At 40.5% G+C, this 461,373-nt stretch carries 353 protein-coding genes, 1 other RNA gene, 2 pseudogenes, 3 riboswitches and 2 other annotated features (2 of these 361 cut by a window edge); of the genes and pseudogenes, 290 read left to right on the forward strand and 66 right to left on the reverse strand.

The window, feature by feature from the left end; all coding sequences use genetic code 11:
- The 4 genes in view from BR73_RS0105795 to BR73_RS0105810 are tightly spaced (at most 59 nt apart) and all read left to right on the forward strand, a layout consistent with a single transcriptional unit that may run on beyond the window.
- Window positions 1-1,085, forward strand: the 3' portion of a protein-coding gene (locus tag BR73_RS0105795; RefSeq protein WP_033164756.1) for a pyridoxal phosphate-dependent aminotransferase. 103 nt of this gene lie to the left of the window's left edge; 1,085 of the gene's 1,188 nt are visible here — the last part of the coding sequence; its start codon lies beyond the left edge, outside the window; it ends in the stop codon at window positions 1,083-1,085.
- Between the two features lie 54 nt (window positions 1,086-1,139).
- Window positions 1,140-2,213, forward strand: a complete 1,074-nt coding sequence (gene hisC / locus BR73_RS0105800) for a histidinol-phosphate transaminase (RefSeq protein ID WP_033164757.1) — start codon at window positions 1,140-1,142, stop codon at window positions 2,211-2,213.
- A 59-nt stretch (window positions 2,214-2,272) separates the two neighbouring features.
- Complete coding sequence (locus tag BR73_RS0105805; RefSeq protein ID WP_347463197.1) at window positions 2,273-3,988, forward strand: glutamine--tRNA ligase/YqeY domain fusion protein; 1,716 nt, start codon at window positions 2,273-2,275, stop codon at window positions 3,986-3,988.
- 14 nt (window positions 3,989-4,002) lie between these two features.
- Window positions 4,003-4,860, forward strand: coding sequence for a DUF2225 domain-containing protein (locus BR73_RS0105810; protein WP_033164758.1), 858 nt, complete (start codon window positions 4,003-4,005; stop codon window positions 4,858-4,860).
- Window positions 4,861-5,080: 220 nt separating this feature from the next.
- On the opposite strand, the gene BR73_RS0105815 is transcribed toward BR73_RS0105810, so the two are convergent.
- The 10 genes from BR73_RS0105815 to BR73_RS0105860 form a co-directional block, all read right to left on the reverse strand.
- The gene (locus BR73_RS0105815) at window positions 5,081-5,791 is read right to left on the reverse strand and encodes a DUF6062 family protein (protein ID WP_033164759.1); all 711 of its coding nucleotides are present in this window, start codon (window positions 5,789-5,791) and stop codon (window positions 5,081-5,083) included.
- Window positions 5,792-5,935: 144 nt separating this feature from the next.
- Window positions 5,936-8,476 (reverse strand): ABC transporter permease, encoded by a 2,541-nt coding sequence (locus tag BR73_RS0105820; protein ID WP_033164760.1) that lies wholly within the window; start codon window positions 8,474-8,476, stop codon window positions 5,936-5,938.
- Complete coding sequence (locus BR73_RS0105825) at window positions 8,476-9,162, reverse strand: ABC transporter ATP-binding protein (protein ID WP_033164761.1); 687 nt, start codon at window positions 9,160-9,162, stop codon at window positions 8,476-8,478. The genes BR73_RS0105820 and BR73_RS0105825 overlap by 1 nt, the downstream gene beginning before the upstream one ends.
- 82 nt (window positions 9,163-9,244) lie before the next feature.
- Window positions 9,245-10,234 carry a HAMP domain-containing sensor histidine kinase gene (locus BR73_RS0105830; RefSeq protein ID WP_033164762.1) on the reverse strand — a complete coding sequence of 330 codons (990 nt, stop codon included), beginning with the start codon at window positions 10,232-10,234 and terminating at the stop codon, window positions 9,245-9,247.
- Entirely contained in the window at window positions 10,221-10,907 is a 687-nt protein-coding gene (locus tag BR73_RS0105835; RefSeq protein ID WP_033164763.1) for a response regulator transcription factor, read from the reverse strand. Before BR73_RS0105835 ends, BR73_RS0105830 begins: the two co-directional genes overlap by 14 nt.
- Window positions 10,908-11,073: 166 nt before the next feature.
- Window positions 11,074-11,832: an ABC transporter ATP-binding protein gene (locus BR73_RS0105840; RefSeq protein WP_033164764.1), complete on the reverse strand. Its 759-nt coding sequence runs from the start codon at window positions 11,830-11,832 to the stop codon at window positions 11,074-11,076.
- Between the two features lie 4 nt (window positions 11,833-11,836).
- Window positions 11,837-14,245, reverse strand: coding sequence for an ABC transporter permease (locus BR73_RS0105845; protein WP_242860631.1), 2,409 nt, complete (start codon window positions 14,243-14,245; stop codon window positions 11,837-11,839).
- A gap of 12 nt (window positions 14,246-14,257) precedes the next feature.
- Entirely contained in the window at window positions 14,258-15,388 is a 1,131-nt protein-coding gene (locus BR73_RS0105850; RefSeq protein ID WP_033164766.1) for a HAMP domain-containing sensor histidine kinase, read from the reverse strand.
- Window positions 15,385-16,071: a response regulator transcription factor gene (locus tag BR73_RS0105855; protein WP_033167130.1), complete on the reverse strand. Its 687-nt coding sequence runs from the start codon at window positions 16,069-16,071 to the stop codon at window positions 15,385-15,387. Before BR73_RS0105855 ends, BR73_RS0105850 begins: the two co-directional genes overlap by 4 nt.
- A 434-nt stretch (window positions 16,072-16,505) precedes the next feature.
- Window positions 16,506-17,711 carry an IS110 family transposase gene (locus tag BR73_RS0105860; RefSeq protein ID WP_197032690.1) on the reverse strand — a complete coding sequence of 402 codons (1,206 nt, stop codon included), beginning with the start codon at window positions 17,709-17,711 and terminating at the stop codon, window positions 16,506-16,508.
- A gap of 609 nt (window positions 17,712-18,320) precedes the next feature.
- Here BR73_RS0105860 and BR73_RS0105865 point away from each other — a divergent pair.
- The 4 genes from BR73_RS0105865 (at window position 18,321) to guaB (ending at window position 23,257) form a co-directional block, all read left to right on the forward strand.
- Window positions 18,321-18,608, forward strand: coding sequence for a co-chaperone GroES (locus BR73_RS0105865; RefSeq protein WP_033164768.1), 288 nt, complete (start codon window positions 18,321-18,323; stop codon window positions 18,606-18,608).
- 120 nt (window positions 18,609-18,728) lie between these two features.
- A complete protein-coding gene (gene groL / locus BR73_RS0105870; RefSeq protein ID WP_033164769.1) occupies window positions 18,729-20,351 on the forward strand; it encodes a chaperonin GroEL in 1,623 nt (540 codons plus the stop codon).
- Window positions 20,352-20,657: 306 nt separating this feature from the next.
- Window positions 20,658-21,155 carry a DUF6106 family protein gene (locus tag BR73_RS0105875; protein WP_033164770.1) on the forward strand — a complete coding sequence of 166 codons (498 nt, stop codon included), beginning with the start codon at window positions 20,658-20,660 and terminating at the stop codon, window positions 21,153-21,155.
- Between the two features lie 650 nt (window positions 21,156-21,805).
- Window positions 21,806-23,257, forward strand: a complete 1,452-nt coding sequence (guaB, locus tag BR73_RS0105880; RefSeq protein ID WP_033164771.1) for an IMP dehydrogenase — start codon at window positions 21,806-21,808, stop codon at window positions 23,255-23,257.
- A 21-nt stretch (window positions 23,258-23,278) separates the two neighbouring features.
- Here guaB and BR73_RS0105885 read toward each other — a convergent pair whose 3' ends face one another.
- Complete coding sequence (locus BR73_RS0105885; RefSeq protein ID WP_033164772.1) at window positions 23,279-23,968, reverse strand: peptidoglycan recognition family protein; 690 nt, start codon at window positions 23,966-23,968, stop codon at window positions 23,279-23,281.
- 151 nt (window positions 23,969-24,119) lie between these two features.
- On the reverse strand, window positions 24,120-24,599 hold the full coding sequence (locus BR73_RS0105890) for a dCMP deaminase family protein (protein ID WP_033164773.1): 480 nt from the start codon (window positions 24,597-24,599) through the stop codon (window positions 24,120-24,122).
- A gap of 389 nt (window positions 24,600-24,988) precedes the next feature.
- On the opposite strand from BR73_RS0105890, the gene BR73_RS0105895 reads away from it, so the two are divergent.
- The 10 genes from BR73_RS0105895 to BR73_RS0105940 all read left to right on the forward strand — a co-directional run bounded on the left by BR73_RS0105895 (window position 24,989) and on the right by BR73_RS0105940 (window position 36,232).
- A complete protein-coding gene (locus BR73_RS0105895) occupies window positions 24,989-25,540 on the forward strand; it encodes an ECF-type riboflavin transporter substrate-binding protein (RefSeq protein WP_033164774.1) in 552 nt (183 codons plus the stop codon).
- Between the two features lie 158 nt (window positions 25,541-25,698).
- Window positions 25,699-27,405 carry an ABC transporter ATP-binding protein gene (locus BR73_RS0105900; RefSeq protein WP_033164775.1) on the forward strand — a complete coding sequence of 569 codons (1,707 nt, stop codon included), beginning with the start codon at window positions 25,699-25,701 and terminating at the stop codon, window positions 27,403-27,405.
- Between the two features lie 2 nt (window positions 27,406-27,407).
- Window positions 27,408-28,235: an energy-coupling factor transporter transmembrane component T gene (locus BR73_RS0105905; protein ID WP_033164776.1), complete on the forward strand. Its 828-nt coding sequence runs from the start codon at window positions 27,408-27,410 to the stop codon at window positions 28,233-28,235.
- A gap of 825 nt (window positions 28,236-29,060) precedes the next feature.
- Window positions 29,061-29,987: a phosphate ABC transporter substrate-binding protein gene (locus BR73_RS0105910; protein WP_033164777.1), complete on the forward strand. Its 927-nt coding sequence runs from the start codon at window positions 29,061-29,063 to the stop codon at window positions 29,985-29,987.
- Window positions 29,987-30,907 (forward strand): phosphate ABC transporter permease subunit PstC, encoded by a 921-nt coding sequence (gene pstC, locus BR73_RS0105915; RefSeq protein WP_156034622.1) that lies wholly within the window; start codon window positions 29,987-29,989, stop codon window positions 30,905-30,907. The genes BR73_RS0105910 and pstC overlap by 1 nt, the downstream gene beginning before the upstream one ends.
- An 18-nt stretch (window positions 30,908-30,925) precedes the next feature.
- The gene (gene pstA, locus BR73_RS0105920; RefSeq protein WP_033164778.1) at window positions 30,926-32,083 is read left to right on the forward strand and encodes a phosphate ABC transporter permease PstA; all 1,158 of its coding nucleotides are present in this window, start codon (window positions 30,926-30,928) and stop codon (window positions 32,081-32,083) included.
- Window positions 32,084-32,095: 12 nt separating this feature from the next.
- Complete coding sequence (gene pstB / locus BR73_RS0105925) at window positions 32,096-32,875, forward strand: phosphate ABC transporter ATP-binding protein PstB (protein ID WP_197032620.1); 780 nt, start codon at window positions 32,096-32,098, stop codon at window positions 32,873-32,875.
- Window positions 32,876-33,013: 138 nt separating this feature from the next.
- The gene (gene phoU / locus BR73_RS0105930) at window positions 33,014-33,661 is read left to right on the forward strand and encodes a phosphate signaling complex protein PhoU (RefSeq protein WP_033164780.1); all 648 of its coding nucleotides are present in this window, start codon (window positions 33,014-33,016) and stop codon (window positions 33,659-33,661) included.
- A gap of 87 nt (window positions 33,662-33,748) precedes the next feature.
- Window positions 33,749-34,453 (forward strand): response regulator transcription factor, encoded by a 705-nt coding sequence (locus BR73_RS0105935; RefSeq protein ID WP_347463207.1) that lies wholly within the window; start codon window positions 33,749-33,751, stop codon window positions 34,451-34,453.
- An 18-nt stretch (window positions 34,454-34,471) separates the two neighbouring features.
- Entirely contained in the window at window positions 34,472-36,232 is a 1,761-nt protein-coding gene (locus tag BR73_RS0105940; RefSeq protein WP_051685001.1) for an ATP-binding protein, read from the forward strand.
- Here the strand turns inward: BR73_RS0105940 and BR73_RS0105945 are convergent.
- A complete protein-coding gene (locus BR73_RS0105945; RefSeq protein WP_033164782.1) occupies window positions 36,167-36,823 on the reverse strand; it encodes a TIGR01906 family membrane protein in 657 nt (218 codons plus the stop codon). The two genes, BR73_RS0105940 and BR73_RS0105945, sit on opposite strands and share 66 nt — an antisense overlap.
- 283 nt (window positions 36,824-37,106) lie before the next feature.
- Between BR73_RS0105945 and BR73_RS0105950 the strand changes: the two genes are divergently transcribed.
- The 6 genes from BR73_RS0105950 (at window position 37,107) to BR73_RS0105980 (ending at window position 47,670) form a co-directional block, all read left to right on the forward strand.
- On the forward strand, window positions 37,107-37,955 hold the full coding sequence (locus BR73_RS0105950) for a competence protein CoiA family protein (RefSeq protein WP_033164783.1): 849 nt from the start codon (window positions 37,107-37,109) through the stop codon (window positions 37,953-37,955).
- An 11-nt stretch (window positions 37,956-37,966) separates the two neighbouring features.
- On the forward strand, window positions 37,967-38,653 hold the full coding sequence (locus BR73_RS0105955) for a DinB family protein (RefSeq protein WP_033164784.1): 687 nt from the start codon (window positions 37,967-37,969) through the stop codon (window positions 38,651-38,653).
- Between the two features lie 720 nt (window positions 38,654-39,373).
- Window positions 39,374-42,676, forward strand: a complete 3,303-nt coding sequence (locus BR73_RS29305; RefSeq protein WP_081848547.1) for an Ig-like domain-containing protein — start codon at window positions 39,374-39,376, stop codon at window positions 42,674-42,676.
- 440 nt (window positions 42,677-43,116) lie between these two features.
- Window positions 43,117-43,199: riboswitch (ZMP/ZTP riboswitch) on the forward strand.
- A 217-nt stretch (window positions 43,200-43,416) separates the two neighbouring features.
- Window positions 43,417-44,976, forward strand: a complete 1,560-nt coding sequence (gene purH, locus BR73_RS0105970; RefSeq protein WP_033164785.1) for a bifunctional phosphoribosylaminoimidazolecarboxamide formyltransferase/IMP cyclohydrolase — start codon at window positions 43,417-43,419, stop codon at window positions 44,974-44,976.
- Between the two features lie 570 nt (window positions 44,977-45,546).
- Window positions 45,547-46,086: a hypothetical protein gene (locus tag BR73_RS0105975; protein ID WP_033164786.1), complete on the forward strand. Its 540-nt coding sequence runs from the start codon at window positions 45,547-45,549 to the stop codon at window positions 46,084-46,086.
- Between the two features lie 123 nt (window positions 46,087-46,209).
- The gene (locus BR73_RS0105980; RefSeq protein ID WP_033164787.1) at window positions 46,210-47,670 is read left to right on the forward strand and encodes a flotillin family protein; all 1,461 of its coding nucleotides are present in this window, start codon (window positions 46,210-46,212) and stop codon (window positions 47,668-47,670) included.
- A 94-nt stretch (window positions 47,671-47,764) separates the two neighbouring features.
- On the opposite strand, the gene BR73_RS0105985 is transcribed toward BR73_RS0105980, so the two are convergent.
- A complete protein-coding gene (locus BR73_RS0105985; RefSeq protein ID WP_033164788.1) occupies window positions 47,765-48,418 on the reverse strand; it encodes an Ig-like domain-containing protein in 654 nt (217 codons plus the stop codon).
- A 430-nt stretch (window positions 48,419-48,848) separates the two neighbouring features.
- Between BR73_RS0105985 and BR73_RS0105990 the strand changes: the two genes are divergently transcribed.
- The 29 genes from BR73_RS0105990 to BR73_RS0106125 all read left to right on the forward strand — a co-directional run bounded on the left by BR73_RS0105990 (window position 48,849) and on the right by BR73_RS0106125 (window position 89,315).
- Complete coding sequence (locus tag BR73_RS0105990; RefSeq protein WP_033164789.1) at window positions 48,849-49,481, forward strand: hypothetical protein; 633 nt, start codon at window positions 48,849-48,851, stop codon at window positions 49,479-49,481.
- Entirely contained in the window at window positions 49,478-50,884 is a 1,407-nt protein-coding gene (locus tag BR73_RS0105995; protein WP_033164790.1) for a phage baseplate assembly protein V, read from the forward strand. Before BR73_RS0105990 ends, BR73_RS0105995 begins: the two co-directional genes overlap by 4 nt.
- An 11-nt stretch (window positions 50,885-50,895) precedes the next feature.
- Complete coding sequence (locus tag BR73_RS0106000) at window positions 50,896-51,981, forward strand: pentapeptide repeat-containing protein (RefSeq protein WP_033164791.1); 1,086 nt, start codon at window positions 50,896-50,898, stop codon at window positions 51,979-51,981.
- Between the two features lie 3 nt (window positions 51,982-51,984).
- Window positions 51,985-52,512, forward strand: coding sequence for a hypothetical protein (locus BR73_RS0106005; RefSeq protein ID WP_033164792.1), 528 nt, complete (start codon window positions 51,985-51,987; stop codon window positions 52,510-52,512).
- Window positions 52,513-53,937 carry a DUF4280 domain-containing protein gene (locus tag BR73_RS0106010; protein ID WP_033164793.1) on the forward strand — a complete coding sequence of 475 codons (1,425 nt, stop codon included), beginning with the start codon at window positions 52,513-52,515 and terminating at the stop codon, window positions 53,935-53,937.
- Window positions 53,909-55,063, forward strand: coding sequence for a hypothetical protein (locus BR73_RS0106015; protein WP_033164794.1), 1,155 nt, complete (start codon window positions 53,909-53,911; stop codon window positions 55,061-55,063). Before BR73_RS0106010 ends, BR73_RS0106015 begins: the two co-directional genes overlap by 29 nt.
- Window positions 55,064-55,149: 86 nt before the next feature.
- Window positions 55,150-55,878, forward strand: coding sequence for a hypothetical protein (locus tag BR73_RS0106020; RefSeq protein WP_156034624.1), 729 nt, complete (start codon window positions 55,150-55,152; stop codon window positions 55,876-55,878).
- Window positions 55,879-55,894: 16 nt separating this feature from the next.
- Window positions 55,895-63,337 (forward strand): RHS repeat-associated core domain-containing protein, encoded by a 7,443-nt coding sequence (locus BR73_RS0106025; protein ID WP_051685002.1) that lies wholly within the window; start codon window positions 55,895-55,897, stop codon window positions 63,335-63,337.
- A gap of 11 nt (window positions 63,338-63,348) precedes the next feature.
- The gene (locus tag BR73_RS0106030; RefSeq protein WP_033164796.1) at window positions 63,349-64,149 is read left to right on the forward strand and encodes a hypothetical protein; all 801 of its coding nucleotides are present in this window, start codon (window positions 63,349-63,351) and stop codon (window positions 64,147-64,149) included.
- A gap of 805 nt (window positions 64,150-64,954) precedes the next feature.
- Window positions 64,955-66,745 carry a vWA domain-containing protein gene (locus BR73_RS0106035; protein ID WP_033164797.1) on the forward strand — a complete coding sequence of 597 codons (1,791 nt, stop codon included), beginning with the start codon at window positions 64,955-64,957 and terminating at the stop codon, window positions 66,743-66,745.
- A 69-nt stretch (window positions 66,746-66,814) separates the two neighbouring features.
- Complete coding sequence (locus tag BR73_RS0106040) at window positions 66,815-69,001, forward strand: transcriptional regulator (RefSeq protein WP_033167136.1); 2,187 nt, start codon at window positions 66,815-66,817, stop codon at window positions 68,999-69,001.
- A gap of 32 nt (window positions 69,002-69,033) precedes the next feature.
- Window positions 69,034-69,459, forward strand: a complete 426-nt coding sequence (locus tag BR73_RS0106045; protein WP_033164798.1) for a hypothetical protein — start codon at window positions 69,034-69,036, stop codon at window positions 69,457-69,459.
- A gap of 14 nt (window positions 69,460-69,473) precedes the next feature.
- Complete coding sequence (locus BR73_RS0106050; protein WP_033164799.1) at window positions 69,474-69,902, forward strand: hypothetical protein; 429 nt, start codon at window positions 69,474-69,476, stop codon at window positions 69,900-69,902.
- A 125-nt stretch (window positions 69,903-70,027) separates the two neighbouring features.
- Window positions 70,028-70,465 carry a DnaJ domain-containing protein gene (locus BR73_RS0106055; protein ID WP_033167137.1) on the forward strand — a complete coding sequence of 146 codons (438 nt, stop codon included), beginning with the start codon at window positions 70,028-70,030 and terminating at the stop codon, window positions 70,463-70,465.
- 3 nt (window positions 70,466-70,468) lie between these two features.
- On the forward strand, window positions 70,469-71,014 hold the full coding sequence (locus BR73_RS0106060; protein ID WP_033164800.1) for an FHA domain-containing protein: 546 nt from the start codon (window positions 70,469-70,471) through the stop codon (window positions 71,012-71,014).
- 31 nt (window positions 71,015-71,045) lie between these two features.
- Window positions 71,046-71,546, forward strand: a complete 501-nt coding sequence (locus BR73_RS0106065) for an FHA domain-containing protein (RefSeq protein ID WP_033164801.1) — start codon at window positions 71,046-71,048, stop codon at window positions 71,544-71,546.
- Window positions 71,547-71,567: 21 nt separating this feature from the next.
- Entirely contained in the window at window positions 71,568-72,410 is an 843-nt protein-coding gene (locus BR73_RS0106070; protein WP_051685004.1) for a protein phosphatase 2C domain-containing protein, read from the forward strand.
- On the forward strand, window positions 72,407-74,317 hold the full coding sequence (locus tag BR73_RS0106075) for a hypothetical protein (RefSeq protein WP_051685005.1): 1,911 nt from the start codon (window positions 72,407-72,409) through the stop codon (window positions 74,315-74,317). The genes BR73_RS0106070 and BR73_RS0106075 overlap by 4 nt, the downstream gene beginning before the upstream one ends.
- A gap of 33 nt (window positions 74,318-74,350) precedes the next feature.
- Window positions 74,351-75,649, forward strand: a complete 1,299-nt coding sequence (locus tag BR73_RS0106080; protein WP_033164802.1) for a hypothetical protein — start codon at window positions 74,351-74,353, stop codon at window positions 75,647-75,649.
- Window positions 75,650-75,661: 12 nt separating this feature from the next.
- Complete coding sequence (locus BR73_RS0106085; RefSeq protein ID WP_033164803.1) at window positions 75,662-76,354, forward strand: hypothetical protein; 693 nt, start codon at window positions 75,662-75,664, stop codon at window positions 76,352-76,354.
- A gap of 24 nt (window positions 76,355-76,378) precedes the next feature.
- Window positions 76,379-78,988, forward strand: coding sequence for a hypothetical protein (locus BR73_RS0106090; RefSeq protein WP_033164804.1), 2,610 nt, complete (start codon window positions 76,379-76,381; stop codon window positions 78,986-78,988).
- A gap of 14 nt (window positions 78,989-79,002) precedes the next feature.
- On the forward strand, window positions 79,003-79,788 hold the full coding sequence (locus tag BR73_RS0106095) for a hypothetical protein (RefSeq protein ID WP_033164805.1): 786 nt from the start codon (window positions 79,003-79,005) through the stop codon (window positions 79,786-79,788).
- Between the two features lie 96 nt (window positions 79,789-79,884).
- Window positions 79,885-80,694: a MerR family transcriptional regulator gene (locus BR73_RS0106100; RefSeq protein ID WP_033164806.1), complete on the forward strand. Its 810-nt coding sequence runs from the start codon at window positions 79,885-79,887 to the stop codon at window positions 80,692-80,694.
- 147 nt (window positions 80,695-80,841) lie between these two features.
- Window positions 80,842-82,806, forward strand: coding sequence for an FAD-dependent oxidoreductase (locus BR73_RS0106105; RefSeq protein WP_033164807.1), 1,965 nt, complete (start codon window positions 80,842-80,844; stop codon window positions 82,804-82,806).
- Window positions 82,807-83,339: 533 nt separating this feature from the next.
- On the forward strand, window positions 83,340-84,035 hold the full coding sequence (locus BR73_RS0106110; RefSeq protein WP_033164808.1) for a response regulator transcription factor: 696 nt from the start codon (window positions 83,340-83,342) through the stop codon (window positions 84,033-84,035).
- A gap of 181 nt (window positions 84,036-84,216) precedes the next feature.
- Window positions 84,217-85,704, forward strand: a complete 1,488-nt coding sequence (locus BR73_RS0106115) for an ATP-binding protein (protein WP_051685006.1) — start codon at window positions 84,217-84,219, stop codon at window positions 85,702-85,704.
- A 62-nt stretch (window positions 85,705-85,766) separates the two neighbouring features.
- Window positions 85,767-85,945: non-coding RNA, 6S RNA (gene ssrS, locus BR73_RS28175), on the forward strand.
- Window positions 85,946-86,239: 294 nt separating this feature from the next.
- On the forward strand, window positions 86,240-88,168 hold the full coding sequence (locus BR73_RS0106120) for an NAD(+) synthase (RefSeq protein WP_033164809.1): 1,929 nt from the start codon (window positions 86,240-86,242) through the stop codon (window positions 88,166-88,168).
- A 256-nt stretch (window positions 88,169-88,424) separates the two neighbouring features.
- Window positions 88,425-89,315: a DegV family protein gene (locus BR73_RS0106125; RefSeq protein WP_033164810.1), complete on the forward strand. Its 891-nt coding sequence runs from the start codon at window positions 88,425-88,427 to the stop codon at window positions 89,313-89,315.
- A gap of 94 nt (window positions 89,316-89,409) precedes the next feature.
- Here the strand turns inward: BR73_RS0106125 and BR73_RS0106130 are convergent, their stop codons facing one another.
- Window positions 89,410-89,871, reverse strand: coding sequence for a hypothetical protein (locus tag BR73_RS0106130; protein ID WP_033164811.1), 462 nt, complete (start codon window positions 89,869-89,871; stop codon window positions 89,410-89,412).
- A 175-nt stretch (window positions 89,872-90,046) separates the two neighbouring features.
- Here BR73_RS0106130 and addB point away from each other — a divergent pair, with 175 nt between their 5' ends.
- The 5 genes from addB to BR73_RS0106160 all read left to right on the forward strand — a co-directional run bounded on the left by addB (window position 90,047) and on the right by BR73_RS0106160 (window position 101,777).
- Window positions 90,047-93,520, forward strand: coding sequence for a helicase-exonuclease AddAB subunit AddB (addB, locus tag BR73_RS0106135; RefSeq protein WP_033164812.1), 3,474 nt, complete (start codon window positions 90,047-90,049; stop codon window positions 93,518-93,520).
- Window positions 93,486-97,661 (forward strand): UvrD-helicase domain-containing protein, encoded by a 4,176-nt coding sequence (locus BR73_RS27165; RefSeq protein WP_051685007.1) that lies wholly within the window; start codon window positions 93,486-93,488, stop codon window positions 97,659-97,661. The genes addB and BR73_RS27165 overlap by 35 nt, the downstream gene beginning before the upstream one ends.
- A 565-nt stretch (window positions 97,662-98,226) precedes the next feature.
- Window positions 98,227-100,506: a HAMP domain-containing methyl-accepting chemotaxis protein gene (locus BR73_RS0106150; RefSeq protein WP_033164813.1), complete on the forward strand. Its 2,280-nt coding sequence runs from the start codon at window positions 98,227-98,229 to the stop codon at window positions 100,504-100,506.
- A 156-nt stretch (window positions 100,507-100,662) separates the two neighbouring features.
- Entirely contained in the window at window positions 100,663-100,881 is a 219-nt protein-coding gene (locus tag BR73_RS0106155) for a small, acid-soluble spore protein, alpha/beta type (protein ID WP_051685008.1), read from the forward strand.
- Window positions 100,878-101,777 (forward strand): diacylglycerol kinase family protein, encoded by a 900-nt coding sequence (locus BR73_RS0106160; RefSeq protein ID WP_033164814.1) that lies wholly within the window; start codon window positions 100,878-100,880, stop codon window positions 101,775-101,777. The genes BR73_RS0106155 and BR73_RS0106160 overlap by 4 nt, the downstream gene beginning before the upstream one ends.
- A 90-nt stretch (window positions 101,778-101,867) precedes the next feature.
- Here BR73_RS0106160 and BR73_RS0106165 read toward each other — a convergent pair whose 3' ends face one another.
- Window positions 101,868-103,031, reverse strand: a complete 1,164-nt coding sequence (locus tag BR73_RS0106165; protein WP_033164815.1) for an ROK family transcriptional regulator — start codon at window positions 103,029-103,031, stop codon at window positions 101,868-101,870.
- Between the two features lie 375 nt (window positions 103,032-103,406).
- On the opposite strand from BR73_RS0106165, the gene xylA reads away from it, so the two are divergent.
- The 19 genes from xylA (at window position 103,407) to BR73_RS0106250 (ending at window position 124,761) form a co-directional block, all read left to right on the forward strand.
- Window positions 103,407-104,726: a xylose isomerase gene (gene xylA, locus BR73_RS0106170; RefSeq protein WP_033164816.1), complete on the forward strand. Its 1,320-nt coding sequence runs from the start codon at window positions 103,407-103,409 to the stop codon at window positions 104,724-104,726.
- 346 nt (window positions 104,727-105,072) lie between these two features.
- Complete coding sequence (xylB, locus tag BR73_RS0106175; protein ID WP_033164817.1) at window positions 105,073-106,560, forward strand: xylulokinase; 1,488 nt, start codon at window positions 105,073-105,075, stop codon at window positions 106,558-106,560.
- A 57-nt stretch (window positions 106,561-106,617) separates the two neighbouring features.
- Window positions 106,618-106,962, forward strand: a binding site (T-box leader).
- A gap of 82 nt (window positions 106,963-107,044) precedes the next feature.
- On the forward strand, window positions 107,045-108,088 hold the full coding sequence (gene pheS / locus BR73_RS0106180; RefSeq protein ID WP_033164818.1) for a phenylalanine--tRNA ligase subunit alpha: 1,044 nt from the start codon (window positions 107,045-107,047) through the stop codon (window positions 108,086-108,088).
- 12 nt (window positions 108,089-108,100) lie between these two features.
- A complete protein-coding gene (gene pheT / locus BR73_RS0106185) occupies window positions 108,101-110,491 on the forward strand; it encodes a phenylalanine--tRNA ligase subunit beta (RefSeq protein ID WP_033164819.1) in 2,391 nt (796 codons plus the stop codon).
- A 583-nt stretch (window positions 110,492-111,074) separates the two neighbouring features.
- Window positions 111,075-112,193, forward strand: a complete 1,119-nt coding sequence (locus BR73_RS0106190; protein WP_033164820.1) for a helix-turn-helix transcriptional regulator — start codon at window positions 111,075-111,077, stop codon at window positions 112,191-112,193.
- Window positions 112,194-112,481: 288 nt separating this feature from the next.
- Window positions 112,482-112,691, forward strand: a complete 210-nt coding sequence (locus tag BR73_RS0106195) for a PLDc N-terminal domain-containing protein (protein WP_033164821.1) — start codon at window positions 112,482-112,484, stop codon at window positions 112,689-112,691.
- A complete protein-coding gene (locus BR73_RS0106200) occupies window positions 112,691-113,608 on the forward strand; it encodes an ABC transporter ATP-binding protein (RefSeq protein WP_033164822.1) in 918 nt (305 codons plus the stop codon). The genes BR73_RS0106195 and BR73_RS0106200 overlap by 1 nt, the downstream gene beginning before the upstream one ends.
- A 159-nt stretch (window positions 113,609-113,767) precedes the next feature.
- Complete coding sequence (locus BR73_RS0106205) at window positions 113,768-114,607, forward strand: ABC transporter permease (protein ID WP_051685009.1); 840 nt, start codon at window positions 113,768-113,770, stop codon at window positions 114,605-114,607.
- A 420-nt stretch (window positions 114,608-115,027) separates the two neighbouring features.
- Window positions 115,028-115,819 (forward strand): phosphoribosylformimino-5-aminoimidazole carboxamide ribotide isomerase, encoded by a 792-nt coding sequence (hisA, locus tag BR73_RS0106210; protein WP_033164823.1) that lies wholly within the window; start codon window positions 115,028-115,030, stop codon window positions 115,817-115,819.
- 77 nt (window positions 115,820-115,896) lie between these two features.
- Window positions 115,897-116,751 carry a class I SAM-dependent methyltransferase gene (locus tag BR73_RS0106215; RefSeq protein WP_347463218.1) on the forward strand — a complete coding sequence of 285 codons (855 nt, stop codon included), beginning with the start codon at window positions 115,897-115,899 and terminating at the stop codon, window positions 116,749-116,751.
- 141 nt (window positions 116,752-116,892) lie between these two features.
- Window positions 116,893-117,771, forward strand: coding sequence for an Hsp33 family molecular chaperone HslO (gene hslO, locus BR73_RS0106220; protein ID WP_033164825.1), 879 nt, complete (start codon window positions 116,893-116,895; stop codon window positions 117,769-117,771).
- Window positions 117,772-118,453: 682 nt separating this feature from the next.
- Entirely contained in the window at window positions 118,454-118,879 is a 426-nt protein-coding gene (locus BR73_RS0106225) for a pyridoxamine 5'-phosphate oxidase family protein (RefSeq protein ID WP_033164826.1), read from the forward strand.
- An 11-nt stretch (window positions 118,880-118,890) separates the two neighbouring features.
- Window positions 118,891-119,250 (forward strand): VOC family protein, encoded by a 360-nt coding sequence (locus tag BR73_RS0106230; RefSeq protein WP_242860632.1) that lies wholly within the window; start codon window positions 118,891-118,893, stop codon window positions 119,248-119,250.
- A gap of 387 nt (window positions 119,251-119,637) precedes the next feature.
- The gene (locus BR73_RS28670; protein ID WP_156034626.1) at window positions 119,638-119,802 is read left to right on the forward strand and encodes a hypothetical protein; all 165 of its coding nucleotides are present in this window, start codon (window positions 119,638-119,640) and stop codon (window positions 119,800-119,802) included.
- 12 nt (window positions 119,803-119,814) lie between these two features.
- Complete coding sequence (locus tag BR73_RS27170; protein ID WP_051685010.1) at window positions 119,815-121,068, forward strand: serine hydrolase; 1,254 nt, start codon at window positions 119,815-119,817, stop codon at window positions 121,066-121,068.
- A gap of 152 nt (window positions 121,069-121,220) precedes the next feature.
- Window positions 121,221-121,562, forward strand: coding sequence for a DUF6054 family protein (locus BR73_RS0106240; RefSeq protein ID WP_033164828.1), 342 nt, complete (start codon window positions 121,221-121,223; stop codon window positions 121,560-121,562).
- 10 nt (window positions 121,563-121,572) lie between these two features.
- The gene (locus BR73_RS0106245; protein ID WP_033164829.1) at window positions 121,573-121,803 is read left to right on the forward strand and encodes a hypothetical protein; all 231 of its coding nucleotides are present in this window, start codon (window positions 121,573-121,575) and stop codon (window positions 121,801-121,803) included.
- A gap of 42 nt (window positions 121,804-121,845) precedes the next feature.
- Window positions 121,846-121,974, forward strand: a complete 129-nt coding sequence (locus tag BR73_RS29595; RefSeq protein WP_278248525.1) for a hypothetical protein — start codon at window positions 121,846-121,848, stop codon at window positions 121,972-121,974.
- 393 nt (window positions 121,975-122,367) lie between these two features.
- Window positions 122,368-124,761, forward strand: coding sequence for an amylo-alpha-1,6-glucosidase (locus BR73_RS0106250; RefSeq protein ID WP_033164830.1), 2,394 nt, complete (start codon window positions 122,368-122,370; stop codon window positions 124,759-124,761).
- Between the two features lie 75 nt (window positions 124,762-124,836).
- Here the strand turns inward: BR73_RS0106250 and BR73_RS27175 are convergent, their stop codons facing one another.
- Window positions 124,837-125,283: a helix-turn-helix transcriptional regulator gene (locus BR73_RS27175; protein ID WP_051685011.1), complete on the reverse strand. Its 447-nt coding sequence runs from the start codon at window positions 125,281-125,283 to the stop codon at window positions 124,837-124,839.
- A 545-nt stretch (window positions 125,284-125,828) separates the two neighbouring features.
- Between BR73_RS27175 and purC the strand changes: the two genes are divergently transcribed.
- From purC to purB, 3 genes are all read left to right on the forward strand, one after another.
- Window positions 125,829-126,536, forward strand: a complete 708-nt coding sequence (gene purC / locus BR73_RS0106260; protein WP_033164831.1) for a phosphoribosylaminoimidazolesuccinocarboxamide synthase — start codon at window positions 125,829-125,831, stop codon at window positions 126,534-126,536.
- A gap of 173 nt (window positions 126,537-126,709) precedes the next feature.
- Window positions 126,710-128,152, forward strand: coding sequence for an amidophosphoribosyltransferase (gene purF, locus BR73_RS0106265; RefSeq protein WP_033164832.1), 1,443 nt, complete (start codon window positions 126,710-126,712; stop codon window positions 128,150-128,152).
- Window positions 128,153-128,449: 297 nt separating this feature from the next.
- Window positions 128,450-129,883: an adenylosuccinate lyase gene (purB, locus tag BR73_RS0106270; RefSeq protein ID WP_033164833.1), complete on the forward strand. Its 1,434-nt coding sequence runs from the start codon at window positions 128,450-128,452 to the stop codon at window positions 129,881-129,883.
- A 345-nt stretch (window positions 129,884-130,228) separates the two neighbouring features.
- Here the strand turns inward: purB and BR73_RS0106275 are convergent, their stop codons facing one another.
- Entirely contained in the window at window positions 130,229-130,681 is a 453-nt protein-coding gene (locus BR73_RS0106275; RefSeq protein ID WP_033164834.1) for a methyltransferase domain-containing protein, read from the reverse strand.
- Between the two features lie 65 nt (window positions 130,682-130,746).
- Between BR73_RS0106275 and BR73_RS0106280 the strand changes: the two genes are divergently transcribed.
- The 12 genes from BR73_RS0106280 (at window position 130,747) to BR73_RS0106335 (ending at window position 142,488) form a co-directional block, all read left to right on the forward strand.
- Entirely contained in the window at window positions 130,747-131,451 is a 705-nt protein-coding gene (locus BR73_RS0106280) for an amino acid racemase (protein WP_033164835.1), read from the forward strand.
- Window positions 131,452-131,706: 255 nt separating this feature from the next.
- The gene (locus BR73_RS0106285) at window positions 131,707-131,985 is read left to right on the forward strand and encodes a GNAT family N-acetyltransferase (RefSeq protein WP_033164836.1); all 279 of its coding nucleotides are present in this window, start codon (window positions 131,707-131,709) and stop codon (window positions 131,983-131,985) included.
- Between the two features lie 214 nt (window positions 131,986-132,199).
- Window positions 132,200-132,541 (forward strand): ArsC/Spx/MgsR family protein, encoded by a 342-nt coding sequence (locus BR73_RS0106290; protein ID WP_197032621.1) that lies wholly within the window; start codon window positions 132,200-132,202, stop codon window positions 132,539-132,541.
- Between the two features lie 40 nt (window positions 132,542-132,581).
- Window positions 132,582-133,466, forward strand: coding sequence for a LysR family transcriptional regulator (locus tag BR73_RS0106295; RefSeq protein WP_033164838.1), 885 nt, complete (start codon window positions 132,582-132,584; stop codon window positions 133,464-133,466).
- A gap of 211 nt (window positions 133,467-133,677) precedes the next feature.
- Window positions 133,678-134,190, forward strand: a complete 513-nt coding sequence (locus tag BR73_RS0106300; protein ID WP_033164839.1) for a deoxyuridine 5'-triphosphate nucleotidohydrolase — start codon at window positions 133,678-133,680, stop codon at window positions 134,188-134,190.
- Between the two features lie 83 nt (window positions 134,191-134,273).
- Window positions 134,274-134,723 (forward strand): DUF523 domain-containing protein, encoded by a 450-nt coding sequence (locus BR73_RS0106305; protein ID WP_033164840.1) that lies wholly within the window; start codon window positions 134,274-134,276, stop codon window positions 134,721-134,723.
- Between the two features lie 62 nt (window positions 134,724-134,785).
- The gene (locus tag BR73_RS0106310) at window positions 134,786-135,574 is read left to right on the forward strand and encodes a DUF4362 domain-containing protein (RefSeq protein WP_033164841.1); all 789 of its coding nucleotides are present in this window, start codon (window positions 134,786-134,788) and stop codon (window positions 135,572-135,574) included.
- Between the two features lie 406 nt (window positions 135,575-135,980).
- Entirely contained in the window at window positions 135,981-137,255 is a 1,275-nt protein-coding gene (locus tag BR73_RS0106315) for an adenylosuccinate synthase (protein WP_033164842.1), read from the forward strand.
- A gap of 434 nt (window positions 137,256-137,689) precedes the next feature.
- Window positions 137,690-138,136, forward strand: coding sequence for a hypothetical protein (locus BR73_RS0106320; protein ID WP_156034628.1), 447 nt, complete (start codon window positions 137,690-137,692; stop codon window positions 138,134-138,136).
- Window positions 138,117-138,998, forward strand: a complete 882-nt coding sequence (locus BR73_RS0106325; RefSeq protein WP_033164844.1) for an ROK family protein — start codon at window positions 138,117-138,119, stop codon at window positions 138,996-138,998. The genes BR73_RS0106320 and BR73_RS0106325 overlap by 20 nt, the downstream gene beginning before the upstream one ends.
- A 96-nt stretch (window positions 138,999-139,094) precedes the next feature.
- A complete protein-coding gene (locus BR73_RS0106330) occupies window positions 139,095-140,867 on the forward strand; it encodes a sensor histidine kinase (RefSeq protein WP_033164845.1) in 1,773 nt (590 codons plus the stop codon).
- A 13-nt stretch (window positions 140,868-140,880) separates the two neighbouring features.
- Window positions 140,881-142,488 (forward strand): response regulator, encoded by a 1,608-nt coding sequence (locus tag BR73_RS0106335; RefSeq protein ID WP_033164846.1) that lies wholly within the window; start codon window positions 140,881-140,883, stop codon window positions 142,486-142,488.
- A 384-nt stretch (window positions 142,489-142,872) separates the two neighbouring features.
- Here the strand turns inward: BR73_RS0106335 and BR73_RS0106340 are convergent, their stop codons facing one another.
- Window positions 142,873-143,799 (reverse strand): CehA/McbA family metallohydrolase, encoded by a 927-nt coding sequence (locus BR73_RS0106340; RefSeq protein ID WP_033164847.1) that lies wholly within the window; start codon window positions 143,797-143,799, stop codon window positions 142,873-142,875.
- 213 nt (window positions 143,800-144,012) lie between these two features.
- Window positions 144,013-144,468 carry a DUF6669 family protein gene (locus tag BR73_RS0106345; RefSeq protein ID WP_033164848.1) on the reverse strand — a complete coding sequence of 152 codons (456 nt, stop codon included), beginning with the start codon at window positions 144,466-144,468 and terminating at the stop codon, window positions 144,013-144,015.
- A gap of 736 nt (window positions 144,469-145,204) precedes the next feature.
- Between BR73_RS0106345 and BR73_RS0106350 the strand changes: the two genes are divergently transcribed.
- The 11 genes from BR73_RS0106350 to nagB all read left to right on the forward strand — a co-directional run bounded on the left by BR73_RS0106350 (window position 145,205) and on the right by nagB (window position 160,900).
- Complete coding sequence (locus BR73_RS0106350; RefSeq protein ID WP_033164849.1) at window positions 145,205-146,113, forward strand: metallophosphoesterase family protein; 909 nt, start codon at window positions 145,205-145,207, stop codon at window positions 146,111-146,113.
- 74 nt (window positions 146,114-146,187) lie between these two features.
- Window positions 146,188-147,120 carry an ABC transporter permease subunit gene (locus tag BR73_RS0106355; protein ID WP_033164850.1) on the forward strand — a complete coding sequence of 311 codons (933 nt, stop codon included), beginning with the start codon at window positions 146,188-146,190 and terminating at the stop codon, window positions 147,118-147,120.
- Between the two features lie 64 nt (window positions 147,121-147,184).
- Window positions 147,185-148,930 carry an extracellular solute-binding protein gene (locus tag BR73_RS0106360; RefSeq protein WP_033164851.1) on the forward strand — a complete coding sequence of 582 codons (1,746 nt, stop codon included), beginning with the start codon at window positions 147,185-147,187 and terminating at the stop codon, window positions 148,928-148,930.
- Window positions 148,931-149,012: 82 nt separating this feature from the next.
- A complete protein-coding gene (locus BR73_RS0106365) occupies window positions 149,013-149,915 on the forward strand; it encodes a carbohydrate ABC transporter permease (RefSeq protein WP_033164852.1) in 903 nt (300 codons plus the stop codon).
- Between the two features lie 309 nt (window positions 149,916-150,224).
- Window positions 150,225-151,160, forward strand: coding sequence for a carbohydrate kinase family protein (locus BR73_RS0106370; RefSeq protein WP_033164853.1), 936 nt, complete (start codon window positions 150,225-150,227; stop codon window positions 151,158-151,160).
- A 47-nt stretch (window positions 151,161-151,207) separates the two neighbouring features.
- On the forward strand, window positions 151,208-152,581 hold the full coding sequence (locus BR73_RS0106375; protein ID WP_033164854.1) for a glycoside hydrolase: 1,374 nt from the start codon (window positions 151,208-151,210) through the stop codon (window positions 152,579-152,581).
- The gene (locus tag BR73_RS0106380; protein ID WP_033164855.1) at window positions 152,571-155,696 is read left to right on the forward strand and encodes an alpha-mannosidase; all 3,126 of its coding nucleotides are present in this window, start codon (window positions 152,571-152,573) and stop codon (window positions 155,694-155,696) included. The genes BR73_RS0106375 and BR73_RS0106380 overlap by 11 nt, the downstream gene beginning before the upstream one ends.
- 124 nt (window positions 155,697-155,820) lie before the next feature.
- Window positions 155,821-157,119, forward strand: a complete 1,299-nt coding sequence (locus tag BR73_RS0106385) for a glycoside hydrolase family 125 protein (RefSeq protein WP_033164856.1) — start codon at window positions 155,821-155,823, stop codon at window positions 157,117-157,119.
- A gap of 235 nt (window positions 157,120-157,354) precedes the next feature.
- Window positions 157,355-158,923, forward strand: a complete 1,569-nt coding sequence (locus BR73_RS0106390) for a hypothetical protein (RefSeq protein ID WP_033164857.1) — start codon at window positions 157,355-157,357, stop codon at window positions 158,921-158,923.
- 34 nt (window positions 158,924-158,957) lie between these two features.
- Window positions 158,958-160,136 carry an MFS transporter gene (locus tag BR73_RS0106395; RefSeq protein ID WP_033164858.1) on the forward strand — a complete coding sequence of 393 codons (1,179 nt, stop codon included), beginning with the start codon at window positions 158,958-158,960 and terminating at the stop codon, window positions 160,134-160,136.
- A gap of 38 nt (window positions 160,137-160,174) precedes the next feature.
- Window positions 160,175-160,900: a glucosamine-6-phosphate deaminase gene (gene nagB, locus BR73_RS0106400; protein ID WP_033164859.1), complete on the forward strand. Its 726-nt coding sequence runs from the start codon at window positions 160,175-160,177 to the stop codon at window positions 160,898-160,900.
- Window positions 160,901-160,996: 96 nt separating this feature from the next.
- On the opposite strand, the gene BR73_RS0106405 is transcribed toward nagB, so the two are convergent.
- Window positions 160,997-162,118, reverse strand: a complete 1,122-nt coding sequence (locus tag BR73_RS0106405) for a threonine-phosphate decarboxylase (RefSeq protein WP_033164860.1) — start codon at window positions 162,116-162,118, stop codon at window positions 160,997-160,999.
- 110 nt (window positions 162,119-162,228) lie between these two features.
- Here BR73_RS0106405 and BR73_RS0106410 point away from each other — a divergent pair, with 110 nt between their 5' ends.
- From BR73_RS0106410 to spoVAE, 15 genes are all read left to right on the forward strand, one after another.
- Complete coding sequence (locus tag BR73_RS0106410) at window positions 162,229-165,846, forward strand: DUF5717 family protein (RefSeq protein ID WP_033164861.1); 3,618 nt, start codon at window positions 162,229-162,231, stop codon at window positions 165,844-165,846.
- 269 nt (window positions 165,847-166,115) lie between these two features.
- Entirely contained in the window at window positions 166,116-168,269 is a 2,154-nt protein-coding gene (locus tag BR73_RS0106415; protein ID WP_033164862.1) for a DUF5716 family protein, read from the forward strand.
- 27 nt (window positions 168,270-168,296) lie between these two features.
- The gene (locus BR73_RS0106420; protein ID WP_033164863.1) at window positions 168,297-169,442 is read left to right on the forward strand and encodes a hypothetical protein; all 1,146 of its coding nucleotides are present in this window, start codon (window positions 168,297-168,299) and stop codon (window positions 169,440-169,442) included.
- Between the two features lie 380 nt (window positions 169,443-169,822).
- Window positions 169,823-170,034: a binding site (T-box leader), on the forward strand.
- A gap of 117 nt (window positions 170,035-170,151) precedes the next feature.
- A complete protein-coding gene (locus tag BR73_RS0106425; RefSeq protein WP_033164864.1) occupies window positions 170,152-172,812 on the forward strand; it encodes a valine--tRNA ligase in 2,661 nt (886 codons plus the stop codon).
- Window positions 172,813-173,052: 240 nt separating this feature from the next.
- Window positions 173,053-173,196, forward strand: a complete 144-nt coding sequence (locus BR73_RS29065) for a hypothetical protein (RefSeq protein ID WP_197032622.1) — start codon at window positions 173,053-173,055, stop codon at window positions 173,194-173,196.
- A 176-nt stretch (window positions 173,197-173,372) separates the two neighbouring features.
- Window positions 173,373-174,776 (forward strand): tetratricopeptide repeat protein, encoded by a 1,404-nt coding sequence (locus BR73_RS0106430; RefSeq protein WP_033164865.1) that lies wholly within the window; start codon window positions 173,373-173,375, stop codon window positions 174,774-174,776.
- Between the two features lie 463 nt (window positions 174,777-175,239).
- Window positions 175,240-175,626: an anti-sigma factor antagonist gene (locus tag BR73_RS0106435; RefSeq protein WP_051685368.1), complete on the forward strand. Its 387-nt coding sequence runs from the start codon at window positions 175,240-175,242 to the stop codon at window positions 175,624-175,626.
- A 22-nt stretch (window positions 175,627-175,648) separates the two neighbouring features.
- Window positions 175,649-176,068: an anti-sigma F factor gene (spoIIAB, locus tag BR73_RS0106440; RefSeq protein WP_033164866.1), complete on the forward strand. Its 420-nt coding sequence runs from the start codon at window positions 175,649-175,651 to the stop codon at window positions 176,066-176,068.
- A gap of 10 nt (window positions 176,069-176,078) precedes the next feature.
- On the forward strand, window positions 176,079-176,828 hold the full coding sequence (sigF, locus tag BR73_RS0106445; protein ID WP_081848552.1) for an RNA polymerase sporulation sigma factor SigF: 750 nt from the start codon (window positions 176,079-176,081) through the stop codon (window positions 176,826-176,828).
- A 421-nt stretch (window positions 176,829-177,249) separates the two neighbouring features.
- Entirely contained in the window at window positions 177,250-177,450 is a 201-nt protein-coding gene (locus tag BR73_RS0106450; protein WP_033164868.1) for a hypothetical protein, read from the forward strand.
- Window positions 177,425-178,054 (forward strand): stage V sporulation protein AA, encoded by a 630-nt coding sequence (locus BR73_RS0106455; protein WP_033164869.1) that lies wholly within the window; start codon window positions 177,425-177,427, stop codon window positions 178,052-178,054. The genes BR73_RS0106450 and BR73_RS0106455 overlap by 26 nt, the downstream gene beginning before the upstream one ends.
- Window positions 178,044-178,466 carry a stage V sporulation protein AB gene (locus BR73_RS0106460; RefSeq protein WP_033164870.1) on the forward strand — a complete coding sequence of 141 codons (423 nt, stop codon included), beginning with the start codon at window positions 178,044-178,046 and terminating at the stop codon, window positions 178,464-178,466. Before BR73_RS0106455 ends, BR73_RS0106460 begins: the two co-directional genes overlap by 11 nt.
- 68 nt (window positions 178,467-178,534) lie before the next feature.
- Entirely contained in the window at window positions 178,535-179,041 is a 507-nt protein-coding gene (spoVAC, locus tag BR73_RS0106465; protein WP_242860633.1) for a stage V sporulation protein AC, read from the forward strand.
- A gap of 119 nt (window positions 179,042-179,160) precedes the next feature.
- Window positions 179,161-180,210, forward strand: coding sequence for a stage V sporulation protein AD (locus BR73_RS0106470; protein WP_033164871.1), 1,050 nt, complete (start codon window positions 179,161-179,163; stop codon window positions 180,208-180,210).
- A gap of 60 nt (window positions 180,211-180,270) precedes the next feature.
- On the forward strand, window positions 180,271-180,627 hold the full coding sequence (spoVAE, locus tag BR73_RS0106475) for a stage V sporulation protein AE (protein WP_033164872.1): 357 nt from the start codon (window positions 180,271-180,273) through the stop codon (window positions 180,625-180,627).
- Between the two features lie 96 nt (window positions 180,628-180,723).
- Here the strand turns inward: spoVAE and BR73_RS0106480 are convergent, their stop codons facing one another.
- On the reverse strand, window positions 180,724-183,522 hold the full coding sequence (locus tag BR73_RS0106480; protein ID WP_033164873.1) for a PBP1A family penicillin-binding protein: 2,799 nt from the start codon (window positions 183,520-183,522) through the stop codon (window positions 180,724-180,726).
- Window positions 183,523-184,133: 611 nt separating this feature from the next.
- Here BR73_RS0106480 and BR73_RS0106485 point away from each other — a divergent pair.
- Window positions 184,134-184,427 carry a DUF6514 family protein gene (locus BR73_RS0106485; RefSeq protein WP_033164874.1) on the forward strand — a complete coding sequence of 98 codons (294 nt, stop codon included), beginning with the start codon at window positions 184,134-184,136 and terminating at the stop codon, window positions 184,425-184,427.
- Window positions 184,428-184,560: 133 nt separating this feature from the next.
- Here the strand turns inward: BR73_RS0106485 and BR73_RS0106490 are convergent, their stop codons facing one another.
- Complete coding sequence (locus BR73_RS0106490) at window positions 184,561-185,247, reverse strand: YigZ family protein (protein WP_033164875.1); 687 nt, start codon at window positions 185,245-185,247, stop codon at window positions 184,561-184,563.
- Window positions 185,248-185,257: 10 nt separating this feature from the next.
- Window positions 185,258-185,437: a DUF4250 domain-containing protein gene (locus BR73_RS0106495; RefSeq protein WP_347463461.1), complete on the reverse strand. Its 180-nt coding sequence runs from the start codon at window positions 185,435-185,437 to the stop codon at window positions 185,258-185,260.
- 237 nt (window positions 185,438-185,674) lie between these two features.
- On the opposite strand from BR73_RS0106495, the gene BR73_RS0106500 reads away from it, so the two are divergent.
- Window positions 185,675-187,000, forward strand: a complete 1,326-nt coding sequence (locus BR73_RS0106500) for a replication-associated recombination protein A (protein ID WP_033164877.1) — start codon at window positions 185,675-185,677, stop codon at window positions 186,998-187,000.
- On the opposite strand, the gene BR73_RS0106505 is transcribed toward BR73_RS0106500, so the two are convergent.
- Window positions 187,001-187,234 carry a hypothetical protein gene (locus BR73_RS0106505; protein ID WP_156034630.1) on the reverse strand — a complete coding sequence of 78 codons (234 nt, stop codon included), beginning with the start codon at window positions 187,232-187,234 and terminating at the stop codon, window positions 187,001-187,003.
- Between the two features lie 165 nt (window positions 187,235-187,399).
- Here BR73_RS0106505 and BR73_RS27180 point away from each other — a divergent pair, with 165 nt between their 5' ends.
- The 12 genes from BR73_RS27180 (at window position 187,400) to BR73_RS0106570 (ending at window position 199,476) form a co-directional block, all read left to right on the forward strand.
- On the forward strand, window positions 187,400-188,056 hold the full coding sequence (locus tag BR73_RS27180) for a TlpA disulfide reductase family protein (protein ID WP_156034632.1): 657 nt from the start codon (window positions 187,400-187,402) through the stop codon (window positions 188,054-188,056).
- Window positions 188,056-188,760: a cytochrome c biogenesis CcdA family protein gene (locus BR73_RS0106515; RefSeq protein WP_051685013.1), complete on the forward strand. Its 705-nt coding sequence runs from the start codon at window positions 188,056-188,058 to the stop codon at window positions 188,758-188,760. Before BR73_RS27180 ends, BR73_RS0106515 begins: the two co-directional genes overlap by 1 nt.
- A gap of 381 nt (window positions 188,761-189,141) precedes the next feature.
- Window positions 189,142-190,389, forward strand: a complete 1,248-nt coding sequence (locus BR73_RS0106520) for an ammonium transporter (protein ID WP_033164879.1) — start codon at window positions 189,142-189,144, stop codon at window positions 190,387-190,389.
- Between the two features lie 35 nt (window positions 190,390-190,424).
- Entirely contained in the window at window positions 190,425-190,763 is a 339-nt protein-coding gene (locus BR73_RS0106525) for a P-II family nitrogen regulator (RefSeq protein ID WP_033164880.1), read from the forward strand.
- Window positions 190,764-191,427: 664 nt separating this feature from the next.
- Window positions 191,428-191,880, forward strand: a complete 453-nt coding sequence (locus BR73_RS0106530; protein WP_033164881.1) for a LytTR family DNA-binding domain-containing protein — start codon at window positions 191,428-191,430, stop codon at window positions 191,878-191,880.
- Window positions 191,877-192,275 (forward strand): hypothetical protein, encoded by a 399-nt coding sequence (locus BR73_RS0106535; RefSeq protein ID WP_033164882.1) that lies wholly within the window; start codon window positions 191,877-191,879, stop codon window positions 192,273-192,275. Before BR73_RS0106530 ends, BR73_RS0106535 begins: the two co-directional genes overlap by 4 nt.
- A 203-nt stretch (window positions 192,276-192,478) precedes the next feature.
- On the forward strand, window positions 192,479-193,213 hold the full coding sequence (locus BR73_RS0106540; RefSeq protein ID WP_051685014.1) for a DUF975 family protein: 735 nt from the start codon (window positions 192,479-192,481) through the stop codon (window positions 193,211-193,213).
- Window positions 193,214-193,398: 185 nt separating this feature from the next.
- A complete protein-coding gene (locus BR73_RS0106545) occupies window positions 193,399-194,730 on the forward strand; it encodes an FAD-dependent oxidoreductase (RefSeq protein WP_051685015.1) in 1,332 nt (443 codons plus the stop codon).
- 245 nt (window positions 194,731-194,975) lie between these two features.
- A complete protein-coding gene (locus BR73_RS0106550) occupies window positions 194,976-195,785 on the forward strand; it encodes an alpha/beta hydrolase (protein ID WP_033164883.1) in 810 nt (269 codons plus the stop codon).
- 153 nt (window positions 195,786-195,938) lie between these two features.
- Window positions 195,939-197,603, forward strand: coding sequence for a S8 family peptidase (locus BR73_RS0106555; RefSeq protein ID WP_033164884.1), 1,665 nt, complete (start codon window positions 195,939-195,941; stop codon window positions 197,601-197,603).
- 351 nt (window positions 197,604-197,954) lie between these two features.
- On the forward strand, window positions 197,955-198,857 hold the full coding sequence (locus BR73_RS0106565; RefSeq protein WP_033164886.1) for an AraC family transcriptional regulator: 903 nt from the start codon (window positions 197,955-197,957) through the stop codon (window positions 198,855-198,857).
- Between the two features lie 34 nt (window positions 198,858-198,891).
- Window positions 198,892-199,476 carry a hypothetical protein gene (locus tag BR73_RS0106570; RefSeq protein WP_033164887.1) on the forward strand — a complete coding sequence of 195 codons (585 nt, stop codon included), beginning with the start codon at window positions 198,892-198,894 and terminating at the stop codon, window positions 199,474-199,476.
- Between the two features lie 51 nt (window positions 199,477-199,527).
- Here the strand turns inward: BR73_RS0106570 and BR73_RS0106575 are convergent, their stop codons facing one another.
- Together BR73_RS0106575 and BR73_RS0106580 are read right to left on the reverse strand one after the other, a co-directional pair.
- Complete coding sequence (locus BR73_RS0106575; protein WP_033164888.1) at window positions 199,528-200,238, reverse strand: ABC transporter ATP-binding protein; 711 nt, start codon at window positions 200,236-200,238, stop codon at window positions 199,528-199,530.
- A 173-nt stretch (window positions 200,239-200,411) separates the two neighbouring features.
- Entirely contained in the window at window positions 200,412-202,943 is a 2,532-nt protein-coding gene (locus tag BR73_RS0106580; RefSeq protein ID WP_033164889.1) for an FtsX-like permease family protein, read from the reverse strand.
- Window positions 202,944-203,138: 195 nt separating this feature from the next.
- Here BR73_RS0106580 and BR73_RS0106585 point away from each other — a divergent pair, with 195 nt between their 5' ends.
- The 13 genes and pseudogenes from BR73_RS0106585 to BR73_RS0106650 all read left to right on the forward strand — a co-directional run bounded on the left by BR73_RS0106585 (window position 203,139) and on the right by BR73_RS0106650 (window position 218,113).
- Complete coding sequence (locus BR73_RS0106585) at window positions 203,139-203,975, forward strand: TraX family protein (protein ID WP_197032623.1); 837 nt, start codon at window positions 203,139-203,141, stop codon at window positions 203,973-203,975.
- A gap of 473 nt (window positions 203,976-204,448) precedes the next feature.
- Complete coding sequence (locus BR73_RS0106590; RefSeq protein ID WP_033164890.1) at window positions 204,449-205,108, forward strand: response regulator transcription factor; 660 nt, start codon at window positions 204,449-204,451, stop codon at window positions 205,106-205,108.
- Complete coding sequence (locus BR73_RS0106595) at window positions 205,099-206,460, forward strand: HAMP domain-containing sensor histidine kinase (RefSeq protein WP_033164891.1); 1,362 nt, start codon at window positions 205,099-205,101, stop codon at window positions 206,458-206,460. The genes BR73_RS0106590 and BR73_RS0106595 overlap by 10 nt, the downstream gene beginning before the upstream one ends.
- On the forward strand, window positions 206,453-206,653 hold the full coding sequence (locus tag BR73_RS0106600; protein WP_033164892.1) for a hypothetical protein: 201 nt from the start codon (window positions 206,453-206,455) through the stop codon (window positions 206,651-206,653). The genes BR73_RS0106595 and BR73_RS0106600 overlap by 8 nt, the downstream gene beginning before the upstream one ends.
- Before the next feature lie 230 nt (window positions 206,654-206,883).
- Window positions 206,884-208,065 carry a GNAT family N-acetyltransferase gene (locus BR73_RS29310; protein WP_242860634.1) on the forward strand — a complete coding sequence of 394 codons (1,182 nt, stop codon included), beginning with the start codon at window positions 206,884-206,886 and terminating at the stop codon, window positions 208,063-208,065.
- 28 nt (window positions 208,066-208,093) lie between these two features.
- A complete protein-coding gene (locus tag BR73_RS0106615; RefSeq protein WP_033164893.1) occupies window positions 208,094-208,612 on the forward strand; it encodes an isoprenylcysteine carboxylmethyltransferase family protein in 519 nt (172 codons plus the stop codon).
- A gap of 38 nt (window positions 208,613-208,650) precedes the next feature.
- Window positions 208,651-208,926, forward strand: a pseudogene (locus tag BR73_RS26680) (enhanced serine sensitivity protein SseB C-terminal domain-containing protein); the annotation flags it as partial.
- A 370-nt stretch (window positions 208,927-209,296) separates the two neighbouring features.
- Entirely contained in the window at window positions 209,297-209,827 is a 531-nt protein-coding gene (locus BR73_RS0106625) for a hypothetical protein (protein WP_033164894.1), read from the forward strand.
- Between the two features lie 514 nt (window positions 209,828-210,341).
- The gene (locus BR73_RS0106630; RefSeq protein WP_033164895.1) at window positions 210,342-212,351 is read left to right on the forward strand and encodes a leucine-rich repeat domain-containing protein; all 2,010 of its coding nucleotides are present in this window, start codon (window positions 210,342-210,344) and stop codon (window positions 212,349-212,351) included.
- 1,147 nt (window positions 212,352-213,498) lie between these two features.
- A complete protein-coding gene (locus BR73_RS0106635) occupies window positions 213,499-215,490 on the forward strand; it encodes an AAA family ATPase (protein WP_033164896.1) in 1,992 nt (663 codons plus the stop codon).
- Window positions 215,487-216,380 (forward strand): hypothetical protein, encoded by an 894-nt coding sequence (locus tag BR73_RS28675; protein ID WP_156034634.1) that lies wholly within the window; start codon window positions 215,487-215,489, stop codon window positions 216,378-216,380. The genes BR73_RS0106635 and BR73_RS28675 overlap by 4 nt, the downstream gene beginning before the upstream one ends.
- Window positions 216,381-216,490: 110 nt before the next feature.
- A complete protein-coding gene (locus tag BR73_RS27185; RefSeq protein ID WP_051685017.1) occupies window positions 216,491-217,003 on the forward strand; it encodes a hypothetical protein in 513 nt (170 codons plus the stop codon).
- A 606-nt stretch (window positions 217,004-217,609) separates the two neighbouring features.
- The gene (locus BR73_RS0106650) at window positions 217,610-218,113 is read left to right on the forward strand and encodes an SEC-C metal-binding domain-containing protein (protein WP_033164898.1); all 504 of its coding nucleotides are present in this window, start codon (window positions 217,610-217,612) and stop codon (window positions 218,111-218,113) included.
- A 232-nt stretch (window positions 218,114-218,345) separates the two neighbouring features.
- On the opposite strand, the gene BR73_RS27190 is transcribed toward BR73_RS0106650, so the two are convergent.
- On the reverse strand, window positions 218,346-219,167 hold the full coding sequence (locus BR73_RS27190; RefSeq protein WP_197032624.1) for an Ig-like domain-containing protein: 822 nt from the start codon (window positions 219,165-219,167) through the stop codon (window positions 218,346-218,348).
- A 300-nt stretch (window positions 219,168-219,467) separates the two neighbouring features.
- Here BR73_RS27190 and BR73_RS0106660 point away from each other — a divergent pair, with 300 nt between their 5' ends.
- Entirely contained in the window at window positions 219,468-221,132 is a 1,665-nt protein-coding gene (locus BR73_RS0106660) for a methyl-accepting chemotaxis protein (protein WP_033164899.1), read from the forward strand.
- Window positions 221,133-221,172: 40 nt separating this feature from the next.
- Here the strand turns inward: BR73_RS0106660 and BR73_RS28180 are convergent, their stop codons facing one another.
- Window positions 221,173-221,529 carry a helix-turn-helix transcriptional regulator gene (locus tag BR73_RS28180; protein WP_081848556.1) on the reverse strand — a complete coding sequence of 119 codons (357 nt, stop codon included), beginning with the start codon at window positions 221,527-221,529 and terminating at the stop codon, window positions 221,173-221,175.
- Window positions 221,530-222,084: 555 nt separating this feature from the next.
- On the opposite strand from BR73_RS28180, the gene BR73_RS0106670 reads away from it, so the two are divergent.
- The 13 genes and pseudogenes from BR73_RS0106670 to BR73_RS0106730 form a co-directional block, all read left to right on the forward strand.
- Complete coding sequence (locus tag BR73_RS0106670) at window positions 222,085-223,611, forward strand: putative glycoside hydrolase (protein WP_051685019.1); 1,527 nt, start codon at window positions 222,085-222,087, stop codon at window positions 223,609-223,611.
- Between the two features lie 289 nt (window positions 223,612-223,900).
- Window positions 223,901-224,470: a sigma-70 family RNA polymerase sigma factor gene (locus BR73_RS0106675; RefSeq protein WP_033164900.1), complete on the forward strand. Its 570-nt coding sequence runs from the start codon at window positions 223,901-223,903 to the stop codon at window positions 224,468-224,470.
- Between the two features lie 28 nt (window positions 224,471-224,498).
- On the forward strand, window positions 224,499-224,936 hold the full coding sequence (locus tag BR73_RS0106680; RefSeq protein ID WP_033164901.1) for a hypothetical protein: 438 nt from the start codon (window positions 224,499-224,501) through the stop codon (window positions 224,934-224,936).
- 119 nt (window positions 224,937-225,055) lie between these two features.
- Entirely contained in the window at window positions 225,056-225,286 is a 231-nt protein-coding gene (gene acpP / locus BR73_RS0106685) for an acyl carrier protein (protein WP_033164902.1), read from the forward strand.
- Complete coding sequence (fabK, locus tag BR73_RS0106690) at window positions 225,286-226,236, forward strand: enoyl-[acyl-carrier-protein] reductase FabK (RefSeq protein WP_033164903.1); 951 nt, start codon at window positions 225,286-225,288, stop codon at window positions 226,234-226,236. The genes acpP and fabK overlap by 1 nt, the downstream gene beginning before the upstream one ends.
- Before the next feature lie 3 nt (window positions 226,237-226,239).
- Window positions 226,240-227,172, forward strand: coding sequence for an ACP S-malonyltransferase (gene fabD, locus BR73_RS0106695; RefSeq protein WP_033164904.1), 933 nt, complete (start codon window positions 226,240-226,242; stop codon window positions 227,170-227,172).
- Window positions 227,159-227,899 carry a 3-oxoacyl-[acyl-carrier-protein] reductase gene (fabG, locus tag BR73_RS0106700; protein ID WP_033164905.1) on the forward strand — a complete coding sequence of 247 codons (741 nt, stop codon included), beginning with the start codon at window positions 227,159-227,161 and terminating at the stop codon, window positions 227,897-227,899. The genes fabD and fabG overlap by 14 nt, the downstream gene beginning before the upstream one ends.
- A gap of 141 nt (window positions 227,900-228,040) precedes the next feature.
- Window positions 228,041-229,279 (forward strand): beta-ketoacyl-ACP synthase II, encoded by a 1,239-nt coding sequence (fabF, locus tag BR73_RS0106705; protein ID WP_033167159.1) that lies wholly within the window; start codon window positions 228,041-228,043, stop codon window positions 229,277-229,279.
- A 266-nt stretch (window positions 229,280-229,545) separates the two neighbouring features.
- On the forward strand, window positions 229,546-229,968 hold the full coding sequence (gene accB, locus BR73_RS0106710; RefSeq protein WP_033164906.1) for an acetyl-CoA carboxylase biotin carboxyl carrier protein: 423 nt from the start codon (window positions 229,546-229,548) through the stop codon (window positions 229,966-229,968).
- A 50-nt stretch (window positions 229,969-230,018) separates the two neighbouring features.
- Complete coding sequence (fabZ, locus tag BR73_RS0106715) at window positions 230,019-230,441, forward strand: 3-hydroxyacyl-ACP dehydratase FabZ (protein WP_033164907.1); 423 nt, start codon at window positions 230,019-230,021, stop codon at window positions 230,439-230,441.
- Window positions 230,442-230,454: 13 nt separating this feature from the next.
- Window positions 230,455-231,984, forward strand: a complete 1,530-nt coding sequence (locus BR73_RS0106720; RefSeq protein WP_081848558.1) for an acetyl-CoA carboxylase biotin carboxylase subunit — start codon at window positions 230,455-230,457, stop codon at window positions 231,982-231,984.
- Window positions 231,985-232,333: 349 nt separating this feature from the next.
- The gene (gene accD / locus BR73_RS0106725) at window positions 232,334-233,233 is read left to right on the forward strand and encodes an acetyl-CoA carboxylase, carboxyltransferase subunit beta (RefSeq protein WP_033164908.1); all 900 of its coding nucleotides are present in this window, start codon (window positions 232,334-232,336) and stop codon (window positions 233,231-233,233) included.
- A gap of 113 nt (window positions 233,234-233,346) precedes the next feature.
- A pseudogene (locus tag BR73_RS0106730) lies at window positions 233,347-234,129 on the forward strand (acetyl-CoA carboxylase carboxyltransferase subunit alpha); the annotation flags it as partial.
- 67 nt (window positions 234,130-234,196) lie between these two features.
- On the opposite strand, the gene BR73_RS0106735 reads toward BR73_RS0106730, so the two are convergent.
- A complete protein-coding gene (locus tag BR73_RS0106735) occupies window positions 234,197-235,057 on the reverse strand; it encodes an AraC family transcriptional regulator (protein ID WP_033164910.1) in 861 nt (286 codons plus the stop codon).
- 360 nt (window positions 235,058-235,417) lie between these two features.
- Between BR73_RS0106735 and BR73_RS0106740 the strand changes: the two genes are divergently transcribed.
- From BR73_RS0106740 to BR73_RS0106765, 6 genes are all read left to right on the forward strand, one after another.
- A complete protein-coding gene (locus BR73_RS0106740) occupies window positions 235,418-235,861 on the forward strand; it encodes an RbsD/FucU domain-containing protein (RefSeq protein WP_033164911.1) in 444 nt (147 codons plus the stop codon).
- Window positions 235,862-235,923: 62 nt separating this feature from the next.
- Window positions 235,924-237,129 carry a hypothetical protein gene (locus BR73_RS0106745; RefSeq protein ID WP_033164912.1) on the forward strand — a complete coding sequence of 402 codons (1,206 nt, stop codon included), beginning with the start codon at window positions 235,924-235,926 and terminating at the stop codon, window positions 237,127-237,129.
- A 177-nt stretch (window positions 237,130-237,306) separates the two neighbouring features.
- Window positions 237,307-238,320, forward strand: a complete 1,014-nt coding sequence (locus BR73_RS0106750; protein WP_033164913.1) for a zinc-binding alcohol dehydrogenase family protein — start codon at window positions 237,307-237,309, stop codon at window positions 238,318-238,320.
- Window positions 238,317-239,189: an amidohydrolase family protein gene (locus BR73_RS0106755; RefSeq protein WP_033164914.1), complete on the forward strand. Its 873-nt coding sequence runs from the start codon at window positions 238,317-238,319 to the stop codon at window positions 239,187-239,189. The genes BR73_RS0106750 and BR73_RS0106755 overlap by 4 nt, the downstream gene beginning before the upstream one ends.
- 241 nt (window positions 239,190-239,430) lie before the next feature.
- The gene (locus tag BR73_RS0106760; RefSeq protein WP_033164915.1) at window positions 239,431-239,643 is read left to right on the forward strand and encodes a CsbD family protein; all 213 of its coding nucleotides are present in this window, start codon (window positions 239,431-239,433) and stop codon (window positions 239,641-239,643) included.
- A 4-nt stretch (window positions 239,644-239,647) separates the two neighbouring features.
- The gene (locus tag BR73_RS0106765; RefSeq protein WP_033164916.1) at window positions 239,648-239,914 is read left to right on the forward strand and encodes a GlsB/YeaQ/YmgE family stress response membrane protein; all 267 of its coding nucleotides are present in this window, start codon (window positions 239,648-239,650) and stop codon (window positions 239,912-239,914) included.
- Window positions 239,915-240,071: 157 nt separating this feature from the next.
- Here BR73_RS0106765 and BR73_RS0106770 read toward each other — a convergent pair whose 3' ends face one another.
- The gene (locus tag BR73_RS0106770) at window positions 240,072-241,439 is read right to left on the reverse strand and encodes a citrate/2-methylcitrate synthase (protein WP_033164917.1); all 1,368 of its coding nucleotides are present in this window, start codon (window positions 241,437-241,439) and stop codon (window positions 240,072-240,074) included.
- 336 nt (window positions 241,440-241,775) lie between these two features.
- Here BR73_RS0106770 and BR73_RS0106775 point away from each other — a divergent pair, with 336 nt between their 5' ends.
- The 6 genes from BR73_RS0106775 (at window position 241,776) to BR73_RS0106795 (ending at window position 245,621) form a co-directional block, all read left to right on the forward strand.
- Window positions 241,776-242,261 (forward strand): methylglyoxal synthase, encoded by a 486-nt coding sequence (locus BR73_RS0106775; protein WP_033164918.1) that lies wholly within the window; start codon window positions 241,776-241,778, stop codon window positions 242,259-242,261.
- 107 nt (window positions 242,262-242,368) lie between these two features.
- Window positions 242,369-243,403: a 2-hydroxyacid dehydrogenase gene (locus tag BR73_RS0106780; RefSeq protein ID WP_033164919.1), complete on the forward strand. Its 1,035-nt coding sequence runs from the start codon at window positions 242,369-242,371 to the stop codon at window positions 243,401-243,403.
- A gap of 133 nt (window positions 243,404-243,536) precedes the next feature.
- On the forward strand, window positions 243,537-243,689 hold the full coding sequence (locus tag BR73_RS28185) for a rubredoxin (protein WP_081848559.1): 153 nt from the start codon (window positions 243,537-243,539) through the stop codon (window positions 243,687-243,689).
- A 146-nt stretch (window positions 243,690-243,835) separates the two neighbouring features.
- On the forward strand, window positions 243,836-244,375 hold the full coding sequence (gene rbr, locus BR73_RS0106785) for a rubrerythrin (protein ID WP_033164920.1): 540 nt from the start codon (window positions 243,836-243,838) through the stop codon (window positions 244,373-244,375).
- Between the two features lie 42 nt (window positions 244,376-244,417).
- A complete protein-coding gene (locus BR73_RS0106790) occupies window positions 244,418-244,801 on the forward strand; it encodes a desulfoferrodoxin family protein (protein WP_033164921.1) in 384 nt (127 codons plus the stop codon).
- A gap of 142 nt (window positions 244,802-244,943) precedes the next feature.
- A complete protein-coding gene (locus BR73_RS0106795) occupies window positions 244,944-245,621 on the forward strand; it encodes a Crp/Fnr family transcriptional regulator (protein WP_033164922.1) in 678 nt (225 codons plus the stop codon).
- 205 nt (window positions 245,622-245,826) lie between these two features.
- Here BR73_RS0106795 and BR73_RS0106800 read toward each other — a convergent pair whose 3' ends face one another.
- Window positions 245,827-246,087 carry a thioredoxin family protein gene (locus BR73_RS0106800; RefSeq protein ID WP_033164923.1) on the reverse strand — a complete coding sequence of 87 codons (261 nt, stop codon included), beginning with the start codon at window positions 246,085-246,087 and terminating at the stop codon, window positions 245,827-245,829.
- A gap of 222 nt (window positions 246,088-246,309) precedes the next feature.
- On the opposite strand from BR73_RS0106800, the gene BR73_RS0106805 reads away from it, so the two are divergent.
- The 8 genes from BR73_RS0106805 to BR73_RS0106850 all read left to right on the forward strand — a co-directional run bounded on the left by BR73_RS0106805 (window position 246,310) and on the right by BR73_RS0106850 (window position 258,322).
- On the forward strand, window positions 246,310-247,533 hold the full coding sequence (locus tag BR73_RS0106805) for an FprA family A-type flavoprotein (protein WP_033164924.1): 1,224 nt from the start codon (window positions 246,310-246,312) through the stop codon (window positions 247,531-247,533).
- A gap of 164 nt (window positions 247,534-247,697) precedes the next feature.
- Window positions 247,698-249,731 carry a CotH kinase family protein gene (locus BR73_RS27195; RefSeq protein ID WP_051685020.1) on the forward strand — a complete coding sequence of 678 codons (2,034 nt, stop codon included), beginning with the start codon at window positions 247,698-247,700 and terminating at the stop codon, window positions 249,729-249,731.
- Window positions 249,732-250,553: 822 nt separating this feature from the next.
- Window positions 250,554-253,778 carry a cellobiose phosphorylase gene (locus tag BR73_RS0106825; RefSeq protein WP_197032625.1) on the forward strand — a complete coding sequence of 1,075 codons (3,225 nt, stop codon included), beginning with the start codon at window positions 250,554-250,556 and terminating at the stop codon, window positions 253,776-253,778.
- A gap of 47 nt (window positions 253,779-253,825) precedes the next feature.
- The gene (locus tag BR73_RS0106830) at window positions 253,826-255,151 is read left to right on the forward strand and encodes a glycoside hydrolase family 30 beta sandwich domain-containing protein (protein WP_033164926.1); all 1,326 of its coding nucleotides are present in this window, start codon (window positions 253,826-253,828) and stop codon (window positions 255,149-255,151) included.
- 152 nt (window positions 255,152-255,303) lie between these two features.
- Window positions 255,304-256,068, forward strand: a complete 765-nt coding sequence (locus BR73_RS27200) for a lytic transglycosylase domain-containing protein (protein ID WP_051685021.1) — start codon at window positions 255,304-255,306, stop codon at window positions 256,066-256,068.
- 86 nt (window positions 256,069-256,154) lie between these two features.
- Window positions 256,155-256,658: an HD domain-containing protein gene (locus tag BR73_RS0106840; RefSeq protein ID WP_033164927.1), complete on the forward strand. Its 504-nt coding sequence runs from the start codon at window positions 256,155-256,157 to the stop codon at window positions 256,656-256,658.
- A gap of 151 nt (window positions 256,659-256,809) precedes the next feature.
- Complete coding sequence (locus BR73_RS0106845) at window positions 256,810-257,919, forward strand: iron-containing alcohol dehydrogenase family protein (RefSeq protein ID WP_033164928.1); 1,110 nt, start codon at window positions 256,810-256,812, stop codon at window positions 257,917-257,919.
- 10 nt (window positions 257,920-257,929) lie between these two features.
- Window positions 257,930-258,322, forward strand: a complete 393-nt coding sequence (locus BR73_RS0106850) for a DUF1284 domain-containing protein (RefSeq protein WP_033164929.1) — start codon at window positions 257,930-257,932, stop codon at window positions 258,320-258,322.
- Between the two features lie 188 nt (window positions 258,323-258,510).
- On the opposite strand, the gene BR73_RS0106855 is transcribed toward BR73_RS0106850, so the two are convergent.
- A complete protein-coding gene (locus tag BR73_RS0106855; protein WP_033164930.1) occupies window positions 258,511-259,527 on the reverse strand; it encodes an IS3 family transposase in 1,017 nt (338 codons plus the stop codon).
- 11 nt (window positions 259,528-259,538) lie between these two features.
- Window positions 259,539-259,955 (reverse strand): HTH domain-containing protein, encoded by a 417-nt coding sequence (locus BR73_RS0106860; protein ID WP_033164931.1) that lies wholly within the window; start codon window positions 259,953-259,955, stop codon window positions 259,539-259,541.
- 899 nt (window positions 259,956-260,854) lie between these two features.
- Between BR73_RS0106860 and BR73_RS0106865 the strand changes: the two genes are divergently transcribed.
- From BR73_RS0106865 to BR73_RS0106910, 10 genes are all read left to right on the forward strand, one after another.
- Window positions 260,855-262,222 carry a PTS mannitol transporter subunit IICBA gene (locus BR73_RS0106865; protein WP_033164932.1) on the forward strand — a complete coding sequence of 456 codons (1,368 nt, stop codon included), beginning with the start codon at window positions 260,855-260,857 and terminating at the stop codon, window positions 262,220-262,222.
- A gap of 100 nt (window positions 262,223-262,322) precedes the next feature.
- On the forward strand, window positions 262,323-264,416 hold the full coding sequence (locus BR73_RS0106870; RefSeq protein WP_033164933.1) for a BglG family transcription antiterminator: 2,094 nt from the start codon (window positions 262,323-262,325) through the stop codon (window positions 264,414-264,416).
- A gap of 194 nt (window positions 264,417-264,610) precedes the next feature.
- On the forward strand, window positions 264,611-265,039 hold the full coding sequence (locus BR73_RS0106875; RefSeq protein ID WP_033164934.1) for a PTS sugar transporter subunit IIA: 429 nt from the start codon (window positions 264,611-264,613) through the stop codon (window positions 265,037-265,039).
- A gap of 84 nt (window positions 265,040-265,123) precedes the next feature.
- Window positions 265,124-266,053, forward strand: a complete 930-nt coding sequence (pfkB, locus tag BR73_RS0106880; protein ID WP_033164935.1) for a 1-phosphofructokinase — start codon at window positions 265,124-265,126, stop codon at window positions 266,051-266,053.
- A 68-nt stretch (window positions 266,054-266,121) separates the two neighbouring features.
- Window positions 266,122-267,381, forward strand: coding sequence for a zinc-binding dehydrogenase (locus tag BR73_RS0106885; RefSeq protein WP_033164936.1), 1,260 nt, complete (start codon window positions 266,122-266,124; stop codon window positions 267,379-267,381).
- 17 nt (window positions 267,382-267,398) lie between these two features.
- A complete protein-coding gene (locus BR73_RS0106890; RefSeq protein ID WP_347463249.1) occupies window positions 267,399-267,665 on the forward strand; it encodes an HPr family phosphocarrier protein in 267 nt (88 codons plus the stop codon).
- A gap of 21 nt (window positions 267,666-267,686) precedes the next feature.
- Entirely contained in the window at window positions 267,687-269,363 is a 1,677-nt protein-coding gene (gene ptsP, locus BR73_RS0106895) for a phosphoenolpyruvate--protein phosphotransferase (protein WP_033164938.1), read from the forward strand.
- Window positions 269,364-269,614: 251 nt separating this feature from the next.
- Window positions 269,615-270,646 carry a beta-propeller fold lactonase family protein gene (locus BR73_RS0106900; protein ID WP_033164939.1) on the forward strand — a complete coding sequence of 344 codons (1,032 nt, stop codon included), beginning with the start codon at window positions 269,615-269,617 and terminating at the stop codon, window positions 270,644-270,646.
- A 244-nt stretch (window positions 270,647-270,890) separates the two neighbouring features.
- Window positions 270,891-271,493: a nitroreductase family protein gene (locus BR73_RS0106905; RefSeq protein WP_242860635.1), complete on the forward strand. Its 603-nt coding sequence runs from the start codon at window positions 270,891-270,893 to the stop codon at window positions 271,491-271,493.
- A gap of 260 nt (window positions 271,494-271,753) precedes the next feature.
- Window positions 271,754-273,250, forward strand: coding sequence for a methyl-accepting chemotaxis protein (locus BR73_RS0106910; protein WP_033164940.1), 1,497 nt, complete (start codon window positions 271,754-271,756; stop codon window positions 273,248-273,250).
- Window positions 273,251-273,651: 401 nt separating this feature from the next.
- Here BR73_RS0106910 and BR73_RS0106915 read toward each other — a convergent pair whose 3' ends face one another.
- Window positions 273,652-274,263: a histidine phosphatase family protein gene (locus BR73_RS0106915; RefSeq protein ID WP_033164941.1), complete on the reverse strand. Its 612-nt coding sequence runs from the start codon at window positions 274,261-274,263 to the stop codon at window positions 273,652-273,654.
- 311 nt (window positions 274,264-274,574) lie between these two features.
- On the opposite strand from BR73_RS0106915, the gene BR73_RS0106920 reads away from it, so the two are divergent.
- From BR73_RS0106920 to BR73_RS0106940, 5 genes are all read left to right on the forward strand, one after another.
- The gene (locus tag BR73_RS0106920) at window positions 274,575-276,392 is read left to right on the forward strand and encodes a histidine kinase (protein WP_033164942.1); all 1,818 of its coding nucleotides are present in this window, start codon (window positions 274,575-274,577) and stop codon (window positions 276,390-276,392) included.
- A gap of 382 nt (window positions 276,393-276,774) precedes the next feature.
- Entirely contained in the window at window positions 276,775-278,088 is a 1,314-nt protein-coding gene (locus tag BR73_RS0106925) for an extracellular solute-binding protein (protein ID WP_033164943.1), read from the forward strand.
- 178 nt (window positions 278,089-278,266) lie between these two features.
- Complete coding sequence (locus BR73_RS0106930; RefSeq protein WP_033164944.1) at window positions 278,267-279,160, forward strand: sugar ABC transporter permease; 894 nt, start codon at window positions 278,267-278,269, stop codon at window positions 279,158-279,160.
- Between the two features lie 17 nt (window positions 279,161-279,177).
- Entirely contained in the window at window positions 279,178-280,023 is an 846-nt protein-coding gene (locus BR73_RS0106935) for a carbohydrate ABC transporter permease (protein WP_033164945.1), read from the forward strand.
- A 36-nt stretch (window positions 280,024-280,059) separates the two neighbouring features.
- Entirely contained in the window at window positions 280,060-280,857 is a 798-nt protein-coding gene (locus BR73_RS0106940; RefSeq protein WP_033164946.1) for a response regulator, read from the forward strand.
- A gap of 257 nt (window positions 280,858-281,114) precedes the next feature.
- On the opposite strand, the gene BR73_RS0106945 is transcribed toward BR73_RS0106940, so the two are convergent.
- Window positions 281,115-281,513 carry a hypothetical protein gene (locus BR73_RS0106945; protein WP_081848561.1) on the reverse strand — a complete coding sequence of 133 codons (399 nt, stop codon included), beginning with the start codon at window positions 281,511-281,513 and terminating at the stop codon, window positions 281,115-281,117.
- A gap of 26 nt (window positions 281,514-281,539) precedes the next feature.
- Window positions 281,540-281,863 carry a hypothetical protein gene (locus BR73_RS0106950; RefSeq protein ID WP_033164947.1) on the reverse strand — a complete coding sequence of 108 codons (324 nt, stop codon included), beginning with the start codon at window positions 281,861-281,863 and terminating at the stop codon, window positions 281,540-281,542.
- 269 nt (window positions 281,864-282,132) lie between these two features.
- Between BR73_RS0106950 and trxA the strand changes: the two genes are divergently transcribed.
- From trxA to BR73_RS0106965, 3 genes are all read left to right on the forward strand, one after another.
- Window positions 282,133-282,447: a thioredoxin gene (gene trxA / locus BR73_RS0106955; protein WP_033164948.1), complete on the forward strand. Its 315-nt coding sequence runs from the start codon at window positions 282,133-282,135 to the stop codon at window positions 282,445-282,447.
- A 393-nt stretch (window positions 282,448-282,840) separates the two neighbouring features.
- Window positions 282,841-283,365, forward strand: coding sequence for a cytochrome b5 domain-containing protein (locus BR73_RS0106960; protein ID WP_051685022.1), 525 nt, complete (start codon window positions 282,841-282,843; stop codon window positions 283,363-283,365).
- A gap of 35 nt (window positions 283,366-283,400) precedes the next feature.
- A complete protein-coding gene (locus BR73_RS0106965; protein WP_033164949.1) occupies window positions 283,401-285,101 on the forward strand; it encodes a S8 family peptidase in 1,701 nt (566 codons plus the stop codon).
- A gap of 61 nt (window positions 285,102-285,162) precedes the next feature.
- Here BR73_RS0106965 and BR73_RS0106970 read toward each other — a convergent pair whose 3' ends face one another.
- Window positions 285,163-285,528 carry a VOC family protein gene (locus BR73_RS0106970; RefSeq protein WP_033164950.1) on the reverse strand — a complete coding sequence of 122 codons (366 nt, stop codon included), beginning with the start codon at window positions 285,526-285,528 and terminating at the stop codon, window positions 285,163-285,165.
- 534 nt (window positions 285,529-286,062) lie between these two features.
- On the opposite strand from BR73_RS0106970, the gene BR73_RS0106975 reads away from it, so the two are divergent.
- From BR73_RS0106975 to BR73_RS0106995, 5 genes are all read left to right on the forward strand, one after another.
- Entirely contained in the window at window positions 286,063-286,416 is a 354-nt protein-coding gene (locus BR73_RS0106975) for a BlaI/MecI/CopY family transcriptional regulator (RefSeq protein WP_033164951.1), read from the forward strand.
- Window positions 286,417-286,426: 10 nt separating this feature from the next.
- Window positions 286,427-287,740, forward strand: a complete 1,314-nt coding sequence (locus tag BR73_RS0106980; RefSeq protein WP_033164952.1) for a M56 family metallopeptidase — start codon at window positions 286,427-286,429, stop codon at window positions 287,738-287,740.
- 45 nt (window positions 287,741-287,785) lie between these two features.
- Window positions 287,786-288,535, forward strand: coding sequence for a hypothetical protein (locus tag BR73_RS27205; protein ID WP_051685023.1), 750 nt, complete (start codon window positions 287,786-287,788; stop codon window positions 288,533-288,535).
- Window positions 288,536-288,775: 240 nt separating this feature from the next.
- Window positions 288,776-289,408 carry a Fe-only nitrogenase accessory AnfO family protein gene (locus BR73_RS0106990; RefSeq protein WP_033164953.1) on the forward strand — a complete coding sequence of 211 codons (633 nt, stop codon included), beginning with the start codon at window positions 288,776-288,778 and terminating at the stop codon, window positions 289,406-289,408.
- 103 nt (window positions 289,409-289,511) lie between these two features.
- Window positions 289,512-291,257 (forward strand): collagen-binding domain-containing protein, encoded by a 1,746-nt coding sequence (locus BR73_RS0106995; RefSeq protein ID WP_033164954.1) that lies wholly within the window; start codon window positions 289,512-289,514, stop codon window positions 291,255-291,257.
- A gap of 45 nt (window positions 291,258-291,302) precedes the next feature.
- Here BR73_RS0106995 and BR73_RS0107000 read toward each other — a convergent pair whose 3' ends face one another.
- Complete coding sequence (locus tag BR73_RS0107000; protein ID WP_033164955.1) at window positions 291,303-291,782, reverse strand: pyridoxamine 5'-phosphate oxidase family protein; 480 nt, start codon at window positions 291,780-291,782, stop codon at window positions 291,303-291,305.
- 277 nt (window positions 291,783-292,059) lie between these two features.
- On the opposite strand from BR73_RS0107000, the gene BR73_RS0107005 reads away from it, so the two are divergent.
- Window positions 292,060-293,856 (forward strand): sugar-binding domain-containing protein, encoded by a 1,797-nt coding sequence (locus BR73_RS0107005; RefSeq protein WP_033164956.1) that lies wholly within the window; start codon window positions 292,060-292,062, stop codon window positions 293,854-293,856.
- Window positions 293,857-294,080: 224 nt separating this feature from the next.
- On the opposite strand, the gene BR73_RS0107010 is transcribed toward BR73_RS0107005, so the two are convergent.
- The 5 genes from BR73_RS0107010 to BR73_RS0107030 all read right to left on the reverse strand — a co-directional run bounded on the left by BR73_RS0107010 (window position 294,081) and on the right by BR73_RS0107030 (window position 303,490).
- Window positions 294,081-295,355, reverse strand: a complete 1,275-nt coding sequence (locus tag BR73_RS0107010; RefSeq protein ID WP_033164957.1) for a metallopeptidase TldD-related protein — start codon at window positions 295,353-295,355, stop codon at window positions 294,081-294,083.
- A 43-nt stretch (window positions 295,356-295,398) separates the two neighbouring features.
- The gene (locus tag BR73_RS0107015) at window positions 295,399-296,829 is read right to left on the reverse strand and encodes a TldD/PmbA family protein (RefSeq protein WP_033164958.1); all 1,431 of its coding nucleotides are present in this window, start codon (window positions 296,827-296,829) and stop codon (window positions 295,399-295,401) included.
- Between the two features lie 223 nt (window positions 296,830-297,052).
- Entirely contained in the window at window positions 297,053-297,904 is an 852-nt protein-coding gene (locus BR73_RS0107020) for an aldo/keto reductase (RefSeq protein WP_033164959.1), read from the reverse strand.
- 314 nt (window positions 297,905-298,218) lie between these two features.
- Window positions 298,219-302,424, reverse strand: a complete 4,206-nt coding sequence (locus BR73_RS29600) for a S8 family serine peptidase (RefSeq protein ID WP_033164960.1) — start codon at window positions 302,422-302,424, stop codon at window positions 298,219-298,221.
- Between the two features lie 520 nt (window positions 302,425-302,944).
- Window positions 302,945-303,490, reverse strand: a complete 546-nt coding sequence (locus tag BR73_RS0107030) for an ECF transporter S component (protein WP_033164961.1) — start codon at window positions 303,488-303,490, stop codon at window positions 302,945-302,947.
- A 361-nt stretch (window positions 303,491-303,851) separates the two neighbouring features.
- Between BR73_RS0107030 and larB the strand changes: the two genes are divergently transcribed.
- Complete coding sequence (gene larB, locus BR73_RS0107035) at window positions 303,852-304,595, forward strand: nickel pincer cofactor biosynthesis protein LarB (protein ID WP_033164962.1); 744 nt, start codon at window positions 303,852-303,854, stop codon at window positions 304,593-304,595.
- Between the two features lie 146 nt (window positions 304,596-304,741).
- Here the strand turns inward: larB and larC are convergent, their stop codons facing one another.
- From larC to BR73_RS0107050, 5 genes are all read right to left on the reverse strand, one after another.
- Window positions 304,742-306,229 carry a nickel pincer cofactor biosynthesis protein LarC gene (gene larC, locus BR73_RS0107040; RefSeq protein WP_033164963.1) on the reverse strand — a complete coding sequence of 496 codons (1,488 nt, stop codon included), beginning with the start codon at window positions 306,227-306,229 and terminating at the stop codon, window positions 304,742-304,744.
- Between the two features lie 167 nt (window positions 306,230-306,396).
- The gene (locus tag BR73_RS29325; RefSeq protein ID WP_051685024.1) at window positions 306,397-306,819 is read right to left on the reverse strand and encodes a 2-oxo acid dehydrogenase subunit E2; all 423 of its coding nucleotides are present in this window, start codon (window positions 306,817-306,819) and stop codon (window positions 306,397-306,399) included.
- 53 nt (window positions 306,820-306,872) lie between these two features.
- Window positions 306,873-307,292 carry a 2-oxo acid dehydrogenase subunit E2 gene (locus BR73_RS29330; RefSeq protein WP_051685025.1) on the reverse strand — a complete coding sequence of 140 codons (420 nt, stop codon included), beginning with the start codon at window positions 307,290-307,292 and terminating at the stop codon, window positions 306,873-306,875.
- 272 nt (window positions 307,293-307,564) lie between these two features.
- A complete protein-coding gene (locus tag BR73_RS29070; RefSeq protein WP_197032627.1) occupies window positions 307,565-307,738 on the reverse strand; it encodes a hypothetical protein in 174 nt (57 codons plus the stop codon).
- A gap of 133 nt (window positions 307,739-307,871) precedes the next feature.
- Window positions 307,872-309,014 (reverse strand): RNA-splicing ligase RtcB, encoded by a 1,143-nt coding sequence (locus BR73_RS0107050; RefSeq protein WP_033164964.1) that lies wholly within the window; start codon window positions 309,012-309,014, stop codon window positions 307,872-307,874.
- A gap of 514 nt (window positions 309,015-309,528) precedes the next feature.
- Between BR73_RS0107050 and BR73_RS0107055 the strand changes: the two genes are divergently transcribed.
- The 11 genes from BR73_RS0107055 (at window position 309,529) to BR73_RS0107105 (ending at window position 321,789) form a co-directional block, all read left to right on the forward strand.
- Window positions 309,529-310,074 (forward strand): PadR family transcriptional regulator, encoded by a 546-nt coding sequence (locus BR73_RS0107055; RefSeq protein ID WP_033164965.1) that lies wholly within the window; start codon window positions 309,529-309,531, stop codon window positions 310,072-310,074.
- 598 nt (window positions 310,075-310,672) lie between these two features.
- Entirely contained in the window at window positions 310,673-311,905 is a 1,233-nt protein-coding gene (locus BR73_RS0107060) for an OFA family MFS transporter (protein ID WP_033164966.1), read from the forward strand.
- A gap of 176 nt (window positions 311,906-312,081) precedes the next feature.
- The gene (locus tag BR73_RS0107065; RefSeq protein ID WP_033164967.1) at window positions 312,082-314,031 is read left to right on the forward strand and encodes an FAD-dependent oxidoreductase; all 1,950 of its coding nucleotides are present in this window, start codon (window positions 312,082-312,084) and stop codon (window positions 314,029-314,031) included.
- A gap of 494 nt (window positions 314,032-314,525) precedes the next feature.
- Entirely contained in the window at window positions 314,526-315,038 is a 513-nt protein-coding gene (locus BR73_RS0107070; RefSeq protein WP_033164968.1) for a helix-turn-helix domain-containing protein, read from the forward strand.
- The gene (locus BR73_RS0107075) at window positions 315,035-315,874 is read left to right on the forward strand and encodes an alpha/beta hydrolase (RefSeq protein WP_033164969.1); all 840 of its coding nucleotides are present in this window, start codon (window positions 315,035-315,037) and stop codon (window positions 315,872-315,874) included. The genes BR73_RS0107070 and BR73_RS0107075 overlap by 4 nt, the downstream gene beginning before the upstream one ends.
- Before the next feature lie 72 nt (window positions 315,875-315,946).
- Window positions 315,947-316,077, forward strand: a riboswitch (TPP riboswitch).
- 80 nt (window positions 316,078-316,157) lie between these two features.
- Window positions 316,158-316,454 (forward strand): thiamine-binding protein, encoded by a 297-nt coding sequence (locus BR73_RS0107080; RefSeq protein ID WP_033164970.1) that lies wholly within the window; start codon window positions 316,158-316,160, stop codon window positions 316,452-316,454.
- Window positions 316,423-317,250 carry an ABC transporter permease gene (locus BR73_RS0107085; protein WP_051685026.1) on the forward strand — a complete coding sequence of 276 codons (828 nt, stop codon included), beginning with the start codon at window positions 316,423-316,425 and terminating at the stop codon, window positions 317,248-317,250. The genes BR73_RS0107080 and BR73_RS0107085 overlap by 32 nt, the downstream gene beginning before the upstream one ends.
- 99 nt (window positions 317,251-317,349) lie before the next feature.
- Window positions 317,350-318,369: an ABC transporter substrate-binding protein gene (locus tag BR73_RS0107090; protein ID WP_033164971.1), complete on the forward strand. Its 1,020-nt coding sequence runs from the start codon at window positions 317,350-317,352 to the stop codon at window positions 318,367-318,369.
- Between the two features lie 77 nt (window positions 318,370-318,446).
- Window positions 318,447-319,196, forward strand: a complete 750-nt coding sequence (locus tag BR73_RS0107095) for an ABC transporter ATP-binding protein (RefSeq protein ID WP_033164972.1) — start codon at window positions 318,447-318,449, stop codon at window positions 319,194-319,196.
- Between the two features lie 313 nt (window positions 319,197-319,509).
- Window positions 319,510-320,631: a sporulation integral membrane protein YtvI gene (gene ytvI / locus BR73_RS0107100; RefSeq protein ID WP_033164973.1), complete on the forward strand. Its 1,122-nt coding sequence runs from the start codon at window positions 319,510-319,512 to the stop codon at window positions 320,629-320,631.
- Window positions 320,632-320,997: 366 nt separating this feature from the next.
- The gene (locus tag BR73_RS0107105; protein WP_033164974.1) at window positions 320,998-321,789 is read left to right on the forward strand and encodes a hypothetical protein; all 792 of its coding nucleotides are present in this window, start codon (window positions 320,998-321,000) and stop codon (window positions 321,787-321,789) included.
- Between the two features lie 598 nt (window positions 321,790-322,387).
- Here BR73_RS0107105 and BR73_RS0107115 read toward each other — a convergent pair.
- A complete protein-coding gene (locus BR73_RS0107115; protein WP_033164976.1) occupies window positions 322,388-323,320 on the reverse strand; it encodes a phosphatidylglycerol lysyltransferase domain-containing protein in 933 nt (310 codons plus the stop codon).
- Between the two features lie 42 nt (window positions 323,321-323,362).
- On the reverse strand, window positions 323,363-325,195 hold the full coding sequence (gene typA, locus BR73_RS0107120; RefSeq protein WP_033164977.1) for a translational GTPase TypA: 1,833 nt from the start codon (window positions 325,193-325,195) through the stop codon (window positions 323,363-323,365).
- A 552-nt stretch (window positions 325,196-325,747) separates the two neighbouring features.
- Here typA and BR73_RS0107125 point away from each other — a divergent pair.
- From BR73_RS0107125 to BR73_RS0107175, 11 genes are all read left to right on the forward strand, one after another.
- Complete coding sequence (locus BR73_RS0107125) at window positions 325,748-326,380, forward strand: single-stranded DNA-binding protein (RefSeq protein ID WP_033164978.1); 633 nt, start codon at window positions 325,748-325,750, stop codon at window positions 326,378-326,380.
- A gap of 339 nt (window positions 326,381-326,719) precedes the next feature.
- Window positions 326,720-329,665, forward strand: coding sequence for a glycosyl transferase (locus tag BR73_RS0107130; RefSeq protein ID WP_033164979.1), 2,946 nt, complete (start codon window positions 326,720-326,722; stop codon window positions 329,663-329,665).
- Window positions 329,666-329,777: 112 nt separating this feature from the next.
- Window positions 329,778-330,830 carry a response regulator gene (locus tag BR73_RS0107135; protein WP_033164980.1) on the forward strand — a complete coding sequence of 351 codons (1,053 nt, stop codon included), beginning with the start codon at window positions 329,778-329,780 and terminating at the stop codon, window positions 330,828-330,830.
- Window positions 330,820-332,598: a histidine kinase gene (locus tag BR73_RS0107140; RefSeq protein WP_033164981.1), complete on the forward strand. Its 1,779-nt coding sequence runs from the start codon at window positions 330,820-330,822 to the stop codon at window positions 332,596-332,598. Before BR73_RS0107135 ends, BR73_RS0107140 begins: the two co-directional genes overlap by 11 nt.
- A gap of 96 nt (window positions 332,599-332,694) precedes the next feature.
- Window positions 332,695-334,086 carry a sugar ABC transporter substrate-binding protein gene (locus BR73_RS0107145; protein ID WP_033164982.1) on the forward strand — a complete coding sequence of 464 codons (1,392 nt, stop codon included), beginning with the start codon at window positions 332,695-332,697 and terminating at the stop codon, window positions 334,084-334,086.
- A gap of 75 nt (window positions 334,087-334,161) precedes the next feature.
- A complete protein-coding gene (locus BR73_RS0107150; protein ID WP_033164983.1) occupies window positions 334,162-335,142 on the forward strand; it encodes a sugar ABC transporter permease in 981 nt (326 codons plus the stop codon).
- Window positions 335,142-336,008: a carbohydrate ABC transporter permease gene (locus BR73_RS0107155; protein ID WP_051685027.1), complete on the forward strand. Its 867-nt coding sequence runs from the start codon at window positions 335,142-335,144 to the stop codon at window positions 336,006-336,008. The genes BR73_RS0107150 and BR73_RS0107155 overlap by 1 nt, the downstream gene beginning before the upstream one ends.
- Window positions 336,009-336,119: 111 nt before the next feature.
- On the forward strand, window positions 336,120-337,388 hold the full coding sequence (locus BR73_RS0107160; RefSeq protein WP_033164984.1) for an extracellular solute-binding protein: 1,269 nt from the start codon (window positions 336,120-336,122) through the stop codon (window positions 337,386-337,388).
- 169 nt (window positions 337,389-337,557) lie between these two features.
- Entirely contained in the window at window positions 337,558-338,280 is a 723-nt protein-coding gene (locus BR73_RS0107165; protein ID WP_081848754.1) for a glycoside hydrolase family 16 protein, read from the forward strand.
- Between the two features lie 510 nt (window positions 338,281-338,790).
- Window positions 338,791-341,490: a cellobiose phosphorylase gene (locus BR73_RS0107170; RefSeq protein ID WP_033164985.1), complete on the forward strand. Its 2,700-nt coding sequence runs from the start codon at window positions 338,791-338,793 to the stop codon at window positions 341,488-341,490.
- Window positions 341,491-341,627: 137 nt separating this feature from the next.
- On the forward strand, window positions 341,628-342,482 hold the full coding sequence (locus BR73_RS0107175) for a polysaccharide deacetylase family protein (protein ID WP_033164986.1): 855 nt from the start codon (window positions 341,628-341,630) through the stop codon (window positions 342,480-342,482).
- Between the two features lie 986 nt (window positions 342,483-343,468).
- On the opposite strand, the gene BR73_RS0107180 is transcribed toward BR73_RS0107175, so the two are convergent.
- Complete coding sequence (locus BR73_RS0107180; protein ID WP_033164987.1) at window positions 343,469-344,374, reverse strand: helix-turn-helix domain-containing protein; 906 nt, start codon at window positions 344,372-344,374, stop codon at window positions 343,469-343,471.
- A gap of 192 nt (window positions 344,375-344,566) precedes the next feature.
- Here BR73_RS0107180 and BR73_RS0107185 point away from each other — a divergent pair, with 192 nt between their 5' ends.
- The 15 genes from BR73_RS0107185 (at window position 344,567) to dapB (ending at window position 369,539) form a co-directional block, all read left to right on the forward strand.
- Window positions 344,567-346,552, forward strand: a complete 1,986-nt coding sequence (locus BR73_RS0107185; RefSeq protein WP_033164988.1) for a TIM-barrel domain-containing protein — start codon at window positions 344,567-344,569, stop codon at window positions 346,550-346,552.
- A 78-nt stretch (window positions 346,553-346,630) separates the two neighbouring features.
- Entirely contained in the window at window positions 346,631-348,451 is a 1,821-nt protein-coding gene (locus tag BR73_RS0107190) for a family 43 glycosylhydrolase (protein ID WP_033164989.1), read from the forward strand.
- A gap of 340 nt (window positions 348,452-348,791) precedes the next feature.
- Window positions 348,792-349,598 carry an AraC family transcriptional regulator gene (locus BR73_RS0107195; RefSeq protein ID WP_033164990.1) on the forward strand — a complete coding sequence of 269 codons (807 nt, stop codon included), beginning with the start codon at window positions 348,792-348,794 and terminating at the stop codon, window positions 349,596-349,598.
- A gap of 589 nt (window positions 349,599-350,187) precedes the next feature.
- Window positions 350,188-352,599: a TIM-barrel domain-containing protein gene (locus BR73_RS0107200; protein WP_081848563.1), complete on the forward strand. Its 2,412-nt coding sequence runs from the start codon at window positions 350,188-350,190 to the stop codon at window positions 352,597-352,599.
- Window positions 352,583-353,755, forward strand: coding sequence for a serine hydrolase domain-containing protein (locus tag BR73_RS0107205; RefSeq protein WP_033164991.1), 1,173 nt, complete (start codon window positions 352,583-352,585; stop codon window positions 353,753-353,755). Before BR73_RS0107200 ends, BR73_RS0107205 begins: the two co-directional genes overlap by 17 nt.
- 10 nt (window positions 353,756-353,765) lie before the next feature.
- Window positions 353,766-354,956 carry an MFS transporter gene (locus tag BR73_RS0107210; protein WP_051685028.1) on the forward strand — a complete coding sequence of 397 codons (1,191 nt, stop codon included), beginning with the start codon at window positions 353,766-353,768 and terminating at the stop codon, window positions 354,954-354,956.
- A 108-nt stretch (window positions 354,957-355,064) separates the two neighbouring features.
- A complete protein-coding gene (locus tag BR73_RS0107215) occupies window positions 355,065-357,416 on the forward strand; it encodes an alpha/beta hydrolase-fold protein (RefSeq protein ID WP_033164992.1) in 2,352 nt (783 codons plus the stop codon).
- An 826-nt stretch (window positions 357,417-358,242) separates the two neighbouring features.
- Entirely contained in the window at window positions 358,243-360,204 is a 1,962-nt protein-coding gene (locus BR73_RS0107220) for a right-handed parallel beta-helix repeat-containing protein (RefSeq protein WP_033164993.1), read from the forward strand.
- A gap of 41 nt (window positions 360,205-360,245) precedes the next feature.
- Window positions 360,246-361,166: an ABC transporter permease subunit gene (locus BR73_RS0107225; RefSeq protein WP_033164994.1), complete on the forward strand. Its 921-nt coding sequence runs from the start codon at window positions 360,246-360,248 to the stop codon at window positions 361,164-361,166.
- 17 nt (window positions 361,167-361,183) lie between these two features.
- Entirely contained in the window at window positions 361,184-362,101 is a 918-nt protein-coding gene (locus tag BR73_RS0107230; RefSeq protein ID WP_197032628.1) for a carbohydrate ABC transporter permease, read from the forward strand.
- 119 nt (window positions 362,102-362,220) lie between these two features.
- Entirely contained in the window at window positions 362,221-364,005 is a 1,785-nt protein-coding gene (locus BR73_RS0107235; RefSeq protein WP_033164996.1) for a hypothetical protein, read from the forward strand.
- Window positions 364,006-364,266: 261 nt separating this feature from the next.
- A complete protein-coding gene (locus BR73_RS0107240) occupies window positions 364,267-365,682 on the forward strand; it encodes a family 43 glycosylhydrolase (RefSeq protein WP_033167174.1) in 1,416 nt (471 codons plus the stop codon).
- A 120-nt stretch (window positions 365,683-365,802) separates the two neighbouring features.
- The gene (locus tag BR73_RS0107245) at window positions 365,803-367,134 is read left to right on the forward strand and encodes a glycoside hydrolase family 43 protein (protein ID WP_081848755.1); all 1,332 of its coding nucleotides are present in this window, start codon (window positions 365,803-365,805) and stop codon (window positions 367,132-367,134) included.
- Window positions 367,135-367,405: 271 nt separating this feature from the next.
- A riboswitch (Lysine riboswitch) is annotated at window positions 367,406-367,582 on the forward strand.
- Window positions 367,583-367,738: 156 nt separating this feature from the next.
- A complete protein-coding gene (gene dapA / locus BR73_RS0107250) occupies window positions 367,739-368,629 on the forward strand; it encodes a 4-hydroxy-tetrahydrodipicolinate synthase (protein WP_033164997.1) in 891 nt (296 codons plus the stop codon).
- Window positions 368,630-368,783: 154 nt separating this feature from the next.
- Window positions 368,784-369,539, forward strand: a complete 756-nt coding sequence (gene dapB / locus BR73_RS0107255; RefSeq protein ID WP_033167176.1) for a 4-hydroxy-tetrahydrodipicolinate reductase — start codon at window positions 368,784-368,786, stop codon at window positions 369,537-369,539.
- Between the two features lie 563 nt (window positions 369,540-370,102).
- Here dapB and BR73_RS0107260 read toward each other — a convergent pair.
- The 4 genes from BR73_RS0107260 to BR73_RS0107275 form a co-directional block, all read right to left on the reverse strand.
- Window positions 370,103-371,302, reverse strand: coding sequence for a DUF438 domain-containing protein (locus BR73_RS0107260; protein WP_033164998.1), 1,200 nt, complete (start codon window positions 371,300-371,302; stop codon window positions 370,103-370,105).
- A 22-nt stretch (window positions 371,303-371,324) separates the two neighbouring features.
- Window positions 371,325-371,555 (reverse strand): DUF1858 domain-containing protein, encoded by a 231-nt coding sequence (locus BR73_RS0107265; RefSeq protein WP_033164999.1) that lies wholly within the window; start codon window positions 371,553-371,555, stop codon window positions 371,325-371,327.
- A gap of 193 nt (window positions 371,556-371,748) precedes the next feature.
- Window positions 371,749-372,465 carry an iron-sulfur cluster repair di-iron protein gene (gene ric / locus BR73_RS0107270; RefSeq protein WP_033165000.1) on the reverse strand — a complete coding sequence of 239 codons (717 nt, stop codon included), beginning with the start codon at window positions 372,463-372,465 and terminating at the stop codon, window positions 371,749-371,751.
- A 158-nt stretch (window positions 372,466-372,623) separates the two neighbouring features.
- On the reverse strand, window positions 372,624-373,334 hold the full coding sequence (locus BR73_RS0107275) for a Crp/Fnr family transcriptional regulator (RefSeq protein WP_033165001.1): 711 nt from the start codon (window positions 373,332-373,334) through the stop codon (window positions 372,624-372,626).
- Window positions 373,335-374,183: 849 nt separating this feature from the next.
- Between BR73_RS0107275 and BR73_RS0107280 the strand changes: the two genes are divergently transcribed.
- The 8 genes from BR73_RS0107280 to BR73_RS0107320 all read left to right on the forward strand — a co-directional run bounded on the left by BR73_RS0107280 (window position 374,184) and on the right by BR73_RS0107320 (window position 385,027).
- Entirely contained in the window at window positions 374,184-375,305 is a 1,122-nt protein-coding gene (locus BR73_RS0107280; RefSeq protein ID WP_051685030.1) for an ABC transporter ATP-binding protein, read from the forward strand.
- Window position 375,306: 1 nt separating this feature from the next.
- Window positions 375,307-376,170, forward strand: a complete 864-nt coding sequence (locus tag BR73_RS0107285) for an ABC transporter permease (RefSeq protein WP_033165002.1) — start codon at window positions 375,307-375,309, stop codon at window positions 376,168-376,170.
- A gap of 17 nt (window positions 376,171-376,187) precedes the next feature.
- Window positions 376,188-377,714 (forward strand): GldG family protein, encoded by a 1,527-nt coding sequence (locus BR73_RS0107290; RefSeq protein ID WP_051685031.1) that lies wholly within the window; start codon window positions 376,188-376,190, stop codon window positions 377,712-377,714.
- Window positions 377,714-379,243 carry a DUF4340 domain-containing protein gene (locus BR73_RS0107295; RefSeq protein WP_033165003.1) on the forward strand — a complete coding sequence of 510 codons (1,530 nt, stop codon included), beginning with the start codon at window positions 377,714-377,716 and terminating at the stop codon, window positions 379,241-379,243. Before BR73_RS0107290 ends, BR73_RS0107295 begins: the two co-directional genes overlap by 1 nt.
- Before the next feature lie 1,041 nt (window positions 379,244-380,284).
- Window positions 380,285-381,853, forward strand: a complete 1,569-nt coding sequence (locus tag BR73_RS0107305) for an endo-1,4-beta-xylanase (protein WP_033165005.1) — start codon at window positions 380,285-380,287, stop codon at window positions 381,851-381,853.
- A 141-nt stretch (window positions 381,854-381,994) separates the two neighbouring features.
- Window positions 381,995-383,332 (forward strand): non-reducing end alpha-L-arabinofuranosidase family hydrolase, encoded by a 1,338-nt coding sequence (locus BR73_RS0107310; RefSeq protein ID WP_081848565.1) that lies wholly within the window; start codon window positions 381,995-381,997, stop codon window positions 383,330-383,332.
- Window positions 383,333-383,663: 331 nt separating this feature from the next.
- Window positions 383,664-384,083 (forward strand): DUF3237 domain-containing protein, encoded by a 420-nt coding sequence (locus BR73_RS0107315; RefSeq protein WP_051685032.1) that lies wholly within the window; start codon window positions 383,664-383,666, stop codon window positions 384,081-384,083.
- 125 nt (window positions 384,084-384,208) lie between these two features.
- Window positions 384,209-385,027: an alpha/beta hydrolase-fold protein gene (locus tag BR73_RS0107320; RefSeq protein ID WP_033165006.1), complete on the forward strand. Its 819-nt coding sequence runs from the start codon at window positions 384,209-384,211 to the stop codon at window positions 385,025-385,027.
- A gap of 315 nt (window positions 385,028-385,342) precedes the next feature.
- Here the strand turns inward: BR73_RS0107320 and BR73_RS0107325 are convergent, their stop codons facing one another.
- Together BR73_RS0107325 and BR73_RS0107330 are read right to left on the reverse strand one after the other, a co-directional pair.
- On the reverse strand, window positions 385,343-388,828 hold the full coding sequence (locus BR73_RS0107325) for a glycoside hydrolase family 2 TIM barrel-domain containing protein (RefSeq protein ID WP_033165007.1): 3,486 nt from the start codon (window positions 388,826-388,828) through the stop codon (window positions 385,343-385,345).
- A 24-nt stretch (window positions 388,829-388,852) separates the two neighbouring features.
- A complete protein-coding gene (locus tag BR73_RS0107330) occupies window positions 388,853-389,764 on the reverse strand; it encodes an AraC family transcriptional regulator (RefSeq protein ID WP_051685033.1) in 912 nt (303 codons plus the stop codon).
- A 583-nt stretch (window positions 389,765-390,347) separates the two neighbouring features.
- Here BR73_RS0107330 and BR73_RS0107335 point away from each other — a divergent pair.
- The 21 genes from BR73_RS0107335 to BR73_RS0107435 all read left to right on the forward strand — a co-directional run bounded on the left by BR73_RS0107335 (window position 390,348) and on the right by BR73_RS0107435 (window position 420,855).
- Window positions 390,348-393,257 (forward strand): extracellular solute-binding protein, encoded by a 2,910-nt coding sequence (locus tag BR73_RS0107335; RefSeq protein WP_033165008.1) that lies wholly within the window; start codon window positions 390,348-390,350, stop codon window positions 393,255-393,257.
- 11 nt (window positions 393,258-393,268) lie between these two features.
- Window positions 393,269-394,207: a sugar ABC transporter permease gene (locus BR73_RS0107340; RefSeq protein WP_033165009.1), complete on the forward strand. Its 939-nt coding sequence runs from the start codon at window positions 393,269-393,271 to the stop codon at window positions 394,205-394,207.
- Between the two features lie 26 nt (window positions 394,208-394,233).
- A complete protein-coding gene (locus tag BR73_RS0107345) occupies window positions 394,234-395,097 on the forward strand; it encodes a carbohydrate ABC transporter permease (protein ID WP_033165010.1) in 864 nt (287 codons plus the stop codon).
- Window positions 395,098-395,107: 10 nt separating this feature from the next.
- Window positions 395,108-396,586, forward strand: a complete 1,479-nt coding sequence (locus tag BR73_RS0107350) for a hypothetical protein (RefSeq protein WP_051685034.1) — start codon at window positions 395,108-395,110, stop codon at window positions 396,584-396,586.
- On the forward strand, window positions 396,583-397,245 hold the full coding sequence (locus BR73_RS0107355; RefSeq protein ID WP_033165011.1) for a YIP1 family protein: 663 nt from the start codon (window positions 396,583-396,585) through the stop codon (window positions 397,243-397,245). The genes BR73_RS0107350 and BR73_RS0107355 overlap by 4 nt, the downstream gene beginning before the upstream one ends.
- Before the next feature lie 15 nt (window positions 397,246-397,260).
- On the forward strand, window positions 397,261-399,789 hold the full coding sequence (locus BR73_RS0107360) for a DUF5696 domain-containing protein (RefSeq protein ID WP_033165012.1): 2,529 nt from the start codon (window positions 397,261-397,263) through the stop codon (window positions 399,787-399,789).
- A gap of 4 nt (window positions 399,790-399,793) precedes the next feature.
- Window positions 399,794-400,702 (forward strand): sugar ABC transporter permease, encoded by a 909-nt coding sequence (locus BR73_RS0107365; protein ID WP_033165013.1) that lies wholly within the window; start codon window positions 399,794-399,796, stop codon window positions 400,700-400,702.
- Window positions 400,695-401,696: a carbohydrate ABC transporter permease gene (locus tag BR73_RS0107370; RefSeq protein WP_033165014.1), complete on the forward strand. Its 1,002-nt coding sequence runs from the start codon at window positions 400,695-400,697 to the stop codon at window positions 401,694-401,696. Before BR73_RS0107365 ends, BR73_RS0107370 begins: the two co-directional genes overlap by 8 nt.
- 204 nt (window positions 401,697-401,900) lie before the next feature.
- On the forward strand, window positions 401,901-403,319 hold the full coding sequence (locus BR73_RS0107375; protein ID WP_197032629.1) for an extracellular solute-binding protein: 1,419 nt from the start codon (window positions 401,901-401,903) through the stop codon (window positions 403,317-403,319).
- A gap of 195 nt (window positions 403,320-403,514) precedes the next feature.
- Window positions 403,515-404,846 (forward strand): endo-1,4-beta-xylanase, encoded by a 1,332-nt coding sequence (locus tag BR73_RS0107380; protein ID WP_051685035.1) that lies wholly within the window; start codon window positions 403,515-403,517, stop codon window positions 404,844-404,846.
- 85 nt (window positions 404,847-404,931) lie between these two features.
- Window positions 404,932-406,491 (forward strand): glycoside hydrolase family 43 protein, encoded by a 1,560-nt coding sequence (locus tag BR73_RS0107385; protein WP_033165016.1) that lies wholly within the window; start codon window positions 404,932-404,934, stop codon window positions 406,489-406,491.
- Window positions 406,492-406,560: 69 nt separating this feature from the next.
- Window positions 406,561-407,955: an SGNH/GDSL hydrolase family protein gene (locus tag BR73_RS0107390; protein ID WP_051685036.1), complete on the forward strand. Its 1,395-nt coding sequence runs from the start codon at window positions 406,561-406,563 to the stop codon at window positions 407,953-407,955.
- 51 nt (window positions 407,956-408,006) lie between these two features.
- Window positions 408,007-409,134, forward strand: a complete 1,128-nt coding sequence (locus BR73_RS0107395; RefSeq protein WP_033167185.1) for a glycosyl hydrolase family 8 — start codon at window positions 408,007-408,009, stop codon at window positions 409,132-409,134.
- A 204-nt stretch (window positions 409,135-409,338) separates the two neighbouring features.
- Entirely contained in the window at window positions 409,339-410,412 is a 1,074-nt protein-coding gene (locus BR73_RS0107400) for a biotin/lipoyl-binding protein (RefSeq protein ID WP_033165017.1), read from the forward strand.
- Window positions 410,396-411,493 carry an efflux RND transporter periplasmic adaptor subunit gene (locus tag BR73_RS0107405; RefSeq protein ID WP_156034638.1) on the forward strand — a complete coding sequence of 366 codons (1,098 nt, stop codon included), beginning with the start codon at window positions 410,396-410,398 and terminating at the stop codon, window positions 411,491-411,493. Before BR73_RS0107400 ends, BR73_RS0107405 begins: the two co-directional genes overlap by 17 nt.
- Window positions 411,480-412,862, forward strand: coding sequence for an efflux RND transporter periplasmic adaptor subunit (locus BR73_RS0107410; protein WP_033165019.1), 1,383 nt, complete (start codon window positions 411,480-411,482; stop codon window positions 412,860-412,862). The genes BR73_RS0107405 and BR73_RS0107410 overlap by 14 nt, the downstream gene beginning before the upstream one ends.
- Before the next feature lie 13 nt (window positions 412,863-412,875).
- Window positions 412,876-415,710: an ABC transporter permease gene (locus BR73_RS0107415; protein WP_033165020.1), complete on the forward strand. Its 2,835-nt coding sequence runs from the start codon at window positions 412,876-412,878 to the stop codon at window positions 415,708-415,710.
- Window positions 415,711-415,717: 7 nt separating this feature from the next.
- A complete protein-coding gene (locus tag BR73_RS0107420; protein ID WP_033165021.1) occupies window positions 415,718-416,398 on the forward strand; it encodes an ABC transporter ATP-binding protein in 681 nt (226 codons plus the stop codon).
- A complete protein-coding gene (locus BR73_RS0107425) occupies window positions 416,361-417,269 on the forward strand; it encodes an ABC transporter ATP-binding protein (RefSeq protein WP_197032630.1) in 909 nt (302 codons plus the stop codon). Before BR73_RS0107420 ends, BR73_RS0107425 begins: the two co-directional genes overlap by 38 nt.
- A 160-nt stretch (window positions 417,270-417,429) precedes the next feature.
- Window positions 417,430-419,646 carry a glycoside hydrolase family 95 protein gene (locus BR73_RS0107430; protein WP_033165022.1) on the forward strand — a complete coding sequence of 739 codons (2,217 nt, stop codon included), beginning with the start codon at window positions 417,430-417,432 and terminating at the stop codon, window positions 419,644-419,646.
- A gap of 84 nt (window positions 419,647-419,730) precedes the next feature.
- Window positions 419,731-420,855, forward strand: a complete 1,125-nt coding sequence (locus BR73_RS0107435; RefSeq protein ID WP_033165023.1) for an alpha/beta hydrolase-fold protein — start codon at window positions 419,731-419,733, stop codon at window positions 420,853-420,855.
- A 163-nt stretch (window positions 420,856-421,018) separates the two neighbouring features.
- Here the strand turns inward: BR73_RS0107435 and BR73_RS27220 are convergent, their stop codons facing one another.
- Window positions 421,019-421,798: an AraC family transcriptional regulator gene (locus BR73_RS27220; protein ID WP_051685037.1), complete on the reverse strand. Its 780-nt coding sequence runs from the start codon at window positions 421,796-421,798 to the stop codon at window positions 421,019-421,021.
- Between the two features lie 322 nt (window positions 421,799-422,120).
- On the opposite strand from BR73_RS27220, the gene BR73_RS0107445 reads away from it, so the two are divergent.
- The 4 genes from BR73_RS0107445 to BR73_RS0107460 all read left to right on the forward strand — a co-directional run bounded on the left by BR73_RS0107445 (window position 422,121) and on the right by BR73_RS0107460 (window position 428,991).
- On the forward strand, window positions 422,121-423,785 hold the full coding sequence (locus tag BR73_RS0107445; RefSeq protein ID WP_242860636.1) for a glycoside hydrolase family 43 protein: 1,665 nt from the start codon (window positions 422,121-422,123) through the stop codon (window positions 423,783-423,785).
- A 35-nt stretch (window positions 423,786-423,820) separates the two neighbouring features.
- Entirely contained in the window at window positions 423,821-425,368 is a 1,548-nt protein-coding gene (locus BR73_RS0107450; protein ID WP_033165024.1) for a glycoside hydrolase 43 family protein, read from the forward strand.
- A gap of 33 nt (window positions 425,369-425,401) precedes the next feature.
- Window positions 425,402-427,255, forward strand: coding sequence for a histidine kinase (locus BR73_RS0107455; RefSeq protein ID WP_033165025.1), 1,854 nt, complete (start codon window positions 425,402-425,404; stop codon window positions 427,253-427,255).
- 80 nt (window positions 427,256-427,335) lie between these two features.
- Window positions 427,336-428,991: a response regulator gene (locus BR73_RS0107460; protein ID WP_033165026.1), complete on the forward strand. Its 1,656-nt coding sequence runs from the start codon at window positions 427,336-427,338 to the stop codon at window positions 428,989-428,991.
- A gap of 1,059 nt (window positions 428,992-430,050) precedes the next feature.
- Here BR73_RS0107460 and BR73_RS0107470 read toward each other — a convergent pair.
- The 3 genes from BR73_RS0107470 to BR73_RS0107480 form a co-directional block, all read right to left on the reverse strand.
- A complete protein-coding gene (locus tag BR73_RS0107470) occupies window positions 430,051-431,151 on the reverse strand; it encodes a Gfo/Idh/MocA family oxidoreductase (RefSeq protein WP_033165028.1) in 1,101 nt (366 codons plus the stop codon).
- Window positions 431,152-431,161: 10 nt separating this feature from the next.
- Window positions 431,162-431,884, reverse strand: a complete 723-nt coding sequence (locus BR73_RS0107475; RefSeq protein WP_033165029.1) for a ThuA domain-containing protein — start codon at window positions 431,882-431,884, stop codon at window positions 431,162-431,164.
- 287 nt (window positions 431,885-432,171) lie between these two features.
- Entirely contained in the window at window positions 432,172-433,227 is a 1,056-nt protein-coding gene (locus BR73_RS0107480; protein ID WP_033165030.1) for a Gfo/Idh/MocA family oxidoreductase, read from the reverse strand.
- A 205-nt stretch (window positions 433,228-433,432) separates the two neighbouring features.
- On the opposite strand from BR73_RS0107480, the gene BR73_RS0107485 reads away from it, so the two are divergent.
- The 6 genes from BR73_RS0107485 (at window position 433,433) to BR73_RS0107510 (ending at window position 441,421) form a co-directional block, all read left to right on the forward strand.
- The gene (locus BR73_RS0107485; RefSeq protein WP_033165031.1) at window positions 433,433-434,260 is read left to right on the forward strand and encodes an AraC family transcriptional regulator; all 828 of its coding nucleotides are present in this window, start codon (window positions 433,433-433,435) and stop codon (window positions 434,258-434,260) included.
- Between the two features lie 522 nt (window positions 434,261-434,782).
- Window positions 434,783-435,748: an endo-1,4-beta-xylanase gene (locus BR73_RS0107490; protein ID WP_033165032.1), complete on the forward strand. Its 966-nt coding sequence runs from the start codon at window positions 434,783-434,785 to the stop codon at window positions 435,746-435,748.
- A 431-nt stretch (window positions 435,749-436,179) separates the two neighbouring features.
- Window positions 436,180-437,874, forward strand: a complete 1,695-nt coding sequence (locus tag BR73_RS0107495) for an extracellular solute-binding protein (protein ID WP_033165033.1) — start codon at window positions 436,180-436,182, stop codon at window positions 437,872-437,874.
- Between the two features lie 79 nt (window positions 437,875-437,953).
- On the forward strand, window positions 437,954-438,916 hold the full coding sequence (locus BR73_RS0107500) for an ABC transporter permease subunit (RefSeq protein ID WP_033167189.1): 963 nt from the start codon (window positions 437,954-437,956) through the stop codon (window positions 438,914-438,916).
- 30 nt (window positions 438,917-438,946) lie between these two features.
- Window positions 438,947-439,846 (forward strand): carbohydrate ABC transporter permease, encoded by a 900-nt coding sequence (locus BR73_RS0107505; protein ID WP_156034811.1) that lies wholly within the window; start codon window positions 438,947-438,949, stop codon window positions 439,844-439,846.
- Between the two features lie 60 nt (window positions 439,847-439,906).
- Window positions 439,907-441,421: a glycosyl hydrolase gene (locus tag BR73_RS0107510; protein WP_051685038.1), complete on the forward strand. Its 1,515-nt coding sequence runs from the start codon at window positions 439,907-439,909 to the stop codon at window positions 441,419-441,421.
- 267 nt (window positions 441,422-441,688) lie between these two features.
- On the opposite strand, the gene BR73_RS0107515 is transcribed toward BR73_RS0107510, so the two are convergent.
- Window positions 441,689-442,753: a LacI family DNA-binding transcriptional regulator gene (locus BR73_RS0107515; RefSeq protein ID WP_033165035.1), complete on the reverse strand. Its 1,065-nt coding sequence runs from the start codon at window positions 442,751-442,753 to the stop codon at window positions 441,689-441,691.
- A 357-nt stretch (window positions 442,754-443,110) separates the two neighbouring features.
- Between BR73_RS0107515 and BR73_RS0107520 the strand changes: the two genes are divergently transcribed.
- The 5 genes from BR73_RS0107520 (at window position 443,111) to BR73_RS0107540 (ending at window position 449,323) form a co-directional block, all read left to right on the forward strand.
- Window positions 443,111-444,028 (forward strand): ABC transporter permease subunit, encoded by a 918-nt coding sequence (locus BR73_RS0107520; RefSeq protein WP_033165036.1) that lies wholly within the window; start codon window positions 443,111-443,113, stop codon window positions 444,026-444,028.
- Window positions 444,029-444,041: 13 nt separating this feature from the next.
- Window positions 444,042-444,935 carry a carbohydrate ABC transporter permease gene (locus BR73_RS0107525; protein ID WP_033165037.1) on the forward strand — a complete coding sequence of 298 codons (894 nt, stop codon included), beginning with the start codon at window positions 444,042-444,044 and terminating at the stop codon, window positions 444,933-444,935.
- Window positions 444,936-444,996: 61 nt separating this feature from the next.
- The gene (locus BR73_RS0107530; protein ID WP_033165038.1) at window positions 444,997-446,613 is read left to right on the forward strand and encodes an extracellular solute-binding protein; all 1,617 of its coding nucleotides are present in this window, start codon (window positions 444,997-444,999) and stop codon (window positions 446,611-446,613) included.
- A 183-nt stretch (window positions 446,614-446,796) separates the two neighbouring features.
- Window positions 446,797-448,254, forward strand: coding sequence for a glycoside hydrolase family 32 protein (locus BR73_RS0107535; protein WP_033165039.1), 1,458 nt, complete (start codon window positions 446,797-446,799; stop codon window positions 448,252-448,254).
- 109 nt (window positions 448,255-448,363) lie between these two features.
- On the forward strand, window positions 448,364-449,323 hold the full coding sequence (locus BR73_RS0107540) for a carbohydrate kinase (RefSeq protein WP_033165040.1): 960 nt from the start codon (window positions 448,364-448,366) through the stop codon (window positions 449,321-449,323).
- Window positions 449,324-449,573: 250 nt separating this feature from the next.
- On the opposite strand, the gene BR73_RS0107545 is transcribed toward BR73_RS0107540, so the two are convergent.
- Together BR73_RS0107545 and BR73_RS28195 are read right to left on the reverse strand one after the other, a co-directional pair.
- Window positions 449,574-450,611, reverse strand: coding sequence for a LacI family DNA-binding transcriptional regulator (locus BR73_RS0107545; protein ID WP_033165041.1), 1,038 nt, complete (start codon window positions 450,609-450,611; stop codon window positions 449,574-449,576).
- Between the two features lie 410 nt (window positions 450,612-451,021).
- Entirely contained in the window at window positions 451,022-452,617 is a 1,596-nt protein-coding gene (locus tag BR73_RS28195; RefSeq protein ID WP_197032631.1) for a cellulose binding domain-containing protein, read from the reverse strand.
- Window positions 452,618-453,015: 398 nt separating this feature from the next.
- Between BR73_RS28195 and BR73_RS0107555 the strand changes: the two genes are divergently transcribed.
- The 4 genes from BR73_RS0107555 (at window position 453,016) to BR73_RS0107570 (ending at window position 458,467) form a co-directional block, all read left to right on the forward strand.
- Entirely contained in the window at window positions 453,016-454,341 is a 1,326-nt protein-coding gene (locus BR73_RS0107555; protein WP_033165042.1) for a sugar ABC transporter substrate-binding protein, read from the forward strand.
- 112 nt (window positions 454,342-454,453) lie between these two features.
- Window positions 454,454-455,368 (forward strand): sugar ABC transporter permease, encoded by a 915-nt coding sequence (locus BR73_RS0107560; protein WP_156034813.1) that lies wholly within the window; start codon window positions 454,454-454,456, stop codon window positions 455,366-455,368.
- A 35-nt stretch (window positions 455,369-455,403) separates the two neighbouring features.
- A complete protein-coding gene (locus BR73_RS0107565; protein ID WP_033165044.1) occupies window positions 455,404-456,234 on the forward strand; it encodes a carbohydrate ABC transporter permease in 831 nt (276 codons plus the stop codon).
- Window positions 456,235-456,271: 37 nt separating this feature from the next.
- On the forward strand, window positions 456,272-458,467 hold the full coding sequence (locus BR73_RS0107570; protein ID WP_033165045.1) for an alpha-galactosidase: 2,196 nt from the start codon (window positions 456,272-456,274) through the stop codon (window positions 458,465-458,467).
- Between the two features lie 147 nt (window positions 458,468-458,614).
- On the opposite strand, the gene BR73_RS0107575 is transcribed toward BR73_RS0107570, so the two are convergent.
- Window positions 458,615-459,514, reverse strand: a complete 900-nt coding sequence (locus tag BR73_RS0107575; RefSeq protein ID WP_033165046.1) for an AraC family transcriptional regulator — start codon at window positions 459,512-459,514, stop codon at window positions 458,615-458,617.
- A 426-nt stretch (window positions 459,515-459,940) separates the two neighbouring features.
- Between BR73_RS0107575 and BR73_RS0107580 the strand changes: the two genes are divergently transcribed.
- Window positions 459,941-461,373: the 5' portion of an RICIN domain-containing protein gene (locus BR73_RS0107580; RefSeq protein WP_081848568.1), read on the forward strand. The gene runs 295 nt beyond the window's last position; 1,433 of the gene's 1,728 nt are visible here — the first part of the coding sequence; its start codon is at window positions 459,941-459,943; its stop codon lies beyond the right edge, outside the window.

Raw genomic sequence — 461,373 nt, forward strand, 5'->3', positions numbered from 1 at the left:
TATTTGATTTCAGCCTTGGAAACCCCAGTGTGGTACCCCCTGCTTCCGTACGGGAGGCAGTAATAGACATTATAACCCATGAAGATACCAACATGGTACACGGATATATGAATAATTCCGGGTATGAAGACGTAAGGGAGCAAATTGCAGACTTCTTAAATAAACACCATGGTACCTCATTTCATGCAGGGAACATCTTAATGACAGTTGGTGCTGCAGGCGGATTGAATGTAATATTAAAGACGTTAATAAATCCCGGGGAAGAAATAATAACCTTTGCTCCTTTCTTCGGAGAGTATAGAAATTACGCCGATAATTATGATGCCAGGCTGGTAGTAATCAGCCCAGATACACAGACCTTCATGCCCAATTTGAAAGAATTGGAAGAAAAGATTACAGCAAAGACAAAAGCAGTTATTGTTAATACTCCCAATAATCCTACAGGTGTAGTATATTCCGAGGAAACCATTAAGGAACTTGCAAAAGTATTGGAAAAGAAGCAGGAAGAATTAAAAACTTCTATTTATCTGATCTCCGATGAGCCTTACAGGGAGCTTGTTTATGGAGAGGTAGAAGTACCATATATTACGAAATACTACAGGAATACGATTGTAGGCTATTCTTACAGTAAATCACTGTCTCTTCCGGGAGAGCGTATCGGATATCTTGTAATACCAAAGGAAGCAGATGATTATGAAGATATATTCGCTGCAGCTAATGTTGCCAACAGAATACTTGGGTTTGTTAATGCGCCTTCTCTTATTCAGAGAGTGGTTGCAAAATGCCTGGATTCAGAAGTAGATGTTTCTGTATACAATGAGAACAGGGAGCTTCTCTACAATAGTCTCATAGAATATGGTTATTCCTGTGTCAAACCTCAGGGAGCCTTTTATCTGTTCGTTAAGACTCTGGAAGAGGATGATAAAGCTTTCTGTGAGAGGGCAAAGAAATATAACATTCTTGTAGTACCCGGCTCCGCCTTTGGCTGCCCGGGATATTGCCGCATTGCTTACTGTGTGGGAAAGAGCAGCATTGAAGGAGCCCTGCCGGGCTTTCAGAAGCTTTACGATGAATATAACCTGTAAAATACCTTGTATAATGCTCCGACAGCATACCCAGTGAAAGAAAAGAGGTCACCTATGAACCAGTGGGAACAGTATTTCAGAAAGGTTGTGCCCTATGTTCCGGGAGAACAGCCCAGTGTACCAGGAATGATTAAATTAAACACCAATGAAAATCCCTATCCGCCTTCACCTAAGGTTAAGAAAGCCATGGAGGAATTAGATATGGATAAGTTAAGGCTTTATCCTGATCCTACCTCCAGTGAACTGACGGAAGCCTTAAGTGCAGCCTATGGCGTAAATAAGGAGCAGATTTTTGTAGGAGTTGGCTCCGATGATGTATTGGGAACGGCTTTCCTTACTTTTTTTAACGCGGAGGAACCCATTCTTTTTCCGGATATTACCTATTCTTTTTATGAGGTATGGGCAGGTTTATACCGGATTCCCTATGTCACGCTGCCTTTGCAGGAAGACTTCTCAGTTCGTAAAGAAGACTATTACAGGAAGAATGGTGGGATTGTTATAGCCAATCCTAATGCACCTACTTCTCTGTGTATGGAATTAGAGGCTATAAGGGATATACTATTAAATAACAGTGAAATCGTTGTTATTGTAGATGAAGCGTATATCGATTTTGGCGGAGTCAGTGCTCTGTCGCTGCTGGAGGAATTTGAAAACCTGCTGGTGGTGCAGACCTTTTCCAAGTCCTATTCCATGGCAGGTATACGAATCGGTTATGCCTTTGGAGCACCTGCCCTGATAAAGGCCATGAATGATGTGAAATATTCCTACAATTCCTATACAATGAATCTGCCCTCTCTTTTGTATGGAGCAGAAGCCGTAAAGGATCAGGCTTATCACAAGGAGATGCTGGATAAAATAATCAATACCAGAGCCTGGGTGAAGGAGGCATTAATAAAGCTCGGATTTTCCATGCCAGATTCCAGGACGAATTTTATATTTGCTTCTCATAAAGAAATACCTGCTGAGAAAATATTTCTGGCACTGAGGGAAAAGAATATATATGTACGTTATTTTAACAAACCCAGGATTAATAACTATTTAAGAATTACCATAGGAACTGACCGGGAGATGGAGACACTTATGACTGCTCTGGAAGAAATACTTAAGGTCACTTCTTTGACTAATTAAGCTGGTTATGTTATTATAAACTAGCTATTACTTTACCAGATAAAAGGAGGAACACAGCCATGGATAAGGAGTTCGACATCAAAACCACAGAAATAAACGGTGAGATGAATCCGGCTGAAAGTGAGACTGTCTCAAAGAATTTTATTGAGCAGATTATCGAAAAAGACATCAAAGAGGGACGCTGTACCAATATAGTAACACGTTTTCCTCCTGAACCTAATGGGTACCTGCATATTGGACATGCCAAGTCCATTTTGCTGAACTACGGTTTGGCAATGAAATATGGCGGAAAATTCAATCTGCGCTTTGATGATACCAATCCCACCAAGGAAAAAACTGAGTTTGTAGAGTCTATTATAGCAGACGTTAAGTGGATTGGCGGAGATTATGAAGACAGATTATTCTTTGCATCAGATTACTTTGGACAGATGTATGAAGGTGCAGTTAAGCTGATTAAAAAGGGAAAAGCTTTTGTCTGTGATCTGACAGCAGAAGAAATGAGAGAATACAGAGGAACCTTAACCGAACCAGGCAGGGTAAGTCCTTACAGGGACAGAACCATTGAAGAGAATATGAAGCTGTTTGAAGAGATGAAAGACGGCAAATATGAAGATGGTTCCAAAGTCCTCAGGGCGAAAATAGATATGGCTTCTCCTAATATTAATATGAGAGATCCGATTATATACCGTATTGCCAGAATGACTCATCATAACACAGGGGATAAATGGTGTATCTATCCTATGTATGATTTCGCACACCCCATTGAAGATGCTATAGAAGGCGTTACCCATTCAATCTGTACTCTGGAATTTGAAGATCACAGACCATTATATGACTGGGTGGTTACAGAACTGGAATATAAGAATCCTCCAAAACAGATAGAATTTGCAAAAATGTATCTTACCAATGTTATCACCGGAAAGAGATACATAAAGAAGCTGGTAGAAGACGGAATCGTTGATGGCTGGGATGATCCAAGACTGGTATCCATCAGTGCCTTAAGAAGAAGAGGCTTTACGCCGGAATCCTTTAAGATGTTCATGGAGCTTTGCGGTGTATCTAAGAGCCAGAGCTCAGTGGACTATTCCATGTTAGAATATTGTATCAGAGAAGATTTAAAGCTTAAAAAACCTCGAGTTATGGCGGCTCTGGACCCTGTGAAGTTAATTATCACAAACTATCCCGAAGGCCAGGTGGAACAGATGGAAGTATCCAATAATCAGGAAAATGAAGAAATGGGTACGAGAATGGTTCCTTTTAGCAGAGAGCTTTATATAGACAGAGAAGATTTTAAGATAGAACCTCCGAAGAAATATTTTCGTCTGTTCCCAGGCAATGAAGTAAGACTTATGAATGCTTATTTTGTTACCTGTACAGATTATGTAACTGATGAAAATGGAGTCGTAACGGAAGTTCATGCAACCTACGACCCGGAGACCAGAAGCGGGTCCGGTTTCAGCGGCAGAAAAGTTAAGGGGACCATCCAATGGGTGGAGGCAACAACTTCTGTAAAAGCTGAGGTAAGGTTATATGAAAATATTGTCGATGAAGAGAAAGGGGTATATAATGAAGACGGAAGTCTTAATTTAAACCCCAACTCTATTACAGTATTAAGAGACTGCCGTATTGAGCAAAGTGTAAAAGGGGCACAAGCTTATGACAGTTTCCAGTTTTTAAGAAACGGATATTTTTGTGTGGACTCAAAAGATTCGACAGAAGAAAATCTGGTATTTAACAGAATTGTGTCATTAAAGAGTTCATACAAGCCTGAGTAAAGGAGGAGAGTAGTATGGCTAACATATTTTCAGGATTAGAGGAATTTGGTCTGGGTAAAATGTCCGGACTGGATGTATACGCAACAGATGAAAAAGCAAAAAAGGCAGAGCAGGGTGGCGGCGAAGAGAAGGTTCAGGTAGTGGAATCTGATTTTATCTTTGAGAAATCCTTTAATTGCCCTGTTTGTGATAAAAGCTTCAAAACCAAAACAGTAAAAACCGGTAAGGTTAAGTTAATCTCCGCTGATACGGACTTACGTCCCAAATACCAGCATATGGATTCTCTTAAATATGACGTTATTGCATGCCCTCATTGCGGTTATGCTGCACTGAACAGGTTCTATAACTATATGACCTCACCCCAGGCGAAGCTGATTAAAGAAAATATATCAGCATCCTTTAAAGGCCTGGCAGCAGAAGGCGAAGTGCTTTCTTATGATGAAGCAATTTCAAGGCATAAGCTTGCTTTGGTAAATACCATTGTAAAAAAAGGAAAAATCAGTGAAAGAGCTTATACCTGTTTAAAGACAGCCTGGCTGCTCAGAGGGAAGGCAGAATCTTTAGCTGAACAGGAACAGACAGAGGCAATCAGGAAAGAAATCAAGAATCTTCATGATGAAGAGTTTGAATTTATCAAAAATGCCTGTGATGGATTTATGGAAGCGTTCTCAAAGGAATCCTTCCCCTTATGCGGTATGGATGAGAATACCATGATGTATCTGATTGCTGACCTTGCAAGAAGAAGCGGCAGACTGGAGGAATCCAGCAGATGGATTTCAAGAGTTCTTATTTCCAGAGATGCCAATGAGCGTATTAAGTCCAAGGCAAGAGAATTAAAAGATATGCTCAAACTGGATGAAGAGAATGCATAAATGAATTTTAATTCATTTATCAAATCAAGTTTCTTCATTAAATAACCGATTCAGATGTAAACAGGTTAAAAAATAAGGTAATTTGCCCCCCGAATAAGGAAAAAATTACGAAGTTTACAGTAGTTTATTCAAATATATAGACTGACAGAACAGACCGGCGACAGGATATCTTAAGCTATTACTTATAGCTGGATATCCCGCCGCCGGTCTGTTTTGTACCTTATAGCGTACTATTGGTTTTGGTCATGGACCTTGGCAGTGCATCTTTTGAATTCTTCCAGGGCTCATTGACATAACGGTAATCAAATTTATCAATAAACCATTCCAGGTCATCTCGTACTCGTTTCATATTCTCTAAATAGACCTGATTTAATTCTTTCAAAAAGTTTTCTAACTTATCTCCGCTTAAATGATTAGGAGCTACCTCATGGAGCAGGCCGAAATGAGTGTTACAAAAACCCTTTGAAGTTTTGAATTTCTGGCGGAAAGCTTCTTCGCTGTTATATAAAGAAAATAAGGTGGTTATATATAGTTTAAAGGTATTCTCGACTTTATTGCAGATATAGCAGGAGTTTTTCAGGTTATCTGTGTATTCTTTTACGGGAGAGGCTTCCGTATTCTTTTTGAATAACCCGGGTCCCTTTACTTTTTTAAGAGATATCTGCTCCAGATCCTTTATTGTTTTATCCATATGAGTCTTTAGCATAAGCGCAAGACCCAGACGATTCTGATTCTCATACATCTTGCTAAGGTGATAATTACAGAAGCCGATTTTATCCGTTTCAGCTCTTACATCGTCCTCCATATAACTTGGGCCCATAGTAAATTCAACTGCATTATCTTCCAGGGTTTTTCGCATAAAGCAGACGGGACATTCACATTCACTGTCAAAGGCATCGTTAACCGGTATGGTGTATAATTTTTCTTTCATTTATATGCTTTTGTACTCCTTTCAATGTTAAGTTGCGGATTTATTGCATGAAACCGAGATGGTTAAAATACTTACTAAGAGTATAGCATGTGGAAAGAGATTGTACAAGCTGGTTTACTCGAGGCATATGATATTGGTTTAGAGTCAAGTCATATCATCCCGCAGCGCGTCAATAATATTTTCTTTCTTTATTTTGTTTATGGCATACAGCATTGTAATAAAAACAAGAAAGAGTACACCGCACAAGCTGATTGCCATACTGGCCCAAGGGAACACAAAACCAACATTTCCGCCGCCGGTAACCATACCCTTATAAATCAGACAGGAAAGGATACCTGAGAGAGGCAGCCCCCAAAGCATCGTCCGCGCTCCGTAGAGAGTACATTCAAAGCGCATCATCTTATTAAAATCCCGGTCAGACATCCCCACAGAACGGAGCATGGCAAATTCCTGCCTGCGCAGCTTAATATTCGTGGAAATCGTGTTAAAGACATTGGCAACTGCAATTAACGAAATCATCGCAATAAAAACAACCGAAAAAAGATTTACAATGAAAGTTATATTACGGTTTTGTTCAAGTATCTCATAGACATTGTAGAGATTATAGCCGGCAGCAAGGCTGACTCCATCAATCATGGTTTTCATGGCCGCTGTAGACTGACCAGGATTATTTGATTTAAAGGTCATACCAAGCTTTGTAGGCCTTATAGTCGCACCTAGTGCATCAAACTGGGGTTTTACCTCGTAAGGAGCAATCACCATAAGCGAGTATCCGGGCCACTCACCAGGCTGTGCAGGCAACAGATCCGGGTAGTCCTTTATAAAGGTTGCAGATATCGTTTTCGTCTGGTCTCCATTCTTTGAAGGGATCGAAAATTCCATAGGCTGTTCCTGGGTATACCAACTCCCGGGCAGTATTCCTGCCATGACCATTTTTTTATCCTGCCCGCTGTATTCCTCTGAGGACAGACCGAGGCCTTTTAACAAGTTCTGATAGACACTGTCCTCAACAAACTGAACATCTAATTGTACTTCTACCGTTTCACTTGCCCCATCATAACCGATAATTTCACCGTACTCTTCGATAAAATGGCTTGATAAATCATTTGCATTGAGCACACAGGAATAGGACGAGAGGGCCTGATAAGTGCTTTCGGTAACCCCGTCGGCAGTTTTCAGCTTGTCATAAAGCTGGAACAGATCGCTTTCCTCCATGTCCTGTGTATAGAAACAGATATCATATTCCTCAACTACCACGGATGAATTCTCCGCAATCTGATTCAGATAGGTTCCAAAGGAATTTGCCGACACAAACAACACGACACTTAAGGTAAGTGAAAGGACAATACTGCGATAACGCCGCTTGTTCCTCTTAAAGTTCTTAAGCGCAAGTATTTCTTCCAAACCATAAAGACGTTCCGTTAACTTTGATGTTCTTATGGATTGAGCATCCACCTTAACCTCATTTGTCTTGCGGATACACACCATCACAGGGGTACCGGCGGCTTTTTTTGCAGGAATATAGGCTGAAATCAGAATGGTAATCATACTGATAACTGCAGCAGCAACAAGAGCAGGAACAGACACCACCAGGGTCAACGGTACATTGCTATACATAACATTTGCGAAATTCTTTGCCACAAGAGTAAGTACCAGCCTGATACCTGGTATCCCAACTAAAATACCGATGGGAATGCCAATTAAACCAATGCAAAGCCCCTCAAACAGCACGGAATTGCGCAGCTGTTTTTCTGTGGCACCTACCGACATAAGAATTCCAAACTGATGTGTGCGTTCATTCAGTGAGATGTTGAATGAATTATAAATCAGGAATACCGAGCCGAGCATAACCAGGAAAATCAGAATACCTCCAATGGCGTACAGAAGGGTTGTAATTATCTTTTCCCCGGAAAGTCCCATGAAACGCAGTACATTATCGTTTAGAACGTAACTGTAATTGTCGGATATGCTTTTTGCATAAGAATGAACCTGATAGGGGTTCTTCAGTGTGACAAAAACTGCAAGGCTGTCCGAGGCACCTGTATCCTCTGTTGTTATTAAGGTGTATCCGGGAGCATTATACTCCTCGATTGCCGGTCGTTGGCAGATGCCGACAACCGTATATGTTCTCTCTGATGCAGTAACAAGTCTTTCATCTCCATGGGAATAGGAATCATGCTGACTGAGCTTCTGATCACCTTTCATTCGGCTGCCAACGGGGAGGGTAAGAGTGTCTCCCAACGAAATTTTTACACCACCGTTTGAGGCAATATGTGCTGGTATCACGACTTCGCTGCTGTCTTTTGGAAGTCTGCCGGAAAGCAGCTTGATGGGCAACGTATCCAGGGCCTGCTTGCTCCACCCGCTGATAAAAAGATATGGCTTGTCGGGATTATTTCCACCTTCCAAGGTAGCATAACCGATGTTCTGCAGCGCTATAGCATTTGCTACCCGGTTGTCCTCTTCCTGTTTCAGCATAAAGGAGGAATCGGTATCCGGGATTTCGATATGCCAATTGCCATATTTGGCAACAGCACCCCTTAACATATAGTTTTGCAGGGACACCGCGAAGGTAGCGTCTGCGGTAATCATAAGGGTTGAAAGAACAACTCCGACGATTGTTACGAGTGTTCTGGTACGGCTCTTTTTAAGTCCTTGCAGGGCAACTTTATGAAAGATGTTCATTAGCGTGCCACCTGCTTCTCATCCCGCACCACTTTTCCATCAGCAATTGTAATAATGCGGTTTGCCTGCAGGGCAATGTTTTCGTCGTGGGTAACCAGAAGCAGGGTCTGCCCATATTTTTTATTGCTTTCCTTCAGAAGCTTGATGATTTCCTGTCCGTTACGGCTGTCCAGGCTGCCTGTTGGCTCATCAGCAAGCATGACCGCCGGAGCGTTCATCAAAGCCCGCCCGATAGCAACACGCTGTTGCTGACCGCCTGAAAGCTGATTGGGTAAATGGGTTTTGCGGTCTTGCAGACCAAGCATTTCAAGCAGGTCATTTAGCCGCTCTGTGTTGACCTTGCGTTTGTCCATCAGAATAGGCAAGGTGATATTTTCCACTACATTTAAAGTGGGTATGAGGTTGTGGAACTGGTAAATCAGTCCGACCTGCCTTCTGCGGAAAATGGCTAGCTTTTCATTGCTTTGACTATATACATCCTGCCCCTCCAAATACACCTTTCCGCTTGTGGGCACGTCAACGCCGCCGATACTATGAAGCAGTGTGGACTTGCCTGACCCAGAGGAACCGATGATTGCGGTAAAATCCCCCTTTTCGATGGTAAGGGAAACATTGTCAAGGGCAGTAACCTGGTTTTCAACCTTGCCGTAGACCTTGTTTAGATTCTCAATTTTTAAAAACTCCATTATGTGAGTCTCCTTTCCTATATTTAACTCATATAATAGACCCTTAAGCTTACAATTCGGTGACAATCCGGTGAGAGAATCGTCACTTTGGATAACGAATGACAAATACCGCGCCACCCTGGGGATGATTTTTTGCGGTAATCGTTCCACCCTGCCTCGTTATGATCATCTTGCTGAGAGCGAGTCCAATCCCATATCCTGTAGCGTTTGTTTTACTGCCCCGGTAAAACCGGTCAAACAGGCAGGGCAGATCTTTTTTTTCAAAACCCGCACCGCTATCATGAATGGAAATCTCGGTAAATAATGGGTTATCTACACAAACAATTTCAAGCTTTCCGTTATCGCCTACACTTTCCACACAATTTTTAAGAATATTTTGAATAGCCTCTGAAAGCCAACCGGAATCTCCCTGTATCATTATCCCTTTCGGTATGTCAGTTTTCCAATCAATATTGTGAAGCTCCATTGGGATTAGTAACGGGCGAAGAGCAGCGTTTACAAGATGGTTTACATCTACCTGTTCGCATTGGAACACTACGATACCTGCGTCCAGGCGGGATAACTTTAGCAGGGAAGTGAGTAGCCAGTCCATCCGGACAAGCAATTCCTCTGTTTCACGTATAAATGCTTTCCGCTCCTTTTCATCAGGGTTATTCTCTAGCAAGGACAGAATAAGGTTTGCAGATGTGAGCGGGGTCCGAAGCTGATGGGCTATGTCGGCTAGTGATTCGGCAAGATGTTCTTTTTCTTTTTTCAATGCATCGTTCTGCTCTCGAAGGCGCAGCAGCAATTTTGTAATCTCACTATGGAGGATGGAAAGCTCACCCTCGTCCGAATCACCAATATACAGATGGTCAGCGTTATGAAGTACAAGATCGATTTGATGAGAAATCTGGGAAATGCTTTTGTACCTGGCTTTGGTAAAGGTAAAAAATGCTGTACCAAAGACGGTGGCAGAGGCAGTAGCAAGGATTCCTGATGCCATATTGATTGTAAAGCCAATTATGATAAAAACAGCAGACAACACGGAGAACAAAATGACAAACTGCCGAACCTCTCTATTCCTGAGCATATGCTTCACCCAATCGATACCCAGTACCACGAACAGTCAATATGATTTGAGGATTTACCGGGTCATCCTCTATCTTTTCCCGCAAACGTTTGATGTATACAGTCAGTGTATTATCATTGACAAACTCACCTGCCGCGTCCCACAACTCATCAAGCAGCCTGCTCCTAGTGAGGATGGTTTTGGCGTTATTTATGAACACCAGCAGCAAACGATATTCTAAGGCGGAAAGAAAAACTTCGCTGCCATTTTTTTTAACAATGCCGTTTGCTATATCAACATGTAGCTTATTAATTTGAAAATCATACTCTGAACGCCGGCCTTTTCGTAAGGCGGTTTCAATTCGTGCAATCAATTCACGTGGACGAAAAGGTTTTGTAATATAGTCTTCTGCACCAATGTTCAGACCGGTAACAACACTCGCCTCATCACCGGATGCCGTCAGAAAGATAACGGGAATATTCCATGTTTTCTTTATTTCTGTGCAAACTGTAAATCCATTTCCGTCAGGCAAGGAAATATCAACAAGCGCCAAATCAAACTTATTCCCAGTAAGCATGGCAAGAGCTTCACTCCGAGTAGAGGCATGGGCGACGGTAAAACTCTCTGAACGGAGCAGCAGGGTAAGGTTTTTAGCAATCGTTTTATCGTCTTCAACCAAGAATATCTGTTTCATTTTTGTTTATCTTCCTTTCCTGTATGTAAATCCTAAATTGATGGTTTTTTTTCGTTTTATCGTTCATACATATTACCTCCATAACTCTATCATATTTCTTTTGACGGAAATATACAAGCCGAGGCGAGCTTTTGTGTCTAGGAGTTTTTGTGATATTTAATTGCGTCTATATACCTGCAGCAGCCATCCTGGTGAGGACCTTTTCCCTTCGTTCCTCCATATCTCTGCCGTTGAACTTCTGAAGCATTAGTTCAGCAGCGATATTTCCGTCTTTCATAAACAGAACCCTGTCAGCTTTAGCCGCGACTTTCGGGTCGTGAGTCACAAGCAATATGGCTGTGCCTTCTTTGTTGATATCCACCAACAATCCCATGATTTCCTCTGCTGATTTGGAGTTGAGCGCACCGGTCGGTTCGTCGGCAAAAAGAATCTTAGGACTATTCATCAGGGCTCGGCAGATTCCGGCCCGTTGGAGCTGACCGCCCGAAACCTCCGAAGTATCCCTGCTCTCAAGCCCGTCAAGTCCCGTTTTCTTCATTAGGGTCTTCGCCTTTCGCGTAAGCTTTGCTTTATCTTTTTTGCCCTCAGTTGCAGAGGGGAGAAGGATATTATCCAAAAGATTCAGGTTTTTAAGCATTGTGGGCTGTTGAAATATAAAGCCCATTTGAGTCCGACGAATATCTGCAAGCTTGTTTTCCCGAAGCTTAGATAGTTCGGTATCTCCAAATTTAACTGATCCGCTTGTTAGCTCATCCATACCGCTGAGCACGAATAGCAGAGTGGATTTCCCGGAACCGGACGGCCCCATTACTGCGACAAATTCACCCTTTGCTATGTCCACGTTAACTTCGTTTAGTATCTTTGCCTGTTCGTTCCCCTTGCCAAAGATTTTTATAAGATTTTTACCAGTAATGATATTATTCATTATATTAAGCCTCCTTAATATGCTGTGAAATTTTTAATGCCTGGATGCTAGAAATTCCAAGCATGGTAGCAGCGACAACGCAACCTGTAAGCAGCAGAGGTGAACCGAGGTAGATAAACCAGGGATTTACTACAAAATGAAAGGTAGTTGCACCAAAGGAAGAAATGATTGCCACGCCGACAAGCTCTCCCAGTGTGTTTGCCAGAAGCGTACCGATGATTAAGCCCAGTATCAGCACAGTGATGGAGCGTGTAAGATACTGACGGCGTATATCTGCACTGGTGAAGCCCATTGCTTTCAGAATGGCGATGGGATATCGGTCTTTCGCCACCAGCATTTTAAGGAATAGTACTGTGACCAGTAGTGTTAGCAGGACGGTTACTATGGTAGCAACAACAGAAGCAATCCGGATGGCGTTTCGCATAGAGCCGAGCATCTGCCCAATGCTTTCATCGATACCGGTAACTTTTGCAAAGGGTAACTGCGCCCTGTACTGTGATACTGCTGCTTTTACACCTTGGCGGTCGCGGAAGGTAACAGCAATTCCAACGCTTAAAATATCTTCGTTCTTTGCAGCAAAAATGGCTTGTGCTGTTCGTCCGCCATTGGTGACATCAGAGTAAATCCCACAGACTGTAAGGTGCTTTTCTGCACCGTTAACAATTAAAATAATTTCATCTCCGAGGGTTTTGTTCAGGTCCTTGGCATTAAGGGCAGAGAGGGCGAGCTCTGTTTCTAGTTGTGGTGCACGGCCTTTGGAGTAGGTAATAGGAAAGACGGAATAGTCACCAATTGTCACACGCAGCTTCTCTAGCGTTCCATTGTCTGCTTTTCGGTCCAGCATCATGCCGGTGAACTTAGCATAATTTTCAACATTCTTATCCTTAGACAGCATGTCAGCAACTTCCTCTGCCTTTCCCGGTACGTCCTCTACCTGTGTTCGCATCACCCCGATATTTACGTCACAAATGCCCATACCCATGTAGGTGATAAAGTTTTCCGCAGAAATTGTGCTGCTGATATTTTGAGGCACAGCCATAAGAAAAGAGGAAATGACCAGAACCATCAACATGGTGACATACAGTTTTTTCCGGGTAAGAATATCCTTGATTCCAAGAAAGATATTCCTGGAAAAGAGCCTGTTATTACTCAGCCAGAGGTTTCTGGATGATTTCGATTTTTCCTGTGGGGCACCGAATCGAATCGCCTGTATCGCGGATATTTTACTAAAGCGCCGCAACACGCTGTTTACATACAACATGACACTCCCGCAGATTAGCATTGCCCCTAAAAGCCCCCAAAACAGGCCGGGTAGCGGGCTGCCGCTTTCACCCATGTACAATCGGATGTTTTTCATGAAAGGAGTTTGGAGCGGCAGGGAAGCCAGAAAACCCAGCCCGCAGGCTGCACCCGCAATAGCGCCGTATTTCATAAGGTAGAGCTTCTTAATCTGTGTTACCCGCATCCCAACCGCCTTCAGTACACCTATTTCCTTATAATCCTCTTCTATTTTGGTCAATAACGTAAAGCGAATACACAAAAATGCCATGAGGATCACAAGGGCTCCAATCAACATCAGCACGGAAATCATGATGCCGTCCGTAATACCATTTATCATCTTCACCTGAGTATAGGTGATAGGTGGAGGACCATTTGCCGGAAGCCCCGCACCTTGATAGGCTGCTTCGAAAGCCGGGAAGGAAATGTCTGTGCTCAGCCGGAATTCAATTAGATTCTCTAACTGCCCGAATGCACGGACTCTTTCAAAATCCGTCTGGTTCACAAGGAACCGCTTGGAGCTTACCAGTGCCGCGTTCATAACCGAATCCCGCAAAAAACCAGCGATGGTAAAGGAAATTCCGTGGATTGTCACCGTATCCCCAAGCACTGCGTTTCCTTCCTGTCTGTAATAGATGGGGACATAGATTTCACCATTTGCGGGATGGATGACATCACCATTTAAGTTAAGCAGAAAATCAAACTTCTCGCTTTGCACGCAAAGACCGTTGTCTTGTATGCTTCCGGCAAGGGTATCATCCCCGATGACAATATCTGAACCATCGATGTTGAGAAACTCCAATACCTGATAATCCTCTACGCTGTCATTCGCATCCGCGAAGCTATGTAACTGTTCCATATCTACATCGCCTGTGTGCATCTGCATGTAATGGAGCGATTTTGATGAAAGAAGCATATTGTCGATAGCGCCGAACAGGTTTAATGTCAGTGATGCAGCCAGAGCCGTAAGCATGGCAGCAATGAGGATAAACACTGTAATTGTGATGGTAATCAGCTTACTTTTACGTACATCATTCTTAATCATTTTATTATACATATATATACCCCCTTTTCTGTATATGTCTTGTGTATTCAGATTTTGTCTTAGGATTACATAGGACAAAACTATTAGCACTTATCCCTTCGTTTAACTGTGTCCGGAAGCTTTTGGAAAGCTCAGAACAAACATCTTTGTAAAAGGAGCGGGGGCATCCACTACGTAGACCTCGCCGGAGTGTTGTTCCATCACCTTTTTCACAATGGCTAGCCCAAGTCCCGTACCACTGCTGGTACTTCTTGAATCACTGCCGGAAACAAAAGGCTCGAACAGATTCCCGGCAATTGCCTCCGGGATAGCTGCTCCGGTATCGGCAATTTGAATCTGAATACTGTCTGATTCATCCGTCAGACCTATGGACAATAAGCTGCCTGTTGGGTTATGGCGGATTGCGTTTGTCAGCAGATTACTGATAGCCCGGTTGGTTTCCAAAGAATCCACCAGGTAATATACAGGTTTGTCCGGCAGCCGCAGCTCCAGGCTCATCTGCCTGCTTTCAATTTCACCAAACAAAGTGGCACAGGATGCACGAAGCAGCTCGACCAGGTCTGCCTTTTCAAAATTCATGCGGTATTGCGGTGTGCCCAACTTGGAGTAGGAAAGCAGTTGGTCAATCAATTGGTTCATCTGCCCGGCTTTCGCTTTGATTGCCAGATGGTATTCCTGTTGTTTGCCCGGGTCCTCCACCATACCATTTGCCAAGGCTCCCGCATAACCGGAAATCGTTGTCATGGGGGTTTTCAAGTCATGTGCAATATGGGAGAAAAGCTGCATCCTCTCATGTTCCATTGTCATTCGTTTTTCTTCGGAGTCTTTTAGCTTTGCTACCATATAATTGAAGGAATCCCGCATATCGCCAAATTCCGTCTCTGTTTCAAATTCCAGTCTGGTGTCCAACTGGCCCGCCGTAACCTCTTTGAAACCTTCTTCCATTTTTTGAACAGGCTCCAGGATTTTCCTGCTGATTCCGCGCCCAAAAAGGATAATTCCTATAAAATAAACGGCGACAGTGACAAGAATCCAGATAACGGAGAGCATGATTTGAAGAGGTTGTGTCCCCTCGGCCAGAGGGGAGGATGCTAGTTCCGAGAAGTTCATCCCGTTATTCCAGGTAAACAGACTGAATAAAAGCTCCAATAGCAGAAGTGTCAGTGCAATTCCGATGATGTAGCCTACAAATCTGCGCATAATGATTTTTTTGAAACTAAGCTTTTTCTTCAAGTACGCACCTCCAGACGATAACCTAAGCCTCTTACGGTTCCAATGGATACTGAGCCAAGGTCAGGAAGTTTACTGCGCAGCTTGCTGATAGCGACCATCACGGTATTGTCGTCCACAATGGCTGCCTCTTGCCATGCAGCTTCATAAATCTGCTGTTTGGTGTATACTCGGCCGGGACTTTGCATAAACAGTTTCATCATATTAAATTCCGTGGCGGTAAGAGGGATTGTCTCACTGCCATAGTGAAGGATGCAAGAGCATATATCCAAGCTAAGTTCGCCTGTTGTCAGTAAATCTGCTTCGCAGTCTACCATACTACCATTATAACGGCGTAATTGAGCTTTGATACGGGCAGTGACCTCTAAAGGGTCGAATGGCTTTGTCACATAATCGTCCGCACCAAGGTCAAGCCCCAGTATTTTTTCATGATTTTCCGTTTTGGCACTCACAACGATAATTGGAAGATTGCTGCGTTCTCTCAAACCTTTGATTAGCTGATAGCCGTTAAGCTCGGGCATCATAATGTCAATGACAGCCAAATCGATTCGCACGGATGCGGACTGTTTAAGCGCCTCCAATCCATTTTCAGCTTGTATCACAATATAGCCTTCCTTTTCTATATATAATCGCAAAAGCTCCCGAATTTCTCTCTCATCATCTACAATCAGAATAGTTTTGCTCATGGTCTCACCTCTCTTCTTTCTCATCATACCTTCGAGCCGTAAATTCATTATAGTAACCCTACCTTTCGATTAAACATGGTTAACCTTAACATTATCTTAAGATTTATCATTTCATTTATTACCTAACTCCTAAAATAATCACCCAGTAATTACCTGTTGAAACAATGACATTATATTGTTATTTACCTAAGAGGTCAACGGTGGTCTTTCTCAGATAAGCGTTTTTCCGCCCTTAACCGATTGCTTTTCTGTTAGTCATAAGATGATACTAAAAGCTGGTATTACTTTTTTGGTCTAAGACTGTCCTTTCATATAAGCCTGCAAATAAAAAGTCAATAGGAAATTGATGATTTTCTGGATTAAATTTATATTTATTTTTGGGTATGAAAAATAGACCACCGTTATCCGCTGGTCTGAAAGGATGTGGGGATTTATTATTCTGGAAGAGACATAAGATATTCTTTTACTCTTCCGTAATAGATACGCAAAAACTTATTAGCACCTGCGGTCATATAGACGTAGTAAGGTTTTCCCTGAGCACGTTTCTTGTCTATAAACGCATATACAGTATCATCCAGAGGTTTTGTTTTGACGAGACAGTCCATGACCTGAAATAAGGTTTTTCTAAGTACAGAAGAGCCTCTCTTAGAAGTAGGAATACTTTTTTGTTCATAGGTTCCCGATTCATTTACACCTGGGTCTACACCAGCAAATGCTGTAATAGCACCTTTATGAGTGAACCGTGTGACATCTCCGATTTCAGCCATAAGCTGAGGACCAAGAGATGGACCAACACCTTTCATTTCCATAACAACAGGATATTCGGGGAGTTTGGCTGCAGTTTTATTCATCAGGGTACGGAGTTCTTCCACGGTCTTAGAAGCAGTGCTTAATTGCTCTACGGCCTGTTTAACGATAAGTTTGGTTAAATCATCTTTTGGAAGTACAGGAACAAGTTCCTTTGCTGTTCCGTAGATTTCTTCAGCTTTATCTTTGCAGAAGTTGTACTTCTTGCGTTTGCACCAATGCTTATAATGGTCAACGAATGAGTTTGATGACATTTTACGAACACAGTCCACATGCCAGTATGTAGTAGCAAAATCAACCCATTTCTGACTGCCATCATTACGAGCAGGGCTGTCAAAGTAAGTATTAACACCTGGGTAAGTTTGATCTAGGATACCGATGAGGTTATTCTTCATAGCTGTTTTGTGTTTCATATAGAAACCAAACTGACGGTTCATAGTCTTTAATTGATTACGTATTTCGTCCATAAGACTATACTGTTTCAATTCAGTCCAACTGTCAAGTGTGTAACGGGCTATTTTTACAGCATCCGCTTTATCAGATTTTACTTTACGCAGGGAGTTATCTCCAAAATCTTTAGTAAGCTTAGGATTTACGGCAGTCACAAAAAGATCTGCCAGAGAAAGCTCACGAGCCAGTGGTTCGTAATAACGACCAGTGTGCTCCATAACTATGCGGGATTCACCTTCGATAGATTTGATTTGTTCAATCAAAGATTGGATGTAACCGGAAGTGTGTTTGATTTCAAATGGTGCTGAAACAATCTCACCATAAGGGCGTAGGATAGCAACCATGCTCTTGCCCTTGGATACATCAATACCTACTGCATTCATGTTCATAAATATGCACTCCTTTAGATTATTGCAATGGATAAGTACCAGTTTTACTCATTGCCTATTCAATCTACTGTGGTGTGACACGAACGTACCTGAGGCAGTTCAACCTGCATAAAACGAACGCTGCGAATGAGGAGCTGGTTATCAGTCTAATTTACGGACGCTAAGTCCAAGAAAGAGAGACGATATACCGATTGCTACCTACATTCTAACAGTTAAGCAACAAGATGGATAATTCCTTACTGGCTGTAAGGGATATTAACCATAAATACATTGTAGTAGAAAGAAGGAATAAAATTGAATATGTGGTAAATAATAGTTAAAGCGTGTTAATGAGGATTGCTATATGAGGATTATTCCTATATAATAGTAATCGTCTGGTAAAACTATAAAAAAGTGAGAAAAAATGAGATAAGAGGATTATTCAGAAGTTAAGTTTATATATTTGCCTATTTTACCTGTTTTTGAGCGGAAAGTATAGTTGCATTATAAATGCAAATTTACTAATATATGTTTATCGGTTAGCACTCATTAGAAGTGAGTGCTAATAAAACTCAAAATATGCCTTTTTAAATGAAATATTGATATCATAAGGAGGAAATGAAAATGAAATTAGTGCCTTTAGGAGACAAAGTGGTTTTAAAGCAGCTTGTTGCTGAAGAAACAACAAAATCAGGTATCGTTTTACCTGGTCAGGCAAAAGAAAAACCTCAGCAGGCGGAAGTTATTGCAGTAGGTCCCGGCGGTGTTGTGGACGGTAAAGAAGTAACAATGCAGGTTAAGGTTGGAGACAAGGTTATTTTCTCTAAATATTCCGGAACAGAGGTTAAATTAGAGGATCAGGATTACATCGTTGTAAAACAGAACGATATCGTTGCTATTGTAGAAGACTAATTATAAAAGATTTCGTATTATACAGTGCCAAAATATACTTTTGGTATGTTTTGTGTGCGGTTGTATCTAAACAGATAGGAAGTTTACGATTATTTAAGAATAATTTAGGAGGTTATTGAAATGGCAAAAGAAATTAAACATGGTGCAGAAGCCAGAGCAGCTCTGGAAAGTGGCGTTAATTTATTAGCTAATACAGTTAAAGTTACATTAGGACCTAAAGGAAGAAACGTTGTACTTGATAAATCCTACGGTGCTCCTTTAATTACAAACGATGGTGTTACCATTGCAAAGGAAATTGAATTAGAAGATGCTTTTGAGAACATGGGAGCTCAGTTAGTAAAAGAAGTTGCAACAAAGACCAATGATGTTGCAGGTGATGGTACTACTACAGCTACTGTTCTTGCACAGGCTATGATCAACGAAGGCATCAAGAACCTGGCAGCAGGCGCTAATCCTATTATCTTAAGAAAAGGTATGCAGAAAGCTACTGATACAGCAGTTGACGCTATCTTAAAAATGAGCTCCAAACTTAACGGCAAAGAGCAGATTGCAAGAGTTGCAGCTATTTCCGCTGGTGATGATTCCGTTGGTGAAATGGTAGCAGACGCTATGGAGAAAGTATCCAATGACGGTGTTATCACAATTGAAGAGTCCAAGACTATGAAGACAGAGCTTGACCTGGTAGAAGGTATGCAGTTTGACAGAGGATATATCTCTGCTTACATGGCAACTGACATGGACAAAATGGAAGCCAACTTAGACAATCCATATATCCTGATCACAGACAAGAAAATCTCCAATATTCAGGATATACTTCCTGTATTAGAGCAGATCGTTCAGTCTGGTGCAAGACTTTTAATAATCGCTGAAGATATCGAAGGCGAAGCATTAACAACCTTAATCGTTAATAAATTAAGAGGTACTTTCAGCGTTGTTGCAGTAAAAGCTCCTGGCTATGGCGACAGAAGAAAAGAAATGCTTCAGGATATCGCTGTTCTTACAGGCGGTACAGTAATTTCTGATGATTTAGGTCTTGATTTAAAAGAGACTTCACTTGATCAGTTAGGCCGTGCTAAATCTGTTAAAGTTCAGAAAGAAAACACTATCATTGTTGATGGTGAAGGACAGAAGAACAATATCGATGCAAGAATTGCTCAGATCAAAGCTCAGATTGAAGAAACAACTTCTGAATTCGATAAAGAGAAATTACAGGAAAGACTTGCTAAATTAGCAGGTGGTGTAGCTGTTATCCGTGTTGGTGCTGCTACTGAAACAGAAATGAAAGAGAAGAAACTTCGTATGGAAGATGCTCTTGCAGCTACAAGAGCAGCTGTTGAAGAAGGTATTGTAGCAGGTGGTGGTTCCGCTTATATTCATGCTTCCAAAGATGTTGCTGCATTAGCAGCTACTTTAGAAGGAGATGAGAAAACAGGTGCCAACATTATCCTGAAAGCACTGGAAGCTCCTCTTCACTGTATCGTATCCAACGCAGGTCTTGAAGGTTCCGTTGTTACCAGCAAGGTAAAAGAGAAAGAGCCCGGAGTTGGCTTTGATGCTCTGAAAGAAGCTTATGTAGATATGGTTTCTGCTGGTATCTTAGATCCTGCCAAGGTTACAAGAAGCGCTCTTCAGAACGCTACCAGCGTTGCATCAACTCTGTTAACTACAGAATCTGTAGTTGCTAATATAAAATCCAATGAGCCTGCAATGCCCGCAGGTGCCGGCGGAATGGGAATGATGTAATTTCTGTCTTATCCTGTAAATAAATATTTAATAAATACTTGAATACCAAAGGCTGTTTGAATTTCTTTTTATAAGGAGTTCAAACAGCTTTTTTAGCTGCTGATTTTCTTGAATTTTTTATAACTTTTTATAAAGATATTAGAATTATTTTGCTATTAAGGCTTTTCCTTTGTGAGTTTTTTTAGTATAATGAAATTAAAGACGTGCCGTTCGGAAAAAAAGCTGATTGGTCAGCAGCCTGTTATTATAATTATGACAAAATGTATAATAGGGTTAAGGCATAAAATAAGGTTAGGAGGCATAAAAATGAACGAGTTATATGCAGAGGCAGGAGTCAAGAGAAAGGAAACTGCTGGGACATATGCTATAAGAATATTATTAATATTTGCAGCTGTTCTGTTGTTCATTATATCATTAAGCAACCAGATCATGTTATTTGTAGCAGCTATAGTAATTGTAGGTATTTTTTATTTCTTTCCAAGACTTAGTTTGGAATATGAGTATGTATTCTGTGACGGACAGTTGGATTTTGATAAGATAATGGGTAAATCCAAGAGAAAGAATGCACTGAAAATTGATTTTGAGCAGGTAGAAGTAATGGCTCCTCAGGGTTCCCATGCGTTGGATAGCTATAATCACATTAAATGCGATGTGAAGGATTTCTCTTCCGGTAATAAGGAAGCTACCCCTTATGTAATCATTTATCGTCAGGGCGAGAAGAACTTAAAGATCTTATTTGAGCCTAATGAGAAAATGTTAAATTGCATCAAGATGAAGAATCCCAGAAAACTTGTACAGTATTAGTTTACACTTATAATTTAAGCTTTTACTTTAAGCTTTTTCTTTATCAAAAGCAAAGAAAATTAGTTACCCAGTACACAAAAGAAGTAGTACACAAAAGAATTAGGTCACAAAAGAATTAGTACACAAATATATAGGTAATATAATAAGCTTAAGAAATGTACCCGGGACTGTGTCAGTTATGACAAGGTCTTTCGGGTACTTTTTTTATGATGACATCAATTATCTTATATATAGTGTTTTTGGCGTTAAAGCCGGAAGGATTAAACTGGGATACCTGGAAACAATTATCCGGCAACTCGTTCAGAGTATATTCAAATAGAATAAAAAGGCAGGACAAAGATAGCGGAAAGCATGGAAAGGTATCTGGCGTTAAAGCCTGACTGGCAGTTTATTGAGTTTTATTTATGGAAAGAAAGGGAACTGGAAATAGAGAATATTGAAAGCCTGAATTATAAATAATATAAGTAGAAATTATCTGTTCAGTATAGAAAGACGAATGTATTTATGGAGGAGACATTGTTACCCTGGTGTATTTGTACCAAAGACAAAAACTATTTTTTCTAGTTGACAAGCATAATTTAATTCGTTATACTTTTAAAAATTAACTAAAAATAATTATTGCTAACAGAAAAGAAAGTGAGGAAAATAAGATGGGAACTATAATCGGTGAAGGCATTACCTTTGATGACGTCCTACTGGTACCAGCCTTTTCAGAAGTAATACCCAATGAAGTGGATGTTTCAACTTATCTGACTAAGACTATCAAATTAAACATACCTATGATGAGTGCTGGTATGGATACCGTAACAGAACACAGAATGGCCATTGCTATGGCAAGACAGGGTGGTATCGGTGTAATCCATAAGAATATGTCAGTTGCCAGACAAGCAGAAGAGGTTGATAAGGTTAAGCGATCCGAGAATGGTGTTATTACAGATCCTTTCTATTTGTCTCCAGAACATACATTAGAAGATGCCAATGAATTAATGGCAAGATACAGAATTTCAGGTGTTCCTATAACAGAAGGAAAGCGTCTGGTTGGTATCATTACGAACCGTGATCTTAAATTTGAGACAGACTTTTCCAAGAAAATAAAGGAAAGTATGACCTCAGAGGGCCTTATTACAGCACCTGTTGGTATTACACTTGAAGAAGCAAAGAAAATTCTTGGTACTGCAAGAAAAGAAAAACTTCCTATTGTAGATAAAGACGGTAACTTATCCGGTCTGATTACCATAAAAGATATCGAGAAGCAGATTAAATATCCTTTATCCGCTAAGGATGCCCAGGGAAGACTCTTATGTGCAGCAGCAGTTGGTGTTACTGAAAATATTCTAGAGAGAGTAGATGCATTGGTGAATGCCAAGGTAGATGCGATTGTTATAGATACAGCTCACGGACATTCCGCTAATGTACTAAGAGTTGTACGTATGGTAAGGGAGGCTTACCCCGAGCTTCAGATCATAGCAGGAAATGTTGCAACCAAAGAAGCGACGGAAGATCTGATCAAAGCCGGAGTCAATGCCGTTAAGGTTGGTATCGGACCTGGATCCATATGTACTACCAGAGTTGTTGCAGGTATTGGTGTTCCGCAGATTACAGCTATTATGGACTCCTATGCGGCAGCTAAGAAATATGATATACCTATAATCGCCGATGGAGGCATCAAATACTCCGGAGATATTACGAAAGCTATTGCAGCCGGTGCTAATCTTTGTATGATGGGAAGCATTTTTGCAGGCTGTGAAGAAAGTCCCGGAGAATTTGAATTATTCCAGGGAAGAAAATATAAGGTATACCGTGGAATGGGTTCAATTGCAGCCATGGAAAACGGCAGCAAGGACAGATATTTCCAGAGTAATGCCAAGAAACTTGTTCCGGAAGGCGTGGAAGGCCGAGTAGCATATAAAGGAAATGTAGAAGATACAGTATTCCAGTTAATGGGAGGTCTTCGTTCCGGTATGGGTTACTGCGGAACCAAGACCATTGAGAACCTAAAGCAGAACGGACGCTTTGTAAAAATTTCCGCTGCTTCCTTAAAGGAAAGCCATCCTCATGATATCCATATTACCAAAGAGGCCCCTAACTACAGTGTTGAATAAATAACCAGAAAAAAGGAAGCTTTAGTCCAGTTCGGCTGAAGCTTCCTTTTCTTTTATATATTCGAAAACATCCTCTTTCAGGGTTTCCCATTTGTCTTCATGTTCAACGTAATATAAGGGGCAGAGTTTCCCGGTAATGTCATAATGTCTTAAGATATCCTCTTCCTCCAGATTGTATTTGCTGCATAACCAGGCAGTAAGGGCAATCAGGGATTCATAAGTCTTCTTATTAAATTCTCCCGAAGCATCCGGATGGCAGCATTCTATTGAGATAGTATCAATATTTCTGTCATTGGAAGCAAAGGACATTTCATCTAAAGGAATACACTGTACGATTTCACCGTCTAATCCAATTACAAAGTGACTGCTGGCAGAGATTCTGGTCTGGGACTTAAGATTCTCAAAGTAATTTCTATTGGCTTCAGCTGAGGTGCCGGGATTAGCAGTATAATGGATTACGATACCCTTAACCTTCTTAATTGGTTCTTCCGGTCTGGAATAATCATTGGGAGTAAGGTACATCTCCGTAATGGGAGGGGGTGCAATGGTATAATAAGCGAAACCATTGGGAGCATCCCTGTGATATTTCAGTACCGATAAAATCATTATAACAACAATTGCAGCCATAAGCATGAAGAGGCTGGTAACAGCTGTAATATTTATAATTTTTCGTCTGTGTCTTTTTCTGCGGCGCTTGTCCTTGGCGTTCATAGTATAGGAGACCCTCTTTTGAAAGTTAGTATCTGTATAAGCTGAATTATCATCAAAAGTTTAATCCGGCTTCTATATTATCATCCCATAAATATAAACCGGAATGCAAGAAAAAATAACTTAAGAATAATGATTAATTTCTTAAGAGAAATTATAAAGAGATAGTAATATCTCTGTTAATTGGCTGATACTGTCGATAGGTAGTCCCGGTAGCATCTAACATTCGTTTTGCAGCTTTCGTAGCGTCGGTATCTGCATACTTGTCCGAGAGGTAGATAAGCTCGCTGATTCCCTTCTGAATAATGGCTTTTGTACATTCGTTACAGGGGAACAGGGTTACATAGAGTTTGGCACCTTTCATATCAGGACCGGTGTAATTAAGTATGGCATTCATTTCGGCGTGACATACATAGAAATATTTGGTGTCAAGGGGGTTGCCGTCCCTCTCCCAGGGAAAGTCATCATCGGAACAGCCAATGGGCATTCCATTATAACCTACAGAAAGAATCTTGTTATCCTGACTTACGATACATGCTCCAACACTGGTACTGGGATCCTTGCTGCGTTCTGCAGAGAAAATCGCAATACCCATAAAATATTCATCCCAGGTGATATAATCCTGTTTCTTCATACCCTTATCCTCCTAAAGTACTCATCATTAGAAGTATTTTAACATAGGAAGCAGGGTAAGTAAATTGTAACTGTAAAGAAACAGGTAAAGGAAATATATAATAGAAAAAATACTTGCATAACAGAAAAAACTATAATATATTAATCTAATAGGAATTGTATGAAATACTATTAAGCATTAATACAAAATTGGATACTACATAAAATATTAATATTAAATAGGGATTACATAAAATATTAATATCAAATAGGGATTACATGAACTATTAATATCAAATAGGGATTACATGAACTTTTAATATTAAATAGGGATTGGATTATATAAACTATTAATACCTATTAGGTATTGATATAATAAAAATTTCATATTTAAGGTAGGAGGAATATCTTATGAAGAAATTAAGTATCCGTGCAGTTGTTGCAATCGGAATCGGAACGGCACTCTACATTGTACTGTCTCTTGTTTCAATCCCCCTGGGTTTTATCCCGAACACTGCTATCCAGCCAAGGGCAGCCTTGCTTGCACTTATTGCGGCAATTTATGGACCAGTGGTAGGCGGAGCGGTAGGGTTCCTTGGCCACGCATTGGCTGACGCCTTCCAATATGGCGGTATATGGTGGAGTTGGGTATTCCCCGATGCCGTATTTGGTATTTTGGCCGGTATCCTGGCCGGTAAATACCAGATTGAAAAAGGTGGTTTTGCCGGAAAACAGATTGTTTTATTTAATGCAGCACAAATAGTTGCAAATGCAATTACCTGGATCGGACTGGCACCTGTCTTTGATATTGCTATTTATGCAGAACCTGTTAACAAAGTATTTGCCCAAGGATTTTTTGCCTTCCTGGGCAATAGCATCACCATTGGTATTCTCGGTACCTTACTGGCACTTGCTTATACAAGGGTTAAAGCAAGATCGTCAAGCCTTGACAGAGAAGACTAGATTACATAACAGGAATCCTGTAAAAAGGATTCCTGTTTTCTGCAGGGAGGAAGAGTGAAAGAAAATTATGAAAGGAAGGATGCCACGTTGAAATTCTTTCACTCCTTATTATTTGTGGCAGTATCACAGGCAACCTGGGATATGCAATGGGGGTATATATGAATAAAGAAATTATTGTATTTAAAGACTTTACATTTAGATATAGGACACAGAAGCGCCCCACTCTGACGGATATTAACCTGACTTTGTATGAAGGGGAAAAAGTTCTGATTATAGGACCCTCCGGTTCGGGAAAATCAACTCTTGCCCATTGCATTAATGGCCTGATACCCAATTCCTTCGAAGGTGAAATACAGGGAAGTGTTCTTATAGGTGGAAATAATCCGGCAAAAGCCGGTATTTTTGGAATTTCCCAGAGTGTCGGAACGGTGATGCAGGATATGGACAGCCAGTTTATCGGTTTAACTGTGGGGGAAGACATTGCTTTTGCTATGGAAAATGATTGCATCCCTCAGGCAGCTATGAAAGAAACTGTTAAAAAATATGCAGATATGGTAGGAGTGGGCAACCTTTTATCCCATGCTCCTTCCGCTCTGTCCGGCGGTCAAAAGCAAAGGGTAGCCATTGCCGGTATCATGACCAACGATGCGGATATCCTCTTGTTTGATGAACCCCTTGCCAATCTGGATCCGGCTACAGGTAAATATGCCATAGAATTAATTGATGAAATCCATCAAAGCACAAAAAAAACTATAGTCCTGATCGAACATCGACTGGAAGACGTCCTTCACCGGCCGGTAGATCGTATCATTGTAGTCGGAGACGGTAAAATACTTTCGGATACCACGCCAGATGAACTTTTATGTCAGTCAGTTTTAAAGGAAAACGGAATAAGAGAGCCTCTCTATCTTACTGCTGTAAAATATTCTGGAGGCAGTATCCAGCCAGCAGACCATCCTTCTGATATACATAACATGTCTCTCGTAAAACAACGGGAAAAAATCAATGGCTGGTATCAAAGCATTCCAGAGCCGGCTCCTGTGGTGGATACACAAGAACTTCTTACTATTCAAAATCTTACCTATGCATATGAGAAGAAAAAAAACGTACTTACCAATGTGTCATTTTCTATCCATAAGGGGGAGATGGTAAGTATCGTTGGAAGGAATGGAGCCGGAAAAAGCACCCTATCAAAGCTTATCTGCGGATTTCTTCGTCCTGATTCAGGAACCATCTCGTATAAAGGAAGTAATATGGCAGAACAGTCAATTGCCAAACGTGCTGAAACCATCGGGCTGGTGATGCAGAATCCAAATCAGATGATTTCCAAACCGATGATATATGATGAGGTGGCGCTGGGGCTGCGCACCCGGGGATACCCAGAAGAGGCAATAAAAGAAAAGGTAGAGAACGTACTAAATATCTGCGGTCTTTACCCATTTAGAAATTGGCCGGTATCTGCTCTTAGTTTCGGTCAGAAAAAGCGGGTAACAATTGCTTCTATTTTGGTATTAGAACCGGAAATCCTGATACTAGATGAGCCTACCGCAGGTCAGGACTATAGACATTATACAGAAATTATGAAATTTTTAGAAAAGCTTCATCAGGATATTGGAATTACCATTCTGATGATTACCCATGACATGCACCTGATGCTGGAATATGCTGACCGAACCATAGTAATATCCGATGGAATTCTTGTTGCAGATGACCGTCCTGCTAAGATTCTGACCATGCCAGGAATAGCGGAGAAGGCTAATCTAAAGGTGACTTCACTTTATTATCTGGCAGAAGCCTGTGAAATTGCAGATGCAACGGGATTTGTTGAAAGCTTTATCCGGTATGACAGGGAGGTGAATCACTAAATATGGGAAAATTACTTACCTTTTCCGAGAAAGACACGTGGATACACCGCTTGTGTGGTGTATCCAAGATGGTTTTCTTTATCCTTTGGTCGGTAGTAGGAATGGTTACCTATGATACAAGAATCCTGCTGTTTATGTTTGTCAGCAGTTTAGTCTTGTTCGCTCTGTCAAAAACGGAATACCATCAGGTTTCAACAGTTCTGAAAGTCATCTTTTTCTTCCTGCTAATCAACGTTATAGCAATATTCATCTTTGCTCCCTACCAGGGCAGTAAAATCTATGGAACCAGAACAGAGCTGATACATTTAGCAGGTTACTATGCCTTAACCAAAGAACAGCTCTTCTACGAAATAAATATCATACTAAAGTACTTTACGGTAATTCCGGTAGCGCTTATGTTTATTGTAACCACCAATCCAAGTGAATTTGCTGCATCTCTGAATAAACTTGGGATAAAGTATACCATTGGTTATTCCATTGCCATAGCCCTCCGGTATATCCCGGATGTCCAAAAAAACTTTCAGGAAATCAAAACCGCCCAGGAGGCAAGGGGGATAGACATGTCAAAGAATGTAAAGCTTATGGTTCGTATCAAAAATATGGCAGCCATTATTTTCCCCCTTATCTTTTCCAGCCTGGAACGAATTGATACGATCAGCAATGCCATGGAGCTGCGTGGCTTTGGAAAACATAAAAAGAGAACCTGGTACTCTGAAAGACCTTTTAAAACAGCCGATTATATCACCATAGGAGCAGTTATCCTCTTTAGTATCCTTGCCTTGGTAATCACTTTCCAGGATGGTTCCAGGTTTTACAATCCCTTTATTTAAATATTTAACTTATTTGTCCTGTACTAATTGCCCAGTAAAAACTTAAGTATAAGCCGATAGTTATAAAATAATATCAAAGGTAAAAGGGGCTGTTGCAATAGGAATACAAAGAGGTGAGAAACCTCATGGCTTTCCTGTAATATGTTTTCACCCAGTGTACGTAGGAGGCCAAGAGACTTCATAACGAGGCAAGTTCAAAGATGTAAAAGTTCTTCGCATTTCTTTCCCTATTTAAATAGTAATCTAATATTAAGCTAATTATCAAAGCCCCAGTTTAAAAACGATTTCAGGAAATTTACACAAAATAGAAAGCTTCATGCACCTATAGAAATGTATTAGAAGTCCTTTTCTCTGTAGATTTTATGCTATCTCATCAAACAGATTGTTTGAGCGCAGCGAGTTATCTGTTTGATGAGATGTCCAGCAGAAAATCTACAGAGAATTAGGACTTCTTATACATTTCTATGAAAGCATGAAGCTTTCTATTTTGCGTAAATTTCCGTCCTACCTATATAACCTAACTTTAAACCACTTTACCAACTTTTTTCATTCATAAATCCAACCCTTGCAGCAGGCATCTTAATACTTTACAAAAGCTGTTACAACAGCCTGTAAAAATGAAAATTCAAGGATTTATTTTAAGTTTTTCGGTAAAAATAGTATTACATAACGCCTAAAACACGATGTTTTCAAGGATTATACGACTTTACAAAAACTTTACATTACAAAAATACACCGATTACAAAGGAATAGTAGAATACAACCTGTAAGTGAAACAAATATGAAATAACTCAGGGGGATCCCAAATCAAGGAGGAAGAAAAAAATGAAAATCAGAAATAAAGTTCTGGCAGTTCTTTTAACCGTTGCCATGGTAGGTGTTCTTGGAGGATGCGGAAGTTCTAATAACAATACATCCGGTAACGCAGCAGAACCTACTCAGGCAGCAACAGATACACCGGCAGCAACAGAAGCGCCTACAGATGTAGCAACAGAAACTCCGGCAGAAGGCATATCAGGAACAGTAACCATAACAGGTTCTACATCAGTTGAAAAAATCTTAAACGATATGATCGATGAGTTCACAGCTTTAAATCCTGATGTAACCATTAACTATACAGGAACAGGTTCTTCCGCTGGTATCGCTGATACTGCATCCGGAGCAAATGATATCGGTGCATCTTCCAGAAACTTAAAAGATGAAGAAAAATCAGCTGACATTAAAGAAGTAACTTTTGCTTATGACGGTATTGCAGTAGCAGTTAACCCTGCAAATCCTTTAACAGATATCAGTACAGAGGATCTTGCTAAGATTTTCTCCGGACAGGTAACTAACTGGAGCCAGATCGGCGGAAACGATGCGGACATCGTAGTTGTATCCAGAGAAGGTGCTTCCGGTACAAGAAGTGCATTTGAAGAGTTAGTGAAATTAGAAGATGCTGGCGGACTTACTGAAAGTGCTACAGTAGTAGAAGGAAATGGTAACGTTCAGACTGCAGTTGCTGGAAATGAAAATGCAATTGGTTATGTATCCTTCTCTTATATTGATACTACCGTTAAAGCTCTTACAGTAAACGGTGTTGAGGGTACACCTGAACATTCTAAATCCGGTGAGTATGTATTATCCAGACCTTTCCTTTTCGTATACAAAGAGGCTTCAGCTTCCGCTGCTACAAAGGCATTCATTGAATTCTCTCTTAGCGAAGACGGACAGACATTTGTTGAAAAACACGGAGGAATAAAGGTAGACTAATGATGAAAAATGTAAGTAATGATAAAAAGACAGGTAAGGCAATAGAATACAGAGAAGCACTGTTTAAAACAATTTTCCTGCTAAGTGCGCTGGTCAGTGTCTTAAGTGTAATTGCAATTATCGTCTTTGTATTCGCAAAAGGTCTTAAACCCTTTTTCGGAAATGATGCTTACAGCTTTCTCGATTTTATAACCGGTATGAAGTGGGATCCAAACAATAATGTTTTCGGAGTTTTCTACATGATAGTAGGATCCCTCCTTGCAACCCTGGGCGCTATAGTGCTCGGGGTTCCAATCGGTTTATTGACAGCTGTATTTATTGCCGAAATAGCCCCTAAAAGAATAGTAGCAATATTAAAGCCGGGAATAGAATTATTAGCCGGCATTCCGTCCGTTATTTACGGTGCTTTCGGTCTTGGTGTTATCGTCCCCCTGATTAATAAGATATCGCCCACCGGCCAGGGCCAGTCCTTACTGGCAGTTATATGCGTACTTACCATTATGGTACTTCCAACTATTATTTCCTTAAGCGAGAGCAGCTTAAGAGCAGTACCAAGATCTTATAAAGAAGCTTCCTATGGACTGGGTGCCTCTAAAATACAGACCATCTTCAAAGCTATTGTACCGGCAGCACGGTCCGGTATCCTTACTGCTACCGTACTTGGTATCGGCAGAGCAATCGGTGAAACCATGGCGGTTATGATGATTGCAGGTAATAATATCGGTGGGCTTCCTACCAGTATTTTTTCGAAGATCAGACCTTTAACCACCAACATTGCCATGGAAATGGGCTATGCCTCCGGAAGGCATCAGGATATGCTTTTTGCTACCGGTGTAATACTGTTTACCTTCATTATGGCGATTAACTTTACATTAATCCGTATAACGAAAAAGCTTGGGAATGAAGGCCCTTTAAGATAAATCCATAGGAGCAGCAGCATGAATAATAAGAATTATAAAAATAGAAAAATGCAGGACGGTATTTTAAGAGGATTAATTTATCTTGCAGCAGCCGTAACCGTAAGTATCTTATTAATAATTGTCGGATTCATAGTTTACAAAGGCGCACCCGGAATTAACTTCGATTTCCTGACCAGAAGCTGGGATGATAAGACTACCTTTGTAAATGTTGCCTTACAGGCAGATAAAGCAGACACAGGAAAGGAGGGTTATATCCCTTCTCTCGGCATAACGGTTAAGGAAGGCGAGAAAAATCTGGTGATAGTAAATATTGATAAAAACTCACCGGTTAAAGATGCCTTAAACCTGAAGAATTCACCTTACAGTCTGAAAAAGACGGATGAGATAACCAAGATAGGGTCTGATAATACAGAGGACTTATCCTTTACCGATGCGGTACAGCTGCTAAAAGACAGTGAAGGAACACTGCGGCTTAAAGTGGTAAGACCAGGTGGCGGTATTATACCCATGCTGGTATCTACTATATACATTATCCTTCTTTCCCTGGTAATCTCCGGACCAATTGGTATCGGTGCTGCTATTTATCTGAATGAATATGCAAAACCCGGAAGGATTCTAAACAGCATACGTTTTGCCATTCAGAATCTGGCAGGTATCCCCTCTATTATATACGGTCTTTTTGGTATGCTTTTATTCGTACAGGTATTAAAAATGCAATATTCCATTCTTGCAGGTTCCCTGACCTTAAGTATATTATTGCTTCCTACTATAATCTCAACTACGGAAGAAGCCTTAAAAGAAATTCCCAGATCCTACCGGGAAGGCTCTTACGGACTTGGAGCTACCAAGCTTCAGACCATTGCCAGAATCATTTTACCTGGTGCTTTGCCTGGTATTCTGGTTGCCGTAATATTAAGTATCGGTAGAATTGTAGGAGAATCCGCAGCTCTTATCTTTACGGCAGGAACGATCGCACAGATACCGGAAGGGCTGGTAGGCGGAAAAGCCTCTGCAGCTACCCTGACAACCAAAATGTACTGGTTGATCAAAGAATCCGGTGATTTGTCTGCAGCAAGTTCCATCGCAGTAATATTATTGATCCTGATAGTTCTTTTAAATGTCGCATCAAAGATGATTACGAAGGTATTCCTTAAAAAGACGGGGAGCAGCAGATAACTGATTAATGTAATGAAAACAGGAGGATATGCATTGAACGATAAAGTGAAATTTACAGTAAGGGATCTGGATTTATTTTATGGTAATTTTCAGGCTCTAAAGAAAATAAATATGGATATAGAAAAAGGAAAGATTACTGCTTTTATAGGACCTTCAGGCTGCGGTAAATCTACCTTTTTAAAAACCCTTAACCGCATGAATGATCTGGTGGAGGGGGTAAAGATTACAGGGGAAATCACACTTGACGGTGTGGATATCTATAAAGATTTCGATGCCATTATGTTAAGATCAAGGGTTGGTATGGTATTTCAGCAGCCAAATCCCTTTCCAATGAGTATTTATGATAATGTAGCATATGGTCCCAGAATACACGGAGTTAAGAAGAAGAGTGTATTAGATGAAATCGTAGAAAAATCCCTGCGCCAGGCGGCAATCTGGGATGAGGTAAAGGATAAGCTCAAGAAAAGTGCCCTTGCAATCTCCGGCGGGCAGCAGCAGAGAATCTGTATCGCCAGAACACTTGCCATTGAGCCTGAGGTTATCTTGATGGATGAACCTACCTCTGCCCTTGATCCCATCTCAACCCTTAAGATTGAAGACCTGGCTTCTGAACTAAAGAACAATTACTCTATTATTATCGTAACCCACAATATGCAGCAGGCAGGACGTATATCCGATAAGACAGCTTTCTTCCTTACCGGAGAAGTAATAGAATATGGAGATACAGAACAGATTTTCAACAAACCTTCAAACAAAAAAACAGAAGATTATATAACCGGAAGATTTGGCTGATGTCAGGAAAGCACAAGGGGATTTTCCCTTTTCGTATTTATAGAAATCACAGCGAAAAAGGTTTGCAATTATTTTAGAAAATGCTATGATAAGGATAATCAAAATGCCTGAAAAAGGCGGATAAGGAGCTGGTACTTAATGAGACAGACATTTCTTGCACAATTGGAGGAACTAAACAATGATGTAATAAAAATGGGCAGTATACTGGAACAGTCTATGAATGAAATGATCGATGTGCTCCATGATAAGGACATTGAGAAAGCAAAGAAGATCATAGACAGAGACGATGAAATCGATATGCTGGAACAACAGATCGAAAAAGAATGCATTAACATTATTGCCAAGCAGCAGCCACTGGCGTCAGATTTGAGAAAAATCACTTCTATTATGAAGATCATCACGGACATTGAGCGTATTGCAGATCAATGTGCGGATATTTCAGAGTATATTATCAAGCTTAACAAATATCCTCAGATGGAAGCTCCCAAGTCCTTAGGGTTTATGATTGAGGCTATGAAAAAAATGGTTATCAATACCATCGACAGCTTTGTTGAGGCAGATCTTGTGAAAGCAAAGGCTGTTATTGATGGTGATGATGAAGTAGATAATAATTTTGAGAAAATTACAGAGGAGCTGTCTGCCACCATGCAGAGCAAGCCTGAATTGGTGCCTCAGTGTATCTGTTACCTTTTTATTATTAAATATCTGGAACGTATGGCAGACCATGCTACGAATATTGCAGAATGGATTACTTATATTGTTACAGGTGATTTAGCAATCGGATAAGCACACAGACAGAAGCGTGGTTGAAGCAAAGAACGCCTTCAACCTCCTGATAGAAAGGTGTGCCAAGGCACACAGACGGGAGTTATGATGAAAACCATATTAGCAGTAGATGATGAAGAACACATTCTGGAATTGCTGGCCTATAACCTGGAGAGAGATGGCTATAAGGTATTAAAGTCAGAATCCGGAGAGCATGCCCTGGAAATTCTGGCAGCAGAAAAGGTTGACATAGTGCTCTTAGACTGGATGCTGCCGGGAATGGATGGGATAGAAGTACTTAGAAGAATACGTGCTGACAAAACAAATCACAGAATACCTGTTATATTTCTTACAGCTAAAAGTGACGAAATCAGTAAGGTGGTAGGACTTGAAGTAGGCTCAGATGACTATCTTGTGAAACCTTTTGGTATTCATGAGCTCCTTGCCAGAATCAAGGCAGTGCTGCGCAGAACAGAAGGGATAGCAAAGGTAGCAGAGACCGAGGATGAGAGAGAAGAGAAGCTGGTTATCGACAGCATGGAAATCAACCGTTCCAGAAGGACTGTAACCTTTGAAGGCAGACCTATTGAGCTTTCCTTTAAAGAATTCGAATTATTGTATCTCTTAGCTAAAAACAGAGGTATTGTATTTACAAGAGACAATCTTTTAGAAAAAGTATGGGGTTATGATTACATCGGAGAGACCAGAACGGTGGATGTTCATGTAAGTAACCTGCGTAAAAAAATAGAAAAGGATGAAAGCCATCCTGTTTATATCAAAACAGTAAGAGGTATGGGATATAAATTTGCGTAATGGAGGGTGAAGTTTAGAATGCAGAAGAAACTTTATATAAGCTATCTGATTACCATTGTACTTGCCCTTGGAATAACAGGTATTTTATTCTGGTTTGAGACCTCTGACTATCTTTATGGCCTGAGTAAGGAACGTTATCTTACTCAGGCTGAAATGGTTGGAGATATGTTTATGTTAAGCACCTTTAACACCGCTCAGGATTATGAAGACTTTGTAGATAAATATGAGGAAAAATACAACTGCAGAATCACTATTATTGATCAGGACGGCAATGTTGTGGCAGATTCTGAAACTGATGGTAAGCAGGAAAACCATAAATCCAGGGAAGAAGTCATCGGTGCCCTAAAGGGTGAGAGTATTTCTGTTACCAGATATTCACAGACAATGAAGAGAGAATATTCTTATAGTGCTGTATCTATTCATACTGACAATTTTGACGGTGTAATCCGTATTTCTCTGCCCTTTTCTACATTACAGGGGCTTTATGACAAACTGGCAGATTCGCTGTTTATAACAGTTATTCTCTGTATTGGTCTGGCTATGGCAGCAGCCGTAATCTTTACAAAATTGCTGACGAAACCTATTAATGAGGTTGCCAAAGCAGCAGAACGAATATCCGACGGAGATTATAATATAAAGATTTATACCAGGGATAAATCGGTAGTCGGGAAATTGGCCCGTGCCTTTAATATTATGGCGGTGAATCTGAAAAGCAATATTTCAAGCCTTACCCAGAGGAATGCTGAATTGGAAGCAATGCTCAGCAGTATGGAAGCAGGTGTTGTAGCTATTGATGACAGCAGTGACATCCTTTTTTATAACAGGTCTTTTGAAAAGATTTGTAACAATAGCAAATCCATAACCTCAGGGCAGTCCCTTTTTACCTTATTCAGAAATGCTGCAGTCTTTGATGCCATTGATGAAGTAAAGGAAATGAAATGCAGTGTTATGAAAGAAGGTTCCATTTCAGGTCAGGGGCTGCGTTATATCAGAGTAACAGGAACACCGCTGGGGCTGGATGGTGAAAAATCTTTTGGAATACTTCTGATTATTGAAGATATCACCCAGTTAAAGAAGCTTGAGAATATGCGGCGGGATTTCGTATCCAATGTAACACATGAATTGAAGACTCCACTGACCTCTATCAGAGGTTTTATAGATACACTGAAAAGCGGTGCAATGAAAGAAGAAGCGGTAGCAAATCGTTTTCTTGATATTATTGATATCGAAGCAGAGCGTTTGTTCTCTCTGATACAGGATATCCTTATACTGCAGGAAATTGAATCCAAAAGAGAATTTGAAAGAGTTCCCAGTGACCTGAACGAATGCGTCAATGCAGTGATAGAACTGCTTCATCCTGAGATACAGGATTCTCCTATTCAAATTAGCTTTGAGCCTCAGCCGTATCTGAAACCTTTTTACTGTAACCCTGACAGAATGAAACAGCTCCTTATTAACCTTCTTGACAATGCCATAAAATATACGGAGGAAGGGACTATAACAGTAAGCCTGAAGGAAGAGGAAAATGATTTGATTCTTTCTGTAAAAGATACCGGTATCGGTATTGAAAAGGAATATCTGTCACGTATATTTGAACGTTTTTACAGGGTCGACAAAGGCCGGTCCCGTAAACAGGGCGGAACCGGCCTTGGACTTTCCATTGTAAAGCATATTGTTGAGCTCTATAACGGTAATATTCAGGTAAACAGTACTTTAGGTGTTGGAACGGAATTTATTATCACCCTTCCTTATAATACGGGAAATCAGAAACAGAAGTAGGCTTCCGAGCAACAGGATACCCAGTATGATGAACAGGCAGTGCATAAAGAAAGTATCCGGCAGCAGGTTGATAATTGGATCTGTAGCCGGATCGAACAGCCAGTAATCATTACGGAAAAATATCTTATGAAAGATAATAAAGAGCTTGTCAAAATTTATGGCACAGGCCAGTCCCACAATAACCGGCAGGGCCAGTATGGTTACGCTTGATACCGGCAGGTAAGTGTAATCCCTCTTTTTCTTCTTGTATATTAGTATAAGCAGCAGTGCTATTGCAGTAACAGCAAATATTGCGTAGAAACTGACAAAGATATTTTTAACCTCGACGAAATGCTCCAATCCGGAAGCTGATGAAGGCAGGGTTGGAAATTTAAGCTCTCCCTGAAAGAAAGGAGAGTTGTAATCAATCAGCGCATCGTAATTTTCCTTTATAACTGAGGCCTCCAATCCGGAGGTCTTTTCTATTTCTAATAATTTTATATCAAGGTAATAAAGAGGGCGGAAATTAACCGCCAGAATAACACCGGCAGAGATAAAGAACAGTGTAAACAATATCCCGATACCGATATCGGAAAATTTGAATTTTTTCATAAATTCTTCCTTTCAGTTTGTTTATATGTCAGGTTTTATATGGTACACTACTTATAAATATTATATCCGCTGTGGATAATTTAAGCAAATCCTATATGAAAAATATAAAAATATGTTGGTATGTTGGTATGGAAGTTGTTTATTTAATGGAATGGATTGATATGCTGTAATTTTATAAAGACAGAAGCTGTAAAATTATTATTGATTGATTCACTGGTTTTAATCTGGAAGAATCTGGTCTGTACAGAATTATCCGGTAAGGGATTCGGAGGAACAAGAGAGTATGGAAAACTGTTTCTATAAAGAAGAAGAGATCTGTGCATACGAGCTAAAGGATGCTGCCGGCTTTTACAGGGTGGATTTGGTGGAAAAGTGGAAAATGGCTGCTTCGAAAGGAGAGCTGGTTTGTGGTGAGTGCGGAGCGAGGGTATATCTGGCAGCAGGTCTGATCAAGGAACCTTACTTTGCCCATTATGATACGACAGCCTGCGAATATTCCGGGAACAGGGAATCGGAGGAAGCGCTTAAAGGGAAACGCTTATTGTATAACCTTCTTAAAAGGAGCTTTCCCCAGGCGGAAATACATACCAGATACAAGCTAAAAAACGGATTGTACACCAGCTTTTATATAACCTTTACAGATGGCGGTTCTATGGCAGTAGAATACAGACTTTACAGCACCGGCATTGAGGAATTTTATCTAAGAGATGATTATTACCGGGCAGAGGGAATACTTCCTGTATATATCTTAAATCCAAGAGTGAACAAGAACGACCAGCAGCTATCCTGGTATCAGAGTCTTATTCAGAAATCCATGGGTTATTGTGCTTTTCTGGAATCCTCCTCTGAAAGAATATATCTTAAAAAGAATTTTGACAATCATTTCGGTAAGGTAAGAAAAGTAGTTACTATACGAAAAGAAGTACCGGTATCCGAACTGGTGTTAAGCAGACAGGGGATTCTTTCTGAGGAGTTTTATAAGGAATGCCAGGAGATGGAGGAGTACCTTTCTCTGCCTGAAGGTATCAGAGGAGATGTGCTGGAAAATGCAATACGGCTGATGCTTAAGGGGCAGGAACAATTGGTATCCGAAAAATACAGAGCTTTTATCAGGGAGAGAAAAATAATCTAAGGAGGGATATTATGTTTCAGGTAGGCAGTGAATGGAATCCAAGACAAGCGCAGTTAAAAGAATTAATTTTAAATGCAGAAAAATTCAAAGAGGCAATGGAACTGTGCCTGTACCTGCATGGGATTGTGCATACATCAGAAATATCACACAATCCAGAAGCTGGTTATTACGATGAAGTTATGAATGGGCTGACCAAAGAAGCCTTTACTATCATGCCAACAATAAAAGACGTAACCATAGCCTGGAATTTGTGGCATATAACAAGGATTGAAGATATAACCTCCAATATCCTGATACAGGAGAAAGAGCAGGTCTTAAATGAAGACTGGCTTAAACGTCTTGGAGTGACTGTCACGGATACCGGAAACGCTATGACGGATGAAGAGATTCTGGATTTGAGCAATTTAATAGACATGGAAGAATTGAAAAATTACCGTAAGGCAGTTGGAGTCAGAACGAGAGGTATTATAGAGAGTTTGACACCGGAGGATTTAAAGCGAAAGGTTAAGCCTGAAGGAATTGCCAGAATCCTTAAAGAAGGTGGTGTAACCGAACATCCCGATTCACTGTGGCTCCTTGATTTTTGGGGCAGGAAGAATGTTGCAGGAATCTTGCTTATGCCTATAACCAGACATCAAATAGGGCATTTGAATGACAGCATGAAATTAAAAAAGAAGCTGATGAAAAACATCCGATGAAAAACATCCAATGAAAAACATCTGATGAAAAACTTCTGCTGATAAATTAGAAAAGGTCTGCTGAAAAATAAACAGGCCTTTTTTTATTAAAAAGATATTTCTGTTCATTCACCTCTGTTTCATGTATAAAATCTTTTTGTTTATTCTTTTATCTCATCTTTCTTAGTGAAATCTGAAAACTCATGACACCAATCTGAACCGTCCTGCTTTGAAGGAGTATAGCTTACAATTTAGAAACATAGCATTACTACGTACGGAATAGGAGCAGGGGAAGTGTATGCACATTGCGACAATTTAGAAACAAAGTATCACTGCGTATCCCTTAGTACATCTTCTGTCCTTTTTAAGCTGACTCTGCAAAAAGTGAAATATTCTGTCTGATATAATATTTCCAAAAGAAGATATCTTAGTTAAAATTATAACATATCAACAATTAAGTAATTAAATTTCTTCTTATAGCATACAAAATATCTAAAAAAACTCCTTAAAATAAAAAATACACACTAAAATAAAAAAAGCCCCCTTTTAATTACATGAATTTGCCAATTACAATGTAAGTAACAATATGAGAGGGGAAATAAGCCGTATAGAAACCGGTATGCTTATTTCTATAGACTTAAGGTAACTGTTAACCAGATTGAAGAGGAGGAAAGAGTGAGAGAAGAATCTTTCACTCCCCTGATTAACGCGCGTGCTATAGCACGCAGATGGGAGCTATGAATGAAGCAAACGAAGCAAAAGGGAAAAGTCTTAAACAGACGAGTGCTTGGCCTTATGATGGTAATGATACTGGTTCTTTGCAGTATGGTTACCCCCTTTGGCGGAAGAACTCAGGTTCAGGCGGCTACAGCTATTACATCCATGTCTTATTTTTCAGCAGCAGACGGTCCGGTTATCACCAAATCGGGTGTAGGACAGGCAAGCTATGGATTCGTAATGCCTATATTTAACGGTGGCGCAGCTACTTGGGCAGATGTTGCCAGTGATTTAACGGTTAACGTAAAGGTTAATGGCAGCTGGGTTAATATTGATAACACAGGTTTCACTTACAATGTTAACTGGGGAAATTGGAGTGACAGCGGTTTTAACGGATATTGGTTCATCGTATCAGAGACTACATATCTAAGGTTAGCCTCTAAAACCACAGGCGTTACCTTGGATTATACGCTGGTATTTACGAACTTACCTAAAACTACAATTACCTCCATGGCTGCAACCCAGGGACCTAATATTACAGCAGGAGTCACAGGAGGAGCAGGCTTTACATATCCAGTCTTTAATGGAGATGCATCTATCACTTATGCTGCTGTAGCGGAGGATCTGAAGGTATTTGTGAAGCCTGTGGCAAGCAGTACCTGGATAGACATTGATAATAATGCGGCCAGCGGATGGATCTATGACAAGAATTTCGGACAGTTTACGGACGGAGGTGGCGGTTATTGGTTTACTGTTACAGAATCCATCAATGTTAAACTGGAATCAAAAACTTCTAAAGCAGCTTTAATATACACGATTACCTACAATCAGCCCGTAAGAAATAATTATAATATTACCGCTTATGACGGGACCACTTATACGGCCGGTGAAACCGGAGCAATCGGCATTCCCTTACCTAAAATTGATGGAGGTGCACCGGTCAGTTCAGAACTTGATAAGTTTGTTTATGAGATAAAAGCGAATGGTGTCTGGGTTGAATTGAGTGATTTTAGTAAGAGTAGCTTCAGCTATTCCGGAAATGGCTATAATACTTTATCCGATAAGAACCAATGGGGATATTGGGTAGACCACATCTATGGTCTGTGGTTCCAGCCAATTCAGGTAAATATGGAGATAAGAATCGGATATCCTCTCAATGGACAAAAAGGCGGAAGCATTGGAACTAATTATGTATACTACACCTTTATCGGTAACCCTGACGCACCAAGACCGGATGTATCAGACCTTGGTGATATAGAACTTGGAACACCTGAAAATACAGAGATTACCGGAATGAATCTGGTATGGAATGATGAATTCAGTGGAACCTCTCTGGATACCAGTGTCTGGAATTATAACACAGGCTATTATATCAATGATGACCCCGGTACCTGGGGCTGGGGAAATAACGAACTGGAGCATTACACCACCAGTGAAAGAAACATTTCAGTAAGCAATGGTAAATTAACGATAACAGCGTTAGAAGATCCTAAGACCTTTCCGCAGGATCCAAATCGTGTAGCACCTTATTCCTCCGGAAAGATTACAACAAAAGATAACTTTACCTTTAAATACGGAAGAATTGATTTCCGTGCGAAGCTTCCCAGAGGAAATGGATTATGGCCTGCACTCTGGATGCTGCCCAATGACGATACCTATGGTACCTGGGCTGCTTCCGGTGAAATAGACGTAATGGAAGCAAGAGGACGTCTGCCGGGCGCTTCAAGCGGTGCCATTCACTTTGGCGGACAATGGCCCGCGAATACTTATATTGGCGGTGATTATTCCTTCCCTAACGGACAGACAATAGATTCTGATTATCATGTATACAGTGCCGTATGGGAAGAAGATAATATTAAATGGTATGTAGACGGTAAATGCTTCTTTAAAGCCACCAATGACCAGTGGTACTCCAATGGGGCACCTTCCAATAACAATGCTCCCTTTGACCAGGAGTTCTATATTATTATGAATCTTGCGGTAGGCGGATGGTTCGATGGTGGTGTATCACCGAATCCGGGAGATATTCCGGCAAGCATGCAGGTGGATTATGTAAGAGTCTATAAAGATACAAACGGTGAAAATCCAAGTAATGTACCAGTAACAGGAATTACACTGGATAAACAGACTGCAGCTTTATCAGCCATCGGTGAAACAGTCCAGATCAACAGAACCATTACACCTGGCAATGCAACCAATAAAAATGTAACCTGGACTTCCTCCAATCCATCAGTAGCTACAGTCAGTGCCGGTCAGGTAACTGCTGTTTCAAACGGTACAACAACTATTACAGCAACAACAAATGATGGAGGCTATACAGCTGCCTGCCTTATAACGGTAAATGCAGGAGGAAATCAGACGGTACCAGTAACAGGAGTGGTTTTAAGTGCTTCACAAACCGAACTGACAGTTGGCGGAACTGCTACTCTCAATGCAACGATAAGTCCCTCAAATGCAACCAATAAACAGGTAACCTGGTCCAGTGCCAACACCAGTATTGCTGCAGTCGATCAGAACGGTAAAATAACAGCTGTTGCTGCAGGTACGACCACGATTACCGTTAAAACGGCAGATGGCAGTAAAACTGCAAGCTGTCAGGTTACCGTAAAGGCAGCCTCTACTGTATATGTGATTGGTGACAGTGTAAAAGGGTTGAAGAAAATGGGAGATAAGTTAGAATTCTATGTTAACGGAGCAACCTTTGCAGACTTACATTATAAAATCAATAATGGCGGTCAGATAAATGTGGCTATGAGCGGAAGTGGAAACGGCAACTTCACCTACACCGTGAATCCGGTCAAACAGGGAGATGTGATAGAATATTTCTTTACCTATAACCCGGGAAATGGTGCGCTGGATACACAGACCCTTACTTATATACACGGAGTAACACAAGGAACACCGGAGGATGGTGGCTCCGGTAATCCGGGCACCAATACGGACGCAGCCGCCGGAAAGACTGTAACTTCTTCCGGATCAGAAGGAGCCGGCTTTGGTGAAGGCAATCTGACAGATAATAATACTACTACAAGATGGTCCTCTAATTTCGCAGATAATGCATGGTTCGTCATTGACCTTGGAGGAACCTATAACATCAGCCAGTTGGTGCTTAACTGGGAGGCTGCTAACGGAAAGCAGTATGAGATACTGGTATCAACCAATGGCAGCAGTTATTCCAGTATCTATAAGCAGTCTAACGGCAGCGGTGGTATTGAGACCCTGAATTTCTCTGCAGTTAATGCAAAATACGTCAAATTCCAGGGAATTGAAAGAGCACTTCCTTATGGATATTCTCTGTGGGATGTTAAGGTAATGGGACATAATTAAGAAAATAATGAAATTGAACCAGCAGAATTAACTTTATTGATAATAATAAAATTGATTATTTAAATAATCAAGCCAATATATAGTCAAGCCAATAAATAGTCAAATAATAGATTAACATGTTTTTTTACAGCAATATTTGAATAGGCATGCTCTCTATTCTGTTATTCTTCCAATTATAACACAGGGAAAGGGTAGGAAGATATAAGAATAAGAGGGTATGCCGGAAGTATCATAACGGGTAATTTACAAATGTAAGTCCCATAGTCTAAACCGGAAGGAAAGCTGAATAAATTGAAAAACAAAATTAATTGAAAAGCAAAATAAAATCGAAAAGCAAAATAAATCGAAAAGCAAAATAAATCGAAAAGCAGAAATAAATTAAAAAACAGAATATATCAAATGACACTTGTCACAGCTCTCAAAATGTTGTAGACTTATATTAGATTTTGTATGACTGGCGGAAATGGGAGTTCACCCATAGGGAGTACAAAAATATAATATGCCGACCGCCTGGGCAGCCCTGGTAGCTCTGTACCTATACAGAAGCTCGGGTTACCCGGGCGGTTTTTTGTTGTCTTAGGGATTAAATATGTTGACGTTAGCTTTTGAAGCTTCAGATTAAACAACTAGAATAAATCTATATCTCTTTACTGGAATAATAATTGTGGAGCAGAAAATTATAAGGTTATCATACACGTAGTAAAAAATACCCTAAGTGTCAATAATACAGGAAAAGGAGAATGAAAATGAGAGCATTGATCAGCGTATCTGACAAAACTGGAATAGTGGAATTGGCAAAGGAGCTGGAAGGTTTAGGCGTTGAGATTCTGTCTACCGGAGGAACCTATAAGAAACTGAAAGAGGAAGGAATTGATGCTGTTGAAGTATCGGAGGTTACCGGATTTCCTGAGTGCCTGGATGGAAGAGTAAAGACCCTTCATCCGGCTATCCATGCCGGACTGCTTGCTATGAGAAGCAAGGAAGAACATATGAGACAGTTAGAGGAACTTCAAATTAAGCCAATAGACTTTGTAATTGTTAATCTCTATCCCTTTAAGGCGACTATATTAAAAGACGGTGTAACCAGAGAAGAAGCTGTAGAAAATATTGATATCGGCGGTCCCACCATGCTGCGCAGTGCTGCCAAGAATTATCAGGATGTGGCAGTGGTTACGGACCCTTCCGATTACAACAAAGTGCTCTCAGAACTCAAAGAAGCGGGACAGGTAAGCCTGGAGACCAAGTTCTACCTGATGCAGAAGGTATTTATGCATACCTCTAATTATGACACAATGATTGCAGATTATCTGAAGAAGGAAAGAAAAGATACGGAACTTCCGGAAACCCTTACCCTTACCTATGAGAAGGTTCAGGATATGAGATATGGTGAAAATCCTCACCAGAAGGCAGCTTTTTATCGTGAAATCGGTAAAAGAAAAGGCTCTCTGGCAGATGCCCTGCAGTTAAATGGCAAGGAACTCTCCTTTAACAACATTAATGACACCAATGGTGCCCTGGAGCTGTTAAAGGAATTTACAGAACCGACAGTAGTTGCCTGCAAGCATGGTAATCCCTGTGGGGTAGGAAGTGCTGAGAATATTGATAAAGCCTGGGATAAAGCATATCAGGCAGATAAGGTATCCATTTTCGGCGGAATCTTGGTATGTAACCGTACAGTTACCTCCTATATGGCTGGTGAGATGAGTAAGATATTCCTGGAAGTAATAGTTGCACCTGATTATGAAGAAGAAGCACTTGAAATCTTAAAGGCCAAGAAAAATGTAAGAGTTCTGAAATTGGAGGATATAGAAATACCCCAGGATGAAAATGCTTATGATTTAAAAAAGGTAAACGGCGGACTTATTGTACAGACTATAGACAGCAAACTTCTGTTAGAAGAAGAGTTAAAAGTTGTTACTGACAGAAAACCGACGGAGAAGGAGCTTGAGGATATGCTCTTTGCCATGAAGGTGGTGAAGTTTGTAAAATCCAATGGTATTGCACTGGCAAAAGATAAGCAGTCCATCGGAATCGGACCCGGACAGGTAAATCGTATATGGGCAGCCAGACAGAGTATTGAACATAGCAAAGAGCTTATAAGTGAAGAGGCAGCTGCGGGCTCTGTACTTGCCTCTGACGCTTTCTTTCCTTTTGATGACTGTGTAGAGGCAGCACATGCAGGTGGAATTACAGCAATTATCCAGCCAGGCGGTTCCATCCGTGATGAAGATTCCATAAAGAAATGCAATGAATATGGAATAACTATGGTATTTACTGGTATGAGGCATTTCAAGCACTAAAATAAATCTGATTTAATCCCACCATAAAGACTTCCCCGGCACAGTTTCTCAGAAACTGTTGCCGGAGAGGTTTTTTTATGGAATAAATAAACTCCTGTTATAAAAGAACAGGTAGAAAGCTGCAGCTGCCTTGTAAAATAAAGATTCACACTATTGTCACAGTAAAAATCCTATGACCAGAAAGAGCTCCAATCGGTATCATAGTTTAAGCCTCAACAACCTTCTATTCAGATAAATGAGTGATTTCTATCTAATATTTCAGCTGTTATTGTAACAATTAGAGAATAACCAGTAAACATTTACTAATTCCGTGGTTAAAATTGACAATGAGTTCTATCCTTAGTACAATAGATATTAGGGTGTGTCTTAAAACTCACTGCACCGTTCTGAGCATTCAGCCCCGCACAGGCAGTTTTCAGACGCACAGGAGGGATTAAATTCTAATCCAATTTTAATATTTGTGTAATATGGAATTAATCGGGATGGAATATGATTATATTACACAGGTTAAAGACACAGAAATCAACTTAAGCGTGAAGAAATAAAAAACTCCACACAGGAGGTGTTAAGATGCTATTGCTATTTCAGGTTTGTTTTTTTGCAGGTATTGCATTGATAATTATATCAGTTCTTTTGGGAAGCCTCTTTGATATTGTTGGGATTGACGGCTTTGACCTGGATTTTGGAGGAAGTTCCATTGTACTTCCCTTTAGTCCGATTGTTTTCGTTTTGTTTTCAGCAGTATTTGGCGGTATGGGATGGATTCTGTGGGAGAAGGTTCCAGACTTGTTCTGGATATTAATGTTGTTCATTTCTGCAGTTACCGGTTTTGCAGTATGTTTCACCATACAGCATTTCATCATAACACCCCTTAAGAAAGCCCAGAATACCAGTACACCGGATGTACAGGATCTTGTTGGGCTGCCGGCCACTGTTTCGGAGACTATAATGGAGAATGGCTTTGGAGAGATAAGATATATAATAAACGGAAACAGTTATACCTCACCCGCTAGGACCATTAACGGCGGAGAGATTAAAGCAGGAGGAAGTGTTGCCATCTGCTGGATTGAAGAATATGTATTTTATGTTACATCCACAGAGAATATCTGATACATAAGGTTAAACCTATTCGTATCTGATATAAATTTGGAAACCATGGTAATAGGAATGCCCTTTATACAAGGCTATCAACTTATATGCTATGGGAGTACGTGTTAATAGGAGGAAGAAAGTATGCCATTACAAGCTATTATTATTGCAGGAAGTATTGTAGGAGCTGTTATTCTGGTTATCCTGCTGGTTACAACCATGTGGAAGAGAGTGCCACAGGATAAGGCAGTAGTTGTAACAGGTCTTAAGAAAAGGGTAATCTCCGGTGGTGGTGGTTTTGTTATCCCTTTACTGGAACGTGCCGATAAGATTTCATTGGAAAATATGAAAATCGAAATTCGTACAGAAGGAGCAAGAACGGAGCAGGGTGTTGATATCCGTGCTGATGGTGTTGCTGTTGTTAAGGTAAAAAGCGATAAAGAAAGCATTCTAAATGCCATTGAGCAGTTTAATACAGGCAGAGAACAGCAGACCATAGAAGTAATAAAAGACACAGGCAAGGATGTATTAGAAGGTAAGCTAAGAGAAATTATCTCCAAGATGACCGTTGAAGAGATCTATAAAGACAGAGAAAAGTTTGCTTCACAGGTTCAGGAAGTTGCAGCCATGGGTCTTGCCAGTATGGGACTTGAACTGAAAGCCTTTACCATTCGTGATATCTCCGATAAGAATGGCTATCTGGAGGCACTTGGTAAACCTCGTATTGCGGAAGTAAAGAAAAATGCTGCAATCGCAGAAGCAGAAGCCTTAAAAGAAACCAAGGTCAAGGTAGCAGAAGCAGAGAGACTGGGAGAAGAAGCAAAGATTCTCGCAGAAACCCAGGTGGCGGAAGCGAATAAAGAAAAGGAATTAAAGATACAGGGCTATCGTCAGGAGCAGGAGACAGTAAAAGCGAAAGCGGATGCTGCTTATGCCATCCAGAAAAATAAAGTGGATAAGGAAGTTACTGAAACTGCCATGCTGGTAGAGCTTACCAAGAAGGAAAAAGAAGCTGAAATTCAGGAAAAAGAAGCTATCAGACGTGAAAAGGAATTACTTGCCACAGTTAACAAAGAAGCGGATGCCGATATTTACCGTATCAGTAAAGAAGCGGATGCTAAGAAATATTCTGAATTAAAAGAAGCAGAAGCAGCCAGTATGGCAATAAAGGTTAAGGCAGAAGCAGAAGCGGAAGCAATCAGAATTACCGGTGAAGCAGAAGCTGCCTCTATCCTTGCAAAAGGTACTGCCGAAGCTCAGACCATGGTTAAGAAAGCCGAAGCTTACAAGCAGTATAACGATGCTGCGGTAACACAGATGATCATTGAGAAATTACCTGAAATTGCTGCCTCTATTTCAGAACCTCTTACTAAGACTGAGAAAATTGTTATTATAGACAGCGGTAAGAACGGAGAAGGCTCAGGAGCTTCTAAGGTATCCGGTTATGTAACAGATATCATAACTCAGATTCCTGAGACCATTGAAGCAATCACTGGAATTAACCTGACAGACTCTATTAAGAAGAATCTCTCAAAGGAAAAGAAAGAGGAGTTGTACAGCCAGGATAAAGAAGAACAGGATTCCTCAGATTATAAGGAAGTATAAATTGTAAGGTCATAAATTCAGGCACCGTAGACATTTAATATTAAATGTTTACGGTGCCTTTTTATGGCTTTTTAATAAGCTGCATATTCTTGTTTTACTGTGCTGTTCCCGATGGAGTGGGAGTAGTATCTGATTTCTCGACTACTGTAACTTTGCAATAATCATATTTACCATTTCCGATTGAAGCGAAGATATAAGTAACACCAGCTGATTTTGCTGAAATTCTTCCGCCAATGCTTACACTGGCAATATTGGAATCGTTACTCCAGAACTTTGCTTCTTCTACAGTATTGTTAGGCTTTAAGATCGCTGTTAAGGAAGTCTTATCGCCTACTGTCAGGGTCAGCTCCGATTTGGTAAGTTTAATACTTAAGGCCGCAGGACCAACGGTAATACTGCAATCCAAAGTGGCAACTGTCTTAGTGCCATCTTTAACGGTAACAGTTATGGAAGCAGTTCCAAAGTCAACAGCGGTTATAAGACCGGAATCATCAACCGTTGCAATGGAGGTATCACCGGATTTGTAGGACACTTTCTGGCTTTCTGTAATATTGTACAGCTTTAAGTTGAAAGTAGAATCTTTTACCAGGGACTTACTCTTTACATTTAATTTAATGCTGTTTTGTTCTTCATCAGTGGTTGTTGCACTGGCAACTGCAGTACTGCCGAATACGGGCGGCAATAATACAGACAGGAATAAACATATGCCAAATGCCAGAAGGCATTTTTTCCATAAAGCAAATTTCATGGCATTATCCTCCTAATGACAGGTCATTGATATTACAGAAAGTAAAGGTGGCTTTCTATATACTATTATATCAATAGTATGGCCTGTTTCCAACACATTCCGTGAAATTCATATAACATCACGGACTATGTATCTTATTATGTACCTTACTAAAATAATATATTAATTTGTCAGAATCATGTCAATTTCTTAATTTTTTCTTACGAATCTTACGAATTTAAACCAATATGTAGTATGCAGCAGGAAAAAAGTGTTTATTAATATCATAAATCTGGAAAATAAAAAAAGGTCAAAATTTGTAATAAATATAGACTATAGATTTAAAGAAGGGTTTTCGATATGATAATTAAATGGTAATATTTTATAAAATTTCCCTATAATGTATTTGGAAATAATCTAAATAAATTAAAAAGGAGGATAAGTACTTAATATGGATCATGTGGATGAGAAGCTTCTGAAACAAAAGGAAATGATGGAAGAGTTTGAAAAGCAAAGATATGATAAGGATACCATTGATAAAGAGAATAAGAGTTCTATTTTTGACGGAATGATTAACATACACAAAATACCGGTGACTTTTGGGGAGAGAACACTGCTTAACGAAAAAATAGCAATCTGGATGCCGGAGGATTTCAGACAATTCTCACAAGAAGAAATTAATGCAGTCTATCTTTTAGGTAACAAGCCAGATTTTGTGTTTGGTAATTCCTATCTCGGATTTTCCCTTGGTTTTCATTATACAAGCAATGAGGTTCCCAATGAATATATGGGGGACTTTCTCAAAATAGCAAAAATGGTTTTAGAAAAATCAGGTCCAAAGGTAAATATATATTCTGAGAAAGTTAAAAAGACAGGCAATCACATAGTTTCAAGTCTGGAACTGGTTTCTCATACGGTAACAGACACAATTTATAATGTTATGTTTTATAGTTCCTTAGAGGGCAAAGTGCTGATTGGTTTCATAAATTTTGATTACCAGTATTTGAACCGTTATAAAACTATAGCAGAAGAAATGCTTACGTCCTTCCGGTTCATTGAAGATACGAAGGAGGAAGAAGGATGAGTACAATTTCATATGCTGATATAACGGTGACTGGATTTCCTTTTCAGAAAATAGAACAGCTGACAATCAGTCATACTGTTAACGAACATGGTCAGGCAGAGATTATCGGAGAACTGGATGCTGCTACCGCGCAGGATTTTCTAAAGCGTGTGGATGAGAAAATGATGGTGACCATAACAACAAAAGCGGAAGGACAGCCTTCTAACCTTTTTTATGGATGTATACGAAAGGTATCTTTACAACAGGAAACAGAGTACAGCCGAGTGACGTTACAGTTGTATTCCATGAGTCGTTTGCTGGATATGGAGAAAAAGAATAAAACCTACCAGAACACGGCTAAAACCTACGGACAGATAATAACAGCTGATATATCAGACAAAAGTGATCTGCATATGATGGTTTCGGATAGAGCCATTGGTGCACTGATTATGAAATACAATGAAACGGACTGGCAGTTTGCGAAGCGTATGGCATCAAAACTCAATGCTCCATTAGTTTCCAATGTATCTTCGCCCAGGCCGCAGATATATATTGGTCTGCCTCCTGCAAGCAAGACTATTACAGTCAATAAAACGGCTTATTCTTATGGAAGTGAAGGTGGTGCTCAATTAGCTTCCGGAGCTCCAGCCCAGGATTTTGGCGGAGAGCAGATCGAGAGCTACGAATATGGCTATGTGGGAGATCAGATATCTTTTGGTGGAAAGAATGGAAGGGTTAGAAGTGTAAGGGCTACACTTAAGGATGGCATATTAACTATGACTTATGGTCTGTTAACTGCTGGGGGAGCTTCTTCCGCGTCTGGAGGCGGACTTGCAGGAATCGCAGCACCGGCAGCACCAAATGCACAGGCCTCAGGAAAAATGATGAGAGGTAAAGTCATGGCAGTGTCAGGCGATAAAGTACAAGTACATCTTACGGATGTAGATGGGGGATATGACGGCGGTGGAAACTGGTGGTTCCCTTATTCAACAGCCTATTCCTCCAGTGATGGCAGCGGGTGGTATTGTATGCCTGAGGAAGGGGATGAAGTGAGGGTATTCTTCCCGTCCGGAAATGAAGGGGATGCCTTTGCTGCAAGCTCTGTCTGCGCTACCCCACCAGCCAACCCCAAACATAAAAGCTGGAAAGCACCCGGCGGAAAAGAAATACTACTTACCGACGAAGGAATGTATATCATCGGTAAATCCGGAAAAGTATATATCAATCTAACCGATGAAAAAGGAATCGAGATTCATTCCGATAAGGATATCACTGTAACTTCTGACGCAAACATCAAGATCAACTCCTCCTCGGAGGTACAAATCATTGCAAAAAATCAAATTATGATTGGAACGGAAGATGCATACCTTGATCTGACGGAAAATTCGGCAACGCTGGCTGCAAGTCAGGTATTAATCAATTAGGGGGAGTAACGATGGCGGACAGTTGTATCGAGATGTTTGAGGAAACTTTCTATCCGAGAGCTTTTCTAACACTTGCAGAAAAGACTATAGAGGTATTTGAGGCACAGGAGGAAGAAATCATCAAAGAATGGAAGGCAGGAATCAAGCAGTATCTTACCATGCTGGAAAATTTACAGAAGGATAGGCTGGCGGAGGAGGTGTCTGAACTGCATTTATCTTTTTTATATACTTCCCTGCTGTCCGGCAAACCAGGATTTCGGATTGACAGCTATGGAGAAGGAGGTCGTCTGGGATCTGAGACTGTTCTTACAGAAGAACTTTCCGCAGACTGGTTAGGAAGCTGCCTTGAAGAATTCACCAGGGAACTTGAGCAATATACAAGGGCGGAAAGTATCCGCAGGTTTATCCGCCCGGCAGAGCTGGAAGTCTTAAGACTACGGGCTGTAAGAAGTCTGCTATACTATTTCACCGGTCGTTTTCGTTATCTTATTTCTGAAATTTTAGATTTCAGACAGTTGGCGAAGGTAGAGAAGGAAGAAAGCTTTGTAATCCAGATGGGTGAATATATGGACTGGCAGAAGACGTTATATGCCCTGTTGCCGGAGGTGGATATTTTCAATTGTGACAAAGATACTTTACTTTCTTTTCGCAGATTTTCTGCATTTTCTTATCAGAATAAAGTAATTTCTGGGTTGACTGTAAATAGTGCCAGATTTTTAGATTGTACTTTTAAAAATACAATAATAGACGATTGTATTATGAATGACTGTTTGTTTGCCGGCTGCATGTTCGAAAATGTGAAAATAAAAGCCACGAAAATGAAAGGCTGCTTATTTCTTGACTGTACCATGAAAAATACAGCTTGGGAGAGGATAACATTCTTTGAAGAGGATATGTATGTGGAAGCAGAATATTACGAACCGGCAGAATTCTATAGGTGCCAGTTAACGGACAATCAATTTATTGAGAGTAACTTATCTGAGTGTGTTGTAACAGATAGTGCTATGGACAGAGTAACAGTCTATGGTGGCAGAGCAGAGAATTCCGATTTCTTAGAACAGGCTGGAATAGAATGGCTTTCGAAACAGGAGGAATAAAGCATGGACTATTTTGAATTATATCAAAGTGATAAAGTAGAAAATGCAGTTGAGTTAATGGGTCTAGACAGAGACAGATATTGCTACGGTATGACAGAGGAGGATTTTACAGCGCTGGAACCGTTGAAAGTTGCTTATTACAGTGGCAGGGAAACAGAGGAAATGTGCGATATCTTAATAGAGCCTGTTTATCTTATTTCCAATGAAATAAAAAGACTGTTTGAATTATATGACAAGAGCATAGATTACAAAGGAGTACAGCTTTTTTCCACTGCCAGTGAAAATACGAAAAGCCCGTTATACTGGGTGGCAGGAATAAAAGAGCGGGTATGTTTGCACGAGACCAGTGAAATCTATGGAAACGGGATGCTAAAAGCACTGGTACTGGACAGAAAGAAAATAAAAGGACTGGATATTTTCCGTGTAGCCGGATTGTTGGAATATAAGATCATCGTATCACTTCCGGTTGCAGAAAGCTTATTAAGACGAAGGCTTTATGGAATTGGATTGCAAAGGATTAAGGTGGTCTGAATGGCAGAAGGCAAAAAATATGTAGTATATGGTATGAGAGCAAAATGCAGTGAAGGTTCTATGGAAAATTATATCAGCACAGACACGGGGCATGGAGTGGTCTATCAGGGGCAGCCTGTACTAAATGCCAATGATCATGTGGAAGGAGTGAATCTTACTCATTTTGGCGATTGTAAATCAAAGCTGATCTTTGAGGAAGCAAAGAAACAGGCAGATGAAAAGTACAAGACAGAAGAAGGAGACGGGTTTTTTAAAAAACTTGGAAAAGGAATTGCAAAATTTGCAACAAAAGCCTCTCTTGTATTAAAAGAAACCTTTGGTTCTAATAAGTGTCAGTTGGAGACCCCCCTGCCTTGGATCTTTACCAGCAAAGACCATATGATTGACGGTGCTCCGGCACTTACCATGGATAGTTGTTGTGCCTGCAAGTTTGGTGGGGTAATTACAATTGTTCCGCAAGAAGAGGATGCTGTGGCAGAAGACGGAGAGACCGAGGAAACTCCGGAGGAACAGCCGTCAAACGATATGGCAGCCCAGCTCTTTCATGCAGCAAAAGGTCTCGGATTAGGAATTATGAATATGGGGAAAGAAGGTATTGCTCTTGCCTTGGAGAATATGGAGGCAGGAGTGAAAAGTCGAATCCATCAGCTGCTTAATTTTGGTGATAAAGAACGGGGGGTCTTACAAATGGGGCTTTCTTTGGTACCTGTAGCAGCAGTAAATTCTAAATCCAAGCTGTTTCAAAACAGCGATCTAAAAGAAATGGATGCGATAATTACAAAGTATGAAAATGAGATATATGAGAAGTATAAAGATGAAATAGATTATTATAAAAGCCAAAGAGATAAATATGGAAAAAATGAGATTCCTCAAGAAGTAATGCAAAAAATAACTGATACATTTAAAGATACAGATATTATGAAGTATATGGAAAGAATGGGGAAGGATTTAAATTCTACAGAAGCTGTAGATGGGCATAAAAATGATATAGTAAACTTTTTTAATATGGTGTACACCGGTAACCCCATAGATTTAAAAACCAGGGAATTTATTTATCCGGGAACTGATACGGGGGCAGATCTTTCAATTTGGGCAGCACCATGGCCCAAGACAAATGGAGAGGCCTTTGAAAAAGATTATGCCGGAAATTGGTTATATGGGTATGTTGGTGATGAGTATTTTGCAACGCCTGCGGATGATGGAGTTTTAAAATATGGAGCAGGTGCTGCACAATTGATTTCAGATATGCTTGGGATAGCTGGAAAGGATGGCGCAAGCATTGAAGCTGTAAAAGAAGTAGGTGCAAAATATTTGAACAGTATTATGAATGGGAATTATGGAGATAACGTTAATGTAGATGCTCAGTCTGACGCTGAAATGATACAGGAGGGAATTGATGCTCATCGTGCAAAGAAAGGAAATTAATTATATACTTTCAATTATATGTTTTTTAATTGTAGTTCTTTTAAGCGGATGTTCGAGAATTACTCCGCCAGAAGAACGCTTTACTCATTCAGAAGATCGAGGTGATGGCTATGATATTTATGGAGGGTTCGATGTAAGAGAACTTGAAGCGCAGGTAGAAGGATACTGGAAGTATTTTGATAATAATGAAAAAGAAAAAGAACTGAAAATGGGGTTTTTAAATGAGTGGGGCGGACAATGGATACAATCAGGAAAGTATACTGTTGGAAGAGATATTAAGCAAGGGCTATATATATGTAAAGACAATGATATTACATCTATGGGTGAAGTTATTGTTGAGGCAGAAAGCAAAGAAGGAGATAAAAAAGTAAACTATTTATTTGATGATATGACGTATGTTTTTCTCCAAGAAGGGAATATCGTTACGTTTGGTGATAAAACTGAGATGGCATTAGCAGATGTATTTTCATTGCCACAATCTAATTACGACGGAATCTATTATGAAGGAGCATATAAGGTAGGTGAAGAAATCCCCGAAGGTGAGTATTTTATGCTTTCGGTTGAAGTATCTGCAGGGACCTGTTTGCTTACAAATGAAAAAAATGAAGTTATTGGGTTAGTAAATCGATTTGGATATGTAACCATCGGAGAGGATTTAGCAGTTAATTTGGAGAACTGTATATTAATTCCTTTAGACCTTAAACCTGATATTCAGCCTATAATGTACCAAGGCGAAGAGGAAGATAAAGGGAAAATGGTATATGCAGCAGGAATGTATAAAATAGGAGAGGATATACCGGTAGGAAATTATAGCATTAAGAATGAAGTTTATAAAAATGTTACGGATTTGTCATATGAGGGATATCATGGAAACGAGTCGTATTATTATCCGGGTTATTGGAATTGGTGCGGGCTTATTGCTTATGGAGACATAGGAAAAGAAGGATGGAAAGAGATAGAATTGGATTCTTACTTAAAAAGTAAAGAGAGATACCTTAAAGTCACTGACACACAACAAAAAGTCTACTATCAGAGGTATAAAGGGGTTCCAGGTATAACTTTTTCAAAAAAAAATGCTGGTAATATTGTGGAAATTGTTCGATGTGTATTAATACCGCAAGAATAGCCGGAGAGGTCAACTTATTGGAGTGAATCGTATACACAAAAATGATGAGGAAATATGGTCTTATAAAAGAACATAAAGGGAGGCTTATGAATAACAAGGGGAAAATAGGTATAATACCAGTAATTGTTGTATTAATTAGTCTTGTGGCTGCATTTTTGCTATTTACTAAACTTAATCCGGAAGGTTTTATAAAGGAACAGGGAGCTGCTGTTAATCAGGCTGATATTCCGGCAAATGACAAGGGTGCTTCTACCGGTAAAACTGCCGGAGAGGACATCCATAAACTTACCGGTAGTGAAGAGCTCTTAGACATATCGGATACCGAGTATGTAAGTGCCGTTCCAAAGCAGGTGATAAGAACCGGCATATATGGCTTGAAACCCTGGCTGGATCCTTATGAAGTTAACAAATCAAGAAGAAACCGCAGCGGCAGGAAGGCAGCAGAGGCCACAGACAGCTTTATCGTTGCAGCTTCTAACTACCTTGAATACTATCTGATTAAGCTGCCGGACGATTCCTACATACTGGCTCAGTTTAGTGATACCTATAGAAAGTCCATAGAAAAAGGAGAAACCGTTACACTTCCACTGGGTATCAAGAAAACAAACAGAAAACTAACAAAGGATTATCTGAGTGATATATGCAGTCAGTATGGGGCTTCTCCAGACTATGTCCTTTATGCCATAGATACTGAATGGAATAAAGAACATAATTTTACTGTCTTTATAATACGTTTTGGAATCTCTGCAGTTGTATTCCTTATTTTAGCTGTGGCTCTACTCACAGCAGCGGAAAAGGTATTTAAACGGAAATAAACAGGAGGGAGCAAGAATGGCAAAAGATGAAATGACCGGATTAGGGCAGCTTGTGCTGCGGTCAGAAATGGAAGCGCTGTACATAAAGGATATTCACATCCTGGATCAGGTAAATGAGCATGGAATCCTATCTCTGAGTTTCCTTTCCGGAAAGCAGATGGAACCTATGGATGCCATGCGTTATCAAAACAGCAGGATTCAACTACTGGATGGAGACAGTGCCTGTATTTTCTGCGGAACCTGTGTTGCTATACAGCTTAAGAAAGAAAATGACTACACAGAAGTACAGGTTCAGGCCAAAACCTTATCCGAACAGACTGACAGGGAAAGGAAAACAAAGACTTTTCAAAGTACAGGAAAGACTCTTAAGGGAATTCTTAGTGAAGGAATCGGGAGCGGAACTCTAGTACAGTTAGATTCCGATATACCGGTAACGGAAATGCTGTCCCAGGAGAATGAAACAGACTGGACCTTTAATCGCAGGATTGCCAATCAGTATGGTAAACAGGTTTTTGTCAACAGTAAGACCACTGGTTGCCAGATTCATATAGGAAATCATCCTTTTGCTGTAAAGGAACCGGGCAAAGTCCTTTCTGCATCCGTAGGCCGTGATGTAGACAAGGTAAGAGCAATACAGGCAGGACCAAGCCAGAGTGCCTCTGTATTCGAGTTTGAAGAAACAACAATTACGGTCAGTGACCTTTCAATTGGTGCAGGTTACGCTGTATCTTATGAAGGCAGGACCCAAACCGTAACCCGAAGTGAGATAAGAGCCAGTCAGGGTTTACTGGTTAATGCAATTACCCTTGTGCATGGAGAAGGAGTGGTTCCGGAGGTTTCCCGTTCTCAGGGATCCACGAAGCGTTCCAGCATCCTGACAGGAACCGTGACTGCCGTGGATGGAACCAATGTAATGGTAGACTTTAATACACCGGGAGATGCCCCCAGGTGGATGCCCTATGCCAGTGCGGTCAGTAACTATTTCTATTCCATGCCGGATATAGGGGATACTGTATTTGTCTATTATGAAACAGGGGATAGCGAGAAAATAGTATGCCTGGGCAGTCGTCATGTAAATCAGAGTCCTGATTTCTCCAATCCCAAAAATAAGATGATGACTGCCAATAACCGTATGGTGAAATTTGCAGAAAAGGAATTGAATCTTATCGGTAACCGTTCGGAATATGACGGCAACGGTGGGGAACAGGCTAAGATTATATTCAATGATGAAACTGGAATTGAGATACAGAGCACCAGGGATATCAATCTGAAAGCCGAAGAAAAGATAACGCTGCAGGCATTAAAGGGTACTTACAAGGGCATTGATGAACTAAAGCAGAAGTTTGATCAGATGTATGGAGAGGGAGAAAGTAAGTACACAGCAGAGGGCGGCAGCATGGAATTTGATGCCATGGCACTGCTCTCCTCCAGAAGCTATACTGCTTTGAAGGATAATATCAAGCAGAATCTGGAAGCCCCCTTTCAGGTATTTGGAACCTTACAGGAACTGACCGGGCGTATAGGGGGAAGCGCAGGCACAGAAGGAGGAGAAGCAGAGGTGCCGGTTTTTGAGGAAGGGGTTGCACATATCCTATCCTTAGAACGCCTGATTCTGCAGGTGGGAACGACAAGTGTGACGTTTGCCGGAGGTGTCATCCAGATACGTACAAATGCCTATATGCAGTTAGGAACGGACCGCAGTGTAGCCTATGAGCATCTGGAGGATGAAAATTATTCCTGGAAGGATATGTTCCTGGATGTAGCCCAGTGTGCATTGGATATTGTTGGTGCACTTCCAATACCAGTGGTCTCTACGGTGGCAAACCTTGCCAATGCGGGAATCAGTCTGTCAAGAGGCGATTATGTGGGAGCTGCTATATCTGCCGGAACAGCCTGCCTTTCCTTAATTCCTGGAGCGAATACGGCAGTAGGTGCAGCGAAGGCAGTTGCCACCGCCGGCAAGATAGGAAAAACAGTAAAAAAAGTCGCGACTGTGATAAGGATAGCCAAGATATTTAGTAGTGGTGCCAATAATGTGAATTTGGCGCTAACAGCAGGTATGGCTATCTGGGATATTGGTACTGCCATAAAAGACGGTACCTTTGATATGAATGATCCGGACTGCCGCAGGGACGTGATGAGTATCCTGCAAGGAACATCTAACATTGCAAAATCAAAAGTAGAAAAATCAAAGATTAAAGAAAATGGAAAAGAACGATTTAAAACCCGTGGGGAAAAAGAAACTGAACGGCAGCAGCGAAAGGATTCCAGAAAACAAACGGTTCAAAAAGCAAAGGACACTGCCAAATCAGTCAAAGACAAAGCTAGGGCAAAACTGGATGAATACTCAGCCAACCGCTGTAAAAACGGTGATCCGATTGATATGGTGACCGGTGGTTATCTGATTGAGCAGTGTGATTTACTAATAAATGATATCAGAGGCCGTATCGCTATTGAGCGTACTTATGAATCCCTTTTATCAGAGGAAGAATCTCCGGTTGGAAAAGGATGGACTTTAAGTCTCTTCAGCCAGGCCTATGTCTATGATGAAAAGATAGAGATTCTCCTGCCAGATCAGCATACAGAGACCTTTTTAAAAACAGCCGAGGGCTATCGTAACCGAAGGGGTGGGACAAAGCGCCTGTCACTGACAGAGGAACGAGATGGCTATAATTTATTTGACAGTACTGACAAGACCAACTGGTTTTATGACAGGGAGGGGAAACTGCTAACGGCTACAGACCGTAACGGAAATCGGACTTCCTATGATTATAAAGGAGAAAAACTTGCTAAAATCAGCTTTGCCAGCGGACAGTATTTAACCTTTACCTGGCAGGGTGATAAGATTTCAAGTATGCAGGACTGTATCGGAAGAAGTGTGGAATACTGTTACGAAGATGATTATCTGATTGCCGTGACCATGGTAAACGGTGGAAAAGAAACTTATGGTTACGATACGAAGGGAAGAGTTAACGAGATTACTGATGCCAATGGCGTAACCTATATACATAACGAATATGATAGAAAGGGCAGGGTAACCAGACAGAGTTTATCAAATGGCCAGGAATATATCCTGTTTTATGGAGAAGAGGATCGAATGAATACCTATCTGGCACCACAGAACGGGCAGGAAATTCGTTACCATTATAACCTGTTAAAGCAGCTAGTAAAAACAGAATATTCAGATGGTACCACCTTGGAATATGGCTATGATTCCTGGGAAAACCGTGTATGGGAAAAAGACCGAAAAGGGAATGAAACCAGGCGAGAATATAATGAAACTGGGCATTTGCTTGCGCTTCATGAGCCAAACGGCAGAAAATTCTTTTATGAGTATGATGAAGCCGGAAACTGTATCCATAAATGGGACAATACAGGGATGGACAGTCGATATATCTATGACAATACCGGAAACTTAATGGAGGAGCTCCAGAAAGTGGATGAGGAAAAGTTTCAGCATTATCGGTTTACATATGATTTATATGGAAGAATAACTTCCTTTACTGATCCTAACGGGAACGGAGAAACCTATGAGTATGGTAATCTCTTTGGCGAAGAGCAGATATATGTCAGTGCGGGAGGGGAACGGACAGCCTATGGTTATGATGAAGCCGGCCGCATAATGACCCGTACGGATATGGATGGAACCAGCCGGTATGCCTACAATAGCTTTGATCTTCTTTGTCAGGCTACCAATCCTCTGGGGCATACCGACAGATATGTGTATGATGGAGTACTGGATCTGATACAGGTGGTACGACCAAACCAATACGGTGAAAATATGGGAGCAGACACTGGTGATAGATACCGTTATGACGCCTTTCATCACCAGAACATGCATATTGATGCAGCCGGTGGTATCTATGCCCTGCAGCTTGACGGAGAAGGGAATCCAGTGAAGGAAATTCATCCGAATGCTTACCGGATAGAGGACAAGGATGGGGAAGGAATCATTAATTATTATGATTCCAGTGATAATAAATATAAAATTAAATACCCGAACGGGGGAACCAGGCGAATCTGGTACGATGCCAGCGGAAATATTACAAAAGTGTGCAACCCAGAACAATACGATGAAAAGGCTGATGATGGTCCTGGTTTTTGCTATGAATATGACAGTGGAAACCGGCTGATACAGATTACTGGACCGGAGGGGGATATTCTTCACCAATATACCTATGATCTTGCAGGGAATCTTATGAAGGCTGTCCATGGAAGTAACTGCAGAAAGCCTGTAGAAAACAGCACGATAGAGGGAACAGAAAGAGAAACGGTGGGTGAATTATATTCTTATAATAGCCTTGGCTGGTTGCTGGAAAGCCGGACACCTATGGAGGAGAGAGAGGGAGTCGTATGGTATCAGCTCATCCGGTATGAGTATGATCTTGCCGGTAACCAGGTGAAGGAAATTCGCTATTGTGACTATCAGAGGAAAGATACCCAGACAGGAGAAGTACATACTATCTCCTATGAATATGATAAGGAAGATCGTCTGGTTTGTGTCAGTGATTGTACCGGAGCAGTCCTTCGATATGGGTATGACGGAAAGGGCCGTAGAACTCTGGAAAAGAGAAGAATCAACCAGAGTACAGAGCAGGTATTCCGTTACTTCTATGATGAGGGAGGCCATATCATAAAAGTATCCCGCAGTGCTGACCAAAAGGGCTGTGGAAAGGAAACGGTATTCGTCCGTTATGAATACGATAAGAATGGGAATAACACCAGAGTATTGCTGCCCTCCGGCGGAGAGATACTCCGTGAATATGATGCTGCAGACCGTTTGATAAAGGAAAGTCATAATGAGAAAAAAAGTGGTATTCATAACACAACCAGCTTTGTTTATGATAAGGCTGGGAATCTCATATGCATCACGGATAACCAAGGCAGAAAGACCGAAATCAAATACGACCTGTTAAACCAGGAAATACAGAGGACAGAGAGAGACGGAGGGACAACAAGACGGTTTTATGACAACAATGGACAGTTAATCAAGGTAATCCGTCCCAAGGAGTACGAAGCCTCAAAAGAAAACGGGCCCGGAACAGTGTACACGTATGATGCCAGGGGTCAGCTGCTTACCATCCTTCGCCCTGATGGAAAGGTCCAGGAGAGCCGTACCTACGATAGAGAAGGAAATCTGATCCAGACTTTGGATGGAACCGGCAGCGGAGCCAGGTTCTTCTATGATCTGGGAGGAAGAAGGACAAGAATCGAGACCGAAGGGAAAGCGACCCAGAGCTATACCTACGATGCCTTTGGTAATGTAACCGGACTATGTGACGGAGAAGGCAACCGGACGGAATATGTTCTTGATAAATGGGGGAGGATTACTGATATACGTAAGGCAGATGAAAGCCAGGAACATTATGGCTATGATTATGCTGGAAATATCATAGAGAGCATAGATGGAGAAGGTAACAGGACTATCTACGAATACAGTGGAGCAAATCTACTTTCCGGTTTAACCGACCCGGCAGGAGAAACAGAGCAGTACTGCTATGATGAAGAAGGGCGCTTAAGCAAAAAGACGGATAGAAATGGAATAGAGACGTCTTATACCTATAATCTTTATGGTAATCTGCTAACCAGACGGGCAAAGGAACTTTCCGAAGTTTATGAATATACCACCGAAGGCTTATTAAAGGCCGCCATCGCAGGAGGTATGCGCTACAGCTATACCTATGACCATATGGGAAGGTTAATACAAAAGAAAGCAAGCGGAAGAACCTTATTATCCTTTGTATATGATAAGAACGGAAATCTGCGGAGACAGAAGGATGTAACCGGAAAACAGACGGAATATTTTTATAATCTCAACGATGAAATCAAGGAAATATGGGATGACGGCAGGCCTATCGCCGAGTATAATTATAATGAAGACGGTACCATAAAGAGTCTGCAAAATGGAGAAAATCTTTATACAGAATATGCCTACGATAAGGATAAGAACCTAACTGGGTTACGAAGTACTTTGTCAGGAAAAATTCTGGCAGATAATTATTACAAGTACGACGGTAATGGAAACCGAACAGGAAAACAACAGCTCCATGGAGAGATTAGTTATACCTATGACAGTCTGAGCCGATTAACCAAGGTGCAGTATCCTGGAAGCTGGGAGGAACTATCTTATGACAAGGCTGGGAACCGTACCAGAAGAATCAGTCCAAAGGGCGAGGAACTTTACCAGTATGACAGCAGGAACCGCTTAACCAGCCATAGCGTTAATGGTATTATGGAAGACTACGCTTATGATAATGCCGGTAACTTAATAAAAGATGGAAAGAATCAGTACAATTATGACGCCTTTAACCGGACAAGCAGGGTAGAGACCTTTGACGGAAATATCCAGATAAACCGATATGATGCAGAAGGATTACGTCATGAGCTGGAGGAAAGCGGGAATCTGGTACAGTTCATCTTCCGTGGAACAGAAATTGTTGCCGAGGAATCCAAGGAAGAAATCAGACGCTATATCCGTTCAGATATTCTGCTAGCCTCTGATGCAGAAAGTGCCAGAACCTACTATCATTATGCAAGCGATGAGCTAGGGAGTATCACCCATGTAACGGTGAAGGAGGAAGTCCTCAATCGGTATGAATATGATGCATGGGGAAATGTAACAGAGTGTCAGGAAAAGGTAGAAAATCAGTTTAAGTTCAATGGACAGCAGTTTGACCCTGTCAGCCAACAGTATTATCTTAGAGCAAGGTATTATAATCCGGTAATTGGACGTTTTACACAGGAAGATGCTTACCGTGGTGATGGTCTAAACCTGTATGCGTACTGTGATAATAATCCGGTGTATTATGTGGATCCGAGCGGGAATGCGTGTGAACCTGGGAAGGATAGAATCGGAGAGAGTGCAGATGCATCAAAAAATGCAACCAAAACTCCAACCAAACTGGATAAAAAACCTACTTTTAATGCTCAACAACAAAGTGAATATGATGCTGCCCGAGCAAGAGGAGCAGGTGCTGCAGAAGCTTATTACATTGCTACAGGTAAAAATCCATTGAATCAAACTGGAAGTGATTATATGGCATCCAGGGAGCAACAAAAAATTATGGATTATTATCAGAAATCTGCAACATCAAATTATAATAAGAGGAAGGGAACAGGAACAGCACAACAAGTAGGATCATGGACACATGCAGATGTTGCAAATGATATAAATAATAATTTTACTCCTAATAATATAAAATATTTACCCTATATTAAAAGAATTAATATTGAACAAAATTATTTAGATGGTCGAACCATTGATAATAATGCAAAGAATAGTTCCAGAGTTGACATAGCAATAGAAAATAAGGTTAATTCAAATATTCTTGTGGGAGATATTAAGACAGGAAAAGCAACTTATACACAGAGACAGCAGACTAAAAATTCTAATAATATAAATGGTACTGGCAGTAATACCAAGGGGTATACTTTTACTCATATGGAAATAAAACCTTAGAAGGAGGTTATATGAACATTATTAATTACACAGTAGAAGAGTATAATTTTAACAAGGCGATGCAACATAATATCAATGAAAATATACAGCCATTATTAATTTCTCATAATTTTACAAAATTTTCACCCAATAAGTATGTCCGTGAGTTAGATGGATTATTACAATTTATAAATTTCAATGTTAGCAAAGAGAGGGTAAAAGCTTTTGCGTTTTATATTCCTATATATTTTCCTTATGATAATCTTTTGACCTTTGGAATTGAAATTACGGGCTCATCGGGGATAAGTCTTTTACAAGGTAAGTATTTTCCGACTTTGTACGAGCGGGAAAAACATAATAAGATGATTCAGTGGGAAGATTATAATAAAGTACATCTACCCAATATTGAAAAGTTGATATACTCAATAAAAGAGGGAATTTTACCTGAAAAAGATAGAATAGGTTCTTTGGCAGATTTTATTAACGTTCTAGAATGTGAACGGCCAATATTTTTTGGTGAAGACTATGACATTCGTTCGCGTAACGGGGTAGATCATCGTTACATAATGGCCGTATATAAATGCTTAACAGAGGAGTATGGCCAGGGAGTCATAGAATTGAAAGAATTAAAGAGATTAATGGAGGAGGATGAATCAAAGGGTTTGCAGCCTTCAGTAATTAATATTAGTATAAAGGAATATCTGGAACGTTTTTTAAACTCCATTAAAAGTCAGGAAGTCTATAATTCGGCCGGGAAAGAGGAATTTAAGAAATGTTTTGATACAATATGTAATGAAAGAAGGAAAAAGTACAAGCTATTAAATAGTTATTAAATGACTACAAGATAGTAATTGATAAATGACAGAGATTGAGTTTAGTATTCAATAAATAATAAGGGTGTAATTTATAATTTGATTACACCCTTGTTATACCTATGATAGAATATTATTTGGAGTTTAATGGAGTTTTAATGAAGTTATGTTATTTGGATGCTGATTACGATTATGAAGAATTTTTTTATATCTTGGTTTGAGTATTGGCTTGATGGAAATGATGATTATTTTGAGGGATTTGTATTGTAACATTAGTTGAAGTAGTCATAAAATACTAGGTAATTAAATTGTTATACGCAATAAAGAAGTTGGGTAATATTTCCTATTTTGTTTTGAAATCGTATACAATTGTAAAACACAGTCACGCCATAACAAGTTCTAAGCAATGGATGTCGGCTGTGTTTTTTAGTCTATGAACCAAGTAAATGAGGTGTTATTAAAACAATAAAGAAATATTATATAATAAATATATCTGTGAAGTTCTTGTAAATAGTAAATTTATGCTAATAAAACACGTGGTAAAATATGTTAAAGTATTTGTATGGGATTTTTATCCATATAGCACTTGAAAATTAAGAAGATACACTCAAATTTAAAAATTGTAAAAATCATATTTAATGTTGCATACGAAAAATCATATTAAGAAAACTTAAATAAATGGTAAAAGTTTTCCAACTGAGAAATGAGCCCTATATACGCATTATCCAAATAATGTTATAATAATCCATGGTTAGACATAATTTTCTATTATTTGATAATAAACAATCATTCGATAGTAGAAAAAAGGGGTTATAGGGGGAGAACAGTGAAGAAACATAAGACCATTTTTAGTGTAATATTATTATTTCTATTTACTCTGATGATGAGTATTACAGTTCCTGCGGCTGAGCAGCCAGCAAGTGATACAAAATCTGTTATTTTCCTTTTTGATTCCAGCGGAAGTATGAAAACCAATGATAAAGAGCGTCTTGCAATAGACAGTATTGCCCAATTAACCTATGCACTGCCCAGTGATTACCGGGTAGGTGTGGTATCTTACAATACAAAGGTTGTAATCAGCCAGAAGCCCGTTGACAGCAATCAGCGAACTCAGATTATGAAGCAGGCGAATAAGATTCAGTATGAAGATTACAGCAATGCAGGCCGGGGTCTGCAGCAGGCAGTGAAGCTACTGAAGGAAGAAGAAGCAGAAGAAAAGACCATTGTTCTTCTTTCAGATGGTGAGATACTGATGAAAGATGCTTCGACAACCAAGAAATCGACCTCCCTTTACAAGGGTGCAATAGAGCAGGCCTCAAAAGCTGGCATTACGATTCATGTAATCGGCTTAGGCGAGCAGATGAAGAACTTAAAAAATCCAATCTTTGATGCCGCAGAAGAAACGGGAGGTGGAAGCTATCTGGCACCCCTGCCTGTGGATATACAGGATGCAATCGATTCAATTCTTATAGAAAAGCTGGATATTAAGCAAACAAATCTGGCTATTGTAGATGCCGATGGCACACAGGAGTCTTTTTCTTTTGACTGTCCTTTTGTTAATGCAAGTATTGTCCGAATACTGTTAACCAGTGACGCACCTATAAAGAATCTTAAGACGAACTTTCAGGCAGAAGATGCCGGGCAGATTAATGGTGAGAAATATTCACTTATCCAGATAAAGAAACCCTCCAGTGAGAAGATAGATATAGGGTTTCAGGGAGTCTCCGGAAGCCGTGTCAAAGTTGTAATAATACCGGAATATCAGATAGCACCGCAGGTAAGTGTTGAATATGTAGATAAAGTACCCACAGCTCCCGAAGCAATTGCTTATGAACGTACAGCACGAATAACCTATTCTTTCTTAGACTATGAAAACAAGAACTTACAGCTATGGAAAGAACCTTATTTTGATCATAACAGAGTTGGTCTTACCTTAAATGGCAAGGATAACTTAGAAAAAGCATTGAATGAGGGAAAACTCACCATAGAGACTACTGTTACAGAGGACAGGACAGAGGAGGTAATGATTGATTATGGGAAGCTGCCCTTCTATGTGTACGGTGATAATGCTGTGACAGTTCAGTTGGAAGGGCCGGCACTTTTACCTGTTGAAGAACCGAAGCCGCCTTACTTACTTATTGGAGGAGGAATTGCAGCAGCTGTAATCGTGGCAGGAGTAATTCTATGGCTTATAATCAGAAGGAAACCTGAGCCTCTGCCACCGGACGACAAGCCGGAGCCCAGTAAGTATAGCTATACTGGAAAACTGAACATATATATCACCAGAACACCAACGGGATATGATATACCGCCGCTGACCTACAATCTGTTCCGGCTTCCTTCCGGTAAGGTTATGTCTCTGGAAGATGTACTGGATAGTTGCTCCGTGCAGGAATTCTTTGAAGGAGCAGATAAGATATATTTTAAATCAGGCCCAAACCATAACTTGATATTGACAAACAATTCGGACTGTACTGTTATGAAGAATCGAGAAATTCTCATGAAGAAGAAAAGTTACCAGATTACCGTTGGAGGTAAAGTGGATATTATTTTTGAGGATGAAACCAGTGAACTTACGTTCCAATATAAAGATTTAAAGCCTTCCGAAATGCGTTGATAAACAGCGTGATACAGAAGTAAGAAGGAATTAAATAAATGAAAAGTTAGAGAAAGGGAGTGGTAAATGATGGAGATTATAAGCCAAACGAACCGTACAATATTACTGGATGTTATAAATCCGGAGAAATTAGACTTACTGACTCTGGTTGGAGAGGTGAAAGGAATCGACAGTTTAAGCGATGACCAGATGCGTGAAATAAATCTGCATCTTGAATGCCGCAGCTATGAAGAAGCTGAGAGGAAAATGGCACCGGTTATCTGGTCCTTTTTCGATGCAAACTCACAATCAGTGAAGTATACTCTGAAGAAACCGGAAAATATTTCAGAATCAATGCTGACGGAGATTAAGTTAAATGAGCAGGAAAACTTTCTTAAAACAGTTTTTACTGTTATGAGCTCAAGAAAATCTCAGGGATTGCTAAATGTTGAGTTTGGATTTGAAAAATTGCTAGAGATGATATCACCTAAAAAAGTCATGGAGGATATTAAACAGGTCCGCAAGGAGATTCAATATAATTACAGCAAATATGCTGAGATGGAAGATGGGGATCCCGGAAAGCTGGATGTTGGTGACCGCTTAAATGTATTGTTTGAAGAAGCCAGCTCTAACTATAATAATATTATGGCTATGCTCCCCCTGGCAATTGAAGATGTAAAGACCCGTCTGCTTTTAGGCGGAGGTGAACAAAAGTCCGATAATAAAGAACTGGTGCCTGGAATTCTCACAATGGCTGAAAACGGAGAATTAAAGGTATTGGAAGCTCCCAAGGAAGAGAATACCGCATTGGCTGCTTTAGATGACAATGTGAACGCAGGATTGATAGAAGTAATCAGGGAAGATTATAACGCAGTGAACGATACGCCAAGTGATTATGTGCAGAACCTGGTAGTTCGTACATTTTGTCCCCTTGCATCCACCAACCAGACTAAAATCGATGTGGAAACTGAAGTACTGAATTATAACTCCTACCTGGAATTCTACCGTACCTCCAAAGACAATTTTATTAAGGTTGTTAAACCTTTGGTAGAAAAACTCCTTGGTATTAAGATGTACTTTGACCAGTACAAAGCGAAATCTAAGGGCATGTCTCCTTCCCTGTTAATAGCTAATATATCACCTGAGATGCTTGCTAAGAGCTCCAATCTTCCAAGGCTTATTACATACTTAAATACCACCAACAGTAAAAATAATTTTAAGGATACAATCTGGTACGCAATCTATCCTAATGTTTCCTGGAGTCAGAATGTTACCAATAAGATCAACAGAGAGAGATTCAAAGGCAATGTACAGAAAGCAGGAACAGATGTGTACAGCATGGAGTCCTTAAGTATATTGCTGGATGTGTTTAAAGACTACCGTGTAGAGACCTTCTTTTCCTTTGAGAACAGAGAAGAAACCACCTTTAATGCACTTGCGGCAGAAGGTGTAGAAAAGGCTATTGAGAAATGTGCTCCGCTTATCGGAAGGCCTTACAGTGAATTTGCAATACCGGTTCTACCTAACTTTACGGTAATTCCGAAAAATAAATCCGGCGTTACCCTTGATACCAAAATGCGTGTAACAGATAACAATAACGTAGCTTTCTCAGATGCCAAAGAAGATGTGATGCGTTTGTGGATTGAAGGCGTTTACATAAATGGAGCTTATGTAGCCGCGGGCTTTAGAGCTGCCTGCCAGTGTCCGGAATTCTTAAAGGATCATTTTAACAGGACGAAGGTCAAGACTGATTCCGAACTTCCCGGTGTGCGTTTTGATATTGAAGCCGGAAATAATTCTTTGCTGGCTTATACATCCATGCCAAAGGAAATCACCGGTTTTACAACTACGATCAAGAATCAGATTAACCAGAAGAACTTCGGCTGGATTTTTTCCTCCGAAAATGCTTCCCTTAGCGGTGAGAACATTACGAATATTACAGTTTATAAAGCCAGGAACCTTTTATATAATTCAGAGTTCTCATCCTATGAATCTGTGTATAAGACACAGGTAACCACTTATATCGAGAGAATCCTTCGTTATGTGACCGGAGATTTCAAGGAAGATAATATCAAGAATTTCTTCTCAAATAATCCCCAGAGTCAGAAGAGTAAGTGGTACATGAAAAAGGATTGTGTTAATGCTATTATTACGGAAGGCGACAACCTGGAATACAGCATAGATGAGGCAACCAGCATATGTGAACTTACCATATCCTTTAATGGCAGCCCGAGAAACCTGGAAGTATTAATTAATCGGGTAAGTTCCAATGCATAACATATCAAATTTAATGATTGGAGGAAGGAACAATGGGATTTAGACTGAAAATTGACGGATCAGGACCTGTAAACTTAAGTGAAAGATGTATCACAAGTGTGAATTTCCACTCAGATATTCCGGAGGATTCTAATGCAAGAGCAACAGACCACGGGACCGAACTGATTATTCAGGGAAAGATGCTGTTCTCTTTAGGAGCGGCAGTGGAGGATTCTACCTTAAATCTTGCAAAATGGAGTGTTGTACCCAGTGAATCAGCTGACAGTTACCGTAAGGTCCAGGTGGATGTGGTTGCAGCGGACCAGGTAGTACGCCAGATTACTCTTCCCAATGCTTTTGTAATGGATTACAGAGAGGAACTGGATGATGAACATGGTGTGGGTGTTTTCTATCTTCATGTAAAACAGAAGAAGGATTTAACACAGGATACTACAGTTGAAGGCGGATTCGGACAATAAAGGAGGGATAAATTATGTCATTAAGAGTAAAAATTGATGGACAGGACAGCTTTGAAATAGCAAAAGACTGCGTTAAAAAAGTGATATTCAAGACGGACATCCCTCTGGATTCGAATGCCAGAACAAAAGACGTGGGAAGTACGCTTGAAATTTCCGGTAAAATTCTGGTTGCGACAGATGGTGACCCTTTTGACAGCACAAGACAGCTGGCTTTATGGTCAATGGTACCGGCTGAGAATTCAGCCTCCTATCGCCAGGTAACCGTAGAAGTTATCAACGCAGGCGTAATTGAGAGAAAATACAGCTTTCCAAGAGCATTTGTTATTGATTACAAAGAGGATTTTGGAAATTCCGATGGTATCGGTACTTTTAACATTATTATCAAACAAAAGAAAGATAAGCTCGATCAGATTGCCATAGAAGGCGGTTACACAGGAGCCTAAGCTTATCCCAGTACAATGGAGGGCACGTCTGGACAAGACGTGCCTTTTATAAAATTGTCCCTGTTCTAAAACTTTTCCTTCATAGGAAAGGCCTTAGAATGAGGATAAGAAAGGGAGGAATTGGTATGGAGCAGCAAAAAGACTGGTACCGGATATTAGAAATAGCAGAAAGCGCCACAGAGCAGGAGATAAAAGGAGCCTACAGGCGTCTCGCGAAAAAATACCATCCGGACACCCATGTCAAAGATAAAAGTAACATAGATAAATTTAATGATATAAACCAGGCGTATCAAATCTTAGGAAATACAGAAAAGAGACAGGAATACGATAAGAAACGAAAGCAGACGCAGAAGGCGGAGGATAACCGTAATAGCACAAAAAGAGAAGGAAATGATAGCAGCAAAGCGGATTTTGATTTTCAGAACATGAATAAGAAATTTGAAGAATTCTTCGGCTTTCATCCGGAAACGAAAGACATTACAAGAGAAGATAAAATGAAAATAAAGAAAAATCCCCTTGATACAACGGATATGTTTGAACGGTTCATGGGAATAAAGAGGTAGTGTATGAAGAAGAGACTGAATCTAATTATTGCTGCGCTGCTGGTATTATTGGCAGGTTTGCTGTTTATGTATACACATATTACATATTATTGGCTGTGGGGTTCCATTGCCCTTGTAATGGCAGGAATGCATGTGTTATGGGCAGAAAAGAAAGAAAAATCTGAGATCATGGAAAACAGGTATCTTTCAGGAAAGGAAAAGGCTCCGGAGGCTACACTTACAGAAGTATTACTTCTGGGAGAAAACAATGAAAAGCTTACAGGCTGGAATATCTATGGTAAAAATGGACTTGTTATCGGCAGGGATATCGGAGAAAACCAGGTAGATGTCAATCTTGATCATACCATCTATGCAAGTATGATTGATATCGAACATGCAGTTCTTAACTTCTCCGGTAATGACTGGTATGTGGAGGATATTTCAACAAGAAATGGTGTAAGTCTTCAGAAAACAGATGGTAAGAAATACAAACTTGCTTATGGAAAACCATGTAGATTGGAAAGAGGAGATATTATATATGTAGCTCTTACCAAATTACAGATTATATAATAGACAGATTACGGAAAGGATGTAGGAAGTCATGGGAGAATCCAATTTAATTCGCTGCCAGAATGGGCATATGTTCAGTAAAAAGAGGTATGGAACAGTGTGTCCATACTGTAATATTGAAACGGCCACAAAGGAAAAGAAAGAGACACAAAAATCAGAGGTGGATTTGGAAGAAGAGCTATTTAAAGAAGAGGTAAAACCTGTATGCGGCTGGCTTGTCTGCATTGACGGACCAAGAAAAGGCAAGGATTATAAGATTATAGACGGAAAGAACTTTATCGGACGTGCTGATGATATGGATATCCAGATTCTTGGGGATAACGAAATATCCAGACGTAACCATGCTATTGTTGTTTTTGACAGAAAGAAAAAGGAGTTCATGCTGCTGCCAGGGGATGCCAATGGTTTGGTATATCTGGATGAAAATGCAGTATACACACCGATGCCGCTGTATCCATATGCCAAAATAGAACTTGGAAAATCTACATTTTTGTTCCTGCCTTTTTGCGGATCAAATTATATGTGGGAGTAAATAGAGGAGGGTACAGATTGAATGGATAACTCCTATTACATAATCGGAGGATTGGTTTGCATTATTTTCGTACTGGAAATAGTAAAACTATGGGTAAGACCTGTCAAACCGGAATCCGGATGGGACCAAGGCTATTGTATGACCATTGGAACCTGCGAAGTACAGGAAGACCTTGGGGAGGTTGCTGTAACACCCTCCGGAAGGATGGCGGTACTCTCTGACGGAATGGGAAGGGCCTACGGCGGCCGCATTGCCAGTAAAATTGCTGTCGATACTTTTGTAAACATTTTTGAGGACTATAATGCATTTCATAATCCCCAATATTTTTTTCGAAAAGCGTTCCATTCGGCCAATAAAGAAATATTAAAAGCTTTGGAAGGAGAAGAAAGGGGAGCCGCAAGTATTAGTTGTGCGTTGCTTCGACAGGGATATCTGTATTATGCGGTAGCTGGAAATGTAAAGGTATGTGTCTGCCGAGAGAAAAGCCTGGTTCCCGTTTCTGCCGGTCATACCGTTGCTGTACTGGCAGAACAACGCTTTCGTGAAGGGAAACTTTCGAAACAAGAGGCGGTACAGCTTTTGGAAAATCAACGTCTGTATAATTTTGTTGGAAGAGACGGCTTTGAGGATATTGAACTATTTGATGCACCTATACGGCTAAAAAATAACGATATTATAGTACTTATGACAGATGGAGTATACGAACTGTTAGGTTTTAAACAAATAGAACTGGTATTAAATAAGAATGGAAGCTGTCAGCAAATGGCACTGGAGATAATAGAAGCAGTTAATAAACATAAAAGTGAAGCAAAAGATAATGCAAGTATTATTTTAATCAGGGTTAGGAACGGAGCTATGGTATGAGAAAACAAAACGCAGAGTTTAAGACTGCTTTTACTTCTGAAGCAAATGCATTAAAAAATACGGATTACTTTGGTTTTGTAGAATTGGATCGGTATGCCTGCTATGTCATTGCCGATGGAATTGATGACCAGGTAGATGGTATAAGTGCAAAATTAGCAGTTTCCGCCGCCATTGCAGCTTTTTCAGAAGCTCCCGCTATAAGCCGGAAAGGAATGCTTACCTGTTTAAGAGCAGCCAACAGAGCATTGCTTAAAGCAAAGAGCAAAATGAAGTTAAAAGCTTCCATACTTATTATAATTACAGACTATGCAAAACTCAGATATGGACATGCCGGTAACATCAGGCTACGTTTATACCGTGATGGATTCCTAAAATATCAGTCGGTGGATCAGTCTCTTTCCATGGATCTGGCAGCATCCGGACAAATACCTCCGGATAAGGTCGCTTCTCATGAAGAGCGAAATAACCTCTATACCTGTCTGGGGCAAGAGAAAGAATTCAATCCTATCATATCCGGCAAAATCAAGCTGACAAATTCCGATGCCATAGCTTTATATTCAAGAGGAATATGGGAGCACATAGATGAAGGAGAAATAAAAGAAGTCTTTGCGGATGCCACTGATGATCCTGAGAAAACGGTCAATGACCTGGAGGATATGCTCTTATCCAGACAGCCCGCAGGTCTTACGAAATATACCTTGGCTGTAATTTTTGCCAACAAGGTTTATGTGGATCCTGGTAAAAAAAGAAAGATCCGCAAAATAATCCTTACAGTAATCCCAATTTTTGCAATTGTTGCGGTACTGACAATTGTCCTGATCGTAAGGTATAACAATAAGCAGGATAAGATTCAGGACATGAAAACAGCTTATCTAAAAAGTATTGAGTATATACAGTCCGATAATTTTGTACGAGCAGAAGAAGAGTGCAAGAACGCCCTAAAGCTGGCAAGCCAGGTGAAAGATAAGAAAATGGAGAAGGAGCTTTCCGATTACCAGATACTTATAGAGACTATTTTGTCTGCTGATGAGGCACTTGACGGTAAAAAATATGCAGATGCCAGTAAGCTGTTTCAGGAAGCTGCCAAGAGAGTCCGCTATGTGGATAATCTGGGCAAAGATTATGTGTTTGACAGGTTGGATCTGATTTCAGATTATATATCTGTCTATGATTTAATCGGGCTTGGCGATACCCTTGCGCTTAACCTTTCCTATGATAAGGCGGAAGAGAAATATCTGGAGGCGAAGGCTCTGTCGGGGAAAATATATTTTGATGAAGGAAGAACTTCTGCTATGTCTGCTCTTGAAAAACTCTATGCAGATCAAAAGGGAATAAAAGAAGCAGAGGCAGAGGAAGCCAAGGAACAGGCAGAGAAACAGGAAGCGGCTGCTAATTATATGTCTTTGGGAGATAAAGCCTTTACCCAGGGAGATTATGAGAGTGCCAAGGTTCACTATTTATCCGCAAAACAGAAATTTGAGCTGTTAGGTGATGAGATTCAGGCAAGTGCAGCAGAAGAGAAAGCAGAAGCAGCAAATTCTAAAATTGAGCAGCAGAAAGTTCTTGAAAGAGAAGCAGACGGATACATGGATCAGGCCGCAGCAGCTGCGTCAAAGGAGGATTACACTTCCGCTAAAAAGTATTACCTGTTAGCAAAAGATATCTATGCTGCGTTGAAAATTCAGGATAAAGTAGATCAAATAGCCAGAAAGATGGAAGTGCTGGACATCAAAGAACAGGAAAAGGAAAAAGAAGAGGATGCCAAAGAAAAAGCTGACAATGCTGCATTGGCAGATAATTCAGCGGCAGCATCAGCAGATAAGACAAAGGATTCCGCTGCAGCAGAAAAAGCCGGCATTACGAAAACGGAAAGCAATGCTAATTCAGCAAGTGAATCGGGTGAGTGAAATCACTATATAATTCGGAAGGGAGAGTGTCACATGAAACAGGAACATGATTTTGATATGGAGAGCTATATCAATAAAAGAATGCTGGAAATCACATCCCTGGAGGATAGACGTCTTTTTAAAGAGATTACCGAAAAGCTGCTGTTAGAGATAAATCATTACAACCAAAAGGCATACAGAACTTTGGAACAGAGGATATTAAACGAACATAAAAGCCAGCAGAATGATTTTGCGATCTACCTGACCTTAACAGATCTAAATCATTATGATGCTACAGATACCTTTATGTATCCCATGGTAGCAGAGGATGTAAAGCGGAAATATTATGACACGGCAGAAATCAGAAAAGCCCTGGACCATAACGAAAACATAAAACTGCTGACAATATTTGTGAAAACCACAGTAACAAACATACATAAATTAATGAGCTCAGACAGAACCTTTCAAGGGGTTTTAAGAACTCAAAAGGCAGAATACAAAGGGACATTTCGGATTTCCAGAAATGAAAGGTATATGGAGCTTGTGAAAGAGCTGTATTACATCTTTGGAGTTAACTACCAGCCCTGGATGACAGTATGTGAAGCCTATATTGCTAAAATGTTTGAAATATTTCTCTGTTCTGCTCCGCAATTATCAGAGAAAGAGGAAATACTGGAAGTCACGATTGATTTTGAAGAATTCAATGACAGTGTTTATTATAACATGATACCTTTATGGAATCTGGAAAAGATACTGGAAAAGACCAGTACCTATCCGGAAGCCTGTATTGATAAAGTGAATTATGAGCATCGTATTTTTTCACACCGGTTGAAGGAAGATTGTGAATACCTGATTATGAATACAGATAAAGAAATTACGAATATCAGAAGGTTAAACGGAGACCTTCTGATAACCTGTCCCCTGGATAATCCCTGCGAATGGAGCCTGTATCAGGTGAATCGGAGAAGCGGAAAAGAATATTATCATTATCCTGTTTTGTCCAATCAGTCAAAGGAGAGTTTTGCAGGAAGCCTTACTGAAATGTACCGGAGAAGTATAAAGACGAAAGCAGAACTGGCAAGATTAATGGAGGCTTTTTCTTACGATAATTATGTAGTATTCAAGGAATTTGAAATTCTGGAAACAGCTCCGGAAGGACTTAATGCCTGCAATTACAATATGGATGGATTTATTTTGGATGAGATAAGAATAGGAAGATCACGCCAGACCTTGGTGCTGAATTTTGCAGCAGTGGAACAGGGACATTACTTAAATGAAGATATCATGAGCTTTTTAGTCACCCAGGTACAAAAGATATTTCCGGAGTATTTATGTGTCGGAAAGCTGATATAGGAGGAGAAGCAGTTGAACTTTCTATGGGATATTTTTTTGAGGGCACAGTCCTGTAAGAAAAAAGAAGAAGAACTGTTTTTTCTGCAGGCGATTGAATACAGTCCGTTTTATGAACAAGCATTTAACTGTATCAATGAGGTTAACGTAGAGAATAACGAAATTGAATTGAATCTTCTATATCGTTTTACAGATATTTTTCAGGATATTCTGGCAGAGGAAGAGAATGAGTTTCCTGAATTTAAAAAATATATAATAGATGCAGTATTACATATCCTGTTGTATACAGACCTTAGACATGGTCTGAGCACCAGAGAAATCTATATCAGAAAGCTGACGGAAGAACTGTTAAATGGTACCTTTTGGATGGATATAGCAGAGATATTCCGTCTGATTCCTTTGCAAAAGCAAAACCGCCTGGCAACGTTGGTACTCACCCAGATGCAGACAGGCTCCTCTCTGCTTATTTTTCGAAGATCGATTCTTATTCTGTTTCCCCATGCTATATTGTACCAGGTAAAAGCAGACAGGAAAAAACTGCTCTTATATCTGCCTGACAAGCCAGAGGAGCGAAAGAAGAATATGATTCAACTGGCACAGGATATGTTTCTCCCACTCAGCTATAATATCCGAATTTTTTGGGAACATCACTTTGGCATAATTGGTGTTGAGGGTACCATGAAGGTTGATGAGTTGTCTATTTACTAAGTATAAATCGGGAGGATACAACAGATGGATATAGCGGTTAGAAAAGAAATACCTGAAAAGCAAATGAATTATTACATCAGAGAAGAGCTGGAATTGATGACGTCCTATCAGCTTCGGGAAATCTGCTGGAAAGAAAGAATCATCAACGGAATCCAGGCACCGCTGGATAAAGATGAATTAATACTTCAAATTATGCGCTTTCGTGGCAGAAAAGATAATCTGTTCATATTAAAAAGCAAAGACGAAAGTATAAAACGCCTGGAAAATCTACTGCTAACGGCAACCATACAAAGTATGCCACATTCCATAAAGGGATGTGCGAAGATTATTACCTATAATGGCATTGAAGTAGGGTATTTTGATAATTTTACCATCGGTTACCGGCCTGAGCTTGTTGATACCAATGCCCTGCTGGTTAGCGGTAATAAGATATGCGCCGTTTTTCAGGTAAAACAATTCAGACAGGACAGAGAGTGGCTGTACCTGACAAAGTCGGCAGATATCTCCTGCGAAGAATCACCTGTCAGAAGCTATCAATTGTATTGTATGGACCGTTTGCAATCCGACTGGCTCTATCATTTATATGAAACAGAGTATGGAACACTGCCGGCTCATTTAAGATTCTATATGGTTCCGGTACTGGATTTCAGAGTGAGAGAGCTATTAGATATCAATATGCCTCTTGCCATAGATTTTGGAACCTCAAATACCACAGCCGGAACTTATCTGGATTCAACTTATATAGAAAATCTGGATGGTGACGCTGTTCGGGAGGTGTTAAGAGAAAATGAAGTGAATTATGTCATGTATCTAATAGAAGAGGAAGGTAAAACTGAGAGCCCTGTACTTCCTTCCGTAATAGGTGTTACAAAAATTGAAGACGATAAGGTGGACTATGTATTCGGATACCAGGCTGACCGTTTATTTCATATGAGTTACATAGATGAGGGTTTCTGTGTATTTTATGACCTGAAGCGCTGGGTCAGTGATGCAGAAAGGCTGGAAGAGCTGGTAGACAGAAGCGGACATCGTTGTTTCGTAAAAAGAAAGGATATTATACGAGAATACCTTAACTATGTAATATCCTGTGCTACCCAGAGATTTAAGTGCCGTTTTAAGAGTCTGCACATTTCAGCTCCGGTGAAACAGAAAAAACTATTCATAAACCTCTTCAAAGAAATATTGTCAGAGTATCAGATAGAGGAAGAAGATATGCTGGATGAAGGGGTAGCGGTACTCTATAATTCCATATCGGATCTTATTGAAACAAAACGTTACAGAAACGATGAAGAATTACAGGCACTGATAATAGATTGCGGAGGTGGTACGACAGATTTGTCTTCCTGCCGGTTTTCCATTAATAATCAGAGAGTATCCTATAAAATTGATATTGCTACCTCCTATGAAAACGGTGATACTGACTTTGGCGGCAACAACCTTACCTTTCGGATACTCCAGCTGCTTAAGATCGCCCTGGCAAGGCAGATTGGTGAGAGTGACGGTTATATGAAAGAAACCATCGTTGAGAGGCTTGGTGCGGATATCTTCAGACAGGTAGATTCAGAAGGGGTAAAGTCTGTCTACCGCTTATTGAATCAGGAATATGAAAAGGCGGAAGCTGTTATTCCCACAAGGTTCAAGGAATATGAACATAAGAGCAATAACGAATATTTTGCAGTAAAAAACAATTTCTATTACCTGTTTGGTGTGGCTGAGCAGATAAAGAAGGTATTCTACAGTAAAACAGATATCCTGCGTGTAGCAGTATCCTCAGTAGAAATCAAAGAAAATGCAGTGAAATGCATTCTGGTAGAGAGGTTCAAGCTGTCTGTCAGAGAATCTGTGACGGAATATCTAAGTATTCTAAAAGATATTCCTACTGTTTATATCAGTATCAACGAATTGAATAAACTGCTGCAGGCTGATATCTATGGGATTGTAAAGAGATTTATCGAGGCTTCATATGAGAACGGAGAATTACAGGAATACTCTATCATGAAGCTTACTGGTCAATCCTGTAAAATTGATCTGTTTCGAGAAGCTCTAAAGGAGTTCATTCCGGGAAAAGTCATTGCATCCTCCAGGAAAAACAGCAGTCAGGCAGAAGACTATGAGCTTAAACTGATGTGCCTTGACGGTGCAGTCAAATACATTAAGGATAAAAGGTTTGGTTATGCAGATGTAAGAATCACGAATGAACCGCCGGCATTTCCTTATGTTGTTACAGCTATTACACATACGAAGGAAGAAAAGATTCTCATACAAAGTCTGGACAGGAAGAATATTCGCGGTTATATATCCAGAAATATGGCAGACCTGACCTTGCAGTTGTATTTGAAGGATACCAATGGAAGCCTCCTCTACAAATATAACTGTTCATTTTCTAAGGCAGATTTTAAGCCAGTTGAAGCAGAACAGATTGTTGAACAATATAGAGGAGGTATTATACAGGACGACGTGGATTCCATTGTTGACAGGGAATTAAGATGCTTCATATTAGCTGATGAGGAACGTTGGGGGTTTGTGGTAGTCCCCATACTAAGAAACGACGAACGGCTGATGTTAGGTCCGGATCAATTTTATCTGTTTGAAATTGAGAGCTGGCTGATGAATTTCTTTGACGGAACAAAATAAAGGAGGGGACACTTATGCTGACACAGGCAATTCCATTGTTTCAGGATGGGCATATATTAAGGCGGGAAATGCTGATAGCATTATCAGATTACGCTTATCTGACCAGCCAGCTGGTGTATAAAGGATATTCAGACGGCATTCTGGCTGGCTGTGAACTAACGACCACGAAAGATAATATTATATTGAACAGTGGTATCATATTTTATAACGGACAGGCTTATCTCATAAAAGAAGCTATGACTATTGCTTATTACCCAACCAATACAACCACCATACTAAAATTATATATCTCTGATGAATTAAGAGAACCTAATTTTGTGTACAGGGAAATTGATCTGATCTTAACAGAAGAAGCTGATCTTCATCAGAATGAATTAGAGTTATGCCGGTTTAAACTGCAGCAGGGAGCAAAGCTTAGAGATCAGTATCAGAACTTTGAAGACCGAAATACAGTTTTTGATACTTTAAACCGTATTTATGCACCTTTTTCCACAAAAGGTGAGAGTACTTTATCCTGGGAAATAACCAGAGCTTTTGCAAAGGAGATGTTCGCAACGAACAGTTTAACAGACCTTGATGCCTTTTTTTGTATGCAGATTTTAAATCAGCCTTACCCGGTGAGTAAAGAGGCTCTGGCTGTATACCTCAAGCAGAGCAATGTTTTGGAACTGTCAGAGTCAGATCGCTCCAATCTCGGAATCTATACAGGGCTGGTGAAGGTCCTTAAAGACAGACAGAAGGGAAAAACAAGCAGCAGTAACAAAGAGAGTACAAAAAGATGGAAGGTATCTGTTGATTGATAACTATAAAAAGCCCTACAGAATATTGACCATTCTTACAAAAATGTTTACAATTAATTTTGATTGGAACACGCCAAAGCGTGAATGGTGGATATTATGAAGTATACTATAAGGGAATTTGCAGAACTGCTGGGAGTAACTGTTGATACCTTGCGGCTGTATGAAAAACACGGTATTATCAAGCCAACAAAAGATAAAAGAAACAGCTACCGATATTTTAACGATTTTGATGCCAGAAATATGTTAATGAGCCGCTGGTACAGAAGTCTTGAGTTCTCTATGCAGGAAGCTGCCAGTCTCACCGGTAGTGCAGATCCCGATTCTATTATTGAAAAAGTTAAGGATAGGAAAAAGCAGTTGGAGGAAGAGATTAAGCAAAAAACAATGCTGCTTCAGAAAATGTCAGAGATCAACCTTGAATATGAAGAAATAAATTACAGACTGGAGAAGTGCAGCCTGAAAGAACTACCGGGCGTCTATCGAATAAAGCAGACAGAAAAGAACAGTCTGCGTAAAGATTCTTCTCTGACCGAGATAGTAGAGGAATGGATGAAATACCTGCCCTTTACCTTTTTTTCTTTTCATATAGACCGACAAGAGGTCATAAACAAAAACAACTGTTTTGATTATAATTGGGGACTTGCTTTATATGAGGAGGATGCAAGGAGACTACAGTTAAAACCTGATGAAGGGGTAGAGTATCTTCCTCCTGCTAACTGTGTATCCTCATTGATCATATCCTCCAGCGATTATATTACAAAGGATTCAATAATCTTTATGCTGGAGTACATAAAAGAAAAGGGATATAAGATCGACGGAGATATTTTTGGAAAGATTGTTCTGACGGAAACCTCAAATACCCTGCGCCAAACTTATATTGAAGTAAATATACCCGTGGAAAATTAAAGGGATATGCTTTTAGCCTCTGCTTCTGGGAAAAAATGTGCAGATAGTTTGTTATTTAACAAACTATTGACATTGGTGTTACACCAGGGTTTATGATAAAACTGCATGAATAGTGCAGAAATCATACACAACAAGGGAGAGGAAAACATGAAAAAGAAGAAATATGTTATTTTATTAACTGTTTTTATGCTATTATTAGCTGTTTTTACCGGCTGTAACAAAAAGGAACAGAACGATAAGAAAAATGAAAACGATAATAAAGCTGAGGTAACCGGTGAGGCCCAGGGGGATGTAACCTATAAAGCCGGTACCTATACAGGTGAAGCAGAAGGAAAGGATGGCCTTATTCAGATCGAGGTGACCTTCAGTGACACAGAAATAACGGATATTAAGATTGTAAATCAGACTGAGACAGAGGGTCTTGGGGATGAAGCTTTAAATACCATAAAGGATAAAGTATTAAATGGACAGACACTGGATGTGGATGCTGTATCCGGTGCTACAGAATCCAGTGATGGAATCCTGGCAGCTATTGAAAATGCAGTAAAACAGGCAGGCGGTGATGTAGATGCATTAAAAGCCAGAGAAACAGTAAAAGAAGGCGAAGGTAAGACCGAGGAACTGACTGCAGATGTGGTTGTGGTTGGTGCCGGTGCCTCCGGTGTCTCAGCGGCTGTTTCGGCAGCAGACAAAGGAGCCAAGGTAATCCTTATAGAGAAAACCGCAGTAATTGGCGGTGCCAGTAACTTATCCTGGGCAGGAAAGTTCTACAACTCATCTGCAGCTCTTGATAATGGTGTGAAGGTGGAAGTAGAAAAGGAAATATCAGACTGGATCGTTAATAATCACTGGAGAGTAGATGCGGCTGCTATCAGACAGTATGTAACAAAATCCGGAGAAACCTATGACTGGCTTGCCAAAAAAGGCTATCAGACCACCTTCCTTAATTTTGCTGGTGAACAACTCCATGTACTGCCTGCTTATAACACACGTCAGGAAATCCTTCGCAGTATGCTGGAGGCATCCGTAGTAAAAGCAGGCGGACAGGTGCTTACTGAAACAACTGGTAAAAAGCTGTTAACTAATGAAGCTGGTGCTGTTACCGGTATCAGTGCAGAGAAAGCTGACGGAACTATTCTTAATATTAATGCGAAAAGTATAGTGCTGGCAACCGGCGGTTATGCTGCCAATGCTGAAATGGTAAAAGAATTATTTGGCTTTGAAGGCGTTAACGGTGGCCTTGGGCAAAATATCGGAGAAGGTCTTCAGATGGCCTGGGACATCGGAGCGAAGGTACCTGATAATATCGGAGGGCAGATGCTCCATCAGACCCTTGCGAAAGCCACAGCTAATCTAAAGAAAGAATATACTTCCTTCCATGCAAGTTATCCTCTTATGTTGTCTTACCTGCCGAATTTTATGAACGTAGGTCCTTCCGGAGCAAGATTCAGGGATGAGGCTTCCACCCTGACAGCTGTGGCAGCTGCTAACACCAGTGCTTTTAACGGTGCTTATCATCTGGTAATTGTATCAAAAGCACAGTTGGATTTACTGGCGGCAAAAGGCATGAGCGGTGTCAACGCACCGAAACTGCCAGGGCTGCCCCCTGAATTCTACGCAGATTTTACAGACCAGTTTACCCTGGAGAATCCCTGGGCAGAGGTTGAGAAGGTATTTGACTCCATGGTTGCCAATGGTGATGGTTATAAGGGAAATACCATAGAAGAACTGGCTGAAAATGCAGGAATGGATGTAGATACCTTTACGGAGGCGTACAATAATTATGTGGAGGCTACTAAGACTGGTGTGGATACAGAGTTTGGCAAAGCTTCTGATTACCTGCTGAGCATGGGAGAGGAAGGCCCTTATTACGCAATAGTAGCTGAAATCAACAATCTGGGTTCTGTAGGCGGACTGCTTGTAAATACGAAGTTTAAAGTCCTTAATGAAGAAAGAACACCTATCAAAGGGTTATATGCAGTTGGACTGGAGTCAGAGGGAGTTCTGTTTAATGATACCTATGTTGGAAATGGTGTAGGCATCGGATATTCCTTTACCTCAGGACGTATTGGAGGAGAAAATGCTGCTGATTATGCCTTAACAGCAAAATAGCAGCCATTATGTGGTAAATTGATGACCGCGGCATAGAAACTGGATAACCAGGTACTTTCCTGGAGAATTCTGACTTTCTATGAAGCGGTTTTTCTTAATTTTTTCTTACAGAACTTACAAATTTCATCCAATATGCGTCAAACACTTGTTTTTACGCTTTAAGACAGATATAATGAGAGGTATATGAAGCAAATTTGTTACTGATATAAATTGATATTAGTTTTATCCTATAAAATAAGACTTGAATAAATAGTATTTGCACTTATTCCAGTCCTGTAAGAGATAAACAAGGTAATTCAATTTATATAACATCAGAGATATATAAGGTCAATTATGGTTTAACTGTTTACCCAGCAATAAATACAAAAGATTTAACCTTTATGACAGGCGGGAACAGAAAAAGCTAAAATTCAACTTATATAGGAGGAATTCGTGGATTTATGAGTTGCTCATAGTTTTCATGTGCCTTTTTCTATGCAGAGTAACATATAATATTTGAAATAAGGCTTAAAAGTGATATTGGAGGAAAAGAAATGCAATACATACTAATTGCCGATGATAATCAGGACATAACAGATGTTTTGTCAGCCTATTCCAAAAAAGAAGGCTTGGAACCGGTAATAGCTGGTGACGGAGAAGAAGCTTTTCGATTATTTGAAAGATACAATCCTGCTGCAGTCCTTTTGGATGTTATGATGCCAAAAGAAGATGGCTATGAAGTATGCAGAAAAATTCGCGCAGTGTCCAATGTTCCGGTGCTTTTGATTACAGCCAGGGGCGAGGACTTTGAGAAAATAATGGGGCTTGATATTGGTGCAGATGATTACATTGTAAAACCCTTCAGCCCAAGTGAAGTTATGGCAAGAGTGAGGGCAGTCCTTCGCAGAATGACAAAGACTGAGAAGGAAGTCACATCTGAAAATACAATAACAGTATGTAATATGACAATAAATCTGGATGAATATACTTTACATATCAACGGAAATAGAATGTCACTTACAAAAAAAGAAATTGAGACCATGTGGACTTTGGCAAAGAATCCTAACAAAGTATTTACCAGGGATAATCTTCTGGACAGTCTTTGGGGCTTTGATTATTTTGGTGACAGCAGAACCGTGGATTCTCACATTAAAAGGCTGCGGGCCAAATTAGATGCGCTTCCTCATCCCGAATGGAATATTAAGACCATCTGGGGGGTAGGATATAAATTTGAGATAGAAGAGGCATAACTTAAATAAGCAGTAGGATTACTATTCATTGAGAAGTATAGGAAGCTCCTTTTGTAGTTGAATGTTTGATTTGAGTGTCAAAAGGTCAGTTTTTCAGGCTTTTGACACTTAAGTCATATTTATAAAAGGAATATTGAAAACTGATTGTTAGATGAATTCCATATTCAGAAAAGAGGAATAAATGGATAGAAAGCAGCAGAGGAAGCCTTTTAACAGGCTTTTTTTTAAAGTATATATTAACTATGCCCTTGTTCTGACTCTGTTTGCCATATTGGTAGGTCTTATCTTTGTAAACCTGTATGAAAGCGCAACGAAAAAAAGCTATCAGAATAAAATGTTAAAGCAGGCAAGCTTTATAATAGATGATTTGTCCAAGGCTATCATTAATAACGAATCGGAGGAGTATCTGGATAATCAGCAGATCATACAGGATGTAGATCCTGACGAACTGGATATCTGGACCATTTCAAATCCCAATTCCACTAATCCAATGGATAAGAAGTTTGAAAATCTGAATCTGGAAAATGTAGTCTTATCACCAGATTGTATAACAGTAATAGAGGGGGCTTTTAATAGAGAGACCTTGTACCGGAGCGGTTACTACGAAGAATTCGGCGGCAATTCTGCAATCCAGGGTTACCCTGTCATTATTAACGGAGAAGTGGTAGGAGTAGTACTGCTTCGTTCAGATGTTAAGAAACAAGAGGATATTGTCAGAAGTAGTGTGACCCTGATTTATTCCAGTGTAGGAATTGCACTTTTCATTTCCTTTATTATTGCAATATTATTTGCAAGTGGTATTACGAAGCCTATCAGCTCCATGAGAATGACTGCCCTTCAATTAGCAGATGGGAAATATCAGAGTAAACTAGCCCTGAAACGGAAGGATGAGATAGGGGATCTGGCTACTACAATAGATATACTGGCAGACCGGCTGAAGGAAAATGAAGAGGAAAGGCTGAACAGGGAACAGATAAGAACGGATTTCTTTGCTAACGTTTCTCATGAACTAAGAACACCTATTACTGTTATCCGGGCGTATACTGAAACCTTACTGGATGGTGTGGTAACCGATGAAGAGAAAATATATCAGTATTATGTTAAGATCCTGGGGGAATGCAAGGGTATGGAAAGACTGGTGGGAGATCTTTTGTTGTTATCAAAAATGCAGAATCCGGATTTTGAGGTAGAGAAGGAGCCGGTTAATGTTACTCAGATTTTTGAAGATTTGCTTAAAAGCTTTTATCCCCTATGCCAGAATAAGGAAGTTGAGATGATACTTTCAGGGGATCAGCCTGCCTATACCATGATGGGAGATTATGACCGTTTAAAACAAATGTTTTTAATCATACTGGATAATGCGGTTAAGTTCTCTCATGTAAATTCTGCCATACACATAAATCTAAGCAAAAAGGATAAACTATTAATATCAATCAGAGATGAAGGCATTGGAATCTCCAAAGAAGAACTGCCCTTTATTTTTGATAAATTTTATCGTTCCAAGCTAAAGCAAAATGCACAAGGCTCAGGTCTGGGGCTTGCAATAGCAAAGCAGATTGCCTTAAAACATGAAGGTGTAATCACTGTAAACAGTGAAGAAGGGAAAGGCACCGAATTCCTGTTTTCCTTTCAAAGCTTGGAAAATTATGTAGAAGAGTTAAATATTTAGTAGTATTAGCACAATTTAAGCCTTGAAAAAAATAAAAGTCTGGGTTATAATAAGCTCATAAGAAATTCCTGGAATGTACGACACTCCTGTTATTTTGAACCTACATCAGATAATACGGGATTCCTAATTTGTAAGATTATGTCAGGCCACCGTTTGCAGTGGAAGACAGAGGCTTACCTGCGGAAACCCACCTAGCTAGCGCTAGGAGTCAAAATACGGGAAACGGCGTTTCGGGGTATTGACAAAAGATAAAGGGGCAGCGAAAGCTGCCTTTTTTTGTAGCTTTTATAGAGTATTTTATGTTTACATAATTCTGAAGTTTTGATAGAATGAAGGTTAGGAAGCTTTTCTGTTTATGAGAGCAGATGAGCTTTGGACATAAATTTATTATGCTATATTACTATAGGAGTGTTTTTAATACAATATATTTATAAAACAATATATTTAAACCCACTCTGTGAGTGGATTTATGTAATCGCCTGACAGGGTAATCTGACACAATAAAGTGCGAAAAACGCAGAAATGAGAGGTAGTTATGAAAGACGGTTTTCTGAAAGTAGCCGCAGCCACTCCGCATATTAAGGTCGCTGACTGTGAATACAATGGACAGCAGATACGAAAGTTGATTGAAGAGGCGGACAGCCTTTCTGCTAAGATATTACTGTTACCGGAGCTTTGTCTTACCGGATATACCTGCGGTGAGTTATTTCTCCAGGATACCTTGATAAATAGTGCAATAACAGAGTTAAAACGTATTGTTGATTTTACGAAGAATAGAAGAATGCTGATAACTCTTGGACTTCCGGTATTACGCCATGGAAAACTCTTTAATACCGCAGCAGTGATATTTAATGGGCGACTATTAGGATTAGTGCCTAAGAAGAACCTTCCAGGTTATTCTGAATTCTATGAAGCAAGACATTTTAATCCCGGACAGGATATTACAGAGAATTTTATTTTTTATGATGAAGCAGTTCCTTTTGGCGCCAATCTGCTGTTTACCGCATCTGATTTCAGACAGCTTACTGTTGGTGTTGAAATATGCGAAGACCTATGGGTACCCCTTGCTCCCAGCGTAAATCACTGTCTGGCTGGTGCCACAGTGATTCTGAATCCCTCTGCCAGTGATGAGACTACCGGAAAAGATATCTATCGAAGAGACCTTATAAGGATGCAGTCAGCAAAGCTGGTCTGCGGGTATGTCTATGCCTCTGCCGGTGAAGGTGAATCCAGTACAGACCTTGTATTCGGCGCACATAATATGATTGCAGAAAACGGAGCAATGGTAAAAGAATCTAAAAGATTCGCCAATGAAATGACCGTAACTGAATTGGATATGGGAAAATTAATCAGTGAGCGAAGAAGAATGACTACCTATCAGGTGGCGGAAAGAAAAGATTACACCTATGTAGAATTTGCTTTCGGCAAAGAGCTGGCAGCTTCTGAAACCCTCATTACCAGATATATAGATAAAGCGCCTTTTGTCCCCAGCAACAGAGACGACAGGGACAGACGCTGTGAAGAGATACTTAATATACAAGCCTATGGTTTAAAGAAAAGGCTTGAGCATACAGGTCTTAAAACCAGTGTCCTTGCAATCTCCGGAGGACTGGATTCTACCCTTGCATTGTTAGTGGTCTGCAAAGCCTTTGACCTTTTAGGACTTAACAGAAAAGGAATTATTACAGTTACCATGCCCTGTTTTGGCACCACAGACAGAACCTATCAGAATGCCGTGAGTCTTGCAAAAGAACTGGGAACAACATTTTTAGAAATTCCTATTCAGGAGGCAGTAAAACTGCACTTTAGGGATATCGGACATGACAGCTCTGTACATGATGTAACCTATGAGAATGTACAGGCAAGAGAGAGAACCCAGGTAATTATGGACCTGTCCAATAAATACAATGGCCTGGTAATCGGTACCGGGGATATGTCAGAGCTGGCACTGGGCTGGGCTACCTACAATGGAGACCATATGTCTATGTATGGCGTTAATTCCTCTGTTCCTAAGACGCTGGTTCGTTATCTGGTGGCTTATTATGCGCAGACCCTGGAGAATGAGACCTTAAGAACGGTACTGTTTGATATCCTGGATACTCCGGTAAGCCCGGAACTGCTGCCGCCAAAAGACGGTGAGATTGCACAAAAGACCGAAGAACTGGTGGGGCCTTATGAGCTTCATGATTTCTTTTTATACTATGTTCTTCGTTTTGGATATACACCCGGTAAAATATACAGACTTGCACTGTTAGCCTTCCACCAGGATTACAGTGAAGAGATTATATTAAAGTGGTTAAAGAGTTTTTACAGACGTTTCTTCAGTCAGCAGTTTAAGCGCTCCTGTCTGCCGGACGGTCCTAAAGTCGGTTCTGTAGCAGTATCGCCAAGAGGGGATTTAAGAATGCCCAGTGATGCAAGTGTATCTCTGTGGATGAAAGAACTGGACAGTCTCGACAAATAGAACTGATATTAAAATAGATTTTACAAAAGATCCCAGGGCTCCGGGCAATATACTGAATTTAAGCTTGCAGGAGTATTTTACAGGGTGAATTACCGGAAGAAATAAAGATAAAGGATAATTGCAGCTGCCTATCTTCCGGCTTTTGGCAGTGTGGCCAGGATGCAGACAAGTATTTGTATTTTGGCCTGGAGTATTCTTTAAATCATAGTTTTATGAGGATTTTTAGACAAACTCCATAGCAATAGGTGTCAGCAATATGGCTTTAAGAATAATCACTGATTCCGCTTCGGATGTACCGGGTTCCTTAATAAAAAGATTCAATCTTCATGTTATTCCCACACCGGTGGTCATAGAAGAAAAGGATTATTTTGACGGAGAGACAATATTTCCGGAGGAGTTCTATAAGATCCTAAAGAGCGGAACAGATGTTAAGACCTATCACATCAATTCCTTCATGTTTCATAAGCATTTTGAAACCTACGCAAAAAATGGCGATGATGTAATATATATATGCTTTTCAACGGGAATTGCAGGAACCTACAATGCTGCCAATATAGCAAAACAAGAGCTTTTAGAGGAATATCCGGATTTTGATCTTACGATTGTGGACTCTAAATGCGCCTCCTTAGGCTTTGGGCTGGTAGTGGAAAGAGCTCTTTTACTGGCAGAAAATAACGTACCGAAGAATACTATTTTAGAAGCGATTGATTTCTATTGCAATAATATGGAACATATCTTCACGGTAGAGACTTTGGAATATCTTTACAAGGGAGGAAGGCTGTCAAGAACCTCAGCGATTGCAGGTGGTCTCCTTGACATAAAGCCCATTATTGAAGTGGATGACAGCGGTGCCTTAAAACCCATAGAGAAGGTCAGAGGCAGGGGTAAATCCATCAAAAGGATAATAGATATAGTAGGCGAGCGTGGAAAAGACCTTACGGAACAGACCATAGGTCTGGTACATGGGGATGATAAAAAGACCATAACAGAAGTGAAGGAGCTCCTTACAGAAAAGTATGGCTGCACCAACTTCCTGGAGAGCTTTGTAGGCTGTGCAATAGGCGCGCATACCGGGCCTGGCATTATCGGTATTATCTTCTTAAGTGAAGTATCTCCCTATAAGGAATTGGAACAAAAGAATAAGTAAAAAGCAGGTGTATAACTGCATCGGTTCAAGCAACATAACCCAGGGGCTTCTGTCACCGGATGGTCCGGTCTCACAAGCCCCTTTATGTACTCTGTTATTGAATATCAGAATGTTCTGTACTATCAGAATTTTCTGCTTTTGCTAAGGTAGCTTTAATTGCGTTAACTAAAAATGTCTCGGTATATTTACTGCTGTCTGTCATTTCAATATTGTCAATGTCTGTTCCTTCATACAGCTGTGCTGCTATTTTTTCCAAAGAAGGTTCTACCAGAGGATAAAAAGTAGATACTGCTTCGTCAATGTTTACGATACGGATGGAATTAATATGGTCCTTATCCAATACCACTTCAAGGTTAAGAGAGGTATCACTTAAAACAAAAGTGGAATTATATACCCCCGGTATGTATTTGGCATCCGTTGTTGAATCTGTTCCGTCCCCGCCCTTATTCATAAACATAACTACAAGCAGAATAATCAATAGTATCCCCAGGCCTGCAAACAGAACTGTATATATGATTTCCTTTAAGTGAAGAACAACTATTTTGGTATTCGACATATCCTAGCACCGTGCCTTTCCTGGTTAATGTTATGCAACTTTGACATTAGCTGCCTCCATAAATCCTTTATATATTTTATTAGAAGCAGGAAAAAAATATGAATACAATTTAACTGAAGTAAAAGTCATGTTATAATACATTCACTACCTTAAATAGTGCGAAAGGGGAAGAAGCATGTCGTTAAAATTTATAATGGGACGTTCTGGTTCCGGCAAATCCTACAGACTTAACCATGAGATTATAGAAAAGTCCATGGTCTATCCGGATACCAATTATCTGGTTCTGGTACCGGAGCAGTTTACCCTGCAGACACAAAAGGATATTGTAACCATGCATCCTCTTAAAGGTACTATGAATATCGATATCTTAAGCTTTAACCGTTTGGCCTATCGAATCTTTGACGAGACCGGCAGTGATGGCAGAAAGGTTCTGGAGGATACCGGTAAGACCATGGTGCTGAGAAAGCTGGTAGCCCAGAGAAAAGAAGAACTGAAATTCTTCTCCCAGGATGTGAATAAGCAGGGTTTTGCAGAAGAGCTGAAATCCCTGATATCAGAAATATATCAATACAGCATAAGTATAGAGGATTTGGAGAAGGTTTCTGCAGGTCTTGAAGGAAAAGAGAGACTTAAGGATAAACTTCATGATGTGAAGCTTGTCTATGAAGCTTTTCAGGAATATCTAAAAGATAACTACATAACCGCGGAAGAGATTCTGGAGGTGCTGGTGCCTGCAATTGGAAGATCGGAGCTGATCAGGCGAAGCGTAGTCTGCCTGGATGGCTTTACTGGTTTTACGCCCTCACAGTACCGTCTGTTAACACAGCTGATGAAATATGCCAAAGGTGTAGTGGTTACCGTCACGCTTGGAAAGGCAGATTACCTTGAAAAGGATGCACCTTATAAACTCTTTCACCTAAGCAGAAAGACCATAGATAAACTAAAAGAAATAGCCCAGGATGAAAATATCCCGGTAGAAGAACCAACCTTTATGGAGGAGGACTTTGGGGAGCGTATGCCAAGGAGGTATCTTGGTAATCCGGCCTTAGGCGCACTGGAGGAGAATATCTTCCGTTATCGTATAAAGCCTTATACCCAGGCAACAGACAGTATTATCCTTCAGGGTGCGGTTAACATACAGGAAGAAGTAAATGTAATTATAAGAAAGATCAAAGAGCTTATAAGAGAGAAACAGTACCGGTATCAGGATATAGCCGTGGTATCTGGAGATATGGCTTCTTATGGCAGAGAATTAAGACGTGGTTTCGAGCAGGAGGGAATTCCTTTCTTCTTAGACAGTAAACGCAGCATTATGTCCAATCCTTTTGTAGAGCTTATACGCTGTGCTTTGCTGATTGTATGCGACAACTTCAGTTACGAGGGAGTTTTCGGATTTCTTCGCTCCGGTCTGTCCGGCATTGACAGCGATGCTACGGACCTGTTGGAAAATTACGTCATTGCTCTTGGAATACGTGGAAAGAAACGATGGGAGGAACCCTTCAAACGGATCTACAGAGGGATGCAGGAAGGTGAACTTACAAGGATTAATGAAGCAAGAGAGAGAATCTGTGAGTATATTCTTCCCTTGTATCAGGTTCTGAAGGACAAAAATCTTACCGTAAAAGATTACACCAAAGCCCTGTACGAGCTGGGAGTAATCTTAAATGTGCCGGGACAGATGGAAACCTTTGCAGATGAATTCCTTGAGAGAGGGCATTTATCGGAAGAAAAGGAATATCGCCAGATATACGGAACAGTAATTGAGCTATACGATAAGTTAGTGGAGCTGTTAGGGGAGGAGAGGATGTCTGCAAGAGAATATGCCCAGGTGCTGGAGGCAGGTCTTAAGGAGGCAAAAGTCGGTTTGATTCCTCCCGGCATCGATCAGATTGTAATCGGTGATATTGAAAGAACCAGATTAAAGGATATCAAGGTTTTGTTTTTTGCTGGGGTAAACGATGGCAGTATCCCAAAGAAAAGCTCCAGAGGACTTATTCTGACAGACAGCGACAGAGAGGTTTTAGAGGAGAAAAAACTGGAACTTGCCCCCTCCAGGCAGCAGGAAATTTATACAGAGAGATTCTATCTCTATATAAATCTTACGAAACCAAAGGATATGCTCTTTATTTCCTTCAGTAAATTAAGTGAAGACGGCAAGAAGCTTCTGCCTGCATATCTGATCAGTGATATCAGAAAGATCTTCCCGGAGCTTAAGATAAGGGAAGAATATGGGCAGATGGAGGAAGTCAGCGAGATACTTAGTATTCATGAAGGGTTTGACTACCTAATAAAAGGGCTGAAGCAATTTCCGGAAAGCAATGACAACCTGTTATGGCAGGAACTGTTTCAGTATTATTTCAGCCATGAAGAAAAGAAAGAAGAACTGCTTCGATTAATCAAGGCGGTTTATTATATCAATGAAGAAAAAGGCTTACAGCGGCAGGCAGCCAGAGAGTTATACGGAGAAAAGCTACTTGGCAGCGTAACCCGGTTTGAGAAGTTTGCTTCCTGTGCTTTTGCACATTTTGCAGCTTATGGTCTGGAGTTAAAGGAAAGGGAAGAATACCGGATAGGAGCACCGGATATCGGTAATATCTTTCATGAAGCCCTGGAGCTCTTTTCCAGAAAGATAAAGCAAAGCCAATATACCTGGCATACCATACCCGATGAAGTTCGAGAGACCTTATGCAACGAATCTGTAGAAGAAGCGGTTAAGGAGTATGGCAATCATATATTTGTAAGTACCAAGCGTTATGAAGCAGTGGTAAGAAGGGCTAAGAGAATCTTAAACAGAACCCTGTGGGCAGTATGCAGGCAGATTCGAAAAGGAGACTTTGAGCCCGAAGCCTTTGAGCTGTTTTTCTCCGACAGAACCTTATTGGATACCCTTAATATCCCTCTGCCTTCCGGAGATAGTATTAATCTTACGGGCCGTATCGACCGTCTGGATATCTATGAGGAGGAGGACAGGCTCTTACTTAGGGTAGTGGATTACAAATCAGGAAGCACATCCTTTGACTTTAATTCCTTATATTACGGACTGCAGATACAGCTGGCCTTTTATCTGGGAGCTGCCCTGGAGCTGTTTCAGAAGGAACGAAGGGGAAAGGAAGTCATACCGGCAGGTATCCTGTATTACAATATGGAGGATCCCTTTGTAGGTAAGACGGAGGAAATTGAGAAGAGCATCTTAAAGGCGCTTAAGATGAATGGAATTGTAAACAGCTCCCATGACATGTTAAAGCATCAGGATAACAGTTTTCAGACAGAAGGAGAGGGTATACGTCCCAGTGTGAAATCGGATGTTATACCTGCGGAGACCAACAAGGACGGGGAACTTACCAAACGCTCTGCCGGTGCGGATACGGAGGAGCTAAAGCTGTTCATCTCCTATGTCAGAAATATGGTGGGAGATATGGGAAGCCGTATCTTAAAAGGAAATACGGATGTTAAACCTTATAAGCTTGGCAATAACACTGCCTGTGATTATTGTCCTTACAGGGAGGTCTGCGGGTTTGATACAAAACTTGGCGGCTATGATTACAGAAAGCTCAAAGCTCTTGAAAAAGAAGATATCATAGAGAGGATTAAGAAGAAAGAAGGAGGTACTGCTGATGGAATGGACCAGGGAACAGAAGAAAGTAATTGAAACCAGGAATAAAAACCTGCTGGTCTCAGCGGCGGCAGGCTCCGGAAAGACAGCAGTATTAGTTGAACATATAATTAACCGTATAACAGAAGAAGGCATTGATATCGACAGGCTCCTGGTTGTAACCTTTACCAATGCAGCGGCGGCAGAGATGAAGGAGAGAATCCGAAAGGCCATAGAGGACAAGCTCATAAAGGACCCGGATAATGCGAACCTTCACAGGCAGGCAGCGCTGGTGCACAGTGCACAGATTACAACCATTCACAGTTTCTGTCTGTCTGTAATAAGGGATAATTTTCAATCCCTGCCCATTGATCCCTCCTTTCGTATTGCAGAAGAAGCAGAGCTGACCTTAATTAAATCAGATGTACTGGAGGATTTGTTAGAAGCCTGCTACGAAGAAGGAAGGGAAGATTTTCTTGCCTTTACGGAAAGCTTTGGCGGGGGGAAGACGGATGATGGCATTGAAGACCTGATCTTAAATATCCATCAGTTTTCCATGAGTGCTCCCTGGCCGGAGGATTGGTATGATAAGCTGAAGGAAAACTTTGAGGTGGAATCAGCAGAAGACATGAAAACCGCTGACTGGATGCATGAACTGATGTCAATGTTGAACCGAATTGTCAGCGATTTGTATAGTATGTGTGAGGAAGCGGTTCTGATATGCCAGCAGGCTGATGGCCCCACGGCTTATCAGTCTGCACTTATCAGCGATTCGGAACAGTTAGAAGGTCTTAAGGGGATTACTGACTATTCAGAGTTTGGTGAAAGAATTCAAGGTATCAGCTTTGCAAGACTTTCCGGTAAGAAAGAAGAAGGCGTGGACCCAGGTAAGAAGGAACTGGTGAAATCCATCCGAGACAGAATAAAGAAAGCTGTCAGTGATATCCAAGGCAATTACTTCTTCCAGGGAGAGGAGGAAATGGCAGCAGATATTGCTGCCATGAGGTCAAATGCAGAAGTTCTTATAAGGCTCTGTAAAGATTTCTCAGCAGCCTATCAAAAACGTAAGGCAGAAAAGAACATGGTTGATTTCAACGACCTTGAGCACCTTGCCCTGTCCGTATTGGTAAAAAAAGAAGATGGGATAACGATTCCAACCCAGGCAGCGGATGAACTGGCAGGCTTTTATAAAGAAGTTATGGTGGATGAATACCAGGACAGTAACCTGGTGCAGGAAATCATTCTTGAAAGCATCTCAGGAGGCAGGTTTGGAAATCCAAACAGGTTTATGGTAGGGGATGTTAAGCAGAGTATTTATAAATTCAGACTGGCTGATCCAAGTATTTTTATGGATAAGTATGAGAAGTATCCATTACTGGCGGAGGAAGAAACTGAGGCAGAGAAGGAACTGGATTCGGAAACGAAACTGGAGCAGAATTCGGAAATAGAACTGGAAAAGAAATCGGAAACAGAAATAGGGCAGAATTCGGAAACAGAACTGGAGCAGAATCCAGAAACGGAATTGGGACAGTATTCAGAAACGAAACTGGAACAGAATTCGGAAACAGAGCTGGGACAGAATTCAGAAACGAAACGGGAGCAGAATCCAGAAGCGGAATTGGGAGAGAATTCCGAAACGAAACTGGAGCAGAATCCAGAAACGGAAATGGAGCAGGATTCGGAAACGAAATGGGAGCAGAATCCAGAAACGGAATTAAGACAGAATCTGCAAATGGAATTGGAACAGTATTTGCAAATGGAACTGCAACAGGCTTCGGGAACGGAACTGGAGCAGGATAAAGAACCCAATAAAATTACAGCACAGAAAAATGAAGATAAGCTGACTGAAATAAGAATAGCCGAAGTATCCTCAGCAGAGGAACATAATCTTAGAATCGATCTCCATAAGAATTTCAGAAGCCGTGAAGTGGTTATAAACAGCATTAACAGTGTCTTTCAAATGATAATGACCAGAAAGCTTGGAGATATTGAATATGATAAACGTGCCTATCTATATCCGGGAGCAGATTTCTGTTCAGGAGATGGGATTTCTGATTCCACGGAGCTGCTGCTGGCAGCAGTTACACCGCCAGAAGCAGAAACAGCTGCTTCAGAAAATAAAAAGGACGAAGAAGCAGAAGAGTACACTGCCAGAGAGCTTGAAGCTCTGGCTGTTGCTGCGAGAATAAAGGAACTTGTTCACCCGGAGACGGGACTCCTTGTCCAGGATAAGAAGACCGGAGGGTTAAGAAGAGCCGTTTATGGAGATATCGCCATATTGCTTCGTTCCATGACCGGGTGGGCAGATATATTTTCAGATACCCTGAGTGCAGAAGGTATAATAGCCCACACAGAAACCCAGACTGGTTATTTCAAGACACTGGAAATCTCTACAACACTTAATCTTCTTAGGACAATTGATAATCCAAGGCAGGATATTCCTTTTACGGCAGTATTGAAAAGCCCTATGGCAGGTTTCACAGATGGGGAACTGGCGGACATACGTATGATAAAGAAGAGGGTGCCAATGTATGAGGCAGCCAAGATTTACAGTAGCGGCAAAGAAGATGCACTTGCTGTAAAGCTGGAGGAATTCTTTGAGAGACTTTCAAGATATCGCAGCGCCGCAGTGCATTTGCCGATTCATGAGCTGATTCTTCATGTCCTATCAGATACAGGTTATTACAACTATGCAGCTGCAATGCCGGCAGGAGATAAGCGAAAAGCGAACCTGAACATGCTGGTCCAGCAGGCAATACGTTTTGAAGGGACAAGCTTTAGCGGACTCTTTCATTTTATACGTTACATGGAGCGGCTGGACAGATACGATGTGGATTTTGGAGAAGCCAAGGTAACCGGGGAAGATGATAAAAGTGTCAGGATTATGAGTATCCATAAGAGTAAAGGCCTGGAGTTCCCTATTGTGTTCGTTGCGGGTATGGGAAAGAATTTTAACACCCAGGATTCCAGAGCAAAGCTGTTATTACATCAGGACTATGGCATCGGTATGGATTATATAGATTTAGACCTTCGGATAAAGGAACCGACACTGATAAAGAAATTCATACAAAAGCAGCTGATTACTGAAAGTCTTGGGGAAGAACTTCGAGTTCTGTATGTAGCCCTTACCCGTGCAAAGGAGAAACTGATACTAACTGCCGGTGTAAAGGATATGAAAAAGCTGCTGGAAAAGTATGCTTTGAAAGCAATAACACCCAGGAATACCTTAAGTTATCTGGAGCTGTCGGCAGCTGCCTCTTATCTGGACTGGATCATGCTGTCCATGATTCAGCAGAAAGGATTTGAGGAATTACTGCTATCCTATGGCTTACCAGCCTCCTGTGCCACCGATGACAAGCTTTCGGTGAGAGAATACACTTACGAAATGCTCCTTGAAAGAGAGAAGGAACAGCAGGTCGTTAAAGAAATAAAAGAAGATATACTGCTTAATAGAAGTGAAGCTGCAGTTTATGACGAAAAATATAAAAGGGATATTAAAGCGTATTTTGAATATAAATACCCTTATCAGGCGGAAGCTGGTATACACACAAAGGTAACAGTTTCAGAACTTAAGAAAATGGGACAGCAGGAAGAGGAGGAATTATCGGAGGCTCTGCCTGTACTCAAATCACAGCAGGAGGAATATCCTGTTCCTGCTTTTCTAAAGGAAATAAAAGAAGAAAAAGGAGCAGATCTTGGTACATTAATCCATAAGGTACTGGAATTAACTCCTTTTGAAGGTATATATGGTGAGAAAGAGCTTACTGATCATTTGGACCGGCTTGTGAAAGAGAAGCGGTTGTTACCCGAGGAACTGAAGATACTTGATATCGGAAGAATTAGTAGGCTATATCAAAGTGAGCTTGGGCAAAGACTCCGTATGGCAGAATCAGAAGGCAGATTGTTTAAGGAACGGCAGTTTATCATGGGAGTGAAGGCAAAAGATATCAATGGAGAACTGCAAAGTGAAGAATTGGTTTTAGTACAGGGAGTAATTGATGCTTATTTTATAGAAGGAAATGAGCTTGTTTTGGTAGATTATAAGAGTGATGCCTATGTAACGGAGGAGAAGCTTAAGAGTCGGTATCATATGCAGCTAAAACATTACCAAAAAGCACTGGAACAGCTTACAGGCATGAAAGTCAAGGAAAGTATTATCTATTCCGTATGGTTAAGCCGTCAGGTAATCATAGAATAAATATGCACAACCATACAAATTAACATAATATTACAGGGTGTAAAAATCGTATCTTCGTTATAATGAGCTGTGTTTGTTTTCCGCAAATGTATAATAGAACCAGGAGTATGTTAATTTCATATGGCTATTCCAGGTTATAAAAATCGGCTGAGTACTTGAAAAAACTGATATAAAAGAATAAACCCTGCATAAATCAGGTATCGGAAATTAGTATAAATCCGATACCTGATATTATGTGTTTATTTATAAAAATCTGGAGTATAAGTTGAGGCATAGCAGTTTTAATGTAAAAACAGGAAGAAAGTCCTACGTGAAATCTGTTAAATTTTTGTAAATATATGAAAAATGCACTAAGTAGTGAGTGGGTTTTACGTTAAACTAAATAAATAAAAATTCATTTAAGATAATTTGTTTTATTTTGTTGTATTTTGTGTTATGATTATGCTAAATAGATAAAAAAAGTTATGCTTTAGTAGTATTTCATATGAAATATGTAGATAAACAGCATGTTTCACCTACCAAAAATACCGGCATTAACTTAGAATAATGCTATCAGGAGGACGAGATGAAGAGTACAGACAGATTAGTAAAGGGGAAAAAGGAAAAGAAAGATTTTAAGAGATTCTTAAAATCAGAAAAAAAGAAACAGTTAGCTGAATCTGGGAAAGAGGAGGAGCTCAAAGAAGAGGTAGGCAGCACAAAAGCAGAGAAGGGAAATACGAATAAGATCAATGATAAAAAGCATGCAAAGTTAGCAAAGAAAATCAAGGATAAGGATTTAAAAGCAACTATGGATGCGCTTGTAGGCAAAAGAGGGATTAAGGACAAGCTAAAAGAAACAAGAACCAAAATTATTTTAACGGTATTGGTACCGGTAATTTTTATGGCTGTTTATGGTTATGTATCCTATATGAAGTCATCGGAAGCCATTACTGAAAGTTATGAATCAAATATTAAACAGACGATAGAAGCAGTAAGCGATTATCTGAATCTGGGTGTTGGTGCCGTACAGGATAAGGCAGTGGAACTTATTTTAAGTAAGTCCGTAACCAACTATTACATAAGGCTTAATAAAGAAGACACAATCGATGACTATAAGGATCTTAAGACATTACAGTCAGAAGTCATGGTCGTGAACCAGACAAACGTATTTATAGGCAACTCCTTTATGTTTGCGGATGTTGGTAAAGCAATTATTACAAAAGGTTCTGCACCAAAAGATTTATATGAGGTATATGCAGAATCCGATGAAGGTAAAGCAATCCTTGGAAGTAAGAGAACCAACCAGTTTATCGGTAAGCATCTCTTCCTGGATGAGACGCTTGGATTGGATTCCAGCAAGTATTCTATGGCAGTGGTAGCAAAAATGCCTTCTGTGGATGGCTTTGTAATCCTTGATATCTCAAAGGATGAGGTGGTTAAGACACTTCAGAATGTCAGTGATGTGGATGGCAGTATTATAGGTTTTATTACAGGAGACGGAAACGAAACCAATACCACAGAAACCGGTGAAGCAGTATTTCTTGATTCTGATTTCTATAAGAAGGAAGTTGAAGCAGGAAACAAGTCCGGTTTAGACTATACAACCTACAAAGGGGAAGAATACTTATACACCTATAATGATGTTGGTGAAACCGGTGGAACAGTATGGGCTCTAATACCCAAAGCGGAAATTGTTAAGAAAGCAGAATCACTGAAAAATCTTAATATTATATTTGTTTTGGTATCCAGTATCGTAGCAATTGTAATCGGTTATTTCATTGCTATGGGTATCGGAAATACCATAAGAAAACTTATGTTGAACATAGCCAAAGCTGCAAAAGGTGATTTGACGGTTCAATTTGATACCACGAAGAAAGATGAATTTGGTATACTTTCAAAGAGCCTGGCAGATATGACAGCCAGTATGAAGCAGCTTATTGGCGAAGCCTACCAGGTGGGAGGCAAGGTAACACAATCGGCAGAGGTATTATCCCAGACCTCCGATCAGATCCTTACCGCCACCAAAGGAATCTCACTTACCATCGATGAAATCGAAGGCGGTGTGGTTCAGCAGGCAGATGATACAGAGAAATGCCTTGGACAGATGGCAAAGTTATCTGATCAGATCAGCCAGGTATACAGTAACACTTATGAAATTGAGAAAACTGCGACGGATACCAAAGGAGTTATCGGTGATGGTATCATAATCATTGATGAACTTGGTGAGAAAGCCAAAGCTACTACAGAAGTTACACAGACAGTTATTAAGAGTATTGAGGAACTGGAATATAAGTCCAGAAGTATCAGCAGCTTTGTAGGAATTATCAATGAAATAGCTGCTCAGACCAACCTCCTTTCCTTAAATGCTTCTATTGAAGCTGCCAGAGCCGGAGATGCAGGCAAGGGATTTGCAGTGGTGGCTGATGAAATCAGAAAGCTGGCTGACCAATCCGTAGATGCAGTGAAACAGATACAGGATATCGTAAACGATATTCAGAATAAAACCCAGGGAACCGTATCCTCTGCCAAGAAAGCCGGAGAGATCGTAGGCTCCCAGACAGAAGCATTAAATAAAACAGTAGCTACTTTTGAGAAGATCAACAACTATGTTGGAAGTCTTGTAAGTAATCTGGATAACATTTCTATCGGTGTTAAGAGTATTGAATCTGCGAAAGAAGATACACTGGATGCAGTAAGAAGCATTTCAGCCGTATCCCAGGAAACAGCAGCAGCTTCCGAAGAGGTGAGTGCTACTGCCAATGCACAGATTCGTACCGTTGAGAATTTAAGCCAGTCTGCTGCAGAATTAGCGGAAGATGCCAAGAGTTTAGAAAGAGCAATACAGCTGTTTAAAATACAGTAATTTGGGATATTCCGGTATGAAACTTATATATGAGGTTACACTTTAATATGTAAATAAACAGGGACTGTTTATAAGAAGCGACATTTACGAATGAAATTCTAAAATGTTAATTCTTAAACAGTCCCTTGTTAAAATCAAGAAAGGGTGTATAATTATATGAGTAAAGCACAGGAAAAAAAGGAAATAAAACCTATTGAAGAGTTGACTCCGGATGAGAGATTAAAATATGAAATAGCCAGCGAATTAGGACTGATGGATAAAGTAAAGGCAAGTGGCTGGAAATCATTGTCTGCCAAAGAAAGCGGTCGAATAGGCGGTATAATGACAAAGAGAAAAAAACAGATGAAGATGGAGGGCGGTAAGAAAGAACCATGAAGAAGAAGCTATTATTGATCTATAATCCTCTGGCGGGAAAGAGCAAGATAAAGAACTGGCTTTCAAGTATTGTAGAATACTTTGGAAGAGGTAATTATGAAATTGTCATTTATGCCACCAAGGGAAAGAAAGATGCCAAAAAAATCGTAACAGACTGCCTGAAAAGAGATAAATATGAACTGGTAGTCTGTTCGGGAGGTGACGGTACCCTTAATGAAATAATCAGCGGCGTTATGGAATTTGAAAATAAGCCTGTTATTGGTTATCTGCCATCGGGCACTACCAACGATTTTGCTTATAATCTGAAGCTTCCAAAGAGTCTTCCAAAGGCTGCTGAGGTAGTTCTTAAGGGTGAAGTATTTCCTTGCGATATCGGAATCTTTAATGGGGAGTATTTTACATATACGGCTGCTTTCGGCTTATTTACAGATGCATCATATGAGACTCCCCAGGCAAATAAAAACACCCTCGGCAGAATGGCTTATATTCTGGAGGGTATTAAAAGACTGCCTAACTGGAAAGCATATCAAATGGAGATCCAGTGCGGCGAACGTATCATAAAGGATAATTTCATCTACGGTATGGTAGCAAATTCTGTTTCCGTAGGAGGCTTCAAAGGCCTTGCCGGCAAAGATGTACAGCTGGATGATGGACTCTTTGAAGGTATTTTTATTAAGATGCCTCAAACTGTTTTAGAATTCCAGGGTGTAATCAATGATCTCTTAAAGGGGAACTTAAACAGTGATCATATTTATTCCTTCCCGGTTAAAGAAATCACTTTGATATGTGAGGAGAAGGTGCCCTGGTCTATCGATGGTGAATTCGGCGGGGAGCATGAAAAAGTAGAAATAAGCAATCTGAACAGGGCTGTTTCCATTATCCGTGGAGTTGATTAAAATCGGATAAATTAATTGCGAGTCAGCTTTAAAGTGTATTACAAGCAGTTAATAAGCAGTTAATAAGTATTAAAGAGTATTTAAGATTACTTACTCGAAAATTTCTTTTCCACTTAAGTTAAGGGATCGAATACCAAGGAAATTCTTAATGACCACGCAGATACCTCCCAGTAAAATAGAGGAGTCCTGAAGCGTTGATGACTCAATTCTTACGAAACTATTCATCTTACTGTTTAATGCTTCTTCGATCCGTTTGGTCAACTGTGGAAAAAAGATAGTAAAAACACTGTTAATTATAATAATATCAGGATTATAGGCATTAAGTACATTATTGCTTAAGATACCCATAAGCTTTACAAAAAGGTCCATAATAGCAGCAGCATCAGGGTCACCCTCCTGATAAGCAGCAGAGAGAATATCAAAAGAAGCAGACTCAAGACCTTTTTTGACTGCAAATTCTTTTAATAATGCCCGTTCTGAGACATACTGTTCCAGGCAGCCGTGATTTCCGCAGGGGCATTCTCTTCCGTCTATTTCAATAATGGTATGACCGAATTCACCTGCTCTGCCGTTATAACCGGTATAAAGTTCGTTATTGATTAAAAGACCCAGACCGATTCCGGAATGGACACTGATATTGGCAATGTTGGGGTAATCATGCATAAAGGTCTTTTCACCAAGTACGGAAAGATTTGCTTCATTTTCTAAATATACAGGGGTATTATAATATTCATTTAATTTTCCGGCCAGGTCATAACCTTTTAAATCATAGTAAGGGGTGAATGAGACCTGGTTTTCATGAACTACGCCGTGAATGCCGAGAGATATTCCTACCATCCCATAAGGAGAGGTCTCTTTGTCTTGCTTCATGGAATCAATGACTTGAAATAAGGCATCTAAAATATCATTTTTCAGTTTTGGGGTTTTTATCTGCTTTAGGCGGCAGTTCTCACCCTGTAAATCAGTCATCATAACGGATATCGTGTCTACACCCACATCAACACTTACCACATAACCGGCTTTTTTCTGGAAACTTAATAATATGGGTTTCCTGCCGAAATCTGTATTATCACATCCGATCTCCTCCACCAGGTTGCGGCTGATCAGATCTGCAACAATGGCAGAAATGGTAGCTTTTGTTAAGCCAAGAATCTTTGATATGTTGGCTCTTGAAATAGGACCTTGATTGATGACAGTCTCAAGGACCAGTGTGCTGTTAATATCTCGTATAAGTTCTTTACTTCCTGTAATCATGTTTTATTACCAATGCCTTTCTCGTTCTGGGGCTTTTTATGGCAGACACAGACCCAAATACGTAAGGCTGAAAACGTATTTTTTCAACCTTTATCCTCTTGATTTCTCACTGTTTAAGTTAAAGTTCAGCAAAGATTGCAGTTAAGTCGAATCTTAAGCTTTCATTCTTCATTTATTTCTATGGCTATTATAGTATCACACTTTTTCAAGCTTGAAAAGAGAATTGAATACGTAAGCTCTGGTAAATATGCCGTAAAATAGACTCATTTTTTTGGCAGGGGATATGACATAATTTTGTTGACAAGCAGAATAATAATTGATATGCTAGATATAGCAAGATTAGTTTATTGATTAAACAAACCAGGAGGATTAAGTATGGCTTATTTTGAAAAGGTACAGAAAATTACATATGAAGGACCGGAGAGTAAGAACCCTCTGGCCTTCAAATATTATAATCCCGAAGAAGTCGTAATGGGAAAAACCATGAAGGAGCAGCTGCGTTTTGCTATGTCATACTGGCATACTTTTACTTATATGGGTAGTGATCCCTTCGGTTCCGGAACCATGTTCAGACCTTGGGATAATCATGAGTGCTCCATGGAAGTTGCAAAAGAAAGAGTTCATGCAGCTTTTGAATTTATGGAGAAAGCACAGATTCCTTTCTTCTGTTTTCATGACAGGGATATTGCACCGGAAGGAAAAGATCTGGCAGAGACCAATGCAAGACTGGATGAAATCGTTGAAGTAATCAAGGAAGAGATGAAACGTACCGGTATCAAATGCCTTTGGGGTACCACCAATGCTTTCAGTAATCCGAGATTCGTACACGGTGCCGGAACTTCCTGTAATGCTACTGTATTTGCCTATGCAGCAGCACAGATTAAGAAAGCCATTGAGATAACAAAGGAATTAGGCGGAGAGAACTATGTATTCTGGGGCGGAAGAGAAGGCTATGAAACACTTCTCAATACCAATACAGAGCTGGAACTTGACAACATGGCCAGACTTCTGAAACTTGCCTGCGATTACGCAGAACAGATTGGTTTTACCGGACAGTTCTTAATTGAGCCCAAGCCCAAGGAGCCTACAAAACATCAGTACGATACCGATGCAGCAACAGTTATTTCTTTCTTAAGAAAATACGACCTGCTGGATAAATTCAAATTAAACATTGAAGCAAACCATGCAACTCTTGCAATGCACACTTTCCAGCATGAGCTTAATATGTCTCGTATAAATGGTGTGTTAGGCAGCGTAGATGCCAATATGGGTGATCCTATGCTTGGCTGGGATACAGATCAGTTCCCTACCAATCTTTATGATACAACACTTGCAATGTATGAGATTCTGTTGGCCGGCGGTCTTACTAAAGGAGGACTGAATTTCGATTCCAAGGTAAGAAGAGCTTCTTTTGAAGAAGATGATTTATTCTTAGCTTATATTGCAGGAATGGACGCATTCGCCAGAGGACTTAAGGTAGCAGCTAAGTTATTGGAGGATAAGGTATTCGAAGACTTCAAGGATAAGCGTTATGCCAGCTATACAGAAGGTCTTGGTAAAGATATCATTGACGGTAAGGCTGATTTTAAATCTCTGGAGGCGTATGCTCTTGCCAACGGTATTAGTCCTAATGTATCCGGCAGACAGGAAATGCTTGAGTCCGTATTAAATCAGTATATACTTGAAACCAAATAATCGAATCAGTTTATATTTGATGTGAGAGATTGTAAGAATGTATTTGCTGAGTAAATAAGAAATTACTAATATCTGCTTGAAGACGGTGAACCAATATACAAGAATGTAAGCTGGTTAAATATAGCAGTATCAGCATTATATTCTGAATATATGGTCATACAGGAAATATAAATCGGTTGTATTAAAATAAGAGATGAAATAAAGCTAAGAGTCGAAATAAATATAATGCACTAAGTAATCACAATGTACCAAGTAAAGCTAAGAGACGAAATAAAGATATCAATGATCAGTTCCCCTCATTACATATTGGTGTAATGAGGGGAACTTGTACAGGAAAGAGGTAGGTATGCTCTATATCGGAGTTGATTTAGGAACATCCTCAGTAAAGCTTTTACTGATGGATGAAAAAGGCGATATCAAGAATATTGTAACCAGGGAATACCCTATCAGCTTTCCAAAGCCCGGCTGGTCGGAACAGAATCCGGAGGACTGGTTTGAAGGGCTGATGGAAGGCTTGAAAGCATTAACAGAAGGCGCTGATAAGAGTACGGTAAAAGGTATCAGCTTCAGCGGACAAATGCATGGAATGGTAATTCTTGACGACGAGGATAAGGTAATACGCCCGGCTATCCTTTGGAATGACGGACGTACCCAGGCGGAATGTGATTATTTGAATTATGATATCGGAAGAGAGAAGATATCCGCCTATACCGGCAATATGGCATTGACAGGTTTTACCGCACCCAAACTCTTATGGGTTAAGAAACATGAACCGGATAAATTCATGAAGATTAAAAAGGTCATGCTGCCTAAGGATTACATAGCTTACCGTTTATCCGGCGTACATTCCACTGACGTTTCCGATGCTTCCGGAATGCTGCTTCTGGATGTTAAGGAAAAGTGCTGGTCCAAGGAAATGCTTGATATTATCGGTCTGAAAGAAGAACAGATGGCGAAGGTATATGAAAGCTATGAGGTAACAGGAACGCTTAACGCAGATATTGCTGAGAAACTGGGGCTTCCCATAGATTGCAGGATAATAGCCGGAGGCGGTGACCAGGCAGTTGCAGCTGTTGGTACCGGAACCGTAGGCTCCGGAATGTGCAGTGTATCCCTTGGAACCTCAGGTGTAGTATTTGTTGCCAGCAAGGATTACTCTGAAATTGAAGACAATGCCCTCCATGTATTTGCTCATGCCGACGGCAGATATCATTTCATGGGAGTTATGCTTTCAGCTGCGGCTTCTAATAAGTGGTGGATGGATGAGATATTAAAGACAAAGGAATATGCCAGAGAACAGCAGGAAATAAGTAAGCTTGGGAAGAATAATGTATATTTCCTGCCCTATCTGATGGGTGAGAGAACCCCTCATAACAATCCGGATGCCAGAGGTACCTTTATCGGCATGACTATGGATACCACGAGAGCTGATATGACACAGGCTGTCCTGGAGGGTGTAGCTTTTGCTCTGAGGGATTCCTTTGAAATAATTAAGAATACAGGTCTTAACATAGAGCGTATCCGCATTAACGGAGGAGGTGCCAAGAGCCCTCTCTGGTGTAAGATCCTTGCTAATGTACTGAATGTCAAGGTGGATAAGATTAATTCGGAAGAAGGCCCTGCTTTTGGTGCCGCTATCTTAGCAGCAGTAGGCTGCGGGGAATACCCGTCTGTTGTAGAAGCTGCCGGCAAGCTGATTCAGGTAACGGAAACCACTGAACCGGAAGCTGAGACAGTAAGTCTTTATGATAAGAAATACTCTGTCTTTAAGGACATATATCCTGCTCTTAAGCCGGTATATGATCAGATGGCAAAAGAACAGACCGAGATATAATAAAAATTTATCAGTTGACATATAAATACAGATATGTTAATTTAGACTCATTCATAAATAAAGGCTTTGAAGGCGCATAGTAGATGCTTAAACACTGTCAGAGAGAGGGAGTCACCGGCTGAAAGCTTCCTTAAGGTTAGGTAAGCATTGAATTTTCACGCTGGAGCTTCATGTCTTAAATGCGATGCAGAGTAGGATATGACGTAGATGCACGTTACGCTGTGATGAGTGCCCATAATGTCATTGATACCGGAAGTAACAGTTTCATAGCTTAGAGCGTGTTGGATAAATTATTGTTCCGTTCTGGCTGCCCCACTTTGGAGTATACTGCGTAATCCAGGAAGGTATTGATTGAGACTATGGGAAACTGGGTGGTACCGCGGATTATAATCCGTCCCTGTTATTTTTACAGGGACGGATTTTTTGTGTTTTCTTCCTTTAAATCAGCCCCTGAATAGTATGACAATATGAAGGAGGTACTCATATGAAGGAGAATATTCAGCAGTTGAAGCTTCAATTTCAGGAAGAAATGAAAGCAGTTGAAAAAAATGAGGAGCTTGAAAGAATCAGGATATCCTATCTGGGCAAAAAAGGCAGAGTAACAGATATCCTGAATAAGATGAAAGAGCTAAGCCCGGAGGAAAGGCGTGAAACCGGAAAGGAGATAAATCTCTTAAAGAATGAAATTACCGATTTAATTGACAAGACCGGTAAAATATTAGAGGAAAGGGAGTTTGAGGAAACACTGAGTAAGACAGAAAAATATGATTACACCATACCGTCATTGCTTACTCATGGAACCCTTCACCCAATAACGATTGTTCAAAAACAGATAGAAGACATTTTTAAGACCATGGGATTTATCATAGAAGATGGGCTGGAAATACAGACGGAATTTAATAATTTTGAAGCCGCCAATATCCCGAAGAACCATCCGGCCAGAGATATGCAGGATACCTACTATCTGGAGAACGGACAGCTGCTTAAGACGCATACTACTGCCGCTCAGAATTATATCATGAGAAAATACGGTGCTCCAGGCAAGGATGAGACCTTAAAGGTATTATTCCCGGGAAGGTGTTTTCGTAATGAAAATATTGATGCATGCCATGAAAATACCTTTTTCCAGATGGAGGGAATGATGATTGGTGAGGATATTTCCATCGCAAATATTATCTACTTTATGAAGGTACTGTTATCGGAGGTATTTAAAAGAGAGGTAAAGGTAAGGCTCAGGCCCGGTTTCTTCCCCTTTGTGGAGCCGGGTTTTGAACTTGATATAAATTGTCAGATTTGCGGCGGAAAAGGCTGCCCAACCTGCAAACAGGCGGGTTGGCTGGAGTTACTACCCTGCGGAATGATTCACCCTAATGTGTTAAATATGGGAGGAATAGATTCAGAGCATTATACCGGATTTGCTTTCGGACTTGGACTAACGAGACTTGCAATGATGAAGTATGAAATAAAAGATATTCGAGTATTTAACAGCGGTAACCTCAGAATATTAAGACAGTTCAAGGACAGGTAGGAGGTAGAAAATATGTTGATTTCAATGAATTGGATTTCAGAGTATACAGATTTGACCGGTATTGATCATAAAGAGCTCATCAATAAATTTACTCTGGCTACAGCAGAGGTGGAGCATGTCTATGAAATGGGAACAGAAATTAAATCAGTGGTAGTTGGAGAAATTGTGTCAGTAAAAGCGCATCCAGGCGCAGATAAACTGCACTTGCTGAAAGTAAATACAGGAAAAGAAATTATAGATTGTGTCTGCGGAGCAGCTAATGCAGCAGTTGGGACCTATGTGCCATTTGCCAGGGCAGGTGGTCAGGTAGGTGACAGAGTAATAAATGAGACTGTAATTGCGGGAGTAAGCAGCTATGGAATGTGCTGCTCAGAGAAAGAACTTGGTATCAGTGAGGATAATTCGGGGTTAATGATACTTGATAAGGCTCATGAGCCAGGTACAGATATTCTGGAATTTCTGCCGCTTAGGGATATTATTTTCGAAGTGGATAACAAGTCCTTAACCAACCGTCCCGACTTATGGGGGCATTACGGTATTGCCAGAGAAATATCAGTATTAACAAAACGTCCCTTAAAACCTCTGAAAATAATGGATACAGAAGCCTTTAAAGAACTTCCTCCGGTACCGGTAACCATTGAAGATAAGGAGCAGACCTTTCGTTATTCTGCCATCAGGGTCGGGAATATAACGAAGAAGCATACGCCTCCTCAGATAAAAATCAGACTTACCTATTGTGGTGTGCGCTCCATTAACCTGCCGACGGATCTGACTAATTATCTGATGCTTGAAATGGGGCAGCCAATGCATGCTTTTGATAATAGCATAATAAAAGGTATACAGGTTAAATCCTTCCCGGTGCCTTTTGATTTTGAGACCCTGGATGGTATCAGGAGAACTGTGGATAAAGATACGCTGATGATCTGTTCCAACCATGGTGAACCAGCTGCTATTGCGGGAATTATGGGAGGTGAAAGCTCCGGAATTGGAGACCATACGACAGAACTGTTATTAGAAGCTGCTAATTTTGACGGAACCTTTATCAGAAAGTCAGCTGCAAGGCTTGGTTTACGAACAGAAGCCAGTACCAGATACGAAAAGACGCTGGATCCGGAGATGACCGTAACTTCTATAAGGCGGTTTTTAGAGCTATTAAGGGAAGCTGATCCCGGTATTCTGGTGACTTCTTCCTTAACGGATCACTATATAAAGCGATATCAGGACATAACCATTGATTTCGATAAAGCTTATGTGGATAAATATACCGGTATTGATATTTCTGTGGAAGAAATAATTGAGACGCTTTCAGCACTGGGATTTACCATTAATCATAAGGATAAGGGTTTTACTGCAGCAGTGCCCTCATATCGTGCTACGAAAGATGTTACCATAAAGGCTGATCTTATTGAGGAGATTACAAGAATTTATGGATATGACAATATAATAGGAAAATCCAATAAGTCTTTGATTTCGCCTATACGTCACAGCGCTGAGAGAGAAGAGGAATACAGGATAAAACTTCTTCTTGCGGACAGATTCGGAATGAATGAAGTGCATAATTACATCTGGTATGATACCAAAGCAAACAAGGAGCTGGGAATTCAGACCAAACCTAATGTAAGGATTATCAACTCTGTTACTGTTGAAAATGATACGGTAAAGGCCACCTTAATTCCTTCTCTACTTGGTAATATTAATAAAAATATGGAGCAGATACCAGAGATAGGTATATTTGAAATAGGCCGGGTAGCAGAAGGTCTTGATGAAGATGGTTTATGCAGGGAAAGAAAGAAATTAGGAATCGTAATAGCAAGCAGAAGTATGACAGAAAAGCAGACCTTCCTTAAGCTGAAGGAGGTAATCGAAAACCTTACTGCTGCAATAAAAAATATTGTACCTGTTTATCTGGATTATACAGCTAAGGAAATAGAGAAAGTAAATTATATACATCCTGTCAATGCTGCGAATATTATAGTTAATGAGAAGAATATCGGATATTTTTCCTGCCTTCATCCTAAGGTGAAGGATAGAATTGATAAGAAATTTAATATCGCAATTGCAGAAATGGATATGGAGGAGCTTACTGCAGTAGAGAAAGAAAATATTATGTATAGAGAAATATCCAAATATCCGGGTATTACCATAGATTTAAGCTTGCTTACGGATAAAGGAACCCGGTATGAAGAATTAAAAGCTATCATTTCGGAATTTGCCTGTGAGTATCTGAAGTCGTACAGCCTGATTGATACCTTTGAAGATGATAGGCTTCTAATGGGTAAAAAGAGTGTTACAGTCAGATTTGAATTCGGCTCTGATGAAAGAACTTTAGAAAGCAAAGAAATAAATGAAATGACTGACAGACTGTTAATTTTATTTGGAGAAAATGGAATTCAATTAAGGTAATGAGAGCAATACAGAAGGTTCTTTAACAGATGATATGCCTGAACCATAGAGTTTTATAAGAGGTGTGGTTGGATAAAAGCAGAAGAAGCCGGATGTATTTCTTTTATTCAATCTTGCAGGTAAAGGACGAAAAGATTATAAAAGTTAAGAGGGTAATAAAATAATAGGATAGTAATGATTCGTATTATATAGAGAAGCTGCAAAGTTTTCTGCACTTGCTGTTCCGTAAAAGAGTCTGCTGATTATATCACTGTATTTAATGATTTATTGATACAGTATGCTTATGATAGTGGATTTGAAGGAGTCAGCTGGTGCAGGATACTATGCAGCTTTTTCGAAATAATGGAACTTGTATCGTCTGATTGAAGGTTAACTAATGATTAATATAATTAACGGAAGTTAACTATAAATCCGTTGTAAAGTTAATAATAGGATTATAAAATGTACCTATAGAAAGAAATAAGAACAACGTAAAAGGAAAGAAAATAAATTTCAAACTTCTTACTATTACTTAAGGCATTATCAAAATATTTTCATTAAGAAGAATATATAACCGCATCGGTTTTATCTGGAAAGGAGCATTATGGATACTATTAATATCGGAAAGATTATTTCAGAAAAGCGAAAAGCCAAAGGTATCACACAGGAGGAGTTAGCGAATTATTTAGGTATTTCAAAGCCTGCTGTATCCAAGTGGGAATCAGGGCAGAGTTATCCGGATATCTTATTTCTTCCGGTGCTTGCCTCTTATTTTAATATTTCTGTTGATGAGCTGATAGGTTATGAACCAATGATGAGCAAGGAGGATATACGAAAGCTTTACCACCAGTTGGCAGAAGAGTTTTCAAAGAAATCTTTTGATGAAGTTTATGAAGAATGTGAAGGATATCTTAAGAAGTATTTTTCCTGCTGGTATCTGCAATACCGCATTGGACTTCTGTATCTGAATCACTGTGCACTTGCTGGTACTCCTGAGAGAACCCAGAATATCCTTAATCGGGCGGTGGATATTTTTCTGTTGGTAGAACGTTCCTGCGAAGAAGTAAGCCTGGCCAAACAAGCCATGCAGCTGAGGGCTTATTGCTATATCTGCCAGCAGAAACCAGTAGAGGCAATAGAGGTGCTGGAAAACCTGAATGAACCGTTTATACAAACAGAGTCACTCCTCGTAAAGGCATACCAGTTAAAAGGGGACAGGGATAAAGCCATTGAATACCTGCAAGGCAGCGCAGTTAACAGTCTGAATGTCCTGCTTGGCAGTTCGGTTGATTTCTTTCAGCTTTACGCTGACAACCCTGAACGAATGGATAAATATTACGAGATATTTATAAAGCTTACAGATATTTTTGAAGTGGAGCAGATGTCTCCGGGAGGCTTGTACTCCATCTATCTGACTGCAGCAGCCATCTATGTTTTACAGGGCAGGAAGGAAAAAGCCCTGGAGGTACTTGAGAAATATGCTGATTTGGCGAAAAGAAATGCCGGTAAAGACTTCGAAATACATGGTAACCATATTTTTGATAAGCTTGAGACCTATTTAAAAACCATTGATGCTGAGACTATAGCACCCAGAAGTTCAGAGGTGATTTGGAGGGATATTAAAAATATACTTTCTGAGAATCCGGCTTTTAAACCCCTGGAAGAGGAACCTCGTTTTCAGATAATCGTAAGAAGTCTTAAGGAAGTGTGGAAACAAAAATGATTTAAGGTACTTGCTGTAGCGGTGTATTTAAGTTACTAATGATGAAGAAGAAGCTTCATACAGAAGACTCCCTAATGATTGCTGGGGTGCTCGGTATTGGCTCTAATTCAAAATTTTAATAAAGAAAAGTTGCATTATGTTAAGAAGAGTGAAAAATAAATGAAAGGCAGCCACAAAGAAAGCATTCACTCTTTTCTTCTGGACAGTAGATTATATGTCAATATCAGTATTCTATTGTAAGTGGCAGTATTGCAGGTCTGCCTGCGATAGCTATAATAGGTAAATAATATGAATGGACTGGAACAAATAAAAGAATATCTACCCTTTATCATACCGATTCTGATCGTACAATATGGATTGATGATTGCTGCGCTGGTTCACATACTCCGTCATAAGAATTATCGAATCGGAAACCGTGTAGTATGGATTGTAATATCCGTTGTGGTAAATACAATCGGACCGATTCTTTATTTCACCATAGGAAAGGGTGAGGAATAATGGCAGTTCTTAAGTTAAACAACGTTTCCAAACAATTTGGTGATACCAGGGTAATTAATGATTTAACCTTTGAAGTTCCGGAGCATTCTGTATTTGGTTTTATCGGAAAGAATGGTGCTGGTAAAACAACTACCATGAAGATGATACTTGGTTTTTATAAGCCGGATGCAGGTGATATTCTGGTGTGCGGTGAGAAAGTAAGCTATGGTAATACGAAAACCAACCGCTTCATCGGATATCTGCCGGATGTACCGGAATTTTACGGATATATGACTCCCAGAGAGTATCTGAAACTCTGTGGTGAAGTTACGGGACTTAAAAGAGATACCCTGGGGGTAAGATCCGATGAGTTGCTGGAGCTGGTGGGGTTGCAGAATGTAAACAAAAAGGTTCGTAATTTCTCAAGAGGTATGAAGCAAAGACTTGGAATAGCACAAGCCCTTCTCAATGAGCCCAAGCTTTTGATATGTGATGAACCCACCTCTGCGTTAGACCCCGTTGGCAGAATGGAGATACTGAGTATTTTGGCACTTGCCAAGGAGAGGACCACCATATTGTTTTCCACTCACATATTATCAGATGTAGAGCGTATATGCGACAATATCGGAATTCTAAATGACGGAACCCTTGCATTAGAAGGAAGTACAGCAGATATCAGAAACAGTTACCGAACGGATACGGTTCGCCTTGAGATAGGACAGCAATATTCTGCGGCTATAGCAGCCCAAGGATTAAGAAGCATTTCCGGTATAACAAATATCCGTCAGGATAATCAGATAATTGAACTGGAGGTTTCTGACACAGAAGAAGCAGGAGCCAGAATATTAAGCTTTTTACTAAAGGAAAAAATTCAGATAATCCGTTATGAAATCACAGAACCTTCTCTGGAAAATATATTTATGAAGGTGATAGTTTAAAAAACAGGACCTTTCACACTTCTCATTTATATAGTATCGCAGGCAGGTCTGCGATATGCATGTGAGTTAAAGGAAAATATGACATGCGCAGCCCTTTAAAAGTTAAAAACTATAGCTAAAGACTGTAATTCGGGAGGCTGCAGCGGATAGGAGTTTATTATGAATAAAATAAAACCGCTTTCCAGATACGAAGATACGAAGGCTGTTGAAAACGACAACTCTGGTTTTTTGGGGATAAGAGGATATTTTGCTTTTACCAAAAAAGAGTTGTTAGAGTATATACGTACTTATAAGCTACTGATATTCTTTGCAGCCTTTTTGATGTTCGGATTAATGAGTCCTCTGCTTGCCAAATTAATGCCGAATATCCTTTCATCTATGGATATGGGAGGGATAAAACTAGAGCTTCCAAGCCCTACGGTTATGGATGCTTATGCACAGTTTTTTAAGAACCTTACTCAAATGGGGATGTTGGTATTACTGCTGGTCTTTGGTGGCAGTTTATCGGGTGAATTTTTAAAAGGCACCTTACTTCAGATACTTGCCAAGGGATTATCCAGAACTGCTGTATTACTGGCAAAATTTACAGCAGCCGTTCTATTATGGACAGGGGGTTTTCTGCTGTCTGTAGTAATAAATTATGTCTATACGGTATATCTTTTTGACAAGGGATACCTGCCGAATCTGTCCCTTTCCCTATTCTGTTTATGGTTATTTGGTATATTCCTTATTTCATTAATATTGTTATCCAGTACCATAGCACCGGGAGCTTTTGGCGGTCTGGTAGTTTCTGTTATTGCATTGGCAGCAATGTTAATGGGAAATGTATTTAATGCCGTTGCAAAATATAATCCTGTGACTTTGGCTTCTGTAAATACAGAATTGCTAAACGGAACAAAAGATGCCAAGACCGTTTATCTGACAATTATCATAACAGTAATCCTGACGATTGGGTCACTGCTCCTGTCTATCCTTTTGTTTAAGAAAAAAAGGATGTAAAATCAGGTTAGTGAAAAAAGGTAAGTTACGGTTAGTAAAAAGGAGAAGAAGGTAAGATACTGTTAGCAAAAAGAATGTAAGTTCCTGGATAGAGAATAAGGATGCAAACTCCGGATAGAGAATAAGGATGCAATTCCCGGTTAGTGAAAAAAGAATGCAAATTCTAGTTAAAGAATAAGAATGTAAATTCCAGTTAAAGAAAAAAGAATGTAAGATCCGTTTAATAAAAAAGTAAGTTCCAGGTAGAGAAAACAAGAATTGAAGATACGATGAGACGAAAGAAGCTGTCAGTTAAATGACAGCTTTTTACTGTTTCGAAACGGATGTTCTCAGATAGTTGATTGTTATGCTCAACTGGGGTATAATGCTTGTACGAATGCTTATGTTTAGGACAGGCAGATGGGATTTTAGGAGGTACCGATGAATTTCAGACCATGCATTGACATACACAATGGTAAAATCAAACAAATTGTAGGCGGCAGCCTGACAGATGAAAACAGAAAGGCAGCAGAGAATTTCGTGTCCGAAAAAGGCGGTGAATATTATGCCGGCCTTTATAAAAAGGACGGTCTTAGAGGCGGACATATAATTATGCTCAATCCAGCCGGAACGAAGGAATATGAGCTTAACAGGATTCAGGCAGAAAGAGCCTTAAAGGAATATCCAAAAGGACTTCAGATCGGAGGCGGTATAACCGATAAGAATGCCTGTCAGTTTCTTGAAGCTGGGGCCTCTCATGTAATTGTTACTTCCTTTGTATTTCAAAATGGTCTTATTCATTATGATAACCTTAGCCGGATATCGGCTGAAACCGGCAGAGACAGACTGGTTCTGGATTTAAGCTGTCGCAAAAAAGGCGAAGACTACTATATAGTAACCGATCGCTGGCAGAAATTTACTGACGAAAAGCTCTCTGTGGAGCTTCTTATGAAATTAACCGGTTATTGCAGTGAATTTCTTATACATGCAGTTGATGTCGAGGGGAAATCAGCCGGTATTGATAAAGACCTGATAGAGCTGCTGAAAGAGTGGCAGGGTTGTCCGGTAACCTATGCCGGAGGCGTCGGAAGCTTTATGGATCTGGAGTTAATAAAGGAAATAAGCGGCGGTATGATAGATGTAACTATAGGCAGTTCCCTTGATTTATTTGGCGGGCCAATGAAATACAGGGAAGTTGTGGAGTGGTTTCAGAATAGTCAAAATAAAGTTTAGAAAATATAATGATAGAAAGGACGCCACAATAGATACTTGACCTGTAATTTGTGGCGGTATCGCAGGACATCTGCGGTATGCAAGGTTTTAGAATGGAAGCTTATACGGGGTTTGCCCAGGTTTATGATATATTTATGGATAATGTGCCCTATGAAGAATGGGCAGATAATATAAGAAACATGCTGATGAAATACGGGGTGAAGGATGGTTTGATTCTGGATCTTGGCTGCGGTACCGGAAATATTACCAGGCGTCTTGCCGACTACGGTTATGATATGATTGGCATAGATATATCAGAAGAAATGCTGGGTATTGCCATTGAAAATAAATATGAAGAAGACGGTGAAGTCCTTCCTGGCAGTAAAAGAGAAGATATTTTGTATCTTAACCAGGATATGAGAAGCTTTGAACTTTATGGAACCATTGGAGCGGTTATCTGCAGCTGTGACAGCATGAATTACATTTTGAAAGAAGAAGATTTAAAACAAATCTTTCGACTGGTAAATAACTATCTGGATCCTGGCGGTATATTTTTATTCGATATGAATACAGAGTATAAGTATAAAAATATTCTTGGGGACAATGTTATTGCAGAAAATAGGGAAGATTGCAGCTTTATCTGGGAAAATTATTATAATGAAACAGATAATTTAAATGAGTATCAGGTAACAATATTCGTAAAGTCAGAAACAGATGGGAATGAGAACTCCAGGCAAAAGGCTGTTGGAAACCTCTATGAGAAATTCAGTGAAACTCATATACAGAAAGCATATTCCATAGAACGTATAAAAGAACTTCTCATTGAAGCCGGGATGGAGTTTATAGGTGTTTATGATGGCTATTCAGAAGCAGCACCAGCTGAAAATACAGAAAGAGTTTGTTTTCTGGCAAGAGAGAAATATCAACAGGGAAAAGAATATAATGCGGACTGAATAGGTTGAGTAATTAATATAGAATATAGCTATCCCAGCTTAAGGTCTATATATTAAAGTGTTTTTGGCTAGGATAGGAAGTACGTAAATTCAACTTATAGTGGATGCATAACAGGTTTTTAGAAAGGTTAGGTATAGAAAATGGCAGATTATATAATAAGAGCAACAGCTGCAGACAATCAGATTCGTGCATTTGCAGCAACAACAAGAGAATTGACAGAGTATGCAAGAAGTGTTCATAATACAAGTCCGGTAGCAACTGCAGCCTTAGGAAGAATGCTGACAGCAGGTGCCATGATGGGTAGTATGATGAAAGGAACCGATGATTTGCTGACCCTTCAGATTAAAAGTGATGGACCAATCGGCGGTATTACGGTTACAGCAGATGCCTCTGCCAACGTGAAGGGTTACGTCTATCATCCGGAGGTTATGCTGCCCCCCAGTCCTGCTGGGAAGCTGGATGTAGGCGGTGCCGTAAATCCCGGAATCTTAAGCGTAATCAAAGATATGGGATTAAAGGAACCTTATGTAGGCCAGACGCAGCTGGTTTCAGGTGAGATTGCGGAGGATTTGACCTATTATTTTGCAGCATCAGAGCAGATTCCTTCTTCTGTAGCCTTGGGAGTACTGATGAATAAAGATAATACGGTCAGAAAAGCCGGCGGCTTTATTATACAGCTTCTGCCCTTTGCAGAGGAAGAGGTAATACAGAAGCTGGAGGAAAAATTAGCAAGCCTTCCCTCTATTACTTCTTTATTAATGGAATATGAAACACCGGAGAGAATTCTTGAAATTATTCTTGGTGATATGGGACTTTCCATTATGGATAAGATGGATACAAAGTTCGAGTGTAACTGTACAAAGGAAAGAGTAGAGAAGGCGATTGTGAGTATTGGTAGAACAGAAATACAGGAAATGATTGATGAGGACAAGCCTATTGAAGTAAACTGTCATTTCTGCAGCACCCATTATCACTTTACAGTAGATGATTTGAAAGATATAATAACTAGAAGTAAATAAGTAAATAAGTAAATAAGTAAATAAGTAAATAAGTAGATAAGTAGATAAGTAAATAAGTAAATAAGTAGATGGATAAATAAGTAAATAAGTAGATGGGTAAATATGTAAATGATATTTTAGTAATTAGGTTAATAAAGAATCAAGGTTAATAAGAATAGCCATCTAAGTAGATAAATAGCCAATTAGGTAATAATTATGTTGTTACAGCAGCTCATTGAACTAAAGTAAATATGAAAAAAGTAACCGGGTACATATATTTGTGCCCGGTTATTTTTGCTTGTGACCATTTGGAAATAAACACTTGTTGTATATTTAAAGGTAAAATATTAAGGCATAAATATTAAGGCATAAATATTAAAGGCATAAATATTAAAGGCATAAATATTAAAGGTATTAATTATAAAAGGTCTAAATTATTGAGGGTATAAATTATTGAAGATTAAATTATGAAAGTATATATTAATTTTAGGGTTTTAAATAATTATAATAGTAGAAGTTTATACAACTTGCTGTTAATTTATGGAATATATAATTTGAAATATTACCCATTAAATGTTATATTAAAACTATATACGAACTAAAAATCGCAACAAATATTTTTTTATCTGTATTTTGAACATAACCTACAGTTGTCATGTTCTATGTGGTACTCTTATTCTAAAATACTAGGAGGAAAAGAATAATGAATGAAGAAATAATCGCTAGAGCCGGAGAAATCGTTGCAAGTAAGACTGGTGGCGGAAATGAGGGATATTGTGTATTGGCACTGATTGACACGGAAGGTTATCCGACAACCTCAACGATATCCGCCTCCAAAGCTGATGGGATAAACTGGATTACGTTTTGCACTGGTCTTGGCAGCAACAAAACCAAACGAATTGAGAACTGTAACCGTGCCAGTGTCTGCTTTGACTCCTTAGATCATAATATTACACTGGTGGGTACCATAGAAATACTAACAGACCCTGAAATTAAAAAAGAGATGTGGTATGAGGGACTTGTAAATCACTTTAATGGACCTGAGGATCCGAACTACTGCGTTTTACGTTTTAGAACGGAGCGATACAATCTTCTTGTAGATTGGAAGGAAGCGAGCGGTAATTTATGAAGAGGCTACTCATGCAAATCTACGCAAAAAACAGAGCGGAAGCCTTTGAGTTTTATAAAATAGCTTTTAACGCCGAACTTGGGTGGTGTGATAGGGATGAAAACGGAAACATTATACATGCAGAGCTTGATATATGCGGGCAAAATATAGCAGTGGGTGAATTATATAACGAACCCAAAGAGATGGCAATCGGAAATACTATGCAGTTTTGCTTGCAGTTCGACAAAGGGGAAGAGCATATTATAAAACAAGCTTATGAAGCTATGAAAGAGGAGGGGAACGTGCTTGCACCCCTGGGGCCTTGCTTTTTCAGTCCATATATGACTGATATTATAGATAAATATGGTGTTCACTGGTGTTTATTTATATAAAATATGATTTTTGATATTAGGGTGCAGAATCTCCTCTTTGCGGTATTCTGCGAACAATTTGGAAAAGTATCACCAACCATGTCCCCAAAACCGCACCTTGTTTCCCGCAAAGTGGAACCTTAAATACAGCACAAGCAGGTTTTCAAACACGCCCTGGTATGACTTGTTAAAACATAATTTACACTTTTGATTGTTGAAGTGTACATCTGCAACCAAATGAGGCATGTAGTGGGAGATGGTGAGAAATAAAGTAAATTTAGCACTTTTTATGAGGTACCGCAAGTACTTACTGTATAAATAGGAGCTGGTGATTAATAACAGGATTTTCGCAGGAGAATTCAGCCTGAAGCCCAATGTTAATACAATATGAGAAAGGAGTGTTATTATATGAGAATTGAAAAAGCAACACCTGAATCACAAGGAATCCCTTCTTCAGCGATTCTAAACTTTTTAAACAAGGTAAATGAACAAAAACTTGAAGTCCATTCGTTTATGCTGCTAAAGAACGGTAAAAATATCGCCGATTGCTGGTGGAAACCCTATGCAGCCTAATACAGACATCAGTTGTTTTCCCTGAGCAAGAGCTTTACATCTATTGCAATTGGTCTGGCTGTTGAAGAAGGTTTGCTAACAACAGATACACTGGTAGCTGATATCTTTGCCGACGAAATGAAAGAGCTAGGTGAAAAGGTTGATGAAAAAATCAAGAGAATTACCGTTAAAAACCTTCTCACAATGGGAACTGGAATGACTTATGAAAACTGGGTATGGGATGAGGAAGAGGATTCTAACAACATACTTGAATTTTTAAGATCCCATGTTAAAAATGAGCCAGGAAGTACTTTTTTCTATAATACACTTGCTACATATATGTGCTCAGCAATAATTACCAGGTTAACCGGACAAAAGCTTGTAGATTACCTTATGCCGAGGTTGTTCGAACCTCTGGGTATCGATCCTTTCTGGGAAGAAGACAAGCTAGGAGTCAGTTATGGTGGCTTTGGATTAAATATCAAAACAGAGGATATCGCTGTTTTTGGGCAAATGCTGCTTCAAAAGGGAGAATTTAATGGCAGGCAGCTCGTACCGGAGGCTTGGGTGAAAGAAGCGACCTCCAAACAAATCAATAATGGTGATGATGCTGACAGCGATTGGGCGCAGGGATATGGCTACCAGTTCTGGAGATGTGTTCCTGCTGGTGTATATCGTGGAGACGGCATGTATGGGCAATACTGTATAGTGATGCCTGAGCAGAACTGTGTGATTGCCGTAACCAGCAACCTTGACATGGATAAATTCATGAAGCTTATTTGGAGTGACCTTCTTCCTTGGCTGGGCGGAGACGAAGCTATGCCCCAAAGTAACGATTATGACAAGCTGGTTGAGTTTGCAGCCGGACAAACACATCTAAAAGTAAACGAAAATGCCGAAGCGTATCCAACCTTTCGAGCAGTTTACAAGCTTTCTCCAGACACGAAAGTTCCGGATGAGTTTAAGCTTAACAAACTTAGTTTTGATTTTGAAAATGGAGAGTGTCTACTTGCACTCTATATGGAGGGTAATCAACAGCCCTTATATGTAGTTCGTTTTGTTGAAAAACAATGGGTAGAAACCGCAAAACCCTTCTGGTTTTCTGAATATTTTTACAGGGCTGTGTGTTATGGTGAGTGGAACAACGAAGATTTTGAAGCCAACGTGTGGCATTATGAGACTCCTGTCAATACAAAGCTCTGCTTTACATTCAGTGAGGAGAGAAGAAGCTTGACGTTACAAGTGAAAGCACAGATAGAATTGTCACTTAGTTATATTAGAGTATAAAATATTTTACTATAGCCGGGGAATATGAAAATTATGCACTTTCTTATTAATTAATACACCGGGCAGGGCAGCTTAAGTTGGGAATTCTAAAAAATAATTATAAAAATAAAGTATAAGGGCTAATATAATTTTATATAAGGACATGGTGAATTATGGCAAAATATGAACGAAAATTAAAAGGAGACTTCCAGGAATTATTAAACTGGGTACATAGAGATATTACCAATGGCAGTTCTTCGGTTAGTTATGAGGATGGCAGTGATTTTGTTTTACCAGGGTCAAGGATAGCTGTCCGGGTCTATGAAAGATACAGTATGGCTGGTGGTAATCGTGTAAGCATGAATGTAACGATTGCAGGAGCTGGTGATGATTTATTTATCAGTGCGATTACCTCTGGAGGCAGCCAGGCAGTATTCTTTAAGATGAATACCATTGGTGAAGAAACATTTCTTGAATTATGCATAGAGTCAGTGCAAAACTATATACGAAAATGATAAATAAGTAATGGACATTCCCAATATTGCTAATAGAATCGAAACACCAGAGGATATAAGAAAAGGAGATATTCTTGCAAAGCTTGGAAATCATGTAATGTTATTTGTTGGATTTAGCAGAGATGAGAAAGATACAGCTATTATAATTGATTCTACAAGAAGTACAGGAAAAGTCTCTCTGAGGGAAGTAAATATGAGGGTATTATATCATAATGGTTATGGGATGTATCGAAAGATTTGATTTCATATAGCAATATGATAATATCATGAGAGGAGACGGGGTATGAAGTATTTACTAAAAAGTGGCGTTGCTATTATGATATATGCAGTTCTGCTACTCATTTTAGATGTTGAAATCGGAATAGGTATAAAGGACAAATGGGATAAGCTTAAGAAGTGGACCAGACAATAAGTGCATTAGTACATTCATGAACTATGAAAGGAGGGGAAACTCTCCTTTTATTTATTCTCTAAATGAATAATCTAAAAGAATAATCTAAAAGAATAATCTAATAGATTAATCTATTAGAATAATTGTAATGAAATTCAAACCAATGTAAAATGTATTAAGAAACTTTCGTAAAATTTAGAACTGTAGCATAATAAGGAGATTGCCGTAGAATATAACAACAGTCATACTTCCGGAAAAAAACACATTTCTATGTAAAATATACAAAATATCCTTCGCTTTTACATTGCTGTTTTACGAAATATATAGTAAAATAAGAATAGCGTATAGACAAGATATTATTGTATCGCAAGAGCAACTTGCGAAATATTTCGTAAAATGAAAAGGAGTGTTAAAATGAATTACGGTTATTTCGATGAAGAACAGAAAGAATATGTAATCACAAAACCCAATACGCCTGCACCTTGGGCGAATTATCTTGGCTCTCCGGAATATGGGGCTATAATATCCAATAATGCGGGTGGTTATAGTTTTGTAAAGAGTGGAGCAAATGGAAGAATTCTCAGATATCATTTTAACAGCGATGATACACCGGGAAGGTATCTTTATATCAGGGACGATGAATCCGGTGACTACTGGTCTGCTTCCTGGCAGCCCGTAGGTAAGGACTTAGAGGTATATAAGAACGAATGCCGCCATGGTACGGCTTATACCAGGATGACTGCGGAATATGCAGGCATAACCAGTGAAGCTCTTTATTATGTTCCTCTGAATAAGACCTATGAAGTTTGGAGGCTGAAAGTTAAGAATGATTCTGATGTGGTAAGAAAGCTGTCAGCCTTCAGCTACGCGGAGTTTACCAATGACAGCAATTATGAGCAGGATCAGATTAATCTGCAGTATACTTTATTTATAACCAGAACATATTTTAAAAACAATAAAATATTCCAGACAATAAATGAGAATGAACTGAAAAATGCCGAAGGCAGCAATGACAAAGAGCGTTTCTTTGGCTGTGTAGGTGCTGAGGTTACCTCTTATAATGGAGATAAAGGGGCATTTATAGGTAATTACCATACCTACGGCAATCCTGTGGCAGTAGAAAGAGGACGCTGCGACAATGTGTTAAACTACAACTCAAACGGCTGCGGAGCCCTTCATTCAGCCTTTACCTTAAACCCCGGTGAGACAAAAGAAATCGTATATATTCTTGGCAGATACAATGACAAAGAATCCGATAAGATCTTAAAGGCTTATGAAGATATAAGTGTAACCGAAAAAGAGCTTAAGGAATTAAAGGATTACTGGCACAGCAAGTTGAATAATTTCCAGGTAAGCACCCCCAGCAAGGAATTTGACAGTATGATCAATACCTGGAACGCTTATCAGTGCTTTATTACCTTCATCTGGTCCAGAGCAGCTTCTTTCGTCTACTGCGGACAGAGAAACGGCTATGGATACCGTGATACCGTACAGGATATCCAGGGAATTATCCATCTGGATCCTGCTATGGCGAAGGAAAGAATCCGCTTTATGCTCTCTGCTCAGGTAGATAACGGCGGTGGTCTGCCTCTGGTTAAATATGACCATAATGCCGGACATGAGGATACTCCCGATGATTATTCCTATGTACAGGCTACAGGTCATCCTGCTTATCGTGCAGATGATGCCCTATGGTTATTCCCTACTATCTTAAAATACATCGGAGAGACCGGAGATACCCAGTTCCTGAAAGAGGTTGTTCCTTATGCCAACAAAGATGAGGATACCGTATACGGACATTTAAAACGCGCAATCCTTTTCTCTATGGAAAGAATGGGAGATCATAATATGCCTGCCGGTCTTCACGCAGACTGGAATGATTGCTTAAGACTTGGTAAGAAAGGTGAATCAACCTTTGTTGCCCTCCAGCTTTATTATGCTATGAGTATTATCAAGGATTTTGCAGAAGATCAGAAAGACAGTGATTATATTGAATACATCAATAAGGTACAGGCAGAGCTGGGCGAGATAATTCAGAAGCTTTGCTGGGAAGACGACAGATATATTCGCGGTATTAAAGAAGACGGTCAGGTGATCGGCTCAAAGAAAGATAAAGAAGCAAGCATGTGGCTGAATCCCCAGTCCTGGTCAGTAATCAGCGGACTTGCAAGCAAGGAACAGGCAGAAGCAGCACTGGAATCCGTACACAGAGAATTAAATACTCCTTATGGTGTAAGAATAATGGCACCATCCTTTAAGGATCATGCCTTCCCAGGAGCCCTTGCCATTCTTTTTAATCCCTCCACAAAAGAAAACGGCGGTATCTTCTCTCAGCCACAGGGATGGATTATACTTGCCGAAAGCTTGATGGGACACGGAAACAGAGCCTTTGAATACTTTAAAGAAAGCTCCCCGGCTTCCTTAAATGATCAGGCAGAAATCCGTGTATTGGAGCCTTATGTTCACGGACAGTTTACCGAAGCAACGGAAAGTCCCTTTGAAGGACGTTCACATGTGCACTGGCTCACCGGAACCGCCTCCACAGTCATGGTTGGCTGTGTGGAAGGTATTCTTGGTATGAGACCGGATATGTACGGTCTAAGAGTTGCACCGGCCATTCCTTCTGACTGGAAAGAGATAACCATTAATAAATCCTTCAGAGGAAAGCTCTTAAATATCAAAGTAGAGAATCCAAACGGTGCAGAAGGCGGTTACAAGGAAATATATCTAAATGGAGTAAAGCTTTCCGATAATTATATTCCTGAGAACCAGATGAAGGAAAAGAATGAAGTGATTTTGATAATGTAATAAAAAATATAGGCGCGGGCTGTCCTTTAGATAGTCCGTGCCTATATTTAATTGAAGGAAATATCTTTACAGTGGTTACAGATGATTCAAGCTTTTTTTGCTAAGCAGTTCAAGTCGGTAACGTTCAAGTTCCCGTGCGATTTCATCATCCGGTAGCTGATTCCTGTATATTTCTATCATTTTTCCTATCATGAATTCTTTATTTTCCTGATTAAGCCTGTCATAATAACGTATGAGTTTCTTGTGCTCAGTTGTCAACGGTAGGGTCTGATAATTAGGGACTGCATTGGCATTGCATTGCATCGTATTTTCATTTTGGGTTTGAGAATTGCTTATGCCTAAAAGAAAATCGGTGGAGACATTGAAAAACTTAGCCAATGACAGTAAGGTTTCTACAGTTGGGAGCTTTTTGCCGTTTTCATAGTATGCAATGGTGCTTTGGGTCAGATTTAATCTTTGCGCCAGATCCTTCTGGGTTAATCCTCTGTGTTCTCTCAGTTCTTTTAATCTTGCATCAAACAAAACAGCACCTCCTGATTTGATATTATATAATAATTTATAACTGTTTGGTGTTAATATAACCAAAATAAATAATTGGATTGACAAATATGACTTAAAGTCATAAAATGTAAACATGACCGAGCCTAAAAAGTTAAATTATAGTAGGAGTACTTTGAGTTCAGAAGCTTTGGTCATAAACATGCCCAGGCTAAAATCCAAATGTATTGGAAGTGCGAAGCCCCTCAAAACTCTCCATACTGGATATTAGTGTTGTGCACTATGACGAATTGCTACATTGATACCAAAGAATCTGTGAGGTCTGAAATCATCAGCTTACAGGTTTTTTGGTTTTTTTCATATAACCCTTAAATTAATAAGTAAAAACCTGAAAAAATGGAAAAATATTAGTAAGGCTTATAAATTTAATTAGCAGAAACTAAGGGCTTAGAGCTGGAAATTACGATTTTTCTATTGCGCTTCTAGTTTTGTAGGATATAATAAGAAGAGTAAGACAAGCTTTGGGTGTTAATAACATGATGTGATGAGAACACAGATAGGAGCCGAATATGGAAAAGTTAGAGATGCTTTATGAAGGTAAGGCTAAAAAAGTTTTTAAAACAGCACAGGAAGATGTTTATATTGTTGATTATAAAGACGATGCAACTGCATTTAATGGCTTAAAGAAAGGAACCATAATCGGAAAAGGTGTTATTAACAACCGAATGTCCAATCATCTGTTTAAATTACTGGAAAAAGAAGGCGTAACCACACACTTTATTGAAGAATTAAGTGACAGGGAAACTGCTGTTAAGAAAGTTGAAATAGTACCCTTAGAGGTTATTATTCGAAATGTATCCGCCGGAAGCTTTGCCAAGAAGTTAGGAATGGAAGAGGGCATTAAATTACTTGCTCCCACTTTGGAATTCAGCTATAAGAATGATGACCTGGGAGATCCTATGATCAATGATTATTATGCCATTGCCTTAGGTCTTGCTACAAGAGAAGAAATTGATAAGATAACTGAAATGACTTTTAAGGTAAATGAAGTACTGAGCAGATATTTTGCGGAGTGTGGCATTGAATTAATAGATTTTAAGATAGAATTCGGAAGACATAAGGGAGAAGTTATCCTGGCAGATGAGATTTCACCGGACACCTGCAGACTATGGGATATCAAGACCCGCGAAAAATTAGATAAAGACCGTTTCAGAAGAGATATGGGTAATGTAGAAGATGCTTATAAGGAAGTATTACAGAGAATCGGTCTCGCTTAAAGCTACAGTCTGGGTTGTTGCAAATAGAAGGAATGGTATGTACTGTACCGGATTTTGCAGCAGCCCATTCTTAATTAAGGTCAGTAAACCTTTGGTATGGAATAAGGATGTATAAACTGATATTGCTATAAGAACAAAATACCTGTATTAGTTTGTATCAGAAAGGATTTTAAATGGATAAGAGCGCGCAATTTGACACCTGGGATTCAGATGAGTTACATGAAGAATGCGGAGTTTTTGGAATCTATGACTTCGACGGCAATGATATTGCTTCAACCATTTATTACGGACTATTTGCTTTACAGCACAGAGGACAGGAAAGCTGCGGAATTGCAGTAAGCGATACCAATGGTCCCAAGGGCAGTGTAAAGTCTTATAAGGGTTTGGGACTGGTAAATGAGGTGTTCACACCGGAAAGCCTGGAGGGCTTGCAGGGAAATATCGGCGTTGGCCATGTACGTTATTCAACCGCAGGAGCCAGCAACAGAGAGAATACCCAGCCCCTGGTTTTAAATTATGTCAAAGGAACACTGGCACTTGCACATAATGGTAACCTGGTCAATGCCATGGAATTAAAAGATAAGCTGTCCTATACAGGAGCAATCTTTCAGACCACCATAGATTCAGAAGTTATAGCCTATCTCATAGCAAGGGAGAGATTACAGACCCGCAGCGTAGAAGAGGCTGTAAAGAACGCCATGGTAAAATTAAAGGGAGCATATTCCCTGGTTATCATGAGCCCAAGAAAGTTAATCGGTGCAAGAGATCCTTTTGGCTTCCACCCCCTTTGTATCGGCAAAAGAGGAAATTCCTACATTCTGGCATCAGAAAGTACGGCTCTTGACACAATTGGTGCAGATTTTGTTAGAGACGTGGAACCCGGTGAAGTTGTTATGATCAACAAAGACGGAATTCATTCGGATATGTCACTGGCACAGCCGACGAAAGCAAAATGTATTTTTGAGTATATTTATTTTGCAAGACCGGACAGCTATATTGACAATATCAGCGTATATAATTCCAGAATTATGGCGGGAAGGATACTGGCACAGACCCACCCTGTGGAAGCAGATATTGTTGTAGGAGTGCCGGATTCCGGTAATGCTGCCGCTTACGGTTATTCCCTGGAGTCGGGAATACAGCTGGCAACTGCCTTTGTAAAGAACAGCTATGTGGGAAGAACCTTTATTAAGCCCAAGCAGTCCATGAGAGAATCCAGTGTAAGGGTTAAGCTAAATGTAATAAAAGATGTAGTTAAGGGAAAGCGTGTTATTATGATAGATGATTCTATTGTAAGAGGCACCACCAGTGAACGTATTGTAAGAATGCTTAAGAATGCAGGAGCCAGTGAGGTCCATGTAAGAATCAGTTCACCACCTTTTCTCTACCCCTGTTATTTTGGAGTGGATGTACCCTCCGATGACCAGCTGATTGCCCATAACAATACAGTTGAAAATATATGTGATATGATTGGTGCAGATTCTCTTGGATATCTGGGTGTGGACAGGCTCAGCGAGCTTATAGAAGGTGACAAGGGGTATTGTGATGCCTGCTTTACAGGAAATTATCCCATAGAGCCGCCTACAGAAGATATACGTGGTGAGTATGACAGATAAGTGACGGATACAGCTTCTCGTAAATAGTGGGAACAAATTTTATATGGGATGAGTAAAGTAGTGCCAGGGCTTATAAGATAATAATCTTCAGTGGTTGTTTTATGAATTTCTAAAAAGAACTTGCAAAATCTCATAATTTTAAGGATAATTGGATAGAGAGAATAAAAGGGGAGTGCCTGAATTGAATTAAAAGACTGGCAGTCCCCACATCTGCGGTCAGGTCATAGAATAGGCAATGATGCATATGGTTAGCACAGTAACGGCTTGAGAAAAGCGCCGTCAATACAGGAGGAAGCAATGAGTAATGATAAATATATAAGCCCCATGTCAGAGAGATATGCCAGCAAACAAATGCAATATATCTTTTCCCCCGATATGAAATTCAGAACCTGGAGAAAGCTATGGATAGCACTTGCTGAGGCAGAAAATGAACTTGGGCTTCCTGTGACAAGAGAACAGATTGAGGAATTGAAGAAATATCAGGATGACATTAACTATGAGGTAGCAAAGGAAAGAGAAGCCCTGGTACGCCATGATGTTATGTCCCATGTTTATGCTTATGGTGTACAATGCCAGAAAGCCAAGGGGATTATCCATCTTGGTGCAACCTCCTGTTATGTTGGTGATAATACAGATATTATCGTTATGACGGAGGCTTTAAAGTTAATTCGCACAAAACTTCTTAATGTCATGGATAAGCTTAAGAGCTTTGCCATGGAATACAGAGATCTACCGACCCTTGCTTTTACACATTTTCAGCCGGCACAGCCTACTACAGTAGGAAAGAGAGCGGCACTGTGGCTCATGGAATTAAAACTGGATTTTGATGATGTGGAATATCTGATTGATTCCATGAGACTACTTGGCTCAAAAGGTACCACCGGTACCCAGGCAAGCTTTTTGGAATTGTTTGAAGGAGACCATGAAAAAGTAAAAGCACTGGATAAAAAGATTGCGGAGAAAATGGGCTATGTGGATTGTTACCCCGTATCCGGTCAGACTTATTCCAGAAAAGTAGATACCAGAGTATTAAATGTACTTGCAGGAATTGCAGCCAGTGCACATAAATTCTCAAATGATATCAGGTTGTTGCAGCATTTAAAGGAAATTGAAGAGCCCTTTGAGAAGAATCAGATTGGTTCCTCTGCTATGGCCTATAAGAGAAATCCAATGAGAAGCGAACGTATTGCATCTCTGGCTAATTATGTTATCTGTGATGCCTTAAACCCTGCCATAACCTCCTCTACCCAATGGTTTGAGAGGACCCTTGATGATTCAGCGAATAAACGTATCAGCGTACCGGAAGGCTTTCTGGCAGTGGACGGAATTCTTGATCTTTATTTAAACGTAGTAGACGGCCTGGTGGTTTATCCAAAGGTTATTGAAAAGCACATTATGGCGGAGCTTCCTTTTATGGCCACAGAAAACATTATGATGGATGCTGTAAAAGCAGGCGGTGACAGACAGGAACTTCATGAAAAGATTCGTACCCTTTCCATGGAGGCTGGGCGTAATGTAAAGGAAAAGGGACTCGATAACAATCTGTTGGAATTAATTGCTGCAGATCCTTCCTTTAACCTGACCCTGGAAGAACTGAAGCAGACCATGGATCCTAAGAAGTATGTAGGACGTTCCAAGGAGCAGGTGGAGGAATTTATTGATGAGGTAATTAATCCGCTTTTAGAAGAGAATAAAGAGACTCTTGGAATGACAGCGGACATTAAGGTTTGATTGAACGTCTGGATATCGAGAATATGTCTGATAGATATAGAAAAGGCTGAAAGACACATTATCAAGAAAACAAAAATTTCAGGCTGGGTATACGCCCAGCCTGTTGCTTTACATAAAAACTAACATAAATTTTTAGAAATAAACGTGACTTTCATTAGGTTTTTGTTTATTTTTTTATTTTACAGCTTAAATAAAATACTTCCCTTTTCCTTCCATATCCCAGTTTTTTAGCCCATTTTGTATTCATTTTTATCAAATCTTCATTGGTTAAAACTGAGACTTTGTTAATACTTATTCCATAATTTTCATATACATATTTTAATTTCTGGCTGAAATAGGCAATGCTTAAGGCTGGAAGCGCGCTCTCTCTTTTATTACCTGCTTTTCATAAAAATCACAATAGCTGATACATATATCTAAAGCTGCATCTGTTTTGGCAATTTTGTATATACTATTTAAGACTTCAGGTTCTCCTTTAATAATTCCATCCCGAAGACTTCCCCATGGAAGATTAATAGATATTTGGTCTGCTTTACCATATAAAGTATCCGGTAAAGCTTCTGCCTTGGCAACGACATACATCACATTGCTAAGCCCGCCTTTTTCGGGTTTCTTTGCTGATTTTACGGAGTAGGGCCGCATGGCGGCTGCAGCCGAATCGACGCCTATGAACATAGCGTCTCTATTCTGCCTGGCTTTTCTATATACAAATTCACCTTCACCTGTACCGATATCAATGTTCAGAGATCTAAATCCCTTTATAAGATTATCAAATTCTGCAGAACCGATTTCTTTCATTTTATTTATTACGTATAAATATCAAATGTGGTAAAATCAGAATAAAAAATAGAAGGAGTCCACCTATGAATGATTGTACCATTGGGATTTTAGCCGGTATGGGACCAAGATCAACTGCACCCTTCATCGATTTGGTAGTAAATGAATGCCAGTTACAGTACGGAGCTAAATATGATGAAGAATTCCCCAAAATGATGATATATTCTTTACCTACTCCATTTTTTATTGACCGTCCCATAAACCATGATCTCATGAAGAAAACCATAACAAAAGGATTGCAAGAACTTGAATCCACCGGTGTAAATTTTATTGCAGTACCCTGCAATACTGCACATATTTATTATAGTGAGCTGAAAGCTTCTGTTCAGGTGCCCTTATTGAATATCGTTGAAGAAACCCTTAAAAACCTGCCTGTCGTTTCCCAAAGAGTAACCTTATTTTCAACAAGCTCTACTTTTGAGTCAGATATTTACCAAAAAGGTATACAAAAGGCCGGTCACAAATTTATCTTTAAACAGGAATGGCAGTCCACAATAAATAATCTGATTCAGTGTATTAAAACAAATAAAAATGATGACCAAAACAAACGTCTATGGGAAAACCTGATAAAACAGGTGAATCAAGAATTCATTGATTATATCATAATTGCCTGTACGGATTTAAATGTTGTTGTGGATTTGTTAACGGCACCGGTACATTTTATTGATTCCTCTAAATGTCTGGCTTCAGCTGTGGTAAAAAAATATATGGAATCAGCAAAAAAGAATTAAGCAATACGGACTATTTTGGAACATATAAACAGTATATAAACAGGCAGTAATACATAACCTCTGAAAAACATGGAAGTAATTCCCTGTCTTAAACTGAAATAACCGGAGGGCTGTAAAATACACCGCTAGAACGAAAAAACAACTGGCAGGCTGCTGTAAAATAGCCTTGCAATTACCTGAGTAACCCCTTACAATAGAGATGTATGTAATGTTATTACTACGGTAGTTAAAAACAGGAAAGCGAGGAGCAGGAGTATGGAATTTAAACAGGAACCAAACCGTATCTATCTGGAAGACGGAGAAGGTAAGACAATTGCGGAAGTTACTTTCCCCGAGATCTATGCAGGAACAGTAAATGTCAATCATACCTTTGTAGATGATTCCCTGAGAGGACAGGGTATTGCCGGAAAATTAATGGAAGAGCTGACACAAAAGCTTCGTGCCGAAAATAAAAAGGCGGTGCTGACCTGTTCCTATGCAGTAAAATGGTTTGAAAAGAATACAGAGTATGCGGATTTAGTTAAGAAGGTTTAATTTAAATGCCGAGATTATAGCATATAAATTAAGCGCATGAACACATAAATGCTATAGTAACTTATATTGGTTTTGTTTGGATAGATTTGAGAATATATAAGTTAATGAGGCTTTTTATTACCTGCCAAAGTATAAAAATATATCCTGTTTTATGCTTGGCAGGAAAAAATTGAACTTATATGTTAATCTGTCTGTGTTAAGGAAAGAGGATGGGATGAACATACAAATTTTCGGGAAATCCAAATGTTTTGATACGAAAAAAGCAGAAAGGTATTTCAAGGAAAGAAGAATTAAGTATCAGATGATAGACTTAAGGAAGCACGGTATGAGCCTTGGCGAATATAAAAGTGTGAAAACGGCTGTGGGCAGTATGAGCAGACTGATGGATGAGCATTCCAGGGAATATGAAGAGAATTATGTAAAGTACCTGTCAGATGAAGTAGATAAAGAAGAAAAGCTCCTGGAGCATCAAGGGATGTTTCAGACCCCTATCGTAAGAAACGGCAGACAGGCAACAGTGGGATATCAGCCTGATATCTGGAAAGACTGGGTATAGGCTAAGATATTAAGTAATCCTCGGGATACGAAAGGCACATATGGATATAAGTCTGGAATACTATAAAATATTTTATTACGTGGCAAAGACAGGAAGCTTTACGGCAGCAGCTGAGAAACTGAGTATCTCCCAGCCTGCTGTCAGTCAGGCTGTCAAGCTGCTGGAAAGAGAGCTTGACGGAAGCTTTTTTTTGCGGACACAAAAAGGAGTAAGGCTCACACCGGAAGGTGAAATGCTCTATTCCTACATAGCTGCAGGGTATGAGAGTATTTTAAAGGGTGAGGAGCTTTTAAGAAGGAGGCTTGACCTGGAAAATGGTGAAATCAGAATAGGTGCCAGTGATATGACGCTGAAATACTATCTGCTGCCCTATCTGGAAGAGTTTCATGACAAATATCCCGGCATTAAGGTAAGTGTAACCAATGCACCGACCCCTGAGACCCTGGAATATTTATATAATGGTAAGATTGATTTCGGCATTGTAAGCGAGCCCTTTACGGCGAAAGCTTCGGTGAAGACCAAACAGGTCAAAGAAATACGAGACATATTTGTAGCAGGCAGCAGATTTTCGCACCTGTCCGGCAAAGAGCTGGAATACAGGGATTTGGAAGAACTGCCTATTATCTGCCTGGAGGGACTCACCAGTACAAGGACATATGTGGACCAGATACTAAAAAATAACGGTGTAGTATTAAAACCGGAATTTGAACTTGCAACCAGTGATATGATCGTGCAGTTTTCTTTAAGGAACCTTGGTATAGGCTCTGTTGTCAATGACTTTGCAAAAGAGTATATCAAAAATGGTGAGCTCTTCGAGCTTGCCCTGAAAAGACAGCTGCCACCAAGACATTATTGTATCGTTACCAGTTCTAAGAACCCGGTGTCTATAGCAGCCGGTAAACTCCTTGATATGATGGAAGGCTAATTCTTAGATTCATAGTCCACTGGAATGAATACTTTAATGAGTGAAAGACTTTATTTTAACAAGTGAATTAATTTATCATCTCAAGGTATAAAAACTGGAAATAATATATATTTTCATATCTGGAGAGTTAAAAAGAGATAGTTTTATTATATACATAGCAAATAGGAAGGATTAAGTCAGCTAAGAGTATTGGGCAGGCTGATGGGACAACATGAGAAGAATAGCAAAATTTGAAAAAGTTACATTAGAACAGTTTAAGAAAGATTGGAGCGATACTTTCCCTGATACAGATGCAGAGGAAGTTGTTACTATATATGAAGCCATAGAACTGCCGAAACGTGCTACAAAAGGCTCTGCTGGGTATGATTTCTACAGTCCCCTGGACTTTAGCCTGTCTCCCAGAGCTGGAATTAAGATACCTACCGGTATAAGAGTATCTATGGAAGAAGGCTGGGTGCTAAAATGTTATCCAAGAAGTGGCTTGGGCTTTAAATTCAGGCTGCAGATGAATAATACCGTTGGTATCATTGACAGTGATTATTATTATTCCGACAATGAGGGACATATCTTTGCCAAGGTTACAAACGATTCCAATGAAGGAAAAGTTGCCGAAGTAAAAGCTGGCTCAGGTTTTATGCAGGGAATATTTGTGGAATATGGAATAACCGTAGATGATGAGTGTGAAGAAGAGCGTAACGGCGGATTTGGAAGTACATCGAAATAATAACTTTCTCATGAAGCAAAAGTCAGGACATTTTTTTTATAAAGTTCGGATTGCCAGGCTCTGCCAGGCAGAAAGGAAATGAAATGAAAGTCTTAGTCAGTGCCTGCCTTTTAGGACTGGATTGCAGATATTGCGGAACGGGTAAATACATTCATGAACTGAAAAGCCTAAGTCAGGAGCATCAGTTTATTCCCGTATGTCCTGAACAGCTGGGAGGTCTTCCTACGCCAAGAAATCCGGTGGAGTTAAGGGAGGGGAGAGCTGTTGAACAGGAGGGAGCTGACCGAACGGAGCAATTTACTAAAGGTGCCTCAGAAACCTTAAAACTGGCAGAATATTTTGAATGTAAAACAGCCATTTTAAAAGCGAACAGTCCTTCCTGCGGATACGGCCAGATATATGATGGTACATTTAAGGGTATACTTAAAGAAGGAAAAGGATTAACCTCAGCTCTCCTCCATAAAAATGGGGTTAAGATCTTTACAGAAGAGGGCCTGGAAGACTTTAAAGTATATGCCGGGAGAATTGGGTAAAGCTAATACAGCGTATAAACCTGTTGATTTGTTGTGTGTCGAAACACACAGATGGGAGTTCTATGAAAAGTATGACTTTATCATCAAAAAAATTATTCTTGCTTACATTGCTTTTATGCCTTGTTATACCGGCATCTGGCTGTCGTAAGTCAGAAGTAACGGAAGATAAGACTCTTCGTGCCATTGTGATATCAGTCCATGACGAAAGCATCATGACAGCTGTGTCCGGTAAAAATGATGTCCTGACACCATTTGAACCGGTTTCGGTTCATTATAAAGATACAAAAGATTTAAAGCTTCAACGAGGTACGGTTATTGACATTTTATTTGATGGTACAGTTATGGAATCCTATCCCCCTCAGATTTCAGCAAGGAAAATTAATGTGATTGAGGAGGTGGCGGATAACTGGCCCCCTACGAAAGAGATTCCTGAGGAGTATCCTTTCGATTCAGCAAAAGAGGACGGAGTATATGCAGAAGGTCTGAAAGAAACTGCAAACCCTGAACTGGTTGATCGCTTTTTGGATAACAGTACACAGGGTATCACAGCATATCTAAGAAAAGTTTCCTATACCATAGAAGGAGATCCCATAATCACAGATTTTATTTATGATGGCGGCAAATATTACGCCGTAACGGATGCTTCCAGAGACGCCTATGCCGCGGAAGAAAAGATTACAGCAAAAGAATATTCCTATATCAATACCTATGAAAAGGAAAATAGAAGGATAGTCTATCTTGCAGACCAGAAAGATATCAGCCCGGAAGATTTTGAAGAAATGGTACTTAATCCGGATAATGATAATCACATTGATGTATTCATAATAGCAAATAATATGATTGCACAGTAATATAAAAGCTTATTTCTCATGGGAATATTTATGAAAAGTATAAATCCCTGAAGGGATAAGCTTAAAATAATTCAAAGATAAAATAGGAGAGCATTTAACAGAACAGCAGCGATGAGACAGAAGAACCTGATAAAAAGACGCTTCAATGGAGTTAAATATAAATGCTTGGGATAAATTTCATATAATACAGCATCCTATAATATATAAAAGCCGGTCTGTATATTGAAACAATATAATCAGGGATTATGGACAATATAAAAAATATTGATTTTACTTATGTTCCAAATATATGTATAATAGGAAAGTAATAAGGCATGGTAACTGGTTTGTTACAATGCCGTTTTTTATGCAGAAAAAAGGATGACTGTATAAGAGATAACTCATGGTTGTAAAAGGAGGAAATTCTATGGTAAAAGCAATAGTAGGCGCTAATTGGGGCGATGAAGGCAAGGGTAAGATAACGGACATGTTAGGTCAGGAATCTGATATTATTGTAAGATTTCAGGGAGGCAGCAATGCTGGCCACACAATCATTAATAAGTACGGTAAATTCGCACTTCACCTTCTTCCCTCAGGTGTATTTTATGAGCACACTACCTGTATTATCGGTAACGGAGTAGCACTTAATATTCCTTATCTTTTTGAAGAAGTAAAATCCTTAACAGACAGAGGCGTGCCGGAACCTAAGCTCCTGGTTTCTGACAGAGCACAGATTATGATGCCATATCATATCCTCTTTGACCAGTATGAAGAAGAAAGACTGGGAGGCAAATCCTTTGGTTCCACCAAATCAGGTATTGCACCCTTTTATTCCGATAAATATGCAAAAATAGGTTTTCAGGTATCCGAGCTTTTCGATGAAGAAAGCTTAAAAGAAAAAGTTGAAAGAGTATGTGAAGCTAAAAATGTTATCTTAGAGCATATGTATCACAAACCTCTCATCAACACTGAGGAATTATACAATACCCTTATTGAATACAGAGAAATGGTTAAACCATATGTCTGCGATGTTTCTGCTTACCTGTATGAGGCTATAAAAGAAGGTAAGAATATCTTATTAGAGGGACAGCTTGGTGCTTTGAAAGATCCGGATTTCGGAATTTATCCGATGGTAACTTCCTCCTCCACACTGGCAGCCTACGGTGCCATAGGTGCAGGTATTGCTCCTTATGAAATCAAGGAAATTATTGCAGTTGCCAAGGCTTATTCCAGTGCTGTAGGAGCCGGTGAATTCGTAAGTGAGATTTTTGGTGAAGAAGCCGATGAGTTAAGAAAAAGAGGCGGTGACGGCGGTGAATTTGGTGCTACGACCGGAAGACCCAGACGTATGGGCTGGTTCGATGCAGTAGCAACAAGATATGGCTGCAGAATGCAGGGAGCAACACAGGTTGCACTTACTGTTCTGGATGTTCTGGGCTATTTAAATGAGCTGCCTGTATGTGTAGGTTATGAAATCGATGGAGTTGTGACAAAGGATTTCCCTACCACAGTTAAGCTTGCCAAAGCAAAGCCGGTTTATGTAAATCTTCCTGGCTGGAATCAGGAAATCAGGGGAATTACGAAATACGAAGAGCTTCCTGAGAATTGCAGGAATTATATTGAGTTTATAGAAAAAGAGATAGGCGTTCCTGTTACCATGGTTTCCAATGGTCCTGGCAGGGATGAAATTATTTATCGTTAATTAAATGGTGGATTCCTAATTGGTTTTCACAAGGGGGGATTTTCGTCAAACAACAGGTTTTCACAAGGGGACGGAAATTTGCTTCAAACAGAAGGTTTTCACAAGGGGACGGAAATTTGCGTCAAACAGAAAGACTCATGCTTCAATTCCAAGGTATAAGAAGTCCTAATTCTCTGAAGCTTTTGTGCTTGACATATACTAAAACAGATAACTCGCTCCGCTCAGACAATCTGTTTTAGTATATAGCACAAAAGCTTCAGAGAATAGGACTTCTAATACCTTTCCATAGGCGCATTCATCTTTCTGTTTGGCGCGAATTTCCTGTTTGTTTATGAAGAACGGTTTTTGAGGCGTGAAGCTTTGGAGTGTATCATAGAAAAATACAGTGTTTTTTGAAGAATTGTGAACTGCCTGATTTGAGTTTGTATGATATAATGAAAGCGGAAAGAGGAATTGCAAGCTTGCTTGCGAATTCTGACTGGAGCAACAAGAAAATGAACAAGCTTTACGTTCATTTTATAATGAAAGCGGAAAGAGGAATTGCAAGCTTGCTTGCGAATTCCGACTGGAGCAACAAGAAAATGAACATGCTTTACGTTCATTTTATAATGAAAGCGGAAAGAGGAATTGCAAGCTTGCTTGCGAATTCTGACTGGAGCAACAAGAAAATGAACATGCTTTACGTTCATTTTATAATGAAAGCGGAAAGAGGAATTGCAAGCTTGCTTGCGAATTCTGACTGGAGCAACAAGAAAATGAACAAGCTTTACGTTCATTTTATAATGAAAGCGGAAAGAGGAATTGCTTGTTTGCAGATTCTGACTGGAGCAATAAGAAAAGGGACGAAAGACGGAGGGGATTATGATAATTGGAGGAATTGAAGCCGGCGGTACAAAAATGGTTTGTGCAATCGGTAATGAAAAGGGAGAAATCCATAAGAGATTAACAATTCCGACAGAGTCACCTGAAGTTACTATTCCTGCATTGATTCGATTTTTTGAAACAGAAGCTTTAGAAGCCCTGGGAATCGGATGTTTTGGTCCTATTGACTTGAATATTTTATCTCCTACCTACGGTTCGATTACCAGCAGTCCGAAAATGGCCTGGCGTAATTTTAATATTGTGAAGGCTTTTAAGGATGCATTGAAGATTCCCATAGGTTTTGATACGGATGTCAACGGTGCTGCTCTTGGAGAAGCTGTCTGGGGAGCGGGTAAAGATTGTGAGTCGGTAATCTATATTACGATTGGTACCGGAGTGGGAGTTGGAGTCTGCATCAATGGTATGCCGCTGCATGGACTGGTTCATCCGGAGGCTGGACATATACTTGTTACCCGCCATCAACAGGATACCTACGAAGGTTTTTGTCCTTATCATGATAACTGTCTGGAAGGGCTTGCTGCCGGACCGGCAATAGAGGGCAGATGGAAGCAAAAAGGCCATGAGCTGGCAGAACGGGATGAAGTCTGGGAACTGGAGGCTTTTTATATAGCCCAGGCTGTTACTAACTATATACTGACCTTATCACCTAATAAAATTGTTTTATGGGGCGGTGTTATGCATCAGCCTCAGCTCTTTCCTGCTGTAAGAGAGAAGGTTCTGCAAAATTTGGGTGGATATATCCGTCATGAGGACATTATGAAAGATATTGATAATTATATTATATCACCAATACTTGGGGAAGATCCCGGTATCTTGGGAGCTATAAGACTTGGATATCTTGCATTAGAGAAGGCACTGTAGAATAATTTGATAGATTAATATTATAACCCAAGAATAAGTGCAATGACTGCTATGGTGCTTCTATTCTTGGGTTTTTTGCAAATTGAGGAAAAAGCAATGAAAGAAAAGTTAAAGAGACTGCATAGATTTGTTTTCCATTCCAGTACCATATTTACTCAGCTGGTTGCTTTTACAGCGCTGGTAAGCATTGTACCCATATTGTTCATCAGTTCACTGGTTTTTCAAAAAATTACAAATCTGGTTACAGAGGAGTTGGTGAATTCCCATAATCAGCTGATTGCCCAGTATACGTCGAATTTAGAAAGCAAGCTTTATCAATATAATGACAGCTTAAGGCAGATAACCAATAACACCATTATTGTTAATACCCTGATGAATAAGACGGAGGATAATAATCCGCGGAGTAAAGGAACAGATGTCAGTACAGAAGTAAACAAATCACTCCATTTGGAAAGTCCCGAGCTGCGTAATTGCATGATTTATTCCAATAATTCAAACGGTAAGATTTATGGCAGCAGAGTAGCTATGATGGATGGAGCTACCAGAGAGAGCTGGTTTACAAAAAGTTTGTCTGCAAGAGGGAATTATTTTATTTATATGGCAGGCAAAAAGAAAGAAGCCATACTTTCCTTAAAGCAGGATATTATTTATATAAATACTGCGGATTATACCAGCGAATTCATCGGTATGGTTAAACTGGATATTTATCTGGAACGGCTGCTGGCACCAACCGTTACTTTTGGCGAATCGGTGTATTCTTATGATGTAATCGCTTTAGACAGTAACTCGAATATAGTATATTCCTCTAACAAAGCTTACAATTCCATACTGAATGACCTGTCCTATGAGGAACTGAATTCTCATAAAACCAATTATTATAAAGATGCTATGGTTATCAGTCCGAATCATGAAATAAACTTTGGTTTAAGACTACTGTTTTTATTCAATAACAGCCAGTTGAACAAGAAGAAAGCGGATGTCCAGAGCAGCCTCTTGCCGGTTCTCTCAGTAGTGATTGGAATTATCTTTGTTACCATGTTTGCGTTTACCAGAAGTTTTTCGAAAAGAGTGGAGAAACTGATTCATAAGATTAAGGTGGCGGAAACCGGTGATTTATCCATAACGGAAAAAATTGAAGGAAATGACGAGATAGCAGTTCTGGACAGGCAGTTCAATACAATGCTTGAAAAGCTTGATACCCTGATTAAGAAAAATTATATTCAGCAGCTGGAGAAGAAAGAAAGTGAATTCCGTAATCTGCAATTGCAGATTAATCCTCATTTCCTTTATAATACCCTGGAAACCATCAGTTCCATTGCAGCGGTAAAAGGTGTCTTTCTTATCTGTGATCTTTGTGAAAAGCTTGGAGGGAATTTCAGATACAGCCTTGGGAAAAACTATGGGGAATTCGTAACGGTAAAACAGGAACTGGTGCATACGCAGAATTATGTGTATATACAGAAAACAAGATTTGAGAATAAATTCGATGTGTTTTACAATGTTGATCCTGAAATGGAGGACAAACTGGTGCTGCGGTTCATTCTGCAGCCCATTGTGGAGAACGCCATTGTTCATGGTCTGAGTAATAATAAAGGGAAGGGAACCCTGGAGATTTCCATTAAAGAGATTAATCATATGCTGGTCATAAAGATTGAAGATGATGGTGCCGGCATGTCGCAGCAAAAAGTTGAAGAAATCAGTAATTATATCAATGATACCCACCAAACGGAACAGACCAGACAGGGAATCGGTATCAGAAATGTTAACCAGAGAATTCAATTAGCTTGTGGAATTGAATATGGAATTACGATAGAGAGTTTGCAGGGACGGGGAAGTTGTTTTACAATTACCCTGCCACTTCTTCAATAGGGAGGGTATTGGCGTGAATAGGAGTATTTTGATTGCGGATGATGAGGAACTGATAAGACAGGGGATTAAAGCCAGATTGGAGTTTCTGGAGCTGATGCCGGCGGTGCTGTATGAAGCCGAATCAGGTGAACAGGCTATTGAAATTTTAGAACAGCACAAAGTGGATATTATTATAACAGATATCCGCATGGCAGGGATGGATGGATTAATGTTTATTCGTACTGCCAAAACGATGTTACCGAAATTGCAGTTCATTATACTAAGCGGGTATGCAGAATTTGAATATGCAGAGCAGGCCATTCATTTGGGGGTGAATGCCTATCTGTTAAAGCCTGTGTCAAATGAGAACTTAAAAAAGGCCATTGAAGATTCCCTGCAGAAAATTGAGGAAGAGGAAGCTTTGAGGCTTAGCATTAGAGAAGGCTCACGTTCGCTTGCGGAAAAAAAGGATTATATGCTGGACAAGGCAGTCAATGAACTGCTCAGAAACCAGCTGGAAATTGATAATCTGCGCAAAACAGGAAACCTTGCAGGGATTGAATTTCCACTGGAAAATCAATGGAGTATTGTTTCAGTAATTCATATAAACTCTGAAAGCTATGAACAGAAATGTTTTGACTATAAGGATATTGACCTGATTAAATTTTCCATAAAGAATGTGTTTTATGAAATTGAAGGAGAGGGAAGACGGCTTATTGTTAATAACCTTTCCAATATGAATCAGCTTTATGTCATTTTTACCAATACCAATCCAGCCAGGCTGCGGATTGAGGCGGAGAAAGTATTTACCAAGTTGCAGAATCTTCTATGGAAGAAGATGAGGGTCTCCCTGACCTTTGGCAGCAGCTCCATAGCAGCTCAAATTACTGTGGAAAGCAGTAAGGAGGCTCAGGAGGCTTTCTTGCAGAGAATGATTCATGGCAAGCTTAATCTTTATTTCTATGATGATATAAAGATACTTTCAGCAGAGCAATTTCCGGTATCCGAGCTGCATATGCTGCATCAGTATATTGAGCGGCACGACGCTGGGAATATAGAATTTTTGCTCAATGATATCTTTTCAGAGGATAAGATTAAAAGATACAATGTGGCATATATACGTATTGTCTGGGCACGAATCATACAGATTCTTATTACTGTATCCAATCCGTTGTTTACCAATGATCCAAAGAATATGGAAAAGCTGGTGCTGAATTTTGAGATCTTTGAGACCTTTCAATCTGTTAAGGAATTGGTTAACTACCTTTACCTGCTTATTCTGGATAGTATATCCGTTAAGGGCGATATTGATATTAATGCCAGAAACAAGATAAAGCTGGGTATCAAGTATATTCAGGATAATTATAACCGTGATATTTCCATTACAGAGCTGGCAGAAAAATTTGCAATAAGCCCAAATTACTTCTCCACCATATTTAAGAAAGAAACCGGGCAGACAACTGTAAATTACATCAAAAATCTCCGGTTGGAAAAAGCCTGCGAGTATCTGGTACGATCGGACAAAAGCATAGCGGAAATCTCAAAAGAGGTTGGTTATGAGGACAGCCAGTATTTCTTCCGGGTCTTTAAAAAATCAACTTCATTGACACCTCTGGAGTACAGAAGACTGCATCGCAAGTGACATCTGACTTGAGTATCAGTAAGTCACATTAACAATGTGAAGCCAAATACCCCAATTTATTGTAGCAAAAGACGCATGCTTTCTTAAGGCATAGGAAGTCCTGATACTATGAAAAGGACTTTTTATGCCTTTCTGTAGGTACATTCTACATTGATTTTTACTGGCTTGTAAAATTTGCTCTTACACATATGAAAGCAAGGCCTTGAGGCGCTCTGCAACAAACAACAATTCTATCTTTAAGAGTGCTACTGTATGCCCTAAGCAGCGCTTCTAATTGCCTTGATTAGCACATGGTTCCTCTCAAAGCAGAATGACCAGTTAAGTGCATAGGGTAGCATATGGTATTCTCAATTACGCCTTTTTCGTTTCCAATTACACCTAAGCTTACAAATAGATTACAGGTGCAACAGCCAGCAGATTTTCAATTTCCGTATCCTGCTGATAGAGTTTCGGTATAACCACAGCTTCGTTTTGTAATTCCATATAATCAACTGTAAGGGGAGCTTTTCGGTCGAACTGTTTTGTAAGGACTCCTTTTTTTGTTCTCAGGGTAAGGTAATAAGGAGCCTCCTCCTGATGGAGATAACCAGGCTTATTGGTATCAATAATGGTAAAGGTGAGCCGTTTCCTTTTATCATCGATTTCACACTTTGTTAACGGACCTTTGGAAATCCAGGTTTTCTGCGTTAGAATAGCAGTTTCCAACTCCTTGGAGATATCTCCATCAGGCGTCCCTTTTATAAAGGTTGCATATTGATTCTTCATATCCCATCTGCCGTGAAGATCCATTCCGCAGGTAAAGGCAAGCTTCTCACCCTCTAATACCAGTGACTCCCACCATAAAAGTCCCCGCTGGTTTACCTCATGAAGGGGTTCGGGATTGTTGAAGATCTCGATGAAATCAATTGAAGAATAGTCCGTGATCTTCATGTCAAAACGGCACCCCCTGGCAAAAGGATGTCCGTAAGAGAAGGGATGGGCAATTCCCACCAAGGCCTTCTTTTCTTTTGCTGCCAAAAAGAGCAGTTCGGGTTTATGGAGATTCACATTCTCCCAGGATACGTATTCTTTAAGGTTAAGACACAGGATATGTCCGTAATAAGTGGTATATTCCATTCCGTAGATACAGTTTATTGGAAATTTGTTCTCTGTAAGCAGTGCAGCAATTTTTCTGTGCCCGGAAATGGTGTTATGGTCAGTTATGGCAAAGGCATCGACCTGGTCTTCAATCATAAATTCCGTTAATTCCAGGGGAGTCATGCTGCCATCTGATTCAGTGGTGTGATTATGTAATTCCAAACGTTTAAACATTATAGTTCCTTTCTTCATGCCAGGCAGTACAAGTGAGTGTCTAAAAAACCATCCTTCCGTTTTGAATGCTCTACTTTGCAGTCTTCTGCGCTGCAATTCTGGTAACGTAACATCACGGAATCTTGCCTTATCTTCTGCATAGTGGTAGCTCAAGCTCGGTACAAGCAGTCTTTCGTTACACCCTGGTGAAATAATAATAGTGCAATTCTGATGTCAGCTTTCTACCGTTAAGGTCAGCTGATAATCGGTATGGTCCATAATAACATTAAATACTACCAGTGTGATCTTAAGAACACCTGCTATACCTGTTTGTGGAATGCAGCCATCACTGGTAAAGTCAGGTGTGAAAGTCATCTGACGGGTGGTAAGCTGTTTGTGTACGCCTCCTATAAATTCCTGATTCATAGTAACCAGCGTATGAATCTCTGTCTTCATTTCGCGTATGGCATTATTAAGTTCCTCATCAGAGTAATTACTGATGCCATATTCTCCGCCGTAGGTATTAAGGAATTCGGACTTTATTTCCTCGGTGACTGCAGTAAAGCGTTGTTTATTAAATGAAAATTCTATATTCATGCCTTTGTATTCTTTGTCCAGGCAAACAGTATAGGATATCTGCCCCACAAAGCCCTTGTTCAAGGAGCCGCTGGCTTGAAAGTAAGTATGCATGAGTTTTGGATCCTTTCCTTTGGTGTTTTGTGCTTTTATCCGATTCGTAGGGAATGAAAAGCACGGTTCTGTCTTCAATATACTACTGGCAATTATAAGAAACAAGATGTTGGCTACAAGTTATAGAAATATCCACTATAGTTTGAATGTTTATCCATTGTGGTGAGGGGGGATTCATTTTAATATGAATTTGAATTTTGGTAAAAGGCAGGGGTTGGCAAGGGGACGGCAGTTTGCAGAACATAGAAAGAATTCATGCTTCGATTACAATATATAAGAAGTCCTAATTCTCTGAAGATTCTGTGCTTGGCATATCCTCAAACAGATAACTCGCTGCGCTCAGACAATCTGTTTGAGGATATAGCACAGAATCTTCAGAGAAAAGGACTTCTAATATATTTCCATAGGCGCATTCATTCTTTCTATGTTCTGCAAACTGCCTGTGTCTTGATACTCTTTGATTTTATCTATGTTATATGAAATGCAGAAAGAGATTTTGAGATGTTACCTGTATGATACAGGTATTAGGTTATTGGTTATCAGGTGCTAGTAAAAGAGATACCAGTAATGAATATCAAGTTTAAATGAAAATATTAGAAAATAGAAATCAGTAAAATAGAAATTAGTAAAAGCAAATCCCTAAAATTAGTATACCAATGAAATAACAATTTCCCATAGATAAGGAAGAACTATAAAATTTAATAAGAAAGATTGCTATAAGCAAAAAGGTGTAAAAATGAAAAAAGAGCTGAAGTTCCAAAATGGAAGATTTAAGATTATGCAGTTTACTGATTTGCATTATGTAGATGGAAGCAGTGTTGATGAGAAGACCATTAATCTGATGAGAAGTCTTCTTGCTGCTGAAAAGCCTGATTTTGTTATGATAACAGGAGATACTGTTTATGGGGTAGGGAATCTGCAGGGCCTTGAGAGGGTACTGAAGCCTCTTGTGGAGGCTGAGATTCCCTGGAGTTTTGTTTTTGGTAACCACGATGCGGAGGAAGGAGTCGGCAAAGAGGTTCTGTTTAAGAAGGTTATGGATATTCCTGGCTCCATAGTGTTTCATGCAGAGGATTCCGGGTTTGGTATCGGGAATCACTATTTGGAAATTAAGAATGATAACTATGAGACGGAGTGGGTTTTGTTTGGAGTAGACAGCGGAAGCTACAATGTCTTATCGGATATAGGTGGGTACGATTATATCAGGGAGGAGCAGATCAGATGGTACCGTAAGGCTATAAAAGAGCTGGGAGTAAGTTACGGTGATTTTGCTTCGTTGTTGTTTCTCCATATTCCCCTGCCTGAATATAAGGAGGTATGGGAGCGTAAAGGCTGTATAGGTAATAAATTGGAGGAGGTGTGCTGTCCTGCTGTTAATTCAGGATTTTTTACTGCTTTGCTGGAGGAAGGTCATACGAAAGGTGTTTTTGCCGGACATGACCATATAAACGATTATATTGGGAATTTACATGGAATTCAGCTTGGATATGGGAGAGCTACCGGATATAACACTTATGGAAAAGAAGGTTTCTTACGAGGAGCCAGAGTTATTCTGCTGGAGGAAAAGAACAAAAACTGCTTTGAGACCTATCTTCGTCTAGAAGACGGCAGCATTGTTTCGGCTGTAGAAATATGCACTGAATAAAAAAGTTTTGTCCATTGTGAGAAAATCGGGATTTTTCTATAATTGGGGTATATCAAGAAAGAGGTGTGAGCTGAATGAAACAACCAAGGTCAATGGATAATAATTCTCTGGGTAGAAGGCTTATAAAATTTTGGCCCCTGTACCTGATGCTGGTGCCGTGTATCATTTATTATATTTTAATATGCTATGTACCTATGGGTGGAATTGTATTAGCGTTTAAGGATTATTCCTTTAAGAAGGGAATATGGGGAAGCCCCTGGGTGGGATTCCGTTATTTTGAGACCTTTTTCAATAGCTTTGATTTCACAAGACTTTTAAAAAACACCCTTACGGTTGGTTTGATCAAATGTATCCTGGAATTTCCTTTTGCGATAATTCTGGCATTGATGTTGAATGAAATTAAAAATATGAAGTTTAAAAAGATCACTCAGACAATTACCTATCTGCCTCACTTTTTATCTACGGTTATTATTGTTACCATGCTGCAGAGAATACTGGCTCCCAATACAGGAGTTTTAAACCAGATTATTGGCAGTATGGGCGGGGATCCCGGTACCTTCTTTATGATGGAGCCTAAATACTTCTTCCAATTGCTGTTTTCCATGGACCTATGGAGAAATATCGGCTGGGATTCCATTATGTTCCTGGCAGCCATCAGCGGAGTGGATCCATCCTTATATGAAGCTGCCGGCATTGACGGTTGTTCTAAGTTAAAGAAAATCCGTCACATTACCATTCCCGGCATTCGCGGTACAATTGGTCTGCTGTTTATTATGGGTGTAGGTGGTATGTTATCTACCGGTTTTGAACAGATTTATCTGCTTCGAACTCCCGGAAATATGACGGTTGCAGATACTTTGGATACTTTCGTGGTTCGGGTTGGTCTTTTAAACGGACAATTCGGGTATGCTACGGCTATCGGATTGATTCAGGGTATTGTAGGTCTGATATTGGTGGTTGCCTGCAATAAACTGTCCAAAAAATTTACAGAGGTCAGTCTCTGGTAAGCTTGAATGCTCTCTACTGCTATAAGGGAAGCAGAGATAACATATAATTTATGGGAGGAACATTATGAGAAAAATATTTCAGAAACGCTTTTTAGCCACGGCTTTGGTTGTAGTAATGGCAGCTTCAGCTCTTGCAGGCTGCAGCAGCAAAGCAGATGATAAGAAAAGCGGTACAGAAAATGAAAGTACTGCTGAAAACAGACCGGATACCTGGATTGCTGACAGAACCATTACCATACAGGCTTATGTAGATGATATCGGTAATAATCTGCCTCAGGATCTTAACAACACACCGGTTATGCAGGAGATTACAAAACGTACGGGTATCAAACTGGATATTCAGTATACACCCGGAGACAGCGATGCCAGTGTAATGGCAGCACAGATGGCTTCAGGAACCATTCCGGATGTAATTATTTCTTATCTGGACAATTCCACCAGACCGGAGTTTCCTATTTTGTTAAAAGCTGCAAGAGAAGAGATGTTTGCGGATGTTTCCGGTTTATTGCCTGATACAAAGGTTTATAAACGTTATTTGGAAGACGGTTACTTACCTGATGATGCAAAGAAGAACATAACCTTCCGCGAGGAATTTAACGGAGCAGCTTATATCCTTCCTTTATACATTTCTGCCGAGGACAGAACCTTGGAATACAATCCTCAGGATGCTTTTGTCGGTGGTATGTATATTCAGAAATCCATTGTTGATGCACTGGGAATTGATCCTACTCAGGTTAAAACTCAGGAGGATTTCTATAATCTGCTGGTTAAGATTAAGGATGGCGGCTTTAAAGATGATAATGGAAATGATGTTTATGCTTTGGGACCGAAATTCTGGGGCGGTTCTGTTGATACCTTAAAGTATATTGTTCCCGGTTATACCTGGGGCGTAAGTGATGGCTACAATATTACGGAAGACGGCACCATCATGCACGAGGCAGATACAGATTATGTATTTGATAAAATCAATTATGTAAGAAAGCTTCTGGCTGACGGTTTAATGAATCCTGAGTTTTTCACCATGGATCCTACTCGTGCAGAAGAGGTTTCCAGGTCACACAATTCTGCAATCATTGCCGATGTTCACAACTATCAGGATATTGTCTACACCTCTGATGAATGGATTCCTTTGGGACCTTTAAATGATTTCACCGGAGACAATTCCAAAGTTGTACACGGTAAGACACAAAACGGTGCCTGGGCAATCTCCTCAGAAGCTGAAAATCCCAAAGAGATTCTTGATTTCTTTGATTACCTTGCAACAACAGAAGGACATATTCTTAGTGAGTACGGTGTGGAAGGTCTAAGCTATACCATGGTGGATGGTAAACCACAGGTAACAGAAGATGTTCTTAATATGATCAATAACGGCGAAAAAGAAGCTCTTGTTAATAACATAGGAGCAGGTTTTGGAAATGCAGGTTTTAACTTCTTTAATTTCATACAGACGAATGTAGATAATCTGGTGAACTTTGGTGAGAGCCGTCCCGGTGCGGCCTCCAGTGAAACTTTCAACCGCTCCGTTGAGATTGCAACGGAATTCCCGGTTAAGTTAAAATTAGTTCCTGGTCTTGATGCTACAGCGTATTTATCAGCAGATTCACTTACAGAAGTAAAAGCTAATATGGCATTATTAAACTACAATGAGATGCTGGTTCAGGCGATTTATGCAAGCTCTGACAGCGAAGTGAAGGATATTGTTGAATCCTTCAGAGCTCAGTTAAAAGTAGCTGGCAACGAAGAATTTATTGCATATTTAACAGAGCTTTATAAGAGCGACAGCAGCGCAATCGATTTTTACAACAAATAGGATGAATTAATGGGATACCGCATAGCGGTTTCGTATATCTCTATGCGGTATCCCGATGAATGAAAGGACAGGGTGTGTTCGTATGAAAACAAAAAGCAGGATAAAAGCCACTGGCTCAGAACAGGCTCTTCAGATTCTTATTTACATTATTATAACCGTACTTTGCCTGATTATAATTCTACCCTGTATCAATATCGTGGCATTGTCCTTTAATGACGGTAAGGATGCTGCAAAGGGCGGAATTTATTTTTGGACCAGAGTTTTTACCTTGGATAACTATAAAGAAGTTTTTCGTGACGGCAAGATCATGAATGCTTATAAGATAACCATCGCCCGTACAGTTATCGGGACGGTGGCAAGTTTATTGGTTACCTCTTTTGCGGCTTATGCATTAAAGGAAAAGGATTTGCCGGGAAGAAAAATTATCACAATATTAATTACCTTTACCATGTTATTCAGCGGCGGTATGATACCGACTTATATTCAGTTTAATAAACTGGGGTTAGTGAATAACTTTTGGGTATATGTAGTGCCAAGCTTAGTGAGCGTTACCTATTTACTGATGATGAGAACCTTTTTTGAAAATATACCTGTCAGTCTGGAGGAATCGGCGAAGCTGGATGGCTGCGGATACTTCAGAACTTTTGCAAGAATCATATTACCTCTTAGTAAACCTGTACTTGCTGTTATTGGACTGTATACAGCAGTAAACCATTGGAATGATTGGTTTGCAGGCTCCTTTTATATGAGAACCAGTGAGTTATGGCCCGTTCAGACGGTTTTACAGCAGATGTTGTCCAAAGCTATGGGAGCAAAGAATGTATCTACAGTAGCTCAGGCAATTGCACAAAATGCTAATACAGTTACGACTGATTCCCTGAAAATGGCGGCAGTGGTAGTTACGACAGTTCCTATTCTCTGTGTATATCCCTTTGTACAGAAATATTTTGCCCAGGGTGCATTGATTGGAGCTGTAAAAGAATAACAAAATACGAACATAGAGATTCTTTACCATTGTCTGATAATTAATATGATTATAAATATGCTATTAATTATATTTGATGGTAAAGTTTTTTTTATAGAATTTGATGGTAAAGTTCTTTTATAGAATTTAATGGTAAAAGTTCTTTTATAGAATTTAATGGTAAAAGTTCTTTTATAGAATTTGATGGTAAAGTTCTTTTATAAGAATTTGATGGTAAAGTTTTTTTATAGAATTTCATGCTAAAGTTTTTATATAGAATACAGAGGATGTAAATTTTCAATTTATGTAAAAAGTCATAAGGAGGAAGAAATGAAAGAAAAAAAGTGGGATGCTTTCGTCTATGGCGATGTTAATATAGATATAGTAATACCCGGTGTGGAGAAGTTTCCGGCACCCGGGGAAGAAGACTTGGTTGATTGTATGGATACCTTTGTGGGAGGTGGAGCAGCCCTTTTCACGCTGGGACTTGGGAAACTGGGCTTAAACCCGGTATTTCAAGGCAGTATTGGTGAGGATTGTTACGGAAAGTTTATAAAAGATGAGTTTTTAAAGAATAATGTGGATGATTCGCTGCTGACTATCAGCAGGAATAATAAAACAGGCATATCCCTTAGTTTTACCAATGAAAAGGACCGCTCTTTTCTTACTTACCAGGGAACAAATGCAGAGATAGATTTAGCAGCAATTGATTTTAATAAATTGGCGCAAGCCAGACATATTCATGTTACCCAATATGCAGGCCGTAAAAACCATGAACAGTATCTTTCCCTGTTAAAGAAGATAAAAGAGGCAGGGGATATTACTGTTAGTTTTGATGTGGGCTGGGACAGCAGCGGAGAGTGGTTTAAGGGAATTTATGAGTTGTTTCCCTATATTGATGTACTGTTCATGAATGAAACGGAAGCAATTCATTATTCCGGAAAAGCGGAGGCAAAGGAAGCAATAGAAGATTTTTCAAAGTATTGCAGGATCGCAGCGGCAAAGCTTGGAAAGAAAGGCTCTATTGCTGTTTCGGAAGGCGAGTTTTATGAGGCTCAGCCTTTTACGGTAACTGCCGTAGACACCACCGGAGCAGGAGATTCCTTTAACGCAGGCTTTATCTATGGCTTCCTTAAGGGAAAACCTGTGAGAGAGTGCCTTTTAACCGGAAATGCCTGCGGTGCAAGATCTGTTACCGCCTATGGCGGTAATACAGCGTTTCCTACTCAGGAAGAATTACTTAAATTTCTGAAAGAACAAGGTTAATTTTATTAGATTTTGTGCCGTCTAAGGACAGCGAAATGGAGGAAAATATGAAAATTGCAGTAATTGGCGGAGCAGGTGTCAGGACAGTTATCTTTATTAACGGCCTGCTGGAACGTTATAAAAACTTAAATATAGATAAGGTTGTTTTGTATGATATCAATCAGGAGAAGCTTGAAGTGATAGGAAAGCTTTGCAGCCATGTAATAAAACGCAAGAACAGGGATCTGGTGCTGGAAACAGCAGACAATGCCATTGATGCTATCAGTGGTGCAGATTATATTGTAACCACCCTTCGCGTTGGCGGGGATCATTCCAGGGTGACCGATGAACAGGTAGCACTGGAGGAAGGCGTTATTGGTCAGGAAACCACAGGAGTAGGCGGTTTTTCCATGGCAGTGCGTACCATTCCGGTATTATTAGAGTACTGTGAGCTGGTTAAGAAGTATGCTCCTAATGCCTGGATCTTTAATTTTACCAATCCCTCCGGTCTTGTGACACAAGCTCTTAAAAATGCCGGTTATGACCGTATTATCGGAATCTGTGATGCACCCAGCAGTACAAAATTCAGAATGGCAAAGGCCCTGGAGGTTGAGGAGAAAGATCTGTATGTGGAATTCTTCGGACTGAATCATCTTTCCTGGATACAGAGCGTGAAAAAGAAGGGGACGGAAATTCTTAAGGACTTATTAAAGGATGACAGCTTTTTATCCGGCATACAGGAATTCTCCATGTTTGATCCCGAGCTGCTTCGTTCCATCGGATTTTTACCCAATGAGTATCTGTATTACTATTATCACAGAGAGAAAGCCCTTGAAAATATCATAAAATCCGGAGCTACCAGAGGTAAGACCATAGAGGCTGTAAATATTCAGATGCTGCAGGAATTAAAAGAAATTGATATTGACGCCGATCCCGAGGCAGCACTTCAGATTTTCTTATATTACATGGCAATTCGTGAAGGTTCTTACATGAGTATTGAAACCGGCAGCAGCCATCAGGAAGAGATTAAAAAAGGTGAGCTGGAAGTGCCGGACGGAATGGGATATGCCGGTGTAATGCTGGATTGTATCGAAGGGCTGCAAAGCGAAGAAGGCCGCTATCTGGTGCTTTCCGTTGAGAATAACGGTTGTATTGCAGGGCTTGAGAAACAGGATGTCATCGAAGTTACCTGCAAGGTATCCTCAGAGGGAATTCAGCCTGTGCCCATTGGCGAAGTGCCTGAGCCTTGCTATCTCTTAATCCGTATGATTAAGATGTATGAGAAACTGACAGTAAAAGCTATTGAGAATAACTCCAAGGAAATTGCTATTCAGGCTCTTACACTGCATCCCTTAGTGAACTCCTATTCCCTGGCTAAGAAGCTGGTAGCAAAATATGATCAGGTCTATGGCGGAATCTTAGGAGGCGGAAATGCCCTTTGATTTTCATAACCAGGACAGAATAGGGCATTTAATAGAAGAACTGACAGAACTGCGGTACAGGGAGCTTCAGGACATTCCGGGATTTCTGTGGTACGGAGATGACGGAACCATTGGGAATGCAGACCCTAAGGGAATACCGGAAGAGGTCCATATCGGATACCGGTGGAAGGGATATGACCGTTATAATTGGCTGTGCACCAGTATCAGGATTCATGATGAACTGAAAAACCAGGAGGTCATCGGCCTGTTTGATTTCGGTGTACCGGCAGGAACAGGTAATAACAGCCATTTTGAGAGCCTTTTGTATCTTAACGGAAAGCCTTACCAGGGAGTAGACGGTAACCATAAAGAGGTATTCCTTGACATACCGGTAAACGGACAGGAACTGGAGCTTAAATTCCGGGTCTGGTCCGGCCTGAATGGCGGAGGAAAGCCTAAGGAAATGGTAATGGAGCTGGAGCGTGCACAAATAGGCGTACTGGACCATCCAACGGATGACTTATACTTTCTTTCCAGAAGCGTACTGGAAACCTACGGATTACTGGAGAAGGGCAATGAGTACAGGGAATGGCTGCTAAATGTACTGGTAAAGACCTTCCAGCTGGTGGATTATACAGAGCCCGGTTCTAAAGAGTTCTACCAAAGCACCGGGAAAGCCTATGCTTATCTTAACGGGCAGATGGATGGAAGAGGAAAACCCGGGGTTAAGGTCAGTATGCTCGGACATACCCATATTGATGTGGCCTGGCTGTGGAGAATTCGCCATACCAGAGAAAAGGCTGCCCGCTCCTTTTCAACGGTAAACCGGATGATGGAGCATTACGGCAACTATTCCTTTTTGCAGTCCCAGGCACAGCTATATGATTATATAAAGCAGGATTATCCGGAAGTTTATGCTCATATTAAGAGAAGAGTTGCAGAAGGAAAATGGGAACCCTCCGGTTCCATGTGGGTGGAGTGTGACTGCAATCTTGCCAGCGGTGAGTCTATTGTAAGGCAGATTCTTATGGGAAAGAACTTCTTCCAGAAAGAATTCGGCTATCAAAATGATTTTCTGTGGCTGCCGGATGTCTTTGGGTATTCCTGGGCACTTCCCCAAATCTTAAAAAAGTCAGGGATAGATACTTTTATCACAACTAAAATCAGCTGGAATGATACCAACAGGCTGCCATATGACACCTTTACCTGGCGAGGTATAGACGGAACAGAGATTCTTGCCCACTTTATCACAACCACAGATCTGGATTCCGATTCCTATACCTATAATGGAGATACAAGGCCTTATGCGGTAAAAGGTGTTTGGGATAATTATAAGAATAAGGATCTGAACCGTGACCTTTTGATATCCTATGGATATGGTGACGGAGGCGGAGGCCCTAACAGGGATATGCTGGAGACAATGAAGCATTTAAATAAAATACCCGGACTGCCTTACGTGCAATCAGAAACGGGTGCGGAATACTTTAAACGCCTTCATAATAATATCAGGGAAAATGCTCTGGAGGGTTATTTACCCGTTTGGGATGGAGAACTCTACCTGGAATTTCACAGGGGAACTTATACCTCTCAGGCATACAACAAAAAGATGAACCGCCGTATGGAGTATATGCTGTATCATACCGAGCTTCTTTCTGTACTGGCAGCTGAAACAGCAGGAGTTCCATATAATGAGCAGGCTATATCAGAGGCACTTAAAATAATTCTCTGCCAGCAGTTTCATGACATCCTTCCGGGTTCTGCTATCAAGGAGGTCTATGAGGACAGCCATGCGGAATATGAGAAAGCACAGTCCCTGCTTAACGGAGTATTGGAAAAAGCCTATGCTGCCTTATGTACCAATGAAGAAAACACCTACACCCTTTGGAATAACCAGAACTGGAAGCGCAGTACCTATGTGGAGCTTTCGTCCTGCTTGGAAGCAGATGCCTTCACAGACGATAGGGGAAATTACCTGCCCTGTACCATGAAAGATGGTAAAGCTGTCATTCTTGTAAAAGGTATGGAGCCTTTTTCCTTTACCAACATTAGAAGAGTTACAAAGCCTGCTTCTGCTGAGATTAATAAGAAGGAAAACAACATAACAAAAGGAAATACGGCTGCCACAAAATATTATGAAGTAAGCTGGAATGAACAGGGACAGCTTACAAGGCTCTTTGACAAAGAAGCTGACAGGGAGATTCTTACCGGTGGAAAATATGGTAATATACTTCAGATATTTGAAGATAAACCAAGATGCTTTGATGCCTGGGAGTTAGAGCCCACCTTGAAGGATAAGCTGGAGCTGGTGGAAGACTGTACGGGTATTGAGACAGAGGAGAATGCCATAGGAATCTTCGTTAGATTCAAATGGAGATATCATAAATCTGTTATCTGCCAGACTATGTGCCTGTATCATGAAAAGAGAAGAATAGATTTTAAAACAGAGGTGGAATGGCAGGAACACCAGAAGCTTATGAAAGTGGCTTTTCCGGTTAACATCCGGGCTGTTGATGCAAGGTTTGACATACAGTTTGGAAATATCCGCCGCCCCATTACCAGAAACAACAGCTGGGAAGCTGCCAAATTTGAAGTTGCAGCCCACAAATGGGCGGATATCAGTGAAGCTGGTTATGGAGTTGCATTGTTAAATGACTGTAAGTACGGCTATGATATTCTGGAAGATACATTGCGTCTGACCTTGATTAAATCAGCAGTGGATCCCGATTATACCGCAGACCTGGGGCATCATGAATTTACCTATTCCCTCTATCCGCACAGGGAGGAGTGGTACCGGAGCGGACTGGAGGAGGAAGCCTTTGACTTAAATTTCCCCATAATTCCTATAAAGGGAAAGAGCAGGGCAGGAGAAAGCAGCCTGCTGTCCTTTGATAAGAAAAATGTCGTAATAGACTGTATCAAAAAGGCTGAAAATTCCTCCTGGTACGTAATACGTCTCCATGAGTTTACAGGAGGCAGGGGTAAGGTTACAATGACTGGCAGCCTTACCGTCAAAAACTGGTGTGAATGCAACCTTATGGAGGAGCCTGTAGGAGAGGTGTCCGAAAATGAGGTGGTATTAGACGTAAAACCCTACGAAATTAAAAGCATACTGGTACAGTTTAATGGAGGATTTTAGGGTTAGTCTTTCTCAAGGGGACGGCAAATAGCGCAAACCAGAAAAACGAATGCTGGGATTTTCGGACAACGTCCGGGATATAAGGGTGAAAAGTTGCCGCTGCAGGCGGCGGAATGGAGTAGATATGAGTACGGATAGGAAACAGCAGCGCCTGAACGAGGCGATTAGTGAAATAGCAGAGAGAATCTCTTCTCGTTTTAAGGAAAATCAGAAATTACACCAGTCCTTTATCAATTGCTTTGAGAGCACTGCAAAGACTACCACAAAGTTTCTTGAGGAGGATGAGGTCTTTGTATTTACGGGAGATATTGCAGCTATGTGGCTTCGGGATTCTTCTGCACAGGTGGTGCATTATCTTCCTTTTTTGAAGGAATATGATATCCTGGAGGAATTTGTAAGAGGTCTTATTAAGAGACAGATGAAATATATACTCATTGATCCCTATGCCAATGCTTTTAATGAAACGGCAAATGGAAACTGCTGGGAAGTTGATATTACCGAAACCAATCCCTGGAACTGGGAGAGAAAATATGAAGTGGATTCCTTATGTTATCCTGTCTGGCTGCTTCACGAATATTACGAAAGAACCGGAAACCGTGAAATCTTCACCCCAGAGGTTAAAAGAGCCTTTGAGGAGATTATAAGGCTGTGGACCAAAGAGCAAAACCATGAGACCCAGTCTGATTATTCCTTTGTTCGTCTGAACTGCCCTCCTTCCGATACCCTGACCAGAGAAGGAAAAGGTGAACCCACAGCCTATACGGGTATGACCTGGTCCGGCTTTCGTCCCAGTGATGATGCCTGCCGTTATGGATATCTGATTCCCGCCAATATGTTTGCAGTGGTGGTGCTGGGCTATATGGAGAATTACCTCAGAGAAATCTATGAGGATACTGAGCTGGCAGAACAGGCAGCGAAGCTTAAGGAGAGTATAGAGGAGGGTATCCGCCAGTACGGAATTGTTGAGACCGGAGAATATGGTAAAGTGTATGCTTATGAAACGGACGGTCTTGGTAACTATAATTTAATGGATGATGCCAATGTTCCCAGTTTATTATCAATTCCCTGGCTGAAATACCGGGAGAAGGAGGATTCTGTCTATGAAAATACCAGAAGGTTCATCCTAAGCCGTAATAATCCATATTATTACGAGGGGACAGCCGCAAAGGGTATTGGCAGCCCTCATACACCTGACCAGTATATCTGGCATATTGCGCTTACCATGGAGGGACTTACAGCAGCGAAACAGGAGGATAAATTAAGAATTCTTAACACCCTTTTGGCTACGGATGCGGATAAAATGGTGATGCATGAGGGGTTCTGCTGTAATGAACCCAAGCTTTATACAAGAGAATGGTTTGCCTGGGCCAATTCCCTGTTTGCCCTGTTTGTAATGTCGCTGTACGAAGGGCAGAATTACTAGTTTTGAAATATCAATATCCGGGTAAAGCGTGGATATTTTCGATAGCCTTTGACAGGAAGCCTCCTCATTGTTTCGCCAAAAGGCAGGAACGGTACAGGAGCGCATGCCCATCGGCAGACTTGAAAGGTTGAAGGAAAATACGAATAAATAGAAAGGATGCCACACTAAGTTTCTTTCAGCCGGTTTTATTAGTGGCAATACCACAGACCTGTCTGCGGTATGGAATGGTGTACACATGAAAAATTATACCTTTGATACTACCATAGAACTGGAGGTTCTTAAAAATTATCTGGACAGATCCGTTACGGCTGCATTTTTCATACACACGAAAACCTTGGAGGATGACTTAAGAGCCATTAAAAACCTGGGCGTAAAGTTTATCGGAAGAGCCTCAGGAGTATGGTATCCGGACCTTGATGATGAGGAGCATTTTAAGAAGTCAAAATATCTGGCAGACCGTGTTCATGAGATTGATACAGAGATCATTCTCCAGGCTTGTGTTTTTGAAGCAGTTTACAGACATATCGAAAATTTTAAAGTCCCGGCTTATGTATTTGAAGCCTTTGGACTGCCGGTGGAAGACCGTGGTTTCCGATTTGAAGAAATGCGGTTTCCGGAAGCCCCCAACGGGTTTATCTGGGGAGAAGACGGTGCACTTCCTGATATAAACCGCCTGGAGACCAGGCTGTGGTTTTATTACCGGGCAACCAGGTATATCGATGCCGGTTATGAGGCCCTTCATATGGGACAGATTCACCTCTATACCGCCAATGACCGTGGTATGGTAAAAATGTCGGAATTGATGGAGATGATACGCAGCTATGGAAAAGAGCATGCAAGAAGGCATAAAGTATTAATGGATGCTCACAGCCACGGCATTAATATAAAGGGAAGACTGCTGCTTGATTATCATGCCATGCCTTTTACCAGGTATCCGGTTACAGACAGAGCCGGTGAGAAACTGGTGCTGGTAAAGGAGGGCTACAGTGAAGGTGGCTTAAATCCCAATGGCTGGAGTGCTGAATCCATGCCTTATTTAATGGAGTATGATAACTGGGGCGGTAAAGTGATAGAGGACTTTGAGAGTATCAGTTATGAAGAAAGGGCCTGGAAGGATTGGTGGGGTTATGACCAGATCGGATGGTTTGCCAACCAGGATGAGGCAGGACAGAAGCATTTCCTTGAATATACCTATAAATGGACTGCAATCACTCATTCCAATGCTTATTTTCAAATCCCCTTCCGCCGGAGCCTGGAAAGTGCGGCAGTGAAGATGGTTCGTGGTGATAACGGTGAAGAGGATATGCAGGATTATTATCAGATAAACAAAAAAAGTGCTGATTGCCCTATGGGTTTTAATATGGAAGAGACTGTGAAAAAGCTCTGGGAGACGGGGGATAAATTGCGCAGACTTGCCGGAAACCCCGCTGATCTTATGGACTACGGTGCTAAGAATGTTTTTGATCCGGAAACAGGCTATAAATTGCCGGAAAAGATTGTTGTATATGGAAGCTTTCAGCCTCTTGCAGGGGCAACTCATAATGATTCCAACAGTGAAGTTACCAGAATGTATTATATCGGAGACAATACTTACACCCTTTCCCTGGTAATTCCTTTTGCAGGAGAATACGATTATGCCGTTTCCACTTATGGAACCCTTTCCGCTACTTATTGTTATGATACCTATCCCAGAAGTGGCTCCTCCAACAAAGGCTTTTTTAAGGTTGAAAAGGATAATACGGTAGTGCGCTTCCGTTACCGTTTCCTGGATAATAATGTGACAATAGAAGTATTCGAAGACTGAGGAAGGAATAATACAGGAAATAAGGGCTATGGTGATGGAAAAGAATAGAAAGGTGCTTCTGTTTATTAGTTTTATGCTAATCATGATCGTCATGGGGGCAAGCGACAGCCTGCGAGGCCTCTTTGGTATGGTCTTTCAGGAACATTTTCATCTTACGAATACCCAGGTATCAATGATAATCACAGTCAGCTACCTGGGAAATCTGGTGTTTTTGTTCTTCGGAGGGTATTTCCTGGATACCTACCCGAAAAAGAAAGTGTTTCTGGCTGTACTGGGAATCTGGATGACCGGTGCACTTTTGTTCCTGCTTACCGAGAGTTATGTGTTTTTGCTGGCAGGTATGTTTTTGTGTATGGGAGCTTCCACACTTCTTAACACCACGATCAATATACTGGTACCGGTGGTATATGCAGCGTCTCCCGGGTTAATCGTTAATGTACTGTTTTTTGTCCAGGGAATAGGAACCAGCGGCAGTCAGAATGTAATTGGGAGATATTCCGCGGATTTTTCCAGCTGGAAGACGGTTAACCTGCTGCTTTTCCTTCTTGCAATTGGAGGGGCGGTATTATTCAGTATAAATGAGCTGCCTCAGATAAAGAAAGAAAAAGAAGTGAAGGTATCCTATGGGGCGATTATGAAAACCCGGGCCTTTCTGTTTCTTACCCTGCTCTTTGGTACATATTTTATAGCAGAACACGGTGTTTTGAACTGGCTGATGATGTATGGCACAAAAGAGCTGAGCTTTGACAATGGAAAAGCAGCCGGATATCTGTCTGTTTTCTTTGCAGGTATGACAATAGGACGTCTGGTATTTGCACCGGTGGTACAAAGAATAGGTGTATCAAAAAGTATCGGTATCTTCAGCACTGGGGGAATGATTTTGTATGTGGCAGGAATTGCATCTGGAAGCAGGGCTTTTATATTACTGAGTCTATCAGGCTTCAGCCTCTCCATTGTGTATCCCACTCTTATACTTATGATCAGGAACTTCTATGAAGAAGACCGAATTGCCAGGGCCACAGGAGCCATTATCAGCCTTGCAACAATCTGTGATATTACCTTTAATATTATTTTCGGAAAATTAATAGACAAAATCGGGCTTGGTACAGCCTTTATCATTCTTCCTGCAAGCCTGGTGATATTCTGGATATTATATTTGGTTTTTGTAAATAGCGTTAAAACGACTCATCAGGAGTTTAGACATACGATTTAAAGCATATGGACATAAAGACAGGCACAGGAGGATTAAACATGCGGATATATAGAGCAGCAGATTATGAGGATATGAGCAGAAAGGCAGCTAATATACTGTCAGCCCAGATTATTCTTAAACCCGATAGTGTTTTGGGGCTGGCAACCGGCTCTACACCAATAGGAATATACAGGCAGCTGATTGACTGGTATCATAAGGGGGATCTGGATTTTAAGGAAGTCAGGACGGTAAACCTTGACGAATACAAGGGAATATCCCCCGGTAATCAACAGAGTTATCATTATTTTATGAAGGAGAATTTCTTCCGTCATGTGAATATTGATCAAAGTAATACCTATCTGCCGGATGGTCTGGCTAAGGACAGTGAGAAAGAATGCGGCCGGTTCAACGAAGTAATAGAACAACTGGGCGGAATTGATATACAGCTCCTGGGACTGGGCCATAACGGTCATATCGGATTTAATGAGCCCGGAGACAGCTTTGAGAAAGGCACCCATTGTGTTACCTTGACCCAATCAACCATAGAAGCCAATTCCCGCTTGTTCAAAGAAGGGGAAGAAGTACCCAGGGAAGCTTATACCATGGGAATTCAGAGTATTATGATGGCAAGAAAAATTGTACTTGTCGTCAGCGGCAGAGAGAAAGCAGAGATATTAAAGTCCGCAATAAATGGACCGGTCACACCTTTGGTACCGGCCTCAATTCTGCAAATGCACAGTGATTTTATTATTGTGGCAGATAAAGAAGCCGCGGCATTGCTCTAGGACGGCCTTACCTCCCAGAAAGTGGAGGCAAGGCACGGTATTAACAGTTTTCAGGCATACCCTAATGTGATTGAAAGTTATATACAGAAGTTTCTTTCAGCTCAGGCTCTCTTTGAGATATTCCAGTAGTTTGCTATTGGCCTCTTCCGACATAAAGCAAAAGCGTATAAAGCGGTTGTTCAATAAAGGGAAGTTGCTGCAGTCACGAAGCAGCATTCCTTTTTTTATTGCGCCTTCGAATAATTCATAAGAGGTAGGACTGTCCTTTTGTACCTGAAGAAGGATAAAGTTGGCAGAGGGCTCGTAAAACTTTATATCCGGTATGTCCTTTAGTGCAGTTACCACCCGTTGCCGTTCTTTCTGGGTAAAGGCTCTGGTAGTATGAATATAATTTTCGTCTGCAAACATGATTTCACCTGCCAGGGAAGCAAGTGTGTTAATCGTCCAGGGATTTTTGCGGCGGTTTACCTTAGCAATGAGCTCCTTATCACCGACTACTGCATATCCCAGGCGAAGTCCCGGAGCGGCAAAAAACTTGGAGATTCCTCTGATAATAATCAGCCGGCTGTAATCAGATATCAGGGATACAGCCGTTATGGCGTTAACAGCAGGTGCGAATTCCACATAGGTCTCATCCACCATACAGTAGACATTATTTTCCTGGCAGCAGGAAAGGATATCAGCTAAGGTATCCTTATTGATAGCGGAGGAGGTGGGATTGTTTGGATTGCAGATTACCAGAAGCTGATACCCCTCAGCTAACTTTGCTTTTAGAGCGTTACAGTCTAAGCGGAAATCCTTCTTCTCTTTTAAAGGGAAATAGTCAATCTTACTTCCTGCCAGTGTAAGCTCCCGCTCGTATTCAGAGTAAGTAGGACTAAGGATCAGAGCCTTAGAGGGGGAAATAAACTGAATCATTAACGAAATCAGTTCTGTAGAACCGTTTCCAACCAGCACATCTTCTCTGTTTATGGGAGACCCTGTTCCTCTGTCTTTATTCAGATAAGCGGTTATACTCTGCCTTAAGGAGGTATATTCCCTGTCAGGATATTCGGTTATGGCATCAATGCGTTCTGATAAGGACTGGCGCAGCAGGGGGGATATTCCCAATGGATTAACATTTCCTGCAAAATTAACAAGCTCTTCCTTCTTAATCCCATAAAGGGTTTCTATTTTTTCTAAATCACTTCCGTGAAAATGTTCTTTCGATGTTATCATAACTATCCTTTCCCTTGCGAAATCCTGTCGATTAGTGTTATAATAATTATAATATAAAGGAAGAAAAATGCAATACAATACAAAAATAATCAAGGTCTGAGGTGAAATGGTTGAAGGAGAAAATTAAACAGCTGGCTGAAGGTATCTTTGAATATGAATCACCTTTTTTAGTATTGTCTGAGAAAGAGTTAATTATAACGGTAGACGCAGGCGGCTGCTATACAGGCTCTCTCACGGTTGAGAATTCACTGGGAACTATGGTCCAGGGACAGTGTTATTCTACCGGTACATTTTTAGCTTTGAAGAATAAGGAATTTGAAGGCATACGGAGCGAGATCACTTTTACCGTTCAGGGCAGGAATCTGGCTCCGGGAGATATGATACGGGGAGAACTCCATATTGTCAGCAACAGCGGAGAAGGAAAGATTCCTTATTACATATCCGCAGAACCACCGTATCTTAACTCCTCTCTGGGTAAAATCAAAGACTTCTTTCACTTTACCAATCTTGCCAAAACAGACTGGGCAGAAGCGGTGAAGCTGTTCAAATCTGAAGAATTCAGAGATTTCCTCAAATTTCGTGATAAAAAATACCTTACCCTCTATGATGGCTTACGAAAGAGCAGATCCTACAGTCAGGCCCTGGAAGAATTCCAGGTTACCGTTCGTAAGAAAACCCCTGTTAATATTATTGTTGATAAGAATATTATAGAATATGAGGTCAGCACAGAGAGCTTTATGGATAAAGTGACCCTGATGAAGGATAACTGGGGTTATGAAGAGATAAGAGTTACCTGGGACGGAGATTTTATTAATCCGGAGCATAAGATTATCTGGTCTGATTATTTTGTGGGGAATATCTACCCACTGGAGTTTGTAATCCTGCCGGAAAAGATGCGCAGGGGGAAGAACTACGGAAGGCTTATATTGACTTCAGTCCATGAGACAATTGTAGTAGAAATAGTTGCTGTTAAAAAGTCTGAAGAGAAAGAAAATATCCGTAAGAAACCACAAATCAGAGAGAAAGTCACTGCCTGTGTGAGAAATTACCTGGATTTTCGTAAAAATCTCCTGAGTCCGGAGGAATATACAGAGAAGACAGAGGTAGAATTACATGGCCTGAAAGTAGGTGACAGGCAGAATCTCATGTGGTATAAGCTTCTGGAGATACATCTTATCCAGGTAAAGGATAAGGATTCAGAAGAAAGGCAGGAGGAGTTAAAAGAAGCTTTAAATACCATTAAAGCTGAAATCCTGGAGGGGAAAGAGACCTCACTTGCAATAGTATGTGCCTTCTGGTATCTGACAGCATTGATTTATAAGAACAGTGAAGCCTCAGAGGCAGCCTTAAAGGAAATACAGGCGGCTTACCGTATGAATTCCTCAGACTATCGGATTCTGTGGTTTCTCTTATATACGGATAAGAAATATGAGAGTAATAAAAATCAAGCTCTGGATATGATCAAGAATCAATATTACAATGGTTGCCGCAGTCCCTATATGTATCTGGAAGCTTTCATGATCTTACGGGAGCATCCGGTATATTTAACGGAACTTGGGGACTTTGAAACCCAATTGATTCTATTTGGAGTGAAGGAAGAATACATAAGTGAGGAACTGGCAGGACAATTTGCCTACCTTGCCGGTAAGAAAAGAGATTTTACAAGAGGTGTATATCTATGCCTCTCTTTGTTGTACAATCATTTTTCTGAATTGGATAACAAAGCCGATACCTCTGTCCTTACTGGTATCCTTTCTGCAATCTGCAGTTTGCTGATTAAAGGACATAAACGTGGCAGGAAGTATTTTGTCTGGTATCAGCTGGGAGTACAGGAACAGCTTAGAATCACAGAATTGTATGAATATTATCTCTATTCCCTTGAGGAGGAACAATATACGCTGCTTCAGTCAAAGTTGCCTCAGAATAAGCTTCCACAGCAGGTACTTTTGTACTTTATCTATAACAGCAGCTTAAGTGATAAAAAGAAAGCTTTTCTTTATGCTTATGTAATAAAGAACAAAGAGGAATTAGGGCCTATATACAAAAGCTACTGCAAGAAGGTAGAGAACTTTGCAGGAAGAATGCTGAAAGAGCATGCCATTGACAGGAATTATGCAGTTATTTATGAGGAGCTTATCACCTTAAACGGATTAACGGAGGAGATTTCTAGAGAGCTTCCTTATGTAATGTTCAAGCAGGAGCTGTGCTGCAGTAATAATGCAGTAAAGGGCGTAATTACCATTCATGGTCAAACCGGTGAAGAAGTATATACACCCCTTGTATCAAATATAGCATATATAGACCTCTATATGGAAAATTATGAAATCCTGCTGGTAGACTCACAGGATAACAGATATTCCAATACCATAGAATACACCCTTTATCCTTTCTTTAACAAAGATAGTTATCTGAAGGACTGCCTGCTTTATAACAGCCGGAATACCATGGTGTTACTGTATTATGCAGATAAGATTGACACCTATCAGAAGTTTGACCAGGCATCTGTAGTAATCCGCAGGAAACTGTTAGACGTTCCCTCTCTTAATGAAAGTTACAGGGGAAAGCTTTTAATGGAGCTGGTTTCATATTATTATGACAACTTTCAGGGAGAGCTGTTAGAAGAATACCTGATGCAGATTGACCTGACGAAGTTAAATAAAAACGACCGGTTAAAAGTTACGGAGCTGCTTATTATCAGAAACTATAATGAGGAAGCGGAAAAAGCCCTTTATGAATTTGGTTTTGAAGGTATACAGATTAACAGGCTGCTAAAAGTAGCAATCAATCTTCTTGGCAAATATACGGATAAGAATGAATTCTTGTTGAAGCTCTGTTATTTTATCTATAAGGCAGGTAAATATAATGAGGAAATACTGCTGTATCTTGCAGAATACTATGAAGGAACCACCGGTGAGCTCTATAGTTTATGGGAAGCTGCCTTAAGCTTTGAGATTAATACCTGCGTACTTGAGGAACGGCTTCTGACACAGATGCTGGTAACCAGGGAGTATCTGCTGAACTCACCGGAGGTATTCCTGAAATATTATCAAAGAGGCAGTAACCGTAAATTAATACGTGCATTTTTGTCCTATCATGGCTATAAATATCTGATGAACGGCAGAATTCTTAAAGCAGAGTTATTTAACGTTATGAAGCGAGAACTGATTTATGAGGAAAACGATGTCTGCATGCTTGCACTGTTAAAGAAACTATCGGAAGAAGAGTTCTTTGATGAAAGTGAGAAGGAATTTGTAGATTATAACCTGCAAAGTTTTTTAAGACGGGGAATTATCCTTCCTTTCTTTAAAAATTTTAAAGGAGTCATACCGTTAAATCCCAAAATAACCGAAAAATACTTAGTAGAATATATCGCTGATCCTTCCAGTAAGGTTATCATACACTACCGGCTGGAAAACAAAGAAGAAGAATTCACTGCTGAGGAAATGAAGGATATGTTTCTTGGAATAAGGGTAAAGGACTTCACCGTATTTCAGGATGAGAATCTGCAATATTATATCTCAGAAGGCGACAGCCTACATACCAATATTACGGAGAGCGGCAGTATAAAGGCTGAGCAGGAGATGCAGCTTGAAGAAGATACACCTCTGGATCAGATTAACTTTATACTTACGGCTTTTGAAATGAACGATAACACCAGCGTTCTGGACAGTATGTGGAATTATGGAAAGAGCAGGCATCTGATTATGGATTTATTTAAACCGATTTAATAACGTTGCACGAAGGTATGTTCTAAATATTATTGTACCGCACTGACCGTTTAACCTTGTAGTATGCTGTTTTGGAATTTTGAGATATAGCACCTGTGTTACCATAATCGCACCTTGCTGCCTCATGAATTCTTCCATAAGCGAAATATCCAGCGTGTACTGCCTCGCGTAAATAACGGGTGCTCGTTCAGTGAAATTTATGCAAGGTAATATCAGACATAAGTATTATGAAACCTACTCCATCGTGTAGAAACAGAAAGGAGAGCTGTATGACTGACAGAAAAAAACTTCTGTTAGGGATTGATTTCGGAAATGATTATATACAGATATGCTTTTATAATCATAAGACCATGGAACCGGAATCCATAACCTTAAGCCAGGGGAAATATCTCTATCCGGCACTGGTGGGAAGTAAGACAGGTGGTAAGGAATGGGCTTATGGAGAAGAAGTTCTAAGCCTTGAGCAGGAGGGCTTGTGTCAGAAGGCAGATAATCTGCTTGTAAAGGCTATGGCTGGGGATGAGATTATGTTATATGATAAAGCTTACACTGCAGCCTTCCTTCTGGAGAAACTCTTTCGCAAATGCCTGACCCTTGTTACCTTGAAATTTCCCGGCGAAAGCATCGGTAAAATAACCATAACCGTGAAAAAACTAAATGAGAATCTAAAGGCAGTACTTACAGAAGCCTTTCATAATATGGGAATCAAAGAGGACAGGCTTATACTTCAGAGCAATTCCCTCAGCTATGAATACTATGCTCTCAGTCAGAAGAAGGAGCTGTGGCTTAATGATGTAGGCCTTTTTCATATGGATGAAGAGGAATTCTATTATAGTCAGATAAGCATAAACAGAAGATTAAGTCCCATACCGGTAGGAATAAGCAGAAGGGAACTGAGTGACATTTTAAGCCTTGAAGAAGTGGAGAAGGATGACAGGGAGCGGACGGAGTATTGTTTTCTTAATCTTGCCAAAGGGATTCTTCATAAACAGCTGATCTCTACTATTTATGTAACTGGTGCAGGCTTTGAAGGTGATTGGGTCGACAATGCCCTCAAGGAACTATGTACTGGCAGAAGAGTATTTAAAGGTCAGAATCTATATGCAAAAGGAGCCTGCTATACCTCCAGAGAAAAGGAGAATGAACAGGCCGGATTATTAAAGGAATATATCTTTCTGGATTCAGACCGTATAAATGCCCTTATAACAGCAGAGGGTTACAAGGCGGGTGAAGCGGCAGAAATTCCCCTTTGGGACGGTTACAAGGCCTGGTATGATAAGCCCTGTACCCAGGAATTCATATTAACAGAAAGCAATGTTTTAAATTTGCAGGTGAAGGATCTATTCACTCTAAAGAAGGAATATCACGAAATTATTCTGGAAGGCTTAGAGGTAAAAAATGATAAGACTACACGTATAGAAATATCTTTGACTTTTCAGGACGAGAAAACAGCGGCAGTAAGAGTAAGAGATACTGGCTTTGGGCAATTCAGAGCGTCTTCCGGCTTAAGATGGGAAAAACTTATAAAACTCTTTGAGGATGCAGATAATACGGAAAAAGAGAGTGCAGGGGTACTTATTTTATGCGATAAGGTCAAAGCAGAAGTTCCTTACCGATTTAAAATAACCGGCACGGCTGTTAATAATGCAGAGGAGCTTTATTACTATATCCATCATAATTTCCTGCTCCTCACGGATGAGCTTCTGGAGGAGGATTTTCTTCTTTGGGTAGAGCGGGAGCTTAAACAGGCTGAAAAAGCGCTGAAGCTCAGAGAGATTAAAACTACTCTGTCCGGCTACGAAGCACTCTTGGAAGCTGCGGTGGTCTTATTGCTGGACACAGGTTATTATACAAAGGCAGAAGCAGAAGATTTTCTGAATAAACAAAAGGAACGAAAGAATATATCACCTGCTGAAATGGCATTAAAAAAAGCAGATTCCTTTTTATCCCATAGGCAGTATTCGGATGCAGAATTGATTTATGAAATACTGATAAATAACCACAGTAATACGCTAACTGCAGAGGTTACAGGCAGAATTCGCCATAATCTCGGAATATGCAGGCTTCATCTGGAAGGATTATTAAGGGCCAAGTCAGAATTTAAGGAAGCTTACCGCTTAAATGGCAATGAAGAGTCCAAAAGACAGTATTACCTGTGCAAGCTGCTATCAGGGGAAACAATGGAAGAAGCAGACTTACCAGAGGATTCAGACGGCAATCATAAAACAGTCGATGAAACGTATATAGAAGCATTAAAGGAAGAAATACAACAAAGCCTGTTACGCTTTAAGGACAGCGAGAATTATATGAAATTGGCGGCTCTTAAGGAAGCAAAAGATACCGGAAGGCTTAACGATTTCAGGCGGGAAGTGAAGGATATAATAGCTTTATATAAACAGGAGTACCGCAAAGAAAATTCATAAACCGGTTACGGAAAGGAAATCAGGCACATGGCATTTAGAAGACGTAAGGCTTCAGAGGAAAACAAGAATAGCAGGACAGAAGAACCTGTAAGCCTGACAGTGAATAGGGCGGAGGATTCCAAATACGCGATAGAAGACAGCTGCCAGCAGATTGTAGAAAGTACTTTGCAGGCACAGGAAATGAAGACAGAGCTGCAGGCTGTAACCCATTATATCAGTGATATACAGAAAATCGAGGCCTTGGAGCGAGAAGACAGAGAGCTTATCAATGACCTTGCCAGAAAGATTCTGACACTGTCAAAAGACAGGGAAAGATATAAGAAAGGCACCCGTAAGATAAAGGATACCCAGTATCATAATCTGGCTAAATTTGAAGAAAGCATACCGCTGGACCTAAGAAAGATGAAAGCCTGGGAGGCTTACAGCTTTGATATCGAAAATGACCTTAAATATCTGGACAGTGAGAGGGCAGCTTTGCTGCATCAGAAAGAGGATGCAGAAGCAAATCAGAAAACTCTAGGCACCATTGGGATAACCACCAGTATACTCTCCGTTCTTTTATTCCTGTTATTTATCTGGGTAAACCTAAGAACCGGGGCCAATATGCAGCTGCCTTTTCTTCTAACTATAGCATTAGGAGCAACCGCAGCAGCCTATATATTTATACGGGCCAGAGAGAATAGAAAAGAGACAGCTGAGGCAGAAAAAAAATTAAACCGCGCCATCCAGCTGCTCAATAAAGTAAAAATCAAATATATCAATAATACCAACGCACTGGATTACTGTTACCAGAAGTATATGGTAGACAGTTATGCCCAGCTGACTTATCTCTGGGAGGAGTATAAGAAAGAAAAGGAAGATGAGAATAAGTATAAGGTCAGCAAAGAACAGACAGAATACTACAACAGGGAAATTATCACTCATCTAAAGGCTGCAAAAATCACAGATGCCAAGATCTGGATATACCAGTTGGAAGCCTTGCTGGATTCAATAGAAATGGAGAAGTTAACTACCGCACTCCTTGACAGAAGACAGAAATTAAAAGATCGAATTGAACAGAACAACCTGCTAAAGGACAAGTATCTCGAGGATATCGAGAAATTCACCAAAGAAAAAGAAGAAAACAAAGAATATGTATCAGAGCTTCTAAAAAAACACGGAATCAACCTATAAAAGAATCGCATACCAAAAACTACGAAGTTATCATTAGAATATACCAGATGAGAGTGGCTTACATTTAGGAATTTTCCATTGAAGGGTTCCTAATGACACTTAAATGGCAGCAGTTGTCCCTAGGTGAAAGGATACCATTGTCTGAGCGATTTTCAGCGAGTTTGGTATCCTTTCACCTGCCCAGGGAACAACTTCTGCCATTTTGGTGGAATTTGGAACCCTGAACAGGAAAATGCATAAATGTAAGCCACTCTCATCGTACACCCCCAAAAACATCCGTCATCCCAATAACCAAAACTTCTGTCCCCCCAATAACCAACATTTCGTACTTGACAGAAGAAGAAAGTTTTCATATGATATTCATAGTGATTATAGATAGAATAAAGGTAATGATGGAGAGGATTAGACAGGTAAGTGTATCAGAGAGGACGGTTCAAGGCTGAGAGGCTGTCTTACTTACTGCTTGTTGAAGGTAGCTCCTGAACTGTGTTTCTGAAAGCGAGTAGGAAATGCCGGGTAGTCCCGTTACAGATTAAGAGGCAGCAGATTACAGCTGTGAACAAAGGTGGTACCACGGTTCTTCGTCCTTTTAGACGGAGAGCCTTTTTTTGTTCTTAGAAAACAGGCAAAAGCTAAAAAATCAGTAAGAAATAACTGCCCCGGAAGCAGAAAAATGATGCCGCCAAGAGCGGAGGAATGAGAGGAAAGAATGAACAAGGAATTGGAAAAGAATTATAACCCCGTGGATATAGAAGACAGGCTGTATTCAAAGTGGATAAATAAGAAATATTTTAAGGCAGAGGTGGATAAACGCAAAAAACCTTTTACCATTGTTATGCCCCCGCCTAATATTACAGGACAGCTTCATATGGGACATGCCCTTGATAATACCATGCAGGATATTCTTACAAGATTTAAGAGAATGCAGGGTTATAATGCGCTTTGGCAGCCAGGTACAGACCATGCAAGTATTGCAACGGAAGTTAAGATTATCGAGCAGCTTAAGAAAGAAGGCGTTGATAAGAAGGATCTTGGAAGAGAAGGCTTTTTAAAGAGAGCCTGGGAGTGGAAAGAGGAATACGGCGGACGTATTATAAGCCAGCTTAAGAAAATCGGCTCCTCCTGTGACTGGGAAAGAGAGCGTTTCACCATGGATGAAGGCTGTTCCGAGGCCGTAGAGGAAGTATTTATCAGATTATATGAGAAAGGACTTATCTATAAAGGTTCCCGTATCATTAACTGGTGCCCTGTCTGCAAGACCAGTATCTCTGATGCAGAGGTAGAGCATGAAGAACAGAACGGACATTTCTGGCATCTTCTTTATCCTATTACAGGAACAAAGGAATTCTTAGAGGTAGCTACGACAAGGCCTGAAACCATGTTAGGTGATGTGGCTGTGGCTGTGCATCCCGAGGATGAGCGTTATAAGGACCTGATCGGCAAGACAGTTATTCTTCCTTTCCTGGACAAAGAGATACCGATTATTGCGGATACCTATGTAGATAAGGATTTTGGTACCGGTGTTGTTAAGATTACACCTGCTCATGATCCTAATGATTTTGAAGTAGGAAAAAGACATAACCTGGAACAGATCAATATTATGAATGATGATGCCACCATCAATGAAAAAGGCGGAAAATTTGCAGGAATGGACCGTTATGCGGCCAGAAAGCAGATGGTACAAGAGTTAGAGGAGATGGGACTCTTAAAGAAAGTAGAAGACCATGTTCACAATGTAGGTATCCATGACAGATGTAATACAACTGTAGAACCCTTAATCAAACAGCAGTGGTTCGTTAAAATGGAGGAACTTATCAAACCCGCAGTAGATGCAGTAAAAAACGGTGAAATAACCTTTGTACCGGAACGTTTTGATAAGATCTACTTTAACTGGACAGACAATATCAGAGACTGGTGTATCTCCAGACAGTTGTGGTGGGGACACAGAATACCTGCTTACTACTGTGACAAATGCGGCGATGTGGTAGTGTCAAGAGAAGTGCCGGGAACCTGCCCCAAATGCGGACATGATCACCTGGTGCAGGATGAGGATACTCTGGATACCTGGTTCAGCTCAGCGCTTTGGCCTTTCTCCACCCTTGGATGGCCTAAGAACACAGAAGATCTTGAATACTTCTATCCTACCGACGTACTGGTAACCGGTTATGATATTATTTTCTTCTGGGTAATACGAATGGTATTCTCCGGTTATGAATATACTGGAAAAGCGCCTTTCCATAAGGTACTGATTCACGGATTGGTTAGAGATTCTCAGGGAAGAAAGATGAGCAAGTCCCTTGGAAATGGTATCGATCCTCTTGAGATCATTGATAAGTATGGTGCAGATGCCCTTCGTCTGACGCTGATTACCGGTAATGCGCCCGGAAATGACATGCGTTTCTACTTAGAGAGAGTGGAGGCAAGCAGAAACTTTGCCAATAAGGTATGGAATGCTTCCCGTTTCATTATGATGAATCTTGAGAAAGCCGAAGCTGTAGAAGGAGACAAGGTTCTCTTAACAGATGCGGATAAATGGATTCTGTCCAAATGCAATACACTTGTAAAAGAAGTTACGGATAATATGGAAAGCTTCGAGCTTGGTATTGCCGTACAGAAAATATATGACTTTATCTGGGAGGAATTCTGCGATTGGTATATCGAAATGGTTAAACCCAGACTTTACAATGATGCCGATGAGACCAAAGCAGGTGTTATCTGGACCTTAAAACAGGTGCTGATAACTTCCTTAAAGCTTCTTCACCCTTATATGCCTTTTATTACAGAAGAAATCTACTGTACCTTATTAGAAGCAGAAGGAAAAGATGGAGAAGCAGAGTCCATTATGGTATCTGACTGGCCGGTATTTGATGAAAAATTCAATTACAGCAAAGAGGAAGAAGCAGTTGAATTAATGAAGGAAGCAGTAAAAGGTATCAGAGCTGTTCGTGCCGGTATGAATGTACCTCCTTCAAAGAAAGCTTCAGTTATTATTGTAACGGAAAATAGCAGAATAACGGAAATCTTTGAGAACAGCAGAGCGTTCTTTGCAACTCTTTCCTATGCTTCAGAAGTAACCATACAGAAGAATACCGATGGAATACCGACGGATGCAGTTACAGCGCTTATACCGGAGGCTGTAATCTATATGCCTTTTGCAGAACTGGTAGATATCGAGAAGGAAATAGAAAGACTGAACCAGGAAAAGGCTCGTTTAGCCGGTGAATTAAACCGTGTAAACGGAATGCTGGCTAACGAAAGATTCGTAAGCAAAGCACCGGAAGCCAAGATTCAGGAAGAGAAGGAAAAGCTGGCAAAATACACCCAGCTTATGGAACAGGTGGAAGAACGTCTTAAGACTCTTACGAAATAGTTAAGATAAGAGGTAAAAATTCTTAGGGTATGAGATTACACTTGATTTTTACCCATTTAATGGTTAAGATAGAAAAAAGAGCGGGTATAAAAAGCATTTTTAACATGGCATTTTATATCCGGAAGAAGTAAAAATTTTAATTCAACTATATATACATATTGCATGCAGAATTGTGATATGTATATATAGTGGGTTGCAGAAATAAAACGAGTGCACCGGAGCGCACAGATAGGAGCCAGCATGATTAATTTTGATGAAGAAATCGCTAAATTTCAGCCAAGCCTTGAAGTAGACCAGGTGGAAGAAGTAATAAAAAGTAATGATCTGTCTGATATTACAGATATTATTAAGACCATGCTGAAGGAAATTAAAGACAAGAATTAGCAGTTGTGTTTATAAACTACTTGCACCGTTCTGACCATCACTTGTGGCAGTTTGTGCAAATAGTTCTCAAACACACCCTGGGTGTTTTTAGCTGAGCGAAGAGCGATGGAAAATAAGAATGGAAAGGAAGCCACAAGAGATTCCTTTGCTCGTATGACAAGTGGCAGGAAGATAACATGATATGTCCGGTATGCAATAAAAGCGTTCAGGGTAAGAATAACCGCTGTGAACGCTGCGGGGAAGACTTAACAGTGTATACAAAAATAAATTTAATGTCCAACCGCTACTATAATGAAGGACTCCAGAAGGCAAAAGTAAGGGATTTGTCCGGTGCTGTCATTATATTGAAAAAGAGCTTGGAGCTGAACAAGAGAAATACGGATGCCAGAAATCTTCTGGGCCTTATTTATTATGAGATGGGAGAACCTGTCGCTGCTCTGAGTCAATGGGTAATCAGTAAGCATTTGCAGCAGGAAAATAATGACGCGGACAGATATATGGAGTTAGTGCAGGCTAATCCTACCAGACTTGAGAATCTGAACCAGACTACCAAAAAATATAATGCTGCCTTGCAGTCAGCCAAACAGGGAAATGAGGACCTGGCAATCATTCAGCTGAAGAAGGTTGTTAATCTGAATCCGCATTTTGTGAAAGCGCTTCAGTTGCTTGCTTTGCTATACATTAAGAGCGGTGAGCTTGACAAGGCCCTTAAGAATCTGACCAAAGCAAGTAAGATAGATGTATCTAATACTACTACCCTTAAGTATATGAGGGAATTAAATGAGCTTAATCAGGCTGCCGGTGAAGATGCCAGGACAGAGAAGAAGGAAGAAAGAAAAGTTGTAACGGAACCGGTAGTCTTTGGCCATACTCCCTATAAAGAAGAAAGACCCAATATATGGCCTTTTGTAAATCTGATAATCGGTATAGCCATCGGCATTATGGGTGCAGCATTTCTATTGGTGCCAACCGTTGTCAACAATTACGAGAGCAAGTCAAATGCGCTGAAAACGGAACACAGTGCACAGATTAATGAATTGGATCAAAAGTATGATACTGCAGTAAAGGCAAAGGATGAACTGGATACCCAAATTGCTGCCCTGAATAAACAGATTGAGGAATTAAATGGTAATCAGGTAGATGATACGATCTATGACCAGCTCTTTAAGACAGCAGCTTTATATGTAAATGAGCTTCAAAAAGGAAGTTCCCAGATTAATTATGTTAATGTGGCGGAGCAGCTGGCAAAGGTAAAAACTGATAAATTAGAGAAACCTCAGGCCTTGGAGCTCTATAACCAGATAAAAGATGCAGTAGGTGAAAAAGCAGCTGCGGCACTGTATAATGAAGGTTATGGACTGTATTCTAATAGAAAGTACGATGAAGCTTTGGAAGTATTGCTTCAAACATATGAACTGGATAACACCAATGCAGATGCACTTTATTTTATCGCCAGGTCTTACCACCAAAAAAGCGATTATGAGAATGCAAAAAAATATTATAACCTGATAATCGAGAAAATTCCCGAAACAAACCGCCGTTATAGCCAGGCACAGGAAAAATTGCAGACATTGCCTTAAGATAAGCAAAATCAAATATAAAACCAACCAGGAGAGACAATTCCAAAAATTATTTGGAATTGTCTTTTCTTATAGACGGATGAGAAAATATATGTTAAAATATGTAAATGTAAACTTCTGGGTTTTGTAACCTTCATTTATGCTCTATTCTATATCTTAATAATGAAGGTTATGGAGTTTCTGAGAGATAAAGGAGATGCACTTGCACTAGTCTCCTGATTTGAGAGTGTGCCAAAGCACAAAGATGGAAGTTAATATATCAGTTGAATCATCAACTATTTAATTTGAACTTTATCGCTACGGTTATAAACGATAAAAGCCTGTTTATATAACGCTTTTAAGCGGATAAAAACGAAATTCAGATTGCAAGATATTTCAAATGGTATATTAAAACGATCCTAACGGATTACGCCTGACTCGGTTAAGAGGCAGGTAAAATTAAATGTCCGGAAAAGAGGTATGCATGGATAAGAAAGAACCGTTAAAGAGAAAATCAGAAATAAACAAAAAGGAGGCGGCGGAATACCATGTGAAAGAGAAGTGCCTGATAATACAGGTGAAGCAGGATCTGGATCATCATAATACCCTGTCAATCCGGGAACAGTCGGACAAGCTGCTTGACAAGGGACAGATTAAGAATATTGTATTTGATTTCAGCGGAACAGATTTTATGGATAGTTCCGGAATCGGTGTAATAATGGGACGGTACAAAAAAATAGCACTTTCAGGGGGAAAGATTTTTGTAACCGGCATAAACAATAATTTAGACAGAATTTTCAGAATGTCCGGACTTTACCGGATCGTTCCGAAATTTGATTCCATAGAAGAGGCGTTAGCTAAGGGAAGATAGGTGTTTAAACAGGAGGATATGTATGGATACCAACGAAATGTTATTAGAGTTTGACAGCAAATCTGAAAATGAAAGCTTTGCAAGATCAGTCGTGGCAAGTTTTGTTGCCCAGCTTGATCCTACACTGGAGGAAATATCCGATATCAAAACTGCTGTTTCAGAAGCTGTAACCAATGCCATAATACATGGCTATGACAAGCTCAAAGGTAAAGTGATTGTTTTTTGCAGGATATTTGGACATGAAGTATATGTAGAGGTACGGGATCAAGGTCAAGGGATAGGGGATGTAACAAAGGCAATGGAGCCTCTGTTTACCACCAAGCCGGAGGAAGAGAGATCCGGTATGGGATTTTCTTTTATGGAAGCCTTTATGGATGATTTGGAAGTAGAATCGGAAATAGGCAAAGGAACTATTATTAAAATGAAAAAGAAAATCCACTAGGGCTTACATCCTGAGGAAACCTCATGAGCAGGAAGGAAGTGAAACAGTGGATACAATCGAATTAATCCGTTTATCACAACAGGGCGATAAGGAGGCAAGGGACAGGGTAATAACGGAGAATGTAGGATTGGTATGGAGTATTGTAAGAAGGTTTATGTCAAGAGGTCATGAGACGGAGGATTTATTTCAGATAGGGAGTATCGGACTGATAAAGGCAATTGATAAATTTGATATGAGCTATGATGTAAAGTTCTCCACCTATGCAGTTCCTATGATAATGGGTGAAATAAAGAGATTCTTAAGAGATGACGGAGCAATTAAGGTGAGCCGTTCCATGAAGGAAACAGCAGGCAAGATTCGTGTTATCAGAGAACGGCTTGGAAGCCTGTATGGAAGAGAACCAACCCTGGAAGAGATAAGTAAAGAATTGAACTTGGCAAAAGAAGAAGTACTAATGGCATTAGAATCGGGTGCAGAAGTAGAATCGCTCTATAAAACAATTTATCAGGGAGACGGAAATGCCATCTATCTGATTGATAAATTGGAACAAACCAATGATGAAAGTGAAAATATGATTGACAAGCTTGCATTACGAGAGACCATAGCATCACTTGATGAGAAGGATCAGGAATTAATCAGGCTTCGATACTTTATGAATAGAACACAGACAGATATCGCAAAAGAAATGGGAATTTCCCAGGTTCAGGTATCGCGGTTGGAAAAGAAAATACTCTTGAAAATGCGTGAGAGAATGTCCTGACATTGGCTGATATTACCAGTATATAATAAAGCAGTTAACAGATAATAACAATTATATAGGTGTTTATGATAGTAGGAATCATAAATACAAGAAAGAACAGCATCAGTAAAAAAACTGCTGCTGTTTTTTATTTACAATTTTTTTTTTAGCTGGCTTTTAGAATAAATTGAATTAAGTTAACTAACATTTTATCTTTGTTAAATCATTGTCTTTGATTAGAGAGATTGTCTTTGATTAGAGAAATAGTCTTTGATTAGAGAAATGGTCTTTGATTAGAGAAATAGTCTTTGATTAGAGAAATGGTCTTTGATTAAAGCAATATCTTTGATTAAAACAATGAACTTTAATTATAATATTTAGGCAGAGTTAACTTAATTTCAACTTTTAGAATAAAATCATTAGAAAGGTTAGGTAACTAAAAATGATATTCAGACAGAAGAGAATCTGGATAATTACAGCCGCCACTTTACTGCTGATTGCTGCAGGGATTGTAATTGTAATTTTTGCGCAGAATACGGAAAAGGAGATTCATAAGGGAACTCTTGTATTTGAAAGCAGTTATTGCAGTACATCCGGAATAGAAGGAAAGATGCCTGATGAAGAATACACGGTTATATATTAAAATTGACAAGAATAACCTGGTGCATCATAAGATAGTACGTTTAAAAGATGTCGCAAAACTCTTTTCCCCCAACCGGGATATAACAGAAAATCTGTACCAACAGGTGATCTTTATTATAAAAGATGATAAAAAGGCCAATTACGTTTTCTCTGTGCTTAAGCTAATAGAATTGATCCATAAGGAATATCCGGATTTAGAAATAATAAATCTTGGTGAGCGGGATTTTATTATTCTATTTGAGCCGGAACAGAAGGAGAAGAAGCTATGGGAGTATTTTAAAGTGGGCTTTGTATCATGTATCGTCTTTTTTGGTGCTGCTTTTACCATAATGACATTTAATGAGGATGCCAATGTATCGGTTATCTTTGAGATCGTCTATAAGTCTGTAATGGGAACGAAGCAGGTTAAAGGATCTTTACTGGAAATTTCCTATGCGGTGGGGTTACCTCTTGGTATCATAATCTTTTTTAATCATTTTAGTAAAATGAAAGCCGGGAAGGATCCCACACCTATGCAGGTGCAATTAAGGCTGTATGAAGCAGACCTGGATGAGACATTGATTGAAAATAAGTCAAGAGAGGGGAAATCCATCGATGTTCCTTAAATACTTATTATTGGTTTTTATAGGACTTACGGGCGGAATACTGATAGCAGCAGGTATGGTGGCTTTTATAACCATTGTCGGGGTTCTGACTCGTCTTGCCATAAGAACAGATACAGCCAAACGAATTCTGTTGTATGAAGATATTGTTGTAGTTGGTTCAACCCTGGGAAACATACTGGATATCTTTAAACCACCATTACCTGTCGGGTATGTGGGGCAGATACTATTCGGCTTATTTTCAGGGTGTTTTGTCGGATGTCTTGCCGTTGCCCTTGAAGAAGTAATTCAGATATTTCCTATCATGACCCACAGACTTAAGCTTAAAATCGGAATACCCATAATCGTATTGTGCTTAGCTTTAGGAAAAGGCGCAGGAGCTTTTTTTCAGCTATTTATACACTACAAAAAATAAAGAATAAATTCCAGGACAACTATGTAAAATAGTAAGGCATTTATTTATGTGAATAAGGAGGTTATAACATGCAGGATAATAAAAATAAAGTTACTGCCGCAGATGTTGTGAAGGAACAGGATAAGGATAAGAAAGCAGAGAAATATAATAAATATGTGAAAGACAAAACACCTGTCCATAATAAATTTATTAATATATTAAATGCCTTCTGGGTTGGCGGACTTATCTGTGTTCTGGGACAGGGCTTAAACAATTACTACACCTCTCTTGGATGCAATGAAGACCAGGCATCAGGGTACACGGCCCTTTCTTTGATACTGTTGTCTGTTCTTTTGACAGGGCTTAATATTTATCCCAAAATTGCTAAATTTGGTGGTGCCGGAACCGTTGTTCCTATTACGGGTTTTGCCAATTCTGTTGCCGCACCGGCAGTGGAGTTCAAAAAAGAAGGACAAGTCTTTGGTATTGGATGTAAGATATTTACCATTGCAGGTCCTGTAATCTTATATGGTGTATTTAGTTCCTGGGTGCTGGGGGTTATATATTTTGTGTTAATGAAGCTTGGGGTTATCTGATTTAAGAACGGTTTGAAAGAACTTAAGAGGGTACAGGTGTGCTTATACACAGGTGTGCCTATATTAAGCTTCCTTCATCATATTTTGTGCCGCTGTGGGCGGCGGAATGAGAGGTAAGAATGGAGAAGAGCAGTAAAATGTGCGGTAAGCAAAGTCTGTTGTTTGCAAATCCACCCTACGTAACAGCAGGTTCTTCCATTGCCGGTAAGAAAGAGGGAGAAGGTCCTTTAGGCAGTTATTTTGACCAGGTTGAGGAAGATCCTATGTTCGGAGGTACCACCTGGGAGGATGCGGAAAGCAGAATGATGAGAAGAGCTGCTGATCTTGCAATAAAAAAGGCAGGTATTACTAAAGAAGATATTAGATATATGGTAGGCGGCGATCTCCTGGGTCAGTTAATTGCGACCTCTTTTGGTATTATGGAACTGGAGATACCTTTATTTGGTGTTTATGGTGCCTGCTCTACCATGGGTGAATCCATGGCTATTGGCTCTGTGCTGGTTGAGGGGGGGTTCGCTGATAAGATAATGGCTATTACCTCCAGTCATTTTGGCGGTGCGGAGAAACAGTTTCGTTTTCCCTTAGCCTATGGTAGTCAGAGACCTTTGGCTACCAGTTGGACGGTTACGGGAAGTGGAGCAGTTATCCTTGATAAAGAGGATAACCGAAGCAAAAACCTGCTTGATAAAGAAGCTCCGGTTTGTATTAAAGGAGTAACCATTGGACGTATTGTGGATTACGGTGTAAAAGATTCCATGAACATGGGTGCCTGTATGGCGCCTTCAGCCTATAAGACCATTGCCGCTAATCTGAATGACCTTGGTGTTAAAGCAGAGTATTATGATAAGATCATTACCGGTGACCTGGGCTATATCGGCAAGGACATATTAATCGATCTGTTAAAACAGGAAGGAATCGATATTTCAAAGAACCACATGGACTGCGGAATTGAGATGTTTGATAAAGAAACCCAGGACACCCATTCCGGCGGCAGTGGCTGCGGTTGCAGCGCTATCACCTTAAACAGTTATATCATACCAAAACTGCGCAGAAGAGAGTGGAAAAGAGTATTATTTGTTCCTACAGGTGCCCTGCTGTCAACTGTAAGCTTTAATGAAGGAAATCCGGTTCCCGGTATTGCCCATGCTGTAATAATAGAAGGAATGTAAATACAACGGATTATAAGAAGAAGCCTGAAGCAAATAGCACAGGCTCTGGAAAGGAACTCAATGGATTATATAAAAGCATTTATAATAGGCGGTGCTATCTGTGTGGTTGTACAGATAGTAATGGATAATACAAAGCTGATGCCGGGCCGTATAATGGTTATGCTGGTATGCCTCGGAGCTTTTCTTGGTTCAGTCGGTTTATATGAACCCTTTGCTAAATGGGCAGGAGCTGGTGCCACTGTTCCCTTAAGCGGATTCGGAAACTCGCTTTTTAAGGGAATTAAAGAAGCAATTGATAAAGACGGCTTGCTGGGGTTATTTAAAGGAGGACTGACAGCTGCCTCTGCTGGTATTTCAGGAGCCCTGATATTTAGTTATATTGCTTCCTGGATCTTTAACCCTAAAATGAAAGACTAATATTTGAAAAAGTGCGTAAGGATAAAGAGAATAAAAATGCGGGTCCTGTTAGTTCATATAACAAGACCCGCATTATTTTTTGTTTATTACTTTCGTTTAATCGCCGTAATCATAATCGAACTCGGGATCATAATAGTCTTCTTCGCCGCCGGTGTTATTGCTGTTATTGTTTCCATTGCCATTACCATTGTTACCGTTGCCGTTACCATTGTTACCGTTGCCATTTCCATTATTGCCGTTACCATTTGAACCGTTATTTCCGTTGCTATTGCCATTACCGGAATTGTTCGTATTGGGCGGAGTAGTAGTTACTGATGGTGTTGTACCGCCGGGGGTAGGAAGAAGGTTCTGCAGCCCTGAATTTCTTGCATTGTGGACTTTACAGGTGTCATCATTGCTCGGAAGAAGGAATGGTGTATCCTGGGTTTTTGCTGTCTCTTCTTTGAATAACAGGACCTTCTCAACTACGGTAGAAGGAGGGCAGAATTCGGTGGCAATCTTACCTGATGTAGTACAGATTTTCACAGCTACGTGTATATCACATTTATCCGTAGGCTCTGTATTTTTAGCAAAGTATTCGGTCTTTACGGTTGAGCCGCCTTCGTATACATCACATCGGCCTTCAACGGCAAGTTTACCGCTCTTGGTACAGATCGTTCGCTCTACGATTGAATCAGGTTTATTAAAGGGAACAGCTTCCAGACCGTTTTCTTTGTGAATACGCTCCATAACATCACGCCATATAATTTTCTGATAACTGGTGTTGGTCTGAGCCTTGTTATTGTCATAACCTGACCAGATGGTGGCAGTATAATAGGGAGTATATCCGGAAAACCATAAATCTTTATCATCGGTGGTAGTTCCTGTCTTACCGGCTACAGGCATTTTAAGATTCTTAAAGCCTACTAAAGTTCCGGTACCTTTTTTCACAACGTCTTCCATGGCATTGGTTAAGAGGAAAGCAGTGGATTCCATCATGACCTGTCGAACCGAAGTCTTTTTATTCAACAATACTTTATTGTTATTGTCCAGTATTTTGGTGTAAAAGATTGGTTTGGAATATACTCCGCCATTGGCTATAGCAGCATAAGCAGCAGTAAGTTCCAGATTGGATACACCTTTTGTGATACCACCTAAGGCTAAGGGAAGGTTGATATCCGAATACGTTTTACCGCTTTCAGATACACCACTCTCTACAAGTGTAGTAAAGCCAAGCTTCTGCAGATAATCAAAACCTACTTTAGGAGTAACCTTTTCCAGTGTCTTAACGGTAACAACGTTCATGGAACGCATAATGGCTCTGCGAAGGGTGGTTAAACCCTCGTAATTATCACCGCTCCAGTTGCTTACATATTTATCACTTCCAGGGTACTTATAGGGTGCATCATCTACAACCGTTGCCAGTGTCATTCCCGCTGAATCCAGTGCCGGAAGGTAAGTTGACAGTATCTTGAAAGTGGAACCGGGTTGTCTTGTAGTATTAGTAGCTCTGTTTAAGGTACGGTTACCGGTCTTTTCACCCCGTCCGCCTATAAGACCTACTACATATCCGGTATGCTGATCCATGATAACCATGGAGGATTGAGGCTGGATGATAAGACTGTTATTTTCCGCGAGGATAATATCATCGGTCTCAACCTTTGCTGCCTTAAATTGCTCAATCAACTCTTCCGCGGCTTCCTTTGAGGAAAAATATGCGGTGGTCAGGTGTTTAAAATCCAGCAGATCATTGGTATGATAGTGAATTTGCTTCCCGTTTTTCTTCTCGATGGATAAAGCATAAGTCAACTCCCAGTAAGAATCCGTTCCGATTTTTGGGAAATAATCTTCGTTGGTATATACATCATCCAGGACTGATTGAATCTTGGAATCCAAAGTCGTATAAATGTTTAATCCGCCGCTGTAAAGGGCCTTGCTGGCTTGGGTATAGGTATAACCCTTCTCCTCCTGAAGATCTGCAATAACCTGTTCAATGAGCTCATCGACAAAGTAAGTATTATAGGAAGTAACATCCTGTTCATCATTTACCACCTGAATCCTGGAATAGACATCATCGGAAAGGGCTTGTGCGTATTCCTCTTCGGTACACAGGTTAAGGCGTTTCATGCTTTCAAGGATCTGAGCACGTCTCTGTGCGTTGTTATCCGGATGATTAATAGGGTTCATGTTCGTCGGTGACTGTGCAATAGCTGCGAGAACAGCTGCTTCAGACAATGTAAGTTCTCCTACATCCTTGTTAAAGTAACGTTTGGAAGCCGTCTGGACACCATAGGTACCTGCACCAAAGTTAATGGTATTCAGATAGTATTCAAGAATCTGTTTTTTTGACATTTTTTGTTCCAGCTGTATAGCCAGATATTGTTCCTGAACTTTACGGATGAATCTGTCGGTAAAGTTATCTTCAGCGCCTCCCTCAAAAACCTGGTTCTTGATCAGCTGCTGGGTAATGGTACTGGCACCTTGTCCGAAGTCACCGGATTTTAAAGCAACGAAAAAAGCACGAAAAATACCCTGAACATCAATTCCATTATGCTCATAAAAACGCTCGTCCTCAATGCTGATAACACAGTCCTGCAAAACCTTCGGTATTTCACTGATTTCTACATAAACACGATTTGATTCTGCTCCAATAAGAGTATCTATCAGATTTCCATCTTTATCATATATATTTGTAGTGAAACCGGAGGGTTTTACTTCAATCTGATCTATGTTGGGGGCACTGTCTGCCAATCCTTTCAATACGCCAAACCCCAAATAGGAGCCGATAATTATGAGGGAAACCAAACCTACCATGAATAACCGGAACACAGTAACACTTGCCTTGGTGGCGATCTTCCTGGAGGCAGATCTGATATACTGCTGTTTTCTGGCGGTTCCTTTCTTGCTGAAATCCATAATAACCTCTTTCCTGAATATCCAAGCTGCTATTGAATATTCTCTATTCGATAAAGGGTGTAACCTTCTTTATTTCGTTATTATATCAAATTAAGCCTTTAAAATAAAGGATTTTTTACCGTCCGGCATTCTTACGGCAGTCAACCGGAGCAATAATAATTCTCAAAGATGAATACCAAGAATTTACTTGGAGAAAAGGACATCTAAAAAATTAAAAATTGTTAAAAATGTAGTATTTTACCTTGGAAATTCTTGAGAAAATTAATAGTTATGTCACTAAACAATATATAAAGCATTAATTAATATGTAAAGTATACACAAAATGATTAAGTAATATGTGAATAAATATGTATTTATGCACATAGGCAACAAAATGTAGCATTCAAAAAAACTCTAAAAATGTTAGAAAAATCACAAACTCTATGGTAAACTATGTTTATAAGACCCATTTTTTTACACATCGTGTAATATAGGTTGAAAGCTTCTTTTATCAGCTTTTAATCAGAAAATTATCTCTTTATTTTGTATTGTGGTGAAGTTATAATAACCATAGTTTATTATTTCTATTATTGCAGTGTTATTTACAAATTTTCAGAATTTTTGGAGGGGCCATGGAAAAATTATTCTTAGAGGGAACAAAAAAGATAGTGCTGGAAGACAATAACGAATTGGTATTTGATTACTATCTGGTGGAAGAAAGCAGCAGCCAGACAGAGCATGAGAAACTATACGGCATAAAGATTTTTCAACATATGAAAGATCATCTGTTAGTAGAATATTCAGAACCGATTTCTTATTCAAAGGAGACGGTGAAAGACATGATACATAAACTCTGGAAAAATGAAGTCACGCTGATTACGATGCTAGAAATTGTAGACGATTTAGTTTCGGAATATACATTATAAGAATATCGGAAGAATATGCTAGATACGATAATACGGTATAATAGAATAATAACAAACTAAGCTGAATAAAAAGGAAAAAGAATTTACAGAGTGAATTCTTTTTCCTTTTTATTTTGCGGTAAAGAGGGACGTCCTATATGGTGCAGGGAGGGGTGATAGAAACCCTTTCGTTAAAAATTTCAAGATTGCCGTTAACGATTGCATAAACAATTATTTCATCCCTGGGAACTTTAACAGTACCGGCCGAGATTTCTAAAAGGCTCCTTTCGAATTCCTCGAAAGCATTGGGCGGTATCAGAAGTGAAAGCTTTACCTTATCGGTATATTCCTCTTCAAGGAGATAAACACCCATTTGCGCAATATTATATTTAATCTTGCCGGTTAAGGTATAATCTATGAGGATATCTGCTTTCCAGGCCTCTTCTTTTTCTATGATGACAGCATTCTGAATACCTTCCTTAGCGGCACTTTGATAAGCATGGACCAGGCCGCCTGTTCCAAGAAGGGTACCACCAAAATATCTGGTCACCACTATCAGGATATTGTGAAGCTTCTCAAGCAATATCAGATCCATAATAGGAAGGCCGGCAGTTTTAGCAGGTTCACCGTCGTCACTTAAGCGCTTGACCTCATCTTTTTTTCCGGCAACATATGCAAAACAGTTGTGCCTTGCTCCGGAATGCTCTTTCTTCACCTGCTCGATTAATTGAAGGGCTTCTTCTTCAGAGGAGATGGGAAAGACAGAGGCTATAAACCTTGACTTCTTAACAATTACCTCACCTGTGCTCTTACTGTATATTGTACGGCAGCTTTCGTTCATTGCTGACTCCTTATTTAAACTGATTCAATTCGGGAATATATTCATAATGAATAACATTCAGCCGGTCTCTTAATTCCTGCTCATTGAATTCGAGATATTCGCATAAGTCTGCTAAGCTGCTATATTTATCTCTTAATTGAGTATTAATATAGCTTAACAGTATAAATGGATCTTTGGGCAGTGTCATGATGTCCTCCTAAGCAGTATTTTCTGTTATTATACCACAGAACACCCTGAAACAAAATAGGGAAGGAAGCTTTTAGTTGACGTAGGGAGATATATTCTTTACAATAAAAGAACAGAGGTTTGTATAATGAACAGAGGCTGATGAAGTGGATTAGTGCTATGAAATAACAAACAGCATAAAATGAGCAGCACTCCTTCAGGAATCATGTTATTGATTGAAGTAGCAGAATGAGAGGGTATTATGGATCTATTTGAATATATGAGAGAAACCAATAAAGAAAAGGAAGCTCCTCTTGCCAGCAGGCTTCGGCCAAAGACGCTGGAGGAAGTCGTAGGGCAGGAGCACATAATAGGAAAAGATAAATTGTTATACAGAGCCATAAAAGCGGATAAGCTCAGTTCCATTATTTTATACGGTCCGCCTGGAACCGGTAAGACAACCCTTGCCAAAGTAATAGCCAATACCACAAGTGCCGCCTTTCTTCAATTAAATGCCACTGTTGCCGGTAAGAAGGATATGGAAGAGGTTATTGGTAAAGCAAAAGAAAACATGGGGGCGTATAGTCGTAAAACCATACTTTTCATCGATGAGATACATCGGTTCAACAAAGGACAGCAGGATTATCTTCTTCCCTTTGTGGAGGATGGTACGGTTACTTTGATAGGAGCAACAACGGAGAATCCTTATTTTGAGGTAAATGGCGCTTTAATCTCCCGTTCTGTGATATTTGAACTGAAATCCCTACAGAAAGAGGATATTAAGGAACTACTGCTTAGGGCTGTGAATGACAAGGACAGAGGCATGGGTAACTTTAACGGAGTCATCGAAGAGGATGCCTTAGAGTTTATGGCTGATATTGCCGGAGGAGATGCAAGACTTGCATTAAATGCCATCGAGCTTGGCATTCTTACAACAGAGCGGGGGACAGACGGGAAAATACACATAACCCTGGAAGTGGCTCAGGATTGTGTCCAGAAAAGGGCTATTAAATATGATAAGGCCGGAGATAATCATTATGATACCATTTCAGCTTTTATCAAAAGTATGAGAGGTTCCGATCCGGATGCCGCTATTTATTACCTGGCAAGAATGCTATATGCAGGAGAAAGTGTTTCCTTTATCGCAAGAAGAATTGTTATCTGTGCATCAGAGGATGTATCCAATGCGGATCCCAATGCCCTTGTGGTTGCAAATGCGGCTGCGGAGGCGGTGGAAAGAATAGGGATGCCGGAAGGGCGAATCATACTTGCACAGGCAGCAGCCTATGTAGCCTGCGCACCTAAGAGCAATTCAGCTATCATGGCTATAGATGCTGCTATGGAGGCTGTAAGGAATGAAAGCACCCCTCCCATTCCGCCTCATCTTATGGATGCACATTATAAGGGAGCGCATAAATTAGGGCATGGACTGAATTACCAATATGCCCATGCCTTTAAGAATCATTATGTGAAACAACAGTATTTACCCGATGCCTTAAAGGACCGAACCTTTTATGAACTATCCGATGAAGGTTATGAAAAAGACCTGAAAGAGCATCTTAATCGGATTAAGAGAGAAGCAGAATAATTATTTCCTTTTGGCTTCTTCCTCTGCCCGCTTTTTCAGGAGCCTGTAGACTAACATATATGCATACAGCATAAGCGGTATCATGGTAGTCGAGTAGATAGATGCCATAAGCAGACTCTGATAATCGGGGGAAGCTGTAAGCCCGGCATAAAGAGTGAGTCCGTATAGGGACAACAACAATACTACTATTAAGATTGCACCAATTCGTTTTAGGTTCTTCATATTAATAACCATGCCTTTCTCAGTACTTGAAATGTTTTTTATCACACACGAAACAGTAAAACTTAATCTACTTGTAAAGAACAGGGATTAATTATTTCTTTAAACAGTATAATGGAAATGTACTGTAAAAGCAAGCAACAAAGCCTTGTAGGGGCTTTTCAATGAAAGGAGCAATAATTGAGTAAAGTTAGAAAATCGATGGTAAACTTTATGCTGGTTGTAGCCGTTCTGCTATTGTCAGTGGGGATTACTGCATGTGGTAAGGCAGAAAAAAATCAGACAGGGAATAATACCGCAGAAGAAAATAGTACTGAAGAAGAAAGTAATACCAATGAGGATAGTGATAATACACAGTCAGAAAAAGAAGGTGAGGATACCAAGACAAGCGAGGAGAAGGGTACCAATGAAGAAAAACCTTTAGTACCCGACTTTACCTTACAGTCCTCAGAGGGCGAAGAGGTTACTCTTTCTGATTATGCCGGTAAAGTAGTGGTACTTAATTTCTGGGCCAGCTGGTGCCCTCCCTGCAAGGAAGAAATGCCGGAATTTCAAAAGTTATATGATGAACTTGCAGAGTCTGAGGATGCAGTATTATTAATGTTAAATCAGACCGACGGACAACGCGAAACAGAAAAGAAAGCGAATAATTATATAGAAGAAGAGGGTCTTACCTTTCCGATACTTTATGATACCGGAGAAGTTGGCGGAAGTATATTTGGCATAAACAGTATACCAACAACTGTTGTAATCGACAGAGAAGGGCGTTTATCTGATTATGTTCTTGGCAGAACGGAATATTCGAAAGTAGCCCAGATGATAGAGGAGGCCAAATAATGCTTCTGAAAACAGCAGAAGAACTGACCCCGTACCTGGCCTGGTTGGTATTCACAGAAGGAATTCTTAGTTTTATTTCACCCTGTATCTTTCCAATGCTGCCTGTATATCTTATGTATCTTGGAGGGAATGCAGAGGAAAAAAAGAATAATAAAAGATTATTTCTTAATACATTAGGTTTTATCGCTGGCTTTACCACGGTCTTTGTTATTTTAGGGGCTACTGCATCTGCTATTGGTCAGCTGCTGCGGGAGTACCAGGAACTGCTGCAGCGGGTCAGCGGAATTATTATGATAATCTTTGGACTGCATTTTATGGGAGTCCTTAAGCTGAAATTGTTGAACAGAACCAGTACCAGAAGTGTGAACACTCATAACCTGAAGTTCTTTACCAGTATGATATTTGGGTTTGCATTTTCCTTTGGCTGGACACCCTGCCTTGGTCCTTTCTTAGGCTCGGCATTGCTGTTAGCTTCTCAGACAGCTACACTTTATGAGGGTGTATTATTATTGCTGTTGTTCTCGCTAGGACTCGGTATTCCATTTCTTGTAATGACAATGTTATTTCCCCGACTCAAATTTTTAAATGATTTTATTAGAAAGCATATGGAAACGGTAAAGAAAGTATCGGGTGTATTATTAATTTTGATAGGTTTACTCCTGGCGTTAGATTTGTTTGGGTATTATCAGGGAATATTTAGCTAATATGGAAAGAAATTGTTATATTTCTATATATCAGTAGATGTGATTTGTACATAGTACACTAGTAAAAAATCAAAATTTATTATTTAATACTGCATAATGTAAGAGAAGAAAGGAAATAAAAAAATATATTTGACATTTAAAAAATATGCTGTATAATTTCTTTAGAGTCAAAGGCGATTATTCTATTTTTATGGAGTAATTGCCTTTTTTTCTGTTATTTGCAGCAAGTGGATCTGGTATCAGACGGCCGTATACCTTTGCTTTCGAAGCTGCTTTTTTAACGGATAAATGCTTTAATGAATTGCAGAAATACTAAAGTAACGCATAGAAGCATTTTAAGAATTTGATTACAAGTAAATCATTTGAAAGAAGGTATAAATTATGGAAATTAACAGCGGAAATACCGCATTTATAATTATTAGCAGTGCATTGGTACTCCTGATGACACCAGGTCTTGCATTTTTCTATGCGGGTATGGAAAGAAGAAAGAATGCTATCAATACTTTGATGTCCTGTTTTTTTATTTTAGGCCTTGGAGCTGTATTATGGGTGGCAGTTGGTTACTCACTGGCTTTTGGAAATGATCACGGCGGCATTATCGGTGATTTCAGCAAAGTATTTTTTAACGGAGTTGGTATGGAGCCTAACGCTGATTATGCCGGAACTATTCCAGAGACAGTATTTGCAGCGTTTCAGATGATGTTCGCAATTATTACTCCTGCTCTGATCTGCGGAGCGGTAGCTGGAAGAATGAAATTTTCAGCATTATTCGTTTTTGTAACTGCCTGGTCCTTACTGGTATACTATCCTCTGGCTCATATGGTCTGGGGCGTAGGCGGTTTTATAAGAGAGTTGGGTGCAGTAGATTTTGCCGGTGGTAACGTAGTTCATATAAGCTCCGGTGCATCAGGACTTGTAGCTTGTATCTTGCTTGGAAAGCGCAGAGAATACGGAGTAGTACCTTACAAACCTCATAACATTCCTTTTGTAGTACTTGGTGCAGCACTTCTTTGGTTCGGCTGGTTTGGTTTTAACGGCGGCAGTGCTTTAGCAGCGGACGGACTTGCGGCTCATGCATTTGTAACCACCAATACTTCAGCAGCAGCAGCTCTCCTGTCCTGGATGCTTATTGAAAAGGTTCTTCATGGAAAGCCTACTATTTTAGGTGCTTGTACCGGTGCTGTAGTCGGTCTTGTAGCAATTACTCCCGGAGCGGGTTTTGTTCCAATCTGGGCATCACTGATCATTGGTCTACTGGTAAGTCCTATCTGTTATTTCGGCATGACAAAGATCAAAGCCAAATTCGGTTATGATGATGCACTTGATGCTTTTGGCTGCCATGGTCTTGGCGGTATCTGGGGTGGAATTGCTACCGGATTATTTACACAGACTTCCATTAATTCCGGCGCACAGTGGAACGGACTTGTATTTGGAGATGTTAAATTATTTGTTGCCCAGGTTTTAAGCATTGTAATTACCATCGCTTTTGCAGGTATTGCTACCTTTATCATTGTTTTTGTCATTAAGAAAGTAATGCCTATTAAAGTAACACAGGAAGAAGAAGCACAGGGACTTGATTTGGTTGAACACGGCGAAGTTGCATATCCTTCTTTTAATGGTTTAGATTAATTATTGATATTAACAGGCAGAAAGGAAGATAGAATATGAAGAAAATCGAAGCAATTGTCAGGCCGGAGAAACTGGAGCCTTTAAAGGAAGCTTTGTTAAAAAAACAGGTAAATGGTCTTACGATCAATCAGGTTCTTGGCTGTGGTAAACAGTATGGTTTTACAGAGTACGTAAGAGGTAATACCATTATAATGAACACTCTTCCTAAGATAGAAATAACACTTGTAGTTCCCGATGACAGAATGGAAGAGATTATTGATACCATTATTGAAATTGCACAGACCGGTAAATTTGGCGATGGAAAGATATTTGTTAGTGATATTGTAGATTGTATCAGAATCCGTACCAAAGAGCGCGGTGAGAAAGCGTTATAAAAGCGAAGCAATGGAATTGATTCGTTGATAAAATATATGCGAAGATAACAGTGAGCACCTGCCTTGTGGGCAGGTGCTTCTTATGTTGTAAGATGCTAGCCAGACTCTTTGTTATGTAATAAAAAATTGCAGTGAGGCAGACTTGTTGTTAGTAATAAGAAATTGCAATGAGGTGAACTTATTGTTAGTAACAAGAAATTGCAGTGAGGCAGACTTGTTGTTAGTAATAAGAAATTGCAGAGAGGTGGACTCTTTGTTATGTAAGAAATTACAGTAAGCTAGACTCTTTGTTAAAAAATTGGATTTTGAGTCAAGCCAGGCTTTCTATTATAATAATGAACTATGAAATATTATATTATTATTACAGCACAGGTTGTTAACAGTAATCGTCATCGTATTAATATACCGCTAAAATATAAGCAGTAAGTAAAAGCAGGTAAGCATTACAGGAACTCTTGAGCTGGATATTTGGAGTTGTATCTGGGGTATTTGGAGCCGTATCTGGGGCATTTGGCTGAGTATCGCTTGTTATCTTATTTATATTGTATATAATAAGTCCATAGAGTAAATATAAGGCTCAAAGAAAAAGGCTAATATTAATTATTGATATTTTAGGATGTTATACAGAACATAATTTATTATCTTCATGGGGAGGAGAGTATGAATGAAAGTAACTATTAATCAGAATACAGATTGTGGGGAGGATGAAATTATTATTAATTGCAGTTATGTGGATGAAAGACTGAAAGGGTTAATAGAACTGATACGGCAGTATTCTTTTTCCATGGAGCTGTTTAACGGGAACGAAAGTTATCACATCCCGCTGGAAAGTATTTTATATTTTGATTCTGCCAACGGCAGAACCTTTGCTTATACCATAGATAAGATTTATGAAGCCAAAGAAAGTCTGCTGGAGCTGGAAGGTAAATTAAAGGTAACTCCTTATGTTAGAATCAGTAAGAATTGTATACTTAATACCGCATATCTGGTGAAGGTTCAGCCCATTGTTAATCATCGGCTTGAAGCTACCTTAAAGAATAATGAAAAAGTGATTGTTTCCAGAAACTATATCTCAGTATTAAAAGAAAAATTACTATCAAGAGGAGGTTTAATATGAATCATTTTCGCAGAATATTTTTGCCCAGCGTTGCTTTAAGTTTTATGTATACTTCTCTGTTTGCTTCTGTTCTTAATCTGCTTCAGGGATACAGAAAGAGCAGTAATATTTTTGATTTGCAATTACTTATATTCCTGGTGGCAATAAACGGTATAAATTATTTATTGTTAAAAATACCTTTTTCCAGCTTTCGGATGTATGTTATTGTGGAGGGAATTCTTTTTTATTTATTTTTTCTTGGGGTATCCTATTTCTTTCAATGGTCGAATTATGAGAACCCTGCCACATTCATTTTAAACAGCCTGTTTTTCTTCTTAATTTATTCTCTGGTACAGCGGTATTTCTATAAGATTATGGTGAAGGAAGCAGAGGATATTAACAGACTTATCAAATGATTTAATAAGATAAAAGATAAATACTTTACTTGCGTCATAAAATAACCAAAAAGGAGAAAAATATTTTTTTAGTTCTACAATATTACATAAATTGACTTTAGCTTCTTTTGTGATATAATATCAATGTTATCAGCACTTTTAGGTGTAATATTATCGATGTTGGGGCATAAAGATAACACAAAAGCATAACAGGGAGGATATTTATGTTAAGAGCAAGTGATTACAGGGCAAGGGCAAGAGAAGCTCTGAAAGGAAACTGGGCATTAGCAGTTATCGTTGGTGTTGCTATGTCTGTTATTGTATTTATAATTAATTATATACCCCAGATAATATTGGCTATGGGGGGATTTATCAGCCTTCAGGATATTCTTACCTATGAAGAAGCGAGTGTCTATGCTTCACCTGCTGGTGCTATGATTTATTTAATTCTGCAATTACTGATTGTACTAATATCAGGCGCCTTAGGAATGGGTTATTATTTATTTAATATTAATCTTATTAAAGGCTCAGATTACCGTTTCGAGAATCTGTTTGCTAGATTTCGTATAATTATAAAAACCTTTGGATTGTTTTTTATGATGGGATTATTTGTTACGTTATGGTTACTGCTATTCATTATCCCGGGTATAATAGCTTCCTTTCGTTATGCCATGGCACCCTATATTATGGCGGAAGATCCTGATATAGGCATTATGGAAGCGATTAGCAGATCCAAAGAAATGATGGTGGGTTATAAATGGAAGTACTTTTGCCTGTCTATCAGCTTCATCGGTTGGATAATAGTTGGTCTGTTTACCTGCGGTATCGGTTTGCTCTGGGTAAGTCCTTATATGGAAGCTGCCAACGCTGCCTTCTATCTTGAAATTTCAGGCTATAATAGTCAGAATAATGAAAATGCTTCAAATGCTCAATATGAATACAATTACTATGATGAATAAATCATCAGACATTGAATAAATGAAACTCAAAAGCTGTGTCTTCTAAAGCCCAATACTATCAGGGCTTCTGGAACACAGCTTTTTCTTGCATTGACCGCCGGCTTTTTACAGTCTATAATGATAGAAATTGGGACAACTGGTCATAATATCCAATGATACTAGAATGAGAAATAGGAGAAACGAACATGCCAAAGGGAAAAAGAAAACTGGTGAAATGTATTGTATGCGGGGAAATATTTGATTCAGAGATTGATACCTGTCCGGTATGCGGCGTAGGAAGAGAATATTTTATTCCTTATGATGGAGAAGAGGTACTCTTTCGCAAAGATACCCAGGAGACTTTTATAATTCTAGGGAATGGGGCGGCGGGTATCAGCGCTGCAGAAGCAATTCGAGAACGGAATGATACCGGTCGGATTATTATCATATCAAAGGAAGCAGAATTAAGCTATAACAGGCCGCTGCTTACCAAAAAGCTCAGTACCTTTAATTCCTCAGAAGAGATATATATGCATCAGCCTGACTGGTATGAGGAAAATCAGATTACAAACTACCTGGGCAGAGAAATTAAAAAAATAGATACCGGTAATAAAACTGTTATTTTGAATAATGACGAAGAAATCAAATTCGATAAATGTATATATGCACTGGGAGCTGAAAGCTTTGTACCGGCTATAAAAGGAAGCGATCAAAAAGGCGTTAAGGTTATCAGGAATCTTCAGGATGTAAGTGATATCAGAGAGCTGAGTAAAAATGCAAAGCAGGCAGTTGTAATAGGCGGTGGCGTATTAGGGCTTGAGACTGCCTGGGAACTTAGTAAATTGTGTAAAGTAACTATCCTTGAAGCTGCTGACAAGCTTATGGTCCGACAGCTGGATGATACAGCAAGCGAGATGCTTGGAAACCTGATTACAAAAGTGGGTATTGATTACCGGGTAGGCGCTGCAATAGCAGAAATAACGGGAAATGAGAAGGTTACAGGAGTAGCACTAAATACAGGAGAAGTTTTTGACGCAGATCTGGTTATTTTCTCCTGTGGTATCACCCCTAATACAGTTTTGGCAAAAGAAGCCGGATTACAGGTTGGTAAAGCAGTGGAAGTAAATGATAAAATGGAAACGAATATAGACAGTATCTATGCCTGCGGTGATTGTGCCGAATGTAAGGGTGTGAATTACGGAGTATGGGCTCAGGCAATTGAAATGGGAAAGACCGCTGGTGCCAATGCCGCCGGAGAGGATACAGACTATGATATTTATCCGCCTGCACTTACCTTTCACGGTATGAAGACTGCATTATTTGCCGGAGGAGATAACGGTAAGCTTCCTGATAAAGAATATCAGACTTTGGAATACAGAAATGACTTAGACGGAAATTATGAGAAATTCTATTTTTTAGAGAACAAGTTAGTGGGAGCAATATTGCTTGGTGATACCCGCAAGATGAATAAGGTATCAGAGGGGTTAAACGTGGGATGTTCCTATAATTATGTAAAGAATAATATCATTCACGATTAGAGAGGTCAATTTATTAGCACCTTATTTAAATACTCCGCATATAAAGCGTATTTTCGAGGAAAGCGCCATAAGGGATAAGGAACGCAGTTATCCCAATGAGTCCTGGGGATATGGAATCCTTAATATAGAGGGTATAGCGTCCTTTCTGGCAGCTGTCTATAGTAAATAAAATAAAATATATAAAAAACTGTGGCATAAATCCTATTTCTGAATAAAGTGGTAATAAAACGTTATGGTGCAATATTATGGAGTACTATATTCCCGTTGAACCCGGTGTCAGAATTTATGTAAATGATATCAATCCACAGGGAGACAAACCGATTCTTTTTATGCATGGCTGGCCTGCTAATCATCACTTATTTGAGTATCAGTACAATGAACTGATACAGAAGGGGTATCGCTGCATAGGTATGGATGTAAGAGGATTCGGTAAATCTGATAAGCCGGTTTACGGCTATGATTACGATTCATCTGCTGATGATATTCGCTGTGTTATCGAGAACTTAAAACTTAAAGACCTGACCTTGCTTGGGCATTCAACGGCAGGTGCGGTAGCCATCAGATATATGGCCAGGCATAATGGGTACGGAGTATCCAAACTGGTACTTTGTGCAGCTGCTGCACCAAGTCTGATACAAAGACCGAACTTTCCATATGGTTTAAGGGAGGAGGAGGTTATTGAGATAATCCAGAATACTTATAAAGACCGTCCTCAGATGCTTGATGATTTCGGAAAAATGTTCTTCTACCAACCGGTTACCGAAGCTTTTTCTCTGTGGTTTGGTTCACTGGGAGCAGTAGCGGCAAGCTGGGCAACGGCCTATGTAGCTTGTGCATGGCTCTATGAGACGTTATTCGAAGATATGAAATGTGTAAATGTACCTACGCTTATTATGCATGGAATACACGATCAGGTATGCAAATATCCCTTAGGAGTGGCACAGCATAAAGGCATAAAAGGATCAAAGTTCGTAACCTTTGAAGAAAGCGGACACGGACTTTTTTATGATGAAAAAGACAAATTTAATTGTGAACTTATGAATTTTGTGGGATAGATCAGAATATACCGGATTTGTTTGGAATCTCAGACAAAGCCGGTATATTTTTATAATAATGTATCCTCGTGTATCATATGTTAAAGTAACAATTCTAGATGACTGATAGCATAAGAAAATAACATCAGCCACCTGTATAAACGGAGTACATCCATGAATAATGAGAATATCAATGAAATAACCAGTCAGAACTACGCTGATCTGATAGTGGATTGGACAATTTCTAACATAAACAGAAGTGATTTCACGAATTCTGTAATTCAGGATATAAACAGTCAATACGGAGTAATTCATATACCGGTAGAGGAAATAACAGCTGACATACTACAGCAATATGGATATTCTGCTATGCCGGCATGCTACGGAATCACAACTTACCGTAATGAAGTAATTGAAAGTGCTTATACCATACAGCAATTTGAGCTGGAGGATATAAAGGGCAATGGTATCCTCATAGGTATTGTAGATTCCGGGATAGATTATAGAAATGATGCTTTCAGAAAGATTGATGGAACTACTAAAATAAGATATATCTGGGACCAGACGCTTGAAACTGGACTTCAGCCGGAAGGCTTTGGTTACGGAGCAGAGTATAGCAAAGATGATATTGATTATGCCCTTATGCAGACGAATCCCTATGATTATGTACCAAGTATAGATGATATAGGGGAAGGAACGGCTATGGCTGCCATAGCAGCAGGTAATAAGTCAGAAAGTTCAGCCTTTACAGGAATTGCTATTAATGCAGAATTAGTGATAGTTAAGTTAAAAACCGCAAAGGATTATCTAAGAGACTTCTATGGTATCAAAGAAGATGCGGTTTGCTATCAGCAGAATGACATAATGCTTGGGGTTAAATATTTAATTGAAACTGCTCAAAGATTAAATATGCCCATTGCCATTTGTATGGGGTTAAGTTCCTCACAGGGAGCTCATGACGGTTATGACATCATGAGCAGATATTTAACAGAGTGCGGAAGTAACAACGGTGTTGGACTGGCAGTGGCTGTAGGAAATGAAGGCAACCAGGGCCTTCATTTCCTTGAAATAAAACCGGCAGAAGAGAAATACAGCCTGGCAGAGCTGAATGTAGGAAGCGATAATACGGACTTTACCATGGAATTTTGGACTTATATTCAGAATCCGCTTAGTCTTAGTATATTTTCGCCTGATAATACTGCGGTTTTCCGTATTGATACCCTGCTTGCAGCAATCCGAAACGGCAGGATAGAATATGGAGATACCATTATTTATTATGACCTGTTTGGCAGTGAGGTATATTCTCAGAAGAAATTAATATTGCTGCGATTTAAAAATACTTCGAAGGGGGTCTGGCGGTTTCAGATAGAAGAAGGAGAAGGTGTGGTATCCCTTTGTCATATCTGGCTTCCCATAAGGAACTTCCTGAAAAACGATATTTATTTTCTGAATCCGAATGCCAATACGACAATTTCAATACCTGGAAACGCAACCCAGTTGATTACGGTTACATCTTATAATGCAATTGTCCTCACTCTGGCAGAAAGTGCTGGAAGAGGGTTTACTTCCAATAACATTCCCAAGCCGGATATTGCTGCTCCAGGAGAAAATATGATTGTTCCTATTCTGGAGGGAGGCTTCTATCCTTTGTCCGGCAGCGGGCTGGCAACAGCATTTACTGCTGGTGTATTGGCAGCAATACTGGAAGGAGGAGAGCTGCTTAATGTTACGGATAAGATCAATACGCCCTTGCTGCGGTTTATCCTAACCTACTTAGCCAGAAGAGATTCAGATAAAGAATATCCTAACCCGGATTGGGGATATGGTTATATCGTCTGACCAGATTGATTAAGAGCTAGAGTGTTAATAGTGAGAAGAAAGGCTTAGAAGAAATCAGCAATCTTCTAAATGAAATCTATAAAATCTGGTAAGTGCCGGTGAATGAGATACCTGAAATGTAATTGCAGTGAAAAATCTATTTATATAAAATCTATAAGCAACAATAAATCAATAATGGCTGCAAAGCAGCTGGCAAAGAACAGGAATTGGATAAATCTGTTTTATATGAATGTACAAGATGCTATAATAACTCATACAAGCTATTATAGCATCTTTCTAATAAAAAAAGCATTACAGGTCAATTACAAATATATGAAAATTAGATATTATTGAGAGTAAGGAGGTGCTTTTATGGAAGCATGGAATTCTATACAAAATTCTATACAATATATTGAAAATAATCTAGCTGAGAAAATAAATATGGAGGAGCTTGCCGGTGTGGCATATTTATCTCCTTTTTATTTTCAGAGGCTTTTTAACAGGTTAGTCGGCAAGCCAGTGATGGAATATGTAAAACTCCGCCGCCTGGCTGGTGCAGCTGATTATCTCAATTTAAATAAGGATAGCAGGATCAGTGAGACTGCCTATCGTTTTGGATTTGAGAATCATGAAACCTTTACCCGTGCTTTTAAGGCTGTATATGGTATGACACCGGAAAATTACCGTGCCAATCCCCGTCCCTTAACACATTTTATAATGCCGGATATTTCATTGAATTATTATATGGTGGATGAAAATGTCCCTTTAATATCTGACGGTATCACCCTGGAGGTAAGCAGATATTATCTTTCTAAGTCCAGAAGCTTTATGGGCTATAGTATCCAGAATCCTATGGGAGATGAACCCGGTGTGGATCTGCTAGGCGAGTTATGGGATAAGTTCCATGAACACAAAGCTTCCATTCAAGGACTCAAAAGGAAGGGGCAGGAAGCAGGAGTCTCATCTCCCGGCGAAAAGCCAGGTTTCTTTACTTATTTTACAGGCGGGGAAGCAGAAGAAGGAGAGCTTACAGAAGGTTTTATTAACTGGGACATGCCAGCGGGAAATTATATTATTTGTACCTTTGAGGCAGAGAATTTTCAGTTGCTCGTAAACGAAGCACTTAATAAGGCAAGGGATTATCTGTTTGGTGTCTGGCTCCCAAAGCATACGATAAACACTGAATATTTTATGGCAGAATTATATTACGATATTACACCGGAAGCTACCAAAATGGAATTATGGGTGAAGATAAAGGAAGAAAGCTCCTGTTAAAAGCCTGTGTTATTAATTTAGAACGGAGGAACGAATGGACAACGCCAGAAAGCATTGTGAAAAATTGAAAAAATCATTAAATCAGTATCTGGGGAAAGGGCAGGCTGATGAAATACTGAGTGGACTTGACGAGCTGACTGGACAGGAAACCCCTGAGCAAAGTGCCGAATGGGCAAGGAAAGTAAATGAGCGGCTTGAAAAAGCAGTTAGCCCTGAAATACTTATTCATGTAAGAGAAGAAAGTGCCTGTATCAAGGCAAATAAATATTCTCCTTATGTAAAATACTTTAAGGAGATTCGTGAGAAATATGCTGAAGATGAAGCCTATATAAAGGCAGTTGCAGAATTTTTAAATGGCAGAGGCAGGTGTGGGAAGAAAGTCGAGTATATCAACGGAAAAATATATTCCCACTTCAGTTACGGAAATTCCTGTGTCTGTTATGTAATCAAGGGAGGCTGGCAGAAACCGCCCACGACGACCTGGTGTAGATGTTGCCAGGGTACCTTATTAAGTATTTATAAATTAGTATTTCCTGATAAAGTTTGTCATATGGATATTGTTGAGACCTTTGCTACAGAAGGCTCGGATTGTGTCTTTGCTACCTGGTACACAAATTAGCATAAGTAAAAAGCCTGTTCTAATTGAAACAGGCTTTTTACGTGTAGCTGTTTAGATTGCTGCATTAAGCGGATTTAAGGCAATGTCAGATTGTTCAACGATTTCCCCATCTACCAGTCGAATGATGGAGGTGCCATATTGAGAGGAACTGCTTGAGTGAGTAACCTGAATCAAAGTCTTACCATAGGTTACATTAATTTTTCTGAACAACTCCATAATTTCTTTTCCAGTTTTGGAATCCAGATTGCCGATGGGTTCATCCAAAAAGAGAATTTCAGGATCTGTTATTAAGGCTCTTGCTATGGCTACTCTTTGCTGCTGACCGCCGGATAACTCTCTGGGAGTTAACTTCCTTTTATCATACAAGCCGATAACTTCCAGCAGTTCAGAAAGTTTCTGTTCATAGTGTTTCGGATTTTTGCCGTCAAGGATTAGGGGAAGGAGGATATTATCCTCTACATTCAGGTTCTGAACCAAGTTATAGAACTGAAATACAAACCCGATTTTTGTTCTTCTGAATTTGCTCATTGCTTTCTTTTTTAAGGAACTTAAATCATTCCCATCTAATTTAATAGTACCGTCTGTTGGTTTATCAAGGCCTCCAAGCAGGTATAAAAGAGTAGATTTACCGCTGCCGGAGGGACCCATAATTGATACGAATTCACCCTGGTCAACACTAAAAGTAAGATTTTTTAGAATATGAGCTTCTTCTTTACCTGTAACAAATTTTTTATTTAGTCCATTTACTTCAATAGCTTTCATATAGGCTCCAATCTGCGTACTTTGGCACGCATATAAAATCAAGGGGAAGTGAAAGTTGATTTGCTTTCACTTCAGGCTCCCGTTAGCGTGCATTGGCACGCGTATAAAATCAAGGGGAAGTGAAAGTTGATTTGCTTTCACTTCATTTTACCAGCGGCTTCTAAGGTTATGCATTACTCATATTTAATTTCCTGTATTACCGATAACTTTCTGCTTCTAAGCAGTACCGGAAAAGTAGCTAAAAGAACAATAACTAAGGAAACAGCGTATATCACAGGCAAAGAAGAATAGTCCAGAGATACTGTCATAGGCAAACCTATGGACTTTGTCATAATAGATATCAGTTTCAACCCGAAGATACAATAAACGGATGTAATTAACATAGCCCAGGTTACAGAGGCAATGGATTCAAAGATTAAGATTTTCGTACGACCTGAATCCTCCATGCCAACAGAAGATAATATGGCAAATTCACTCTTCCTCTGAAGAAAGCTGATGGATACATTATTTACCATACCTAAAGCAGCTATAATAATTGCCATATAAGAGAAAACGCTTAAGGCTTTTACCAGCATCTTGTTATTTTCAACATTATTAGCGCACATCTCATCTCTGATTATTGCGGTTGCACCGACTTCTCGTAAGACCGGCTTTAATTCCTTAAGGAGCTCCTCTGGTACCTTTTCGGTTGTAAAGGTGATGGTGTTAGCACTGTTAATTCCATAAAGGTCTTTCAGTGTTTCTAATTTCATCAATATAAAGTAGCCGCTTTGAAAAAGCCTTCCATCAACAATACCTGAGATCTTAACGGTTCTTGTTATACCATTGCAGGTAATCTCCAGAGTATCACCTACATGCTTGTTGAATTTCTTTTCCAGAGCAGTAGTGAAGATAATTCCGTTGCTTTCATTTTTATAATCTGTTATATACTGTCTGTTATTCTTGCTGTCCAATTTCAAATATTTATTATAAGCAGTGTAAGTATCGATGTTTGCACCGATAATGCTTATGTTCATTTCTTTATCTTCATCTTCATTTTCTATAGTGGCATTTTGATTGTTAATTAAATTAATATCAGATTCTTTGATACCAAGACCTTTTAGTTCCTTCACAAGGTAATCTGCGGTTGACTGTTCTGAGGAATCCCTCAAGGTAGATATATTATCCAGTTCTACATCAAAGTCCAGTTCTGTATAGGCTTCTGTTACCACATGAATCATACTGGTGCCGATGGAGGCAATTGCTATGATGGAAGCCAGAGAGATAATGATTAAAGTTATATTACCAAGTAAAATCTTAGAGGTCCTGAGATTGTTAATGGCATAGACGATGTTTTTACTACGTCCTCTTAATAACTGATACAAAAATTTGGACAAGATATCAACCAATTTAGGATATGCCAGTATAACTCCAAGGAGGGAGATAATTAATAGCACTGCAGAAAAGCCGTTTAAAGCTTCCTTTGCTGTTATAAAAAGTATGACAGATACCAGTATCAGTGCAGTGCCGCAGATAAATTTCCTCCAGCCGATGTTTTTGGAAATTCTGACATCATTAAGAATTACCTCCTTCACCTGTAATTTAGAAATTTTACGAACGGGTATAATTGAAGAAAGCAGCGACAGGATTATAGCAAACAGAGTTCCTTTAACCAGATAGGAGGGATGGATGGTGACTGCCCCATAGATACCATAAGCTTTTAAAGGGGATATCATGAGGTTTATAAGGTGTAAAGCTCCAATACCTAACAGGCTGCCGAACAGGGCACCAGTCAAACCATATGTGATACTTTCCAGATACAGGATTAACTTTACGGTACCGGTGGTAGCACCCTGGCTTAAAAAGGTACCTATGGTAGAGAGTCTTTCTGTTATGATAAGTTTAAAGGAACTGTAGATAATAATGGAACTCATAACAATGACAACAACCATCATGACATATAAAAGGGACTCAAAGCTTCCGAACTGTTCTTTCACCGCCGCATCGTCAAATAGCTTACTTGCAGTAAAGGAGGAATTAGCTTCATTGAATTTATCAATACCTTCCTGTGTATTTTTTTCTGAGGAATCAGCAAAGATTGCATTGTATTTTCCTTCTGCATCAAAATCTTTACTCAGATATTCGTAAGGAAGTACCACACTAAAAGAATTTTTCCTATCATTATAAAAAATACCGGAAGGTGCACTTATAGCCTTGATTTGGAAAGCTTCTGTCTTTCCGGCAATAATCAGTTCTAAGGTATCGCCTACCTCTAACTTGCGTTCTTCTGCGGCTCTTTCTGAAATAATGCAGGATTTATCAGAGAAATCGGCCAAATCCCCGTCCACCAGTTTATAAGCTTCAAGATACTGCTGTTCTCTGCCATGTATGGGTATGTACAGCATGGTTTCCTCTTCAGTGCCTGCTTTATCAGAGAGCATGCCTGTTAAGTACAACTCCTTTACCAGACTGTCCTTTTTGATACCGTTAAGCTTCATACCATCCGTGGAATAGAAGTTCTGGCTTTCATCTGTAGATGAAATTGTAATAGTTTTATCTTCATATGCTTTTTGTTGTGGTCCGACTAAAGTGTCCAGGATAATATCAATCATACCGGTGCTGGCTACCAGTAGTGCTGTGCTGATAGATATGGCTATTATCAGCAGTAGAAACCGCCCTTTCTTCTCAGTCATGCTCTTCAGGACATATTTTAGAAATATATTCATACTGCTCTCCTTCGCTGCGCTTTATATTGGTACTGTAATCATTGGTATTGTATTCCATCAACGGCGGATTTTATAGTGTGACATGTCATGGATAAAGATGACAAATGTAATGAAAATTACAATAAATTTATCATCCTTATAAAATTCTTATAAATATAAGCTACACTTAACCTGATAGGAAAGGAGATTAATTAAATGGATCAATCAATGAAAAAAGGCTTAACCGGATTTCAGCTAAAGTATATGGCGATGTTTCTGATGGTACTGGATCACATTCATTACTTCATGGATTTTACAGGTAAGATACCGGAATGGTTTTCAATGCTTGGACGTTTGTCGGCACCTTTATTTTTATTCTGCGTCATTGAAGGGTTTACCCATACCCGTAACCGGAGAAAATACTTTTTTCAGATATATGCAATTGCCATTGTCATGAGCTTTCTGCAATACCTGATTATAGTACTTAAGTTAAACCGACCTGATGGCTTTTATCCCCAGAACCAGATGCTTGCTACTTTTACGATTCTTCTTGTGATACTGCAGGGATTCGACTGGTGTGCCAAAAAGAAGTGGGGCAGAGGCTTAGCAGCTATCATCTTACCCATTATCCTGCCCTTTGTGGCTGTAATCATAGCAAGCCTGGTACCGGGGTCGTTGTTTATAATAAATCTGCTTCATTTCACGGTGCTTCCTTTACATAGCTGGATTGTAGACGGCGGTACATTCTTTGTGTTACAGGGTATATTAATGTACCTGTTTCGTAAGAGACGTAAATGGCAGGCTTTGGTTTTCTTTCTTTCAACCATTCTGCTGTACGTGGTCTATCCCATGGCTGCATTTCCTGAGGTTACTGTAAAAATGCTATTTACAGTTGCTTATGAATGGATGGGTGCTTTGGCAGCAATACCAATGCTTTTGTATAATGGAGAGAGAGGAAAGGGAAATAAGAAATTATTCTACTGGTTTTATCCGGCCCATGTCTATATCTTATATGGGCTTTCCATAGGACTTTATTTTATGCTGAACCATTAGGGTGTGTCTGAAAGCTCAATGTACCGTTCTGAAATCCCCACTTTGCTGTATTTTGCATTGCGATTTTGGGACGTAACATCACTACGTCCCCAAAATCGCGCCTTGCTGTTTTTCGCAAATTGCCTCCCACAAAGTGGAACCTCCAGCCAGGCACAAGCAGTTTTTAGAACACCCTGGCACATAACAGCAAATTCAGAATATTGCTGCAGAGTATAATTACAGCACCCGTATATTTAACGGGTGCTGATTGTAGTGTGATGGATAGGAGAAATAAGAGAAATAAAGCATATGTCACGATTTTTAAACAGTAGATGTTTTTGAAGGAAAAGACATCTCAGATTTCTTATTTGGAAGTACCGTATGGCATAAGGGCTTGCAGCCGGCGAAGGTGTTGGGGTATACTGACAGTAATATAGTTTATCAGCTCCATCAGTTGTCAGGACGAAGGAATGGATAGTTGGGAAAGAGGACCAATGGCGAAAATTCTTGCAGTAGATGATGATCTACAGATTTTAAATATCGTGAAAAAGGCTCTGGAAAAAGATAATCACCTGGTGGAGGTACAGGATAGGGCGGATAAGGTGGGAAGAGACAAACTTACAGCATATGATTTGATTCTGCTGGACGTAATGATGCCGGATATTGATGGTTTTGCTTTCTGCAGAGAGATAAGAGACAGTGTGGACTGTCCAATCCTGTTTATTACAGCCCGTACCATGGATTCGGACCTTATGGAGGGCTTTGCCCTCGGCGGAGATGATTATATCCGGAAACCCTTCAGCTTAACAGAGCTAAGGGCAAGAGTAAATGCCCATTTAAGACGAGAGAAAAGGGAATATCACAGCCGTATTGTTACCAATGATTATCGATTTGATATATCAGAAAAGGTAATGTATTTTAAACAGGACAAGATAGAACTGACAAAAAGTGAATATGAAATCTGTGAATTCCTGGTAAAGAACAAAGGGACGGTATTTACACTGGAGCAGATTTTAGAAAAAGTATTTGGCTTCCAATGTGAGAGTGACAGCAGCATAATACGGGAGCATATTAAAAATATCAGGGCAAAGCTTAAAAAACATGAGGAAAAACCAATTGAGACAGTTTGGGGGATAGGATACAAATGGGTATAAAGAAAGTAAGAACCAATACTCTTTTTTGGTTATTTCTAAAGCAGCTCATAATTTTCTCTTTTACCATATTACTGGAAATAACCTTATTCGTTGTATTTCTATTTGTAGTAATCGATAATGGAATCCTTTTACCTGCCAATTATTCGGAACGCTATTTGGAGGCGAACAAGGAAAAGCTGGCAGAAAGTGAGCCATTCTCAGAAGAACTGCTTCCTTATTCCTGCTACTATGGAATCTTTGACAGAGAGGGAGCTTATCTGTCGGGGAATTTTAAGAAAGAGGAAATCGCAGAGGCTAGAGATTTTATAGAAAAAGGCTATTCAAAGGGCTATTATATGCTTGTTGAACGAGGGGAAGGGTATCTGGTGGTAAGCTACAAAATAACCGCTTATTTTGCTTCACCTACCCTGCGCTGGCTCTTTCCGGCTCCTGAATTAATGGGTTTAATATTTTTTATACTGTTATTTGTTGCTCTTACTATAGGAAATGCACTGAGTATGGGCAGGAAATTAAGACTTCTTTTAAAGCCCGTTCAGGAAGAAATTGAACAGATTCAAACCAAAGAATTGATAATTGAGCAAAAAAACTCTGTAGTGAAAGAATTTGACGATATACTGCACTTACTTTTTGAAATGAAGAGTGCCTTGTCGGTATCTCTCCAAAAAGAATGGGAAACGGAAAAGGAGAGAAAGAAGAATATCTCAGCTTTAGCCCATGATATTAAAACACCTCTAACAATCATAAAAGGGAATGCTGAGCTTATCTTAGAGGAAGACAAGCTGGAAGAAATCTATCAGTCAGCAGATATTATTGGGGTTTACTCCGATAAAATCGAGAGGTATATAAAATTATTAATCGATGAGACCAGGGATACACAATATGACAATCGGACAGGTAAGGTAAGACTTGCGGAGCTAATAGCAGAAATCTGTGAAGAAAGTGAAGCATTCTGTAAAGCCGGTGGTATAGAGTTACAGATTTCTGATACCATTAGTGAGGAAGAAGCCCTTTTGGATAAGGATTCTATCGTAAGAGCTGTAATTAATCTTATAAAAAATGCTGCGGAGCATACAGAGAAGGATAAAAGGGTAAAGGTAAGCTTCCAAAGGAAAGGAAAAGTCTTTCGCATTCAGATTGAAGATTACGGCAAAGGCTTCACACAGGAGGCTTTAAAATATGCCAAGAATCAGTTCTATACGGAAAAGACTCACAGAGGAGAGGAACATTATGGTCTTGGCATGTACTATGCCAATCATATTGCAGAGAGGTATAATGGAGGGATTAGGTATTATAATAAGCCGGAGCAAACAGGTGCTGTGGTAGTATTTGAGGTGGCAGTAATAATTGAATGATAGCGTTACCTATGACCGGACTGGTACTCACTTAAAAGCAGTCTGGGAAGAAAATTCGATTTCAAAATTAAAAAGAAATGATATGAGTGCATATGAAGAAGCTTCTGTATTCTATAACAAGGATTTAAAATATACCCTGGAGGGAAGAGTTGAGTTAGTTGAATTAAAGAGGATTATTGATTCCTATAAATAGTAAGCTTTTAATGGAAGCAAGTAGACAGCTCAAACAATACGTTTTGGGCTGTTTTCATATTAAGCAAATAGAAAAAGCTAAAGGGTGATTATTTCATTATAATTATATTATCACTGGAACATTGGATAAAAATGGGGTAATATAAATTTAATTGTATTTATTTACTTCCTCTATATTAATGCGGGAAGAAATAGCAGAAAAATTATCGGACAGAAAGAGAGGAGTAAGATATGAAATATGAAATTATCCATTTAGCAAAAGAGCAATGGAAAGGAACAATCCTTCCCATCAAGTACACAACAGATAAGTATTATGATGTTTCCGTGAATAAGACAGGCAGTGGCTACACCATAGAGATTGAGAAGAAAAGCTTTCCTGAACCTGTTACTCATACACCGGAGGAATACGATTTTCCGGATAGATTATATGAAGAACACTGGGAACATGCCTATGCCTGGGGTGTTTTGGTTGATAATGAATTGATTGCTGCAATTGAAACGGAACAGGAATTATGGTCTAACCGACTGAGGATTACTGAACTGTGGGTTGCAGACGAATATCACAAACAGGGCATTGGCCACGCCTTAATAGATATGGCAAAGGAACAGGCAAGACGAGAACGCAGGCGGGCTATTATACTTGAAACTCAATCCTGTAATGTAAATGCTATTGATTTCTATCAACACGAAGGCTTTGGGCTGATTGGAATGGATACCTGCTGTTACAAAAACAATGATTTGCAAAGAAAAGAAGTAAGACTGGAGTTTGGCTGGTTTCCAGAAGTGAAGAAAAGATTAAACAGAGAAGAAGTAGAGATCAGAAGGGAAACAGAGGAGGACTGGCACGGGGTTGAATTAATGACACAGCATGCCTTCTGGAATAAACACCATCTTGGATGCGATGAGCATTACCTTGTACATAAATTACGTCAGGATAAGGACTATTTGCCGGAGATAAGCAGAATTGCAGTTAAGGACGGTGAGATTATAGGTTGTATCATGTATTCAAAGGCTCGGGTAGTAGACGGTGTTAAAATTCATGATATAGTTACCTTTGGACCTCTTTGCGTGGCACCTGAATGGCAGGGCTGCGGAGTAGGTGAGCTCTTATTAAAGGAGACCATGGCATTGGCAGCTGGTAAAGGATATAAAGGTATTGTAATCTTTGGTGAACCGGATTATTATCCTCGAGTTGGGTTTAAAACCTGCGATAATTTTAATATTACAACTGCTGAAGGGAAGAATTTCAATGCATTTATGGGTATTGAATTAGCAGAAGGCAGTATGACGGATATAAGAGGAAAATTCTATGAATCAGAGGTCTTTGTCGATTTGCCGAAGGAGGAAGTAGATGAATACAATAAAAAGTTTCCTCTACTGCAAAAACTAAGATTCCCGGGACAATGGGACTAAACGCAAGGTCTCAAGAAAGTGTGGCATAATGAACGGATTTTTAGCAATTATACCTCTTTGGGTTATAAGGTTTGGCGTATTAAGCATATTAGATAGGGATTCATTAAAACGTGCGGCTCATTTCCCGCCTCTCATTGGTAAGGAAAGGTCTGCATACTGGGTTTATCAGATATCAAACCTGTTGATTTTTGTATCTCTTTGTTTCTTAAAGATTAGAACAGATTCCTACCTGCTATATCCGGGACTCGTAATATATGGATTAGGGGTTCTATTGTGTTTAGTTTCTGTGATAAATTTTGCAAAACCGGCAAAGAATGGCATCAACTTAAGGGGGATCTACGGGATTTCAAGAAATCCCATGTATGTAGCCTATTTCATATATTTTATAGGCTGTACGATACTTACGCAGTCTTTGTACTTATTGGGCATAGTGGTAATTTTTCAAATATCTGCTCATTGGATAATACTGTCGGAAGAAAGATGGTGTATACAGAAATTTGGTGAGGAGTACATAAATTATATGAATAAAGTAAGGCGATATCTATAAATATTTCATAAAGTAAATAAAAGACAGATTACCCTCAGGAAATGGTGAATGCTATATCAGAATACCTTAAAACCTGTAAAAATGTAAAGGCTGCCTATCTTAAGCTTATGATCAAGGAAGCAGATAAAAGCTACCTTCTGGTTCTGGATTTTACGGGAGATAAAGAGCAGCTATTTTCCAATATTGCTAAGATTGCTGTGCCATATGCCGGCGGTATGTATATTGATTTTGTTCCATATGCGGACTCCTTTGGAAAAAGTGCAGTGAAAGCTTCCTCACCCTTTTATAAGAAAAGACCATGGCCTTTTAAATAAGCCTTACAGAGTTAATAGGCACCAATGCAATCATAATATTTTACAGCAGCCGTATAAGTTAAAATATTATGAAGGAATCGCGAAACCATATTAAATGCTGGTAATAAGATAATACTTAATGATACAATCGTTTATATTTGAAAAGAAAGTCCTAATTACTTTCCTTCCAGGAAAGAAAAACAGGGTAGACCATTAAATATATCAATTTAATAACATCTTCTGATATCCATATATCTGATATCAATATAGCTTATTTCTCTTAATTTATATTATGCATAATGTGATAAATGCAGATAAATAAGATTATAAGTAGTTGGAGCTGGATCCGAATTTGTACAAATCACTTAAATCATGAAAAGGAGGATTAATAATGGCAGAAATCATAAGAGTTTATAAGGAACACCTTCCTGAATTGAGACTTATAGGAAAATGTTATACCAGTGCCGACAGAGGCGGTGATGGTGGATATGGACATCTGTGGGGGGAATGGTTTCAAAATGGCTGGTTCGAAATTCTTGAGGGACAAGGTGAAATAAAAGAGATTGATAACGGTTATCTTGGTTTTATGCGCTGTGACGGTAACGATGTTGAAAATAGCTTTGAGTACTGGATAGGAATGTTCTTTTCGCCCGGAACCCCTGTACCTGAGGGATTTCAATCTATTGACCTTGCTGAAAGTGATGTTGGTTTATGCTGGATTAAAGGCAGCGATAGTGATGGAAGTATCTACCGGATGAATGATGAATGTATTGCCAAACTGGAAGAAAACGGTATGAGAGATTTCAAAAGTGATGAAAATAACCGGGAATACATTTTTGAAAGATATAATTGCCCGCGTTTTACAGAGAAAGATGAGCAGGGTAATGTGATATTAGATTACGGTATCTATTTGTCAGAATAACAAATAAGAATAGTTAAGTTAAGTGAAATAATAAGTAAATGTTCTTTATTTTATCTTTGAGTATTTAAAGTAGGGCTGCTGGTTGTAACAGCAGCTCTTTTACTGATGTAACTTTATAATGTAGATATAACTTAAGTTGTAGAATTTATGAATCTTTATGTTATAGAGAAGATGTGATTTATGTTGTAGAGTGCATATTGATTTATGTTGTAAAATGCATGGTGATTTATGTTGTAAAAAACACGTTAGTTTATTATAAGATGCATGTTGATTGTTATAAAAAGCATGTTGATTTATGTTGTAAAAAGTATGTTGTTTATATTGCAAAAAGTATGTTTTATTGTAAAGTTTTAAAATATGGCATATAATAAGCTGGGGTCTTATACGGATTACAAGTAAATTTATGGAAATAAATTAATTTAGAATTATTATATTTAATAGGGTTTTACATTTATGCCTGTAATAAATTACATGTAGAGACTAAAAGGAAAAACATAAGATGAGGAGATTTAATATGAAAAACATTAAAAAAACTTACCGAAAAAAGTGGTGCTGTATACTGCTCGCCATTTTGATAGTAGTATCATGTGCTCAGCCCTATCAGGTATCTGCAGCGAAAAATGATTTCGTGATTCTTAACGGCGTCCTAAAACAATACCTTGGCAGCGCAAGCAAAGTTACTATACCTGCAAATGTTATTGAAATTGGGGACAGTGCCTTTGACCACTGTAACAGTCTGAAAGAAGTCGTAATCCCTTCTACAGTAAAAACGATTGGCTCCGATGCCTTTTATGCCTGTGCAAACCTCAAAAAAGTGACCATAAAAAAGGGAGTTCGAGAAATCCAATCCGGTGCCTTTATTTGGTGTTCCAGCTTAACTGAGGTTAGCATTCCATCCGGTATTAAACAGATAGGTGGTGTTGCATTTCGTGGAACTCCCTGGCAGAAAAAACATGCAAAAAACGGTTTTAGTGTTGTAAATGGGGTTTTAGAAGAATACATCGGAACCAGTAAAAATATAACCATACCATCAAACGTAACTGAGATCAGTGATATGGCTTTTACCTATAGTGCTTCTGAAATTTCATCCTTAATAATTCCTGGAAATGTTAAGAAAATCGGTGATGGAGCCTTTGGTAATAAAGCCATAAAAAAGCTTACCCTAAAAAACGGCATAGAAGAAATTGGAGGAGGGGCATTTTCTTATGTCTCAAAACTGACAGAGGTAACGATACCCGGCTCGATTAAAGTCATTAACAACGCTGCTTTTTCAGATAATAAGGATCTTAAAACAGTAATTATAAAAAAAGGAACAAAGGAGATTGGTGAGAGAGCCTTTTACAACAGTAAGAAGCTGTCTTCTATTACTTTACCTGATTCTTTGACAGCGATTGGTGGTTCTGCATTTGAAGATACCAAGTGGCTTAAAAGCGTGAAAGGTGAGTTCGTAAAAGCCGGAAAGGTATTAGTTGCTTATAATGGTAAGAAGGAAAATGTAACGGTTCCCTCCGATATCAAGTATATTGCCGGAAGTGCCTTTGCAGAAAATACAAGTATAAAAACTATTAAGCTCCCAGAGTCCATCATAAAAATTGGAAGTGAAGCATTTTATAAATGCGAAAAGCTGGAAAGCATTAATATACCGAAAGGTGTAACTGAGATTCCTGACAATATGTTTACCCAATGCTCTTCTTTGAAAGAGGTTACTCTGCCAAATGGACTAAAAAGTATCGGTGAATTTGCTTTTCGGAATTGTATGTCATTGGAGGAGCTGAACCTTCCTTCACATATTGAAACTGTTGGTTTATATGCCTTTGAGAATGTACCTGCAATTTACAGAAATCCTGAGGAGCTATTGATTGTAAATGGGATATTACTTTCCTATCATGGAGAAGATAAGGAGTTAAAAATACCCGATAATGTACATACGATTGCGCCTGGAGCTTTTCGTGATGCCTATACTCTTGAGAAAGTTACCTTATCCAAGGGACTAAAGGGGGTAGATGATTATGCGTTTGCAGACTCCTCTATAAAACAGGTCGTATTTTCTAAAACCATTACATATATTGGAGATTATGCTTTTAACAGAAGCGGTCTAACCAGTATAAAAATACCGAATACAGTCAAAGAAATTGGACATATGGCCTTTGGATACTGTGAGAATTTAAAGGAGGCAGTGGTGGCTGGATCTGTGAAATCTATGGATTCTTATATATTTACGGATTGCCCTAAGCTTGAAAAGGTAACTCTGCAAAAGGGAATTCCTTTAGTTCCGGCCAGAATGTTTGTAAACTGTAAAAGTCTGAAATCTCTTGAGATTCCAAACAGTGTCTGGTTAATTGAATTTCAGGTGTTTATGGGATGTGAAGCATTAAAAAAAGTAACAATCCCCTCCAGTGTGACGTTTATCTACAACTACACCTTTAGTGGAAGTAATGACAAGCTGGTTATCTACTGCACACCTGGTTCGACAATTGATAAATATGCGAAGGAAAATAAGATAAAGACTAAAAAGATTTCTTAGGATATAATAGATTTTACGATTAAAACAGATTTGATTATCATCTGATAAAGGATGCAACTAATTAGTATATTTTCTGTTTCATTGCAGGACTATGTGTAGTAAATCAGGAACGATATTATTTGACTTTTAAATGCCATCAAGGATAGTTATTATACTATTTTTAAATTACAATTTGATGCAAATGAACTATCTAATAGCACTGTAATTTATAAAGTAATAGTAAAAAATTTATACTTGCATATAAGTTGCGTATATACAAAATATATGTTAAAATATCATTTGTGCCATAAATCGTGTAAATCCTGAAACCCTTGAAAATATTAGGTTTTCAGAAAAACACAACCCCCATGACGCCTTTGCCACGGGGGTTGCATTAAAAAGGGGAGGCTATGCATTTAAGATTTCATAGTGTTCCATCATGTAATATATGGTGCCCCAAGAGGGGATAAACAGGGATTTGAAATTCATCCGGTTTCGTCTTGTGATATCTAACTTGCGTATAAAGTTGCGTATATATTGTTTTTGGTTAATGTAAATAATAATGATATTTCTATGGATAGTAAAAGATATACTTTATAATGTACATACGGAGGATGATTTTAAGGTTGAGGAAATGAAAAAGATTGCAAACTTATTTTAGCAAAGGAGAGCAGTTACTCTGGTTGGGGTAGCTGCTTTTTATTGTATAGCAGTCTTTTAATAAACCACCTGCTATGCAGGTGTGTCCACAGTCGCTTTAGCTTCAAGTAAAAGCCCCACAGTTATGATAATGTTGTTTATTAACCATGTACTGAATAAAAGAGTTTTACTGATGCGAGCTGAGAGATTATAGTATTTCAACATCTCAAATAAAAGCTAAAGTGTTAGAACTGCAAAATACTAGAAATAGCTCGTAGAACAGCGAAGCAGGTTTGGCAAAAGTAGAATCTTTAGACAAGCCTTTAGGCTTTGCAGGTAATAGCCCCTTATAGGGGCAGAGCAAACCACCCGTTCAATGGGTGGTTATGATTATGTATAGCATGAATAGTAAATCTTGAATATATGTAGAAATATGTATACATATGGAGTATAATTAATAACATAATTATCTTATCTTTGTGAGGTGTGTTGAAAAAATAAAATTCATATTAATAAAAGGATGTGGCAAATGGAACTAATATTTCTTTATATAAATAAATCTATAACAACATTTATAGAAAAGCAGGGATTTAACTTTTCTTCAAATTATTATTTCTATGTAGAAATTAATGATGGAATATATAGATTAAAACAGAAACTATGTGAAAAAAAAATACCTGATACTTTTTTTGATAAAACGTATTGTATAACTAATATAACTGCTATTGTGGGAGAAAATGGTGCAGGAAAAAGTACTTTGTTAAATAATATAGCAAGTTTTCAAGGTAGCGTAAAGGATGGAACACATGAGACAGAATATAAAGAACATTTTGCCGAGGAATATGAAAAAGATAAACAGATTGCAATATATAAGGAAGATGGTAGATTAATATGCTATCATAATATAGATACCTTTGAAAATACGACAGGTATAGACTGTAGATATTTGTTTCAAGGATCACCAGAATTAATGTATTTAGTACAAAACAATATGGGGTTTGAAAATATTAGTAAAATAAGTTTAACAAATAGTATGTATACACAAAGAAATAGTGTATCAACGCATGGAAGCATAAGTGAAATCTCTTTAAATGTAAACACCTTAAATACGTTGAAAAATATGTTTTATAAAAAGAAGTGTAAAAAAGTAGATAGTTGTGCAGGTGGTTATTATGAATATCAAGATATTCTATGTTCATATAAGAAGGTTACTGATTTTCAGCAAATTGTAGATGTTCTTTATTTAAATTATTTACATGAGAATAAAGCAAATAGCATATTTGCAGACAACTTAAAATCAAGTTTAGAAATCAAATTTCAATCATTTCAGAAATGTTTGGATGATAAGTTTGGGGATATATTATCAGAGCATAATAAGGAGATAAGTTTGCAACTTCATTATAAAGCTACAAAAGGCTTATTAGAGAATTTTGATTTTGAATTGTTAAAAAAAGATTTATTTTGTATACCCTATATTAATTTATTATTTGAGTTGATTACTTATTGTCGATATGATACCTACGAAGGTAATTCATCAATTAATAATAAGAATGATTTAAAAAGTTATCTAAAAAGATTTATTAATATGCTAAAAGAAAAAGAGAATGATTATGCTGCATTTTTTTTAGATGCGTTAGACGAGATAGAAGAATATGAAAAATGTTTAGATAATTGTGATATGTTACAATGTCTGCTTCCAATAAACGATTTAGCGTATAGAACTTGTAAAAAAATAGAATATAATTCAAAACCATATTTTGATTTTCTAAGGTTAATTTATAAATCCGTTTTTATTCGGAAAACATCGTTTGTTTTGAAGTATATTGAAATTGGGGGTCTTGAACTGGCTTCTGGTGAAAGAGCGCTATTGAATTTCTTTTCATGGTTACATTTGGTGACATTCTTTAAATACTTAAGTGATGATGTACATGAGAGTTTAAGAGATAATGTTTTATTGCTCATTGATGAAATTGATTTATACTGTCATCCCCTATGGCAGCAAAAAATATTATACTATTTAATTGAAGAATTAAAGCTACAATTTGTGGGGAAAAAAGTACAGATAATTTTTACAACTCATAGCCCTATTGTATTATCTGACATGCCAAAAGGGAATGTCATTTATCTAAAGAAGGAAGAGGCAGTAAATAGGTGCAGAATAGATGAGAAAGATAAGCATAGCGAAACATTTGGAGCAAGTATTTATAAATTGTTTAATGATGCTTTTTTCCTTGGGAAAAAAGGACAAATAGGGGAATTTGCTAGTTTGAAAATACAAAAGATAATAGATACAATAAAACCGGTAACTAATAAAGAGGAAGGGATCAAATATCCTCAACTTTCAGAAATTGAAGTCGAACGGTTAGAGAAGGAAATTGCATTGATTGGCGAAACGATAATAAGAGATAAGCTTTTTACAATGCTATATAAATGCAAATACAGTGGTTTAGGAGTAAAAGAGAAAAAAATAAGAGTATATGAAGAAAAGATAAAAAAGTTGCGTAATGGAGAAATAGAATGATACCAATAAGATTTAGAAACAATGAAACGAAAACAGTAAATTCATTGTATCATACATTACTAAATATTAAATATCGACAGAAGAAACGCAAAGCATATATTTTTATGATAAAAAATATTAACACGTGGTGCGTAAATAATATCATTTTCAGTGGTCACGCTTACACGTTCCCTGAAATTATTCAAGCTGACTATGAGACAATAGAAAAAATTGCTCAAATAATTGATGCAGGAAAGAGTTTACCACTCTTGTATAAAAAGTACATAATTGAGTTTCTATATGCACATAGATTTCCAAGGCGAGAATTTTTGAGCGAGTTAGAAGTTACAGTATGTCCATACTGTAACAGAAATTTTGTAAACTCTGCTAGAAAAAGAACTATGTGTGATTTGGATCATTTTTTTGATAAAGATACATATCCAATTTTAGCAGTGTCATTTTATAATATTGTTCCTGTGTGCCACTCATGTAATCATATAAAAGCAAGCCAAAGAATATCTTATTCCTCACATAATCAGAAGTATAAGACAGATGATTTAGTTACATTTGATTATTATATCAAAGGAATGGATTTTTTAGTGGATAAGAAGCAGTTAGGAATTGAAATTGAAACCGCAATGGAATTGGAAGATAACGTTGATATATTAAAACTGCGAGAGGTATATCAGATACATACAGATGTTGTACAGGAATGTATCAAGAAGGCAATAATATTTGAACCAGAATATTTGAATTTTCTATATTATACTTATGAAGAGTTATTTGAATCAGAAGAAGAACTATATAGAATTGTTTATGGAGATTATATTATGGAAGAAGCATATGGAAAAAGACCTTTAGCAAAACTGACTTCTGATATAATAAGTGATTTATTGGAGATATATGAATAAAGATTATAAATAATTATTATCGGTATAAGAATAGATGTAGAACCATTGTAATGGGAAGCTGATGCTGATTTATATTTAGTTTAGTATAACCAAAAGAGGGAGATAAATTAATGAGGAAAAAAGCAAGTAGTACGGGCAATAGTGATTTGCTATATGAAACAAATATAGTCTTTCCTTTAAAAAAGCCTGAGACATATTTTGATAGTCTAGTTAATATAAACGTTAATAATTTAAGAGAATATTACAGTATGGTTAAGTCACATACCAATAAGAGCTTTTGGATAGCGTTAGTTTTAACTGTTGCAGGTTTTTTTCTTATTATTGGCGGAATATCACTCATATTTTTTGATTTAGTAGATCAAAATATTTCAGTGCTTATTACTATTTCGGGAGTTATAACTGAATTTATTTCAGCAGCATCCTTTTATCTTTATAATAGCACTGTAAAGCAATTAAAGGAATACTTTGATAGCTTAGTTCATGTACAAAAGGTATTATTGAGTTTTAAGGTTATAGAAGATGCTAAAGGAACTACGGAAGAAAGCAAAAATATAATGATGAATAAAGCATTGGAGTACATATGGGGGGATAGACCTAATTTAAGTACAAATCAGAAAGAATAAAACAATAAAGAGAGTAGATAATCGAAAAAATCATTTATGATGTATCTGTGGATAGAAGCACAAATGATACTTGTGGAATGGGAGAAGTGATTAATAAAGCCTATAGTGTTTTGATTGAAGCTACTAATAGTAGTATGTTATGAGTACTATAATAAGATATATTCAAATTATACTTGTTATATAAAATCTCGTAATTTGCATCCATCAAAATAAATAAAAACTTGCGTATAAGTTGCGTATAAACTATTTTTATGATAAAATACTCTCTGTGCCATAAAAGGTTAAAAACGCTGAAAGCCTTGATTCATAAGGCTTCCATAAAAAAACACAACCCCCATGACGCCTTTGCCACGGGGGTTGCATTAAAAAGGGGAGGATAAGTATTTAACTTTTCTTTGGTATTGGCTGCACAGAAAACTGTACAGTCGGTCATCCTTTATGCTGGAGGGGGGATCCAGCGGTTTCAGATGGCACCGGTTAATCTAAATCATCGACGAATTAGATTAATTATAGTATGATGCAATATTTCTAAGATTATACATAAATAAAAAATATTATGTAAAAAATCTATAGAGAATCAAAAGATGATTAAAGGAAGGTAGAACAATGAGTTTATTAACTGAGTGGAGGGACTTTGCATATGCCCTTGACACAAACCAGAAAGAAGGCCAGCTGTTTTGGGCTAATTATTTTAATGTAGAGCAGGGAATCTATGAGAAGATTCTTGCAGAGCCCGAAGTTGTTGTAGAAGGAACCGTAGCTGAGCTTGCAGTAAAATACGGCACTACCATTTCACTTATGACAGGATTCTTAGATGGCATCAACGAGAGCCTTGTGAAAGAAAACCCTATTGAAGAAATGGAAGAGACAACAGTTGTAAATCTTGGATTTGATAAAGAGATGCTGTATAAGAACATGGTAGAAGCGAAAGCAGAATGGCTCTATCAACTTCCTGTCTGGGACAGCCTGTTATCTGAGGAGAAAAGAAAAGAGCTCTATCTTGAGCAGAAGAAATCTAAAACTGTAGTCAAAGAGAAAAAAGTAGGAAGAAACGATCCCTGTACCTGCGGAAGCGGCAAGAAATACAAATTCTGCTGCGGGAAAGCTTAATATAAGCGGTTTGTAGAATACTAGATAAATAAAAAGTGGTATTTCCACTCTTTGTCCACGCATTATTGAATGCGTGGACATTTTTATGAATAAGTTTTATAAGACAAATATATATAAATACTCTCCCCTTAGATAGAATATGAATTCTAACCAGTGGGGATTTTTATTTTGTTGTCAAACTAATATCTATTTTACCTGCAAATTCTTAAAGAGAATAAATCTTAATTCTTGATTAATTTTCGTATACGGTTATTGGTATAACTATTTTTTCCTTACTGTTCACGGTAGTAATAATAATATCGGCATCCCCTTCTTCTATTGCTGTTATGTACAGAGGAATTTTATAACCATCCCATTCTCCAAATTCAGCAGATGCAACAGGCTCATAATAACCACGAGAAAGTTTAATGGTACATGATAAGCTTTCTTCGTCATCAGTTTTTAAAGTAATGATAATCTTAGCTTTATCGCCGACAGACAATTCAAGCTTACTTTTATTGGCTGACAGAGTTTGAGCTTTGACAGTTATTTTACATGTGTATTTTTTCTTATCAACAGTTGCGGTGATAGTTACAGTGCCTGGTTTTTTTGCTGTTACCTTTCCTTTGGAAGAAACCGTTGCAACCGCCTTGTTGCTGGAAGACCATGTGGGAATTCCCATTATACCATTCAATTTCAAAATTGTTGATTTTCCTGCGATAAGAGTCTTTTTACCAGGAAGGCCGAGGGGCTTGCTAACATCATGTTCGTATACAATTACTTCCTCTGAGGGTTTTACTGTAATCACCCATAAAGCTGCATTATTACCGTATTTTGCTTTTATTACTACAACACCGACACCTTTTCCTGTAACCAGTCCTTTGCTTGAGACAGTAGCAATAGATTTGTCACTACTGCTCCAGGTTACTGTTTTCTTTGTGTCAACAGATAATTGCTTCGTCCAGCCTATACACATAGTTATAAGTTCATCAGCTTTAGCAGGTATTGACTGGAATGCGCTTATAACTAATATTATAGATAAAATAAAGATATATATTTTCTTTCTGTTCTTCAAATTAACTCCGATCTGTGTGCTTTGGCACACGTATAATTTATCAGCTATTCCTCCCATGTAATTTTATGTAATATATTATTATATATTGATGTTTTAATGTCAACTTAAAGTGCCAAATTATACTTCAGCTTCTTTCTGATAAAAATTTATCATATAAGATGACATAATGCCCGTGAAATCCACAGGTAGCTGTAAATAAACAGTGAAAACAATGACAGAAAATGTAGGCACAGAAAAATTTTTGTATGATTTTCAGTAAAATTATAGTATGATATAAAAAAATATTAAGGGGGAAATACGATGAGATTTTCATTAGGGAGGAAAATCAGGGCTATCATCGTTATCATTGTACTGGTATGCAGTCTTGCATACATGGCTTTATCTTTTTATATGATACAAAGAGCAGTAACCGTGCAGATGAAAAATGACGGACAGACTCTGATAACAACTATCAAAAGAGAATTGATTAAGAACAATGTAACAGAACTGACAGGAATGCAGGAAATATTTAAAGAAATAAAAGAAGCAAGCAATGGAAATATCAGTTATGTTTCTTTATCAGATGCTAATTCCAGTGTATTCTTAACGGATGATAAAATCTTTGGACAGACAGGAGAGGTTGACGGAGTATCTTCGGCTACAGTTGGCGGAGACAAAGTGCCACCTGTATCCAAGGAAGAAGTCTCAGGAAATATTCTTAAAATGCCTGATGGTACAAAAGTCTATAATATTACAACCGGATTTCAATATAACGGTGAGTCAGGTTATCTGAATCTTGGAATATCTCTGGCTACCATGTATGAAGAGGTTAGGATAGCATTCTTTGATATGGCTGTTATCGGAATTATTATAATGGCAGTATCAGTACTTGTTGCCGTAATACCCACCGGCAAGATTATCAAGCCGATACTTAGTATGTCAGAGAATTTGAAGCAATACGCAAAAGGTGACTTTAGAAAGCAAACAGAGGTACATAGTAAAGACGAACTTGGTGATATGAGTAAAGCTCTTGATAATATGAGATTAAACATGGTACAGCTGGTCAGTGGTATAAAGGACAATTCCATACAGGTGCTTGACAGTGTAAGTAGTCTGAATTCAGCTATGGAGGAAAGTTCCTTGTCAGCCATGGAAATATCCAAAGTATCGGAAGAACTGACAGCGGGAGCTGCAGATTTGGCAGATAATTCGCAAACAGGCCTTTCTAAGATGAATTTACTGGCAGACAGTGTCAATTCATTGTATGTAAGTCTTGATGTTATCCAGAGAAGCATAGAGCAGATTAAGACTGCAAGTTTAAACGGGAACAGATGCCAGAAGGAACTTCATGAGCAGGTTAATGATAACGGTGCTGTCTTTGTTCAAATGAAAGGGACAGTGGATGACCTGGCAGGCAAATTGGGTTCAATCGTCAATATGACCTCTGTTATCAGAGCAATTGCCGATCAGACGAATTTACTTGCAGTAAATGCAAGAATTGAAAGTGCCAGAGCTGGTGAACAGGGTAAAGGCTTTGCAGTCGTAGCGCAGGAAATTGCAAAACTTGCAGAACAGACCACTCAATCCATAGAAGGAATCGAAAACTTAAGTAAAGAAGTCGAGGAGTCCTTTACCAGGACAGTAGAAATTATGGACAGAGGAGTTAGTACCGTAAAGGATACTACCACAGCCTCCAAGGAAGCAGGAGAGGCCTTTGAACTTATTGAAAAAGCCATACAAGATGTAATTACTCATATTAACAGTGTCGTTATGGATATAAAGAAAGTACATACAGGCAAAGAAGCTGCAATACATCTAATGGAGAATATATCATCAGTAGCACAGCAGTCAAGTGCAGCGACAGAAGAGATTGCGTCCTCTCTGGAATGCCAGAATGAGGGTATTGCCAATATAGCACGTTCCGCAAAACTACTACAGGAAATATCCAAAGAGTTATCCCGTCTGATAGACAAATTCAAATTATAAAATGAAAGGGCTGTTTCAACGAATGAAACGGCCCTTAATATTATCCATTCAAATCCTGTTTATATTGTTCTTGTTTGTACAAGAGATAATTAACATATTCCAGGACATCTTCTTTTCCCGCCGGAGACAGCAGATTATATTTCTTGATAAAGTCCGCAGTTTCATTAACAAAATCTCCATAACCTATACGCAGAGAATTATCGGAAACTCCAAGCATATAGTCACAGGATACCTTGAAATAATTGGATAAGGCTATCAGCTTGCTAAATGAGGGCTCATTCCTCTGTGATTCATAATTAGCAATTGCGCTTGATTTGATTCCAATAACACCAGCCAATTCTCCTTGCGTCAGCTTATGCTTTTGTCTTAAAAATCTTAACCGATCACTAAAATCCATTTTGTTGCTCCCCCTAACTGCATCATTTTATACCCCTTATTAATAATAGAATAAAACACAGCCTGAATAATATGCCACGCTTTATAATAAAATTCATACAGGTCAAATATATTAGTTAACAATACAAAAAAATTATATAACTGTAAAAAGAGTGTGTCAATTCCCAACTTACTCGTTACATGAAGAATATTACATATATTGGGTTTGAATATTATGAAAGGAAAAGTATCCGGATAATACTAAATTAATATATTTTAAATACAGTTGCATGATTCTAACAAGAAAGGTAAAAAATATAATGCACTACTCTGCCAGTAACTGTATAATATAGGTAAATTGAATTTACATAATAACTGACATATACGATGGGCAAACAAGGCCAGACACATAAAAGACTCGCACATAGAAAGGCGGAGTACAGTAATACGGAACAGAGAGGTACTGATACATCACAAAAAGAACTGTTTTATGAGAACTGCTGAGTACACTGCTGAGTACAAATACAGAAGTATATAAATATACAGATTCATGAAGAGGAAGGGCAGATAAAAATTTATGAGAAAACGCGATATGTATATAAAGCCCGGAAAATATATGGGCATGAGAACGAAAAGAAAAAGAAGGATACCAAGAATTATCATATTATCAGTTACCGCAATAACCGCTATTGTATTTATAGCCTTGTGGCAGTTTCGAATCATAGAACCCGGTAATTTTATTTACTCAATCTTAGACAGAGTGAAACAACCAAATATAATATCAGAAGACATAAAGGGAGAACAGGATTCTTCGAAAGTGCCGGATGGAACAAAAAAGGAAGGAATAGCAGAGCTTAATGAACAGAATGAGGTAAAGCAGCACACGGCTTTCAATACAGCCGAACAGGAAACAGCTGAGAATAACTCGGCCACTGATACTGATGAGAACTTTGGGGAAACGAGCGAAGACTTGGAAAACAGCGCGCAGGAAGCCTCAGTAAACAGCCAGAGACCTCTGACAGAAGATCTTATCAATAAAACCTCAGAGCCTGTACGTGGTATATATGTTTCCGGAGCAAGAGCCGGAATCGATGAATATATGCAGGAGTTGACAGCTCTGGCAGAAAATACAGAAGTAAATGCCATGGTAATCGATATTAAGAATGATTTTGGTGAAATTACCTATAAGACAGAACTTTCTTTGGCGGTAGATATTGGAGCCGGAACGGGATATATAAAGGATATAAAGAAACTTGTAGAGCAGTTAAAGGAGAAAGATATTTATCTCATAGCCAGAGTTGTATCCTTTAAAGATCCCTTATTAGCAAAAGAAAGAAAAGATTTGAGCTTACGTGATAAGAACGGTGTGATATTTAAAGACAAGAACGGGGACAGCTGGGTAAATCCCTATAAACGGGAGGTTTGGGATTATCTTATAGATATCGGAAAAGAAGCCGCTGAAACAGGCTTTGATGAAATACAATTCGATTATATACGCTTCTCCACAGATCCGGGGATGAAGAACGTTAATTACGGCGCAGAGGCCAGAAATAAGAGCAGGATTGATATTATAACGGAATTCACCAAATATGCCTGCGATAATCTGAAACCTCTTGGAGTAAAGGTTTCGGCAGATGTGTACGGAACGATTATCAGAAGTTCTGTAGATGCAGAAATTGTAGGACAGGACTATGTAGCTATGGCAAAATATCTGGATTTTATTTGTCCTATGATATATCCTTCTCATTATGCAGAGGGCTCCTATGGAATTGATTATCCGGATATGAAGCCTTATGATACCATACTGGCAGCATTAAAGGAATCAAAGCTTGTACTGGAAGAAGGAATTAATAATGAAACTGCTGAAGTAGCAGTGGCTGAAGGAAAAGAAGCCGAGGAAGAAGAAGCCGACATAAAAACAACAGCAAAGGTAAGACCCTGGTTACAGGATTTTACTGCCACCTGGGTGAAACACCATACAGAATACGGTCAGGAGGAAATAAGGGCACAGATAAAGGCGGTATACGATGCCGGATATACAGAATGGATTCTGTGGAACGGCAGTAATAATTATACGGAAGCAGCTCTTGATAAGACAGATTAAGCCGGTGCTTTTCTGACAAGAATCTTATTAAACTCAGCACCTGCTATTTAAACTGATGTTTAATTCATGGCTTGGTATGGTATAGTTGCTGTGATAACACACCTCATACCTCTAACTTACCTTAGTGCATATATCAGCCAGGGAAATTATATAAATTTACATCTGACTGTACTGGATACATCATTAATTTAGATAAGTAAAAAAGAAACGAAAAAAAATAAAAATATTTTGCAAGATTTTTAAAAGGAAAGTGTATAAGTATTGGAGCATGCGAAAGGAGGCTGTTAACTTGAAGGATGAGGCAATAATAAACCTGCTGTCTGAAAAAAATGAACTGGGTTTATTAAAGTTGGCTGAAAAGTATGAAAAGCTTTTAATCCATATTGCCGGTACAATCCTTGGCGGACGTAATGAAGATATTGAAGAATGTGTGAATGACACTTATATGAAACTATGGAAGCATATCGACCGTTATGATATGGAAAAAGCCTCCTTGAAAACTTATTTAAAAGTAATTATCAGAAACACAGCAATAAATAAGCTTCGTGATCTAAGCCGCAGAGAGGGAATGGAATATAGAGAAGACTTTTCAGATATTGCCCAGTACTACATCGATCAAAGCCAGAATGTAGAAAATCAGGTATTTCGAAAAGAGGATATTCTCCTTTTAAATGAGATCATAGGAGAACTGGACAAAAAGGACAGGGAGCTTGTACTGCGCAGGTACTATTATCTGCAATCCTCCAAGGACATCGCCGGTGCTATGAAGATGTCCGTAACAGCAGTGGACAGCAGATTGTCAAGACTACGGAATAAAATGAAGCTTACCTTTGACCAAAAACTAAAAATCAAGGTGTAAACCAATACCTTTAGTAGGAGGTAACAGAATGAATGAACAAACGCTGATAAATATGTTAAGTGAACTGGATGCCGGTTCCTTAAAAGAAAATTTTACAGAAAAAGATTTAAGAAACAAAGATGGAAATGTATTTAAAAGGGCATATTTTTATATAAGATCCTTAAACCGTAAGGATGATTCGGTAAAGGGAAGTATTCTTAAGGATCATCTGGAAGAGTATACAGAGGCTTCCGGGGAATTTTTTACCGAAAATGATACGGTAGCAGCCATGGAAGCAGAAGAAGAGGAACAGAATGAGCAGCAAAGAGGCTTTACTATTCATGTCTTTAAGCGCAGCATCAGGAATCTGATCAGAATTATAACAGCCATTATAGCAGCTCTTATTGTTATCATAGGACTGATCATTGTCCTTATAAGAAGAAAACATATCTTCAAACTTTTCAAGAAGGTACAGATCAGTTATTAACAGTGTATAAGAAATTTAAAATATAGAGTTCAAACTGCCTGAATAGCAGGAAAATAAAAAGAAAAAATAAATACATCTTTAAGATGTAAGTGAGCATTAGCACACAGATAGGAGATTATATGTTAGAGAAAATCAAAGAGATCATAGCAGCACAGCTTGCAGTAGATGCAGGTACTATTACTGAGACATCCACTTTCAAAGAGGATTTAGGAGCAGATTCTCTTGAACTTTTTGAATTGATTATGGCAATGGAAGAAGAATATGATATTGAAATACCTTCAGAAGATTTAAATTCGCTGGAATCAGTAGGAGACTTAATAACCTATTTAAAGAATAAGGGTGTGGAATAATGGAAAGTCAGAAAGCATTACACACAGTGATTTGTGATTTGCTTCATATAAAATATCCTATAATACAAGGCGGAATGGCCTGGGTGGCCGAGCATCATCTGGCAGCTGGCGTTTCTGAGGCTGGAGGGCTTGGAATTATTGCTTCAGCCAGTGCTACTGCCGAAATTGTACGGAATGAAATCAGAAAATGCAAAGAATTAACAGATAAGCCCTTTGGTGTTAATATCATGCTGCTAAACCCTCATGCACCGGAGATTGCTAAGGTAATCATAGAAGAAAAGGTTCCGGTAGTAACAACAGGCGCAGGAAATCCTGAGAAGTTCATTAAGGATTGGAAAGCAGCCGGCGTTACCGTAATACCTGTAGTAGCCTCCGTTGCACTGGCCAAGAGAATGGAGCGAAGTGGTGCAGATGCTTTGATAGCAGAAGGCTGTGAAGCTGGCGGTCATATTGGAGAACTTACCACTATGGCACTGATTCCTCAGATTGTAGATGCTGTTTCCATCCCTGTAATCGCAGCAGGAGGTATCGGAGACGGAAGAGGTCTCGCAGCGGTATTTATGCTTGGTGCCAAAGGCGGTCAGGTCGGAACCAGATTTGTAGTAGCAATGGAATCCATAGTACATGACAATTATAAACAGAGAGTTATCAGTGCGAAGGACATTGATTCTGTGGTAACCGGCCGCTCAACAGGGCATCCGGTAAGAGCTCTTCGCAACAATATGACCAGAAATTACCTTAAATTGGAACAGGAAGGCAGGAGTTTTGAGGAATTAGAGCTTCTTACCCTGGGTTCATTAAGAAAAGCTGTTATGGAAGGGGATATAACCGATGGCTCTGTTATGGCAGGCCAGATAGCAGGTCTTATCTCAAAAGAACAGTCCTGTAAGGAGATACTGGAGGAAATAACAGTAGAAGCCTGTCAGGTAATCCAAAAAGGATGGGCATAACATATGGGAAAAACAGCGTTTATTTTCCCAGGTCAAGGCGCTCAATACGCAGGCATGGGAAAGGATTTTTACGATACTTACAGCACCTCAAAAGAACTTTATGACAAAGCAGAAGAGCTCCTTTCCATGAACATCAAGGAGCTGTGCTTTGAAGAAAATACAAAATTATCAATTACCAGGTATACGCAGCCGGCAATGGCTGTCACCTGTTTAGCCATTTATGAGGGAGTAAGGGAATTGGGGCTGACGCCTGATTACTTTGCAGGTTTAAGCCTGGGAGAATATCCGGCAGTTATAGCTTCAGGTGTCCTATCCTTTGAAGAAGGAATTAAACTGGTCAAGATCAGAGGAGAGTTAATGGAAACTGCTGTACCGGAAGGTCTAGGCGGTATGGCTGCTGTGCTTGGGCTTGACGGTGAAACCATAGAGAAGGTTCTGACAGAAGTTGATGGCATAGCAGTAGTCGCTAATTATAATTGTCCGGGACAGATTGTAATTTCGGGAGAGAAAGAAGCGGTAAGTGCTGCTTCCGGGAAATTATCGGCAGCAGGAGCAAAAAGAGTTATTCCGCTAAATGTCAGCGGACCCTTTCACTCCCCTATGTTAAAAGGGGCAGGGGATAAGCTTCTTCAAGAACTTTACTCCATTACTGTATCAAAGCCTGTAATTCCCTATGTGGCAAATGTAGATGGAAAGCCTGTAACAGAGGCAGAAGGTATCAGAGAGAGTTTATCAAGACAGGTGTATTCCTCTGTAAGATGGGAAGACAGCGTCAGGACTTTATTGGCAGCAGGGGTGGATCTGTTTGTAGAAATCGGTCCCGGAAAGACTCTGTCAGCATTCATAAGAAAAATTGACAAGAATGTTTCCGTTATCAATATAGAGAAAACACAGGATCTTGAGAAGCTTAAGGAGGTTATTCATGCTAGAGGGTAAAACAGCATTAGTTACCGGTGGAAGCAGAGGTATCGGTAGAGCAATAGCAGTTGCTCTGGCGAAAAACGGTGCTACTGTTATTATAAATTACTGCGGTTCATTAGAGGCTGCAAAGGAAACAGAAGAAATCATTAAAAATAACGGAGGCAGGGCCTATCTGCTTCAGGGGGATGTAGCCAGTTCCTCCGATGTGGAAAGAATGTTTGCCTGGATTGCAGAAAACGTGAAAAGACTGGATATCCTGGTAAACAATGCAGGTATCACCAGAGATAATCTTATCCTTAAAATGACGGATGAGGAATATAATCAGGTTATTGATACGAATTTAAAAGGCGTATTTTACTGCTTAAAACATGCCTCCCGAATGATGTTAAAACAAAGATACGGAAAGATTGTAAATATCTCCTCTATCTCCGGTATTCACGGTAATCCGGGGCAGGTTAATTACAGTGCAGCAAAAGCCGGTGTAATCGGAATGACCAAAACCCTGGCAAGAGAGCTGTCCTCCAGGAACATTAACGTAAATGCGATTGCACCAGGGTATATCAATACGGATATGACGGTACATTTAAAAGAGGAAATCAAAGCAAAAGCCCTTGAAACAATTCCTTTAAAAAGATTCGGTGAAGGAGAGGACATTGCAGAAGCAGTGGTATTTCTGGCATCTGATAAGGCTTCTTATATCACGGGGCAGGTATTGTCTGTTGACGGTGGTATGGGTATATAGAGCTTCGGCACAATTAAGTCATGTTGAGGAAAACATGAAAATAAGGAGACATGAAAATTGGTGTGAAATGTATGATTTTACACATGTAACTTGGTACCTGTGATAAAATTTGCAGGTTGTTAGAAAGGCATGGATATGAATATGAAAAAACGAGTAGTAGTTACCGGATTAGGAGTTATTACACCTATTGGTAATAATATAGAAGATTTTTGGAAAAGTATAAAAGAACAGAAGGTCCCCTTTGCACCGATTACTTACTTTGATACCACAGAATATAAGGTAAAGCTGGCTGCACAGATCAACGACTTTAAGCCGGAAGACTATATGGAAGCCAAGACTGCCAAACGTATGGAAAGCTTCTGCCAGTTTGCTGTAGCTGCAGCCGGTGAAGCTATTAAAAATTCAGGGCTGGACTTAACAAAAGAAGATGTAACCAGAGTCGGTGTTTGCGTAGGTTCTGGTATCGGAAGCCTCCAGGCAGTTGAAAGAGAGCATTCCAAGCTTGTAGAGAAAGGACCTAAGAGAGTCGCTCCTTTGCTGGTACCCTTAATGATTTCTAATATGGCAGCTGGTAATGTGGCAATCCAATACGGACTGAAGGGTAAATGCACCAATGTGGTTACGGCTTGTGCAACCGGTACTCATTCCATTGGTGATGCAGTTCGTTATATACAGTGTGACGAAGCAGATGTCATGATAGCAGGCGGCACGGAAGCTGCTATAAGCCCTATTGGTGTGGCAGGGTTTTCCGCACTGACAGCCATGACCACTGAGACAGATCCTAAGAGAGCCTCCATCCCTTTTGATAAGGACAGAAGCGGTTTTGTTATGGGTGAAGGAGCAGGCATCGTAGTACTGGAATCCTATGAACATGCGGTGGAGAGAGGAGCAACCATATTGGCTGAAATAGCCGGCTACGGTGCAACCTGTGATGCTTTTCATATTACTTCTCCTTCCGAAGACGGAGAAGGTGCAGCAAGAGCCATGCTTACAGCTGTAAAAGAAGCAGGAATAGCACCGGAGGAAGTTGATTATGTCAATGCTCACGGAACCAGCACCCACCATAATGATTTGTTTGAAACCAGATCCATAAAGATGGCCTTTAAAGACCATGCCTATAATCTCCTTGTGAATTCTACCAAGTCAATGACCGGACATTTGCTGGGTGCAGCAGGAGCTGTAGAGTTCATCGTATGTGTAAAATCCGTTATGGAGAATTATGTTCATGCAACGGTAGGATATGAGAATCCCGACGAGGAACTGGACTTAAATTACGTGAAGACTCCTGTAACCGACAGAGTAATAAATTATGCAATCTCCAATTCCCTGGGCTTTGGCGGTCATAACGGAAGCTTACTGGTTAAGAAATTCACAGAGTAATAAATCCTTAAAATAACAAATCCTTAAAATAACAAATCTTTAAAATAACGAATCTTTAAAATAACGAATTTTTGGAGTAACGAAATTTATATAAGCGAACTCAATTGCTGCAAGATATCAGGTAAGTCTAAAAGAGGCTTGCACCAGTATTCAAAAGAATACAAGAGTTTCTGGACACCTAAAGGTATAAAATACCAGTGAATAATACATTTTAAACCTATAAGAGCAGCCGGTATATAACTTATGTAAGAAAAGGAGGATTAGAAGTGAAACAGGAAGAAATTCTTCAATTAATAAAAGCTGTCTCTTCCAGTAATTTAACAGCCTTCCGTTACAAAGACGGAGAGGTGTCACTGGAACTGGAATGCATCCAGAAAGAGGCAGGAGAAGTCCTGACGAAGGTTATTCATCCGGTAAAGGAGGATAGTGCTTCTGAAACAGAGGAAAACCTGTTAGTTATAAAATCCCCCATGGTGGGTACCTTTTATACGGCGAAATCCCAGAACAGTGAACCCTATGTTCAAGTAGGCGACAGGGTTAAGAAGGGGCAGGCTGTTGGTATCATTGAAGCCATGAAACTAATGAATGAAATTGAATCAGAATACGATGGAACCGTTGATAAGATAGTTGCAAATAACAAGGATATGGTGGAATACGGACAGCCGTTGATCTATATCAGACCTCTGTAGGTATAAGCTGATTAGGGCCTGATAAGTGCAGGATAGGGAAAGGTTAATATATGTTGGATATTAATGAAATTAAGAAAATCATACCTCAGAGAAGTCCTTTTTTAATGGTAGACAGGATTCTGGAACTAGATCCTGGAAAGCGTGCTGTGGGTAAGAAATGTGTTTCCTACAATGAACCTTATTTTGAAGGTCATTTTCCGGAAGAACCGGTAATGCCGGGAGTGCTTATCATAGAAGCACTGGCACAGGTTGGTGCGGTAATCTGTCTTTCCATTGAAGAAAATAAGGGTAAGAATGCTTTATTTGGAGGTATTAATAAAGCGAGGTTTCGCAACAAAGTTTTTCCGGGAGATGTTCTCACAATGGAAGTTGAGCTGATAAAAAGGAAAGGAAATATAGGGATTGCCACAGCGAAGGCCTTTAACGAAGAGAAGGTATTTGCAGAAGCAGAACTTATTTTTGTCCTCGGCTAGAAAAGAGGGAGCTATGATTAATAAGATACTAATTGCCAACAGAGGAGAAATCGCAGTACGAATAATTCGTGCCTGCAGAGAACTTGGAATTGCTTCCGTAGCTATATGCTCGGATATTGATAAGGAAGCCCTTCATGCCCAATTGGCAGATGAAACCATCTGCATCGGGCCGGTATCCTCAAAAGACAGTTATTTAAAGATGGACAGAATCATAAGCGCAGCCTGTGCAGCAGGAGCAGATGCCATACATCCGGGTTTTGGATTCCTTTCTGAGAATGCGAGATTTTCTGATCTTTGCAAAAAATGCGGAATTACATTCATTGGTCCCACCGGTGAGGTCATTGATAAGATGGGAAACAAATCCGAAGCCAGAAAGACTATGATGGAGGCAGGTGTTCCGGTAGTACCGGGAACCAAAGAAGCAGTGGCTTCCTCCGAGGAAGGTCTTAAGATAGCAAATGAAATCGGTTATCCGGTTATTGTAAAAGCCAGTGCCGGCGGCGGTGGCAAGGGAATGCGTATCGTTCGGGCGGAAGAAGAATTTGTGAAGCTTTTTGAGACTGCCGGGCAGGAAGCAAAGAATGCCTTTGGCGATGATACCCTGTATATAGAAAAATATATTGAAAGTGCAAGGCACATTGAATTTCAGATATTAGCAGATAATTACGGCAATGTCATTCATCTGGGAGAAAGGGATTGCTCTCTGCAGAGAAGACATCAGAAACTCATAGAAGAAGCACCGGCTTATCGTATGCCCCCTGAGATACGGGAAGCAATGGGAGAAGCAGCAGTAAAAGCTGCCAAAGCAGCAGGTTATCAGAATGCCGGGACAATTGAATTTATTCTGGATAAAGAGAATAATTTTTATTTTATAGAGATGAATACAAGAATACAGGTGGAACATGGGATTACCGAGCTGGTAACGGGAATTGACCTGATCAAAGAGCAGATAGGTATTGCAGAAGGTAAGACTTTAAATCTGACACAGGCTGATATAAAAATGAACGGTCACGCCATTGAATGCAGAATTAATGCAGAAAACCCTTTAAAAGGTTTCATGCCCTGTCCCGGAACAGTAACCTCCCTTCATTTTCCCGGTGGTAACGGTGTCCGCATTGATTCTGCCCTTTATGCCGGGTATAAAATACCGTCAGCATACGACTCTCTTATTGTAAAGCTCATGGTTCATGATACGGACAGAGAGAAGGCAATACGTAAAATGAGAGGTGTATTAGGGGAGCTTGTCATTGAAGGGATAATTACCAACCTCGATTTCCAGTATATGCTGATAAATCACGAGGACTTTAAGGATGGTAATACTGACACAGGATTTGTGGAAAGACTGTTGATGGAAACCAAGGAAATGCAGAACGACAAAGATAAGCTAAAAGACAAGGATATGTCAAAAGACAAGGAAATGCAAAAAGACAGGGATATGTCAAAAGACAGGGATATGCAAGAAGACAGGGATATGCAAGAAGACAGGGATATGCAAGAAGACAGGGGAATTCCGGAAGTCAAAGAAATGCCGGAAGCGATATAAGATAGCTGTATCTTATAAATATATAGCTGAACTACTGGATAATTTAATTAATTTACACTCTTTGTTGTAGTGCCATCTGCAGAAGATAAAGCACACAGTGGGAGTTAGTGTGGTAATTAGAAAGTAATTCCACTTTTGACTGAAGTGCGTCAAGGCGCGAATAGGTGTTAGTGTGAGTTACTAAAAGTATAATTTGCATCCTATCTGAAGCAGTGCCACATCTGCAGGCAGAGGTGTAATGAAGTGGGAACTAATTTGTATTTTTAGATTTGAACAGAGGTTAGACTGAAAACAAATGGTTTTTCAGCATCCCGGTTTGTAGTGTGCCAGGCACACAGAGGGGAGTTCCATGCTTAAGGAAATGTTTAAGAAAAATATATCAGCTGGTACGGAGCAAAAACTCCTGAACCAGGGACAGAAAATAAAAGATTCCATCTATGATGCACAGATTCCCGAAGGCCTCTTTGACAAATGCGATAAATGCGGTGAAATTGTTTATCTGGAGGATGTCATCCAAAATTATTTTATCTGTCCTGTCTGCGGCGGTTATTTCCGTATCAGTCCCAGGGCAAGACTTAGTATGATACTGGATAAGGGAAGTTTTGAGGAATGGGATGTGAATCTTCCGGTAAGCGATCCTTTGAATTTTCCCGGATATCAGGATAAATTGAATCACCTTCGTATGGCAACCGGACTCGAAGATGCAGTAATAACAGGCGAGGGTAACATTGATGGCACAAGGGTCGCAATTGGTGTCATGGCCTCTGCATTTTTGATGGGAAGTATGGGAGAGACCGTAGGGGAGAAGATTACCCGTCTTGTGGAAAAGGCAACAGAAAGACGGCTTCCGGTAGTATTGTTCTGTTGCTCAGGAGGAGCCAGAATGCAGGAGGGAATTGTATCCCTGATGCAGATGGCGAAAACGGCACAGGCAATCAAGAAGCATGATGAGGCAGGATTATTATATATACCGGTACTGACAGATCCAACCACCGGCGGTGTAATGGCAAGTTTTGCAATGTTAGGTGATATTATACTTGCTGAACCAGGTGCCTTAATTGGATTTGCAGGACCAAGAGTAATTGAACAGACCATAGGACAGAAATTGCCTGAAGGTTTTCAGAGTGCTGAATTTTTACTGGAGCACGGTTTTGTTGACAAAGTGGTAAAACGTAATAAGTTAAGACAGACCTTATCACTATTGGTAAAAAGCCAGGATGCAGGTATAGACAGCAAAACAGATGAATAGATTTTGTTATTCAGAATGTGTATAGAGTGCATGTTTCGAATATTATTAAGAAATTCCTGTGATAACGAAAAAGTGCACGCTAAAGTACACAGATGGGAGGTAATATGCCGGCAGAATTAACAGCGTGGGAACGTGTTGAAATAGCAAGAGGAATAAACAGACCTACCAGCCTGGATTTTATAAGCGGTATCTTTAATAAATTTACGGAGCTCCACGGTGACAGACAAGGGAAAGATGACGGTGCGGTCATCGGAGGAATTGCTGTGATAGACGGGGAATATGTAACGGTTATCGGTCTTCAGAAGGGCCGTAATCTCAAAGAAAATGCAAGGCGCAATTACGGAATGGCTAATCCTTCAGGATACCGTAAAGCCTTAAGACTGATGAAGCAGGCAGAAAAATTTAACAGGCCGGTAATCTGCTTTGTAGATACTCCTGGAGCCTATCCGGGAATAGAAGCAGAAGAAAGAGGGCAGGGAGAAGCAATAGCCAGAAATCTCTTTGAAATGTCCGGACTTAAGGTACCTGTTCTAAGTATTATCATCGGTGAAGGAGGCAGCGGAGGAGCCCTTGCCTTAGCAGTTGCAAATGAAGTATGGATGATGGAGAATGCGATATATTCCATACTATCACCGGAGGGTTTTGCCTCCATACTATGGAAAGACAGCAGGAAAGCAGCGGAAGCAGCAGAGGTTATGAAGATAACGGCAAAAGATCTCCTGGAGCTTCGCATTATCGAACGGATTATTCCGGAAGAAGAGCCTTTAAAATTGGAGAGTTTATGCTGTGTGGCAGATTCCTTAAGGACTGAGATTCTATCCTTTATAGATTCCTATAAAAAGAAAGACACTGACGAAATAACGCGGCAGCGTTATGAAAGATTTAGAAACATGTAGCCGCTTATGGTGCTGAAGATTGTTAAAAGGGGAAGGAGATATTTTCTTCCTCCGGAAAACAAGGTCTTCAGCATTTTTTACGGTATTCTCTGGCAGTCATGCCAAAATATCTTTTAAATGCATTGGAAAAATGTTCGGAAGAGGAATAACCGATATCCAGAGCAATATCAGTAATACGCTTATTCGGATCCAAAAGAAAGATTAATGCGGCAGACATTCTGGCTTCTGTTTTTTTCTGAAGAAAGGATTTACCGTAGTGTTTCTTTAAGAGGCGTTCTGTCTGTCTTGGACCTAAGCCTAGGAGTTCCGATAAAATATTTAAAGAGAGATTCTTATATTCGTATAAGAAGTATTCTTCTATTATAAGGAATTTTCCATAACCCAGATCAAAGGGGATAGTCTTTTCCTGATTCATTGGAATACGTACATAATTTCTGGTCATCTTAATAATAAGCTGCTGCAAAAGAGTTTCTACCAGTTTGTGGTAACCGTCATATTTTTTCTCCAATTCAAAAAATATTTGCTGCATCAGGGAATGGATATTCTGACTGTCCTGGCCAAACCAAAATGTTGTTTCTAAAAAAAGCTGCATGTAATTGTCAGCTTTTTTTTGTTGTTTTCTTTTGCTTAATTTTTCTGTTTTCAGATATATACAATATTCAAACATGGGATCCTGTGCATCGGGGATTTGCTCATGTTCCACATGAGGGCCTGTAATATACAAAGTGTTGGGTACAATAGGGTAAAGAACTCCATTGATTTTGACTTTTCCTTTACCGTGGGAAATATAATGAATCTCGTAGCTGTTATCACTATGGCTGTGACAGGGAATGGAACGCAGAAATTGCTCGTATACAAAATGAAGAGAGGAAATCCTGTACTGTTCCATGGAAAAAGTAATATTAACGGTATCATAATAGAGCTTCATACAGTATCCTTTCTGATCAGAACTAGTGCTCCCTTGTTTAAATTTCACTTAATTCAGGCACCTGTTATTTACGGGATTCTGTGTTATTGTGAATTGTTGTAGTATCACTCCTCATTCCTTCTCTTTGCCTCAATGGAAATATCAGGCACATTAGGCGAAATTTATGCAAATCAGTACTGGAATGATGTATCATCTCTATTCTAACGAATAGAAGCAGGTTAGTCAACAAGTCTATATGCGCTAACACGACATAACCACTTGTGAATTGTCAGGTAAAGACCTTATATAGGCAGGTCGTCTGAGGTAAGATTAAGAGGTATACAGTTACCATTAAGGGTTTACGAATAAGGAGGAGGTATTATGTTAAAAGGCATACCGGCTATTTTATCACCTGAGCTTCTAAAAGTACTTTGTGAGATGGGGCACAGTGACAGAGTGGTCATAGCAGACGGGAATTTCCCGGCTGAATCTATGGGAAAGAAGGGTATTGTAATACGTTGTGATGGTCACGGTATTCCTGAGATTCTGGAAGCAGTGTTAAGCCTGTTTCCACTGGATAGCTATACGGAGCATCCGGTCAAGCTTATGGAGGTTGTACAGGGAGACAGAGTCGAGACTCCAATTTGGGATACCTATAAGGAAATACTAAAAAAACATGATACCAGAGGAGACGCAATAATCGAATATACGGAACGTTTCCGGTTCTATGAGGAGGCTAAAACCGCATATGCAATCATTGCAACGGGAGAAACAGCATTATATGCCAATGTGATGCTGCAAAAAGGTGTAATCTTACCCGAATAAGTAATACGGCCTTATGATAAAGCAATCAGACTAATTTCATGTTACAGGAGGTAAAGAACTTTATGCTGGTAAAAGCAACATATTTTCAGAACAGTGAAACAGCACCCTTGGTATATGGTGAAGTGGAGATAAAAAATCCGCCGCGTAAGAGGCTCAGGGGAGAAGAAGAAAAGGAAGGTATTCTGGCCGAACCTGTAATCGTAGGTTTTTGCGGAACAGATAACGAACTGATGAGAATGGGAAAAGAAGGTCTTCTGAGCAGTAAATTCCCGGAGGGGACCAACAGGCTCATTAATGGCCATGAAGGCGTGGTGTGGGTACCTTCCCAGGAAAGGTTTGCAATCGTTTTAATCCGTGGCGGGGACAGCTATGATCCCACCCGCTATACGGAAGAGGAAACTTATTTCGAGTATGGCTGTGACCAGGCAGACGGATTATTCAGTGACCGGAATTATTTCCATCCGGATATGCTGCTGCCCATACCGGAGGGGTACGTAAGGGATGGTAAGCTGGACCTTTCCTTTGCAAAGAAAATGGTATTCCCGGATCCTTATGCCTGCATGGTATTCCAGTTGGAAAGAATGGAGGACTTAGGCAGCGCTCATAATTTTCGGGTAGAAATGGCGCGGAGAAAATGCAGCGAAACAGAAGCCCGAAGCTATGCTGCGGAAGCAATATTTGACAGGACCGTTATATTTGGTCTGGGTACAACCGGAATGTTTATTGCCGATTTAATCAGAAGAAATCATAAAAATGCAAAAATTATCTTTGTAGGCCGAAGTGCCGGAGATTCTCAGAAGGTTCAATTTGCCATAGAACAGGCCGGCGGACTGTATGTACAGAACAACTTTGGCACACCGGAGGAATTAGCGGCTGCCATAATAGCAGCTGCAGGTGGCAGAGCTACCACATTTATAGGAGTCAGTGGAAGTGAATTAGAGCATAAGATTGCTTTTGAACATAAAGTGCTGGGTTGTAATGGGGTTTTTAACAGCTTTTCTCTTGGACCAGAGATTTCTTTTAAAACAATGCCTTTTGGTTTTGAAAATCATCTGATATTCGGCTCTATTAATTTCAGGCAGGATCACATGGAGAAGGCCATTCAGATATTGGCAGAGAGCAGATATGATGAAATCGTCAGTATCATAGAGAAGGAAGAGTTCACTGCCGATCCCATAAAGGCCTACCGTGAGAAAATTTACAGTAAGGAATCTCCCATGAAAACAGCAGTTATTTGGAATGAGAAATATATTGACAAAAACCGTTAGGTCATGAAAGAAAATAAATACTGACAAGGAAATAAATATTGACAAGGAAATAAATATTGACAAGGAAAATAAATATTAACAGGAAAATAAATACTGACAAGAAATAATTACTCACAGGGAAATACGAGGGAGGAACTTCTGTAATATTGCCTACCTAAAAAAGAAAGGACTTAATTTATGAAAACGGTACTGATTTCTGAACCTTATAATATTAAGATTGTTGAAACAAAAAAACCTGAAGCGAAAGCGGGAGAAGCTCTGCTTAAAATTCTATACTGCGGTATCTGCGGTGCAGATGTTGCAAGCTATACGGGAAATCAGCCCTTTACAACTTATCCCAGAATTCCCGGGCATGAATTCAGCGCGGAGATTATAAGCATTCCGGAAAATGATAAAGGACTGAAAGCAGGAGATGTAGTAACGGCTAATCCATATTTTAACTGTAATAGCTGTTATTCTTGTGAGAGAGGTCTTGTTAACTGCTGTATGGATAACCAGACAATGGGGGTACAACGGGACGGAAGTTTCAGTCAGTTTATCACTATGCCGATAGAACGGATTTATCCCGGTAAAGGACTTTCTGCAAAGGAATTAGCCTTAATTGAACCCTTTAGCATTGGTTACCATGCGGTAGCAAGAACTGCCATAAAACCTACTGACAAGGTTTTGGTAGTTGGTGCCGGACCAATCGGTCTTTTTGCCCTGATATCCGCCAAACTCAAAGGTGCAGAAGTTTATATAGCAGATATTCTGGATGGCAGGCTTGAGAAAGGGAAGGAATTCGGAGCTGACGGAATCATAAATACGATTACCTCCTCCCTGAAGGAGGAGACGGACAGAATAACAAAAGGAGGAGGCTTTGATGTATGCATAGAAGCCTGCGGGCTTTCTGCAACCTTCTTAAATTGCATAGACTGTGCTGCCTTTGGAGGGAGCATCATTTTAATCGGAAACGGTAAGAAGGAAACCACCTTCCTGCATTCAATCCTTCTAAAAAAGGAATTAAATATCTTTGGCAGCAGGAATTCCTTTGCAGAGGATTTTATAGAGCTGATTGACATTGTGGCCTCCGGTAAGGTGGATATTATGAAGATGGTAAGCTGTATTTATCCGATAGACCAGGCAGATACAGCCTTTAAAGCACTTGCAGAAAATGACGGGTCTCTGGAAAAGGTATTGGTAGAATTATGATAATCGATGCACATGCACACCTTTGGATTAAGCAACAGGGAAATGTCAATGGTAAGCCTGTTGTGGGCCTCATGGGAGGCCGTAGTGACTTTGGAGGTGAACTACGGCAAATGCTGCCGCCTTATCTGTATGACGGAAGGAATACTGCACAAGCCTTTTTAGCTAACATGGATTACGCAGGAGTGGGGGGCAGTGTTATAACACAGGAATACATCGATGGAAATCAGGATGAGTATCTCCTTGCGGTAAAGTCAGACTATCCGGAACGTTTTAAGATTTGTTCTCTTTATGAAGAGAAAGATAACTATGGCGTAAAAGGATTTGATGGTATCAAAATATGTGGGGGACGTTTAAGCCGCAATTTGTATTCGTGCAGTCCTGTATTTCAAAAAGCGGAAAAAGAAAACCTGTTTATCTCCATTGATCTGGCAGAAGGGAGTTCTCAAGCAAAGATTCTGGAGGAATTGGTTCAAAGCTTCCCAAAGCTTAAAATAGCCATCGGACATTTTGGTATGGTTACTGTTAAGGGTTGGGAAGAACAGATAAAGCTTGCCAGATATCCGAATGTCTATATAGAAAGCGGAGGTATTACCTGGTTGTTCCATAAGGAGTTTTATCCTTATGAATCTGCAGTATATGCTATACTGACAGCCGGAGAAATCTGCGGTATGGATAAGCTGATGTGGGGGAGTGATTATCCCAGAACCATGACAGCTGTTACCTACCTTATGAGCCTGGACTTTGTGACAAAATCCAAATTGCTTACAGAAGAGGATAAAAGAATGTTTCTTGAAACAAATGCAATGAAATTTTATGGTTTCAATGAAATTAAAATGATAGAAAAAGTTAAAAATATGGTGGAAGACTAAAAAAGACAATTATTTCATAAATGCAATGGGACTCCTCGAATAAATTTAATTTCCTGATAAAAATAATTGAAGCTGCAAAAAAATTGCCAGCCATAATATTTTATAACTCTTATTCCCAGTATTTTTTACATGTTCTTTTAACATACTAAAATAAAGTGGAGTAGGTAAGTAAATTTTAATATCTAAACTACTGATTAACGAATGTTCTATAATTCAGGATATTCAGAAAAGAGGTGTTATTATGGACAATAAATTTAATAACCAGATCAATCATATATCAGGAAAGGTCAAAGAGGTTGCCGGAAAAGCAGTTAACTCAGACCAGATGGAGCTAAAAGGTAAGCTGCAGCAGGTGGGCAGTGATATCAGCCAAAAAGGGGAAGAAATAAAAGAAAAAGCTGCCGGAAAAGCAAACAAAATCATTGACAAAATAAAAAACGAGAGAGGATGGTAATAAGATGCCGGAGATTACTAATATTATTGTTTGGTTAATTCTTGGAGGTATTTCTGGTTGGATAGCCAGTAAGATTATGAAGAAAGACAGCCAGATGGGTGTCGGTATGAATATCCTTGTAGGTATAGTGGGTGCATTTATCGGCGGATGGCTGGCAGGTATTTTTGGTTGGGGACCTGCAACAGGCTTAAACATCTGGAGTTTTATCGTATCCGTCGTTGGTGCAGTTATACTGCTCTTTATTATCGGATTATTTAAACAGAAGGATTAACCTGAATATGTTGGAAAATGAGGCTGTTGCAGAATTGCAGCAGCCTCAACTTGTAACAGGGTTTATCAATTTGTTTTACTGCGTAACACCTAAGGAGTTGCTTCAAGCTGCAAATCACAACTCCTGGCAAAAACGGTTCTATGCTTTCACAGGAAGATCAGGTACGATCTTTCAGTTTAGAATAAGGTTTTACCTTTGCTACATTCTTATAGGCAGGACGAATAATCTTACCTGCATTAATGAGCTCCTCCATTCTGTGAGCACTCCAGCCGGATATTCTGGCGATAGCAAAGATAGGAGTATATAATTCAAGAGGCAGATCTAACATACTGTATACAAAACCGCTGTAGAAGTCCACATTGGCACTGACACCTTTATATATCTGACGCTCTTTCGCAATTACTTCCGGAGCAAGAGTTTCCACCATATTATAGAGTTTGAACTCTTTGGCACGTCCTTTTTCAACGGATAATTTTTCAACAAAGCCTTTAAAGATTTCGGCTCTTGGATCAGAAATTGAATATACCGCGTGGCCCATACCATAAATAAGGCCTGATTTATCAAAGGCATTTTTTTGAAGTAGGGCAGCCAGATACGCACGTACCTCATCTTCGTCATCCCAATCCTTGATGACATTTTTCATATCCTCGAACATTTGGATAACTTTAATATTGGCACCGCCATGTTTAGGACCTTTTAAAGAGCCCAAAGAAGCTGCCACGGAGGAATAAGTATCCGTACCTGTAGAGGTTACTACATGGGTGGTGAAAGTAGAGTTGTTACCGCCGCCGTGTTCTGCATGGAGAACAAGGGCAACATCAAGAATTTTAGCTTCCAGAGGGGTATATTTACTATCAGGTCTTAATAGATGCAGGATTAATTCGGCAGTTGAAAGATTAGGATCCGGAGTATGTATAACCAGGCTCTGTCCGTCATGGTAATGACTGTAAGCCTGATAACCGTAAACGGATAACAAAGGGAATAAGGATATCAGCTGCAGGGATTGCCTTAATACATTAGGCAGTGTAATATCATCCGCCAGATCATCATAGGAATACAGCGTCAGGACACTTCTTGCCAATGTATTCATCATATCCTTACTGGGAGCTTTCATAATAATATCTCTTACGAAGGAGGTTGGAAGCGAACGGTATTCACCTAATAATACCTTGAAATTCGTCAATTCTTCGACACTTGGGAGCTTGCCGAATAATAGCAGATAGGTAACCTCTTCAAAACCAAAACGATTATCTTCAATAAAACCCTGAACGATCTGTTTTACATCGATACCCCTGTAAAAAAGCTGTCCTTCGCAGGGAATGTATTCGGAGTCGACAATTAAGTGGGAACGGACTTCCGCTATTTCTGTTAGACCGGTTAAAACTCCCGCTCCACTGACATCCCTAAGACCTCTTTTTACCTGGTATTTGGTGTAAAGAGAGGAATCAATCACACTATTTTTGGCACAAAGCTCTGATAGCGCCAGAATCTCCGGTGTAATACTGGAAATGTTCATATTACTCATAACAGCCTCCTTTGGGGTATATTTTTTGTAATACTATGTATTATTTTGCATTTATTAGTATTATTTAATCAAAATTACTTTTCCTGCAAAACGATATAGTATATAGTTTAACATAAAAATGAGCATTCTACAAGTAATAAGGATAAAAATACAAAAAGAGTGCTTATAATTATACATTTTTCTGTGGGTTTTATATAGTAATAGAATGGAAGGTCCAGGTGCATATTTGCGTTGCATTTTTCTGGTAAAGCAAGTATGATAGAAGTGTAATAATAAATACTTTACTGGCAAGAATATACATAACAAATAAAGGCTAGAGAAGGAACAGGAGGCATAATGTTACTTGATGATTTTATTTATTTTAAAATAGGTAAGAAAAAGCATATTGCATTGATCGCTCATGACGGTAAGAAACAGGAATTGGTGAAATGGGCAGATAGACATAAGGATATACTAAAGAGTCATTTTTTATGCGGAACCGGTACAACGGCAAGACTTATCTCTGAGCAGACCGGTCTTCCCGTTAAGGGCTACAACAGCGGACCTTTAGGAGGTGACCAGCAGATTGGCTCAAGAATCGTAGAGGGAGGAATTGATTTTGTAATCTTTTTATGGGATCCTTTAGAATCTCAGCCTCATGATCCTGATGTCAAGGCATTATTACGTATTGCTGTGGTTTATGATATTCCCATAGCCAATAATCTGGCAACGGCTGACTTTTTGCTTGCGTCTTCCCTGATGGAAGAAGAGTACGACAGAAAGGTTGAGAATTTTAATAAAACAATGAAGGAGAGAATTGAAAAATTCTCTGCTCCGCAATAAGTCCGTTAACAGAAAACATGTTATGGGTTTTGTGATTTTGTATGTATGCTACCTTAGAAATTGGTAACAATGAAACTGTCTGATAATACAGAAAGGCATGGTGCAGAATGAGCAGAATTTGTTTTTTTGATACAAAGCCCTATGATAAGATTTATTTTGATATGTTTAAGGACAAGTTTGGATTTGAAATTGATTATTTTGAACCGAAGCTGAATGCAGCTACAGCCATTATGGCAAGAGGTTATGAAGTGGTAGTTGCTTTTGTAAATGATACCATTGATGCAAAGACCATAGATATTCTCTATAATGAAGGTGTAAGGCTAATAGCAATGAGGTGCGCAGGCTATAACAACATAGACTTTAAAGCGGCTTATAATAAGATTCACGTAGTCAGGGTACCTGCTTATTCACCATATGCAGTTGCAGAGCATGCAATGGCACTGCTCCTGACCCTGAACCGTAAGATACACAGAGCCTATAACAGAACCAAAGAGCATAACTTCAGTTTAAATGGTCTTACTGGTTTTGATCTGTATGGAAAAACCATGGGAGTCATAGGTACCGGTAAGATTGGCCGTGTATTCATTGATATCTGTAAAGGTTTTGGTATGAAGGTGCTTGCCTATGATCCATACCCTGTGAAAGATGCAGGTATTAATTATGTGGACTTAGATGAACTATGCAGGGAATCAGATCTGATATCACTCCATTGCCCTCTTACGAAAGAAACGAAGCATATGATCAATAAAGATACGATACAACAGATGAAGAAAGGTATCTATATTATCAATACTTCAAGAGGTGCCCTTATTGATAGCGAAGCTTTACTGAATGCTATTAAGGAAGAGCAGGTTGGCGGAGCAGTTCTGGATGTTTACGAAGAAGAAACGGAGTTCTTCTATGAGGATTTATCCGGAGAGATTATAAAAGATGATATCCTTTCAGGGTTGATATCAATGCCAAATGTAATCGTGACCTCCCATCAGGCATTTCTTACCAGGGAAGCACTGAATAAAATTGCTGAGATCACCCTTCAGAATATAAAGGATTATTCTGACAATGCAGGTCTTGCAAATGAAATCTGTTATCAGTGTATTAAATTAAATAATTGTGAGAAAACTGATAAGAACCGATGCTTTTAAGGTTGTAATCAATTTCATTTTATGCTATAATTTAACTGCTTTATAAGATGTTAGATGAAGGATAATATACCATATTATTCTCTGACGAAACAACAGAATAAAGAAAAAATACTACTTTAAGGAGGTGTTTTACATGAAATACGAATGCCCTTGCGGTTATATTTATGATCCAGAGACAGGCGATCCAGATGGCGGTATTGCACCCGGCACAGCATGGGAGGATATACCTGAGGATTGGGTATGCCCAGTTTGCGGATTAAGCAAAGATTCATTTACACAGATTTAATTGAAGTTGACATAAAAAAAGAGCTCATGCTTACTATAAGTGCGTGCTCTTTTTTCGATGTGCATACCAAATCAAATCAATGAGAAGCGGGAATCAGCTGTTAATTCTGATTCTGCAAGAAACGGAAAGTGGAGGATAAAGCTAAGATGAAAGAGTTAAAAGGCACACAAACAGAAGCTAATTTAAAGGCAGCTTTTGCGGGAGAATCCGAAGCGAGAAACAAATATACATATTATGCTTCAAAAGCGAAAAAAGAAGGTTATGAGCAGATAGCAGAACTTTTTCTTGAAACTGCAAATAATGAAAAAGAGCATGCAAAACTATGGTTTAAACTACTTCATGACGGTATGCCGGATACATTAACCAACCTTGCTGATGCTGCCGCCGGAGAGAATTACGAATGGACCCAGATGTATGACGAATTTGCTAAAGTAGCAAAAGAGGAAGGTTTTGACCAGATTGCAAGGCTGTTTGCAGGTGTTGCCAAAATCGAAAAAGAACATGAGGAAAGATACAGAAAGCTCTTAAAGAACTTGGAAGAGGGCGTTGTATTCTCCAAAGATGGTGATACTGTTTGGCAATGCGCTAACTGCGGACATATACACGTTGGAAAGAAAGCACCGGAGAAATGTCCTGTATGTGACCATCCACAGGCATACTTCCGTGTTCTCGCAACAAATTATTAATCATATCTGATAGGTGCCAAGGGCACGGAAAGGCAGGATATTATGAAGAAAGAAGCTAGATTTTATAAATGTAAACATTGCGGAAACATCGTAACATTTTTTTACGAGTCTGGAGCACCTTTAACATGCTGCGGAGATAAAATGGATGAGCTGGTTGCCAATACCACAGAAGCAGCTACAGAGAAACACCTTCCGGTAGTAGAAAAGGATGGCAATACCGTAACTGTCTGTATTGGAAGTGTAGAGCATCCCATGACAGAGGAGCACTACATACAATGGGTATATCTTGAGACCACAAAAGGTATTCTTGCACGTTTCTTAGAGCCTGGTGAAAAGCCTAAGGCTGTATTTAACCTGACGGATGAAGAACCGGTAGCAGCTTATGAATACTGTAATCTTCATGGACTCTGGAAAACTGTACTGTAAGAAGATTTCCAAACAGATAACCGGCCTTTTCGTGGTTTACGAAAAGGCCGGTATTTTATATAATAAACAGTAGTATAATGTAAACAGGATTTTACCGGCAGCAGTAAATGCAGGTATAGGGATTCTTAGAAATGAGGTAGCTATGGTAAATGAGCAGGATATAAACTACATTACCCACTCCCTGGGATTTTGGGAGGACCTGTCTGAAGGACAAAAAAACCGTTTATTAAACAGTACCGTTCCTGTCAGATATGAAAAGGGAGCAAAAATTCACAGCGGAAGCAATGACTGTATCGGAATCCTGTTGATTAAAAAGGGAGAGTTAAGGGTCTATATCCTGTCGGAAGAGGGAAAAGAAGTTACATTATTCCGCTTGAGAGATGATAATATCTGTATATTGTCTGCCTCCTGTATCCTGGAGAACATAACCTTTGATGTGCATATAGATGCGGAAAGTGACAGCGAAGTACTGCTTGTGGACGCTGCAGCCTATCAGCAGATATGTGTGCAGAATATTTACGCTGACAATTTCACCAACAGACTTATAATTGAAGCTTTCTCAGAAGTTATGTGGGCTATGGAGCAAATTCTGTTTATGAGCTTTGATAAAAGACTTGCAATCTTCCTCCTGGATGAAGCATCAAGAAGCGGCTCTGATAACATCGAACTGACCCATGAACAGATCGCAAAATATATAGGAAGTGCCAGGGAAGTAGTATCCCGTATGATGAAATACTTTGCAGGGGAAGGAATAGTGGAACTCTACCGCGGAGGAGTTAAGGTCGTTGATAAAAAGAAATTAAGAGAACTGATACCATAGGTTTATGAAGGTTTTTCGTAAGGTAGTAAGGTATCACAAATATCAATAATGTGGCATACAAATAAATAGAGGAATAGCAGGGACAAAAAAAGTAAAATGGTGATATTTATTAATATTCCCATTTTACTTTTTTTCTGCTGAAACCTGTAAAAAACATCTAAAGTAAATACTCATTGATATATCAATAAAATCTAGAAGCCTTCTTTTAAGACAAGGCTTCTGTAAATACTGACTCTACTGAATCTTTCGTTACAGCACCTTCATGAATCTTTATGGAATCCACGTAAAAGGTTGGAACATAGTAATAATCATATTGCGTTGCAATATCAGGATGAAGCTCTTCATCAATATACTGTATCTGTATATCTTTGTAAGCTGGATTATCTTGCAGCAGTTCTTCTATAAATCCGCGAGCCCTGAGGCAGTATGGACACCAGCTGGTTTCGAACATAATTATGTTTTTCATGGAATTTTCCTTCTTTCGTTGATTTGTTCAAGTAATATATGTATAATTAGTTGTATGCAATTTAATAATATATATACAAACACTATAGCACCTTTTAGGTTGAGTGTAAATACGCAGATGCAGTCTGTTCGTGGGACAGTCTTACCAATAAAGAGGTTTTTAGTTGACTATCAGAGAGTTTACGGCTAAAATGTTTCTAGGAATATTTAAGGAGGACGAAAAATGAAAACAACAGAGATAGCTGCAGGAACCTATCAATTGTCGGTTGATGTGGAAAATATCTTATTTGAAGGCTTATGGGATATACCCAAAGGAGTAACTTTAAATTCATATATAATAAAAGGTGAAAAAACAGCCCTAGTAGATGGAGTATGCGGTTGGGATGGAGTGCCTGAGAATTTATTCTCCCTGTTAAAAGAGCTGGAGATAGACCCTGCTTCCATAAAATATCTCGTAGTAAACCATGTAGAACCTGATCATTCCGGCTGGATTGAGTCCTTTAAGAAGATAAACAGCGATTTTCAGATTCTTTGCTCCAAAAAAGGAAAAGAACTGCTGACTGCATTTTATGGGCTTACAGATAATGTCACTGTAGTAGGTGATAATGATACTTTTGATCTCGGTGAAGGACATGTTCTTCAGTTTGCGGAAATTCCTAATGTACACTGGCCGGATACAATTGGAACCTTTGATCAGTTAACAGGTGTATTATTTTCCTGTGATGCTTTTGGTTCCTTTGGTAAATATGAAGGAAGAATTTATGCCGAAGAATTCAGTGAAGCAGAATTAAAAGAATATGAGAAGGAGACCATAAGGTATTATTCCAATATTGTATCCTTTTTCTCTCCTCAGGTAAAAACTGCCATAAAGAAAGTTGCCAATCTGCCTCTTAAGCTGATAGCTCCGGGACATGGACTCTGCTGGAAGAATACAAAAGCAGTTATGGATGCTTATGACGCCTATGCAGATTACCAGAAAGGACCTGCAAGGGAAGAGATAACCTTTATCTGGGGTTCCATGTACGGTATGACTGAAACTGCAGTTAAGGAGGCCCTAAAGGTTCTGGAAGGGGAGGACATAACGGTTCATGTTCACAGAGTACCGGAAGATTCCTGGGGTACAGTACTCACCTCTGCCTGGACTTCTACGGGTATTGTACTTGCAATGCCTACCTATGAATTTAAGATGTTTCCACCTATGAGTGCAGTCCTTGAAGAGCTTGGAAAGAAGAAGACCTTAAATCGTAAAGCCTTCCGATTTGGTTCCTATGGCTGGTCAGGCGGTGCGGAGAGAGAGCTTGCAGAAATCAACACCAGACTGAATATGGGCTGGGAGTTCTTAGAGCCTGTTGAGTTTAAGGGAATTCCCGCCAAGGAAGACTTTAAGAAAATAGAGATACAGCTGAAGGAACTTGTTAAACAGGTGAAGGAAGCTGTAAAAGGTTGATAGATAAAAAAAGGTGCCTAAATGGCATCTTTTTTTGTGTGTGAATGATGTACTTCAATAATTCACACTACTTTCACATAATGAACATACAAATTCTGTATCCTTTCTTTATAAGATTTATCAAACTATCGATATCAATAGAAAGGAAATGAGGTATTGTTTGAATGAGAAAGAGACGATTTGCACTTGTACTGTTCCTGGTAATAGCTGTGGCAGTTACTGGTTGCACAAAAGGAAAAAAGGAGCAGTCTTTGGATAATTCCAAAACGGAAACAGACAGTAACACGACTGAAGGAATCAGTTCAGGCAGTGAATACGCCTCCAAATTATTTGGTAAGGATGTTATAACAATTAAGATTACTGCGGATACCGATGACTGGTCCGGTCTTATGGAGAATGCAGAAGCGAAGGAGTATATAGAAGCAGACGTGACCATAGATGGGGTTACCTATAAGGATGTTGGTATTAAGACAAAAGGAAATACCTCCCTCTCCCAGGTGGCTGCCACAGACAGTGACCGTTACAGCCTTAAGATTAACTTTGACAAGTATGTAGACAATCAGAACTGCTACGGACTTGATAAGCTGGTACTTAATAATATCTTCGGAGATTCCACATATTTGAAGGAATATATGTCTTACGAACTCTTTCAGTATATGGAGGTACCAAGTTCCCTGCATACTTTTGCTGATATTTATGTAAATGATGAACATTATGGTTTCTATCTGGCACTGGAGGATGTGGATAATAGTTTTTTCGCACGTAATTACGGTGAGGATAATTCGGGTGTAGCCTATAAACCGGAAAGCTTTGAGATGGCAGGAAATGCAGGAATGGGGAACTTCGGTAATTTCGACCCGGCAAATCTGCCCGCTGAAAATAATGACAATAGTAAGACAGACGGTAAGAACTCAGAGGGTAGTAGTGCAGAAGGAAATGACAATACAGCAGCAGCACCCGATACGGGCAATCAGGCTGATGGAAGCAACCCAGTTGGGAACCAGGGACGGGCAAATGCCGGTGGTCCCAATATGGATATTACAACACTCTTTGCACTGGCAGATAAAGACGGGAAAGCGGTTGACTGGAATCAGGTGCTAACAGAGGGCTTTAACAGCCAAAGTGTTTCGGAATTGATACTAAAAGACGGAACTTCCGTCGCATTTGATTTCCGAGAACTGATGTCAATGGAGCTTTCAAATGTTACTGGATTGAAAGACGACAGCGGCAATCTCCTTGACATAAGCAGCTATACCTTAAGTATGAACCAGAACATGCAGCCGGCAGGCGGCGGGCAGAACGGTGCACCGGGCTTTGGAGGCCAGAATGGTGAAGAAGGCGGAAAAGGCGGTCAAAACGGAGGCAGTCTGGGTGTGGACCTGGTGTATAATGGAGATGATATAACCAATTATACCAATATAACTGACAATGCTCTGACAAAGGCTGATGATTCGGATTACACCAGATTAATTGCCTCCTTAAAAGGTATCAGTGAAGGGAAGGAGCTGGAAAACTATATTAATGTCGATGAAGTACTTCGTTATGCGGCAGTCAATGTATTTCTGGTTAATTTAGACAGCTACTTCTCTAATATGGGGCATAATTATGTTCTCTACGAAGATAATGGAATACTAAGCATGCTGCCCTGGGATTACAATCTATCCTTTGGTACCTTTAATATGAGTAATTCCTCCGAAGCAGTAAACTATGCCATTGATATGGTATTTAATAATGTTACCGCTGAAGAAAGACCGATTATTGGACTTTTACTGCAGAATGAAGAATATAAGGAACTGTATCATAAATATCTGGCAGAGCTTGCGGATTATGTTACCTCTGGCAAATTTGAGGAAAAGGTGGGTCAGCTCACTGCTTCCATTGACAGCTATGTAAAGAATGATACTACATCCTTTGATGGCTATGATGCCTTCAAAGAAGGAGTAACAGCGTTAAAGACCTTTGCAGAGCTGCGTGGGGAGAGCGTGACCGGCCAGTTAAACGGCAGTATTCCCTCTACACAGGATACCCAGTCTGGAAGCGATGCATTAGTAAATTCGGATAGCCTTGATTTAAGCAAGCTGGGAGGAATGGAAAACGGAAGAGGCCAGAATGGTTTCCAAGGGGGTATGGGTGGTAATAACCAACCCTCAAATGGAGGAAATCAGACAGAACTCTCCGGTGACAGCAGCGGAAACTAAAGTAGGAATAAATTTATTAAATGTAAAATCCTAACCTTATACCAGCGGTGGTTTACCAGCTGTATAAGATTAGGATTTTTATTATGTATAACACTTTAATTGTCTGTGTTTAACCTTTAATTCAGATCCTCCCAAGATCTTTTATGGAGTATTCCTGCCAGATAGAAAGCTCTTTCGCTTTAAGCAAATCTGAAATCGGAAATAAAACTTCTCCCGGATCAGATTGATAGCAAATACTTCTTCCGATTAAGAAAGAAGCTGCATATTCATACCAACTGTCAAAACCACTGTTTACAACAGCAGGAGTAATTTTGTTCTTTAAGATGTCCCAAGCCAAGCTTCGTGGCGGGTAATGTAACCTAAATATGGGATTATTTCTACTAACTATATTTAAATACAAACAAATAAAAACGTTTTCTATTAAAATATATAGAAATATAAGAACATATATTCTGTATTTGATATAATTTATCAAAATAATATATAATGAAATAACGAATATTATAAAAATATAAAAACATTTATAAATATAATATACAAATAACACAATTAAAATCGGATAAAACTAAAATAAAAATGTTTTTATATTGCCATCCTGCAAAATCCGTACTATAATCAATCTAGAAACATGGTATTTTAAGTATCTCAAAGGGATTGTCCGGTAAAGTATGATGCAGTATGAAATATGCAGTATAAAAGATGCAGTATAAAAGATACATTATAAATTATGCAGTATAAAAATGTTATCTAGAGGATGCTGCTAAAGGATACAGCTTAGGAAATGCGGATTAAGATAATGCAGCTTAAAATGCAAGGAAAGAAATGCAGATTACCAAGGAACATCCCGGGAAAGGAAAGGATTTATACATGAAGAATTATTACCTGGATGGAAAGGCTTACGTGCTGGAAGATTATCACAGACTGCCGCCTTTCTCAAGTTTTCTCCCCGGTCTTGCCGGAATCAAAGGAATTCCAATGTGGGTTTACTATACCAACAGAGGTCAAGGTGTGAACAGCTTTGGAGTACATCATAAAAACAATGCGATTATGGAATTCAATCCAGCCAATACAGCTTTTGAAAATACAGCAATTAAGGGATTCCGTACCTTTATCCGTAATAACGGAACAGTTTATGAACCTTTCTTCTCCAGCGTTACAGAAGCTAAAAGAAAGTTCGTAATCAGGCAGAACAGCTTTGAAATAGAAGAAACATCTGCAGCTTCAGGAATTAAGGTAAAGGTTACATATTATGTTCTGCCTCTAGAGGATATCGGAGCACTGGTCAGAAAAGTGGAGCTTACCAATCTTTCTGAAGAAGAGAAAGAGCTTGAGATCCTGGATGGATTGCCTAAGATTATACCCTTTGGCATGGCAAACAGTGCTTATAAGGAAATGTCCAATCTGTTAAAGAGCTGGTCGGATATCAAAAATATTGAGAATAATGTTCCTTTTTACGCAATGAGATCCTCCAGTGATGATTCAGCTGAGGTGGTGGAAGTTGAAGGCGGCTATTATTACCTTACAATTGCAGAAGGTGAGGTAACCCCTGTTATTTATGATGCAGAAGTGGTCTTTGGATATGATACTACTTTTATGACTCCGGTTCCATTCCTGAAAGAAGGTCTTGGCATTAAAGAAAAGAGTCAGTGTTTTGCTAATAAAGTGCCCTGTGGTTTTACGCCCCTAAAGACGAAACTCTCCTCCGGTGACAGCTACACCTTCCATACCATGGTGGGTTTTGCCCAGACAACAGAGCAGATTAATCAGAAACTTGAACTCTTAAAACAAGAGAACTACTTCTCTGAGAAGGAAAGTCTTGCTGCTTTATGCTGTGAGGAATTAACAAAGGATGTTAAGACAGTGACAGGAGTCCCTCTTTTCGACAGCTACGTAGAGCATTGTTACCTGGATAATTTCTTAAGAGGTGGTTATCCCTTTGTCTTTGGTGAAGAGGATAAAAAATCAGTCATTCATCTCTTTAGCAGGAAACATGGAGACCCTGAGAGAGATTATAATTTCTTTTCCATAAATGGTGAGTATTATTCCCAGGGAAACGGAAATTTCAGAGATGTTAACCAGAACAGAAGAAATGATCTGCTCTTTAATCGTCAGGTAGGAGACTTTAATATAAAGACCTTCTACCAGCTGATACAGATAGACGGCTACAATCCGCTGGAGGTAAGACCTTCAACTTTCAAAGTGGCAAAAGATAATATCGTTGAGGCAGAAGTGTTCCTAAAGGCAGCAGCGCCTGACGACTGGAAGGTTCTGTTTGATATAGCCAATAAGCCTTTTACACCCGGTAAGATAGCCGGTACCTTAAACCGTTATTCCATAAAGCTTACAATTTCAGAGGATGATTTCTTAGTAAAGCTGCTGGCACTGTGCGATCAGAATATAGAAGCGGGATTTGGCGAAGGATATTGGAGCGATCATTGGGACTATAATCTGGATCTTATCGAGAACTACCTTAAGATCTACCCTGATAAGAAGAAAGAGCTTTTATATGGAGATAAGTCCTACCGATATTATGACAGCCCGGCAAGAGTACTGCCAAGAAGTGAGAAATATGTAATATCAAAGGGTAAGTTAAGGCAATACGGATCGCTTTTACACGATCATGAGAAGGAAAACAAAGAAGGCTTTCATAAGAACGGAACCAATTGGCTGAAGAATAGGAACGGTGAGTATGTCCAGTCTTCCCTTATGGCTAAACTGATAAATCTGTCACTGGTAAAGTTTACCATGCTGGATCCGGAAGGTCTGGGGGTTGAGATGGAGGGCGGAAAACCCGGCTGGAATGATGCTATGAACGGGCTTCCCGGTTTATTTGGAAGCGGTATGGCAGAGACCCTTGAATTAAAGAGAACCCTGGAATTTGTAGTTAAGGCTTTGCCTCTTGATAAAGCATTTCTCTTACCGGCAGAAGTTTACAGTCTTTTGATAAAGACCAGGAAGCTGCTGAAAGAGCTTACGGATGGTGCAATTGCACAATTTGAATACTGGGATCTTGTTACCGCTGAGAGGGAGAAATTCCGAGATGGCGTAAGATATGGTCTGGACGGAGAAGAAGTACTGGTAAGCAGTGAAGAGGCTGCGGAAATTATAACCGCTTTTCTAAGCAAAGTCAGAGAGGGTATTGAGAAAGCAAGAGAAATTGGAGATGGAATCATACCGACTTATTTTACTTATCATGCAGATGCTTTTCTTCCTATTACCGATGAAGCAGGAAAGGAAATTATCACGCCTTATGGACTACCTGCCGGTAAGGTAAAGAGCTTTGAACGTGTAATGCTGCCTTTCTTCCTGGAAGGACCGGCAAGGTATTTCTCTCAGGTGGAGTCGGTAGAAGAAGCCCAGGCACTTCATCAGAAGGTAAAGGAAAGCGATCTTTATGATACCAAACTGAAAATGTATAAGACCAGCGTGTCTCTAGAGGATATTTCCATGGAAAACGGAAGAATCAGGGCATTCACTCCCGGCTGGCTGGAAAGAGAAAGTATCTTCCTGCATATGGAGTATAAATATCTATACGGAATGCAGACAGCGGGACTTTGGGAGAGTTTCTATGAGGAACTGGTCAATACACTCATACCTTTTCTGCCTCCCGAGATGTATGGAAGAAGTATTCTTGAGAATTCCTCCTTCCTTGCATCCTCTTCCAATCCCAATGAAGAAATCCATGGCAGAGGTTATGTGGCAAGGCTTAGCGGTTCCACCACAGAGCTTATCTCCATGTGGTCACTGATGTTTATTGGAAATACATTGTTCACCTCTGACGAAGAAGGACTGAAACTTCACCTGGAGCCGAAACTCCCGTCCTGGTTCTTCAACGAGGAGAAAGAGGCAGCCTTTACCTTTCTTTCAAATTGTACCATTGTGTATAAGAACGCCACCGGTAAGAACACCTATGGAGAAGACCGGGCTGTAATTTCTCACATAATCACAGAAGAAGGCAGGAGAATTGAAGGGAATATTATAAGCGGGGAAATGGCACATGCTGTAAGAGAAGGAAGAATTAAAAAATTAACAGCTTATTTCAACTGATTTAACCATAGCAGATAATAAAAAAGCAGTATACAGGAGGCGCATTTATGGATTTAATTATTACTACATACAAGGACCAGGTAAGAGATACCCAGGTTCAAAGAATTGACCTTGCCGAAGATAAAGGTGCAGCAATGAATGTTGTCAACCTGTATCCGAATATGGAATACCAGACGTTCCACGGCTTTGGCGGTGCCATTACGGAAGCAGCGGGTTATTCCTTCTCAAAACTTACGGAGAAGGGCAAAGAAGAAATACTGAAAAAATATTTCAGCAATGAAGGTTTGAGATATCATTTTATCCGTACCCATATTGACAGCTGTGATTTCTCTATCAGCAATTATACGGCAATGGAGGATTCCAAGGATAGGGAAATGAATTCCTTCACCTTAAAGAGGGATGAAGAATATATTCTGCCCTTATTAAGAAAGGCAAGAAGTGCAAAAGGAGAGGATTTTGACCTGATGCTTACCCCCTGGTCCCCTCCGGCATTTATGAAGACCAACGAAGACAGAAACAACGGCGGTAAACTAAAGGAAGAGTACCGTGAATTCTGGGCAGAGTATATCTGCCGTTATATAAAGGAGTATGAAGCTTTGGGATTTCCAGTAAACCGTATAACGGTGCAGAATGAGCCGGATGCGGTACAGACCTGGGATTCCTGTACCTTTAACCCCGCAGAGGAAAAGGAGTTTTTAAGAGATTACTTATATAAAGCCCTGGAAAGAAACGGGTTAACTCATGTAAAAATCAATATATGGGACCATAATAAGGAAAGAATGTTTGAAAGAGCCAGAGCTATCATTGATGATGAGACAGATAAGATGATAGATGGGGTAGCCTTCCATTGGTATACCGGAGATCATTTTGAAGCAATTCAACTGACCGGTGAGGTATACCCCGGAAAAGAACTGCTCTTTACGGAAGGCTGTGTGGAATACAGCAGATTTGACGCAGGCCAGTTAAGAAATGCCCAGATGTATGCTCATGATATTATCGGGAACCTGAATGCCGGCATGACGGGTTTTATAGACTGGAATATCCTGCTGGATGAAAAGGGAGGCCCCAATCATGTAAATAATCTGTGTGATGCTCCCATTATGGTAAATACAGAGGATGGAAGCTATGAAGAAAAGCTTTCTTTCCACTATATCAGACATTTCAGCCATTACATTGACAGAGATGCAAAACGTATAGCGCTGACAAAATATACGGATAAACTTGAAATGACTGCCTTAAAGAACCCTGATGGAACAGTTGTTCTTATCGTACTCAACAAGCAGGGGGAGGATATGCCCCTTTCTCTGAGAATACAGGGCTTAAATACTGAATTTACAGTACCTGCCGCCTCCATTATTACCGCAGTGATTTAACGGATTTAAGAGGAGTCGGCTCCATATGAATGCAAGTGCTTTTCCTACAGATTTCCCAGAGAAAAGCACTTGCTTTTTTATACAGCTTTAAGTTATAATATGCTGGAGAATATTACAACATTTGTCGCCTAAAGAAGAATAGGAGCAGCCTTATGTCAGAAATTCAAGGAATCAGGAATCTTTCATATACATCCGGAACATCCGCCACAAGCGAGAAGAAGGCCTCTTCCGCTGAAAGTTTTTCCTCCTACCTGGGAGAAACGGTGAGTCTGGACGCCATATTCAATGAAGCAGCAGAGAAATACAACGTACCGGTTAACCTGCTAAAGGCAATCGGTAAGCAGGAATCGAATTTTAAAGCAGATGCGGTATCCAGAAGCGGTGCACAGGGAATTATGCAGTTAATGCCAAGAACCGCAGCTTACCTGGGAGTTACCGATTCCTTCGACGCCAGACAGAACATCATGGGCGGAGCTAAGTATATAGCAGAAATGCTTGATAAATATGACGGAAACGTTTCACTTGCATTGGCAGCATATAATGCCGGCAGCGGAAATGTAGCCAAGTACGGAGGGATACCTCCCTTTGAAGAAACACAGAATTATGTTAAGAAGGTTATGGGGTATATGCAGCAGGAGGTAGAGGCCGGCGGTAGTGTAACCGTGAAATCAAATGCAGCTGCATATGGTAATTTACCTAATATAGCACAGATAAAGAATAATTTAACAGGAATAAATACAGAGGATGTGTCAACCAGTACCGACACATTAGAGGAGCTTTTTTCCTATGATGACTTTTTAAAGTTTTTAGAGATATTTATGGAAGATGATAAAAACAAAAAGGAAGACGAGAAAGAAAGCTATTTTTCCAAGGCCATCAGCTATAATGCTCCGATTCTGAATTTATTCAATAGTTAGACAATAGTGCCTATTCCTTTTGTTTGCGCTGCAGAAAAAGGAAGTAGGCATTTATTACATAATCATAAATGAGAAAGGGTGAATTTATGAAACAAATCGGTGAAGTTATTCAAGAGATGATAGAGTACTATGCAGGAGATACCAAAAGGATAAGCCATTTTTTAAAAGTATATGCATATGCAAAGACAATTGCAGAATTAGAGGGGCTGGATAAAGAGGCAAGAGAAATACTTGAAGTTACAGCAGTAGTACATGACATAGGCATCAAAGTAAGTGAGCGTAAATACAACAGCAGTGCAGGGAATTATCAGCAGATCGAAGGGCCTCTGGTAGCTGACCCTATGCTTGTGAAGCTGGGATATGACAGAGCTTTTATAAAGAGAGTCTGCTATCTGATAGCGCATCATCATACATACCACAATATAACCGAGAAAGACTATCAGATACTGGTGGAAGCTGATTTTTTAGTTAATCTGGAAGAAGATAAGGCCTCTGAGGAAACAATTCGCAATGTATACCGAAATATCTTCAGAACGGAAACAGGAAAAACAATCCTGCAGAATGTCTTTAAAATAAAAACTACTGTATAGTTGATACCTTAAAAGTATATATGTTTATGTGAAATATATAACAGGAAAAACTTAAAAGTTCAACTTATCTGAGAGGTGGCTTAAAACTGTAATAAGTTTTCAGACACATCTTAGGCAGGTTCTTTATAGAATAGGAAATAGGAGGGACATCATGGAATTTCAATTTTATATGCCTACCAGGGTTATCACAGGAGAAGACTGTATCCGAAAGAACAAAGATGCTTTCAGAGCATTGGGAACAAAGGCTCTCATTGTTACCGGTGCCAGATCTGCTAAAGCAAACGGTTCTGAGAAGGACGTTACAGAAGCCTTGAAACTTGCAGACATTGAGTATGTAGTATTTGACAAGGTAATGAGTAATCCTACCATTGCATGTGTTTACGAAGGAGCCGTAGCGGCAAGAAAAGCCGGAGCCGATTTTGTAATAGCCATCGGTGGAGGTTCACCTATGGATGCCGGTAAAGCAATAGCACTTTTAGCAGCCCAGGACATATCCGAAGATGACCTCTTTAAGGGGCAGTATGAAAATAAGATTCTTCCTATGGCATTTGTACCTACCACAGCAGGCACCGGTTCAGAAGTTACCCCCTATTCCATACTTACCAACGATAAAGCCCAGACCAAGACCAGTATTGCAACCCCTCTGCTATTTCCCGCCCTTGCCTTTTTAGATGGCAGATATACCAAAGACCTTGGTATAACGACAACCATAAATACAGCAATTGATGCGCTTTCTCATGGCATAGAGGGAATGATTTCTGTGAAAGCAAATCCGGTATCCGATGTTCTTGCAAAGGAAAGTATCCGCCAGATCGGAGAGTGCTTTAAAGCCTTAAAGGAAGGAAGTCTGACAGCAGCTCACAGAGAGCAGCTTTTGTATGCCTCCATGCTTGCAGGAGTGGTAATTGCCCACACCGGAACCACTGCGGTTCATTCAATGGGATATTCCCTTACTTATTTTAAGGATATAGACCATGGAAGAGCCAACGGTCTCTTACTGGCAGAATTTATGAAATTTACAGCAGCCGGAAGACCGGATGTAATAGAGAGCATCATAACCGCAATGGGTTATAAAAAACTGGAGGAACTAGAAAAAGACCTGGAGGAACTCTTGGGTACCAAAGAGGCTATAACGGCAGAAGAAATATCAAAATATTCCTCCATAGCCATAAAGGCTAAAAATATCGGCAATTGCCCCGTTGTACCGGAAGAAAAGGATCTTATAAAGATATACACAGAATCCTTTGGATTATCCGTATAGGCAGCCCGTTATGATTAATCTGCGGCCACATCACGGCATGTGCATCGGACAATTTATGGGGAAAGGCTACAGTGAGGAATTCGTAGCCAATATGTATAAAGTAATTGAGGAACTCGATAGCAAGCCCGATGAAGGCATACGGCTTGTATGCTCGGTAGATGTTATCTGCAGCAGCTGTCCTCACAATGAAGAGGGAAATTGCAGATCAGGGCAGAAAGTGGCAGAGTATGATTCCATGGCTCTTAAACTATGCGGTCTATCTGATAATGATATTGTGACCTGGCGGGAATTTAAGAAACTGGTCAAAGTTCATATCTTAGAACAAGAGAAGCTGAACCAGGTCTGTCATAATTGCAGCTGGCTGTCTCTTTGTGAGGAGTGTCAGGGATTTCGCTATATATAGTACTGATTTTAAATAGGAAAGAACGCAAGAATTGAACTGTACCCCTTGTCAAGGACATTTAAAAAAAGAAAGGCACCTAATTTTTGGACACTTTCACTTAACTAGTACCTTGATTTTATACACTGTATTGTGGGGAGTATCCACAGTTTTAGATACAGCCCCTATGATGCCATGGTATTCTATGAAATTTATTGGTTTTTAGTATCTTTTAGTTCTGCTTTGACTCCAAGTTCCTCCGGTTTCTTAGCTATAGACGGCAAGGCAGGCACGTTTAAAACATCCAATGGATATTCGCCAGTGGTAACAAATTTGTAAAACTCATTCGGTGCAAGCTTTGCAAGATGCCATTGATAGCGCCGATTGTTGTAAAAATCCATGTAGTTATCAATGATGACTTGGACTTCAGCAAACTCGGTGCATTCAATAAGTTTTGCTTTGATGTGATCCTTCATATGTCCGAAGAAGCTTTCCTGCGGAGCATTATCCCAACAGTTGCCGCGACGTGACATTGATTGCCGAAGCTTTTTGTCATAAAGGATATTTATAAAACTGTGGCTAGTGTAGTGACAACCTTGATCACTGTGGACAATGGTTTCTGCATGTAGTGAAATTCCATGATCATCAACCAGTTTGTTAATTGTTTCAACTACGAAATCCACTTCCAGAGAGTCACTCAGCACATAGGAAAGTATCTGCTTGGTGAAAGCATCCAGGATAGTAGATAGATAAGCAAAGGTTCTATTATAGGGGAGATAGGTTATATCAGTTAACAAAACCATTCTTTGACCATAACATTCGAACTCACGCTGAAGAAGGTTATCTGCGACAGTGCTGGTTTTTAGAGCCTTCGCTATTCTTTTATAAGGATTAGGGCCACGGTAAGGACAGGAGAGATGAAATTTATCCATCAACCTTCGAATCTTTTTAAGATTCATGATTACCGGCGGATCCATATGTATTAATGCCATATAGATGCCTCTGGCTCCTTTGGTATAGCCATGCATCTTGTAGGCAAGCAGGATCAGATCGAAATCTTCGTGATCCTTTTGTTCCTGAAGTTCACGAGTGGGAGCCGCTTTTACCCAGGCATAAAAACCACTCCGCGACACATTTGCTATGGAGCAAAGCTCCTTAACAGAAAGAGAAATATTGCTTAGCTGTATCGTACTGTAGATGATTTCGAAAACACAGGAAGAATCGTTCATAAGCCAAGCACCTACTTCTTTGTAGTTCTGATTGAGGAAATTTTTTTTAAAAACTCAACTTCCTGTTTCAGATAATCAACTTCATGCCTGAGCTGCATTAATTCATCTTTTTCAGATGTGGGTTTATCCGATGTCGATGTATTTGATTTTATCAATCTGTGAGAAGCGTAACCTTGGTGAAACCCACCGTGCTTTTTGTATTGTTCCTGAATGCGGTTAGCAATGCCCCCTATCCGGTTGCCAAGGAGTTCAGGATCATAACCATGATCTATTAGAATCTGCCTCGGAAATTCTCCTGCTTGGTATTCAGCGTGGAAGATTTCTTTAAACTTTTTGGTAAAGGATAATCGAGTCCTAGTAACGCTGTGAGTATATGGATTCTGACGTAGTAGCTGCATTTGCTCATCGGTAAACTGCTTTCTGCTCATGATATTCCTCCTGATCTGAATTAAGAATACCATGAACAAAAGGATGTGTCCAAGAAAAAGGAAACAATAAATGCACAGTGTCCATAATTAAGGATATATTTAGTAAGGATGTCTGAAAGACAGGTCTTCACTAAATAAAGTGTCCACGGTTATGGGTACATTATAAATAAAACAGTAAATAAAAAAATAAATAAAAAAATAAATAAAAAAATAACTAAAACAGTACTAAACAACATAATAACTGATATAAAACACAAAATCAAAACTACAAAATTTAAAATAAAGATCAAAAAGAATAAAATCAAAGGATTCAAGTATCAAAACCTTATTTCTATATAATTTTTCTACATGATTTTTCTACATGATTTCAGGTGAATTGGACAAAGCAGAAAGAACGAATGCGCCTATGGAAAGGTATTAGAAGTCCTTTTCTCTGAATATTTTGTGCTATAATGCAAAACAGATTGTCTGAGCGAAGCGAGTTATCTGTTTTACATTATGACAAGCACAAAATACTCAGAGAATTAGGACTTCTTATACCTTGGAATTGAAGCATGAGTCTTTCTGCTTTGTCCAATTCACCGTCCCCTTGTAATACCCCCCCTTTTGCCACCAACTCAACAAATTAATAAAAAATTCACATAAGGTGTATCCTAAGGTAAAATGCATAACATTTTCCATAGGATACACCCTTTTTACATTTATTCCGCATAAAAATAACCAAAATACACTGGTTTTCAGCTGTGTCATTATTGATTAGTGACAAAAGGTATTTTTAAAAAGTTGATAAATCATCTATCCATACCTTATAATAAAATTATCTTAAGAAGAGATTGGCCAATCAGTTCTTAATATGTCATATGTGCTATTCATTATGATTTAAAGAGAGAGGGTATGATATGAAAGAGAAAATTCAAAGAGTCGGAAGATATCTAAGCGGCATGGTTATGCCAAATATTGGGGCTTTTATTGCGTGGGGTATAATAACAGCTTTGTTCATTCCAACTGGTTGGCTTCCCAATGAAAAACTGGCCGAACTAGTAGGGCCTATGTCCACCTACCTGCTGACCCTTCTGATCGCTTATACAGGTGGTAAAACAGTTGCCGGTACAAGAGGCGGAGTAATGGGTGCCATTGCTACCATGGGTGTTATTGTGGGAGCAGATGTACCTATGTTCCTTGGAGCCATGTTAATGGGTCCTTTAGCAGGATACCTAATCAAGAAATTTGATAAATTAATAGGAGACAGGATACCAGCAGGTTTTGAGATGTTGATCAATAACTTCTCAGTAGGTATTTTAGGAGCAATTCTTGCAATTATTGGTTACCTGGGAATCAGTCCTATAGTAAGTTCCTTAAACAGTGTAATGGAAGCCGGCGTAGGATTTTTCGTAGATCACGGAATACTTCCATTGGTAAGTATTTTCATAGAACCTGCCAAGGTACTGTTCTTAAACAATGCAGTAAATCATGGAATCCTGACACCTATGGGTCTGCAGCAGACAGCAGAGACCGGAAAGTCACTCTTCTTTTTATTAGAAGCAAATCCCGGTCCCGGACTTGGTATTCTCTTGGCTTACTGTCTGGTTGGTAAAGGAAATGCAAAAAGTTCCGCACCCGGAGCTATCATTATCCACTTCTTAGGTGGTATACATGAAATCTATTTCCCTTTCATTCTGATGAATCCTATACTGCTCTTATCAGCTATAGCAGGTGGTGCCAGCGGTATATTAACACTTAATATTTTTGGAGCCGGACTTACGGGTCCTGCTTCACCTGGAAGTATTATTGCAGTTCTTGGTATGACTGCCAAAGACAGTTATCTGGGAGTAATACTGTCAGTAATCATAGCTTGTGCAGTTTCCTGCGTAACGGCAGTACCTCTCTTAAAGATTTTTGGTAAAACAGAAGACTTAGAGGCTGCAAAGGAAATGGTAAGTGAGATGAAGAATGCCTCCAAAGGGCTTGTAGATGTAAAAGCAGCAAAAAATATTTCAAGTATCGTATTTGCCTGTGATGCAGGAATGGGATCCAGTGCCATGGGTGCAACCATCCTCCGAAAGAAACTTGCTGCCGCAGGGCTTGGTTCTATTAACGTAGTACACGCTTCCGTATCCTCCATACCTGAGAATGCCCAGGTGGTAGTAACACATGAAGAATTAAGAGAACGTGCGGCCAGCAGTTGTCCCGGAGCCAGACTGGTCTTAATAAAGAATTTCTTATCGGCACCGGAATATGACATGCTGGTAAATGAATTAAAGGTCTGATCATTTGACCTCTGCGGAATAGAGGATTGCAGGCACTGCAGGTGTTCTGTCAACCCTCTGTTCCGCGTCTTTAAATTAGTGAAAGAAAGGAGGGAGAGGCATGATGTTATCTCCGCGTCTCATTCAGCTATTTACGATTCTATTAAGAGAAGAAGGTATCGTATCTGTCAAAAAACTGGCGGAGGATGTAAGGGTAAGCAAGCGTACAGTACAAAGAGAGCTTGATAATACAGAAGTTTTTTTGCGGAAATATGGCTTAAGCCTAAGTACAAAGGCCGGTACAGGTATCTGGATGGAGGGCGAGAGAAGCAGTAAGAACAGACTGCTTGAAGAACTGGAGTCAAAGGAAGTTATTGATTATATTGACAAGGAAAAAAGAAGAAACAGCCTTATATTGGAAGTCTTAAGGGACAGAGAACCCAAGAAACTATATTACTACAGAAATATATTCGGTGTAAGTGAAGCTACCATAAGTAATGATATGGAAGCGATTGAATACTGGTTTGAAAGATTTGATCTGACATTAATCAGAAAACAGGGGTATGGCGTTGCTCTGTCAGGCTCTGAGAAGAACTACCGCCTGGCCGTGAAGCGTTTTATTGATGAAAATCCCGATACGGAGGAATTAAGGTTAGCCATAGGGGAAAAGAAATGGAACGTATTAGGGGAGTATTACGAAAAAGAAAACAAAGGAATGTTTCAATTAATAGATTATAAGATACTTAAAAGGGTTGTCCTATGCCTTGGAAGTATCAGAGACAGTAAGTTAAATCGCCTGACCAACAGCTCCTATTATTCACTGGTGGTCCATATTACCATAGCTATTCTGAGGATAAAGGATAAGGAATTTATCGAAACAGACAACAGGACCATGGATGAATTTCTCTATCATGAAGACTATCAGCTGGCCTGCCTCATCGGAGAATCCCTGGAGAAAGAGTTTGAAATCATGATACCGGCAGCAGAAACGGCCTATATACTCCTTCATATCAGTGGAGCCAAGATCCAGTCAGCAGATTATGAGGAAGATAAGGATACGGCCCTCAGGGAGGAATTGCTGGGATTGATAAACGAAATAACCGATATCTACGACAGCAGTATTTCCTATGAACTAAAGCAAGATGAGGAATTTATCAGAGGATTGTTGGCGCACTTAAAACCCACCATTATTCGTCTTAAGAATCATCTGAATATTACCAATCCTCTGCTGTCTCAGATACAGGAGGCGTACCCGGAGATTTACACCAAATGCCTGAAGGTTGGTGAATTTATTCAGAAGAAATATGGATTTAAGGTGCCTGCAGCTGAAATCGGCTACCTGGCTATGCATTTTGGAGCAGCCGGGGTAAGGCTTGATGATAGAAGAGAAAGCTTCAGAAAAGTTGATGTGGGAATTATTTGTGCCAGCGGGATTGGTATATCCCGGCTGATGCATTCCAAGCTTAAGAATTTCCTGAAGGAAAGAATACAGATTTATACCTATGGAAAAGAAGATTTAACACCCGGTGTTTTAAAGAACCTGGATTTTATTGTTACGAATATCGATCTGGAGGAAGTGCCGGCAGATGTGATCAAGGTAAGTGCAATGTTAAATGACACAGAGCTTGGAGAAATCGAAGAAAAGGTAAGGGCTTACTCCAAAACCACAAAGAAAAATGAAGGCAGCAGTGAGTTCTCCAGGCAGCTGGAGCACATCAATATCTGTATTAACCAGATTAAAGGTATCATTAAAGATTTTGGTTTTATGAAGGTGGATGAACATATTAATTTTGATGAACTTCTGGTAGCGGTCTCTGAAAAACTATCTGCCTTTCAGGTCAACCGGCTTCAGATACAGGAAGATATAAAAAGAAGAGAAAAAATCTCCTCTCAGATTATACCGGAATACGGCTTTGCCCTGCTGCATTCCAGAACAGGCGGTGTCGTTAAACCGAATTTCTCACTCTGCGTAACAAAAGACAGAAATGCCTTCCTGGACCCGTACTTTAAAGGTATTAAGGCAGTGATAGTCATGCTCATACCGGAGGATGATCAGGTAGGGATAAACAGTGACATTATGGGCTGCTTAAGTAGCCAGCTGATTGAGAACAGCGAATTTCTAAAGGTAATGTTTGAAGGAGAGAAAGAAACGGTGAAAGAAAAGGTAGAGAAGGTATTGAGGCAGTATTTCAAACAGTATCTGGAAACAGTTTAGCATCATAAAAGAAGACATAAAAATGTCTTCAGGCTATGGTGACAAAGTCAATTTTGCTTTGATTGAACCACCATATGGCAGCAGTTATAATAAAAGTATGAAAAAAGCAGATCAAGGTTGCTCAAATAATATTGATTATAAGGGTTTGTATAAGCAGGACATTAAAAACAGGGCATAACAAGAAAGGAATGATTATGGTGGAATTATTACGAAAAGAAAATATTGAAATCAACTGTAAGGCAGCTTCAAAGGAGCAGGTAATCCGTCATATCGGCAAAAAGCTTTGTGACAGTGGTTATGTTGAAGAGAATTATATAGAGGCTATGCTGCTAAGGGAAAAATCCTTCTCCACGAACATTGGTAACGGAATTGCTCTTCCTCACGGCATAGAAGCGGCCAAAAGTGATATCAAAGCCTCTGGTATTGCCGTAATGGTGTTTCCGGATGGCACTGACTGGGGCGGAGAATTTGTTAAGATTGTAATTGGAATAGCTGGGGTCGGAGAGGAACATCTTGAAATTCTCTCCAATATCGCAGAAAAGCTGTCGGATATGGAAAATGTAATCAAGGTCATTAACAGTAAGGAAGATGCAATCTTTCAGATACTTACCGCCAGAGAATAAATAGTCATGTGAATAGAAAAGGTGCAGCTGTCATCATGCAGCTATAATGGCATCATGTCGGAGTAGAGAAAGGAAAAGTATCCTATGATAGTTACAGTAACCATGAATCCGGCTATTGATAAAACAGCAGAATTGGAGCAGCTGGAAAAAGGAAGTTTAAACCGGCTGCAAAATTGCCTTTGGGATATTGGAGGCAAAGGAATTAATGTATCCAAAACCATAAAAGCCATGGGCGGTGAAACCATAGCAACGGGATTTTGCGGTGGCAGCACAGGCAGACAGATAGAAGAGAACCTGACAGAACTTGGTATCAAAAATGATTTTGTACGTATCGGTAATGAGACCAGAGTGAATTTAAAACTGGTTGAAGGGAGGGGAATCGTAACTGAATTAAACGAACCGGGCCCTATGGTTACAGAGGAAGAATTGATGGAGTTGTCTGAAAAGCTGCTTCAGTACGCCGGAGAAGATACCTTGTTTGTTTTTGCAGGAAGTATTCCAAGAGGGATTGATAAAGATATCTATCGCACCTTAATTCCTATGGTGAAAGAGAAGGGGTCAAAGGTTTTTCTGGATGCAGACGGTGAGCTGTTTGCAAGAGGACTTGAAGGAAATCCCGATTACATTAAGCCTAACAGAAAAGAACTGGAAGAGTATTTTAAGAAGGATTACAGAGCAGGTGAGGAAGAGCTTCTGCTAATGGGAAAGGAATTGTTAGCAAAAGGCAGCAGCCTGGTAGCAATCTCCTTGGGGCAGTTGGGTGCGCTTTTCTTAACAAAGGACAGAGCAGTAAAGTGTCCGGGACTTAAGGTAAAAGCACATTCTACCGTAGGAGCCGGAGATGCTATGGTTGCAGCGCTGGTATACAGCCTTCATAAAGGTGATACAGAGGATGAGTGTTTTAGGCTTGCCATGGCTGCCTCCGCAGGAGCAGTAACCACTCAGGGAACGAAACCGCCTCACAGGGATTTAATAGAAGAACTGAAAGAAAAGGTAGATATCAGGGAGTTATGATCGATGCTAAAGCCCTTTCACGATATCCTGATTTTTAGGTGTGCTATAGCACCCAGATAGGAGCGTTTATGAAGTCAAAAGCAGTAAGAATGTATGGAGAAGATGATTTACGCCTGGAGGAGTTCGAGCTTCCCCAGATAAAAGAGGATGAGATTCTGGTTAAGATAATAAGTGACAGTATCTGTATGTCCACCTATAAGCTGGTAAAACAGGGAAAGAAACATAAGAGAGCACCTCAGAATATAGATACCAATCCGATTATTATCGGCCACGAATGTGCCGGTATTATTGTAGAGGTAGGAAAGAAGTGGGAAGGTAAATATAAGGCAGGAGATAAATTTGCCCTTCAACCGGCCCTTAATTATAAAGGGAAACTGGACTCACCGGGATATTCCTATGAATACTGCGGAGGTGCCTGCACCTACTGTATTATGCCCCAGGAAGTAATGGAGCTTGGCTGTTTACTGCCCTATAATGGAGAGAGTTTCTTTGAAGCCTCCTTAGGTGAGCCAATGAGCTGTATTATTGGCGGTTATCATGCCAATTATCATACAAACAAGCAGAATTATCAGCATGCCATGGGAACCAAAACAGGCGGAAATATCTTAATACTTGGGGGCTGCGGACCTATGGGACTTGGGGCGGTAAGCTATGGGCTCTATACAGAAAACAAACCCAGACGGATTGTGGTAACAGATATCAGCGAAGCCAGAATAGAAAATGCAAGACAGATGATATCACCGGAGGAAGCAAAGGAAAAAGGAATAGAGCTTATCTATATGAATACAGCTGTATTGGAAGATCCCGTAAGTGTTCTGAGAGAGCTTACAGAGGAGCATGGATATGATGATGTATTTGTATATGTACCGAATAAAGCAGTAGTAGAGATGGCGGATGCCCTGCTGGCCTTTGACGGCTGCATGAACTTCTTTGCAGGCCCTACAAATGGTGATTTTACCTCAAAAATCAATATGTATAATATTCATTATATCAGTACCCACGTTATTGGCACCACCGGCGGTAATAATGATGACCTGTTAGAAGCCCTTGACCTGGCGGCGAAGGGAGAAATCCGGCCGGCAGTTATGGTGACACACATCGGAGGAATTGATTCCATTGCAGAGGCAACCTTAAATCTACCCTCCATACCAGGCGGAAAGAAGCTTACCTATACACAGTTTGATATGCCTCTTACTGCTATTGAAGATTTTGAAGCGCTTGGTAAGAAGGATGAACTGTTCCGCAAACTGGATGAATCCGTGAAAAAACATAAAGGACTCTGGAATGTGGAAGCAGAGAAAATATTATTTGAGCATCATGGCATTTAATAGTCTTAAGGAGGTAAATGATGGTTACTCAGACTTTTATCATAAATAATAAAAATGGTCTCCATGCAAGACCTGCAGGTGAACTGGCTAAAATAGCAAGTTCCTGCCGTTCGGACATTATCCTTAAAATCGGAGAGAAAAAGATTAATCCGAAAAGTATCCTAAATATCATGGCGGCTGCAATACGCTTTGGCACAGAAATTGAGCTTGAGTGTACCGGCGAAACAGAAACCGAGGACTTAAAACGTCTGGGAGAAGCCATTGAACAAGGTTTAGGTGAGTAATTGTAAAGAAGGGGGAGCTTTATGAAGGTGCTGAAGGTGAAGCAGCCTGCTTCTGGCGGAATTGCCATGGGAAGGGCATATCTATATCAGCCGCAGGAAAGAAAGATAGCAGATTACAGAGTAAGTGCAGAAGACATGAAGAAAGAAATGGAACGATTTGAAGCTGCAGTTGCTAATGCCGCAGAGGAACTTTCTATACTTGCAGGAGAGAATCCCATATTTGCAGCCCATCTGGAAATGGTAAAGGACGTTACTTTACAGGAGGCAGTAACCGGTAAGATAAAAGAGGATGGTAATAATGCAGAAAAAGCAGTAGACCTTGCCTGTGAGGAGCTTATCCTTCTCTTTGAAGCCATGGAGGATGCCTACATGAAAGAAAGAGCAGCCGACATAAAGGATATCAGAGAAAGGCTTTTAGGTCAGTTAACAGGCACAGTAAAGAAAGCTGTCAGCTGTGAGAAGGATTCCATTCTGATTGCACCAGATTTAACACCTTCTGATACTTCTTCTCTTGACCTTGATAAAATACAGGGGCTGATTACCAGAGACGGAGGGGTCACCAGTCATGTGGCTATACTTGCTAAAAGCCTCTCGCTTCCTGCCCTGGTGGGAGTAAAGGACATTTTATCAGAGGTGTCAGACGGAGATTATATCATTTTGGATGGGTATAATGGCGAAATCCGAATCAATCCTTCAGAAGAGGAAAAACAGAAGTATCATGAGCTTGCCGGGAAACACAAGGAGGCGGAGCAAAAAATAAAGGAAGAGGAGAGCTTTCCCTGTATTACCAAGGATGGAAGAGAACTTCATCTCTGCGCAAATGTGGGCAATATAGAGGATATTAAAAAGGCTGTCACAAATCAAATCGATGGTATTGGATTATTCAGAAGTGAATTTCTCTATCTTGGCAGCAGCCATTTTCCTACAGAAGAAGAGCAGTTTGAAGCCTACAGGGAAGCTGCTGTAATCTGCGGAAGGGAAATAACAATAAGAACTCTGGATATCGGCGGGGATAAGACACTTCCTTACTATCCCATGGACAGAGAGGAGAATCCCTTTCTCGGTTTTAGAGCCATCCGAATATCCCTTCAGGAGAAAGAACTGTTTAAAACCCAGTTAAGAGCTATCCTTAGAGCAAGCGCTTTCGGTAAAATCAGGATTCTCTTTCCTATGATAATTTCCCTGGAGGAATTAAGGGCAGCGAAGTCAGTCCTCAGAGAATGCAGGGAGGAATTAAAGGCAGAAGCTATTCTCTATGATGAAGCCATACAGACAGGGGTTATGATTGAGACGCCTGCCAGTGTGCTCTGTGCTGAAGAATTGGCGAAAGAAGCGGACTTTTTCAGTATCGGCACCAATGATCTGACCCAATATCTGCTGGCAGTGGACAGAGGGAATACTAAAATTGCTGAGTTATACAATTCCTTTCACCCTGCTGTAATAAGAAGCATAAGACATGTAACAGAAAGTGCACATAAGTATGGAAAGAAAGCAGGTATGTGCGGTGAATTTGCCGGAAATGAGAAAGCTGCAGAGCTCCTCATAGGACTTGGGCTGGATGAGCTTAGTATGACAGCCTCCCTGATATCCGGTATCAGATACAGATTAAGAAGAATAGATTATGAGGCAGCAAGAAAACTTGCAGAAGAAGCGGTTAATAAAGCTACAGTTAGCGAAATTATGGAATTATTGCAGTAATACAGGTGTGGTGTGATTAAAGACCCAGGGGCTCATGAAACAGCCCCTGGGTCACTTTTTTGATTATTGCTTGCTATCAGGCAGCAGCAGTATTACAATAACAGTAAAAGTAGAAACAGGTAGAGGGTTGACAGCAAAGAGGGATTTCATCACGATACCCAAAATGGCGTTGAATCCCACAAACCGTACACTCAGATCAGCAAAGCAGTTTGCAGATGCATCATGGGTGGTCAAGCAGAAAAGAGGTAGCAATGAATCAAAAGGCAAGAGAATTATTGATAAGCGGATATGGGCCGGTAAATGGAGAAGCCTCCATGGGACTGTATGAACTATCCGGGGATTTTACAGAGGATAACAGGAGTTTTAGAGCATACAAGTCGAATCCTTCCTTTGCCTGCACCTGGAAGGATATGTTATTTACCGTTAGGGAAGAAACTGACAGCGGAAGTATCCTTTGTTATAAAAGAACAGAAGAGGGCTACAGCCTGCAGCATGAACTACAGCTTTCCGGAGGGGATTTGTGCCACCTGCTCTATGCACCGAAGGAAAGCGTGTTATATTGTTCCTTCTACAGTTCCGGAGATATTGCGGCAGTAAAGGTTCAAGATTATCATTTTACAGAGGTTTTGAATCATATCAAACTGCCGGTGAACCAGGAAACAGGACTGTCCCGGGCACACTGCTGTGAAAAGGAACCACAGGGCAGCAGGCTGTTATTTGCTGCCATAGCCCAGGATAAAATATTTGTATATGATACCGATGAGGGAAGAATTACAGCAGAAAGTCCTCAAACCTTTGTAAACCTTGATAAAGGCGCAGGCCCCAGGCACTTGAAATTCCATCCTGTCTTAAATTGCCTCTACGTTATAACAGAGTATTCTAATGAAATCTATGTCTATCTTTATGAAGAAAAAGACATAGTTCCTCTCTTTACGCTCCTTCAAAAGCTTAGTACCTTAGAGGAACAGTTTGAGGGTGAGAGTTTCGGCTCCAGTCTTGCCATATCCAGTGACGGCAGGTTCCTTTACGCTGCTAACAGAGGAGCTGACACCATTAGGGTTTATGATATTAATCCTGACGGAACTCTTGCAGTAAAGCAGGATGCTTCGGTAAAGGGTGAAGTTCCAAGGCATATTGCATTGACAAAGGATGACAGGTACCTGATGATTGCCAATCAGAAATCAGATCAGATAGTAATATATGGCGTTGAAGAAACGGGTAAATTATTAAATGTAGTAAAACGCATTGATTTTCCCACTCCTTCTTACGTAGAAGAAATCTAGTACCCGGTATATTATTATTTTAAAGAATGAAAATTAACTGCCCCAGATCTCAACAGACCTTAGCAAGCCGCCCCGAATACACCACTGAGCTGGGAATCCCAGCGATGTACAAATTACGAATAAGTACATCTGAAGCAGGTGCAGAACCCAAGAGAAACGTATAGGCTGCAAGGGACATATGCAGATTTAGAACTAATAATTATTTATAAAAAAGTGTGCCTGTAACACCTGGTTACAGGCAGATATGAAAGGACAGGCAATAAAAATGAGAGAACAGTTTAATGAACTGGTAACGGGAGCAAGAACCGTACGCAGATTTGAAGAAGAGAAAGAAATTACCCTGGAACAGTTAAAGGCTCTCGCAGATTTAGGCAGACTGTCACCAAGCGGTGCAAATTTACAGCCCTTAAAATATATACTGGTAAGCAGTAAAGAAAGCAGAGAAAAGGTATTTCCCTGTCTTTCCTGGGCAGGTTACTTAAAGGAATGGGAGGGCCCGGTTAAAGGGGAAAGACCGGGAGGTTATATTATCCTTTTAAGGGATAAGAACATAGCTGGCAAGGCTGGAATGGACGAAGGAATTGCAGCTCAGAGCATCTTTTTGGGTGCCGCTTACCAGGGAATAAAGGGATGCTTTATCGGCAGTGTGAAACGTGAAATTCTTGCAAAGGAATTGGAGATTTCTGAGGAGTATGAAATATCACTGGTAATTGCTCTTGGTTATCCCAAAGAAGAAGTAGTGGTAGAAGAAATCCGGGAAGGTAATGTGAAATACTGGAGAGATGAAAAGGGTGTACATCATGTACCTAAAAGGCCTCTTGAGGAAGTTATTGTAAAATCCTTTTAGTGAGAAAATGATAAATAGAGAAGAATTGGCACAAAGTACAAAAAATGCAAAGAAATGACAAAATAACTTATAAAACTACGTTAAAACTGTATCTATATTACTATAGTAATTTGTCGAAATATCATTATAATAAAGTTAGTCTTGTTGTAATTTATAACAAGACTGACTTTTTTTATTTATGGAATATGCGTCCTGTCAGGAGGCAGTTTAAGGCAGTGTCAGGCTTCACTGTGATAGAAAGATAGAAAGAGGGATGACAAATGAAGAATACAGATAAGAAGGTTTTTGATCTAAAGAAAATGCATCGGATAAACCTGATCATTACAGTTGCACTTGTTACACTGATTGTTGGTCAGATACTGATTTATCGCGGTATAGGGGAAAATATTAAGTTTCTCTTCATTGGTATTGGAATTATCGGAGTTGCTTGTATTAACTATCTCCTGCGTATTAATGATTACGTTAAAGGTTTTATATTTGCCTTTCTCCCCGCACTGGTAATGTTTGCTTTGTTTTTTCTGGACAAATATGCGTTGAATAAGCATTATATCATATTAATAACCATAATGATGGCTGCTATTTACTTTAAGAAGGAACTGCTGCTCACCTTTTGGGTATTTATCAATATCGGAATGTTCGTATCATTTTATTTTAAACCGGAAACAGTAATGGGTGACGATTTAAGATTACCTACTTTTCTTATAGTAATGACTTCAATGAATGCAATACTTTTACTGCTCTTTCTTCTGACAAAATGGGGCAGAATTCTTATTGATGCTTCTGCAAAAAAGGAAGAAGATGCACTTACTCTGTTAAAGGAACTTGAAAATACCTGTACTTCTCTGGAAGAGGGAGTAGCTACCCTTGACCATAATATAACAGGCTTCACTGTAAATACCGGAACAATCAATGAATCCAGTGACCGTATTGTAGATACAGTAAAACAGATGGCACAATCCATACAGGAAGAGGCTTTAAGCGTCAGTAATATGAAATCAACCATGGATCGTTCGCTTCATGAAATAGACAATGCAGTATCAGTATCTCAGGAGGTGGTATCAAAGACTGAAAGAATGAACCGCAAGGTTAAGGATAGTCATGATAACATCAGCCAGGCAACGGATTATGCAATAAAAGTAAATGAAGTTATGGGAACTACCACAGAAACAGTATCAGACTTAAGAAATAATCTTGAAGTTGTAAATTCTCTGCTGGAGGGGATTAAACAAATTGCGGGACAGACCAATATGTTGGCTTTGAATGCAGCAATTGAATCAGCAAGAGCAGGAGAACAAGGTAAGGGATTTGCTGTAGTTGCAGATGAGATTAGAAAACTTGCGGAAGAGAGTTCAAAGATAGCCGGAAATATTTCAGAAGTAACCAAATCCCTGTCTGATAAAGCAAAAGATGCAGATGAGAAATCCTTAGAGGGAGGAGAAGCAGCAGGGAGGATACAAATGCTTCTTAAAGGTGTGAATGAAAGCTTTCAGGAGTTCATGGAAGATTATAGCCTTTCCAATAAAACCCTGGGTGACAATATGGAGCTGATCGGCAAAGCAGCAGACAATTTCCTGGAGGTTCAGAGGGAGATAGATAAGGTGGCAGAAAGGGCAGAGGATAATACAGCCTCAGCAGAAGAAATACTGGCAACCCTTGAGAATGAGAACAGCCTGATCACCCAGATGAATTCATCTGTTATTGATCTTAATAACCTGAGCGCTGATATGAAAGTGCTTATAAATTCAAGAAATAAATAAGATTTAGGCTTAAATAACCATTGGTAGATATAAGCAGTTAAGAATACAGGTCTGATTACAGTTTTGTGTAAACTCTTTTACAAGTTTCACGGAATTTAAAAGGGTCTTAAGAATGCATACATAACTGATGCATACATAACTGATGCATACATAACTGATGCATACAGTAAGAAAAGGCTGTAGCAAATAAATGAAAAGCGGTAAGAAACTCTTAACCTTCCTGTAAGGTACTGCCTGATAAACATGAAGCCGGCTTCAATGCTAAAAGCAAAATTTGAGCGTTTTAGCATATAAAGCCGGCTTTATGTCTTTCAATCGGTGTGTAAAGACACGCAAAGAAGCTTCTTACCGCAATACTGTTTAAAATGCAACAGCCTCTTCTGGATATAAAGGTTTTGGAATTACACTAAATGACCGGTTTCGTTAAAACTCTTAAGAACGGGGTATCCGCCGTCTCTGAATATGATTTTTGTTATGGCGGTGTTATCCACGTAAAAGTGATGGTACATGGTCATTTTCCATTCAAAAAGTCCTATTAGGGCAGCTTTTATGATGCCGCCATGGGCAACAATAAGGATTCTTTTTCCTGAATGTTTTCCTGCAATTTCTCTTATGGTGGCAGCAGCTCTGTTGCTTGCATTTAAGATAGAAAGGTCGCCGCCTACAAAAGCACCTTCTGCTTCATCACTTCTCCATTTAGACATTTCCTCAGGATATTTATGTTCAATCTCTTCCAGGGTAAGCCCCTCAAAGATTCCAAAATTAATTTCTCTGATTCCTTCACAGGGCAATACAGTTAAACCGGTATCCCTGCACAAAATTTCAGCAGTTTCTACTGCTCTTACAAGAGGACTTGCATAGACTGCATCAAAATCAACAGCTATAAGATTCTTTAAGGCCTTCGCCTGATTTCTTCCTTCCTCACTTAGTTCTATATCGGTACTCCCCTGGAATTTCCCTAATTTGTTCCACTCAGTCTCTCCGTGTCTTACCAGCCAGATTTCCGTATTCATAGTTACCTCTTTTCTGATTATTATCCTGTAAGCATCCTGTCAAGTATAACATAAAAACACTTTTAAAAGCAAATACTGCAACGCATTTTACACGGCGGTATGAAGGATAACTTTAAAATGGCCGATGAGATTGGCATATAATTATACATTCATAGGTTTAAAGTGAGTATTTTTCAAACTAAGATTGCAGGGTAAAATTGGCTATGCTACAATAAAAGTATGATATTGTACAGGAGGAAAGAGTGAACGGGGAATCCTTTCACTCCCCCTGATTTTGTAAGTGTGCCAAGGCACACAGACGGGAGCCAGATATGATACTGCCCATTAATAAGAAAGGTACGCCCATATCCTTAAAGAGAGCACTTTTATTGGTGACAGTCATATGTTTCACTGTCCCGGTCATAGTATTTATGGTATTTATATTCTCCTATTACAGAAATAATATAATTCGAAAAACAGAAACTCTTATGGCGGAAAGTTTAAAGAATTACACCTCTTTCCACAGTCAGAAGCTAAATGAAGCAATCGAGAGTTCCAAGAAAATATCTTATGACCTTGTACTGGAAAAGGCCTGGAGAAAGCTGGAGGCTGGCGAAATATCAGAAGCTGGATTTTATAAAGAGGTTATTGGAAATCTCAAAAGCAAATACATAAATGATAACCGGTTCTTAATGTCGGTGTTCTATCTTAGTGAGGATACTGACAGGCTCTATTATACTACCAGAGAGCAGAGCAGTTATATACAGATATACAACAGGGAAGTGAAGCATTTTGCGGAGGATATTACAAGAGACAACAATTCTGATGCCCATGTTAAAATCATCAATGGCAGGATCTATATCATACGCAACCTCTACACGACCAGGAATTACACGAAGTTTGGAACACTGGTGGTGGAGCTTAATAAAGATAAGCTCTTTGATGGTATTAATATCAATAAGGACTATGACCTGGGATTCTTTGTTGACAATGCCGGTGAGATGATTGTTTATAACAGCGGTTTTAAAGAAACAGGAGAGAAGGAACTCTTAAAGACTCTTAGGGGAAAGTTCGCAGCGAAGAACAACCGAAAGATGCTTCAGGTTGAGGATAAGACCTACCAGGGAGTATTGTATCAGCAGAAATTTGATGATTATTATTATGGTGCGGTGCTAATAGCCAATAAGGAGGTGCTTTTTAGCGAAATACGTGCCTTAAATAATCTGGTACTTTTTAATATTCTTATAATAGTACCGGTATTTATCTATATGTTTTATTTTATTTCTCACAATATTACAAAGCCCATGGAACGTATGGTTAAGGCTGCTAAGAAAATAGAAGGAGGAGAATTTGGCTGGCAGGTTAAGGGGGAAACCATGCCGAATCAGGAGTTTACCTACCTTTCCGATGGCTTTAACAAGATGTCCTCTGAGGTGAAATACCTCTTTGACTATGCCTATAAAGAACAGCTTGCGAGAAAGGAGGCAAAGATACTGGCCCTGCAATCCCAGATTAATCCTCATTTCCTGAACAATACCTTGGAAATGATGAATTGGCAGGCCAGATTATCAGGGGACGAGGCGGTATCCAAAATGATAGAGGCCCTGGCGGTACTGCTGAATCAGAGTATGGGAAGAGAAAACCGGAAGCTCACGACTCTGGCTGAAGAATTAAAGGGAGCAGATGCTTATATTTACATCACAGCCATGCGGTTTGGTGACCGGATACGTTTTGAAAAGCAAATTGATGAATCCCTGCAGAATGTACAACTGCCGCAGCTTATACTGCAGCCGCTTCTTGAAAATGCTGTGGTACACGGGGTATATACGGTAAAAGGAGGAATCATCAGACTTGTGGTCTACAGAGAGGAGGAAAGGGTTATTTTAAAAATAACCAATACAGGGGAGTTAAGTAAGGCAGAAGAAACCAGAATAAAGAATCTGCTGGAGGGTGCAAATACAGCATTGCCTGAAGGCAGAGGAAGGCATACCTCCTTAGGAATACGTAATGTGAACGAACGTATTCAGCTTATATTCGGGGAGTCTTACGGACTATCAATTTATTCAGAAGGGGAAATGGTAGTATCAGAGGTTACCATTCCATGTAAGTGGGAGAGGGAAGAGGAGAAAAAATTACAGGCAGAAGCTTAATATTATAGGTTAAGTGTGCTGCCGAAAAAGGCATTATGCCGAAAAAGGCATTATGCCGAAAAGGGCATTATGCCGAAAAGGGCATTATGCCGGAAAGGGTATTATGCCGGAAAGGGTATTATGCTGAAAAGGGTATTATGTCGGAAAGGGTGAATGGAAGGTAAATGATAATTAAACAAGATAATACAAATAATGTCAAGATGGGAGAAGGCGGGGAGACTTTAAAAGAGGTATAATAATCCATTATATACCGCGACAGTGGCAAGATGCCGGAAGAAGTGAAAGAAAATTAAATATGAAAGGATGCCACATAAATATTTTTTCACTTTTTAATTAGTGGCTGTATGGCTCTGATTAATAAGCCATATGCAATGGTGTAGGTATGAAGATAACGGTGAAATGGCTGTCCTTGCTATTAGCTGTAGTTCTGGTTCTTTCATTGGCAGCCTGTAGTAGTAAAAATAAATATAATAGTGTTGATGCTTTCGGAGAGGAAGATGACAATATAGAAACTGAGGGTGAGAAGAATCCGGTAACCCTTACAACCATATCCATGTATGGCGGAACAGATCCTAATGCCGCTAATTATCAGGCTGTTATCAGTCAGTTTATGGAGGATTATCCTTATATTACGGTAGAAGACGATTCTCAGGCTGCTGATCAGGACTGGAAAACCAGAATAGCAGCAGATTTTGCAGTAGGCAATGAACCGGATGTGATTCAGTATTTTACCGATGCTAATGCAAGTGATGTCCTGGCGGCAGATAAATTTGTCACAATTGATGAAATCAAAGCAGTATATCCGGACTACGCAAAAGATACGTTGGATTCCGCTTTAGAAGCAGCCGCCAATCCGGATGGTGTGAGGAGGGCAGTACCTACTACCGGCTATTGGGAGGGACTGTTCTGTAATAAAGACCTTTTTGACGATTACGGACTTGCTCTGCCTGATACCTGGGATAACATGGTGAAGGCAATTGAAGTCTTTCAGGCAAATGATATCATTCCCATTGCAGTTTCTTTGAACAATGTTCCACATTACTGGGTGGAGTATCTGCTGTTGTCCGCAGCAGGACCTGAGGAATATACGAAGGTACCAAAGACTGTACCTGAAGACTGGTGCAAGGGACTTGCCATGTTCAAGACTCTAAGAGATATGGGAGCCTTTCCTGTAGATACAGACACAATAGACAATGATCTGGCCGGTGAATTATTCAAGACCAAAAAGGCAGCCATGCAGTTAGACGGTTCATGGTATGCCAGCGGTGTAACCGATCAGATAAATACTGTGGTAGTGGAATTACCGGTGATACCGGGAGGTAAATCCAAACCAGGTGCAATGGTAGGTGGAATCTCTTCCGGATTCTATATCACTAAAAAAGCCTGGGAGGACTTAGATACAAGGGATGCAGCAGTGCAATTTGTTATGGCAAATACCAACAAAGAAGCTGTTTCCATGTATTGGGGCGGAAACGGTCAGGCTGCAGCAGTCGTTAACCCCAGCAGCAATATGACACCTCTTGGCTTGTCGGGACTGGAATACAGCAACCGGGCAACCAGCAGTTCACCACCCACCGATTCGAGAATTTCTCAGGAAGCTTATAATACCTTAATTGCCGGTATTGTAGATATCTCAACAGGGGCAAAAGCGCCGGAGGAATTACTGAATGAAGTACTGGCTATTAATGCAAAGTAGACAGTAGGATATTCCCAATAATTATAATTTTCTAAATATGGCAACGAAAAAAAGGGCTGCTGAGAAGCCTTTGGGTTCATAGCCGGAGGCTTGCAGCTGCCTTTTTTGTACCCAATTATGCCTAAATATGTGTAGAATCACAGGTTAAAGGTAGACACGCCTTAGCAAGGGGGCAGTAATGTTATATAAAAAGAAGTTACCAATGTTCATTTTTTTACTGCCGGGGCTGGTCTTAATGTTCTTGTTTCTCTACCTTCCCTTTGGAGAAAACATTATGGACAGCTTATATGATCTTCAGTTTTTGGTTAAGGTACCCGGACAGGAGCTTCATTTTATTGGTATAGAGAATTATGAGAAGCTGTTAATGGATGAGCGGTTTAGAACAGCACTTATAAATACCTTTAAATTAATGGGATTTACAGTGGTATTTCAGGTAGGTATAGCATTGCTCCTTGCTATCTTTGTGAGTTTTCTTAAAAGAGGCCATAATTTTTTTCGAACTGTTTATTTTTTTCCTATTGTAATTTCTTCAACAGCCATAGGTCTTATATTTAAACTTTTTTATTATTATAACGGAGGTATGCTAAACCAGTTACTTGAGATGCTGGGTCTTGAACCTGTCAACTGGCTGTCCCCCGAGTACGCATTTACCATGATATCAATTCCGGTAATCTGGAGTTATGTGGGGTTTTATTTTGTGATATTTCTGACCGGCATAAATGAAGTACCGGAAGAACTGTATGATGCTTCCAAAGTAGATGGCTGTCTGGCCTGGCAGCAGGTATATTATATCATTCTTCCGTTAATGAAGAATGTGATCAGTACCTGCCTTGTATTGGCTGTAACCGGTGCGGTAAAGGTCTTTGACCTGCCTTGGGCAATAGCACCCAAAGGGGCCCCTCAGGGAAAGACTCACTTTCTGGGAACCTTTCTTTATGAGCAGACATTTAACATAGGAAATATAGATTACGGGTCAGCTATTGCATTTGTAATTGTATTAATCGGATTGCTGGTAGCTCAGATAATAAACAGAATGTTTAACAGGTTGTTAAAGGAAGAAGACAGCCTTTAAGGAGGGAAATTGATTTAATGGCAGTAAACAGCAGACAGAAAAGACTTTCCCCTGGTGGTTTTGTAATCCGGACAATCCTGATTCTATGGGCGGTAACAACAACCTTTCCCTTTCTGTGGGTTATCAATAATTCCTTTAAACCATCAGAGGAAGTTATAAATACGTCCTTTGCTTTGCCAAAGGAATTTACCCTTGGGAATTATACCAATGCTTTTGAGAAACAAAATATTTTGAAAGCTTATAAAAATAGTCTGATAATTTCCGGAACAGTGATGATAGTATGTATGCTGCTTGGTGCTATGATGGCATTTGGAATGACCAGATACTGTTTTCGGGGAAAGGCTGTAATACACAGTCTGCTGTTTGCAAGTCTTATGTTTCCGGTATACTCTACTATAATACCAGTGTTTCGTAATATGGCAGGACTGGGGCTTTTAAATCAGCCAATCAGCGTAATACTTCCTCAGGCGGCAGGAAACCTTAGTTTTGCGGCTGTGGTATTGATGGGGTTTCTTAAGGGCTTACCATTAACTTTTGAGGAGTCTGCTTATCTGGAGGGAGCGGGTACGGTAAAAATCTTTACTGCAATTATCCTGCCCCTGTTAAGACCTTCCATAGCAACAGTTGCAGTCTTTAGCTTTTTATGGTCTTATAATGATCTGCTGACACAATTGATTATGCTAAGAAAACGTTCCAGCCTGCCAGTCAGTGCACTTTTAATTGATATCAGCTCGAAATACGGAACAGATTACGGGCTGATGGCTTCCTGTGTTACTCTGATAGTTATACCAGTCCTGATAATCTATTTCATTTTACAGAAATACATTATCAAAGGATTGACAGCGGGAGCGGTTAAGGGATAAAATCAAATTAAACAGATACTTGAAATGGAGAATACTATGTTCAAGGTAATGATTATCGATGATGAGCCTATTATTGTAGAGGGAATCAAGAGAATAGTTCCCTGGGAAAAATACAGGTGTCGTATTATAGCAACAGCCAATGACGGTATTGAAGGCAGCAGATTGATAAGAGAACTGAAACCGGATATTTTATTTTCTGACATCTCCATGCCAGGACTTGATGGGCTCAGCATGGTTGCAGGATTGAAATCGGAATTTCCGGGTATTAAGATTAGTATACTGACGGGGTATCGGGATTTTGACTATGCCCAGAAGGCTATAAACCTTGGTGTCAGCAGGTATCTATTAAAACCCTCCAGCCTGACTGAGATAGAAGAAGCAATTGCAGTAATGACGGAGGGGCTTACAGACGTTGATCAGTATGAGGATAAGGTCTGTGCAGAGGAGAATACAGCAGACAGTGAGGAGAGTAAAGCAGCAGGGAGTTTCATTGTATTTCATGCAATCCAGTTTATGGAAGAGAATTATAACAGGAAAATTACTCTGTCTGAGGTGGCAGAAAAGACTTATATCAGCCAATGGCATTTAAGTAAGCTGTTGAATAAACATATGGGACTTAATTTCTCAGAAATTCTCAATAATATCAGAATTAAGGAAGCCAAGAAACTTCTTAAAAATTCATCTCTTCGGATAGGAGACATTGCCTGGGAAGTAGGATTTATGGATATTGCTCATTTTTCCAAGGTATTTAAGAAACTGACAGGTTTGTCAGCCAATGAATACCGTAACAGTATTCTCTTAAAAGAGCTGACAGAGGATGAGAAAAAACAATAGAACAACACACAGGAAATAGAAAAGGCGATTATTAATTCAAGCAAGCAACTATTATAAAAACAACTAATAAAGCAATAATTATAATAAAATAACAATTATAAAAACAATAATAATAAAAAGCAATAATTATAAAAAACCAACTATTATAAAAAAATATACATAGAAAAGGGACTGCTTTAAAACAGTTGAGGTCAAAGTACCACATCCTGTTTAAAGCAGTCCTTATTAAATTATGCTGTTATTTTCAGGGATTGGTTTTAAATTGCATTGTGGCAGAAGGCTACGATACTTTCGATAGGAATGTCACAAACAGAGCCTAGAGATTCGCGTTCGCGTCTGTGATGATGTCTATGACCACATCCACAGTCGTCGTCGCGGTCACGGTCACGGTCGCGGTCGAAATCGCCACAGCAGGAACTTCCAAGAGGACAATCAGGAGCTTCACCCTGTCTGGAGTCGATGCGAACAAACTCACAGTTAACAGAAAGAAGAACACCTGTAAAACCGCATCCGGAAACACCGCCACTTGCAGTAAAGATAATAACCGTCTGGCCTACAAATCTACACATATGATTAATGAAACTCTGGTTATTGTTATTAAAACCGTTGTTAAAACCATTGTTGAAACCATTGTTAAAACCATTATTAAATGACATATTGAACCCTCCTAATTTTCAATAAATTAAACAGCGTTATGGCAAAAAGCTGCAATCTTATCAATGGGGATATCACAAACAGAACCTAAAGAACGCCTACGGTCGTGACGGTCGTCATCGGAACCAAGATCCCTGCAGCAAGAACTGTTAGGGCCACCGATAGGATTTGATGGTGCACTACCGAAATCTGTTACGATCTGTACGAATTCGCAGTTAACAGCAAAGAGAACGCCTGTAAAACCACATCCGGAAACACCGCCGCTTTTCGTGAAAATTGTTACGGTCTCGCCAATAAAATGACGAAGATGAGCAACTAATGACTGATTTGAGCTAAAACCTCCACATGCCATATGAATTCCTCCTTAAAATTATTAGGTCATCCGACTGTCTGTCGTCTATAACCATACTTTATAATATGGCGGAGGAATTATAATGTGACATATTATTATCATAAAAAACAAAAAAAAATAAATAAATTTATAAACCCCTTTATTCAGGAAAAAAAAGTCTAAATGTACAGATATCTCTGTATTTTTCAAATGTAACTTCATCACAGACGAAAGCCTGAAAATGATTATAATAAGCATATAAATATAAAAAATATAAAGGAGTGTGTAGTATGAGCGTATTAAAAATAACGAGAGACAATTTTGATAAAGAGGTTTTAGAATCTGAAAAGACCGTTCTGCTGGATTTTTGGGCATCATGGTGCGGACCCTGTAAAATGGTATCCCCTATTATTGATCAGGTAGCAGAAGAAAAGAAAGATTCAATAAAGGTAGGTAAGATAAATATAGATGAAGAGGAAGAACTTGCAGCCAGATTCAGAATCATGAGCATTCCTACACTGGTTGTAATAAAGGATGGAAAGGTTGTAGACAGTACAGTCGGAGTTAAGCCTAAAAATGCTATTCTTTCCTTATTGTCTGAATAAATCCCCTCTTAATGCGGCAGCTCAAGATAACGACCATGTAAAAGATACCTGATAGTATTCTTTACAGTGGAGGTTATCCTGTAGCTGCTGTTGTTTTTTGTCTTTTGAAAGTATACTAAGAAGTCTTAAACAGAATAATTTCTCAGAAGTCTTTGCAGAAAAATTGCATGGAATATTTATTATAATATTTATCTTAAGCATTTCCAAAATTTTATCCGGATAATTTCCGGTATGTTTATACACAATATCCGCTGTAATAATATCCTATTATATTTCCTAGAATATATTATCTATCCCTTTAATATAATTAAGCAGATTAATAAACTAAAAAGCATGCCTGAATATAGTAAGAAGGCAGTTCGTGATGAGTTAAAGTGAAGGGAGAATACCAGCATGGAGGCATACGGACTGAAAGAGAAACTGGGAGATTTCCAGAAAGAAATTACATATTATAGCCAGATGCAGATATATTCATCCAACCCATATGATAAAAAGTATTATGAGGAGCTTATACAGAGCAGTACAGACCGCCTGACAGTAGAATTGGCAGAGATATTAAGTATTAGGGCAGAGGGGGCCGGACATCCAGGTATATCAGCAGCAGAGGAGCAGGGAACAGAAGGCGAAAATACCAATACGGAACAGCCACCGGCAGATGGGCAGGCTGCGGACAAGGCATTTACCATAAGTGAGCTTGCCGCATATGACGGCAGCCAGGGACGACCTGCCTATGTAGCAGTTAACGGTATAGTTTATGATGTAAGCGATAAACCTGCCTGGGCTGGCGGGATGCATTTTGCAGGATTAAGAGCAGGAAAAGACTTAACGGCGCAATTTACAAGCTGCCATAGAGGAATGGAAAGTGTATTGACCCAGCTTCCTGTTGTTGGCACTTTAGCCTCTGAAACCAGTGAATAGGAAATTTAAATAATTAATCGCAGGCAGGTGGTTATATGACTGAGTCGGAAAGATATAAGATAATCAGTAACGATTATGCGGATATATTAGCTGAAGGTTACGAAAAAATTAATACGCTAACCAAGGAAGAAAATTATACAGTAAACAGAATAAATGACAACTATGCAGTTTATCATGTCCCAGTACCTGAATTAACTGTAGATAGTGTATTGAAATTCGGATACCAGTATTTGCCGAAATGCTATGGATTGATGAATTTATCAAGCGCTGAGGCATCAGGAGTACTAAGATTAAGAAATAATCCGGCTTTGGAACTAAGAGGTCAGGGAGTGCTGGTTGGTTTTATAGATACCGGAATTGATTATACAAATCCTATATTCCGCTATGCGGATAATACCAGCAGAATAGCAGCTATCTGGGATCAGGGAATAGATAGTGACAGATATCCGAAGGACTTCTATTATGGAACAGAGTACACCCAATGGGATATCAATACTGCATTGCTGCTTGAGAATCCTTACCGGATAGTTCCAAGCAGAGATGAGAATGGTCATGGAACCATGTTAGCAGGTATTGCCGCAGGGGGAGATGATATAGCAGAAGAATTTACCGGGATAGCGCCGGATGCAGAAATAGTCGTTGTCAAGTTAAAAGAGGCAAAACAGAATCTAAAGGATTTTTTTCGCATACCGCCTAATACAATATGTTATCAGGAAAACGACATAATGATGGGAATACAGTACCTTATTAACATGGCTGAACAACTGGATCGGCCAATAGCTATCTGTATTGGTATTGGCTCCTCACAAGGGGCACATGAAGGCGAAGGAGTTTTCAGTCATTATATAAACGATGTAGGTAAGTTAGCAGGAAAATCCATTGCAGCTGCAGGAGGTAACGAAGGAAATACCAATCATCATTATTATGGTCAAATTAATCCAAGCACAGATTTTGATGTTGTAGGATTAAATATAGGAGAAGGAGAACAAGGATTTACAATGGAGCTTTGGGGGTTCGCACCCAACATTGTCGCGGTAGAAGTATATTCGCCGGAGGCAGCTCTGGTTACCAGGATCTCCGGTATATTTCTGCAAAGAAAAACGCAGACCGTCAATCATGGGGAAACCACTATCTATGTAGACAATCAGTTTAGTGAAGAGAGAACAGGGAATCAGCTTATGATGTTCCGATTTGTCAATCCAACGCCGGGATTATGGAGATTAGTTGTTTCCGGCAGCGGAGATTTAATGCTGCGATACCATATTTGGCTTCCTATCAGTAACTTTCTTACTTCAAATACCTATTTCATTAACGGAAACCGGGATACTACCTTATCAATTCCGGCAAATGCTTTAAACAGTATATCTATCTCAACTTACAATCATCAGAATCAGAGCCTTTATTATTTCAGCGGAAGAGGTTTTACCAAAAGCGGCGGACTGAAACCGGATGTAGCAGCACCCGGGGTATCAATACTGGCACCGGCTCTGGGGGAAGGCTTTTATAGTGTAACGGGAAGCAGTGCGGCAACAGCACATGCAACCGGTGCTATTGCATTAATGCTGGAATGGGGAATAGTAAAGGGAAATATTACCAACTTAAATAATATATTGTTAAGGAGAATCCTCATAAACGGAGCAAGGAGATTTCCGACTATCACCTATCCAGATCAGGGCTGGGGATTCGGAACTCTGGATATCTACCGTGCAATACAGAAGTTTTATAATGAAGACTGATATAATAAATGGATTGAAGTAAAAAAGGTGATTCCTTTCTTGCTTCAATCCATTTATTATTTTAGGCAATGTGCTCTGCAAATTGAACGCTCAGACCATCGGGATCCTTCACATAGATAAAACGGATACTGGGGTTAGGTTGTATGGGACCGCCAGTAACGGGGATTTCTTTTTCTTTCAGCAGTTCCATCAGCTTTTCCAGTGATTCTGTTTCAAAACCAATAGAGATATCCTTTCCCATTGAAATCTCGTTCTGATCTTTTTGATAGATGAGTTCCAGCTTTGTTTCACCGGTTCCCATAAATATAATTTCCTTGTCAGGGCCGGAAAAGTAATGTCTGTCAATAGAAAGCCCCACAATTTCTTCGTAAAACTTAACGGATGCTTCCAGATTACTCACATGAAGGGTACACCAGTTAAAATGCATACTATTATCCTCTTTTCAATAAGATTATAACTTTAATTCTAGCAGAAGAAATATAGGAATTCTATAGAATATTTCATGTATACTCTATTATTGCCTTGTAAGAAAATTAAGTGAAGATTATTTAAGGCAGTACCGGGTATAATATTACAAAATATAACAAATTCTACTTGCGTAGTCTGTAGATAATTATTGAGCATAGGAATAAATGGTTATAGTTTATACAAATAAGAAAATAATTTAAGCAGTTGTTTTTTCAAGGAAGGTGCTAAATTTTAATAGAAATTCCATAAATGCCCATATGTTAAGAGGGATAATATAGTAAATTAGTCGCGGTATTTCCAGTGAAATAACGATAATAAGGATAAATTGCGGAAACAATTCGATGAAAGAACAAATATTAAGAAAATATGATAAAAATCGATTAATATTAAAAAAATATTGCGATATTATTAAAATGTCAGTTGACAAATACTGTCACGTATGATAATGTTTTAAGTGTAAAACTATTGCAATAGTTATTATAGGAGATTAAGAATGAAACTTTTCGATTCAGAATTAAAAATCATGGACGCTTTATGGAAGAGGGGGGACTTATCAGCTGGAGAACTCGCCAAAATATTAAAAGAGGAAACAGGCTGGAACCGTAACACCACCTATACAGTAGTTAAGAAATGTATAGATAAAGGTGCAGTTGAGAGATACGGTTCAAAATTTATGTGTAAAGCATTGGTTACTCGTGAAGAGATCCAGCAGGAACAGACCACTGAGCTGGTGGAGAAGATGTTTGAAGGATCTTATGAGAAATTCTTTGCAGCCTTTTTAAATGAAGGGTATTTATCACAGGAAGAAACTGAGAAGCTTAAGAAAATTGTAGACGAAGCTAAATGAGGTGATAAGTATGGAGCTTTACCGGATATCCCTTGCTTCTTCCTTACTGATCGTATTCATATTAGTATTAAGGAAGATTGCTGTATATAAGCTTCCTAGAAAAACTTTTGCAATACTGTGGAAGATTGTATTGTTAAGGCTCCTGATACCCGTAACCATAAAGATACCTGTTCCTGAATTCTTGGTGTCGGTAAAGGATAAAATGAAGCTGACAGAGAATGCTCTTATTACTTCTGCTGTTACAAGAGGTATGGAGGGTACGGTAAACTCTGGTGAGATAATAGCGAAGAAGTCTGCAATAGGAATTGTAGTTTTTTCAATCTGGATGGCAGTTACCGGGGTATTATTTTTATTATTTATGATTAATTACATGAGAAGCCGGAAGCATGTAAATGAAGCAATGCCTTCTAATAATGATTATGCAAGAAGATGGCTCAGACATCAAAGAATAAGACGTAAAGTCCGATTATTATCTTTTGACCGAATTACTTCGCCTGTAACAGTGGGAGTATTAAGTCCCAGGATAATACTTCCAAAGGCAATGGAGGCGGACAGGGGTAAGCGGCTTAATTATGTACTGTTCCATGAAATGATATATATCAGGCGGTTTGATATAGTCTGGAAACTCTTATCCATGATAGCTGTGTGTATACACTGGTATAATCCATTTGTATGGATCATGTATAAACAGTTTAACAAGGACATTGAGACAGCCTGTGACGAAGGTGTTATAGAAGTGTTCGGAAACGAAGCAAAACCGGATTATGCCTATGCAATTATTCAATTAATGGAAAAGAAACCGCAAGCTGCATTTTTGTACAATGGATTCGGTGAAAAACCGGTGGAAGAAAGAATAGTCTCCATTATGAAATTGGGGAAGAAGACGAAAACCAGTATGACAGTATCAATTACAGTAATCATGATGTCATTGATAGTATTTATTAATACCGTTGCACTGGGGGCTATGGATGATAGCCAATTTGTAATAAAATTAGGCTCATTTAACGAAGGGGAGATCGTTGATGGGCATCCCAAGAACTTAGAGGCCAGAAGTTATTATCCGGTTAATGAAAACGGATATACTTATGGTAAGGCATCACAGCAAATTAACATTTTACCTGACCTGATATATGTTGAGTCAATTAATGGTGAAGAGGGTTATGCCTATGCTAACGAGATTTGGGGATATGAGAGTCTTAATCTGATGAAACAGGGAGCAGATAATAATCGGGATTCTGATTTAGACGGACAGAAAATGGATAAGATATGTAATGTTTATAAATATGATGGGGAAACTATTATAGGAACATATAAAATTAATTAAAGGGAAGTTATAACAATTAAAATCTTTTCATAAAAGGAGAATTTTATGTTAAACAAAAGATTAAAGAGTTGCTTTTCTGTAGTTATTGCACTAACACTTGTTCTTATTAATATTTCTGTCGTCAAAGCGGGTATAGCAAGTTCGACGTATGTTCAGCATAACATAGGTTCTTATACATATTATGACAGAGCAGTAGTTCATACTAGTTCTGGCACAGCATGGGGAACGACGGAAATATATACATCCGGATATACTAATGTTCCTGTAGGATATATGGGAGCTTTAGCACAATTACTTAGGGCAGACGGCGCTATTTGCAAATCCACATCTTTCAGATATAATACCACATCCACATCTGCTCTGGCTGTATCAACAGATACGCATTCAACGTCAACATCATATACAAGTTTTGGTCTGACTGCATATTACAATGGTAGCAGTTATACCAATTACATAACTACTACTACACCTTCATTATCACTTAGCTCCAGTTTGCTGGCTGCAACATTAGAAGCACCGGCAGTTGGTTTAGCCGAAAATGAGAATGGTCAGACTTATGGTAGTGCTTTTGTCGGAGCCATTACAGGTGAAATGCCTGACCTGGTTAAAGCAGTGACAACTGACGGCAAGGTTGGATACCTGAATGTCAAAGACTTGTTACTGGATACACCGGCTACACCGGAAGAAGCAATCGCGCTAAGTGCATATTCTGAGGCTAATTCAGTAATACCCGTTTATGCTGAGGATGGAACCACTGTAGTAGGAGCTTTTAAGCTTGTAACTAATGTTGAGTAAAAAATTATAGTGTATTTAATTCATGATTGGATCTAATTTTTAACTTTGAGGGGATTGTTAAAATATAGATAGAGAAAAGGCTGCCGGTTGGCAGCCTTTTCTTCTGTCTTATATGTGATAAAAACTTATTTAATTAAAGGAATATCCCATAAAATACTTAGATTATTAATTGCCTGTATATATCCCTTTGTATTATGATAAGCTAAAGTTTTTACAACAGCATATGAGAAAGGGGTCATTATGGAGAAAAAGATCGCAGTATTTTGGGATAAGGATAAGAATATTGCTTCCCCACAGGAAGCAGGTGAACTTACTATATACAATTTTGAAAGGGGAAAGTGGTATGCAAAAGAATTTCTTGATATAACCAATTTATTTGAAGGGGGTATTACCAGTGTACGAAACAAGACCTTAGGGCTGGTTAAGAAGCTTGGCGATTGCAGGGTGATTGCAGGAAAAAATATTACTGGTGTCATTTATAATATATTCGACAGTGAAGGTTTTATTATATCAGAGCTTACTGTGTTTACAGAAGAAGAGCTGGAATACCTGTACAGCCAAATTGAAGAACAGCTTAAAGGTATGGAAAGAGAGAGGGAAGAAGCGCGGCTTATACCAACAGCACCATTTGAAACTGAGGTGAAGGGAGATTACTTTTTTGACTTTAGCTTACTTAAAAATACGGGGACCAATCATTCTTCCAAAAGTACTATTCTCCCCTTTTTAAACACTGCAGACTATCGGCATTTGGAAATTATCTGCGACCATGTTATGCCCTGGTTTGAGGAAGAAATGAAAAAGAGAGGTTTGTATTACATAGTGAAAGAAAGAGAGGATAAGAAGATTAGTATATCAATAGAGAAGAAACATTAACAATATTCATGTTCTTCTTATATAAACTGGCACAAATATCTTCGGAGCGAATAAAATGAATTGAGAATAATGTTACAGTGCTAGGTAATATACAGGAGAATATATGAATGATGAGTATTATTACAATGGGGCCATATCAGGTGTTGGTATCCCTTATGATGATATTAACTGGTACGATATAGAAGGTTCTCCCTTTGGTTCGGCAACAGCTTTTAATGTTATTGTTTTTGGTGATGCCAATAATATAATCGATGTTGAAGGAGCTATGGCAGTTGGAGGTACCTTCTATAGTCCAAGAGGGATAAGTATTGGTTTCGAAAGAAGAAACGGTCAGGTAGATATTGGATATTCCCCTGATTTGGTTCGTTTTATGGTAGGCGGTAACACGACTTTTATGGGACCTCTCGTTGTTGTTGGTCATGTAGTTGGAAACGGCAGCTTTCAAGTAGCAAAAGGAAGTACTTATCTGATTGGTAAAGATGGTACCCCGAATCAGAAACAGGAACTTGCTTTTCTTTATCAGGCTAATAACGGAAGCAGATACTGGGAACCATCTGATAAGGGAGATCATTATCTTATATCCAGTTATGACGTTCCTCGTTTCATACCTGCAAGCAGAATAGAAGCAAATGTTACAGCTTTCTTCCAGGATGCAAGGGCAAGCATTGAAGCATATAAGGAGTGTATCGAGAACCTTCCGGTAAACGGTACGATAACGGATAATTACCATGAATGGATATTAAGAGGAACTGACCCTGTACAGAATGTTTTTTCAGTTGATGTAAGGCCTAACGGCATTATCAATAAAGGTCTGCGTGCTGAAGTTCCTGAGGGAAGCCTTGTTATAGTACGTATCAGATCCGGTGCTCATGCTCATCTGCAATATGGTGTTATGGGTGAGGAAAGTAAAGCAAATCATACTATTTATGTATTTGAAGATGCGCAGCAGATTCACATGGAAACACCTGCTGATATCTGGGGAAGTATTCTTGCACCTCAGGCTATGTTCCACGCACATCAAACCGGCGGTCATGTAAGCGGTAATGCAGCTTTAGGCGGCTTTGCTGTTAATGCAAACAGCGGTTTTGAATTCCATCTCTATCCATTCGTAGGCGGGTTAGTATGTGGTGCACCGCAGCCGGCACCGGCTCCGGCACCGGCACCGGCACCAATTCCGGCACCAGCACCAATTCCAGCACCAGCACCAACTCCAGCACCAGCACCAGCTCCAATCCCAGCACCAGCACCTCCAACCCCAAGACCGACCCCACCGGCACAGCCAAGACCGACCCCGCCGGTACAGACCGCACCAGCGCAACCAAGACCGACCCCGCCGGCACAGCCAAGACCTACTCCGCCTGCGCAGCCAGCTCCGGCACAACCAAGACCCACACCACCAGCTCGTCCAAGACCGACCCCACCGGCAATGACCTGTCCTGTTTGCCCGGAACCGGAACCCTGCCCTGTCTGCCCCGATATCGAACCAGAAATAATACCATTTCCTGTTCCTGTACCCGTACCGATTATTCAGGAACCGAAAGCGTGTCCTGTTTGCCCTGAAATAAAAGAATGCATCATAACACCCGGAATTATCTTTGGCTGTGTATGGGGCTGCGATTGTCATAAAACACATGAGTGGGAAGTTAAACTCTATACAGTATGCGATGATTGTAAGAAACTCATTTATTGTGAGAAAATATGCCGTTTCGGATGCTTTAAATTTGAGGTACCTTATAACGGCTGTTATGTTCTTGAAGTATGCCCGGCTGATAAGGCTACAAAACAAAGCTGCTGTAAACCAAAGGTTACTCTTAAAAATATCGGTGTTGCTAATTTTATGCTCTGCTAATAATAAAATCTGCTGTTCCAGGAACAAAGGAACAGCAGATTTTCATTAGATGGTATTTGTAGTTAATCTTTTTCCGGTAACAGAATGAACCTTTAATTTATAAACAGCCACACCTTCCAGTGCTTTGTCAGGGAAAGTGAAAGTGGAATCATCAGAATACTGACGCATCAGGAGAGTCAGTGCTTCGCGTTTTTCTTCCGTTTCTAATATAATCATCTCACCATTACCGCAAACGCTTTCAAATTCCATGGTGTATTTACAGGCTTCCTCATCCACAATCAATTTATGAGAACAGTCCATCTCAAAAGCTGCATGGTTGTTTTTCTCAATCAGGTCGAGCTTTAGACCTTTCTTAGCTCCATGAAAATAGAATTCCAGATTCTCTGCATCATAGTTACATCCGAAATTTAATGGGACGATGTATGGATAGCCTTCATTAAATAGAGCAATCCTCAGTGCATCACATTTTTTAATTATGGAAAAAATCTCGTTTATATCTGTTATTTCTCTGTCTTTTCTTCTCATGGCTTCCTCCCTGTGGTTAGCACCCGTGCTTATGTTACCTCACGGTGAATTCTTTATTTAACACACTATCACAAAACTTCAAAATTTAAAAGTATCAGTTTAAATTTTTTAAGTAGGTGTATAATATAAAAGTATGAAAAAAACAGAAAGTATGTGCTATACTAAGATTTGTATGAGTGAGCAGTTGTTAATGAGAGGTCTTTAATAGGGAGGCACTGACATAGCTGCAGTTCCATTAAAAGTACATATTAGAGAATCGCCTGAAAGTGAGGTTGCCATGGCAGTAAATGATTTTGTAAGGATGTTTTTATTAAAAAATAAGAAAACGACAGCAAATCAGCTGTATACAACCTGGGGAAAAGCTCTGAAAAAGAATGAAGTTCTTAAGGAGTATCCAAGACCTCAGCTGAAAAGAGAGAATTATAAGATTTTAAATGGGCTATGGAATTATACGATAACGGATAATAAGAGATTACCCAGTCATTATGACGGGCGTATCCTGGTTCCTTTTTCGCCGGAAAGTGTATTATCCGGAGTTAACAGGCAGGTAATGCCTAAGGATTATCTCTGGTATGAAAGAAAAATTACCATAAAAGAGTTAAGAGCAGGCCATCGGTTACTGCTTCATTTTGGTGCAGTAGATCAATACGCCAGAGTTTATGTCAATAAGAAAAAAGCTGCCAGTCATTTGGGAGGTTATCTGCCATTTACAGTTGATATAACAGAGCTGCTGGTGAAAGGGAAGAATCAGATAATTGTAATGGTCCGTGATACCAGTGATACATCGTATCATAGCAGAGGTAAGCAGAAGCTGCACAGAGGCGGAATGTTCTATACGGCTCAAAGTGGTATCTGGCAGACCGTCTGGATGGAATGGGTGCCTGAATATTATATAAAAAATCTTAAGCTTACACCATTATATGACGAGGCAAGGCTTCAGATTGAGCTTGAGATGAATCAATTAAAGGAAGGACCGGATTTTCCGGTATGGCTCCAGATTGCCGATAAGGGTGAGGTGATTGCGAACCTTGAAGTTGTGGGAAATAAATTCCTGGTTCCCATTAATAATTTTAAGCCCTGGACTCCGGAGAATCCGCATTTATATGATTTAACCTTAATGGCAGGTGAGGATAAAGTTGAGAGTTACTTTGCCATGAGAAAAATAGAAGTTAAAAAAGATAAAGAAGGAATACCAAGAATCTTCCTCAACGGAGAAGCATATTTCCAAAATGGGGTGCTGGATCAGGGGTATTGGCCTGATGGGCTCTATACGGCACCCAGTGATGAAGCGATGATCTATGATATCAAGACCATGAAGGATTTAGGGTTTAACATGTTAAGAAAGCACATTAAAATAGAACCCTTAAGATGGTATTACCATTGTGACCGGTTGGGAATGCTGGTATGGCAGGATATGGTAAATGGCGGTGAGAGTTATAATATGCTGCTATTAGGCTATCTGCCTAACTTTTTCCCAAGACTGGCAGAAAGAATCAAAGACGACTGGTATCCATTCTTCTCAAGGCTCAATGCGAAAGGAAGGCAGGACTGGAAAAATGACTGTGCTGGTACCATCGACCTGTTGTACAATTCTCCCAGTGTGGTAGTATGGGTTCCCTTTAATGAGGGTTGGGGACAGTTTAATGCAGAAGAGGCAGTAGAATTAATCAGGGCGATAGACTCAACCAGATTAATTGACCAGGCAAGCGGCTGGTTCGATCAAAAGGGTGGAGACTTTAAGAGTATCCATAACTATTTCAGGAGATTACGAATTGTGCCGGAGAAAAGAGCAATTGTCTTGTCGGAGTTCGCAGGTTATGCCTGTCCTATTCCTGACCATATGTATTCCAAGGAGATCTATGGCTATAAAATATACCGTAACAGTGAAAACTTTGAAAAAGCTATTCGGAAATTATATAAAAAAGAGGTACCGGGTCTTATCAAGGAGGGTCTCTCTGCTGCTGTATTCACTCAATTGTCAGATGTAGAAGAGGAAATAAACGGTCTTTTAACCTATGACAGAAAAGTATTGAAGGTAAAGAAATTGCCTGTTGTTCCAAGTAATTACCAATAAATATAGACTTAAAAGGGTATAAGAGCTGCCTGATAATGAAGGTTAAGATATAAGAAACCCCTTGGCTTTCCTGTAATGCACTGCCTGAAAGACATATTACCGATTTTGTGTGCGAAAAGAGCAATGAAATTGGTTATGTCTTGAAGCCGGTGTAGGGGAAAGGCATGGGGCTTCTTACTTTAACATTGTTTAATATGCGTAAGCCTGTCAGTTTTTCTAAGAGTCTATATACCTGCTACATTTACGTTAGCAAAAGCTACTGCAAAGGGGCCTTCATAACCTTTTTCTTTCTGTAATTCAGTAGAAAGGGTTAAATTTCCCTGAGTATCTAAGATACTGCCGTTAATGGAACCACCCGTTACGGGAGTTACGGTGTCGCCATCACAAAGGAAGGCTAAGCGGATTTCACCGCCGAAATGACCGGAGAAACTGTCCATCTGAAAGTCTGAGAAGTTAACGACATGAAGGTATTTTCCTTGTTTCATGTCTTCAAAGCTCTTACTCCCTTTTTCTACTTTTATATGTGAATAGATACCGGTAGGTTCTGTATTCAGATAATAAGAGAAACGACTGTTGCCATGGAGAGTATTTAATTCACCCTTGGTAATCAAAGCACGGTCAGTCATTTTAATACCTTCACCGCTATAGGGTTCTTTGGCAATAAGCTCGATGGAGATGAGATCGCCGGCTACCTTATCGCCCTGAACTTTTACCCCTTTGGTATAATTGGAATAACCGGGATATACCATGGAGGCAGAGGAACGGTCAATATAATAATCAAAAATTGTACTAACAAAGGACCCTGATATGATAACCTTATATTCTCCGCTCTTTGGAGCTGTTGTAGCTGCGGCTCTTGCTTTTGTAGTTTCAAGGGTATACTTTACTTTAGCCTTTAAAGCTTCGGTGTCCGGTTCATCATAATAGAAGCTTTGGTAGGTTTCAACATCCTGAGGAGTGGGGCACTGAGCTACGAATTCACCTTTTGCTGTAAATTTGCTGTAAGAAGCATCCACACCTTCTGAATTCAAGATATGTACAATGGATTTCTCCAGGAATATTTCTGCGGAATTAAGATATACGTCCTCTTTTGTATCCTCAGCAAATAGAGCTTCTGTCATTATTTTAGCATTTTCTGCAAGAGTTTTCTCAGATAACTTTGAGGCGGAGGGAAGAAAATCCTCTTTTTGTCCGCCGGGCAGTTCATAGTAAGCATTGCTTACGAAGGAGGCTGCATAATAGGCTTCCTTAATGGTTTCTTCTATTTCTTCTGCTGTCATTCCGTTATAGATACCAATAGCGGAAGAGCCTCTCATTTTCTTACCGTCTTTTTCAAAATCCCTGTACACCGTGAGGGAATAATCGTGAACCTTTTTTTCTCTTCTGATATCCAGCTTTTTGCGGATAAAAAACAGCTCAACACTTTCCGTTGTTTCTTCATTTATAAGATAATGCCCTATATTATTTTTCTGTAAGGCATGAAGTATTCTATCAAGCACAGTTTTATTTCCTTTCTATTATTTAATCTGTTCTTTTAAGAAATTATCCAAGACGTATTTTAGCTTTAATATAAGGGCCGCCATCGGATACCTTAACCCATTCCTTATAACCTTTACCGCAGAAGCCACCGCCTCCTAAGTCCAGTTCATCAGAGATCATAGTGATGGATTTTAACAGGTCAGGAACATAACCTGTGAGAACAATGGGGGAGAAGATCCTACCGGTTAGTTTACCGTCCTTAATCTCCTTTGCCACATTAACCATACACTGGATACCCCAGTTCTTAGGGTCCTCCATTCCGCTGCTTGGATTGTCCAGTAAAAATCCATATTTGATGGAAGCAATCATATCTTCTACTTTATCCTTACCGGCCTCGAAGAAGGTGTTGGTCATACGGGTATAGGCTTTTCTCTCATAACTTTGTCTTCTGCCATTTCCGGTAGGCTCAGTACCCAGATACATAGCACTCTGGCTGTCACTGATGCCTCTCCTTAGGATTCCTTTTTCAATTACTACAGTATCCTTTGCAGGTATGCCTTCATCATCAAAGAAATAGGTAGCGGTTTCTTTTGCCGCTGCACCACCGTCACGCATGGTGATAAGGGGGGAGGCAACATATTCACCTATATATTTTTCAGCAAGAGCACGTTTCTTAACGAACATATCCATCTCAACACCATGTCCGAAAGCTTCGTGTACGATCATTCCGGTAACCTCCGGGGTACAGATGCATTCATATTCGCCCGGTGTTATAGGCTCGCTCTCAAGTAAAGCAAGAGCAGAATCTGCTGTTATTTGTAAGCCTGCTTTCATATCCTTTAAGATTTCGCTGCCTCCAAGGTTAGAGTAACCTTTGAAATAATATTTGATCTCTTCGCCTTTTGATACCATAACCATGGTGGTTCCGGTAGTCCAGAGAACATTTTGCTCCATGTCTTTATTACGGGAAAGAAACAGTTTATGGTATTCCTGATATCTCAGTCCGGCAGAGCAATCAAGGATGGAAGGATTATAATCCCGGCCTTCCTCGCTAAGGGAGGTCAGCAGAGATATGATCTTCTCACTGCCAAGATCAGAAAGGCTTTCAACATAATCTGTGCTTTCACAGAATGTTATAGGTTCATCAGCCAAGGCTTCATAAGATATGACTTCAGTGCCTTCAGGCAGGGAGTCTTTAAGAGGAATTAAACTGGAGTCGATTTTCTCTTCGATTTCCTTTAAAAGAGCCTCGGAAATATCGTTAAAGGAATATTCACCATAACTGCTGCCATCATAAACCTTCGCAACAAATCCTCTGCCGCTTAGAATTGTATCTTCAGAGATTATTGTACCTCGTTTGGATACATTATAGGTCATGGCTTTGGAGTCAGAAGCCAGGATGGAAACGTAACTGTATTTGGCTAGAAGTCTGTTTAACAGCTCTTTTAGACAAGGTTTCACCTGCTTCAGATAATTACTGGATTGTACTTTCATAATTAATCCTTTCGTATTTGATTTATCTTCACTCTTAATGGAGTCTCAATTATTGTCTAAAAATAATCAGAGCTCCTTCTTCGTGAAGAAGGTTTCCATCTTTTTGTACAACATACACGAAAGGGCTGGTGCAGAAGTTATAGCGCTCTGCCACAGCCCGTTTGGGATGTCTTTTGCTCTTTTATTATAAGTAGAGTGGTATAAAATGTCAATGTCTCCTGTATTAGAAAGTCGCTGTATCCGGGTTGGTAGCTGTGCCACAGCAGTCAGTCAATCCTGCTATTAAAGCAACATCTTCATTAGTAAGAGTGAAATCAAAAACATCTGTATTTTCTTTTATACGGGAAGGGGTAACGGATTTCGGTAAGGGTAAGTAGCCCATCTGAAGGCTCCAGCGAATACCGATCTGAGCAATTGTCTTGCCGTATTTCCTGGACAGTTCCTCCATGGCAGGTACGGTAAATATCTTACCGGTTCCCAGGGGACTGTAAGCTTCCAGTAGTATATTATGAGTCTTGCAGTACGCAGCCAGCTCATCCTGGGTGAGGCCAGGGCACAAACGAATCTGGTTAACTGCAGGTTTTACAGTGGCAGTCTCAAGCAGAGCATCTATATGATGAGGGAGGAAATTGCTGATACCGATGGCTTTGATCTTACCCTCTTCGTAGAACTCCTCCATGGCTTTCCAGCTTCCGGCATTGGCACTTTTCCAGATATCTCTGAATTTTATCGGGTTAGGCCAGTGTATCAGATAGAGATCCAGATAGTCAGTATCCAGATTCTTAAGGGTTGTCAGAAATGCTTCTCTGGTTGCTTCATAACCATGGAAGGAATTGTTCAGCTTACTGGTGATAAAGATGTCCTGACGTTTAAGGCCGGAATCCTTTACAGCCCGGCCTACGCTTGATTCATTGCCGTACATTGCTGCCGTATCTATATGCCTGTATCCGCTTTCCAAAGCTGCCTTAACGGATTCGTAGGCAACATCACCCTCCGGTGTCTGCCAGGTTCCAAAACCGATGCAGGGAATTTTTAATCCATTATTTAATTCATAAGTATCTGTTAAACTTTTCATATTCTTGGCTCCTTTCAGGGATTGATTTTTTTCAATTGTATTTAAATAAGGTCATAAGTAGCTTATGTATTTTACATCTTCATTATAAGGTATAGAGTTAACTCGATGTCAAGTTTTTTTACCAATCTGGTCTGGTCAATCTAAAAAACTGCCCTGCATAACCAATTAATGATGGTTCATGGAGGGCAGTTCTTACTTTTATGAAGCTTTTTAACACTAGTATTACTAAATTACAAGTATATTTAATTGAAGCATTCCAAAATCAAAAGAATGTTAAATACCTGAATTTAGTGAAATTTATTGGTAAAAAAGAGTTATTTAATTACTAGCTTATATTTCTTTACATAATTGCCGGAAGTGGCAATAACATAAACGGTACCAGCCTTCTTCGCAGTTAATTTGCCGGTAGTTGAGTTAATTGCAGCTAGTCTGGTGTTTGAAACAGAATAGGTTACTTTCTCCTTTGTTCCATAAGCAGTGGCTTTAAAGGTATAACTCTTGCCAACCTTTAAGGAAGCTATCTTTTTGGTAAAGCTTATATAAGGTTTCTTAACTGTTACCTTTAAATTGTAGGTAGTGGAGTAAGAGTTAACAGTTACTTTTACCTTAATTACAGCAGAACCGGCAGCCTTTGCTGTTACAACACCTTTGGAGGATACAGTGGCTGTTTTGGAATTGGAGGTTGAATAGGAAATCTTAACCTTATCCTTACTGGTCACTTCCTCCGGTAAAGTTACACTTACCTTAGCTGTTTCTTTAAGATACAGGGTTTTACTGCTTATGGCTACAGTAGCTTCCTTGGAATAATCGGGAGCTATGGTTGGTGTAGGTGTAGCAGTAGGAGTTGCGGTAGGAGTAGTAGTTACAGTAGGCTCCGGAGTTGAAGGTGACTGGGTAGGTGAGTAAGTCACGGTTGGTGTAACAGTTGCCGTAGGTGAAGGTGAAGCGGTAACTGTAGGTGACGGCGAAGCAGTAACTGTGGGTTCAGGAGATACAGTTACAGTGGGTTCAGGACTTATAGTTACGGTAGGAGTTGGTGTAGCAGTAACTGTGGGTTCGGGAGATACAGTTACAGTGGGTTCAGGGCTTACAGTTACGGTAGGTGTCGGAATAACAGTAACTGTAGGTTCCGGTGAAGGAATATTGTCAAGATCAAAGCTTTCACTGTTCATAGCATAATCATATACTGTTACGGCTAACTCTGATAACGGGATATCTGTAATAGCCAGGTCACTCTTATCAAGGAGGAAGGAGGTCTGCCTGCCTGCTTCGCTCTCATTTGCCAAAAGAACAGTTATGGGACTTGCCGGGTTAGATTTATCATAAAGAGCTACGGAAGCTACATACTGATTATCCTTTACGGCAAGCTGCAGGGTATCCTCATCTGATACGACACCTACAAGAGCAGGCTTCTCAGTGTCAATGGTGATAGGGAATACCAGACTGCTTCTTGCATTATTCTGACTATGGGCATCATAATCCAGCTCTCCTGTAACGGTGAGGGTAACAACAGAGTTATTGGGAAGGGGATTACCATTTTTGTCAGTTCCGGTATAATATACATCCAGATAAGTCGGAACGATTGCCCGCTGGCTGGATACATAATGAGTCTTTCTCTCATAATTGGAAGTATAGGAAGATAATTTGTTACCCTCCTGATCGGTAATTTCATAGTGCAGGACTCTGGCGTTACGAAGAAGGCTTAGCTGGGCGATATCAAGGCCATCAAAGTAACCGTCTGCATTGGGGGATATGGCTATCTTTTCAGTTGCTGCAAAAGGGTCGTAGTATTCATACAGATCACTGTACAGATAAGGATTATAATCACCAATTAATGTATATGCAGTGCTATCAAAAGGATTAACGCCAAGATAGCTGTAACCTTCCGGTGTCTGTGTATACAGTGTATTAATTGTCTGCTGGAAGCCTTCCAGATTACTTGCGGAACCGGAATCAAATAGAGGTGCCTGGCTCCAGTCTCCATAAAAGCCCAGGAAAGGAACTGACAGGTCTATTCCATCAGATACAAGAGTTATGTAGCCGTCTATAAATTCTCCATTTTCATAGTAGCTGTCAAGTACCTGCTTTATGGTATCATCAAGCTGGATGGTAACATCTACCTGAACATCTGCTCCGGGGTCTAAAGTAATGGCACTGCCGGATACAAGAGTGTTTCCGTTAACAGACAGTGTAACCTGAGCGTATTCACTGATATCCAACGGGCTTTCAGCTATAAAATTTCCATAATCGGATAACAGGAGATTTTCAGATAACACAGCTGACTGTGGTGTATAAGTTATGGCTGAACCTGTAATACTGCGAACATGGAAGGACTTTGTAAAAGTACCGGCCTTTGAAACGTCATCACCGAGATTCAGTTTCGGTCTTCCTTCAGCACCATCAGCTTCGTCGGTATAGAGATAAGCTCCTGAGTTAACGGCATTATAAACATTGACGATACCGCTGCCTTGTTTACGGGGTGAAAAAGGTACATTCGCCTTTGTAACGGAAGGGCTGGCAGTACTCATAAGCAGGTTGGTTGCCAGTTCCGCTTTTTCTGCAGAGCTTAAACTGTCACCATAGATCTCATTCAGATACTGTTTCACCAGAGCATAGGTACCTGCGATATGAGGAGAAGCCATGGAGGTACCGCTCATGGAACCATATTTGCCGCCAGGCAATGTAGAATAGATATTCTCGCCGGGAGCTGCAATTTCCGGTTTCAGCTTCAGATCCGGTGTTATACCCCAGGAGGAAAAATCAGAGGGTTGGTTAGCAAGGCTGTCAGGAAACTGACCTGTCTCGCCTGATACCTGTAATACAGTTTCTGCCAGGCCGCGCAGATAGAACCCGTCTTCCTGGGTTATGGAAACTGCGGGAATATCATAATCTGTCAGCTGCATACTGATAGTTCCGGTAGTATTATTTGAAACAATCAAACCGACAGCACCATGATTTCTTGCAAAGATTAATTTGTCATTAAAGGAGATGGAACCTCTGTTAACCAGAGCAATTTTACCGGCAACATCAATATTTGCATAATCTGAGTTATTTCCCACATTGGGAACCGCAACATATTGAATCGCTCCGCCTGAAACAGTTGACAGGGCAGAGAAGAGCGGCTGGTCTCCGGCAGCTGTTTCTGTGTAGGTAATCCTTTTCTCTGCTGCTTCAAAATAATAAGCATGATAGTTGGTATTTACAACGCTTGCTACAGACAAAGGGGTCCTATATACGGACGGTGAGCCTACTACAGAGGTATCGGGATTAGCGGCTAAAGCAAGTCCGCTTGGTGTCAGGTCCTTAAATCCATTGGTATAGGAACTGCTGTAGCTGTTGCCGGCTGATACTGCCATAGTAATTCCGGCACTTTCTACTCTTGCATATACATCTGATATGGAAGCTTCTCCTTCGTCGGTAAAACCACTGGGAGAGCCAAGACTCATATTTATGACATCGGCACCAAGAACAACGGCATCTTCAATGGCTGCCAGAATGTCTTCCGTATAAGCACCGGTATCTCCTAATACATCACTGAATACCTTCATAATCATAAGCTGTGCTTCGGGAGCAACCCCTGTAATACCATCGGAATCTCCGTCCGGAGCAGCAACGGTACCGGCTACGTGGGTACCATGGTCATTGCCGTTTTGTACAACGGATTCGGTGCTGGGAGTTACATTGGTGTCCCTGTCAGCATAGTCATAGGCATATGGAATTTTTGAATTGACGTAGGTCTTGGAGGCATCAGTTATACCGGACTGAAGTCCTGTTGTACTATTTGAGATTTTCCCCTGCAAAGAGGAGGGATCACTGAACTTAGGATTAGCAGGCATCACTCCAAACCCTGGATGACCGGTATCTAAACCTGTATCAACGATTGCTACAGCTGTTCTGTCACCTTTATAGTTTAAATCCCAAAGGGCTGTTGCGCCAATGGTTTCGGTACTTGAATCCATGACAGGATCAATCTTGTCATAAACAGGAGCTTCATAAGCCGTCTTAACGCCTTTTAAGGATTTAATGGTTTCAATGGCTCCATAACTGGTCCTGATAGCAAAACCATTCATGACAGTAGTATAGCGGTATAATACTTGTGGTGTTGAGGCTGCGAAATGCTTAGCCGAGATTTGATTAATGACAGTATCCTGCTGTTTCAAAATATCAGAAGTTATTCTGTCTGCTTCGGATGATTGATTAAATTCCTCGAAGCTGTTTGAAACGCCGGAACGCATTAGACTGGTACTGCTCAGATACTGTTCCAGAAGGGGAGAGTTATCAAGCTCTACAATAACGGTTACAATTTTGTTCTTTGCTGAAGCGCCAATGCTTCCTTCATACCCCTTAAGTTCACCTGCATTTACTGGCTTGGAACTGCCCCCGGTCTTAGTTCCGTTGTACAAAATCCCGGAAGCTGCCGGTAAATCTGCTGCCTGGGGGTATTGAAGAAACGGATTAGCCAGTACGGAAGTTACTGTCAACACGATGACGGAGAGTGCTGCTGTGACTTTTTTTCTCATTTACATCCCTCTTTCTATATAATGTTAGGATTAAATGATGTCGACCACAGCTAAATTTATCTTGCGCAGAGGGAGTATGTAAGTTAAATTATGAAAGATACTCCCAGGCAGAAATACCAAATTGATTGGAATGTTACCTGAAAGCTGCTAAATTTAACTCATATAGATTTAAAATCCTATGGAACTGTTAAGCTTATGTGCATCATTTATCCGGTTAATTTAGGAATACGCCATTGTAGTTCCTAGATTATAAATCCCACCCATTATAACATGTACTATTTTAATTTACAATAAATGGTAATCTAAAGAATTTGACAGAAAGGTGTAAAAAATACTGAAATAAATTCTATTCTAACGGGATTGGACAAGATTCTGTGATATAAGCTTATCTCACATATAGAAGTATGATATGAAAGGAAAACGAAACCCCTCCGTCATTTTTCCAGAGAGGGGTTTGGGCATCACTGCATTGAAAGCAATTAGAACTTGTGCTATGATATATCACTGAGGATGATGCATATTAAGATCTTTTATAAATTACTTTTCTGACTACAGGTACCTTATCCAGTACCGGCAGCAGGAGGGATGCTCCTAGTATTGCAAATACAGTCTGAACCAGATTAAAGGGAATATCAATCAGTGCTGCTTTTACCCCCATCCCAAGGATAAAGGCTGAAAACAGGTAATATCCCGTCACCACGATGGCCCCGGCACCCAGCCCTCCGGCAATAACACCAAGAATACGATTATTCTGTCTAAGGGTATGTCTGCAAATCGCATGGTATATATAACCACCGAGAAGTGCCGCAAAGGCTTTAATAATTAAAGTGGCAGGAGCAAAGCCGGCATATCCGGATAATATGTCTGCAAACAAGGAGCCGATACCAGCGGCAAGACTTCCATAGACCGGTCCTAATAAGATACCGGACAGAAGGACCATGCCATCACCGAAGTGAATATACCCAAGTGCAGGTGTCGGGACTTTGATTATCATAGTTGCAATACAGGTTAAGGCAGCCATAAGTGCGGATAGTATAAGTATCTGGCTATTATTTTTAGTGTTCATGTGTTGATACCTCCCGTGCTGGACATCTTTATATTTATATAAGAACTGCTTTTTAGTTACTTTATTCTAAAATTGGCATGATTGAAAGTTCCAGTAATGAAAAAATTAATGGTGCCAGATTCTCTAATCAATAATTTCTATTAAATACAATTAGTATGAATCAGAAAAGACATAACTACACCTTGTTTTTGCAGGAAAGAAATATATTATTAAGAGAGATAAACTTTTCTAAGTTTAATCCGTGTAATTTCATAGGCTTGTAAAGAGATGAATGATTGTCAGTATATAAATTAAGCTTTAAATTTTAAATAATTTGCCTGTAGTTTATTGTGCAGGCTTTGAGAAAGGTTGGGTTAGAAGGATGGATGTTTACAAATTTCTGGAGCAGGTTAAAAAGGGTGAAATAGAACTTGATGAAGCCGCAGATTTATTAAAAAAAATGCCTTATGAAGATCTGGACTTTGCCAAATTAGATCATCACAGACATTTTAGAAGCGGTTTTGGAGAAGTGGTTTTCTGTCAGGGAAAAAGCAATGAACATCTGACAGAGATTTATCGCAGGTTCTATCTTCATGATACGGACGTGCTTGGAACAAGGGCCAGCAAAGAACAGTACGAAGAAGTGAAGAAGGTATTGGATAACGTGACTTATGACCCTTTATCCAGAATTCTATCGGTTGAGAAAGAGAAGAAAGAGCGGACAGGCCTGGTAGCGGTATGTACCGGTGGTACGGCAGATATTCCGGTAGCAGAGGAAGCAGCCAGAACAGCAGAATTTTTTGGTAGTAATGTAGTTAGGATCTATGATGTAGGTGTTGCCGGAATTCACAGGTTATTTGCTAAACTGGAGGAAATTCAGAAAGCAAACTGTATTGTAGCGGTTGCAGGGATGGAGGGAGCTTTAGGCGGAGTATTAGCTGGACTTGTAGACAAGCCGGTTATCGCAGTGCCCACCTCCGTAGGTTATGGTACAAGCTTTGGAGGTGTCTCTGCGTTGCTGACCATGCTCAATTCCTGTGCAGAAGGGTTGGCAGTGGTTAATATTGATAACGGCTTTGGTGCAGGTTATATGGCAACCCAGATAAACAGACTTTGTAAAGAATAACGTATAAGCTATAATCTGTCAGGCCCTCTATAACGAAAGTAATCCTGAGGAGCGGTATAGATACCACTTTTTAGCACGGATGCTGTTGGACAATTTTTAAATGGCTTTTCTTAAAGCTACAATGTTTCATGTAATTCAAATAAAGGTCATAACCTAAGAGCCAGGGTCTGAACCAGACTGTATAAAGTGGTATAATCCAAACCGGAGCTTAAGGACAGACTTCGGATGCTGTCCCCTTCCGGATAACAGAAAGTCTTATCTGAATAGCGGCAGATCTTTACAGTGGCTTCACCATAGGGTGTCTGAATAGTCGTGAAGCTTCTGTTTAAGGTTGTTCGTTTCATTTCCTGTCTGCGGATGCCTATGGTAGTGGTATGTGTAAAGATCAGCTCTTCTACTGCAGGAATATCCTTTTCTGCACAAATAACGCCTAATAGATAAGCCGGCCGGTTCTTCTTCATATAGATGGGAGTGTAATACACATCTTTGGCACCGGCTTTCAGCAGGATATCCATGGTATGTCCAAGTACTTCACCGGAGCAGTCGTCAAGGTTTGCTTCCAAAACCCAGACCGTATCAGGAATGGTGTTGGGTAATGCAGTTTCAGCTTCCTCAATCAGCATAGCTCTTAAGAAGCTTGTCTGCTCATAGGCTCTTTTTCCGGTACCTAGTCCAATTCTGCTGATTGTAAAATTAGAGGGCAGGTCTTCCTTTGTTCTGATGGCTGCAGCAATGGCGGCACCGGTGGGGGTGACCAGCTCTCCTTTGACTTGCGTCAGATGAAGCTTTAGGCTGTATTTTGAGGAGATATTTACCACTGCCGGAACGGGAATGGGAAGAACTCCATGCTGGCAGGTGATCTGACCGCGGCCTTCGTATAGTTCGGATACATATACTTCACTGATATTCAAATTATCCAGGCAGATGGCGGCAGCGGTTATATCTACGATGGAGTCGGTAGCACCTACTTCATGAAAGTGAACTTCCTCAAGGGACTTGCCGTGGGCTTTGGATTCTGCCTCGGCGATGATGAGAAAGATTCTTTTGGCTATTGCTTTGGCATTGTCTGTGATGGAGGAAGCATCAATTATGGAATAAATATCCTGAAGATTCCTGTGTTCGTGATGACCGTAGTGCAGATGGGATGCGGCAATTGAGTGGCTGTGGGGATGGTCATGGGTATGAATAGGCTCATGTTTATGGCTATGTTCATGGGGTGCCATTGATTCGGAGGCACCAGAGTGATTATGGTCATGGGTATGCTCATGATTGTGGTCATGTACTTGAGCGGTACCATGTAATTTTAGTGACCCGGTGTTGTGAGCCTGTGCCGGGCTTTTCAGCTTATAGGATTTTGAAGTGACAGCATTGGCAGGTTGAACAGCTTTCTCGTGACCGAAGAGATAATCCATATCATGGTCATGATTGTCTTTCTCTAAAATAACATTAAAGTCACAGGCATCTATACTGTTCCTTAATTTTCTGGTAATTTCTATTTTGTAACCGTCAACATTGAGACTCTTTAAGCCGTTCAGCAAAACATCCTTATCTGCTCCCAAATCCAGCAATGCGCCGACAGTCATATCGCCGCTGATGCCTGAGTAGCATTCCAAATATAAACTTTGCTTTTTCATTGGTATACCTTCTTTCTGATTGGGTGAATTTATTGTAAGAGTTTAGTTAATTGATGATTTAGATTTAAATTTACAACGGGATAATTATAGCATTAAGTTATGGGCGGTGCAATAAGATCAAAAGGTACTTATAACTGGTCAACAATCAAGTGCGTATTATATATGGTTTACCAGGTATAAATAATATACGGTGACTGAAAAATCTGATCCATGGTTTTTAAGAAGGGAATCAACGTGGAGAAATCCACGGCTCGATGGTCAAAGGCCAAGCACATGGGAAGTGTTTTTCTGATACCTATAGTTTTAACACCGTCATCGTTAATGTAGACACCGGGCTTTTCCTGGATAGCTCCCAGACCAACTGCAAAAACTTGTGGTGGTATGATTTCTAACAGGGCAAAACAGCCGGTCTGTTCTTTGTAAATACTGCCTATGTTTGAAATAGTAACGGTTCCCCTGGTTAAATTCCTGGATGACAGGTGCATTTCGGGGGAATTATAGTATTTATTTTTTTCTTTTCCGGTAAGACCTTTCATAGGCTGAGGACCAAGCTGAGCGGCCAGAATACGCCTTATAATTCCCAGATGCATTTTTTTCAGTTCTGATATCGTGTCCTGAAGAGCAGCTTTATAAAGCAGCTCATCTATATTTGTGTGAGATATTTTTTCCTCATTTCAGAAATGGAAGAAGAGAGGCCGGTGAGGGTTTTATTTTCCGTATGAACAATTACAGGCGTAATCATTTTCCCGTCCGGCAGCAGCCAGGGGAGGCTGATATTTATATTTTCATGGAGAGTAAGGGTTCCTTTGATTTTTTTCGGGTGATAAGATAAAGTAGCATTAAGGGAAGGAGCACTCTTTAGTCCTTCTACAATTGTCCGCAGCATTATCGTATTAAAGCTTATTTTTTTAACGTAGGTGTGATTGAATTTTTCATATTCGTTATAAAAATCAGTTATGTCAGGTTCATAAAGATAGGAAACATGGGGAATGGTGTTCCAGGACTTTGTGGTCATATGTGAAACAATTCGCCTTTGTATATCAAATTGCAGGTTCGTTGTCATAGAGTAACTCCTCTCTATTGAGATAAGGTATGGATTGAACAGAACAGCTTACTTGATTAATTATATGTGGGGCGGATTCAATTTTTCCTATGATAATTAACAATTTATTTTTTAGAGTAGGGAGCTCTGCCGAGCAAGGCAAAACATTCAGTGCTAGCAGCTTGCCACGGGTCTTTACGTAACATAAGCTTTGATACCATCCCTTTCCAGGCTTGAATAGCAGTTGTCAGTGTATTCCTTTAGCTGGAAAGAGATGAGAAAATTAAGACAACTTACATACGGGCCTTCTCATTATATTGCTTCTTTTTATTTATATGTCTGACCTTGGCACGAGGGTAATACTTGTCACAATGCTGGCAATAACCTGTGTGACAGGCTTCTCTGTTTTTACTACATTTACCAAAGGAAATATAGTATTTACAAGGGGTTTCCCTAAATACAGCCATTTTCTGATACCTGCTTTCTATATAAGCTGAATCTGGTTTTTTCCTCTTCAGGGTATAAAAATTCATAAATTTACTATGTTTTTATATTTACTATGTTTTTATATCTGAAGAGGTAAAACTTAACGCAGCATATTTAATATCCGCCGGCTTTATAATTATAGACAGGACGGATTATTTTATTTACAGTTACGGTTTCTTTCATAGCTTCGCTTATTTCATCAAGTCTGCGATATGCAAAAGGTGCTTCATCCAGAGTATCTTTCTTGACACAGGAGGAGTAGATGCCTTTCATTTCAGCTTTAAAAGAGGAAAGTGTAAAATGAGATTTCACATCCTCCCGTTTCATAATGCGTCCGGCACCATGGGGAGCAGAGCAGTTCCAGGCTTCATTTCCAAGGCCGGTGCCAATAATAACGCCATCACGCATGTTAACCGGAATGATTACATTCTCCCCTTTCTTTGCAGAAATAGCCCCTTTGCGCAGAATTGGCATTTCATTATAAGTAGTATCTGCTGCTTCTACATAATTATGAATGCAGGAGTTGATACCGGTAAGCTTCCATTTCATACCTTTTGCAAGTGCGTCCAGGATAAGTTCACGGTTCAGTGCAGCATACTTTTGAACAATCTGCAGGTCGTTAAGATACTGTTTCTTTAATTCTCCTTCCAGATAGGTCAGTTCAAAGGGAATGTTGATACCATTTTCCTTTAACTGCTTCTGACCTTCCCTCAGGTAATATTCCGTGACTTCCTTACCCAAATGACGGCTGCCCGAATGAACGACCGCATAGTAACTGCCGTCATCATCCTGGTCTATCTCTATAAAGTGGTTGCCTCCGCCTAAGGTTCCAAGACTTAGTAGTGCCTTATCCTGTCTGATATACCGAAAGCAGCAGAGTGAGGTGAAGTCAAAATTCACTGCAGAGGGAGGAACTTTGGAATGAATATGCGTTCCAGAAGGAACCTTCTCCCGAATGACAGTGTCGAGCTTTTGATATTCTATTCTTTTGGTATTGATCTGTACCATTGTCATGCCGCAGCCCATATCGATTCCCACAAGGTTTGGTAGAATTCTTTCTCCTATGGTCATGGTAAGTCCGATGGTACCGACTTTACCCGGGTGAACATCCGGCATGACCCGGATTTTACAGTCTTTGCTGGACTCATTGTCACAGAGCATCTGAAGCTGGGCAAGGGCGTAATCATCTATATTTGTCTCAGTGTTTGTAGTGGTGAAAATAGTAGCAGAGGTATAGGTTCCGTTAATTGATATCAATTGCTAATCCCTTTCTATGGCGCAAAAATAGCACCTAAAGAGGTGCTGTTATCCATAGTGCCAGAAAACAATTAAGGAATTAAATAAGCTGAAATTGGTTTTATTCCCAGATATAAAAATGCTATATTTCAAGCCGTTTTTATACGAGAAAGTAAAATCTACCATTCGCTTATATAGATATATAGAACCTTAAATTGACGCCAGGACAATCAGACCTCTGTTGCTTGCTGTTAAGTTGTTGGTTGTAAATTTTAAGTACATCATAATTGTCCTCCTTTCGATTCAAGGTTAATAAGTTACATAGATTTGCGTATTGATTAGGAATACATCGCAAGTATATCGGCTGAGTAAAAGAATGTCAAGACCTTTGGGAAAAATTTAGTAAATTAATTAAAATCTTAAAATAAGTTAATAAAATCTCAAAATAGAACGAACTTGACTACTGGTACTGATATGTTATAGTTATAAAAGAATAAAATACCTTTTTATGAATCATTATTCCAAGGAGACTGTTATGAGAGCCTTAAAGTATGCCATTCTGGGATTGTTGATGAGACATCCCATGACAGGTTATGAGATTGCAAAAGAATTTAACTATGAATTAGCCGAATTCTGGTATGCCAATCATAGCCAGATATATCCGGAATTAAAGAAATTATTTGAAGAAAAGCTGGTCATATATGATATTGAAATCAGCGGGGATATCCTGGAATCCAAAAGGTACACCATAACGGATAAAGGCCGGGATGAATTTATCCAGTGGCTGCATAAAGATGAAAAGATTCAGCAGACACCCAAAGATATATTCCGCCTTCGAATGTATTTTTCCAATAACCTGGATCTGCAGACAAGGATTCATCTGCTGGAAAATCAAAGGCAGCAGCATATCAAGCGCCTGAATACTTTGAAAAAAACCTCGGAGCAGTATCCGGAGACTCCTGCTCATGACTCTGACCGTTTTGGCGATTTTATCGTACTGAGGGGAGCTATTATGCGGGAAGAGAATATAATAGCCTGGCTTAATGAATGCATTCGTTATAGCGAAGAGGCAAAGAAATAAGAAACATATTTATTTATAAATACTTAATACAGGTACATCTTTTTTACAGGAAGACCGCTTATTCTTTGAATTTTTAGATAAGCGGTCTTTCGCATTAATTAATCCTAATTCTGTAACTATTTCCAATATCTTTTTGCTCTTTCGCCAGGGTATGTCTGAGTACTCATTGTACCGTTCTGAATGCCCCATTTTTGAGGTATTCTGCGTTGCGAATTTGAGAATGTAACATCACTGCTTCCCAAAATTCGCACCTTGTGTCTCCCACAGAGTGGAACCTTTAGCTCTTTAGCCCGGTGCAAGCAGCTTTCAGACACACCCTAAGACAGCTAATTATTTATTGCTAACCTTCTAAAAATCTATATCAAAGAAATAATGTCTTACATCTGCCTCATACTGTAAATTCATAAGACCTTTCCTTTAACTAGTATAAAAATTGGTATTAGTCTAATGTCAATAAAAACATAGATAAAATTCTAAACTGTAATACATATAAGGAAAGTATAAATAAACATATTTAATTGAACATGTCAATATTGACATGTTCAAAACTTTGTGATATAAATAACGTTATAAAAATAACAAAGTTGGAGGAAAGGTTATGAGTTACACAAAGAAGAGATGGTTGATATTGACGGCAAGCTGTTTTATCAACCTGTGTATTGGCTCCTTGTATGCATGGAGTGTATTGGCAGGACCTATGGCAGAATATTTAGGGGGGTTAAAGGGGGTTACACTAACAGCAAAGGATCTGGCAATTGTATTTACCCTTGCCAATTCTGTTGGACCTATTACCATGATTGCAGGAGGTAAGATTAATGATACCCTGGGACCTAAGATTGTAGTTCTTCTTGGGGGCATGATGTTTGGAGGCGGAATGTTCCTGTCAGGCTTTGCTGACAGTGTTGGTTTTCTGATTGTTACCTACAGTCTTTTACTGGGACTTGGTCTGGGAATGGTATATGGGGCAACAATCAGTACCTGTATCAAATTCTTCCCGGATAAAAGAGGCCTGGTCGGAGGACTGACCACCTCGACTTTTGGTATCAGCTCTGTAATCATTCCGCCAATCGCTGCTATGATTATCTCCGCAACGGGACCTACAACAGCTTTTAAAGTAATCGGTGCAGCTTTTATTGTAATTATTGGTATCAGTTCTTTGTTCATTGAAAAATGCCCTGCAGATTTCGTACCGGAAGGTTTTATCCCTCCGGCTGCTGTTTCCGGAGGCAAGAAGAAAGAGGATAAGGACTGGAAAGCAATGCTTGCTACCCCTGAATTCTATGTGATGATTACGATGCTTACCTGTGGTGCCTTTGCTGCATTGATGTTCATACCTATGATTTCTCCCATTGCCCAGAATATGATAGGTATCTCTCCTACCGCGGCAACGGCGGCTGTTTCTACTCTGGCATTGTTCAATGTCTTCGGACGGGTTTTTGCAGGCAGTATATCAGACAGGATCGGCCGTATTAATACTCTTGCAGCTGCTTGTGTATTTTCCGTTGTGGGGCTGGTACTTTTATTTATGGCTAAAGAAGGGGATATCGCCTTGTTCTATGTTGGGATTTCCATTATCGGTATCTGCTTTGGAGCATTTATGGGAGTATTCCCGGGATTTACAGCTGACCAGTTCGGACCCAGATATAACAGTGTCAATTACGGCATCATGTTCATCGGTTTTGCACTGGCAGGGTATGCAGGCCCCAGTATTCTCAATCATATTTATGGAGGCAGCGGCAGCTATAACAAGGCGTTTCTCATAGCAATGGTATTTTCAGCAGCAGGTTTGTTATTGACCTTTTTATATAGAATGTTAAAGAAAAGACAATAAGATAGTCAGAAAGCTTAGTTACTTTTATGTACTTGCCGTAGACAGGAAGGCTGTATCGGCATGTTTGAAAGAGTGAAAGAAAATAATAGAAAGAATGGCTGCCACAATAGGCTTCTTTCACTCTTCTTTGTGGCAGTATCCCTGAGAAGTCCGGGATATGCAATAGGAGAAAAAAGATGGAACGTAAATTTCCGAATTTAAGTAAACCAATTCAAATAGGTAATGTGTTTTTTAGAAACCGTATGTTTGGAGCTCCCATGGGAGGAACAGATATTACCGCAGACTGCACCGTAGGACCTAAATCCACCGCTTTTTATGAGCTGCGTGCCAAAGGTGGGGCAGCAGCGGTAACAGTTAGCGAGCTTGTGGTGCATCCGAAGACAGAAGCCTCCCATATGTTTCACTTGGATCTGCAGACAGTTGGGTCTTTGGCAAGCTTTACTTATACAGCAGATGCCATCCGCAGACATGGTGCCATTCCCAGTGTGGAATTATCCCATTCCGGACAGTATGCGGGAACTTATCTGGTGGACAAGGAGAAGAAGGAAAGCCTTTCACAGTGGGGACCAAGTGCAGGTATACGCCCTGATGGCAGAGAAGTGAAGGAACTGACGGAAGAACTGATTCAGGAAATCGTAGCTGCCTACGGTGAAAAGGCGGCATTGGCTAAAAAGGCAGGTTTTGAGATGGTTATGGTACATGGCGGACATGGCTGGCTTATCAATCAGTTCTTATCACCTTACTTTAATAAAAGGACGGATGGATACGGCGGTTCTCTAATGAATCGTGTGCGTTTTGCCATGGAAGTCCTGGACAGTATACGAAAAGCCGTTGGTCCCGGATTCCCCATAGAATTCAGAATGAGCGGTTCAGAATTGTTTGAAGGCGGCTATGGACTGGAAGAAGGTGTGGAAATAGCCAGGTTATTGGAGGATAAGATCGATCTGCTCCATGTTTCTGCCGGAACCTATCAAAGAGGTTTTGGTGTAACCCATCCGTCTATGTTCCTGCCTCATGGAGTCAATGTTTATCTGGCAGAAGAGATAAAGAAACATGTCAAGGTTCCCGTTGCTACGATTGGTGCCTTAAATGATCCGGAAATGATGGAGGAAATCATAGCTTCGGGAAAAGCAGATGTGGTGGAAATGGCAAGAGCCCTTCTGGCAGATCCGGAATTACCAAAGAAGGTCATGACCAACAGGGAGGATTATATTATCCCTTGCCTTCGCTGCTATACCTGTATGGCAGAACGGGCCACAACCTCAACTAGAAGATGCACCGTTAATCCTCTCATTGGACGGGAAATGGACGGAATGGAGGTCACTCCGGCAGCACAAAGGAAAAAAGTACTGGTAGTAGGAGGAGGACCGGGAGGTCTGCAGGCGGCCTATACGGCAGCCAGAAGGGGGCATGAGGTCATCCTTTGTGATAAAAATGCTCAGGTGGGAGGTATCCTGATCGGTGAAAAGGCGATACCGTTCAAATACGAAATGTATCAGCTGGGGGAAAGACTTGGAAGGCTGGCAGAAGAAGCCGGTGTAACCATCCGTCTGAATACAGAGGTGGACAGAGCCGCTGCGGAGAAGGAAGGGGCAGATGCCGTTATCATAGCGGTCGGCTCAGAACCTATTGTACCGAAAATACCTGGACTTGACGGCGAAAACGTCATTGTAGTAACCGATTATCACGAAAAGCAGGACCAGGTAAAGGATTCTGTCGTGGTATTAGGTGGTGGTCTGGCAGGTGCTGAAATTGCCATCCATTTTGCAAGAGAAGGTAAGCGGGTAAGTCTGGTAGAGATGAACAGCGAGCTGGCTCCCGATGCCAATATCAGACATCGTCCTCTTCTGCTCCAGGAAGTTGATAAGAGTGGAATAGCCGTATATACCGGACATAAAGGAATGAAGGTATCAACAGAAGGTGTATTGTGCAGGGACGAATCAGGTAAAGAAGTTCTGATAGCAGGAGAGACTGTTATCTGTGCCCTGGGTCAGAAAGCAAGAAGAGCTGTGGTAGAAGAGCTCTATAACGTTGCACCTAATGTAGCTGTAGTCGGAGACTGTAGTAGAGTTTCTAACATAACAGCGGCTATCTATCAAGGACATCATGCTGCTTTGGATATATAAATAAATAGGTAAAGATAAAAAAGCTGCTCTTAGACCAGGTGTTTAAGGGCAGCTTTTATGTAGTGCACCCGGCGGGTGCACGTTCCAATGAGTGAAACTTTATATTGTTCTAAATATATCATTACTTTATATAGATGTTCAAAATGACTGAAGAAAATAAGTCAGCAGAGAAAAAAATAACGAAGGAGGATTTGGGTATAAAGATAATTAAATCTTAGGATGTTATATAGGATTCAATCGATATAAATTAATCTATATAAATATTAGGATGTTATATAGGATTCAATCGATATAAATTAATCTATATAAATATTAGGATATTATATAGGATTCAATAGATATAAAATATTTTAAAAAAATCCCGTATTGTTACATAGAGTTAAATAAATATAAACAAAGTTAAACAAAATACAATAAAGTTAAATATCTTCTTGACTTATTTTATCAAAGATGATATTTTATACGTATATAAGAATTATAGTAAAGAGGATACTATGGAGAAGAATATTCTAACAATATATGAAGTAGCCGATCTGCTGGGCCTGCATCATAAAACAGTACGTGGATTTATTACTGATGGTAAATTAAATGCAATTAAAGTTGGTAAACAATGGCGAATTACAAAGGCAGATTTAGATTATTTTATGGGTAAGGAAAATATGCCCAGTATGGAAAAAAATGAAATAATACAGCTGGATATTGAAGAGAATAATATTAAGTTTACAACTGAAAATTCACAATGTAATACAGAAAGAAGCAGAATAAGTATTTCAACGGTTATTGATATAAAAGCCGTTGATAAAGAAAAGTTTGAAAGATTATCTAATACCCTATTAGCTGTTATGAACAGTAAAGATGGTGTATTTGAACGTTCAACAATTCATATTAAATATGATAAAGAAAGAAATTTATGCAAGCTTTTATTATGGGGAAATGCGGAGTATATAACTGAGATGATATCAATCATTACAATATTGGACAACGAAAAGGATTTAAGGGAAAGATGAATAATATATATAAAACAGACAACTCAAAAACTGAAATACTGAAGTACTATAACAGATTCTTAAATAAATATAATTTTGTAAAAGAAACAGATATTCTGACAGACCAGGGTTTAACCCATGTTTTAGAGTGCGGCGAGGAAAACCATCCAACGGTAATCTTACTTCATGGTTCTGGTATGAATTCAGCAATGTGGCTGGGAGAGCTGCAGGAATATGCTTCTCATTTTCACGTTTATGCAGTAGATATTCCCGGTGAGCCTGGAAAGAGCTTTGAACTGCAAATGTCCCTGGAAGATGATTCCTACCCAAACTGGTTGAAGAATCTCATGGAAAAGCTGGGCGTAAGCAATGCTTTTTTTGTGGGACTATCCCTTGGCGGCTGGATGGCTCTAAAATTTGCTGTTAAATATCAGGAATATGTAAAAAGGCTTGTTCTCATATCAACTTCCGGTGTGGGAAGGCAAAAAGCATCGTTTCTTGCTTATGCTATTTTTTACAGTTTATTAGGTGATAAAGGCGAGGAAGGACTCATTAAAAAGATTAATGGGGGAAGAACTCTTTCAGAAGAAATGTTAAGCTACCAGAAATGCATTCGGAACAATTTTAATTATAGAATGGGGAAGATTCCTGTATTCAGTGATCAGGACCTTAAAAGGCTGCCAATGCCTGTAAGCGTTTTTGCCGGAGAAAAGGACATTATGCTTTCCTCGAAAGAAACGGTAGAAAGAATAAAGAGGCTGTTACCGGCAGCTGAAATCAACTTCCTAAAAGGAGAGGGTCATGCAATTATAAAATGTACTGATAATATTTGCAGCTTCCTTTTGAAGGCTTTGTAATAAGGGGGAAGTACAGAAATATAGGAAGGAATTACTTCCCCTTGACAAATCCATAATGCTTATGCTACACTTGCCATGAACTAGGGGTGTCTGATGAATCAGGCTGAGAGGAAACTACCAAATGTTTTAAACCCTGAAGCAGCTAGGGCTGTTTCGTACCTGATCCGGATAATGCTGGCGTAGGGATGTATAGAAATAAACGGCGTAAAAGAATATGCCATTATACATACCTCACCGGAATCGGTGAGTTTTTTTATTATACAGAGATAAAGGAGGAAGCATCATGAATGCAAGCGTAGCAATCCAGGTATTGCCTCACGTAAACAGCGATGAGGAAGTTATCAGAGTAGTAGACGAGGTTATCGATTATATCAAAAGCACCGGCTTAAAATATTATGTTGGTCCCTGTGAAACAGCCATAGAAGGGGATTATGAAGAGCTGATGGAAATCGTTAAGAATTGTCAGTACATAGCAATAAAGGCAGGCTGCCCTAAAGTTGCAGCTTATGTAAAAATAACATTTGCACCGGAGGGTGGTGTACTTACCATTGACCAGAAAGTTACAAAACATCATCAATAAAATATCGCCTGCATTTGCAATAGTAGCCATTCTTCTTCTTTGGCAGTTATTGTCTGCCGGTGGAATCATACCTAAATTTATGCTTCCCTCACCAAGTGAGGTGGTAAAAGCATTTATAGGAGACTTTGCCCTGTTAATGGCTCATGCAAGGACAACACTGGCGGAGGCTTTTTTAGGACTTACCTTTGGAATCCTGCTTGGATTCTTTGTTGCGGTTATTATGGATCGGTTCCTGATTGCCTATAAGGCAATCTATCCCGTACTGATTATAACCCAGACAGTACCAACCGTAGCGATTGCACCACTTTTGGTGTTATGGCTGGGGTATGGAATATTGCCTAAGATTACTTTAATTATTATAACCTCCTTTTTCCCCATAACCATTGGTTTACTGGATGGTTTTCGTGCTGCGGATAAGGATGCCCTAAATCTGTTAAGAGCTATGGGAGCAAGTAAATTTCAAAGCTTTTTACATATCAAGCTGCCAGGTGCCATACCCCATTTCTTTTCAAGCCTAAGGATATCCGTATCCTATTCCATTATAGGAGCGGTTGTTGCAGAATGGCTTGGAGGTTTCAGCGGACTTGGTGTATATATGACAAGGGTAAGAAAATCCTATTCCTACGATAAAATGTTTGCGGTAATATTTTTTATCTCATTTATCAGCCTTCTGTTAATGTTTGGAGTTACTATGCTGCAAAAAGCGGTTACCCCCTGGGACAGAGAAGAGAAGCCGGGTAAAATCCTTAGAGATAATATCAAATACAACAAACGCAAAAGTAAACCTAATGTATAGGTTATATTAAAAGGATAACCAGACAGAAAGAAGGTTGAAGCTGTTATCAAACTTCAACTTCATGATGAAACGTGTGCCAGGCACACAGATGGGAGTTTTATGAAAAAGAAAATACTAGCAGTTGCTTTATGCCTGTCCTTATTAACAGCAGGCCTTTCAGCCTGCAGCAAAGATGCAGGCAAAAACAGTGAGGACGCCAATGCCTCCGGTGACAGCCTTAAAAAGGTAAGAATCGTTCTTGACTGGACACCCAATACCAATCATACCGGTCTGTATGTAGCTGATAAACTTGGATACTTTACAGAGGCCGGACTGGACGTTGAAATCATGCAGCCACCGGAAGGAAGTACTACTTCTTTGGTAGGAGCCGGCGGAGCGGAGTTCGGTATTTCCTTTCAGGATACCTTGGCACCAGCTTATGCAACCGACAGCCCTATTCCGGTTACGGCAGTAGCAGCGATTATCCAGCATAATACCTCCGGAATTATATCTCCCAAGGAGCTGGGGATTGATTCCCCCAAGAAGCTGGAAGGGCATTCTTATGCAACCTGGGATTCCCCAATTGAGCTTGCCATTATCAAGAAGATAGTGGAGGATGACGGCGGTAATTACGATAAAATCAAGCTGATTCCAAATACGGTATCTGACGTTGTTACAGCACTTCAGACAGATATCGAATCTGTATGGGTATATTATGCATGGGATGGTATCGCTACAAAAATAGCCGGTCTTGAGACAAATTATCTTAATTTTGCTGATTACGGCACAGAGTTGGATTATTACAGCCCTGTTATTATAGCAAATGATGAATTTCTGAAAAATGATCCTGACACGACTAAGAAGTTCCTGGCAGCTGTCAAAAAAGGCTATGAATATGCTATTGCAGAGCCTGAAAAAGCAGCGGATATTCTTGTAGAAGCGGTTCCGGAACTTGATAAAGCACTTGTTACAGAAAGCCAGAAGTGGCTGGCAGATCAATATAAAGCTGAGGTTACCCAATGGGGATATATAGATAAAGCCAGATGGGATGGCTTCTATAAATGGTTATTTGACAACAGCCTGATTGAAAAAGAAATACCTTCAGGCACAGGTTTCTCCAATGACTATTTAGCGGAGTAAGGAAATAAGTTGGTATGCACTGGTACGCAGTTAAAATATATGCGTAAAGGTAGGTGCAGAAATGAGGTTAAACAGCCGTGGATAAATTAACAGCCAGCAATATCAGCGTAAGCTATGGCAGCAATAAAATTATTGAAAATATATCCTTAAGACTCCAGCAAGGTGAAATAGTCAGCCTTCTTGGAGTAAGCGGTGTAGGAAAGACTACTTTATTTAATGTATTATCCGGTCTTTTGGTGCCGGAGGAAGGCAGCATAACCCTGGATGGGGAGGATATTACAGGGAAAACCGGAAAGCTAAGTTATATGCTTCAAAAAGATATGCTTCTTCCTTTTAAGACCATTGTAGATAATGTAGCATTACCTCTTGTCATTAAAGGGGAGAAGAGGAAGCTGGCAAGGGAAAAGGCATCAGCACTTTTTGAGGAATTTGGGCTTGAAGGTACTCAGTTAAAATACCCCAGGCAGTTATCCGGCGGTATGAGACAAAGAGCAGCGCTTCTGCGTACATATCTGTTTTCAGATCAGGTAGCTTTGCTGGATGAGCCCTTTAGTGCTCTGGATACCATAACCAAGAGCAATATGCATGAATGGTATCTTCAGGTAATGGAAAACATTAAACTATCTACACTTTTTATAACCCATGACATCGATGAGGCCATACTGTTATCAGACCGTGTATATGTTATGACCGGTAAACCTGGGCATATTTCCGAGGAGCTTGTGATTGACAGTGAAAGACCCCGGGGAGAAGAATTCCTTGTAAGTGATGAATTCATACGTTATAAGAAACACATTAATATGATTTTAAAGAAAAGCAGGGAGTAATTTCTAATAAAGAGATGCACCACCGGAACCCAGAGCTGGAATCCGGCAGGGCATCCTTTTTTTGTAAAAGAATTTGTTTTGAATTATATATAATTCCTCTAACAATAGTGAATCAGACAGTAAAAACTGGTTAGTATATAGATAATTATGTTGGTGTATATAGGTAATTATTACTATGCTCAAAATCATGAAAAATGTCGAAAAAGAGTAAAGTTAGATACTTTTATTTAAGAAATAATATTTACAGATAAGATAAATAAGATATAATAAGAGTGTAGCCATACACTTTATGAAATACAGTGGAGTTTAGTAAATGAAAAAACCTTTGATCTATGTAAAGATTCTCGTTAATGTACTCCTATTTCTTCTGGGAGTATTGGCTGTTGTATTTTTACTTCCGAAACTATTGGGTTTCTTTATGCCTTTCGTCATTGGATTTGTCGTATCTGTCATTGCAAATCCTTTGGTCAAATTCCTTGAAAAACGTGTAAAGATAGTCCGTAAACACAGTTCTGCTATTATTATTATATTGGTAATCGGTGCGGTAGTAGGCGCTATTTATGCCCTGGCAAGTGTACTGGTAAAAGAAGTTACCAATTTGATTCAAGACTTCCCGAATATTTATACCAGCCTGGAACAGCAATTTAATACTATATCCGTCAAGCTTTCTGGTATTTATGATCTGTTGCCTCTGAGTGCCAGAAACATGCTGGATAATATAGGAAGCAACATCACTAACTATGCAACCCAATTTATGTCTGAGAGCAGTGACCTTAACATTAGTGAAGCCGGTAGTTACGCCAAGAACGTTCTTGATGTACTTTTATATGCCATTGTAACAATTATGTCTGCCTATTTCTTTATTGCAGAAAGAGATAACCTGGCTGCTCTTGTACATCGTTTTACACCTGTTTCCCTGATAAAAAGCTATAACTTAATCGTTTCCAATTTTAAATCTGCCGTAGGCGGATATTTCAAGGCACAGTTTAAGATCATGCTGGTGATTACCATAATCATGTTCGTGGGGTTTGAAATCATTAAGGTAAGATATTCTTTTCTATTTGCCTTATTGATAGCATTTCTTGATTTCCTGCCTTTTTTCGGAACCGGAGCTGTAATCTGGCCCTGGGCTCTGATTGAAATCCTGTCCGGCAATTATTTCAGGGCGGTTATGCTTTTAATCATCTATTTGGTATGCCTTATCGTAAAACAGGTATTGCAGCCTAAAATGGTAGGAGACAGCGTTGGTATCAGTCCCTTTTCAACGTTGATATTTATGTTTATCGGATATCGTTTATTAGGTGTTCTTGGAATGATTATTGGTATACCCATTGGTATGATTATTATTAATTTTTATAAAGCGGGTATGTTCGATAATATTATAAAGGGTTTTAGAATTATCATAAAGGACATTAACGACTTTCGAAAAATGTAATAATAATTCAGCTTTTATTTTAAAAATTCTTTTTTAGATTTTTATAAGAAAAGGCGTAAAATGTAAATAAGTATAAAAAAATAGCAAATAATACAAGAAATATGTTGACCGGTAGTAAAAAATTGTATTATAGTAGGTATTATAGAAATTGTAAATTATATACACATGTTTTATTCCGTATTGCTATCCAATCATTAAAGTTATTAAAATGCAAGGGTTATGAACACACTGGATAATAACTCCACAATCACGCAGAAAAGAAATTCCGGTGTGTTAAAGTACAAATAGATAATTATGCTATTATTATTTTCGGATGAACTTAGATGAGAGGAGTCTTGGGGAAAATTATACGAAAGGGGATAAACTATGAGTGAAAACAAAGTGCAAAGTCAAGAAAATGCTATTGTTACTTCTGGTGAGATACGAACGATTTTACAGGATTTTTGCATAGGAAAAAAACCTCTTGCTAAATTATTAGGCTGGGGCGAAACCACCATAATAAGATACATTGAAGGTGATATACCTACTGCGGAGTATTCCGGTAAACTCAAAAATATCGTTGAAGATCCGGTATATTACTATGAATTGTTGCTTGAAAACAAGGATAATCTGACCAATGTAGCCTATCGCAAGACAATGCAGGCAGTCCTTGAGAAAATGACAGAGCGCAAGATTAACTTAATAGCCCAATACATGATATACTACACCCAGGGCGATCTGTCCCCAGGCTATACCCAATGGCTTTTGTATTATGCGCAGGGTTTCTTCCTGGCGCTATACGAAAGAGAGTTATTTGAAGATGATTTTAGCGTAAATGGTGAGAATGCACCATACATTTCTTTATACAATAGTATGAAAAAACATGGTATTAATATTTTTGAGGTTCCTGTTAACCGGTTGACAGAAATGGAGAAGAACCTTATAAATAAGGTGCTTGACACCTTCTGCTGGTATGGACCTAAGACTCTTAAAGTTTTGGCGGCTCATGAGAGGGCCAATTATCGAATTTCCAGAGATAAAGAAGGAAAGAGGATCATAGCAAAAGAGCTGATTAAAAATCAATTCAAGGATATTATGACGATATATGGGATACGCAGTTTAAATGATATACATAAATATCCGGATGGGAAGTTCAGGGAAATCAGAGGGATATCGTAGGAGTTGTTAGTTTTTCTCAAGGGGACGGCGCATTGCACAAAACAGAAAGAACTCATGTTTCGATTCCAAGGTATAAGAAGTCCTAATTCTCTGAATCCTTTGTGCTGGTCATAATGTAAAACAGATAACTCGCTTCGCTCAGACAATCTGTTTTACATTATAGCACAAAGGATTCAGAGAAAAGGACTTCTAATACCTTTCCATAGGCACATTCGTTCTTTCTGTTTTGCACAATTCGCCTGAAATCGTATAGAAGTGGCTTCTGAACTTACTAAATGAGGGGTAGGAGTATTGAGAATAAGAGAGATATTGATAAAAAGAGGATAATAAGAAATGCTGATAAAAAGAGATTAATAAGAAATACTGATAAAAAGTGGTTAATAAGAGAAATCGATAATAAGAAATTAATAAGAGAAACTGATAATAAGAAATTAATAAGAGGAACTGATAATAAGAAATGATTAAGAGATACATAAAAAAATACTTACAAAATAAGGATGTAAAAAGAAGCGCACTGTAACCTTTAGAATAAGGGGCACAGGGTGCTTCTTTTTATGAACAGGTATGGATTATTTGGCTGGATAATAAAGGTAATTGCTTATTTATCCGTGTTGAAATTACGTTGGTAGATGTGATATTTCGTTTCCAGTTTGATGGGCTGATAGGATAGTTTGGCTTTACGCAGGCCTTCCTGTCCAAGATCATCCTCTCTGTTTACAATCTCTGCTTCCGGAAAGGCATGTATCAGAAACTGCTGGTTTATGAAATTATACAGACCGGGAATATTAATATTGGCTTTTTCAATATGGATAAAGGCACATTTAATATCCGGTGCATAACTGCCAATGGTATAGGCCTCCAGATTTCCGTCTACATATACACCACCGATGCTGCAATCCACAAAACCGCAATATTTGAATAAACGGTGTATTCCGTTTTCTTCGCTTCGCATACTGCCATGCTTATCTTCGTATTCTCTGTTATCCAGCCATCTGTCATGGAAACTCTGAATTTCTTCCACATTAGAACAATCCAGGGTGCGGTATTCATATCTGCCATCATAGTTCTTCAAGAATGAATTCAGATGGTTTTTCTTCTTATGATAGGCTTTACCGCTGAGAGTACGTAACTTAGCTGCATCATAGAGATAATCATGATTATCTCTGCAGTTCTCAATTTCAAATTCTTCTTCAAATCCCGGTAGGGTCTTTAATGCAGTAAGAAAAGTTTCATCAATAAGATACATGTTTAACGGTTTGTTAAGCTCTTTATTCCAGTGTTCTTTGATTTCCTGAAATACGGCAGGTATGTCAGCTTCTTTGCATAAAGGCATCATAGGACTTGTCTTGTCTTCCGTCATTATAACGCACATCATATATTGGTCATTCCGGTAGTAATGGGTATTGTAGAATTCTTCCCAGATAAACTGGTTTACCGGCTGTCGTTCAGAGATGTAAACCGGTCTCAGGTTGGAATAGGATTCCAATCTGAGACAGTCTGCTATCGTTAATTTGTTAAATTCAATTCCCATATGCATTCTCCTGTAAAGGTAATTCCATTGTGGTAAAAGCTATTATTTTGAATTACGTTTAGCTCTCATTCTGAGAGTAGGATCTAATAATTTCTTTCTGATTCTTAAGTTCTGAGGAGTAACCTCTAATAATTCATCAGTATCAATGAATTCCAGAGCCTGCTCTAAGCTTAAGATTTTTGGAGCCACCAGTTTAAGAGCATCATCGGCACCGGAGGAACGGGTATTCGTAAGCTGTTTTCTCTTGCAGACATTAACTTCGATGTCTTCTGCTTTCGCATTCAGGCCTACTACCATACCGGAGTAAACCTTAACACCGGCTGTTATAAAGAGAATTCCTCTTTCCTGCGCATTAAAGAGACCATATGTGATTGCTTCACCGGTTTCGTAAGCAATTAAGGACCCCTGTTTTCTGTACTGGATATCTCCCTTGTAAGGGCCGTAATCTTCAAATAAGGTATTGATAATTCCATTACCTTTTGTATCTGTAAGGAATTCGCCTCTGTAACCGATGAGTCCTCTGGAAGGTATTAGGAACTCAAGTCTTGAGTATCCGCCGTTTCCGTTAGACATTCCCTGAAGCTCACCTTTACGCTGGCTTAATTTATCGATAACAGCTCCTGTGAATTCTTCCGGTACGTCGATAATAGCGCGTTCCATTGGCTCCAACTGCTTTCCTTTTTCATCGTAACGATAGAGAACCTCAGCTTTGCTTACTGCAAATTCGTAACCTTCTCTTCGCATATTTTCAATAAGAACGGATAAGTGAAGTTCTCCTCTTCCGGATACCTTAAAGCTTTCCGTATTCTCTGTTTCTTCCACACGAAGGCTGACATCTGTATTAAGCTCCCGTAATAAACGTTCTCTTAAGTGTCTGGAGGTAACGAATTTACCTTCCTGTCCGGCAAGAGGGCTGTCGTTTACAATAAAATGCATTGCGATGGTCGGCTCTGAGATTTTCTGAAAAGGAATAGCTTGGGGATTCTCAGGAGAGCAGATGGTGTCACCGATATGGATATCAGAAATACCTGAAATCGCAACGATGGAACCGATGGAAGCTTCATTTACTTCTACCTTTTTAAGACCCTCAAATTCGTAAAGCTTGCTGATCTTAACTTTCTGGCTCTTATTCGGATCATGGGCATTTACAAGAACTGCATCCTGATTTACTTTGATGATACCGTTATCAACTTTACCTACACCGATACGGCCAACATATTCATTATAGTCAATGGTGCTGATAAGTACCTGTGTACTTTCCTCAGGATCACCTTCAGGAGCTGGGATATAATTAATGATAGTCTGGAAAAGGGGTCTCATATTTTCAGGAGACTCCTCTAATTCAAGAATTGCTACACCGGATTTGGCGGAAGCAAATACAAAAGGACAGTCAAGCTGATCATCAGTAGCATCCAGCTCAATGAAAAGTTCAAGAACTTCATCAATAACTTCTGCAGGTCTGGCTTCGGGACGGTCTATTTTATTGATACATACAATAACCGGAAGTTCCAGTTCCAAAGCTTTCTTAAGAACGAATTTGGTCTGGGGCATAGGGCCTTCAAAGGCATCAACTACTAAAACAACACCGTTAACCATCTTAAGCACACGTTCTACTTCGCCGCCGAAGTCAGCATGTCCCGGTGTATCTATAATATTAATCTTTACGCCTTCATAAGAAACAGCTGTATTTTTGGAAAGGATAGTAATACCACGTTCTCTTTCAATATCATTAGAGTCCATGACTCTTTCCTGTACAGCCTGATTGGTGCGGAATACTCCGCTTTGCTTTAAGAGCTCATCAACAAGGGTAGTCTTGCCATGATCAACATGGGCTATGATTGCAATGTTTCTGATGTCTTCTCTTTGGATTTTCATCGTAACCTCTTTCTTGAATGTCCAATCTTATTGATTGGATATTTACTTATTTGACTATTTTCCATCTGTGTTAAGGATAACAGATATATCAGGATAGAAAAATAGTCTTCTGTTGTTTTAATATCCGCTTACCTGATTCAATTTTGTCCGGATATTGGTTTATATGATCTTAGACCAGCTGTTACTGCTGATGCGGCAGAATTTAATTTTACTGTCATAATAGCGATACTATTTCAATAAAATATATAGATTTATAAAAACTATATTAAGCTCAATATAAGCAATAACACTCTAACTAAAACATTTTAACATACTACGGGAAATTTACAAGGTATTTCTTTAGAGGGCGGTATTTTCAGCGTTTTGCTTACCCTTTCACAACAAATGGAAAAAAACTTATAAAAATTTTTTTGAAAATTGGTTCTAAAACGAATATTACTGTCATACATATAGTATTGGAGAATAATTTTATCTTGAAGGTCAGGACAATACAATTGGGATACCAATTATAAATTGTACAGAACACGAGTAAAGAGAAGGGAGTCATACGAAATGACAGATAAAGTATTTGATAACAATCAAGTAAGTATTGCAGGCGAGGTAATGACTGATTTTGAATTCAGTCACGATGTATTTGGGGAGGGTTTTTACATTTTGGAGGTTTCTGTAAGCCGGTTAAGTAATTCCTATGATAACATACCTATTATGATATCAGAGCGGCTGGTGGATGTAAAAGCGGATTTAAAAGGCAAATATGTAGAGGTTAATGGACAATTCCGTTCTTATAACCGTCATGAGGACAACAAGAACAGGCTGGTTCTGTCTGTATTTGCCCGAGAAATCAAAGTAAGTGAAGAGGATACGGAAGGTATTCGCCCAAATTTCATCTTTTTAGACGGTTTTGTCTGCAAGCAGCCCATTTATCGAAAAACTCCCTTAGGAAGAGAAATAGCTGATATTCTTCTTGCAGTAAACAGACCTTATGGAAAATCCGATTACATACCCTGCATCTGTTGGGGAAGAAATGCCAGATTCGCCGAGAATTTCACCGTTGGGGGACACATCCAGGTATGGGGCAGAATCCAGAGCAGAGAATACCAGAAAAAGATCAGTGAAAATGATTTTGAAAAAAGAATTGCCTATGAAGTATCGGTAAGTAAGCTGGAGTATCTGGAGGAATATTAAAAGAATTAATTATAGATTACATCATATAATAAGGAAATGCTGTTGCATAAGAAAGACGATACCGGAAGGTTAGCCATTGGTTCCTTCCGGTATTTTCTTAAAATGCAGCAGCATTTTCTTGCTTTATGGCTGGTAGTAAGGCCGTAGAAGTCTTAAAAAACCGTAATTTTGACCTGCTTAACCGTAATTTTGTATGGTTATTTCTTTTAAGTAAATACATTATAATAATTTTATTATAAGCAGTCAGAAACCGGAAGTGATAAAGGCAGAAGACTAAAATTACACAGAATAAGATATACCTTTCAGTTGAGACAATAAACTTATTATCGGAGGGATTTTATGAAGCATATACTTGCTCGTGAACTGCTGGGGAAACCCCAGGAAATGGCACAACAGTTTTTCGGGGAATTAATTACAGAGACGGAAGGTTATGATTATCAGTTTACGGATGCCAGTCTGCAGAACTTGCTCCTTATTGGAAGGTTTACATATCAGGTACCGGCTTTCAAGGAATTGTACAAGGATGAGATGCTGGCAGTATTTTTTGACAGTTTATCCACTGTGCAATCCCATTTATTTCAAATAGCCTGGGACAGCGGAACAATTATTCAGTATACCTATGACAGCGTGGAAAAGAAGGATAAGCTTCTGCAGGAAAAGTCCCTGCCTGAGCCCCTGGCCTCTAAGATACTGAATAAGTTAATGAATTACAAGTCCTGGGCTGGATACCTGGACGAGTTCGGTGATCATATTATTGATTTGAAAGCTCCTTCGCCGGGTGCCCATTTTTATACCAATATGCTGCTGGGAAAACGTATAGGTTTTTCTCTTCCTTTGCAATCCACGCCGAAAAGCGTTGTGGACCGATTGGGAGGAGGAAGCTTCAGAGCACATGCCGCTAATCAGGTACTGGCTACCCGATGGGACATGCTGCCAGAGGAAAACGGGTTTCCGGCAAATCGTCAATTTTATCTGGTGGAGGAAGGGAAGCAGATCTTTTATTCAGCGGATGCGACGGATTCCAATGTTTTAACGGCTGTCTGCCGTCATTCCAGAAACCATACCAGGTTAGAATATTCCACTGCCTGCGGTCTTCTCATAACCAGAACGATTTTCTTATTGCCCCAGTACCAGGGGCTTCCCATGGCAACAGAGGTTCAGAGAATTACCATTAGGAATACCGGGAAAAAGGAACGAAAGCTAAAGGTGGTTCTTACCGGAATGATTGCCTCTGCGGTTCCTCCTGCCTTAATGGAGGATGTGGTCTATTCCACGGTTATCATGGAATCTGGTATTCTGAACAAAGCAGAAGGCCAGCTCCTCGCTTATGTACCTCATTATTATCCGGATTACTGCCAGGGGGATGTCCGCTTTGGAACCGCTATGTTCTATGAGAAAGGAAAGAAGACCTACCCGGGTGAAATCGGGACCCATTACGGTGATTTTATCGGAAGCGGCAGCCTGAACCGTCCCCAGGGACTATCCAGGCTCACTAACCGCCTCAGTACCAAAGGTCCGGGATTTCTTGCTTTGGGAAAACAGTTTTATCTGGCGGCAGGAGAGGAAGTAACAGCGGATCAATATACGGGGCTGATCACAGAACTTCAGGATACAGCGGTGAGCAAGGAAACCCTTCAAAGAGAAATAGAGAACCTCCATTCCAGATTTACCGAAAGGGAGGCTTTGGAGGAAGCCCTGTCAGCTCAGATGAACTGGTACGACGATTACCGCAGTTATCTGCAGGTCTCTACCGGAAACAGGGATTTTAATGCCTATGTCAATTATAATCTGCCTTTTCAGGTATTATATCAGACCTTTGTATCCCGCTCCTTTGATTTGACACAAAAGGGATACCGGGAAATCGGGTTCCGGGAGATTCAGGATATCTATGCATCTATGTACTATTTTATGGCAATGGGGGAAGGGGAGTATACCAAGTCCCTCTTAAGGGAGTGGATAGAAAAAGTACTTGAATTCGGCTACTGCTATCACAACTTTTTCTGGAAAGGAAAAGAGGCCGGAAAATGGTCAGATGATGGGCTTTGGCTGGTACAGGCCGTATACCGTTATGTTCAATTCAGCAAAGACACGGAATTTCTAAAGGTGGAATACGAAATACCGGAAAGCGGTGGAAAGAAAAGAAAGGTATATGATACCCTGAAAGCAGTTATCCATTACTCAGGAACAGTATCCATTGGTAATCATGGTCTGCCTTTAATTGACTTTGCTGATTGGAACGACTGCCTTAAGGTAGACCCGAATTATCTGACAGGAAAAGAAAAAGAAACCCTGACAGGACCTGTCGATGGGTATTCGGAAAGTGTTATGAACGGATTTCTGTTAAAGCTTGCCATAAACCACATGGAAGAGCTGTCCTTTAACCTTGGAGATCTGGCATACAGGGAAGAACTAAAGCACCAGAAGCAGATACTGAGCAGAAATCTCCAGGAACATGCCTGGAAGGGGGATTTTTTTGCCAGGGTTTTATTTAACCGCTACGGGGATAAGATAACATATCTGGGTGCCGGCGGTGATGGGTTTTCCAGAAAGCAAGAGATACCGGGAACTTACTTTTTAAATTCCTTCAGCTGGTCAGTACTGTCAGGGGAAGCAACGGAGGAGCAGATAGGAATCATGCTGGAGGGAATTCAGAAATACCTTATAAGTCCCTTTGGATTCCCCCTCATGAGCCCCACAGATCTCTCCAGGGTAGCCCAAGCTACGGCAACCGGGGAATATTTTCCCGGTGACAGAGAAAATGGTGGTATCTTTAAGCATGCCACCATGATGGCGGCAGCCGCCATGGTGAAGGCATCGAAAGAAGCAGAGGATATAAAGCTGGCGGTAAAACTCAGGGATCTTGCCTACTGGATGGTAAATCTGGTATTGCCCTTTAAGACCCTTGAAAATCCTTTTATGGCCTGCGGTAATCCCCGCTGGTGTACACAGTATATTAACAGCCAGACCGGAGAGAACATAGGGCCAACTTTAAGCGGAACCTCCACATGGCTGACCCTGACCTTATTTGAAATGCTCGGAATTGAGTACAGAGACGGACAACTCCTTCTGAATCCTATGTTATCCGAAGAAGAGGAAGAGCTTCGATATACCTTAAAACATAGGAAGACTTATTATGAGATAACAGTCCGAAAACCTGTTGGGCTGTCCCGTATAAAAGAAGGGGGTTACCGGTTTGTTCTGGACGGAAGAACAGCTGAAGGGAATGCAGTTCCTCTGATCGATGATGGAAAATTCCATCACCTGGAACTTGAATTTGTAAAATAAGAAAACAAATGCCATAGAAGAAATTGCTGTAATTCATAGCAGTTTCTTTTATGGCTTGTGTTTTAGAAAGAAGTTTTATAAAGTAAAGAAAGAAGGTTAAGGAGGAGCAGGGATGTTTACAGTACAGATAGTAGATGATGAGCCCATCGTCAGAATGGGGTTGAAAAAACTGATACCGTGGGAGGAGCTTGAGTTTCATACAGTCTATGAAGCACAAAACGGTGAAGAGGCACTAAAGCAGTTGAAAGAGCACCATATCGACCTGATTATAACAGATATTGAAATGCCCATTATGAATGGGATGGAATATATAAAAAAAGTAAAGGAATTAAAAGGAAAACAAGCAATTGTAATCTTAACTGCCTACGCTGAGTTTGAGTATGCAAAGTCAGCAATCGAATACGGTGTAGCCGGATATATTTTAAAGCCTATTGCAGAGAATCAGATTATAGAAACCCTGAATCAGGTGAAAAAGACCCTTACAGTTCCTGTGGAAAGAAAATATACCAGGGAACTTGATAAAAAATTAATTGAAGCAGTCCTGTTGACAGACTCCAAGGCCTATGAGCTTCTGGCTGCCATTCTGGAAGAGGAGGGACAGTATGAACTGGAGGATATCAGCGGGATGAACCTTCGGTTTTCTTATATTCTGGAGGAAATTGTACAGGCAATCAATAAGAAATACGCTAATTTGAACAAACTGGAGCCCCTGGGCGTAAACCTCACTGACGGCCGGCAGAAATATATGTCAAGAACTGCTCTTACAGAACGGTTTGAGTTGGAAATTAAAAGGCTGTTTGACATATTGGATAAATACCTGCTGGTGTATAAAGACAATGTAGTAAGACAGGCCAGCCGGTACGTGGTAAATCATGTTGATGAGAAAATCGGATTGACCATCATAAGCAATTACCTTAATATCAGTAAGAATTATTTCTGCAGTCTTTTCAAACAGGAGACGGGAGAGAATTTTCTGAACTATGTAACTAAGATTAAGATGCAGAGAGCAAAATACCTATTAAAAGAGAAGAATATGAGGATTTATGAAGTGTGTAATTATCTTGGGTATACCGACACCACTTACTTTACGAAACTCTTCAAGAAATATATTGGAATGACACCAAACGATTATAAGAAAACAGAGTGTGAGGAATATGATTTTTAAAGAGAAGCACCCCCAGGTCAAGATGACGGACAAGACCATAACCAGTGTATTGCTTGGCAGCTATATCAGGACAATGATTATCTCCCTGTTCTTAGGCCTCCTTTTTTTCTTTGTCATTACAGGAAAAGAGATGGTCTACCGGCAGAATCTGAATAACAGCCGGATATTGACTACCTTTTCTTATTTTATCAACATGCAGCTGGAAGATATAAAACGGTATTCCTATAACCTGATTATCGATGAGGAGCTCCAGGATATAATTGATGGAAAAGAAGAAGGAAAAAGCAAGCAAATCAGCACTTTCCTGATGAACAAGATGGCGGAGAGAAATGAAATACAATCCATTCATATTGTATTGGGAAAGGATGTTATTTCAGAATACAAGCAGCCGGTCTTTGACCAGGAACCGGGCCAGTTTCTGAAAGAGCTGGGAATCAATCCTGATAATCAAGAGGAGAAAAGCAGTTTTTACTGGGAGATTGGAAGAGACAATATAGAAATTCAAAGAGACAATACTTTTTATCTGGTAGGCAGTATCCGTTCCAAAACTACACTGAAGCATCTGGGATATCTTATCGTTTTCCTGGATCCCAACGAGCTGCAGAAGAAAATCAACCTCTATCTTCAGGAGCTGGATTATGAAGTCCTGATAAAAAGCGGTCAGGGTAATACCATATCTTTTCCGTCAGATTCAGGCATTGAAAAGTATGGAAATCTGTTGGTCTACCGGGAAGAAGCCGATGACAGCTGGTGGCAGCTCTTTCATAAAAAGCAGTACAGTTCCCGGAAGATTAACAGTATACAGGGTGAAATTTACGGAATGGCAAGAGTATCTCTGTATGCACCCAATGTGGAATTTGCCCTGATCTTACTGCTTATTATTACCATAGAATTTATCCTGATAGCTTCCGTAATTATCAAAAGACGGGTCACCAGCCCGTTGGAGGAAATTGCCAGGAGGGCCAGAAAAATCGGAATACAGGGTAATCTGAGTATCCTGTTTCCAAAAGAAGAGTATTATTCGGAAGCAGACGATATATCCAAAGCGCTCAATGAAATGATGGAACAGATCCGCGGTCTTATACAAGAAGTGGAACGGAGAGAGAAGCTGCAGAAAAAACTTGAGCTGTCTGTAATAAACCACCAGATCAAACCTCATTTTTTGTATAATACTTTAAATGCTGTCAGTATCCTTATCAGTGTGGAAGAAAAAGAATCCGCAAACCAGCTGGTAAAATCTGTGGCAAAATATTACAGAGCATGCCTGAACCAGGGAAAAGATATGATATCCCTGAAAAATGAGCTTGAGATTGTTGAGGAATATATTAAAATCGCCCTTATCAGAAATCCGGATATCTTAAGGGTAACTTATGTGATTGATCCAGAAGCAGGGGATCTGCAGATCCCCAAAATGACCATCCAGACCTTGGTGGAAAACAGTATTAAATATGGAATCAAGCAAATGGGGGAACCTATCAGGATCACAATTTCAGCAGAATCGAAAGAAGGTTATGCTGAAATTACTGTTGAAGATAACGGCAGCGGTATTAAAAAGGATATCATTGAGCGGATTATGAAAGGCGAGTCCCTGGAAGCAGAATCCGGCTTTGGTCTGAGATCCGTGGTAATGAGGATTTCGCTATCTCACGATATCAAAAACATCTCAGATATCATACGGATTGAGTCCAGAGAAGGGGAATTCACAAAGGTTATCTTAAAGGTTCCCTTTCAAAATGAAACAGGAATCAGCAAGAGGGATTCACATTAAGAATTTTACCCCTTAATATCGTAATTTTATAGAGTTATCGAACCCCGGACTTTGTTTTATAATTTATCCATCAAGTAAAGCAAAGGGGGATACATCATGAAAGTAAGATTATTATCATGTGTACTTGTGGTTATGCTTTTAGCCACATCATTCGTTGGGTGCAGCTCCAAAAACGATACCAATACATCGTCAGATAAAGCAGCAACAACGGAAACCGGAAAAGATGCCGGAGAAACAGAAGCCAATAAAAGTGGAGACAAAACAATCGTAACTATGTGGGTTATGCCAAACAGTGGTGATCCGGAAAATAACCTGAAAGAGGTTCTGGCACCGTTCCTTGAGCAGAACAAGGATATTGATGTACAGCTGACCGTATTAGACTGGGGCTCTGCCTGGACTAAGATCACAACAGCAGCTACCAGCGGAGAAGGACCGGATATTACACAGCTTGGAACAACTCAGGTCGCGGCTGTAGCAGCTATGGGTGCCTTGGAGGAGATGACTGGAATTTATGATAAATTCGGAGGAGAAGAAGCTTTTGTTCCTGCTACACTTCCTACCACTCAGATTCTGGGAGCAGGGGAGGAAAGATATGCCGCTCCCTGGTTTATAGATACAAGAGCACTGTTTTACCGTAAGGACATTTGTGAAGCAGCAGGAGTAAATCCTGAGACCGATTTTGAGACCTGGGATAAATTCAAAGCAGCGTTAGAAAAGATGAAGGGAATTACCGTGGATGGAAAAGAAGCTGCGCCTTTGATGATGCCCGGTAAGAACGATTGGAATGTTATACATAATTTCGCTCCTTGGATCTGGGGTGCCGGCGGTGAATTCATAGCAGCAGATAACAAGACAAGCGTAGTGGATTCTGAAGAAGCCTATGAAGGTGTTAAATTCTATACAGAGCTTGCTACGGAAGGCCTGATGAGCATGGCAGCACTGGAGAAGAATTCCGCAGAGGTGGAAGCCTCCTTTAATGCGGGAGAAGCAGCTGTTATCATCAGCGGTGCATATGAAATCGCTACTTTAAGAAGAGAGCAGCCGGAACTGGCTGAAAAGATCGGAACAGCTCCCTTCCCGGCAGGACCCAAAGGAAGATATGCCTTTTTTGGCGGCAGCGGGCTAAGCGTTTTCAAGAGCTCCAAGAACAAAGAAGCTGCTTATCGTGTAATTGAGTACTTAATGTCTACGGATGCCCAGGTTGCTTATCAGAGATTCTGCGGTAATTTACCGACAGTAAAAGCAGCTTATGAAACGGAATTCGTTTCAGAAGAACCTTTAAGAGAAGCTTTCAAGACACAGCTTGATTTTGGCAAAGCATATCCTTCCGTGGCAGGATGGGGGCCTTCCGAAACCCTGTTGCAGAAAGGTTTAAGTAATGTCTGGGATAATGTTATGGGAGTATATGGCGAGTATAAGCCGGAACAGACGAAAGAATTCTTAAAGCAGACAGCAAGCGAGTGCACCATTATATACAACCAACAATAACAAGATAGTGGAGTGAAAGGAACCGCTGCAAGGTGAAAATACAGACTGCAGCGGTTTTTCAATAGAGGAGTAAGGATGAAACATACAGGAAAGAAGCGGGAAGTAAGAAGCCCTAAGAAGAAAAGAACAGGGATGCTGGAGAGAATCAGGCAGAACAAGTTAGCCTACTGTCTGATTGCACCGGCCATTATAGCTATGATCGTGATTCATTTTATTCCCATCGTATCCGGAATAATAATGTCATTTTTAAAGCTCAATCAGTTTACCCTTAAGAAATTTCTTAAGGCCCCTTTTATCGGATTGGATAATTATGAAGCGGTATTATTTGATGCGAACAGTACCATACGTTCGGGATTTTTTGACGCCTTAAGAAATACAGCCATTTTCGGACTGATCTGCAGTATCCTGGTAATTTCCATTGCCATGCTGTTAGCGGTACTGCTGAACCGGAAGTTTAGATTCAGAGGTATTGCCAGAACACTGCTGATGACACCCTGGGTAGTTCCCTCCTTTGTAGTTGGTATGCTATGGGGATTTATGTGGCAGCAGGATGGTATCATCAACAGAATTTTAGTAGATATCCTGCACTTGTTTCCAAACAAACCCTTCTGGCTCACGGGCCCTGCGGTTATGGTAGCTATCATAATTCCGACGATCTGGAGACAGGTACCATTTGTAATGCTGATGCTGCTGGCTGGTCTGCAGCAGATACCGGAGGAATATTATGAAGCAGCCAAGATAGATGGTGCCAATGCCTGGAGAAGTTTTTGCAATGTTACGCTGCCGCTGTTAAGATCCGTATTATCCATTCAGATACTGAACGGAATCATCAGCTATGTATACTCCTTTAACATTGTTTCCATGATGTTTGGTCACGGTGCCGGTTTTCCCGGAAAATACGGAGACCTGCTCATGACGAACATTAACCGTAATTCCTTTCAGATCTGGCAGTTCGGAACCGGTGCTGCCGCAACCGTGGTTGTAATGGTTTGCGTAATGGGACTGGTGGCAATCTGGTACAGGGTATTTCAAAATGATTTGGTGGTGGATGAATAATGAGAGTACAAACTTTAACAAACTATAATAGAAGGAAAAAGAGACTTAACTTTCTTGCAAATTTTATTTTGGGAATTTTCGTAATTTTTGCAGTGGCCCCGATTATCTGGATGATTGCAACCTCTTTAATGACACAGGGGCAGATTGCAACCGGAAATATCGGTGCACCCAATCATTTTGAGAATTACCTGGAAATGTGGAAAAATGTTAACTTTTTTCAGTATTTTAAGAACAGTGTCATTGTGTGCGGATGTACGACCATCGTTGCTCTGACAATAGCCACCCTTGCCGGATATGCAGTCTCCAGATTTAACTTTCCAGGGGCCGGTATCTTTGGGGCAACGGTATTGGCTACACAGATGGTTCCGGGTATTATGTTCCTGCTTCCACTGTATCTGATGTTCATAAGGATACAGGAGACACTGGGAATCCGCCTGATTAATACCTATCCTGGTATTGTCATCGTATACTCTGCTTTTTTTATTCCTTTCAGCATCTGGATCTTAAGAGGTTTCTTTGCCAGTATTCCCATTGAACTTGAGGAGGCGGCTATCATTGACGGCTGCAGCAAGTTCGGGGCTTTTATAAAGGTTATTCTGCCAGTGGCAAAGGTAGGACTCATAGCCACAGGAATTTATATCTTCTTAATGGCCTGGGATGAACTGCTTTTTGCCTGGGTGCTTACAACTTCCTCAGAGGTGGCTACGATTCCTGTGGGAATCCGACTTTATGTGGGAAATTATCAGAACCGGTATGACCTGTTAATGGCTGCGGGATGTGTTACTACCCTGCCGGTATTGTTAATATTCTTTGGGCTCCAGAAACAGTTCATAACCGGAATGACAGCAGGTGCAGTAAAAGGTTAACAGGTATTCCAAAAAGCAATCTTGTGTTCAAGGTTGCTTTTTGAAGATTTTATATGTTAGTATCAAAGTTATCATATAAAAGAGAAGGGTTATCCGGAGGATGAAAAAAATATGGGAAGGAAAAAGATAGTACAGCTGATAATTGTGCTGGGGATTTTACTGGGTTTGATCCTGATCCAGATATATTCCGATTTATTATGGGGAAATAAATCGGACAGGGATGGAAAAAAAGAAGTGATTCGTATATGGACTATTCACGGAGACACGGAGAAGGCACTGGATATTGCCTTGGAGCAGTATAGGAAAAACCACCCGGAGGTTGCCTTTGAAGTAACGGTTTACAAAAATGAGGTATATCAGACAGCAGTCAACAATGCTATGTTAACAGACAGTTTGCCTGATCTGTTTTTTATGTGGGGATACAGCAAGCTGCAACGGTTTGTTGATGCCGGTATGATACAGGAGATTACGGATACGGTGAGAGAGGAAAAAATCTCTGAGGACCTTCGCAGTAAAGGCCTCGATGCCTTTACCTTTGAGGGCAGGATCTATGCTCTCCCCCTGTATGGCTGGGAAGCGGACATATTCTGCAACAGAGAGATTTTTCGGGAATATGGTATGGAATATCCCAATACTTACGAGCAGTTTCTGAAGGTTGTGGAGGAGTGTAAAAGACAGGGTGTAATACCTGTTGTCACCGGTGCAAAAGAAGGCTGGCTGTCCTCCCTCTATTATATGAGTCTGGTACAGGAGGAAGGGCCGGGAAATACCATCTACCGTGCTGTTAAGGACCAGTCTTTATTTTCCTCCGGGCAGTTTCAGATGGCTGCAAAAAAAATGGAACAGCTGACGGAGAAGAAGATATGGCAGCGGAATTATCTGGAGTGTGATGGCTATAACGCAGTGTATCAGTTTGCTCAGGGGAAAGCGGCAATGCTCTATTATGGAAGCTGGGGATCCACCTTTTTGGAGGGAGATAAATCCAAGGTCAAAGGGAAAGTGGATGTAATTCCTTTTCCAAATGGTAACAGAAGGGAGGGTATCGGAGGTTACGTCGATACCTTTGTTATCAATAAATATGGCGCCATACCCCAAAAGGAGGAGCTTATCCAGATGTATATGGAGGTCATGCAGAGCATTTCCAACGTTGTAGTAAATGATATGGGAGCAGGTCTGCCGGTATATAAAAATCAGACAGTGGAAGAAGAAAAATACCCGATTCTCTATCAGAGCTGGAACTCCGGCAGAAGTAAGGTATTATATCCGGCTTACGATCAGATCATGTCGGAGGAGCAGTCGGGTGAGTATTATGATCTGCTGAACAGACTGGTATTCGGAGAAAAATCATATAAAGAGTTCATACAAGGACTAGCAGAATAATAAGTTGAGAGGGATTCCCTCTCAACTTATTAATTTTATCAGGGACTATCATAATTTTGTACCCTGTTACATTTGTTCTTTGGTAGCTATACTGATAATGGAAAGAATGGTGAAAGCAGTAAAAGGCTTTCAGAGCATGGGCAGAAAGCCCAGGTTGGAGGAAAAGTGCATGTTGAGAAAACTAAAAAAGGGGGTATTCCTACTAATGGCAGGAATGATTTTAACAGGCTGTTCATCGAAAAAAGAAGTAGCACTGGAGCAGCAGTTTGACGGTTATGAAGAAGAAAAGATGCAAAAAGCCGACGGCTGGAGTAACGGCAGTATGTTCGATTGTACCTGGAGAGGGGATAATGTAAGTTTTGAGGATGGCATCATGAAATTAACCATTGATGCCGATGGTCCGGAGGCGTCCCCAAAATGGTCCGGTGGTGAGTACCGTACCAAAGAATTCTTCCATTATGGAAAGTATGAGGTAAAGATGAAACCCATAAAGAATGATGGAGTGGTATCCTCTTTTTTCACCTATACTGGACCCAGTGATAATAATCCATGGGATGAAATAGATATTGAATTTCTGGGTAAAGATACGACAAAGGTACAGTTCAATTATTTTACCAATGGCGTAGGGGAGCATGAATATGTCCATGAGCTTGGATTTGATGCCTCAGAAGAGTTTCATACCTACGGCTTTGAGTGGCTTAAGGATAAGATTACCTGGTATGTGGACGGAAAAGCCGTACATACTGCGGAGAAAGACATTCCCGTTACTGCCGGAAAGGTTATGATGAATGTCTGGCCCGGAACCGGAGTGGATTCCTGGTTAGGTACATATGATGGAAAGACCCCCCTTCAGGCAGAATATGACTGGATACGCATTACACTGGCAGAGTAATCTGATGATGCAGGTGTCAAAAGATCAGTTTTTCAAAAGGGGATGGCATATTGCACAAAACAGAAAAACTCATGCTTCGATTCCAAGGTATAAGAAGTCCTAATTCTCTGAATATTTTGTGCTGGAAATATTATAAAACAGACAACTCGCTACGCATGAGTACACTATGTGTACTCAGACAATCTGTTTTATAATATAGCACAAAACATCCAGAGAAAAGGACTCCTAATACCTTTCCATAGGCGCATTCCTTCTTCTGTTTTGCGCGATTTGCCTGAAATTGTGTAAAAACAAGGCTTTTGACGCTTTAAACATCTGATTTCATAAAGAATTAGAAGAGAAAAATATCAAGAAACAAATACATTACAGGAGTGCAAGAATGTTGCCGATTCTGTCCAGGAAAAATTGTATATCCATTATACAGTTTCTCAGGCAGAACCGGCAATGTGTCGTGAAAAGAACCGAGATAGTAAAGATAAAATTATAAGGAAGAAGAGGTGCCGAGCTTAAATGAAACAATATCAGTTTATCGATGAGATGGGAACTTTCCGGCTGCCGAACCCGGAAACAACAAATTATTTGTATTTCCCTCTGGCCAATGAAAAGGGGGTAATGAGTAGTATTACACCCTTATTAGGTGGGGATTCCAAAACCGGGCAGCACAATTTTCTGCTTCAGCCTGTAAGCAGTGAGGACTTACATAACAACAAATCCACCAGGAACTTCTGGGTACTTATCAATGGCAAAGAGGCCTGGTCAGCCACTGGGGTATCCGTCAGGCAGCAAGCGGAAATTTTTACGGAAGAAAAAGAAGAGACAGTACTGGAAGCGGGAATTATGTGGCACCAGGTAACACGCCGCAATAAAAGTCTTGGAATCAGCTCTGTCATAACCTCCTTTGTACCTGCAACCGGTGAAAGAATAGAATTGATGAAAGTACGGATACGCAATGAAGGTGCTGAAGAAATGATAATAACACCTACTGCAGCCGTGCCCATTTACGGACGTTCTGCGGATAACCTCAGAGATCACAGGCATGTGACCTCCTTGCTTCATCGGATCAAAACCACCAGTAACGGAGTGCTGGTCCATCCTACCCTGGCGTTTGATGAAAGAGGGCACCAGCAGAATCATTGGGTATATGGAGTATTTGGAAAATCAGAAAAAAGCGGAAACCCCACAGGCTTCTTTCCGGTAGTTGATGATTTTATCGGAAACGGAGGTTCTTTGGAGAATCCGGAGGCTATAATGAAAGGTACCTTATTGCCGGTCAGCCGTGATTACACCATAGATGGTTATGAGGCATTGGGAGGATTGCGGTTTGCCGAGGTTGTCTTAAAACCGGGAGAAGAGAGCGTTTATATCCTTTCCTTATCCTATGGTGACGAAGAGGGTGAAATGAAAGAGACTGCTGTCAAATTTCTGTCGGAAGATTTCTTTGAAAAAGCACTGAAAGAGACCAGAAGCTATTGGAAGTATAAAATAAACCTATCCTGCCATACCGGTGATAAGAACTTTGATAACTGGATGTATTGGGTAAACTTTCAGCCTATGTTACGACGCATTTACGGCTGCTCCTTTCTGCCCCATCATGACTATGGAAAAGGCGGAAGAGGCTGGCGGGACTTATGGCAGGACTGTCTGGCACTGCTGATCATGAACCCCCAGGGAGTGAGGGAAATGATATTAAATAATTTTGCAGGTGTCCGAATAGACGGAACCAATGCCACCATAATCGGATCAAAACCGGGGGAATTTATCGCAGACAGGAATAACATTACCCGTGTATGGATGGATCATGGTTTCTGGCCGTTTTTGACAACAAAACTCTATATCGAACAAAGCGCAGATCTGGATTTACTGTTGGAGGAGGTTGTTTATTTTAAAGATAACCAGGCAGACAGAGGAGAAGGAAAAGATGAAAACTGGTCCGAGGAGCAGGGAAATCTGGTATGTACCGATAAGGGAGGAATATATAGGGGAACAGTACTGGAACATCTGCTTTTGCAAAACCTGACAGCATTTTACGATGTAGGAGAGCATAATAACCTCCGTTTAAGGGGAGCTGACTGGAATGATGCTCTGGATATGGCAGGTGAAAGAGGGGAAAGTGTTGCCTTTACTGCTGCTTATGCCGGAAATCTGTCCGATATGGCGGAGCTGCTCGAAGAGCTGAGACAGGAAAAGAATGTCAGGGTATTGACACTGGCAGAAGAAATCAGCCTGTTACTGGAGGACAGTCAGGAGCTTTATGACAGCATCCTACGAAAAAAAGAACTCCTTCAGCAATATCATAAAATCTGCCGTCATACTATAAGCGGACAAACGCTGGAGGTATCCATTGAGGAACTGATCAGGAATCTTAAGAAGAAAAGCCAGTGGATCAAAGACCATATCAGGAAAGAAGAGTGGATAACCGATCAGAACGGATATTCCTGGTTTAATGGTTACTACGATAACAAAGGCAGCAGGGTGGAGGGAGACCATCCATCGGGGGCGAGAATGATGCTTACCGGTCAGGTATTTACCATAATGTCCGGTACGGCAACAGAAGCCCAGTGCCTTGAGATCATAAAGGCGGCAGATAACTACCTGTACAAAAAGGAAGCAGGCGGCTACAGGCTCAACACTGATTTTGGAGAAGTTAAAACGGACCTTGGCAGAATGTTCGGGTTTGCTTATGGGCACAAAGAAAATGGAGCGGTCTTCTCTCATATGGCAGTGATGTATGCCAACGCCTTATACCGGAGAGGATTTGCCAAAGAGGCCTATAAGGTAATCAACACCCTTTATAAACAGCTGAGTGATTTCGAAAAGAGCAGGGTGTACCCGGGAATAACAGAATATATAGATGCCAGAGGTTACGGTCTCTATCATTATCTTACGGGAGCAGCCAGCTGGCTCCTGCTGACAGTGCTGACAGAAATGTATGGAGTAAAAGGGAAATACGGCACACTTGTCCTGAAACCGGGGCTTTTGAAAGAACAATTTGACAAAGCTGGTTCAGCTTCCATATCATTGACCTACCGGGAAAGAAAATTTAAAGTGGAATATCTCAATAAAAGTAAAAAAGAGTTTGGAGAGTATCAAATCGGCAGCATCAAGATAGATGGAATATTATACGGGGAAAATACAGACAGAATTGAGAAACACAAAATAATGGGATTGGAAAAGGAAAGTACGCATCATATCAGTATAGAGTTGCAATAAGCCAGGCAGAGGCAATCCATCGTTTTCGGGATCAGAGAACTTATACTGCTGAGATAAAAATCGTTGAGAAATTCATCTTTCAAGTGTATAATAACCCTGAAAATAAAAGATTGGGGTAGTAAAGAAAGGAGACTGTTATGGCAAGTATACACTTAAGATATCCGGAAGGAAAAGCAAAAGCACTGACTTTAAGCTACGATGATGGAGTGGAGCAGGATAAAAAGCTGCTGGAAATCATGCAGCAATATGGCTTAAAAGGAACCTTTAACCTGAACAGCGGCTTATACGCAGAGGAGGGTACCGAGTATCCAGCCGGTCAGATACATAGAAGAATGACAGAAAAGCAGATAAATGAGTGCTTTCAGAATTCCGGCCAGGAAATTGCAGTCCATTCCCTCACCCATCCATTTCTCGAGCAGCTGTCGGGAAATCTGGTAATAAAGGAAATTACAGAAGACAGAGAACGCCTGGAGAAACAGTTTAATACTATAGTACGCGGAATGGCATACCCCTTTGGTACCTATAGTGACAGCGTAGTAGAAATACTGAAAAACTGCGGAATTGCCTATGCAAGAACCGTAATCTCCACCTTCGATTTCAGAATGCCTGCCGACTGGCTGAGATTGACCGCCACCTGTCATCATAAAGCACCGGAGCTAATGCAGCTTGCCAAAAAGTTCACAGAAGACGAAGTCGACCGGGCACCTTATCTGTTCTATCTATGGGGACACAGCTATGAATTTGAAGCCGATGACAACTGGCAGGTAATAGAAGAATTTGCCGAATATATCAGCAATAGAAAAGATGTGTGGTATGCAACCAACATTCAAATATACGAGTACACCAAAGCCTACGAGCAATTAATATTCAGCGCAGACGGCAAACGCATAAGTAATCCAACAGCCACAGATCTCTGGCTGAAATACGATGATACAATCTGCGAGATAAAGTCCGGTTCTACCCTTACCATGATTCAAGTGTCAAAAGATTAGTTCTTCAAAAGGGGACGGCAAATTGCACAAAACAGAAAAACTCATGCTTCGATTCCAAGGTATAAGAAGTCCTAATTCTCCGGATGCTTTGTGCTTGGCATGTTATAAAACAGATAACCCGCTTCGCTCAAACAATCTGTTTTATAACATAGCACAAAGCATCCGGAGAATAGGACTTCTAATACCTTTCCATAGGCGCATTCGTTCTTCTGTTTTGTGCGATTTGCCTGAAATTGTGTAAAAACAAGGCTTTTGACGCTTTAATCATACCATTAAGTAGATGAGAAAAGCAGTCCAGTAACATCAATTAAAACACAAAAATAATATAAACAAGCAACTAACCATATCATAAAATACAAGCCAGAAGAAGCCTAAGGAAATCCAACTCATATAGGCTTCTTCTAGCACTTCGTTATTTTAAATAATTGTTAGCCACGATATGTTCAAGGTCAATTCTTATGTACTGCAAATATTAGTTCTGAGCTTCTAAAGTTAAAAATATATATGTTATTCTTTATTGTGATAAATTCTGGCTATTAAGTAAAAGCTTATAAATACATTTCTAAAAATAAATCATCTAATATACATCCTACTTATTGAACCATATAACTGCTTCCGTAAAATAATTCTACTCAGCATAACTAAAAAAGAAATAAAGTCATTTACAATAATCAGAAAACCTGGCCTCCTCTTTGGGAGTTTTTGTCTCGGAAAGGTTCCTTATGACACTTGTACTGCAGAAACCGCGCCAAGAACCGAATAAGCCACTGTTTGAGCGTGCAAAAAACTGAAAAAGATGCACAACCTGTTACTACGCGAGTTTGGCTTATTCGGTTCTGTCTTAAGCGGATTCTGCAGTACTAGTGGAATAAGGGTTCTTCTCCGAACAAAAACGTACAAAAAGGAGGCCAGGTTTTCGTCCACCCCCAAAGACCAGCTTTCGCCAAAATCCAAAATCCAAAATCTAAAAGTATTAATACCTCATATTAATTCCCACTCTCAGGATACTGCCTGCGGTATTCCGTCGGTGTACATTTCATATATTGAAGAAAAGCCCGATTGTAATGACTGATATTATAAAAACCGCACTGATTGGCGACCTGTGTTATTTTTAGATCGCTGTTTATAAGCAGTTCGCAGCTTTTTCGGATTCGAAACCGTACCAGATAGGTAATGGGAGAGATTCCGGTAAGCTCTTTAAAGTAACGGCAGAAAGCACCTTTGCTAAGACCTGAACGATCAGCCAGCTGTTCCAGCGTCAGATCCGCACCATAATGCTCCTGCAGATAGAGTAGGGAATTTTTCAGCTTATCATAGAGCTTCTGGTAGGTACCGGACAGGTCAACAGAGAGCATATGATTTGTGTAATAAAGATTCCATAGCTGAAACAGCAGCCCGTGTAGTTCCAGCTCCCAGTTCTCGATATCCTTCCGGTCATAGAATCCCAGAATCTGCACCAGCAGCTGAAGGAACTTGTCCTGCCAGCCGGTAGCCGGAGAAAACGGCAGGACGTAGAGGGCACCGTTGTGCTTAAGGGGCTGGACAAAACGTGCATAGGAGGAATGGGAGTAGGCTTCGGTAAAGAGAACCGTACTGAACAGGAAGGCATAAAAACAGCAATTCCTTCTATGGGGATTAAGTGCCATATGCAGCAGACCTGGCGGGATAAGAATCGCTTCCCCCTCTTTTAACAGAATACGTCTGTCTTCAATCATAAATTCAATCTCACCGGATTCCAGGTAAAACAATTCGATTTCATCGTGGAGATGCTGATATAGTACCAGGTCACAATCCGCCGGAATAAAGGTCCGGTGCAGGGAATAGGGCCGGTTTGAAATGACGTGGGATACCAGTTCCTTGAACTGGGAATCGGTATATAATGATTTTACCATAATAATCTCCTGTAAGGTGCAGCCTTGTGATTGACAGATGCAAGTTGGATATGAGCCGAGTATAGCATATAAATGGAAAAAGTCAATATAGTATCAACTTAGGTGAAGATATCTAAAGTATTCTTTCGGCTTTTCGTCTATACTAAAGTAGACTTATAAGCAGCAAGAAGGAATCGCAACAAGGAGGAAGTTATGGGTAAAATAGAATTATATAAGGATAAACTGGTATTTGAAAGAAAAGACGAGCTTACGGTTATTGAAGCATACGGCAACAACTGCCTGCGCTGCCGGACAACGAAAAATGCAAAGATTTCAGAGGAGTCCTGGACACTGCTGCCCCAGACAGCAGCTGATAGCTGCGTGGTTACCGGAGATGAAAGTGTGGCTATCATTACCAATGGTAAGGTCTCTGCTAAAATTGAAGCAGGTAATATATGGCATGGAGGCATTATCACTTATTATCGCAACGGAAAACAGATCCTGCATACCAAATACGAAGGTGACTATACCACCAGGAACATGCATCGTGAAGGTGACCATTATCAGGTCAAGGTGATTTTTGATGCAAATAAAGGAGAGCATTTTTACGGACTTGGTCAGGAACAGGAGGATCAGTTCGACCGTAAGGGAAGTACCTGTAATCTCTTGCATTACAATACAAAATCCACACTGCCGGTAGTGTATTCCTCCTTAGGGTATGGATTTTTCTGGAACAACCCTTCTCCCGGCAGATGTGAGCTGACCAATAACCATACCCTGTGGGTATCGGATAGTGCTTATCAGGCAGATTATCTGGTCTATGCCGGTGATACCCCCGCAGAGGTCATGAAGATCTACTGTGATCTGACCGGTTATGCACCAGCTTTTCCAGAGTGGGCAGCTGGTTTCTGGCAGTGCAAGCTTCGTTATGAGACACAGGAAGATTTACTGGAGGCGGCAAGGGAGTATAAGAAAAGAGGTATCCCCATTGATGCCATTGTTATCGATTATTTCCACTGGACAGAGCAGGGAGAATGGAAATTTGACCCGAAATACTGGCCGGATCCCAAAGCCATGTGCGAAGAATTAAGACAGATGAACATTGAACCCATTGTCTCCATCTGGCCAACCATCAACCCCAACAGTGAGAATTACCTTGAGATGAGCGAAGGCAATATGCTGGTGCGTACAGAAAACGGACAATACGGTACCTTTGATTTCTACGGGCAGCAGACCTTCATCGATCCCATGAATCCTAAGACAGCCAAATTTGTATGGGACAAGGTCAAGCAGAATTATTACAGTTATGGCATAAGGAATTTCTGGCTGGATGAAGCGGAACCTGAGGTTCATCCCCAGCAGTTCGGACATCTGAAGTTCCATCTGGGAAACGGTGCCCAGACAGCCATGCTGTATCCCTATTATTATTCAAAAATGTTCTACGAGGGCTTAAAGGAGGTTGGAGAAGAGAAAGTCATTTCCCTTACCAGGGCAGCTTATCCCGGAAGTCAGAAATATGGGTCTGCTGTCTGGAATGGAGATATCATGTCCACCTTTGAAGCTCTCCGAATGAGTATCAAGAGTGGACTGTCCATGGCAATGTGCGGGATTCCCTGGTGGAATTCAGATATCGGAGGATTCTTTAGCGGTGATATTGAAAGTGACTATTTTAGAGAGCTGGTTGTCCGCTGGTTCCAGTTTGGTCTGTTTAGCCCCATTATGAGACTCCATGGTTCACGCAGCCGTTCCAAGAATCATAAACCCCGTCATCCGGGAATCATTGAGCCAAGTGGCGGTGATAATGAAATCTGGTGCTTTGGAGAGGAGAATTATCCGGAGTTAAAGAAACTCATTGAAATCAGGGAGCGAATGAAACCCTATACCCAGAAATATATGGACATTGCCAGCGAGACCGGTAAACCCATAATGCGCCCTATGTTCTTCGATTATTACAACGATGAGATTTGTTATAAACTGGAGGACCAGTATATGTATGGGGAGGAGATACTTTTTGCACCTATTGTAAACCAGGGCCAGGTGGAGCGCGAAGTTTATCTGCCGGAAGGTAACTGGATCCAAATACTTGACAAAAAGGTCTACAGCGGAAAGCAGCAGATAAGCTGCAGGGCTGAATTGTATGAGTTTATTGCTTTCGTAAAAGAAGGAAGCGATGTCCTTTCTGTATTTGATATCCTTTAAGTTCACTATCAAAAACGGCAGAGAGAAATGAGGTATGGGGGAATTTGTAAATATTCTTAAATAGGTTTGGAGGTAAGCATGACGAAGCAATATGAGAAAGCTATGGAGATAATGGTTTATACCAGAGACCCGGAGAAGGATTATACGGAGTCTTTAAGTAACAGTATTCATCTGGCCTGTAAGAAAGGGGAGGAGAAGTTTCAACCCCTGAACAGGAATTATGGCATACTTTTTGCCAAAGCTACCATCAATGAGGACAATGTAATAAAGGAAAAAGGCTTAAAGAACCCCTATTTGTTTCAAAGGGCAGAGGGTTCCTTCGGCATTCTTGCAATAAGGGTAAATGGCCAGGGGGAAGCAGATACAGAAAGCAGAGGATATGTCCTTTTCTGGCAATCCGATGACCTGACGGATTTCGGGGAAGAGCAATTGTTGCAGCTGCATAAGGAGGAATATGTGGAAGAGGTGCAGTGCCGCTATCTTCCGGGAGAAAAGATTTATGAATTACGATGGAAAGACAGCAAGGGAAAATTCTATCGAAATACCTTAACAGATTTGTCAGAGCCCGGCAGTATATCAGAACCGGAGGAAATAACGGAATATGAGAGGATATCTCCAGAAGCCTTTCAGCCAGGAGTGAATCCCGGAAATAGTATGAAGGTTGCCTGGGAAACCGGAAACCATATAAGTTCCAGGTGGAGTCCCTTGCAGTATACAGAAATCAAGGTACCGGACAGCTTAAAAGCAAATACCCTGGATGAAGTTAGAGATATAAAAGCGGCAGCAATTTATTCCGATGGTTCTATTGCCGAAAAACAGGTGGACTGGGATTGCGGAACAATTGACTTTTCTGTACCCGGAACCTATGAGCTTACCGGAAAAGTTCTCCGGAAGGAATATCCTTTTCCCTTGGCCCACGGATATGCTGATCCTGTAATCTTACCCTGGAATGGGAAATATTATTACATTGCCACCAATGACAATAAAAATGATATCGGTATCTTTGTACGGGAAGCAGAGAACATAGAGGGTTTATTTGCAGAGGGTTATAAAGAAGTATTGATATTGGACGAAAACGAAGAGAAGAATTTTGTTCAGACCTTTTGGGCGCCGGAATTCCATAGCATCGGAGGGGAACTTTATATTCTCTTTGCAGTAAGCGGTAAGCAGTGGGGACCCCAGTGTCATATGATGAAGCTGAAAAAGGGCGGAGATATCCTGTGTGCAGAGGATTGGGAAGAACCCGTAAGGGTAAGAAGAACAGACGGCAGCTATCTGGCAGAGGAGGGGATTACCCTGGATATGACATACTTCAATGCCGGCGGAAGAGCCTGTGTCCTCTGGTCTTTCCGAAAAGGCATTGGAACACCCCTGGATACAGGTTCCATGATCTATATAGCATCCATTGATGAGAAGAATCCGACCGTACTGACCAGCGAACCGGTGTTATTGACCAGACCTCTTTACGGCTGGGAAAACATACAGGGAACAATTAATAACGAAGGACCCTACCCACTGGTTACGGAGGATATGGTGTACATTACCTATTCCGGCGGGGCTGCCTGCGGGTATACCTACGCTTTGGGCTTATTGAGTATTCCGGTGGGTAGTGATTATCTGGATGCAGCAGCCTGGAAGAAGGCTACTACTCCTGTCTTATCCTATTATTCCATTGAAGGAGTATATGGTCCTGGACATAATTCCTTCTTCCGGGATTATGATGGAAGTACCTGGATTCTGTATCACGGTGAAACCGAACTGGTTCCCTTTGGAAAAAGGTGTACGGCAATGCACCGGGTGCATTTTGACAGGAAAGGACGTCCGGTATTTGACCTGGCAGGAGAAAGGGAGCTGAGCAAGGGCTTGGAAGAGCTATCTATAAAAATAATAGTAGAGTAAGTATACAGCAGAAGAGTTCTCTTTTCTGTCCGGTATCAGAAAGGGTATTTTGTTGCTGATACATGCCGATAATTTCTCAGGCTGGACAGAGAAGCAAAGGGCTCTTCTTTTTGTTTTGCTTCTGGGGACTTTATACCTTGATAGCAGAGTACAAGCAGCTCTTTTTTTGAAATTGAGGTGGAATTATATGCCGGTATCATTTTGTTTAATCATTAAATTAACTATTTCATTTAACTATCTGTTTATGTTAGAATAAAGATATTAACGCAAGGAATACTTCAATAAACGGATGTAAGGCAATCAGAGGGTCAATAAAACCGATGATATATGGAGGAAGGAAATGATACACATTGATTATACAGAATATGATGCTTCTCATACAAGTGATTTTGTTTTTGACATACCGGAAGGGCATGATTGCTGGTTGTTATTGCTGACCCAGACCCCTGCTATTTTTATGGTGGAGAATACCTGCCGGGAATATCCTTCTAACTGTGCCATACTGTACAAACCAAAGCAAAGGATATACTACCGGGCCTGCGGAGAAAGGTATGCCAATGACTGGATCCGTTTTTATACCGATGAAAATTATGTCATAACAACGCCGATACAGTGCGGGGTACCTTTTCAGATACACGATCCCTCTTACTGTCATAAGTTATACCAGTTATTGGTTACGGAACACATTCTGAACAACAGCTTTAAGGATATAACAATAGATAATCTTTTTCGTATATTGTTCAACAAATTATTGGAATCCTATGATTATAAAACAGTGACACCTTTGTTTAAGAATCTCAAGGAACTGAAAATGGAGATCTATCACAGACCCTACGAGGAATGGACTGTCAGCCGGATGGCGGAGAAACTGAATATCAGCGTTGGCTATATGCAGGATATTTATAAGAATACTTTTGGTGTTACCTGTATGGAGGATGTAATCAACAGCAGGATCAATCTGGCAAAAAAGTACCTTGTATACGACCAATACACGATAGCTGAGATTATAACCTTATGCGGATACCGCAACATTGAACATTTTTTTCGTCAATTCAAGAAGACTACCGGAGTCACTCCAAACCAATTCCGAAAGCTTCCCCATGCAATACCTCCTTTGCAGAATAAGAAAGATAAGGATTTTCCGTGAACTGCTATCCGTAGAAAAGAACTGCCTGGTATAGGTGCCGTCATATCAGAGAAAATAAGGAAAACGCCTTCATCAAGGGTTTTCAAAGATCTCTTAAGTGGTTTGTTATGGTTTCATCCGGCCACACAGTTAAATATGTAACTGTCTAATTCATAATAAAATATAACTTTCTGTTTCATACTATTTCAGGAAAATTGCAAAAAAGCAGAAGAACGAAAGCGCCTATGGAAAGGTATTAGAAATCCTTTTTTCTGAATATTTTCTGCTATCTTATCAAACAGATTGTTTGAGCGAAGCGAGTTGTCTGTTTGATAAGATGTCCAGCATAAAATATTCAGAAAATTAGGAATTCTTATACCTTGGAATGAAACATGAGTTCTTCTGTTTTTTTACAATTTTCCGTCCGTATGATGAGAAAGAGAACTTTTGACTCTCCAGTAATAGAATACATCTTCTATAAATAATAGAATACATCAATTAATTGATTTGATACATCATTGTAAGGCATTTACCATTAATTTATAATTATTTATTGGATATTAGAATGCAGTAATTTCGCTTATATACAGATAGTGGAGGAGATACCTTTATGTATTCAGAGATAAAGACCGGTAATAGCGGAGAGGAAATAGAATTTATAGAAGGAGAGAAGGCTCTGTTTACCGGGATAGAAAGGGTGAACAAAAATTTCATTCATATCGTTCATACCTTTAATCAGGAGGAGCCTGTAGAAAGTATTCTGGTTGAGAAGACAGAAGAAAAGGACACCGGCAGGGAAGCAGTTAATGAAGCGGAGTACTCTGAGGACGGCAGCCTGCTTATTCGGAATAGGCTGGGAGAAGTGGCAGTAAAAGAGGTGGAACACAGTCTTATAAAGAAAAAAATCTACCGATATCAAAAAGCGGAGACCTCCTCCTTCCGCCAAAAGCATACAGCAAACGGGGAAGTAACCTATCTCGATACGATTGAAAAGGAGTCAGGGGAGGAGGCCTATGAAGGCAGGCTTACCTTTGAAATAACAGGAGAGGAGTGTCTTTATGGACTCGGGCAGCACGAGGACGGAATATATAATTACCGCAACCAGAAGGAGTATCTGTTTCAGGCTAATATGAAAATCAGTATGCCGGTGCTGCTTTCTTCACGTAATTATGGTATTTTTATTGATTCGGAAAGTGCCATGACCTTTGAAAGTGAAGAGAACAGGGTCCATTTTACAATAGATACGGTCAAGTACCTTTCTTATTATATTATAACGGGTCAAAATCTGGAAGAAATCCAAAAATCGCTGCGTGAGCTTACAGGCAGAGCTCCCCTGCTGCCAAGGTGGGCTTTCGGCTATATCCAGAGCAGGGAACGTTATCAATCCGCAGAGGAACTTCTGGAGGTGGTAAAGCATTTTCGTGAGCTTGGAATACCCCTGGATTGTATTGTACAGGACTGGCTGACCTGGGAAGATGGCTTGTGGGGAGAAAAGACAGCGGATAAGAAAAGGTATCCTGATATTACGAAGTTGATTGACACCCTTCACAAACAGCAGGTAAAACTCATGGTTTCCATCTGGCCTAATATGTCGGAAGGTGGTAAGAACCTGCAGGAATTTAAAGAAAAGAATCTGCTCCTGCCAAACTCTTCGATTTATAATGCCTATGATGAGACCGCCAGGGAGATTTATTGGAAACAGTGTGAAGAGGAGTGGTTCCGGTCCGGAGTGGATGCCTGGTGGTGCGATAATTCTGAACCCTTTACAGACTCGGATTGGAACGGAGAGAAGAAAAAGACAGAGGAACAACGTTTCAAGCTGGTAACAGAGGAAGCCAAAAAGTCCATTGAATGGACCCGGCTTAACAGCTTTGGACTGTTCCATGCAAAAGGAATCTATGAGAACTGGCGTCGTTCCACCGGAGCAAAACGGGTGGTTAATCTGACCAGGTCCTCCTCTATATCAGGCCAGAAGTACGGAACCATTCTCTGGTCCGGAGACATCAGTGCAAAATGGTCCACCTTAAAGAAACAGATTACAGAGGGAATAAAGATTTCCATGACCGGCATCCCATATTGGACCCTGGATATCGGTGCCTTCTTTACGGTGAAGGATAAATGGGAGAACAGAGGCTGCGGAAGCAGTGGAAATCCCAATAAGCTTTGGTTCTGGGATGGAGACTACAATGACGGTGTACATGATCTGGGCTACAGGGAACTATATGTGAGGTGGTTTCAATATGGGACCTTCCTGCCGATGTTTCGTTCACACGGCACCGATACACCCAGGGAACCCTGGAATTTCGGCTCTCCGGGAGAAATATTCTATGACATTATTGTGAAATATATACGATTACGTTATCAGCTGCTGCCCTATATCTACTCTCTGGCAGCGAAAGTTCATTTTGATAATGCTGTCATGGTTCGCAGTCTGATGTTTGACTTCCCCCAGGATGAAAGAGTGAAAGAAATCAGTGATTCCTATTTATTTGGAAGAGCTTTGCTGATCTGTCCGGTTACGGAGCCTATGTATTACGGGGCTGACAGCCAACCCTTAAAGGATAGACCCAGAGAACGGGAGGTGTATCTGCCTGCAAACGCCCTGTGGTATGATTACTGGACCGGAAGGAGCTATGAGGGCGGGCAGACCATAGTGGCGGCAACGGAGTTGGATATCATACCGGTCTTTGTAAGAAGCGGTTCGATTCTCCCTCTGTCTGTACCTGGAGAATATGCAGAGGAAAACGGTGGAAGGATATCGGAGCTGCTGGTGTATATGGGAGCAGATGGTGAATTCAGACTGTATAACGATGAAGGGGATAATTATTCCTATGAAAATGGAAATTACTCCTGCATTCCCTTATCCTACAGGGACGAAGAAAGGACGCTGACCTTTGGAAAAGCAGAGGGGAGTTTATCATATCAGACAGATTTCAGGGTAAGATTTATCGAGGACGGGAAAAAAGGTGAGATAAATAATATTATTTATGAGGGAGAAGAAGCTTATGTCAAATGTAACTGATATAGACTGCCTGCTCAGTGGGTTTGTGAAGGAAGGACTGTCAGGCTGCGGTTTGGAAATAAAACAGCGTGGAGAGACCTTGTATGAAGGTTATTTCGGCTGCAGTGATATGGCATCAGGAAAGAAGGTCAGCAACGCATCCGTTTTTCGACAGGCATCTCTGTCCAAGCTACCTTTGTATACCGTTCTTATGATGCTCTATGAGAGAGGGGAATTTCTACTGACTGACCCGGTTTCAGACTATTTTCCCGAATGGAAGGACAGCAAAAGGATTGTAAAGCATCCAGATGGTTCTTTTACAATACAACCCACTCTCCGACCCATAAACATCAGTGATTTACTTACCATGAGATGTGGGCTTCCCTATTGCAACTTTCCCTCCGGTTCCGAAGATCCGGTGCTTAAGGCTATGGAAAAATGCATGAAGCCCTTATGGGAGAAGGGGCATTATACCCTTCGGGAACATATTGCCGTAATGGCAGAAGCTCCTCTGGCCTTTGAACCGGGAGAACACTGGCTCTATGGCTTCTCCAGCGAACTGGCGGCAGGCATTGTGGAAGCAGTCAGCGGAAAAGCCATTGAAGAGGTATTTCGTGAGCTGTTGTTCGAGCCTTTGGATATGGATGATACGGGAGCTCATTATTTTAGAGACATACAGGAGAGGATGGTAACGTTATATCAGAGAACAGAAGAAGGGGAACTGATTCCTGCAGTTACACCTTTTGATGAGAAGCATATCCCCGGGTCTGAACATCAATGCGGCTGGGCAAGGCTGTTCTCTACAGTCAATGATTATTCGAAGCTGGTTCAGATGCTTGCCAATGGCGGTGAGTATAAGGGAAAACGGCTTATGGGCAGGAAGACTATAGACCTGATGAGGACCAATGTCCTGAACCAGGAGCAGTTAAAGGAGTTCAGCAATGGATACAATGCCGGTTATGGTTATGGATATGGTGTGCGGACGCTTCTGAATCAGGGAGCTGGCCATCATAACGGGACCTTACAGGCTTTTGGCTGGACAGGAGGCTTCGGGACCTGGTGTGAGGCCGATCCGGAGGAGGGGCTGTCTATTGTGTATATGCATAATCTGATTCCAAGCAAAGAGGAATATTATCATCCACGTATACGTGCTGCCGCCTACGGTCTGCTAAGATAAGGGGGAGAATGTGGATAAAGATAATCAAAGGCTGTTCAGCCTCACTTACATATTGCTGACTTGTATAAACCTGATGACAGCTTTGGGATATAGTATGATTGCGACCATTATATCCCCTTATGCGGTAACACTGGGTGCAGGACTTACCCTGGCAGGGACCCTGTCGGGTATCTTTTCCCTGTCTGCACTGGTAATCAGACCTTTTAGCGGAATGGCTCTGGATATTCTGGACAAAAGAAATATTTGTCTTCTTTCCACCCTGCTTATGGGAGTGTCCTTTGCAGGGTATGCCATAGCGCCTAACATAGCTGTCATGCTCTTTTTCCGTATTCTTCATGGTATGGCCTTTGGAATCAATGGTACCGCTATTCTGGTGCTGATAAGTGAAGTCCTGCCAGAAAAGCGTCTGGGAGAAGGAATTGGATATTTCGGACTGGGTCAGATTGTTGCTCAGATTATTGGACCCAATGCCGGTATTGCCATTAAGGGACGTTTTGGATATCAATTTCTGTTCTTTATAATTGCTGGTTTAACCTTATTGTCGGTAGGGCTTTTGCTTCTGATAAAAAGGGAAAAACCAGGAACTGAGAAAGTTTTAAAAGTGAAAAAAACCTTTAGCAGAAAAAATATCCTGGCGAAGGAGTGTCTGGTATATGCATTGGTCGGAGGATTGTTCTCATTAGGTAATGGTGTTACCACTTCATTTCTGGTGCTTGTGGGAGAGGAGAGGAATATCTCCGGTATCGGCATTTTCTTTACGGTCAATGCGGTGGTACTGCTGGTGATGCGGCTGCTGATGGGCAGAGTGATCGACAGGATTGGCCTTGGGATTATCGTGAATATTTCTCTGGCCCTTACAGCGGCTTCCATGTTCTTTCTCGGTATCTCCCAGGGGCTTTTGCTATTTCTGGCAGCAGGAGTCTTAAAAGCAGCCGGTCAGGGGGGCGGTCAGATTTCTCTGCAGTCGGCCTGTATACGGAAGGTAGAGCCTGCAAGGGTCGGTATTGCGACCAGTACCTACTTTATCGGTGCAGACATCGGTCAGGGGCTGGGACCGGTGCTGGGAGGCAGAATCTCGGAAGCTTTCAGCTATCGGGGGATGTATCTTGGTACAGCAGTCCTTATGCTTTTAGGAATCCTGGTTTTTAACCTCTATCAGGGGAAGAACAGAAGGCTGGTCAGCGAAGCTGCGGGACTTTAAGCTACTGTATTTTAGGCTGCGAGACTTTAAGAAAAAAGTAATGTCAGTTTATGAAAGAGCTCAGGTTTAACATACAAATATTCTTAATATCAAAAGGAGAAGGTAGATATGAAGAAAGTAGAAAATCAGGCAGTATCCTGTCATCAGTTATTTTTTGATCCGCTGAATCAAAAGGTTGCATTCCAGGAAGGCGGCAATGGTTTGGAAAGTATGCATTACGTACCCGCCAGAGAAGGGGTCAGAGTCTATGAAAACGGTGAGGTGGAGTTCTGTTATTATGCGCCGGGAGCTGTAAAAGTCACAGTTGCAGGCATCAGTGGTACCATGAGCCGGGAACCGGTAGAACTGAATCCGGAGGGTGATGGGTATTTTTCCGTAAAGGTTTCGGGAATCCAACCGGGGTTTCATTATCATAACTGGTTCGTGGACGGCATACAGGTCAGAAACTCTCTGGGAGCATTTTGTTACGGTTGTTTTGAGCCTATTAATTTCTTTGAGGTACCGGAGGGGAAAGAGGATTTTTATTTTCTGAAAGAGGTTCCCCATGGAGAGGTGCAGATGGAATTGTACCGTTCCCGTGTGAACGGACATGTAAAGAACTGCTATATCTACACTCCGCCGGGTTATCAGAAACAGACGGATAGAACCTACCCCGTGCTCTATGTCCAGCACGGTGTAGGTGAAAATGAGACCGGCTGGCTGTGGAACGGGAAATTGAATTTTATCCTGGATAATCTGCTGGCAGAGGGAAAATGCAGTGAAATGCTGGTGGTCATGTGCAGCGGTTATGCTTTTAGAGAAGGGGAGGACCCGGTTTTTTATCCAGGTGATTTTGACAGGGAGCTGACAGAGGATGTGATACCTTTTATTCAGGAGAAGTTCAGGGTCAAAAGAGGCAGGGAGAACAGAGCCATTGCCGGCCTGTCCCTGGGTTCCGCCCAGGCTTCTCTTACGGCAGCCAGACATCCGGAACTGTTCTCTGCTTTGGGGGTATTCTCAGGAGTTGCCATCCAGGAGTTGGACAGTATAACAGAAAGCGGAAAGAAATACCCTTATTATGTTCTCTTATCTGCAGGAGAAGGAGAAACAGGACTTCTTCCACAGCAGGAGTTATATAGGGATAAACTCAGAGCGGCGGGAATTACCTGCGACAGTTATGCTTTTCAAGGCTACCATGAATGGCATGTATGGAGAAAAAGCCTTGCTGCTTTCGTACAGAAGATCTTCAGGGAAGAAAGGCCGGATTCGCCGGAGGAGGTTCTGCTATATTCCAGGGAACCGCAAATGTCATACGAGCCTGAAAACACAGAGGGTGAAATTTCTCCCAGACAGACCTATGAAATGCAGCCTTTATTCTTTGACCCGGTATACAAGGGGGTAATCTTTGCAGTAGATGAAAAGGGAAGGCCGGCGGGACGTTATAAGGATCTGCAGCCCGGGGTGGTAATAAAGGAACCGGGAAGGGCGGAATTTTATTTTAAAGCCCCCGGTGCGAAAAAAGTAGAGGCTCAGATTCTTGGAATGGAACGGGTCCTGCTGGAAAAAGCCCAAGGAACTCTGGGAGAAGAGGGTTATTGGAAGGGAATGGCAGAGGGGATTGAACCGGGATTCCATTACCATGAATATTTTGTAAATGAAGTACCTGTAATCAATCCTTTGGCACCGGTAGGTTACGGCTGCTTTAAACCTATGAACTTCCTCGAAATGCCGGAGCCGGAATTTGACCTGTATCTTTTAAAGTCCGTGCCTCATGGAAGCATACATATGAATTATTATCTATCCTCCCAAACCGGCCGTATGAAAATGTGCTATGTTTACACCCCGCCGGGATATGAGAAAGAGAAGGAGAAAACCTATCCCATCCTTTATCTGCAGCATGGCGGCGGAGAAAATGAGATCGGCTGGATCTGGCAGGGGAAGATATGCAATATCCTGGACAATCTTCTGGCGGAGAAGAAAGCCAAGGAAATGATTGTGGTCATGAACACCGGTTACAGCTTCCGGCCGGACGGAACAAGCCATCCGCTGTTAGGCTCCGTAGGAGATGAAATTGTTAAGGACTGTATACCCTTTATCGACAGATACTATCGAACCCGGGCTGACAGAGAACATAGAGCCATGGCAGGTTTATCCATGGGCGGAATGCAGACCCAGCGGACCGTATTCCACAATACAGAGCAATTTGCCTGGGCCGGTATATTCAGCGGAGGTCTGGTTATTCAGAACAAGGAGGAGGATTACAGGCAGCTGCTTCAGGACCCTGCTGTCTTTCAGGAGGTCTTTAAACTCCTTTATGTAGCCTGTGGTAAGCAGGAGGGATTTTATGAGGAGACTCTTAAAAATTCAGAAAAAGTGAAAGGATATGGGATTCCTCTGGTGACTTTCTTTGACAAAGGGTATCATGACTGGACCTTCTGGCGGCATTGTGCTGCTGACTTTCTGCAGATAGTATTCTTCTGATTGTGTCAGGGGCTTAATGTCATGTATGCTTAGTTATGAGAAGATTTTTCAGCCAGTAGGGTGAAACAAGCCAATGAGGTTTAGATTAATATAAAAATTAAAGTAAAGAGAACAGCCAGATCAATAGGTTGTTCTCTTTCTTTGTATTCACAATAAAAATAAACGCATCTGTTATGCAGGTGCGTTCTCAAACAGCTTTAGCTTCAAGTTAAAAGCAGTGAGTAAAATCACCGTTATTGGCTCTTTTACATAGCGCATAGCTAAATCTAAAAATGAAAAGCACATAATTGTTACTGGCGGCTTTGAATCTGATGCAAATCAAGGCCGCTAGCCTCTTTAGAGGCAAGCAGGAATAAAGGCTATAGCCCCAGAGCAAACCACCAGCTGAGCTTAGCTAAGCTAGTGGTCCTGATTTTTATTATTGTAATAATCCAGTAAATAGCGGCTGGGTCAAAATTAACATAAATCTGACAGCCGACCTGGGGGTATACCTTAATATAGTTCATATTAACATGAGTATATATCATTGTTTCATAATGATTTGTTATATATAATGTAATTATTAAACAAAATACACAAATGTTCTATAGGTTCAAATTTATATTATTGCTATTCGGTGCCATTATTTAATTTTTTAAATAAATATTTGGATATAATGTATAAAATTGCGTTTTAGATTATGAGAGTATCAAACAACGTATGAAGATAGTAATCAGAATAAGGATAGCAAACGAAGGTATGAAACAGTAGACAATGTATGGATAGCAATCAGCATATGTAGACAGCAAGAAATATAGCATATCAGTGACAGGAATGGGAGGAGTATATGGCTCAGGACAGGACTTTGCAGTTACCGGACGGAAGTTATTTTGATTTATGGGAAATAGAGCAGGAGTACGAAACAGAACTTCATGTGGATGGGAAACATCCTGCTGCCTCGGATGAAAATGACGGAAGTCCAGGTCAGCCTCTTAAGACAATCAATGCAGCGGCTGCCAGAGCATATCCGGGTACCCGGGTATGGATCCATGGAGGAGTTTACCGGGAATGTGTCCGTCCGGCCAGAGGCGGAGAAGGAAGCCATAAAATGATTTCCTATGAAGCATATGGAGATGGAGAGGTTCTTATAAAAGCTTCTGTGGAGGCTAAACAATTCAGGAGAAGCGAAGGCTGGAACCTCCGGCGTTTTTCACCGGAAGGCTTCAAGGAAGAAGGTTCGGCTGTAATCTGGGAAATAAAGCTGAATCCGGAAGATTTCAAAGGCTATAATCCTTTCTGTGCCGTGAATATACTGCATGACCGGTTATTTATAGAATATGACAAGACGGATATGACCACCTATCTGAACAGAAGGGGTATGGTCTTCTGCGATGGTAAACCCCTTTATCAGGTCTCTCTGTTCAATCAGCTTGCAGACCATCCCGGATCCTATTGGGTGGAAGCAAACGGACAGACTGTACATTTCAGACTTTGGGATGACGGAGACCCCAAGGAGCACACCATAGAGCTTACAAACAGAGAACAGTGCTTTGCTCCGGAAATTCCTTTCTTATCCTATATTAAAGTAAAAGGCCTGACTTGTGCTCATAGTGCAACGGGCGCACCGGTACCCCAAAGAGGAGCTCTCTCCTGTTTCAGGGGGCATCATTGGATTATCGAAGATTGTACCATAGACTGGTCAAATGGCGTGGGAATAGATATCGGCAATGAATGCTGGCATCACACTTTTTCGGAGGAACAGGTCATTGGGTCGGTAATCATTCGAAGGTGCCGGATCTTCAATGCCGGAGTGTGCGGCATAGCCGGGCTCTTTGCAAAAAATATACTGGTGGAAGACAACCTCATTGAGGGAACGGGCTGGCAGAGGATGGAGCTATCCTGGGAGGCAGGAGGAATCAAGGTGCATGACTGTACGGGCAGCCTGATCAGACGAAATATTTTTACCAGGACCCACGGTGCAGACCATCTGTGGATGGATATGGGGAATGAGAACAACCGAATTACTCAGAACCTCTTTCTGGATGGAATAAACCAGAGAGAAGCTATTTTTATAGAATGCAGCAGGGATGGCATCAATCTGATTGACCATAATATTTTCTGGAATATAGAAGGACGCTTTGATCCGAAGCAGATACCAGAAGAACCCGGTTCCACCGGCTGGTATAAGCTGGAGGAAACAAGTGTGGTCAATGGTTATGCCGTATATGGTGAGGGCACGGATCACATCCATATGGTGAATAATTTCATCGGAAAATGCCGGAGCGCCGGTTATTATGCCAAGACGGTAGCCTTCCGGATAGCCTGGAAACGAGGCGGAACCTCCAGAGATGCAAAAATCTGGAATAATATATTTTATGACTGTAAGGAAGCGGCAGTGAAATTTCCAACGGAGCATAATGAGTCGGAGGGAAATCTCTATCTGAATATGCCGGGAGGATACCTTCGGATACTCTACCCCGCCCCCACGGCATGTCTTGACCTGCAGGCCTGGCAGGAGTTCTATGGTCTGGACCTGGAGGGACAGGAGGGGCGTTTGGAGGTAGATATTGATACGGAGAACTATACCCTTGAAATCAGAAAAGCAAAGGAACAAAAAGGCTTTCCGGGACGCCATGCCGGGAAGGCACCCTATCTGGAAAACCTCTCAGATATCCATAAAGTAAAAGCCAGATTTATAACCGGCAGTGACTTCTTTGGAAATACGGCAGAGGAGGATACCTGTTTACCCGGGCCTTTTGGTAAACTCCTGGAGAATCAGGTAATATCCATCGATCCCCGCAGACTGTAATGACAGGCTTTACTTCATACTCTAAAACAAGGAGAGAAATCATGAAGCTATTACAAAATAAAAAGAAACTGAGATCCTATAAGGAATTCCTTTATATTCTGCCCTTTATCCTGCTGGTTGCCGTTTTTGCTTATTATCCTCTTTATGGCTGGTTATATGCCTTCTTTGATTACAGGCCCCCCCAGCCGCTTACCATGGAGAGCTTCGTAGGACTTAAATGGTTCAAATCCCTTGTCTCCAACCAGGTAAAGACGAAGCAGATCCTGAACGTTCTGACCAATACCCTGGTCATGAGCGGAATTACCGTTGGAACTTCCTGGCTTCCCATGATTTTTGCGGTATTCTTAAATGAAATAAAATGTATTCCCTTTCGAAAGGCCGTACAGACAGTAACAACCATTCCGAACTTTATCAGCTGGGTGCTGGTGTATTCCGTTGCCTTTAATATCTTTAACAATACCGGTGTGGTGAATCATCTGCTGGTATCCACAGGAATACTGGAAAAACCCGTTCAATTTCTCCAGGCCTCCGATCATGTCTGGCTTACCCAGTGGTTCTGGCTAACCTGGAAGAATCTTGGGTGGGCGGCAATTATGTATATAGCGGCTATTACAGGAATTGACGAAGAACTCTTTGAAGCTGCCAGAGTGGATGGAGCCACCAGGATGCAGATGATCCGCTATATCACCATACCAAGTATATTACCGACATATTTTGTACTGCTGATGTTAAGCATCGCAAGCTTTCTTTCAAACGGTATGGAACAGTATTATGTCTTCCAGAATGCCTTTAACAAGGAAAAGATCCAGGTATTGGATCTCTATGTGTTCAACCTGGCAATGGGAAGCGGAAGCTATTCCGTGGCAACGGCCCTGAGCATACTGAAAAGTATTATCAGCCTTATACTGCTTAGTGTGGCAAATGGTATTTCAAAACTGGTAAGAGGCGAGAGCTTTTTATAGCAAGGAGGAATGTTGTGGTGAAGGGAATCAGAAAAAGATTTAAAAAACAAAGTTTTGGTGATGCGGTTATCAGTGTCTTTACCTATGTATTTTTCGCTGCCTTTGCATTTATATGTATTTATCCGTTTTATTATATCTTTATTAACACCATCAGCTCCAACGAATTGAGCCAGAAAGGGTTGATTATTTTCCTGCCAAGGGAGCTGCACATTCAAAATTATCTGAAAGCTATAAAAATTCCCGGATTACTGGATGCTGCGATGATTTCAGTAGGCAGAACCGTTATTGGTACCTTGCTTACGGTAGGGACGACTGCTTTCCTGGGGTTTATGTTTACCAGAGAAACCCTGTGGTGCAGGAAATTCTGGTATCGTTTCGTAATCATTACCATGTATTTTAATGCAGGTATTATTCCCTGGTTCCTTACCATGCGAAATCTGCATCTTACAAATAATTTCTGGGGTTATATACTGCCGGCTGTCGTATCGCCTTTTTATATTATTCTGGCAAAGACCTTTGTGGAGTCCATTCCAAAGGAATTGCAGCAGGCAGCGGAAATCGACGGGGCCGGAACCATGAAAATATTTCTGCGGGTCATTATGCCTGTAATCAAGCCGATTATGGCAACAGTGGCAATCTTCGCAGCGGTGGGACAATGGAATGCTTTTCAGGATACCCTGCTGTTAATGACCGATGATAAGCTGTACAGCCTTCAGTTCATCCTGTACCAGTATATTAATCAGGCAAGCTCCTTAAAGCAGCTGGTTAATTCCTCCAGCAGTTCTGCAGTAGCGCAGAGTATCGCCACTGTTCAGACGGCAACGTCCATCCGTATGACGGTCACCATTCTTGTTGTCGCACCAATCCTTCTGATCTATCCGATATTCCAACGATACTTTGTTAAGGGTATTATGATAGGTGCAGTAAAGGGTTAAAGAAGCTTGTCCTTCCGGCTTTGATACCTTAGTAAGACTGAGCATTAAATGTTAAATTTCAATGGAATATAAGAGGATGAAGACATCTTTTTATAGAATAAAAAAGAGGAGGATTTACTATGAGGAAGAGAAAGCTTGTAAAGGGTTTACTGGCAGTTCTGTGTGTGCTTTCCTTAGCCGTGACAGGCTGCTCCAAAGGCAACAATGCGGTTAACAATACTCCGGCAGGCACAAACAGCCAGTCAGGAACAGACAGTCCAACAACTCCGGTATCGGGAGAGATTGACCACACAAAGACCCTTACCCTTGAGGTCTATGATGTGGCAGCCAATTACCAGGGTATGCAAAGCGGATGGTTTGCAAAAGTCATAAAAGATAAATTCAATCTGGAACTGAATATCATCGCACCCCAGGCCTCCGGTAACGGAGAGGCTCTGTACCAGACACGGACAGCTGCAGGAAAGCTGGGAGACATCATACTGCTTGATAATTCACCCCTTCAGGATTGTATTAAAGCGGGACTGATTGCAGATATCAGCAGTGATGTCCAGAACAGCACCAACTTAAGTCAGTATTATGACCAGTATAAGACCTACAACGCAGGGCTTGAAGGAAACAGTGAAGGAAAAATCTATGGTATGCCCTGCCAGATAACCAATACCTCACCCACCACTTACAGTGATACGGAAGTTTATATCAGTCCAATGCTGCCTTGGGATTATTATACGGAAATCGGTTCTCCCGAAATGAAGAACCTGGAGGATCTGCTGGATGTTCTGCAGAAGATACAGACCGCACATCCTGCTAACGATGCAGGCGATCCCAACTATGCTTTTTCTCTTTGGCCTGACTGGGATAAAGGCGGTACACAGATAACCATGGAAACAGCTACCCAGCTGACCAAGATGTATGGCTATGAGGTCAACGGTTCCATTATGCTTGGTAATAACGGGGACATAAAAGAGGTTACCGATGATGATGGCGCTTATTACAAGATGCTGAAATTCTTCTTTGATGCAAATCAGAGAGGTCTTGTAGACCCGGATTCCGGTACCCAGAACTGGGACACTGCCTGCACAAAAATGAAGAATAAACAGGTATTGTTGTTCTGGTATTCCTGGCAGAGAGGTTTCTGGAATACACCGGACCGTGCAAATGAAAGAAATGCTTATATCTATACACCCGTTGAAGACATGAATTTCTATCAGCCCTCCGATTCATATTACGGAGACGGCAGAGCATTTGCCCTGGGAGCTCATATGGAAGGTAATGACAGAGCAAGAGCGATTGAATTTCTGGATTGGCTGATCAGCCCGGAAGGTCTTCAGTTCATTCATGACGGTATCCCTGACTGGAGCTATACGAAAGGGGAGGACGGCAAGTATACGCTTACAGAGGACGGTCTCTATGGTCTGATGGAGAATCGTACCGTACCCGATGAATGGGGCGGCGGTGGATTTGATGACGGAAACAGTAAGATCAATCAATGGCCTCTGCATTCCGTATCCATCAATCCAAATACAAAAGAACCCTATAACAGCAATTACTGGAGCTCTTATCTGGAGGCTAATAAGACCACTATGACCAAGGAATGGAGCGAGAAATACGGTGCAGCCAATCAGGTGGCACTGCTGGAAAGTACCGGGCAGTTAAAACCTGTTCCTAATGTAAATATTATCCTTCCCAGTGATACTACCGATGTTGCCCTTATCAGAAGCCAGTGCGCCAGCCTGATCTGCGATACCTCCTGGAGAATGGTCTTTGCAGGCAGCGAAGACGAGTTTCAATCCATGTGGACGGAAATGAAGACCATGTTAGAGGGTCTTGACTGGAAACAGCTGGTTGAGTTTGATAAAGCAAAATTCCAGAAAGTAATCGAAGCCAGACAAGCAGCAGTGAAATAATAGAAATTTCAAACTGTAAGAATATAAAGGGTGCACCTGCCAGGAGAAAAGCCGTAAGGCTTTACCGACGGCGGGTGTACCCACATTTTATCCCGGTGTGACAGGATAGCAGCAGTTCTTAGAATAGGTCAATGATTCAAGGTAATGTATCATTGTCTGGTATAGGGAAGTATTTTATAATTAGTTTTAGTCATCATGCTATTGGGCCTGGTGGTATAGTAAAGTCCCGGTAGGAACCCGGGAGGAGAGGGGGAATTGACATTGAAGAAACAGGCATTTAATCCCTATCTGCCGTCATGGGAATATATACCTGACGGAGAACCTTATGTGTTTGGTGACCGTGTTTATGTATACGGCTCCCATGACCGTTTTCGTGGAAATGCTTATTGTTTGAATGATTATGTATGCTGGTCCGCAGGGATCGATGATCTGGGTAACTGGCGTTATGAAGGCGTGATATATAGAAAGGAAGCAGATCCCCTGAACAGGGATGGCAGCATGTGTCTTTATGCACCAGATGTAACGGTAGGTCCGGATGGACGGTTTTATCTGTATTATGTACTTGATAAGGTCAGCATAGTTTCCGTTGCCGTCTGCAACGAACCGGCAGGAGAATATGAATTCTATGGTTATGTCCATTACGCTGACGGAACACGCCTGGGTGAAAGAACAGGGGATGAGCCTCAGTTCGATCCGGGAGTACATACGGAGGGAGACAGGACTTATTTATATACCGGTTTCTGCTTCCGGGGAGACAGAAGCAGAAGCGGTCCCATGGTTACGGTACTGGGACAGGATATGCTCACCATTGTGGAGGAGACGGTATTTGTTGCTCCCAGCGAACCCTTTAGCAAAGGGAGTTCCTTTGAAGGGTATGCTTTTTTTGAAGCGCCTTCCATTCGGAAGAGGGGAGATACCTATTATTTCATTTATTCCTCTGTTGCAATGCATGAGTTATGTTATGCCACCAGTAAATCGCCTACCAAAGATTTTGTATACCGGGGAGTGGTAAGCAGCAATTGTGATTTGCATATTTCTTCTTATAAACCTGCCGGTAAACCCATGTATTACGGTTCCAATAATCACGGTAGTATAATCGATATCAACGGTCAGTGGTATATATTTTATCATCGTCATACCGACGGAACGAACTTCAGCAGACAGGGCTGTGCAGAACCCATACAATTCAGGGAAGACGGCAGCATTATCCAGCCGGAAATGACTTCCTGCGGCTTAAATGGCGGACCTTTGGAAGGAAAAGGTGAATATCCGGCCTACATAGCCTGCAATTTGTTCTGCAGTGTAGAGGAAATGTATACGGCACCGGGAGGAATGTGGATGGACAGCCGATTCCCGAAAATTACCCAGGATGGCAGGGATGGTGATGAAGAAGAGGGATATATACAGAATATGAGAGAAGCTGCCACAGCGGGCTTTAAATACTTTAAATGCAGGGATATCAAAAAGATTGGAATAAAGGTAAGGGGATACTGCAGGGGTGAATTTCAGGTGAAGATTTCCTGGGATGGAGAAAGCCTTGGAAGTATTCCGGTTGAATACAGCAACATCTGGAAAGAATATACCGCTGATATTACAATACCGGAGGGTATACAGGCCATTTATCTTACCTACCGTGGAGAGGGCAGTGCAGCCTTAAAGTCCTTTACACTATTTTAAATAAAAGAAAGGATGCCTATCAGGTTACTTTGCGAGGTTATTAACAAAAGCAGCTGGCAAGCGCCTGATATATATGGCACCGTATTCGCAGGTTTACCAGAATACGGAAGGGTATGGAGAATGAAAAAAGAAACAGTAGTTAAAAGAAATCCGGTGATACAGACGATGTACACATCAGATCCCGCTCCCATGGTATCTGGAGATACGATTTATTTATATACCGGACACGATGAGGATGGTTCTACCTGGTTTACCATGAATGACTGGAGATGTTTTTCTTCAAAAGATATGGTCAATTGGACGGATCATGGTTCACCGCTGGCTTTTATGGATTTTACCTGGGCCAGAGGAGATGCCTGGGCAGGTCAGTGTATTGAAAGAAACAATAAATTCTACTTTTATGTACCAATGAATAAAAAAGGAGGCCAGATGGCTGTAGGAGTAGCTGTCTCTGACAGCCCCACAGGTCCCTTTACAGACCCTCTGGGTCATCCGCTGGTGGAGACCGGGACAGGAGACATCGATCCTACGGTCTTTGTAGACGATGACGGTCAGGCCTATCTATACTGGGGCAATCCTCATCTTTGGTATGTGAAACTAAAGGACGATATGATATCCTACGACGAGACCACCGGTATTGTTCAGGTACCGTTAACGGAGGAGAGCTTTGGAAAACGGACAGGGAATCCGGAACGGGCAACACTCTATGAAGAAGGCCCCTGGTTTTATAAGCGAAATGGATTGTACTATATGGTCTACGCTGCCAGCGGAATTCCTGAAAACATTGCATACTCCACCAGTACCAGCCCTACTGGCCCCTGGACCTACAGAGGAGTCATCATGCCCACAGAAGGAGGCAGCTTTACGAATCATCCAGGTATCATAGATTATAAGGGAAACTCCTACTTTTTTTACCATAACGGAGCATTGCCGGGAGGCAGCGGTTTTACCCGTTCGGTATGCGTGGAGCAGTTTCAGTATGAAGAGGATGGTGCTTTTCCGGTACTCCATATGACAGAAGAAGGTGTGTCACCTGTTGGATGCCTTAATCCTTATATTAGGAATGAGGCAGAGACCATTGCCTGGTCACAGGGCATCAAGACGGAAAGCTGCAGCCAGGGCGGCATAAATGTATGCAATATTGATGACGGGGATTATATCCGGGTAAGTAGTGTGGATTTTGGAGAAGCTGGTCCGGATACCTTTCATGTATGTGCTGCCAGTGCCTCCGGTGGCGGAACAATAGAAATACATGCGGATACTTTGGAAGGGCCGCTGCTTGGAAGTGTTGAGATACCAGATACCGGTGCCTGGGATAATTGGAGCTTGGTAAGCGAAAGAGTTGAAAAAATCCAGGGAATTCATGAACTTTACTTTACTTTTCATGGTAATCCCTCCGGCAATCTGTTTAAATTGGATTATTGGAAATTTGAAGCTAAGATAGAAGAATAACAATTATTCATGAGCTGTTTTTAGGAGCAGCTCATGAGCCGGTAAGCCCAGGAAGGATAGCTTTGAAAATCTACGGGGAGATTGACTTACATTTCTTCATTTAAGTGTTAACATGAAGAAATGTAAGAACTATAAATGTAAGTTAATCTCATTTATTTATATAAGTAACCCTCCTGTGTCTGCCGTGGTTTCATAAAATATATGGTTGACAACCTTCCTGCACAATGATAAGATAGACAGGATATTTGATTTCTTAATCAACTAAATAACGTGATTTGGTAGAGGCGCATTTTTTAATAGTACATAGCAGGATATGGCAGAACATAGAAGAACGCTGTGGAAAGGAAAAGATGCCGAAATGAAGAAGAATTTTGCTTTTTCTTTGTTGGGCATACAGTTAAGAGCTGTGTGACTGTCATCAAGAAATTGATGGAGTGCTGCCTAAAGAATAAACATTTGTTTCTCCAGGTATGGGAGGAATTTTTAACGGAATTCTTTGGTGTCGGCTCATAGGCCGGCTTTTTTTATTTCACTTCTATCTTTGCCAAAAGCTGAGAAACGTTAGACCAGAATGGCCGCTTGGCCCAATAACAGGAGGTGCCCTATGGCAATATTTAAAGGAGCTGGGGTTGCAATCGTAACACCCTTTGATGAAAATCTGAATGTAAACTATGAAAAGCTTGGAGAACTGATTGATTATCAGATTGATAACGGAACTGACAGTATCATAATCTGTGGAACTACGGGTGAATCCTCCACTCTTGCAGAGAGAGAACATATGGAATGTATCCGTTATACAGCTCAGAAAGTTGCAGGCAGAGTACCGGTAATAGCAGGAACCGGCTCTAATTGCACCCAGACAGCCATCGAGCTTTCAGAAGATGCCAAGAGAGCGGGAGCTGACGGTCTTCTTCTTGTGACCCCATATTATAATAAAGCAACCCAGAAAGGGTTAGTTCAGCACTTTACCCTGATTGCAAAAGCGGTAGATCTGCCTGTCGTATTATACAATGTACCCAGCAGAACAGGCTGTAACCTGCTGCCTGCTTCCACAGCACAACTCTTTAAAGAAGTGGATAACATTGTAGCAATTAAGGAAGCCAGTGGAAATATTTCTCAGGTAGTTGAGTTAATGCATAGAACACAGGGCGATATAGATTTGTATTCCGGAAATGATGACCAGATAGTCCCCTTGCTTTCTCTTGGAGGTATCGGTGTAATATCCGTACTATCAAATATACTGCCAAGGGAAACTCATAACATTGTTGCTGATTTCTTAAAGGGAGATATGAAAGCCAGCTTGCAGGAACAGTTACGCCTTATACCCCTGATTGAAGCTTTATTCTGTGAAGTTAATCCTATCCCTGTTAAGAAGGCATTAAATCTTATGGGCTTTGAAGTAGGCTCCTTAAGAAGCCCTCTGACCGAAATGGAAGAGGCAAATGCGCAGAAGCTGATCAAAGCAATGAAGGATTGCGGAATGAAACTGGCATAACTTTGAAGATATAATTGGCAAAGCTTCCTGCTTTGTAATATAATTAGGAAAGAATGTGGTTCTTAAATATCCGGCAGGTGAAAGAGCCATGAGATTAAAGCACTGAAAGGATATGAATACTGAATTAAAATTGGTATTCAGAAATGAGGTTGAAATGATTAATATAATTTTGCGTGGCTGTAACGGTCGAATGGGTCAGGAGATAACAAGAATCTGCAGCGGAGATGACGCAGTAAGGATTGTTGCAGGAATCGACGTTAATAACCGCTTTGAAAATTCCTACCCTGTATTTGACAGCTTTACAAAATATACGGAAAAAGCAGATGTGATAATTGATTTTTCCTCTCCCAGGAATATTAAGGAGATGTTTGACTATGGCATCCGCACAAATACTCCAATTATACTGTGTTCCACCGGTCTGTCGGAAGAAGATCTGGAACTGGTAAAAGAGACATCAACGAAAATTGCTATTCTTCGTTCTGCCAATATGTCCTTAGGAATCAATACGGTAATTAAGCTCCTGAAAGAGGCAACAGGCCTTTTGAGTGCAGGCGGCTTTGATATAGAAATTGTTGAAAAGCATCACAATCAGAAAGTGGATGCACCTTCGGGAACCGCATTGTTACTGGCAGATTCCATAAATGAAGTGCTAAAGGGTGAGTACAACTATGTATATGACCGCTCTACTGTTCGCGAGAAGCGCGGAGAGAAGGAAATCGGTATCTCGGCAGTACGCGGAGGCAGCATCGTAGGGGATCACGAAGTTATATTTGCGGGACTTGATGAAGTTATTGAGATTAAGCACACTGCCTATTCCAGAGCAATATTTGCAAAAGGTGCCATTGCTGGGGCGAAATTTATAGTTGATAAACAACCGGGACTTTATGGTATGCAGGATGTGGTAGCTTAAGGGATACTATTAGATTATCGCATCAGAAGGCAGGTGCTCTTGATACATGTTCGTGTTGGAGGTAATTATGGAATTTGATATTGTTGAAAATGGAACTTAGTATCATGGCTCTGATAAAATCTTTGACACATTAGAGATAGGAAGCACCATAACTCAGTGGAAGGAATTAGCAGAAGCATTTTCTCATAAACCACCAAAGCTTTGTTATAGTGACAACGGTGATATACTGCATAATGGTCAGGAATTCGGCTATCTGTATATTATTAATGAAGAGATAATAATAAATAAAGACATCTATCAGCATCCAAGAACTACTATGGATAGAAATGTCGAATTTCTTACGAATCGTCCTCTTAGTGTTAGATTGGTAAAAAAACTAGGCTCATTGAGTGATAGTGAAATAAGTAGAGCCAATGAAGAGTTTGCAAAGATATTATCTCAATAGAAGCATAAGTAACGTTACACAATCTTAATAAAAGCAATTATTTATAGAACAATATGAGCAGAGCGTAACAGCTCTGCTCAAAAATTAAACACTTAAGTTGGGGCGAATCCTATGGGTTCTATTTTTCCAGTGATACCAGACGTTTTTCGCCGGTGATTTCCTGAATGGGTTTAATATCCTGAGTAACCTCAAGAACTCCAAGGAATTCACCTTTATCATTTCTAACGGCATAATAACGTATCAGGATATATTTCCCCATCATTTTTATCCAGAAATCCTCCTGGTCTTTCTTTCCGCTCTTAAAGTCCGCCACCAGCTGTTCCACGATATGGACACTTGCCGGTGGATGGCAGTTTGATACATTCCGCCCGATTACTGACCTGGTTCTGGGAAAGACTCTGTCAGCTGCTTCTGAGAAATACTTAACTACATCCTCTTTGTCCACGAAGGTAATATCAAAGGGCAGGGTATTGAGCATATAGATTAATTCCTCCGTTTTTAGCACTCCGGTAGGAAGAACAATAACACCTGCTTCTTTCTTCTCTTCTTTGATAGCAGGTTGATATTCAAGAGAAGGTTTCCATTCCGGAACCTTATCCACCAGATAACCGAATTCAGTACTCTCATCTGCGATTTTCTTCCATTCGTCCTGCGTAAGGGTTTCAAGGAGCATGGGAAGAAGGATGTTCTCTTCTTTAAATATCATTTCGGTTACTTTATCTATCAGGGTTTCAATTTTGGCTTTTAGTTCTGAACCGTTCTGATTAAGGATTGACTTAGCTTCCTTTAACAGATCCCTGATTTCATCATCTACACCCCACATAACCTTAGGCGGTGCTGTAATGCCGTATTGCTCCATATAAGGAAAGAACAGATTCTCCTTTTTCTGATAATGGATATCCAGACCGTTTAATTTTTCCAGGGTAGCCTTTAAAGCCGCCAATTCTACTGATTCTGGGTCTGATAACCAGGGTTTTATCTCTTTCTCAATAATCTTTTCTAAAACTCTGTTTTCTCTGATAAGGGTATTAGCCGGATGCCCCGGTATTTTTGTCTGGTCATCTGTTTTATGGATTTCTTCAATGGATCCCTTAAATACTGCAGCATGAACGTCACATAAACGCTGTATTTCTGCAACGGGAAGACCTTCTGCGATTAATGCAGCCTCTGCTTCTGAAATTTCAGTAGCGGAAACTCCCTGAAAGGCTTCTTCAAACTGTTGTTTTACATCTTCTACGGATTTACCGGCATGAAGGCTGTTGATTACCTCTTTTAGTACTTTTTGCCGGAACTCTCTGTTATTAATACTTTCACTCATTACTATTCCTCCTTCTCTTATTTTACTCTTTTATTGTAAATCCTTTATCTTCGAATACTTTCTTAATTGTATCCAGATTGATTTTCTTCATAGCCGCACCTTTTGGTATTGTCATAAATCTTCCGGCAGTCTGTAACATTCCAGGTTTTGTGATATCTGTGAATCCAAGGTCTGCAAGAATTTCTGCGGTTTCGGGGGCTGTGCTGCACAATTCGTACACTGATTTGCCTAAATCAAGAATTTTATCACTCATAGCTTCTATCCTTTCCGAATTCGTTAACACCTGCGCAGTACTTCCACTTACATATAGAAGCATAACCTGCCGCAGATATTTTAAACCAGGGTGTGTCTGAAATCTGACCAGTTCTTAAAAGGAGCAACAAGAACAGTACAAGGTGCTTACAGATGTATTTACAGACTACCCTCAGCAACCTATAGGTAAGATATTAATGGGTGGCGTAATCCTTCAGCAGAATATTGTTTTCTAAATGAATGTGCTGGTGAAGATCCTGTTCCAGTGCTTCTAACAGGGAGTAGGTCTTCTGATAGGTAGCACAGGCACCGTCAGGCAGGGTATAGTCCTTAGAAATACTGCGTAATTTTCGAAGTATCTCACCGGCTGCTTCATGCTCAGAGATAATTTCATCAGTAAGGCTTCTGGCCTCAGAGGTGGAATCCATATCCTTGCTGCAGCTACAAGAAGCAGCTGAGTTCTCCAATAAAGGAAACAGAAGATTTTCTTCTTTTAACAGATGCTGTTCCAGATCTGTTTTAAGCCTGCCAAACAGCTGATACATCTCAAACAACTCCCTGTGTTTGCTGCCATGAACCCTGAGAACGGTATTTAATAATTCCGCAGCTTCCGGTAATGCTTTTCTTAAATAGCTGTGATGGGTATCCTCAATATAGGCAGACAGAACGGGTGAACTCATCTGGTCAAAGGGAAGGGCTGTGGTTTCTGTGTTATTCTCATGTTCAGTTACTAACTGATCCAGCCTACCGTATACTTCCTCCAGGGGAAGGCTCTGTTCTTTCATAACAGCAGCAAGAGGTCTGTGTCCGCCGCAGCAGAAATCAATACCATATTCTTTAAAGATTCGGGTTGCTTTTGGAAGGGCTGCTGCTACGTCTCCGATGCTTATGTTTATATCACGGTAATTCATAAAAAATTCCTCCTTATGATGTCCTGTTGGTTTGCATTTATTTGATACTGCAAGTATAACGGACTCATAGGAGGAATTCTGTGATTTAAGTCAAATTTTAGTTTATTATAATTTAAATTATTTTCTTTACCATTAATTCTGCTGATTTATGACAAATCTTAAGTAGCAGCTTCTTTTAAGACCTCAATATCTAGCAACAAAAGAGATTTATTGCTGACCGAACGTATAATTCCGTCATTTTCAAGCTGCATAAGCTTTCGGCTTACCGTTTCTCTGGCAATACCAAGATAATTGGCTATCCCTTCTCGGCTTAAGGGCAGGCGTATGAGAATACCCTCGGGAACAGTTCTTCCATATTTTTCGGAAAAGTCCATTAATAGAGAACTGATGCGGGAATCAATACTGCGTATTCCCAAACTCTGCATAGTGTTCTCCAGTGTTGCCATTCGTCCGCCAAGCTCTTCTATTACTTTAACAGCGATATCAGGATAGGCAGCTAATAAATGACGGAATTGGGTTTTAGTTAACATACATACCTTCACATTTTCCAGGGCTTCAACTGTATAGCTTGCATTTAGATTATTTAAAAGGTACTGTTCCCCAAAGAAGTCGCCTTCAGAAAAGATGTATAATATTTGTTCCCGTCCGTCCTGGGTATATTTATAGGCTTTTACACTGCCCACATCCATGATAATGAGAAAGTCCACCGAATCCCCGGTATGAAAGAGGATTTCACCTTTTTTATATTCTCTGTGGTCGATCCACTGGGATATCTTTAACAGATCCTCATGATTCAAGGAAGAAAAAATGGGAACCTTGTGTACACATAGATGGTTATTGCAATAACTGCAATTATGTTCTTCTGCCATAGAAATCTCCTTCCATAACAAACTTTATTGCCAGGGGACAAATGCTGTCCTGCTTTTTAGTAATCTGGGTAAAAGTATTCATCAAATTAAATCCTACCACATTACTTGCCCGGTAACAACCGCCAAGTTATAAAAGCAGCGATAGCTTTTTTAACTTGTCAAAACACAGGCAATAGATAGATTAAGATATTAATTGTTAGATTTCTTGATTTAAAAAGGTAGAATAGACAAAAAACAGATAGAATAGACAAGAAGTATTGTAAAAAATATCCAAGATGTTATAATGTTAATGTAAACATCTTGGTAACCGTTTTTTCACCTTATGAGAGGGGGAATAGGGAAAAATGCAGGAAACAGGTCACAAAGAACTATTGACGGAAAGGGACAGACGAAAAGGAAAGGTGGTGAGAGTATGATCACCTATGATTCCCTGTTTCTGATGCTTCAATTCGGCATGTTACTAATTGCAATGTTTAATCTAATCGAGAAAAGTAATGGAAAAAACACAAGAAAATAATTTGCATAAGAAAGCAGGAGGCCTATGGAGCAGACTAATCTGACGCACTATCTTTAGGGAGCACCCTTAATCGAAATGGGATGCTCTCTTTTTAATTGCCATAAATTATTGGAATGAGCAAGTGGCTAAAGTAAGGACCAGCAGTTTAGAGCCATAGCAGCTGCCCAAATAAATATTCTAAAAATTTTTCCCTAAAAATATGGAAATGTTCACAAATTTTTCGCAATCAGGTAGTAACATAGACTTGTTAGTTTGCCTGACAGGAATCTTATGAGTTGCGGCTGCAGCTTATACAGTCAGCAAATATGTTTTCATTTAAGGAGGAGAAAAGGTTGATTGAAGTAAAAAATCTTGTAAAAAAGTATGGGGAGCATCTGGCAGTAGATGACCTGAGCTTTACCCTGGAAAAGGGACAGATTCTCGGATTTCTCGGCCCCAATGGTGCCGGTAAATCAACAACAATGAATATTCTCACAGGTTACATATCAGCGACGGAAGGAACCGTTGTAATTAACGGTCATGACATATTTGACGAACCCGAGGAAGCAAAGAAATGTATTGGTTATCTGCCGGAGCTTCCGCCTCTTTATCAGGATATGACAGTAAGAGAATATTTGAATTTTGTTGCGGACATTAAGTCCGTAAAAAAGAACGAAAAACGGCAGATGATTGACAGAATCATGAGAATGACTAAGATAACAGAGGTATCTGAGCGTCTGATCAAGCAGTTGTCAAAGGGCTACAAGCAAAGAGTAGGTCTTGCCCAGGCAATTGTAGGATTTCCAGAGGTGATTATTCTAGATGAGCCTACAGTAGGCCTTGATCCCATGCAGATTATTGAGATCAGAGATCTGATTAAGGAATTAAGCAAAAAACATACCATTATATTAAGCTCCCATATTCTTTCTGAAATAAGTGCTATCTGCGATCAGGTAATGATCATAAATAAAGGAAGGCTTATCGTATCGGATACCCCTGATAATCTGTCCAGGCATATCGGTGGTTCTACCGGTTTACACCTGGAAGTCAAAGGCGAGAAAGATACAGTGAAAAAGGCACTGGAAAATATCACTGAAATTACCAAGCTTGAATTTGATAAGAACTCAAAGGAGGGTATGGTAAAATTATCTGCCTTCAGCAGGGAAGAAAGTGATATCAGAGAAGCTGTATTCTATGCTTTAAGTGATGCCAGATGCCCTATCTATGAGATGCATACCTCCAATATGTCCCTGGAGGATATTTTCCTTGAACTTACCCAGGAAAGCAAACCTGCCTCAAACGGGGGAAAGAACTCTAACAGATTGTTCCGCAAGAATAAGAAAGCCTCTGCAGCACAGGAGAATACGAAGGAACCTGAAATAGAGAAAACTTTGGATACTGTAAAGATTGCTGAGAGCGTTCTTCCGGTAGAAGAGGAATTGGTTTCAGACTCTGAACAGAAGGAGGAGAATTAAGATGCTGGCTATATTTAAGAAAGAACTGAAATCCTATTTTACCTCAATGACAGGATATGTGTTTGTAGCTTTTTTCCTGGTAATTGTGGGAATTTATTATGCTGTTTATAATTTAATGAATATGGTGGCTAACTTTGAATATGTGCTGTCCGGCATTTCTTTTATCTTCGTTCTGTTAGTACCGATCCTAACAATGAGGCTGATGGCAGAAGACAAGAAACAGAAAACGGACCAGTTATTATTCACTTCCCCCTTATCCATCAGTAAAATCATATCAGGTAAATATTTTGCAGTATTATCTGTATTTTTAATCGCTATGGTAATTGTCTGCCTGTATCCCCTGATATTGCTACAGTTCGGCAGCTTGTCCCTTAAGGTTGCCTATGGCTCCATCCTGGGCTTTACTCTTTTGGGGGCGGCTTATATCTCCATCGGTTTATTTGTATCATCCTTAACAGAAAGCCAATTAGTAGCTGCGGTGGTTTCCTTTGTAGTTATTCTGGTTACGGTACTGATGGATAGCCTTGTATCCTTCTTGCCCACAGATAATCGTACCTGCTATCTGGTATTTTTAGTGGCGATTCTTCTAATCTGCTGGCTTTTGTACAGTATGATGCACAATTATGTGGTGGCACTTACCATTGGTGTGATCGGTGAAGCGGCTCTTGCTGTAACCTATTTTATAAAGCCTGCCTTATTTGACGGTTTGCTGACCAAGGTACTGGGCTGGTTTTCCGTAATGTCGAGATTTGATAATTTCACTACCGGAATCCTTGACCTGTCTTCGGTGGTCTATTATTTAAGCGTTGTATTCATATTCCTGTTCTTAACTGTTCAGGTAATCAAGAAACATAGATGGAACTAAGGAGGGAGCAAAAGCAGATGAAGGATCAGATTACAGATAACAACACCAATGAAACTATAGATAATATAACGGAAAACGTAACTGATGGCAAGGAAGCAGCAGTAACAAAGACAAGTATTGCTGATAAGATCAAGGCTTCCTTTACATCCAGAAAGTTCAGAGGAGGCGCTTATGCAACGGCAGTCTCAGCTGTTGTCATTATCATTATTCTGGTATTGAACATCATTGTTACGGAGCTTGATTTAAAAGTAGATATCAGCAAGGAAGGCACTTTTACCCTGACAGATGTTACAAAGGATTATGTAAAGAACATCAAAGATGATATTACAATCTATTATCTTGCACAGACCGGTCAGGAGGATAAAACCACTACAGAAATCATTCAGAAGTATCCTCAGCTGTCAGGACATATTAAAGTGGAATATAAAGACCCGGTGCTTTATCCCAGCTTTGCGCAGAAATATTACAGCGATGCAATCACCAACAACAGTGTACTGGTCGTAAACAACAGCAATGACAGGGCAAAATATATACCTGCGGGAGATATGATAGTTTCGGAGGTGGATTATAACACTTACCAGAGCTATCAGACCGGAATCGATGTAGAAGGTCAGGTAACCTCAGCCCTGCAGTATGTAACGACAGAAGACCTGCCGGTTATGTATACCGTTACGGGTCATGGTGAGGCAGAACTTGGTACAACCATAACGAACTCCCTGGGAAAGATTAATGTTACCTCTCAATCCATTAATACCCTTACCAGTGAAAGCATTCCCGAGGATTGCTCCGTACTGCTGATCAATGCTCCCCAGAAGGATTATTCCCCCGATGAGGTTATCATGATAAAAGATTATCTGTCTAAGGGTGGAGACGCACTGATCTATACCGACTATAATACCAGCAGCCTTGAAAATTTCGCATCATTACTGGACTATTATGGTGTAAGCCAGGTTACCGGTCTGGTAGTAGAAGGCAGCAGAAACCATTATATGGGACAATATATGACCTATCTTGTACCGGATTACAGTACCCATGAGATTACCACTGATTTAAAGTCCGATGGCACTTATGTGGTAGCACCGCTCTCTTCCGGTCTTCAGACTCTGGATACGGCAAGAAGTACCATAACAACAGCTCCCATTCTGGTTACCTCTGATGAGGCATATTCAAAGACTGATATTAACTCAACCAATAGTTCCAAAGAAGCTGGTGATATTGACGGTCCCTTTAACCTTGGTATCGCGGTTACGGAAACCTATAATGAAGCGGAAACAAAGCTGGTGGTATACGGCTCTTCTGCTTTGATTGACGAGAGTATGGTATCTTCCTCCTCCCTCGGTAATCTTGACCTGTTTTTAAATTCCGTAAATTATGTAACCGATAAAGCGGATACCCTTGCAGTCAGAACTGTAAGCACCCAGCAGCAGTACTTAAATGTAACAGCAGCACAGGCTAATCTCTGGTCCGTTCTTATGGTCATCGTATTACCTGTATTTGTTCTTGGAACCGGTGGTTTTGTTGTTCTTAGAAGGAGGAAAAAATAATGGCTGGCAGTAAGCGTAAGAAGCACCTGGGATTATTGCTGCTGCTCCTTGCTATGATTGTTTTACTGGGTGTATATTTCTGGCTGGTGAAATACAACGACAAGAAAGAAGCGCAGGACACAGCAGCAGACGAAACCAAAGCAATCGTTTCACTGGATACGGGTACCATAAAGAGTATCTATTTTAAGAATCCCTCACTGGAGATGACGTTAACCTTAAATGACAAAGGGGTATGGGAAGATAAGGAGAATTCCACTTTTCCTGTAAACCAGACCTATGCTGCCAATATGCAGAATGCTTTTGCAGAGATTAAACCTACTTCCACTCTCACGGAAGGAATTGAGGACCTGTCTGCTTTTGGTCTGGAGAATCCGGTAATAACGGCAACGGCCACTACCAGTGATGGCAAGGAAACCACTGTAATGATCGGAAATGAGACGCCTTTTGGTGGTGAATATTATGCGGCATTGGAAGGAAGTAAAGAAGTCTATGTAATCGGAACCTCCTTCTACAGTTATTTTCATTACACCAGGACAGACCTGACAGCAGTAGAAGCTATACCGGCTGTTAAAGCAGAGAATGTAACGAAGCTTTCGGTAACGGCAAAGGATGGCAAGGACTTTGAAGTGGTTTATGATGAGGATTCCCCCTATGATTATTCCGGCTTTAGCAACTATATCATGAATAAGCCTTATGCAACTCCCGTAGCTGCAGATAATGACAGTATGACAACCCTGTTTGGTAATTATGCGTCCCTTTCCTTCTCCTCCTGTGCAGATTATAATGCAACGGACTTGAGCAAATACGGACTTGAGGAGCCTGCCTATACAGTATCACTAGATTACTATGAAGAGCAGGCTGCGGAAACTGACGGTACGGATAGCAGTACCGATACCGGGACAGATACTGGCACAACAGGCAGTACGGACAGCACTGATACAGCGAAAACCGTTAAGGTCAACAAAAGTCTGACCTTATTGATTGGAGCAACCAATGAAGACGGTAATTATTATGCGAAAACATCAGATTCCAATGCAGTTAATATATTAGATAGTTCAACGGTAGAGAAGCTGACCGCTATTGATGCTTACAGCAATACTTATAAATATGTAAATCTCATAAGCATTGAATCAGTGGATAGTGTTGATATTACAGCCGGTGGAGTCTCTCATACCTTAGCAATTGAAAGAGAGACTACCACAAAAGACGGTAAGGATACCACTACCGCTGTTTATACGGCAGATAAGAAAACCGTGGAAGAAGACGTCTTCAAGAAATTCTATCAGGTATTAATAGCACCTAAGACGGAAAGAGAAATACCGGAAGCGGATTTAATGAAGGGTGAGAAGGAAACACCTGTTATGACCGTAACATATCACTTAAATACTTCCAAAACACCTTTTGTAGTTGAATTCAAACCTTATGACGACAGTTATTATATTGTAAATACCAATGGAACGGAGTATTTCCTGATGGATTTAAGAAATGCCACATCCATCACTGACGGATTGAAAGAATTATTGCAGTAACGAAGAGTAAATACAGTAACGAAGAGTAAATACAGTAACGAAGAGTAAATACAGTAACAAAGAGTAAATACAGTAGCAAAGAGCTAATACAGTAACAAAGAGTAAATACAGTAACAAAGACCGATACTGTAAGGACCATTGTAAATATAATTTAGTGCAGGAAGAAGATCTTGGACTTCCTGCAGATGTTCCACAAAAAGTTGCCGATTTTATAAGAAGTATTCGTACAAAACTGTACGGTTTTCTCATGAAATCGGCATTTTTATGGTCATTATTTATATGGTATTTTATCTATGTACATTTATATGACATTTTTTCAGCTATCATTTATATGGTATTTTATCTGATGTACATTTATATGACATTTTTTACAGCCATTATTTATATGGTATTTTATCTGATGTACGTTTATATAGCATTTTTTCAGCTGTTTATTTATTTGGAATTTTTTCGTAGCATTTATTTATATGGTTTTTCTGGCTACTCATTTAAAGAAATGAATTTCTGTCCGTAAACTTTACGGAATTTTTTTGTCATTCATTATATGTCCAATACGTTTAGGTAAAGAAGAACACTAGGTAATAAAGTAGTTTTTACCAGGAACAGTTTGAGTACTGATAATACTAAATTTCAAATAAATAAAATAAAAAGTCAATCGGGTTGTATTTTATGCAGATGTACAGCAGCAAATAAGTGAATTTACCCTAAAACATGCTGTTTAAAAGGACAGGCAATAAAAACAACAGAAAATTTAAAAAGAATCTTATGCTGATAATTTACAATAATAGGTAAGCGCAATCAAAGTATTTTTCATTGCTTCTATTTCTATCTGGCAGTAAACTAAAGGTGACGGAAAATTCTTCTTTTCTCTTAAGTTCTTAAGACATTACTCCTTTTTTTGGTTGAATAATAGCATAATACATGACTTCCTGAATGGGCAGAAGTGAAAGCTTCAATAAGCGGTTTTTGATTTATTAATTCGAAACATAGCAGACTTGCGGGCTCTGCTTTTGTTTAATAAATTATTTAGGAGGGGTAAATATGTTACATAAGTGGAATGGCAGACTAAGAAAGCTCTTAAGTCTGGCTTTTGTGTTTCTTTTGCTGTTTTTGACAGCATTCCAGGCAGTGCCGGCGAAAGCGGCAACTGCAAAATCTTATAACTTTAATAATCTGACTTATCAGTCAACTTGGGGTGTAACTTATACAATAAGTGGAGGGTCTGGAACCTTTAACTTTGAAGGGCAGTACCGAGAAATCAAATTCAAGCTTCCGGAAACCCTTGATATGTCTCAGTGTACCAATGTGACCTTTAATGCGTCCAGTCCCAACGGTACCATTGCTTTTAAGCTCTATGATACAGCAGGAAACCAGGCAGCGGTGATGTATAATTTCAATTCCTCTACCTCGGATGTTTCCTTTGCACCAAACACTTCCGCCCAGGTCAACAGTATCGGTATTATGGCACAGGGGACAAGCAGTTATTCAGCAGTTGTCAACAGCGTGACCTTTACCATGTCCGGCAGTACCGCAGGAGCCAACTTAAAGAACACCTATGGAAAGGTGCTCTCCTATTCCGGTGCGGCAGTAAATTCCTCACAGCTTAGGGATGCAGCAACCCTTAATGTGATAAAGTCCCAGTATAACAGTATTACCATGGAAAATGAAATGAAGCCCGATGCAATTTTAGGCTCATCGCCCAGACTTATTACCGTAGCCCAGGCGAATTCAAACGGATATTATATCCCTTCTGCTTATACGGAAACCACCGTACCTACCTTAAATTTCTCCACACTGGATGCGGTGCTGAAGATCTGCTATGACAATGGCTTAAAGCTCAGGGGGCATACCCTGGTATGGCACGGCCAGACACCTGACTGGTTCTTCCGGACAGGTTACAGTACAAGCGGTGCTTATGTAAGTCAGTCTGTAATGGATGCAAGAATGGAATTCTTTATTAAGAGTTATATGAATCACATTTACGCAGGCAGCTACGGCAATGTGGTGTATGCATGGGATGTGGTGAATGAGTATCTTCATGCAGGAACAGCCGGCGGTTGGGCTAAAGTTTATGGTTCTAACCTTGGCACAAGTGCACCTTATGTAAAGAAAGCCTTCCAGTATGCCTACGATTGCCTCAGCTATTTTGGTCTGACCCAGTCGGTTAAGCTTTTTTATAACGACTACAATACCTACGAAGTAACCGATAAGATCCTTGCCCTGGTTGGTTATATCAATTCCGGTTCGAAAATATGCAGTGGTGTTGGTGCCCAATCTCATTTAAGCACTTCTTATCCATCTGTTGCAAGTTTCAAAGCAGATATACAAAAATATATCAATGCAGGTCTTGAAGTACAGATTACAGAGCTGGATGTGGGAAATACCTCAGCGTCAGAGCAGGCAACCTATGTTTATAATATGATGGCCTCCTTACTGGCATTAAAGAAAGCAGGAGGAAATATCACCGGAGTTACCTGGTGGGGATTGTATGACAGCGTATCCTGGCGGTCATCCTCAAATCCGCTTCTCTTCAGCGCTTTGACAACACCAAAAGCATCCTATAACAGCGCTTTACAGGCCTATTTTGATGCTGGCTATACGGTTCAGTAAGGCGGTAGCAGAAAGCCTGGAAAGAAAGAGAGTGGCTTTAAGAATATAAATATCTTCTGTTGTAAGAGTCCGAAACTGGACTGCCCGCGCCAGCAGAAACCCTGTTTACTGTTGATCTTTAATTATGTGAGGTGAATAATTATGAAGGGATATATAAAAAAAGTTATCGCTTGTTTAGTGTTTTGCACATTGCTGCTGCCATCCTTTAATATTAAGGCAGAAGCTGCGGCGGTTGCCAATCCGACCTGGTATGTGGAGGAACCGGTGATTTATCATGGAGAGGCTAAACCCTATGATTTTTATGGTGCGAAGGATCCGACCATTGTTTATTACGGCGGAAAATATCATGTGTTTTATACCGGAGCCAATCAAGGCGGAGGCTGGCAGATGCTCTACACCTCTGCTACTACCATATCCGGCTTAAAGAATGCACCCAGAACCTATATGAGCTCAATCGGTGAGAGTTATTTTTGCGCTCCCCAGGTGTTCTATTATGAGCCGGGCGGCTTATGGTATCTGGTTTATCAGGACGGAACCTACGGAGCAGCTTATGCTACTACTACCAACATTGCGGATCCCTACTCCTGGTCAGGGCCGAAATCCTTTGGAATCTCCGGAAATATGGGTTGGGATTATTTTATAGTTTGTGATAATACCTATGCCTATATGTATAATACACCAAGTGACGGTTCCGGAAATCTCTATGTTCGCAGGACTACCCTTTCCAATTTCCCCAGAGGCTGGGGAGCTACAAGCGTCGCTATAAGAGATTCCTTTGAAGGTGCCCATGTGTATAAGTCACTGGCAGACGGTCAGTACTATATGGTAATCGAGGATATGAAAGACGGCAGGTATTATGAGCTGTGGACCTCGTCCAGTGCAGGTGGACCCTGGAACCAGGTGGCTGAAAAATGGGCTTATAGAGGCAACCTCAGTTATAAGGGAAGTAAATGGACTACCAATGTATCCCATGGTGAGATTATCCGCTCGGGTTACAATCAGAAAATGGAGATAAGTGACATTAACCGGGTTGACTTCCTGATTCAGGGTACTACCAATACGTCGGTAACATATCAGCAGATTAACTGGGATCTTGGACTTATCAAAAATTATTCCGAAGGAACACAGGTGGAATGCGAAAATATGACCCTGGCCGGTCAGTATGCCGGCAAGATCAGCTCGCCCTTCCCAGGAGTTGCTCTGTATGCTAATGATGATCTCTGCAAATATACACAATACTTTGCCAACAGCAATCATAGCTTTTCCATAAGGGCCTGCTCCAATAATGCCAATACCGCAACAGTGGCTTTAAAGATTGGCGGTGTGACGGTGGGAACTTTCTATATCGCTGGAAGTACGCCTGCCATCTATACCCTGAATAATATTAACCACGGTACCGGCAATCAGGAGATTCAGCTGGTAGTGACCGGTGATACAGGACAATGGGATGCCTATGTGGATTACTTATTAATCAGGTAATGATTATAAGGTTATGAAAATATGTGGCGGTAATCAGATAATGTTGATTAGGTAATGATAATCAGATAATGTAAATTAAGCGATGATAATCAGTTAATGTAAATTAAATAATGGTATAATTGGGGTTACAATTTCTTAAAAGAAGCCTGGGAAAATCCTTGTACGTGCCGTTTTTATGGGCGTACAAGGATTTCCGGGTTTTTATTCATATGGAACGTAGAATTAATAATTTCTATTAATTTGAAATTCCTAATCCATTGGCTATAAAATGTTATATAATATTAAAAGATAAGGTTTAAAATTATCTAAATCAATTAATCGGGAGGGTAAGTTGATACAATTAGAAGCAGAAGAAATCATGCATTTAAAGGTGGAGTGTTCAGAATCGCTGGAGGTAAAAGAAGGTATTGACGGATACCTTAGGGTTATTCCCATAAGGGGAGGAACCTTCGAGGGCAGAATTAAGGGAACAATCGTAAACGGCGGTGCAGACTGGAACACACTAAAGCCAGGGAATTATGCACATGCCTTTGCCAAATATCTGCTGCTTACGGAGGACGGAGAGTATATTGCTGTTGAAAATGAAGGAATACTGGAAGAAGAGGATACCAGGCTGATTAAGACCAGACCCAGATTTACCGCTGACAGTAAAGGAAGATATGGCTGGCTGAACCGTGGTGTATATGTAGGCAGTCTGAAACCGGGAGAAGGCAGAGTATCTGTTGAGATTACAATATATAGACTGTTGTAGAGAGAACATTCAGGGAATTCTATTTTGATTTACAGGCAGTATAGGATTCTTTTGGGAAAATAAATAGATATTATAAATAGTTATTATAACAAGCAGAATAAAATACAAGAAGGAGGCAGTTCATTATGTCTATTGTAGAAGTTACATTTCCATCTTATGCCCTTAGAAGATCGGTGACCTTTAAGGCCCTCATACCCAATGAAGGTGGGTACACTCCGGGAAAAGCAGGGGAATTTTCAAAAGAAAAGAGGAAGACATTATATCTGCTGCATGGCTACACGGGTGATTGTAATGATTATATCATGAACTCCAATATCGGTTTCTTAGCAGGTATAAATAATCTTGCAGTTATCTTTCCAAGCGGGGAGAATTCTTTTTATCTGGAGGATATGGATAAAGGGGAAGATTTCAGCAGGTTTATAGGAGAAGAACTGGTAGCCTATACAAGAAGCCTTTTTCGTTTGTCAGAGGACAGAGAGGATACCTATATCGGAGGGTTTTCCATGGGAGGTTACGGAGCCATGATCAATGGACTTAGGTATCCGGAGACTTTTTCTAGGATTATCAGCCTTTCCGGAGCTTACATTGCGCTTAATATAGCGGATGCCGGTGTATATCTTCCTGACGGTGTTTCCGATGAGAAGTATCAGAGGAGGATGTTCGGAGAGGCAGAGCAATTAAGAAACAGCAACAAAGATCCCAGATTCTGTCTTGAGAACTTAAAAGCAGCAGGCAAGCAGATTCCGGATATTTATCTGGTATGCGGAGCAGAGGATTTTCTCATAGAATCGAACCGTAAACTTCACAGATTCTTAATAGAGCAGGAGATTGCTCATATTTACAAAGAAGGAGAAGGCGTACATAATTGGGTATATTGGAATAAACATCTGGAGTTATCTGTTCAATGGCTTTTGGGGAAAGAGGAATCAGAGCAAGATAAATAAGAGTAAGATAAATCAGAGCAAGATAAATAAGATGCAGAGCAAGATAAAAAGAAAAGATAACAGTGCAAGATTAAAAGAAAGATATAGTGCAAGATTAAAAGAAAAGATACAATGCAAGATTAAAAATAAAGAGCGAAATAGAAATACATATTGGAAAGAATCCATTTTTATCAAATATAATTCTTAATAATTGCGGACCTGGTTGGCATCGAACATATAAACTATAAGTTTTTTGCAAACCAGTCCGGCAATTTGTCTTTTCGAAAAATCTTCGTTAAGTCCTATACCTGCTAAAGGACTATTCCTGTTAAAAGACTATTCTTCAAAGCGAAACCACTTAAAATCAAAGCAGCAGCCCGGTAAGAAGAGAAAAGAAACTTCTGTTTCTCCGGTGACATTTTCAAGGTTGAATTCCTTGATAACATAATCTGTAGAGTATTCGAATTCTACCAGCTGACGGCTGATTATAAAACCATCCTTATCTTTAAAATGTAAGTGGATGGTATTTTTATCCAAAGGGGAATGACCGCAGAGAAGCAGGCGTTTAAAGCCTTTTTCACTAAAATTCATATCCCGGAAGGTAAGGGTTACATTATTTCCTATTTCTTCAATGGCATCTTCCCTTAAAAGATAGCTGTCACCGTAAATGCTGGAATTTTCAAGTGCCTGTATTTCTTCGTAGGCTTTCGCCGGTTTTTTAAATTTAAACCCTTTCAAATGGATTTTACGGTACAATACAAAACTTAAGGAGGTTATACCCTTTAAACGCCTTGGCAGCTGATAAGTCTCTTCCTGATAGGTATTCCAGCGGGAGGGTTTCTGATAATCAAGGGTTGTAAGGAATTCGGAATTCTCCGCCTCCGGAAGCCCTTCCCAAACTTCAATGGTAAAGGGTTCATCATCCAGAGAAAAAATAGGAAGGGTAATTACGTCTGATCCATATTCACCGAAATCAAGGCGGTCAAAGCTTATAATGCTTTTTCCCTCTCTTGCCGTTGCCATTCCTCTCTCATTTCCGTTTGTAAGGTTAAGTCCCCAGGTATGGACAGAAGCTGAAATGAATTCATAGGGATTTAAAGCAGCTACTCCAAGCCCTTGTACATGAAATTCGAGCTGAGAGTACATTGTGATCCGTTCAGCACCGTTTCGGCAGTAACAGCGAATATAAAACATACCGTCACCCAGACCGGTTATTTCACCTTTCAGACCCTCTGTTTTTACAAGGGCAAGATTGGTAGGAACTCCGCCTGCATCTGTTGCACATATGGTTATATCACGATAATCTGCATTAGGGGGATGGATTCGGATTTCTACGGGCAGGGTTTTTGTAAGGGGGGACAGGCAGTTACCTTCCGGTGCAAGGATTTCCAGCTTTCGTATGGGGATTTCCGGTGAAATGCTACTTGGCTGGTAAGCATGCCCTCCAGAATAGCCATAAAAGCTGCTGTCCTTTAAGTTTTCGTATTCAGCAAGGGAAGGCAGAAGCAGTTCCGCATGGGGAAGCCCTTTGGAGGTTACTGTAATTTTAATAATACCGGGAGTCAGAGTGCTGGAAATAACTGCAAGGAGCTTACCGCTAAAGAGTCTGCGGCTGTTTTCCTTATACTGATCGTAATCTGTGCTGTCACCATTATCCAGACCCAGAAGTATGCCTGGGCCTTCCACTGTAACTGTGACCCGGTTATTGGCATTTTCCACCGGATTACCCTCAGAGTCTTTAGTGCTGATCTCCAGAAAGATGAGGTCTTTTCCGTTGGCTGAGAGGTTAGGCTTATCGGCGGTTAAGGACAGGGTTTTTGCATCGGTAAAGGAGACTTTTCTGTCCTCTGCGATGGGATGACCTTCTTCATCGTAGGCTATGGCCTTTAACTCCCCTTCTTCGTAGGGAATCTGCCACTCACCAAGAAGCCTTTCTCCTTTCTGATGATCAATGGTAAAGGATCCCAGAGAACGCTGGTTTAAAAAGAGTTCCACACAAGGGGCATTGGAGCATACCCTGACATCGATCAGCTGATCCGGAGAGAAGTCCCAGTATGGAAAGAGATGTACCATGGGTTTCACCTTATAGTCCGTCCACTCCGCCTGATAGATGTAGAAAGAATCCTTAGGAAAACCAGCGGTATCTATCTGTCCGAAGTAGGAATTCTTTGTGTGGTAGGGCGTAGGCTCACCAATATAATCAAAGCCGGTCCAGATAAATTGGCCTAAAGCATAAGGGGTATCCCGGTGTGCAATGATACAGCTTTCCGTACTTCTGGCACCCCAGCTGGTAGAGCTGTTTCCAAGGGAGGAGCATTGCTCGTCATCATCGGAGAGAACCGGTCTTGACAGAGGAAAATGATAGATACCTCTGCTCTGAACGGTAGAAGCGGTCTCGCTTCCGTATATGATCCAGTCGGGATATTCTTTGTGATGTTTGTCATAGTATTTATCACCATAGTTGTATCCGGCCAGTTTTACAATATCCGCACATTTCTGGGCATTCTCCCAGGGCATGTAATTAGAGCCGATGGTAACCGGGGCATTGCCTTTATAATCATAGCGGCTGACCAGTTCCTTAAGTTGTTTTGTCAATTCCTGACCACGTTCCCCGGCGTGGGTGTCATATATTTCATTTCCGATACTCCACATGATTATACTGGGGCGGTTCCTGTCCCGGCAGATCCAGTTTCTGACATCCTTCTCATGCCATTCGGAAAAAAATCTGGCATAATCATATTCCGTCTTCTTTCTCTCCCACATATCAAAAGCTTCTGAAACTACAAGAAACCCCAGTTCATCAGCCAGGTCCATAAATTCTACAGAGGGCATATTGTGAGCGGTTCTAATGGCATTTGCTCCCATTTCTTTTAGAAGCAGAAGCCGTTTTCTCAGTGCTTCTTTCCAAACTGCCGCCCCAAGGCAGCCAAGATCGTGATGTTCGCATACACCCTTTAGGGACAGCTGCCGTCCATTCAGAGAAAAGCCTTTGTCCGGAGAAAAGGAAAGAGTGCGAAATCCGAAACCCTCTTCCGTCTCATCCAGTAACTCTCCGGAGGATAGTATCCGGGTATGCATCCGGTATCGGTTTGGATGTTCCGTATCCCATAATAAGGGAGCCTTAACCTTTAGTATACAGATACACTGATAAGCGGCACCTAAGCTGTGAGCTTCCTTTAGGGTATGGATATTTTCAGGGGTTAGGGGAAGTTCGGTTTCTGCGATGCAGGTACCGTTAAGGTCCAGGATGCTCTGCTTTAACCGGTAAGAGGCATCAGGAGAAATACCCTGCGGAAAACAAAGGGTGCTGTCTGTATAAACCTCCCAATTGCCACCGGTGTCGGTGGCTGATATATAAACTCCCTCCGGAGGGATATGTACCTTTGGACGGGAAATAAGGTATACATTACGGTAGATTCCCGCACCGGTATACCACCTGGAATTGGGTGATTCATAGGTAACCTGTACCAGTAATTCGTTTTCAGCTTCGGTTAAACAGTCGGTTATATCAATTTCAAAAGTGGTATAACCATACTTCCAGGAACCAGCAGGTTGCTTGTTGACATAGATATTACAGTCCATATAGACACCTTCAAAACGAAGGGTAACCCTTGACCCATCCCTGGGAGGGGAGCAGCTAAAATATTTCTTATACCAACCGTCTCCGGTTTCATAAAGATTTTTGGTATCATAGATCAGCCAGTCGTGGGGAAGGCTGACTGCATCCCAGTTAAGTGAAGCTTTCGCTACCTCCTCCAGTGAGCTTTTGACCGGCATTTTTTGAAAATACCAATTAGAGTTGAACAGTTCCTGTCGTGCCATGACAATCCTTTCTGCGACTGTGATTTACAGTGCTGATCTCTTTGGGCTTTCTGTCTGCGGGAATTCCAGATTCTGCATGGAACAGTGCATGCTTCTGTATTCCGTAGGAGTACAGTTCTTTATGGTTCTGAAATTACGGTTAAAGGTCGAAAGACTGTTGAAGCCACTTCGCATGGCAATCTCCACTACAGAAAGATTGGGATCTGCTAAAAGGCTCTCAGCAAATAATATGCGGCGTTTAATCAGGTAATCATAATAAGTTACACCAGAGAAATTATAAAACAGCCTGGAAAAATGATATTTGCTGAAACCTGCCAGGGTGGCAAGCTTGTCGATGGTAAGGTTTTCCGTACAGTGATCATTGATATACTGGCAGATATGCAGGAATTTATCAATATATTGATGCTGTTTCTTTTTGATTAAATTTTTATTCTGCCTGTCCAGATTGATGCAGTTCCTGCCTACAATTACAAAAAAAGATGTCAGCAGGGCATTTATGGAGGCTTCATAAAGAGGCGGACGGTTGATATATTCCTCTGCGACCTTGTTCATGATGTCCACCAATTGTTTCTGGTAGCTGGTACTGTCCTCCGATTTGATACAGATACAGGGATAAAAGCCGCTGCTGATGGAATCAATGCCGTTTAAGCCATTTAGCAGGGAGTTGTCACACTGAAGGATGAAGCGCCTTCCTGTGGGAGGAGCATATAATTCGTGTATTTCACCGGAGGGAATGATAATGATATCACCGGGATTTAATATGTATTTTTCTTTGTTCACCACTGCAGAATAGGTATTTTCAACAGGCATGATTATCTCCGTATCTGTATGCCAGTGCATAGGATAATCTTCGTATTCCCGATTAATATGAAGACGGACCTGTAAATTCTCCAGATGAAATACGGTTTCTCTGGTACCTGTTAATTTTTCAATCATAGTAGCCTCCTGTTGGGAGCTCATCCAATATTGCAGCAGAAATGCAGGATTGAGCAGAACGGCGTTTATAGGATAATTAGTATACATAATAAACAATTTCGTATTTAACATTATAGTTTGCTTTGGTGAAAATGTAAATACACAAATGTTATTTTACTATTTAATACAAAATATGCCTTCCATAATTATTTATTGCCTATATATTAAATGTTTTGTAAGTTTTATTTGGGCATAATGGGCTAGGCATTAAATGGCAATATCTGCAGGACGTACAAAGATGTATAGTTGTATATATGTACAGTTTTTACAATCAGATACGATGGATTTCAATATTATTTCATAAATTTTATTACATATAATCGGATTTATGCAATTTAATTTTAGTTCCTATTGCTTAAAAATAGCAATATATGATAGGTGTTTGGCAATCATTAAGAAGCAGAGAAACGGGATGTGTGTTATAAATAAATATAAGAACCACAGATATTTAGCGTTTACTTATTTAATATGAACAAAAAAATTAAATGCCTGATATCGAAGATATTCTGCAATACGAAACATATTTAAAACAGGAGAGGTAATCATGAGCAGGAAATTGAAGTTGGTAGTGGGAATAGTAACGGCATGTGCGGTGATAGCAGCTGTCTTTTTCTTTTCAAGGGGAAAAGAAGACAGTTTTGCAGACAAATATTCCGATACTCCCAATTTGGATGTGGATGTGGGCGGAATAGGACGTGACAATACTTATGCCAAGTATCTGGAAGCGCATTCCCAGGCGGCTTACCCTGAAAAAGAGGTGGAGGTAGCGGTTACAGATTATACAAAGGGTGAGGATGTTGAGGTTCTAAAGGATTATGAAGGAGAACCGGAGGTTCTTTACACCGGTGAGAATTCCTACACGGAATGGCAGATCGAGGTTCCGGAGGCAGGAATGTATCAGGTCTTCATGAAGTATTATACGGTGAAAGCCCGTGGTGTTGATATAGAGAGAAAATTCTACATCAACGGTGAGTTACCTTTTCTTGGAGCAGATGCCTTATCCTTTACCAGGCTATGGAAGAATGAAGAAGAGGTAAAGAGGGATAACCAGGGAAATGACATCCGTCCCACTCAGGTGGATGAGCAGGCCTGGACGGGAGCTTATTTCAAGGATGATCTGGGATATTTCATCAAACCCTATCAGTTTTATTTTGAAAAAGGCAGGAACACCATCGGCCTTGAAGCTATAAATGAACCTGTAGTTATAAAATCCATAACACTACAGGGGATTAAAGAAGATCTTACCTATGAACAGTACAGTGAAAATATTGCCGGAACAGCGGAAACAGAGGAAGCCTCCACTTATAAACTGATAATTCAGGGAGAAGCATCAACCCTGAGATCTTCGCCTTCTCTGTATCCATTATATGACCGGTCTTCACCCATTACACAGCCCTACAGTGTATCGAAGATCAGGCTCAATATGATAGGCGGCAATGCCTGGAGAGTTCCGGGACAATGGATAGAATGGGATTTCGAAGTACCTGCGGACGGGTACTATAATATAACCTTAAAAGCAAGGCAGAATTATAACAGGGGATTTGTTTCCAACCGTTCTGTCTACATAGACGGTAATATTCCTTTTGAAGATCTGGAGCAGGTAGGCTTCCGTTACAGCAATAAATGGAATTCCTATACCCTTTCCGATTCGCAAAACGATGCGTATCAATTCTACCTCGATAAAGGAAAACATACGATTCGGATGGAAGTTACCCTGGGGGATATGGGAAATATTCTCAATGAAATGCAGGATTCTGTCTACAGGCTCAACAGCATGTACCGTAAGATCCTCGTACTGACCGGAACAACACCGGATAAGTATAGAGATTACAAGATAGATAAGGTATATCCGGAAATTATCGAGTCCATGGATCTGGAAAGCAAAAGACTTTATAAGATGGTGGATGACATCGTGGCATACTCCGGAGAAAAAGCCAATCAGGTAGCTTCCATACAGACCCTGGCCAAACAGCTGGAGGATTTTGTGGAAAAACCGGAGAAGATTCCCGTAGGGTTTGCAGCCTTTAAGTTAAATATAAGTGCCATGGGTACCAGCATTCTCACCTTAAGTGAGGCTCCTCTGGATATTGACTACATCACCGTAACCGGTACAAAAGAGAAACCGGATAAAGTAAAGGAAAGCTTTTTCAGCAGAGCAGTACATGAAGTGAAATCCTTCTATGCTTCCTTTACGACAGATTACAATGCAGTAGGAGATGTATACGAGGACAGTGATGCCATTCAGGTATGGATTCTGTCCGGCCGTGATCAGAGTACTATCCTGAAAGCCATGATAGATGATACCTTTACTCCGGAAAAGGGAATTAAGGTCAATGTAAAGCTGGTGGAAGCAGGTACTTTGTTAAATGCCATAATAGCCGGTAAAGGACCGGATGTGGTAATTTCGGCAGGCCAGGGAGAACCCGTAAATTATGCTCTTCGTAGTGCGGTGGAGGATATCAGCCAGTTTACAGACTACCAGGAGGTTCTAAAGGATTTTTACCCCAGTGCTTATGCACCTTACCGTTTTGAAGGCGGAATTTATGCTCTGCCGGAGACCCAGAATTTTAATGTTTTATTCTACCGAAAGGATATTCTGGAGGAACTGGAACTTCAGGTACCTAATACCTGGGAGGACCTGATAGCCATGCTGCCTACCATACAGCAGAACAATATGTCGGTAGCCATTCCTTCAACCGAGAGGACCCTTAATAATTCCTCCAATCCGGATTTGTCCACCTTCTTTGCCTTGCTTTACCAAAACGGTGGTACTATCTATGATGAAGAGGGCAAGACAGCGCTGATAGATTCGGAACAGGGTTCCAAAGCTTTTGAGACTTTTACCAAACTGTTTACCCAGTATAAATTGCCGACTATCTATGATTTCGCGAACCTGTTCCGTTCAGGTCAGATGCCGATTGGTATAGCAGACTACAATACTTTTAATACACTTGTAGTATTTGCACCGGAAATCAGGGGACTTTGGGATTTTACAGTAATTCCTGGAACCGTAAGAGAAGACGGATCCATAGACCGTTCCTGTCATACCACCGGGCTTTGTACCATGCTGTTGAAGCAGGAGGACGAGGTGACAAAGAACAATTCCTGGGAATTCATGAAATGGTGGGTCAGTGCCGATACCCAGGTGCGTTTTGGCCAGGAGATGGAAAGTGTTATGGGAGCTTCGGCCAGATATGCAACAGCCAACGTAGAAGCCTTTAAACAGCTGTCCTGGAGCAAGAGTCAGCTGGAGGTGCTGGATGAACAGTGGCAGTGGACCGTTGGATTAAGGGAAGTAGCCGGCGGCTATTATACCCAGAGACATATAACCAATGCAATCCGTAAGGTTCTCAATAAGAATGAAGATCCAAGGGAAACGCTTCTGGATTATACGACAACCATTAATCAGGAAATTGAGAAAAAACGTCTTGAATTCGGCCTGACTGTCAGATAGGGGGATAAGATTTGAAAACATTCATAAAGAAATATCTAAGAAAGAAGAAAAGAGATATGTCCATAGCCTGGAAGCAGGCCAAAAAGTCTAAGACCTGTTACCTGTTTCTGGCACCCTATGCGATATTATTCATTTTGTTCTATGTAGTACCGGTTATAACTTCTCTTGTTCTGAGCTTTACTTATTACAACATTCTGGAGACCCCAAAATTCATTGGGCTCCAGAATTATATAAACCTTCTGCTGGCGGATGATGTATTTATAACAGCTGTAAAAAACACCTTCCTGCTGGCTGCGATTACCGGCCCCATTGGTTACATGGCAGCGTTTCTGTTTGCCTGGTTCATCAATGAGTTGCCCAGATACCTAAGAGCTTTTGCGATTGTTATCTTTTATGCTCCGACCATATCCGGGCAGGTATATCTGATTTGGGCAATCATGTTCTCCGGTGATGCCTATGGTTACATCAATTCCTTTTTGATGGAACTGGGAATCATCAGCGGCCCTATCCTGTGGCTTACCAACCCCCAGTATATGATGATGGTGGTCATCATCGTAAGTCTCTGGATGAGTCTTGGAACTGGATTCCTGGCTTTTGTCGCCGGTCTCCAGGGTATCGACAAGGCACAGTATGAAGCCGGTTATATTGATGGGGTTAAGAACCGCTGGCAAGAATTATGGTATATAACCCTTCCCGGTATGAAACCCATGTTGATGTTCGGAGCTGTAATGACCATTACCCAGTCCTTTGGTGTGGCGGATGTACCCATTGCGCTTACGGGATTCCCAAGTACGGATTATGCTACCCAGACGGTGGTAACGCACCTTGTGGATTACGGTTCCATCCGATTTGAAATGGGTTATGCATCAGCAATTGCCACACTGCTTTTCATAGTAATGATCCTTTGCAACAAAATGATTCAGGCTATGCTTAGAAGAGTAGGAACTTAATACCATGAATAACGGAGAAAAGGGCTATGATTATGAAAAAACATCTTAAACGAAAACCTAATCGTTCCAAGGGAGGGGACTTCGGTATTTATTTCGTACTGGTACTCTTCGGGCTTTTTATGGCCTTCCCTCTGGTTTATGCAATAAACAGTGCCTTTAAGCCGCTGGATGAGATCTTTGTCTATCCGCCAAGGCTGTTTGTGCAGAATCCCACTATGGACAATTTTCAGGATTTGTTCGTAATAATGAACAAATCCTGGGTACCCTTTTCCAGGTACCTGTTCAATACCTTTTTTATAACGGTTCTGGGTACTGCCGGACATATCATTATTTCTTCCATGGGTGCCTATGTTCTGGCAAAATATCGATTTCCTGGCAGCAGGGTATTTTTCAGTATCGTCGTAACAGCCCTGATGTTCAACGGCTACGTTACAGCAATCCCTAATTATCTGGTAATGTCTAAGATCGGGTTGGTGGATTCTCCCTGGGCGGTCATAATTCCTGCCCTGGCCTCTCCCATGGGACTCTTTCTTATGAAACAGTACATGGAGGGTATTCCCGATGCATTGCTGGAAGCTGCGAAAATTGACGGTGCAAAAGAGTGGTCCATCTTTGGATTCATTGTAATGCCAATGGTAAGACCGGCCTGGCTGACACTGATGATCTTATCAGTACAGGGACTCTGGAACATCAAGGCCTCCAATTTTATCTATTCCGAAGAACTAAAGACATTACCTTATGCACTTCAGCAGATAGTAAGCGGAGGAATTGCAAGAGCAGGTGTCGGAGCTGCGGTTACACTGGTTATGATGATTGTACCTATTACGACCTTTATCGTAGTGGAGAGCAATGTTATTGAGACCATGGCAAGCTCCGGTATCAAAGATTAAGGAGGAAACAATGAAGAGAAAATGTATTTTGCTGGTGCTTCTCTGCTTTATGGTGATTATGTTGTTTCCGTCTGTACCCGCACTGGCAGAGGATACGCATTATACCTATACATATGATTGGTGGGGACTGAACAGGGAATCCCCCGACGCTTACGAAGCAAATACTTCCATAACGGGAGATAAACTGGGAATTGGTGATTTTTTGAACCCCCAGGGATTTTTTGTCCGTGATAATCTGATATATGTCTGTGATACCGGAAATAACCGGATTGTAGTAATTGAAAAAGCAGACGGAGTTTACCGGCTTAAGGAGGTCATAACAGAATTTACCGGAGAGACGGATATCAATACCTTTTCTGGGCCTATGGATATCTTTGTTACTGGCAAGGGAGAATTCTATATCTGTGATACGGAGAATCAGAGGGTCGTTCATCTGAATGCCAACCGGGAGCTGGTGAAGGAACTGGTTCGTCCTGCAGATGAAACTGTTGACCAGGAATCCAGCTTCTACCCTCAAAAGGTTGTGGTAGACAGTTCCGGCAGAGCAGTGGTTTTGGTGAAAAATTATAACAAGGGATTTGTAGAATATAAAAACACAGGGGAATTCTCCGGATTTATCGGAGCCAATGAAGTTAAATTCAATATGATCGATTATATCTGGAAGAGATTTGCCACCAAGGAGCAGAGAGCCCAGATGGAAACCTTCGTACCCACGGAATATAATAATCTGGCGCTGGATAAGGATGAATTTATCTATTGTACCACTTCTGTCTTTAAGGAAAGGGAATTGCAGAACGATAAGGCAAAGCCTATCCGCAAGCTCAACGCCATGGGGACTGACATATTGGTAAGGAACGGAGAGTATCCCCCTATTGGTGACCTGATGTGGGGGAATGCTGCCGGAGTATCCGGAGCATCCAAATTCGTCGATGTAACGGCCATGGACAATGATACCTACTTTGTAATTGACAGGACAAGAGGAAGGATTTTCGGATACGATTTTCAGGGAAACCTGCTTTATGCCTTCGGCAGCCTGGGTAACCGGATGGGATATTTCAATTATCCCACAGCACTGGAGCATATGGATAACAATCTGCTGGTTCTGGATTCCGGAAACGTAAGTATTACGGTGTTTAGCCTTACCCAATACGGACAGCTGATCAATGATGCACTGATGGAATACAAACGTGGAAATTACGATACTTCCGCTGCTTATTGGGAAGAGGTACTTACCCAAAATGGTAATTATGACCTGGCCTATATCGGCATCGGCCGTTCCCTGCTAAGACAAGGGAACTATAAAAAAGCCATGGAGTATTTTAAGCTTAAATACGACGAAGAAAATTATTCGAAAGCTTTCCAGCTATACAGGAAACAATGGATCGAAGAGAAAATCGGGTGGATTGTGGGTGTATTCTTTACCATAATCATACTTCCCTCCCTCATCGGTTTTGTGAAAAAAATTAAAAGGGAGGTAGAGGAAGAATGAAGACAGCCGCATTTTTAAAACGGTTTGACTTTCAGCATACGGCTAAAACCCTGCGCTATTCCCTGTATGTGATTACACATCCGCTGGATGGGTTTTGGGACCTGACCCATGAAAACAGAGGGTCCGTTGCAGCCGCAAATATTATTATTGCAATGGCAATGCTTACCCGGGTTTTCAGACTGCAGTTTACCAGCTTTTTATTCATAAAGGTCATATGGGAGCACGTAAATCTAATTGAGATCTTACTGGGATTTCTGATTCCTATTGTATTGGCCTGTGTGGCAAATTGGGCTCTGACCACTCTTTTTGACGGAAAAGGTACCATGAAACAGATTCATATGGGGATTGGCTATGCTCTTACTCCTTATGTATTAATACAGTTTCCGATGATATTTATCAGTAATCTGATGACAGTGGAAGAAGGAGCATTTTATTCCTATATTCTCATCTTTTCAGAGCTCTGGTGCGGTATGCTTATAATTTCTGCAGTAATGATGATACATGATTATACGCTGGGGAAAACACTTATAACCATTGCGGCTACCGTTCTGGGGATGATATTGATTATATTTATTTTCCTTTTGTTTTTCAGCTTGGTAACAGATGCGGCGGCATATTTTATTTCTTTGTACAAAGAAATTATATTCCGATTTTACTGATAAGGAGGGCTGAAAATGAAACGTTTGATATTAATGGGCATGATACTGGTCTGGGTCCTGACCTTCTCTGCCTGCAGCAAGACAGAGGAAGAAGAGCAGTCTATGGACACCTATTCCTATGGAGAGGAAAGCAAGACCTATACGCTGGAGGATGATAAGCTCAAGTTTACCTTAAATGGTGAAAACACCTATTTTCAGGTACTGGATAAGGCAAATAATACCGTATGGGATTCTAATCCTGAAAACGGAGCAGAGGATACACAGGCAAATGCGCAGAACATAAAGTACCTTCAATCCACGCTGCTCATTGAATATACCAATGAAACTGGTATTACAACCATTTTTGATAATTTTTCCTATAGTATCCAGAAAAAGCTCTATTCCATAGAGCAGGGAGAGGATTTTATCAAGGTCAATTATACCATTGGTGATATACAGAAAGCATATCTGCTTCCAGCAGCAGCGCCGGAATCCAGAATGAATGAATTTCTGGACCAGATGGACAGCAGTTCACAGAAAAAAGTAAATACCTATTACCGAAAGATTGATATCAATAATCTCCGTGCTACGGATAACAAAGCAGAACTGCTGGCAAAATATCCGGATTTAGAGACGGAGAACGTATATGTATTAAGAGATGGCACACAGGAATATCTCAAGGCCAAGATTGAAGAACTCTTTGCTCAGGCAGGCTATACCAGAGAGGATTATGAGGAGGATGAGGCCAGATATTCCGCTACAGGTTCCAGTGAAAAACCCTATTTCAACGTATCTGTGGTATACCGCCTGCAGGACGGAGACCTTATTGTGGATCTGCCCTTTGAAAATATGGGCTGGAAGAAGAATTATCCTTTAACCAAAGTAAAGGTATTGCCCTATCTGGGTGCAGGCAGCAGTGAGGATAAAGGGTTTATCCTGGTACCCGAGGGAAATGGCGGTATTATTGACTTCAACAACGGGAAGAAAGCACAGAACAGTTATTATACGGAGATTTATGGTATCGACAGTGCCGTTCCGAGAGATTCCCTGGTAACGGAAAACAGAGCTGCATTCCCTGTATTTGGTATCTCAAAGAATGGAAGCTCCATGCTCTGCATACTGGAGGATTATCAGACGCTGGCCTCTATTGAGGCTGATGTCAGCGGAAGAAACCACAGTTATAATTTTGCCGGAGCCTCCTACGTGACACTTCATTATGCTTCCCTGAGCGTGTCTGCCAAAACGGATAAATCTGTCATGGTGTATGAAGCAAAAAAACCGGAGGGTAAAATCAGTCAGCGGTACCGCTTTCTTGAAACCGATACCTACTCCGATATGGCAAAATCCTATAGGGATTATCTCATGAAGAAATACCCTGATATGGCAAAGAAGACGGAAGAAAGTACACCTGTAAATGTTACTCTGATAGGTGCTGTGGATCAGGTAAAACAACGCCTTGGATTCCCGGTTTCTGTTCCCGTACCTTTGACAAAATACAAAGAAGCAACGAGTATGATTGAGGAACTGAAAGCAGAGGGCGTAAAGAATCTGTCGGTTCGCTACAGAGGCTGGATGAACGGAGGTATCAAACAGACTTCGGCAAAATCCATCGATCGAATCGGTGCTTTAGGCAGCAAAGGAAGCTTCAGGAAATTTTTGAATGGTGCGGCTTCTATGGAAGTACCGGTGTATCTTGAAGGTGCAGTGGCATATGCCTATGAGGACGGTTTATTTGATGGCTTCTCAGCCAATAAGGATGCTGCAAAATATGCCAGCAGGGAGGTAGTAAAGCTGTACGAATTCTCACCGGTGTATTACGGGGAGGATGAATTAAAAGATCCTTATTATCTCTTAAAACCTCAACTGATGGTACAGTATATGCACAATCTTGCAGATTACATAGCAGATGCCTCTGGGGATACAGGTATGGCATTAGCTGATACCGGATACCGCTTAAATGCAGATTATAATCCAAAGAAACTGGTCAACAGAGAGAAATCCATGGAACTCCAGGCAAAGGCTATGGAAGAGATAACCTCAGCCGGCACGAAACTTATGGTAAAGGGAGGTAATGCCTATACACTTCCTTACGCAGATTTCATTGCAGATATGGACCTGACCGGCGGCAGATATCAGATCATTGATTATTCGGTACCCTTCTATACAATGGCCATACACGGACTGGTAGACTATACCGGCGTTTCCTTAAATGTCTCTGGGGATTTTCAGCAGCTGCTGCTTAAAAGCGCAGAAGCCGGTGCAGGTTTGTCCTTCACCTTTATGAAGGAAGAAGCTACTGCCCTGCAGAATTCCAATTATACCTTCCTGTTTGGTGCTGATTATGACAGATGGAAGGCTAAGGCTCTTGAAATATATAACCGTTACGAGAAAGAGCTCGGACATTGCTTTAACCAATATATTACAGAGCATAGGCAGCTGAGTGATGGCGTTTATGTTACTACTTACGAAGATGGAACCAGTGTCTATGTCAATTACAACAATACCGAGTATGTAAACGGTACCCTTAAGGTACCGGCCAGTGATTACTTGGTTGAGAGGAGGTAAGCTAATGGCAGGAAAAAAACATAAGGATTTGCAGGCTAGAAAAGCCAGAACGGGTTATTTGTTCATACTGCCTTTTATTATAGGCTTTGTTGCCTTTATGGTTATACCTCTTATTGAATCCTTCCGTATGACCTTCAGCAATGTAATTGTAGGTATCGGAAACGGAGGGTTTGTACTGGAGTTTACCGGGTTAAGCAATATCAAGAAAGCACTTCTGGTAGATCCGGAATTTACCAGAATGCTGACAGATGAATTAACGAAAATGGCAGTTCAGGTACCGACAACATTAATTGTAAGCTTTTTTATGGCTTTATTGTTGAATCAGGCTTTTAAGGGAAGAGGCCTGGTGCGTGCCGTATTCTTCCTGCCGGTTATACTTTCCTCCGGAGTTTTAGTGGGACTTGAATATAATAACAGTCTTTTATCCGGAATGCAGGAATACATCAGCAATAATACACAAACCTCTGACATAACGGCTGTGTTGGAGAAGATTTTATCCAACAGTGGTTTTGGAGAACGTTTTCTGAATGTTGTTTATGACATTGTAAACAATGTTTATGATGTTGTTATTGCTTCAGGTATCCAGATAATCATCTTCCTGTCCGGTCTGCAGACCATATCAAAGAGTATGTATGAAGCTGCTACCATTGAGGGATGTACGGCATGGGAAAGTTTCTGGAAGATAACACTGCCTATGGTAAGCTCAGTTATCCTTGTTAATGTTATCTATACCATTGTTGATTTCTTTATGAAAACCGACAGTAAGGTTATGACGAAGATAAGTGATACCATGGTACAGAAAATGGATTATGGCTTCAGTTCCGCTATGGCATGGATATATTTTTCAGCAGTTATCCTGATTATTGCGATATTTTCCGCAATTACTTCAAGGTGGGTGTACTATTATGAATAGGAATATTAAAACGAAATGGAAAGAGTTTATAATCAGGAACAGAAAATCCGGAGGATATCTTCTTAAGAAGAGAATTTCCATCAGGATATATCAGATTTTACGGGCTGTTCTGTTATTCGGTTTGTGTTTTTTAATACTGCAGCCTTTATTTAATAAGGTATCCTTAAGCTTTATGCAGGAAAAGGATTTATATGACCCTACTATAATCGTAGTACCCAGAAATTTTACTCTTGAGAATTATAAACTGGTCAACAGTCTGATAAATTATTGGAAGTCATTATTTAATTCCATCGGTATTTCGGTAATGTCAAGTATTCTGCAGGTTACAGCCTGTACCATAGTTGGATATGGATTTGCAAGATTTAAGTTTCCGCTTAAGAACTTCTGGTTTGGCTGTGTGCTCCTTGTAATCGTAATTCCACCGCAGACTATTATGTCATCGCTCTATTTAAATTTTAGATTTTTTGATGTTTTCGGTATTATTAAGCTTATTACGGGAAGTACCCTGAACCTTCAGAATTCCATTGTGCCATATATGCTGCTATGTATAACCTGTATGGGCTTAAAGAGCGGATTATATATCTTTTTGATCCGACAGTATTTCAGGGGAATACCAAAGGAATTGGAGGAAGCCGCTTATGTGGATGGCTGCGGTAATTTTTCTACCTTCCTTCGTATTATGCTGCCGGATGCCAGACCTATACTTACCTCCTGTTTTCTGTTCGCCTTTGTATGGCAATGGACGGATTCCTTTTATTCAAGAATGTTCCTTGGAAAGACAGCGCTGTTAGCAAATAAATTGACGGCAATAAGCAGCCTTTTAGGGGATTATTTAACCTCTATCAGCGGAACAGCCAGCAAGCCTTCCGTAGCTTATGGACAGATGATGATCTCTACAGGAATGATCATGGCTATTATCCCGCTGCTGTTAATCTATATCGTGGCACAAAAGGGATTTGTGGAAAGTTTAAGTCAAACCGGATTAAAGATGTAATGCAGATAATTGTTAAAGTTTCACACGTTAAAATATTGGATATTGGGTAATAGGGGTCTTCTGGATGAAATAATCGGGGAAAATCCAGGAGACCTGGAAGAAATTAAGCAGTTATTTATGGGGTTATATATCGGATTTACACAAAAGGCGATAGTTAAGTGAAAATCACTTTTCTATATAATGTATTTAAAGGAGGATATTACAGTGAAAAAGAATCAGAAGTTTTTGGCAGTATTGTTAATTCTCGCTATGTGTCTGTCAATGTTTACAGCTTGCGGAGGGAATAAGGCAAAAGAAACAAGTGATAATGCTGAACCTACGGTGGAGGCAACCACACCTACAGAAGAAGCAACACCTACCGCAACGGAAGAACCCGCCATGGATTTAGGTGGTATGGAAATCGTTATCGGTGACTGGTGGTCTTCTGCAGATCCTGCAGCTCCCACAACCGCACAGGAAGAGGCTACGCAGGCTTACAGAGAAGAAATCCAGGCAAAATATAATTTTAAAATAAAACAGGTGGCAGTTGCTGAATGGGGAACCATGCAGGAGACCTTTACCACCTCAACAATGGCAGAAGATCCTGCGGCTCAGGTGTTTATCCTTGCACCCGATTGGGTGGCACAGCCTCTGGCTAACGGATTGGTATATGATCTGGCCACTCTGGAAAATTTAGATTTTACAGAGAGTAAATGGAATCCTTCTGTATTAAAGACATTAACCTATGGTGATTCCGTATATGGTATGGCTGCCGGTAAACCTGAACCCAAACTTGGCGTGTACTGGAATAAGAGACTCTTTGAAGAAGCAGGCCTTGACCCGAACCTGCCTTATGATTTACAGGCAAGCGGAGAATGGACCTGGAGCAAATTTGAAGAGTTGTGTAAATCCCTTACCATTGACAGTAACAATGATGGTACGATCGACAGTTATGCAATGGCAAGTTTCTCATCTGATTTATTTAAAGGTGCTATCACCAGTAACGATGCAAGATATATCGATAAGGATGACAGCGGTATGTTCATCAACGGTTCCAAGGATCCTAAATTCCTGGAAGCTCTTCAATGGGCTGTAAGCTTGATCCAGAAGAATTATGAGATGCCGGCTCCTGCGGATTCTAACTGGGATTGGTTCATTTCTGCCTTCCACGATGCCAAAGTTGCCATGCAGTTTGGAGAAGTTTATAAGACCGGAACCTGGGCTGATATGGAAGATGACTGGGGATTTGTACTTTGCCCTAAGGGACCTAAGGCAAATGGATACGAGGTATACTTTAATGATAATGTAGCAGTTATTCCTTCCAGCTATGATAAGGAAACAGCTGAAAAAATAGCCTTTGCTTACAACCTCTGGACTAACCCCACTCCTGGCTACGAAGATGACAGTGAGTCCTGGAAAGATGGCTATTACACCAGATTCCGTGATGAAAGAGCTGTAGACGAAACACTTACAATGATGTATGATTCCGCAACAATCAATACAGATTATGCATCTTTCGTATATGGTCTTGATCTTGGAACAATTATCTGGGATACCTATGCCCTTGGCAGCACACCTGCTGAGAAGATTGAGCAGGTAGCAGATTCCTGGCAGGCACTTATAGATGATGCCAATAAAAAATAACAGATAGTCAAAAAGGGGAGGTATGTACCCGCCTCCCCTTTTTGTAATAAGAAATTGCAGCTTATGATATAGAAAGCCCTGCCGGGCAGGATATACAGGACTCGCTTAAGGAAGATTGTTACTATCATGACAGCGGGTTAGCACCAGACTCTGGTGCTGATATTTATGAATTCAGGAAGAAGAGGGTTGCAGTAAATGGGATGTAAGAGGGAATATTTTAAATTGGCAGGTTTAGTGCTATGCCTGTCCTTGTTATTACTGTCCTGCAGCAGGAAAGAAGAGCCGGCTAGTAAAGAGGGCAGTTTAAAAGAAAGTAATACAGCAGAAAGTGATAAAGCAGAAAGTGATAAAGCAGAAAGCAATACAACAGAAAGCAGTAATGCAACAGCTGAAGGCAATGAGAAGGAAAGTAAACCGGATACCCAAAAGGTTGAAAATACAGTGGATTATTATAAACAATACCAGGAAAACGGAGAACTGCCTGTCCTGGCACAGGTCCTTGAGGGTAGCTTTAAAACAGGGGTTGCACTTTCTGCCGAAGATATCAAGAATCCCCTGAAAGCGAAGCTGGTAGCTTCACAGTTTAACAGTATTACCTGTGAAAATGAAATGAAGGCGGATTTTACCCTGGATAGGGAAGCCACCTTAAAAAGAGGGGAAGAAAAATACCCTGTAGTTAATATGAAAAGGGCGGAAACAGCCCTTAACTTTGCAAAGGAAAACGGACTTACCATGCGGGCACATACTCTGGTATGGCATTCACAGACTCCCAGATGGCTTTTCACTGTGGGCTTTCAAGACAGTGCGGAAGCTCCTCTGGTCTCAAGAGAGGTAATGCTTGCACGTATGGAGAATTACATAAAACAGGAAATGGAGTATGTGAATACTCATTATCCCGGTGTGGTCTATGCCTGGGATGTGGTCAATGAGGCCATCGAAACAGGTGACGGACAAGAAAACGGTATTCGGACGAAAAACAATCTCTGGTATGAGGTACTGGGAGAGGATTATGTTGAACTGGCTTTTACCTATGCCAGAAAATACACAGCGGAGGGACAGAAGCTTTTCTATAATGATTACGGTACTTATGACAAGACCAAGATGTTTGCGGTCTATAAGCTACTGGAGAAGTTAAAGGAGAAAGGTTTGGTCGATGGAATCGGTATGCAGGATCATATCCAGCTATCCAGTCCAACCGTTCTAGATTATCAGTATGCTGTCAATAAATATGCAGAACTTGGAATTGAGCTTCAGGTTACCGAACTTGATATAGATATGAAGGAAAACAGTGAAGAAGCCCAGGAAAAGCTTGGGACCAGATATAAGAATATCATGGCGGTATTGCTTAATTCCGTGAAAAAAGGAAAAGCGAATATTACCAGTGTTACCTTCTGGGGGCTTACGGATGACCGCTCCTGGCTTAACAATGCAGACGGAGCAAGCTATCCTCTGCTCTTTGACAAAGAACTGAAACCAAAGAAAGCTTACTTTGGTGTATTGCAGGATTCTTCCGTTAAAAACTATTGAATAATTGCCTGTCTATAAGCGGCAGGCTTTCATAAAACAGCGAAACTTAACAAACACAATTGGCAATACAAGAAAGGACATTCTTATGATAACTGCATCAAACCCCATATTAAACGGCTTTTATCCCGACCCTTCCATCTGCAGGGTTGGCGAAGACTTCTACCTGGTGAACTCAAGCTTTGCTTATTTTCCAGGGGTACCCATCTGGCATAGCAGGAATTTGGCGGACTGGGAGCAGATAGGAAATATTCTGGACCGAGAGTCACAGATTCCTTTAAAGGAAAGTGGTCACTCCGGTGGAATTTTTGCACCTACAATACGATTCCATAATGGCACTTATTACATGATTACGACCAATGTCTCAGGAGGCGGTAATTTTATCGTTACTGCAACTGACCCCAAAGGTCCCTGGTCGGAACCCTTTCTTCTGGGACCGGAAGCTGGAGGAATCGATCCCAGTCTTTTCTTTGACGAGGATGGAACCTGTTATTATGTAGGAACCAGACCTAATCCGTCAGGAGTACGTTACAATGGTGACTGGGAGATCTGGGTACAGAAGCTGGATCTTGGCACTATGAAACTAACAGAGGAAAGTCATGCCATATGGAAAGGGGCCTTGCGGGATGTCATTTGGCCGGAGGGACCTCATCTGTATAAAAAAGACGGCTATTACTACCTGATGATAGCAGAAGGCGGAACCGGACCCAATCATGCAGTTACCGTAGCACGAAGCAAAGAGATCTTTGGTCCCTATGAAAATAATCCGAATAATCCCATCCTGACCCACAGACATCTGGGTAAAGATTATCCCGTTATTTATGTAGGCCACGCTGATCTGGTGGATGACTCTCAGGGCAACTGGTATCTGGTGATGCTTGCAAGCAGACGCTGCGAGGGTTACGTGGGCCTTGGACGGGAGACTTTCCTGGCAAAGGTATTCTGGGAAGACGGCTGGCCGGTGGTGAATCCCGGTGTTGGTAAACTGGAGGATAAGGTTATGTTGCCGTTTGCGCCGGCAAAAGGCAGGGACAGAAGCCTGCAAAAACTTGTAGGCAGCACAAACAAATTTGACCGGGTAATGTTAAGGAATCCGGAGAGCCTCTTTTATAAAGAGGAAGAAAATAAGATTACCCTGCAATTTCTTCCTGCGACTTTAAAGGAGAAGAAAAGCCCTGCTTTCCTTGGGCTAAGACAGCTGGAGTACCATTATGAGGCAGTTCAGACCCTTTCTGTTCCGGTATTGGAGGAAGGAGAGGAGGCAGGACTCGTTATCCTGCAAAGTAATGAGTATCATATGCTGTTCTGTATGAAGAGCGGAGGAGATAACCGCTTAAAAGTCCAGGTAATAAAGGTTACCGGAGGAAAAGACAATCTGCTGGCGGAAAAAGAATTTAAGCTGGCAGGTGAGGATATAAAAAATGGATTGAAGCTTACGTTTAAGGTCAGGGGAGAAGGACAGAAGGCTAATTTCCTTCTGGAAACAGAAGGCAGTGAGGAACTGCTTGCAGGTGACGTTGATATACATGAAATGAGTACGGAGGTAGCCGGAGGTTTTGTCGGTAATACCATAGGTGTATATGCATCTTCTAATGGAAGAGAGTCTGAGAATACCCTGGATATTCTGGATTTTACCATAAGATATTAAGTTCCATTCTTAACATAATATATCTAAAGGTATAAATTAATCCTGCTGGTTGTAAAAGAAAGGTGAATTATGTGTAGAAGATTCTGCATTTTGCTGATATTGCTTACCCTGCTCTCTATTTGCGGCTGTACAAGGAATGAGGCAACGGAAGCGGATTTTGAAATAAAGGAAATGGAAAATACACTGAAAGATACTTCGGATACCACCAGGGAACAAAAACAAGAAGAGGGCAGCAATAAAACGGAGCTTTCAGAGGCAGCTCCTGTTGAGAAGGAAACAGCGACCGAAAAGGATCATGCAGCAGACAGTAAAGAGGAGGCGTATGAGAAGATGATAGAGAGATCCTTGCTATCTTCAGGGAATAATTTCAGAATGAAAAAGGTTATGGAAAAGGCGGCAAAAGGGGAAGCGGTAACGGTTGCCTATATCGGCGGCTCCATTACGGAAGGTGCTGGGGCCTCCACATATAAAAACTGCTATGCTTACCAATCCTGGCTCTCCTTTTCTGAAAAATTCGGGAAAGATAATGGGAAAAATATAAATATTGTAAATGCCGGAATGGGTGGTACTCCTTCTGCTTTAGGGATTATCCGCTATGACAGGGACGTTACGGATTACGGAAAAACAATACCGGATATTGTATTTATAGAGTTTGCGGTGAATGATTATCAGGAACCCACCAACGGAGAAGCATACGAAAGTATGGTGAGAAAGGTTCTGAATCAGCCGAATCAGCCTGCTGTAGTACTGGTATTCAGTGTATTCAAGACCAAGTGGAATATGCAGGACTTTTATCAGCCCCTGGGTGCATTCTATGATTTGCCCATGATCAGTATAAAAGATGTGGTGGTCCCTGAACTTGAGGCAGGACGAATAACAGAGGAGGAGTTCTTTTCTGATGAATACCACCCCAAAGATTTCGGTCATCAGATCATGAAGGACTGTATTGGCTATTATTTTGATACGGTGGCTGCAAGTAAGCCTTCGGATTCTAACGCTGTGGTAACGGATAAAACTCTCTTTGGCAATGCTTACGAGGAACTGAAAATGCTGGATGCCGGGATACAGGAGAAAGAGATCATCATAGAAAAAGGTGGTTTTTCCGGAAATGACAAAGAATTGGTTGGTCTGTATTATGCTCCGGAAAGACGAAGCTTTCCTGATAACTGGAAACATGAGAAGGATGGTGAACAAAAGAGCTTCTCTATGACTCTGACCTGTAAGAATCTCTTAATGGCCTATAAGGTAAGCAGCAGGGATACCTTTGGAGAAGCGGAAGTCTATGTAGACGGAGAAAAAATCGGAAGCTATAACGGACATCAGGAAAACGGCTGGAACAATCCTATTACAGTGGTTCTTCTTAAGGAAGAGCAGGCGGCTGAACACAGGATAGAAATAAAAATGGCCAAAGGAAATGAAGAAAAGGAATTTACCATAATGGCCTTTGGATATACCGGAAGATAATAGCAGTATCTTAATATATATGTGTACAGAGGTACACAGATGGGAGAGTATATGAAGGACGGGGCATATTATACAGGAAGCTATCCGAATCTATTGGCGGAAGCAGGACTGTCGGAGCAGGAAATCAACCGCAGGATAGAGGAAGCATTTCACACCATGTTTTTTGATGAGCAGGAAAAGTTCTATTTTGAAATGGGTCAGGACAAGGGTTATATGATGGATACCGGAAATTTTGATGCAAGGACCGAAGGCATGAGCTATGGAATGATGATGGCGGTGCAGATGGACCGAAAGGATATCTTTGACAGGTTGTGGCTTTTTTCAAAAACATATATGTATCAGAGCAGCGGAAAGTATGAAGGGTATTTTGCCTGGTCCGTAGCAACAGACGGAAAGAAAAATGCGGAAGGGCCTGCACCGGATGGAGAAGAATATTATGCAATGGCACTCTTTTTTGCTTCCCACCGCTGGGGAGAAGGAGAAGCACCTTTTGATTACAGTACACAGGCAAGGAATATATTAAAGCATTGTGTTCACCAGCATGAGCTGACAGCAGAGGGCAGTCCAATGTGGGAGCCTGAGAACCATTATATCAAATTTGTTCCGGAGTCCCCTTTTTCCGATCCTTCCTATCATCTGCCCCATTTTTACGAGCTGTTTGCGGAATGGGCGGAGGAAGAAGACAGGGAGTTCTTTAAAGAAGCGGCAAAAGAGAGCCGGAGATATCTATTGCTGGCATGCCATCCTCAGACAGGCATGGCTTCGGAATATGCGGAATTTGATGGTACGCCAAGGAGGCTGTTCCATGACGGACAGTTCTATTCCGATGCCTATAGGGTTGCCATGAATATCGGACTGGATAGAGCCTGGTTCAACAAAGAAGAGGCCCTGGGAGAGGTTATTGACCGGTTACAGGCATTTTTCTCTGAAAATACAAAACTGGGTGAGTATGACAATTATCTTATTGACGGAACCTCTCTGGGGCAGCCCGCGCTTCACCCGGTAGCTATTATAGCCACCAATGCGGCAGGGTCATTGGCAGCCAGAGGAAAATACAGAATGGATTGGGTCAGAAATTTCCTAAATACTCCTCTTAGAAAAGGTGAGAGAAGATATTACGATAACTGTCTGTATTTCTTCTCCCTGTTGATGCTGGCGGGTAGATATCGGATATATTAATTGGAGAAGGAAGCCGACAGCTTTCATTTATTCTCAAAAGTACCTTTGAAGACTGCAAGGTGTACTGTTGCGTATCAATAATAATGCAACGAAAAGCAGAAATCATACAAGAGGGAGACAGAGCCGTCAGCGGGCAGTGTCTCCCTTTATTGGAATTATATATTTGATGTTTTACGGGTGAAGCTGTAAACAGACGGAGGTTTTATGGGATATGGAATCAAGTTCAGGGGGAGACTGGTCCTTACACTTGCAATGGCAGTATTGCTCCAGGGCTGTCTTCCAAAAGAGGAAGTACTGCCGGATGCCCCTGTGATAAAGACAGAAGAAATAAAGGAGTATAAAAAAGCGGAGGTCATGAGGGGAGATATCATAGAAAGTGTAACAATTGACTGTACCTATACAGCGCTTTATAAGGAAGATTTAAAGTTTTCCATCAGTGGAAAAATTATTGACCATATCTATGTAAAAGAAGGCGACAGGGTAGAAAAAGGAGATCTTCTGGCTGACCTGGTCATGGACGATACGCAAAGTAAGATAGAGGAATATAGTAATAATCTGGAATTCCTGAAATTGAATCTTTCGAATCTAAAGGAAATAAAAGTACTTGCAGCTTCAAGTCTTAAGAAGCTTAAAGCCACAGAAGGCTATACCGTAAATATCGGTGAGCAATATGAAAGAGATATTTCAGGTTATGACAATGATATGGAAAAACTGGAGGATAGTATCTATATCACCAAAAAAAGACTGGAGAATGCCAGAGAGGATTTAAACAATCACAGAATTCTGGCAGGAATGAATGGTATGGTATCCTTTATCGCCGGTTACAGAAGCGGAGACTTTTCCAAGAAAGAGATGACTATGATCACTCTTTATGATCCGGAGGAAATGCTCTTTTATGCTGAAGGAGAGAATATCAGGTATCTCGCACCGGGTGATAAGGTAACGGTCAAGATGTTTGGAGAAAATGTGGAAGCAGAAGTTCTTGATCTGGACGAAAAGAAGAATGAAGCCGGAGGACTTTACCTAAAAGCTTTGAAAAAACCGGAAAGGCTTCAGATGGATGCCAAAGGAGAAATCACCCTGATTTTGAAGGAAGCCAGGGATGTGCTCTATCTGCCTGTATCTGCCGTCTATGAAGAAAATGGAGCATCTGTGGTTTATGTAGAGGATGGAGATGGCTTCAAAAGCGTGAAGGAAATAAAGACCGGATTTACGGCAGAAAGGAAAATAGAAATTCTGTCAGGTCTTGAGGAGGGTGACAGTGTCATACTGGAATAGATTGGGAATAAAATATGCGGCAGTATGTCTGCTGGTGCTTCTGCTAAATGGCTGTGAAAAAGCGGAGCAGTCCGTGCCGGTACTGTCGGAGTCAGCTGGAACTCAGCTGGAAACCGCTGTGGTAACCAGGGGGGATTTGTTTGAAATGACCACTTTTGACGGAAAGGTGTATCCGGAGCTTAAGGAGCTTACCTTTGGTACAGAGGGGACAGTAGCAGAAGTTAAGGTAGCTCTGGGAGATACGGTAAAAAAGGGGGATACCCTGTTCCTTTTAAAAAACGAAGGGCTGGAACAGGAACTGGCTTCCCTGAAGGAACAGCTGAAGGAGTCCGAAGTAAACAATTCCTATGAGTACGATATACAGAAGCTGGAGCTTGAAATTCAAAAGCTTACACTTAAGCAGAAGCAGGAGGAGAAGGCACCGGCAATAGAAATTGCCCAGATTCAGGCAAATTATGACCGGCAGAAACTGCTGTTGGAGCAGTACTTAAAAGTAAAGGATTTTGACAAAAAGCAACTGCAGGTAAAGATACAGGAGTTAGAGAAAAGTATGAACTCCTTTCGCATAACAGCACCTGCTGACGGTAAGGTAGTTTATTTAAAGGAGACTCATTTAGATACACCTGTTAAAGAAGGAGATACCGCTATATACCTGGCGGACTATTCCGGGCTCTATATCCAGGGGGAGTATCTGGAAGAAGCTGTGGTAGAAAAGGCAGAGCTGGTGTATGCACTGATAAAGGGCAGGGAGTACCCGCTGGAATACGATCCCTATACCGTTGAAGAACTGCTGCGTATGAAGAACAGCAGCACCGGCATGGGCAGCCGTTTTCGTTTCAAAGAGAGCGGTGATTATGCTTCCGGAGATTATGGGTGTATCTGTCTTAAAAATAAGGTGGAAAGCAATGTCCTCAGTATCCCAAAGACCGCGCTGAACAGCGACGGAGAAGAAGCTTTTGTCTATCTGGTAATTGATGGTGCATTGGTAAAACGGACTGTTAAGACAGGAATGGAGACCAGCATACAGGTGGAGATAAAAGACGGACTGAAGGAAGGAGAGGTGGTATATGTCAAAGGCTAGGAAAATAATATGCCTCATAGCAGCCGGAAGCCTGGCACTTTCCCTGATAACCGTAAGAGTTGCCCTTGCGGACAGTAAGTCTGTCTTTCAAAAGACCGGAGGAGAAAGACCTGGGACAGAAACGGCAAAGACCAGAGAAGAAAAACCTGGGACAGAAACAGCAAAGACCGGAGAAGAAAAACCTGGAACAGAAACAGTAAAGACCGGAGAAGAAAAGCCTGGGACAGAAATAGCAAAGACCGGAGAAGAAAAAACTGGGGCAGAAACAGCAAAGACCAATGAAGAAAGTTCTAAGACAGAAACAGTAAAGACCGATGAAGAAAGTCCTGAGACAGAAATTACAAATGGCGGAAAAGATTCTAATAAAGAGACCGGTCAAGCGGGAGAAGTAAATTATGAAGAAGTTGTCATCGGTGATTATGAGGAAAAAGGGACTCTAAAGAATCTGGAATGGAAGTATCTCAGATATGACAGCTTGTCTATACCTTATCCCAGTGGTACCTTTGTTAGCTATCTGGTGGAGGAAGGACAGGAGGTAAAAAAAGGAGAGAAGCTGCTCTCTTATCGGCTCCCTTTTGACCCAATCAGTCTGGAGGAGAAGGAACTGAAGCTGAAGCAGAGCCTTGAAGCATATGAGCTGGCCTGCCGGCAAAGGGAGGCGGAGATAGACGAGAGTGAGAAGCGGCTTAAAATCCTGGAACAGGAGACCTATGAAGCAAAAATAGCAAAGCTGAACCTGGAGAAGCAGAAGCTTTCTTTTCGGCAGTATTGTTACCAGACAGAAAAAGCCCTGGATATACAGAAAGAAGATATCAAGACAATAAAGGCAAAAGAAGAACTCCAATATCTGTATGCTCCATATGACGGTTTCATTCATAAAGGGGATGGGGTATCGGAAGCTATGGACATCGACAGCCGGAAGGTGCTATTGACCATTCTGGATAAAAAAAGTGCCGTATTAGGCACAGAGGTAAGCGGAAATGAAAGCCTTTGGTTTGATATGAAGGTTTCGGTGACAGGTATCATAAACCGAAAGGAAGATAAGGATAACCTTCACACAGGCAGAATCCTTTCCAGTGATTCTTTGTTTGAAGGAAAGCTTACAACAGGCATGCTCTATGTTGCAGTGGATGATCGGGAATTGGTGGATACCATCCAAATGGCTAATATAACTGCGGCAGCAGTGACCGTTGAGCAGGTTCCGATTATACCGTTAAAGGCCGTTAAAACGGAAAATGACCGGAAATATGTCTACCAGAAAGACAGTGACGGCAGCCTCAGACGGCAGTATATCACCGGCAGGGATAATGGAACGGATATGTGGGTGTACAACGGTCTGTCTGCGGGACAGAATATCGTAGTGGATTAGGCAGGGGGTTCATATGTTTAAATATGTAATACATAAAATATTGAATAAAAAATGGATGGCTGCCAGTCTGATATTGGGGAATCTTCTGCTCATTGGTATGGTGTCAGGAAGTGTGGTCTATTCCAATGCAGTACTGAACAGGCTGCTGGTGAAAGAATTGAATAATGCCATGGAGACTACAGGGGTCTATCCTTTGCAGACCGCAGTAGAGATCCGAATGGACAGAACCAGAAGTGATGTTAGTGTAGCTGGCAAGGTAAAGGAGCTGGAATACCTGACAGACAGCCTTCCCTCCAATATGCAGCTGAAAGCCAGGGAAATTATCAGAAACTATTATATCCGCACCAACTATCTGTATGCCCCGGAGGAGAAAGAGGTCAATTCCCAGGTACTGGATCTTTCTTTTCTTTCTGGTATGGAGGACCATGTAACCATGCTTTCCGGTAAGACCTACAGCAGTCAGCTGGTAGACGGTGCCATTGAGGTTATCGTAAGCCGGAAAGCCATGATGGAGCAGGAGCTTATGTTAGGGGAAGAACTTTATCTGGCAGATGCCAGGGATAAAGAAGGAAACCCATATAAGATAAGGATAACAGGAGTCTTTCAAAATTCAGAAAGCGAGGATGTCTATTGGGTAAAAAGTCCTGATGCCTATTCCAAGCAGTTTTTTATGGATGAGGACTTATTCCGGGAGCTATTTGTGAATTATGAAGCACCTCAATATAAATGGAACAGTATTTTTTATGTGCTGATGGATTACAGTGACATCAAATCGGGGCAGGTTGGAAATATGTCGTCTGTTCTGGAACGGTTCAGTGAAAAGGTCATAGCCATGGACTGTTACAGTTACAAGGAATACTTCGGTGAGTTGTTAAAGGATTTTCAGGTGAAAGAGGTCAGATTAAATAACATACTCTTTCTGCTGGAAATTCCCATTTTTATATTGCTGCTGGTCTTTATCTATATGGTAAACAAACAGATGATGCTAAATGAACGCGGAGACATTGCCATGCTAAAGAGCCGGGGTGCTTCAGGTGGACATATTATCAGGATATATCTGTACCAGGGAATTATATTTTCAGTATTGGGATTGCTGCTTGGTATCCCTCTTGGGCTTTTTTTCTGTTACAGCCTTGGAAACTCCAATGCTTTCCTGGAGTTTGTATCAAGAACCGCCCTTAAAGTGGATTTTACAGGGAAAGCCTTTCTTGCGTCTCTGCTCTGTGGAGGGATATCCCTGGTCATAACTTTGGTGCTGGCATTTTGGCACACCGGAGAGACCATTGTATCCTACAAACGGAAGCTCAACAAAAAGGCGGGAAAACCGGTGCTTAAAAGTCTGGTGGCAGGGGCTGTATTCCTTAGTATTGCAGGCTACAGTCTGTATAATTTCAAACTGCATGCAGATACCCTGGCAGCAGGAAAAGGTCTTGATCCGCTGTTATTTTGCGGCGCAATATTTTTTATACTGGGAATGGCTTTTCTGGTGCAGGGATTGTTCCCGTTTATGACGGAGGTTATATTCTGTGCAGGTAAAAATTTCTGGAACCCGGCGGCTTATGCCTCCTTCCAGAAGCTTAACAAAGCTTCCGATAACCAGGGTTTTATTCTGCTCTTTCTTATACTCACAGTTTCACTGGGCATTTTTGATGCTACTCTGGCCAGAACCATTAACGGCAATGAAGAGGACCGAATTGTTTATACCACAGGTGCTGATCTGGTACTGCAGGAGAAATGGGTCAGTAACAAGGAGGATATCCAGGCATATGTGGCAGCCTTAAAAGCCATGGGTCAGAATGTAGATGAGAGCCAGTTTACTGTGGTCTATACGGAACCGGACTTTGACAGGTATAAGGAGCTGGAGGGAGTAGAAAAAGTAACAAAGGTATTGATGGATAAAGGCCTTCAGGTTAATGGAAACAGCGGTAAGATCAACACAACTCTTATGGGGATCCAGACAAAGGGATTCGGAGAAACTGTAAATTTTAAAGACGGACTGCTTCAGACCCATTGGTATAACTACCTCAACGAAATGGGAGCATCGGAAGACGGAATCCTGGTTTCTTCTAATTTCAGGGATATGCTTGGCTATAAGACCGGTGATACCATAACCTGTTCCGGAGAGGATGGCAGTTTTACCGGGATAATCAAGGGCTTTGTGGATTACTGGCCGTCTTATGCACCGGTAACCCTGGAAAAAAGCAAAGACGGAAAAGCTGCGGAGGTTAATCAATTCCTGATTGTGGCTAATCTTTCAAAAGTACAGAAGGAATGGGGGATAACACCTTACCAGATCTGGATAAAGACCAGCGGTTCCTCTTCTTTTATCTATAATTTTGCAGGGCAAAACAATCTGCAGTTTGAGGTATTCAAAGACCTGTCAGCAAATATCATAGAGAAGAACAACGATCCCTTTTACCAGGGAACCAATGGTATCCTCACACTGGGATTTATTATCATCCTGCTGATCTGCGCAATAGGATTCCTGATTTTTTGGATTTTATCTATTTTTACCAGAACACTGCAATTCGGTGTACTGCGTGCCATGGGTATGACCCTGGGTGAAATAATAGGGATGCTGGTACAGGAACAGCTCTTTTTATCAGTACTGCCTATTTTCTTTGGAATACTTATCGGAAGACTGGTATCCGGTTTGTTCGTGCCTCTGATTCAGATAGCATATACCTCCTCTGAACAGATTCTTCCTCTTGAAATCATGGAGCAGGGAAGTGACAGGATCCGGGTATTGGTGATAGTAGCTGCAGTGGTGCTTTTGTGTATGCTGATAATCGGCAAGCTTATCTCTGATATGAAAGTGACAAAAGCTTTAAAATTAGGAGAGGATTAAGTCGGATATGAATCAGATAATGAAAACCAGTGGAATTAACAGATATTTTGCAGTTCCCGGCGGAAACAGTCTTCATGTTCTAAAGGATATAACCATGGAAATTCCGGAGGGAAAGCTTACAATCTTAAAAGGGCGCTCCGGTTCAGGCAAGACGACCCTGATGAATATCTTAGGGGCCCTTGATACGGCTACTTCCGGAGAAATACTATTTGACGGTGTACGTCTGGAGGAACTGGGGGAAAGGAGCCGCTGCAGGCTCAGAAGAACAAAGATGGGATTTATTTTCCAGTCGGTTGCCCTCATACCCACCATGAATGCTTATGAAAATGTGGAATATATGCTCCGGATGGCAGGGATAAAAAAGAATCGGAATGACAGGGTGAAAGAAAGCCTTAAACTGGTAGGGCTGGCAGGCAGAATGGATCATATGCCCCAGGAGCTTTCCGGAGGAGAACAGCAAAGGACTGCCATTGCCCGTGCAATTGTCCATAAACCCAGAATCATCTTTGCAGATGAACCTACGGCAGAGTTGGATACGAAAACGGCTCTTCAAATTGTTAAGATTTTCAAGAACCTGACGGAACAGGAAGGAATAACGGTACTGATGACAACCCATGACACGGATCTGATGGAAATGGGAGACAGGGTATATGAGCTGGAGGATGGTGGTTTTATTGGAAGAGAATAGAGAGGCTTATATGATTCAGTGCGATAACCTGGTTAAGATCTATAAGACCAGAGACAGCGAAGTGCTGGCCCTGCAGGGACTGGATATGACAGTCCGGCCCGGGGAGCTTTTGGCAGTAGTTGGTAAAAGCGGCAGTGGAAAATCCACCTTTCTAAATATGATAGGAGGACTTGACAAACCCTCTGCGGGTAAGCTGATGGTGGACGGTAAAAATCTGTTCACCATGACACAGAAGGAGCTTGTGGAATATAAGAAAAAGACAGTGGGATTTGTCTGGCAGAACAATGCCAGAAATCTTTTCCCTTACCTGAATGCATTGGAAAATATACAGGTTCCCATGCTGTTTACCGGAGAAAAGCAGCGAAAGGAAAAAGCTTTGGAGTTACTGGAACTGGTAGGGATGTCTCACCGCAAATATAATAAACTGGCGGAATTATCCGGAGGGGAACAACAGAGGATTGCCATCGCCATTGCCCTGGCAAATGCTCCGAAGCTTTTATTGGCGGATGAACCAACGGGGTCGGTGGATAAAAAGACCTCTGACTATATTCTGGATATTTTCAGAGAACTGAACAGAAGTAAAAAGACTACCGTCCTGATTGTAACCCATGACAATGCCCTGGCAAGAAAAGTTAACCGCGTTATTTCCATCCAGGACGGTAAAATCAGCAGTGAACTTCATGCAAGATATGATCTGGAAGCTTTGAAGGAGCTTGCCTGGGAAGAGGGGCATGAAGAATATACCATTCTGGACAGGGCAAACCGCCTGCAGCTGCCTTCGGAAATGCTGGAGAAGATGGGGGTTCAGGACAATAAGGTGATATTGGAATTTGAACAGGACAGGATAATCATTAAGGCGGTCTCCTCCTAACGGGTTGTTCCGGCACTACATTGCATTTCACTTAATTCAGTACCTGCTGTTTGCACTGTTACTGTATTGCTGTAGAGGCTTACAACCAATAAAAAACATAATTTAATGAGTTCAGAATAAGGGAACACACATAGCAGAATAGCGAAAGGAGACAGAAAAAATGAGCAGATTGTGGTATGAGAAGCCGGCAGCCTTATGGGAAGAGGCACTTCCTTTGGGAAACGGAAGAATGGGGGGAATGGTATTTGGCGGTATCAGGGAAGAGCACCTGCAGCTCAATGAGGATAGTGTGTGGTACGGCGGTTACATTGACCGGAACAATCCCGATGCTCTTAAAAATCTTCCCAAGATCAGAAAGCTGATTTTAGAGGGAAAAATCAGAGAAGCGGAAGAACTGATGATATATGCACTGTCCGGGACACCTCAGAGTCAAAGGCCTTATCAGTCTCTGGGAGATCTATATCTGCGTTTTTCCGGAATAGAGGGAGAAACGCAGGCTTATGAACGCAGTCTTTCTGTATTGGATGCTGTACATTGTGTGAGCTTTCAGGCGGGTTCCGGTAATTATATACGGGAGACTTTTTTCTCCTATCCCGATAATGTAATGGTAATGAGACTTACCGCAGAGAAAAAGGGCGGAATCTCCTTTTCGGCACTCCTTGTAAGGGAACGTTATTATGATCATGCCCTGGGGATAGACAAGGATACCATCATGCTGGACGGAAACCTGGGACAGGGCGGGCTGGAATTTGCCATGGCGGTAAAGGCAGTTACAGAAGGCGGTACCTGCGAAGTAATAGGAGAACACCTTATTGTCAGAGAGGCAGATGCGGTAACACTGTTATTTACTGCAGGGACCACTTTCCGGTTCCCGGATCCAAAAGCAGCACTGGAGGATATACTTAAGAAAAGTTCAGGGTATTCCTATGAGGAATTAAAGGCCCGTCACATAAAGGATTACAGAGAGCTTTTTCAAAGGGTGGAATTTCAATTAAATGGAGCGGAGGAAGCAGATAAGCTGCCTACGGATAGACGTTTGGCTGCCCTGCAGGCAGGGAAAGCAGATATAGGCCTTGCAGGACTTTACTTTGATTACGGTCGTTATCTGCTTATTTCCTGCAGCCGTGAGGGAAGCCTTCCGGCGAATCTGCAGGGAATCTGGAACAAAGATATGCGCCCGGCCTGGGATTCCAAATATACCATAAACATCAATACAGAAATGAATTACTGGCCGGCAGAGGTCTGCAATCTGTCCGAATGCCATACACCGCTCTTTGACCATATTAAGCGAATGGTACCAAAAGGCAGGAAGACGGCGGAAAAAATGTATGGCTGCCGGGGTTTTGTTGCCCACCATAATACGGATATCTGGGGAGATACGGCAGTTCAGGACCATTGGATTCCTGGTTCCTACTGGGTGATGGGAGCCGCCTGGCTGTGCACGCATTATTGGATGCATTATGAATATACGGGAGATGACAAATTCCTGGCAGAGGTCTTTCCAGTGATGAAGGAAGCAGCTTTATTCTTTCTGGATTATATGATAGAGGATAAGGGGTATTTAAAGACCTGTCCCTCTGTTTCGCCGGAGAATATTTACATACTGCCGGATGGCACCAGAGGCGCTGTTTCTGCCGGAGTTACCATGGATAACCAGATTCTCAGGGATTTATTCAATCAATGTCAGAAGGCAGCAGAAATCCTTCATATTCAGGATGAGATTACGGAGCAGATCGGAAAAGCCATAACGCAGCTGGTACCTACAGGAATCGGAAGATATGGACAGATACTGGAATGGGCGGAGGATTATGAAGAACAGGAGCCGGGGCACAGGCATATCTCTCATTTGTATGGACTTCATCCCTCGGATCAGATAACGGTGGATGGTACACCGGAGTTAGCCAAAGCTGCCAGTCTGACCCTGGAGAGAAGACTGTCCCATGGAGGGGGTCATACCGGCTGGAGCCGTGCCTGGATCATCAATCTCTATGCCAGGCTGTGGGATGGGGAAAAGGCCTTCTATAATCTGGAGCAGCTTTTTTCTAAATCCACACTGCCTAACCTTTTTGACAATCATCCACCTTTCCAGATAGACGGAAACTTTGGAGGAACCGCAGCTATAGCTGAAATGCTGGTACAGAGTACCATGGAAAGAATCGTACTTTTGCCGGCATTGCCAAAAGCCTGGAGGGATGGAAGCGTAAAAGGACTGCGTGTAAAGGGAGGAGCCAGTCTTTGCCTGGAATGGCAGGAGGGCTGTTTGACTGGCAGCAGCCTAAAGGCAGACAAAGAACTTCATACCACTGTAGTCTATGGAGAGTACAAGGAAGAAATCCATCTAAAGGCAGGAGAAGAAAAACAACTTATGTTCCATTAAAATAACATAGGGTATTCTTTTTACCCCCTAGTCTGATTGCTCAAATAACAAATCTATTTTATAATAAAAGGGAGGGAAATATCTATGAAAAAATCAGGAATTATTATTTTAGGACTGCTGTTAATCAATCTTTTGGCAGTGTCCTGTTCCGGTAAAGGTACCGATAAATCTGAAGAGAAAAATACAGGTAAGGTTAAAAACACAGAGTTACCAGCTGCCGAGGCTGTATCCCCAGCTGCTGAAGACAAGGACAAGGAAGCAACAGGAATACCGGAAGCCATAGCAGCAGAAGCAGCAGCGATAAAGGATTCCGAAGCAGAAGCAGAAGAGCGTAAGAAAGCAGAGGAGGTGAAAGATGGTGACGAAAAAGCATCTCTTAGCGAGGGTATACCCGGGAAATACACAGCATTATCTAAAAATGGAGGGAGCATTGAACAGATTACTTATGAATCAAAGGATTATTATGGAAATGGTGAACCGGTGACCAAACCGGCTTATGTCTATCTGCCACAGGGGTATGATAATAAAAAGCAATATAACGTTTTGTACCTGATGCATGGTATTGGTGGCAATGAGAAGGAATGGGGAATGTTTCAAGATTCCTCCACCGTGAAATGTATCATGGATAATCTCATAGGCTACGGGGATATCGAACCCTTTCTGGTGGTAGTACCCAATGGGCGTTCTTCCGTTAATTTTGCGGATACTGCCTCGGATTATAACGCCTTTTATCTGTTCGGCCAGGAGCTTAAGAATGATCTGATTCCCTATATTGAGGCCAATTATGCAACCTATGGAAAGTATGATGTAAAAGGTTATGATCTGACGGAAGCAAGAGACCACCGTGCAATGGCAGGTCTGTCCATGGGAGGTATGCAGACCATCAACATCGGGTTATGTGAGAATGCCGATATTATAAGTTATTTTGGTGCCTTCTCTGCCTGCCCGACGACAAATACCTCGGCGGTAACAGCAAAAGCACTGGAGAAATTCAAGGATTATGATATCAATTATTTTTATAATATCTGCGGTACCTCAGACGGTATTGCCTGGCCCAGTTCAACAGCTGCAGTAGACCGTATTACGGAACTGACAGATAAGTTCACAGAAGGTAAGAATTATTTGTGGAAAGAGGTAGAAGGAGGAGGCCATGATTTTAATGTCTGGTATCTTGGCTTTTATCACTTTGCACAGCTTGTATTTCGTTGAGTAAGCTGAGCCTTAATTCACAGCAGGATTTAAGCAGAACCATAAATATCATTTACCGGGGTATTACAGTTTTTAACCGGGTGTGTCTGAAAACTCTTTGCATCATTCTGAATACCCCATTTGTGGTTTTCTGCAAAACCATATTTATGCTGGACTCACCGGATCAATATAATTTCTTACGAAAAGCCCCCGGAGTCAGACCGGTGCTTTTCTTGAACTGGCGGATAAAATGGTAGACATCATTATAGCTTAATTCCTGTGAGATCTGTTTGACGGACAGATCCGTTGAAGTCAGAAGAACTTTGGCCTGGGCAATCTTGGTATTGATTACATCCGTAATACAGGTCACACCAAAGGCTTTTTTATACATTACCTGAAAATATGCATGGGATAAATGAGCCATTTCTGCAAGTTCTTCCACTGTCCATACTTTTTCGGGAGAATTCAGTATCTGGCTGCGGACGGATAAGAGATCATTATAATGGGGCAGTCCGGTATTTTTCTGCTGCATAATGTCCCACTGCTCGCCTACTTTAATAAGTAAGATGTAAATAAGGTGGGTAGTAATCCGACTGGAATATTTGTTGCTGGGGGTATCCTCCTGCTGAATGTGGCTAAGGATGGAATGGATAAGACTATCCTTTGAAATATGAACCGGTACATTCAAAGGAAAGAGCAATTCATTCATGAAAGTATTTTTATCCTTCACAGCAAAATGCAGATAATCATCCATATAAGTCAGTCCCGTGGGAAAATATTTGTGAGGAGTATTGCTGTTTATAAGAATGGCAGATGGTACAGTTATGGTATATACACGATCGTCAATTACTAATGTACTCGGCGTTTGTATATATAAAAACAGGTAATCTATCAGGCCGTTGGGACGTTCCATTACAAAATCGCTTCCGTGGATGCAATCCAGGGCTATATGGTGTATGTACATATTATTTTCTCCCTCAAAAAAATAATCGAATAAATAAAGTTTCAAAGAATATATCAACTATATGCAATTATACAGCATTGAGGTATGGCAATCAAGTACTTATAATGATAGTATGACTGCCGTGCCGGTATTTTTTCAACTACATATTCACGAAAGAGGATAGATTGAAAATAAAAAGCATTTTTCAACTACATATTCAGGAATATCAAATCAATAGATTTGATATTCACGAAAGAGGATAGATTGAAAATAAAAAAACATTTTCAACTACATATTCAGGAATATCAAATCAATAGATTTGATATTCACGAAAGAGGATAGAATGAAAAAAATCAGTAAAGCTCTGATAGTCGGGATACCACTGTTTCTGCTGCTTCTTGCTACTACAGCCTGCAGCGGAGACGGGTTGAACCAAGGAGGAGAAATGGCCGCAGACAGGACCGAATCAAAAGACCTTTTAAAAGATGGACAAAAAGCGGAAGAAGGCATTCAAAAGGACCTTGAGGAGGAGAAAAGCCAGAATACGGAGGAAAAGCAATTGACTGAAGGAATGGATATCACATTAAAAGGAGCTCTTAAGAGCTTTGGAAACAAGAATCCGCTAATGACCCAGAGACTGGGAGCTGATCCCTATGCCCTTGTATATCAAGACAGGGTATATATCTATATGACGGGGGATGTAATAGAATATGACGCTGATAAAAAAGCCAAAAACAACAGCTTTGGCAAAATAAACACTATTAATGTTATTTCGTCATCTGATCTGGTCAACTGGACAGATCATGGTGCCATCAAAGCGGCAGGCTCTCTGGGAGCTGCTAAATGGGGAAATAATTCCTGGGCACCGGCTGCGGCTTATAAAGAAATAGATGGTAAACCAAAATTCTTTCTGTATTTTGCCAATGGCGGGAACGGTATCGGTGTTTTAACGGCGGATAGTCCCATCGGGCCATTTACGGATCCCCTGGGTCATGCCATTGTATCCCGCTCCACACCCAACTGTGCCAATGTGGCCTGGTTGTTTGACCCGGCTGTACTGGTGGATGACGATAACAAGGCTTATCTGTATTTCGGTGGAGGAATTCCGGGAGAGAATTTTGCAAACCCAGGTACGGGAAGAGCTGTACAACTGGGAGATGATATGATAAGTCTTGCCGGCGATCCGGTGGCCCTTGATATTCCTTATCTCTTTGAAGATTCAGGTATCAATAAGATTGGAGATACCTATTATTATTCTTATTGCTCCAACTGGAATGTAGACCAGGAGGCAACGGATAAGTTAGGTTTTGCCAGTGCAGAAATTGTATATATGACCAGTAAGAATCCATTAGGACCCTTTACCCTCCAGGGCTCCATTCTTAAGAATCCCGGAATATTCTTCGGCTGCTACGGCAATAACCATCATTGTATGTTCCGTTTTAAGGATCAGATGTATATAACGTACCATACACAGATATTGGAACAGCTCTTAAAGATAAAGGGCGGTTACCGCTGCACCCATATCGATCCGGTAACAGTAGGGGAGGATGGGCAGATTGAGAAAATCACTGCTACGAAAGGCGGAGTCACACAGGTGGGAAGCCTGAATCCCTATGAGAAAACAGAAGCTGAGACCATTGGAACCATGGCCGGAATCACCACAGCCCTCCTGGAGGAAAATGGAGAACGGAGCGGCACTGGCAACATGGCGGTAACGGACATGAAAGAGGGAAGCTGGCTTGCAGTGTACGGAGCCGACTTCTTCGAAAAAGGAGCTGAGAGTTTTACTGCTGCGGTCAGAGCTTTGGAGGGAAAGCAGGGAGGAATTCAGATACGGCTTGACAGACCGAACGGCGATATCGTCGGATACCTTCCAATAGAAGCGGATTCTTCAGGAGAGTTCAAAGAAATCAGTACAGAGCTTTATCAAAAGATAACCGGTAAACATGATCTGGTTTTTGTATTTACCGGAGAAGGCTATGAGCTGGATTACTGGTACTTTCAATAACAGAATCCGCAGGGATGGAAAGGCAGGACAGGAAGATGTTCAGTAAGAACCCTATTATATGGTCCGATTATCCGGATCTTGACATTATCAGAGTAGAAGACACCTATTACATGATCAGTACTACCATGCACTTTATGCCTGGCGGTGCCATATTAAAGTCGTATGACCTGATCCACTGGGAGATGGAGAGTTATGTCTATGAGACCCTGGATAATACACCGGGGCAATGTCTGGAAGAAAACAAAAGTATCTACGGCAAAGGAATGTGGGCAGCATCCTTACGCTATCATAAAGGCAGTTTTTATGTATGCTTTGTTGCCAATGATACAGGAAAGACTTATCTATACACTGCCAGGGATATCAAAGGACCCTGGAGCAAGCAGTATATCGAAGGATTTTATCATGATTGCTCCTTATTGTTTGATGAGGATGACAGAGTGTATATCTTATATGGAAACAAAACCCTGTATCTTACAGAGCTGAACGAGGAACTGACTGCCCCGAAAGAAGGGGGGCTGCACCGAATTCTTGCCACAGATACCGGGAAGGTGAATCTGGGCTATGAGGGAGCTCATCTTTATAAGATCAACGGTAGATATTATGTATTTCTCATACACTGGCCGGCGGAAGGAACCAAAAGAAGAACTGAATGCTGCCTGATGTCTGATTCCCTGGAGGGTGAATTTACAGGGAGAGATATATTGGATGATGATATGGGTTACCACAATGCCGGAGTTGCTCAGGGTGGTATCGTAGATACACCGGAGGGAGAATGGTATGGTATGCTCTTTCAGGATCATGGTGCCATTGGCCGGATACCTGTACTGGTGCCAGTACATTGGGAACAGGATTTTCCGGTATTCGGAGTAGATGGAAAGGTTCCCCTTAAAATAGAAGTACCAAGCACCAGACCGGAGTACCGATACAAGCCCCTGGCAGACAGTGATGACTTTAAGTATCTCCCGGAGGAAGACGGGAAGATTCATTTAAAGAAGGTTTGGCAGTTTAATCATACACCGGATAACAGTCTTTGGTCGGTAACCGAAGAGCCGGAAGCATATCGTATCCGTACCGGCAAGCTAAGTCCCAATGTTTTACTTGCTGTCAATACCCTTACTCAGAGGCTCATGGGTCCTGTCAGTGAAACGAGTGTAACGGTCTGTGGCAGCGGCTTAAAGGACGGTGATTTTGCGGGAATCTGTGTCTTACAGGGATGTTACGGCTACATAGCACTGACGAAGGAAAAGGAAAACTATTACCTGGTAATGACAGGGAAAGAGCTGACCAGGGATGAAAGCATATGGGGGCCGGAAGGGGGAGATAAAAACCCCGGAAGGGAATATGAGAGAATTCCCATCAATGGCAGCCAGGTTACTCTTAAAATCATCAGTAATTTTGAAAATAATAAGGATGAGGCTGATTTTTATTATTTAAGGGGGCAGGAGTGGTGCAGGCTTGGTATTACGCAGAAGTTGCATTTTCGCCTGGATCACTTTACCGGAGCCAGGGTAGGACTATTCTGCTATTCCACCAGGTTTACAGGGGGAACAGCTGATTTCAGGCAGTTTACCTTTCACTGTTAACAGAGTAGTTTTAAGCAGATATATGAGGCGCTTATGAAGAGTTTGGGAAAGTTGGTCAGCTTAGCCATCAGAAGCAGGAAATGGCGGCACAATGTTTTTGAGAGCCTTCTGGAAATACTAAATAACAAAAAGATAAAGAGCAAAATCACTTATGTTTATATATTGTGTGTTCTTCTGCCCACAGTGGTAACTAACCTGATCCTTTTAGGGAGCAGCTTCCGGTTGTATATCAATGAACGAAATATAAATATTAACAATATTGCGGATTCCGTCAGTCATGACATCGTAAAAGCCCTGGAAAGTGCAGTCTATGTAACGGTAGATTTATATACCAGTGCCTCCATAAATGATTTTCTTGAAAGAAATTACGAAACGGACAGTGATTATTATGAAGATTACAGAAAGGTCTTTGACAATTATGTTTTTTATGCAAGTACAAAGCATTTGGTCAATGATATTACTTTCTATTCCGATAATGCAACTATGATAAACGGGGGTAAATATTACCGGATAGATTCCATCCAGGAGGATGAATGGTATCAGAAATTCAAAGAGGCGGACACAGATCTTTATGTTTATCCCTATTATCAGAATACCCAGAATATCAATAACAAGAAGCGAATGATTTCGGTTATCCGCAGGCTTAATTATCTTGGCGTAAAGGAAAGAGAGAAGATCGTAAAACTGGATCTCAATTATAATCAAATCAATGAATCCATTAACAGTTCAGCCTTTGACACTAAGGTTTATCTGTGCAACCAGGACAGAATTATATTTACCAATGATCCGGAAGAGGGGAATCTTAATAATGATTACCCTATAAGCACCCTTGGTGACCGGAAGGATATCCAGGCTACCCGCAAGTTCAGTGTATACGGCATTGACTGGGAGGTATATGTTACTGGTTATAAGGCGGATTTCATGGCCTATCTTAAAAGAAATCTGTGGCTGATGTCAGTGCTTTTTCTGGCAGATGCTCTGATACCTGCTGTTATGCTGGCGTTGTTCAGCAACTCCATAACCAGAAGAATACTGCTTTTAGGGGAGTATCTGGAGAAGGTAAGGAATGAGAACTTTGAACTGCTGCCTTACGGAGATGGAAAGGATGAGATTGGAGACTTACTGGTCAATTACAATCATATGACACTTAGAATGAAGACCTTTATTGAAAATGAATTAAAAAGTAAATTAGAGCAGCAGGAATTGGTAATGGCAAGACAGCAGGCAGAACTACAGGCACTTTCCAGCCAGATCAATCCACATTTTCTGTTTAATGTGCTGGAGAGTATCCGGATGCACAGTGTTCTTAAAGGAGAAGAAGAAACTTCAAGGATGATTGAAAGCCTTGCGAAGCTAATGCGAAAAAGTGCCGACTGGGGGACGGATAATATTACGCTGGAACAGGAAATCGGATTTACCAGGGATTATCTGGAACTGCAAAAGTATCGTTATGGTGATGGGTTTCATTATAAAATCAAATTAGAGGAACAATTCTATTCCTTAAGGATACCAAGCCTGGTGCTGGTAACCTTTGTTGAAAATTCCTGTGTCCACGGATTGAACAGGCCTGGGCATAACGGCTCGATCTTTTTATCCGGTTATGAAAAGGATGGATATTTCTATCTGGAAATTGAGGATACAGGAATCGGAATGGACGAAGTACAGGTAAGGAAATATGAAAAGCGGCTGAATGAAGCCGGAATTCAGGAATTGCAGAAATCAGGGAGTCTTGGAATGTTGAATGCCAGTATCCGTCTGAGGAAATTCTGCGGAGAGGGAACCCGTATCTTAATAGAAAGTGAACCAGGAGAAGGAACCTGTATTATTATTCGATTACCATCGGATTATATGTACAGAAACCAGGCTGGTACAAGGGATATGAATTAACGGGTCATTCGGCTGGTCTGATAACCGTTTAAAGTACTTTTGATTCCTTGCACTGGTTTGTTGAAAAGGGGGAGGTCATTATGGAGGAAGAGAAAGATCTGTTACTGAAGGTTCTTTTGGTGGATGATGAACCATTCATCCGTAAAGGACTGGCGGCACTTATTGACTGGGAAGCGGAAGGTTATATCATAGCCGGAGAAGCACAAAATGGCATTGAAGCAATCGAGAAGCTTTCATGTGAGGAATACCACCTGGTCATCTCGGATATCAAGATGCCGGATATGACTGGGATAGAACTGATCCAGTACCTGAAGGAAAAGAAGCTATCCCAGGCAAAGTTTGTTTTCCTGAGTGGTTTCTATGAATTTCAGTACGCAAAATCCGCAATATTGTGGGGGTGCAGCGACTATGTCTTAAAACCCATACAAAGGGAGGAACTGCTGAATATCCTTCGGAGAATCCGAAGCAGTATTGAGGAAGAAACGGGCGGACTTAAAAAACGTAATATCTGTGAGAAGGCCTATCTGGATCGAAACCTCCTTGCTTTATTGTGGGGGAATTATGATGAAATCAACCTGAATTATGCCAGAACCAGATTGCAGCCGGAAGGAGAAGTACGATATATCCACCTGGAAATCTGTCTGTCCGATGAAAATTTCATGGGACTGTCCGAGGATAAGAAAAAGGAACAGCACAGGAAGCTTTACAGCTATGCAGGCCTCCTCCTAAAGAATTATTCCGACCGGATCATATTTGGGGCTACAAAACATACCGTGTGTTATGATATCGGAATACTCTACAGTACCTTTATGACCGGAGGAAAAGAGGATGAGGAATGGTTTGACTGGCTGGTAAAGGAATTAAAGGAGCGATTGGGTTATGAGATCGTTGCCTGTGCCGGCAGTTGGGTTTCTGGAATTGAAGGGCTTGCGGATTCCTTTAAGGAAGCTTCCATGATGCGGTTCTTCCGATTTGACCAGAAGATCGAAAAGGACTCCGTAAACCGCAGCGGGATAAGGAAAATGCAGCCGAAGAATCAGGCAAGGAATCAAAAGAAAAATTCCCAGGAAGAATATTACAGAAAAGAACTGGACTGTCTGATTCATGGCATTGAAACCTGTGATAAGACTTTTATCAGAGAGAATGCCGGAAGCCTTTACCGGCGGATGATGGATAAATGTACAGATACAGAGCTTATTGGTCTGAATATCCAGTACTATCTATACAGACTTCTGGGTTTGGCTTATGAAATTGAAACCGATATTAACCAGGAAGAGGTTATGAGTTATATCCAGGAAGCGGCCTTTTCAACGGGTATGCCTTGGATTAATGAGCTTAAATTCCGGAAATTCGCAGAGGATTACGCCGATTATCTGGTGCAGTTAAGACAGAATTCCGCCAGAGGAGTCATGAGTCAGATTGAAGCTGAAATTGAAAGCAATTATGCTGATAATATAAGTCTGAAATCCCTGGGGGAGAAATATTACCTCAACAGTGCTTATCTTGGACAGATCTTTAAGAAAAGTTATGGTTGTTCCTTTAAGGAATATATTAATGGTGTCCGTATTCGAAAGGCGGCAGAAATGCTGCTGCGAACGGATGAAAAGGTTTATGAGATTGGGGAAAAAGTGGGTTATAAGAATATGGAGTACTTTATCAATAAGTTTGAGGGGATTTATGGAGTTACGCCGGCCAGGTTTAGGAAGAGGAATTATGAGGCGCTTAAAGAAGCGTAGGAAAGCCATAGGAAAGTATAAAAAGGCTGGGTTATGGCAAGGGGACGGCAAAAGGTACAAACCAGAAAACGTATGCTTCAATTCCAAGGTATAAGAAGTCCTAATTCTCTGGAAATTTTGTGCTGGACATATTATCAAACAGATAACTCGCTTCGCTCAGACAATCTGTTTGATAATATAGCACAAAATTTCCAGAGAAAAGGACTTCTAATACCTTTCCATAGGCGCATTCGTTCTTCTGGTTTGTACCTTTTGCCTGTGTACTTAGTGAAGAACGACGTTTAGAAACTTGGATCATTGGAAGTAAAGCTATTGGAAGGAATAATCATTTTAGAGAATTGCTTTTATGGATAATTTTAAGCAAGGCTTTTGGAAGTTAAATCATTTCAAAGTATGAATTTGGAAGCTTGAATCATATTTTAAGGAATGGCTTTGGAAACTTATATTATTATAAAAAATGGCTTGTGGAAGTTAGAATAATTTCAAAGTAAGGCTTTTGTAAGCATGAATCATGTTTGAAGAATGGCTTTTTGTATGCTTAATCATGTTTTAGAGAATGGCTTTTGTAAGCATGAATCATGTTGTGAAGAATGGCTTTTATAAGCTTGAATCATATTTTAAAGAATAGCTTTTGTAAGCTTAAATCATGTTTAAAGAATGGCTTTTGTAAGCTTGAATCATATTTTAAAGAATGGCTTTTGTAAGCTTGAATCATGTTTTAAAGAATGGCTTTTATATGCTTAATCATGTTTTAAAGAATGGCTTTTGTAAGCATGAATTATGTTTAAAGAATGGCTTTTGTAAACTTGAATCATGTTTGAAGAATGGCTTTTGGAAGCTTGAATCATATTTTAAGGAATGGCTTTGGGTAGCTTGCTTCATATTGAAGGAGACTTCGTAAGCACAACCATATTATAGAGAAGAAAGGGTATGCTTCTGGGGAGAGAAGAAGTGAGCTTTTTCTTTTGTTAAGCAGGCTGTAGCTATTAGTAGTAATCAGTTCTTCTGTAACTACAATGAGACAGCCTGCTATTTTGTTGCTATAAAAGTAAGACGGATTTATTGTAGAATACCCGTTACCGGATGGGCTACCATGGGATTCTCACGGCTGAAGACAGATTCCAGATCAACAGCTGAACGGCGTTTACTGCTGGTCTCAAAGGCTTCCATGGCTTCCAGTACATGAAGAGTCTGGTGGTAGCCAGCTCTGGGGGCACGACCTGTTTCAATGGCTTTTGCCATATCGGCAAGCCCAAGTCCTCGGCTGTTCTGGGCGTAGTCAAAGAGAAGGGGGATTTCCTTATAGTCCCCTTCCTCCTGTCTTAAGAGGGAAATTGGACCGCCAAAGGTATTCGGATCGGGAACCAGCAGGGTTCCTTCTGAGCCGTAGATTTCCAGTCTGGCCTGGCCTTTATAATGTACGTCAAAGGTGGTGAAGAGAGTTCCGATGGCTCCGTTTTCAAATTCCAGGATTCCGGTGGTATAGGTGGGAACCTCCACCTGGATTTTTTCTCCGGCTTTTGCTTTGCTGGTGATTGTACGCTCTGTAAAGGAAGTTCTTGCAAGTCCGGTTACGGAGCGGATGCCTCCCAGGAGGTTTGTCAAAGCAGTGAGATAATAGGGACCCATATCGAACATGGGGCCGCCGCCGTGCTTGTAATAGAACTCTGGATCTGGATGCCAGCTCTCATGACCGCGGCAGATCATAAATGCAGCAGCTCCAATGGGTTTTCCGATAAAACCGGTATCAATGAGTTTTCTGCAGGTCTGTATTCCTGCTCCCAGGAAAGTATCCGGAGCTCCTCCCAGATACAGCTGTTTTTCCTCTGCTATTCTTACAAGCTCCAGTCCTTCGGCATAGGTGGCAGCCAGAGGTTTCTCGGAATAAACATGCTTGCCGGCTTTTAATGCCTCAAGGCTTACCTGATAATGCTCATAGGGTCTTGTAAGATTCAGTACGATGTCTATTTCTTTATCTGCAAATAATTCATACATGGTATCATAGATTTTGGGTATGTTGTACTCCTCTTTAGCTTTCTCAGCCTTTTCCTTTACCAGATCGCAAAGGGCAACCAGTTCCACTTCTTTGTAGAGCTGGGTCAGATTCTTTAAATAGATGCCGCTGATGTCACCGACACCGACCATTCCAATTTTTAGCATGGCTTCCTCCTTAATACATTTTGGCATTGTTCATAAATCGCTCAGTGGTAAGACCGTGGTCCAGGGCATATTGCTTCCCTTCTCCTGCCCATAGCATTCCCCGTTCCATTAAGACCTGGGCTTGCGGGGACTTGTCAAATACATCATCGTGATGACCCAGTGAGGTATAGAATACTCTGCCATTACCCCAGTATTTTGTCCAGGCGACAGGCATATCCACCGGTTTGTTGGAGATGTGGTAATAATTGATCAGAGGGAACCTGGTGGTAGCCAGAATTTCAACAGCAGGATCTATATGGAGATAGTAGTGCTCACTGCAAACGGGAAAATCCGTAAGCCCTTCTGTAATAGGGCTGGAACCATGACAGATATTAACGGTATATTCGATTCCGTCGCCTCCCGGATGGCTTATCCACTGTCCGCCGGTAATAAACTGCCATTCCGTATTCTGGCGGAAGGAATCACACATACCGCCATGGCAGCCTGCAAGGCCTACGCCGGAACCTACTGCTTCAGAAAGATTTACGACGTATTTATGGTCAATTTCACCCATGGTCCAGCAGGAGACGATCAAATCAAGTTTCTTCAATTCTTCTGCATCTGACAGACAATCCAGATTATCTTCTATTCTTACCTCGTAATTATTCTTTTTTAATAGTTCTGCAAAACGACTGGATACCAGAACAGGCTCATGTCCATCCCAGCCACCCTGGAAAATCAATGCTTTTTTCATATGATACCCATATCGCAGGAGGTCCTGCGGTATTGCCGCCTGACGAATTATCGCCAGGATTTAAAGGCAACCTTTCTTCTAGATTTTTCTTTCAACAGTCTGCCACTCGTCCCGGCAGTGCTGCTTGATTACTATAATTCTGAAATATTTCATAATAAAAGAAATCTCATAATAATGATAATTATTATGCATAAATAATCTTCCTAAAGAGTCAAAAGTCAACCAGAACTTTTGACTCTCCAGTAATCTTTAAGTATTTTATTTAATCTCTCATAAGATCTCCTCTGCTATATAAGACAGCGGATACCTTTACCGGAGTCCTCTGATTCAAAGACCTTCTCAATCACCTTCATGACTCTCAAGGCCTGTTCCGGTTTGACAATCAAAGCTTCTCGCCCTTCCATAACAGCGACAATATTCTGGTAGTAATCGCTCCAATCTGTTGTCACATCGGGTAAAGCAAGTACTTCTGTGGTATATTCGGGTCTTGGAGCCATTGTTCTGGTAGGGCCGGCCTCGGTGTAAACGATATCCTCGCTCCAGGCCATCTCAGAATCCGCCTTCAGCTTGACCAGCTTACCCTGACAGCTCCAGTCTTCAATAACAGCAGTTCCGTCAGTACAGGAAATGTGCCAGCGGGGATTGTTGATAAGACAATTGGTGGACATTTCACAGAGGGCGGAAACGCCGTTCTGAAAGCGCAGCAAGATCTTGATGTTATCCTCCACTTCGTCTGAATATAGGTTGAACAGGTGAGCCTGAACGGATACTACCGGTGAATCAATAAGAGTGAGGAACTGGTCTAAAAGATGGACACCCCAGTCAAGGACCATACCCCCTCCGTTTACCTTATGACCCCGCCAGCCATACATGGCCCTTCTGGAACCCTGAACACGGCTTTCTATAAAATAGGGTTTACCCAAAGTTTCCTGTTCCAGAATGTTCTTTACTATCACAAAATCCTTATCCCAACGGCGGTTCTGATGAATGGAGAATATTTTACCGCTGGACTCTGCTGCTTCCATGATCTCTTCCAGCTCCCGGACATTCATGGTAACCGGTTTTTCGCAAATAACATTCTTTCCGGCCTGTAAGAGTGCAATAGCATAATCCTTGTGAAAATTATTTGGAGTCGCAATGGTGACCAGATCTATTTCACTGTCTGCAAGGAGCTCCTTGAGATCGGAATAGACATACAGATTCTGTCCGGCGGCTTTTTCACAGGCACTCTGCTGAATGTCAAGTATCCCTTTAACCGTTATATCAGGTATTCTGGATGAGACATTTTCTGCATGCCAGCTACCCATACCGCCATAACCGATTATGGCCATTTTATATTTCATAAGTAATTTTCCTCCCGATTCTATAAGTAAAAGCTAATAGTATTATAGCATTTCATATGGTATAATACTTGCCAACGGAGAGAAAATATTGGACAATTATTGCGGTTTGTATCTGTATGGGATGAAAACGTGAACAAAGCCAGCCTCTCTGTTATCTTATCATCTTATCTGATAGCCCGGAAGGGACTGGGGTAAAGGGGAAGCTATGAAAATATTTTATGAAAACAGTTCAGAAAGATTTTTGTTCCAGGTATTGGATGACTTTACTTTTCCGGCACATTTGCATGGCGGGCTGGAATTGTTTCTGGTACAAAAGGGGGAAATGGAGATAACGGTAGGAAACACCAGCCGGGTCCTTGGGGAAGGGGAACTGAGTATCGTCTTTCCAAACAGGATACATAGCTATGATACAGTAAGAGCAGCAGGCGCCTCCAAAGGAACTCTGATTCTATGTCCTGCGGCTATGGGAGGGGATTTTATGTCTGTCTTAATGGCGAACCATCCCGCGGTCCCTTTTCTGACCGGAGGCATGCATCCGGATATAGCCTATGGAATCAGTTCTCTTTTGAAGACCCGTCCGGACATAGCAGATGATATACCGGTAATCAGTGCATATATACAGCTGATCCTGGCAAGAGCACTGCCAGCATTGAAACTTGTTAAGAACCGGGACAGCAATTCACCTGATATAACGGCTCAGCTTGTTACCTATCTATCGGAAAACTATACGGAGCAGGTCACCTTGGATTCACTGGCAAAGCGGTTTGGCATCAGCAGATATAGTATATCCCGAATATTCAGCGAGAAGCTTCATACCAGCTTTTCAGGATATCTGAATACCCTTCGGATTGATTATGCCAAGCTGCTGTTACAGGGCAGTGGTCATGATATCCTGACCATCAGTCTGATGTGCGGTTATGAGAACTCAAGGACCTTTAACCGGGAATTCAAGCTGCTATGCGGCTGTCAGCCCAGAGAGTATCGAAAAAAACGCCTGCATTTACACCAAAATAATAATCTGCCAGTAGGATAAAGCTGGTATTATGTTTGAATTCTTTTTGTGAATCACTATGGCCATATACCCAAAATAGCAAAATATGATAAGCAGGCAGCTATTGATGAGAGGATATTCTGTTTTTATTTTATTATGCTGTTTATGGGCTGTATCAGTTACGAGGAATATTTGAAGAACTCGTGCACCGGCCAAATCTCCACTTTATGCCAGTCGTCTGAAATGTATTGCACCTTTTGAAAGGCTCTGTAATTCGGTGTTCTGCGTCACATTTTGGGAATGTAACACCACTGCATAATTACCCTGTAGTATTTCATAAAGGTATTCCGTAAAGTGAAACATCCCGCGGTACAGGCAATTTTCAGACACACTCTGGGTGAAGAAAATTTAATAAAGCAGCAGTAAAACGTTAAGTAATTGCAGCAGGTTCCCATGGAGGGTAAGAACGGTGCATGCAGTTTCGAATAGGTCTGTAATAAATACGCTCCCTAGTATAAATAATGAATATCCGATGTAAGCTGGCTATTCAGAAAAGAGGGTATGATGGAGAGCTTAAAAGAAAAGTACAGAGATTATTTTGAAGTAGGGACGGCTGTCAGTGCAAAAACAGTAATCAGCCACGGAGATCTTATCAGAAAACATTTCAGCAGTATTACCTGTGAAAATGAAATGAAGTATGCCAGTGTAACAGCTGGTAAGGACTTCTATGATTTTAAGACTGCGGATATGATAGCAGAATTTGCTGCCGCAAATAATCTGACAATGCGGGGGCATACCTTTGTATGGCATAATCAGACACCTCACTGGGTGTTTGAGGACACGGACAAGGCAGGGCTGTTGAAGAGAATCCGAAATCACATGGCGATGGTGGGCGGAAGGTATAAGGAACAGATCAGCTGTTGGGATGTGGTTAATGAAGCTGTTGAAGACAAGCAGGAAATGTTCCTTCGCCAGAGCAAATGGCTTGAGATTCTGGGTGAAGGGTATATGGATGAGGTCTTTTTAGCAGCAAGGGAAATACTTCCGGATTGCAAATTGTTTTACAATGATTATAACGAAACGAATCCGGATAAGCGCAGTAAGATCTACCGGATAGTTAAAGGTATGAAAGACAGGGGAGTACCCATTGACGGCATCGGAATGCAGTGTCATTGGAATATTTATGGACCATCCCTGGAGGAAGTCAGAAAAACCATTGAAATGTATGCATCTCTTGGTGTCCGGCTGCACATAACCGAACTGGATATATCCCTGTTTGAGTTCAACGACAGAAGCAGGCTTGATAAGCCTTCCGGGGACATCCTGGAGAAACAGGCGGTGGTCTTTGACAATTACTTTAAATTATTCCGGGAATACAGGGAGGTTATAGACAGTGTAACCTTATGGGGAGCTGCAGATGACAGCACCTGGCTGGATAATTTTCCGGAAAGAGGCAGAAAGAACTGGCCGCTGCTCTTTGATGAAGACCATAATCCCAAAGAAGCATTTTATCGAATTATGAATTTCTGACAAAGAACAGTATTAACTGGAGCATTGTATTTTAAATAATATTGCGGTAAGAAGCCTTTTGGCTTTCCTCTACACCGGCTGAAAGAACCATTACCTATTTCGTGTGCATTAAACATAAAATGTTTGTTTTAGCATACAAAATCGGCAGCATGTCTTTCAGGCAGTGCATTAAAGAGAAAGCCAGGAGGCTTCTTACTGTTTTGTATTCATTTTGGATCAGCCATAAATTCTGGCTATAAACTTATGATAAAACCGAATTAGCAAGTTATGGTTAAATTCATAAAAATGCATAGAAAAATATAAAATACTGTTTTTCATTTGTACATATATACTTTGTAGTGGTTTTATATGAAATTTGTATGATTAATGTATTGTGCAGAAATGCTAAAATATAGTTATCACGGAAGTGAAAAAATCTTAGGAGGATTGTTATGAAAAAGCGTTTTATAGCAGTTTTGATGTGTGTCATGCTGGTAACCGCATTATTTGCAGGATGTGGTAAAAACGATGACAAAAACAGTAAAAATTCTACTGAAACCGGTGGGGCAGCAAAAGAAATCAAGGAGTTCACGGCCTTTTTCGACAGACAGGGAACAGAACTCAATAAGAACAACGTTGTACAAGATTTAATTGCAGAAAAAATTGGGGCGAAATGCAAAGAAACCTGGTTAACGGGACAGACCGCAGAAGAAGCAGTGGGTATGCTCATTGCCAGCGGTGAGTATCCGGATTTTATCAATTATACACAGCAGCTTTATGATGCAGGAGCATTGGTAGCGCTGGATGATTATCTGGATAAATATCCAAATATCAAGAATTTCTGGAATGATATCCAGTGGAATTCCTTAAGACAGCCTGACGGACATATTTATTCCATTCCTCAGTTCGGTAAGATCAATGAAAAACTCATGGATACCCAGAATAACGGAGAAGCATTCTGGATACAGACAAGAGTATTAAAATGGGCTAATTACCCTAAGATCGAAACCCTGGATGAACTGTTCAAGCTCCTGGGAGATTATTATGCAGCAAATCCTACCATGGCTGATGGTTCCTCTGTCATTCCCTTTGAGATCCTGGCTTATGACTGGTATTATTTCTGCCTTGAGAATCCGCCTCAGTTCCTGGACGGACATCCCAACAACGGATCTGTAATTGTGGATCCTTCAACCTTTGAAGTTATTGATTATAATACAACACCTACCGCAAAGAGATACTTCCAGAAGCTGAACGAGGAATATAAAAAAGGTATCATTGATCAGGAATTTATGACCATGAACCACGACCAGTTCTTAGAGAAGGTTTCCTCCGGACGTGTACTTTGTATGGTAGAGCAGCATTGGGATTTCAATACTGCTGAAGAAGCAATTAAGACACAGAAACTCAATGACTGTACTTATGTTCCCTTAGGAATTACCATTGATCCCGGTATGCAGGAGCAGTACTATGCTGCCAATGAAGCAATGGCTCTTACCGGAGGCTTAAGTATTACTACAAGCTGCAAGGATGTGGAAGGTGCTCTTCAGTTCGTCAATGATCTGCTGGATCCTGAAATCGTGACTCTGCGCAGCTGGGGTATCGAAGGAACAGATTACCTGGTAGGAGATGACGGACTCTACTACAGAACCCAGGAAATGAGAGATAATGGTGTTAATGCTGACTATAAGGCTTCTAATCTTTGCGGTTACGGATATTTCCCTAACTTCTCAGGTATGAATCCTGACGGAAAGAATGCCATGACACCAGATACCCAGCCCTCTGAATTCTTTGAAGGCTTATCAGCAGAGGTACAGGAATGCCTTACCGCATATGGAGCCAAGACTTATGTGGAAATGCTGGACTACAATACAATCGATGGTATGGAACAGCCCTGGTATCCTATGTGGTCTTTCTCCAACAATTTAACGACGGAGACACCGGGAGGTCTTGCCTGGACCAAGATGGGAGATACCAAACAGGAATATCTGCCACAGGTAGTTATCGCAGGTGATTTTGAAGCTTCCTGGAATAAATACATGGATGCCTACAGTGCCTGCAAACCGGAAGATTTCTTAAAGGAAATGCAGGAGGAAGTATATAACCGTATTGAAAAGGTTCAGGGTAAGGATGTAAGACCCGCCAAATAACCTGTAAGCTGCGAGCAGGCAGCTGGATGTAACCGTCCGCGCTGCCTGCTCTATTTTAAAAGAAAGTATGGTACTAACAATGGCTTTAAGAAAACGCAGTAAAGAAGGACCGATAGAAAAGGCCAGGGTTAAAATAACCTGGAAGGAAATCGTGAAACAAAAGGAACTGGTGTTGTTATCCCTTCCTTTCGTCATATATGTATTGATATTTAATTATATACCTTTAATCGGCTGGGTTATGGCATTTCAGAATTATAAGCCGGTTAACGGATTCTTCCATTCGAAATTTGTCGGTCTGGATAAATTTAAGTTCCTCTTTATCAATAATCCTGATTTTATCAGAGTCATTCGTAATACCTTTGCAATGGGAATTATTAATCTGGTGCTGCAGCTGGTATTTGCCATTGGTTTCGCTTTGATTCTCAATGAGGTAGTACATAAAGGGCCTAAGAAATTTGTACAGACCGTTTCATATCTGCCCCACTTCCTTTCCTGGATTATTGTATGCGGTATCCTGCAGGATGCGCTTTCCGTGGATAATGGTATTATCAATGAAGTATTGGTGAAATTACATATCCTGAATGCTCCCATTAACTTTTTTACATATAAGGGATTTTTCTGGTGGATCGTAGGTTTTACCAATGTGTGGAAAGAAACAGGCTGGAACAGCATAATTTATCTGGCAGCCATTACAGCCATTAATCCGGATTTGTATGAGGCAGCTTCTATAGATGGTGCCGGAAGGTTAAAGAAGATGTGGCACATTACCCTTCCGGGTATAAAACCCACAATTTTCATCTTATTACTGATTAATATCGGTAACGTATTGAATGCAGGATTTGAAATTCAATATCTGCTCACCAACGGACTGATTCAGAGCGTATCCCAGACAATCGATATCTATGTACTACGGTACGGTATCAGCCAGACGGATTATTCCCTCGGTACGGCAGCTGGTATTTTCAGGAGTCTTGTCAGTATCCTTCTGATTGTTCTGGCCAATTCGGCGTCAAAAGCAGCCGGGGAAGAAAGACTTTTCTAGGAGGGAAGAACCATGGGAGCATCAAAAGTAATGTATCAGAAAAAGAAGAAATTTAATATAAAGAACCTTATCTATACAGGTATAATCGGTCTGATTCTGACCATTTTCGTTATTGTTACTATTTATCCAATCATCAATACCCTGGCAATTTCCTTTAATGATGCCATCGACTCTCTTCGCGGAGGAATCCATCTGTTGCCGCGTAAATGGACTCTCGAGAATTATAAGACTGTATTACACAAAGAGAGCATGGTAACAGGTCTGTATATATCGGTACTCAGAACTGTGGTTGGAACAGCATTGCAGCTTTCTGTAACTGCTTTGATTGCCTTTGTTATCAGCAGAAAGAACTTTGTTTTTGCCAAACCCATTTCTGTGCTGTATGTAATGACCATGTATATAAACGGCGGTCTGATTCCGGGATTTTTGCTGAATAAGAGCCTGGGTTTTACCAACAGTTTCTGGGTGTATATCATACCCGGTATGGTAAGTGCCTTCAACCTGCTGGTTATCCGTACATATATGAACGGCCTGCCGGACAGTCTGGAAGAATCGGCCATGATGGATGGTGCAGGATACTTTACCATCTTTCGAAAGATCATCGTACCCTTATGTATGCCGGTGTTTGCAACCGTAGCCTTGTTCATTGCCGTAGGACAGTGGAATGCCTGGTTTGATGTTATGCTCTACAACCGTATGAATGAGAACCTTACCACCCTTCAGTATGAGCTTATGAAGCTGTTGTCCTCCGTGAGTCAGCTAAGTGGAGATGCCAATACTTCCAGAGTAGCGGGAACCAGTACACAGGTTACCACCACTTCCGTACGTGCAGCAGCTACTATTCTTACCTGTCTGCCCATTGTTGCCCTGTATCCTTTCCTGCAAAGATATTTTGTGACGGGACTTACCATCGGAGGCGTAAAAGAATAATAAGAAACACGAAAGCATCAGGTGTTTTAGTAGAGTGAGTATTAAATTGAGGAGTAGAAAATGGATAAACAGATAGAGGTACTAATAAAGAAAGATGACACAGTGCCCTTTCATAACAAAGCCTGCTACTGTATCGGCACAGGGCGCATGAATCTGGCCTTAAGATATGAATACCACAAGCAGCTTGAAAAGGTACAAAACGAAATAGGCTTTTCCTATATCAGAGGTCACGGACTATTCTGTGATGATATGGCTATCTATCAGACCTATGAGGAAGACGGAGTGGAAAAGGTCGAATACAATTTCACCTATGTGGATATGGTGTTTGACGACTATCTTTCCCTGGGATTGAAACCTTTTGTGGAATTGGGATTTATGCCGGAAAAACTGGCCTCCGGCAGCCAGACCATATTCTACTGGAAAGGAAACGTAACACCTCCCTCTGATTATGGTAAATGGGCTGAGCTGATAAAAGCTACTATTAATCACTGGATTTCCCGTTATGGTTTAGAAGAGGTAAGAACCTGGCTCTTTGAAGTCTGGAATGAACCGAACCTTCCGGGATTCTGGAAAGGTGCAGACATGCAGGAATACTTTCGCCTGTATGAGGTATCCAGTAAGGCTGTGAAGGAATGTGATACCCGGTTAAGAGTTGGAGGTCCTGCTATCTGCGGTGTGGATGATGAGCGCTGGCTGAGGCTGTTCCTTGCCTTCTGTTCAGAGCACAAGACCCCTCTGGATTTTGTCACCAGGCATGCTTATGCAACGGAAATGCCTGTCAGAGAAGGGCATTATGATTACCAGAAATTAAGAAGCCAGGAAGTTTTTCTTTCTGAACTTCGCACCAGCAGAGATATTATTGACAGCTTTTCTGAATATGCCGGCATGGAAATGCATATTACGGAATTCAATACTTCCTATACACCCTTAAACCCAATTCATGATACCAATCTGAATGCGGCATATGTTGCCGGACTCTTAAATGAAATGGGAGATGTCTGCGCTTCCTATTCCTATTGGACCTTTGGTGATGTTTTTGAGGAAGCAGGGGTTGCCTATACACCTTTCTCCGGTAGTTTTGGCCTGCTGGCAAACGGTATGATACCCAAACCAACATATTACACCTTTTTATTCTTTCAAAAGCTTCAGGGTCAGGCAGTTGCAAGAGGGAAGCAGTATGTGGTTACCAGGGATGGGGAGGGAAATCTCAGAGGAATCTGCTGGAATCCCGTAGAGGAGAGCCACAGGGAGGAACTTACCTTAAGCCTCCGTTTTGAGATGGAAAACGGTGAATATCTGCTGGTGACAAAGCTGGTGGATGAAAATACCTGTAACCCTTTAAAAGACTGGATCAATCTTGGAAATCCGGCCAATCCCTCGAAAGAACAGCTGGAACTCCTTCGTGAATGCAGCCGGCCTTACATAACAACAAAAGCAATTATGGTGCAGGAGCAGACAGCAGAAATACAGATTATCCTTTCAGACAATGGAATATGTTATTTTGAGTTGAAGAAGATTACCAGAAATACTGACAGAGGCTTCAGGGAAGAGCTGATAAAGGGAGCTCTGGTATAGAGAAAAGCAATCAGGTTCAGTGCAGATTTCAAGAAGAAAACCATAAACATACACAGAACGTCAGCGTGTGTTTATGGTTTTTTCTACCATATTTTATGGAAAATGAATTCTATGTGGATTTTGGCTGTTAGACACAATACCAATTTTGTGTGCTATCATCGAACAAAAAATTGTGTGCTATCATCGAACAAAAAAATTGTTTGCTTTCAGCACACAATATCAGCAACATGTCTTTTTTGGTAGTCAATACAGGAAAGTTAAGGAGCCTTATTCCTGAATCCTGCCTCTTTCGTGTTTCGTTGATTCACGTAAAAGAACATTGGTTTTTACATAGGTAGTCCTATAAGGCATATCTGAAAATTCAATTCTTGATAGAATTAAGTCAGCAGCGATATAGCCCATGGATAAGCTGGGAATGTTTACTGTAGAGATGGCTGGTTCAATAATCTGCGATTCGATGGAATTATCAAATCCACAAAGTAAAATATCATTTGGTACAGAGTAACTTAGAGTCTTTAAAGCTTTTAAAATAGCAATTGCTAAAAAGTCATTTGCACAGAAAAACACCTCCGGCATCTGTGGTAAAGACTCAATTCGCCTGCCTAATAATTCTGAATCCATATAAGGGAAGGAATCCCTGTCCAATATACAGTTGGATGGATCAACAGCAATATTATATTCGTCCAGCACTTTACAATATCCCTGCCAGCGTTCATAAAAAGAATGGCAGTTTAAGCGATCGCCTACAAATGAAATATTACGGTACCCTTTTTCGATTATTGATTTTAGCATGAAGTAAACACTATCATGATTTTCCATATAGAGAATGTCGGATGCCAGATTTAAATCTGAACAGTTAACGGCTGTATCAACAAAAAGTGTCGGAATATACTGTGAACATAAAAATTCACTGTATACCCGGGAAAAAAGTTCTATACATATAATTCCGGCCGTATTATCATGATTAAAATTAGCCGGTAGTTGCAAGAAATCAATTTCTTTATCTCCAACCGTATAAATGGAGAGACGATATCCCTGTTGGCTGATTTTTTTTTCAAAAGTATTTAAGAGACTTGAACTAAAGTGTGAGTTTCCAATTAAGGAGTGTGTTAAAAGTGCAATCTCTTTGTTGCATACATTAGGTACTGTTTTACTTTCCAGTACCGGTGAGAGAACCAAGAGGTGAGGATATCCAACCTCAGCAGCTTTTTGGAGGACTCTCTCTTTTGTTTTTTTAGAAACAGCACCTGTACCGTTTATAGCTTTTGATACTGTATTTCTCGATATTCCTAAATCGTCGGCTATATTCTGAAGTGTAATTTTTTCTCCCATATCTTTTTTGCAATAATATCTTTAATTTTTCAGAATAAAATTGCAAATCCTTTCTTTTGAATAGATAAAAATCCCTTTCTTTAATTTAGAAGAAATATAACTGATAAATTTAATGTTACATTTGCAACTATAAGATAATGATATAACAATAATGTAAAAAAATCTATATAAAAAAATTATAAAGTATTAGCTAATTACAAGGATAATGACGAATAAAAAGGTGTATATGAAACATTTTTCGGTTATGAGTTGTGTATTATGTAAAATTAAAGTTGACAAAATAATATTATAATGTTACTATTGCATCATAACAATTAGCAAAACACATATATAATCAAAGAGTTATAAGGAGCTGTTATGGAGAAAAGAAAGAAAAGCAGAAGTAATTCCAGTTTAAGGTACATAAGGAGAAATTGGCAATTATATGTTGTCTTTTTATTGCCTGCATTTTTTCTGACTTTAATATTCAAGTATTTACCAATTGGTGGAATATTAATGGCATTTAAAGATTTTAATCCCCGGCTTGGTATTATGAGAAGCGATTGGGTTGGGATGAAGAATTTCAACAGATTTATCAGTTCACCGGATTTTGCGGGATACCTGCTGAATACATTAAAGCTGAGTGTCTATGGATTGTTATGGGGATTTCCGGTACCAATTATTTTGGCATTACTGTTAAACCGGATCAGAAGCAAGAAAATAAAAAAAAATATTCAGCTGGTGTTATATGCACCTAATTTTATATCTGTTATTGTGCTTTGCGGTATGGTTTTTATATTTTTATCACCGGTTGGACCAGTTAATCGAATTTTGGGGACGGATATTAATTTCATGACAATGCCGGAAGCCTTTCGTTCTATCTATATCATAAGCGGTATTTGGCAGGGAGCAGGGTGGGCTTCTATAATGTATACGGCTGCCCTGGCAAATGCCAGCCAGGAATTGACAGAAGCTGCAATTATTGACGGAGCCGGTATTCTACAGCAAATATGGCATGTGGATATACCTGCCATTAAGCCTATTATTATAATACAGTTTATTTTACAGGCCGGTAATATTATGAGCCTGGGTTTTGAAAAAGCATATGCGTTGCAAACCTCTATGAATATACCTTCTTCCGAAATTCTTCCGACTTATGTGTATAAGCTGGGACTGCAGATGGGTGACTACAGTTTTTCTACGGCAGTTGGCTTGTTTAACTCGATTATCAATGTAATATTATTAGTACTTATCAATAGGATTATAAAACGTTTTAATGAAGGTGAAGGTTTATAGGAAGGAGTAGGAAATGAATAAAAAGTTTATAAAGCGGTCAGGAAAAGACCGGTTAATATTGGGCTTGGGGTATTTTACTTTGGGGTTATTTGTATTAGCTATTATCGTACCCCTTATTTTTGTAGTAATTGCTTCCTTTATGGATCCCAATGTCTTAAACAGCCGGGGAATCAGCCTGAATATTGCAGATTGGTCTTTCGATGGATATGTCAGAGTTATTGAAAATAAAATGATTGGTACCGGTTTTCTGAACTCCTTTATTTATTCCATCACCTTTTCCATATTGTCAGTGGGAGTAACCTTGTTTGCTGCATACCCCCTTTCAAAAAGGGACTTGGTGGGCAGGAAGTTTTTCAATACATTTCTGGTTATTACAATGTTTTTTGGAGGAGGCTTAATGCCAACCTATTTATTGATCAATGAATTGCATATGGTTAATACCATATGGGCTATCATTGTACCAAATGCGGTGAATGTATGGAATATTATTCTAGCAAGAACCTATTATCAAACGGTTCCTGAAGAATTGAGAGAAGCCTCTTCGGTAGATGGAGCAACAGATGTATTGCATTTCTTCCGTATATTAATGCCGGTATGCAAACCAATAATTGCAGTGTTGGTTTTATGGCAATTCGTAGGAATGTGGAACAGTTACTTTGATGCAATGATTTATCTGGAGGATTCCTGGTTGCAGCCTCTGCAGTTAGTGTTAAGATCCATTTTGATACAAAATACGCCGGATCCCGGAATGGTTGCAGATATTCAAAGTGCGGCAGAGATGTCAAAGCTTGCTGAATTATTAAAATACTCAACAATTGTTGTATCAAGTTTGCCGTTGCTGGTTATGTATCCGTTTTTCCAAAAATATTTCGAAAGTGGTGTTATGGTGGGTTCTGTTAAGGGTTAATCCTATTAACATAAAGATTAATACTGTAATAAACAAATTATGAATTCTTGGGAGGAAAGTTATGAAAAAAAGATTTCAAAAAGTTATAGCACTTGCAGCGGTGGCTGCGCTGGTTATATCCTTATCAGCCTGTGGTAATAAGAATTCCGGAGAGGAGAAAGAAGCAGCACAGGAACCGAAGAACATTGAATTCCCATTGGCTGAGCAGGAAACCATATCCATTCTGACCAGTGCAGAAGCAACCTCGACACAAAATCCTGATGAAAAAGTCATCTACCAGAGAATTCAGAAGGAAACCAATGTAAAGGTAGATTGGACCTGTTATGTCAAAGATCAGTTTGTTGATAAAAGGAATCTGCTACTTGCGAAAGGGAAGAATCTGCCGGATATCATTTTGAATGCAGAATTGGGAACGTTGGATTTACTGAAGTATGGAAGTCAGGGGTTAATAACCCCGGTGGAAGACTTAATTGATAATTATATGCCAAACTTAAAAAAAGTATTGGAAGAAAACCCGAGTTATAGGAAATTAATTACCGCACCGGATGGCCATATTTATTCCTTTCCTTGGATTGAACAGCTGGGAACAGGAAAAGAAGCAATTCAGGCAATTGGTGGTATGCCTTTTATCAATAAAGCCTGGCTGGAGCAATTGGGGCTTGAGATGCCTACAACCACTGAGGAATTAGTAAAGGTACTTACGGCCTTTAAAGAAAACATACCAAATGCAATACCAATGTCCTTTAGAATTAACGGCGGAAATGAAGATTTGGGATTTATTTTAGGAGCCTTTGGATATGGGGATAATCCGGATCATATCATGGTAGATGAAAATAATAAAGTGGTCTACTCTGTAACAGATGATGGATACAAAGAAGGAATCGCATGGCTTCATACCCTGCAGGAAAAAGGGCTTATTGATCCGGAAGCTTTTACACAGGATTGGGCAACCCTTGTGGCGAAAGGTAAGGAAGACAGATATGGTATGTATTTTGGATGGGACAATACTGGGGTTCCTGGTACTGCTGAATCATATGTTCCGCTGCCTGCGTTAAAAGGACCTGGCGGAGAAGCAAATGCACCTCGTCAAAGCGGTACAGCTGATGGTGGTTTCCAAGTTGGCAGAGCTGTAATTACAAGCTCCTGCAAAAACCTGGAATTAGCAGCTAAATGGATTGATCTTATGTACGCACCGCTCCAATCCATACAAAATAACTGGGGGACCTATGGAGAAGAAGGAAAGAATAATATTTTCGAACTGAAGGAAGATGGAACATTAACACATACACCTATTGACAGTCTGTCAGTATCACCCTGGGAAGCCAGAACTGCTCAAATGGTCGGTGGTCCTCTTGCCGTACTGAACAGTTATTATGGACTCTATACAACATGCCCTCCGGATGCCTTGGAGAGAATGGAATTTGTAAAGAGTTATGTAAAAGATATGGAATACGATATGGTATATCCTAATGTCTTTATGTCACAGGAGGATTCTGTACAGTTAGCACAATATGAAACTGGTATTAAGCAATACGCGGAACAGATGAAGGCAGAATGGATCTTAAACGGCGGAATAGAAAAAGAATGGGATAGCTATCTGAAAAAGCTGGATCAGCTTGGTCTGAAGGAATATCTTGCAATTAAACAAAAATATTTAGACTCATACTTAAGCAACTAATTTTTGCAACTGACAGGGAAATTTTATTACAGGGCAAATACCAACTGCATATAAGGAGCTGTATATTCATTGTGTTGCCGGAAGGAAGCCGGTGGTTTTCCTTCCGGTATTTTTATTCTTTTTGCGGAGGCTTCGGATAAATTATTATTTTAGTAAATTATACAGATAAAAGGAGAAATATGAATGAGTGAATTATTAAAAAAGGCGCAAATATATCAGGAAGAGAAAGCGGATGGCGTACCGGAGCTCCAAAGACCGGGTTTTCATGCCAGTTCTCCAATCGGATGGATAAATGATCCAAACGGCTGGTCGGTCTATAAGGGAGAATATCACCTTTTTTTTCAATATCATCCTTATAATACCCATAATGGACTCATGCACTGGGGACATATGGTAACAAGAGATTTTATAACATGGAGCAGGATGCCGGTAGCCCTGGCCCCGGACATGGAATATGATAATAAAGGTTGCTTTTCAGGCAGTGCGATTGATTACAAAGGGGAACATATCCTGATGTATACAGGAGTGTATGAAAAAGAGACAGAGGGAATAGAAGAAACCTATCAAGTTCAATGTATTGCGGTCGGAGATGGAGAAAAGTATATAAAATCAGAATACAATCCGGTCATTACAGCTGATATGCTGCCCGAGGGTTTTAATATTCATGATTTCAGGGATCCTAAAATTTGGAAAAAACATGATGCATTTTATGCAATAATTGGTAGTAAGGGCAAAGACAATGATGGGCAGGTAGTATTATTTAAGTCAAAGAATTTAAAAGAGTGGGAATATGTAAGCAGTTTAGATCAATCGGAACAACGTTATGGTAAAATGTGGGAATGCCCTGATCTATTTACCTTGGATGGGCAGGACGTGCTTCTTACCTCTCCGCAGTTTATGGAAGCTGAGGATTTGGAATTCCATAACGGAAACGGAACCATGTGTATTATTGGAAAAGTGGATAATCGAAATAAATTAATAAGAAGTAATCTTCAGGCAATTGATTATGGTCTGGATTTTTATGCTCCACAAACCCTTGAAGCAGCTGACGGAAGAAGGATAATGATTGCCTGGCTGCAGTCATGGGACAATTATATCACACCTGAGGAATTTGAATGGTCGGGAGTGATGAGCATTCCACGCGTGCTGACTTTACGTGGAAACCGTTTATACCAATATCCTGTAAGGGAAATTGAGGCCTTCCGAAGTAATCAATTTTTGAAAACGCTGACGGTTATTGCCGGAGAATCTTACATAGAGTTGGTGAAGGGCAGACAAATTGATTTAATTCTGAAATTAAAGAAAGTGGAATGCAGCTATTTTGAAATTAAACTGGCCTGTGGTGAAAGAAAATATACCCAAATTACCTATGAACCAGTAAAGGAAATGATAACCTTTGACAGGTCCCATTCAGGTCTGCATAAAGATGTGCAATGTATACGAAAGATGAAAGTTGATCCTTTCGGTAAAGAAATAGAAATCAGGATACTGATGGATAAATATACGATTGAAATGTTTATTGACGGCGGCAAATATGCAATGAGTTCGCTCATCTATACGGATTTAGCGTTTGATAAGATTGATTTTGATACAGATGGACAGGTAGGGTTGGTCATTGAGAAATATGATATTTGTGTATGACCTTTATTTGTCAAAAAGGAGAGTAGCAATGAAAGTGATAGGACATTTTTCTGATGTGTTATAGAAATCACGAAATTTCTTACAAAAAACCATAAAGTGAGGACAAAGAATGACTATAAAAGATATTGATGTGGTGGCATTGGGAGAATTATTGATTGATTTTACAGAATGTGGAGACAGTGTACAAGGCAATTCCTTATTCGAAGCTAATCCCGGAGGCGCACCTTGTAATTTATTGGCTATGCTGACCAAATTAGGAAATAAAACAGCTTTCATAGGGAAAGTCGGTGAGGACCAATTCGGCAGAATGCTGATTGCCAGGGTGTCAGAGCTAGGAATTGATACCACCTGTCTGTATAAGGATAGAGAAGTCCCCACTACTTTAGCGTTTGTGCATACTTTAAGCAATGGAGACAGAGATTTCTCTTTTTATCGAAATCCGGGAGCTGATGTGATGTTAACAGAGGTAGATATACCGGAGGAGCTGTTAAAACGATCACGAATTTTTCATTTCGGAACGTTATCTATGACACATGAAGGAAACAGAAAAGCCACCCAAAAAGCAGTAAGGATTGCTAAAGAAAATGGATGCCTGCTATCCTTTGACCCTAATTTACGGGTACCTCTCTGGAAAAGTCCGGCGGCTGCAAAAGAACAGATGGAATATGGATTACAGCACTGTGACATCTTAAAAATATCTGACAATGAAATACAATGGATTACAGGTATTGAGGATTATGACAAAGGAATAGCAAATCTCCGGGCAGACTATAATATACCTTTAATACTGTTAACCATGGGAAGAGAGGGAAGCAGGGCGTATTATAAAGGGCTACGCGTAGAAGTAAAATCCTTTCAACAAGACAAAACCATTGAAACCACCGGTGCTGGAGATACTTTCGGAGGCTGTGTCTTACATCATATATTGGAATGGGGACTGGGTAATCTCACTGTATCAAAGCTTCAAAAAATGCTTACTTTTGCAAATGCAGGAGCAGCAATTATCACTACTAGAAAAGGGGCACTGTCTGTAATGCCCTCAGAAGAGGAAATTGATAATTTGATCTAAACTGCTATCTGAAGATCCAGGTGTCATTTTTCTCTGCTGTATAGACTGAAAATCCTTCCTGTGCCGTTAGGATGTGTCTGAAAACTACTTGCACCAAGTTGTAATTCTACTTTATGGGAGGCAATCCCTGATACCAGGGAGATAGTGGTTATGTTTCCAAAGTTATAAAGTAAAATACCGCAAAACAGAGCATTTAGTACGTTGCAGTGAGTTTTCAGACACGTCCCGGTTTATGTCACGAAACCGGAACTTATTCTGAGGTAGAAAGTCTATTTATTATCTGAGTTTGGACATATATAGTCCGATAGGATAATTCCGGATGCTGTATTCTTGATAGTAAAGTCTCAGCAGCAAAGTACCCCATAGAATCCCCCGGAATATTTGCAGTGGTAAGGGGAGGCTCTATTATTCTGGATTCGGCGGAATTATCAAAACCACATATCTTGATATCATTGGGGATAATAAGATTCATTGATTTTAAAGCCCGGATGACATCAATTGCAATATAATCATTCGCACAGACAAAAGCATCAGGAAGGCAGGGGAGCGCTTTTATTTTTGAGGCTAATAATTCTGGATTATAGTAAGGGAGATTATCATTTTCTAAGATACAATATTCATTATTATCAAGGCAGGAATCTTGCATGGCTTTACGATAACCGGACCAACGCTCATAAAATGAATGACAATGAAGATAATCACCTACAAAGCCAATTTTCTTATATCCGCTGGCAAGCAGGGATTGCGTCATTTTGTAAGAGCAATTGTAATTCTCCATATACATAATATCAGAATTTATCATTTGCCCGGCGGTGTTTGCAAACGTATCAATGAAAAGAGTAGGAATTTCTAAATTACATAGAAACTCTGTATAACATTCATTAAACATTTCAATGATAATAATACCCTTTGTGAAGTCATAATTAAAGTTGGCAGGGAGCTGACACTTAAACATAAAGTCATCCCGAATTGTATACACGGATAATCGATATCCCAGCGCACTTATATGTTCTTGAAAAGTGTGCAGTAATGCTGAACTGAAATGGGAAGTACTTAGAACGGAATGACTAAACAGGGCAATTTCATAGTTGGGTTGAGGGTTAGTAGTTTCGGTGGAGCCTTGATTTAACATGGAAAATTGTTTATAGCCAAGTTCGGCGGCTTTTCTATATATTTTATTTTGGGTATCTTTTGAAACGACACCTGTCCCATTGATGGCTTTTGAGACTGTATTTCTTGATATATTCAGAGCATCTGCTATGTCTTGGACAGTAACTTTATGTCTCATAAAAACCTCCATTTTTCTTTACTACTATCTTACAATATTTTATATTAGGTGTCAAATGTAAATAAGCAATTAGGCATACGTACACTTAAAATCCTGCGCTATAGTATAAGAAGAATGAGGACTAGTCTTCCAATAGTGAAATGTCTTCTCCAAGGCTTTTTCTTATTCTTATATTCTCTCTTCCCCAGGAACACATCACATCTGTGCAAAAGATTACATCAGGTATATTTTAAAACTAAGTCGGAGGAGCGGCTTAAAGTAAAGGAATAATCAAGTAAAAGATAAACTTACTGCCATATCGTTAAGAGCAGTATAATAAAAACTCTATGGTTTTCCATCCCACTGCACAATGTGCAAGGCCGGCTAACCATAGAGTTTCTTTTTCGTTCCAGTCGATTATCCTGCAAGTATTACCAGCCCAGATCCACACGTATCCTGGCTGCCAGCTGGTCAGCCATCAGCTGGTGGGTTACCAGACTGGGATGCCAATCTTCACCGTAACCATTGGCCCATTCCTGAACAGGAAATTCGATATAATGAACCTTAGAGTCCCCGGCGGTGTTCTTCTGATTCACCACACCACTTATATAATCACGGGCACTTGACTGACTGTCACCACTTAACATAGGGCCCATGGCACAGTATATATGGGCATCCGGATACTGGGTCCGGACTTTTGCCACCAGATTTGAATACGCTGTTGTAAAAGCAGTTCTGTCCGGAGTACCGATGCTATAGTCATTGGTACAGAGGTTTATGACAACTACCTGAGGCACCCACTGGCTGGGATTCCATTGAAGGGCAGAATCATAAGCCAGTATCCTGGAATACAGAGAGGGCATTAAATCAGTGGTATCTCCTCCGTAATTGCGGATTACACCCTTGCCCGACCAACTGACAGTAACAGGATCAGCCTCCAGAAGACGGGCAGTTATTGCGCCGTATGCCTGGTAAGCATTTTCATTCTTTGTAGTAAAGGACTCATACTGGCTGGTGCCTTCATTACCATAACCGCAGGTAATGGAATCACCAATAAATTCTATACGCCGCAAAGAGGGAGAAGGAGCAGCCAGCAGACTGCCATCCGTAATAGTAAATCCAAGAAACTGTACATCACCTACCCAGGCTTCAGTCCTCTTTACCAGCTCAACTGTATGAGTGCCGCTTGCCAGGCCGGAAGCCAGCGTAATCGGGGAGGAACTTTTGGCAGTAACGTTGATGGGGGTCTTTACTTTACCATCAATTATCACCTCAAACCAGTTATCACCGGTGGATTTAAGGTTTACCTGGATGCCCGTTCCGGAAAAAGAAGCTTTTATGGTAGTGGTACCCCAGGAAAACTTTGGTCCTGCCGGGTCACTTCTGTCAAAACGTCCAATAAAAAGTACATTGGAGTCAGGGGAAGGTGTTACAGTGGCAGTAGGAGTGGGAGTCACTGTAGGGGTAAGTGTCGGGCTGATGGTAGGAGTGGGTGAAACTGTTCCGCTGGGTTCAAGGCCCCAAACCAGTTCACCTCCGATATAACCTGTTATTGAACTGGAATTAGTATAGGTTGAAGCGGTATGAAAAGAATAATCATCAGTCTGTATAAAGTCAGTCCAGTCGGATTTCCAGATTCTTGACTTTATCTCAATACCTGTACCCGGGTCAAGAGTCCCTGCACCGCTTTTAAAACCAATTTCCAGATATCTGTCGGAGTTATCTCCGCTCAAGGTACCAAAGGTACCGGTCACATTTTGTGCACCTATAGTAGAGTAGTCACATGAAAAGTTGTTTGACTGGATTCCGTCATTTGTAAAATAGTACTTTAGCTTAACAGTTGAAAGCAGCAAAGGGGTTGTCCCTGTGTTGACCAGCCTGAAATTTGGGCTAATGGTGTTTGATTTATCTGCCGTATTTCCGTTGAAGGACCGTACGCTTATGCTTTCTGCGGCAGAAACACTGGATATTGGAGTCATGGCGGTCAGTACAATCGCAAGCAGGATTATACCAATTTTCTTTAACATAGATAATACCTCCATAAATGTAAATATTTGTAATTGAATTATAACATGTAAAGGCTGACTTTGCACTATATATTAGCTTTCATTCATCGATTTCGTTTCAAACTCACAATACCGTATTGAATCTGAAAAACTGGTTCATTTTCAAAGATGTGAGCTTTTGGAGGAAATTCCTGGGTTTATTTGGACGGATAATGGAAACACCAATCCAGCATCAGGTGAAAGTATGGAGGGACAAATTTCCGATGGAACCAGGCTTCAGGTATTCGTGATTATAGACAAAGAACTCCCTGGATTGCACATTTAAACATAAATATATTACAAATTTCCATTTATGACATTTTGTATTCATGATAAGATGAAGCTAGTTCCAGAAGAACGAACCAGAGGAGGAAGATTAGATGAAAAAGAAAGCTTTTAGTATTTTTTTGAGTATCTTATTGGTAATGTCATTAATGGCAGGATGCGGCAAAAACTTAAATTCAAAAGAAACCGTCAACCCGGATCCAACGGAAGATGCGAAAGCATCAGAAACACCTGCAGCCACGGAAGCTGCCAAAGGGGTAACAATCAGTTATGCGGTATGGGATTCCAATCAGGCTAAATTAATTCAGCAGCTGGCGGATGCCTTTGAAACAGAAACAGGAATTCATGTAGATATCCAGGTTAATGGCTGGTCTGATTACTGGACTGCCTTGGAAGCAGCAGCAACAGGCGGGTCTTTGCCCGACACCTTCTGGATGCATTCAAATAATATTTACTATTATGCCTCCAACGGTCAGCTGCTGGATCTGACAGAGGATATCAACAGCAGCAGCGATATTAAATTAGAAAACTATCCAGCTGGACTGAATCAGATATATAATCTGGAGGGCAGGCAGTATGCCATCCCCAAGGATTACGATACCATCGGACTCTGGTACAACAAGACCATGTTTGATGCAGCCGGTGTGGCTTATCCTAATGGGGACTGGACCTGGGAGGACCTTAAGGCGGCAGCGGAGAAGCTTACCAAGAAGGATGGTTCTCAGTACGGTATCCTTGCACCTCTTCACAATCAGGAGGGTTACTATAACTTCGTATACCAGAATGGAGGTACCATCGTTACTGCAGATAAGAAGTCCGGTTATGATGATCCAAAGACAATAGATGCAATCAAATATTATTTTGACTTTGTAAGAAATGGACTCTCACCGGTAATTACAGGAGATGCCGAAAGGGCAGAAGCTTTCCAGAACGGCCTGACAGCAATGGCGTTCTTTGGCTCCTGGAATCTTTCCGGCTTTGCAGCCAATGAATACATAGCAAAAAACTGTGATGTTGCCGTACTTCCAAAATCCAATAGCGGCGGTCAGGCTTCCATCTTTAACGGATTAGGCAACTGTATCGCAGCAACCACTGAGCATCCAGAGGAAGCCTGGAAATGGATCGAGTATTTAAGTAACGAAGCAGGGCAAAAGAAACAGGCAGAACTGGGAATTGCAATCTCTGCCTATAACGGAACTGCAGAAGCCTGGACCAAGGCATATCCCGGGTTTAATGTACAGTCATATTTAGACATGGTGACTTACGCCCAAATCAGGCCCTATACGAATCAAACCAGCCTATGGGAGGATAAGGCCTACGAACTTTTAACAAATGTTTATGCAAATGGGGGAGATGTGGAGGCTGCCTGTAAGGAAGTTGCAGCTATGATGAACAATGCCATAGATCATGAGCAGAAATAGCAATAAACGAAATTATAAGTCCGGCGGCCCTGGATGGCTGCCGGATTTACAGTAAGGCGGCAGGAAGAGATACCTGTGCATTCATCGAAGGAGGCTGATAATAATGGCAGTAATGAAAGATCCCGCCGGAAAAAGGAAAATCCCGCGAAATGTCCTGAATGAATGGAAGTGGGCATATATCATGGTTGCACCTACGATAATCGGTTTATTCATTTTAAATATTATTCCAATCTTACAGACTGTGTATTTGAGTTTTTTTAAAAGCGGAGCCTTTGGAAAAGGAAATATATTTATTGGATTTCAGAATTATAGAGACATGTTTTCTGATATACAGACCTGGTATGCTGTACGTAATACACTTGCCTATACCTGTTTGGTGGTACCATTTACAATCGCAATCGCATTGTTGGCTGCGGTCGTACTGAATATGAAAATAAGAGGGAAGGGTATTTACAGAACCATATACTTTGTACCGATGGTAGCTGCACCAGCCGCAGTGACAATGGTGTGGAGATGGTTATACAATTATCAGTTCGGGTTTCTTAATCATATACTTTATAACCTGGGACTTGGAAAGGTAAAATGGACGGAAGGGCCGGAAATAGCATTGATTTCAATCGCTGTCATCGGTATCTGGAGTACCATTGGCTATTGCATGGTTATCCTGTTGGCAGGGCTTCAGGAGATACCGGGAGATTTCTATGAAGCAAGTGATATTGATGGGGCATCGAACGTTAATCAGTTCCTGCATATTACACTTCCTTTAGTATCGCCAACCTTATTCTTTGTGGCAGTTACCAGTGTAATATCCTCAATGCAGGTATTTGATGTGATCTTTATGATGATAGATGTTGCAAATCCTGCCTATAACCGTACCGTTTCACTGGTTTATTTATTTTATAATAATTCCTTTAAATACAGTAATAAGGGTTATGGCTCGGCAATTGTTGTACTGCTGCTGGTTATTATCATGATTATTACTGTGCTGCAGATGAAAGCACAGAAGAAGTGGGTCAGCTATATGTAAGACAGAAGTCTTTTTGGTGACGGAATGGAGTGGTTATGAAAATAAAAAATATAAAATCAGGTGTCATACTGCATATCTTATTGACAGCAGGTGCTATTATAATGCTATTTCCTTTTCTATGGATGGTTCTGACCTCCTTAAAGTCCGTAACGGAGTCTACTTCCATGAATCCCTACGTGTATTTTCCAAAAGTGCCTCAATGGGACAACTATAAGGCTGTATGGATGAATAATAATTTTCTCCGTCTGTACTTTAACACCTTTACAATGATGCTGCTCCGTGTCCTTTGTGCGGTATTTTTTTCTGCTATGGCAGCCTACGCCTTTGCAAGGCTTAATTTCCCGGGAAAAAACTTTCTTTTTGGAATTGTGCTCTTTCAGATGATGGTGCCGGTACAGATCTTTGTAATTCCACAGTATTTAATGGTGGATTTCTTAAAGTTGCGTAATACCATATTTGCACTTGTATTTCCGGGGCTTGTTAGTGCCTTTGGAACCTTCCTGCTTCGGCAGTTTTTTCTTGGACTGCCAAAGGAACTGGAGGAGTCTGCAAGACTGGACGGGTGCAATATCTGGAAGACTTTCTGGAAGATTATGCTTCCTTTGACCAAATCAGGCCTGGTTGCCCTTGCAATCTTCACCGCCCTTTTTGCCTTTAAGGATTTAATGTGGCCTTTAATCGTAAATAATCAGGAGAATTCAGCCACTTTATCTTCAGCGCTTTCAAAGATACAGAGTGCTTATTCTGTTAAATATCCTGAATTGATGGCATCCTCGGTACTGGCTATCTGGCCTATGATGCTGCTCTACATCATATTCCAAAGGCAGTTTATTGAAGGGATTGCGACCAGCGGCGGCAAACTTTAAGAAGTGCACCAACTATCCAAATCAGGAGGAAAAACATTTGGCCATTACATATTACGAACAGGATAAGCGATTTATATTATACACGGAGAATACCTCCTATCATATAAAGGTCGGACCCTATGATACCCTGCTCCACCTGTATTACGGAAAAAAGGTAGACGGGAATCTGGATTATCTGATAAGGAGGATGGACAGAAGCCATTGCGGCAATCCCAATGAAGCTGAAAGAGACAGAACTTTTTCACTGGACACCCAGCTGCAGGAATATTCTGCCTTTGGAATGGGAGATTACAGAATCTCCTGTCTGGAGGTTCTGAATGAGGATGGAAGCTGTGCCGTTGACCTTCGATATAAAGCCCACAGCATAAGAAAAGGAAAATATCATCTTCCGGGGCTTCCGGCGGTTTATGAGACGGAGGAGATTACGGCGCATACCCTTGTCATAACCTGCGAGGATGAGGTATCAAAGCTTGAGGTTGAGTTATATTATGGAGTAATAGAGGAGTACGATGTTATTACCCGTGCGGTTAAAATACGAAACAAAGGCAGAGACTGTATAAAGCTTACAAAAGCCTTATCGACCTGCTTAGAGTTTCCCAATAACCACTTCGATCTTATTCACTTTTATGGAAAACACTCCCAGGAGAGAGAATTTGAGCGGACACCGGTTGGTCATGCCAAGCTGTCGGTGGAGAGTATGCGGGGGTTGAGCAGCCATCAGCATAATCCCTTTGTCATACTGGCAGACAGGTCAGCAACGGAGACAAACGGTGAATGCTATGGCATATCCTTTTTATACAGCGGGAATTTCCAGGCACAGGTGGAAGTTGACCAGATTGGGCAGACCCGTTTTGCAATGGGAATACATCCTGTTTTTTTTCGGTATGAGATAGGGCCAGGTGAGGAATTTGTTACACCTGAGGCAGCGATGAGTTATTCCTTTGAGGGGCTGCAGAAGGTGTCCCATAACTTTCATAAACTCATTCGCAATAATATCTGCAGGGGCAGCTTTAAGAATAAAAGAAGACCTATACTGATTAATAACTGGGAGGCTACCTATTTTGATTTTAATACCGAGAAACTGGTGCGAATTGCAGAGGAAGCAGCAGAGCTTGGGATTGAGATGCTGGTTATGGATGACGGCTGGTTTGGTAATCGAAAGGATGACTATTCGGGACTGGGAGACTGGAAGGTTAATACAGAGAAGCTTGGAACCTCCTTAAAGGAACTTGCAGACAGAGTGAATGCTACCGGTTTAAAATTTGGAATCTGGTTCGAACCGGAAATGGTAAATGAAGACAGTGACCTGTTCAGACAGCATCCGGACTGGTGCCTGCAGATACCGGGAAGACCAAAAACCAGGTGCAGATACCAGCTGGTACTTGATTTAACAAGGCAGGATGTCAGGGATTATATTTATGATTCCATCGCTGCTGTCATAGACAGTGCGAAGGTTGAATATATCAAGTGGGATTTTAACAGAAGCATCGCGGAAGCCTGGTCTGCACTGAAAGGTAAAGAACACCAGGGACAGGTATTCCATGATTATATATTGGGACTGTACAAAGTCTTGGAACGGCTGACTGGAGATTATAAAGAGGTTTTATTTGAGGGGTGTTCCAGTGGAGGAGGACGCTTTGATACGGGCATGCTTTACTATATGCCTCAGATTTGGTGTTCCGATAATACAGATGCTTATGACAGACTTAAGATCCAGTACGGCACTTCCTTTGGATACCCTATCAGTGCAGTGGGAAGCCATGTATCTGCCGTTCCCAATCATCAGACAGGCAGAGCCACTCCTTTTCGTACCAGAGGTATTGTGGCTATGGCAGGTACTTTTGGTTATGAACTGGATGTAAACCTATTGTCTCTGGAAGAGAAGAGTGATATCAGGGAACAGGTAGAAATATACAAACAGAATTATGAGTTAATACAGGCGGGTGAATACTACCGCCTGTCCAGCCCTTATGAAAACAACGAATTTACATCCTGGCAGTTCGTTTCTGACGATAGAACCAGGAGTCTTCTCAGTGTTGTTTTCCACCAAAGCCATGGCAATCCCAATTTTTATACGGTTTTGCTTCGGGGGCTGAAAGAAATGGCACTCTATCGAATTAGCGGAAGAGATAAACTGTACAGCGGTGCAGCACTTATGAATGCCGGGTTCGATTTACCTAATCCCTGGGGAGACTATCAAGCCTTTCAGTATGAAATTAAGGAAGAAATCTAATACATGCTGATCAAAGGGAATTAGATTTATTAGCAACAAGAAAGACTAATTTAAGAACACGAAAGCGTTGACAGCAGAGGTGCTGTAAAGATTGGCAGGCCGGAGAAATCATGAGTTTCCTCCGGTCTGTCAGTCTATACAGCACCTCTATAACCTGTTCTGTGTGTCCTTATCTGAAATATCAAGACTTTCGGTTGTACTGCGGTATTTCTTCGGATTGATTCCATAAATCTTCTTAAAAGCCTTGGAGAAGTTCAAGGCATCATCATATCCAACCTTATAGGCAATCTCTCCCACCGGCAGCATCGTATTTTTTAGAAGAATGCTTGCCTGATTCATACGGTAATTCAAAATATATTCCTGAGGGGACATATTCAGGACACTCTTAAAGCAATTAGTCAGATAGGAACGGTTAATACCGATATAATCTGCTATACTTTGTACTTTTAAATTACCGGAGAAATTGTGCTCTATGTATTCCAGAGTATGTTCAACATACACTTGATAGGAATAATCATGAACCTCTTCTGCGTTCTCAAGGCTCTGCTGGCTTTGAATCAGATATGAAATAAACTGATAGAGATAACCCTCTCTTGCAAAATCATTGGAAAAGGTCAGCTGACTGGAAGCAAGCATACCGTTAACACAGGTAACGAAAGGCTCGGTATTTTTGATGGGTACTATCAGATTATCTTTCGAAAAGTGGGCGTGCTTTAAAGCTGCCTCTGCTTTGATTCCGTTAAAACCTACCCATACATAAGTCCAGGGGTCATCTATACTGGCCTCGTAATAGGTAGTGGCACCGGGGAGGATTAGAAAAGCGGTGTCAGGACCGATTTCATAGGTTTTGCTGCCGACGGTATAATAACCTCTGCCATTTAATACGATGTGGATTAAATACTCCTTTCTTATTTCAGGGCCGTAAGCATGCCCGGCACAGCATATCTGTGAGCCGCAATAGCATAGATACAAATCCATGGATGCTTTTTTCAGATATTCCAGACATTTATAACGGGCTGAATCCGTATATTTTACATTTGTTGGCATTTATAGAAGACCCTTTCTTTAACCCATAAGAGGTGTGTGGTTTTGATACGTTAATGGTAGCAAATATGAAATAATTTGTCCATACGAATTTCTAATTACAATTTTGTGCAAAGTGCATAAAAAAAGTTTCGACAACACATTTAAACATATAAATATTACAATAAACCATACCGGAAAATGAAGGATGGTGTTATGCTTATAACAGTGAAATATACGCTTTGGTAAGGAGTACGGAGGTTTATCAGGAAAACCTGAAGGAGGCTGATCAGGAAAACGGAAGTAAAAAGCTGGGGGAATGAAATGAGTTTACTCTTTTATAGAAATATGGAAGGAAAGGAGGAAGTAATTGAGGGATAAAAAGAGTGTAAACAAGAATTTCAGAAGGTAAAACAAAGAGAAGGTAAAAAAATTTGAGGAGGTAGATCTATGAATAAGGTAAAAAAGATATTGGCTTTTACACTTAGCATTCTGCTGTTACTTACCATGATTCCGGAGATTCCGGTATTAGCCGCTTATTCAATGACAGTAGATTGCGCAAATGTATTAAGGGGTGTGACACACTGTGCAAATGGTTCTCTTTATGGGGTTACGGAGAGCATACCGGCAGATGTTAACGGGCTTATAGCACCGTTAAGCCCTTATGTACTGAGGAATCCCGCCAGAGGAAGTGCAGGAAACCAGCATGCTTTTGGGGATGCTATTCTTGTTTCTGCTAAATTAGCTTCGGTGCCAGGTGCGAAGGTATCCATTGATCTGGCAGATATGCTGCCGGGATGGCCGTATAAATGGCCCGGTATGACGAGCTGGCTGAATCAGGTAAAATCTTTTATAGCTGATAAGAAAGCCTCCGGACGCGATAATTTCTATGGATATGAGATTTGGAACGAACCGGATGGTACCTGGAATTCTGCCAACGGAACCTTTCATGACATGTGGAAGCAGACCTATGATGTTATACGGGCCAATGATCCCGGAGCGAAAATAATTGGTCCCTGTGACAGCTTTTACAGTCGTACCAGATTGAGCAGTTTTTTAAGCTTTTGTAAGAGCAATAATTGTATGCCTGATATTATGAGCTGGCATGAGCTTGGAGGCGGTGCAGAAGCGGTATCACCCCATTTAAGGGATTACAGAGCGTTGGAAGCTTCCCTTGGAATCAGTGCACTGCCCATTAGTATCAATGAATACTGTGACCCGGATCATAGTCTGGAAGGGCAGCCCGGATCCTCGGCACGTTATATTGCAAAATTTGAACGATATAAAGTAGAGAGCGCTTGTATTTCCTGGTGGTTCGTTCCTTCTCCCGGAAGGCTGGGCAGTCTTCTTGCAACCAATACACAAAAAGGAGCCGGTTGGTATTTCTATAAATGGTATGGTGATATGAGCGGAAATATGGTATCTGTTACACCGCCTAACGACGACAGTAATCTGGTAGACGGAGCAGCCTGCGTAGATTCCAGCGCCAGGTATATCAGCTTTATTTTTGGCGGACCAAATGACGGAACTATAAATACAACCATTAAGAATATCCCAGCCTTTATAGGTTCTACGGCGTCCGTTAAGATTGAAAAGATTGACTGGGTAAGTAAGGATACCGTATCAAACGGTACTACTACCATATCTAATTCCAATTATTCCGTGGTAAATGGACAGATATCAGTAAGCTTGTCAGGCTGTAACAACAGCTCGGGATACCGGATATATATAACGCCGGGAAGCGGAGGTATTCTATCGGGAGGAACCTATAAACTGATTAACCGTAACAGCGGCAAGGCACTGGATGTGAAGGAAAGTTCGACAGCCAACGGAGCAGATGTTATCCAATGGAGTGCAGGCAGCGGAAATAATCAGAAATGGGT

Origin of the sequence: Clostridium sp. KNHs205, assembly GCF_000702945.1 — a bacterium.
In the GTDB taxonomy this organism is placed as follows: domain Bacteria; phylum Bacillota; class Clostridia; order Lachnospirales; family Lachnospiraceae; genus Anaerocolumna.

Bases quoted from the DNA above. Each gene is read 5' to 3' on its own strand.
- BR73_RS0105905 (WP_033164776.1), top strand. From the start codon at position 27,408: ATGGGAAAATTACTTACCTTTTCCGAGAAAGACACGTGGATACACCGC.
- BR73_RS0106745 (WP_033164912.1), top strand. From the start codon at position 235,924: ATGCTGGTAAAAGCAACATATTTTCAGAACAGTGAAACAGCACCCTTG.
- purC (WP_033164831.1), top strand. From the start codon at position 125,829: ATGGAAAAGTTAGAGATGCTTTATGAAGGTAAGGCTAAAAAAGTTTTT.
- BR73_RS0106575 (WP_033164888.1), bottom strand. From the start codon at position 200,238: ATGAAAGCTATTGAAGTAAATGGACTAAATAAAAAATTTGTTACAGGT.
- BR73_RS0105820 (WP_033164760.1), bottom strand. From the start codon at position 8,476: ATGAACATCTTTCATAAAGTTGCCCTGCAAGGACTTAAAAAGAGCCGT.
- BR73_RS0107540 (WP_033165040.1), top strand. From the start codon at position 448,364: ATGACTATAAAAGATATTGATGTGGTGGCATTGGGAGAATTATTGATT.
- BR73_RS0106330 (WP_033164845.1), top strand. From the start codon at position 139,095: ATGAAAGAAAAGTTAAAGAGACTGCATAGATTTGTTTTCCATTCCAGT.
- BR73_RS0106530 (WP_033164881.1), top strand. From the start codon at position 191,428: ATGAAAGTAACTATTAATCAGAATACAGATTGTGGGGAGGATGAAATT.
- BR73_RS0106365 (WP_033164852.1), top strand. From the start codon at position 149,013: ATGAAAACAAAAAGCAGGATAAAAGCCACTGGCTCAGAACAGGCTCTT.
- BR73_RS0105815 (WP_033164759.1), bottom strand. From the start codon at position 5,791: ATGAAAGAAAAATTATACACCATACCGGTTAACGATGCCTTTGACAGT.
- fabK (WP_033164903.1), top strand. From the start codon at position 225,286: ATGGAAAGTCAGAAAGCATTACACACAGTGATTTGTGATTTGCTTCAT.
- BR73_RS0107425 (WP_197032630.1), top strand. From the start codon at position 416,361: ATGAGCTGGAGGATGGTGGTTTTATTGGAAGAGAATAGAGAGGCTTAT.
- BR73_RS0106540 (WP_051685014.1), top strand. From the start codon at position 192,479: ATGTTAAGAGCAAGTGATTACAGGGCAAGGGCAAGAGAAGCTCTGAAA.
- BR73_RS0107370 (WP_033165014.1), top strand. From the start codon at position 400,695: ATGAATAGGAATATTAAAACGAAATGGAAAGAGTTTATAATCAGGAAC.
- BR73_RS0105855 (WP_033167130.1), bottom strand. From the start codon at position 16,071: ATGAGCAAAACTATTCTGATTGTAGATGATGAGAGAGAAATTCGGGAG.
- BR73_RS0106305 (WP_033164840.1), top strand. From the start codon at position 134,274: ATGAAAGTCTTAGTCAGTGCCTGCCTTTTAGGACTGGATTGCAGATAT.
- BR73_RS0106190 (WP_033164820.1), top strand. From the start codon at position 111,075: ATGGATACTATTAATATCGGAAAGATTATTTCAGAAAAGCGAAAAGCC.
- BR73_RS0106205 (WP_051685009.1), top strand. From the start codon at position 113,768: ATGAATAAAATAAAACCGCTTTCCAGATACGAAGATACGAAGGCTGTT.
- BR73_RS0106660 (WP_033164899.1), top strand. From the start codon at position 219,468: ATGAGATTTTCATTAGGGAGGAAAATCAGGGCTATCATCGTTATCATT.
- BR73_RS0107535 (WP_033165039.1), top strand. From the start codon at position 446,797: ATGAGTGAATTATTAAAAAAGGCGCAAATATATCAGGAAGAGAAAGCG.
- BR73_RS0106615 (WP_033164893.1), top strand. From the start codon at position 208,094: ATGAACGGATTTTTAGCAATTATACCTCTTTGGGTTATAAGGTTTGGC.
- BR73_RS0105910 (WP_033164777.1), top strand. From the start codon at position 29,061: ATGAAAATCAGAAATAAAGTTCTGGCAGTTCTTTTAACCGTTGCCATG.
- BR73_RS0106120 (WP_033164809.1), top strand. From the start codon at position 86,240: ATGAAAGACGGTTTTCTGAAAGTAGCCGCAGCCACTCCGCATATTAAG.
- BR73_RS0106945 (WP_081848561.1), bottom strand. From the start codon at position 281,513: ATGTCATTTAATAATGGTTTTAACAATGGTTTCAACAATGGTTTTAAC.
- fabD (WP_033164904.1), top strand. From the start codon at position 226,240: ATGGGAAAAACAGCGTTTATTTTCCCAGGTCAAGGCGCTCAATACGCA.
- hisC (WP_033164757.1), top strand. From the start codon at position 1,140: ATGAACCAGTGGGAACAGTATTTCAGAAAGGTTGTGCCCTATGTTCCG.
- BR73_RS0107030 (WP_033164961.1), bottom strand. From the start codon at position 303,490: ATGAACACTAAAAATAATAGCCAGATACTTATACTATCCGCACTTATG.
- BR73_RS0106070 (WP_051685004.1), top strand. From the start codon at position 71,568: ATGGATAACTCCTATTACATAATCGGAGGATTGGTTTGCATTATTTTC.
- BR73_RS0107080 (WP_033164970.1), top strand. From the start codon at position 316,158: ATGAATGCAAGCGTAGCAATCCAGGTATTGCCTCACGTAAACAGCGAT.
- purF (WP_033164832.1), top strand. From the start codon at position 126,710: ATGGATAAGAGCGCGCAATTTGACACCTGGGATTCAGATGAGTTACAT.
- BR73_RS0106385 (WP_033164856.1), top strand. From the start codon at position 155,821: ATGAGTACGGATAGGAAACAGCAGCGCCTGAACGAGGCGATTAGTGAA.
- BR73_RS0106115 (WP_051685006.1), top strand. From the start codon at position 84,217: ATGGATAGAAAGCAGCAGAGGAAGCCTTTTAACAGGCTTTTTTTTAAA.
- BR73_RS0107205 (WP_033164991.1), top strand. From the start codon at position 352,583: ATGTCAAATGTAACTGATATAGACTGCCTGCTCAGTGGGTTTGTGAAG.
- BR73_RS0107175 (WP_033164986.1), top strand. From the start codon at position 341,628: ATGGCAAGTATACACTTAAGATATCCGGAAGGAAAAGCAAAAGCACTG.
- BR73_RS0107560 (WP_156034813.1), top strand. From the start codon at position 454,454: ATGAAAGATCCCGCCGGAAAAAGGAAAATCCCGCGAAATGTCCTGAAT.
- BR73_RS0106375 (WP_033164854.1), top strand. From the start codon at position 151,208: ATGAAAATTGCAGTAATTGGCGGAGCAGGTGTCAGGACAGTTATCTTT.
- purB (WP_033164833.1), top strand. From the start codon at position 128,450: ATGAGTAATGATAAATATATAAGCCCCATGTCAGAGAGATATGCCAGC.
- hslO (WP_033164825.1), top strand. From the start codon at position 116,893: ATGGCAGATTATATAATAAGAGCAACAGCTGCAGACAATCAGATTCGT.
- BR73_RS0106625 (WP_033164894.1), top strand. From the start codon at position 209,297: ATGGCAGAAATCATAAGAGTTTATAAGGAACACCTTCCTGAATTGAGA.
- BR73_RS0106150 (WP_033164813.1), top strand. From the start codon at position 98,227: ATGAAGAGTACAGACAGATTAGTAAAGGGGAAAAAGGAAAAGAAAGAT.
- purH (WP_033164785.1), top strand. From the start codon at position 43,417: ATGAAAATGAGAGCATTGATCAGCGTATCTGACAAAACTGGAATAGTG.
- BR73_RS0106735 (WP_033164910.1), bottom strand. From the start codon at position 235,057: ATGAAGCTCTATTATGATACCGTTAATATTACTTTTTCCATGGAACAG.
- BR73_RS0107410 (WP_033165019.1), top strand. From the start codon at position 411,480: ATGTCAAAGGCTAGGAAAATAATATGCCTCATAGCAGCCGGAAGCCTG.
- BR73_RS0106935 (WP_033164945.1), top strand. From the start codon at position 279,178: ATGGCAGTAAACAGCAGACAGAAAAGACTTTCCCCTGGTGGTTTTGTA.
- BR73_RS0105975 (WP_033164786.1), top strand. From the start codon at position 45,547: ATGCTATTGCTATTTCAGGTTTGTTTTTTTGCAGGTATTGCATTGATA.
- BR73_RS0106545 (WP_051685015.1), top strand. From the start codon at position 193,399: ATGCCAAAGGGAAAAAGAAAACTGGTGAAATGTATTGTATGCGGGGAA.
- BR73_RS0106775 (WP_033164918.1), top strand. From the start codon at position 241,776: ATGTTACTTGATGATTTTATTTATTTTAAAATAGGTAAGAAAAAGCAT.
- BR73_RS0107150 (WP_033164983.1), top strand. From the start codon at position 334,162: ATGAAACATACAGGAAAGAAGCGGGAAGTAAGAAGCCCTAAGAAGAAA.
- BR73_RS0106045 (WP_033164798.1), top strand. From the start codon at position 69,034: ATGGGATTTAGACTGAAAATTGACGGATCAGGACCTGTAAACTTAAGT.
- BR73_RS0107515 (WP_033165035.1), bottom strand. From the start codon at position 442,753: ATGGGAGAAAAAATTACACTTCAGAATATAGCCGACGATTTAGGAATA.
- BR73_RS0106320 (WP_156034628.1), top strand. From the start codon at position 137,690: ATGAAAGCGGAAAGAGGAATTGCAAGCTTGCTTGCGAATTCTGACTGG.
- BR73_RS0107020 (WP_033164959.1), bottom strand. From the start codon at position 297,904: ATGAAAAGTTTAACAGATACTTATGAATTAAATAATGGATTAAAAATT.
- BR73_RS0107135 (WP_033164980.1), top strand. From the start codon at position 329,778: ATGTTTACAGTACAGATAGTAGATGATGAGCCCATCGTCAGAATGGGG.
- guaB (WP_033164771.1), top strand. From the start codon at position 21,806: ATGGGAACTATAATCGGTGAAGGCATTACCTTTGATGACGTCCTACTG.
- BR73_RS0107145 (WP_033164982.1), top strand. From the start codon at position 332,695: ATGAAAGTAAGATTATTATCATGTGTACTTGTGGTTATGCTTTTAGCC.
- BR73_RS0105830 (WP_033164762.1), bottom strand. From the start codon at position 10,234: ATGCTCAGGAATAGAGAGGTTCGGCAGTTTGTCATTTTGTTCTCCGTG.
- BR73_RS27205 (WP_051685023.1), top strand. From the start codon at position 287,786: ATGTTAAACAAAAGATTAAAGAGTTGCTTTTCTGTAGTTATTGCACTA.
- BR73_RS0107310 (WP_081848565.1), top strand. From the start codon at position 381,995: ATGAAGGGATATATAAAAAAAGTTATCGCTTGTTTAGTGTTTTGCACA.
- BR73_RS0106795 (WP_033164922.1), top strand. From the start codon at position 244,944: ATGGTAAATGAGCAGGATATAAACTACATTACCCACTCCCTGGGATTT.
- BR73_RS0106850 (WP_033164929.1), top strand. From the start codon at position 257,930: ATGATTAATCTGCGGCCACATCACGGCATGTGCATCGGACAATTTATG.
- ptsP (WP_033164938.1), top strand. From the start codon at position 267,687: ATGAAGGTGCTGAAGGTGAAGCAGCCTGCTTCTGGCGGAATTGCCATG.
- BR73_RS0106230 (WP_242860632.1), top strand. From the start codon at position 118,891: ATGCAAATCTACGCAAAAAACAGAGCGGAAGCCTTTGAGTTTTATAAA.
- BR73_RS0107165 (WP_081848754.1), top strand. From the start codon at position 337,558: ATGTTGAGAAAACTAAAAAAGGGGGTATTCCTACTAATGGCAGGAATG.
- BR73_RS0107285 (WP_033165002.1), top strand. From the start codon at position 375,307: ATGCTGGCTATATTTAAGAAAGAACTGAAATCCTATTTTACCTCAATG.
- BR73_RS0106915 (WP_033164941.1), bottom strand. From the start codon at position 274,263: ATGAATACGGAAATCTGGCTGGTAAGACACGGAGAGACTGAGTGGAAC.
- BR73_RS0106565 (WP_033164886.1), top strand. From the start codon at position 197,955: ATGGAAGCATGGAATTCTATACAAAATTCTATACAATATATTGAAAAT.
- BR73_RS0106280 (WP_033164835.1), top strand. From the start codon at position 130,747: ATGAATGATTGTACCATTGGGATTTTAGCCGGTATGGGACCAAGATCA.
- BR73_RS0106990 (WP_033164953.1), top strand. From the start codon at position 288,776: ATGGAGAAAAAGATCGCAGTATTTTGGGATAAGGATAAGAATATTGCT.
- pfkB (WP_033164935.1), top strand. From the start codon at position 265,124: ATGATAGTTACAGTAACCATGAATCCGGCTATTGATAAAACAGCAGAA.
- BR73_RS0106590 (WP_033164890.1), top strand. From the start codon at position 204,449: ATGGCGAAAATTCTTGCAGTAGATGATGATCTACAGATTTTAAATATC.
- BR73_RS0107530 (WP_033165038.1), top strand. From the start codon at position 444,997: ATGAAAAAAAGATTTCAAAAAGTTATAGCACTTGCAGCGGTGGCTGCG.
- BR73_RS0106460 (WP_033164870.1), top strand. From the start codon at position 178,044: ATGTTCCTTAAATACTTATTATTGGTTTTTATAGGACTTACGGGCGGA.
- BR73_RS29595 (WP_278248525.1), top strand. From the start codon at position 121,846: ATGAAGTATTTACTAAAAAGTGGCGTTGCTATTATGATATATGCAGTT.
- BR73_RS0106010 (WP_033164793.1), top strand. From the start codon at position 52,513: ATGGCAGAAGGCAAAAAATATGTAGTATATGGTATGAGAGCAAAATGC.
- BR73_RS0107225 (WP_033164994.1), top strand. From the start codon at position 360,246: ATGAAGCTATTACAAAATAAAAAGAAACTGAGATCCTATAAGGAATTC.
- BR73_RS0107000 (WP_033164955.1), bottom strand. From the start codon at position 291,782: ATGAGAAGAAAAGACAGAGAAATAACAGATATAAACGAGATTTTTTCC.
- BR73_RS0107495 (WP_033165033.1), top strand. From the start codon at position 436,180: ATGAAAAAGCGTTTTATAGCAGTTTTGATGTGTGTCATGCTGGTAACC.
- BR73_RS0106805 (WP_033164924.1), top strand. From the start codon at position 246,310: ATGAAAACAACAGAGATAGCTGCAGGAACCTATCAATTGTCGGTTGAT.
- BR73_RS0107360 (WP_033165012.1), top strand. From the start codon at position 397,261: ATGAAACGTTTGATATTAATGGGCATGATACTGGTCTGGGTCCTGACC.
- BR73_RS29325 (WP_051685024.1), bottom strand. From the start codon at position 306,819: ATGCATCTGGGAATTATAAGGCGTATTCTGGCCGCTCAGCTTGGTCCT.
- BR73_RS0106755 (WP_033164914.1), top strand. From the start codon at position 238,317: ATGATAATCGATGCACATGCACACCTTTGGATTAAGCAACAGGGAAAT.
- BR73_RS27220 (WP_051685037.1), bottom strand. From the start codon at position 421,798: ATGTACATACACCATATAGCCCTGGATTGCATCCACGGAAGCGATTTT.
- dapB (WP_033167176.1), top strand. From the start codon at position 368,784: ATGATTAATATAATTTTGCGTGGCTGTAACGGTCGAATGGGTCAGGAG.
- BR73_RS0106780 (WP_033164919.1), top strand. From the start codon at position 242,369: ATGAGCAGAATTTGTTTTTTTGATACAAAGCCCTATGATAAGATTTAT.
- BR73_RS0107005 (WP_033164956.1), top strand. From the start codon at position 292,060: ATGGCAGTAAATGATTTTGTAAGGATGTTTTTATTAAAAAATAAGAAA.
- BR73_RS0106215 (WP_347463218.1), top strand. From the start codon at position 115,897: ATGCAAGGTTTTAGAATGGAAGCTTATACGGGGTTTGCCCAGGTTTAT.
- BR73_RS0106200 (WP_033164822.1), top strand. From the start codon at position 112,691: ATGGCAGTTCTTAAGTTAAACAACGTTTCCAAACAATTTGGTGATACC.
- BR73_RS0106505 (WP_156034630.1), bottom strand. From the start codon at position 187,234: ATGGTTATTAATATGAAGAACCTAAAACGAATTGGTGCAATCTTAATA.
- BR73_RS0106240 (WP_033164828.1), top strand. From the start codon at position 121,221: ATGGCAAAATATGAACGAAAATTAAAAGGAGACTTCCAGGAATTATTA.
- BR73_RS0106360 (WP_033164851.1), top strand. From the start codon at position 147,185: ATGAGAAAAATATTTCAGAAACGCTTTTTAGCCACGGCTTTGGTTGTA.
- BR73_RS0106095 (WP_033164805.1), top strand. From the start codon at position 79,003: ATGCTGACACAGGCAATTCCATTGTTTCAGGATGGGCATATATTAAGG.
- BR73_RS0106090 (WP_033164804.1), top strand. From the start codon at position 76,379: ATGGATATAGCGGTTAGAAAAGAAATACCTGAAAAGCAAATGAATTAT.
- BR73_RS0106905 (WP_242860635.1), top strand. From the start codon at position 270,891: ATGAAAGGACAGGCAATAAAAATGAGAGAACAGTTTAATGAACTGGTA.
- BR73_RS0106480 (WP_033164873.1), bottom strand. From the start codon at position 183,522: ATGGATTTCAGCAAGAAAGGAACCGCCAGAAAACAGCAGTATATCAGA.
- BR73_RS0107055 (WP_033164965.1), top strand. From the start codon at position 309,529: ATGAGAGCCTTAAAGTATGCCATTCTGGGATTGTTGATGAGACATCCC.
- BR73_RS0106550 (WP_033164883.1), top strand. From the start codon at position 194,976: ATGGAGTACTATATTCCCGTTGAACCCGGTGTCAGAATTTATGTAAAT.
- BR73_RS0106345 (WP_033164848.1), bottom strand. From the start codon at position 144,468: ATGCATACTTACTTTCAAGCCAGCGGCTCCTTGAACAAGGGCTTTGTG.
- BR73_RS0106290 (WP_197032621.1), top strand. From the start codon at position 132,200: ATGAACATACAAATTTTCGGGAAATCCAAATGTTTTGATACGAAAAAA.
- BR73_RS0107070 (WP_033164968.1), top strand. From the start codon at position 314,526: ATGGAGAAGAATATTCTAACAATATATGAAGTAGCCGATCTGCTGGGC.
- BR73_RS0105860 (WP_197032690.1), bottom strand. From the start codon at position 17,711: ATGAATGCAGTAGGTATTGATGTATCCAAGGGCAAGAGCATGGTTGCT.
- BR73_RS0107290 (WP_051685031.1), top strand. From the start codon at position 376,188: ATGAAGGATCAGATTACAGATAACAACACCAATGAAACTATAGATAAT.
- BR73_RS0105875 (WP_033164770.1), top strand. From the start codon at position 20,658: ATGAACGAGTTATATGCAGAGGCAGGAGTCAAGAGAAAGGAAACTGCT.
- BR73_RS28180 (WP_081848556.1), bottom strand. From the start codon at position 221,529: ATGGATTTTAGTGATCGGTTAAGATTTTTAAGACAAAAGCATAAGCTG.
- larB (WP_033164962.1), top strand. From the start codon at position 303,852: ATGGATGTTTACAAATTTCTGGAGCAGGTTAAAAAGGGTGAAATAGAA.
- BR73_RS0106100 (WP_033164806.1), top strand. From the start codon at position 79,885: ATGAAGTATACTATAAGGGAATTTGCAGAACTGCTGGGAGTAACTGTT.
- BR73_RS0106425 (WP_033164864.1), top strand. From the start codon at position 170,152: ATGAACAAGGAATTGGAAAAGAATTATAACCCCGTGGATATAGAAGAC.
- BR73_RS0106000 (WP_033164791.1), top strand. From the start codon at position 50,896: ATGGCGGACAGTTGTATCGAGATGTTTGAGGAAACTTTCTATCCGAGA.
- BR73_RS0106760 (WP_033164915.1), top strand. From the start codon at position 239,431: ATGGACAATAAATTTAATAACCAGATCAATCATATATCAGGAAAGGTC.
- BR73_RS0106635 (WP_033164896.1), top strand. From the start codon at position 213,499: ATGGAACTAATATTTCTTTATATAAATAAATCTATAACAACATTTATA.
- BR73_RS0107185 (WP_033164988.1), top strand. From the start codon at position 344,567: ATGGGTAAAATAGAATTATATAAGGATAAACTGGTATTTGAAAGAAAA.
- pstA (WP_033164778.1), top strand. From the start codon at position 30,926: ATGAATAATAAGAATTATAAAAATAGAAAAATGCAGGACGGTATTTTA.
- BR73_RS0106055 (WP_033167137.1), top strand. From the start codon at position 70,028: ATGGAGCAGCAAAAAGACTGGTACCGGATATTAGAAATAGCAGAAAGC.
- spoVAC (WP_242860633.1), top strand. From the start codon at position 178,535: ATGCAGGATAATAAAAATAAAGTTACTGCCGCAGATGTTGTGAAGGAA.
- BR73_RS0107075 (WP_033164969.1), top strand. From the start codon at position 315,035: ATGAATAATATATATAAAACAGACAACTCAAAAACTGAAATACTGAAG.
- BR73_RS0106285 (WP_033164836.1), top strand. From the start codon at position 131,707: ATGGAATTTAAACAGGAACCAAACCGTATCTATCTGGAAGACGGAGAA.
- BR73_RS0106520 (WP_033164879.1), top strand. From the start codon at position 189,142: ATGGAAATTAACAGCGGAAATACCGCATTTATAATTATTAGCAGTGCA.
- BR73_RS0106390 (WP_033164857.1), top strand. From the start codon at position 157,355: ATGAAAAATTATACCTTTGATACTACCATAGAACTGGAGGTTCTTAAA.
- BR73_RS27185 (WP_051685017.1), top strand. From the start codon at position 216,491: ATGAGGAAAAAAGCAAGTAGTACGGGCAATAGTGATTTGCTATATGAA.
- BR73_RS0106295 (WP_033164838.1), top strand. From the start codon at position 132,582: ATGGATATAAGTCTGGAATACTATAAAATATTTTATTACGTGGCAAAG.
- BR73_RS0106875 (WP_033164934.1), top strand. From the start codon at position 264,611: ATGGTGGAATTATTACGAAAAGAAAATATTGAAATCAACTGTAAGGCA.
- BR73_RS0107335 (WP_033165008.1), top strand. From the start codon at position 390,348: ATGAGCAGGAAATTGAAGTTGGTAGTGGGAATAGTAACGGCATGTGCG.
- BR73_RS0106030 (WP_033164796.1), top strand. From the start codon at position 63,349: ATGAACATTATTAATTACACAGTAGAAGAGTATAATTTTAACAAGGCG.
- BR73_RS0107435 (WP_033165023.1), top strand. From the start codon at position 419,731: ATGAAAAAATCAGGAATTATTATTTTAGGACTGCTGTTAATCAATCTT.
- BR73_RS0106080 (WP_033164802.1), top strand. From the start codon at position 74,351: ATGAAACAGGAACATGATTTTGATATGGAGAGCTATATCAATAAAAGA.
- BR73_RS0105805 (WP_347463197.1), top strand. From the start codon at position 2,273: ATGGATAAGGAGTTCGACATCAAAACCACAGAAATAAACGGTGAGATG.
- BR73_RS0107115 (WP_033164976.1), bottom strand. From the start codon at position 323,320: ATGGGAATTGAATTTAACAAATTAACGATAGCAGACTGTCTCAGATTG.
- BR73_RS0106960 (WP_051685022.1), top strand. From the start codon at position 282,841: ATGGAGGCATACGGACTGAAAGAGAAACTGGGAGATTTCCAGAAAGAA.
- BR73_RS0107235 (WP_033164996.1), top strand. From the start codon at position 362,221: ATGAGGAAGAGAAAGCTTGTAAAGGGTTTACTGGCAGTTCTGTGTGTG.
- groL (WP_033164769.1), top strand. From the start codon at position 18,729: ATGGCAAAAGAAATTAAACATGGTGCAGAAGCCAGAGCAGCTCTGGAA.
- BR73_RS0106405 (WP_033164860.1), bottom strand. From the start codon at position 162,118: ATGATAACATCGAAAGAACATTTTCACGGAAGTGATTTAGAAAAAATA.
- BR73_RS0106275 (WP_033164834.1), bottom strand. From the start codon at position 130,681: ATGAAAGAAATCGGTTCTGCAGAATTTGATAATCTTATAAAGGGATTT.
- BR73_RS0107395 (WP_033167185.1), top strand. From the start codon at position 408,007: ATGAAGGACGGGGCATATTATACAGGAAGCTATCCGAATCTATTGGCG.
- BR73_RS0106225 (WP_033164826.1), top strand. From the start codon at position 118,454: ATGAATGAAGAAATAATCGCTAGAGCCGGAGAAATCGTTGCAAGTAAG.
- BR73_RS0107245 (WP_081848755.1), top strand. From the start codon at position 365,803: ATGAAAAAAGAAACAGTAGTTAAAAGAAATCCGGTGATACAGACGATG.
- BR73_RS0107160 (WP_033164984.1), top strand. From the start codon at position 336,120: ATGGGAAGGAAAAAGATAGTACAGCTGATAATTGTGCTGGGGATTTTA.
- BR73_RS28195 (WP_197032631.1), bottom strand. From the start codon at position 452,617: ATGTTAAAGAAAATTGGTATAATCCTGCTTGCGATTGTACTGACCGCC.
- BR73_RS0106670 (WP_051685019.1), top strand. From the start codon at position 222,085: ATGAGAAAACGCGATATGTATATAAAGCCCGGAAAATATATGGGCATG.
- BR73_RS0107325 (WP_033165007.1), bottom strand. From the start codon at position 388,828: ATGGCACGACAGGAACTGTTCAACTCTAATTGGTATTTTCAAAAAATG.
- spoVAE (WP_033164872.1), top strand. From the start codon at position 180,271: ATGGATTATATAAAAGCATTTATAATAGGCGGTGCTATCTGTGTGGTT.
- BR73_RS0106770 (WP_033164917.1), bottom strand. From the start codon at position 241,439: ATGAGTAATATGAACATTTCCAGTATTACACCGGAGATTCTGGCGCTA.
- BR73_RS0106995 (WP_033164954.1), top strand. From the start codon at position 289,512: ATGAATGATGAGTATTATTACAATGGGGCCATATCAGGTGTTGGTATC.
- BR73_RS0106910 (WP_033164940.1), top strand. From the start codon at position 271,754: ATGAAGAATACAGATAAGAAGGTTTTTGATCTAAAGAAAATGCATCGG.
- BR73_RS27195 (WP_051685020.1), top strand. From the start codon at position 247,698: ATGAGAAAGAGACGATTTGCACTTGTACTGTTCCTGGTAATAGCTGTG.
- BR73_RS0106830 (WP_033164926.1), top strand. From the start codon at position 253,826: ATGGATTTAATTATTACTACATACAAGGACCAGGTAAGAGATACCCAG.
- BR73_RS0106790 (WP_033164921.1), top strand. From the start codon at position 244,418: ATGAAGAAAGAAGCTAGATTTTATAAATGTAAACATTGCGGAAACATC.
- BR73_RS0107155 (WP_051685027.1), top strand. From the start codon at position 335,142: ATGAGAGTACAAACTTTAACAAACTATAATAGAAGGAAAAAGAGACTT.
- BR73_RS0106130 (WP_033164811.1), bottom strand. From the start codon at position 89,871: ATGTCGAATACCAAAATAGTTGTTCTTCACTTAAAGGAAATCATATAT.
- BR73_RS0107500 (WP_033167189.1), top strand. From the start codon at position 437,954: ATGGCTTTAAGAAAACGCAGTAAAGAAGGACCGATAGAAAAGGCCAGG.
- BR73_RS0106470 (WP_033164871.1), top strand. From the start codon at position 179,161: ATGGAGAAGAGCAGTAAAATGTGCGGTAAGCAAAGTCTGTTGTTTGCA.
- pstC (WP_156034622.1), top strand. From the start codon at position 29,987: ATGATGAAAAATGTAAGTAATGATAAAAAGACAGGTAAGGCAATAGAA.
- BR73_RS0107470 (WP_033165028.1), bottom strand. From the start codon at position 431,151: ATGCTAAAAATTGGAATGGTCGGTGTCGGTGACATCAGCGGCATCTAT.
- BR73_RS0106555 (WP_033164884.1), top strand. From the start codon at position 195,939: ATGAATAATGAGAATATCAATGAAATAACCAGTCAGAACTACGCTGAT.
- BR73_RS0106965 (WP_033164949.1), top strand. From the start codon at position 283,401: ATGACTGAGTCGGAAAGATATAAGATAATCAGTAACGATTATGCGGAT.
- BR73_RS0106750 (WP_033164913.1), top strand. From the start codon at position 237,307: ATGAAAACGGTACTGATTTCTGAACCTTATAATATTAAGATTGTTGAA.
- BR73_RS0106300 (WP_033164839.1), top strand. From the start codon at position 133,678: ATGAGAAGAATAGCAAAATTTGAAAAAGTTACATTAGAACAGTTTAAG.
- BR73_RS0107215 (WP_033164992.1), top strand. From the start codon at position 355,065: ATGAAGAAAGTAGAAAATCAGGCAGTATCCTGTCATCAGTTATTTTTT.
- BR73_RS0107220 (WP_033164993.1), top strand. From the start codon at position 358,243: ATGGCTCAGGACAGGACTTTGCAGTTACCGGACGGAAGTTATTTTGAT.
- nagB (WP_033164859.1), top strand. From the start codon at position 160,175: ATGCGGATATATAGAGCAGCAGATTATGAGGATATGAGCAGAAAGGCA.
- BR73_RS0105955 (WP_033164784.1), top strand. From the start codon at position 37,967: ATGTTTCAGGTAGGCAGTGAATGGAATCCAAGACAAGCGCAGTTAAAA.
- BR73_RS0107295 (WP_033165003.1), top strand. From the start codon at position 377,714: ATGGCTGGCAGTAAGCGTAAGAAGCACCTGGGATTATTGCTGCTGCTC.
- BR73_RS0106105 (WP_033164807.1), top strand. From the start codon at position 80,842: ATGAAAAAGAAGAAATATGTTATTTTATTAACTGTTTTTATGCTATTA.
- BR73_RS0106720 (WP_081848558.1), top strand. From the start codon at position 230,455: ATGATTAATAAGATACTAATTGCCAACAGAGGAGAAATCGCAGTACGA.
- BR73_RS0106865 (WP_033164932.1), top strand. From the start codon at position 260,855: ATGAAAGAGAAAATTCAAAGAGTCGGAAGATATCTAAGCGGCATGGTT.
- pheS (WP_033164818.1), top strand. From the start codon at position 107,045: ATGAAGGAGAATATTCAGCAGTTGAAGCTTCAATTTCAGGAAGAAATG.
- BR73_RS0106500 (WP_033164877.1), top strand. From the start codon at position 185,675: ATGGATCTATTTGAATATATGAGAGAAACCAATAAAGAAAAGGAAGCT.
- BR73_RS0106075 (WP_051685005.1), top strand. From the start codon at position 72,407: ATGAGAAAACAAAACGCAGAGTTTAAGACTGCTTTTACTTCTGAAGCA.
- accD (WP_033164908.1), top strand. From the start codon at position 232,334: ATGCTTAAGGAAATGTTTAAGAAAAATATATCAGCTGGTACGGAGCAA.
- BR73_RS0106630 (WP_033164895.1), top strand. From the start codon at position 210,342: ATGAAAAACATTAAAAAAACTTACCGAAAAAAGTGGTGCTGTATACTG.
- BR73_RS0106050 (WP_033164799.1), top strand. From the start codon at position 69,474: ATGTCATTAAGAGTAAAAATTGATGGACAGGACAGCTTTGAAATAGCA.
- pstB (WP_197032620.1), top strand. From the start codon at position 32,096: ATGAAAACAGGAGGATATGCATTGAACGATAAAGTGAAATTTACAGTA.
- hisA (WP_033164823.1), top strand. From the start codon at position 115,028: ATGAATTTCAGACCATGCATTGACATACACAATGGTAAAATCAAACAA.
- BR73_RS0106160 (WP_033164814.1), top strand. From the start codon at position 100,878: ATGAAGAAGAAGCTATTATTGATCTATAATCCTCTGGCGGGAAAGAGC.
- BR73_RS0107275 (WP_033165001.1), bottom strand. From the start codon at position 373,334: ATGGCAGAAGAACATAATTGCAGTTATTGCAATAACCATCTATGTGTA.
- fabG (WP_033164905.1), top strand. From the start codon at position 227,159: ATGCTAGAGGGTAAAACAGCATTAGTTACCGGTGGAAGCAGAGGTATC.
- BR73_RS0107450 (WP_033165024.1), top strand. From the start codon at position 423,821: ATGTTCAGTAAGAACCCTATTATATGGTCCGATTATCCGGATCTTGAC.
- BR73_RS0107065 (WP_033164967.1), top strand. From the start codon at position 312,082: ATGGAACGTAAATTTCCGAATTTAAGTAAACCAATTCAAATAGGTAAT.
- BR73_RS0106970 (WP_033164950.1), bottom strand. From the start codon at position 285,528: ATGCATTTTAACTGGTGTACCCTTCATGTGAGTAATCTGGAAGCATCC.
- BR73_RS0106245 (WP_033164829.1), top strand. From the start codon at position 121,573: ATGGACATTCCCAATATTGCTAATAGAATCGAAACACCAGAGGATATA.
- BR73_RS0107455 (WP_033165025.1), top strand. From the start codon at position 425,402: ATGAAGAGTTTGGGAAAGTTGGTCAGCTTAGCCATCAGAAGCAGGAAA.
- BR73_RS0106005 (WP_033164792.1), top strand. From the start codon at position 51,985: ATGGACTATTTTGAATTATATCAAAGTGATAAAGTAGAAAATGCAGTT.
- BR73_RS0106450 (WP_033164868.1), top strand. From the start codon at position 177,250: ATGATATTCAGACAGAAGAGAATCTGGATAATTACAGCCGCCACTTTA.
- BR73_RS0107190 (WP_033164989.1), top strand. From the start codon at position 346,631: ATGACGAAGCAATATGAGAAAGCTATGGAGATAATGGTTTATACCAGA.
- BR73_RS0105990 (WP_033164789.1), top strand. From the start codon at position 48,849: ATGGATCATGTGGATGAGAAGCTTCTGAAACAAAAGGAAATGATGGAA.
- BR73_RS0106110 (WP_033164808.1), top strand. From the start codon at position 83,340: ATGCAATACATACTAATTGCCGATGATAATCAGGACATAACAGATGTT.
- BR73_RS27200 (WP_051685021.1), top strand. From the start codon at position 255,304: ATGTCAGAAATTCAAGGAATCAGGAATCTTTCATATACATCCGGAACA.
- typA (WP_033164977.1), bottom strand. From the start codon at position 325,195: ATGAAAATCCAAAGAGAAGACATCAGAAACATTGCAATCATAGCCCAT.
- BR73_RS28675 (WP_156034634.1), top strand. From the start codon at position 215,487: ATGATACCAATAAGATTTAGAAACAATGAAACGAAAACAGTAAATTCA.
- BR73_RS0106020 (WP_156034624.1), top strand. From the start codon at position 55,150: ATGAATAACAAGGGGAAAATAGGTATAATACCAGTAATTGTTGTATTA.
- BR73_RS0106980 (WP_033164952.1), top strand. From the start codon at position 286,427: ATGGAGCTTTACCGGATATCCCTTGCTTCTTCCTTACTGATCGTATTC.
- BR73_RS0105885 (WP_033164772.1), bottom strand. From the start codon at position 23,968: ATGAACGCCAAGGACAAGCGCCGCAGAAAAAGACACAGACGAAAAATT.
- BR73_RS0106415 (WP_033164862.1), top strand. From the start codon at position 166,116: ATGACTGACAGAAAAAAACTTCTGTTAGGGATTGATTTCGGAAATGAT.
- BR73_RS0105995 (WP_033164790.1), top strand. From the start codon at position 49,478: ATGAGTACAATTTCATATGCTGATATAACGGTGACTGGATTTCCTTTT.
- BR73_RS0107415 (WP_033165020.1), top strand. From the start codon at position 412,876: ATGTTTAAATATGTAATACATAAAATATTGAATAAAAAATGGATGGCT.
- BR73_RS0107520 (WP_033165036.1), top strand. From the start codon at position 443,111: ATGGAGAAAAGAAAGAAAAGCAGAAGTAATTCCAGTTTAAGGTACATA.
- BR73_RS0107200 (WP_081848563.1), top strand. From the start codon at position 350,188: ATGTATTCAGAGATAAAGACCGGTAATAGCGGAGAGGAAATAGAATTT.
- larC (WP_033164963.1), bottom strand. From the start codon at position 306,229: ATGAAAAAGCAAAGTTTATATTTGGAATGCTACTCAGGCATCAGCGGC.
- BR73_RS0106515 (WP_051685013.1), top strand. From the start codon at position 188,056: ATGCTTCTGAAAACAGCAGAAGAACTGACCCCGTACCTGGCCTGGTTG.
- BR73_RS0106740 (WP_033164911.1), top strand. From the start codon at position 235,418: ATGTTAAAAGGCATACCGGCTATTTTATCACCTGAGCTTCTAAAAGTA.
- BR73_RS0107105 (WP_033164974.1), top strand. From the start codon at position 320,998: ATGAGTGAAAACAAAGTGCAAAGTCAAGAAAATGCTATTGTTACTTCT.
- BR73_RS29600 (WP_033164960.1), bottom strand. From the start codon at position 302,424: ATGAGAAAAAAAGTCACAGCAGCACTCTCCGTCATCGTGTTGACAGTA.
- BR73_RS0105895 (WP_033164774.1), top strand. From the start codon at position 24,989: ATGAAGAAATTAAGTATCCGTGCAGTTGTTGCAATCGGAATCGGAACG.
- BR73_RS0107575 (WP_033165046.1), bottom strand. From the start codon at position 459,514: ATGCCAACAAATGTAAAATATACGGATTCAGCCCGTTATAAATGTCTG.
- BR73_RS0106065 (WP_033164801.1), top strand. From the start codon at position 71,046: ATGGGAGAATCCAATTTAATTCGCTGCCAGAATGGGCATATGTTCAGT.
- BR73_RS0106380 (WP_033164855.1), top strand. From the start codon at position 152,571: ATGCCCTTTGATTTTCATAACCAGGACAGAATAGGGCATTTAATAGAA.
- BR73_RS0106340 (WP_033164847.1), bottom strand. From the start codon at position 143,799: ATGTTTAAACGTTTGGAATTACATAATCACACCACTGAATCAGATGGC.
- BR73_RS0107355 (WP_033165011.1), top strand. From the start codon at position 396,583: ATGAAGACAGCCGCATTTTTAAAACGGTTTGACTTTCAGCATACGGCT.
- BR73_RS0106025 (WP_051685002.1), top strand. From the start codon at position 55,895: ATGGCAAAAGATGAAATGACCGGATTAGGGCAGCTTGTGCTGCGGTCA.
- BR73_RS0106930 (WP_033164944.1), top strand. From the start codon at position 278,267: ATGTTATATAAAAAGAAGTTACCAATGTTCATTTTTTTACTGCCGGGG.
- BR73_RS29305 (WP_081848547.1), top strand. From the start codon at position 39,374: ATGAAGCAAACGAAGCAAAAGGGAAAAGTCTTAAACAGACGAGTGCTT.
- phoU (WP_033164780.1), top strand. From the start codon at position 33,014: ATGAGACAGACATTTCTTGCACAATTGGAGGAACTAAACAATGATGTA.
- pheT (WP_033164819.1), top strand. From the start codon at position 108,101: ATGTTGATTTCAATGAATTGGATTTCAGAGTATACAGATTTGACCGGT.
- BR73_RS0106525 (WP_033164880.1), top strand. From the start codon at position 190,425: ATGAAGAAAATCGAAGCAATTGTCAGGCCGGAGAAACTGGAGCCTTTA.
- BR73_RS0107420 (WP_033165021.1), top strand. From the start codon at position 415,718: ATGAATCAGATAATGAAAACCAGTGGAATTAACAGATATTTTGCAGTT.
- BR73_RS0106535 (WP_033164882.1), top strand. From the start codon at position 191,877: ATGAATCATTTTCGCAGAATATTTTTGCCCAGCGTTGCTTTAAGTTTT.
- BR73_RS0106485 (WP_033164874.1), top strand. From the start codon at position 184,134: ATGGAAAAATTATTCTTAGAGGGAACAAAAAAGATAGTGCTGGAAGAC.
- BR73_RS0105890 (WP_033164773.1), bottom strand. From the start codon at position 24,599: ATGAAGAAACAGGATTATATCACCTGGGATGAATATTTTATGGGTATT.
- BR73_RS0106855 (WP_033164930.1), bottom strand. From the start codon at position 259,527: ATGAACGATTCTTCCTGTGTTTTCGAAATCATCTACAGTACGATACAG.
- BR73_RS0106890 (WP_347463249.1), top strand. From the start codon at position 267,399: ATGATGGTTACTCAGACTTTTATCATAAATAATAAAAATGGTCTCCAT.
- BR73_RS0107350 (WP_051685034.1), top strand. From the start codon at position 395,108: ATGAAGAGAAAATGTATTTTGCTGGTGCTTCTCTGCTTTATGGTGATT.
- BR73_RS0107195 (WP_033164990.1), top strand. From the start codon at position 348,792: ATGATACACATTGATTATACAGAATATGATGCTTCTCATACAAGTGAT.
- BR73_RS0107125 (WP_033164978.1), top strand. From the start codon at position 325,748: ATGACAGATAAAGTATTTGATAACAATCAAGTAAGTATTGCAGGCGAG.
- BR73_RS29330 (WP_051685025.1), bottom strand. From the start codon at position 307,292: ATGACAACGAACCTGCAATTTGATATACAAAGGCGAATTGTTTCACAT.
- BR73_RS0106595 (WP_033164891.1), top strand. From the start codon at position 205,099: ATGGGTATAAAGAAAGTAAGAACCAATACTCTTTTTTGGTTATTTCTA.
- BR73_RS0107305 (WP_033165005.1), top strand. From the start codon at position 380,285: ATGTTACATAAGTGGAATGGCAGACTAAGAAAGCTCTTAAGTCTGGCT.
- BR73_RS0107390 (WP_051685036.1), top strand. From the start codon at position 406,561: ATGTGTAGAAGATTCTGCATTTTGCTGATATTGCTTACCCTGCTCTCT.
- spoIIAB (WP_033164866.1), top strand. From the start codon at position 175,649: ATGGATACCAACGAAATGTTATTAGAGTTTGACAGCAAATCTGAAAAT.
- BR73_RS0107525 (WP_033165037.1), top strand. From the start codon at position 444,042: ATGAATAAAAAGTTTATAAAGCGGTCAGGAAAAGACCGGTTAATATTG.
- BR73_RS0106765 (WP_033164916.1), top strand. From the start codon at position 239,648: ATGCCGGAGATTACTAATATTATTGTTTGGTTAATTCTTGGAGGTATT.
- BR73_RS0107445 (WP_242860636.1), top strand. From the start codon at position 422,121: ATGAAAAAAATCAGTAAAGCTCTGATAGTCGGGATACCACTGTTTCTG.
- BR73_RS0105945 (WP_033164782.1), bottom strand. From the start codon at position 36,823: ATGAAAAAATTCAAATTTTCCGATATCGGTATCGGGATATTGTTTACA.
- BR73_RS0106680 (WP_033164901.1), top strand. From the start codon at position 224,499: ATGAATGAACAAACGCTGATAAATATGTTAAGTGAACTGGATGCCGGT.
- BR73_RS0105935 (WP_347463207.1), top strand. From the start codon at position 33,749: ATGAAAACCATATTAGCAGTAGATGATGAAGAACACATTCTGGAATTG.
- dapA (WP_033164997.1), top strand. From the start codon at position 367,739: ATGGCAATATTTAAAGGAGCTGGGGTTGCAATCGTAACACCCTTTGAT.
- BR73_RS0107475 (WP_033165029.1), bottom strand. From the start codon at position 431,884: ATGAAAAAAGCATTGATTTTCCAGGGTGGCTGGGATGGACATGAGCCT.
- xylA (WP_033164816.1), top strand. From the start codon at position 103,407: ATGGCTTATTTTGAAAAGGTACAGAAAATTACATATGAAGGACCGGAG.
- BR73_RS0107490 (WP_033165032.1), top strand. From the start codon at position 434,783: ATGGAGAGCTTAAAAGAAAAGTACAGAGATTATTTTGAAGTAGGGACG.
- BR73_RS0107320 (WP_033165006.1), top strand. From the start codon at position 384,209: ATGTCTATTGTAGAAGTTACATTTCCATCTTATGCCCTTAGAAGATCG.
- BR73_RS0106125 (WP_033164810.1), top strand. From the start codon at position 88,425: ATGGCTTTAAGAATAATCACTGATTCCGCTTCGGATGTACCGGGTTCC.
- BR73_RS0107510 (WP_051685038.1), top strand. From the start codon at position 439,907: ATGGATAAACAGATAGAGGTACTAATAAAGAAAGATGACACAGTGCCC.
- BR73_RS0106885 (WP_033164936.1), top strand. From the start codon at position 266,122: ATGAAGTCAAAAGCAGTAAGAATGTATGGAGAAGATGATTTACGCCTG.
- BR73_RS0106420 (WP_033164863.1), top strand. From the start codon at position 168,297: ATGGCATTTAGAAGACGTAAGGCTTCAGAGGAAAACAAGAATAGCAGG.
- BR73_RS0106920 (WP_033164942.1), top strand. From the start codon at position 274,575: ATGATACTGCCCATTAATAAGAAAGGTACGCCCATATCCTTAAAGAGA.
- BR73_RS0106950 (WP_033164947.1), bottom strand. From the start codon at position 281,863: ATGGCATGTGGAGGTTTTAGCTCAAATCAGTCATTAGTTGCTCATCTT.
- BR73_RS0105950 (WP_033164783.1), top strand. From the start codon at position 37,107: ATGGAAAACTGTTTCTATAAAGAAGAAGAGATCTGTGCATACGAGCTA.
- BR73_RS28670 (WP_156034626.1), top strand. From the start codon at position 119,638: ATGAGAATTGAAAAAGCAACACCTGAATCACAAGGAATCCCTTCTTCA.
- BR73_RS0106430 (WP_033164865.1), top strand. From the start codon at position 173,373: ATGATATGTCCGGTATGCAATAAAAGCGTTCAGGGTAAGAATAACCGC.
- BR73_RS0106165 (WP_033164815.1), bottom strand. From the start codon at position 103,031: ATGATTACAGGAAGTAAAGAACTTATACGAGATATTAACAGCACACTG.
- fabZ (WP_033164907.1), top strand. From the start codon at position 230,019: ATGTTGGATATTAATGAAATTAAGAAAATCATACCTCAGAGAAGTCCT.
- BR73_RS0106585 (WP_197032623.1), top strand. From the start codon at position 203,139: ATGGATCAATCAATGAAAAAAGGCTTAACCGGATTTCAGCTAAAGTAT.
- BR73_RS0106395 (WP_033164858.1), top strand. From the start codon at position 158,958: ATGGAAAAGAATAGAAAGGTGCTTCTGTTTATTAGTTTTATGCTAATC.
- addB (WP_033164812.1), top strand. From the start codon at position 90,047: ATGTCGTTAAAATTTATAATGGGACGTTCTGGTTCCGGCAAATCCTAC.
- BR73_RS0105865 (WP_033164768.1), top strand. From the start codon at position 18,321: ATGAAATTAGTGCCTTTAGGAGACAAAGTGGTTTTAAAGCAGCTTGTT.
- BR73_RS0106370 (WP_033164853.1), top strand. From the start codon at position 150,225: ATGAAAGAAAAAAAGTGGGATGCTTTCGTCTATGGCGATGTTAATATA.
- BR73_RS0107060 (WP_033164966.1), top strand. From the start codon at position 310,673: ATGAGTTACACAAAGAAGAGATGGTTGATATTGACGGCAAGCTGTTTT.
- BR73_RS0106195 (WP_033164821.1), top strand. From the start codon at position 112,482: ATGAATGGACTGGAACAAATAAAAGAATATCTACCCTTTATCATACCG.
- rbr (WP_033164920.1), top strand. From the start codon at position 243,836: ATGAAAGAGTTAAAAGGCACACAAACAGAAGCTAATTTAAAGGCAGCT.
- BR73_RS0106975 (WP_033164951.1), top strand. From the start codon at position 286,063: ATGAAACTTTTCGATTCAGAATTAAAAATCATGGACGCTTTATGGAAG.
- BR73_RS0107460 (WP_033165026.1), top strand. From the start codon at position 427,336: ATGGAGGAAGAGAAAGATCTGTTACTGAAGGTTCTTTTGGTGGATGAT.
- BR73_RS0107090 (WP_033164971.1), top strand. From the start codon at position 317,350: ATGAAAAAGAAAATACTAGCAGTTGCTTTATGCCTGTCCTTATTAACA.
- BR73_RS0106325 (WP_033164844.1), top strand. From the start codon at position 138,117: ATGATAATTGGAGGAATTGAAGCCGGCGGTACAAAAATGGTTTGTGCA.
- BR73_RS0107180 (WP_033164987.1), bottom strand. From the start codon at position 344,374: ATGGTAAAATCATTATATACCGATTCCCAGTTCAAGGAACTGGTATCC.
- BR73_RS0107015 (WP_033164958.1), bottom strand. From the start codon at position 296,829: ATGAAAGTACAATCCAGTAATTATCTGAAGCAGGTGAAACCTTGTCTA.
- BR73_RS29310 (WP_242860634.1), top strand. From the start codon at position 206,884: ATGAAATATGAAATTATCCATTTAGCAAAAGAGCAATGGAAAGGAACA.
- BR73_RS0107330 (WP_051685033.1), bottom strand. From the start codon at position 389,764: ATGATTGAAAAATTAACAGGTACCAGAGAAACCGTATTTCATCTGGAG.
- BR73_RS0107485 (WP_033165031.1), top strand. From the start codon at position 433,433: ATGAAAATATTTTATGAAAACAGTTCAGAAAGATTTTTGTTCCAGGTA.
- BR73_RS0106580 (WP_033164889.1), bottom strand. From the start codon at position 202,943: ATGAATATATTTCTAAAATATGTCCTGAAGAGCATGACTGAGAAGAAA.
- BR73_RS0106355 (WP_033164850.1), top strand. From the start codon at position 146,188: ATGAAACAACCAAGGTCAATGGATAATAATTCTCTGGGTAGAAGGCTT.
- BR73_RS0107505 (WP_156034811.1), top strand. From the start codon at position 438,947: ATGTATCAGAAAAAGAAGAAATTTAATATAAAGAACCTTATCTATACA.
- ytvI (WP_033164973.1), top strand. From the start codon at position 319,510: ATGAAAAAACCTTTGATCTATGTAAAGATTCTCGTTAATGTACTCCTA.
- BR73_RS0106250 (WP_033164830.1), top strand. From the start codon at position 122,368: ATGAATTACGGTTATTTCGATGAAGAACAGAAAGAATATGTAATCACA.
- BR73_RS0106015 (WP_033164794.1), top strand. From the start codon at position 53,909: ATGCTCATCGTGCAAAGAAAGGAAATTAATTATATACTTTCAATTATA.
- BR73_RS0106455 (WP_033164869.1), top strand. From the start codon at position 177,425: ATGAAGAATACACGGTTATATATTAAAATTGACAAGAATAACCTGGTG.
- BR73_RS0106900 (WP_033164939.1), top strand. From the start codon at position 269,615: ATGAATCAAAAGGCAAGAGAATTATTGATAAGCGGATATGGGCCGGTA.
- BR73_RS0106570 (WP_033164887.1), top strand. From the start codon at position 198,892: ATGGACAACGCCAGAAAGCATTGTGAAAAATTGAAAAAATCATTAAAT.
- BR73_RS27165 (WP_051685007.1), top strand. From the start codon at position 93,486: ATGGAATGGACCAGGGAACAGAAGAAAGTAATTGAAACCAGGAATAAA.
- BR73_RS0105980 (WP_033164787.1), top strand. From the start codon at position 46,210: ATGCCATTACAAGCTATTATTATTGCAGGAAGTATTGTAGGAGCTGTT.
- BR73_RS0107140 (WP_033164981.1), top strand. From the start codon at position 330,820: ATGATTTTTAAAGAGAAGCACCCCCAGGTCAAGATGACGGACAAGACC.
- BR73_RS0106825 (WP_197032625.1), top strand. From the start codon at position 250,554: ATGCAGATTACCAAGGAACATCCCGGGAAAGGAAAGGATTTATACATG.
- BR73_RS0106310 (WP_033164841.1), top strand. From the start codon at position 134,786: ATGAAAAGTATGACTTTATCATCAAAAAAATTATTCTTGCTTACATTG.
- BR73_RS0107385 (WP_033165016.1), top strand. From the start codon at position 404,932: ATGATAACTGCATCAAACCCCATATTAAACGGCTTTTATCCCGACCCT.
- BR73_RS0106925 (WP_033164943.1), top strand. From the start codon at position 276,775: ATGAAGATAACGGTGAAATGGCTGTCCTTGCTATTAGCTGTAGTTCTG.
- BR73_RS0107400 (WP_033165017.1), top strand. From the start codon at position 409,339: ATGGGATATGGAATCAAGTTCAGGGGGAGACTGGTCCTTACACTTGCA.
- BR73_RS0105835 (WP_033164763.1), bottom strand. From the start codon at position 10,907: ATGAAACAGATATTCTTGGTTGAAGACGATAAAACGATTGCTAAAAAC.
- fabF (WP_033167159.1), top strand. From the start codon at position 228,041: ATGAAAAAACGAGTAGTAGTTACCGGATTAGGAGTTATTACACCTATT.
- BR73_RS0106800 (WP_033164923.1), bottom strand. From the start codon at position 246,087: ATGAAAAACATAATTATGTTCGAAACCAGCTGGTGTCCATACTGCCTC.
- BR73_RS0107170 (WP_033164985.1), top strand. From the start codon at position 338,791: ATGAAACAATATCAGTTTATCGATGAGATGGGAACTTTCCGGCTGCCG.
- BR73_RS0106040 (WP_033167136.1), top strand. From the start codon at position 66,815: ATGGAGATTATAAGCCAAACGAACCGTACAATATTACTGGATGTTATA.
- BR73_RS0105900 (WP_033164775.1), top strand. From the start codon at position 25,699: ATGAATAAAGAAATTATTGTATTTAAAGACTTTACATTTAGATATAGG.
- BR73_RS29065 (WP_197032622.1), top strand. From the start codon at position 173,053: ATGATTAATTTTGATGAAGAAATCGCTAAATTTCAGCCAAGCCTTGAA.
- BR73_RS0107365 (WP_033165013.1), top strand. From the start codon at position 399,794: ATGGCAGGAAAAAAACATAAGGATTTGCAGGCTAGAAAAGCCAGAACG.
- BR73_RS0106650 (WP_033164898.1), top strand. From the start codon at position 217,610: ATGAGTTTATTAACTGAGTGGAGGGACTTTGCATATGCCCTTGACACA.
- BR73_RS0107430 (WP_033165022.1), top strand. From the start codon at position 417,430: ATGAGCAGATTGTGGTATGAGAAGCCGGCAGCCTTATGGGAAGAGGCA.
- BR73_RS0105940 (WP_051685001.1), top strand. From the start codon at position 34,472: ATGCAGAAGAAACTTTATATAAGCTATCTGATTACCATTGTACTTGCC.
- BR73_RS0106350 (WP_033164849.1), top strand. From the start codon at position 145,205: ATGAAAAAAGAGCTGAAGTTCCAAAATGGAAGATTTAAGATTATGCAG.
- trxA (WP_033164948.1), top strand. From the start codon at position 282,133: ATGAGCGTATTAAAAATAACGAGAGACAATTTTGATAAAGAGGTTTTA.
- BR73_RS0106155 (WP_051685008.1), top strand. From the start codon at position 100,663: ATGAGTAAAGCACAGGAAAAAAAGGAAATAAAACCTATTGAAGAGTTG.
- BR73_RS0106435 (WP_051685368.1), top strand. From the start codon at position 175,240: ATGGATAAGAAAGAACCGTTAAAGAGAAAATCAGAAATAAACAAAAAG.
- BR73_RS28185 (WP_081848559.1), top strand. From the start codon at position 243,537: ATGAAATACGAATGCCCTTGCGGTTATATTTATGATCCAGAGACAGGC.
- BR73_RS0105810 (WP_033164758.1), top strand. From the start codon at position 4,003: ATGGCTAACATATTTTCAGGATTAGAGGAATTTGGTCTGGGTAAAATG.
- BR73_RS29070 (WP_197032627.1), bottom strand. From the start codon at position 307,738: ATGGCTGTATTTAGGGAAACCCCTTGTAAATACTATATTTCCTTTGGT.
- acpP (WP_033164902.1), top strand. From the start codon at position 225,056: ATGTTAGAGAAAATCAAAGAGATCATAGCAGCACAGCTTGCAGTAGAT.
- BR73_RS0105825 (WP_033164761.1), bottom strand. From the start codon at position 9,162: ATGGAGTTTTTAAAAATTGAGAATCTAAACAAGGTCTACGGCAAGGTT.
- BR73_RS0106870 (WP_033164933.1), top strand. From the start codon at position 262,323: ATGATGTTATCTCCGCGTCTCATTCAGCTATTTACGATTCTATTAAGA.
- BR73_RS0105840 (WP_033164764.1), bottom strand. From the start codon at position 11,832: ATGAATAATATCATTACTGGTAAAAATCTTATAAAAATCTTTGGCAAG.
- xylB (WP_033164817.1), top strand. From the start codon at position 105,073: ATGCTCTATATCGGAGTTGATTTAGGAACATCCTCAGTAAAGCTTTTA.
- BR73_RS0106315 (WP_033164842.1), top strand. From the start codon at position 135,981: ATGGTAAAAGCAATAGTAGGCGCTAATTGGGGCGATGAAGGCAAGGGT.
- BR73_RS0106845 (WP_033164928.1), top strand. From the start codon at position 256,810: ATGGAATTTCAATTTTATATGCCTACCAGGGTTATCACAGGAGAAGAC.
- BR73_RS0106860 (WP_033164931.1), bottom strand. From the start codon at position 259,955: ATGAGCAGAAAGCAGTTTACCGATGAGCAAATGCAGCTACTACGTCAG.
- BR73_RS0106490 (WP_033164875.1), bottom strand. From the start codon at position 185,247: ATGAACGAAAGCTGCCGTACAATATACAGTAAGAGCACAGGTGAGGTA.
- BR73_RS0107260 (WP_033164998.1), bottom strand. From the start codon at position 371,302: ATGAGTGAAAGTATTAATAACAGAGAGTTCCGGCAAAAAGTACTAAAA.
- ric (WP_033165000.1), bottom strand. From the start codon at position 372,465: ATGAATTACCGTGATATAAACATAAGCATCGGAGACGTAGCAGCAGCC.
- BR73_RS0105985 (WP_033164788.1), bottom strand. From the start codon at position 48,418: ATGAAATTTGCTTTATGGAAAAAATGCCTTCTGGCATTTGGCATATGT.
- BR73_RS0107265 (WP_033164999.1), bottom strand. From the start codon at position 371,555: ATGAGTGATAAAATTCTTGATTTAGGCAAATCAGTGTACGAATTGTGC.
- BR73_RS0107545 (WP_033165041.1), bottom strand. From the start codon at position 450,611: ATGAGACATAAAGTTACTGTCCAAGACATAGCAGATGCTCTGAATATA.
- BR73_RS0107565 (WP_033165044.1), top strand. From the start codon at position 455,404: ATGAAAATAAAAAATATAAAATCAGGTGTCATACTGCATATCTTATTG.
- BR73_RS0107130 (WP_033164979.1), top strand. From the start codon at position 326,720: ATGAAGCATATACTTGCTCGTGAACTGCTGGGGAAACCCCAGGAAATG.
- BR73_RS0107480 (WP_033165030.1), bottom strand. From the start codon at position 433,227: ATGAAATATAAAATGGCCATAATCGGTTATGGCGGTATGGGTAGCTGG.
- BR73_RS0107555 (WP_033165042.1), top strand. From the start codon at position 453,016: ATGAAAAAGAAAGCTTTTAGTATTTTTTTGAGTATCTTATTGGTAATG.
- BR73_RS0106060 (WP_033164800.1), top strand. From the start codon at position 70,469: ATGAAGAAGAGACTGAATCTAATTATTGCTGCGCTGCTGGTATTATTG.
- BR73_RS0107345 (WP_033165010.1), top strand. From the start codon at position 394,234: ATGATTATGAAAAAACATCTTAAACGAAAACCTAATCGTTCCAAGGGA.
- BR73_RS0107380 (WP_051685035.1), top strand. From the start codon at position 403,515: ATGGGATGTAAGAGGGAATATTTTAAATTGGCAGGTTTAGTGCTATGC.
- BR73_RS0106940 (WP_033164946.1), top strand. From the start codon at position 280,060: ATGTTCAAGGTAATGATTATCGATGATGAGCCTATTATTGTAGAGGGA.
- BR73_RS0106840 (WP_033164927.1), top strand. From the start codon at position 256,155: ATGAAACAAATCGGTGAAGTTATTCAAGAGATGATAGAGTACTATGCA.